Source organism: Mucilaginibacter sp. 320_HR (assembly GCF_059691875.1).
Window position 1 is genome coordinate 1 of sequence record NZ_JCAWAI010000003.1, and the last position, 461,373, is coordinate 461,373.

The following is a 461,373-nucleotide window of genomic DNA, read 5'->3' on the forward strand; positions in this document are numbered from 1 at the left end:
TGGAGGCGGCTGTGGACGGATAATGTATAAACCACGATCAGGATTATCAATAAATGTGTAAATTCATTCCAGTATTAGCAATCAATAGTGTAAACTTTTTTTAGGACGGGTCAGCCAAAAAACTGTAACATGAATCGCAAAAGTGTAACATGTTTAAACATGTACTTTACACATTTAGTTAACATACAGTCACTTATCAAAATAGGGCGCAAAAAAGGTGTAACAGGTGTAACACCTTATTGTGATACACCTGTTACACTATTGCCGGACACAGCCGGTAACACACAACATTAACCAGGGAGAATGCCATGGCAAACTTTAAAGATATAATCGCGTCGGAAAAACCGGTATTGGTAGACTTTTCGGCAGAGTGGTGCGGCCCGTGTAAAATGATGCCGCCTATACTAAAACAGGTGAAAGACGCACTGGGCGATAAGGTCACCATTATAAAGATAGACATAGATAAGAACCCTTCGGCAGCAAGCGCTTACAACGTACAAAGCGTACCTACTTTGATGGTGTTTCAAAACGGGCATAGTAAATGGCGCCAGAGCGGCGTTATGCAAGCCAGTCAATTGCAGCAGGTGCTAAACCAATACATCTAAGCTGAAAGCCGGCTACAGCAGATTACTTAGTAAAGTTGCTGCTGTTACAAGTAGCTTAACCACCATTGCTTATGGGTTTTCTTATAGTTGCTGAACCACCTGCACGGGAAGTATAGTGTAAGTATGATACCCAGCCACCACAGGTACGTTACTCCAAGGCTAAAACCCATTCCTGGCGGGTCAAAAAGAAATGGCATGTTAGGCGTTATGATCTGCGAAGTTTTGAACCCTTGAGCAAAGAACACTGCTATCGTAATCGTTCTGATGAGGTAGAAATGTAATACATAGTAAAAGAACGGCACGCTGCCGTAAACCTTAAAGAAGCCGGCCAGCTTACCGGTGGCATTTTCGGTAAGTGCCAATACGATCATCCCTGCTGATAACGTCAGACAACAATACATCAATGATGGCGGATACTTGCTTACGTTTAGGAAAGACATAAAGGTAAATATCCCGTTCTTCTGTACCGCCCATGGTGCCGGATCTCCGTAACCGTTCACAAAGCGCAGTACTAAAAACAACGTAAACACCGCCAGACCACAATACAGCAGGAACCGCTTTCGGCTGGCAGGGTTATACTCCCTTTTATACAGTGTACCAAATGTATACCCAAACAGCATCACGCCCGTCCACGGAATTATAGCATAAAGATCGAAGATGAAATGATTTGCATTCAACGGTATTAGAAAGCCCCTGGCTGTAAAAAGGATCTTTACTACTGTTTCCTCGGTACTATTGGGTGTAAGCGTTAGTGTGGTTATGTAGTCGTGCCCAACAATCATGATCAATCCAATAAGGCCAATTACCCGCACCGGCAACCAAATGAGGAGCCCTAATATGATCATGCTTACCCCTATAGCCCATATCACCTGCAAAGCAACTGCATTAAATAATGGATTCAGAGAAAATGCGAACGTCATCAGCACCACTTCTACAACAATCAGCCATAAGCCACGCTTTAGGAGAAAGCTGCTTAACTCTGATTTAGTACGCCGTGTACCGGCAAGATAAACCGAAACTCCGCTCAAAAACACAAAGGTAGGAGCACAAAAATGGGTTATCCAACGGGTAAAGAACAATGCCGGATAAGTTGTGGCCATATTGGTAGCATCATACAACTGCCCGCCTTTATGAAGAAAATCGCGGGTATGGTCAATAGCCATAATTAACATGATAACACCACGTAGGATATCAATTGATTGTATCCGTTGTTTTACTGCATCTGTTGCGGGTTTCATTACTGTGAAGGTTTATGCAGATGAAGATACAGAAAATATATCGGCATTATCAAGAGGGAGCATGATGCACCAAGAATTCTGACCCGTAAACAAGACCACCTATTTTGTCTCAGCGACGGGGGCTTCGTCTCTTTTTGCAGGCTTTCGCAAGTACAGCCACGACAACAAGTACAGGCATAACAGGCCCAGCAGGAAGCCACCTGTAACATCTGTAAACCAATGCGCACCCATGTATATGCGGGATAGTGGTATGAGAAATATCATGAGCAAGCTTATAATAGTCACTATAGCGCGCACCACCCTTGGGACACCCTCGAGCTGGTTCATCAATACCACCAGGAATCCAAAAAAAATCACATAGAACAAGACGTGCCCACTTGGAAAACTTTGCTGTGTTGTTTTAAGCACTACACGCACTATATCACCGGTTGGACGTTCGCGGTTTACCAGTGCTTTTATAATGGTACTGATCAACCCGGCAAGAGCAGTTAACGCGACATACAAAGCGGCTTTCTTATACTTTAATATTAGTAAAATAATGCTGGTGGCTGCAATAAGGATTGGTGACTGCGGCATATACCCGGGATAGCTAACGATGTACATGACTTCGTCCAGGAACGCGTTCTGGTGGCGCTGAACAGCTTTGGAAAAGTCGACATCCAGTACAGACATCGGGAACAGCTTTACTAATATTGTAAGTGCAATAAAGCCGATGCTGATAAGGATGAGAACGTAGGTTAATATTCGCTGTCTGCGCGTGTTCATTTAGCTAAGTTAATCTTTTGTGAAGTCAATTTAAACGGATGAGGGACGCAGCAGGTGCAGCGTCCCTCATCCGGCATTAAACTTACTATATTAAATCTTTAAGATGTTTGTAGTTGGACTTAACTGTATCCAGCACCTCATCCATCTTGCCGCTAAGTATCAATTTTGACATGGATAGTGCCATGCCTTTCACCTGCCCCAGTTCTACTTTAGGCGGCATGGCAAGGGCGTTAGGGTCGGTGAAGATGTTTACCAGAGCAGGCCCGTTATACATCAGCGCTTCACGCAGTGCCTGCTTCGCCTCTTCGGGGTCTTTAACAGTAATGCCCTTCATGCCCATTGCTTTTGCAACCATGGCAAAGTCCGGATTATGCATCTCAGTCTGCCAGTCCGGTAAGCCAGCCACTTCCATTTCCAGCTTTACCATTCCAAGCGAACGATTATTGAATACGATGATCTTTACCGGCAAATTATACTGTGTAATAGTTGCCAGGTCGCCCAACAGCATGCTTAGGCCACCATCGCCGCAAAGCGCTATAACCTGCCTGCCAGGGAAGGCCAAAGCTGCACCTATTGCCTGCGGCATAGCGTTAGCCATTGAGCCATGATTAAACGAGCCAATCATTTTACGCTTGCCTGTAGCATTTATATAACGTGCTCCCCACACGCACGACATACCGGTATCAACAGTAAAAATGGCGTCCTCGGCAGCCAACTCGTCAATCAGGGTAGATATAAACTCAGGGTGCATGTTTTCCTTCTTCCCTGCGTCATCTACGTAGATCCGCATGTTCTTCTTTACCTCAGCATAAAAGTCCAGTTGAGCCTTTAAAAAGCTATCGTCGGTATTTTGCTTTACAATAGGCAGCAATGCCTGCAAAGTGTCTTTTATAGACCCGCATAAACCTACATCTACCTTGGCACGGCGGCCAATACGTTCGGGCTTTGTATCCACCTGTACAATCTTGCAATCGGTAGGCATGAACTGGGTGTACGGAAAATCTGTACCCAGCAGAAGCAGCAGGTCCGACTCATGCATGCTATGATAACCGGATGGTAAACCCAATAGTCCGGTCATGCCTACTTCATTAGGATTATCATACTGGATATCCATTTTTGCTCGGAAAGAGTATGCTACAGGCGCATTTAGCAATTGTGAGAGCTGCACCACTTCGTCATGCGCGTCAGCTGCACCTATCCCGCAAAAAATGGTTATTCGCTTGTGTCCTTCCAGCATAGCTGCAAGTGATTGCAGGTCAGCATCAGATGGCCTTATCACAGGCACAGGGTAGTAGTTTTCGTCGGATGTTAACGATTCTTCTGCATCTAACTCAGTTACATCGCCAGGCAAGCCCAGCACCGCAACACCTTTACGGTGTATAGCCGTTTGTATAGCAGTTTGCAGCATGCGTGGCATCTGTTTAGCTGTGGTAGCTATGTGGTTAAAATAGCTGCAATCGTCAAATAGCTTTATTGTGTTGGTTTCCTGGAAGTACTCGGTACCATACTCATAGCTCGACACGGTGGAAGCTATTGCTATAACCGGCGCGCCGGACCGGTGCGCATCGTACAAGCCATTTATTAGGTGTACATGGCCAGGGCCGCTGCTACCTGCACAGCAGGCTATGTTACCAGTAAGCTGTGCCTCGGCACCGGCCGCGTAGGCACCCGCTTCCTCATGCCTGACATGCACCCACTGTATGCTGCCCTCGCGCCGTACGGCATCGTTCACCTGGTTTAAACTGTCGCCTGTAACCGCATATATCCTCTTCACTCCTGCCTTCACCAGCATTTCTACCAGTTGATCTGCTACGTTCGCCATTTTGTTTTCTGTTTCGTTTACTACTAAACCTCACAGGGTGGCAGGGGTTTTAAATATTAGTAATTAGCTTTGCGTATGTTAGCTTTATAGCGGCAGTAAAAGGATTAAAACAAGAACGGCTTCCAAATTGGAAGCCGTTCTTAATGATATTAAAAGAGAGATTACTCTCCTTTTTCTGCGTTCTCTTCGTTAGCAGCGGGTGCTTCCGGAGTAGCAGGTGCTTCTTCAACAGCCGGAGCTGCTTCAGCAACCGGTGCAGTTTCAACTTCAGCAGCAGCTTTAGCTTTACCAGAACCACCACGACGACGTGATTTCTTAGCAGTTGCAGCAGCAGTATCTTTACCGTATACAGTGTTGTAATCAACCAACTCAATGATCGCCATTTCGGCGTTGTCACCTAAACGGTTTTCTAACTTCACAATACGCGTGTAACCACCAGGGCGGTTAGCAACTTTCTCAGCAACTTCGCGGAACAAGATGTTCACGGTGTCCTTATCCTGCAGGTAGCTGAATACGGTACGGCGAGAGTGCGTAGTATCGTTTTTTGATTTTGTTACAAGTGGCTCAACATACACACGCAGTGCTTTAGCTTTTGCAAGCGTAGTAGTAATGCGTTTGTGCAGGATAAGTGAAGAGGCCATGTTAGCCAGCATCGCTTTGCGGTGGCTGTCAGTGCGGCCTAAGTGGTTTACTTTTTTACCGTGTCTCATTGTTTTTTTGTTGTTAGTGGCACGTGCATACCGTTGGGCGGCGTTTTATCGTCAAGCCCTCGGAATTACGCGAATTGTTTATAGTTAGAATCAAGAGTCAAGAACTAAGATTCAAGATTTTGTCCTGACTCTTGATTCTTGACTCTTATATCTTTTTATTCTTCGTCCAGTTTAAACTTGGCCAGGTTCATACCAAAAGATAAGCCTTTTGATTTAACCAGGTCCTGGATCTCAGTTAGTGATTTTTTACCGAAGTTCCTGAACTTAAGCATGTCGGCAACATCGTAAGATACTAAGTCAGCCAGGCTGCGGATGTCAGCAGCTTTTAAGCAGTTAAGAGCACGTACGCTCAGGTCAAGATCAACCAATTCGGTTTTAAGGATCTTACGCATGTGCAGGATTTCTTCGTCAACCTCTTTGGTTTCTTCTTTAGCCTGTGCTTCAAGCATCATGTTCTCATCAGAGAACAGCATGAAGTGCTGAATAAGGATCTTAGCAGCTTGCTTAAGCGCGTCTTCAGGGTGGATGGAACCATCTGTAGAAATGTCAAGGATCAGTTTTTCATAATCCGTCTTCTGTTCTACACGATAGTTTTCCAATGTATACTTAACGTTCTTTATCGGGGTGAAGATAGAGTCGATAGCTATTACACCTACGTTAGCATCAGGATTTTTGTTCTCTTCGCTTGCAATATAGCCACGGCCTTTAGCAACAGTAAGCTCAACTTCAAGCGTAACTGAAGGGTCCATGTTGCAAATTACCAGCTCAGGGTTCAGCACGTCAAAGTTGTTGGAAAACTTGGTGATATCACCGGCTTTGAAAGCATCCTGACCGCTAATGATTACAAATACCTTCTCATTATCGCTGGTTTCACCTGATCTTTTAAAGCGAACCTGCTTTAAGTTTAGGATGATCTCGGTCATGTCTTCAACCACACCTTTGATGGTAGAAAACTCATGCAAAACACCTGAAATACGTACAGATGTGATGGCGTAACCTTCTAATGAAGAAAGTAAGATACGACGCAGAGCATTACCAATGGTTATACCGAATCCTGGTTCTAACGGACGAAATTCAAACGTGCCATCAAAATCATTTGATTTCTGCATGATAACCTTGTCTGGTTTTTGAAATGCTAAAATTGCCATTTATATCTTTTGTTTATTGTTTACTTAATTGGATTGACTTTAACCGCGAAAATGATCGACATATAATGCCGATCATTCCGCAGAAAAATATCGTTATTATTTTGAGTACAACTCGACGATAAGGTTTTCCTTGATGTTCTCAGGGATCTCATCGCGATTAGGATAGTTAAGGAATTTGCCTGTTAAGTTAGCGGCATCCCATTCTAACCAGCTGTATTTATTAATCTTGCGGCCAGCTACCGAATTGGTAATAGCTTCAAGAGATTTTGACTTTTCGCGTACGGCTATTACATCACCTGCCCTAAGCTGGTATGATGCAATGTTTACCACTTCGCCGTTAACGGTGATGTGTTTGTGACCAACCAACTGGCGTGCGCCTGAACGTGTTGGAGCGATGCCTAAACGGTAAACAGCGTTATCTAAACGTGCTTCCAAAAATTTAAGCAGGTTTTCACCGGTAATACCTTCTTTAGCTGATGCAGTGTGGAAAAGGTTCTCGAACTGACGCTCTAATACACCGTAAGTGTATTTTACCTTTTGTTTTTCCATTAACTGTACAGCGTACTCTGATTGCTTTCCTCTTCTTTTAGAAGCGCCATGCATACCAGGGCCATAGTTTTTTCTTTCCAGCGCTTTGTCCGGACCGAAGATTGGTTCGCGGAACCTACGCGCAATTCTTGATTTTGGGCCTGTATATCTTGCCATTGTTGTGTGTTTTAAAGTATCAAGCAGCCCGCAGCTGCCGAATCTTAGCTTTAAAAATAGTGTGAATTAAACTCTTCTGCGTTTTGATGGACGGCAACCGTTGTGAGGAAGCGGGGTGATGTCCTTTATAGTAGTTACCTCGATACCTGTTGTTTGCAGGGTACGGATAGCAGACTCGCGGCCTGAACCCGGGCCTTTAACAAATACCTCAACTTTACGTAAGCCTAAGTCATAAGCAGCTTTACCGCAATCGGCAGCAGCCTGACCGGCAGCGTAAGGAGTGTTCTTTTTAGAACCTTTGAAACCCATTTTACCAGCTGACGACCATGAAACAGCCTGGCCGCTTTTGTTGGTAAGGGTGATAATGATGTTGTTAAAGGTAGCGTTGATGTGTGCTTCGCCTACTGACTCTACAACAACTATACGCTTTTTGGTAACTTTTTTAGCTTTAGCCATTTTGTTTTTTAATGTTGCTTACGGATTATTAGGCTACTGCATAACCAAGACCCGTAATTGTTAATGTTAATATAGTCCTAACAGCAAATGAGCATCGCTGCCCATTGCCATTAATCAATTACTATTTAGTAGCTTTTTTCTTGTTAGCAACTGTCTTACGTTTACCTTTACGGGTACGTGAGTTGTTCTTAGTACGCTGACCACGCAGAGGTAAACCTTTACGGTGACGGGTACCACGATAGCAACCTATATCCATCAAACGTTTGATGTTCAGCTGAACTTCTGAACGTAAAGCACCTTCAACTTTTACCTGATCGTTGATGATTGTACGGATAGCAGTTAACTGGTCATCAGACCATTCCTGTACCTTAACGCTCTCATCAATGCCAGCTTGCTTCAAAATTTCTTCTGCAGTAGAGCGGCCAATGCCGTAGATGTAAGTTAAACCTATTACACCTCTTTTGTTCTTTGGTAAATCAATACCGGAGATCCTTGCCATATTTGTTTGTTTTTAAGTAAACGACCGAACGGCGGCTACCGTTGTACGAATCGTTACAAGTGCTTTGTAATTATCCCTGACGCTGTTTGTACTTAGGATTCTTTTTGTTGATCACGTAAAGTTTCCCGTTACGGCGAATGATCTTGCAATCAGCGCTGCGTTTTTTAATGGATGCTCTAACTTTCATCTCTCGTTTTTATTTATATCTGTAGGTTATTCTTCCTTTTGTAAGGTCATACGGGCTCATCTCCAACTTTACCCTGTCACCAGGAAGAATTTTGATGTAGTGCATCCGCATTTTACCGGATATATGTGCAATTATCTCATGACCGTTCTCCAACTCAACCCTGAACATTGCGTTAGACAACGCTTCCCGAATTGTGCCGTCTTGCTCGATCGATGATTGTTTAGCCATATTTTATTGATTATTACTTGATTATCCGCCCCAAAACCGGGATGCAAAATTAACAAAAAAATTTTAATTTTTATTTTTTTCTTCTAAAACTTTATCAATGTATGAAAACGTTGATAAAACATCGGCCTTGCCCCTCTTTACAGCTACCGTATGCTCGTAATGGGCTGATGGCTTTTTGTCGACAGTAGATACCGTCCAGCCATCATCCCAAAACTTAACACCTGCCCTGCCGGCATTTATCATAGGCTCGATAGCTATTACCATACCTTCTTCCAGTTTAGTACCGCTGCCGCGCTTACCGTAGTTCGGCACCTCCGGCTTTTCGTGAAGGCGTGTACCTACACCATGGCCAACAAGCTCTTTAACTACACCGAAGCCGTTCTTTTCGGCATGTTGTTGTACCGCATGACCAATGTCGCCGATGCGCATACCAACTACTGCCTTCTCTACACCCAGGTCTAAACATTCCCGGGTTACGCGCATAAGTTTCTGGGTTAGCTCATCTACTTCACCAATAGCGAAGGTAAAAGCTGAATCGCCATAGTACTTGTGAAGGATAACGCCACAATCAACAGATACCAAGTCCCCCTCGCGCAACTCGTGTTTGCTGGGGAAACCATGTACTACCTGATCATTAAGCGATATGCAAAGAGAGTAAGGGAAGCCGTTATAATTTAAAAATGCCGGAACCCCGCCGTTGTCGCGGATAAAGGTTTCGGCAAGTTTATTAAGCTCGAGGGTAGTAACACCGGGGCCTATAACCTTAGCTATTTCCCCGTGTGTCTTGGAAACAAGTAAAGAACTTTCTCTTATTAGTTCTATCTCTTCGACAGACTTATAAATGATCTTTGACATGTTTTATTTTAGATGGCTGGCGGCGTAGCACCTGCAGCAGTAGGCACGCTTGAACGACCTTTAATACGGCCGGTCTTCATTAATCCGTCGTAGTGACGCATTAACAAGTGGCTTTCTATCTGCTGTAAAGTATCTAACACAACACCTACAAGGATGATGAGGGATGTACCACCAAAGAACCTTGCAAACAGGCTGCTAACACCTACCATGCTGGCAATTGCCGGTATGATAGCTACAATAGCTAGGAAGATAGAGCCTGGCAGGGTGATCTTAGAGATAACCTCGTCAATAAAGTTGGTAGTTGCGATGCCTGGTGCAACACCTGGTATAAAGCCGCCATTCTTTTTCATATCGTCGCTCATTTGCTTCGGGTTTACAGTAATAGCTGTATAGAAGTAAGTGAACAATATGATAAGGATAGCAAACACCAGGTTGTGCTGCCATGAATTGTAATTTGACAATGATATTAAAATACCGTTTGAAGCCGCATTTGGGAAGAATTGAGCAACAGTAGTAGGTATAAACATCAGCGCCTGAGCGAAGATGATAGGCATTACACCAGCAGCATTCACCTTTAGAGGGATATACTGGCGTACGCCACCGTATTGCTTATTGCCTACTATACGTTTTGCATATTGTACCGCAATTTTGCGGGTACCCTGTACAATAAGTATGGTAAACATTACTACACCTAATAATGCCACAATTTCCACAATGAAGGTGATCAAACCACCGGGACCGCCTGTGCGCGACTGAAATTCAGTTGCAAACGCAGCTGGAAGCTGTGCAATGATACCCACCATAATGATGAGTGATATACCGTTACCAATGCCTTTGTCGGTAATCTTCTCGCCAAGCCACATTACAAACAATGTACCTGCTGTTAACACAAACGTGTTTAGTACCAGGAACCATGGGTTGCCAATAAGCATAGCATCAGGACTGACCTGAGATTTAAGGTAACCGATAGCCTGTAAAGCAGTGATACCTATTGTTAGGTAACGTGTCCACTGGTTTAGCTTGTTACGGCCGCTTTCACCCTCTTTTTGCATTTTGGTGAAATAAGGCACTGCTATACCCAACAGCTGCACTACGATAGATGCAGAAATGTAGGGCATTACACCTAATGCAAAAATGGACGAACGTGAGAACGAACCGCCCGCAAACATGTTCAATAAACCAACAATGCCTTCTTTGGCTTTGCCGCTTTGAACAGAGGCCGCATTTACACCCGGCAAAATGATAAACGAACCAACTCGGTATATCAAAAGAAATAAGAGTGTGTTTGTGATACGCACTCTTAGATCCTCAATTTTCCAGATATTGGATAATGTGGTGAAAAATTTCTTCATCGGAAATTATAGCTTAACGATAGTGCCGCCGGCTGCTTCAATAGCTTTTTGTGCAGTAGCAGTAAACGCGTGTGCAGTTACATTTAATTTAGCTTTCAGTTCGCCACGACCTAGGATTTTGATCAGGTCATTACGAGACGCTAAGCCGTGCTCTTTCAATGTTGCAAAATCAACCGCCTCTAGAGAGTATTTTTCGGTTAATGCCTGCAGCACATCAAGGTTAACACCAACGTACTCTACACGGTTAGGGTTTTTAAAGCCCACCTTAGGTACACGGCGCTGCAATGGCATTTGGCCACCTTCGAAACCAACTTTAGAGCTGGTACCAGAGCGTGAACCCGCACCTTTGTGGCCACGTGTTGATGTACCGCCACGGCCGCTACCTGTACCACGGCCAATACGTTTTTTATTCTTGGTAGAACCTTCTGCAGGTTTAAGATTACTTAAGTTCATGATATTAGATATTTTCTACTGCTACCAGGTGGTTCACTTTCTTCACCATACCTATAATAGCTGCAGTGGCTTCAACTTCCACACTGTGGTTAATTTTTTTAAGGCCTAATGCCTCAACAGTTTTCTTTTGGCGCTCGCTTCTGTCGATAACGCTTTTTACTTGTGTTATTTTAATTTTCGACATGACTGATTATCCGTTAAATACTTTACCTAAACTGATACCACGCTGTTGAGCAACTGTATGAGCATCACGCAGCTGCGACAATGCAGATACGGTAGCCTTAACCACGTTGTGCGGGTTTGATGAGCCTTTTGATTTTGCCAATACGTTGTGTACGCCGGCACTTTCTAATACTGCGCGCATCGCACCACCTGCAATTACACCGGTACCGTTAGCTGCTGGTTTAATATAAACAAAACCACCGCTGAACTTACCGATCTGATCGTGAGGGATAGTGCTGTTAATAATCGGAACCTTAACAAGGTTCTTTTTAGCATCATCAATACCTTTAGCAATAGCTTCGGTAACCTCTTTCGCTTTACCCAAACCGTAACCTACAACACCGTTCTCATCACCTACTACTACGATAGCAGAAAAGCTGAATGTACGGCCACCTTTGGTTACTTTGGCTACACGCTGTATGCTTACCAGGCGATCTTTTAATTCGATCTCGCTGGATTTTACTCTCTTTATGTTGATTGTTGACATTTCTGTTTTCGATTAAAAGTTTAAACCAGCCTCACGTGCACCTTCTGCCAATGATTTAACACGGCCGTGGTACAGGTAACCATTCCTGTCGAACACTACATCTTTAATGCCTGCTGCAATAGCTTTTTCGGCTACCAGCTTGCCTACTGCTGTAGATTGATCGCTTTTGTTACCATCAGCGGTAAACTCTTTTGACAGAGATGATGCTGATACTAAAGTTTTACCTGATACATCGTCAATAATTTGCGCGTAGATGCCTTTATTGCTCCTGTAAACAGATAAGCGTGGGCGGGCTGCTGATCCTGAAAGGCGTTTACGAATGCCTTTTTTAATCCTGTCTCTTCTTGATAATTTCATGACGATTATTTTTTAGATGCTGATTTACCTGCTTTTCTTCTCAATACTTCGCCAACAAACTTGATACCTTTACCTTTGTAAGGCTCTGGTGTACGCAGTGAACGGATCTTTGCCGCTACCTGGCCAATCAATTGTTTATCGTTAGACTCCAGGATGATGGTTGGGTTCTTACCCTTATCAGCAGTAGTTGTAACTTTAATTTCCTGTGGTAATTCAAACACATAGTGGTGAGAATAACCCAACACTAAGTCTAATGTATTACCGGTGTTAGTTGCGCGGTAACCCACACCTACAAGCTCTTGCTGAACTTTGTAGCCTTCGGTTACGCCAATTACCATGTTGTTTAGTAATGCGCGGTACAAACCGTGAAGCGCTTTGTGGCGTTTTTGATCGGTTGGGCGTTTAACCAGTAACTGGCCATCGGCCTGCTCTATGGTGATATCTTTATCAACAGCCTGGTGCAACTCGCCTTTTGGGCCCTTTACAGTAACTACATTATCTGCAGACACGGTAACGGTGGCTCCGCCGGTTAGTGCTATAGGTGCTTTTCCTATTCTTGACATTGCTTTTTCCTCCTATTAATAAACGTAGCATAAAACTTCGCCACCTACATTCTGTACACGGGCTTCTTTGTCGGTCATAACACCTTTAGAAGTGGACAGGATAGCGATACCTAAACCATTTAACACACGCGGCAGGGTATCCATGCCAGCGTATTTCCTCAAACCTGGTTTACTAATACGTGATACGCTGCGGATAGCAGGAACTTTAGTGATTGGGTGGTACTTCAAAGCAATCTTGATGATGCCTTGAGGGCCGTTGTCCTCAAACTTGTAATTAGCAATGTAACCTTTTTCGAAAAGCACTTTAGTGATTTCCTTTTTCAGATTTGATGCAGGAATTTCAACAACCCTATGGTTGGCTTTAATAGCATTCCTTACTCGAGTAAGATAATCTGCGATTGGATCTGTATTCATTATTTATTGTTAGTGATGGCGGTTTCCTTCCCGGACCTCCGGGCGACCTTCCATCTGTTAATTCGTTGTGTAAAAATCGAGCCGCGAAATTACGAAAAAATTCAAAACTTACCGAAGTATGTTTTGAATTTAAACTCAGATCTTTATTTGCTGCTTACCAGCTTGCTTTTTTCACTCCCGGGATCTTACCGGCAAGTGCCATCTCACGGAAAGTAACACGAGAGATTCCAAACTGGCGCATGTAACCACGTGGGCGGCCGGTTAGTTTGCAACGGTTGTGCAATTTCACCGGTGATGATGCTTTTGGTAATGCGTCTAACGCTACGTAGTCTCCGGCTGCTTTAAGGGCTGCCCTTTTCTCAGCATATTTTGCTACTAATTTGGCACGTTTTACTTCACGAGCCTTTACGCCTTCTTTAGCCATTGTTAGTTGGAGTTTGATTTTTAAATGGTAAACCAAATTGCTTAAGTAACTCTAATGCTTCAACATCGTTGGTAGCAGAGGTTACAAAGGTGATATCCATACCCTGGATCTTGTTGATCTTATCGATGTTGATCTCAGGGAAGATGATCTGCTCAGATATACCTAAAGTATAGTTACCGCGGCCGTCGAAACCTTTATCGTTGATGCCTTTGAAGTCACGGATACGTGGCAGGGCGACAGCGATCAAGCGGTCCAGGAACTCATACATGGTGTTATCACGTAATGTTACACGAACGCCGATTGGCATGTTCTTACGTAATTTGAAGTTAGAAATATCCTTTTTAGATTTCGAAGCAACCGCTTGTTGACCAGTAATGGTAGTTAGCTCAGTGATGGTGTTCTCGATAAGTTTTTTATCGGTAGTAGCACCGCCAACACCCTGGTTGATAGCGATCTTTTCTAATTTAGGAACCTGCATTACGCTTTTGTATTGGAACTTGTCCTTTAAAGCGGTGCGGATCTCCTCTTTGTATTTTGATTTTAAACGTGGTACGTAGGCCATTACTTAATTTCCTCCCCTGATTTTTTAGATACCCTTACTAATTTGCCGGCGTCGTTTAATTTACGGCCAACACGGGTAGTTTTGCCTGTTTTAGGTTCAACCAGCGCAAGGTTAGAAATGTGTATGGCAGCTTCCTGCTTTACAATACCACCGTTAGGATTAGCAGCGTTAGGTTTGGTGTGTTTAGATACCATGTTAACGCCTTCTACAATAGCGCGGTTTTTATCAATGATCACCTCAGCGATCTTGCCTTGTGAGCCTTTGGCGTCACCGGCTATCACCTGTACCAAATCGCCCTTACGAAGCTTTAATTTGGCTGGTTTTGTTACTTTCTTTTCCATATTATAATACCTCCGGTGCTAATGATACAATTTTCATAAATTGTTTTTCACGTAATTCCCTTGCAACTGGGCCGAAAATACGTGTGCCCCTTGGCTCATCCTGGTTGTTCAACAACACGGCTGCATTATCGTCAAAACGGATATACGAACCATCTTTCCTGCGAATCTCTTTCTTGGTGCGTACTACTACTGCTTTTGATACAGTACCCTTTTTAACGTTACCTGATGGTAAGGCGCTCTTTACGGTAACAACTATTTTATCACCGATAGAAGCGTAACGCTTACCGGTACCGCCTAATACGCGAATAACTAAAACTTCTTTAGCTCCGCTGTTATCGGCTACATTTAATCTTGACTCTTGCTGTACCATGTTATTTAGCCCTTTCTAAAATTTGAACTAATCTCCAGTTTTTGCTCTTGCTCAGCGGGCGGGTTTCCATAATCAATACGGTATCGCCAATGCCACAGGTATTGGTTTCGTCATGAGCCATAAATTTGGTAGTTTTCTTTACGAACTTACCGTAAATAGGGTGTTTCACCTTACGCTCAACGGCAACCACAATAGATTTCTCCATCTTATTGCTTACTACCAGGCCGGTACGCGTTTTTCTTAAATTTCTTTCCATTGTTTCCTCCGACGCTTAAAATTAATTAGAAGCTGACGCCGCTTTGCGCTTTGTTATTTCAGTATTTAAACGAGCAATCTCCTTGCGCACTTTTGTAATACGGCTCGGATTTTCAATAGCCGAAACTGCATGAGCAAATTTCAGTTTAGTGAGCGTTGTTTTCTCCTCGCTGAGCTTTGCTGTCAATTCTTCAGTCGTAAGCCCTATAATTTCTGAGTTCTTCATTTCTTTAATAGTTTTGAGTTCTGAGTTCTGAGTGCTGAGTTCTCATAACTCACTACTCAAAACCTCAAACTTATTTATGCCTCTGCGTAATCCCTACGCGTTACAAACCTGGTTTGCACAGGTAACTTTTGTGCAGCAAGGCGCAAAGCCTCTTTGGCAACCTCTAGTGGTACACCTTCTGCCTCGAATATCATACGGCCCGGGCGTACAACTGCAACCCAATACTCGGGAGCACCTTTACCTTTACCCATACGTACCTCTGCTGGTTTCTTAGTAACTGGCTTGTCAGGGAAAATCCTGATCCAAACCTGTCCTTCACGTTTCATGAAACGTGTTACAGCAATACGTGCAGCCTCGATCTGGCGGCTGGTTATCCAGGCTGCTTCGAGTGATTTTATACCAAAAGATCCGAATGAAAGCTCGGCGCCACGAGTGGCTAACCCCTTCATCCTGCCCTTTTGCATCTTTCTGAACTTAGTTCTTTTTGGCTGTAGCATTTTTTTAAGCTTTTATATCTTCACAGATATTTCTTAATTCCTTAATTTATTATCTCCTTGGCGCACCACCACGGTTACCGCCCTGGCCACCGCCACGGTTGTTACCCTGGCCACCGCCTCTGCGGTCGCCGCCTGCACCTGGTTTGCGGTCGCCACGGCGTTCACCGCCACGCTCGCCACCCCTGGCATTATCACGGCCACCGAATGAAGGTGAACCTTCTGGGCGTCCGCCTTTACCGCTTGCGCTGCTTGTACCACCAATGTTTGGTGACAAGTCGCGTTTACCGTAAACTTCGCCTTTGCAAATCCAAACCTTTACACCTATTTTACCATAAGTAGTAAGGGCTTCGCCTAGAGCGTAATCAATATCAGCGCGGAAGGTATGTAACGGAATCCTTCCCTCTTTATATTGCTCGGTACGTGCCATTTCGGCACCACCTAACCTACCGCTGGTCATCACCTTAATTCCTTCAGCACCCATTCTCATGGTAGAAGCAATTGTGGTTTTCATGGCACGGCGGAATGATATACGTGCTTCAAGCTGTTTTGCAATACCTTCGGCAACTAACTGAGCATCAAGCTCAGGACGTTTTATCTCGAAGATGTTGATTTGAACATCTTTCTTTGTTAATTTTTTTAACTCTTCTTTGATCTTATCAACCTCCTGGCCACCTTTACCGATAACGATACCCGGACGGGCAGTGTGGATGGTTACAGTGATGCGTTTTAAAGTACGTTCGATAACTACTTTTGATACGCCGCCCTTGTTAATACGGGCTGATAAGTATTTGCGGATCTTTTCGTCTTCAACTAATTTGTCGGAGTAGTTATTTCCACCGAACCAATTAGAATCCCAACCGCGGATTATCCCTAACCTGTTGCCTATTGGATGTGCCTTTTGTCCCATTTCAAATTAGTTGTTTACGTTTAAACTATCCACTATAAGTGTTACGTGGTTAGAGCGCTTGCGTATACGGTAACCCCTTCCTTGCGGAGCAGGACGTAACCTTTTTAGCTGACGACCGCCACCTACAGATACTTCTTTTACATAAAGAGCGCTGTCTTCCAGACGTGCACCTTCGTTTTTAGCTTCCCAGTTTTTGATAGCTGATAACAAAAGCTTTTCTACGCGGATAGCGGCTTCTTTATTAGTAAATTTTAGGATGCCTAAAGCTTTATTAACCTCAACACCACGGATTAGGTCAACCACAAGGCGCATTTTGCGCGGAGAGGTTGGGCAGTCCTGTAGCTTAGCAACAGAAGCGCCACCTGTTTGAGCTTTTGCAGCTTCTTTTTGTTGCCTGATTAGTACAGACTTTTTAATTTTTGTTGTTGCTTCCATTGCCTGTTATTTTTTCTTTTCTGCGTGACCGCGGAATGTACGGGTTGGCGCAAACTCTCCCAGCTTATGACCAACCATGTTTTCTGTTACATACACAGGGATAAACTTGTTACCGTTGTGTACTGCGAATGTATGACCGACGAAATCAGGAGAGATCATGGAACGACGTGACCATGTTTTTACAACCGATTTTTTATTTGAATCATTCAGGGTCAGAACTTTTCTTTCCAGGTTATGATCAATGTATGGTCCTTTTTTAATTGAACGTGCCATTATTTTTTCCTTCTTTCAATGATATAACGATCAGATCCTTTTTTCTTATCACGGGTTTTGTAGCCTTTAGCTAACAAACCTTTACGTGAGCGTGGGTGACCACCAGATGCACGGCCTTCGCCACCACCCATAGGGTGATCTACCGGGTTCATGGCTACACCACGAACGCGAGGGCGACGACCTAACCAACGTTTACGGCCAGCCTTACCCAACACTGCGTTTGCTTTCTCGCCGTTTGAAACGGTACCGATAGTTGCCAAGCAAGTTGACAGTATCATACGGGTTTCGCCAGAAGGCAATTTGATGATGGCGTATTTACCATCACGTGCAGATAGTTGTGCATAAGTACCCGCGCTGCGAGCGATGGTACCACCCTGACCAGGGTTAAGCTCAATGTTGTGAATGATAGAACCTAGTGGAATGCTCTTCAAAGGAAGTGTGTTACCAACCTCCGGAGCTACATTTGCACCAGATACTACAACCTGGCCAACTGTTAAGCCTTCCGGCGCTATCATGTATCGTTTTTCACCGTCAACAAAGTGTAGCAGTGCTATACGTGCCGAACGGTTAGGATCGTACTCGATAGTTGCAACTTTAGCCGGGATATCAAATTTATCGCGTTTGAAGTCAATTAACCTGTATGCTTGTTTGTGACCACCACCTAAGTAGCGCATAGTCATTTTACCGCTGTGGTTACGTCCGCCTGATCTTGTGTTAACTGATACCACTAACGACTTTTCAGGAACGTTAGTTGTGATATCTGAGTTAGATACATCAATCCTGAAACGGGTGCCCGGGGTTACCGGTCTAAATCTTTTTACTGCCATCTCTGTATTTATATATTGCTGTAAAAATCAATTGTTTCACCATCTTTCAAAGTAATGATGGCTTTCTTATAAGTAGCAGAGCGGCCTTGTACAGCACCTGCTTTTGTGTTGCGGGTTTTGAGCTTACCTACATACTTCATGGTGTTTACCGCTGTAATGGTAACGCCGTACATAGCCTCAATGGCGCCTTTTATCTGAATTTTGTTAGCCCTGTGATCAACTTTGAAAGCATAACGGTTAAGCTTCTCGGTTAATTGAGTTACTTTCTCAGTAAGTAGGGGTTGTTTTAAAATTTCCATAATTACTTAGCTAATGCTTCCTCCAAAGTTTTAACAGCGCCTGTAGTTAAGATAAGCTTGCCGGCGTTCAACACATCGTAAGTGTTAAGCTGCTCAACAGAGATCACCTTGGTTTTCTTCAGGTTCCTGCTTGATAAATACACGTTGTTGTTTTCAACACCTGCCAATACCAATAATGTTTTATCATTAGTTACGTTTAGGTCAGCTTCCATCTTGATGTAAGATTTAGTTTTGATAGAATCAAAGTTGAAATCTTCTAACACCAGGATGTTGTTGTCCTGCGCTTTGTATGACAAGGCTGATTTACGAGCTAATGATTTAAGCTTTTTGTTCAGCTTAAAGCTATAGTCGCGAGGCTGCGGACCGAATACACGGCCACCACCGTTGAACAATGGTGATTTGATGCTACCTGCACGGGCACCGCCAGTACCTTTTTGTTTATGTAATTTGCGGGTTGAACCTGCAATTTCATTACGTTGTTTTGCTTTGTGCGTACCCTGGCGCTGGTTAGCTAAGAACTGCTTTACATCTAAGTAAATAGCATGATCATTTGGCTCAACACCGAATACGGACTCAGGAAGTTGCACCTTGGCACCTGTTTCTTTACCTGATACGTTTAATACGTTAACTTCCATCTTATTTATCCACTATTACGAATGAACCTTTAGCTCCCGGGATGGAACCTTTAACTACCAACAGGTTCTGCTCTGCAAATACCTTAACCACTTCAAGGTTTTGTACTTTAACACGAACATTACCAGTTTGACCCGCCATGCGCATACCTTTAAATACACGTGAAGGCCATGAAGAAGCACCCAATGAACCCGGAGCGCGTAAACGGTTGTGCTGACCGTGAGTTTGCATACCCACACCGCCGAAACCATGACGCTTAACTACACCCTGGAAACCTTTACCTTTAGACGTGCCAACTACATCCACAAAATCTCCGGCAGAGAAAATTTCCACGGTAACAGTGTCACCAAGGGCTTTTTCATCCTCGAAGGTTTTGAATTCAACTAATTTACGTTTTGGAGTAGTGCCGGCTTTCTGGAAATGGCCTTTTAAGGGAGCAGAGGTGTTCTTTTCTTTCTTCTCACCGTATGCAAGCTGTACAGCTGCATAACCGTCAGTGTCAACAGACCTGACCTGAGTTACTACGCAAGGGCCAGCTTCGATTACAGTACAAGGAATATTCTTGCCTGATTCATCGAAAATGCTGGTCATTCCTACTTTTTTTCCAATTATTCCTGACATTTTCTATATTTTATTAGTGCCCATCGAAGCAGTAGGGCTTCGTTCAAGGCATATTATCCCCCGTTAAGGGACGGCAAAGATAGAAATTTTGTATTAATTGTCAAATAGTTAACAAGTTATTTTTCAAAATATATTCAGAAAATAATAAAGTTATTTTTGATGAAGAAAACGATTGCTTGGTAGCTCTTCGAATTGCAAGCAATCAGTAACTTGTAGTCATAACAAAGACTAAGATTCCATTAATCTTTTAATCAATTCGGCACTTTGTTTATTTCCCTCCTGCAGCCTGTCTTTAAAAAACTCCTGAACCTCGGTAAAATGCTTTTTATAACCTTCCATATCACCGTAGCCTATGATAGCCGCCCACTCCCTAACTGCGGAGTGAAACTCCAGATCGTCCCCCCTTATAGTTTTATCATAAAGTGCTGTTTGGATAGATTCTTCGAGCAGCTCATCATTTTTAAACAAGTATTCTGCTATTCCCAGCCGCAAACGAAAAGGTGGGGTTTGCGCAATTAAGTTGTCGTACGGATTAACTCCTAAATGATACCAGGCATCAACCATACTTAATATACTTAAATGCGAGTTGGGTTTTTGATGGCCGGCTTCAGGTGACAAAGAGAACTCCCGCATTACATTGTCATTAAACATGATCAGCTTACGGCTTTCGTGGAATACAAAGTCGCGTGCACGGTACAACCTTGCCCTAAACTCCTGCTCGTCCTCTTTGATCATCAGCTTAAACAGCTCCGACTCGGATGTAGCATACTGCCTAACCTGCTGCCTGGCATACGGGTTCAAAATAGCAAGGCCTGCATATACGTGCGCTTTATAACTAAATATGCGGAGCGTAGTTAATATCTTAACATTGTCTATACCGCCAACGTAGGAGGCATTTTCCCATGGAAAAAAACCAGCAGCCTTCCACGCCGTGCCCATACTTTCAAAGCCAACGTGTGTTACCGCTTGTGTGTCTGCAACAATGCGGTCGTGTTCATGGTAGTCGGGCACTTCAACAATGTCGGTTTCTACAGCCGAAAACAGCCCTTTCATTTGGGCATAAGCATCGCCGGTATGCCGGTGAGGTATAAGGATAAGTTTCTGCCCTTTCGGCTGAAAGCCAGGGCCGTGCATGGCATGAAAGGTGATAATTTGTGCATCTGCCGGTAAGTACTTCTCGAAAACAGCAATTTCCGGATGTTTTACCGAGGTTTGCCCGGCAACTATAGCACCATATTTGGTTGAGGGTCCGCACTCGGCCACCACCAGCTCCAGCTTCTCTGCCTCTACAGAGTAGATAACAAGATCACTTATACGGGCAACATCTTTCCCCTCATCCATTACAGTGATACCAAAAGGCTGTAATTCTTCCTCCAGCTTGGCACGGTTAACGGGCAGGTCGCAACCACAAACCTGGTAACCTACCGTAGCAAAAGCTTTGGCGTATAAACGCCCCATGTCCCCTAACCCTATAAAACCTATCTGCATGCTTAAAATAATGGCTAATATATGTTTTGGAGCAATACACTTATCGGCGGTACACATCTTTTTTATACTTTAGCCAGAGTTAAAGCCTATTAATGATTAAATACTTAATCCATACGTAGCAATACTGATAATTAATTTATCAAACTTTAGCTTGTGTAATGACGTTTAACCAAAACCGACAATATAAATAATTAATACACGTTTTGACATACACGCTTTATGACTAAGTTTTTTACCCCTTTGTTAATTACTCTTCTGTTTGTAACTGCAGGCACATACAACACCCAAGCTCAGGACACCAGCAGAAAAGCTAAAACTGCACCGGTAAAAGTTGGCATACGCCCACCTGTCAAAGTAAATACCTATACTGCTAAGCCGTTAGCCGCAAAGGCCGCAACGCAGATACCGGCGGTTAATGGCGCTGTACAGCCGGTATCCAAACCAACACAACAATACCAGGCTACAGACCCTGCCTTGTTAAACGACAAAAGCCTTAACGGTCAGTACCAATACTTGCTTACCCGGGTTTACCACTATCAGCAACCGCTTATATCGGCACTCTGGAAGAACTTTTCGGATACCCTTAACGTGACAAAACGTAAGCTTAAGGAATTTAACATCAAGCTGGCAGAACAAACCAGGAGAGCCGATACGCTACAAACTCAATTAAATAGCAACGAGCAAACCTTGTCGCAATCCAACGCGAAAGTTGACGAGGTTAAGCTTTTAGGTATACCGCTTACTAAGGCTACTTATAACTGGATAATGTGGGGATTGGTGATTGGTTTCGGCGCAATCGCAGCAATAGTGATAGCTCGGGCGGGCAGCCATAGCCGTGAAGCAAAATACCGCACAAAGCTCTACAACGAGCTTGAAGAAGAGTACAAAAACTTCAAAGTAAAAGCTAACGAAAAGGAAAAAAAGCTCGCACGGGAACTACAAACCGAACGTAACAGGCTGGACGAACTCACGGGAAGAGAATAAATTAAATCGCTGTGAGATCATACCTTTTTGGTTGGAACCCGATAAAGTTTGCCTGGGCCGACCTTGATAAAGATATTGAGAAGCTGCAAAACACAGGTGAACTAACCGACAACTGGAGCGTTGTAAGCCATAAAACAATAAAGCCGGGCGACCGGGCGTATGTGGTAAGAGTAGGCCTGGAACCAAAAGGCATATTTGCATCCGGAATCGTCAGTTCAGAACCCTTTCTTGCATCCCGTAAAGGAAGAATATACTACCGCATAAACATCTCGTTTGATACCCTGCTTAATCCTGATAAGGAACGAATCCTTACCTTAGATATTCTTAAAACGGGCAACCTGGCCGCGCAAACCTGGACACCACAAGCGTCCGGAATTTCCATCAGGCCGGAGCTTGTAGAGGAGTTAGAGGGTGTATGGCAGGACTTCTTAGGTGAAAGGCACCCTAGGCAATAAATCAAAAAAGCCACCCTTTGCAGGATGGCTTTTATATTTTTTGGATCTTCCGGTACTATCACACTTTGATCTCAACTTCAACGCCGCTAGGCAATTCAAGCTTCATCAGCGCGTCTACAGTTTTTGAGTTTGAGCTGTAGATATCCAGAAGCCTTTTGTAAGAGCATAACTGGAATTGCTCACGAGCTTTCTTGTTCACGTGCGGTGAACGCAAAACGGTGAAGATTTTCTTTTCGGTTGGTAGCGGCAGTGGTCCGCTAACTACAGCGCCTGTTGGCTTTACTGTTTTTACGATCTTCTCGGCTGACTTGTCAACCAAGTTGTAGTCGTAAGACTTTAATTTGATCCTGATTCTTTGGCTCATTTTGTTTGTTTTGTGGCTGTTCCTAAGAGCTATTTATTAGGGCAACCGGTTTGTTTATTGTAGAGTTGATTGGCAACTAGTTGCCAATCAACTCATTTTATTATTAAGCGTTAGCTTTTTTACCTCTTACTTTAGCAATAACCTCGTCCTGTACGTTACGTGGTGCTTCAGCATAGTGGTCAAACTCCATGGTAGAAGTTGCACGGCCAGAAGTAATGGTACGTAACTGGGTTACATAACCAAACATTTCTGAAAGTGGCACGGTAGCTTTAATTACCTGCGCACCTGCACGGCTGTCCATACCTAACAATTGACCACGACGACGGTTCATGTCACCTATAACATCGCCCATGTTTTCTTCAGGGGTTAATATTTCAATCTTCATGATTGGCTCAAGCAATACCGGTTTACATTTTGGCAATGCTTCACGGTAAGCCATCTTAGCAGCTAACTCGAAGGATAGCGCATCTGAATCGACCGCGTGGAATGAACCATCGATCAAACGAACTTTTAAGCTGGTTAACGGGAAACCTGCTAACACACCATTCACCATAGAAGCCTGGAAGCCTTTCTCTACAGATGGGATGAATTCGCGAGGGATAGCACCACCGCTAATTTCGTTCACAAACTGTAAGCCTTCTTTACCTTCGTCATTTGGTGACAGTATAACTTGTATATCAGCAAATTTACCACGACCACCGGTTTGTTTCTTGTATGTTTCGCGGTGCTGTACAGTGCCTGTGATAGACTCTTTGTAAGCAACCTGCGGAGCACCCTGGTTAACCTCTACCTTAAACTCACGTTTAAGACGGTCCATGATGATATCTAAGTGAAGCTCACCCATACCGCTAATTACGGTTTGGCCGGTCTCTTCGTCAGAGTTTACACGGAAAGTTGGATCCTCTTCAGCCAATTTACCTAACGCCATACCTAATTTATCAACGTCAGCCTGAGTTTTAGGCTCAATAGCTAAACCGATAACCGGCTCTGGGAAGTTCATTGATTCAAGGATGATTGGGTGTTTCTCATCGCAAAGGGTATCACCAGTCTTGATATCCTTAAATCCCACTACCGCTGCAATATCACCTGCACCTACGTTAGGAATTGGGTTTTGCTTGTTAGCGTGCATCTGGAATATACGGCTGATACGCTCTTTGTTGTCTGACCGCATGTTGTGCACATACGAACCAGCTTCAAGGTTACCAGAGTAAACGCGGATAAAGCACAATCGGCCCACAAACGGATCTGTCGCAATTTTAAATGCCAAAGCAGCAAACGGCTCTTTAACATCCGGTTTACGTAGGATCTCTTCGCCGGTTTCAGGGTTTGTACCTACAATACCTTCAACATCCATAGGTGAAGGAAGTAACTCCATCACATAATCCAGCATGGTTTGTACACCTTTGTTTTTGAAAGATGAACCGCAAACCATTGGAACAATCTTGGCATCTAATACCGCCTTACGTAAAGCATCAAGTACTTCGCGCTCAGTAATAGTATCAGGTGCGTCAAAGAATTTCTCCATCAGGCTTTCGTCGTACTCAGCTACTGATTCTAGAAGTTTTTCTCTCCACTCAGTTGCTTCCTCAATCATGTCCTCAGGAATAGGCACTTCGGTAAAGGTCATACCTTTATCGTGCTCATTCCAAACAATACCTCTCCAGTTGATTAAGTCAACAACACCTTTAAAGTGTTCTTCGGCACCAATTGGCAACTGAAGCGGAACAGCGTTGCTGCCTAACATGCTTTTTACCTGTTTTACAACATTTAAAAAGTCGGCACCGCTACGGTCCATTTTGTTAACGAAACCTATACGGGCAACGTTATAGTTATTTGCAAGCCTCCAGTTGGTTTCTGATTGTGGCTCAACACCATCAACAGCGCTAAACAGGAACACCAGGCCGTCCAATACACGTAAAGAGCGGTTTACCTCTACGGTAAAGTCCACGTGTCCCGGAGTATCAATAATGTTCATGTGGTAGTTCTGGCCACGGTATTTCCAGTTTACAGTAGTAGCAGCTGAGGTAATTGTAATACCACGCTCCTGCTCCTGAGCCATCCAGTCCATCGTAGCTGCACCTTCGTGTACCTCGCCAATTTTGTGGCTTACACCCGCATAGTACAATATACGCTCTGTTGTAGTGGTTTTACCGGCATCAATGTGAGCAGCAATACCTATGTTTCTTGTATATCTTAGATCTCTTGACATTTTTGTTTGATTTGATTTCTTGATTTAAAGGACCACACCTGGCAAGCAATAATAACATGACAAATGTGATCCTATATTAAATCGGTGTAATCCTTTTATTAGAAACGGAAGTGTGAGAACGCTTTGTTGGCTTCAGCCATCTTGTGCGTATCTTCTTTCTTCTTAACAGCAGCACCTTCGCCTTTAGCAGCAGAGATGATCTCGCCTGCAAGTTTCTCCATCATGGTTTTTTCACCACGACGGCGTGCATAGCTGATTAACCATTTCATACCTAAAGCGATCTTGCGCTCGGCGCGAACCTCTGTAGGTACCTGGAAGTTAGCACCACCTACACGGCGGCTCTTTACTTCTACAGATGGCATTACATTGTTGAGAGCCTTTTTCCAGGTATCTAAACCACTTTCGCTGGTTTTTTTCTCAACAATATCAACTGCATTGTAAAATATAGAGTATGCGGTAGATTTCTTACCATCATACATCATGTTATTAACAAACCTTGTAACCATGGTATCGTTAAACCTTGGGTCAGGAAGGATAATTCTCTTTTTTGGTTTTGACTTTCTCATTGCTTTCTATCCTCCTTAATTATTTCTTTTTACCTTTTGTTGGAGCAGCAGCCACTTGTCCTGGTTTAGGGCGTTTGGTACCGTATTTAGAACGGCGCTGGTTACGGCCTGCAACACCTGATGTATCTAATGCACCACGGATAATGTGGTAACGTACACCTGGTAAGTCTTTAACACGACCGCCACGGATAAGTACAATTGAGTGCTCCTGTAAGTTGTGGCCTTCACCAGGGATGTAGGCGTTAACTTCTTTACCATTTGTAAGGCGCACACGTGCAACTTTACGCATTGCTGAGTTTGGCTTTTTAGGGGTAGTGGTGTACACACGGGTGCACACGCCTCTTCGCTGTGGACAGCTGTCCAACGCTGGTGACTTACTCTTGTCAACCATAGCTACTCTACCTTTTCTAACTAATTGCTGAATAGTAGGCATTCTTTCCTTTTATGTTTACTTTTTTTATCCCGGTTTTCGGGACTGCAAAAGTACAAACATTATTTTTGATATTCAAGCAGTTGAGAAAAGTTTTTGCAATAAAGCTGTCTGGTTAAAAAGCTGGTACTTAGCAAGGTTTACTGCGGAGATTACTTAATGTTGTAAAAGGAGCAGAATAGCCACTAAAAACTTGATCAGAAGTATAATATAGCTTATCTTAAATCAAAATAAAAACACCAATGAAAACCGACCTGTACACCAAAGTAATCCTAACCATCATTGCAATCGCACTTACTGTTAAACTGTTTAAAAGCAGCATAACGCCTGCAATGGCCGAAACCAAAAAGTACGCCACTGTGCCTGTAAACGCCGATGGCAGTATTAATGTACGTATAAGTAAAGCTGATGGCCCGATGGAAGTAGAACTAAAGAAAGTAGATAACTGGGCGTTCTACTATACCCCGCCGATTGCCGTAAAAGTAAAAGAATAATTACTTTGAAGTATAATAATTATACTAAAACAAAACATCTGAAGTTTACTGTACAATTAATCGATTTATCAATTGATCAGTTAATAGTTAGTTAAGATTCTGAAAGCAGGTATAGCGCAAGGCCAAGCCTGCTTTTTTTATGATCCAAAACCTTCAAAAACCACACTTTTTCTAAACACAGAACATCTTGTTTAAAATAAGGGCACTAAACGTCTTTAATTAAAACTGCCCATTAAAAAAATGAACCATTATTTGAGCAGCTCCCGGCTGATAACGATCTTTTGTATCTCTGATGTTCCTTCGCCAATTGTACACAGTTTGGCATCGCGGTAAAATTTTTCTACCGGGAAATCTTTTGTGTAACCATAACCGCCGAAGATCTGGACGGCATCATTGGCAACCCGAACAGCCACCTCCGACGCAAAGTACTTGGCCATGGCCGATTGCTTGGTCACCGGCAAATGACGGTTCTTCAGATCGGCGGCCTGCATGATCAGCAACTCGGCTGCTTCTATTTCGGTAGCCATATCGGCAAGCTTAAAAGCAATTCCCTGAAAGTTACTGATTGGCTGACCAAACTGCTGCCTTTCTTTTGAATAAGCAACCGCTGCTTCAAAAGCACCCTTGGCAATACCTAACGACAATGCCGCAATAGATATACGGCCACCATCCAACACCTTCATGGCTTGTTTAAAGCCCTCCCCTTCTACACCTAATAAGTTCACTTTAGGTACCCTGCAATTATCAAAGATCATCTCGGTGGTTTCTGATGCGCGCATGCCCAACTTGTTTTCCTTTTTGCCGGCGGTAAAGCCTGGAGTACCGCGCTCAACCACTAAAGCAGATATACCTTTACTGTCTTCCTTTTCGCCGGTTCGTACCATTACCACAGCAATATCGCCACTTTTACCATGGGTTATCCAGTTTTTGGCACCATTAACAATATAATGGTCTCCGTCTAACACAGCGGTGGTAGCCATGCGCATGGCATCACTCCCGGTATTTGCCTCGGTAAGGCCCCAGGCACCCAGCCACTCGCAAGTAGCCAGTTTAGGCAACCAGCGCTGCTTTTGTTCTTCACTGCCAAAAGCAAGTATATGGCCGGTACAAAGTGAGTTATGTGCCGCCAGAGACAACCCTATCCCGCCGCAAACTTTCGCTATTTCGCTTATAACGGTTACATACTCGGCATAGCCAAAGCCTGAACCACCATATTCTTCCGGTACAAGCACGCCCATCATGCCTTGTTCACCCAGTTGCTTAAATAACTCCAGTGGAAAATGCTGTTCTTCATCCCACTGCAAAACATTAGGTCTGATATGCCTTTCTGCAAAATCACGTGCCATTTGGCCTATCATAGTTTGGTTGTCGCTAATAGAAAAATCGTACCCTGTAGTGCTGTCGGTTAGTAACTGGTCCATTGATGTTTATTATTGGTAACGGTAAAGATAATAAAAATACTATGCATGCATAATAAATTCATCAGAGATTTGTTTTGCCCATCCGTCAACTTTTCAAAGAAAGTGAATGATCAAAATAAATCAGTCAATCTGATTCCTGCTGACATAGGGCTGTCATTACCCTGCAGTTTCTTTGTATCACAAACTCAAAAACGAAAAAGTTATGGCACTTATCGAAATCTTCCTGAAGGAACTAAACGCAGAATCTGAAACTACCCGCAAAATGCTGCAGCGCATTCCGGACGACAAGTACGACTGGCAACCGCACGAAAAAAGCATGAACATACGCAGCCTGGCTACTCACATTGCCGAACTGCCTACTTGGGTAACCATGGCACTAACTACCGAGGGCCTGGACTTTGCAGCCGCGCCTTACAACCCCACCATTATAAATAACACTGCCGAACTGATGGACCTTTTTGAAAGATCACTAGTTGACGGGCGTACGCAGCTTGTAGCGGAGAACGAAGCAAAACTTGAGGAGCCCTGGACGCTGCGTAACGGAAAAGACATACTGGTGCGCAACACCAAGGCAGAAGTTATCCGTATGGCGCTATCGCAGATCATCCACCACCGCGCACAATTAGGCGTTTACCTGCGCCTGCTTAACATACCTATACCGGGGAGCTACGGCCCAAGTGCCGATGAGCAATTCGTCCCGATAGAAGTGGAAGAACTGGTTTAGTTTAAACATAGAACGGACGAGGTTTATATAAGAGGGCACGGATTTCTTCGTGCCCTCTTTTTATTTTCCGGATATCCTAAGATATCTGTAATGCCAGGGACACCATTGCGCCAGTTTAGATGCCAGCGTGGAGGTTTTATCAAACATATATCTTAATTTTAACAAGCAATGTTATAATTGTGCTCCCCTGTCATATACCTTAACCTGTAACAAATGAAAAAATTGATCGGAATAATTGCATTGCTGACCGCTTTACAGGCATGTAAGCACCCCCAAGAAAATGTTAGAGCAGACCAGATTATCATTAATGGTACGGCAGATAAGATGTATAACGGTCAAAGCATCATTTTGCAAAATAATTCCCTTAATCAATCTGATACTGCCAAAATCGTTAACGGTCGGTTTCAGTTCAAAATCCCGTTTAAAGAAGCGACCCTCTACCATTTCAACAGCAATAACAAATCCGGGACGCCACAAACGCCATTTAATATCCTTGTTGCTCATCCCGGACCGATAGCTTTCAAAGCGAACATAGCCAACTTAGCAAGTTCTCAGGTAAGCGGGGCTTACGACAATGATTTGTACACCGCATATGTAAGGTCTGAGTTACACGCCAGGCAATTGGTAGAAGAAACGTTAATCAAAAGGTACGTCCAAAATTATATTAAGCATTTTGAACCCGACGATAAGCTGTATAAAAGCGCTATGGCTTATTATGACCAACTTGCAAGTGCTATCGCTGCAAATACATTTGGCTTCGTGCAAAAGCATGCAAATTCATACGCCGCAATGTACATGTTACAAACAAAAGTGAACGATCTTAACGCTGATACCCTTGACTTGTTGTACAGCCGATTAAGCAACACCTACAAGAAAACCGGTGCAGCAACCATCATCGCCAACAAAATAAGGGCAGAACGGGCTACCGCCATAGGGAAACTTGCACCTGACTTTGAGCAAGCTGATACCGCCGGAAACATGGTTAAGTTGTCTAGTTTTAGAAACAAGTTCGTACTTATTGATTTTTGGGCCAGTTGGTGCGTTCCGTGCCGTGAAGAAAACCCAAACGTGCTTAAAGCCTATACTCAATTTCATGATAAAGGATTTAGGGTAATGGGTGTGTCGCTTGACCGTAAAGAAGATAAAGAAAAATGGCTGGCAGCTATCCATCATGATAAACTACCATGGACACAGGTGTCTGATCTTCAATTCGTGAAAAACGCAGCAGCAATTACTTACGGTGTAACGTCTATCCCTCAAAATTTTTTGATAGCCCCCGATGGAAAAATTATAGCAAAAGGACTCATGGGAGATGAATTATCTAACACATTGAAAAAGCCGCTACCCGTAGCTGGTAATGCAAATCGTTGACTTTATATCTACGAAATGTCTCACTGCTTTGCTTTTACAACGCAACAACTTTCCAGTGATTTAATTTACCGTTAGCTTAACAATGGTATCTACCGGATCCATTACCACACCGCTAGTGTAAATAAATAAACCCTCGGGTTGCTGTTTAAACTTAACCGCAGCGCCGCCAAGCAATACGGCTTTAGTTACCTTGCTTTTTAGCTCGGGTATAAAAATATACGGCTCACCTGGCGCATTGGTTATGTGCGCGTATAAAGCTTTACCATTACTGGTTAAGGTTCCCCATGGCTGTGCGGGCACTATAGCGCCACGCGTGTTGTAAATACTTTCGCCATTCTTTTTAACCCATGCACCAACCAGGTTAAGTGTATCGGTAAATTCGGGCTGTATCTTGCCGTTTGGCATCGGGCCAATGTTCAGCAGAAAATTGGCGTTATGCCCGGCTGCATTCACCAGGTATTGGATAATCTGCTTGCTCGATTTAAATGTCCGGTCGGTTATCTTAAAACCCCAGCTGTTGTTAATGGTCTCGCAAGTTTCCAGCGGCAGCTTACCAATGGTTGATTCGCCGCTGAAGCCAGTATGGTTTTGGCCGGGCAGATCCTTCTCAAACATCTGGAAGTCCTCCCCCTCTTTTGGTGCGAGGTGATGGTTATTACCCACCAATATCGCCGGGTTTAGCTTGTGTATTAACCCGTAAATCTCGTCGTAATGCCAGTTGGCGTTTGGGCGCTCCCAGTTACCATCGAACCAGATGCCTTTTACGCCCGGGTATTTGGTGATCAACTCGGTAAGCTGGTCTTTCATGAACTTTATGTAGCTGTCCCAATCGCCTTTTACAGGTTTACCGTCAACTATCTGGCTGCCATAAGCATAATCTGCCCGGCCCCAATCTAAAAGCGAGTAGTAAAAGTGCAATTCAATACCTTCTTTCTGACATTCCTTCGCCAACTCCATCAGTGGGTCTTTGTGGTAAGGCGTCGCATCTACTATATTATAGGAAGATTTTTTGGTAGCGAACATGCTGAACCCATCATGATGACGGGAAGTGATGGTGATATACTTCATGCCGGCGTTCTTGGCAAATGCCACCCAGGCTTTCGCATCAAAGTCCTGCGGGTTAAAAAAATCGGCCAGGCGCTTGTAGCTATCATATGGTATGTGTTTTTCATTCATTACCCACTCGCCATCGCCCAGTATGCTGTAAATACCCCAGTGAATAAACAGGCCAAACTTAAGGTCCTGGAACTTCTTTCTGGCTTCCAGGTTCTCGGGTGCGGGTGTGTAGGTAGATTGCTGTGCAACGGCGCTGAGCGAGCAGACCAGCAGGAGCATGCAGGCAAGTTTTTTCATATAATTGGTGGTTAGATTTACAGTGGGAAATTTAGGTAATTTATATTAACCGTAATATGCACAGCTAATTAATTTATATTGGGTTAATATACCTATTACTAAATTGCCGGCCGTAAACACAACTACTAATATCCATGTCTGATACCCGCAGAGAGTTCTTAAAAAAAGCGGCAATGCTAAGCGGCGCCGCAGGCCTTAGCAGCCTTTTGCCACCATCTATACAAAAGGCTTTGGCCATTAACCCGGCTAAAGGCAGCACCTGGCAGGATGCAGAACATGTAGTGATACTAATGCAGGAGAACCGCTCGTTCGACCATTGCTTTGGCACCCTTAAGGGTGTACGCGGGTACAATGACCCGCGCGCGATAAACCTGCCGAATGGCAACCCGGTATGGCTGCAAACTGATCATAAAGGCGACACTTACGCGCCATTTCATTTAGATATCAAGAACACAAAGGCAACATGGATGAGTTCGTTACCGCACAGCTGGACAAACCAGGTAGATGCACGTAACGATGGCAAGTTTGACAGATGGTTACTGGAAAAACAATCGGGCAGTAAAGCTTATAAGGACATGCCGCTTACCCTTGGCTACCATACCCGGCAGGACCTCCCCTTTAACTACGCATTGGCCGATGCGTTTACCGTTTGCGACCAGCACTTTTGCTCGTCGCTCACCGGTACTACGCCAAACCGTTTGTTCCTGTGGAGCGGAACCATTCGCAAGGACCAGAATGAGGACTCGCAGGCAAATGTGTGGAACGAGGATGCTGACTTTGAAACCCTGAACTGGACCACTTTCCCTGAGCGGCTGGAAGAAGCAGGCATTTCCTGGAAATGCTACCAGAATGAGCTGTATGTAAACGTGGGTTTTGAGGGTGAACAAGAGTCCTGGCTATCGAATTTTGGGGATAATCCGCTGGAATATTTTGAGCAGTATCATGTAAAACTCCATAGCAAGCACTTAGAATACCTTAAAAAGAAACACGCGCTGTTGCCTGCGCAGATTGCCGAAGCCGAAAAGAAGCTTGCTGCGCTACCACCCGGAGATGCGCACATAGACCACCTGCAACTACAGCTAAAACAAATGCGCAAGGATATGGAGGACATCAAAAAAGATATCCATTTAACCGAGGCAGGCACCTTTGATAAGCTGACAGACCGCGAGAAGAACATCCACAAAAAAGCATTTGACACCAACAGTAAAGACGCCAGTTACCACGAGCTAACCACACTTAAATATACCGACAATGGTATTGCGCGTGAGGTACAGGTACCCAAAGGCGATGTACTGTATCAGTTTAGGGAGGATGTTAAAACAGGCAAGCTACCTTCAGTATCATGGATAACAGCGCCCGAAAATTTCTCTGACCACCCCAGCGCGCCATGGTATGGCGCATGGTATGTATCGGAAGTTATGGACATCCTGACGCACAACCCCGAAGTTTGGAAGAAGACCATCTTCATTCTTACCTACGACGAGAACGATGGCTACTTTGACCATGTGCCCCCGTTTGTGGCCCCACATTCGCACAAGCCCGGCACCGGAAAGGTATCAGCTGGCATAGATACCCGGGCAGAGTTTGTTACTATGGACCAGGAAAAGAAACGCAAAGAGTGGGATGCCAAATACTATCGCGAAAACGCTATTGGCCTGGGCTACCGGGTACCGATGATCATCGCATCGCCATGGAGCCGCGGCGGATGGGTGAATTCGGAAGTTTTCGACCATACATCCAGCCTGCAGTTCATGGAGAAGTTCATCAAGCTTAAAACTGGTAAAAACGTTAAAGAAAGCAACATCAGCAACTGGCGCCGGACGGTTTGTGGTGATTTAACTTCAGCCTTTAGACAGTATAACGGCGAACAAATACCTACTCCAGTATTTTTAGATATGGATGCTTATGTAGAAGGTATTCACAAAGCCAAGTTCAAGAGCCTGCCTACCTTCAAAAAACTCACCGACGCTGATGTTAAAACAATAAAACACAATCCGCGTACTTCGCCCATTATGGCACAGCAGGAGAAGGGTATTAAGCACGCCTGCGCTTTGCCGTACGAGCTATACGTTGACGGCGGCTTTAATAAAGCTAAAAACGCGGTAGAACTTACTTTTAAGACCGGCGACAAGCTTTTTGGGACCCAGGCTGCAGGCGGGGCGTTTAATGTTTACGCGCCAGGCAAATATGCAAGCTTGCACACGCCGGGCACTATGGAAGATGTACGCACATGGAGCTACGCGGTAACTCCGGGAGATACTATTACAGATGAATGGCCATTGGCTGATTTTGAGAACGGCAAATATCATTTGCGTGTTTATGGACCAAATGGTTTTTACCGGGTGTTTAAAGGTGATGCAAAAGATCCGCAGATAAACGTTGACTTTGCCTATCAAATGTTGAATAATGCAGCAAACGGCAACGTTGAGCTTACATTTAGCATACCCGGCAATCATGCGCCACTGACGGTAGAGGTTACTGACAACGCCTACAAAACTGCGGCAAAGCAGATGACCATTCATTACGAAAGCTTTGCACCGCAGATAATGAAGATCGACCTGGCTAAAAGCTTTGGTTGGTATGACTTCAGTGTTAAAGTTAAAGCTTACCCGGATTTCGAAGCACGCTACGCCGGGCGGGTAGAAACAGGCAAGCCAAGCTTTAGCGACCCATTAATGGGCAGAGTGGTATAATATAAAAGCGCCCTGAAGTTAAGGGCGCTTTTATATTATATCAGGTTTTATTGACCGGCTAACGTCGGGTTGTTTATAATACCTGCGAAGATAATTAATCCGGTTTTCATCTCCCTTATTGCAAACATAAAAGGACGATCCAGCACCAGGTCTGGTGATGGTGCCGGAGATGTGACCCCAACAGATACAGAAGTTGCAGCAGCAGCTTCAGTGCCTTCCTCGTTAACTTCTACAAATGCTTTGTGCATTACTTCAGTTATTTTAAGGCCTCCGGTCCCGTTAATGCCAGACAGGTCGGCTAAATTACTAAATGGCAGGCTCATGCCTAATGACGACAAAGGCTGCTTTAGTGTCTTGCCATAGCTGAACTTAAATTTAGGCATGATAACGCGCCCTTTAAGTTGGTATAAGCCGCTCATCCAGGATTGCCATTTATCGGCGGTAAGGCCGCTAAGCACCTGCTTCACCGTTTTGTTTGCCCCGGGAAGCACGATAACCATACTGTATTTATCATGCACGTAAGGGATTTCGGCAATCCGGGTACTGTCAGCGGGGATAAAGTTTGTTTTATATTCAAGACCTTCTTTAGACATCAGGTCCGCCTGCACTGTACCACCGCCTTGTAAGTAAAAAGGCTTTTTAGCAGTATTTGCAGCATCAAACTTCGCCTTCCAGGTACTTTTAAAGTAAATGGCGTTTATTAAATACATTTGCACGTCCGACGGTATAGCATTAACTATAGTAGGAATTTTACCATTTGTTTTACCGCTCACCCAATCGTTAATAGTGTTTTTTGCTGATGCACTTCCAAAGTCAAGCGCCTGTACCTGTGCCTGGTATTTTGAGGTGTTTACAGATAGAAAATCGGGCAGCACATTAAAACCCTGGCGGTACCATATGGAATTTGCTACGTTAAGCTTTGTGTTTGGGTCTAGTTGCGGCAGATCGGTCACCAGCTTGTTGTAGTAGTTATTAACGTCGTCCTGTGTAAAGCCGGTAAACTCCATTACCTTGTTTATCGAGTCGAGCGTAGCGCCTTTTGCTCCGTTTGCCGTCATCGCCATAGCAAAGCTTACGCTTAACGGCGACATGAATACGTTGTGATCGGAACTGTCTGCTAACCCTATACCTTTGAACAACTTCAGCGTGAACTTATTGTCAGCAGCAACTTTTTGCTGTTCGGTGGCAGTCAACACAAGGTCCTTACCAGTGCCGGGGTCGGGGTCGCTTTTGTTGCAGGAAAACAGCCCTATCGCCAACAGGCCGGACAGCAGAGATTTACATATGTGCTTCATTGTAATAAGTTTTAGTTAGTGTTTTGTTTAGTTTACAAATACATTACGCAGGTGTAAAAGCCAGTGATACAGCAGCTACAAAAAAGAGATTAGGCTGGCCTTGCACTTCGGTGTTTTATGTTTAAATTTATCTGCCAGCAACAAACCCCGGTTGTAAGCTCCCAATTAGAAAACCTTTAATAAATGAAAAAGCTTATTGCATGCATGCTTATGCTTTGCCCTTTTGCTATGATGGCGCAAACCGGCAAAGTGTACGACAACCTAACCGTAAACAGTAAAATACTAAAGAGCGAACGCAAGTACGCTATTTACCTTCCGCCTGATTATGAGAGCAGCGGCCGCTCCTATCCTATACTGTACCTGCTGCATGGTGCCGGCGACGATCAAACCGGCTGGGTACAGTTTGGCGAGGTGCTGAACATTACCGACAAGGCCATACGCGAAGGTACCGCTACACCCATGATAATTGTAATGCCCGACGCTAATACAGGCCGCCGCGGCTATTTTAATGACATAAAAGGCGATTGGAACTACGAGGATTTCTTCTTTAATGAACTGGTACCCTTTGTAGAGAAAAAGTACAGGGTTAAAAGCGACAAGCGCTTCCGTGCCATAGCTGGCCTAAGCATGGGCGGCGGCGGTAGCTTTATTTACGCGCTGCACCACCCGGAGATGTTTTCATCGGCTTGTCCGCTAAGTGCTGCTACCGGGTATTTGAATTTAGACGCAGCTAAGGCTGCTTTAACCAAGGCTACACCGGGCCTGGCAGATAGTACCATAAGCAACTATTACAATAAGTACAGCGTATTACCATTAATGGAAGCCATGCCCGACGCACAGAAGAAAGCAGTGCGCTGGTTTATGGATGTAGGCGACGATGATTTCTTATTTGAAGGGAACGGCCTTGTACATAACCTAATGCGTAAGAAAGATATTCCGCATGAGTACCGCGTACGCGACGGTGCCCACAACTGGACCTACTGGCGCGCCTCGTTGCCTGTAGTGCTGGAGTTTGTGTCGCAATCGTTCCATCAATATTAAACAGCTAAACGCTATATTGCTGAACCATTAAACATCAATCATAATACATATGCAACGCAGACAATTTATAACCAATGCTGCTTTAACAGCAGGTGCGCTGGCTTTTCTAAGCAATAAAGGTTTCGCCGGTTTACTGGCTCAAACAGGTTTTCAGGTAACGCCGCTTCGTAACAACGTAGGCATCTTTACCGAAAAAGGCGGCACCATCGCCTGGCTGGTAAATAAAGAGGGCATTGTGGTTGTAGATGCGCAGTTCCCGGACACCGCCCCGCACCTGATTGCCGAAATGCAAAAGAAAAGCGATAAACCTTTTCAGTGGCTTATTAATACTCATCACCATGGCGACCATACCAGCGGTAACATCGCGTTTAAAGGCTTAGTGAAGAAGGTGGCCGCTCATGCCAACTCGCTTACCAATCAAAAGAATGCTGCTGCCAAAGGCGGCAATGATGACAAACAACTTTACCCCGACACTACCTTTACCGATAAGTGGAAGATAAAACACGGCGACGAAAGCATCGCCGCTCATTATTTCGGCGCCGGCCACACCAACGGTGACAGTATGATCCATTTTGAGCACGCCAATATTGTACATACCGGCGACCTTGTATTCAACCGTATGTACCCGTATATAGACCGCAGTGCCGGTGCATCATGCAAGCATTGGCCATTGGCGCTGGAGTCTGCATTAAAAACTTTTGACAGTAAAACTCAATATGTTTTCGGTCACGCGTTCGACCCCGTTAAAGTTACCGGCACAGCAGAAGACCTTAAATTAATGCAGGACTTCCTCGTGAAACTGGTAGCCTACGTAGAAAGCAGCATAAAAGCAGGCAAAACCAAAGAGGAAATACTTGCCAGCAAGGCTATCCCGGGTGTTACTGAATTCCAGGGCAGCGGCATAGAACGCGGACTAACCGCAGCGTATGAGGAGTTGACGGCGTAAACAACATTTTGTCGTGGCAATACATCATTAATAAAGCTTACTTTTAGGTCAAGCTTTATTAATGATGAACGCTGCCGAAACCTTACTATGGGCCAAAATTGAAGCCTTTAAACTCGACGACCCTGAAGCTGGCTTTAAATTTTCGACACGGCTTGCCCGCGAGAACGGTTGGAGCCTTAGTTACACCAACCGCGTTATAGCCGAGTACAAAAAGTTTATTTTTCTGTGCTGTGTTAGCGGTAGTGGCATAACTCCATCTGACCCTGTAGATCAGGCGTGGCACCTGCACCTGACCTATACCCGATCTTACTGGATTGACCTTTGCCAAGATACTATCGGTCAAAACATTCACCATAATCCTACAAAAGGTGGCGGTGACGAGGCAAAAAAGTTCAACAAGTACTATACTTTATTAAAGGATATTTACCGGGAACAGTTTGGTATATACCCACCGGAAGATATCTGGCACAATAACCAACGCCGCTTTACCGAGATCAACTTTCAGCGGGTGAATATGGACAGGTATTGGCTAGTTAAAAAGCCCCGGTTCACTATCTACTCCGCTGTTGCTGTAATGCTGTTGGTTATTTTAGCTGTATTTGTACAGGCAACCGATAGTTTATTCGCCATCCTGTTTATGCTGGGTGTCGTAAGCTTTGTGACTGTCGCAGTTTACCGGCATGAGTCTGATCCGAATCGCAGCAATAAAGGCGACAATCGGGATAACAGCGGTTCGGGAGGTTGCAGCGGAGATTCTTCCTGGGATCATAACAGCCATCATGGTGGGCACCATTCCGATGGGGATAGCGGAGACAGCGGCTGTGGCAGCGGTTGCTCCGGGTGCTCTTCAGGTTGCAGCGGATGCGGGGGCGGAGGAGATTAAGCGGAGCATCCGTTAATAATTGTTAATTATCCTGCATATCCTTTCAGCTTTAGCATGGGTTTGCTATTTTCGCAGGATAATAGGTTGATTTAGACTGGTTGCGTATAAATCCGTTATCAGTTGTGCATCTTATATCTGGAAAGAATGGAAGAATTCGAAACAAGCGCGTCGGCAAAAAAAACCAAAACCATATATATTTCAACGGTTTTTGGTATAGCCATGGTATTACTGATGATAGGTTTACTGGGGCTGATATTGGTGCATGCCAATAACCTTTCGCGCTACGTAAAAGAGAACATCGTATTAAACATTTTCATGGATGACGCTGCCCACGAAGCGGATGTGCTCCAACTGCAAAAACAGCTGGATGGCAACGTTATGGTGAAACAAACCCAGTACGTAAGCAAAGAACTTGCTGCACGTAACCTACAGAAAGACCTGGGCGAGGATTTCGTAAAGTTCCTGGGTTACAATCCGCTATCCCAGTCTCTGGATGTTTACCTGAAGGCAGACTACGCCAACAACTCGGGTATTGACAAATTTAAAGCGGATCTATTGAAGAACCCGCTGGTGAAAGAAGTTAAGTACCAGCAGTCACTTGTGGACCAAATGAACCAGAACCTTACCTCTATCAGTTTGGTGATACTGGCCTTCGCGGGTATATTCGTGGTGCTTTCTGTTGCCCTTATTAATAATACCATCAGGCTGGCTATCTACTCACAGCGGTTTCTAATCAAATCGATGCAGCTGGTAGGCGCAACAAAGGGCTTTATACGCAAACCTTTCCTGCTTTATGGTATATGGCATGGTTTGCTTGGTGGCTTAATTGCTATCCTGATCCTGATACTGACCTTGTATTTAGCTTACAAACAAGTTCCTGACCTGGTTATCCTGCAAAACTATACCGAGTTTGGTATTGTGTTTTTAGGTGTGATCGGCCTTGGCATCTTAATGTCCGCCGTTAGTACCTACCTGGCAGTTAACAAATTCTTACGTCTAAAAATATACGATCTGTACAGATAATCAACAGGTCCTTTACGTTCATTAACAACATTAATTTAAAGATATATGGCACAGCAACAAAAGCCTGCTGCAACAGTAAAAACAAGCACTACCGCAACAAAGCCGGTGGCAGATACTCAACCGGTGCAATTCGTATTCGGTAAAGAAAACTACCGCTTACTCATCATCAGCATTGTGGCGGTAGCCATTGGTTTCTTTCTCATGAGCGGCACTACAGATATTTACAGCACCACCAAAATTGTTATTGCCCCGGTAGTTGTACTGGCGGGATTCGCCCTTGGTTTTTTTGCTATCCTAAAAAAACCAACAGCATAATCCACCATGAACCTTATCCACGTAATTGTTCTTGCTATAATAGAAGGCCTTACCGAATTTCTTCCTGTTTCTTCTACAGGTCATATGGTTATTGCATCGTCCGTTATGGGCATAGCTACTGATGACTTCGTGAAGCTGTTTGAAGTAGTGATACAGCTCGGTGCCATCCTTTCTGTTGTAATCCTCTACTTTAAACGTTTTTTCCGCTCTATCGATTTTTACTTTAAACTGGTGGTAGGTGTTATCCCGGCAGTAATAGTCGGCGTACTGCTGAAAAAACATATCGATAAATTGCTGGAAAGCCCGCTGGTCGTGGCTATTTCGCTACTGGTAGGTGGTATCATCCTGCTGTTTGTAGATAAATGGTTTAATCAGGACACAGCTGTCACGAAAGAAGAGAACATTTCTTACCCAACAGCTCTTAAGGTTGGCCTTTTTCAGTGTCTTGCGGTTATACCAGGTGTATCCCGTTCTGCCGCTACTATAGTTGGCGGTATGAGCCAAAAGCTTAGCCGTACTGCAGCTGCAGAGTTTTCTTTCTTTTTGGCCGTGCCTACCATGTTTGGCGCTACCTTAAAAGAGGTGTGGGATTACCACAAAACGCACGAGCAAATGTTCACCGGCGAGCAGATTAAGTTCCTGGTAGTAGGTAACATCATAGCGTTTATAGTAGCAATGCTGGCAATTAAATCATTCATTACTTTTCTTGAAAAAAGGGGATTTCAGCTGTTTGGCTGGTACCGCATATTAGTTGGTGGGGTTATTATAGTGCTATTAATGACCGGGCACAATTTGCAGATGGTGTAAGCAAAGCCGCTTTTTGTACCTTTGCTGCTTAATTTTTTGCTTTGACCTCTTACTTTACCGATATACAGCACTTTGTAGACGGACAACTGCTGCTTGTGAACAAACCGTACAAATGGACCAGCTTTGACGTTGTCGGCAAGATCCGGAATGCTTTTAAGCCGCTGAAGATTAAAGTAGGCCACGCGGGTACGCTGGATCCTCTCGCTACCGGACTTCTTATTATCTGCACGGGTAAAATGACCAAGCAGATCGACTCCTTCCAGGCCGAAGAAAAGGAATACACCGGCACACTTGTATTAGGTGCCACTACCCCAACTTATGACCTGGAGAGCGAACCCGAAGGAAGTTTCGACCTAAGTCACCTTACCGAAGAACAGATAAAAGCGGCCTGCGCGCAATTTACCGGCGAGATACAGCAATACCCGCCTGCACATTCGGCCATAAAGGTGGACGGCGAACGCCTTTACGAAAAAGCACGCCGCGGCGAAGAGGTTGAACTTAAAGCCCGCACGGTTACTATTACAGAGTTTGAGATAACCCGCATAGAACTTCCAGAGGTAGACTTCAGAGTAGTGTGCAGCAAAGGCACCTACATCCGGTCGCTGGCAAATGACTTTGGTAAGGCACTTAATAACGGCGCTTACCTATCGCGTCTCCGCCGAACGCGCAGCGGTAGTTTCCTTATCGAGAATGCACACGAGGTGATGGAACTGGTGACCAGCATCCGTGAATTAAAAAATGTTCCGCCAATAGAATAGCATTCCTCAAGTAATTTCCAGTTTACGCTTTCTACATTTACATTTGCAGTTCCTATGAAAATATATCATCATATTGATGAATTTACAACCGTTAAAAATGCCGTGGTTACCATAGGCACTTTTGACGGCGTACACATCGGGCATCGCAAGATAATTGCCAGGTTAAAAGAGCTTGCTGCTGCAAGTGGCGGCGAAACGGTAATACTTACATTTTTTCCTCACCCGCGCATGATCCTCCATCCCGAGGACGAGACAATTAAGCTGATCACAACAATTGAAGAAAAGGCTGAGTTATTGGAGCGTCTGGGTGTCGATCATCTGATTATCACGCCTTTTTCAAGGGATTTTAGCAACCAGTCTGCAGAGGAATACATAAAAGATATCCTGGTTGATAAAATAGGTACCAAAACTATTGTTATCGGCTACGATCACCGTTTTGGCAAAGACAGGCAGGGCGGCCTTCAGGACCTGCTTAAACTAGCGCCTGTATACAACTTTGAAGTACTGGAAATTCCCGAACAGGACATTAATGACGTAGCGATCAGCTCAACCCGGGTGCGTACAGCTTTGCTGGACGGGCAAATAAATGTTGCGAACGATTGCCTTGGCTATCCGTTCTTTATAACAGGTAAGGTTATTCGGGGTGACCAGATAGGCAGGCAGCTTGGCTACCCTACTGCTAACCTAATGGTAGAAGAGCAGTATAAATTGATACCTAAAAATGGCATATACGCTGTAAGAGTACGGGTAGAAAAGCAGATTTATGATGGTATGGCCTACATAGGCAACCGGCCCACCGTTAACGGTATGACGCGCAACATAGAAGTAAACATTTTCAACTTCAATCAGGATATCTACACCAAAACACTGCGTATGGAGTTCCTGCATTTTGTAAGGGATGATATACATTTTGCATCACTGGAGGAATTAACCGTTCAGTTAGGCAAAGACAAGGAAGACGTGCAAGCGCTGCTCATCCTCAACAGCCCGCAATTCAATACTTAACGAGTTGAGCGCAATACTGGAGCAATAAAAAAGGCAGCTATAGTTTATAGCTGCCTTCTTATCTAATCTCTATGAAGTGTAGTCGCTAATTTTTAAGGCTAAGCTCTTTAGTCTGCATCATCTTACGAAGGTTGTTCAACGCGTAACGCATACGGCCTAATGCTGTGTTAATACTTACATCCGTCACCTCTGCAATTTCCTTAAAGCTCATGTCGCCAAAGTGGCGCATAATTAGTACTTCTTTCTGCTCGGCAGGTAAAAGCTGTATCAACGCTTTAAGGTCCCGATGAGTTTGCTCGCGTACCATACGGTCCTCGGCGCTCTCATCATAATTGCCCAGTACTTCAAAAATATCAAAGTCGTCACCATTGTTCACCATTGGCGCGCGTTTCTCACGGCGGAAATGATCTATAACAAGGTTATGGCCTATACGGGTTACCCAGGGTAAAAACTTGCCTTCCTCGTTGTACTTGCCAGCCTTAAGCGTGTTGATTACTTTGATGAAGGTATCCTGGAAAATATCCTCGGCTAAAGCTTCGTCTTTAACAAGCAGATATATAGAAGTGTAAATTTTTGATTGGTAGCGCCTGATGAGTTCCACAAGTCCTGCTTCTTCACCGGCTACATATAGATGGATTAGATCCTGATCACTTTTCAATTGAAAATCCATAGAAAGCTACTAATAAACTAAATTAAATTTTTCGTCGTTATTAAAGTAGAGTTCTATCTATAGCGTTTCTTTTTAGGGTGATAAATCTTACCCTCAAATATAATGATCTTAAAAATAAAAACAAATATTTTTTAGTTGGGTATCTTATGTTTCGACCAAATATTATTTGTGTTGGTAAAAGATAGTCATCTACTCCGTTAAACACTATAGCAATACTCTGGTCCGTTTGGATAACGCTAAAATTTTTAGGATTTTTGCGGTCCATAATCGGTTTTGTTTTGTTAGACCTAAGACTAGTACAAAAGGTTTAACGCCAGGGTGATATTATTTATAGTTCAGCCGCAAAACAGTTCAGCCACATCAGTACAATGATCAAAGAAGCAGAAAAAGATCCGCAAAAGCATATTATAATAAAGGGTGCCAGGGTACACAACCTTAAAAACATGGATGTTGCCATCCCTAAAAACAAGCTGGTGGTAGTTACCGGCATGTCAGGCTCGGGCAAATCTTCTCTTGCTTTTGATACCCTTTATGCCGAAGGTCAGCGCAGGTATGTAGAAAGTTTATCATCCTACGCTCGCCAGTTCCTGGGCCGAATGAACAAGCCCGATGTAGATTATATAAAAGGCATAGCGCCGGCAATTGCTATTGAACAAAAAGTTATTACCAGTAACCCCCGCTCTACCGTGGGTACCAGTACAGAGATTTACGATTATCTTAAGCTGCTGTTCTCGCGCATTGGCAAAACCATATCCCCTGTTTCCGGCGGAGTGGTAAAAAAGGATACGGTTACAGATGTAGTAAACTTTGTAACCAGCCTTGTAGATGAAACGCAGGTTACCATAATATGCCCGCTACATCCGCATAACAATCGCAGCCTTAAAGAAGAGTTAGCGGTGCTGATGCAAAAAGGCTTCATCCGTGTTGAGTATAACGGGGAGCTGAACCGCATAGAAAGCATGCTGGAGGATGAATCCATTGCCAATGTTGCACAGATAAGTGATACCGCCGTCCGGATTGTTATAGACAGGATCACCAAAAACACTGAAGAGGAAACATTAAGCCGCCTGGCGGATAGTGTGCAAACAGGATTCTTTGAAGGTAAAGGAGATGTTTTTGTGCGCTACCGTGAACCAGAGGCAGACAACGAAATTGAAAAGTTTTTCTGCGACCGGTTTGAACTCGACGGAATCCGCTTTGAAGAGCCTACAGCCAATTTCTTTAGTTTTAATAACCCTTACGGCGCATGTAAACGCTGCGAAGGCTACGGTAAAGTAATTGGTATTGACGAGGACCTGGTTATTCCAGACAAGAGCAAAACAGTTTACGAAGGAGCCATAGCACCATGGCGCGGCGAAAAAATGCGCGAGTGGAACGACAAACTCGTAAAAAGCGCCATTAAGTTCGATTTCCCAATCCACCGTCAATACAACCAGCTTACACCAGAGCAACAACAGATGCTGTGGACAGGTAACCAATACTTCCGCGGGTTAAACGAGTTTTTTAAGGAAATGGAGGAGCAAACGTATAAGATACAATACCGGGTGCTCTTGTCTAGATATCGTGGCAAAACAACCTGCCCTGAATGTAAAGGCAGCCGGCTGCGGAAGGACGCTGCTTACGTGAAAATTGAAAGCCGCTCAATCACCGACATTGTGCTGATGCCGCTTGATGAAGCACTGGATTTCTTCGGCAGTTTGTCCCTCAGCCCTAATGATGTTAAAATAGGCAAACGTTTATTGCTTGAGATAACAAACCGTTTACGGTTTTTAAATGATGTTGGCTTAAGCTATCTAACGCTTAACCGTCTGTCTAATACCTTATCAGGCGGTGAGTCGCAGCGTATTAACCTGGCTACATCGCTGGGTAGCAGCTTGGTGGGCTCAGTATATGTTTTGGATGAGCCCAGCATAGGGTTGCATCCGAGGGATACCCAACGGCTGGTAGGCGTATTAAAGTCTCTTCGGGACGTTGGCAACACCGTTTTGGTTGTTGAGCACGAAGAAGAGATAATGAAAGCGGCCGACCATATTATTGATATAGGACCCGAAGCAGGTACACATGGCGGTAATTTAATATTTACAGGCACTTACGACCAGATTATAGTTGATGACAATAGCCTTACAGGCAAATACCTGAGCGGCCGGGAAGAAATAGCCATCCCTAAGACACGCCGCCAATGGAACGACTTTATTGAATTAAAAGGTGCAAGAGAAAACAACCTTAACCATGTAAGCGCAAAGTTCCCGCTGGGTGTACTTACTGTAGTTACAGGTGTATCCGGCTCTGGGAAAACCAGTTTGGTTAAACGGGTGTTAGCACCGGCATTGCAAAAAACGCTGGGCAACTACACCGGCGAGCAGTCCGGTAGTTTTGATAGCCTGGAGGGAGATTACGCTAAAATAGAACAGGTAGAATTGGTAGATCAAAATCCGATTGGCCGCTCATCACGTTCTAACCCGGTTACTTATGTAAAAGCCTGGGACGATATTAGAAACCTTTATGCTTCTCAACCGGCCGCAAAAGCCGGCGGTTTAAAACCATCTGCATTCTCTTTTAACGTAGAAGGCGGCCGCTGCGATGTTTGCCAGGGCGAAGGCGAGGTAAAAATAGAGATGCAGTTTATGGCGGACATCTTCCTGACCTGCGAAGCTTGTGGCGGCAAGCGCTTTAAGCAGCACATTCTTGACATCACTTACAATGAGAAAAACGTTTCTGAAGTACTTGACCTTACAATAGACGAGGCACTCGAGTTCTTTGCCAAAGAAGCCAAGATAGTTGCTAAGATAAAGCCACTGGTTGATGTGGGTTTGGGCTACGTGCAATTGGGGCAATCATCAAACACGCTTTCGGGTGGTGAGGCACAGCGTATTAAGCTGGCATCGTTCCTGGTAAAGGGCAATAACACACATAAAACATTGTTCATTTTTGATGAGCCGACAACAGGACTGCACTTTGCCGATATCAAAAAACTTCTGAAGTCCTTTGATGCCTTGCTTGAACACGGAAACACCATTATTGTAATAGAGCACAACATGGATGTGATAAAGTGCGCCGATTGGGTTATAGACATCGGCCCTGAAGGTGGAAATAAGGGTGGCAACGTGGTATTTGAAGGCGTTCCGGAAGACCTGATAAAACAGGAAGGAAGTTTTACAGGGGAGTTTTTGAAAGAACGGTTTGAAGTAAGATAATAAGACTGTTTTTGAACATATAAGATGTTAGAAATCGCCTCACATGAGGCGATTTTCTGTTTTAAGGGTTATGCCTCTTCTAAACAAAACCCCGGCGCTCCTGTTATCTAAGTATGACCACACCAGCAAACGACCACGATAAACCTTCGCCATCGGATACACCTACCGACAGGCCGAACGATGAAGGACATAAAAGTATTGTTAAACAACGCGACAAACAATATCATGCCGACGAGCCGCAGCAGGAAGATGTAGCGGGTTATTACGAAAACCGCGAGCAACCGGTAACACCCTTGAAGACGCCGCTGAAAGAAGATCAGCCGGACGCTACAAGTGATGACGCCCGCAGACTGGAATCTAAATAACTATATGGCTTTAGCTATTCCCGCGGAGTTAAACTGAAGATCGTACAGCTTGCGATAATAGCCATTTTCTATTCGTAACAGTTCCTGGTGGGTGCCCATTTCCATTATCTCGCCATGATCAAGCACGATGATCTTGTCTGCATTTTGAATGGTAGATAACCTGTGTGCTATAACAATGGCAGTACGCCCCTGCATAAGCTTGTTAATTGCATTTTGAATGAGCAGCTCAGTTTCGGTATCTACGGATGAAGTTGCTTCGTCCAACACCAATATTGAAGGATTGTAAACCAGCGCACGAATAAACGATATCAGCTGCGCCTGCCCTGCCGATAGCGTGGCACCGCGCTCCATCACGTTGTAGTCGTACCCGCCGGGAAGCCGTTCTATAAACTCATGCGCGCCTACATCTTTAGCCGCCTTAATAATTTCCTCGCGGGTGATTGCAGGGTTGCTCAGGCTAATGTTGTTTCCTATGGTATCTGCAAACAAGAACACATCCTGTATCACCGTGGCTATTTTCGAACGAAGGTAGTCCACGCTGTACTCGCGGATGTCATGGCCATCAACTGTTACGCTGCCCCTGCCGATGTCGTAAAACCGGTTCAGGATATTTATGGTAGATGATTTGCCGGCACCTGTGGCTCCTACCAGGGCCAGGGTTTCACCAGGTTTGATGTGGAAGCTGATGTTCTTTAGTACCCAGTTCTCTTCTATATAAGCAAACCAAACATCTTTAAACTCTATCTCGCCTTGCATGGTTGCCGGTGCAAGTTTACCGTCATCAACGGCTACATCCTCGGTGTCCAGTACTTTGAAAATACGGTCGGCACCAACCATGCCCATCTGCAAGGTGTTAAACTTATCTGCCAGCTGGCGTATAGGCCTGAACAGCATGTTGAGCAGTACAATAAAACCTGTAATAACACCCGGAGTAACCCCGCCCGGATGTGCAGAGATAGCATGCAGCTGCTGATCGTTCAGTATCCTTTTACAGCCGTACCAAACCAGCAGGCTCATACATATAGCGAACAATATTTCTACAACCGGGAAAAATATTGAGTAGTACCAGTTAGACCGGATGTTAGCGTCGCGGTATTTTTGATTTACCGATTCAAACTTTCGCATTTCCTGATCCTCCCGCGCGAAGTACTGGATAATACTGATACCGCTGATATGCTCTGCTAGGAAAGTATTCAGTTGCGCTACCTGGGTACGCACTTCCTGAAAGGACGATTTGATGGCCTCTTTAAACACGTAGGTAGAGGCAAACAGAAACGGCATAGGTATCATGGTGATCAGCGCAAGCTTCCAGTCCTGCCAAAGCATAATGCCGATTACTGCTACTACCAGAAGCAGGTCGCCCATTATGGAGATAAGGCCTTCTGAAAAGATATCGGCAATGGTCTCCAGGTCAGATACTGTTCGGGTGATGAGCATGCCTATTGGCGTGCGGTCAAAATAGCGCAGGCGCAGGCTTGTAATATGATTAAACACATCCTTACGCAAATCGCGTATTACCGATTGTCCCAGTGAGTTGGTGAGATACGTTTGATAGTATTGAGCAATGGTTTGAACAACTAGTTGAGCTATCATCAGCTCTATCATAAATACCAGCCCATGATAGTCGTTCGCCAGGATGTACTTATCCAATGTACGCTGTATCAGTATCGGCTGAATGATAGCGACTACTGCCAAAAAGATCGTGAGGAAACCCGCCAATACAAATACACCCATATACGGGCGTACATAATGCATTATGCGTTTGAGCAGGTGCCAGTCGAACGCTTTACCGGTGACGCCACCGCCGTTTGCTGCCGCGGTAACTTTGGTGTCTTTGTTATCTTTCTTCTCGCTCACTAGTCTAAAGTTATTTAAAATTCCTTGCACCCGCAATTGCTCCCCCTTCAGGGGACTGGGGGGCTGTTGTCAGATACGGATATTTTACTTCTGTAAGATAAAGCCCGCATGCAGGCACGCTGGTACCAGCACAGCCGCGGTCCTTGCTGTCTATAACATCGCGAATGCCTTCCGGTTCAATTTCTTTGCGGCCAACAGTAAGTAAGGTACCTACAATAGCGCGCACCATGTTACGCAAAAAACGGTCGGCAGATATTTTAAAGACAATGCCTGCTTGTGTTTCCTCCCATATCGCATTAACTATCTTACAATTGTTGGTTTTCACCTGTGTGTTCGATTTACTAAAGCAGCTAAAATCCGTATAGCTCATCATTATAGCCGCAGCCTGGTTCATTAACTGAACATCTGGTTTATCGCGCAATAGCCACGAGTAGCCATGTACAAATGGGTCCTTATTAAAGTGGATGTGGTACTCGTAAGAACGCAGGGTAGCATCAAAACGCGCATGCGCATCTGGCTGTACATGAATAATGCGTTTTACGGCAATATCATGTGGTAATAAAGCATTAAGCCCTCTAACCCACCCCCCCTCCGCCCCCTGAAGGGGGAACTGTTGAAGCTCCTTCCCAGCTCCACCTTCAGGGGGTTGGGAGGTAAAATGGGCGAAAAACTCCATTGCATGTACGCCTGTATCTGTACGGCCGCAGCCGGTAGTTTCTATAGGCTGGCGCAGCAGTGTAGACAGAGCTTTGTTCAACAACTCCTGTACAGTAACTGCATTGGGCTGTATTTGCCAGCCGTGGTATTTTGTACCATCATAAGCCAGTTCAATAAAATAGCGTTGTGAATTTGCCACGGCTGCAAAGGTAACATCATTTACGATTTTAAATTTACCCCCTGTGCGCATATCTTTGTTTCAACTTACAGCAAAACAATCATGCTTCAACGTATACAAAGTGTTTACTTACTTTTTGCATCCCTGGTACTTTTCGGACTATTCCTGTTCCCGCTGGCGCACAACATTTATATAGATGGTAAAGATATTGACGTTACCATACGCGGCCTTTTTCAAAACGTAAATGGAAAGATCACACAGACCGAAAGCTTTGCGGCGTTGTCCGTTGTTACGGCTGTTGTGGCATTCCTTCCAATATTTATAATTTTTCTTTACAAGAACCGCAAGCTGCAGGCTACACTTTGCTACAGCTGCATCCTGGTGCTTATTGGTTACAGCTTTTGGATGGCGCAGACCGTTAAAAAAGCTGTCGGTGCAATTACACTCGGGTACTCCAACATGGGTATTGGCCTTTTCTTAACATCACTCAGCATACTGCTTCTGATCTTTGCAGCAAAGTCTATAAATAAAGATGAGAAGCTGGTAAAGTCTGCTGACAGGTTGAGGTAGGCTAAGCTAAAGACGAAGCTTTTTTCGTGTAGAAACTTAAAGGCTTGTTAGATTCGCTTAAATAATTAGGTTAAATCTTTAACTTTTCAGGGCATTGCCTTGCGTCAAAAACATCAAGAATAATAATTGCATTTTCATCTTCACGAAAGTATAGGACGTTGTGCTTTGTCAACACACACTTTTGTACCCTCTTTTCCTTATTTATAAACGGGTATAAAGCTGGGGATCAGAGATAAACTGATATATTCGTTCAAATCTAACAACAAAGTTCTTAGCTGTCTTCTCACTCCAATTAACTAGTAAGTACTTAACTACAGTTTCAAAGTTCTACTCAGCCAAGGAGGTCATGAACACTGTTTTAGCCATTTAGGTCATACTTCTTACGTATTTCCTTTAAGACATTGTCAGCAGGTCTCATCAAACCAGCGTCGGCCTGTTCAAGACTTTCAACAATACGGCGTTGCATAGCTTCAGGCATGGTGTTCCATTCTTCAGATGGCACCACGGCATTGAAATAATTAAGCACCATCCCGTAAATTTGCTGAAGTTGCTCGCCATCAGCATGCTCAATCTTATTGAGCAGATCAGCTTTAATCGCAGTCTCTTCCATACTCAAATACACCTTTTTTCAAACAAAAAGCCTTTCATAAATGAAAGGCTTTTTGTCACACATTTACTATTAAGGCTTACGCTTCTACCATGCTTTCGCCGGTAACGGTTTCCTTTATTTTGGTCTCTAGTTCTTCAGCCAGTTCCGGGTTATCCATTATTAACTGCTTAACCGCATCACGACCCTGACCCAGACGGGTTTCTCCGTAGCTAAACCACGACCCTGCTTTTTTAATGATGTTGTATTCAACACCAAGGTCTATAATCTCACCAGCTTTAGATATACCTTCGCCAAACATAATGTCAAACTCGGCTATACGGAACGGCGGCGCAACTTTGTTCTTTACAATCTTCACCTTAACCCGGTTACCGGATACCTCGTCGGTATCTTTAATCTGCGATATACGGCGAACATCCAAACGTACCGAAGCATAGAACTTCAAAGCGTTACCACCGGTTGTTGTTTCAGGGTTACCAAACATCACCCCTATTTTATCGCGCAACTGGTTGATGAATATACAGCAGCATCCTGTTTTGCTGATGGTACCGGTAAGCTTACGCAATGCCTGCGACATTAAACGCGCATGCAAGCCCATTTTAGAATCGCCCATCTCCCCCTCAATCTCGGCCTTTGGCACCAGTGCCGCAACCGAGTCAATTACCAGGATATCAATAGCGCCCGAGCGGATCAGGTTATCGGCAATTTCCAGTGCCTGCTCGCCGTTGTCCGGCTGAGAGATCAGCAGGTTCTCCACATCTACGCCCAACTTCTTGGCGTAAAACCTGTCAAAAGCGTGCTCCGCGTCTATAAATGCCGCTATGCCACCTTTTCTTTGCGATTCGGCAATTGCATGTATGGCCAGCGTTGTTTTACCTGACGACTCAGGCCCGTATATTTCTATTACCCTTCCTTTAGGCAAACCGTTCACTCCTAAAGCAATGTCCAAACCAAGCGAACCGGTTGATATTACTTCGGTAGCTTCAATGGCAGTATCACCCATTTTCATGATGGTGCCTTTACCGTATGATTTTTCCAGCTTATCTAAAGTAAGCTGCAGTGCCTTCATTTTATCTGTATTGCTCATTTTATTAATTTCGTGAAACAAATATAATCATAATTTATTAATTACTAATTTTTTTAGCAATTATTTTTTGGTTAGCTGCTGATGTAAACTTACCTAACAACAATAAGCTTATCAAGTATTCTTATCAACACTCCTGCTAAGCAATTCCTTACTAATAGCATTAAGTACCTTCCTCTTTTTAAGTTCTTTAGCTTTGCGCTGTTTAGCAGCTTCGGCCCGCAACAGGGCACTCTCTGTGTTATTTTGCTGATAGTATTTGCAAAAAAACGTTAGCGGACAAATCTCGCACTTAGGCGTGCGGGCCACACAAACGTAGCGCCCATGCAATATAAGCCAGTGGTGTGCTACCCCAAGGGTTTCTTTGGGCAGGTATTCCATCAACTGCTTTTCTACCGCCAGCGGCGTAGTAGCTTTTGTGGTAAGCCCAATACGGTTGGCCACCCGAAATACGTGCGTATCCACGGCAATGGCAGGTGCATCAAATACTACGGACGTGATCACGTTAGCTGTTTTGCGCCCTACCCCAGGCAGCATCTGTAAATCGTCATGCCCGGCAGGTACTTCGCCGCCAAACTTTTCCACCAGCATTTTACCGAGGCCGGCCAGGTGCTTGGCCTTGTTGTTAGGATAGCTCACGCTGCGGATGTAGTTGAAGATCTCATCAGCGTCCGATGCAGCCAGTGCAGCAGCATCCGGAAAGCGCTGGAACAAGGCCGGCGTGATCTGGTTGATGCGCTTGTCTGTACATTGGGCAGACAGCACCACCGCCACCAGCAACTGGTACGGATTGTTATAATGCAGCTCGGTAACAGCATTAGGCTGGTGTTCCTTAAAGTATTCTACAAAATGGCGATAGCGTTCGGCTTTTAACATGATTATCTAAGCGTTACCAGGCATAATAAAGCCTGTAAATAACGGCTACAAAAGTCTTTAATTATAAGGTGGCGGACAAGGGTAAAGTAAATGATTTTACAAGCCTGCCGTAAACGAAAGCTCTACCCGGTAAGTGGCAAATTTATTTGATGGCTCAGCATGTTACAAAACTAGAAAGGTTCATGAACCATGCCGGTGGCTCGCGCCTGCGGTATGATCCATGAACCAGTTCGCTTTGGTTCGCGTTGCTTAATTAACTAACGCAGGCTCCTCGAGTGATCCAGGATGGCATGAATGGTCTGCAGTTTGGGCTTCTTCTTAAGAAGGTCAAGTTCTGCACGGATAGAGTGATAAAATATCACATCGTCCGCCTCCAGGTTGTCCTGTATCTCTGCCTCTTTCATTGGAGCTTTGTTAGTGAACGCATTAATTGTTGTTGTAAAGGTTTCACCCATAAGCTGTGTTTGTTTGAATTATAAAAATAACGATGTTTAATTTAGATTATTTCATCAACATGAAAATTAAATGAAATTTTTTTCACCTATTTAACTACTTGATAATGTTAGCATTTACCGCATAGTCATTGCGTAATTACGACACATCAGAGTGGCATAATTTAACCCGGGCAAATGCGTTACTTTTACACTAACGAAAACAGTTGCCTTTTAATATAATTACAAATTAATAGATTTGAACTTTGTTAAAAACGTTACCATCTAACTCAAATGGCCAAGCTTAACCTGGACAGGCAAGAAAGCGATTTTTTGAACAAGACGATTGCTCATTGGGAAGAGCATCGGATGATAGATGCTGTGAAAGCAGAAGAATTGCGTGCCTCCTATGAGGTAAAAGGCTTCGACTGGATGCGTCTTGCCAAGTACTCCATGTGGGTAGCGCTGTTTTGCGGCGCGATAGCCATCGGGTCGCTTATTGTAGATAAAGCACTGATAGAATGGATAAGCAAGCTGTACGATACTCCTGATATTGTTATTGCTATCATCTCGGGCGCAGCAGCTGCGGGGCTTTTCTTCCTGGGCCGCAAACGGGAGAAACGTTATCCCGAACAGATCTTTAGTAATGAAGCAGTTATTTTCCTCGGTGTTTTTTTTACTGCATGCTGCATAGCATACATGGGTAAAACTTTCGATAATGGCTCGGGCCATTATTCATTATTGTTCCTGTTCTCGGTTATTGTGTATGGCTTCCTGGCCTGGCGTATGAACTCGAGATTGATATGGCTGTTTGCACTGGTTTCTTTGGGCAGCTGGTTCGGCACCGAAACCGGCTATCAAACTAATTGGGCGCTTTACTTTTTAGGTATGAACTACCCATTGCGTTTTGTGTTATTTGGGTTGTTACTGGTGGGTGCCTGCTATATATTAAAGAACAAAAAAGGATTTGCCCGCTTTTGGGAGCTCACCTATGTGGTAGGTATGCTTTACCTGTTTATGTCGTTATGGCTGCTGAGTATATTTGGCAACTACGGCAGTTTGGATGCATGGTGGCAAATACGGCAGATCAGCCTGTTTTATTGGGGAATAATTGCTGCTTCTGTTGCCGGCGGCTTCCTGCTTTATGGATTAAAAACCAAGGATGTTATAGCCCGCGAGTTCGGCGTAACGTTCCTGATCATATCGCTTTACACCAAGTACTTCGAATACCTTTGGGACCATACCGATAAAACGGTGTTCTTTGGTATACTAGGGCTGTCGTTCTGGCTGATAGGCAGGAAGGCGGAAAAGATATGGAACATCAGCACAAAGCAACCGTCCCCGGCAGTTGAGGGCTAGTCTTAATTGAACTTACTGTCACCTACTGTTTCGGTCCAGAGTGTTTCGGCTTGAACTTGAAATTTCTTACCTTAAAATCAACCAACTGTAAATCAGATCTTTAACGTACATTGGCGTACTTTAGCTACTGTTTCGGGTTGTTTCGCTTTATTTTGTATCTATTTGATAATTAGGTATTTATCCAAAATAACTGTTGCGGGTGTTTCGCTTTAGCCAACCGAAACACTTAAGTAGTTTCCCTTACATCCTATTAGATAGCTGAGTTCCGGTTCACCCTTTAGGGGCTAGGAGTCAATGTGCTTTGAAATACACCAGGTATATCTGCTTAAAAATATGGTATGCGGCTAACGCGAAGAATAGAATGGAAATGCCGGTATCTATTATACGTGTGCTCAATTCAAATCTCCGTTGTAAAAACTTAGCGAACCTGGCATATAAGAACAGCGCCAGAAACGCTCCCGCTGCGGAGCCTACGCTAAATATGGCTAATGCCAGCCGGCTCTCTTCTATCCACTCATGAGTGATCAGGTATGTCCCGGTTATCATCCAAAACGGAATCTGCATAGGATTAAGAAAGCCCAGCAGGATGCCGTATTTTATACTGGCGTGCTCTGAGTATGTAGTTTTAGGTGGCTTGTTGCGGTTTAGCCATGTAATGGAGCCCAATGTGGTAAACAGCACTACCATAACCCAGTCGATAAGGGTATCCAGCCGTACCTGTTCCGATAGCCACTTCGCACCCTGCATGATCAGGTAGGTAAAAAAGAACTCGACGCAGGAAAATGCTATAATAAACTGCAGCGCTTGTTTAATGCCACGGTTAATAGTGATTTGTACTAAAGTAAGGTTGATATTGCCCGGCGGAATGTAGCCGATAAAGTTGGCGATGATGCCGATGAAAAAGGTTAGGAATATCATCGCTGGCAAAGATAGATTTACTTATGTAATAATTACATTTAAATACCGCAACTGGCTATTGCAGCGTAACATCGAATTACTCTTTAGTAGGCAAGGTGAACCAAAATTCAGTTCCTTCTCCGAACGTACTTTCAACGCCTATTTCACCATTGTGTTTTTTAATGATCTCCGCGCAGATATAAAGCCCAAGGCCAAGTCCGGAAAACTGATAGCTGCTGTGATCACTGCGGTAATAACGGTCGAAAATGTGCGGCAAGTGCTCCGGCGGAATACCCGGGCCAGTATCCTTAACAGATATCCTTACAGCGTCTTGAAGGCGCTCGGCAGCAATAACGATGTTTGGAGAATCAGGAGCGTATTTAACTGCATTATTCACCAGGTTAACCAAAACCTGATCTATTTGCTGTTCATCAGCATAAACCTCAATATCAAAATCCCCGTTGTAGATTATCTCGTGCTTATCATCTGATCGTATATGGGAGAAGCTATCATCTACCAGTTGAGCGACGGAAAATGTTGTTTTACGTAGCTGCAAATGTCCTTGAGATATCCTGTTACTATTTAGCAGGTCATTTAACAAAGTGGCCAGCTTTTCGAGGCTTTTATTTGCCTGTGCAATCATCTTGTCGAACATTACAGGATTAGGCTTCTCCTTTAAACGCTCGATTATCTGCATGGCCGCTTTCAAACTTGTTACCGGAGTTTTAAGCTCATGACTTGCCACATTTATAAACTCATCTTTTTGCTGAAGCACCCTTCTGCGATTGGTTACATCCATAAATGTCCCCACACCGCCTGTAAGTTCATTTGTCTCCGGATCAACAATAGGCGCGGCGTTAATAGAAATATAAAAACGCTCTCCTACATCGGGCTGCACAGCAATTTCATAGTCAAATACAGGCTTTTTCGTCTGCATCATGATTGACATCGGGTGCTCACTGTCGGGAAGCTCTGTGCCATCTATACGCAGGTTTTTCCAGCTTGCATCATAGTATGTGCGCTGTTTTATCTCGTGCTGCGTTAAACCCAGAATCTTTTGAGCCATAGCGTTGGCATATACCAGCTTACCCGAAAGGTCTATTATACCCACACCTTCGGCCATGGTATCAAGAATATGCTGAAAGTGTTTTTCGCTTGCAACCAGCTGATTATTGCTTTGCTGCAACTGCTCATTTGTGACATCCTGCTTATCAATTTCATCAAGGTTTTTCAGGCGCAATTCAATTTGCTCCATAACAATCCGGGCAATACCTTGTAGGATGGATCGCTCATGAGTGCTGAATGACCTTGGTTTTGTATCAACAATGCAAAGGGTACCAATCCGGTAACCATCATAGGTTATTAAGGGAGCACCGGCATAAAAACGCAGCCCAAAATCGCCGCAAACCAGGGGATTTTGTGCTACAACAGCATCTTCAATAGCATTTTCAACAACAGTTACCTCATCTGTTAATACGGTTAACGAGCAAAAGCTTTCGCCCCGTGGACCGATGGTTGAAGTCATCCCTACTTGCGCCTGAAACGATACTTCTTCGTCATCAACAAAGGATATCATGGCTATAGACACGCCAAATATGTCCGCCATAAGCTGAGCCGTACTTGTAAATGATCGTTCAGCCTCGGTATTGAAAATCCTGTAGCGGCGGAGCGCAATTAACCGTTGCTTTTCATTTTCTGCTATTATGTTCTTTTGAAACGTGTTGTTCATGTACTATTTTTATCACAAATGGCTCCCAAAGCTATTCATTAATCGCCATTTACAGGTATTTGATTGACATATTGTTTGAATAATCTACCAATTAAAACGGGGCATGTTTCTCCTTTTCAGCAGCTGTTTCGGCAACCATTTTGCATATTTGCAGTCGTTTATAAATACACTATGCGTATGTCCTCTAAGAAGATCGTTTCGCTTTTACCTGCCGCTACTGAGATCATCTGTGCCCTTGGCCTTGAACAAGACCTCGTAGGCCGCTCTCACGAGTGCGACTACCCTGAAAGCATAACGTCTTTAACTGTTTGTACCGAAGCTCATATTCCCGAAGGCCTAAGCAGCGCAGCTATTGACAGCAAAGTAAAAGAGATACTCGCTGATGCATTGTCGGTATATGAAGTGAAACGTGAGGTGATAAAAGAACTTGCTCCTGATGTGGTGATTACCCAGGCACAGTGTGAAGTTTGTGCGGTATCATTACCTGAGGTTGAACAGGCGCTAGCAAATTACCTGGACAAACCCACCGAGATAATCTCCCTGCAGCCAAACAGTTTAAATGGCGTGTTTAATGACATCGGATACATAGCACAATCTCTGGATGCAACGGCTGCTGCAACCCAACTGATTGAAGATCTTCAGGAGCGTGTGGACATTATTCGCCATAAGCTAAAATTTATAGAAAATAAACCAACCGTTGCCTGTATAGAGTGGCTGGAGCCCATGATGGTATCCGGTAATTGGATACCTGAACTGGTAAGTATTGCCGGCGGCACACCTGTACTGGCTCAAGCCGGCAAACATTCGCCGTATGTAGAGTGGGCCGATATACAACTTCAAGACCCGGAAGTAATTGTGTTAATGCCTTGCGGGTTTTCCATAGAGCGCACTATGCAGGAAATAGACCTGCTGTTGCAAAAGCCTGGCTTCGCTGATCTGAAAGCTATAAAAAACAACCGCCTTTACATTGCGGATGGCAATCAATATTTTAACCGCCCTGGGCCACGCATTGTAGATACATTGGAAATAGTGGCGGAGATCATCTACCCGAAACAGTTCATATTTGGTTATGAGGGTAGTGGCTGGATTAAATTTGCACTTTAACAACTATTTTAAAAAGTTAAGCTAACATCCTAAATAGATATTTAATTATATTTACGCACCAAGCACCTAAATATAATTAAATGAATCGCCTTGCAATACTGATCGTTGCCTTACTAGTGAATGTAAAAGCTTTCACCAAAGCCGCCGAACCAACAATCAATCCACGCGACCTAACCATAACATGGGAAGTTGTAGATAACAATTACCAGAATAAGCAGCAGGCACTTACCGCAATTACCATTACCAATCATGGCAAGGCCACTTTTCCAGCTAATGGGTGGAAGCTTTACTTTAACTCCTCACGTAACTTTATTGCAGATGCTACCAGCGGCAATGCCCGTGTAGAACAACTTAACGGAGATCTTTACAGCTTTACACCTAACACAAAATTTACGGAGATAAAGCCTAGCGAAAGCGGCAGGATAGAGTTCGTATGCGAATCTATCGTTGTTAACTTTACTGATGCTATAGAGAACCCCTACCTGGTGTGGGATGCAGAACCCGCTAAAGGTTACGCGCTGGGTGATTTCGTAGTGAAATCTTTTAATCCAACCTATCCCGGGCTGATCACGCCTGAAGTACTGTTCAATCAAAATAAGACCATTGAAGATATTCCTTACAATAAGTTGGTAAAGATACTTCCTAGCCCGGTAAGCTACCAGGAAACAGGCGGCAACTTTATTTTAACCCCAGCTGTAGACGTAACTTACGAACCCGGATACAATAGGGAGGCTAACAGCCTGTTTGCAGACCTTACTAAACTCTTCGGCAAACTGGTAACCGGAAAAGGCACAGCCAGCAAAGGGATACTGATTGCTAAAGACGCATCATTGGGTGCGGAAGCTTACAAGCTTAGCATTACTCCCAATAAAGTGACTATAACCGCATCTACCCCAGTCGGGATATTTTACGGAATACAATCCTTTAAGACACTGATACCGCCATCTGCATGGACTAAGCCTGGATCATCAATACAGGTACCCTGCGTTGAAGTAACCGATCAGCCGCGCTTCGGACATCGCGCTGTTATGCTTGATGTTGCCCGGAACTTTCAGAACAAGACGGAAGTGTTGAAGCTGATAGACGGCATGGCGCTTTACAAGCTAAATACACTACACCTGCACCTTACTGATGATGAAGGATGGCGTATTGAGATACCATCTCTGCCGGAGCTTACCGCAATAGGAAGCAAACGCGGGCATACACTGGATAGCAAAACCCATTTACCCCCATCACATGGCTCAGGGCCGGATTTTAGTAACACTGCCGGAACAGGCTTTTACACCAAAGCAGACTACATCGAAATATTAAAGTACGCTACAGACAGGCACATCAATGTGATCCCGGAGATAGAAGCACCCGGTCACGCAAGGGCCGCTATAAAGGCTATGGACGCACGTTACGAGCGGATGCTTGCGGCTGGCGATAAAGCAAGCGCTGAAAAATATCTGCTGCGCGACCTTAACGATAAAAGTCAGTACCGTTCGGTACAGTACTGGAATGATAACGTGATTGACGTTTCGAGGCCATCCACTTATGCCTTTATGGAATCGGTAACCAACGACCTGGTTGCCTTATACAAACAGGCCGGTGCACCCTTAGAAACCATTCATTTTGGCGGTGATGAAGTTCCTGCCGGCGTTTGGGAAAAGTCGCCATCGTGGCTCACGCTTAAAGCATCTCACCCGGAATTGAAAGAAGCACGCGATGTATGGTACTACTTTTACGGGCGCTTAAACGATATGCTGAAAAAACGCGGTCTGGCACTTTCAGGCTGGGAGGAAGTAGGTTTGCTGAAAACAGCTGTAGATGGCCAGAACACTTATGTACCTAATCCTGCCTTCGCCAACGAAGGTATGCGTATGGATGTCTGGAACAACGTACTGGGTGACGGACAGGAGGACCTTGCCTATAAACTGGCAAATGGCGGCTACAAGGTGGTACTTACCTGCGTAACCAACCTTTATTTTGACATGGCCAACTACAAGTCGTTTGATGAACCAGGTTATTACTGGGGAGCTTACTTAGGGATAGATAAATTCTTCTCTTTTATACCTTTCGACTATTTCAAGAACGCCGATGTAGATAAGAATGGCCAGCCTATTAACCGGGCTATTTTTACAGGAAAGCAGCGACTTACCGATTATGGAAAGAGCAATATACTAGGCTTACAGGGGGCGCTCTGGGCCGAAACAGTAAAATCAGGGGAGCGGATGGAATACATGATCTTTCCGAAACTGCTTGCATTGGCCGAACGCGCCTGGGCTAAAGACCCGGAGTGGGCCAACGAAAAAAACCCTGTAAAAAGTAAAGAGCTTTATGAGGACGACTGGAACCATTTTATGAACGTGCTTGGTAAACGCGAACTACCCCGATTAAGCTATTACAGCGGCGGTTTTAATTTCCGGTTACCTAAACCCGGGGTGATCAACCAGGGCGGGCAGTATGTAGCCAATATTCAATACCCAGGCCTTACTATCCGGTACACTACCAACGGCAAAGAGCCGGATGCGAAAAGCAAGATCTATACCGGACCGGTAGATGCTAGCGGAGTGGTAAAGTTCCGCGCGTTTGATGCTAAAGGTCGTGGGGGCAATGTAGCCGAAGCCGGGTCCGAGTCGGCTAAACCAGCGCTATAACTTAAACGATGGCCTGTCAAAACAGGCCATCATTTAAACTACAATTCCATCTTTTTCTGTCCATTGTTAACGCCGGTAATAAATTTACCCAGGCCGCGCATATAGGTCCTCTGGTCGTCATACATAGCCATGTGGCTGCCGTTCTCACAATATAAGTAGGTACCGTTCTGTACTTGTTTGGCTATCCATTCCATGTGCTTTGGGTCCATGGTATCATACTGTGCTCCTATACTCAAGGTTGGCACCGCAAGCTTTGCAATCTCCTTTGTGCGGTCCCAATTGGTTAACTTTCCCGAAATGCCAAACTCACTTGGCCCCTGCATGGTCACGTATAACGATTCGTTTAGCTTGCCCATTGCCCTGCTTATTGGTTCGGGCCACTCTGCCTGCGGCATCCGTACAATGTGCTTTTCGTAAAAGTTGGGTACCAGCAATTGCATATACTCCGGGTTTGCAAAATCCTTTTTAGCTTCTATCTCCCTGATGCGTGCCAGTACTTTCGGGTCAAACTGTTTTGCCAGCACCTCATTGGCATACTTGCCGTAAGCAGGGCAACTTACCATCATGTTTGAAATGATAAGACCTTTAAGGTGCTGCTGGTATTTTAACGCATACTCTGTAGCTAGTATGCCTCCCCATGAGTGCCCCAACAGGTAAAAGTTATTCTTATCTAAATGCAGTGCCTGCCGCACCTGCTCCACCTCTTCCACATAGCGCGGAAGGTCCCACATGGTAGTATCTTTAGGATTATCGGAGTTGCCGCAACCCAACTGGTCGTAATAAATCAACTCTATACCTTTAGCCGGCAGAAAGCTCTCCATGCATTCAAAATACTCATGTGTAGCACCTGGTCCGCCGTTAAGTAGCAGCAGCTTCATGCTTGGGCTGTTACCAAAAGTTTTGGTCCAAACCTTAAACTTTCCTTTGGGAGTATTAATGGTTACCATTCTTATACCGCCGGTTTTTGGCACTGCTGTGGTATCTTTAAAGTATTCCGCAAGTTCAGGTGCTTCGTACTGCTTTGCAGCTGGGCTTGTACAAGAATAGATAGTAACAAGCACACAAGCGGCACCCAGGATAAACAAGTTTTTCAATTTCATGATAATTGGTTGTATATCAAAGCTACGAAAAAGTAAACATCAGATTTAGCAATGAATGGTCGCAGATTAAAGCTCCACTCCTACTCCGGCATAATAATTTCTGGGCGGTGCCGGGTTGTAGTAACGGTTACCTACAGCATTAAGGTCGTTACCTAAGCTATACTTTTCATTCAGCAGATTGTCGGCACCAAAGTAAACCTCTAACCTGCTTTTACCAACTCTATGCGCCCATGAAGCCTTTGCCTGCAATAGGTTATACTTGTTTGCATAAACGGTGTTAGCATCATTAAGCGGAATTTTAGAGGTATAGTTGTGCTGAAAAAACAGCGATAAACTTTGAGGAAGCAAAACCTGTATTGATGATACGATAACCTCACGAGGTACGCCCGTAAGCCTGTTGCCGGAGTAATTGTTGCCGGCAACGTTATAGTCCTTAAAGTTAAAGCGGCTTACGCTAACTGCTGTGCTAAACTGCAGCCCGCGGATGAAACTTACATTGTTTCTGCGGATAAGCCAATCTGTAAAGGACAGTTCCAATCCGGGCTGTTTGGTACCGCCAGCATTGGTGTAGTACTCTGTTTCATCCGGGTTTAGCTGCCGAACAATAGCGTTACTTATACGGTAGTAAAATACCGAAGCATCCAGCAGCATACTTTGGTCCTTATTGCGCAACCGGAAACCTGTTTCGTAGTTCCAGCCGTACTGAGCCTGCAAGTCCGTGTTTACAATATTACTAGTTGGCCGTACCTCCGCCGTTGTAGGTGTAGAATATCCCCGGCTTACAGATGCCCGCCATATAAAGTCGTTAGTGATCTGGTATGAAAGCGCCAGTCTTGGCATTACTTGCGCAGAAAAGTCCCGGTCATTAAAATCGTTCTCTTTCAAGGGAAAACTGTTGCGGAACTTATAGCGATAATAGTTTAAGCTAACAGCAACCTCGGCATGCAAACGTTTGTAAATGTCTGCGGCGTATCGCGCGAAAAAGAAATGCTGATTGGTGTTGATCTTATCCACTCGTTGAGTATCCGCCTTTACGCCTTTGTTGTTGTTGAAATTACTGATGAGTGAATTGGTTTGCTGCCATTCCATGCCCACGTTTAGTTTGCCGCTAAAGTTCTCGCTTGTTTTGCCTGCTAATTCAAAGTAGGTGCGCAAACCGTATGTGTTTTCATTCCGTTCCTCGTAATTGGTGATAAAAGGATTAGCAAAGTCTACATGGTTGCCAAATACCACCAGTACATTTCGTACACCATCGGCTAACTGCGCATCGTTCACCAGGCCGCCCAAAAGCATTTTAGTATTGATGCGTATTCTTTGGTCGATAGCACTTGGAAGAGTAGCAGTGGCAAGCCTTGCCGCACGCGGATTAGCCTGCAGTTGCGCGAGGTTTAGTCCGCCCGGTGTTTGGTAATCGAGGTCGGAGTATAAAGCAGTAGCACGCAGCTCGCTATTTGGTGCATACCGGTAAGCATCCCCTGCTTGCAGGTAGGTGCGGTACATGCGGCTGTTCTTCCGGTATCCGTCATAATGTTGATAGGACTGATTAAAATTGAAACGGTTATTACCGGAGCTTTTTTGCAATGATACCTTTTGGTGGAACAAGCCATAAGAACCACCGTTTATACCTGCCGAAAGATAGCTGCTATCCAGCCGGTTCACAGGGCTGAGCAGTGCCACGCCGCCGCTGTTCGCGCCAAATAAACTACCATCAGGACCTTTAAGTATCTCGATGTGCCTGACATTACTAATGTCAATAGCGTTCAGGTAAGTATTGCCGCCAGCATCAGTTAGCGGTATCTCGTCAAAATAAACCTTTACATCTCTCACACCAAACGGCGACCGTAACAAACTTCCGCGGATGCTTAGCCGGTAACTGCCCGGCGAACGCTCCTCGGCCCGTATTCCCGGTATGGTGTTCAGCGCGGTAACAAACGAATTCTCGGGCTGCAGCTTTAAATGCTGAGCACCCAACACACTTACCGATGCAGGTACACTAAGCACCGGCTGCTCGCTTAAATAACCCTTTACAGTTACAGTTTGCAGCTGCTTTACAGAATCTGTTTTGCCAGGTGCGGTTTTCTGCTGCGCGACAGCAATTATGGAAGAGGACGATATTACCAAAGTAAAAAGTAGATGTTTGTTCATAGTATAGTCAACAAAAATAGCCCTTTATTGGCTAAAGGGCTATTTCACGCAAAATTTCACAAGTATTATTTAGCTGCAACCCGCCAGATGCGGTTGCTTGCATCATCAGCAACCAGCAACGATCCGTCTTTGGCTACGGTAACACCTACCGGCCTGCCATAAACTTCGTTCTTTTCAGCATTAGCCACAAAGCCTGTAAGAAAATCCTCCATCTTTTCACCAGCTGCATTATTGTTAAACGGCAGAAACCCTACTTTATACCCTGATAGTTTAGAGCGGTTCCATGAACCGTGCTGCCCAATAAAAGCACCGCTATTATAGTGGGACGGATACTTCTTGCCATTGTAAAAGGCTAACCCTAAAGATGCAGTATGCGGCCCTAATGAGAAGTCGGGTGTTAGAGTTTTACTCACCATGTCAGGGCGTTTCACTTTCAATCTTGGGTCCTCGTGTTTACCAAAGTATGCCCAAGGCCAGCCATAAAATCCGCCCTCCTTTACTGCGGTAAGGTAATCGGGCACGAGTTCGTCGCCCAGTTCGTCGCGCTCATTAACAACTGTATAAAGCGCATTAGTGCCCGGCTGCAGCGACATGCCCACGGGGTTCCTTAGTCCGCTGGCATAAATACGTTCACCGGTGCCATCAGGGTTAATTTCCAGAATATTAGCGCGACGCTTTTCGTTCTCCATACCCTGATCTGCCACGTTCGTACCCGAACCTACCGAAACAAATATTTTGGTGTTATCAGCATTAGCCAGCAGGTTACGTGTCCAGTGGTTGTTATAGCCGCCGGCAGGTAACGACAAGATCATTTTACCGGGTACTGTTATCTTTGTTTGCCCTTGCTGATATGGGTACTTCCAGATACCGTCCGTATTGGCGACGTAAAAGCTGTTGCCAATTATCAGCATACCATAGGGTTGGTTTAGATGTTCTAAAAACACTGTTTTAATTTCCGGAACACCGTCCCCATCCTTATCACGCAGCAGCGTTATGCGGTTAGCACTTTGCCCGAGGTTCTGAGATTTAGCGACCCCTTTTATTGCAGCGCCTACCTTTTTTATGCCTGTAGCTTCAGTATTTGATTCTGAAACCAATATATCGCCGTTAGGTGCTATGTAAATGTTTCTGGGGTTCCTGAGGCTGTCTGCAAATAGGCTTACGATAAAACCGGCCGGCGCTACCGGCGTTTTACCCGCAGGCCAGCCAATTACTTTACAGTAATTTTTTACAGATTTACTTTGATAAGGGGCTGGTAAATCGACAACCTGCTTTTCAGGCGTGCTTACCCCATCGGCTTTGCTGTGGTTTACTTTTTTATCATTTTGTCCGCAACTAATCAGCGCAGCGGCAATAACCGGAAGGACTTTATATTTCATAAATGTTGGTAGTAGTTGTTTGAAAGACAGAATTAAGCAAGTATTGTGCCCTGTGTAATTTTCAGCTAAACATCTGCTTAAAAAAGTTAAATTTGGAAACAGCTGCTTTACAGCAGTATACCAATGCGTCCTAGTTTATCTGCCAAATTCATCCTCATCCTGTTACTTTTATCCTGGCTGCAAAGCCGGGGGCAAACCTGTACAGGCAGCCTGGGAGACCCTGTTATTAACGAAACATTTGGCGCAGGCACTACTTTTGGCACCTATGGCCCGGCATTACTGCGTAACGTAACCACTTATAATTTTGTGTCTAACACCTGTCCTTCCGATGGTAGCTATACCATTGCCAGCGGCACAGCCAATTGTTTTGGTGCCACCTGGGAGATTGTTCCGCATGACCATACCGGCGACCATAATGGTTATATGATGATTATCAATGCCTCGTATGATCCCGGCTTGTTCTATACTCAAACCGTTAAAGGTGATCAACTTTGCCCTAATACCACGTATGAATTTGCAGCCTGGATAATGAATGTAATGCGCGACAGCCCGCAAACGCAAGGAACCATTCAGCCCAACATAACTTTTATCATCGAAACTGTGGATGGCCGGCAGTTAGCACCACCGTACAACACCGGCAACATACCACAACTATACAGCAATCCCAATTTTGCCGATGGAAAATTTAAGCAATACGGTACCTTTTTTACCACTCCGTCAGACGGGGCAGACATTGTTGTTAAAATGATCAACAATGCTCCCGGCGGGAATGGAAACGACCTCATACTGGATGACATAACCTTCCGGCCATGCGGCCCGATTATAGAAACCGGCTTTGGAAGTGTTGACGCATCAGCAGACCTCAACTTTTGTGAAGGCAGCGTAGGTACGCAAACTTTTAATTTGAAATCCAAACAGACCGGGTACAACGACCCCTACTATCAATGGCAGGTAAACAAGAACGATGGTAAAGGGTGGATAGATATTACCGGCGCTACTGCTAATAATGCTGATGTTACACTCTCTAATCCTGCAGCAGGCAAGTACCAGTACCGGGTGGGCATATTGGATGGGCCTTCTAAATCGCTCGCTTGCCGCATTTACTCCAGACCGCTTAATATCTATGTAAACCCGTTGCCGATAATTAGTATAGCGCCGGAAACAAAAGTTTGTGAAGGTACCGCACTGCGGCTTACAGCTACTGGCGGCACCAGCTACAGCTGGACAGGCCCAAATGGCTTTACTTCCACTGAGCAGTCTCCTGTGGTAAGCTACACTCCGGATAACAGCATGAATGGCACATATAACGTGGTTGTTAATACGGATAAGGGCTGTACCCGCGGCGGGAGTACCCAGGTAAGTGTATTGCCTAAAGTTAATCCAAGTATTAGCAGCAGCACCGTTATTTGTTACGGAGCCACTACCCAGTTGCTTGCAGGCGGCGGCATAAATTATAAATGGTCGCCATCAACAGGCTTAAACCGGGACGACATACCAAACCCAATCGCCTCCCCTGCAGAAACTACTACGTATCACGTTAAAATTGATAATGGCGCCTGTACAGATGAAACGCAGGAGGTAACGGTACGGGTGCTCAAGCTTCCGCATGCTGATGCAGGTAAAGACGTTGCCATACAGGAAGGTGAGTCTGTTACGCTTACTGGTACTATAACGGGCGATAGCATACGATACTATTGGACACCAACAAGCAACATAGATAATGCGCTTTCCGCCACGCCTGTGGTAAATCCTTCTGATAACACAATTTACACATTGCATGTAGAGTCGCTTGCCGACTGCGGCGAATATACAGATGATGTATTTGTACGGGTTTATAAAAAGATCACTATACCTAACACCTTCTCACCCAATGGAGATGGCATTAACGATGTATGGACCATCAATCAATTATATACCTATCCTGAAGCTGTGGTAAAAATATTTAACCGCAGCGGAACGCTGCTTTACCAAAGTAATGGCTACGCAAAACCCTGGACAGGCAGTTACAACGGAAAGCAACTGCCCGCCGGGGTTTATTATTACGTGATTGATCTTAGGAACAACACACCATTGCGGTCGGGGTGGGTAATGATGGTGAGGTAAGGTTTTTTACTGCCCAAAAAAATAATTTACGCCCACTTGTATAGTGTTCTGTTTTAAGTCTTCGTAACCATAAGTATTAATGTAGCCACCCTGTATATAAGTAGCATACACCTGATACTTCTTGGTTATTAAAGTACCTGCCTTAAGCATTAAAGAGTTAACGTATTTTTGGAAGTTAAACAATGATGCACCGTAATTAATATCTTTACCATCAAGATCTCGATAGTAAGTATTACTGTAGCTATATTTACTTACGTCAAAACCTACTGCGGCAAACAGTTTAAAATTGTCTGTATTGTAAAAATTGTACGCTACCTGTGGGGTTAGCGATATAATAAGTTGGTCAAATCCGTAGTTAACACCTACATAAGGGTAGGTTTTGTTAACGTAAGATGTTTTGTACTTACCCATAGACAAAGCAAGTTCTGTACTAAAAACAAGCTTCCTGGTGTTAGGATTTGCATACGCGCTAAACCCAAAAACAACCTTCGGCAGCAGCGAATTGTAATTACCCGCACCAGCATTTTTAAAAATCCCTTGGGGTTTAGTACTAATTGCAGAAACTCCAACGCCGGCATATAAATCAAATGAATCGTATTTTCTGCCAGTATTAGTTGCCGTATACTGCTTACCCGATATACCATTCATCTTACTGGTAACTTTCAAAATTGCAGGCTTATTGTAGTCCAGGTAGCCCATCATCTGCTGTAAGTTATCGTCCATAACACCCGCCTTTAGCGCAACAGCTGATAGCTGCTGAATATAAGTATTCTCGTTTACTGTACGGCCTTTATAGGCAGATACCATGTTTGCATCATAGTACACACGATATATCAGCTCACTTGGGGTGTCATCTGCACGCTCGCTATAAAAATATCTTGCTTTAAGAGCATCAACGTAAGTATATAAATTAATTACGTTACCTTTTTGCAGGAGTTTTAAAAAGTAACTGCCGGTAGTATAGCTGGTATCGCGCCCGTTTTGTACCCGGTTGTCACGGGTTTCATCATGGCTGATCTTACCGTTGTAGGTGCGGTAAGACTCCAGGCCAGTCACTTCAAAGTACGATATTTCCGACGGAATCAAGTTCCTTTCCAGCCCATCAACTGTTTTAAAAGACACCGAAGCGGGATTGGTATCCCACTCCCGGTAGTTGACTTCACCTCTTAGTGTGTCGCCATTTATAGTTACGGCATAGCCGGGTTTAAAATTGCTTTGAGCGCTTGAAACGGCAGGAAAGATAAAAATTAATAAAAATAGAACATAAAATTGCTTCATCAATAATATAGGTTAGGGTTTGTAAATAGTTTGCTTATTTAGACTTTAGGCCGTTCACGGAGACTGTAGAACAGCTTGAAGAGTTCTTTGCGCAGATGACAAAAAAGGCAGTAATAACAATGCCAGCAGAACAAGGTACGGTCGCTCCATAAAATGGTGATAGGTTTATCGGTTTAAAGATAACTATCTGCCAACAAAAACCAAGTTAAAACCTGATGAACTTGTCTATCTGCTCATTAGTAAACTTTACCGTATCCGCTGCAAAAAGGTTCCCCTCTTCATCAAGTTCCTTGTTTATGGCTGCTATATGAATTTTAAGCGGCATTACATGCAGGTGCACATAGTTGCAAATACCCGTAAAGTGGTCTACCCCGCGGATATTGCCATACTTGCCTGATGACACTCCTACCAATGCTGCCTTCTTCTCGTAAAAGCTTGCGGGATAGTCACACGCGTCAATAAAAACCTTCAGCACGCCGGGGAAACTGCCATTGTATTCAGGTATCATAAACAAGAATTTCTCCGTTGCTGTGACCATTTCCTGTATAGGTTCAAACTCTTTGCTGCGCTTACCATAAAGGTCAGTGGCAATAATGCAATCGGGAAGGTCGGTTAGCGGGAAGACCCTGGCTTCTACACCTTTTTCGGCAAACTTGCGCTGATAATATTGCGCCAGTTTAAGGGTTGAACTATTAGGACGGTTTGTACCTGATATAATGGTGATCATGTTGTTGGTAGTGAATGTGAGTTGGCAATTGATTAAAAAGAAGTAAAGACTGTAAACCACTTACCTGCTTCTGTTCATCGTTTACTACTCACAATATTGTTTGTAAGTTGGTATTTCCTGTGGATTATCCGCATGGTTAAATACGTATCTTTATCGCCGGAGAAAAACCATACAAACTTAAAAATTTATACATGGCTTTTTCGTTCCTGAATAAACCGGATAATTTATTTTGAATATACAGAATGAGTAAAATTATTGCTTTAGCCAATCAAAAAGGTGGCGTCGGGAAAACAACATCGTCTATAAACCTGGCTGCAAGTTTGGCCGTACTTGAATATAAAACCCTGCTGGTTGATGCCGACCCGCAGGCCAATTCAACCTCAGGCATAGGTTTCGATCCCCGCAATATCAAGAATAGTATATACGAGTGCATCATTAATGATATTGATGTACGTGAGGCCATACAAAAGACAGATACCCCTAACCTCGACCTTCTGCCTGCTCATATTGACCTGGTAGGTGCCGAGATTGAAATGATAAACCTTGCCAGCCGCGAGTTTAAAATGAAAGCAGTGCTGGACAGTGTTCGCGATCAGTACGACTTTATTATAATTGACTGCTCTCCATCATTGGGGTTGATTACCATTAATGCGCTTACTGCTGCGGATTCTGTTATTATACCTGTACAGTGCGAGTACTTCGCGCTTGAAGGCTTGGGTAAACTGCTTAATACTATCAAGATCGTACAAACACGCCTGAATACTACTTTGGCTATAGAAGGTATTTTGCTTACGATGTATGATGTTCGCCTGCGCCTATCTAACCAGGTAGTTGATGAGGTTAAAACGCACTTTGAGGATATGGTTTTTGATACCATTATCCAGCGTAACACCCGTTTGAGCGAAGCGCCAAGTTTTGGTATATCTGTAATTATGCACGACGCCAACTGTAAAGGCGCTGTTAATTACCTTAACCTCGCCCGCGAGATTATTAAGAAAAACGGCCTTGTTAAGGACGAAGAACTGGCAACTACTGTAACCGCCTAAGCTATACTATGAGTGCAGAAAAAAGAAACGCCTTGGGTAAGGGCTTAAGCGCGCTATTGAACGACTCGGCAAGTGTTATGCCGAACAAGAATAATAATACTGGAGGACAGTTATCCGAATCTTCAGCTTTGGGCTCTATAGGCGAAGTTAAGCTGAGCGAGATAGAGGTAAATCCTTTCCAGCCCCGTACTGAGTTTGACGAGCAGGCCCTGTCGGACCTGGCAGCTTCTATTAAGTTACAGGGGCTTATCCAGCCTATTACCGTACGGCGCATCAACGCGCATAAGTACCAGCTTATATCCGGCGAGCGCAGGCTGCGCGCCAGCAAACTGGCAGGGCTTGTGCAAATACCGGCATACATCCGTACCGCCAATGACCAGCAAATGCTGGAAATGGCCCTGATTGAAAACATACAGCGCGAAGACCTTAACGCCATTGAAGTTGCCCTTAGCTTTCAGCGGATGATAGACGAGCTGAAATTGAAGCAGGAAGAACTTGGCGGCCGCGTAAGCAAAAACCGTTCTACCGTTACCAACTACCTAAGGTTGCTGAAGTTGCCGCCGACAATACAGATCTCCCTGCGCGATGGCGAGATCAGCATGGGGCATGCCAAAGCTTTGTTATCTGTAGATAACCCGGCCACGCAGCTGTACATACATCAAAAAATAGTTAAAGAAGGCCTGTCGGTACGCAAGGTAGAAGAGCTGGTACGCGAGATACAGTATGCCCCTGAGAAAAAAGAGGGTAAACAACCCGAGCAGCTACCCTACCGCATACAAAAGGTTCAGGATGACCTGGCTTCAAAATTCAGCACTAAGGTTAAGGTAAAAGTTAACGCACAGGGCAATGGATCAATAGAAATACCGTTCCTGTCTGAAGACGACCTTGGCCGTATACTTGAAATGCTGGATTGGTAATTATGCTTAAACAACTGTTTGCTGTTTTATTTTTTTGCGGAATGGTATCGCTGGCAATGGCACAGAACCCCGATACGCTTGCAAAACGTAAGGATACAACATCGGTTGTTAAGCGCGATACTACCGTACGCAGCTCCTTTGCTCCTAAAATAAAAAAGGAAAAGGTTTACCACCCCGATAGTACTCATATACCTAGCCTGGCCGTTAAACGCTCGTTGTTTATACCGGGCTGGGGACAGGTTTACAACCGTAAATACTGGAAAGTACCGCTTATTTATACCGGCTTGGGCTTGTTTGGCGCTGCTATTGTTTACAACCAAAAGTACCACAAGCAGTTTTTGGCGCTTGCTAAAATTGCTAAAACCGCTGAAATACCCGGGCCAACATCAAAGCTTTACCCGTTGTATGTAAAATATAAAGCCGAGTACGAGCTATATTCCAAGGTTGGTTACCAGGCGCTGGCCGATGCATCTGACGGGTACCTGCGCAACCGCGACCTAAGCATACTGGGCGCCCTGGCTTTTTGGGGCATACAGACTATTGATGCTTATATTGATGCCAAGTTCATCAGTTCCTACACGGTCGACAACGACCTCTCTATGCGCGTTGCACCGGGCCTTATAAACGGGCCTACTTACGCCTCAAATTTTGGCAGTTATATTCCCGGGATAAAAATTACCTTTACGCTAAAATAATAAGGTAATAAGCGCCAAAAAATGAAGATCGCATTATTAGGCTACGGCAAAATGGGCAAAATTATTGAACAGATTGCCCTTAGCCGCCAACACGAGATCGTACTGAAGATAAGCAGTAACAACCTGCACGAGCTTACAAAAGAAAACCTGCAACTTGCTGATGCTGTAATTGAATTCAGCACTCCGGGCACTGTTCTGGACAATATAAATGCCTGCCTGGATGCCGATGTACCTGCTGTAGTTGGCACCACCGGCTGGCATAATATGCTTGGTACCATTAAAGAAAAATGCCTTGCAGGAAACCGCTCCCTTTTATATGGCACCAACTTCAGCGTTGGGGTAAACATTTTCTTCCACGTAAATAAGGTACTGGCCAGGTTAATGAATAAGTACCCGTACTATGAGGTGCAGGTAGAAGAAATACACCATACGCAAAAGCTCGATTCGCCAAGCGGAACCGCGATAACAATAGCAGAAGGCATTACCGAAAACCTGGAGCGTAAAGCAGGTTGGATAAATATACTTACGGGCGGCGAAACCGCTGATGACAGCAATATACCTGCCGACCAGCTATTAATTGAAAGCCACCGGATAGAAAGCGTGCCCGGCACACATACTGTTATATACGACTCGGAGGTTGATAGTATAGAGTTTAAACACACCGCACATAATCGCAATGGTTTTGCCCTTGGTGCGGTACTGGCTGCAGAATGGCTACACAATAAAAAAGGCTTCTACCAGGTAGAAGATATGTTCAATTTCAACTAACAAGTATTTAAATTACCGCTGATATAATTTTATAATGAACTGGAAATTCTGGAGCAAGAAGGACAAAGAAAACAAAAAGAAGAAAAGCGCCGCGCGCGAGTGGACGGATGCTATAATTTTTGCCGTTGTTGCCGCTACGCTTATACGTACCCTGTTTATAGAAGCTTATACCATACCTACCCCTTCTATGGAGCGGTCGTTACTGGTCGGCGATTTTTTGTTTGTAAGCAAGGTTAATTATGGGGCACGCACGCCAATGACACCTATATCCTTCCCGTTTGCGCACCACACAATGCCTATCATTGGTACCAAAGCTTATTGGGATGGCGTGAAACTGCCTTATTACCGCCTGCCTGGTTTCAGCGAAATAAAAAAAGGCGACGTGGTTGTATTTAATTACCCTATGGAAGCCGACTCTCCTTACTACCGCCCCGTTGATAAACGCGAGAACTATATCAAACGCTGCCAGGGCGCGCCTGGTGATACACTTGCGCTTTTGAACGCGCAGGTATATGTTAACGGCAAACCCGCTCCAAACCCGCCAGGCGAACAAACTGACTATAGTATTACTACAAACGGTACCGATCTAAACCCTGAAGTATACGACGAGTTGCAGGTATCCAACTACGAGAACATCCCTTACCCAACAATGACCAAGGCTTCTGCAGCTAAGTTAAAGTCGTTCTCAAACGTAAAATCTATAACACCAAACATTAAGCCGCGTGGCTATGCCGATCCGCTTAACCCGGTGTTCCCGGCTGCATATCCGAAATACAAGCTTAATCCTGCTAATAAGGACTTTAACTGGAACGTGGATAACTACGGGCCTATAATCATCCCTAAAAAAGGATGGACAGTTAAGCTCGACAGCCTTACGCTGCCTGTTTACGGACGTGCTATTGAGGTATACGAGGGTAATAAGCTGGAGATAAAAAACAACGAGGTATTTATAAACGGTGCCAAAGCAGATAGCTATACTTTTAAAATGAACTACTACTGGATGATGGGTGATAACCGCCACGACTCTGCCGACTCACGCTACTGGGGCTTTGTTCCGGAGGATCATGTGGTGGGCAAGGCCTTGTTCATCTGGATGAGCTGGGACGATAACGGATCGTTCTTTAGCAAAATACGCTGGAGCCGCATATTCAGGGGTGTAAATTAACAAGCAGCCCGTTAAGTAAAAAGGCCCGCTACGTTAAATCGAGGCGGGCCTTTTTACTTTCTTATATTTTGGTTAGTAAGCTATAAATTCTTTTTGATCTACACGTATAAGTCCGTTGCCGTGCTTATTGCTCACATACATAGCTACGTGGTAAAAATCATTATCAAAAATGTAGATGTTGTTATCCGCATCTGCCCCCTCAAAACGCATTTCCATGCGGTTTCTTTTTGCCTGCGCTATCAGGTTGTAAATGTGCTGCGGGTCCCGCGTAGTATAGGTCACTGTCCGTAAAACGCCTCCGCTTGACAATACGGTATTCACACCTATAGTAACGGTTTGCTCCTTTTGCTTTGGGTTTACTGAGCGGAAACGCTCCAGCTTCTTGCCATCTTTTTCTTCCAGGTACAAGTGCTTAAAAACTTTCCCTAATGTCAGATAGTTATGCGCTTCCCCATTAGAAAGATTGGCCAGGTTAGTAAGATCATAAAAACTTATAGCCTGAGCATGGGCAATTGCGCCCGAGCTTATCAGCAATAGTATTAATAGGTACTTTTTCATTTATCACACAAATATAAATGATTTTTAATCGACTGTAATACAAGCGCTATAGCTGTCAAGAATACTTATTTACCTTTTCTTAAGTACTACCTGTTCGTTAAGCATTTCGTACATGGCCTTGAAAAACTGGCGCAAAGCGGGGTATTCATCGCGGGTATATTTCGTTTTTCTAAAGATAATTACATAGTGTATTACTACTGCACCGTTGTTTTCGCCGGTTGTACGTTTAAAAGTCACGCTTTGGTCAGGCATTGATAAGATAGTTGATTTTGGTAAAGCATCTATCTTAAAGCCCACAGGAAGCTTATAATTGCCGTTTATAGAATAAGTAGACGGAAATATAAAATCTACATCTGCCAGCCTGGATTCGCTTAAAAATGGATTTGCACCTATCCCTGTAAAAAGGTTAGGGCTAAAGTATATATAGGTGTCATCACTGCCGGTAAGTTCCAGCTTAAAGTTAAAGTCCTCTCTTAGCGGTAAGGTATCTGCCTCCGGATTGCTAAATTTAAAATCGCTTAGCTGCAGGTTATTGTTGTCATCTTTAATGGCTTCTAAATATTTCTTTTCGCCAATTTTATCATAAACTTCCAGCTTGCTTATCCGCTTGTAATTAGAACTCTACCTGTACACTGCCATCCATTTTACCTGTCGGATTTAATGATGCATCTACCAATACTATCTCTGTCGATGGTAAAGCGGTTTTCAGCTTTACTATTTGAAAGTCCTTCTTATCCGGATCTATTGTAAGCATGTTAATACCAAGCAAATCATAAGGAGTGCTGTTATAGGTATTATACTTGCCGCTAGCGTCTAACACATAATACTGCAACGAATCTATCGGTACCCTTACCACCGTTTTATTCAGCCTGTCAAAACTCGGGTTATTAAATTCAATCTCACCATGGTCGCGGGTGCCAAGCATCAGCAGTGTTGGCTTAACACCGCTTTGCATAAGCAACCGGTACAGCATCAAATTTATTTCAGTAGAATTCCAGGTATGTAAAGCCCATGCTGCAGGAATTCCTTCTTCTGAATAAGCAAGATCGGTTTCATTCCACTTTACAGTGTTTTTAACCGTGTTAAAGATGTAAGCAATTTTATCTTCATCTGCTTTTAAAGCTTTGGCTTCGTTTATGATATTTTTTTCGCCTTTTACGGGTAAGTTCCACTGTCCACCAAAATCCGTGGTTAATAATAACCTTAAACCAATCATGTTCCAATCCATCGCAGATTGAGCCGGTTTAAAATACACACCTTGCAAGTTATCTTCAACAGAACCCATATAGGCTTCTAACTTAAACCCAGGTATGTTAGACATTGCATAAACGTGTTTCTTCAGGCGCAGCTCTTTTACCAGGTAAGCAGTGTCTGTTACAAAAGGCTGTGTGCTTTTTTTAATAACATTAAAACTATAGCCATACTTAATTTCGGCCTGATACTCGCTATAACGCGTGGGAATCAGTTCCTGAAAAAGCCAGGACGGGAAATTGTATGACAGCGATGTATGCCATGTATACTTAATGTCTATTACAGAGCCGGCCTTTACAGCAGGCGCAGTAAACACTACCTGCTTTTGTGTTTTATCTACTTTTTGCACGTAGATAAGTTTGGGGTCAAGCGGCGTTATCACAATTTTGCCATCTACAAGGTTTAGGGATATTACTTGTATGTTCTTATATCCTCATTATGGCCTCCGCTGTAGTACTGCAACTTAACGTTAGCCGCTACGGTACCTTGTTCGTTAAACACCTTTACGCGGCGGTGTACCTCCATATCAATGCCATCATATTTGGTGTAACTTGCTTTGGCGGTGTTAAACAATACCATGGCGCTGGCATTCTTTTCAAAACTGCATGACGTTAGTTTCAGGTCGGCGGTATCAATTTGGCCAAAAGCGGCTTTTTGGGCATAAACTGTTATGCAGGAACTGTATAGAAGGAATAACAGTAAGTAAAAACGTTTCAAATGATGTGGTTTGGCCAACTAAGCTATGAAAAAAGAGCGGCCCATTAAAATCCGGGATGATAGGTTTTCACCGCGTGCTTAAGCACATCTTGCTTATAGAACAGTACATCTTTAAACTTCCCGTCAAGATATCCCTTTGCCTGGTCGGTAAAGTTTGGCGAGGTTGCATCAAACGAATGGCCGCCTGTGATAATGCTCTTTGCTTTTACAGTCGGACCAAACTCCACGGCCGCAATAAAGCTATTGCCGGAAAAGCCATAGCGCTTCTGTGTGCCGGGCATGATTTTACTTTGAAACGAAGGCAATTGCCCGAAGTTTGATGCCGTTAACCCAACCGGCAAACTGGCTTGTTTATCATCAAACGTGATACCATCTGCCGGGCGCTGATACCGATTAATATCGCCCCATTGCACCTTCCAGCTTCCATACCTGTTTTGCAGATCAGACATTACTTTGCTTAGTAAGGTCAGCTGTAAATCCGGCGAGATGGTTTTTAGCATCTCCCTAACCCGCTTTACCTGGAAGCTGCTCTCGCCCGGTGCAGGTGCTGGCATGGTACGCATTAATAAAGTACCCCACTCTACCGCCAGAGTAGTCGCTACCGAATTTACTGCGCCACGTTTGTCCCAGCTCCTTAGCAACGCTACAGGGTCTGCCAGCTTTGTTTTTAAGCTATCAGGGGCTTTGTCATACGCGCTGAACAGGGCAGGCAGCATATCGTCAAAGGCACTGAGGTAATGGTCGTAGCCTTTTGCAATTAAGCCATCAATTGTTAACTTTTCGGTTCCGCTGAACAGTCTTACCGCGTTAATGCCGCGGTAGTTCTCATCATCGGGTGCCATGTATCTCGGGAACTTTGATCTGTCGGGACTGGCGCTACCGGCCGAACTGAATATTGACGAATTGCAATTTTGTATAAACCCCGTAGAAGGATTAATTACCTGCACCAACTCGTTTAACGGGTGCAGGCCTTTCCATTCGGTAGCTGATGTGGTTCCATCTACCGGAACATTCCAATCGATAGTCTTATCCCTGCGTGGCATAAAGTCTCCGTACCAAAAGGCAGTATTCCCCTGGTCATCGGCATAAACTGTGTTGTTACTGGTATTTGCCAGCAGCGACATGGCCTGTTTGTACTGGCCGAACGTATTAGCTTTAGTGATTAGCCACGACTCGAGCAGTGCTTTGTACGACCGGTTATTATGCCGCAGCGCAAGCCACTTACCATTTCGCGCGCCAAGCACAGGCCCATGATGCGTGTAATAGGCCGTTATTATTTTATGCTGAAGCTGATCGCCATTTTTGAAACTTAGCTCAAGCTTTCTTTCTGTTACGGGCTTTAGTTTTCCGTCATACTCGTAAAACCACTTGCCGTCCTTCTTTTGCACTTTCTCCATGTAAACATCCCCAACATCTGCATAGCTGCTGGTGTGCATCCAACCGCAATGCCGGTTAAAACCCTGGTAAATGAAGAACTGCCCCCAGGTAACCGCGCCGTAAGCATGCAAGCCTTCCTCACTCTCCAAACCGACTTCGCTGCGGAAATAAAACGGCACATGCGGGTTAATGTACAGCATGGCATGCCCGGTTGCCGAACGCTTTGGTGATATAGCAAAACCATTAGAACCTATGTCGCGATCGCGGTTGGCATGTGTTAAGCTGTAGGGATTATTAAGAGCTCCGGTGTTGTTGCCGCCATCATTATAAAATGCTTGTGTTTCTTTTGGAGATATATCTCCGGTTTCTGTAGCAGCCACACTCCCATCGGTAAACATCAGCGCAAACCAGGGCTTAAACTTTTTGAACACGAGCGGTTTTACCTCCGGATGTTTATACAGGTAATAGTTCACGCCATCGGCAAAGGCATCCAGCAATTTTTTAAAGGCAGGGTTACTGGCATTATAGTCCTTTATTGCATCTGCACTATCCGCTATCATTTGCAGTTGCACATCGGTGTACAGCACCCCTTCGCCATCTGCTTCGCTTTGCCGCCCTAGCTGGTACAAGTAATTACGTTCGATGCCTTTAAAGTTTTCCTCACATTGCGTGTACATCAGCCCAAATACAACACCCGCATCAGTTTTAGCATAAATATGGGGTGTTCCGTAATTATCACGGATAACATTTACCGCCTCCGCCTGCTTTTTATAGCGAATGATCTCCTGCGAAGTAAATTTTTGAGCTATGACTGTAAAAGGGAGGAAAATTATTATGAGAACTAACCACTTTTTGGTAAACGGCATATGCTTACAGATGTATGTAGACGTAAATTAATAATAAATGCTAAAAAATGTTAAATCTTACCGGCTTTTATCCAAGGCGTATAGGAAAATTAATTATTAATGTATATTTGACAGTTCAATAATTGTACTTAAAAACAATCAAGTTGAGCTGCTTTTGTAAATACCTGCCTTTAAGTGTTTAAAACGCAGTTATTATTTCAACCAGCGCGATGCCGCTGTATAGAAAAGTATACTTCAGTAAAAGGGTTTAAGAAGTAGAGATTACGTTTGGTGCCGCAATTAATTACGTTAATGCACTGACCGCTATTTAATTGCGTAACAAATTTGATTGTTTAAAAGTTAAATTAAATGGTCTCTGTAACGAAAATTATAAAAGTTTCGTCATTTTAAATAAAAACAGTTGTAACATTTAACCAGGCATGTTGTCCAATGTGTATATTTGACACATCCTTAAGACTTTTAAAAAGTTTTGGGTACAATGTTTGTACTTAGCAGGTATCAAAAATAAGATGTTATCATCCCGCGATGGGCTGTATATAAGAGCTTGGGTAAATTAACATGTTATCTGAGATTTAGTTGATCAACATTATTTGAGAGATGATGTTGCAGAGCGTTCCGGGGTGAGATACGGAACGCTTTTTTGTTGCTCTGCTTTCCGGTAATTGTTCGGATAAGCAACATAAATCAGCCTTCTTTAAATAGATGTGGTTTTTGCAGGTTTTGGAACACATCTCAGCAACCATTCCCGTAAAAAATTGAAAGGAATGCTTTATTTAACTACTTTTTACGATAGAGTGCCATAACAAGCGTTACCATCTGGTTGTAAGTATCCAGACCTTGTGGCTGATTATTAACCTTCAGAAACCTATCGTAAAAAAGCCCGGTAATTACCTCTGCTTTATTCTGATAAGCCAGCCAATATTCCCGCTCTGCTTTAAAATCGGCCTTAACAGCTGCGGAAATCCTTGCTTTAAGTTGTTTATGTACAGTGCTGTCTGCCCCACGCAGGGTAATCATGAACTCGCCTACTGCCAAGTGGTAAGCAGAATACCGCAAAAGCTTGTCTTTTGATGCTATAGCAGCCATAAAGCCCGCAAAATTGGCCTCATCTTCGGCACCAAAACCCATTTGGTGCGACATTTCATGACATGCTACAAACGGCCGGGCAAATAGCGGCTGCTGGTAATTTACTTGCGCCTCGGTTGTAAACGGGTTATAATACCCTGATGTGCTGATATAATTTAATAACGGGGTTAGTAATGAGGGCTTAACTCCCGGCCAGTACGTTCGATAGTTTACAGAAGATCCACTCAAGCGCTGTACGGCTTCTTTAGCGCGATTATAGATAGTATCGTTAGTTTGGCTAAGGTCAGCATCCGAAAGCCTTGACCTGGTAGCGTTTGCACTATCTATTAACACAGTGGTTACCTGCTGCAGCTCAGCAACGGTAAACGGCTCAGCTTTCAGGCTAAGTCGTTCAGCGGCGGAAGGGCGGAAATAATTTAAGCCCCAAAGCAAATAAAAGAGCAATATACCCACCTGCACACCTATTATCAGAGCCAGCACTAAACTCCCTGCACGGGCGAAATGCTTTTTGAACAAGTGCTTTATCAGCAAAACTACAAGGTAGATGAGGTAGCCAATAACACCAATATACAGCACATCGCCAATGCTGAAAGGAAGAATATTCAACACCGGATGAAGTATATAGCATATCACCGGGTAAAGCCCCTGCGAGTAGTAGCTTTCTACAACATGGGGATATCTCGCAAAAATCATCAGCATGATTATAGCCAAGGTAAGCACCAATATGGCAATTCCTCGCTTTAACAATGGCTTGTCGGATAAGTACCTTATCATTCAGGTGGTAAATATAATGCATGCAACCAACGAGTGCCTGCAAAAACAAAAGCCCCGGAAGTTTTTCCGGGGCTTTGCTGTTTTATCGCTTAAGTTATTTTTTTATTGACACAGGTACCGATAACTTGTCCCAGTTAAGCGAGAAACCTTTAGCTGTGATTTTGTAAACCAAACGCTCGTTCATTGCTGAAGCAACAGGTTTTACAACTACGCGCAATGCATCGCTGCTTTCATCATATTTAAACGCGCCCCACTGTTTAGCTACTTTGTTAAAAACAATTGTCCAGGTAGTGGCAGTTGGTATAGCAAATAAGCCGTAAGTACCGGCGGGCAGTTTTTTACCTTCAACCATAATGTCTTTGCTGGTGGTAAATACAGTTGCTTCGTTAGCACCTGCGCGCCATACTTTTCCATAAGGCTCTAACTCGCCAAATACTTTACGGCCTTTTACCGACGGGCTACCGTAATTGATAGTGATTTTTGATCCGGCTACTGTTGCACTTACACTGTCACGCGGACTTGCAATTGGTTTTTGCTGTGCAAAAGTTACGGTAGATACTAAAAGTGCGAAAACAAAAAATGCTAAAGCTTTAAACTGGAATCCTTTTCTCATACTTAGTTAATTTTTATTAATAAACGTTTTTAAGGTTTTTTATTGCTCACAAATATAGCTGACCACACCGATTGTTGCTTGATATAAGTTTAAAGCATCTACAACTAAAAATTTATTTCAAGTTAAAAAACTTTAACAAACTGCAGATGTTATATATACGAACGCACATTGCAGTTAGGAATAGCCGAAAGGTTAAACAATTGTTGTGAGTTTTTGCCCCTGCCTATGGCAGGGGTTTTTTTATTTACTGCACTTTATAATTGGTAACAGATCTGCCAATATTACCGGCACTATCCATCCCCTCAATAATAATTACGTAATTGCCCGCACCGGTAGTGTTAAAGTTGAGCGTAGCCTTGCCGTCTTTATCTGTAACAACGTTTGGTTTCCAGTATGCAGCAGATAAATCATTTCTACTTGCTTCATAACGCGGAGTATAAAACTCGCGGGCGGCGTAAAAACCCTGTGGGTTTATGGCCAGTATCCCCGGAGACATTACAGTAGTCTGTGTGTCGTTATCATTGTCGCTTCCCTGGCGGCTGGTTATCACAATAACACCTTTAGCACCATCTACGCCGTACATACTGGCATTTGCGCCCTTTAAAATTTCAACCGACTGAACATCATTTGGATTAATGTTGTCCAAATTTGTTGGTGTAATAGCCCCATCTATTACTACAAGCATTGGAGAAACGCCGGATCCGGCTTGTGTAAGAACAGTACCATTGGTAAGGTAGCCTGCTCCATTCGAGAATTTTACGCCACGCACCCTGCCAGATAAGGCTAGTGTAAGATTTGTGGCATCTTTAATGTCATTCCTGAATATCACCTGATCAGCATTACCGCTGCCGCTAAGGCTTGCTGTACGGTATTTTGTTTTATCATTAACATTTACCTGTTTTAGCTCCGTTACCTTACTGCCACCAGCGTTAACCATTTCAGCTCCCGCGTTACCTGGTAAAGCAGGCATGTCTCTGATAGCTTCTATAGGTTGCTGGTAAGCATTTATTGGCCGCGTCGTAATGGTTTTATTCAGCGTAACTACGGCCTTGTTTTTTATTGAAGCGTTCTCCAGCTTTAACAGAAACCTTGTTTTATCTGTATAACCTAAGTTCTCAAAAGCAAATTTGCCGTTAGCATCTGTTGTTTGTGTTAAGGATTGGCCGCTGTTGGATAGTAACAGCGTCATTTTCTCCTTAGCAAACGGTTTACCGTCCTTAGCCTTTACATAGCCGCTTATTACTAATCCATTTTCAGGCACACCGGCCGTTACCGGTTCACTTTCGGTTAAAAAGTCTTTCCACGCGAAGCGGCGGTACCCTTGTGTAAGCATCAGTATGTCCAAATTGGCACGCGTACCGCCGTTTACATTATTAAAGTAATAGCCCGGTTGCTCCACATACCCGCTCACATCAGTTGACAGCAAAAGGTCCGACAGTATATTACGGCCCATTTCCGCATCTGTTCCTGCTTTGCTGCCATCTATTGCTGCTACCGAAAAACTACCGGCAGATGGCTTATCGCCAATCATCGCATTCAAGCTCATTTTTACATCGCTATTTACAGCATAAACAGCCTTATCAGTATTAACCAAAAGGTTAAGCACGTTATTTCCGTTTTGAATAAATACCAGCCGCTCGTTAAGTGGCATACCCGTGTCCGAGAACACTGTTACCTGCAAAACGCCTGTCTTAAGATCTTTCTTTGGAAGATCAAACCCAATCACCTGGTTATCCAATACGGTTTTTACCGACTTGATAACACCACCTGAGAACATTACTATATTTATCTCTTTGTTCTTATTTTCCAGGTAATATGGCTTATTCGCGTTTATTTCTATTGATAGTTTAGTATCTGATTCACTGTTTATCGCCAGCGTAATGCCCTTTTCTGCAGCTACAGGCAGGGCAACAAAACTTGTTGTACCATTGGGGTAGGTTAGTTTGGCCTTATATGTTTTACCAGTTTGCGGGGTAATATAAAACTGCCCCATGCCCAGGTGGGCTGATGTAAATTTGGCAACCTCCGTATTCTGCTCATCTACAACTGTTCCTTTAATGTTTATCCCCAAACCATCCGGACCAAGTGCCTTAAAGCCCATTTTTGAGGGCACTGCGTTAACAAAGGTGCCGCCTTCCGGAAAGAACTGTACATCCGCTTGTTTTGCATTGGTATTAGCAGCAGTATTCAACCGGGATATGCTTTTTCCGTTTACCGGAATTATTTTATCAAAAACGTATTTGCTGCCGCTGTTCTGCATCCATTGCGTATAAGCCCTCACCCTGAAGTTCCCTTTTGGTGTATACGCAGGCAAAGCAAAGTCGCCCCACCCGAGCCCGTTATTTAGCTGCAGCACCATACTCTGCATCAGCGAATCATTTTTACTGATAAGGTCTACGTGCAGCACGCCGCTTATTTTAGATAACTCGTTCTTTTCGCCCATGGTAACATAAGCCTTAAAGTAGATGGTGTCGCCGGCATTGTAATACGGCTTATTAAAGTGCAAATATGCTTTCTCAATTACCCTTGCCGACTGCCACGACTGCAGCTTGCTATTTATCTCGCCCATAGAAACTGGCTTTGCGGGGCTGTTTTGCGCAAACAATTGCACGTGCAGGCATAATGCTGCAGATAGCAGGAATAATGATCTTTTCATCAGATGATGTTTAATTGTACTACAACATCCGGAAACTAGAAATCCGGAATTATAATTGGCAAATAAATGTACTGATTTACAGATGCTTTACGCAAGCTTTTAGATAAATATTTTGTAGTTGCTTACCACTGATGATAATACAAAGCACGTAAAGGCTAATTTTTAACTTCTTCCCAATAAAGGGTGCCGTTATATATACCGTTTGAACTTGCAACCTGTGCTTTAATTTGCTCCAGTTCGGCTTTAATCTGCTCCGTGGTGAGATCGGCGCTTAAAGAGTGGTAGTAGATCACATAGTCTGTTTTACTATTGATCAGCTTATAATGTTTGTCAGCAGTATTCATGGGTTCTGAATTGCTTTGTACCTCTACAATATAAACTGATGCTATTTTGTTTTAGTACACACGTACTTTACCCGCATGTATTTACAAGCTTACCCCGATATGGACAATAATTAAGCCGTACTATCTATCGGCCGGCACCGGAGCGCCACCGCCTTCTTCCCTGTCTTTTTCTCCGTCCTTGTTTTTAGAGAACTCCAGTTTACCAAACTTGTAGCTGAACGATATACCGAACGATTGCAGCGGGAAACGCCTGATATTAACCTGATCGAATCCATCACCGGTAGTGGTTGACCGTTGGTTGATGTAGTGGGTGAACGGATTAGCGGCAACCAGTCCAAGGCTGGCCTTTTTGTTCATGAACTGCTTACGCAAAGCCAGGTTGTAGAACATAAAGGACGGACGTACGCCCTGTAGGTTACGCTGCGAAGCGTTGTAGTTAAGAAAGCCTTCCACTGCCAGGTCATGTGGGAACTGGTAGCTGGCATTAAGGTTTATACGGTACGTAAAACCGCTTACCGAACCAATTATAGGATTATTGTTGGTGCGGTTAACAAAGAACATGTTTGTACGCAGACTTAATTTTTTTGTAACCGGTACAGATGCAAACAAGTTACCCCCGACGGATGATTGCGTACCAATGTTGGCACGCGTAGTTAACAACACGTTAGAGTAGTCGCGCCCGTTAACATCAAGCGTATCATACCGGGTTGTGAACTGCTGTATATCGGCAGTATTGTGGCGGTAAAAACTACCTACAGAGAAGTTGGCGCCACCATCGAAAGATTTGTTGTAACCAAGCTCAAATTGCTGGCCTTTTTCGGGCTTTAAATTTGGGTTACCTGTACTGATGTTATTAGGGTCGGCAATGTTATAAAACGGGTTAAGATCGCCATAATTAGGGCGTTCTATACGGTAAGAATAGCTCAGTTTTACAGACTGCGTTCCGCCAATCTTATGCGAGAACACAAGAGACGGTGCTAATATGTTGTAGCTGGGTATGGTAACACCCGAGAAGTCTGTAGAGGTTTTGGTATACTCGTTACGCAAGCCACCTTTTACATCCAGAAAATTTTTGAACAAGGATGCAGATACCGAAAAGTATGCAGCATATATCTGGCGCTTGTAGTTAAACGCATAGGTTTGATCAGCGTTGTTAACGTAGCTGCCATCTGCCAGTAAGGTGTCGGTATTCACAACATTCTTCAGGTTCTCTATCACAGCTTTAGCGCCACCTTCAAGCGTTAATGTTTTGCCGAAAGGGTGGGTGTAATCTATCGAGATGTTGGTTTCCCTGTCGTTACCCGGGTTGTTACTCCTGCTGCCGCTGTTTTGGTAACCACCTGTTATATAATCCTGCTCGTTAAAGTAAGAGAAAGTGTTTTTACCATAGCTGGTGGTATACAATACATCAAGTTCCTGCCCTTCATTTTTAAAAGTCTTTTTATAGCTAAGGCTTACATCGGTAGCATTGGTTTTGAAACGGCTATCCGAGCTACGTGTGCTTAACAAATTGGATATTAAATCACCGTCAGCATTAAACTTTTCGCTTTGCTGATCAGTAAGCCCGTAGTTATGATTGCCGAAATGATTAAAACCTACTGTACCGGTTAGTTCGTCTTTAGGTGTAATGCTCCAGTTCAGGCTTAGGCCCGACTGGTAACCACTCCGTGTTGATGTGTTGCTACCGTCTTGCACAAGGTGGCTTGTTGTACTGTCGTTAGGGTTACTGGAATTACGCTCGTTCCTGTTTGTACCGGTAGTTTTAAGCTGCGCGTTGCCGCTAAAAAAAGCATTAAGGCCAAAGTTGCCTTTACGGGCGTTAAAGTTGAATGATCCGTTTTGGAACCTGGTACCGCCTGATGCATTTACGCTGCCGTTAATGCCCTGTACCTTGCTATCTTTTAATATAATGTTGATGATACCACCGGTACCGGCCGCATCGTACTTGGCACCCGGGCTGGTGATCACCTCTATGCTTTTGATCTGACTGGCCGGAATTGCCTGCAAAGCATCAGCAAGGCTTGCGCCAAAAATACTGGATGGTTTTCCGTTGATAAGAAAACGCACGTTAGATTGCCCCTGCAGCTCCACGTTTCCATCCAAATCCACAGTTACCTGAGGTACTTTCTTTAGAACGTCTATTGCTGCTCCGTTCTGCGCGGTAAGGTCATTAGCCGCGTTATACACCATCTTATCTATACGGTTTTCTATAATGGGCACTTTTGCTGTAATGGTAACGCCCTGCAGTTGGTTGGATACCGGCTGCAATGATATGGTACCTACCTGGGCGGTATTACCTGCATCGGTAATAACAACGTGATCTATCGTACTCTTTTTGTACCCAAGAAAATCAACGGTAACTGTATAATCGCCGGCTGGTATGTTTTCAATATTAAAGGTTCCTTTAACATCTGTACTCATGCCATTGAACGGACTTGTTGCCCCTTGTTTAAATACTGATACGGTTGCGTAGTCTACCGGTTGTTTGCTCACCGCATCTATAACTTTACCGCTAATTTTACCCTTAGTACCTGTTTGGGCGTTTAGGCGTAAAGAGAACAAAGAGAAAACAAGTAGAAGGTAAATTGCGGTCCGCATATATTGGTTCATTTTGGTACGAACTGCAAAAGTGCCAAGAATATTTGGCTTGAACGACTTTTTAAAAGCCTCGTTTCATTATTGTTACATATACACTTAGCTGCTACACATTCGTAATAAAATATTTACAAAAACCCTGCGCGAAGTGCACTTTTTAGAATATCAACACGAATGTACCGCCAATAATAAGCAATGCCCCCATGCCCGTTTTAAGGGTTAATGGTTCTTTAAGAAACACTGCTGCAAGCACAATGGCTAAAGCCACGCTCAGCTTGTCTACCGGTGCAACTTGTGTTACTTTGCCCAGCTGCAGTGCTTTAAAATAGCATATCCAGGACAAGCCGGTAGCACATCCGGATAGGATCAGGAACGTCCAATTATTTTTAGTGAGGCCTGCGAAACCACTTGCTGTGCCTTTAAACCAAACAATGCCCCATGCCAGTATCAGTATTACCACCGTGCGTATAGCGGTTGCTAAATCTATGTCGACACCTTTGATGCCTACTTTAGCGAAAATAGCTGTTAGCGCTGCAAACAGCGCAGAAAGAAGCGCGAATATCCACCACATAATTTTTTGTTTAAGACATGAGTATCAATGATCTATTTTACTGATAAATATTTGATTAATAGCATACAATTGTTTGATTAATAGCACACTTAAACGAAAAATATTATCTTTAAAGTAGAAGAAATTTAATCCTGCATGAATAAACTGATAAAGTTTTTCGCATCAAAATTTATATTTTAGCGCTAATTACGTATCTTCATCGTTTTAACCCTAATATGAAAAGAACAGATTTTGTATATTCAGAGGAGTCCGAACCACACCGGATCCGTACAAAAAAAATACTTAAGCAATTCCCGCAGTTAAGAAAACTGATAGGTAAAAACCCTAATACGATATGGGCTATTATCGGGTTGGTTACTTTCCAGGTTGTTATGGCTTGGTTCCTTCGTGATCAGTCGTGGTGGCTGGTTGTAGGTGCGGCTTACTTATTGGGCGCGTTTGCAGACCATGCATTATTTGTAATGATACATGAATGTACGCACCAGCTACTGTTTAAAAACCGCAACGCAAACAGGTGGGCATCTATGTTTGCCAACCTGCCGCAAATACTGCCAAGCGCTATTTCTTTTGAGAAATACCACATTAAGCACCACTCTTTTCAGGGTATTCACGAGTTGGATGCCGATCTTCCAAACCGCTGGGAGGCAAAACTAATCAGCAACTCTTTTGTGGGTAAAGCTATCTGGTTGTTGTTCTTCCCTGTTTTCCAATTGTTCCGTTTATCCCGCCTGCGCGAAATACACCCTATTGACGGTTGGATAATAACCAACTTTGTTATACAGGTGGCCTTCACTACTGCAATATGGTACTTTATGGGCTGGCATTCATTAACGTTTTTATTGCTGAGCTTCTCTTTTTCGGTTGGCCTTCACCCATTGGGTGCACGCTGGATACAGGAGCATTACCTTACCCACAGCGCCGAACAGGAAACTTACAGCTACTATGGCAACCTTAACGTTGTAGCCTTTAACGTAGGCTTCCATAACGAGCATCATGACTTCCCTTCTATCCCGTGGAACAAGCTTCCGGAGATCAAGAAGACGGCACCTGAGTATTACGAAACACTGCACTACCATACATCATGGACAAAGCTATTCTTCCGCTTCCTTTTTGACAGGGAGATCTCCCTGTTCAACCGCATACTGCGTAAAGACCGTGGTCGTGTAGCCATCACCGATGTAAGCAAGCCTGATGCTGAACTTACCATGCAAACAAAAGAAGCGGTGGCTTAAACCTACCGTCAAAAAATACACGAAGGCTGTCCCAAAAAGGGCGGCCTTTTTTGTTTTCCCTCCTGTTGATTTACACCTGTACTTTACCCTATTACTTGCAAATTTATTGTAAAATAGCATAGTAAATTAGTGTGGTTTTTAAAGGTACCTGCATAACTTTTATGGTAAAAACAGGCTTTTTGGTGTTTTTTTCGCTGTTTTTTTGATAATAGATAGAGCGTTAAAAAAAGTGTTCAAACACGACATACACAAAAAAAGCTGAACACTTTTGAACACCGGAGACCAAAATCGCGCTTGTATTAAGAGCCAATATCAATGTCCACTTAAGAAGAATATTAATAGTACTTTTGTAACAAAGTGCAAACAACACTGCCAATTTTATACTATATGAAAGGTTTGCGTGTTATAAATGCATATAAACGAATGAGCCGTCGTAAAAAATTAAATATATTGCTGCCAGTTGTTATCTTGATGTTTATTGGCGCTTACGCCAAACATCATTTTATCGACCAGAAAAGCCTGCCCGAAAGCCATCTGCAGGATAAGGTGATGGACGAAACCTCAGGCGTAGCGGCATCTTCCATTAACCCCGATATCTACTATATACATAATGACAGCGGTGACACAAGCCGCTTTTTTGCCATTACACCTGATGGTAAACTGCATACTACTATTTACTACCAGGGCCACAAGCAGCACCTTGGCGCACTTGATTGTGAAGATATTAGCGTTGGTCCCGGTCCTGTAAAGGGCAAAAGCTACGTTTATGTAGGTGACATTGGAGATAACGGTGCCAGCCGAAAGTTCATAACCATCTACCGTGCGGAAGAAAAGCGCAGCTGGTTAAAGGATACTGTAGCGCATGTTGTACCATCGCCCATAAACCTACAATACCCCGATGCGCCGAAAGATGCTGAAGCAATGATGGTAGACCCTGTAGAGAAGCTATTTTACATTGTTACCAAACGTTACGATTCTGTAAGCGTCTATACATCACCATTGGCTTATAAAAACGATGATACGGTTAAAATGACCTTTCGCACCAGGCTATTCTTCAAGGGTATTAAGCCCTTTAAATGGATCACTGCCGGCGACATCTCTAAAGACGGGCAGAAGATTCTGTTAAAAAGCTACGAAAAGGTTTACTACTGGACCAGACGCCCTAACGAAGCAGTTTGGCAAGCAATGCGCCGGCCGCCGCTAGAACTACCGTATAAACAAGAAAAGCAAGGCGAAGCTATTGGTTTTACCCCCGACGGAAAAGGTTACTACACTATGAGCGAGGGGGTTTTCTCACCCATTTACTATTACAACGTACCTAATTAATTTAGGCTTTAGTTGCGCCTGCGTACTCGCTGGCGTAAGTTCTTGGTGCCTTACCTATTGTGTTTCTGAAAACGTAGTTAAAATTGGTAATACTGCTAAATCCGCAGTGGTATGCAACATCTGCTATGTTGTTATTACCACCGTTTACCAGCAGTTTGCAAGCTTCGTTTACCCTAACCTTATTTACAAAAGCCACGAAAGTTGTACGTGTATGCTTTTTAAAGTACCGGCAAAAGGCATTTGGTGTAAGATGCACCAATGCTGCCACTTCATTAAGCGTTATCTCGCGGCTAAAATTGTGCATTATATAGTTATATACTGATGCAATGCGCATACCCTCCGGATCTGTAAGAGGGTAATTGTTAACCAGTGGCGACAACATCTTTGGTTCTGATATCGAACTTAGGTCTTTTAACATGCTGATAAACATGGACAACTGTGAGGCACCTGATGCATGCTGAATGGCAAGCATTTGATCAGTTAATACATGCGCCCTCTCCGCCGGCACTATAAACCCGCTTTGCCACCCATCTGCAAAAAGCTTAAGTACTTTCATCTCTGGCAAATTAAATAATGAGGAAAGCTTTCCGTTAGGATCAAAAAAAATGGTAAGCGCATGTATTTGCAGTGAAGCTTGCTCGTTGAAATACTCCGGATTGCTTTTAAAGAGATGCGGTTGGTTTGCCCCGAGCACAAATACTTCTCCACCAACAAAAGTGTGCATATTGCTGCCTGCTAGAAGAGTACCTTCTCCTTTTATTACCCAGGTTATCTGCACTTCTGCATGGCGATGCAGGTGCGGGTAAAAATGCGGCAACAGTTCTTCCTGTACAATAATGCTGCTATCATCTGGTACAGGAATGGTAAATGGCAATACCTTCATTAGACGGGTATATTATTAAAGATATTCATGAACTGATATTACTGATCAATTGTAGCGATCCGCGGAAAACAGACTGATATCTACTAAAGGTGTTTGCTCCTGCAGTGTCTCGGCCAGTAATTTACCTGTTGCGGGTGCCAGGCTAAGCCCCATCATGCCGTGCCCTGTGGCCACTGCCAAATTACTGTACTTAGCCGTATGGCCTATATATGGTAACCCATCCGGCGAGCAGGGCCTGAACCCATACCAAATATCTTTTTGCTCCGGAATGGCTGGTTTAAACTGCGGAAAGTATTTTGGTATCGACTGTACAATGCCCTCTACCCTGTTCATGTTGATTTTGTTGTTGAGCTTACCTATCTCCATGGTACCGCCGAATCGAATGCTGCCATTCATGGGTGTTACAGATACCCTTGCCTCGCAAAGCAGCGATGGAATGCTCATGCGCTGTTTAGGTTCAGGCAGCATAAATGAATATCCTTTACCCGGCATTAAAGGTACCTTAATACCTGCCAACTTACCCAATGCAGCCGACCACGACCCGCCGGCTAAAACGTATTTATCAGCAGTAAACATATTATTGCCGCTATTTACCGATGTAATTTTACCGTTTTGGTGTTTAACCTCAGTTATAGTTGTGTTACGGTGAATGATCACTCCTGAGTTTTCAAGAAGCTTTATCAAACCTGCCATTAGCTTATTCGGATAAAGGTGGGCATCGCAATGGTAAAGCACGGCACCCAGTACATCAAGTTCAACTTCCGGCTGCAATGCACGGCATTCATCTGCAGTTAAGTATTGAGCGTCTAAACCTAGCTTTTGAGCTTTCTCGGCTGTATGCCGTTCTTCATCCTCAAATTTAGCTGTCTTAAAAAGCATCATAATGCCTTTATCCTCAAGGCCGAAATTAAATCCTGCTTCTGCATCAAACTCCTGATAAAGCTTTTTGCTTAGAAGAGACAGATCGCGTAACGCTTCAGCAGATCGCTCCACATGCTTTTTATTTGCTGCCTTTAGAAACTTTAATCCCCATCCTATTAATGCAGGATCTAACGACGGTTTTACGTAGAAGGGGCTTTTACTATCAAACATCCAGCGGATACCCTGCTCTACCATGCCCGGTGCAGCAAGCGGTACAAAGTGGCTGGGTACAATCATCCCGGCGTTGCCATAGGAGGCGTTATCGGCCAGATCGCGCTGTTCTAAAACTTCTACCTGCCACCCGGCCTTATTAAGATAATAAGCCGAAAAAAGTCCGATTATACCGCCACCAATTATTATTGCTTTCATGCGTTTGTCCCGTCCCGGGACCACTTTGTTTATCTATTTAAGTTCTTGATCTATGAAGTGATGTAATAACTATATCACCTGGAAACCGAATGCATACGGATCGTCTTCATCGTCAATTTTAATCGTATTGTATCCATATACCTTAGCCCAACCTTCTATCCCGGGTATTATTGCCGGTTTACCACCTAAAGTCACTTCATCTTCTACTGTACCAATAAACTGGCTGCCGATGATACTCTCATGAATGAATCGGTCACCTTTTTTTAATTTACCTTTTGCATGCCATTGAGCCATACGAGCCGATGTTCCCGTACCGCATGGTGAACGGTCAATTGCTTTATCGCCATAAAAAACCGCATTACGTGCTGTAGCTTCGGGAGAAATGGTTTTGCCTGCCCATAACAAATGCGTGCAGGTGTTAATAGTTGGGTTCTCCGGGTGAACAAAAGTGTACTTCTCATTGATCCGCTGACGCAGTACCCGGCTCCACGATATTAACTGATCTGCAGTGTAGTTCTCCAACCCCGGGAAATTCTCCTGCGGATCAACAATCGCGTAGAAATTGCCTCCATAGCTAACATCAATGGTTAACATGCCCAGGTCGGGGCATTCTATTTCTAAACCTTCGGCAGCCAGGTACGATGGTACATTCACCAGCTTAACCGATTTCACCTTTTTACGCTCCCGTTTATAAGAGATCAGCACCAAACCGGCAGGTGCTTCCATACGGATAATACCTGGTGTTTTTGGCGTGATCAGGCCTTCTTCTACTGCGATGGTAATAGTGCCGATTGTGCCATGCCCGCACATAGGCAAACAGCCGCTTGTCTCTATAAAAAGCACGGCAACATCATTTTGTGGATCGTGGGGCGGATAAAGGATACTTCCGCTCATCATGTCGTGCCCGCGGGGTTCGAACATTAGTCCCTTGCGTATCCAATCGTATTCGCGCAAAAAATGCTGGCGTTTTTCGCTCATGTTGGCACCTTCCAGGTTTGGTCCGCCGCCGGCAACCAGCCTCACAGGATTGCCACAGGTGTGTGCATCTATACAGAAAAAGGTTTTATTCATTTTAAAGGGTGATGAAAGCGTATTAATTATTATCGGCTATCTGGTCCATTCATTATTTACCAGCCTCAAAATATCTAGCGGGTTGTTGTCCTGTAACTCTTCAGGCAAAAGATCATGCTCCCAGTTCTGCCAGCATACAGGCCGTACAAAACGCTTGATAGCTGCCGTACCTACAGAAGTGAAGCGACTATCTGACGTAGAAGGGAACGGACCACCGTGCTGTATAGCGTTACCCACCTCCACACCCGTAGGCGGGCCATTAAGTATCACCCTGCCTGCCAGTTTTGCAAGTTTATTTGTTATGCTTTTGTAACTCGCCAGTTCTTCTTTCTCGGCCATAACGGAAGCCGTTAACTGGCCTTGCAGAGAATCTACTATTTGCTCCAACTGTGCTGCATCATCAGCCACAACCAACATGGTGTATGGGCCGAAAACTTCTTCTTTAAACTTGTCGTTAGCTAGGAAAGCCGAAGCGCTTATCTCTGTTACCAACGGAGTGCCTTGGTTAGATTTTTCAGCATCAACCTTGTTTGACTTTACCAAAACGCTTACTGCATCATCGGCCAGCACTCCGTCGGTCAGCTTACAAAAGTTCTCGTAAATACCTGGTGTAAGCATTGTTGATGAACTGATCTCTGTAATTGCGGATACCAGTTCTGCTTTGAAGTTGTCTAATGCTGCCGACTTTATAGCCAATAGCAAACCAGGCTGCGTACAAAACTGCCCTGCGTTATTTGTTATTGCTGCTGATAGTTTAGCCAGTTCAGTTGTGCGGTTTTCTAATGCTTTTGGAAGTAGAAGTATTGGATTAATACTGCCCATTTCTGCGAAAACCGGAATAGGTTCTTCGCGTTCCTGCGCCATTTTCACCAACGCCATCCCGCCTTTGAAAGAACCTGTAAAGGTTACAATTTTAGTTTCGGGATGCTTAACCAACGCCTCGCCAATTGCATATCCGTCATCATACAAGTGAGAGAACACCCCTTCTGGCAGACCGTTAGCTTCGGCAGCTTTTCTTACGGCTTCTGCAACCAGCGCGCTTGTACCCGGGTGTGCAGGATGGGCTTTTACCACCACCGGGCAACCAGATGCCAAAGCAGAGCAAGTATCTCCGCCGGCAACTGAAAATGCCATAGGAAAATTGCTGGCACCAAATACCACTGCAGGCCCTATCGGCACCATCATTTTACGGATATCTGCACGGGGCAAAGGCTGCCTGTCTGGTATAGCGGTATCAATAACTGCTTCAACCCAACTGCCTTCTTCTAACAAATTGGCATACATGTTAAGCTGGCCGGTAGTACGGGCCCGCTCACCTTGCAGCCGCTGAGCAGGCAACCCACTTTCGGCCATAGCCTGTTCTATCAGCTGATCGCCAAGGTTATTTATTTCTTGTGCAATGCTGCGCAGGAAAGCAGCCTTTATGGCACCGCTTGTTAAACTATATGTTTCAAATGCTTTTGCAGCCAATTGCATGGCTTTATCAACATCTGCTAAACTTGCGGCATTAAATTCAGCATCTAACTCCAAACCGGTGGCCGGGTTTATTGCCCTAAATGCTTTATGGCCTTTAACGTACTGGTAACCTACTAAATTTCTTGTCTCCATTATTAACTAACGCCTGTAACGTCCACTTCTTCTTCAACACCCCAACTATCGCGCGGTAACTCCGGGCGATTTTGAACTGCAGTTGTTATAATGTTTAACACCTTCTCTCTTTCGGCACCTGTAATTGCAAGGCGTGGCAAGCGTACAGTTTCAGTGCCCAAACCTGTTACGGTTTCTGCAAGTTTGATGTATTGTACCAACTTTGGATGAATATCCAGTTCCAGCACAGGCAAAAACCAGCGGTAAATAGCTAATGCTTCCTGCATACGTCCTGCTTTTGCCAGGCGGTAAATTGCAACTGTTTCCTTAGGAAAGGCATCAACCAAACCAGCCACCCATCCATCAGCACCCATAAAAAGGCTTTCCAAAGCAAGGGTATCTACACCCGTAAGTATTTTAAAGCGGTCGCCAAAACGATTGATCATACGGGTAACGTTGCTTACGTCGCGCGTAGACTCTTTCACGGCTTGTATGTTAGCGTATTGTGAAAGTTCCTCAAACATGTCCAGCGTAACTTCTATCTTATAGTCGTACGGGTTATTGTAGATCATGATAGGCAGGTGCGTGCTTTTAGCAACATCTGCATAATACTTCGTGGTCTCGGTATCGTCTGCTTTATAACGCAGCGGCGGCAGCATCATCAGGCCATCAGCACCATAGGCTTCCGCATCTTTAGCACATTGAATGGCTGCTTTTGTTGTCTGCTCGGCAATGTTCAACACAACATAAATACGTTTGCTAACCAATTTAACGGCATGTTCTAAAAGACTAAGTTTTTCCTCATTAGTCAGTACGCTGGCTTCTCCAAGCGATCCGCCGATAACGATGCCCTGTATACCTGCTTCTATCTGGGCTTCGATGTTTTTATCGAATGCATCAAAATCAAGTTCGTCATTTTCGGTAAACTTGGTTGTTACCGCAGGGAATACCCCTTTCCATTGTATGCTCATATTGTTTGTTGTGTTTAAACGTATTGCGAATGTGTGTTTATTTCTTTATAGGCTCTACCAGTACCGCGGCACCTAAATCCACGTATTTTACCTGTTGAGGGAACCATACCATCATTTCTCCTTTGCCACGGTTGGCCCAGGCATAATAAGGAATAGCCGTCATGGTCTTGGTTTCGGTGCTTACATTTTGACCTTGAGCATCTATATTAACGGCTTTTACTTCACCTTTAAGCACGGTTAAACCATTAAGCAGATCAGGCTGATATTGCGGTTCGAACGTTGTTGTTCCCGGAACAATAATGTTCGCCGCTTTACCGCCATTATCCTTCCACTCGGCACAATACATCAGCGGGCCACGCTGTAGAGCTATTTTACCGGCATCATCAGGCAGCTTTTCGCTGGCCACTACCCGTTGAACATTCATCGGCAGGGTCATTTCTACCTTATCTCCTTTTTTCCACTTGCGGCTTAATACAGCGTAACCATGCTCGGTGCTGTAGTTGGCGGGCGTTCCGTTCACTTTTATCTCTACCTTTTGATTTGACGGTTGCTGATAGGCATAAAGATCTGATGGTATAGCTTGGTTTTGAGCCCATCCGGGTATCCTTAACTTCAGGTTCATGTCCATTGCCGAACCTGGATTGATAGTAAAGTTGAGTCCGCCATCCCAAGGATAGTTATTTTGCTGAGTAATACTCAACGCTTTGTTGTTTACTAACATGTTGCCTGTACCGCTGATAAACAGGTTTACATAAACATCTTTCCCGTTTTGAGCATAGATGTAGCCAGGTACAGATGGTATTAACCTCGCAATATTAGTTGGACAGCAAGAGCACACAAACCAGCCAGAACGCTCGCGCTCAATATCTGTGTGGGTAAAGTTGTCCTGTATCTGCATAGCATTGGTATAAAAGAACGACTTCCCGTCTAGCCCAACTCCCGAGATAAGGCCATTGTAGAGCGTTTTCTCCATTACATCAATGTACTTTGAATCGCCATGCAGTAAAAACATTCGTTGGTTCCAGAATACACTACCTATCGCGGCACAGGTCTCGTTATAGGCCGTATTGTTAGGTAGCTCGTAGTTACCGCCAAAGCGTTCGCCATCGCCTACCGCGCCAATACTTCCCTGCACGTACATCTTTTTACCAACCATGTTGTCCCATATCTTGTCTATGGCAGCAAGGTATTGCTTGTCTCCGGTGAGGGCAGCCACATCAGCCATGCCAGAGTATAAATACATGGCCCGGACTGCATGCCCTTCAGCTTCGTCCTGGAGTATTACAGGTTTGTCATCCTGATAATAAGTACCATTCTCCCAAACATTTTTGCTCTTCTTGTTATACTCCTTTTTGCCACGCTGGTCTATAAAAAACTTAGCCAGCTCCAGATACTCCTTTTTCCCCGTTATTCGGTATAAGCGCACCAGACCCATTTCTACTATCTCATGACCGGGCGCTACGTGTCGTTTACCCGGGCCAAAAGTTTGAACCAGCAGGTCGGCGTTGCGCAAAGCAATGTTCAGGAAATTGCGTTTACCTGTTGCCATAAAGTGTGCTGCAGCACCTTCATACATATGCCCGGCATTATACAACTCGTGACTGTTCTCCTGCTCTTTTTCCCAACGTTCTTTACCTATCCATGGTCCGGCGTTCAGTGGGTCTATAGTGCGTGCTGTGTATAAATATCCATCCGGTTCCTGTGCTTTACCTACAATGGTTATAAGTGAATCCAGGTAAGCTTCCAGCTTTTTATCAGGATGTACCGCAAGCGAATAAGATGCGCCCTCTATTGTTTTATAGATATCAGTATCATCAAAGGGGTAGGTTGTACAAAATTTGCCGCTACGCGCCGCAGCCATTTCGAAGTTCTTAACTCTACCAGTCGCTTTGCATCGCTCGAATGATGCAGGGATGGTAACCGTTCGATTTGTCTCTATGCGCGATGTCCAAAACCGGTCAGCCAGTTTCACTTTAGTAAATGCTACCGGCTGAATTGGGTAATCCTGCTTTTGTGCCATAGCAGTTAAGCTGGCACAAGTAAGCAGTAGAAAGCAAACCTTTATCATAGTGTTGAATCGTTTGATGAGACGGAATGTAAATCTAATCAAAACTATGTTTTAAAACCATGCGACGATAGATCATTTTTAGCTGATATTAACTATATTTTACCTTCATAAATAAGATAACAAACAAGATCTATGATAAATATTAACAACTATTAACCTATTTCAAATATGCATAGTACTTTGTATTGCATAATACTATATATATTACTATGTTTGTATAAATCAAAAGAATATTCAAGCACATTATGAAAAAAACACTTTTAGCATTCGCCTTTGTACTTGCAGGTACAGCAGCAAGCTTTGCACAATGCGACAAACCCGTAACCCTTCACTCATCAGTAACTAATTATTTAAATGAGAAAGGAGAAATAGAAAAGTCCAAAGATGAGGAGACAACTATCAAACTGTCTAAAACTGAGATCAGCATCACTCCAGGCGACCATACCATGACCGGCGCAGTAACCGATTATACTTGTAATTGGAGCATGCCTTTTAAAGAAGGCAAAACCACTTTCAAATCGTTACTGACAGACAATGATCGTGAAATGCATGCCACCATTATTATTGAAGGTAAAGGAGGCAAGGTGACATTGACATTTACCGTGGATGAAATGCCGGGCAAGAAGATACAGGTGACAGCAGATAAATTTGAATAGCGCGCATAACAATTATGTAAGATTACTGTAACATTTAGCTGTTAAAAAACTCTTATTTTTATAACGACAAATAACTAATCAATATGAAAAAGAAGATCTTTACTACAGTATTATTATCATGCTTAGGCGTTATAGTGGCTGTTGCTGCCGTATTTGCAAGCCTTGACGGAAAATGGGCTGGCGTTATTGCAACACCAGACGGCAACACTATAAATGTGAGTTACGACTTTAAAGTTGATGGCGAGAAACTTACCGGAACCGCGGTATCGCCGATGGGTGATGTAAAACTAGAGAACGGAAAAATAAAAGGTGATGCCTTTAGCTTTTCGGTAAATGTTAATGGAACCGATTACCCCCACACTGGAAAGGCTTACGCAGATTCATGTGCAATGGACATTGATTTTGGTGGAAGCTCATCACACTTTGTTGTGAAACGCGTAAAGTAAATTCCTTTAAAAGCAACAAAAGCCCTGCCTTATAAGGCGGGGCTTTTTCGTTTGATGACTGAAACTTAATTTAATAGAAGCATGTTAATAGTGCAAGTATTACCTTTGCCCCCGCATGCTGCAACGTATAACTGCATACTTACTAATATTTTCGCTTGTTACGGTGAACTTTACCCGCTTGTTTATATATGCGGGATTTGAACTCAACCGAACCTACATTGCCGAAAAACTCTGCGAGAACCGGGATAAACCCTGGATGAATTGCAATGGTAAGTGTTACTTCATGAAAAAGATTAAGCAGGCAGAGCAGAACAAGAACGCGGAGGAGAAGCAGGCTCAAAAGAACCTTTTCCAGGAAGCAGCTTTCCACAAGACTGCCGATGTTAGTTTCCATCCTATACTTTTAGCAGTTATCCTGCATCCATTCGCAAACTCCACTGTCCTGGAGCGTACGAACACCATCTTTCAGCCACCACGGCAATCATAAAACAACTACAAGATAATAATTACTGCTTTGCTTTATAAGCGCAAGCATAGCACGCGTATCAACTTGCGTGGTTTTAGTTTTTACCTGCCCGGTATGCTGCCGGTGCACATATATGTTTTATGAAACGCTTTTACCTGCTCTATATACTTTTTTACCTTCTTTTCTCTGCCGCCGCTATGGCGCAAAATAACGTACACGGAACCGTTACTGACGCACGTACTCATGAGCCACTTCCCGCTGTAATGATCAGCAACGGGGATGGCTCTCAAAACCTGGCGCAAACCGATAAATATGGTCGCTTCTCTGTAAATGGAAGCGGCGCTACCATCCTCCGTTTTACCATTGTTGGGTATACATCCAAATTCTACACTATTGCAAATAGCAACGATATCAATATAGCCCTCGAGCCCTCTACCGTGAACCTGCAACAGGTGGTAGTTTCTGCCAGTCGCGAACGCCAGGCAAGGCAGGACGCACCTATTGCCATCAGCAAGATAAATTCCACCCAGATACATGATACCAAAGCTACCATGCTTTATCAGTTGCTGAATAAAACACCCGGGGTTTACATGGTAGATTTGGGGAACGAGCAGCATACCATGGCCATAAGGCAGCCAATTACCTACAATGCCTTATATCTGTATATGGAAGATGGCCTGCCTATCCGCCCAACAGGGATATTTAACCACAACTCACTTTATGAGATAAACATGAGCGGCATTCGCGACATTGAAGTAATCAAAGGCCCCGCATCCTCTCTCTATGGAAGCAATGCCATAGGTGGTGCCGTAAATTTTATTACGCAAGGCGCGCCTTCCGGCTATGCGGCCAATGTTTCCGTTCAGGGTGATAATTACCATTACCGTCGGATAGATGCTGATGGTGGTTTTAGCTCCGGTATGTTTGGTTTGTATGCCGGCGGGTACATTGCACACCAAACCGAAGGCTGGCAGGATTACACCGATTTTGATAAGTACTCGGCGAACCTTAAAACCACATATGATTTCACCAACGCCACTAGACTGACGGTAGCAGCCACATACAATTACCTTAACACCCAAACGCCCGGCAGTTTGGATAGCGCACACTTTTACAGTCGTAGCTATGGCTCTAACCAGCGTTTCACTTACCGCAAGGTAGAAGCATTTCGGGCAAACGCACGCCTTGATCATAGCTGGAATGACAAAAGCAATACTTTTTTAACGATCTTCTACAGGAACAACTCAACCGCTCAGCTGCCAAGCTACTTTATTTCTGATGTGCGGGATGCCGGCGGAAACTACATCAGTTCAAACGGACAGGTAAATGATCAAAGCTTTCATAGCTTGGGTTTGCTGGCTCAGCATCGCACCGACTTTAACTTTCTTCGCTCCAGGCTGATTGTAGGCGCTTACTTAGATAACAGCCCGAGCAGCTACTATGCACAGTTTTTGAATATCCAGAAAGATGTCGCAAACAACTATTACACCGGCTTTAACAATACTGGCCGCTTTATAGATGATTATCGCATTAAGCTATTCAACACGGCGGCTTACACCCAGTACGAAATTCGCCCGGCCGATGCACTCAGGCTGGTTATGGGGTTGCGTTATGATCGCATCCACTATAATTTTACCAATAATCTTTCAGCAGCGGACACTAAATACAAGCAGCATGAGGTAAATGACTTTAACATAGTAGCGCCAAAACTTGGCCTTACTTACAACTTCGGCAACAATAAAGGTATATATGCAAATTACAGCGTTGGCTTTCAGCCGCCGGAAACCGGCGACTTATATAGCTCACGCCAGCAGGTGCAATTAAAACAAGCAACCTTTAATAACTACGAGGCTGGCGGCTGGCTGGCATTGCTAAATAAAAAGATGTACGTAGAGGTAAGCTTGTATGATCTGGAAGGCCGGAACGAGATCATCAACCAGCTATTACCGGATAATACCACCCAAAATCAAAACGCCGGCGCAACCCGCCATCGTGGCATTGAGTACTCGGTTAACTACGCTCCGATAAATGAACTAAGCTTCCGTTTTAGCGGCACTAACGCACGGCATACTTATGTAGACTACAGCGAAGTAACTACTAACTACGCCGCAGGCGCCAATACGGTTATTGTTTACAACGGCAATCGCATGAATAATGCTCCGTCCTGGATTGCTAATACCGAGCTTACCTATAAACCAGCGTACCTAAACGGATTTAGAGTAGCGGCGGAGTGGCAGTACATCAATCACTACTTTACTAATCCGGCAAATACAAAAACATACAGCGGGTACAATATTTATAATCTTCGTTTCGGATATGACGCTAAAGGCGGACCTTTAAAGGGTGCCGGGATCTGGTTTAATGTACTAAATTTAACCAACCAGCTTTATGCTACTACGGTTACAAGCAACCAATATGGCGACACATACAACGCTGCGCCTCCAAGGCTTTATACCGTCGGAATCAGTTACTCCATAGCTAAACATTAACATGACATCAGCAAAACAAAGGTTTTACAAGTGGCACCGGATAATTGGCCTAACTGCGCTGATCCCAATTATATGCTGGACGTTAAGCGGCCTTTCACATCCTTTCATGTCTAACTGGTTCAGGCCTTCTATAGCTCAGGAGGTATACAAAGCACCGGCTATTGGTGAAATGTCGTTAGGCCTTTCGCTTCAGCAGGTGTTGCACAAAAATGGCATCAACCAGTTCCGGAACTTTAGTGTTGTAAAGTTCAACAACCATCCCTACTATCAGGTACTTGAGAAGGATAGCGCCCTGAACTATTACGAAGCTAACACAGGCGACTTGCTTACCAGCGGCGATAAACTCTATGCAACCTATTTGGCAAGGTACTTTACACAAGACTCTTCGTCGGCCATTAAAAGCATCACCTTACAAAAGCAATTTGACAGCGGCTATCAGCCGATAAACCATTTGCTACCTGTATGGAAGGTAAGCTTTGGCGATGCGCGCGGCATGGACGTATACGTTGAAACCAGCCAAAGCCGCATGGGAACATTCAACAACAATACGCGTAAAGTAATGCTGAAAGTTTTTGAGCAGCTGCATACATGGCAGTTCCTGGCAAGTATTGCGGGCGAACAGTTCCGCATAGTTGTGTTACTGATTGTGGTCAGCATCTTGTTTATGGCTTTATTAAGCGGACTTGTGGTTTACGGTTTTTTCTGGAAACAGTTTAAAGCCGTCACAGAAAAAAGAAAAGAACAAGGTCGTGAGGACAAGCGATTTGTTCATCGTTTTCACCGGCAGCTGGGACTTATAGTTTCATTTGTAATGTTCACGTTCTTAATTAGTGGGGCATTTCACTTATATGTTAAACTACAGAACAACAACCCGGCACATAAATCCTACACACAACTGATAAATAGCGAAGATCTTAAACTGTCTTCTCTGCAGATACCCATAACGGACAGTACTGTAAAAAAAATTGGCATTGTAGTGTTAAACAACAAACTATATTATCAGGTAACAAACAACCAAAAAAATGTGCTATACTTTGATAGCGCTACAGGAGACGAGTTGAAAAATGGTGATGCATTGTACGCTCGTTCACTTGCCGATTTTCACCATTCCGACAAGCGTGACGTTCAAAATGCTACAGTTACCCAAATACGCCAATTTGATAATGAATATGGTTTTATAAACAAAAGGTTGCCCGTTCAAAAAGTAGCTTATGCAAATGGCGAAAACTGGTATATAGAAACGACAACTGCTCAACTCGCCACTAAAGTTGGCGGCTTAGACCGTACAGAAGGCTTTTCTTTCATAATTTTACATAAATACTTCGGTATGACCTGGGCTGGTAAAAACGCCCGCGACATTGTAAGCATGCTAGCTGCTTTAGGTGTACTGGTAGTTTCGCTATTCGGTTTTGCCGCATTCATCAAAAACAAATAATATCATGAAGATCCGTTTTACATCAATTGCATTTAGCCTTATCATCATGCTTGGTGCATGCAATAACACTACTAATAAAGATGCTAAAGCTACAGAAGCAGCTAAGCCAAAAGGCAAATACTATTGCACAATGCACCCGGATATCACGTCAGACAAGCCCGGCACCTGCTCCAAATGCGGCATGGACCTGGTAGAGAGGGATACCACTGCCAAATAACTGTGTTTAATTATGACGTTTAATAAACTGTAGGCGAATTACCTCCTGCTATCTTTACGTTAAAAATTAATAATTTATGAAAGTTGAGATTTGGAGCGATGTGATGTGTCCGTTCTGCTACATAGGCAAGCGAAGGTTTGAGCAAGCTCTAGAGCTTTTTGCTGGTAAGGACCAGGTGGAGGTAGAATGGAAAAGCTTTCAGCTAAATCCGGATATGAAAACAGATCCATCAGTTAACATTAGTCAGTACCTGGCGGATGCTAAAGGCTGGACGCTGGACTACGCCAGGAATATGAACGACCATGTTACCGAAATGGCAGCAGAGGTTGGCTTGACCTACGACTTTGATCGTGCGGTAGTAGCTAATAGCTTCAACGCACATCGTTTTAGTCACTTTGCAAAATCGAAAGGACTGGGTGATGCTGCAGAAGAAGCATTGTTTAAAGCTTACTTTACGCTGGGCAAGAACATCGATGACAAGGATGCTCTTGCAGATATAGGTGAGCATGTAGGACTGAACCGCAACGAAGTACTGGCTGTACTAGCAACTGATGCCTACACTGACGAGGTTAAAAGGGACATAGCAGAAGCAGGATACCTGGGAATACAAAGCGTTCCATTTTTTGTAATGAATGGCAAGTATGCAGTGTCTGGCGCGCAAGCCGTTCCGGTATTTACACAGACATTGGAGACAGCTTTCGGCGAGTGGTCGGCTGCGGAGGGTAATTCTTTGCTAAAGACAGCTAATGGACAAGCCTGCGGGCCAGATGGCGATTGCTAAAGAGCAGCTTCAACAGTTGAGAACATTGATATAATAACATTATTACATTTACAGAGTAATATTATTTATCTTTATACCTCTAAAATTTAGACTGTTAAGCTCAAATATGAAGAAACTTTACTACTTCACAGTTATCATATTATTCCTAACATCAGCTATCAGCAGCTGTAAATTAGATGCACCTGTTTATCCGGATGGCTCCGATGTTGGAACAACGCCCCCTGGAGGCGGAAGCACCCCTGGGGGAACGACGCCCCCTGGAAGCGGAAGCACCCCCGGCGGAACAACGCCCCCTGGAGGCGGGAGCACCCCCGGCGGGATCACTCCCACCAAAAGTGCTGGTACCTTAAGTTACAATTATGATGGTGTAAAAAAAACTTGTACATTCTCAGGTTTTCAGGTGATTACCCCAGATATGGGCGTTACTGACGGTAATATACAAGTTCTCGGTAGCTTTGGCGGCACAACAGGTATTAGTTTTAGTTGCAGCGGCTACCAAGCTGGTACCTACAAAATAGACATTGGTGTTGAGGGTTTTTCTCTAGGCGAGGGAATGGCAACGTTTACCACTGTTAGTGTAGACAAAACCGGAGTGAAAGGCTCCCTTAAAGGTACTTTCAGCTTTGATGCCACTGACTTCACAACAGGCGATGTGCATCACATTACCAATGGAGTATTTGATCTTAAGCAATAAAGGATTCAACTGTAAACCTTAACTATGCTTTACAGTTATTAAGTGTAATTTCGTTTACTAGGACGCAAGTGCTACATTTGCATCTTGGTGTACATTTTACACTATCAAATAATAATGCCGGAGACACCCGCTTCAACATACAATTATTCAAAAACAACCTTGCGGGCTGCAGTGGCTGCTATGTTTTTTATGGCGGGCCTTTGTTTTGCAAGCTGGGCTTCGCGCATAGCAACTATACAGCAGACACTTGACCTTTCTGATGCAGCACTCGGCGGAGTATTATTTGCAATCCCGGTTGGCCTGATGTGCTCGCTCCCATTTTCAGGGTGGATCATCACCAAAATAGGCAGTCGTAATTTATTGCTCTCTTCTATTGTATTATACGCTGTAATGCTGGTTACACTTGGGTTAGCACAAAACACTTTTCAACTAATTTGCTGCTTGTTGTTATTTGGCTTCAGCAGCAATGCGGTAAACATATCTGTGAATACGCAGGCCGTGGCTGCTGAGGAATTGTACCAGCGCCCAATTTTGGCATCTTTCCATGGGCTATGGAGCCTGGCTGGTTTTACAGGTGCCGCTATCGGCACGGTGATGATTGGTAAACAAGTTATCCCTTTGCATCACTTTGCCATCATATTAGCCATTATTGTAGTGGCCGTTATTATAAGTTCCGGATATCTAAAAAACGATAAGACACCAAACGCAGGCCCGGCCTTCGTAATGCCCGATAACTCTCTGATAAAACTTGGCGCTATTGCATTCTGTTCAATGATATGCGAAGGGGCTATGTTCGACTGGAGTGTCATCTATTTTAAAAAAGTAGTTTTAGCAACCGGTGCATGGATGGGTGCAGGGTATACAGCATTTATGCTTACCATGGCTTGCGGCAGGTTTATAGCAGACTGGTTCGCACACAAGTTCGGCCTCAAACGCACCCTGCAACTCAGCGGTACTTTAACAGCTACAGGGCTGCTGGTTGCCGTTATCTTTCCGCAACTGTATACTGCCCTGCTTGGCTTTTTACTGGTTGGTGCCGGTGTATCGTCGGTTGTACCGATGGTTTATAGCGCTGCGGGTAAATCTAAAACCATGCAGCCCGGCGTAGCCCTTGCAGCCGTTTCTACAATTGGGTTCCTTGGCTTCCTGGTAGGTCCGCCTCTAATTGGTTTTGTGGCCGGAATTGCAACACTGCGCGCTTCCTTCTCCATTATAGCCATGATGGGTGCTTGCGTGGTAATCATCTCCACGAAAGCACGTATCTAACCATTATTCAGGTCGGTATCATTAGGGTTAAGTACGTACTCAAAATTTTCGTAACCGTTATGAAAATGAAATTTGAGCCGCTGTTTTGGCACTTCTATATCTAGCGATATTGCCGCCAATGTTTGCGGCAGATTGTCCCTGACTAATTTCAGATCGGTAACACGTGGCATTTCTATATTGATGCCATCATCTACCGCTTCAATTTTCCAATCTTTTAAGTTTGCTGCAGTTAAGACGTCTATCCATTTCTGCTGATACGGGTTCATAAGCCAAAGTTTTTATACATCCTAGAAACATGCGCATCTAAATTAAGTTTTAACAACGGCTTCTCTCTTATACTTTAGCGTTGTTTAGCAGCAGAGCAGTTGCAGGTAAGTTCAAAATAATGAGGCTACTCCAATTACAGCTATATTGCGTGTTATAGTCTTCTCTTTGTAAAATAGCACCTGCAGCTAAAAACAATTTAGATGGTTGCTCATTCTATATCTTGTATAAATTATACCTTTGCCCCCTCTCATGAGCTCTATTAAAAGTACAATGAATGCACGCCCTTCCCGCTTTAGCAGGACAAAAGAAAGCATAACCGGCTTTTTCCTGATGCTGCACAGGGTCTGGGCATTTCTTATACGCTTTTTTAAAGAGGTATGGCTTCCGCCTTACGAGTTTAAAGAAGTGGTACGCCAATGCTATGAGGTAGGTGTACGCTCCTTTACCCTAATATCACTTACCGGCTTTATAGTTGGGGTTATCTTTACTAAACAAAGCCGCCCTTCACTTACAGATTTTGGTGCTACTTCCTGGCTACCTTCTTTAGTTTCCATAGCCATCATGAAAGCGCTTGCGCCGTTGGTTACCGCACTAATTGCCGCCGGCAAGGTAGGCTCAAGTATAGGTGCCGAGCTTGGCTCCATGAGGGTGACGGAACAGATAGATGCAATGGAAGTATCCGGTACTAAACCGTTTAAATTTCTGGTTTGTACACGCGTAATTGCTACAACCATTACTATACCCCTGCTTGCAACATATACCGCAATAATAGCCCTTTTGGGAGGCTATCTTAATGTCAGTCAAAACGAGGGAACAAGCTATGCGACCTTTATGGAGCAGGCTTTTGAACCGCTTACATTTGTAGACTTTTGGGCATCGCTGTCAAAAGCTATTGTATTTGGCTTTACTATAGGTATTGTAGGTTGCTACCAAGGTTACAATTCTACAAAAGGTACCGAGGGTGTAGGCAAGGCAGCAAACGGTGCCGTAGTTACCGCAATGTTCCTGGTGTTTATAGAAGAAGTATTAATTGTACAGATAGCCGGTTGGTTCCGTTAACTATGGAAAAGAAACAGGTAAATATCGATAAGAACAACGAAGTTGTTAAAATACGCGGACTGGAAAAGTCTTTTACGGACTATGACGTTCTTCGCGGCATCGATCTCGACCTTTACCAGGGAGAAAACCTGGTAGTTTTGGGTCGTTCCGGAACGGGTAAATCTGTATTAATAAAGCTCATTTCCGGTTTGCTTAGGCCAGATGCTGGAAGCATAGAAGTACTTGGCCAGGATGTGGTAAACATCAGCGACAGAGAGTTAGAGGCCCTACGCATAAGGATTGGCTTTTCTTTTCAGAACAGTGCCTTATACGATAGTATGACGGTGCGCAAAAATCTGGAATTCCCTTTGGTTCGTAATCGCAAAGGCATAACGCGCCAGGAGATAAACACCAGTGTAGAACGCGTACTGGATGCTGTAGGTTTATCGCAAACCATAAATCAAATGCCGTCGGAATTATCCGGTGGCCAGCGTAAACGTATAGGTATTGCGCGTACGCTCATTCTTAACCCGGAAATAATGATGTATGATGAGCCAACAGCCGGGTTGGATCCCATAACGTGCATTGAGATAAACGACTTGATAAACGAGGTTCAACAGAACTTTCATACGTCATCTATCATTATAACGCATGACCTTACCTGCGCAAAGCAAACCGGAGACCGGATAGCAATGCTGCTGGACGGGCAGTTTCAGCGGGTGGGCACTTTTGACGAAGTGTTTGCTACTGAAGATACGCGCGTTAAACCTTTTTACGACTACAATTTTATTGAATAATATTATCACCATTATTATATGGATGCATCAGAAAACAGGAGATCAATTATAGTAGGCGTATTCGTATTGCTCGGTGTGGCAGTATTTGTAATAGGCATACTTACCCTTGGCGGTCAAAATAAAAGCTTTGTGAAAAGCATACGCATCAGTGCGATTTTTGAGGACGTAGCGGGATTAAAAAAAGGCAACAACGTTTGGTTCTCAGGCGTTAAGGTCGGTACCATCAAAAGTATCCGCTTTACAGGTACTGCAAAGGTTGACGTTGACATGAGTGTTGATGCGGCTACGCAACAGTATATTCATCGTAACGCGGTTGCACGTATCAGCAGCGACGGTTTAATAGGTAATAAAATAATTGTAATTGATGGGGGCAGCCCTCAGGCCCCAATAGTGCAGGACGGCGATATCCTTCAGGCAGAAAAACTGTTGTCAACAGACGATATCATGAAAACGCTGCAGAAAAACAACGAAAACCTGCTTGCAATTACTACAGATTTTAAAACCCTTGGCCACCAGATTTTAGCGGGCAAAGGTACCGTTGGAGCGTTATTGGCTGATAGCAGCATGGGCATGCAATTACGTGCTGCAATGCGTAACCTGCAAACCACTACCTCTACTGCTTCAAAAATGGCCAATCAGCTTAATGCTTTTAGCCAAAAAATGAATACTAAAGGCGGTTTGGCTGATAAACTGTTAACCGACACAGTGGCTTACAACCGGATACAAGAATCTGTAGCGAAGCTTAAAGAAGCTGCAAATAACGCTACTATCTTAACCAACAATTTGAATAAAGCCAGCAATAAGCTCAATAGCAATGATAACATATTGGGCGTGTTGCTGAACGATCCTAACGGAGCAAAACAAGTACAAAGTACCATCAATTACCTGCAGCAAAGCTCTATTAAATTAAACGACGACCTGGAAGCCGTACAACACAACTTTTTACTGCGTGGCTTTTTCAAGAAAAAAGAAAAAGCTAAACAGGACAGCTTAAAGGGTAAAATGTAAATCTACCTGCGTCAATTACCCAGCGGTTGTGGTTTACGCTTGTCGGGAGAGAGCTCCTGAAACTTCTTGTAACTCGTGTTTAAGTAGTTTAGCAGATTAAACTTTTCACTGGTAAAAACTTTTACAGTTGGGGTATACAGGTTAATAAAGTTATCCAGTTCCTCCCCTTTTAGCGGCACATACCGGGCTACGATCTGAGGGGTAAACACCGCATTGATATGATCCATTACTTCAAAATCATGCAGCTTTTTTTCCAGTTTAGCTCTATCCCGCTCAGGTTTCTTCCAGTAAAATAACCGAAAAGTAAGCCCGCCATCTAATCTGCCTTTAGCATCGCGGTGGTAACGCACGGTTTCATTCTGCAACAGCGGATCGGATGACAATATCTTCTTAACCTCCGTTGTTACAACATTAACCTGGTTGAGCTGAATTTGCTGGGGATCTAAAAACACTTCTGTGTTGCTTAACTTGGTCACCAACAGAGTATCCGTCTGATAAGCAAAAGCTTTAAATAGAACCAGGTCGCCAACTTTGGCAGGCAAGTTAAAGTTGCCGTTCTTGTCTGACAGTGTGTTCTGTTTATTCCTGAGGTTCTCTATCCATACATTTGAAAGGCCAATCCTGGTATTATTTTCTAATACCCGCCCCTTAAACTGAGCTTTTGTTACCAAGCCAAACAAACACAAACAAGCTACAAATAAGCACTTCAGCATAGGTTAAAACTAGTGTTTTTCGTAATGCTCAATGAACTATGGCCTTTAATTTAACTAAATTTAACAACCAGAGCACATGAATTAGTACGATCTAAGTAGCACATATGCCTCGCGAAAGTTTTTTAACTGAACTATTATGCTTTATATGTACATTTATGGTCTATTGATATTAGTCCCCCGTTATTAATATCTGATCCCATTGAAACCGCAGTTAAAACCTACAAGTGCTTCGCCGCTGGCAGCAGTACCTACCAAGCAAGGTTTGTACAATAGCTATGCAGACATGTTACTTGGCTACATCTATGAAGTAGTAAAGAGCAAATCTACAGCTGAACAATACCTGGTGGAGATATTTAACGAACTGAACTTTACAGACATAGCGGCCATTACCAAACAAGGAATTAACACGTATTGTCAACTGCAGCAACTCGCCCGTAAGAAAATGGCTGCTTTTACTTCATCAAAGGCAGACGATACCTTAAAAAGTACCGTTGTTATGAGAAACCGCTTTACGGATTTAATGACAACCGAGCAGCAGAAGGTATTTTGCGGAGTGCATTACTATGGTAAAACTATTTCGAAATTATCCTTAGAATTAAAAAAACCGGAAGACGAAATAAAACGTATTCTGAAACAGTCGTTTATATTAATCAGGAATCAACGGAATGATACAGCAACAGTACATAGATAGTGGCATTTTAGAAGCCTATGTTACGGGCTCGGCCACTGAAGCCGAAGTACAGGAGCTGCTGTACATGAAAGCCAAGTATCCCGAGGTAAACTTTGCGCTTCAGCAATTGGAACTGGATATGGAGCACATTGCCCGGCAGATGGCCCTATCGCCACCTGAACGTACCTGGGACAAGATCTCCGACACTATAGATGAACTAATATTACGCCCGGAGCTTGATCCTGAACAGTTTAAGACCGACCGCGAAGACAACAACCACCGCAATTTTAACCACAACAGCGGACCACATTTTATAGAAGTTGAATCGGAGTCGAACCATATGAAGCTTCACAAGAACTGGAAATGGGTTTTTGCCGCTGTGTTTGTCTTGGGTAAGATATTCCTTGGGTGTGCTATTTACTTCTACCTGGAGAACAGGCAGGCTCAGCAGCAGATTAATGAGCTGAAGACCGAACTACACCAGTTCAAGAAATAAGCGCTTGTAATTGTAACACGAAAAGGTGTTACACCTGTTACACTTTTACCCGCCGAAAAACAGTTATCTAACCGGCAACAAATGTGTTAGCTAAAAGTCATGTTACAGTTTAGAAATTGTGATACAGTTTATAAAATTTAATATTTAGCTAACGAATTGATATTTAACCTCTAGCTCAATCTTGCTTAACGGGGCTCAAAATCGTGTTACAGCAGTTTTGCTGATGATATTTACACCATGCTCAGCGTTCCAAAACCTTCAAAAATCACACTTTTTGACAACCGCCTGTAGAGCTCAACATGCTAAAGCGATAAGCTCATTAATAATCGCTGCTTAAACTTCGTTTAACATTGTTTTAAGTCGCTTATGATATTATTAACATTAATGTAAACCTTTTTGGCAACGCAAAGTTATCAAAGCAAGAAAGGAGCATATCTCATGGCAGACTCATCATCAAAGAAAGACACAGGTAAAAGCAGCGGCACTATGCCGGCATCTAACAAAAGCCAAGAAATTAAAACCGAAGGTCCCATCAGCGAAAAAGATGAGGTAAAAAAGGCTGAACAGGAAATGAGCAGGAAGATTAAAAAGGACAAATAGCTTCCTTTTTAATCTTCAACTAGAACGTCAATGTTATTTAGTGTCGCAGCCATGTTTTCAATTAAGCTTTGCTCGGTAAAAGGTTTCATTACCACACCGTTCATACCAACAGATAAATAACTCTCCCGGTCCTCTTTCATTACATTTGCGGTAAGTGCAAGTATCGGTACGGTACTTTTTTCATCGTTACCGCTCGCCCTTATTAGCTGGCACAATTCTATACCTCCCATTTCGGGCATTTCGATATCAGATAGTACCACATCATATTTGCCGTCTTCAAAAAGCTGTAACGCTTCCCGCCCGTTGTAAGCAACGTCATAGGTAACGTTCCATTTTTTTAATATTGTGCCAACCAGTAAAACGTTCAGCTTATTATCATCTGCAACAAGCACATGTTTACCGGCTACCCACTCATGCTGTTCCGCCAGGTTAGTATGTTTGTGAACCAAAGCACAGGCTTCAGCCGAGCTTAATTCCATAGGTACCTTAAAGCTAAAAGTACTCCCTTTATTTACCTGGCTAGACACACTTATTGTACCGCCCTGCAGCTCGATTATCTTCTTGCAAATAGCTAATCCTAATCCTGTACCCGGCGTGTGAGCAATTCTTTGGGCTGACTTCACCTGCGAGAATTCATCAAATATAAAAGGCATATGTTCTTTGTCGATACCAACACCTGTATCCTTAACCATTACGTTCATCATGCATTTTCCCGGGTCTTCATTATCTGTGATAAATGCCCGGATTGTTACAGACCCCTGGGCAGTAAACTTAATTGAATTGCCTACCAGGTTCATAATTATTTGCTTAAACCTGTGCACATCACCGTTAACACATAACTCTTTATGAAACTCTATTTGCTTCCTAAGTACAACGCCCTTTCTATTGGCCTGTACACGCAAACTTGTAACTACATCTTCTATTGCTTCATAAGCATTAAACGGCTCAACTTCAAAGCTCATTTTACCGGTCTCATACTTGCTAAAGTCCAGTATTTCATTTACCACCTCCAGCAGCATTTTTGATGAAGTACGTATGGCACTTGTTTGCTCGCGCTGCGTATCAGTAAGTTTGCTTTGGCTCAATTGTTCAGCAAAACCAACTATCGAATTTAGTGGTGTACGTATCTCATGGCTCATGTTGGCCATAAAACGGCTTTTTGCCTGAGCATGTACTTCGGCTTTCTCGGTATACACTACCATTTCTTCTTCATTGCGGAATATTTTCCAGATGTTATAGAGTATCACCACCACTACTGTAGTAAGCAGCAGGAACATCATACCGGCCAATCGCCTGAATTCGTATAATACATTGGCAACATTGCTCTTCAGGGCCGATTTACTTCCGGCCAGATAGTTTTGTTCAACAACCTTATATTTTTTCAGGCTGTTCACAACCTGGCCTATTAATTCTTTATTTAACTCTAATATTTCCTTTTCATCGTTTCGCAGTTTGTTACTTACATTATACAACCTGGTATAGTTGTGCTTAACCTTTGGTGTAACCATTTTGGTAATAGCTGGTGTAAGTACCGTAATAGTGGTGTCGGTTGTACGTTTAACTACAACCGGTGCGGCAGCTAAAGGGGCAGGTTGTGTTTGCTGCTTGTCCTTACCGCCAAATAGCCTTGCAAGAAACTTCTTTTGCTTTGCCGGTAGTTGTACAGCTAAAGGTGGTTTAATAGTATCATAACGTACTACTGTTTTAACACGCCGCACCGTTTTAGGTGCAATTTGCACCTTAACCGGCTTTTCGGCAGCAACACTGGCATGTTCATTTTGCATTAAGCTATCTGTCAGCCCCATTAGTTTAATGTAGTTCTCCGTCTTTACCGACTTCTTGGTGATAAGCTCTGATAATTTTTTTACATCAGCAGTGGTTTGGCGGTTCTTACTGCGGCGGGCAATATCATCTAATATACTGCGAACTGACCTCAGTTGCCGGGCAAACTGTTGTGCATATTGCTGTTTGCCGGTAAGCGCATACATACGGCTGCTATTGTCTGCACTGTATAGTTCAATGATGGAACTGTCTATGAGCGCGGAATTTTCGCGGGATGAAATAAGCTTTTGAACCATTACCCGTGTTTGTTCTGCCTTGTTGTAATGGAGGTATAAATAAAAGGCACTACCAAATAATACTACAATAAGCATTACTATAAGGCCGTACCGCATCAGAGGGACTCTTTTTGCTCCGGATATCATATATTGCACTTAAAATAAGTAAGGTTGATCATTTAAAAAACGCTATCTACAGCGGATAGGTAAGTGCAATGCAGGTGCCAAGGGCTGATTTATTCGTTATTAGAATGGCTTTTTAACCCTCGGTACCTAATTGTCGGATAAGGCAATTTCTTGCTTGTGTAATTCGTACACAATTGTATGCAGTTGTAGGTGCCAGCACACAATTAGAGCGCAACACTTGTTTTAGATGATTTAAAATAAGGGTGCGTTAATATACAATTGTTCAATTTAATTTAAGGTTAATTGGCTGCAAGTAAGTATATTCACCAACGGGTTAAAAAACTACAACCCACATAAGCTTACCAATTAAACCTTCACAATTAAATTATGAAAATGCGCACTACAGAAAGGGCCTTCGCCCATGCATGAGCAAACTACAATCTCCTTAACCTCCCTAAGCCTGCGCGGCAATTATCTTAAAACAAGTGACGTTTTAAAAGTTAGCGAGGGCCTGATCTCCGGAAACGGAAAGTTTGCAGCTACAATAGGTGTCGACGGGCGTTTATGTATTTACCTCAAACGCAAAACCGGCAACGAGGCAGATCTTTACCATTGTGTAATGATGACGGGCTGGCCGGAAGGTGATTACTACGGTGTCCTGAACAGCAACGGATGTTTTTGCATTAACACCGGAACGTCTGTAGAACAAAGCAACCAAACAGTTTGGACAACCAATACGGTTCATGGGTTTGAATCTGAATATTTCATGATCATGAGGGACGACGGTAATCTTTGCATCTTCGGCGGCAAAGACCCTAATAATTATCGCGATATGCAGTGGTGTACCGGTACAGCAAACCCTGTGTTAGCGCAAACTCCACCGCCCAAACCACAGCCCGAACCGGTAATGCTAGCCAGCACAATGGATTATCCCAGCCGTACCAGCTGGAATTTCCCGGCTGTTAGTACGTTTGCACAGCAGTTTCGTGTACAGGCATCCGGTACGCCTAAAGCCTTATGCATTGGTATGGGGAACAATCAAAACCCATATAGTGCCCGCCTGAAATTTGTCCGCGAAAATGAGGTGTTGTTTGAACGCGAATATGGCAATTTAAAACAACGCTCATCAGACTGGACCACCGTGTACGATCTTGATGGCTTTACTACACCGCTGGGACAGGGTGAGATGATCACCTACGAGCTAACATTATTTAACAACGCAGGTTTTGAACCGGTATTTGCCGACTTGCCCGACTACCCCAAAGCAAACAGTCCGAACGGACACGTTGCTATGAAATTTATGCTGAACGGCTTAAGCATTGTTCATGAAGTAGAAATTGGCGTTAGCAGCCGTGAACCATCGGGTCAACATCTGCTCCGTACCGGCGCAGTAGGTCATTTTCAAACAGGACAGTTTCTGCATGGTGTAATAGAATCAACGTTTGAGGTATTGCAACAAAGCTGGGATTTTCACACTAATGTTATAACTGAATGGGTGCAAACGCCGGCCAGAGGGCGAACTGTCCGTGGTAATCCATTATGGGCAACCACAGTTCCTCCGAGCTGGTTTTATATGGCACCAGGAAGATTTAACCCTACTGTGACTGCATGGGGAATTGACGAGACAGGTTTAATCGAGAGGACAGCGCACCATGATGGCGATGAGGTAGTTGGTATTGTTAACCCTACTTTTGTTGCTGTCAGCCGACCTATTTTTGTAAAAGATCGTCAAAGAGTGTGGTACGGCGACCCTAGATCGGCCCCCGACACACCAAATGTGCCTACTGTATCTGGCATGCATATAACCTTCATGGCATCTGCTCCCGCCAATATGCCTTCAAGTGGTCGGCTGGGCGTAATGCAGTTTGTTAGAGGTTCTCGCCGTTTTACCAAAAATGATAATTCTGTTTTTACAATGTCGACCAATCAGGACTGGTATCTTGACAGGGAAGAAGACTGTGTTGATGTTTTGTATAGTAATCGATCAAGAGCAGACATTGACCCGGGAGAAATAGTTACTGTTGAAATGGGCGACTCTCCAAGTTTTGAACTCACGGCCGCCTTTAAAACGGTACTGGTATCCGAGACATTCCGCACGTATTTGGTTTACTGGCCCTATGCGCCAGGAAGTACTATAGCAGATCGGCGCTATTTTCCTATAGGGTACGTAGAGTGGGGCTGGACGGTATATATCAGTCGAAATATGAGTACTGGGCTATGGTCTGAAGCTCCTGGTATTGCCGAGCTAAGGCCGGCGGCATATACCTTTACGCACAGTAACGTAATGCCGGATTGGGACTACCAGTCGCAGGATTACATAGACCAGTACAATGGGGCATTTCCAGATCATGCAGTAACGCTTCCATTTAGCACCGGGCCGAGCCGTGAATCAATCAAAGAAGTACAGGTTGAGATTCATCTCAATCAGCCAGCTACAAGCCAGTTAAGAGCGCAAGTGGCTGAGCTTTTAAATGTAAAGGTGTCAAACCATCCGCGGCAAAATAACGTCTTATTGACTTGGATAACATTAACGGCGGCGCAAAAGGCGTTGCAGGTGTCCGCTGTCACAAGTGTTGATGAAGTTTCTATAGCTCAGAGGTACTCACTTGGTCAGGAAACCAGAAAGCGTAATGTGGCGGTTGAGGTAGCTCCATTTTCGATGTTTTACGACAGCCCTGAAAATTACAAATACGCCGAGGCTGTTTCTCCGCGATCATTAGCGATGGTTGCCGACCAATTAGTGGCATTGCACAGACGCCGGCATCCTCAATTGCCAGTCAATGCACAAATTATTACACCTACAACTTTATATTTAACTTTTAACACGGATATTAACGAGGACATTTTGAGAGAGATTGCATCGTACCCACAGGTAAGTTTGGCTTATGTATCGGAATTTAGATCTGACGATCCACCGCCTCCTATTCATGATGGGCCGCTTTTTTAAACCGGCATACATTAGATATACAAAAGAAGCCCGGGCAAATGCCGGGCTTCTTTTGTTTGTGAGGGTTATCTAATCACAACTATAGCCAAATTAGTTTAGTTCCAACGTAACAACGCTTTTAGCAGGCAAAGTTACCGATAGCTTATCGCCATCTTTTTTTGCTCCGTTAAAGGCTGCCAGGTGTATTTTGCCTGGTTGTTTAAAGGTGTTAATGTCTGTAATGTTTTCTGATGTAAGTATCGTTCCGCTCACCTTGCTCCAGTTAATATCCTTTAGCTGGGTGCTTATGGTAACCGGCTTGCTGATATCCAGGTTTACCAGTGATATGTGCACTTTACCGGCAGCGTCGCGAGATGCCGAAGCGTTTACCGCCGGCAGGCTTTTACCAGCTACCGTATATTCAGGCGAATTGAGCTTTATGTTTAAGTAAGCGGCATCCTGGTGCACCTTATACATATCAAATATGTAGTAGGTTGGGGTAAGCAGCATCTTGTCCTTTTCGGTAAGTACAAGGGCCTGTAGCACGTTCACCGTTTGCGCCAGTTCGGCCATCTTTACCCGGTCGCAGTGGTTATTAAAAATGTTTAAGGTAGTACCTGCAATAAGCGCATCGCGCAGGCTGTTCTGCTGATACAAAAAGCCCGGGTTGGTACCAGGTTCAGGGTCAGTCCATATCCCCCACTCGTCTACTACCAATGCAACTTTCTTATCCGGGTCGTACTTATCCATAATGGCAGAGTGCTTAGTTACCAGCTCTTCTATTTTAAGGCAGTTCTTCATGGTATTAAAGTACTCGTCCTCGGTAAAGCTCGTTGCTGAACCTTTCTTTCCCCAGTTACCGGTAGGTATGGTATAGTAATGCATAGATACACCCCACATCATGCCATGAGGTATCTTCTTCATCAGTGTTTCCGTCCAGTTGTAATCATCGGCATTGGCGCCACTGGCTATTTTTTTGAGGCGAGCACCCGGGTAATCTTTAGCGAAGGAAGCGTACCGGCGGTACTGGTCACTGTAAAAATCGGCCGTCATGTTGCCGCCGCAGCCCCAGTTCTCGTTACCTACGCCCCAAAAAGATACGTTAAATGGCTGCGGGTGGCCGTTCTGCTTGCGTATTTGTACCACGCTGCTGGTGCTGTTACTGTTTAAATATTCTACCCACTTGCTCATCTCGTCAACCGTTCCGCTACCCACATTACCTGCTATGTAGGGCTCGGTACCCAGCAGGCCGCACAACTCCAAAAACTCATGCGTTCCAAAGCTATTGTCTTCGGTAATGCCACCCCAGTTGCTGTTCACCATGCGCGGGCGGTTTACAGCCGGGCCAATACCATCGCGCCAGTGGTACTCGTCGGCAAAGCAGCCGCCGGGCCATCGCAGATTAGGTATCTTAATGCGCTTTAAAGCCTCAACAACATCCAGGCGAATGCGGCCCTGCTTTTTTACAGGCAGGCTTTTGTCCACCCAAAAGCCGTCGTAAATGCCGCGGCCAAGGTGTTCGGCAAATTGCCCGTAAAGGTGTTTGCTAATGGTTTGGCCGGTATTACCGCTCACGGTAATACTGCCTGTGCTTTGCGCAAACCCATTTAATTGCGCAAACACAAGGGTTAGTAAAAGGTATTTTCTCATAAAAGGTTTATAACTGTATATATTACAGTTATAAATGTAAGAGAAATTTTAATACCCGCAAATAAATTTTATTAAATGATGCTCTTTATTGCTCTGGTCCTCGTTTAGCTATCAGGATGTTGTTGGCTTAATATCGGTCTTGCATTCTGCCAACCTGTCACCACAAAGTAATCACCCCTGCCGCATTGGTCGTTATCTGCCACGCCAAACCCCATTTTACTGCCAAATACATATTGGCACAACCCTTGTTAAATAGGGTTGTAAGCAAAACTTTAATTACTAATAAATCAATCATATCATATGTCTAAAATAATTGGAATCGACTTAGGAACAACCAACTCCTGCGTTGCTGTAATGGAGGGTAATGAGCCTGTAGTTATAGCAAACAGCGAAGGTAAACGTACTACGCCGTCAGTAGTAGCTTTTGTTAACGATGGCGAACGTAAAGTTGGCGATCCGGCAAAACGCCAGGCTATCACCAACCCAACCAAAACTATCTATTCGGTAAAACGCTTTATGGGGAACCAATACAACGAGGTTCTTAAAGAAGCTGAGCGTGTACCTTACAATGTGGTAAAAGGCGATAACAACACCCCGCGTGTTGAAATTGGCGACCGCAAATATACTCCGCAGGAAATTTCGGCCATGATCCTGCAAAAGATGAAAAAGACTGCCGAAGACTTTTTAGGTACCGAAGTAACAGAAGCGGTTATTACCGTGCCTGCCTACTTTAACGATGCACAGCGCCAGGCAACTAAGGAAGCCGGTGAAATTGCTGGCCTTAAAGTACGCCGTATCATAAACGAGCCTACTGCTGCTGCCCTTGCCTACGGTTTGGACAAAGCGCACAAGGACATGAAAATTGCCGTGTTTGACTGCGGTGGTGGTACACATGACGTATCTGTACTGGAACTTGGCGATGGCGTGTTTGAAGTAAAATCTACCGATGGTGATACTCACTTAGGTGGCGACGACTTTGACCAGGTAATTATTGACTGGCTGGCAGATGAGTTTAAGAACGACGAAGGTATTGACCTGCGTAAAGACCCAATGGCTTTACAACGTTTGAAAGAGTCTGCTGAAAAAGCGAAAATTGAGTTATCAAGCTCTACCCAAACAGAGATCAACCTGCCATACATCAGCGCTGGTGCCGAAGGCCCTAAGCACTTGGTAAAAACTTTAAGCCGTGCTAAATTTGAGCAACTGGCCGACAGCCTGATCAAACGTACTATTGAGCCTTGCCGTACCGCGTTGAAAAACGCCGGTTACAGCACTTCAGATATCGACGAAGTTATTTTGGTGGGTGGTTCTACCCGTATCCCTGCTATACAGGATGCTGTACAGAAATTCTTTGGCAAAGCACCATCAAAAGGTGTTAACCCTGACGAAGTGGTAGCTATTGGTGCTGCTATACAGGGTGGTGTGTTTACCGGTGAAGTTAAGGACGTGTTATTGTTAGACGTTACCCCGCTATCATTAGGTATCGAAACCATGGGCGGTGTAATGACCAAACTGATCGAGTCTAACACTACTATCCCTACCAAGAAATCAGAAACTTTCTCTACTGCCAGCGACAGCCAGCCATCTGTAGAGATCCACATATTACAGGGCGAGCGCCCAATGGCATCGGGCAACCGTACCATAGGCCGTTTCCACTTGGACGGTATACCACCGGCACCTCGCGGCGTACCACAGATCGAGGTTACCTTCGACATTGACGCTAACGGTATATTGCATGTATCTGCTAAGGATAAAGCAACCGGTAAAGAGCAGAAGATCCGTATCGAAGCTTCTTCGGGCTTAACTGATGCCGAGATCAAGAAAATGAAGGACGAAGCTGAAGCTAACGCTGATGCCGACAAAAGGGCTAAAGAGGAAGTTGAGAAACTGAACTCTGCTGACGCCCTGATCTTCAGCACTGAAAAACAGCTGAAAGAGTATGGTGACAAGATACCTGCTGACAAAAAAGCACCTATCGAGTCGGGCCTTGAAAAATTAAAAGCTGCTTACAGCGCTAAAAACCTTGCAGAAATAGAAACAGCACAAGCTGAATTGAACACCGCATGGACTGCTGCAAGCGAAGATATGTACAAGGCAACCGCAGAAGCAGGCCAGCAGCCACAAGGTGATGCAGGTCAGCAACCACAGGGCGAAGGAGCAGATAACGTAACAGATGTTGACTTCGAAGAAGTTAAATAATCTGCGAACTCCATATATCAACAAAAAGCCGCTCCGGTATCCGGAGCGGCTTTTTTATGTGCTTATAAGTTCTTCTTGATAAAATTATTAATGACAATAACCAGCGTTCGTCGACCGGAACCGTTAACATCCAGGAACACGAAATGCCCGGCGCCTGGTATAACAACTTTCTTTTTAGCTATGCCGGACGGCAGCTCACTGAAATAAGTATCAATATCTATCGGCCTCGACCAAAAGTCATACTCCCCGCGGATAAGAAGCGTTGGTACGCTGATGTCCTTTGCATCCCAATATTTACGCCCATTAGCCATATAAAAGCTTTCTCTACGGAAGCCGCCGGGTACCTTAAGCAAGTGTTCGCTGTTAAAGCTCACCGCACGGCTGGCAAAGGTCTTTATTATAACTGAATCGGTGGGTGTAGTCGCGCCGCTTTCCGCTTCGGTTTTCCAAACGTTTAGCATTGCCTGCTCATTTGACTGCCGCATGGCAGGTATGCTGTTGTTAAACTTTAATGGATCGGTAGAGTCGGCAAAGGCCTCGTTAAAGCTCCAGGGCGCCTTAACTCCGTACAAACTGTTCAAAACAATAAGGTGTGATATCTTTTCCGGATGCAAAGTAGCATAGTATGAAGCCCAATGCCCGCCTGCTGCCCAGCCGAAGAGATTTACCTTACTTTGAGGTGTATCCTTCAGTATAGAGGTTACCACAGCGTCAATGTCGGCCGCCGCTTCCTCGCAGGAACCCGCTACAAGGCTGGTATCCGCAAGATCGTATACAGGTGCTGTAGAACGCTCCCAGCCGCGTATGTTCATCAGGTAAACGGTAAAGCCTGCATCAGCAAGTGATTGCGCGAACGAAGCATCAGCTAAATCCAAATCAAAGGATGTAAGCGCACCGGTGCCGCCATGTACCAGCAGTAAAGGTATCTTCCTGCGAGACGAGTACAAGTTCTCGGTAACTTTACGCACCTGCAGCTGCAAACTGGCGTTCTGTACAAAATAATCGGTAGTGGTGTATTGCGGCTGAGCTGCAGCAATACTATTGTAAAACAGTGAGAAGAAGAGGATTATCGATAAGTATCTGCAGATCATCAATAAACAGGCGCTTATCCGTATTTGGTTTCAGGAGTTTATCAATGCGTTTACTTTTTCAACAAGTTCGCTTAGGTCAAAGGGTTTGCTTATTACCGCATCGCAGCCATAAGCCATCAGTTCGGCATTACGGTTAATGTATGCTGAAAACAGGATAACCGGCACATTGCTGTATTTAGGGTTGGTTTTAATGTTGCGGCAAATTTCGCCGCCGTTGGTACCAGCAACACGGTAATCAAGTATCACCAGGTCCGGTGCAAACTCCTCTACAAGTGGCATTACATCGTCCCCCTCGCTTACACTTTTAACCTCAAAATTTTCGTAAGTGAGGGTTTCATGCACTATATCGAGTATGTCCTGGTTATCATCCAGCACCAAAATACGTTTAACCATAAATAATAACTACCTAAAGCCGAAAAGAAAAACTATATACAAATAAACAAAAAAATTAGAAGAAGGGACAGGGCTTGGGTACTATTGAATTGCTCGGCAAAAATACCACAATATTTTAAAATAATAAATATAAGCACCCCATTTTTCCCAGGAATTTGTATTATTATTGTTATAATTTAAACTGTGCAGCAAAACCCTAATTCCGCCGTCAATTTTGACAGGCATAGCTTTCAGCAGCTTATTGCCCAGTCACCTGTTGCTATTGGGGTGTTAACAGGGGAAGACTTTGTCATTCAGTCGGCTAACGCAGCGTTGCTTACCATTTGGGATAAAGACGAAAGCGTTATAGGGTTGCCACTTGCTGTCGGGCTACCAGAAATAGTTGGCCAGCCCTACCTTGGGCTTTTAAGCAATGTTTACCGCACCGGTGAGGCATATTACGGTTACGAAGCCGAGGTAAACCTCACCAGAGAGGGAAAGCTGACCTTGCTTTACTTCAATTTTGTTTATCAACCCGTAAGAGACACTGCAGAACTGATCACTGGCATAATGGTGACGGCCACCGATGTAAGCGAGCAGGTTTATGCCCGTAAAAAACTCGAAGACGCAGAAGAACGCTTACGCCTTGCCACCGAAGCAACCGGTTTAGGCACGTTTGACCTGGACCTGCAAAGCGGAACCATTATCCACTCCCCACGACTGGCAGAAATATTTGGATTAAGCAGTAAAGAAACCGTGAGCCATCAGGAGCTACGGAACATGATAATCCCTGCCGATTTGCCGATAGTAATAAAGGCCTTTGATACAGCACTGCAAACAGGCTTGTATTTTTACGAGGCACGGGTAGTTTGGCCCGACTCAACTATACACTGGATACGCACCACCGGTAAAATTTTATATAGCGACACTAATGTGCCTGTGCGTATGCTGGGTACCTTAATGGATATTACCGAACAAAAGCACATACTTAACGAACTTACCAAAAATGAAGAAACGCTGAGGTTAGCCATACAATCGGCAGAACTGGGCACCTTTGATATGGACCTGGTAAATGGCAGCATGGTATGGGATAAGCGTTGCCGTGAGCTATTCGGCCTTAACGAGGATGTACCGGTAACTTACGACAATGCTTTTTTGAAAGGGCTACATCCTGACGACCGGGAGAAAACTGACCAGGCAGTGAACCGTGCGTTTGAGCGTGAACTCACCAACGGTGACTACGACGTTGAGTACAGGACCATTGCCAAAGACAACCGGCTGCGCTGGATAAGGGCTAAAGGAAAAGTATACTTTAACGAACACGATGTGCCGGTTAGATTTATTGGAACTGTACTGGATATTACCGAGAACAAACGTAACGAAATACGCAAAAACGATTTTATCGCGATGGCCAGTCATGAGCTTAAAACGCCGCTTACATCTTTAAAGGCCTACATACAGCTATTACTGGCTGCTTCGTCACGCACGGGCGATAGCTTTTTTATCAATGCGCTGAAAAAAGCAGAAAGCCAGATAAACAGGATGACCAACTTAATCTATGGCTTTCTGGACCTATCTAAACTGGAAGCAGGTAAACTACGGTTGCAAAAGCAAGACTTTGATCTGGTACAGGTAGTTGAGGAAGTTTGTGCTGAAAACCGGCCTATTGCCCAAAGCCATCATATTACGTTTGAACCGGGAGAACCTTTAATGGTACATGCCGATCCAGAGAAAATAAGCCAGGTGGTAAATAACCTAATTGGCAACGCTATTAAATATTCACCAAAGGAAACTGAGGTGACAACAACGGTAACTAGGCTTGACAGCCAGGTGCGGGTAGACGTATATGATAAAGGTATTGGCATAAAAACAGTAGACCAGCAATATATATTTCAGCGATTTTACCGCGTAGAGGATGAGAGTACCAAAGGGTTCTCTGGCTTTGGGATAGGATTGTACCTGTCTGCAGAAATTATTGAACTCCACAACGGCACTATAGGAGTTGAAAGCGTTGAGGGTAAAGGTTCAAGATTTTATTTTACACTCCCGGTTAATTAGCGCTCCTCAAATGTTATAAACAAAAAAACCGCGGACAATGCCGCGGCTTTCTTATAGTACCTTTATTGATTAATAAGGATATGCCTTACCAGGATGTGCTCTTTTCCATGCCCTGCGGCGTTCCAGGTAAGCAGCACGCTTTCTCTTCTCTTCACGTTTGCGCGCTTCGTTACCAATAATATAACCGCCGCCTGCACCTAATGCACCACCAATTACTGCGCCTTTTACGCCATGGCCAATTAAGCCACCCGCTACAGCGCCACCGGCACCACCTATAATGGCACCTTTACCTTGTTTACTTATTTGCGCGTCGGCTTTTAAATTTATGGAAGTTGTTAATGCCATAACAAGTCCGCCATATATCAGGATCTTTTTCATAGTGATAATTTCTAATGTTTACTACTTATACAAATCTTAAGCCGTAAAGCTTATACCACTATAAGAGCCTCAAAAACGCGGATAGTTTAATACTTTATTTCAAAAAGGAGATTATAGTATCAGAAAACTGTATAGTTTTCCCTGCACTATTGTGATCACCAGGTACATGCACCAGCTTAGAATTTGGTATAAGCTTCTGCAATACAGTTTCATCACCGTTGGTTTTATCCTCGGTTCCATCTATCAGCAACACAGGTATTTTTAACTTTGAAAGTTCTTTAGGGCTGGTGCTTGGCTGCCACTTTTGCTGCAATGCCAAAGCAACATTATCAAAGTTGTTCTTGTGTATCCACACCATCATGTCGTCAACATCATGCAGGGTGGTATCACCCTCCAGTGCTTTCCATGCATGTATGCGTCGCTGCCAGTTAGGATTGGTATAGTCGGCACCCATACCGCCCATTACGGCTTTATGAACACGCTTATCCAGCACCATCACGCGGGAAGTAATTATAGATCCGCGCGAATAACCCACTACATCGTACGATTTGATGCCCAGGCTAGTTACCAAGCCTATTACGTCTTTAGCTTCTGCATCATGCAAATAGCCTGCATCCGTATGCGGCTTGTCTGACCGGCCATTACCTCGCATATCCAGCAGAATGACTTTAAATCCTTCCTTTAATAGATTTCCGTAGAGTAGTCCGTTCTTCCAGCTTTGTGCATTGTTGGTAAAACCATGCAGCATCACCACCGGGAATCCTTCCCCTTTTACCTCGTAATAGATCCTGGTTCCATCAAACGATGTGTAGTAAGCACCTTCGGCAGGTGCTTGTGCAAACGCCTTTATGCTGGTAACAGCCAGCAACACCAGTGAGTAAAAAGTCTTTATCATTTTTATACAAATAAATCGAGTATTAATACGCCGCCGAGACCGATCAGAGCCACAAGTGTTTCCATAACCGACCATGAACGAAATGTATCTTTTATGGATAAGTTAAAGTATTCTTTAAACATCCAAAAACCGCCATCATTAACATGTGATAGTACCAGGCTTCCTGCCCCGATAGACAATACCATAAGGTTTGGATTAATACCTGGATTATGCAGTACCATGCTGGACATGATACCTGCCGCTGTAAGGCCGGCTACAGTTGCTGAGCCTAAGCTTATACGTATAACTGCGGCCAATAGCCAGCCCAGTACTAATGGGTGCATGTGCGATTGCTGCAGCACGCCGGTGATCTGCTTATCTACTCCGCTTTCAAGCAACACCTCTTTGAAAGCACCTGCACCGGCTATAACCAGCAATATTAGGGAGATATCTTTTACCGCGTCGCCGTAAATATTCGCAAGGTACTTCATGCTTTTATTCTGCATAAGCCCCAGCGTGATGGTGCCAAAAATAAGTGATATCAGCATTACTGTAGGCGCATCAGCAAAAAATCCGATCACATCGTGCAGCATACCGGGCTGTTTATGACTGTTAAGGTAAAACGCGCCCGACATTAATAAGATTACAGGCAGCAATGCTGCTAAAAAGCTGTTGGCTGCACCCGGTAGCTGGCTGTCCGGTAGATCTTCGCTCCTGAACGTCTGTAGTGGTGAAGAGGGTATTTTTTTTAGCGTTTGGGCAAACACAGGCCCTGCCAATATAATTGCCGGAATAGCCAGGATAAGACCGTAAAGCAGTGTAGTACCCATGTCTGCATGGAAAATGCCAACCAGTGTTGTTGGCGAAGGATGCGGTGGCAGGAACCCGTGCGTTACAGATAATGCGGAAAGCATTGGCAAACCGATGTATACAGCGGGCAGCTTGTACTTATAAACCACCGAAAATATAAGCGGTACCATTAGCACAAAGCCTGTATTATAAAACAATGGGATGCCTACAATAAAGCCTACAACCACCAATGCCAACTGTATATGCTTTACACCAAAAGCATTTACAAGAGTACCCGCTATTTTTTGCGCAGCACCGCTTGTTGCTACCAATTTGCCCAGCATGGCACCAAGGCATATAATTATCGCCAAAGAGCCAAGCGTATCCCCAAGGCCTTTCTGTACCGACGCGTTTATTTTATTGAGTGGAATACCTAAACAAAGGCCCGCCACTATCGAAACGATCAGGAACGCCAGAAAAGGGTTCACCTTTGCCCAGCTTACCAGCAGTATCAGGAATATGATGCAAAAGAATATAACCAGCATTGTTGTGTATTGATAGATTTAAATGAGCTTGCGGCCCTATGGTGCACCTAAAGTAGCAACATTTATGTAAAGTGGTATCGCCGGCGATAATAATAAGCAGGTTAGCACAAGGTAATATTTTCAATTGCACTATCAGGAGTGCAGGCAAACGCCGTTCTTTGCAGCCGAAATGACCAAGCAACGCTACTTCTTCCTGATTCTTATACTGGGTTCGCTTACTGCCTTAGCACCTTTCTCCATTGATATGTACCTGCCGGGCTTCGGCGCGATTGCAAAGTCTCTGAATACCAGTACCGAGCAAGTAGCGCTTTCCCTATCCAGCTTTTTAATTGGTATTTCTGCCGGGCAATTACTTTATGGCCCGTTACTGGATCGGTTTGGCCGCAAGCTGCCTTTATACTGCGGGTTAGTGCTCTACATTGTTGCTTCTGCGGGGTGCTACTTCGCTAAAAGTATCGAGTTGCTTATAGCTATGCGTTTTATACAGGCCATAGGTGCCTGTTCGGCAACGGTAACATCAATGGCTATGGTGCGAGACTTGTTTCCGGTAAAGGAGAGCGCTAATGTATTCTCGAAACTGGTACTCGTTTTAAGCGTATCCCCGTTGATAGCTCCCACTGTCGGCGGTTATATTAGTGCCGAGCTTGGATGGCAGCTCATTTTCCTGATACTGGCTGTTATTTCAATTTTGATTTTGATTGCCGTTTTATTGTTCCTGCCAGAAAGCTACAAACCAGATCCAACTTATTCGCTGGCTCCCGGGCCTATACTCGGTAGCTTTTGGGGAGTACTTAAAACGCCGCAGTTTTATACTTACTCGTTGTGCGGTGCTATCGGATTCTCAGGATTATTCGCTTATATATCATCCTCTCCAATTGTATTTATGGAAGTTTTTAAAGTAAGCAGTAAAGCTTACGGGTGGATATTTGCCCTGCTTTCTACGGGCTTTATTGGTTCAAGTCAGTTAAACAACTTACTTATGAAGCGCTACAAAAGCGAGCAGATTGTTAATGGTGCATTAATAGCCATGATATTTTTTGCGGCTGTTTTCTTAATAGGCTCTATGCAGGGCTGGCTTGGTTTAGTTGGTACCATCCTGATGATTTATCTTGTGCTTTGCTGCGTCGGGCTAATGTTCCCAAACACTACCGCTTTAGCACTGGCGCCCTTTGAGCACAACGCTGGCGTGGCATCATCACTCACTGGCGCTTTTCAAATGGCTGTTGGCTCGGCGGTTTCTATTGGTATTAGCTTATTTGTTTCTAAATCTGCCGTACCAATGGCGGCTACTATGCTGGTGGCATCGGCACTCGCCTTTGTAGTTTTGGTATCAGGCCGCAGGAACATTAAAGAAAAAGTGGAAGTAAAGGAGGGCGCAGCGATAGCAGCGCATTGATTAATTCTTTATAATACTTATAATGTCGGCTGTTAAGTTGTGGCAAGCTGCTTCAACTTCTTTTGAACCTCCAACTTGTAATTACGGCCAATAGGCAGTTCATGCCCACCTACATCAATACTGAATGAATAGAAGGAATTTATTTTAGCGATGGCCACAATAAACGACCTATGGATGCGGACGAATTTGTGTTCGGGCAGCATTTCTTCCAGCAGGCTTATTTTTTGCCGGCTTATATACACCTGATCGACAACTACAACTTTTACGTAATCGCGCAGGCTTTCTATCCATAGAATATCTGCAATGTTTATTTTGACAGTGCGGCGGTCTACCTTTAAATAAATGTATGATGCCGCGTCGCTCACCGGGGCTTCATGCGTTAACTGGGGCAACCCTTTGGCTGCAGGCAACTGGTATATCTTGTCAATAGCACGCAGAAAACGTTCTAAAGAGATTGGTTTTAACAGGTAATCTACCGCATTTAATTCAAACCCCTCTAGCGCGTATTCGCTGTAAGCGGTAGTAAAAATCACTTTCGGCGGATGCTTAAGGCTCTTAAGCAACTCAGTCCCTTTCATGCCCGGCATTTCTATATCCAGGAACATCAGGTCAACCCCTTTCTGCTGCAGAAATTGAAAGGCTTGTATCGCATTGTTGCACTTGCCTACTATCTCCATCCCTGCGAAGTTTGCCAGGTAGTTTTCCAGTACGCTAATGGCGTGCGGCTCATCGTCAACAATTAACACTCGTAATCTCATGCTGTTGCTAATTGAGACACGGGCTGCTGTACTGCAACAGCGGAATGTGCCAGCACCTTTAGTTTAAGCGCGAGTACCACCAAAAAGGTGTCGTCCTCGTCCATGATCTTCAAATTATATGCGCCCGGATAAAGCAGGTCAAGCCGCTTGGTTACATTTTTCAGGCCGATGTGCCCTGCTTCGCTACTATTCTGTCCGGCGTTGTTACCCGGATTACTATTAGCTACTTTAAGTTTAAAAAAGCCGTCGCGCACGTTTATGTCTATATGGATCCAACTGTCGCCGGTTTGTTTGCTTGCACCATGTTTAAAAGCATTCTCTATAAACGGCAGTATCATCAGCGGAGCTACAAGCTTATGTTGCAGATCTCCGGATATATTAAAGCTGATATCGATTCGGTCCTCATACCGCAGTTTTTCCAGCTTTACATACTGCTGCATCATAAATACTTCCTTTTCCAACAGCACTTCATCGGTATTGCACTCGTAAAGCATATAACGAAGAATGTCCGACAAACCTAAAATTAATTGCGGCGACCTTGGGGACTGGTTCAGGCTCAGGGCATATAAGTTATTAAGCGTATTGAATAAAAAATGCGGGTGTACCTGACCTTTCAGGGCGGTCAGCTCAGCCTCTAAGGCGGCACGTTTACGCTCGTTCCACATTTTAAATAGCTTTATGGCCAGCACAAAGCCAATTACCAGGTTGGTGCCTTTTAGCGTATTGACCAGGTAAACACTTTGTAACAACTTATAAAGAAAGGGGCCCTGATTATGCTTGAGATAATCCTGATCGGTGATGTGAAAATGTTCAATCAGGTAGGGGATCACGAATAGCACGCCAACAGTTCGGCTCAACAGTACAAATATTGCCACTATAACAGGTAGCAATAAAGCAAAGAGCAGATAACGCCCGGTAAATAAAAACCGTGGGATAAGCCAGTAGGCAAGCGTATAATAATAAGCAAACTGTACCGGCATGTAAAACGCATTGTTTCGCAGAGAAGTCACAAAATCTATCTGTACGGAATAAACAGTAGTGAGTGCCAGCGATACGATAAGCCAGAAAATTACATGCTGCGCCACACGGGGTAGTTTAATATCCGGCAGTGCAAACGAGCCTACACCATTTTTCATAATGCTAAAATAACGCATAGTATCGTCATGAGGATGAGTGCCTTAACATTGTGCGACCAACAGCATTGTTTATGCGACCAACAGCATCCTCAGAATGATAAATGCGTCGTTTAAACATACAGACGTTGCCTGCCTGTATTTAGTGACAGTTTGCATCCAATAACTTACCGTGTAGCTATGGTATTACTAACAACTAAAACTGCGGTATACTTTCGGTCATTGTTTAAAATAACACCATGAAAAAATTTATCACAACAGCCATTATTATACTTGCTGCAATTGGCGGCAAGGCGCAAACAGCCAGCAACCTTACACACGGCTTTTGGGTAGCCGAGAGCAACAAAGAAACCCCTAAGTTGCAGGTAATTAAATTTTATAATGACAACTCGAGACTAATTTACACGGCTATGGTTACCAAGCCTGTAAACATAAAAAAGAAGGCAACACAGCAAATGCTGAACAATATATGCGAGGAGCTATACCGTCACAAAGAAGGCAGGCCGGCACTACTTGCAATCAATATCAGATAAAGACTTTTAGTAACAACGTTAAGTGAGGACAAGGGTGGCGCGAGGCCGCCCTGTTCTGTTTTAAGCTGGCTCTATCCAGTTACCGTCGGACTTGATGATACCGATCAATTCATCAAGTGCATTATCAGTATTTACGTTCTTTTTTACTACTTCTTTGCCGCGATAGAGCGTGATCTTATCAGTACCCGACCCAACATAGCCGTAGTCGGCATCTGCCATTTCGCCGGGACCATTAACGATGCAGCCCATAATACCAATTTTCAATCCCTTAAGGTGACTGGTACGGCTGCGGATCATCTGTGTAGTGATCATCAGATCAAACAGCGTTCGGCCGCAGCTTGGGCATGATATATATTCTGTTTTAGAAATACGCGAACGTGTAGCCTGCAGTATACCAAAAGCAGTAGAGGTAATAACTCCGGCAAGCAGTTGTGGAGCATCTATCCAAATGCCGTCGCCAAAACCATCAACCAGCAATGCGCCCAGATCAGTTGAGGCAAATAGCTGTAAATCCTGAATTTGAAGTTCTAAGTCCTGGCTTTCAAAATTGTAGCTCCTTTTTACTATCACAGGTACATCCAGCTGCATTTCCTGCAACTTAAGCAGAAACTGCCGCTGATCGGCCATGCCGTGCAACTCATTTGTTTCCAGCACAAAAACCAGTGTCTTATCTAAAGGAATTAATCCAAAAACTTCCAAATCCAGATCTGCATTGGTGATCCGCACAAGGTTAAGCGCCGATGTGCGGTCCGCGTTATCCGCAACGTACTCGCCTAAGGTAAATACCGGGTGGCAAAGCGTTTTGTTACCCAACTTTTGCCAGGTAGCGTAATTGTATAGCTGTTTTAAGTTACCCGGCAAACTGAATGAAGGCAGGCTGTCGCCGAGGTAAACAAAATCTACCGACTGCTCGGCCATGTTATACTTATCCAGTATAGGCGAGTAGAGATACCCGGCTGCATTCAGCACGGCGGGATCTTTAAGGTTAGCAGCAGACAGATCTATCACCACCCTCGGCACCATGTGCCCGCCAATAAAAGCGTTGGCTTCGTAGGTATCACGCTTTTTGTATTCGTAGGGATTGTATGAGTCTGAAGTCTGAAGTACAGAGTCTAAAGTCACATTTGAGTTTTGACTGGTTCCTGACTCCTGACTCTTGGCTCTTGACTCTTGACTCCTTCTAGTGTATCTCTCTACCAATGCAATAGCAACAGGTGCTTCGGCCTCCGGTTCTTCGGTAAGCGAAACCCGGACGGTGTCACCAAGGCCATCTTCCAGCAAAGTACCTATTCCCACGGCAGATTTAATGCGGCCATCTTCACCGTCACCTGCTTCTGTTACACCCAGGTGCAATGGATAATTCATGCCCTCGGCTACCATAGTTTGCACCAGTAGGCGGTAAGCCTGTACCATTACCTGCGGGTTGCTGCTCTTCATGGATACAACCAGGTTATAATAGCCAAGTGTTTCGCACATGCGGATAAACTCCATGGCGCTTTCTACCATCCCTTGCGGTGTATCGCCATAGCGGCTCATGATACGGTCGCTTAACGACCCATGGTTAGTGCCGATGCGCATTGCGGTACCATACTCTTTACACACCTTTACTAAAGGCGCAAACTTCTGGTAAATACGCTCCAGTTCGGCCCGGTACTCCAGGTCGGTATAATCTATCTGGTCAAACTTCTTTTTGTCGGCATAGTTGCCCGGGTTTACACGCACCTTTTCTACAATGCGCGCGGCTACTTCGGCGGCGTTAGGTGTAAAATGGATATCTGCTACCAAGGGCACACTATAGCCGCGCTGGCGCAATTGTTTCTTTATCTCAGCAAGGTTGTTGGCCTCTTTAATGCTTGGCGCGGTAATGCGGACGTACTCACACCCCGCGTTTACCATCCGGATGGTTTGCTCTACGGTACCAATAGTGTCCATGGTATCGGTAGTGGTCATGCTTTGTATGCGGATAGGATTGCTACCACCCATAGGCACATCGCCAATGAAAACCTCACGGGTAATAAAACGGGAGTAATCGGTCAGCGAGTTACAGTAACGACCCGGCAGCATTTTAACAGCATCAGCATTCATGCAGGAGTGGAATTAATAAGGTGCAAATTTAATGATAATGTTGGAAAGGCAGGCACCTTATCGCCCTTCCAAATACTTCATCACCGCAATAAGGTCATTGTCGCCATACTGCCCTGCAGCAGATGAAAACGTATCGAGGGCAGCCTCGCCCATTGGTGTTTTTAAACCTATATCTTTTGCTAGTTTAAGGTCCTTTACAATATTGTTAAGCGAAAATGCCGCTGCGTAGTTATCATTAATAATAGCCTCGCCTTTGATCTTCATAAACGGGTTAGCCAGCGCGCCGTTGTTAAGTAAGTTAAGCAGTACATCCGGTTGTATACCATTGTTCTTTGCGAGTAAAATTGCTTCTGCAAGACCCTGCGCGTGGAAACTAAGCAACGTGTTTATTGCCAGTTTTGCTGTATTACCTGCACCGGTTTGGCCTAAGTACACGGCAGCTTTGCCCATCTTTTCCAATATGGGTTTTACCTGCTCAAACACAGTTTCTTCGCCACCGGCCATGATCACCAATTGGGCAGTCTCCGCTTGTTTAACACTGCCAGATACCGGCGCATCCAGATAGTGGTTACCCTGCTCCGTCGCTTTTGCGGCCATTTCTTTGCTAATAGCAGGAGAAACCGTGCTCATATTGATGATAACCTTGCCGCTCACGCCGGCTTTTAACAAGCCTCCATCCGCGTTAAACAAATCGTTTATAGCTTTATCATCTGTCACCATAATGATTACTACATCTGTTTGCTGTATCAGTTCTGCAGGGGTACCAGCTGTTTGCGCACCCTGTTCTTTCAAAGCTGCTTCTTTTTGCTTATTACGGTTATAAACTGTTACTCGGTAACCTGCCTGTATTAACTGCTGCGACATAGGTATGCCCATTAAACCAAGGCCAATCCAGCCGATGTGTGTTGTGTTCATTGTTATATTATTTTGATGGGAACTTTATACCCGAAAAGTGCGCGCATTTGGATAAGAACAGGTCTTGTGTATCCAAATCGTCGGCGGCTTTCAGGTTAGCCTTAATTTTCTTATGATAAAAGTATTTGCCGCTCACCAAAGCGTCATGCTCGTTGCTTACTGCAAGCCATGCCTGCGTTTCAGCACCCTTGTCCAGGTCGTCAGGTGCACTTGGCCCGCCCATTTTGGTTGGGACCCAGCCGGGCTCTAAAGCATTACTGTAAACATCCGGCCATATACGGGCAACGGCAAACGCCAGCAGAACATCGTGCAGTTTAGAGTCTGAATACGCCTTGTAGCCGTTCCATGACCGCTCCTGCCAGGCAAGGTCATTCAGGGTAGGGTCGCCGTCACGATGCAGCCCCGAGCTCAGGTAAATTAGCCTTCCTGGTTTCTCCATCAGGCTGGTAAGAATGTAAGGCGCTAAACTATTTACTGCAAATACCTGTGGTAAGCCGTCCGGTGTATTTATACGGTTACGTTCCTGGTAGCCAACGCCGGCATTATGTATAACAGCATCAAAGGCACCTAATTTATTTGCCTGCTCGGCTACTTTAATAGTTTCCTTAATACTCGAAAGATCGCCAGGTATTACGCCGGCCGCGCCCGGCACAGCAGCCATTGCTTCGTCACCGCGCTTGTTGTTGCGCGCATGGAGTGTGACCTCGTGGCCTTCGCCAACCAATAACTTTGCTGCCATTTGGCCTAAGCCATCTGCCGAACCGGTTATGAATATTTTAGCCATAATATTAAATGATTACCGTTTAAACAACGTAACAGCAAAAAAGATGTGCCGTGTTTACAAATGCCTGTTTACTGACAATAATACTTATTTTAGCCGGACATGAGGAACACCGCTTTACTACTTTTGGCAGCCATTATACTAGCCTCTTGTGGCGGTGGTAAAGCACCTGCAAGCACCAACGGTGCAGTTGCTACCCCATCGCTTAAAGCAAAACTATCTTCTGTTTACCAGGGTGTTTGGGTTAAAAGCGACTATATCGATAAAGTGGCCAGAACCAAGTCGGTACTGGCATCGGTGGACCTTGTAACCGGAATGAGCGGAATAAGTATTGACACCAACCTGCTCCGCGGGGACAGCATGCTAGTAAACGTTAGCTGGGACAACCACAACAATGGCGAGGTATTGCTAAAGATCCATCCCGGGAAAAACCCGAATACGCTTAAGTTTGGTGAAGATGAACTCGGCTATTCAATTACAAACGGCGACACTACGCTCCTGTTGTACCAGGTATACAAAGGCGTGCTTTATAAAACCGCATACCGTAAAGTATTCAACACCAACCCTGAAGAAAACGTAAGTTATGCCATCAATTACGCGATAAATAAAGCTTTACTAGCCGGCGATTATCTTCTTAAAACCGGTGAAAAGAACGAAAAAGTAACGTTTACTCCAAGCGGTGAGGTGATTGGTTTACCCGGGGTAAAAAGCTACCAGGTAGATACCGATATAAAGTATGGTACCATGCAGAATGTGGACCAGCTCACGTTCGATTCTTTTACCAGCCATGAGCAGACTTTCGCTTATGTGATCAAGGCAAATACGCTCAGCCTTTTTAAAGTAAAACCCAATAGCAAGCAAACGCTGCTAACTATTGGCAAGCTAAAATATAGCTTAGTACGCGTTAAGTGATCCGGCGTAAACGTTATCCTCAAAAAACTCACGTACCAGCAGATTGATAAACCTGCTTAGGTAAACTTCGCTAAAGAACACGTTGGAATAATTATCGTACCTACGGCTTTGTACACCCAGGTAAAAGAAATACAGCGACACGCCGAGTACAGGCAGCATCCGCCGCTCTTCATCAGTAAGTTTGGTTACTGACTCGTACCCGGCCAAAAAGCTTTTCTTTCTTTCGTTCAGTTCAGCAGGGTCCTTTTCAGTACTGTGCAGCTGCAATATGTAGTACGCCACATCATACGCCTGCCAGCCGTTTCCGCAAAAATCAAAGTCGAACAGTGTCACCCGGCCATCTTCTGTAATGTTGAGGTTGTCAAACCAAATATCCAGGTGAATGGCACCTTTGCGCATCAAGGTATCGTCGGCACCGGCAATTTGTTGCAGCAGATACTTTTGCGCAGACCTCAACCACAACATATCTGCGTTATCATCTGGAAGGAAGTTCTTTAGATGGTTAAATGGCTCAGTAAGCACAACATCAGGCGTATAGGTAACCCGCTGCAGTTGTACATTGCAGGTAAGCTTATGTAATTGCGCCATAACACTACCAACATGATAGTGCAGATCGGCCGAAAAGTTAAGCATCTTGCCACCTTCAGCAAAAGAGAACATTACTCCATGCCGCATTCCCTCAGGAGCGTTTAATTGCTGGATATATGTACCAGCAGCATCTGCAATGGGGTATGATACATTTATACCATCTTCTTTAAGCAAATTCAGCAACCTTATTTCTTCTGCTATCTCGAGTTCGGTACGCCAGTTAAGATCATATATCCTGAATATCTGTTTAGCATTGCCATCAGTTACCAGGTAAGTATGATTGATGCCTGCTTTGAGCAACTTGCAGGTAGTTCTGGCTGACAAGGCATATTTGTCCTTGAAAAATTCAGTTAAATGCGTAGCCGAAAGAATAGAGCTAATAACGGGAAAGGTTTCCATGGCAGTTTTTTTAAGGGGGCGCAAGGTAGTAAAAAACAAAATCCCCCAATGGGGGATTTTGTTTTTTATACAGCGTCTGACAGGGAGCTGAAAGTGAAGTCCCTTATCTTCATTGGCGGGATGAGGTAGCTGCGGTAGCTTTCTACGCTGATGCTTCGTTCCTGTTTACCCAGGGCTTCCAGGTTGTTCAGCATGATCACCGGACTTTCGTTAAAACGGAAATTCTTAACCGGGAACTTGATCTTACCGTTCTCAATATAGAATGTACCGTCACGTGTAAGGCCTGTAAGCAGTAACGACTGTGGATCCACCATACGGATGTACCACAATCTGGATACCAGGATGCCGCGTTCAGTACTTTTGATCAGGTCTTCAAGCGTGGCATCGCCGCCTTCCATAATAATATTAGTAGGGCCGGGAACAGGTGCTACACCCTTCTTTTGTGCCCAATAACGGGAATAAGAAAGATTTTTTACCACACCTTTGTCTATCCAAATGGTCTTCTCACGCGGCAGGCCATCACCGCCCCAGGTAGAGCCGGGCAGGTCTGCGTTAAACGGATCCGAATATATGGTTACTTTAGGGTCCATCAGTTGTTCGCCAAGGCGTGTACCTCCACCCTTCTTGCTCAAAAAGCTGCGCCCTTCTTCCGCGCTACGCGCATCAAAACGGAACATGTTCTCCAGCATATAAGTGGCAGCCACAGGCTCCAGTATCACGGTGTATTTACCAGGTTCTATAGCACGAGCACCTTTAGATGCATTAGCTTTCATGGTGGCTACACGTGTTGCAGCAGCGGTATCCAGTTTGCTGACATCGGTAAAACCCCGGGCTGCATAGCCCGACACTGTGCCGGCCTCGTCACGGGTGGTTACCGAAAAGGTAACATCGCTGCTTTTATTGTAAGCGAACAATCCCTTAGAGTTCATCACCGCGTTAAAGCCGGTAGAGTTTTCCAAAAAGCCTGCAGCGTTCAGGTTAGCGGCTTTGGTCACCGCCAGGCTTTTGCCTACCATTTCGGCACGGCTTTCCGGCGTCATGGCGGCTGTATTGGCGTTGTAAGTTATTGCTTCTTTAAATTCTGACTGGCCAAGCATTGGCATGTACTCGGGGTTCTCCGGTGCTAGCTGCGCCAGTTCTTCTGAGCGGCGCACCACGCGTTCCAAAGCTGCATCATCAAACTCATTTATGGTTGCCGAGCCCGCCTTTTTGCCGTAAACCGATGTAACAGCTAAACCAACACTGCTGATGTCTCCCGCTGTCGACACCGCGTTCAAGGCGTAACGAACGTTACCACCTTCGCTGCCGCCTAGGCTTACTTCGCACTCATCGGCTTTTGAATAGCTAAGCACTTTCTTTAATAAAGCTTGTGCCTGTTCTTTTGTATATATCGCCATAATTATCCGATCTTTCTTTTTGTATTGATGACGTTAACGCCGTTGAACCTTGTTGTAGACGAACCGTGCGATACCGCGCTGCTTTGGCTTGGCTGTCCCTTACCATCGTTAAATGATCCGCCTAAACGGTAATCGCGTTCATCACAAACGGCAGAGCACGAATTCCAGAACTCGCGGGTGTTGGCCTGGTAGGCTACATCGTTAAGCATACCGGTGATCTTACCGTTAGTTATCTCGTAAAACAACTGGCCGCCAAACTGGAAGTTGTAGCGTTGCTGATCTATAGAGAATGAGCCGTTACCTATGATATAGATACCTTTTTCTACGTTCTTGATCATGTCATCCACACTCAACGGGGTTTTACCCGGCTGTAATGATACGTTAGGCATACGCTGGAACTGTACGTCCTGCCAGCTTTGTGCGTAACTGCAGCCCTGCGATTCTTTAAGGCCAATAATATGTGCCTGGTCGCGAGTGGCCTGGTAATTCACCAGCACACCGTCTTTGATGATGTCCCACTTTTTGGTGGCCACACCTTCGTCGTCGTAACCTACCGCGCCAAGTGAACCCGGCTGCAGCTTATCGCCAACAACGTTTACCTTATCGCTACCAAACTTGAAATTGCCAGACTTCCATTTATCAAGTGTAAGGAAGCTGGTACCTGCATAGTTTGCCTCGTAACCAAGCACACGATCCAGCTCAGTAGGGTGACCTACTGACTCATGTATAGTGAGCCACAAGTGGCTTGGATCCAGCACCAGATCGTACTTGCCCGGATCTACCGACTTGGAAGCGATCTTTTCTCCTGCCTGCTTAGTGGCAAACTTAATATCTTCCAGCATGTCGTAACGCTGCTTGTAACGCGGGGTAATGCCCTGCACCGTCTCAGATGCTTTTGGTATCAGGTACTCATAACCCATACCAACCGGTGAGCTAAGGGCACCGCGTGTTTCAAAAGAACCTTTAGCAGAATCTATCTTGGTTACGGTAAAGCTTGGAAAAATGCGATGGATGTCCTGGTCTATATAAGAGCCATCTGTAGATGCGAAATACTTCTGCTCGTTTACAGCAAAGATGTTGGAGTTTACAAAGTTTGCTCCGCCCGCCATTGCTGCGCCGTTAGCGCCTAAAAGCAGGTCCACCTTTTCTTTGATTGGCACTTCAAAAGCGTTCTTCTCTATAGGTGTTTTCCAGCTAACCTCACCGTAGCCTTTTTGCGGTGCCAGTTGCACAGGCGCGCTGCCCAGTTTAGCGTTAGCCTTGGCAACAGCAACAGCACGCTGCGCTGTTTTAGCTATACCTTCTTTTGTTACCTCGTTGGTAGCGGCAAAGCCCCAGCAACCATTAGCGATAACACGTATGCCTACCCCGTATGATTCGGTATTGGCAACGTTAAGCACGCGGTTCTCCCTGGTGATTACGAACTGGTTAAGGTAGCGGCCAATACGCACATCGGCGTAGCTGGCGCCTGCGCTCTTAGCCGCATTAAGGCCGGCATCCGCCAGTACCTTTTTAATCTTGGGGTCTACATACTCCAGCGCCTGCTGTGCATCTATCTCCCGGCCAAATGCCGACAGGTTTGGCAGCGCAATAGCGCCTGCGCCAAGCCCGGTCAGGTAAATAAAATCTCTTCTTCTCAACGTTGTTCCTCCGTTTGTTTATGCTTTGATGTATCTATCATGAAAACTTGTTTTCTATCCACAGGAAAGTGCATGCCGCAAGTAGCAGGATATAAAAATATACTTTCGGCACCTGTATCCAAATTTTTTGCTGTATCTGTTTTGTTACACGGTTTACAGCCGTATGTTCAGATGCATATCGGGATGTACCCCGTGTCCGCTCAGCCGCCGCAACGCCCGGCCACGATTTAGCTTCATAAGTGTACAACCAACTTTTAAGGCCGTCTATATCTGCCTGGTGCCACCCCGCGGACGCAGGCCAGTACCGTGCGCTCCATTGAAAAGGAATTGCCATATGCTGCTGAAGAGGAACAGGCACACCATCAACCTTAAAACTCCCGACGCGCGCCTTTGTCAAGAGCAGTTCTGCAGGTTCATTGCTATAGCTAATTGCTGTTTGATCGATATACGGGTACGTCGTGTTTGCTTTTTTTGCAGCGTTGCTGATAAGTGCCGACCAAAAGGCTGAGTAGTCCTTTTGCTCGCCGGCCAATGCCCAACTATAAGTATTATTGAGGGTGGTAAAAACTTCTTTCCCGGTGCCAATTAATGTACTTGCTGCCAATAAGCCGGCATTAGAATTTATGACCAGGGGCTGCGTGTCTTCAATACGCCGGATATGCAAGCTTCCTGTATTAAGTTTAATGGAAGCTGACCGATTTGCTCCAATAATTACAGATGATGTAGTTAAAGTGGTTACGCTCTTCCCTACCTGGAACTTTTGTTGAAGCCAGCTTACTTTGGCAGTACTGTCGAACCGTGCGACAATACCGGTACCGTTATCCATAATGGCTTGCTTCAATGCCGCGTTTTCACCATCGTTGAGGCTGTTAAATGACGAAAGATCACCAATAACCACATCAAATTTTTTCAGGGTGCCGGCAGTAAGTCGGTCCAGGCTAATCTGTGGCATATTGATGTACGCGCTGCTGATCTTTTCTTTACTGATGACCGACCGTACAGCAAGGCCATACCCCTGTTCGCTCAACCAGTTCTTAAGAAACCTTGTTTCGAAATCCGGCGATGCAGAAAGCATTAATATGTTGAGTGGTTTTACGGGCTCTACCTCAAAAGGCAATTCTCCGGCGGTTAGGGTGTCGTTATCTGCTACTATCTGTAATGTGTACACCAGCCTTCCGGTTGTTTTAGGAACCGTTGATAATTCAAAATTAGAAACTCCTTCCTTATCTATGGTCTGATTTGCCGCAACTGTGTTCAGCCCTTTAAGTATTAGCGTTACCTGTCCTGATGCTGAATTCCGAAAACGCCCCTGCACCAGTAATGGCTCTCCGGCTTTAAGATGCCTGGGCCAGTTGACTGAGACAACGCCCTGAATCATTCCCGATTGATGAAATACAACCGGCACATTATCAAGTTCATCAAGATCATATTGATGCAGGCCAGTTCCATAAATATGCAACTCAGCGCCATGCAGGGTGTCTGTAAGTTGACTTATCCCACTTAGCAGTGCTGCTTTATTATACGCCGCCTTGATGTTCTTATCTAATGTATAAACGGGCGCTCCCGACTGAGCCTCAAGGCTGTCCGTAGCGAAACCTTCCGTAAGCAGTATAACTTTACCTGTTTCTTTCATGGAATCACCTTGGTAGCGTAACGGCAGTGCAATGCAGGCAAGTGCCAGGGTAGCCACAAAAACGGCAATTATGCGCCATACTAACCGGGCGCCGTTGGCACGTTTTACTTCCAGCCAAAGCAATACTATAGTAAGCAATACACAAACGCCAATTACAATATATGTCCACTGCCCTGCCATTATTGCCTTTTGCTTTTTAGTTGTTTATAGTAACTGCGTGACAAGCCCATATCATCCGCCTGTTCTACGGGTGCAGGAGTAGCTTTTACAGGTGTAAGCGTCCTTTGTATGGCTTGCTCTGCCACGTTTACATCCAGGATATCTGCACCCTTTGCGGACAGCAATCGCCTTACAGCATTCAGGCCTGGCAAATACGCACCCGGCGAACCAGAGGCTACAGTTGCTAATTGCTGATAGCCGGCTTGTAATACACCTTTTTGACTAGCTGTAATAACCGTATGCTGCTTTAATTGCTCCAGCACCGCAATAGCGTTTTTTAGGGCGAGTAACCGGTCGGCAGGCGGTTTAACAGCTTCCTTGTTCATCGGTTGTAAAACTTTATCCAACTCTCCGCTAAAGCGCTTTTCGGGTTTTAGCGGCGGTGGGTTATAAGATGTTTTAGCCACAAATGAACGCGACTTTTGCTGGAGGTCCTTCAGCAGGCGGAGCGCCTTGTAGGCGAATGGCAACGCAGCTTGAGGCTTGTACAAACGCAACTGCAGCTCGGCTTTCCACATCTCTGTGAGGGTTGCCTTTAATTGTGCCTTTACTGCCGGCTCAAAAAACTGGGCATCCTCAGCCTTGTCGTGATCATCGGTATACTCCTTTAATATCTTTGCTCCATTACTAAAATCTTCCGGCGCCGAAAGATTGTCGTTGCCTTTTGGTCCTTCTACCACTTCGTCCTCTTCACCTAAAAACTTACCATAGCGCAGGCGAAGCAACTTTTGGTCTATGCCGAGGTCATTGCTCCGAGCATTAAATTTTTCCGCGCTGATAGTATCCCTGTCCTTAATCAGCTTTTCCGCGTCTATAATGATCTGCCGTTCGCTGCGGAAGAATTCAGGTTTCAGGCTTGCGCCGGTGACAATCCCATCCATGCTTAACAGCTCGGCTGTATCCTGCAGCACTACAGTAAACACATCGGTGCGCGTTTCCTGATTGTGGGTGTCCTGCGCTTTAACGTAAAAGTAGAGCTCATCGCCGGGCTCCATGTTAAGTGGCTTTAGCTGAACCAGCTTTTGAGCGGTATACTGTGGTAAATGCGAGCTGAAGTTATTGTTAAAGGCTAATTTGTACTCTTTAAATTTTACGCCTTCTCCCCGGCCTTTTGCCACGGTAGCGATAATTTGCGCACCGGCTACGCCATAATCGTCCGTTAAGGAGGCGTTGATATTTACCTGCTGCTGCTCACCGGCATCTATATAAGTGTACTGCTTGGGCGTTTTTACATGAACCACCGGCACAGCATCTTTAATGGCCTGAACCTGGTAAAGGTCTGACAGTTTACCATTGATACTCACCTGGTAAAAGCCAGAGGTATTAATGACCTTTTGTGCTGACCATTCCCTGCCATCCTTACTTTTTAAACTGACCCGCTCCTTGTTATTAAATAAAAGGTAAGCATTCCTGATGAGCACGTTGGTGCTGATATGCCAGGCTACGGCAGCGCCTTCTTCAACGGAAAGGTTGAATTTATCCTGCCTACGCAGTGCTTTACCGGTGTAAGCAGGCGGTGTAATGGTTAGTTGCACTTCGTCTATTTGCGGCAGTATCTTCTCAGGCGGCATAGGCTTGCCATCTGCTGCGATATTTGAAGATCTTTGCACGATGTGCGTGTAAAATCTATTTGTTCCGATGTAAAAGGCTGCGGAAATAAGTAGTAGAATAAGAGCTTTCATCAATCTCCCGGCAAAGTACCCCGACCCTACCTTCAAGTCTAAAAGCACAGACTCGGCCCTAGAGCGGGCAAGGCTTTGCAGCATGTTTAGCTCTCCCGATGGCAATAGCATCAGGGCTGTACTTTCCTGCAATTGCGGAAACTCCTTATCCAGGAACGCGGCTATTTTTTCGTAACCCACTAACCACGGCTGATGGACCGACAAAAGCACCGACAGCACCACCGCAAATACAACCGATAACCACAACACCGAGAATGCAAGCAAATAGAACAACGCCCCTGCTGCCAAAGTAACGGCGGCAGCCAGCACCACATCGGCAAGTATGTAGTAAACCACATAGCGCCTGCGCAGGTTACGTATAATATGTATGCCCTGCTCAGCCATTTTTTGCCTGTTTGGTTTTGTAAGCAACAATACGCTCTGCCAGCAATACCACCACAAGCGCCAGCCAAAAGTACCAGGAGATATCTACCGGAAGTTCTTTAGTAGATGATATCGGCGCGGAACTATCTGATGTAGAATCCGGCTGTAGTTGCTGATTGCTGAGTATGCGACGGTCGTATTTTGCAGGTACCTGACTATTCTCGCCAGTTAGTAAAGCTAAAATTTGTTTAGGAAAAGCATCGTTCCAAACGAGGTCGCCCCACGACGGGTTAAAATGGCTGCTAAAAGTGTAGACGTTGGTCTTACGTTGTTTTACCCGGCTTAACACTCCATTGCCATAACCATCCGTCCACACCGATTCGCCTGTTTGCTTTGGCGTGATCAACTTGTTGATTTTCGTCCCGCCGGGGTAAAGTTTTGTAGCAACATCTATCGGCTTACTAGCCTGGTACTTGAAAACGTTGGCGGCCCTATTCATTAACGCGCCGTTGATCTGCTGTGCAGATAACCAGAACAGCCATGTTTGTGCAGAAGGTATAAAACTTGCTTCATTATACGTTTTTACTACCGCCTTTCTCCCGGCAAAGTTCACAGCAGCATCAAGCGCAGCTTTCAGATATTTTGCATCAAGCGTGTTCTCGCCGGCATAGATCGCAATATGCAGCGTCGATGTATCCACAATTACGGCTTCCTGCTGGGTATTTTTTAAAGAAATTAAAGACTTGCCATTGTTTATGCTGACCTGTATTTGCCCATCGCCACCGGGTTTAACAACGCGTGACGTGTAGGTAGTTCCGGTTGGCGAACTGTTGCCTTCAGATACCATAATGTTACCCTCTTTGTTCAGCCATGCGCCGGAAATAAAGCGAGCTGTAGAATCCTTTTGAGTGTAGGTTCTCAAGTTCAAACGCAATGCCGTTGCTGGTTTTTGTCCTCTAAAATGTTGTGCGCTGTTTGAAGTGAACACATACACCGGCAAACCTGCAGGTACACGTGACCCAGCCAGGTTAATGAGCTCCCAATAGTTAAGACTGCCATCGTCTTTTATACTGTCAGATACCAATTTCGCAATTGGCGTTTTCTTTAGATCGGGCTTAGCAAAGTCTTTATGAAAAAAGTGCAGTTCGTAGCCTTTCGGCAGTAAAGAATCTACACTGGGCTTAAAGTGCTGATAGGTTTCGTTGAAGTTTGCATAAGGTACCAGCACCCAGCCTTTTGCCTGCTTTGCCGGAGAGTTGTTTTTCCAAATTGGTTGCGCAAGGAAAACGGCAAGCAACACCAATAGTAAACAACGTAGTATCAGTAACAAGATATCCAGCAGTTTGAAGCTGCGGCGGGTGCTTTTAGATGCTTCTGTAATAAGCGATATGCTGCCTACTTTAAGCGTTTTGCCAGGGCGGATGCTCCACAGGTGTATTGCCACCGGGATGCTGAGTGCAGCCAGTGCAAAAAACCATATGAGGGAAAGGAACATGATGATGGTTAGTAGTTAATGATAAACTCGCGACTTAAAACTTTAGACTTTCTGACTTACGGACATCCCGACTTAAATAAACCCTTTCTTACGTTGCACCAAGAACTCTCGCAATGCTTCATCCAGCGGTTGGCCGGTGCTTACCATCCGGTAGGCAATGTGCTTACCGGCAAGGCTAAGCCGAACGCTGGAAATATAGTTTTGCAGGCGCTGCTTATATTCGGCTTGCGCTGTGCGGGTGTTTACCTGCACTAATTCACCGGTTTCCAGGTCTTCCAGAGTGCTGTAACCTTCAAAATCCATGTCTAGTTCGTTCTGCCCCATTAAATGAAATACAATCACCTCATGCCTGAGGGCGGCAAGCGAATCAAGCAAAGTGCTTATCTCGCCATTCACCTGGTACATATCAGTAACAAAAACCAGCAGCTCCTTACGCCCATTGCCAGCAAACAATTCTTTATAATGAACCGGTTTGGTAAACACACCAGCCGGACTTACCTGCTCCAAATGGTAAAACAGCCTTTGTAAATGCTGAGGGTCGGCTTTGGAGGGCAGTGAAAATAACCCGCCATCTTTAAACACATTCAGCGCAACCGAATCTCCCTGCAAATTGGCCAGGTAAGCCAGCGAAGCCGTTAGGAACCGAGCATAATCAATCTTTTGTACGCCATTGCTGTCCACATGATCCATTGAGGCGCTGGCATCTACCAGGAAACGCACGGAAATACTGGTCTCTACTTCCGACTCGCGGATGTAATACCTGTCGCTGCGGGCAAACATTTTCCAGTCCAGCCAGCGCAGGTCATCGCCCGGCTGATAGCTGCGGTATTGGCTAAACTCCAGGCCGGGGCCTTTAACTGAGCTTTTGTTGAACCCGTTCATAAATCCATCAATAACCGTTTTCGCCAGCAACGGCAAATCCTTAATGGTCATTAATGTTTTCGGATCAAGCATGAGAATTACGATTTCAGAAATACAATGTTATCCGTAGCAGTTACAAAGAACCTTTCCTCTTGATAACTCTTATCAGTTCTGCCGTTACTTTGTCAGATGTAATACCCTCTGCTTCCGCTTTAAAGTTCATCAGGATGCGGTGCCTGAGTACTGCAGGCGCCATTGCATGAATGTCTTCCATCAGCACGGTGTACCTGCCTTTGAGCAATGCACGCGCTTTGGCGGTAAGTATCAGCGCCTGCCCCGCACGCGGACCAGCGCCCCAGCGTACCCACTCCTTTATGTATGCTACAGTGGTGGTATCTGGCCGGGTAGCACGGATGATGTGGCTCACATAGCGGGTAAGATCTTCGTTGATGGTTACCTGCCTTACTAGTGCCTGCGCCTGTGTTATTTCTTCAGCGGTGATCACCGCCTCAATCTCGTTCTTCTTAGCACCGGTAGTGCGGTTTAACACCTCAAACTCCTCCTGCTCGGTAGGGTAGCCTATCTTCACCAGCAGCAGGAACCTGTCCAGTTGCGCCTCTGGTAAAGGGTATGTGCCGGCTTGTTCGATGGGATTTTGTGTCGCGAGGATAAAGAACGGCTTATCCAGCGGATAAGTTTGGCCGCCGTAGGTCACTTCAAACTCCTGCATGGCTTCCAGCAGGGCCGACTGTGTTTTAGGCGGGGTCCTGTTGATCTCATCTGCCAGTATAATGTTGGCAAAAATTGGCCCTTTGTTAAACTTGAAGAAGCGTTTGCCTGTTGCGTGGTCCTCTTCCAATATCTCGGTTCCAATAATATCGGTAGGCATCAGGTCGGGCGTGAACTGTATACGCCTGAATGCCAGGTGCAGCGCCTGCGACATTGTTTTTACAATAAGCGTTTTGGCCAGGCCGGGCACACCTTCCAACAGGCAATGTCCGCCTGCAAGGAACGCTACCAGCAACTCGTCCAGAATGGCATCCTGGCCTACAATCACCTTTTGTATCTCTGTTTTCAGCAGTGGCAGCTTCGCAAGCAATGCCTTTATGTTTGCTTCTGTAAGTTCCAATATGTTGGTTAAATTATATTAATAGCTTCTACTCACCCCGGCATTGCTTCGCTCGCCGACCCTCTCTACGCTACGCGCAAAGAGGGTCAAGATAAACTCCCCCTAGCTACAATTGTCTTGAGCCGGATGTGAGTCCAAGATATTACCCTTTTAACTAATTACCATGTATTTTAACAGAAATTCAATAAAGTATCTAAAACTTTACAAGACCGTTTAACCAGGCAACTGCTCCGAATAAAATTTTGTACTAATTTTAGAGTTTTAAAACAGATGGGTTACGCGTCTAAATTTATTTTTGCAAGGTTAAGCTACCATAGCGGGGATTGGGATACCGATCAGCGGATGCCATCTAATTTGCTCAATTCTCTAATTGAGTATACCACCATCGCCGTAGAGCCGCACGAGAAGGTGGTGCCACTAAGCAGTAACGACATCTTTAACTATCCCTTCTTATACCTCAGCGGCCACAAGCTGGTACAATTTGACACGGTTGAAAAAGCTAACTTCAAGAAATATGTGCAAAATGGCGGCTTTGTGTTTGTAGACGATTGCAACCACGATATTGACGGGCTTTTTGCAAAATCATTCGAGGCACAAATGGCAGCTTTATTTGGCCCCGCCGCATTAAAAAAGATACCCAACAACCATAAACTCTACCACTCCTTTTTCAGCTTTGATAAAGGCCCGCCTACCACCACCTTTGAGCTGAACGGCTGGGGCGATGACCTGGTTCACGACTACCTGAAGGCCATTGAACTAAACGGCCGCATAGGCGTTTTATATAGCAGTAAAGATTATGGTTGCGAGTGGGATTACGACTTTCGAAATAAGCGTTTTATGGCCGAGGATAATACCAAGTTTGGTGTGAACATTATTGTTTACGCTATGAGCCTTTAAGCTGCCGCTTATACGCTAAATCTCTTATTGGCTAACTCTAAAATTCATTATCTTTCGGGAATGATCAATAGCTATTACCTCCTTATCAATAACGAAAAAACAGGCCCATATACCCAATATGAATTAATGGATATGGACCTTGATGTAAACACGCTCATCCTGTCGCCCCTGGCAGACGATTGGCAAGACATGTCTGACCTGCCAGAGTTCGCCTATTATTTTGAGAACCGTGGTATTTACCTCCCGAGAAAAGCAAATTTAGCTTCTTTCTGGTGGCGGCTGCTGGCCTACGTTATCGATTACATTATCATTATTATAATCGCCATAATTTTGGGCGTTATCTACTTTTCTATAAAAGCATTTGCCGGCGGTACTATAACAGCAGAAGATAATGCAGCAAACGAAGGAATTTATAACATAATAGGTGTTGCCCTGATGATCATCTACCATTCTGTTTGCGAGGCTACCACCTTACGTGGCGGTATTGGTAAAGTAGCATGCAAGCTCTCCGTTGTTGACGTTGACGGCAACCGGCTTACATTTGGCAAGGCCTTCTCACGTAATGCGGGCAAGTTACTATCCAGTCTTGTGCTGGGGATAGGGTTCCTGCGTATATTATGGGACGACCACAACCAGGCCTGGCATGATTCAATCGCTAAAACGTACGTTATCCGCAGGAATTAGGTGTTAAAAATTAAGTACTGCTACTACTTTGATGTACTTATAGTTTATATTAGTCAAATAATCATATCACTTTGAAAAGAAAAGATTTCCTTTACCTCACCGGCATGGGCATCAGTGCATCTATGCTGAGCAATTTTACGGCCATGGGCTCGCCACGAGTGCCCGGCACCGTACTCAGGGATGTGGATGTGGCGCTTAAAAAACGCATGGCCGATGTTGCCCTGAACGCCGCCCGTGCAAAGGGAGCAACCTATACCGATGCCCGGATAGGCCGCTACCTTAACCAGTTTGTAGTAACCCGCGATAAAAACATCGAGAATGTTGTAGATACCGAATCGTACGGGATGGGTATACGCGTTATTGCCAACGGTTGCTGGGGCTTTGCCGCTACAGACAAGCTGGATAACGACAGCATTGCACGCGCAGCCGAAACAGCTGTTGCCATTGCTAAAGAGAACTCGCGCATACAAAGCGAGCCTGTGCAGCTGGCCCCGCAAAAAGGCTATGGCGAGGTAAGCTGGAAAACACCTATAGAAAAGAACGCTTTTGAAGTACCTATGAAGGAGAAGACAGACCTACTCCTTTCGGTAAACGATGCTGCGTTTAAAAACGGCGCCAACTACGTAAACTCTATCCTATTCTTTGTTAATGAGCAGAAGTATTTTGCCAGTACAGATGGGTCATACATCGATCAGGATATACACCGTGTGTGGCCGGTATTTGGCGTAACAAAAATTGACGAGAAGAGCGGCAAGTTTGAAACCCGCAGCAGCTTAAGCGCACCACGCGGGATGGGATATGAATACCTGGTGCCGCGCGAAAGCGATAAGATACATGGTGTGACCACCCTATACCGCGACCGTTATGATATGCACGAGGATGCCACTGCCGCGGCTTTGCAGGCAGCACAAAAGCTGAAGGCTAAGAGTGTAGTGCCGGGCAAATACGATTTGGTGCTGGACCCAAGCCACCTGTGGCTAACCATCCACGAATCTGTTGGGCACCCAAGCGAACTGGACCGCGTGCTGGGTTACGAAGCCAACTTTGCAGGAACCAGCTTCCTGACGCTGGATAAATGGGAATCGAAGAAATTCAACTTCGGCAGTAAGAACGTAAACATTGTGGCTGATAAACTGCAGCCAGGCTCGTTGGGCGCAGTAGGTTACGACGACGAAGGCGTTGCTACCAAACAGTGGGACATTATAAAAGACGGTGTACTGGTGAACTACCAGGCCATACGCGATCAGGCACATATTATTGGCCTTAAAGAATCGCAAGGCTGCTGCTACTCGCAAAGCTGGCAGGATGTGCAGTTCCAGCGCATGCCAAACATATCATTACAGCCGGGTAAAACGCCACTAAGCGTAAACCAAATGATTAAGAATGTGGAGAACGGCATATACATCATTGGCGATAGCTCTTTTTCTATCGACCAGCAGCGCTACAACTTCCAGTTCAGCGGTCAGCTTTATTACGAGATAAAGAACGGAAAGATAACCGGCATGCTTAACGATGTTGCCTACCAGGCCAACACCCAGGAGTTTTGGAACTCCTGCGCGGCGGTTTGTGATAAGAGCGATTACCGCCTGGGCGGCTCCTTTTTTGACGGTAAAGGGCAGCCTATGCAGTCCAGCGCGGTATCACACGGCTCGTCAACCGCATTGTTTAAAGGCGTAAACGTTATTAACACAGCAAGAAAGATTTAAAGATGGCTATATTTACAGAAGACGAATGCAAAGCGCTGCTTAAAAAAGCGCTGAGCTACTCCAAAGCCGACGAATGCGAAGTTAGCATTAACGGCTCCAACTCGGCCAACATCCGCTATGCGCGTAACTCGGTATCAACTAGCGGCTCGCTTAGTTCATCAAGCATGGCTATCTCATCAGCTTTCGGCAAAAAGCTGGGCATTGTTACCCTGAACGAATATACAGACGAGGCAATATCCGCAGCTGTAAAGCGGTCTGAAGAACTAGCACAGCTAGCACCCGAGAACCCGGAGTATATGCCAATGCTTGGCCCGCAAACCTATGGCCCTGCGGCGGCAACGTTTGTTGCCGCTACTGCAGCTATTACGCCTGCAAAGCGCACCACCATGGTAGAGCAAAGCCTAAACGTAGCCAAGCAAAACAAGCTTACTGCCGCCGGCTTCCTGCAAAACAGCGCAGGTTTTTCTGCTATGATGAATTCCAAAGGCCTGTTTGCGTATAACACATCTACAGACATCAACTTTTCGGTTACGCTGCGTACGGCAGACAGCCAGGGTTCTGGGTATTCTACAAAAGGTTATAACGATGCAGCTAAAATGGACACGACCGCGTTCACCAAAATTGCCGCGCAAAAGGCAAGCGGGGCGGCTAACGCACGGGCCATTGAACCTGGTAAATACACCGTGATACTGGAGCCTGCAGCTGGAATAGTTCTGCTGGAGCAACTTTATGGCTCGCTTGATGCACGCAGTGCAGATGAAGGCCGCAGCTTTTTAAGCAAGCCTGGCGGTAAAACACGCTTAGGCGAAAAGCTGGTTGATGAGCGTGTGAACATCTACTCGGACCCATCTTACCCGGACCTGCCTACTGCCAACTGGAGCGGCGACGGGCAACCGCTTAAAAAGATGAGCTGGATAGAAAAAGGCGTGGTAAAGAACTTTAACTATTCACGCTTTTGGGCTCAGAAAAAGGGAGTACAGCCAGTACCTTATCCAAGCAACTTTATAATGGAAGGCGGCACCCAAACCCTTGATGAGCTGATAAAAGGCACCGAAAAGGGAATATTAGTGACTCGCCTGTGGTACATACGCCCGGTAGACCCGCAAACGCTGCTGTTCACCGGCCTAACCCGCGACGGTACTTTTTATATAGAGAACGGCCAGATAAAGTTCCCGATTAAAAACCTTCGCTTTAACGAGAGCCCGGTTATTATGCTGAACAACCTGGACGCACTGGGCAAAACAGAACGTACAGTAAGCGGCGAAAGCAGTCAGAACGCCATGATTCCACCTATGCGCATAAGGGAATTTACGTTTACATCCCTGTCTGACGCGGTGTAAGGATAAAGCGCTTAGCCTACCAATTATAAAGGTCACGAAGTTTATTGCTCCGTGACCTTTTGGATTAACGTTTCTTCAGTGTCCCAGCTCTGCGCTCCTGGGTGTCCCACGGCCAAATTCCCGCAAGATTAAAAAATCAACACAAGGGGCTATTATTCAATAGTTTACGGGGATTACTTCAGTTTTTTTGCACTGTCCCGCAGTGTCCCGCTTGTTGTACTTAAATCATTGCAAAACAGCATCTTATACCTTTAAGGTGTCCCGGGTGTCTCGTTTTCTAAGCGGGACATCCGCAGGAGACCGATAGTACTTTCCGATGCTATATATTGAACGTGAACTTTGCCAGGAAAAACCTTCCGGGTATAGTGTAAGAACTGGAGGTGAACGTATTTGCCGATAAGTACAACGCGCTGTATGTTTTGGTATTGAAAAGATTTTGCACGCCTATCTCCACATCAGCTTTAACCTTTTTAAACTTGTACCTTATGCTGGCATCGGCAAACGTGTACACCAGGTTATTTGCGCGTTGCTGGTGGGTATAGTAATGGTCACCTGCTACCTTCAGGAACAAATTATCGCTGATGTTATAATTCACTGATCCCTGCTGTGTAATTCGCTCAAATTTGTTCTCAGAATCAGTTACTGTTGATTTACTACTGGTACGGTCATAGGCAGCTTTATAGCTAAAGTTTACCTTGTTGCTCAACCTGGTATCGGCACCGAATGTAGCACCTGTAGAAATGGTTTTGTAAGGCAACACTACATTATTAAGTATTTGATTCAGCTTAGTAGTTTGATAGCTTACCCCCGCGCTGAAGGTGGTACGCAGGCTAAAGGCATACTTGCTTACCACGCCGTTGCCCGCCCACGAATCAATGTTGTTATCGTAAGGTAATACAATACGCTGCTGTAAGTTATCTGTAACAATACTTGACGATATGCTGTTAGCATCCTGGTGCGTGTAAGATGCGCTCACCCCAAAGAAGAACAGCGAAATGGCCTTGCGATAGTTGTAGCCCAGAGAAGCCGACTGTGTTTTGCGTTCGGTAAGGTCGGCATTGTTGGCAAACAAACCACGGTAGTTCTGTAGAATGTAGCCACGGTATACATCCTGTATATTCCCAACGTCATTATTAAAATTGTATCCTGCGGATATATAGTCCTCTATACCGGTTTGATACTTAATGCTCAGCCGCGGGTTAAAGTAAAGGCGTTCGAGGTTTTTCTTCAAACCGTAATAGCTGTCTTTATAATCGATGTTCAGGTAATTAACCGGAAGGATGACCGTAAGCTTAAGTATACTGCCGGGAATATCATACCGTGCTTCGGAATACAACTTTCTTTTAGTCCAGTCGAGGTTGTTCACGGCACTGTCTGACAGGAGAGCACTTGTACTGTTTTGCTGCAAAAGGCTCAAATTAGATGTTAAGTTTTGTGATTGTAGCATAAAGCCGGCCTTATAGCTTTGGGTTAACTTATTACCCGGCACCTTGTAAGAAAGGTAGTTATTGGTGAACCAGGTTGGTATATTTACATTTTGCACTAATTGCTTGTATGGAACACCGTTGTTAAATATATCCGGGTTGAGGCCAGGTTCTATTATGCGGTTTTCAGGCTCGGTAGATCGGTTAAGGTAACTGTAGAGTTCAATTATATTGTTGGTTTTAAAAGTCTTCATGTAATTGAACTCGTTTGAGATATCCGTCAAGTTGTCTTTCAATACCTGGTTCACAGGAGTACCGTTTGTCACAAGTGCAGAGTAACCGGTGTTTTTGGCGTAATCGGCTACAAAATTGTTGCTTAGATAGTATTCTTTTTTGTTGATGTTAAGCGAGAACAGGCTATGCAGCAGATCGGGCTTTTGCCGGTTGTCCTGTACCTCAGCGTAGCGTACAGTGCCATTAGGAAGGTAAAACTCGCTTAGTTTGGTATACTTCTGCTTTTGTGTATCATGCAGGTAAGATACGTTGGCGCGTAGTTGAACGTCGTTCTTTAGGTTCACCAGGTTATTCAGGTTGAGCATAGCAGCCTGGTTAAACAGGTAACGGTTTGTTGGCAAGTCAGGATCGCCGGCAGTACCAAGCGATAAAACAGATCCGGGCTTATCATTGTCCAGTCGCGACATAAAACCTCCCCTGTTGTGGGCTATTACATCATTAGCAAGATCAAGACTGGTATTATTTACCTTTAGCGCATTGATAGCTTTGTACTTGTCTTTAAACATCATGGCATTCAGGTCAGCGTAATACTTGTCCGGCAAACCGGCTCCAATAGTCTCCTGCCCTACCAACTGTAGTTTTGCATCCTTTTTAATGGTGAGATTCATAGCGACATCGTCGCTTACCACCTTATTTTGCAGCATTTTTACAGGTTGGTGATTCTCTATCACCTGTAACTTGTCCACAACGCCGTTCGGGATAGAACTTGTTGCAATGTTGTATTTGTCGTCAAGCAGGTTATCACCACCTATGTAAAAGTTGGATATAGCTTTGCCGTTATAACTGATCTTACCATCCTTATCAACTGTGACACCCGGCAGCTTTTTAATCACATCACCTATAACTCTATCCTGAGGACTAGAAAACTCTGAAACCTTATAGTCGAGCGTGTCGCCATGCGTCCGCAAGTTAGGTCTGTTATCTTTTACCACCACGGTTTTCAACTGATTGGTAGCACCGCTGAGTTTAAAATTGTACGCGGCGGCAAAGTCACTTACCTTTTGCAAATCCTTTTTGTAGCCGAGGTGGCTGGCCTCAATAAGCAAGTTTGCCTTATCTGCATCAGCAGGAATATTAATGCTGTAGGTGCCTTTGTTGTTGGTGTTGGTATAAGCAACAATCAGGCTACCCGCCTTAAGGTTTACACTTGCAAAGGATAACGGCTTCCCCAGGCTATCTGCAACGGTGCCTTTTAAGGTTTGGGCCAGGCAAAAGCCGGAGCATAGCATGGAGAAAATGTATACTACACTCATTTTATAAAGCCGTATCATTTCTTTTCGGGAAGTTCTATTGGATTGTTCATTTGAGGACCACCCATACCCGGCCCAACGTTTATAACCGTACGCACCGGTCCACCCGTTATTGCACCACCTCCGGAGCGCACAATATTACCACCCGGACCGGCACCGCCGCCCATTGCTGCCATAAAAGCTTGCGGGTCTTTACGCATAGCATCCTGCAGTTTGTTAAACTCCTTCTCGGTAGTTTTAACGGCATTGGTTGGCACAGATATTAAATTAGGGTCGCCCTCTTCATCGCCGTTAAACTTCATAATAGCGCCTGTCGGCGAAGGCTGATCGGCTACCTTGGCAACTGGCTTTGTTGCGTCAACCTGCTCTAAGCCATCAAACTTAAACTCAACTTCTTTTTTAGCGTCATAAGCTTCCACAATCAATCCGGGCAGCCCATTGAGTTTCCACGGGCCTGCTCGGAAAGGCAGCTCCGGGCAAAACCAAGCCGTATAGTCACGGCCGCGAAAATGGCCCGTTGCTTTTTGGCACTTGAGCGTACCAAGAGTAGCTGTGTCCGCTGTTATTTTCCAATTAATGGCGGGCATTGTTTCTTCTATCAGGTAGGGCGTAATCAGCGATTCCTTACGCATTAGTTTACCCACTGCAGGGAACTGGTATATTTCCGCCCGGGTTGTAGGTTTGTTATTGGTTATCTTAAAATTCATATTAGCATTGCCCTTTTGCTCAGCTATTTGCTGTTCCAGCTGTTTCCGCATCAAGGCGTCCTGAGTTTTCTTATCAAAGCTTTTGTAAGCACTGGATGTTTCTCCTAAAAACAGCACCATATTTTCGGTGTAGGGCTTATCGCGCATGGTTGTATCGCGCACATGCAAAAATTTGTAATGCACAATTGCTTTAGCCATTTCAGGTGTTTGTGCTTTTGCTATAACCGCTGCAAAGCAGCACATCAGGAACAGGTTTAACTTTTTCATTTCTTAGTGATATTGTTGAATTAAGGTTGAAAGTCATTAACGACAATCAAATATAACTATCCGATTAGTTAAACTACGATAGTTTCGTAGAATTTAACAGTTTTTAACAGATGGTCCAGTGAGACCTTGTATCAGAATTTAACTGTTTATTTGAACACTAGCCATCAAGCCGGCCTTTTATCACCAGCGTGTCCGCCATCAGATCGTGCAGGCATTGCTGCTTTTTGTTAAAAAAGCACATAAGATAACCTATAAACAGCGTAAGGGTAGAAACGTATTTAGCCAAATTTCGGCTCAGAGCTTTGGATGAACTGACTTGTTCGCCATATATGTCGCACACGCGGATGCCGAGCAGTTGTTTGCCATAGGTCCCCTGCTTGGGTCCGCTTTCCATTTTGGTGTTATAAATGATCTTGGCGATAGGTATTAGTGCTATAATACCAATTGTGACAACAGCTCTAATAAATTTATCAGGAATAATGAGCATGGCTGCAAACGCGATAAACACAAACCCGGCGGAAACAATCAACCAATCCAGCACGGCAGCAATTGCCCTTTGATCGAAACTACCAAAGTACTGCAGCGGCAACGCTTGCTTTTTAAAGCCGAAAAGCTGCCGCAGTTCGGCAACTTCATGAGCTTCTTTATAATCGTCCATAACGCCGTTACGTACAAAATCAACAGGCTTGACCTTACGCGCCTTAAGCTCATCAATAGAATAAGGGCCTTCGGGCTTACCATTAACTACAAGGATGTAGGTATCAATGGAGGGTTCAGAAATGTTAAAGCCGGAAGGTTGCATAAGGTCAAATCTAATCAATTTAACTGTTATGCCCTCTCCCGGCTTTTAAGGTTAGGTGGGGTAAAGTTTAGTACCTGTTCACGTTAAAGTCAGATACTCCACCCTTAAGTTTAATGTACATTTTATTAGTTGCTGTGGCGAAACCCGGGGTTTCCCAACGGTTATCTTCTTTCTTATCGAACTCGTCAAAATCGTTTGATGACAGGCCTGATTGTGTGGTGATCTGGCAAGCGGCACCTTTTGGTATGCGGATGTGCACCTCAGATACACCGGTTGATACCTCGATGTTAGTTGTTGCAAGCGGCATTCCCATTTTGATGTCGTAAGATGCTGCGCCCCCGTTGATATTAAGCGATTTCACCTTGAATTTGCTCAGATCAAAGTCGGTTTCGCTGGCACCTGTTTTAATATTTATCTCCCACTCCGGCGTTGTATTCAGTTTCAGGTAAGCGGTGTTTGTTTTGTCGCTGTCGAAGTTGAAGCTGTTGTTCTTCCTGTTCTTCATTCTGAAATCTATTACCGGTATGTTACCGTCCATGGTTTTTACGTACTCATAACGGTTAACAAACTCTTTGGTCTCTGCAGAAAACAGCTCGCTTGTGGTGTCTTTTAAGTCGAATACAGAGGCGCCACCATTAATATTTAAACGTGCGGTAGTTGTGCCTGCGGTGAAAGGTTCATTAAACTTACTGCTTCCCTCCACCTTAATTACACCTTTAGAGCTGGCGGTATCATCTCCATCTGAATCATGATCGCTGAAATTAAAGTTGCCGTTATGATGGTTCCAGTACACACGGTTTCTCTCAGGAGCAAATATCAGCAGGCCAAATGCAAGTATAACTACCGCCACCTTAACAACCGCTGCCCAAACGGTGTGGTTGTTTGCGAGCACCAGATTAACGCCGCCCATAATCAGGAACACAGGCCAGAGGTAAATAACGTTTCCCCAGTGAAAGTCGATAACGTTATAATTATTCAACAAGAATATTGCGCCTATTAAAACCAGGATAATGCCCGGCATAATTTTGTTACTTTTCATGATTATATAGTTGTAGGGTTATCGTTGTTAGGTTCTTCGCTCTTTTTATTCAGGTCAATACCTGCGCCTTTTTCTGTAGACTCACCTGCGGCAGGAACTTCGGTTTCAACTGTCTTGTTCCAGCCTTCTTTTTCCCATGGCTGCTTTTTTTGGCCGCCATATATTACTGCTATGCCAGCTACTACCAGCAACACAGGCCAAAGTTTGTCAAAATCCCAATCGGGAATAATGTTTAGCTCGTCCACAAGGAATAATGAGCCAAGTGCTATTAGTATACAGCCGAACACCATGCCGGCATTTGAAGGCTTTTTAGGTTGAAAAGGCACCTTGAAATTAGGATCAAAGGGTGGCGGCGTACCCATTCCGCTAAAATGTTGGAACGGTGGTACCCGGTAATCTACACCCGGATTAAAGTTGGGGTCCTGATAAGCATAGGGGCGCTTAGGCATTGCTATTAGCAAGATGATGTACATTAAAAAGCCGGCTCCATGAGTTACGAACAACACCAGGAACACCAGGCGTACAATAGTTACATCGATGTTTAAATAATCGGCCAGGCCGGAACAAACACCACCTATCATCTTGTTGTGTTCGTTTCTATAGAGCTTCTTTTCCATTTTGTTTAGTTTTATAGTGTTAATAATTAGATCTGTCCGTACTTCGGTGTAACGATCATCTCATCAACATTGGCACCCGGGCTCATGTTATAAATGGTCAGGATTGCGTCGGCTATATCCTCCGGTAAAACCATCCTGTTCTTATCTACATTAGCACCGCGCCATGAGTCTGTTAATGTCGAGCCCGGGATTATGGCGGTAACCTTTACTCCATGTGGCTGCATTTCGAGTTTCATTACCTTATTAAGACCTAATAACGCATACTTTGTTACTGTGTACACCCCTGCCTCGGGTACGGGTGCAAGGGCTGCTATAGAGCAAATATTGAAGATGTGCCCTTTACCGACAGAAACCATGCGTTTACCGAAGAAACGATATAGTTCATAGGCCGGCATAAGGTTGGTATCTATCTGTTTTTGGAAAGAATCTTCGCTGTCTTCCAGTATAAAGGAAGGCTTGAACATACCTACATTATTCACTAAAATGTCGACAAAACCCATGTTTTTGTCGGTGAATTCGGCAAAGTTTTTCACATCTTCGCGTTTACTTACGTCTGCTACCATGGTAAACACTTGTATTTGGGGAGCGATTTGCCTTAGTTCGGCTTTAATATCTGATAATTCTTGCGCGTTACGAGAACAAATTGACAAGTTTAATCCTTGTTTAGCAAGTGCGATGGCTGTGGCACGGCCCATGCCTTTTGTTGCTCCGGTTATTAATGCGTTTTTCATGATGATAAATAATGTGTTTTTGCTGTGAATAACGTGTGTGCTATTAAAAGTAATTGAATTATAACAAGCCGTAAAGCTTAAAATTAAAAACCGTATTTTTAACCCAACTTAGCCTCCAAGGATGTTCCACAGTTTAGGAAAATATATACTTCTACTTCGTTTAAGTTTTAAAAAGCCCGAGAAGTTCAGTGTTTACTGGGCAGAAGTAATGCGCGAGATGGTCTCTATAGGTGTAGGCTCATTAGGTATCATATCTATTATTTCGGTATTCATCGGTGCGGTAGCTACCATACAGGTCGCGTTTCAGCTGGCTAGCCCGCTGGTACCAAAAAGTATCGCAGGCAGCATCGCGCGAGACTCTACCATTCTCGAGTTTAGCCCGACCATATCGGCTCTGGTGCTTGCAGGCCGTGTTGGTTCCAGCATTGCGTCGCAAATTGGCACCATGAGGGTTACTGAACAGATAGACGCATTAGAAATAATGGGCGTAAATGCTCCGGGGTACCTTATTGCCCCTAAAATATTAGCCTCTATAGTAATGTTCCCGGTATTAGTTGTTCTATCCATAGTTCTGGGTATGCTTGGCGGTTATCTCGCCTGCGTATTCAGCGGCGATATTGCACCTGCTGAATATGTAATGGGGCTTCATGATGGCTTTGACCCGCTAACCATACAGGTTGCATTAGTCAAGTCTTTTTCATTCGGTTTTATTATAGCTTCAATATGTGCTTATCAAGGCTTTTATACATCGGGCGGTGCGCTTGAGGTAGGCCAGTCGGCTACAAGAGGCGTAGTATACAGCTGTGTTATGGTTTTATTTGCAGATTTGATGATCACCAGGTTGATGCTATGATAGAAGTTAAAGACATTTATAAAACCTTTGGTGATAACGATGTGCTTAAAGGCATCACCGCTACTTTCCAAACGGGTAAAAACAACCTTATTATTGGTGGTTCAGGATCAGGTAAAACCACCCTTTTAAAGTGCATTGTAGGTTTGCATGAACCCACTAAAGGCCAGGTGTTTTTTGAAGACGAGAACTTTACCGAGATGGACTTTGAGCAGCGTGTACCTATACGTACCCAAATTGGCATGCTCTTCCAGAACTCGGCACTGTTTGACTCCATGACTGTTGAGGAAAACATCATGTTTCCGCTTAATCTTTTCACAAATCAATCAGCAGCAGAAAAGCGCGACAGGGCAAACTTTTGCCTTGAACGCGTAAACCTTAAGGATAAGAACAAGCTTTTCCCGGCTGAACTTTCCGGCGGTATGAAAAAGCGTGTAGGTATAGCCCGGGCAATATCTATGCAGCCAAAGTACCTTTTTGTGGATGAGCCTAACTCTGGCTTGGATCCTAAGACATCCATCCTGATAGATGACCTGATCAATGATCTAACATCTGAATACAACATGACCACTGTAGTAGTTACGCACGATATGAACTCCGTAATGGGCATTGGTGATCACATCATATTTTTACACCAGGGGCAAAAGTGGTGGGAAGGCAGCAATCAAGAAATATCAAAAACAGATAACCAGGAGCTTAATGATTTTGTATTCGCCAGTAAGTTTATGCAAGCTGCAAAAGGCAAGCTGTAGCCTCAAACTTGCGGTATACAGTTTACAACAGGCATCATATAAGATTAGCTATATTTGCACTTTTAAATGAGCCAAAAGCGTAACTGCAAACCGGCAACTGCAAACTGAACAATGATCCAACTCCTTACACCAACCCACTGGAAAGATTACGAACTAATAGATTGCGGCGATTTTGAAAAGCTGGAGCGATTTGGTAACACTATACTCATACGACCAGAACCACAAGCTGTTTGGAGTAAAGCCTTAAGCGAAGCTGAATGGCAAAAGCTGCACCATATTAAGTTTAAAGGTCGTTCTGCAACATCCGGCGAATGGTTGAAGAAAAGTCCGCAAACGCCTGACCGCTGGCACATCGAATACAAAAATAAAGATGCAGCTATAAAATTTCGGTTGGGCCTCACATCATTTAAACACGTAGGTATTTTCCCTGAGCAAGCTGTTAACTGGGATTATATATCCGGCAACATTAAGAAGTTTAAAACGCCTGCTCCAAAGGTGCTTAACTTGTTTGCCTATACCGGTGGTGCTTCATTGATAGCAAATGCGGCGGGAGCCGAAACCACACACGTAGACTCAATTAAACAAGTGGTCACCTGGGCAAACGAAAACCAGGAGATAAGTGGTTTAAAAGATATCCGCTGGATGGTAGAGGATGCTTTGAAGTTTGTAAAGCGCGAAGTAAAACGCGGTAAAAAATACAACGGAATTATACTTGACCCACCTGCTTACGGCAATGGGCCTAACGGTGAAAAGTGGAAGCTGGAAGATAACATTAACGAGATGATACATGATGTTATTCAGCTATTGGATCCCGAAGAACATTTCTTGATACTGAACACCTACTCTCTTGGTTTCTCCTGTGTGATCATAGAAAACCTGATCAAAAGCGCATTCCCGAAAGTGGAAAACCTGGAGATTGGTGAACTGTACCTGCAAGCCACTGCCGGCCCTAAATTACCGCTAGGCGTGTTTGGTAAATTTTATAAAAATAGGGCATGATAGTCGGGTCAATTTATATCTTTACAAGAATAATATTTAGCTAAACAGAAAAACATACCGGGTTATTAATACCTCAACTTAAGCAACTTTACCTCACCTATGAAATTCAACCGCGCGCTTTTTCCTGCCCTCTTTGTGCTTTGCACAGCCATTTTCTTTACTAATTGCACATCAGACACAGGCAAAAAAGCCGATGCAAAAAAAGCCGGTGACACCACCGCCAAAAAAGACGAAGACCAGCCGGACACCCTTGGTGTAGTAAAATCAAGCTATCCGCCAACAGACAAGGCTCAGTATGATTCGTTATTAAAGTTTAATGCTCACGGCGATACATCTGGTCGCTGGCCGGTAAAGGGCGCTCCTTACCCACTAGGTGGTGCTATTTTGCCATACAAACGTGTAGTTGCGTTTTACGGTAACCTCTACTCTAAAAAAATGGGTATTTTGGGTGAGCTTCCGCCTAACGAAATGCTGGCCAAGTTAAAGGGCGAAGTAAAACACTGGGAGAAAGCAGATCCTAAAACCCCTGTACAGCCTGCCCTGCACTACATTGCTGTAGTTGCACAAGGTGATGGCGGTAAAGACGGAAAATTCCGTTACCGGATGCCATTTAAACAAATAGACAGTGTATTGGTGCTTGCTAAAAAAGCTCATGCAATTGTGTTTTTGGATGTTCAGGTGGCCTTAAGCAACATACAGGCAGAATTACCTTTATTTGAAAAATATCTTAAAATGCCGCAGGTACATTTTGGTATGGACCCGGAGTTCTCTATGAAAGATGGCAGCAAACCTGGCAGAAAAATAGGTACTTACGATGCAGCCGACGTTAACTATGTATCGAACTATCTGGCCAACATTGTAAGAAAGAATGGCTTACCACCAAAGATATTGGTAGTACACCGCTTTACTAAAAAAATGGTGACCAACTACAAGAACATTAAACTGCGCCCCGAAGTTCAGGTAGTAATGGATATGGATGGCTGGGGTGAACCGGACCTGAAAACCGGCACTTACCGCTACTTTATCAATCAGGAGCCTGTACAGTTCACAGGCTTTAAGTTGTTCTACAAAAACGACATTAAAAAAGCGCCGCACCACATGCTTACACCAGAAGAAGTGTTATCGCGCTATAAACCATATCCTATTTACATCCAGTATCAATAATTAATACAGATGCAGGAAATTAGAAGCCCTGAGTTAAACAACTCAGGGCTTCTTTTTACTTTTATGTTTTAGATTTTACAAGTAATATGAAGTGGGGTATTATTGGTTGCGGACGCATTGCGCACCGCTTTATGCACGGACTAAGCGCTTTGCCGCAGATGCAGCTTGTGGCATCATGGTCGCGCAGGAGGGAAACTGTTGAAGCCTTTGTAGCACAATATGGTGGCAGGGCTTGCAGCAGTGCAGAAGAGCTGCTTGCCAGCGACATTGACGCGGTTTACATTGCCACCTTACCGGATAGCCATGCGGATTATTGTATACAAGCATTTAACGCCGGTAAACCGGTGCTCTGCGAGAAACCTGCAACCGTAAACCTGCCTCAGTTAAACGCCGTGCTTGCTGTTGCACGCGAAAAGAAACTGCTGTTTATGGAAGGCATGAAGCCGCCCTTCTACCCACTATACACCAAGCTGAAGGAATACATTCAACAAGACCCGATAGGCTCTGTCGAATACGTGCGGGCAGGCTCATCAGTTGCAGACATTCCGCGTGACCATCCTAACTTCAGTTATGAGCTGGCAGGCGGCAGCCTAATGGGTATCGGCATTTATGAAGCCTTCCTGGGACTGGATTGGCTTGGCGACACTCATGAGGTGCAGGCGATGGGCCGCTTTAGCGGGATGGAGATTGACATGTTCGGCATCTTTCAGACCAGCCACGAGCGTGGTTATGGGCAATTTTACACCGGTTTTGACCTGCATGGCAAAGGCGACGCGCTAATATGCGGCACCCTGGGCCACATCACTATTCACAAAAATTGGTGGAATCCTGCCACGGCTACTATCAACTATCTTGATGGCCGAACGGTTGTTATCGACGAACCGTTTACCCATGGAGGACTAAACTACGAGATACAGCACTTTGCCGATCTTTTTCGCGCGGGTGAGTTGGAGAGCCCGATTATACCTCACAAAATGTCTCGTGGTATGATCTCGATGATAGATGAGGCTCGGAAAATTGTAGGCCTGAAATTTAAGGGTGAATAGTTTTACTAAACTGTTTCGGTTAGCAGAAGCGAAACACCCGAAACACTTAAATACTATAATACACTAATAGTCAAATCATTACAATTTAGGGCGAAACAAAGCGAAACAGCAGTACTAGTAGATACAAGACCACAAACTACTGTTAATCAGCATTCTATTATAAAAGTCGAACTTTAGTCCAGAAAGCGAAACAGTCAGACCGAAACACTTCAACCTTGTAAAACATCACACATCAATGATAACTAAATCTTCTTAATACAAAAAAGTCCCGTTGCGTTTATCACACAACGGGACTTCATTTATAATTCTAGCTTTATTAAGAAACCATTTGCCTGCGGATGATGTTAAGCGCGCCGCCTGCTTTAAACCACTCTATCTGCTGTGCATTGTAAGTGTGGTTCACCTGGAACTGGTCGGTTGTACCATCAGCGTGGTGCAGCACAACGGTCAGTTGTTGGCCCGGTGCAAAAGTTGTCAAACCTACTATATCAAAGGTATCGTCTTCCAGTATCTTATCGTAGTCGTTGCTGTCGGCAAAAGTAATGGCCAGCATACCTTGTTTCTTCAGGTTGGTTTCGTGTATACGGGCAAATGATTTTACCAATATGGCACGTACACCCAGGTGGCGTGGTTCCATTGCAGCGTGCTCGCGAGATGAGCCTTCGCCGTAGTTCTCGTCACCTACTACAACTGATCCTATACCGTGCGCTTTATAGTCGCGCTGGGTAGCAGGCACAGGGCCGTACTCACCGGTAAGCTGGTTCTTAACGCTATCAGCATTAAGGTTAAAGTAGTTTATAGCACCTATGAGCATATTGTTAGATATGTTGTCCAGGTGGCCGCGGAACTTCAACCATGGGCCTGCCATAGAAATGTGGTCGGTAGTACATTTACCTTTAGCTTTTATAAGCAGTTTGAGGCCGGTCAGGTCGGTACCTTCCCATGCAGCAAACGGATCAAGCAATTGCAAACGTGCAGATGTAGGGCTTACAATTACCTCTACTGCGCTGCCGTCTTCGGCTGGTGCCTGGTAACCTGCATCTTCAACAGCATAACCTCTTACTGGCATTTCTATACCCATTGGCTCATCCAGTTTCACCTGCTCGCCGTCCTTGTTGGTCAGCGTATCGGTAAGCGGATTAAAGGTAAGGTCGCCTGCAATGGCCATAGCCGTTACAATCTCAGGTGAAGCCACAAACGCGTGTGTATTTGGGTTACCGTCCTGGCGTTTAGCAAAGTTGCGGTTAAAGGAGGTGATGATAGAGTTCCTGCGGGTAGGATCGTCTGTGTGGCGGGCCCACTGGCCAATACAAGGTCCACAAGCGTTAGCTAATACAACGCCGCCCATAGCTTCAAATGTACCCAGGTAGCCATCACGTTCTACCGTATAACGTACCAGTTCTGATCCGGGGGTTACTGTAAACTCAGCCTTGGTTTGCAAGTGCTTATCAATAGCCTGTTGTGCAACAGATGCTGAGCGGGTAATGTCTTCGTAAGATGAGTTGGTACATGATCCAATCAGGCCAACTTCCAGCTCGGTAGGCCAGTTGTTCTCTCTGACCGCTGTAGCAAATTTAGAGATAGGCCAGGCCAAATCCGGTGTGAACGGACCATTGATGTGTGGCTCCAGTTCGCTCAGGTTAATTTCAATTACCTGGTCAAAGTACTGGTTAGGGTTAGCATAAACTTCTTCGTCACCAGTCAGGTGTTCTGCAATAGCATCAGCCATTTCAGCTATCTCAGCACGCTTGGTACCTTTCAGATAGTCAGCAGCTTTTTGGTCGTAACCAAATATTGAAGTGGTAGCGCCAATTTCGGCACCCATGTTACAAATGGTAGCTTTACCAGTGGCCGACATAGAACGTGCACCTTCGCCAAAGTATTCTACTATAAAGCCTGTACCACCTTTTACAGTAAGTATACCGGCAACACGCAGGATAACGTCTTTAGCAGAGGTCCAGCCTGATAGTTTACCTGTTAACTTTACGCCCAGCAGCTTAGGGAACTTTAGCTCCCACGGTAAGCCGGCCATAACGTCGCAGGCGTCAGCACCGCCAACACCAATAGCAACCATACCCAAACCACCCGCGTTAGGTGTGTGCGAGTCGGTACCTATCATCATACCACCAGGGAAAGCGTAATTTTCTAACACTACCTGGTGGATGATACCTGCACCGGCTTTCCAGAAACCGATACCGTATTTATCAGATACAGAAGAAAGGAAGTCGTAAACTTCTTTGTTAATATCTTTAGCAGTGCTTAAGTCGGCATCAGCACCAACTTTAGCTTGTATAAGGTGATCGCAATGTACGGTAGACGGAACAGCAACCTGCGGGCGGCCTGCCTGCATAAATTGCAGTAAAGCCATTTGCGCTGTTGCATCCTGCATAGCTACACGGTCAGGTGCAAAATCTACGTAGTCGTTACCGCGTTCAAAAGCTTTGGATGCATCACCTTCAGAAAGGTGGGCATATAATATTTTCTCAGTTAATGTAAGTGGTTTACCGGTCGCTTTACGGGCAGCATCCACGCGGGTGCTGTAGCGATCATAAACCTTTTTGATCATATCTAAATCAAAAGCCATATTGTTTGATTTTTTTAGTGGTGAAAAAGAGGTTGGCCATCCATTCCGGCGGTCAGCCGCGAATTTACAAATTATAACATTTATTCACAGTCAGGGGTTTGTACAATTCTTATTTGGATATGTTCTAAATAGACGCCCCCTAGCCCCCTGAAGGGGGAACTAAATAAACTAACATTTACTTAGCTAACTAAAGTCCTCCCTTTAGGGCGTTAGGGGGTTTTGGTTACCTTTATGATCTTGTCATTACTGCCGGTGCTAGTAATAATGTATACATCACCAGCCGGGCTTATAGCTACATCGCGTATCCGGCCGTAAGTACCCTTGTAAAAAGTATTCACCGTCTCCACTTTGCTGCCATCGGCACTTAGCTTTAGCTGCAGTAGTTCCGAATCTTTAAGCACAGCCAGCAGCAGCGAGTTCTTCCACTGTGGTATTGCATCGTTGTTGTAATAATCTATTCCGGAGGGAGCGATGGTCGGGGTCCAGGCGTAAATCGGTTCGGCAACGTTGCTTATCGGGCAAAATCCCTGCTCAGCGCTGGTGTTACAAAATCCCTCTACATTCGGCCAGCCAAAGTTGCGGCCCTTCTGGACAATGTTTATCTCGTCATCAGTAGTGTTACCATGTTCGGAGCTGTAAAGCCTGTCGCCAACAAACACCAACCCCTGCGGGTTACGGTGACCAAACGACCACAAGGCGCTACCAGCAATAGGGTTATCCGCCGGGATACTGCCATCTAAATTAATCCGCTGTATTTTACCTGCCATGTTGGTTTGGTCCTGCGCCCGGGACGATACAGAAGCATCTCCGCTGGTGATGTACAGCTTTTTATCGGTAGAGATCGCAAGGCGGGTTCCGTTGTGTATGCCGGCAGCAGGTATATTGTCCAGCAGCACCACGGGGTTAACCAGCGTGGTACCATTATAGGTGAACTTCACAATCTTTTTGGTGTAAGCTCCTCCTTTGTTATAATTATAGGCAACAAACACTTCGGGCGTCGCGCTAAAATCAGGGTGCAACACCATTCCCAGCAAGCCGCCTTCGCCCTGCGACACTACATCAGGCAGTGTGGCTAACGACGTAATAGTACCGCTTGCCGGGTCTACCCTGCTTATTTTGCCGCCACGTTCGGTTATCCACAGTTTATTATCCGGCCCCCAGAGTATTTCCCACGGGAACGTCAGGTTTTGAGTTAGTACAGCGTCGGTAAGTTTTGCATCGGCAGGCGGATTGCCACCGTTATTTTCATAAGAAGTTTTCCCGCATGCGCTAAAAAGCACCACGGCAGCCATCAGGGCAAGCGTAATCCTGTTCCTCATATCCGTAAGTTTAAGATGGTTTATGATTGATGAACAGGCAATTGCCTTAAATGTTGCATACAACAGCTGCTTAGTGCATTAGCCAGGCGTAAAACTTCCCAAAAACATGTTGCCACTGTGCTTCGTTGTGCTTGGCGCCCTTTATTATCAACGGCGCAGGCACATTAGTGCGAGTTAAACCGCTGGCAAGCAGTACAGTGTCCATCTTCATTACATCTGCCACCTCATTGCCCTCCTGATCGCCACAAGACAAAAAGATTTTTGCTTTTTTGTTTACCCCGGCCGCTAGCGGATATATTTGTGGATTGAGCCAAAATGATGGCGACAACACCCCGGCAGTACCAAACACGTCCGGATACTTGATAACAGCGTACATAGATATTAACCCACCCATAGAGCTGCCAATAATAGCGGTATGCTTAACGTCCGTAAGCGTGCGGTAAGTACTGTCAATATGGGGCTTAAGCGTTTTTACCAGAAATTCCAGGTAGGCGTCACCCTCAGCTTTGCCATATTTGCTGTCGGATGGGCTATACTCGGTTATGCGATACTTATCTCCATGGTATATGCCAACTATTATAGACTGCTTATTAGCAGGCACAGCTTTCATTGCCGAATCAATATACCAATTACCATAAGGTGCCTTAACATCGCTGAAAAGGTTTTGCCCGTCATGCATATAAACAACAGGGTACTTCTTTTTTGATGACGCGTACCCCGCAGGCAGGTAAACCCTTATAGTGCGCTCGCGCTTAAGCTGCTGAATGTTTATTTTAAAGGTGATAATGCGGGCGGTATCTGCAGCTATGTTTTGCGCCTTTGCACCAAAACTTAACAGTATGCAGGCAAGTAGTAACACTATTTTTGAAGATTTAAACATGATGTAAGATAAGAAATATCTGTCGCCGATCAGTTCCATTCTTTTGTACTTCCGTTATAGCGTTAGTGCTTCAAAGTTATAACCTGCTTTGCTCCAATACTCCAATGCCCGGGGTAGTACATATTCCAGCCGTTTGAATGCCTTTAAGCTATCGTGAAAAACAATGATAGAGCCTGGCCGCGTATACTTGATTACTTTACGCAAGCATTCGTCCGGGTCGAGGCTGGTATCAAAATCCCCGCTTAACACATCCCACATAATTATTTTCAGTCCCGGGCGGCTGTCGCGAAGCATTTTTATTTGCTCCCGTTTAATGCGGCCATAGGGTGGGCGGAAAAGAGCAGACTCCATCAGTTCGTCGGCCTTCAAAAAATTATCGAGGTAGGTTTCATTATCCGTATCCCAACCACGCAAGTGATTGTAAGTGTGGTTACCTATGGCGTGACCGGCATTTTTCACCTCATTATATACCTCAGGATGGCGGGTAACATTATCTCCAATACAAAAGAAAGTAGCCTTAGCTTTATAGGCTTCTAAATTTTTTAATACGAATGGTGTAACAATGGGTATAGGGCCGTCGTCAAACGTCAAAAAAATGGAACGGGCAGCCGGTTTAACGTCCCAAATAAGTGAGGGATAAAGCTTTTTGAGCAGCCCGGGAGTTTTAATAAGGTACATTTCTGCAGTTTGAAATGATCTGGTCCGCTAACAAAGGTATATGCAAAGGCAAATATCTTTTACTTATTATCGTACGCCACTAATTATGAAACTAAAATACTTACCCGCAAAAGTAACCATTGCCTGCTTAGTTTTACTTGCCACGGTAAACATTAAAGCCAATGCCCAGGAGGTAATTACCCTGCAAAAGGCAGTTGACCGCGCATTGGACCGCAACCTTACCATAAAACAGGCGCAATTTACCGAGGCGCTGAGCACCGAAGATTACAAGCAATCTAAATACAACCGGTTGCCGAGTGTAAGTGCAAACCCGCAGGCCTCTTTTAACTTCGGCCGTAATATCGACCCCACCACCAACCAGTTTATCAACCAACGTATATTGGCAGTTAATGCCGGTGTAAGCGCGCAGGTTCCCTTGTTCCAGGGCGGACAATTACGCAACCAGATCATCCAAAACCGCATTTTGGTAGATGTTGATAAGAGCAACACCGCAAAGGTAAAGAACGACCTTATCCTGAGTGTGGTTACTCAATATTTAACTATCCTTACAAACCAGGATTTGGTAACAGCAGCAAAGCAACAGATAGAAATCTCGAAAATAGCGCTTGACCGCGCGCAAAAACAGTATGATGCCGGTAACCAAACCCTGGCAGACCTTTCACAAGCAAAAGCCCAGCAATCTACCAACGAGCTTAACCTTACCAACGCCCAAAATCAACTGGACCTTTCAGTACTGATATTAAAACAGTACATGGAGATGAATCCACTAGAAGAGATAACAGTAGAGAAGCCCGACATCAGCAAATTAAACGATATAAAAACAGTTTACAACGAGGCGGACCTGCTGAAAAGCGCTTTAGAAATAAACCCTGACGTTAAGTTAGCAGAAACAAGACAAGCTGCCGCCAAACAAGGCATTAAGGTAGCGTTGGGCAACTATTATCCCAGTTTAATATTGTTCGGCGCAGCAAACTCATACTACTCTGATGCCAGGGTTAGAATAGACGGAAGCTTTTACCCGTTCTTTAGCCAATTGAACGACAACTTTAACCAGGCAATAGGCATACAGTTACAAATTCCCATCTTTAACAGGTTCCAGGCACGTACAACTGTCAGGAAGGCTAAAATAAACTTTGAGAGCGCAGCCGTAAATACACAACTGGCAAAAAATAACCTGAGCAAAATCATCATCCAGGCAGTGTATGACCTGCGTGCCGCAGAGAAAAGACTGGTTAGCACAACACAAACCTACCAGGCAAATAAAGATGCGTTTAACACCGTTCAGCAACGCTTTAACGTAGGGCTGGTGAACTCGCTTGACTATAACACATCATTAACCAACCTTAACAAATCACAGTTCGACCTGATCAATGCCCGTTACGAAGTGGTGTTCAGAAGTAAAGTGATAGATTATTACCTTGGCAACCCTATAACACTATAAATTAACTAATAAACTCCTGAAATTACGTATCATGGGAAAGACTACTAAATATATCCTTTTTAGCATCGGCGGTGTTATCGTACTGCTTTTTGTCCTTAAGGCTGCCGGTGTAATTGGCAAACCTAAACTAACGCAGGTAGCCGTAGAAAAGGCTGAAACACGCGACATTAACGAGAATGTATCTGCAAGCGGCAAAATTAAACCTCACCTTGAAGTTAAAATAAGCCCCGAGGTAAGCGGCGAGGTTGTTGAGTTACCTGTAAAGGAAGGTGACGTGGTAAAAAAAGGCCAGCTGCTTTGCCGTATCCGCCCGGACATCTTAAAATCAGGTTACGAGCGTGCGGTAGCATCATACAACACACAAAAAGCCAGCGTTGGTAATTCTGCGCAAATGTTAAAGCAATCCGAAGCTACTTTCACCAACCAGGCCTCTATATTTAAACGCAGCCAGGAGTTATACAAAAATAAAGTGCTTACCACTGCCGAGTTTGAACAGGCTAAGGCAAACTACGAAAGTGCCAAAGCTTCTCTTGAAGCAGCAAGGCAAAACGTAGTAGGGTCTAAATTCGGGTTGGAGCAATCATCTGCGTCTGTTAAAGAAGCGCAGGATAATCTGGCAAAAACCACCATTTATGCACCGGTGGACGGCGTGATCTCAAAACTTTCTATCGAAAAAGGCGAACGTGTTTTGGGTACCCAGCAATTTGCCGGTACCGAGATCATGACCCTATCCGACCTGAATAATATTGACGTAAACGTTGATGTTAACGAGAATGACATTAATCGTATTAATACCGGTAACCCTGCACAGATAGAAATAGATGCGTTTTTGGGTAAAAAGTTTGAAGGCAAAGTTATAGAGATCGGCAGCTCGGCAAACGTAGTTGGCACCAACGCCGACCAGGTTACCAACTTTACTGTTAAGGTGAGGATAACTGCGCAGTCATACATTGATCTATTGAAAAAGAATGCTGCCAACCACTCTCCCTTCCGCCCGGGATTGACTGCAACTGTGGATATACAAACCAATCACGTAAGAAGCTTAGCCGTTCCTATACAATCAGTCACTACCCGCGACGAAAAGAAGGCTGAAACCAAGCCAGACAATAACAAAGATGATAACAAACGTACCGCAAGTACGCCTATAGCTAAAGAATATGTATTTGTGCTTGATAAAGGCAATAAAGTAAAACAAGTGCAGGTAACTACCGGCATACAGGACGATACCAACATCCAGATACTAAGCGGCCTAAAGGGTGGCGAAGAAGTAGTATCGGCACCATTTGCTGCAATCTCAAAAACGCTTAAAGACGGAGAAGTAGTTGAGAAAGTAGATAAATCTAAACTGTTCAATACAGAAGGGAAAAAGGATTAATCCAACGTATGAGATACGCAAGAAGGGCAATGGAGATTCCATTGCCCTTCTTTGTTTTACAGCTGTTTGAGTCTCAATTTTACTTTGTAATTCAGGTAGCTGTAATTATGCTTTATAATTCATTAATTTGTTGTGGCTGGCAAACCAATGTGCCCGCTATTACTTTGTACTATTAATGCTGAAGCAAATCAACAAGATAACTATAGTAGGCGGTGGCAGTTGGGCTACAGCCAACATCAAAATGCTTACCGATAACACGGTAGAAAAGGAGATATTTTGGTGGATGCGCAACGCGCAGGCCGCCGAGCACATCATCAATTTTGGACATAATCCAAATTATCTAAGTTCTGTAGAAATAAAAGTTCCAAAAGAAAATATTTCCTGCGACCTTAAAAAACTGATTAACCAATCTGATTGCATCCTGTTGAACGTTCCGGCCGCCTTTCTTAAAGAGGCGCTTGCCGGCATAACACCGGAAGACTTTGCAGGAAAAAAGGTGGTTTCGGCAGTAAAAGGCATAGTACCTGATGAAAATCAGATCATAGGCGAGTTCATGAACGAAAAATATAAAGTATCGTTCGACGATTTTATGGTGATCAGCGGGCCATGCCATGCAGAGGAAGTAGCGCTGGAAAAATTATCGTATCTTACAATTGCTTCCCAGGATACTGCGCTTGCAACGGAGTTTGCCAGCATGCTAAACACCAGGTACATTAAGACCATTGTGTCCGACGACATATACGGCACCGAGTACGGCGCAGTACTTAAAAACATTTATGCCATTGCCAGCGGTATCTGCCACGGCGTTGGTTACGGCGACAACTTTCAGTCGGTATTGATATCAAACGCGATACGTGAGTTGGAGCGTTTTGTAGATACCGTACATCCTATTGATCGCGACATTAAAGAATCTGCCTACCTGGGTGACCTGCTGGTAACTGCTTATTCACAGTTTAGCCGTAACCGCACTTTCGGCAATATGGTAGGAAAAGGTTATACGGTGAAGTCGGCCCAGTTGGAGATGAATATGATTGCGGAAGGATATTATGCAGTAAATTGTCTACAGCAGGTGAACTTACAATACAACGTTCCTATGCCCATCTGCGAAGCGGTTTATGCCATTTTATATAAAAAAAGCCCACCAGCGGCAGAAATGCGTAAACTGGCAGAAAAATTGAGTTAACAGCTAAGTAACTTAATAAAACTACCATGAAACGTATATTCACCACAGCCCTGTTTGCGGCTGGTTTATTTGCCGCATCAACCACCTTTGCACAAACACACAAAGACACTACTCTTGGTCAGAAAGTTGGCAGCACAGCAAAAAAAGGCTGGCATGCTACCAAGAAAACAGCCAGTAAAGTAGGTAACAAAACTGCTGAAGTAACCTCAAAGGGAGCATCTGCCGTTGCCGACCAAAAAGTTAAAGACAAAGTTGCTCCCGGCGGACAAACAGTTTATGTTGACGGAAAATCGCGCTATTATTACGTAAGTAAAAAAGGCGGGCACGTTTATGTAAAAGAGTCTGCACTTATAAGCAAACCTTAATATTTACGGAGGCACTCAGGTGTCTCCGTACTTCTTTACCACCTATGAAAACCTTCGCCCTCACTTTCATCCACATTGCTTGTGCCATTGTCTTGCTAATGGCAGCCTGCCACAAGAACGATTCTACGTCTAAAATAAAAGGTAATTGGAAATCTAAAGATGGAACAACCACTCTGAAGATTACCGATAAGCAATTCACGCTGGATAATGAATCTCCTGTTCCGGAAGATTACTTTGTTAAAGGTGATACTATTTTCACATCCTTTGAAGGCAACCAGCCTTACACCAGGTTTGTAATTGAAAAAGCCGACGAAAAGAACTTGAACTTATTGTTTCCGGACTCTGTTACGGTTGAGTTTACCAGATAAAACAAAAGCCTCACGGATGCTTGGCAAACGAGAGGCTTTGTAAACAAAACTAAACTAAAACTGTGTTTCCGGTTAACTACTCCGGAAACTCTTATGAAAACTAAACTAAACTTTTAAACTTAAGACCTTCTGCGGCGTTCGGGTTTATCCTCGCGGCGCTTTCCACTAAAGTCGCGGAAACCACCACCAGTGTTACCACCCGAGAAGCTTTTTTCGCGAGAGCCACCTTCACGTCTTTCGCGGTTAAACCCGCCCTCACGTTTTTGGTAGCCACCCTCGCGCCTGTTACCACCACCGCCACTACGGCTTGTGCTAACACCTTCGCCGGATATCTCTATCCTAACGGGACGACCTTTAAACTCAACGCTTTTAAAGTTGTTCATTACTTGATCTACATCGCCGTTGTTCACTTCAAAGAAAGAGTAAACACCTTTAACATCTATCTTACCAACGGTGCGGCCACTTATTTTAGCATTGTTGCAAATATAACCCAGCAAATCGCCGCGGTTAAACTCGTCAACAGAACCCAAGTTGATGAACAAGCGTGTATATTCTGAACGCATACCATCGCGGTTAAAGCTTTCGCCTCTTGCACCTTCAGCACGACGGAAGTCGTCAGCAGGAGCATTAAGGTCTGGCGCGTTCTTATAGTAATCAAGGAAACGATTAAATTCCAATGAAGCAAAGCGTTTAATTACTTCTTCTTTGCTCAATTCGGCAAACTCATCCATTATACGTGGAATGTACTGCTCTATCTGGCTCTCGTTAACTTCTACATTATGTACTTTATGTACCAGCGCAAAGAGTTGTTTTTCACAAACATCAAAACCTGTTGGTATCTCTGCTTTAACAAACTTTTTACCAATAACACGCTCTATCTGGCGTATCTTACCAAGTTCCTTGCTGTTGATGATAGCGATAGATACACCTGTTTTACCTGCACGTGCCGTACGGCCGCTGCGGTGGGTGTAGTTTTCTATCTCATCAGGTAACGAGTAGTTAATAACGTGTGTAACATCATTAACGTCTATACCACGTGCCGCTACGTCAGTCGCTATCAGTAATTGAAGGCTGCGCTCACGGTAACGTTTCATTACCTTATCACGCTGTTGCTGAGAAAGGTCGCCGTGCAAAGAATCAGCATTGTAGCCGTCTTTAATAAGCGCTTCCGCAATTTCCTGCGTTTCTATTTTGGTACGGCAGAAAACAATACCGAATATCTCGGGGTTAAAATCTACAATACGTTTAAATGCTGCGTACTTGTCACGGGCACGTACTACATAGTATTCGTGATCAATGTTGGCATTACCTGTATTTTTTTCGCCCATGGTCAACTCAAAAGGGTTGTCCATATATTTTTTAGCGATGCGCCTTACTTCAGAAGGCATTGTAGCCGAGAAGAGCCAGGTTTTTTTCTCTTCGGGCGTGGTGGACAGGATGTTGTCAATGTCTTCTTGGAAGCCCATGTTGAGCATTTCATCAGCCTCGTCTAACACAACATATTTAACCTGCGAAAAATCGATCGCTTTACGGTTAATAATGTCAAGCATACGGCCGGGGGTTGCAACAACAATTTGCACACCGCGGCGTATAGTACGCAGCTGGTCGCTTATGCTTGCACCACCATAAACAGCAACAACGTGTACGTTGCTCATTTTTTTGGCGTAGTTGTTAATGTCGTTCGTGATTTGTAAACAAAGTTCACGAGTTGGGCATAAAACAAGAGCTTGCGGATGATTTTCTTCGAAATCGAGCAGTTCTAATAGCGGCAGTCCAAAAGCAGCTGTTTTACCGGTCCCGGTTTGGGCTAATCCGACAAAATCGTTGCTGCCTGTTAACAATACCGGAATTGACTGTTCCTGGATTGGTGTAGGATTTTCAAATCCTAACTCAGAGATGGCATTAACAATATCATGACGGATCCCCAGTTCAATAAATGGGTTGTTCATGAATTAAAATAACGTCTTCGGCTACATCGCCAAAGCGGCTGCAAAGGTATAGTTATTTAACTTATAAAACAACAGCAATCTTTACTTTTGAAAGAATTGCAATAAATAGCTGATCTCAACAACACAAGTGACTAATAATCAATTAATTTAATAACAGCAAACAACAACTATTATAAATTCATTACTTTGCAGTAATAGATTACATTTAAGTAATAGAACTTCCCATTACATCGAAAACAACTGATTCTTTCATCGCAATTAACATTTTGCAACTCAACTTATGGGCAAGAACAATTGTTATGATATATAAGGTAGCGCCCTAAAAGTCATTTGAGGCGATCTATTTGCAACAGAAGAAATTACACATTCCAGAAATACATGGAACTGCTTCACTCCGTAATTACCGCGCTGGTATCAAACTGCTTGTGCAGGTACATGTAAACTATTACACCGGCAACCAGCAACAGCAGAACTATCAAGCCTAATTTACCGCTGCGCTTGTCCTGCCGCATCAGCCATATCATAAACGCTATAAGCGGCAGAACGAATATTGCCCAAAAAATAAGTGCGGAAGCGGTCATAATTACTTGTAATTAAAATATCATTCTTGCCATTGGTGCAACGTCCTGCCCTACAAAATCTTTTTTGAGGTATTTATAGTACCCCGCTATAGCAATCATAGCTGCGTTATCTGTACAGTATTCAAACTTAGGAATAAAACATTCCCAACCGTTCTCCGCACATAAATGCTGCAATCCTAGTCGCAAACCTGTGTTTGCAGACACACCACCCGCAAGGGCAAGCTCTTTTATATTGTACTGTAATGCCGCACGTTTAAGTTTGTTCAACAGGATTGTTGCAATGCGCTTTTCTACAGAGGCGCAAATATCATTAATATTCTCCTGTACAAAGTTCGGGTTCTTGGCTACGTTATCTCTTATAAAGTAGAGGATTGATGTTTTTAACCCGCTAAAGCTAAAATCAAACCCTGGTATTTGTGGCTCAGGGAACTTATAAGCGTCCGGATTACCATTTCTGGCATTCTTATCTATTAAAGGGCCACCTGGGTAAGGCAAACCAAGTATCTTGCTGGTTTTGTCCATAGCTTCGCCTGCCGCATCATCCAGGGTTTGGCCAATTATCTCCATATCAAAGTAGTCTTTCACCAGCACAATCTGGGTATGCCCGCCCGAAACGGTAAGGCACATAAAAGGAAAAGACGGCTTTCTATCCGCAATAAAATGTGCCAGAATGTGCGCCTGCATGTGATTTACCTCTATTAACGGCAGGTTTCTGGCCAGTGCAAAAGCCTTGGCGAATGATACGCCGACTAGTAATGAACCTAAAAGGCCGGGGCCACGCGTAAAAGCTACTGCATCAATATCATTTTTGCTTACTTTTGCGTTAGATAAAGCCTGTTGTACTGCGGGTACGATGTTTTGTTGATGAACCCTGGAGGCAAGCTCAGGCACAACACCTCCATAAGCTTCGTGAATGGTTTGATTGGCAATAACATTGCTTAATATCTGACCATCTACGCAAACAGATGCAGATGTTTCATCACAAGAAGATTCGATAGCTAATATTACAGGCACTTTATTAATAAATGTAGTAAGAAGTAAAACAGTTCAAGCTTTTTTGAATTCTACTTCTGAACTTCCCAAGTCGCAAAGTTATTAAAAAACTACTCAAAATAGCGCTTAGCATTGTCTTGATACTCCTGCTGTTCGTCAGCGCAGTGTTAATTGTTATTCAATATAAGCCGGTACAAACATGGGCAGCTAAAAAAGCAGCCAAATACATGTCGAAGGAACTTAACACCACCGTGGAAGTTAAGAGCCTCTACTTTGTGCCTTTTAAATCTGTAGTGCTCGAAGGATTCTACATTCTGGATAAACAGCGCGACACGCTTTTAAGCACCCCAAAGTTAGCAGTAGGGGTAACAGGATTTTCTGTTTTCAACAGTATTAAGAAACGGGTCATCAATTTTCAGTCTATTCAGCTGGATAACGGCTCTTTTTATTTGAAGAAGCAAAAAGACAGCACCACCAATCTGAAGTTTATACTCGACTATTTTAACTCGGGTGGTGATACTACAAAAACCACCAAAGTAAGTAAGCCGTGGTCGCTGAACTTTGATAAGATAGCGGTAAACAACTTCCATTTCAGGTATAAGAATAAGCTGCGCGATACGGTAATGAGTGGCGTAAACTTTAATGATATTGATGTAAACCGCTTTAGTATAGTGGTACGCAATATGGATGTTAAAAACCACTTGTTTAAAGCAAATGTAACCGGTCTTACACTTCGTGAAAAAAGCGGCTTTTTTGTTAGAAACTTTAATGCGAACACTACTATTGATACTACACAAGTGTTGCTGCAGGACCTCAATCTTTTAACACCAAATTCAAACGTCAGGAACTACTTCAACATGCGTTTCAAAAGCTTTAATGATTTTGACGATTTTGAAAACAAAGTGACCATGGATGGGGATTTTAAGTCGTCGCACTTGTCGTCAAAAGATGTTGGATATTTTACCAGTTCGTTAGGGAAAATAAATTTCGAACTCGGTGTAAATGGCCGAATTCGCGGAATGGTAAACAACTTGCGTGCGAAGAATCTTACGGTTACAGCTGCTAAGGCAACCTATATAAAAGGAGATTTTCACCTGACCGGATTGCCGGATTGGGATAATACCTTTCTGCAATTAAATTTTGATCAGATTGCTACAAACAAGCGAGACCTTGATTATCTCTACAGCCATTTCACCGGCAGACCAAACGTAAAAACGCCGGCCATTGTTGGCAAATTTGGCAACATTAACTTTAACGGACGCTTTACCGGTTTGCAAAACGACTTTGTTGCTTTTGGTACATTTAAAACCGCGCTAGGCAGGCTGGATCCTGACATTAACCTGAAAATAAACAAAAAAGGCACTCCAAGCTATAGCGGCAAACTCAAGGCGACCAACTTTGATGTCGGTACACTTATTGATGACCGTACATTAGGGCGTACTACCTTATCAGGCAACCTTACCGGCAGCGGCGACGATCTTAGCACCCTTTCTGTTAAAGGAGATGCACGCGTTGCCTACATAGGCTATAAAGGGTATAATTACACTAACCTTACTACAAGCGGCACCTTTGCTAAAAAGGTAGCAAAAGGAAAAGTTGCCATAAACGACAAGAACGTTAAGCTTAACATTGCCGGTAGCATCAACTTAAATCCAAAGCTGCCCATTTATGACTTTGTTGGAAATATCGAAAACGCCCGCCTCCAAAAGCTTCATCTTTTGAAAGATACCATCACGTTTACAACTCAAATGAATACCAATTTTTCTGGTAATAACCTAGAGAACTTAAACGGAAGCATCTTACTTACCAAAATCAGAATAGTAAACCCGAGAAATAATTACGTTGTTGATACGGTAGCGATAAATGCTGGCGGAGCAGGTAACGACCGTACCATATCCTTAAAATCCGACGTAGCGGATGGTAGTATCAAGGGGAGCTTTAACCTGGCTACGCTGCCCTCCTATTTTAAAACTATTGCTAAGAAGTATATTCCATCGCTCAAAACAGATATCACCCCACCCAAATCGCAGCATTTTGACTTCAACTTAACGCTTAAGAACCCAGATCCTGCGCTGGCGATGTTTATGCCTGACCTCAAAATTCCGGAACAGGGTACATTTGTAGGCAAGTTTAATTCAGATGATAAAACAGCTACGCTCAACGGCTTTGTCAAGACATTTAAGTATGGCAAAATTGTGTTTCACGATTTTATTATTGATGAGAGCACAAGCGACGATATGCTGAACCTCAACGTATCGTTAAGCCGGGTAGACCTCACAGACAGCCTGTACATCAAGAATATAAGCGTCGCTAACTTTTTAAAGAAGGATAGTTTAAACTTCAACGTGAAACTGTCTGATAAAGATGCAACCAATCAGTTGGACCTTTATGGCCTGGTAGAGTTTGGCAGGGATACTACAGCCAAGTTAAAATTACTGCCTTCTGATGTGGTGCTTGAACGGCAGAACTGGAAGATACAGGAGCAGGTGCGCATACGCTTGCTGGACGGAAAAACGCATGTACAAGGTTTCGAACTCTCCAATGGAGAACAAAGAGTTAAGATCAACGGGTTTATATCTGACAATCCTGCCGATGAATTAAAAGTAACTTTCGACAGGTTCAATATGGCGACGTTGAATCAGTTAACCAAACCATCGGGGATATTGTTAAAAGGCGCCTTGAACGGCGATGTTGTTGTTACATCAATATTGAAAAAGCCCGGCATGGATGCTAACCTTACAATTGACTCGCTTACCATGAATAAAACACTGGTAGGTGACGTTAATATAAAGTCGAAGCTGGACAATGCACGCGAGCAAGCCGATGTAAAGGTTAACATAACACATAAAGGCCTGGAGACGTTGAATATTGCCGGTGTTTATACCATGGGGCACGGGGCTGGCGACAATCTTGACTTTGATATAAAGATGGACGGCACAGAAGCCATCATCTTTGAGCCCTTTGTAAAAGGGTTAGTTTCAGACCTGAAGGGAACTGTATCCGCAAATCTTAAAATGTCAGGCTCTCCCTCTAACCCGGAATTAAATGGAGATGTCACATTAAATAACACCGGGTTAACTGTAGATTATCTAAAAACTGCTTATACCGTACAGCATAAGCTTACAGTAAACAATAGTATTATTAATGTTGACGGCCTGGTGTTAAAGGATAATCGTGGCGGTACCGGTACCGCAAATGGCAAAGTAGACCTGGCCAATCCATCAAACCCTAATATTGACATTACTCTTCAGGCAAAAAACCTGCTGGCGCTAAATACTACTTTTAAAGATAATCACCTGTATTACGGTACCGCTTACGGATCCGGCACTTTCAAGTTCAATGGCCCGGTTGATAACATGAAGATTGATATTACCGCAAGTACCGAAGCGGGTACAATCTTTAATATACCGTTAAACACGTCTTCAACAGCTGCAGAATACGATTTCATTCGCTTTGTGGACCATAATGACACAACCCGCAAAGAGGTAACAAAAGTAAACAGATTTAACGGGGTTACACTGAACTTTGACCTCTCAGTTGATGAGAAGACTATTGTGCGGATTAGTACAGACTACGGCGTTCTGGAAGGCTCCGGACAGGCACGTAATCTCAATTTGAAAATAAACAGCCTTGGCGATTTTGAGATGTTTGGCGATTTCCTGATCACGTCAGGTAAATTTGAGTTTACTGCCAAGGACTTTATCAGCAAGAATTTTACTGTAAGTCAGGGTGGCACTATCAAATGGACGGGCAGTCCAAACAATGCAGAAATAAACTTGAAAGCCCTTTACGAGGTACGTACAGATATTGCACCATTATATAATGCTGCCGGCTTACAATCGCCGTATGGGCCAAAGCAGGTGTTGGTACAGGCAGAGTTGCTGATCACCAAATCCCTTATTCAGCCTACTATCGATTTTAGCTTTAACTTCCCTGTAGATCCCTCTATTAAAGACGAATTAAGCACGTATCTGTCAGATAATGCCAATCGCAGCCAGCAGGCGCTTAGCATTATCGTTCGGCGCAATTTTGCATCGGGTACGGGCAGTAATATAACTAACCAGGTGTTAGGTACCGCCCAGGAAGCGGTAAGCGAATTTGCTTTCAATAAGCTAAATAACCTTATATCACAATCAAATATCAAAAACCTTGACCTTAACATACGCGGACTGAGCGATGCCAGTGTAGGTCTTCGTTTTGATAATGATCGCTTTTTAATAAACGCGAGCTTTTATTCCAATACCGGTAACAGTAATATTTTTGATAATAGAAACAGCTTTTTTAATGCTGATTTCCGGTCACTTAATAAGGACTTTGAGATACAATACCTCATTCGAAAAGATGGCAACTTACGGGCCCGCTACTCTTATCGCGCGCTTAACAGCACAACATTAAATACGCTTAACGACCAATTGGGTGTACAATACGTAAATGGTTTAGGGTTGGTTTATCAGCGTGATTTTGATACTTTTGGTGAGTTTATCAGAAATATCTTCAGGCAAAGCCGACGCAATCAAGCACCAGTAAACCCGCTGCCTGTAGCACCAACCACAACAACACCAGCGGTAAGCGGTGGTTCTGACGACAGGAATAATGATGATAACCCTGAGGATTAATGTTCGCGCATAATGGCGTGATCCATTTTGTCGCGCTTAGTTCTTAAATATGCCTCGTTATGGGGGTTTGATGCAATCTCGATAGGGATATTCTCTACTACTTCCAAGCCGTAACCTATCAATCCCGCACGCTTCTTTGGGTTGTTGGTAAGTAATCGCATTTTTGTGATACCAAGGCTCCTGAGTATTTGCGCGCCGATGCCATAGTCGCGCTGATCCATGCCGAAGCCGAGTTTGATATTGGCCTCTACAGTATCCAGCCCGTTTTCCTGCAGGTGATAAGCTTTTAATTTATTTATGAGCCCTATGCCGCGCCCCTCCTGATTCATATATACGATAACGCCTTTACCTTCTTTGCTTATAATCTCCATTGCCTTATGCAGCTGAGGGCCGCAATCGCACCGGCAGGAGCCAAATATATCGCCTGTTACGCACGAGCTATGTACACGCACCAGCACAGGTTCGCTGGGCTGCCACTCTCCTTTTACTAAAGCCAGATGGTTTTCGCCGGTATCCAGCTGCGTATAGGCTACCATATTAAAGTCGCCCCACTCTGTTGGCATTTTAACAGACACCTCGCGCTGCACCATCGACTCTGTATCCAAACGATACGCAATAAGGTCTTTTATAGATATTATCTTCAGATCAAACTCTTTGGCCATCACCAACAGCTCAGGCAGGCGCGCCATTTCGCCATCTTCACGCATTATTTCGCAGATAACACCAGCCGGCTCAAAACCTGCCAGCACCGAAAGGTCTATCGCAGCTTCGGTGTGACCCGATCTGCGCAGGACACCACCGTCTTTTGCTATAAGCGGAAAAATGTGCCCAGGACGACCTAAGTCTTCAGGGCGCGTGGATGGGTCTATTAATGCAAGCGTGGTTTTCGACCGGTCAGTGGCGGATATACCGGTAGTACAGCCATGCCCCAGCAAATCAACAGACACGGTAAAGTTGGTTTCATGCGAAGTAGTATTGCGGCTTACCATAGGCTCAAGGTCAAGTTCCCGGGCACGCTCCTTTGTAATTGGCGCGCACACAAGCCCTCTTCCGTACCGTGCCATAAAGTTTATAGTTTCGGGCGTGGCATTGCGCGCAGCCGTAAGAAAGTCACCTTCATTCTCGCGGTCCTCGTCATCTACAACAATTATGGTATGGCCGGCCTTAATAGCCTCTATAGCTTCGGGTATGGTGTTAAGCATTTCGTTAAAATTAGTAAGGCTATAAAACTATAAGCCTTCAGCACACACAAATTTACGTGTAAGTTGCGGCATTAAGGTCGGCATTTTGTAAAGTTAAACCGCGTGTTTTTTACGGATACGCAGCTTTTTAAAGAAGCGTTTATAAAGATCCGTGTCAAACAAAGCAGAATCAGTAGCTGCTTTATACGTCAGGAAAATACCGATGGGAAAGAGTACAGCAATAGCCATCCACGAGCCTGCCAGGGGCGAAAGGTCGCCCTCCTTGGCCGACTTTTCGCCGATGGTATTAATAATATGATAAATAAGAAAGAATACTACGGAGACTACAACAGGCAAACCCAGCCCACCTTTGCGGATGATGGCGCCAAGAGGGGCACCTATTAAAAACAACACAATGCAAGCAGCCCCAAGGGTAAATTTCTTCTGATACTCCAGTATATACCTTCGGATGTTTTTAGTTGCGTCCTTGTAGTTGTCGGTACGGTTGCGCAACATATCCTGTACCTGCCGTACCTCGCTTGCTGCGTTATTTAGCGCATTCAACTGATCGTTAAAACCATTTAGCTTACTTACATTGGCAGGTGCAGCCTTTAAACCTGCAGTTGTGGGTTTTGCCGGTATGGTGTAGTACTTAAAGTAGGGTTTAATTAGCTGGAAGTTTGTATTAACTGTACTATCTACGGTATGGCTGGCTGAATCTACATAATGATCAATCTGCTTAAGGTTCATCATCATTGATGCGCTCCTAAACTCATTCTCATCAGTTCTTTTTATGTTAAACTCGGAAAGATCAAACCGTTGTTCAGTTTCTTTAAACCTGAAACGGGTAAGTTTTTGCCGTTGCAAATAGTTATTCTGACTTGGAGTTTCTTCATACCTTACGCCATCTTTAAGTTTTAAAATAAGATAAAGGTCATCTTTTGAGCGGTACATTAATCCGGACTTAGCAAAGGTGACAATGTGGTTAATCTGTAGAGCACCACGCTCATATATCATAATGCCATAAAGTGTCTGGCCGTCCGGGTCTTTTTTCTTTACCCGGATGGAATAGCCGGGGAAACGATTGCTGAACACGTTTTCCGGCAGCAAATTACCCGACTTCTGCTTGCGCACATCGTATAATAGCGAGTAATATTTCAGGTTGGCACGGGGCAACATCCAGTCCGAAAAGGCAAATGCGGCAATGCTTAACAATACAACTACAATTATCATGGGGTACATGGCCCGTCGAAGTGAAATACCAGCAGACTTAATAGCCACCAGTTCGTAGTTTTCGCCCAAGCTACCATACGTCATGATAGAGGATAACAGGACGGAGAGCGGAAGGGCCATTGCCACGTTTGTGGCAGAGTTATACATCATCAGCTCCAGGATGATATACCACTGGAAACCCTTGCCTATAAGATCATCGATGTATTTGAACAGAAACAACATCAGCAGCACAAACATCACTATCACTAAGGTTACCACGAAGGGCCTGATAAATGATTTTAGCAGCAAAAGATGTATTTTCTTCATTACCTGAAATTGCGCAATACTCGCGTAAGCATAACTATAATTAAGTATTGCTTATTGTACAAGTAGCGCAAAAATAGAGTTTTAAGCCGAGTTAGGCGCCTAACACGCTAATTAGGTAATCTATCTGGTTGTCCCAAATCTGCTTACGTTCGGTAAGGGTATCTTCAGTCGCATAGTCGGTTACGCTTAAGGCCACATCATTGGTAAGCTCATCCTGAACAATCTCCATCTCGAAATAGGTTTGCGGTTCATCATCTACCCACTTAAAACGTATTAACTTATTTTCTTTAATGGCTATCAGCTTGGCAACCTGCTTTTCGTCGTCCCAGGTAAAGGTGTAAGTTTGGTCCCGAACGGTAACATCATCAGCAAACCATTGGCTCAGTCCGTTAGCTTCGCTCAGGAAGCTATAAAGTATCCTTGGAGAAGATTTTATCTCGTATTCTATATTGAATTTTTTCTTTTCTGGCATTGTGGGTTTATAGTTGGCAACTAGTCAGGGCGTAAATGTTAACATTTTTTCTAAAGAAAACGAATTTCTGCTATATTTGCAAACCTTTTTCGGACCATCAACCTGGCGGGGTAGCTCAGATGGTTAGAGCGTAGGATTCATAACCCTAAGGTCGGCAGTTCGATCCTGCTCCCCGCTACACTTAAGATCAGCCTGTTACATCTTCATGTAACAGGCTTTTTTATGAAGTACGACTATATTGAGTATTTTCCTCCACACTAGCACTAATTCAGCTGTTATCAGGCTATTCTTATATATGAAAGTGGTAGTAAGAATATATTTTGTTGCTTGAATTACAAGTTTTTGATTTTCCGGTATTTCAATTTGACAGGTCAACAATATCCTTTACCACCGCATCCAGGTTGTGCGCGCTTTGAGTTAACATGTCTAAAAGCTGTTTCGTATCGTTGTCGAGTTGAGAATTCTTCTCAAGTAGCCCTAACAACCCCATTATATTTGCTAAAGGGGCTCGAATAAGGTGGGCCTGCTTGAAAGCAATAGTTGTTAATGCTTCAGCTTTGGCCTCGTTATCTGTTTTAAACTGTTCTTTTTCTATCATCAACTGCGCTTCATATTTTTTCCTATCAGCTATTTTAAAAATAGTGCCGCTAATGATTCGTTCGTCACCATTATTTAGATGATGGGCAACAGCACTGAACAACATTGGAAAGCTGCTGTCAGCCGTTTGCATTTCAAAGCTGATTTCGTTTATCCTTTCATGCATCTGAAGGATAGGATGAACAAACAAATTGTAATATAATTTACCACCTTTAAACAAAAGGTCAGGAAAGTTTTTAGTCTTTATTTCATCAGCATTAATGCTTAACCACGTTAACAACGTATTATTTGCATGTAGAATGCTTCCGTCAAGCCGGAAGATTATCAAACCGCAAGCGGCGTTTTCATATAGCTCTTCATAAACTGCAGAAACGTTCATACTCAGTTTTCCATAATCGGAACACCTATATAACCACGAATTGCTTGTACAGTTTCATCCGGAGCACTTAAGTGAGGGCAATGCCCTGTGGCTTTCAGAACAACTAAAGAGTTATTCGTAGTACGCTCCTGTATATATTGGGCTATTGCAGGGGGCACTAACATATCGTTGGTACATTGCAGCGTAAGGCTGGCAACGGTAAGTTTCTCCAAATCGGCGCGACTATCTGACAGGAACGTAACCCGGGCAAACTCACGGGCAATGGCGGGGTCATTGGAACAAAAAGTTGTGGTAAGCTCTTCTGTCAATTCAGGTTTATCAGCGTTGCCCATTACCATAGGAGCTATCATACTCGACCATCCAAGATAATTGCTATCCATGATAGCAAGCAAATCCATCAGGTCGCCCCTTTCCATTCCTCCCTGGTAATCTCCATCATTAATATAGCTGGGAGAGGGCGTAACTAATATTAGCTTACTAAAGTAACGCGGCTGCAATATTGCCGCTCGTACACCTATCATACAACTTACCGAGTGGCCAACAAAAATTGCATTGGTGAGCCCCAAAGCCTCAAATATATCCAACACATCCTGCGCATAGCCGTCTAATGATTGATATTTGGCTTTATCGTAGGCTTCTTTATCTGATGCCCCTGCACCCACATAATCAAAAACCACACATTTGTAATCAAAGTGGAAAGCTTTAATAAGATGACGCCATACGTTTTGATCGCAGCCATATCCATGAGCAAAAACAAGCGTTTCTTCCCCGCTGCCGATGACCCGCACGTTGTTCCTTTCTAACACGTTAATTATACTCATCGATTTAATATAACTTCGGGCGCTTACGGCAAATAGTTGCCTTTTGTTTCAAACTGCAAAAATCTTTGCAGCGTTTTACACACACGACAAAGTAGTCATTTATCACTAACGTGGTTATTGATAATCAGTTTCATACTGACAGTTTTAAATTTTGCAATCAGCTCCGTGCAGCAAGATAGCTGTAGAGGGGAACCTTTCTTATAAACTGTAGCATGTTTGCTCTAATACGTGTTTACCCACCTTTCTAGAGTTGGCAATATGAAAAAGGCAGCTGACATAATGCCCGCCGCCTTTATTCAGTTAAGCAGTATTATGACTGAATGAACTCCAGCAAATCTTTGTTAATGGTTGCTGCTTCGGTTGTTGGCATACCATGCGGGAACCCCGGATAAGAGATTAACTTACCGTTTTTAAGAAGCTTAACAGCATTTGCACCGGTATTTGCAAACGGTACTATCTGATCGTCCTCGCCGTGCAGCACTAATACCGGCACGTCTACACTCTTAAGATCTTCGGTAAAGTCAGTTTCAGAAAACGCCTTTATACAGTCGTAATGAGCTTTTATTGCGCCCATTAGGCCCTGGCGCCACCAATTCTCCCTAACACCTTCAGATACCTTCGCGCCCTCACGGTTATAACCGTAAAAGGGCATGGTAAAGTCTTTAAAGTACTGGGTTCTCTGAGTCGCTGTATTCTCGCGTATCTCGTCAAAAACAGCCATTGGAATACCGTCAGGGTTGTTTTCTGTTTGTACCATAAGTGGCGTAACAGCGCTTATCAATACTGCTTTAGCGACACGGCCCGTGCCATGTTTTGCAACATAGCGTATTACCTCTCCGCCACCTGTAGAGTGCCCGATGTGGACAGCATCTTTAAGGTCAAGTGCTTGGGTTAGTTCGGCAACATCTGCTGCGTAAGTGTCCATATCATGACCTTTATCGGTCTGGCTTGACCTGCCATGACCTCTGCGGTCATGAGCGATAACCCTGTATCCTTTCTCCAGGAAGAACATCATCTGGGTGTCCCAATCGTCGCCGGATAGTGGCCAACCGTGGTGAAATACAAGTGGTTGCCCGGTTCCCCAATCCTTGTAATAAATCTCAGTTCCGTCTTTTACTGTAATTTTGCTCATCTGTTTTCTGATTATGGTAGTGAATTAAAAAGTGGAAATGCAACACCGCTTGCATAGAGTAATGGCAGGTATAAATTACTTTATTACTCCATCAAAGGTCCTTAAACGTGGCCTAAACTGCCGCCAAGTAAAATAAAAAACGAAGGACCGAAGCCTGGTCGAAACCCAAAACTAGTAAATAAATTTTGGTTGTTTTACCAGCTCACGAAAATTTAACACTGGCGAAATAATCATAAACTGACTTTTGCCATTTTATGGGTTTTTGAATATGTGAAGGCGGTTTTCGCTTTAAAAATCTGCAAAAACCACATTTTTTTAAACGTGCCCGGGCAGGTAAAAATCAGTTGCTGCACCAATTACTACTGGTTTTGCAAAGTGCAATTTAGCGAACGTTTTTTCACCTTTTTACCAAAGTAACCATTAGCACTTTAGGCTCGGCGCCAAAGTTTGGTCCGCCGGAATCTGTCTCGTCTCCGTTGAGGATGCGCAACGGTTTAAACACCCCGTTCTGGTACGTGCCCTCCTCTACTTTAAGGTACTGCCAGGCTTTTGCCGTATTGCTTCCTGCTGGTTTAAAAGTAACATGGGTAAGGGTACCGTTCAGCAAAAATTTGTCTTTGGCAAGTTGCACCACCATTAGTGCACCAAAGGGTTTCTCGTTAGGCTGAAACCTTCCTACGCTTTGCTGCCCGAACGTGACTACCGCGGTCCAGTCGCCAAGGTCAATATTTTGTTCGGCATGGTCATCGTGTTCTACCACGGCTTTTATCTTTCCTTCAAACGCCCACTGCGCCAGTTCGCGCATCATTGTAGCGGCAACCTCATATTCGCGGCCGTAAACCGATAAGCGTTCCGCAACTTTAGCGATAGCGGCGGTTTGTCCGTTAGCATCTATCCCGAATGGTGAAAATCCAATGCCGCCTTTAGCAATCACATCGTACAAGTATTTGGCATTCTCCGGCAGCAGGCCGGCCTCTGGTACAAACAGCGCGTTGTCGGGCCGGCTGTATAGTTCCATAACTTTAAGCACCCGTTCGCTTCCGCTCAGGTATATATCAGGTGCCAACAGGTCAATGGCTGGTGCCGCTGCTTTCCATATAGCAATTACATTATCTGTAGGACCCCCACTTTCGTAGGTGTTGGCCATAGGGTTTGTTAACGGATCGCGCAGGGCGGCGTTCACATACAATGGCAATGGGTATTCGGCTTTGCCTGCTGCAGCAACCTTACCAATAAAAGAAGCTACCGACCATGCGTGGAAATACTCATCGGCACGATCGCCAAACACCTGCTTCCAGGTACCTTTCGCATTTAAGTCTGTATTAAGTTGTTTTAGTACTTCGGGTGTTAGCAATGCGGCGGGCACCTGCTGCTCAAACAGTTGCTGTGCTACGGGGGAATAATCGCGCACGCTGTCCCAGGTGCCAGGCTCATTCTCTACCTGCACCATTATCACAGTGCGCGCTGCGTCGGCTTTTTTAAGGTAGCGCATTACAGCTGAAAACGCTTTCATATCAGCATCTAAAGTAGCTATTGCATGCGGCGACGGCGAATCTATAGGGTTGTTCTTCTTACCAACAACATTGGGATACCTGGTTGCATCCTGTTTCATCCATTCCGGCATGTAATGATTGCTGCCATTTTTCCAGGTACCAAACCACAGGAATACCAATCTTACTTTATGTACCCTTGCTTGTTTTATCAGCGTATCCACTACAGAAAAATCAAACTTGCCCGGCGCAGGCTCTATCTGCTCCCAATATAATGGCACTTCCAGGGTATTTAGATGAAGCAGCTTTGCAGCCTGCCAAACCTGCGGCATCATGCCCGGCCACGCGCTGGAGTTGTGCGCCTGGCCGCCAAGCATCAGGAAGGGTTTTCCATCTACCAGCAGAGCATGCCTCCCATTTTTATGAATCAGCGACGGCACAGCCGCTGTTTGCGCCAGGCTGTTTAGTCCGGAAATAATCAGGTAAAGCCCCAGCAGTAAATTTCTTGTAATTTTCATAAAGCACAGGTAATATCTATTGATTCTGCAATATACTGTCTGTTGTACATTTATCACCTTTCCCATTTATTTTTATTTATAACACGTATAAAGTGCATCTTTAAAGGTGTTCTTCAAACTAAATAAGCTACTTTGCGTATAACACCACTAAACTAAACCCTTTCCTACATGAAAATATGGTGGCCGGCTTACGAACGTGCTTTAAAAAGCAGGCTATCCATACACTTCAACCGCCAGGAGTCGGATCTCCGTTTTTGGCAAAACAAGCTTTTTCTTAACTTTTTGGTGTACTGCCTGCCGGTAAGTTTTATAGCCGTTGTTCCGGGTGTTTTTATGGCTTTAAAAGACGGCTATACTTTTGTAGCTGTTATAGATCTGCTTGCCCTTTTAGGAGTAGCCTTCGCTACCTACTCTAACAAATTATCTTTTCGGACGCGCAAAATCATCATTATTACCGTCTTTTATCTATTAGCCGTTTGCCTCATCAACACACTTGGGTATGTTGGGCCTGGCGTATTCTACCTGTTTGTCATCACTATTTTAATGGCTTTGCTTTTTAAAACACGTTATGCTTACTGGTCTATTTTCTTCAATACAGTTACGTTGCTTGCCTTTGCATTAATTATAACTTTCAAGGCTTTTGATTGTGCCCTTATTGGTGTTTACTCTCCCGGACAATGGATAGCTTTCAGCTCTAACCTTCCTTTCCTGAGCATTGTTATTGTACTGCTCATCGAGCGTATTTTTAGAGGCTTGCAAAACACGATTGAGTCTAAAGACTACCTGCAGGAACGATATAAAAATATCTTTCAGCTCAGCCCTTTGCCCATGTGGCTATTTGATACCGAGACCCTGCGGTTTTTAGATGTGAACGAGGCTGCAGTGAGACATTACGGATATAGCACCAAAGAATTTATGTCGATGACGATCAGGCAGTTGCGACCAGTTGACAAGGTATTGGCTTTAGAACAAATAGTAAGGCAAAACGCCGCTACCGGCAACTTCTATAATGATCGGGCAGATCACATCAAAAAAGATGGTACTGAGATAAATGTAAGAATAGAAAGCAGCCTAATTGTACTTGACGGCCGTAAAGTAAGACTGGTACTGGCAACTGATATAACCGAAAAAGTAAGAAATGAACGGGGACTCGCACTGGCAACAGCCAAGCTTAGGGAATCAGAAAACAACTTACGGGCTATATTTGATAGCGCAACGGAAGGTTTTCTACTGCTGGATGCCGAGAGTAATATAAAAGCATTCAATAAAAAAGGCGAGGAATACATCAAATTAAATTCCTTCACTTCCGATTTTAAAACAGGCATAAACATATTTGACATACTGGAGCCCGGGCGTGTAAGCTACTTTAAAGACAGTATTGCACAGGTTTTAAAGGGTGCCATAATACAGTACGACCGCAATTACCCAAAAGCAGGCGCAGATGACCTTTGGATGCAATACACTTTAAGCCCCGTGTACGAGGACGACCAAATTTGCGGTGTTTGCGTGACCGGGCAAAATATAAGCAACCGAAAAAACTACACCCGTAAAATTGAGCAGCAAAACAAAGTTTTCAGGGATATATCGTGGATGCAATCGCACCTGGTGAGGGCTCCGCTAGCCCGTATAATGGGCCTTGTAAGTTTGTTGGATTCGGCCCAGGAACACGCCGAACGGGAAGAGATTCAAGAATACCTTAAACAATCAGCCAATGAGTTGAATGATGTGATCCTGAAAATTACAGAAAGTACGACTAAAAGCATACTGGAGTAACGGCGAACAATAACCCGTGCTTTTATCAGTCTTTTATAAAAGCAACGCCCTCTTCTTTTTCGGTTTTTTTAAGTTGAGCCTTTAAGCCTTCAAAGCTGCGCATTGGCCCTTCAGCTGCAAACAAATTTATTAACCAGGCCGGTATATTACCTCCCGGATCAACCTGAAGAGTATAGTTTATGTGCACTTTGCTTTTATCCAGCGGAGTTATCACCCATAAGCCTTTAGAGGATGATATTCTTACCGCATCATCTTTAACAGGAACCATACCGGGAACTGCGGGCCCATCTACAGTTACCACCTTAGTATCCGGATTTTGGCTAACAGTTAAGTGCGCAACGAAATCACGGTTGGTTGCCGGCCAGGGCACATTAATTTCCGAATAATAGTAAAGCTCCGAAGGGGACACCTGTTTTACCAGGCTGCAAGACTTGGTTTTGTAAACCCACTCGGGGCAGTGCTTAACATCCAGTAATACCCTTACCAACTGCGATGCCCTGGCATTTACATCACACTCAACTTTCACCGCCTTTATTTTAGACCCTGTAACCAAACTGGTGTACACCTTAACACCATCCTTGTCGGACTTGAGCGTCCAGTTATATTGCGCGGAAACGTTATTGGCTAAAAACAGCAGCAATAACCCTAATAAATATTTATACATCTGAAATTATCTGCAACAAAACTATAACATCCCGTTTAATCTTAATTTCCCCGCAGCTATTATGACATTATTATGCACTTGCTAAGGTAATACACAACTATAATTAAGCAAAAACTAAAAATAAGGAAGGCATTAATTAAGTTTGTTAACCATCTGTAAGCCTCTATGAAATTAAAGTTTATACCTTTTGTTGTGGCATTTGCCTTTATGGTAAACCTGGCACTTGCGCAAACCGGCACTTACCTTAACAACCGCGCACCGCTGCGCCAGAACCCTTATATAGAACTGCCGTTGGGAGCTATAAAGCCACAGGGCTGGCTGCGCGAAATGCTCATTCGCCAAAAGAATGGTGCTACAGGTAACCTGGATAAGCTGTACCCCATTGTAATGGGCAGGCGCAATGGCTGGCTTGGTGGCGACGGCGACCAATGGGAACGCGGCCCGTACTGGGTAGACGGCCTGCTGCCGCTGGCATATATACTGGACGATAAAGAACTGATAGCAAAAGTAAAGCCCTGGGTAGAGTGGAGCATAAAAAGCCAGCAGCCCGATGGCTACTTTGGACCTGCTAAAGATTACGGTGACGAGCCGGGCATACAACGCGATAACACGCGCGACTGGTGGCCCAAAATGGTAATGCTTAAAATATTGAAGCAATACTACTCTGCTACGGGGGATAAAAGGGTAATAAACCTGATGACCAATTACTTCAAATTCCAGTTGAAGGAGTTACCATCTGTACCGCTGGATAAGTATACTTTTTGGGCGAGGTACCGCGCGGGCGATAACCTGATGGTAGTATATTGGCTATACAATATAACGGGCGACAAATTCCTGCTGCAACTGGCAGACCTGCTGCACAAGCAAACCTATGATTTTACTGATGCGTTCCTGAACACGCCGCTGCTTTCTACCGACGGCAGCATACACGGAGTGAACCTGGCGCAGGGTATGAAAGAGCCCGTGATATACTACCAGCAGCACCCCGAACAAAAATATCTGGATGCTACCGTTAAAGCACATACCGACCTGCGTAAGTACGACGATATGGCGCACGGCCTGTTTGGCGGGGACGAATCGTTGCACGGCAATAACCCCACGCAGGGCGCCGAACTGTGTACCGCTGTGGAGATGATGTTTACGCTTGAAAGCACACTGGCCGTGACCGGCGATGTAAACTATGCCGATAAGCTGGAGCGCATTGCCTTTAATGCCCTGCCTACACAGGTGTCTGACGATTTTGTGGACCGCCAGTATTTTCAGCAAGCCAACCAGGTAATGCTCACCCGCCAAACCCGCAACTTTGATGTAAACCACAGCGGTACCGATGTTTGCTATGGCTTGCTTACAGGTTACCCTTGCTGCACATCTAACATGCATCAGGGCTGGCCTAAATTCACGCAAAACCTCTTTTACGCTACCGCTGATAAAGGTATTGCTGCGTTGCTTTACTCGCCAAGTGAAGTAAAAGCTTTAGTTGCTGATGGAAAAGAGATCAGCCTGAAGGAAGAGACCAATTACCCTTTCGGCGAAAGGGTGAAGTTTACCATGAACCTGGGGAAAGCCAAACAACTCATCTTTCCGTTTCATTTACGCGTGCCTAAATGGTGCAATAATGCATCCATCAAAATAAACGGCAAAGTAATGCAGCAGGCTACCGCAGGCGAGATTGTGAAGCTGGGCCGCGAATGGCATAACGGCGACGTGTTAGAGCTTACCCTGCCTATGCACATCAGCAAGAACAACTGGTACGAAAATTCAGTGTCGATAGAACGTGGTCCGCTGGTGTATGCGCTGAAGATTGGCGAAGAGGTTACCCGCGTAACCAACACGAAAGACCCGATAGATTACGGCAGTAGCTATGACGAGATACGCCCTACTACGCCATGGAACTACGCCCTCATCGATCAGCCGGACAACAAACTTGAGGAGAACTATAAGGTAGAAACATCGGCCGTATCATCATACCCATGGAACCTGCAGAGCGCGCCGATAACTATTAAGACCAAAGGGAGGCGCATACCATCATGGAAGTTGTATAACGATATGGCAGGGCCTATCCCTTATACCTTCATATGGGGTTCTGATGCCGAGCAGCCTGACGACATTATACTGGTACCTTACGGCTGTACACGGCTGCGCATTTCACAATTCCCCCAGGTAAGATAAACAGAGGCACCCCATACCAGGGTGCCTCTTCTCCCCCAACAATTACGCCGACACAGTAAGCGAAGTGCCATTTATGGCAACGTTATATTTTTTAAGGCTGGCTACTGCAGGCCCTTGTACCACTGCGCCGGTTTTGCTGAATTCGGAACCGTGCAGCGGGCAGATGTAAATTCCCTGATCTCCATGGTATTGTATTGCCGTACCCTCGTGTGTACAAGCCACCTGCACCGCCGAAAAGGAATCGGCAGAGTTGCCGGCTGCTATACGGGCGATAATAACTCCATTAGAAACCTTTTGACTGCCTACTGTGAGTAACTCACTATCCAGGTTCACACTAAACAGCGCGCCGCTGCCCGGGGTTGGTGTAGGATCGCTGTTTTTTGCACCGCTGCCGCATGATGCTATGCCGCACCCGGCGCATACCGCTGCCAGGCCCAGGCCAAACTTTGCTAAAAATTCTTGTCTTTCCATAACTGTTGTTGTGTTTAATATTTGTTTGATGCTTCCTTTTTCTTGCCGTTGAAACTGAACATTCTTGATATGGTAAAGCCCAGCCTGAACTGCCCTTTGCCCCAATCGCTCTGGGTCGCGCTCAGGTAACTGCTTTCTGTAATGGCCTTGGCATTGCTGAAGATTACCGTGAAAACGTGGCCGCCGGTCTCAATCTCTATACCTACACCCAGCGGGTCGTAAAAGCGGTTATCGCCGGTGGCATTATCCCTGAACTTGGAGAACGGGTGCGCGTAGTCTACCACGATGCCCATCCGTTTAGTCACCTTCAGGCGGCCGGCAATCCCCATAGCAAAAAAGTTGTTTTCGTTACCGGTAAGGAATGGGAAAGGAGAGTTATTGCGTACAAACGTAGGCGTTACCTGCAACGAGAACTTTGACGAGAACTTACGTGCAATAATTGCCTGCGCAACATAAGCCAGCCTGTCTTCGAAAGTAGGGAAAGCGGCATTGTCGTTATAGGCTTTTATGCCCGCCTTGCCCAGCAGTGTAACCGCGAAGGGCATGCTGTTATCTGATGTTTGGTGGAGCATGGCATATTTTAGCCCCAGATCAACCTGCTGGTTAAACTTACTGCGGCCAAAGTCAATGTCCAGGTTATCGGTAAGGCCGTACTCAAAGCCAATGTAGATGTCGCTGGAATTATCTAAACCGAACAGGGTTTTGCCTCCGCCTTGTGATCCGCCGATGTCGCCAAAGCGGTGTATCACCAGAAAGTTAAGGTTCTTCTTTTTTACGGTCTCTGTAGTGGCGCCGAGTATCAGCCTGGTAGACTTGAACGTGGCAATAACAGGTTCGGCCTTTTCGGTACCTTCCATACTGCTCAGCAGCGAGTCGGCAGCTGTTTTACCGGTGGCAGGATTGGTTTGTGCCCTAAGGGCGGTACTGACAAGGGCTGCAGCTGCAAATAAAATCAGCTTTTTCATAAGAGTTGTGTGGGGGTTTTTAGTTACTATTTTGCAGGGGTATAAGTTGCCAAAACGTTCATCTTTATTGTTTCGGCTATGTGTTTAAATACCAGTGTGGGTATATCTATTTTGTGGTCAACACACTTCACCATAAACTCTGATGTCATGCTCAGTGTACCATTATTTACGGTTATGGTTCCGGGGATGGTGCGGGTTTGCGTAACGCCATGCACGGTAAGGTCTCCGGTAGCGGTAACTGGGTACGTACCATTCTTGCTTACGTCAACCTTCTCGTTCACCTTGCCTTTGAAAGTGGCTCGCGGATACTTGTCGCTCTCTATGTAATTCTCGTTAAAGTGCTCCTGCATAAGCGACTTCGGGAACTTGAACGAGCGGATGTTTACGCTAAAGGCGAGGTCTCCGGTGCCGGCGTTGTATACCGATGTACCGGTGTTTGTTGATGCCTGTATATCCTCCAGCGGTGCGCTTGAAAACAGGCTGATCTTCGCGTTTTTACAGGCATAGAGGTCCTGCCCCACCTGGTTTAAACTTAACCAGGTGAGTAAAATGAAAGCTATGTACTTCATACTACTAGGGTTTTGTAAAAGAATTTATGTTCCAGTTGAAGCCGACGGCAACACCGGTGGTATGCAGGTTCACCTGGCTGTAACCTACCGCTTTTAGTGGTACTTTCAAGTAAGGCTGCACGCTCAGGCTAAACTTAGGACTCAGCTGCCGCTCGAAGGTAGCGTTGAAATTAACCGCACTCATGAGGTAGCTTTGCGGATTTGGCACTACATAGTTAGCCGGGCCGGCACCACTTCCCGATGCATAGGTATATTTGTAGTTTTCATGCAGCATTACGTACGAGGATAAGCCCGTCCCTAGCGCAAACTTGTTGCGGCCGCCTTTATATACCTGGTAGCTCACGTTCAACGGGATATCAAGCATGCGGCAATCTGCTACAACGTCTAACGGGTTCTCCGGAAACATATACCCCGAGTTGCTATTATAATTGCTGAAGCTGGTAGCGTATGGTTTTATCGCGTAAACTGCACCGGTAGTGAATGTCAGCTTCTTAACGGTTACAGAGAACGATACACCAAAGTTGCTGCCTACTTTATTCTGTGCCAATGAGTTTACGCCGTTTATATCTGATGAGGCTATGACACCCAGCGCAAACTGCGGCCGTATTCCGGCAGCTTTTCTAACCTTTACAGCGGAGCTCTTTACTGCTACAGGTTTAGTAATATCTGCAGCAGCTACTTGTGATGCTGCAGTTGTACTTGCCACTGCTGTTGGCGGTGTAGTATCCTGCTGTATGGTGTTGCCAATGGTACCAGAAGCACTAGCCACTACCTGTTGTAAGGTATCTGCTCTTTTCGAATCTCTGGCTGATGGCGGGATCACCGGTATGTATATCACCTCGGGTGATGTAGTTCGTGAGCCACTGCGATTCTTGGAATCTTCTTCATTTTTCGCAGCAACTGGACTGGTAAATGAAGTACCCGCAACTTTGTTCACAGTATCGGCAGTAGCAGGTACTGACTGCTGTTTCGGCTTAACTGCCACCTGGCTTTGATCCGGTTTGTTTTCGGTTTGGTTATTTGTTTGCGGTTTAAACAACATCCATCCGAAAAACAGCAGCAACAAGGCAGCAACGGCACTGATGATTGGCCACCAGAGTATTTTACGCTTTTTGCCTTTGTCCAGCATTCCTTCAAGGCTATCCCAATCGGCATCATTAAAGGCCAGGTGGTCGCCCGGGTCTTCCAACCGGCTCCTGAATAGTTTATCTATATGATCCTGCTCCTCGTTCATTTTCTGAAACCGTTTGTAAAGAAAGAAGCCTTAACATCCGCAGCGCAAATGGCCACTATGGAGTTATAATCCATGCCTCTGTCGTAATTGTTGTTCTTTGCACTCTCCTCCGATTTGAGGATCATCTGCTTTAGCTTATGCCGTGCTTTATGCAGGTTTGATTTTGATGTACCGGAGCTGATGTTCAGCATCTCTCCTATTTCCTCGTGCGAGTACCCATCTATAGCAAACAGGTTAAACACCGTACGGTAAGCTTGGGGTAATTGCTGCACCATTTTCAGCAGGTCCTCATAATTCAGATTATGGTCTACCGGCTTGCCGTCACTCAGGTGCTCGGCCTTATCAAGATCGTCTGTGTAAGCCATCTTAAGGTTGGCCCGGTAATAGTCTATAGACACATTCATCATAATGCGGCCAAGCCAGGCTTTAAACGGCCGCTGTGTATCAAACCTTTCCAGATGCGTAAACACCTTAAAAAAACCCTGGTTCATTACCTCAGCGGCCTCCTCACGATTATTTGCATACCGCAGGCATATCCCCATCGAAAAGCCATAAAATGCCTTATAAAGCATCTTCTGACATTTTCTGTCGTGGTTTATACAACCTGTTATCAAATGGTGTAACTCTTCTTCGCCCATAAGGGTTAATGCTGTGATGTGACGCTTAGTTCAACCTTTTATACCTACATCACGAAGGCAGCACTTTAAAGGTTGCCTTTTAAAATTAAAAAAAAGCAGCAAACTGCTAAGTGGTTGATTATTTGGCGGTAAAATTATCCCGAATGCCATACCTTACTCTTCTTTGGCATACAAGCAACCATTAAGCTAACCACTCCGTCATGGTTGTAAGGTCATAAAACCAACCATAACTTGTAATTGCCACAACGTGTCCAGCATCAATACAAATATATTAGCTACCCTGGCCTACTTCGATATGTTCGAGTATCCGCTCACCCGGCAGGAGATATTCAGGTTCTTGTTTTACAAACATTGTGAGGAAGATGTGAGTTGCGCTATTCATGATCTTGTTACCGAAAGAAGGATCTACCAACTAGACAAGTTTTATTCGTTACGGAACGACCCACTAATAATCGCGGAACGTTCCAAGGTAGCTCTGGCAGCGCGTAAGTTCATCACTAAAGCAAGTGCCCGGGCAAAGTGTTTGATCAGGCTGCCCTTTGTGCGCGGCGTTGGGGTATCCGGCACCTTTCATAAGAATTTATGGGAAGAGCGTGCTGATGCCGATATGCTCATCATCACATCTAAAAACCGGTTATGGATAGCCCGCATGCTTGTGAACTGCTACAGGTTATTCGTTTTCCGCAAACAGGAAAATGCCCTGCAGTTCAACTATTACATAGACGAACAAGAGCTGGAACTGAGTGAGAAAAACCTTCATACAGCTGTAGCTATAAACATGCTTGTTCCACTGGAGGGAGATATTACTTTCGAGAAATTCTATGCTGCAAATGCCTGGGTAAGGTTATACCTGCCAAATAAGCTGATGCGTGTTTCTTCCGCAGCCCCGTTAAGGAGCCCTGCTTTAAAACTATGGGTTGAAAGGATGTTCGACAACAGGGCGGGCAATAAATTGGATAACATCCTGATGCGGATATCTTCCTGGTGCAAACAAAAAGGCTTACAAAACACCATGCTTGCCGGCCAAAGTAACTGGGGCAAGCACTTTAAAAAGCCGGAGCGTGCCGGCTTTTCTTACTGGATGGACCAACGGTATAACGAAAAGGTTATCCGGCTGATTGGCGAAGCCGACCACCGGATAGCTCAATAGCGATTCCTATTTGGTGATCAGATTGTACAGCTCGTCTAACTTAGGTGTCAGCACAATCTCTATGCGCCTGTTCTTGGCCAGCGCATCGGCAGTTTCGCCCTGCTCTATTGGTTGGAACTCGCTTTTACCGGTAGCAGTAAGGCGCTTGGGGTCTACGTTTTCAACCTCGGTTAAGTACCGGGTTACTGATGTTGCACGTAAAACGCTCAGGTCCCAGTTATCTTTAATCTGGCCCAGGTTCTTAATCTTCTTGTTATCGGTATGGCCTTCCACTGCTATGTTGATGTCGGCCTCTTTGTTAAGTACACCTGCGAGAGATTTCAACGCCTGCTTGCCTTTTTCATCAATAACAATACTTCCTGATGGGAAAAGCAGCTTATCAGTTAAAGATACATACACCTTGCCGTTGCGGATATCCACCGTAAGGCCGCTTTGCTGGAAGCCCAACAACGCTTTCTGTAACTTGTCTTTAAGCGCGTTGGTAGCTTCGTCGCGCTTGCGCAAAATCTCTTCAACTTCTTTTAGCCTTGCTTCACGCTTCTGCAGGTCATCTGATAGTTGTGTAACCTTTGATGATGTAGCACTATAATTTTTGTCCAGCGAATTATACTTGCCATTAAGCGCATTGTAGTTGTTTGTTAAATCGGCAAGGTCGCTGTGCATCCTGGCGGTGTCGGCCATTAATTTGGCCCTCTCCTCATCAAGACTACCAGCGCGGGTTGCCAGCGAATCGCGCTGGGCTAGTAACGCTTTATACTTTTTTGGAGATAGTACCACACAAGAGTGCAGCGAAGTGGCTATAACGGCAACTAACAACAAGTACTTAATTTTCATGGGGTGCAAGGTTAACTTATGGCGTTCTTTAAAAATACATTTAGCGGATATATTCTGGCACAAAGCGCAGCAACTTCGTCAACGGCTTTGGCACTCATCACTTCTTTGTCTTTAAGCTGATGGAACACCACAAAGCTTTTAAGTTTAAGCAGATCTATATTCTCGTTATCTGATGTGTAATCCTTCGGCGTTGTTTTTAATTGTTCCTGCTTACGGAAATCACCGAAGAGTTTTACAAATGAAGGTTCATCAATTACCTTCTTGAGATCGGCAGCATTGTAATCTATCTCTTGGCGTATTGCTTTAAGATGCTCTGCTTCGGGCATCCAGTAGCCACCCGCAATAAAGCTTTTACCGGGCTGTATTTGCAGGTAATACTCCACGCCGCCCAGTTTGGAGCCATGCGACGGAATGCTTACTCCGAAGTTGTTTTTGTAGGGTGTTTTATTTTTACTAAAACGAATGTCGCGGTAAATACGCATCACACATTTTTTTGGATCAAGAGATTCGCTTACACCAGGGTCAATCTTGTGTATTTTTGCAAGCAGATCCGTGGTGAAGGCAATCAGGTTCTGGCGCGCATCTTCGTAACGCGGCCGGTTGCTCTCGAACCAATCACGTTCGTTATTCTCCGCAAGATCTTTTAAAAACTCAAGCGTAGTTGGGTTTATCATCCCTGCTCTGTAATATTATTCTAAGGTGTAGCTGTTAATTTAAGTTGAGCTTTTCCTGGCGAATGTTCAGGTCCACGTTTTTGCGGCGGTATTTGGTATACCAAATATATCCCGCTGCAGCTACCACCAAATAAGGAGCTGCCAGCAAAAACATGATGCCGGCATTTAACCCGCTAGTTGTTTTACTGCCGCTTTGCGCACTTGATTCTACCGATGCGGTACAGGCAGCGCACTGCGCTTTAACATCAATGGTAGATGCCGACAATACTGTAAATAAAAGCGCAACCAGAACTAATTGAATTTTTTTCATGTTACCGATATTAAAAGTGGTAATAAGGAGAGATCATCAAATATACAACTACTCCTGACACTGTAACGAATAACCATATTGGAAACGTCCATCTTACCAGTTTCTTATGTCTTTCTACCTGCATTTTAAGGCCGTAGTTAAAACTTAGCAGTACCAACGGTAATACTCCTGCCGCTAATATTATATGGGGGGTAAGTATGCTGAGGTAAAGCGTACGTAAGCCACCTATAGCAGCACGCTCTTCAGCGGACAAAATGCCATCGCCATTAGCATCTCCGTAAAGGGTATCCCTCCGCATTAAGTAATGAAACAATATGTATGATACAAGGAATAGCGATGATAGTATAAACGTGGTAATGTTAAGCCTTTTATGAACCTTTACATTACCGTGCATGATATAATACAACGATGTAACAAGTAATATGCTGCACGTACCATTAAGTATGGCATTAAGCATGGGCAGGTAAGGTGTAAAAGCAGGTGGCGTTTCCGGGCCAGGTATCAAATGCCGGTTAAGTACAATAACCACCAGAATTACAAAGACAGTAACGGCAGCTACAAAACGAAAGATGAATCTATCAGTCATAACAGTAAGATAAGTAAGCGGCAGGACGAAGGCCGCACATATTAATATAAGGCTTTGTCTACCTTGCGCAGCTCTTCAGAGATCAACACCTTTATCTCATCGCTTAGCTTAACCATATCCGTAGTTGACGTACCCGAGTAATACCCTCGTATGCGCTTTTCTGCGTCTACCAGCACTAGTTTATCGTCGAGTGCGAAAGAGCCATCCGCCATTTTAAAAGCATTTACAAGCAGGCCATTGCGCGAAAGGTTGTAGATGTTTGTAGTATCGCCAGTAAGAAAAAGCCACTTGCCGGCTTCCTTAAACTGCGATGCGTAATCTTTTAGCGCAGCAACATTGTCACGATCTGGATCAATAGTTACCGTAATAAAGTTTACCATTTTGTTATTACGATAGTTCTTCACCAGGCCGCTGAGATTGGTGTTTACCGTTTTACATACATCAGCACAGCCGGTGTAGAAAAAGCTGGTTACAAATATCTTCTTGTCAAAAGTTGCGGGTGTTACGGTAGCTCCATTTTGGTCTGTCAGCTTAAAGTTGCCAACCTTGTGGTAAATGGTGTCTGGAATGTACTTGCCGTGAAACTTATGGCCGGTTTTTGCAACCTCTTTAGGTCCGTAAAAAGGCAGCGGTTTATACCTGTTTTTGCCCTTTGCGGTTAGTAAATAATATAAAAATCCCGGTAATGCTAAAATCATTACCAGGATTACTATCTTTTTAGGAAGACTTGTCTTACGCATTAAATATCTTAAGGTCTACCCAATAATGACTTTCGTTTGTAAGTACCAGGATAAGCCCGATGATGAAAAGGATAGGAACAATAATGGCGAGCATTAAACCTACCTTCTCAAATTTAAGGTGCATGAAATAAGCAACAATGTAGAACGCCTTTAACAGCGTTAAAATTATGTAAATAGGGTTAGCAATGTGCTGCGGTACACCTCTTGGTACCAACACCAATGCTATAAAGAATTCAACAACGGTAATACCCAACAGTACAAAAAATACTCTCCAGATCTTCCCTTTGGTCATTGATTCGTGTTCGCCATGCTCTTCGTGGTGAACTTCTGTTTTTTCTGCTGACATATCTTTGTTCAGTTGATTGTTTTAAACTAGGTAAAAGAAGGTAAATACGAACACCCATACAAGGTCTACAAAGTGCCAGTAAAGGCCTACTTTCTCTATCATCAGGTAACTTCCGCGTTTCTCGTAAGTACCGGCAATAACATTAACGAGAATGATGATGTTGATGACAACCCCGCTAAATACGTGGAAACCATGGAAACCAGTGATTGTAAAGAACAGGTTAGCAAACTGCTGTGTGTAAGTAACAGAGCCGGTGTCAAATGTCTTAACAGCTTTAGAGGTACTTGAAAAGTACTCTCCTAATTCATGAGGAATGCTTCCCCACCAAAAGCCTTCATGATGCAGGTGTGTCCATTCCAATGCCTGGCAACCTAAGAAGGTAAAGCCGCCAATAATGGTCCAGATCATCCACATGGTAACTTCTTTCTTGGCCATACGGTGACCGGCCTCAACAGCAAGTACCATAGTAACCGAGCTCATGATGAGGATGAAGGTCATTAAACCTACGAACACCAGAGGTGCTCCACTATTCAGCAGGCCCGGAACTGACTGAAATATAAGATCGGCAGCAGGCCAAACGTCAGCACTGAAACGCAGCGCGCCGTAAGAGATCAATAACGAAGAAAAGGTAAACGCATCCGACAGGAGGAAAAACCACATCATCATTTTGCCATACTCCACTTTAAACGGCGAGCTGCCGCCAGACCACGGCGTGGTTTTTACTTCATCAATAGGTGATACTTGTGCACTCATGAGTTTTTATTGTTGGTTCAAAAGTAAAAAAACATACAGATAAATCCATATAATATCGACAAAATGCCAAAAAATAGAGGACATCTGCATTCTAAATAAGTTCTTGACTTGTGGTATGCCGCTGTAGCTTCCCCACATGGTATTGGCAAGCAACAAAATGCCCGCCAGGATATGCAAAAGGTGCATTCCGGTGAATACATATACAAAAGACTGCGACGCGTTAGGGTTGGTAAAGTACACCCCCATTTGGTTCACCATGTACGACCATGCGTATATCTGTATAACAAAGAACGCTACGCCTAAAGCGATTGTAATACCTAACAACAGGCGCTGTTTTGCAAACTGTAGTTCGCGCGCTGCTTTGGATGCCAACTGCATTGTTATACTGCTTACAACAATTGTAATAGTGCTGTATATAAATGCCGACGGCAGCTTCATACCAAGCGCATGGCCTGTACCGCCGCTGTATACAATAAAGCCACTGGTTAAAGCAGCAAAGAACATAAATGATGTGAATACGAATATCCACATATTGAATTTTTTTGGGGCCAGGTTTAGTTTATCTTCCTGTTCTATCTTAGCCATTATCATTTTACTTTTCCTATAAAATCAAACAAAAACATAAGTTGCACCACCGGCAGATAATAAAAAGAGCCAAACATCAGCTTCTGTGCTGCCTTGATGTCGCGCATCTTAAGAAGATTATAAGCCTGGTACAAAAATAAAGTACTCATTACCACAGATACTGCCCCTACCAAGTAACCGCCATAACCGTAAATAGTTGGCAGTAAACTTACCGGGAACATGATCACGGCGAATATAAACGTAACAATAGCGCTGGTAAGATCTCTTTTACCTGTAGGTAATAACCGAAAACCGGCTAATTTATAATCATCATCAAGCACCCAGGCAATTGCCCAGAAATGCACAAATTGCCAAACGAACTGTATCCCGAACAAGATCAGCGCTATCTCGTCAATCTTAGGGTGCGCAGCCACGTAACCAATAAGTGGTGGCAAAGCTCCGGGTATAGCACCAACAAACACCGCAATAGGCGATTTACGTTTCAGTGGTGTATATACAAAAGCATATAGGATTATAGAGAATACCGACAAATAGCCGGTGGTAAGGTTAAGCTTGCCCAACAGGTAAGTGCCAAACAGCGCCATAAACAACCCTATTACCAACCCCTGTCCGGTTGTCATACGGCCAGCCGGCATCGGGCGGTCCGATGTGCGTTTCATCAGCCGGTCAAGATCCTTCTCAATAATTTCATTAAATGTATTTGCAGCCGATGTTACCAGGAAACCACCCACGATCAGCATCAACCATTTGGTCCAGAAATCACGTCCGCTCCAGTCGATCGGGCCGTTTACCTTACTTCCTATCACGAAAGATATAGAAGCCGAGAAGGTCACCAAAAAGGTAAGCCGCAGTTTTATCAGCTTACTAAAGTCGCTCCACTTCATCTGTGCGCCTCCTGTATATTGTTCACCGAACTAAACAAGTTTAACAACAAATAAAACTGCGCACCAAAAACCAGGCTTGCTAACACAATGTGCGCGGCCTGCGCAAATGGAGGCAACGACCAGTACGAAAGCAGAATGCCTGTTACAATTTGCAGCATGATCATCAGGAACGTGAAGCTCATGAGTTGCTGCTGTACAGAGTGCCTGGAAAAGTTGCGACGAACCAGCGCGTACAACACAATGTTAAGTGCCAGTACAACCAACGCCATATCGCGGTGTTGATTAAAGATGTCGCCGGCGCGTGAGGTCCAGCTGTCGCGGTAGCTGCCTTCGAGGTGGCTTGCTACAGCGTCAATCTTTTCCCGTACTTCGGTACCAAAGGTTATTTGCAAAATGCTTAATGCTAGTACTATTAACGTAACTACCGCCAGCAGCGGCTTAACCGTAAGTTTATACCTGCCGCTGGTTTTGGCCATATGGTAAGTAGCGATGCTTATAGCCAATATGGCCAGGGCCAATAACATGTGTACGGTTACTATCCAGGCTACCAGGTTTGTTGACACCACAATAGAGCCCAACCATGCCTGAAAGCCTACCAGTATAAGGTTGAGTATACTTAATATAACAATGAACTTGCTACTCTTCCAGTAACGGAAAGAGTAAACTGCAGTCAACAACAAAAAGATACCTGATATTGCACCAATCAACCGATTGATATACTCTGTCCAGGTACGTGCACTGTTAAACTCTTCCGGGACAAGTATAGATTTATCGTTGCGAATACGCATAGCCAGCTGGCTATATCCAAAAACATCAAGCATTTTAGCGAATTTCTGGTTTTTAGCCATGCGTCCGTTTGCGTATACTTCTTTGTAGTTGGCAGGCAGTTCAGAAATGTCTGTTGGGGGTATATATTGTCCGAAACATTTAGGCCAGTCAGGACATCCCATTCCCGAACCCGTACTGCGCACTACCCCTCCTGCTAATATTAGTATAAACAGCAGGATTATTGTTGCAAGATTGATGTTTAGAAATCTACTACCGGATGCGTTACTGCTCATTCAAAAATCCTTACTAAAAAATTAGGGTAACTGTGTAAGTCCGAAGTTCCTGCTCAAAAGTCTTAAGCCCGAATGTCTGACTTAGAACTCCTGACTTGAGGCTACCGACTTGAACAGCTACCCTAAAAGATCAGATCAGTATATTATTACTTTACTTCTTCGTTGCTCTTTTGAGTACTTACCCACTTAGCGTGTGCCTCAAGGCCAACAGGGTTGTCCTCAAAGTCATGCGGAAGGTTAGAGCTCATAGTTTGTGATAGCGGTACAGTTTGCTGGATGTAATCCTCTTCTGCGCCAGGCTTGCTGTAGTCATATGGCCAACGATAAACAGTTGGTATTTCACCAGGCCAGTTACCATGGATGTGCTCAACAGGTGCTGTCCACTCCAGTGTATTTGCTTGCCAAGGGTTCTGAGTTGCCTTCTTACCAAAGAACATTGAGTATACGAAGTTGAACAGGAACGCAACCTGAGCTACTGCTGACATGATAGCTGCCCATGTAACAAAGGTGTTTACAGATAACCAGCGCTTCATCGACTCAAACTCTGTGAAAGCGTAGTAACGACGTGGTACGCCATCAAGGCCCATAAAGTGCATTGGGAAGAACACCAGGTACGCTCCTATGAAGGTAAGCCAGAAGTGCAGGTAACCTAGACGCTCGTTCATCATGCGGCCGTACATTTTAGGGAACCAGTGGTAAACACCGGCAAGCATACCAAATATAGCTGCGGAACCCATTACAAGGTGGAAGTGGGCTACCACAAAATAAGTATCGTGCAAGTTGATGTCTAAAGCAGCGTTACCAAGGAAGATACCTGTTAAACCACCCGAGATAAAGAAAGACACCATACCAATTGCAAACAGCATAGCAGCGGTGAAACGGATATTACCGCGCCACAATGTTGCCAGCCAGTTGAAAGTCTTTACAGCTGATGGTACCGCGATTATCAGGGTGGTAATCATGAACACACCGCCCAGGAACGGGTTCATACCCGTAACAAACATGTGGTGCCCCCAAACAATGAACGACAATACGGTAATACCTATCAGGGAGTAAACCATCGCGTGGTAACCAAAGATTGGTTTACGCGAGTTTACAGACATTACTTCTGATGATATACCCATAGCAGGCATAATTACAATGTACACCTCAGGGTGACCCAGGAACCAGAACAAGTGCTGGAACAAAATTGGGCTACCACCTTCATAAGGCTGAACCTGGCTGCTGTTTAAAACAATTTCTGAAAGGTAGAAACTTGTACCAAAGCTACGGTCAAACACAAGCAATACCACACCTGCAACAAGTACAGGGAATGCAAGGATACCCAAGATAGCCGTAAGGAAGAACGCCCAGATAGTCAATGGCATTTTCCAAAGATCCATACCCTTAGTACGCATATTTAATACGGTACTAACGTAGTTTATAGCGCCCATCAATGATGAGGCGATGAAGAACACCATGCTGATCAGCCACAGCGTCATACCCATACCAGAACCAGGCATTGCCTTAGGTAGTGCAGATAATGGCGGATAAATTGTCCAACCACCGCTGGCAGGGCCTTTTTGAACCATGAATGAAGATAGCATGATAACACTGGCTAAAAAGAAAAACCAGTAAGACAGCATGTTCATGAATGGCGATGCCATATCCCTGGCGCCTAATTGCAATGGGATAAGCAGGTTACTAAAGGTACCGCTCAAACCCGCAGTAAGTACAAAGAATACCATTATAGTACCGTGAATGGTAACCAGTGACAGGTAGAAGTTAGAATCTAAACGGCCACCAGGAGCAAACCTTCCTAAAAGGGTCTCCATAAAAGGGAAAGCCTGATCAGGATAAGCTAACTGAATCCTGAAAAGTATAGATAAAACCATCGCTATAACCGCCATGGTAATACCTGTAACCAGGAATTGCTTGGCAATCATTTTGTGATCCTGGCTAAATATATATTTGGTCAGGAACGTTTCATTATGATGATGGTGTCCGTGATCGTCTTCGTGATGTGCTACTCCGTGATCGTGAACTGATAATGTTGACATACTCGCTAATCTTTTAGTCTTAATTGTTTAACGCTAACCTGTTTTTTTGTGCTACCGGCTTTACCTCAGCAAATTTCAGATCTTTTTTGATCTGATCGGTAAGGTAAGGCTTCTGTTGAGCCAACCACGCCTGGTATTCAGCCTCAGTTACCACACGAACTATCTTTTTCATGTTATAGTGTGCACCACCGCAAATCTTATTGCAACGCACGTCATATTCAAAGGCAGGGTCACCAAGTTTACGCTGCATTTCTGCAGTGGTTATAGTTGGCGTAAATTTGAAATAGGTTGGCAATCCCGGTACAGCATTTAGCTGAACACGCATGTGTGGTATATAAACGCTGTGGATAACATCCTGTGCGTGAATATTTAGTTTTATGGATTTACGTACCGGCATATACATAGTATCAGCCTGTAAATCGTCCATGCTATATCTGTCTTTGAAATCAACACCAACTTTATTGGTACCGCTTACCAATTTGTAATCAGTTCTGCCTAATCGTCCGTCATTACCTGGGTAACGTAGTTCCCATGCAAACTGGTGACCGGTGATATCAATATTGATGGAAGCTTGCTCACCTTTAGCATCAACAGTGTTCATGATCTGCTGCCAGGTGAAAAAACCAAAGATAACCAATACGGTAAGCACAATTGCAGGTGCAATGGTCCATATTTTTTCTATGGTATTGTTGTGAGGCAAATAATGACCGCGGCGTTTCTCTGAATAACGGTAACGGAATAAAAAGGAAAACAACAATATCTGTGTAACAAAGAAAACAACCAGTGTAATACCAGTAGTAGTCCAGAACATCTGATCTATTTTAACGCCATGTGCCGATGCTGATTCTGGTAATATTTGACTTCCCTGTACAGTAAGCGACCAATATGCGCCATATAAACCTGCTATTAAGAATACCAGGCAAAAAATGCCCATTACATTGTTCCAGTTAATTGGCTTTTTATTCTGGATCTGTTGGGTAAGATCATAAACACGCAATATTTTACCTACAATGCCTATTACAAAACATACTACAATAAACAGCAATACGTAGTAGCCCGGGCCTAGCCAAACACTTGGTGCAGCATCTCCCTTAAGAGTGGTAGCGCCCGGATCTTTGGTTGCGTCCTGAGCCATCAGCAGGTTTGTGCCCAACAGCATAAACGCAGCTAATAGCGAAAGCATTTTTTTAGAACTAATTAAACTTTTGAATCCCATTTTATTGGTTTTTTGATGCTGTATTTCAGTTTGCAAATTTAACAATTATTATATGTGATGGTGCAGACTCTCCTGTAAGAACGGATGTTTTTTAGGCACCAGGGAACTGAACTTGCTCAGCGCAGTAAGCATGCAGAAGGTAAATAAACCGGCAAAGCCAATAAATGTACCCAACTCTTCTACGATTGACTTACCAATGTTCATGGTACCCTCTTCAACAGTGCCCGGCATAACCATCAGGTAATAATCTAACCAGTGACCGATGATAAGCACAATACAGGTAAGTACCATACGGTTCATTAAACGCTTGGCGTCTCTTGACATTAACAACAGCAAAGGCGCAAGGAAGTTAAGAACAATGTTAAGCCAGAACCACCATTTGTACTCAGGCTCCCACCTCTTGTAGAAATATACAGACTCCTCAGGCATGTTAGCATACCAGGTTAAGAAGAACTGTGCAAACCATACGTAAGTCCAGAATATTGAAAAACCAAATATCAGTTTACCAAAATCATGAAGATGGTTCTCAGTAACCCATGTAAAGTGGCCCTTCTTCTGCAGCAGTACAATAGTAAGCGCCATGATAGCTAAACCTACAACGTGCATAGCAGCAAGGTTATACCAGCCAAACATAGTTGAAAACCAGTGAGCCTCAAGGGACATGATGGTGCCGAATGCAAATATTGGGAAGGTAAAACCGAAAATAACCAGGAATATACATGACAGCTTAAAGCTTTTGTCATAATTGCGCATGCCACCTTCTGAGTCTTCGTCATTTGATGCTTTTGTTAAAGCCCAGCCGAAGTAGCTGTATGCAGCTAATAACACTACAAGCATACCGAAGAAGAATGGTATATTAAGGAACGGTGCTTTACCTGCAATAATAGGATCATAGTTTTCCGACGCCGGATCGGTTAAGCCGTGCGTAGCCCAATGTGCATACAGGTATGGAACCATCTCCTTTTTACCGTGTTCTACAACCTCGTGTGTGTTAATAAGACCTAAAGTAACAACGATGATCAATATAACACTGGCTATAGGCAGCACTTTTGCAAATGCCTGGGGCACCCTTATAACCGATGCAGACCAACCTGCCTGTGCTACATACTGGTACGCCATAAAAAATACGCCGCAAGTACATACGCATACAAAGTAGTATGACATCAGCAGCAGGTTGCTATAGGTGGTTTGCACATGCTCGCCGCCCATAATAAAGCCGGCCGCAATACATATAACACCAATTACAATGGCAACCAAACTCCACGTTTTGGCTGTACCGCCAAATTCAAATTTTTCTTCTATTGTATTATGATGAGCCATTTTCTTGATAAGATCTTATTGTTGTTGTAATTGGTGAACATACATTACTATCTTCCAGCGCTCCTCCGGAGCCACCTGTGATGCGTAAGAGCCCATGGCATTTACACCGTAAGTAATGGTATGATATATCTTTCCATCGGTAAGGTCTTTCATGGCGCCACCGCGTGATGATTGCCCTTTTGAGTACGACGGCGGAGCCGGATATCCATGCTGTACAACTGTACCATCACCTTGTCCGTTTACACCATGGCACGGAGAGCAAAAGGTGGTGAACAGTGCTTTTCCATCTGCAAGGTTTTGTGCATTTGCAGCAAGCGGATTGGTTACTTCAGTGCTTGCTAACTGATACCCTGCGTTATTATTAGGATAGTCAAAACGTTTAAAGCCGATAGGTATAGTACCAGCCGGTGGTACCTGCGCGGTTTTCCCATCCTTAAAGTTTGGGTTAGCCTGGTCGTATTCGTATGCGATATGCTCGTACATATTGGGAGCGTATTGCCAGCCCGTGCTACGCCTATCCTTGCACGACGTGATAACGATCGATGCAGCGATAACGAAAGCCGTTGTACCCAATATTTTTATTTTATTCATAGCTAACATATTTTCTGTTGTTATGCTTTACTTCTACAGCTCCTGCTTCTTTTAATAAATTGGTTATATCCTCGTGAGGTACGTTTCCTTTAGCGTCAACTGCTATCACGAAGCGGTCATCGGTAGCACGCAGGTCCATTACCCTTGGCGCACGTCCGGGGAAAAGGTGTGTTGCTGCGAAAAAGGTAAGTGTCATACCAAATGCCGTGAATAAGATGGTCCACTCAAATGTGAAAGGAACAAAGTTAGGCATGGCAAAGTGCGGTTTACCACCAACGTTCATTGGCCAGTCATGCACAAGCGTGTAATAAAGGATGCTAAATATTACCGTCGCACCCAGGCAACCGAAGCAAAAAGCTGCATAGCCCAAACGAGATTCCTTAACACCCAGTTTGTCCTCAATACCATGGATAGGCATTGGAGTGTACACGTCATAAATCGGGATGCTATTTTTCTGCAGCTTCTCTATCCCGTGCATCATATCATCGGGATCATCAAATAAGCCTAATATAAATTTTGTGCTACTCATTTTTATACTTTTTCGTAATCAGACATGTCAACACTGTCAAACTTCACCAGCGATTCTTTATAGTACTGCACTTCTGCAGGGTCCAGGTGACCTTCGTCAATTAATTTCTTTTTAGACTGCTCGCTTGCTGATTTCAGCAATAGTTTCACTTCGGCCATTGCCACAGATGGCAGCACCCTGATGAACAGCAGGAACATGGTAAAGAACAAGCCTATAGAGCCGATGAACACGGCCACATCTACCCATGTAGGATAGAACATTACCCAGCTTGAAGGGATATAGTCGCGGTGAAGAGAGGTTACGATGATCACGAAACGTTCGAACCACATACCTATGTTCACGATGATAGACAAGAACCAGGAAAACTTGATGTTTCTGCGCAGTTTACTGCTCCAAAACACCTGCGGAGAGATCACGTTACAGCTCATCATGCTCCAGTATGCCCACCAGTACGGACCGGTAGCACGGTTGATGAAAGCATATTGTTCGTATTCTACACCAGAGTACCAGGCAATAAAGAACTCAGTGATGTAAGCCACACCTACGATAGAACCGGTCAACATGATGATCTTGTTCATCGACTCAATATGGAACATGGTGATGTAGTTCTCCAGTCCTAAAACCTTTCGGGTAACCAACAGTAGCGTTTGCACCATTGCGAAACCAGAGAAGATAGCACCGGCAACGAAGTATGGAGGGAAGATGGTGGTATGCCATCCCGGTTCCAGTGAAGTTGCAAAGTCAAAGGATACAATGGTGTGTACCGAAAGTACCAGTGGTGTTGAGATACCTGCCAGGATTAGTGACACGGTCTCGAAACGCTGCCAGGTTTTTACTGAACCTGTCCAGCCGAATGACATTACCGAATATATACGGCGGCGTAAGCCTGTTGCACGGTCACGGATAGATGCGATATCAGGTAACAAACCAGTGTACCAGAATACTAATGATACAGAGAAGTAAGTAGAGATCGCAAACACGTCCATCATCAGTGCCGAGTTCCAGTTTACCCAAAGTGAGCCGTACTGGTTAGGAAGCGGCAGTGTGAAATATGCCAACCAAGGGCGGCCCATGTGCGCTACAATGTATGTAGCGGCGCAAATTACCGCAAAGATGGTCATCGCCTCTGCAGAGCGGTTAATAGAGTTACGCCAGTTTTGGCGGAACAGCAATAGTACCGCAGAGATAAGCGTACCAGCGTGACCGATACCTACCCACCATACGAAACCGGTGATGTCCCATGCCCAGCCTACTGTTTTGTTCAATCCCCATTCGCCAAGGCCATACCAAAAGGTAAGGCTGATAGCTATTACCCAAAGTAAAGCGCCCATGCTGGCTACGGTAAAACCTATCCACCAGGCTTTATTCGGTTTATTTTCTACAGGGTACAATACATCGTTAGTAATCTTGGCATAGGTGATGTCCTTGCCCGTAATTAACGGTTCCCTGATTATCGATTCACTGTGAGATGCCATATATTATAAATCTCTTGTAATAATTAAGCCTGTAATTCTGATAATGTATTCCTTACTTTAACCTGGTAGCCAATACCTGGTTTCACGTTAAGCTCTTCTAACACGTAGTAAGTTCTTTCGCTCTTAAGCGCTTTTGATACTTCAGAGTTAGGGTCATTCGCGTTACCAAATATGATCGCTTTAGCCGAGCAGGTTTGCGCACAGGCAACCTGTACATCACCATCCTTAAGCGGGCGTTTCTCTATTTTGGCTTTAAGCTTACCAGCCTGTATACGCTGTACGCACATAGTACATTTTTCCATTACACCGCGGAAACGGGTAGTAACATCAGGATTAAGTACCAGTTGAGTATGTTCGTTGCTCAGGTAGTTGTCAAAACGTGAATCGTTCCAGTAGTTAAACCAGTTAAAACGACGTACTTTGTAAGGGCAGTTGTTAGCGCAATAACGTGTGCCTACGCAACGGTTGTAAGCCATTTGGTTAAGGCCTTCTGATGAGTGTACGGTAGCTAATACCGGGCAAACAGTTTCACAAGGAGCATGGTCGCAGTGCTGGCAAAGCATTGGTTGGTGCACTACAGACACATTGTCAAAGTTCTCCAGCTTATCAATATCTTTTTCTTTGGTTACGTCAAGGTTACCCTTGCCATCATCGTAGCTGTAGTAACGATCGATGCGGATCCAGTGCATTTCGCGACGGCGTCCAACTTCTTCTTTACCTACAACCGGGATGTTGTTCTCTACGTTACAAGCAACCACGCAGGCACCGCAACCTGTACAAGCGTTCAGGTCAATGGCCATTACCCAGTTGTATGCAGGGCGTTCGTACTCGTCCCAAAGATCGTATGTTTCTTTTTCTTCTTCCTTGCCGCTGTTAGAGGCAGGGTTCTTTAAGTAATCCTTCAGCGTAGTTTCGCGGATAACATTGCGGCCCTCAAAAGAGTGGTGCGTTTGTGTTTGCGAAAGCGGGAATACATCACCGGTAGCAGTTACCGTAGCCGGCGCGCTGGTTTGGAATGTACCATTGCGGAAGCTATGGAAAGGGAAAGCATTTTTACCAACACCATTACCAACTAATCCGGCATGTGTACGGCCGTAACCAACAGCTACAGATACTGTACCTTGTGCCTGTCCTGGCTGTGATAATACCGGCAGTGAAATAGAATAGCCATTGGCATCTATTGTAACTACTTCAAATTCTTCTAAACCAAGTTTTTTAACGTCAGACGGAGACATGGCTGCAAAGTTGTCCCAGGTAACTTTAGATACCGGGTCTGGCAGCTCCTGCAACCATGGGTTATTTGCTTTTTTACCATCGCGCATTGCTACGGTTTGGTAAATCTGTAGCTCTACCTTATTGCCTGATGCTAGTTGGTTGCTATGGTTGATAATGGTTTGTGCTACAGCGTTCAGGTCTAAATTGAACGTGTAAGTACCGGCCGGAGCAGCAGGGGCTTTAATAAAGCCGTTTTGCAATACGGTTTCCCAACCTGCCTGTCCTGCTAAGCCACCTTTAGCCAACAGGTTTGTATTCCAGTTATTTCTAACGTAAGTGTAGTAATCTTTTACAGGGTTGTTGCTCCACAACAGCATGCTTTGTTCGGCCTGGCGTGTATTGTACACCGGATTGATAGTTGGCTGCTGTATAGTGTAGTAACCGGCAACAGCGTTATCATCACCCCATCCCTCTAAGTAGTGGTGGTTAGGGGCAACAACATTACAGGTGTTAGCAGTTTCATCCAGGTGATGAGCAAATGATACACGAAGTTTAACTTTCTTTAAAGCTGCCTGTATGTCTTTTACATTAAAGTAATCGTATACCGGGTTAGCATCCAGGAAGAATACCGCGTCAACTTCGCCGCGTTTTGCTTCGTTTACAAATTCAACCAGTTCCGCGTCGTTACCTTTATATTGTAATGACGGATTGTCCAGATCGATAGTAGTACCGTAGCTGCCCAGTAAAGAGTTAATTGCGTTTACCAGTACTTGTGTTGCCACATCATTGCTGCCGGCAACAACCAGTGCGCGCCCTTTTGCTGCAACAAGTTCTTTAGCTGCCAGGATAATCGCCTTATCAGCACTAGCGTTGGTCAGCTTTTTCGAACCTGGTAATGTAGTTCCGGATATAGCGTTGTAAAGGTTAACCAGTGCAATACCTTCTTCAGACGGCTTTATTGGCATACGCACGTCAGCGTTAGTACCTGTCATGCTCATACCAGTTTCGAACTGGATGTGGCGCGACATCTTTTTGCCTTCAAGCGATTTGTTATTCCTGTTAGTTACGTACTGGCTGCTAAATTCTTCACCAGAGATCCAGGTACCCAGAAAGTCTGCACCAAAGCTTACAATAACATCAGCTTTACCAAAATCATAGTGAGGGATAACTGCCTTACCAAAGCTGTTTTGGTTAGCCTGTATAATACCGGTATATGATACCGCGTCGTAGTTAATGTGTTTAGTGTTCGGATAAGCAGCAACAAAATCAGCAATAACAGCTAACGTAGATGGGCTGTGTACGGTTGATGTAATGATGCGTATCTTTTTACCACCCGCTTTTATAGATGCCAGGTTGTTACGAACAAGAGCGTCAAGCTGTGTCCAGCCTGTTTCACCACCGTTAACCATTGGCTCTTTTACACGCGTATTGTCGTATAGTTCAAGTACAGACGCCTGCGCCTGTGCACTTAAGCCACCTTTAGACAAAAGATCGTTAGGGTTACCTTCTATTTTAATAGGGCGGCCTTCGCGTGTCTTAACCAGTATAGCATTACCTTCAAAAGTAGATGTATAATAGTTAGCCACACCAGGAGTTACCTCTTCAGGCTTTATTAGGTATGGTATTGATTTATGTACCGGTACTTTTTGGCAAGCAGCCAATGTTACCGCACCCACACCAAAACCAAGCGCCTTTAAAAAATCGCGGCGCGGTGTTTTGCTGGATAAGCCACCACCGCTTAATACCTCTTCGATAGGTATAGGCTCGGCAAACTCATGTTTGTTCTTCTCAACAAATTCTGGCGTCCTGTTTAGTTCCTCTAAACCTTTCCAGTATTTTTTATTGCTATCCATTTAAGCTATATAAACTGTAATGTTAAGTTCTCTTGTGTTGTGATCTTGTTATTAATAGTGGCACTTAGCGCATTCAAGGCCGCCCAGCATTGCAGGAGTTACTTTCTCGCCTTTCTTGATCTTATCGTGAGCAGCAAGTATTTTGTCGTAGTAAGCGCTGCCTTTAGAGTTGATCTCGGTGCGTTTGTGGCACTGTATACACCATTTCATTGTAAGTGGCGAGTACTGGTAAACTTCCTGCATGTTCTGCACCTGGCCGTGGCAAGTCTGGCATTTTATTGCACCAACCTTAACGTGTTGTGAGTGGTTAAAGTAAGCCAGATCTGGCAGGTTATGTATACGCACCCACTGAATAGGGCGAGCCTTAGTGCTGTCGTATTTCTGCGTCTCAGGATTGTAGCCCAAAGCATCATATATCTTATGTATCTCCGGAGACTCTGTTTTAACCACCTTGTGGCAGTTCATACAAACATTAAGCGATGGGATAGCTGCGTTCTTTGATTTAAATGCGCCGGTGTGGCAGTACTGGCACTCAATTTTCATTACACCTGCGTGCAACTTGTGAGAATATTTTATAGGCTGTACTGGTTGGTAACCCTGGTGAACGTTGGTATTCCACATAGTAACCCAGCTCCAGCTGCCTAAACCAATAACACCGCATAGCACTATAAAGAATACCAGTTTCTTGTTTTTGAGAGCGCGTTTTACGCCTGCAAGCCTGTCAGCTTTTACAGCTTCAACTTCAGTAACCTCTTCGTCTTCAAGCGCTAAACCACCTCTTTTAAGCAATAAGCGCTCCAGTGTGGCAATTACCTTGTTTAATACAAGTATAACGATGAAGGCAATAACGATTACGCCAATCAGTCCCCATATTAACAACGAGCTTGGGCCGCTTTCTGCTGCAGCACCTGTAGAACCAGCCTGGCCGGCAGCAGGCTTGTCCTGCATTTTCTTCCATTCACCGCGTACATAGGTAAGCACATTAGCAACATCAGCATCGCTCAGCTCGGCAAAAACCGTCATGTTGGCCTGGTTGTACTCGTTGTAGATCTTCAGTGCCTTTGGATCTTTAGCCGCAATAAGCGCCTGATTGTTCTGGATCCATTTAGTAAGGTACTTGTCGTCCGTTTCCTGGGTAACCTGCGGACCAAGTGCCGGGCCGGTCATCCTGGTCTCGATCTTGTGACAGGCGGTACATTTAGATTTGAAAATTGCTTCTCCTTTTGCCGCATCTGCCTGGGCATTTGCGCTTAAGCTGCAAATAGCCAAACCGGCAACCAGTAAAAGCGATTTTGAGAATTGTTTAAAGATCAATGAGATATTTCTCATAAAGTGTATTTATGCTAAATAATTATATTATTAATGTGTGAAACGGACGTAAAGATGTATGTTTTACCCAATTTTTCAGCCACAAAAGTATGATTTATTACAGTACGACTGACAAATTAGTGACACTAAACTCTAATTTATAATCGTTCTAAACAAATCAAAAAACCCCTCTAAACATATCGTAAAGGGGGTTTTTGAAAGAAATTTATCGTTAAAAGAAAACTTCAGATTTTTTGATTTTTTCAAAAAAATGGTTATTGTTTTAATATCCACGCAAAAATGAGTGGTGCAACAATTGTCGCATCGCTCTCTACGATAAATTTGGGCGTATTGATGTCGAGTTTGCCCCAGGTAATCTTTTCGTTTGGTACTGCGCCTGAGTATGAGCCGTATGAGGTAGTAGAATCTGAAATTTGGCAGAAGTAACTCCAAAACGGAATGTTCTCCATCTCCATATCCTGGTAAAGCATAGGTACAACGCAAATTGGGAAATCTCCGGCAATACCGCCGCCTATCTGGAAAAAACCAAGTCCTTTACCGTCCGAATTTTTAACGTACCAATCAGCAAGCCATGCCATGTACTCTATACCGCTCTTCATGGTGCTGGCTTTCATCTGGCCTTTTATAACGTACGATGCAAATATATTTCCCATAGTAGAGTCTTCCCATCCGGGTACAACTATTGGCAGGTTGCGCTCGGCAGCTGCCAGCATCCATGAGTTCTTAGGATCTATCTCGTAATATTGCTCCAGCTCTCCGCTAAGCAATATCTTATACATAAACTCATGCGGAAAGTAGCGCTCACCCGCGTCATCAGCATCCTTCCATATCTTATGAATATGTTTTTGCAAACGGCGAAAAGCTTCTTCTTCCGGTATACAAGTATCGGTAACACGATTGTAGTGGTTCTCTAAAAGATCCCACTCGTCCTGTGGGCTCAGGTCGCGATAGTTTGGCACACGCTTGTAGTGCGAGTGGGCAACCAGGTTCATGATGTCTTCTTCGAGGTTAGCACCTGTGCATGATATAATATCTATCTTACCCTGACGGATCATCTCGGCAAGCGAGATGCCCAACTCGGCAGTACTCATAGCACCGGCCAGGCTAAGCAGCATTTTACCGCCTTCCAGCAGGTGGGTCTCGTATCCTTTGGCCGCATCCATTAAAGCAGCAGCATTAAAGTGCAGGTAATTTTTCTCTATAAACTGAGATATAGGGCCTCTTTCTGTACTCATCTTCTTAATTCTTAATTATTTTGCAAAAGTAGGCATTTTGAGCACACCAATATTTTTAAATTCCAATTTGAACGTCACGGCGGTTTTCAAGCTATCTTAGCCGCCTTATCGTATGAAAAAATTTGCCGTTACAATACTTCTTGCCCTGGGCGTTATACCTGCCTTTTCTCAGATAAAGAGTATTAAAAAAGTTATTTACCGTATGTACTTCGAGAAGGACAGTACAAAAAAGCCCAGTTTTGTATTACTGCCGGTCATCAGTTCGGCACCGGAAACAGGCCTTGAACTTGGCGGTTCTGCGCTGTATTCTTTTTATACCGATACTGTTAACGCATTCACCCGCGTATCTAACATCTTTGCCTATGGTACACTTACCAGCAAGGGACAAAGCCGCATAAACCTAAGCACCAACTATTGGCTGCCCGGCAACAAATACCATATTACTGCCGCCGTGGGTTACATTAACTTTCCTTTTGATTTTTATGGAATCGGCAATAACACGATAAAAGCCAATGCTGACAGGTTAGGTCAGAAACGCTTCCGCTTTGCTTTTACTGCTGAAAAAAGCATAGGAACAAACGTTTACATAGGGATTGTAGGCGGAGCTTTAGATTACCGCTTTAAGGATGTTGATAATGCCGGAATTTTTGAGACCGACCCCAATATTAAAGGGCGGCACGGGGGTACAACGCTTTACCTGGGGCCAAGCTTTGTTTATGACGGACGGAATAACAATACTTACACCACCAAAGGAGCTATAATAACCAGCTACTTTGATTTTAGAAAAGGTACGGGCAATAACAGCAGCTATAACGGCGGGTTATTCAATTTTGAGTACGCCCAATTTTTTAGGCTAAGCAAAAGGGTTGTACTTGGCTTTGATGTGCAGGAACAAAGTATGACCGGCGCGCAATCTCCTTTTTACTTATTGCCCGCTTTGGGAAGTGACGAAATGATGCGGGGCTACTATAACGGCCGTTTCCGCGATCGTAACCTGCTGGCTGCACAGACTGAACTTCGGTATCGTTTAAGCGACCGAATTGGGGTAGTAGGTTTTGCAGGCACCGGTCAGGTTTTTAACAAGACCTTCAGTTTTGACGAATTTAAACCCAATTACGGTGGAGGGTTGCGATACTTCTTTGACACCGAAAAAGGGCTGAGCATCCGCGTTGATTACGGGATCGGAGAAAAACGCGCCGGTGAGAGCAGGCAAAGCGGCTTTTATGTTGGTTTAGGAGAAGCGTTTTAGGTGTCCCACATTGCCACGTTTTGGGTGTCCCAACGACTGATTAGAAAAAGGTTGTTTTTGTCGTTATAATATTAAATTTAAGACACTTAACTAAGTCCAGGTAAAGTTTTACAACTGTCCCGCTTTCGAAAATGAAACATCGTAAATAGCTGATAGTCAACAATGATGTATCCCAAAGTGTCCCAGCTGTCCCGCTCGCCAAGCGAGACACTTAATGATACGCAAACGCCTTAAAACCTAATCTTGAAATGCTCTTTTTGGGCGCGGTCCTTTTTAAAGAATACCAGTCCTATCCAAAAAAGATCAACAGTGATCATTACTTGAGGATGCGACTTTATCTCGGCCCAAGCTTCTTTCATCCCTTCGCTCCAGTAAATATCGTCAAATATCAACAGCGTATTTTCATGTACGCGGGGTAAGCATTGGTTAAAGTAGTTTAAAGTGGCCGCTTTAGTGTGGTTACCGTCTATGTATACCAAATCGAGCTGTTCTTGTCTGCTTAAAACGCTATCAAGTGTATCGTCAAAGTTGCCTGTCACCAGCTCTATGTCGTTCACGCCGGCTCGTTCAAAAACCTCTTTAGCTACACCAGCGGTTTGCGGGCAACCTTCAAGCGTGTATACTTTCGCTTCCGGAGCAGCCTCGTGCAGATAAAGCGATGTTATGCCAAGGCAAGTGCCCAGTTCTACAATATTGCGCGGCTTTACAAATGCTGCTATGCGGTAAAGCAATTGTGCAAGTTTTGGCGGTTTAAGCGCGTTAATGGTTATATCACTAATTTTTTTGCGATTGCTCTTGTTAACGCGCGAACCTGCACCAAGGTCAGTAACGTTGATATAGCGATCATCGACCAACAATTGATCGCGTTCCTGTTCTATTTTATCGTAAGCAGCTTTGGGCTTTAAATCGTAGATCACTCCATCTACCAGTTTGTAAACGAATGGCGAGTGCAAACCATGACGGTTTTTTGACGTTAGCCTGTGCAACAGAAAATCCTTGGTGAACGTTAGTTTAGACATCAGTATAATGCTGTAAAAGTATACAAACTTTATTATTTTAGCAGATAGAGATATGATCAATCCAACAGAAGTAAATTCCCTCATACGTTTACTGGACGATCCGGATGCGGAAATTTTTGGCCATGTGCACCAAAAGCTGCTTTCCTATGGCGCAGAAGCTATAGAGTACCTGGAGAGCGCATGGGAACAAGCCTTTGACCCTATACAACAAGAACGCATAGCAAACCTGGTGCACGAAATACAATTCGGCACCGTAAAAAACGACTTACAATTGTGGTACCAGGGTGGCGCGTTCGACCTGCTGCAGGGTATACTTATTGTTAACCGCTACCAATACCCCGATCTTGATGAGCAAAAGGTTATAAACCAGATTGAAGCCATAAAGCGTGATATATGGCTGCAAATGAACAATGAAGGCAGCCCGGTGGAGCAGATAAAGCTGATGAACCATGTTTTTTATAGCATACATGGCTTTAGCGGCAACACCAGCAATCACCGCGATCCTCAGAATAGCTACATTAACCAGGTACTAGAAAGTAAAAAGGGTAACCAGATCTCATTGGCTATCATTTATTCCATAATCGCTCAAAAGCTGGATATACCTGTATATGGCGTTAACCTGCCTCAGCACTTTATACTAGCCTATATGGATGAAAGCCGCGAATCCGACTTTGAGGGCGGTATATTGTTCTACATTAATGCGTTCAACAAGGGCTTTATATTTGGCCGCAGGGATGTAGATATGTTCCTGAAGCAGCTTAATCTGATATTTGATAGGCAGTTTTACGAGCCATGCTCTAACACTGATATCATTAAACGTGTTATTCGCAACCTAATAAGCGCATACGAGCATGCCGGGGCATCGGAAAAGGTAGATGAGTTACAGGAGTTACTTAATATACTTGATCCGCTTACTCCCTAAATTATTGTTTCAACCAACCGTTATCATTCATCCATATTCTAGCCCAATCAAACCAGTTGGTTGTGCTGCGTGGGTTTTTTAAACCGAAACCGTGACCACCAGACGGCACTATGTGCAACTCTGCTTTTACCTTTTTTTTCACCAGCGCTTCGTACATCATTAGCGCGTTTTCTACAGGCACCACATCGTCATCTTCTGCATGGACGATGAAGGTGGGCGGTGTGTTTGAGGTAACCTGCTTCTCGTTAGAGTACAGGTCTGCCATGTCCTGCGATGGTGATTTACCTATTAAGTTTTCTTTAGAGCCTGCGTGTGTCTTCTCTCCGAAGGTAATAACGGGATATATCAGCATCATAAAGTCCGGGCGGACACTGATGTTGTTCTTATTGTCTATTACTACGTTATCGAAATGTGTACCCGCGATTGATGCCAGGTGACCTCCCGCTGAAAAGCCTATTATGCCTATGCGATTGGCACTTACCCCCCATTTGGCGGCATCCTGCCGAACCATTTGAATGGCTCGCTGCGCATCTTGCAGTGGCCCTATGGCTTTGTCTTTCATAATGCTATCGCTTGGTAGCCTGTACTTCAGCACAAAGGCTGTTACGCCTATTTTGTTGAACTCCTGTGCTATTGCCACGCCTTCATGTGCTGATGCAAGGCCGGCATACCCACCACCCGGAAACACAATAACAGCAGTACCATTAGCAGTACCTTTAGCCGGAATATAGGGCGTTAATGTAGGTACGCTTACCTTAGCTATCCACGAGGTCTCATTAATGGTTTCTTTATAGGTTGCCGGCGTTGGTTTAGAGTTGGGCACACCATTAGGGTACAACGGAATGGCCTTTTCCTGCCCTAAAACGGCTGATGAAAATAGCATGGCAAGCAGTATAAGTTTAACACTTTTCATGAAGATTGGTATAGCTGGTTATAAAAGCTAATGTATAAAATAGACACTGATTAAACACCACCAAAAACACCAAAGTGTTCAGCTTTTTTTGTGCCCGATGCATTTGAACACCTGTTGAACGCAACATCATCTTTCCGGTAAAAACCGCAAAATTAACTACGCCGGCACAGTTTTACGCCAAAAATCTATTCAGCAATCTTCAAAAACCGCAGCTTTTTACAAGGCTATTTTCAATTTTATTTGCAGTGAATAGTATAAAATACAGGTTAAATTCCAGCACTTTTCACCAATAAAAAAGGCTGCCCTTACAAGCAGCCTTAAAGCATTATCGGTTGGTTATTTATCACCACCAAACTCCATCAGGTAAGCCTTCAGAAATTCGTTGAGGTCGCCGTCCAGCACGGCGGACGCGTTGGAGGTTTCATGATCGGTACGCAAATCTTTCACCAGCTTGTAAGGATGCAGCACATAGTTGCGAATCTGCGAACCCCACTCTATCTTCTTCTTGTTGCCCTCAATAGCGTTGGTCAGCTCCATGCGCTTGCGCATCTCAATTTCATACAACTGCGATTTAAGCAAGCGGATAGCATTATCTTTGTTCTGCAATTGCGAGCGCGACTCCTGGTTTTTAATGATAATGCCCGACGGTTTGTGGTATAACCTTACGGCGGTTTCTACCTTGTTCACGTTCTGCCCGCCGGCACCACCAGAGCGGAAGGTTTCAAACTCTATATCAGCAGGGTTTATGTCTATCTCTATTGTATCGTCTACCAACGGGTATACATAAACCGATGCAAAAGAGGTGTGCCTCTTGGCATTTGCATCAAACGGCGAAACCCTTACCAGGCGGTGTACACCATTTTCCCCTTTCAGGTAGCCGTACGCAAAATCGCCTTCCAGCTGCAGGGTTACGGTTTTTACACCGGCAACATCGCCCGGCTGGTAATCCTGCTCGGTAACCTTATAGCCGTTCTTTTCGCCCCACATAATGTACATGCGCATAAGCATACCTGCCCAGTCGCAGCTTTCGGTACCGCCTGCGCCGGCAGTTATCTGCAATACGGCATTCAGCTGGTCTTCCTCGGCGCTCAGCATGTTCTTAAACTCCAGCTCCTCAACAGCGGTAACAGCCTGGTTAAACTGCTCCTGCATTTCCTTCTCGGTAGCGTCGCCCGCCTGGAAGAATTCGAAAAGCACGCCTGTATCTTCAACAACCGACTCTACCTTCTGGAAGGCGTCGGTCCATACTTTTTTAACTTTTATGGAAGCCAGCACCTTTTCGGCTTCTTTCGGATGATCCCAAAAGTTTGGACCTATGGTTATCTCCTGTTCTTTTTGCATTGCATCGAGTTTATTATCGATGTCAAAGATGCCTCCTCAGGGACGTTACTCTGTCCCTTAAATCCTGAACGTTCTCTTTAGTCATGCCGCAAATATATAAAATTGGAAAAAGCGCTCCACAAAAAAGGCCTGCTTTGCAAATGCAACGCAGGCCTTCAGTATTTAGTTTTTGTTTTATGCTATCTTAAGCTGGGCCAGCAGCATGCTCATGTCTGCTACGTCGCCGCCCAGTTTGGTCAGTATAGATCTTAAAGCAAAATCCTTGTTCTGCTCGCTTTTAGATTGTTTTATCATCTCCTGCATTACCGGCGGTACAAGCGCTTTGGATATCTCCATTGCCTGCGCAGGAGAAATCTGGTAAAATTTATCAAGCTTATTGGCAAACTTGTTAACGGCGCTGCTAATAAGCGGGCTGTTGTAAATACCCGTGAACTGGAAGTATTTTACCAGCTCTTTAAGCTTACCATTTTCCATCTGGCCTTTAAGCACTTCAATAATAGTACTTGAGGCATCATTCATCACCGCTTCATGGTATTTTGCATCCACAGCAGGGTTGTTAATAACAGCCTCTCCGGCGTTATTTTTAACAAGGGTATACAGTTTGCTGAACATAACAATTAAAGTTTTATAAGTAGATTGAGAGATTGATGACGAACAGGGGACTTGTTTATCAACAAAACAAATATAACAAAATTATTTTTTGAAAAGTAAAATAATTAGCGAACTATGTTGAAAAAATGACAATTATCAGGTGTATGATTTACACTATGTTACAGGTGTAAAAAACACACTCTGCAACACCTAAAAGCCATAATTTCAATTTTAATTTACTCGGGTAAATTAACTTCTTACTTTTACTAAAAACATAACAACTATGCTGCCTAACGTTGATTTTACCACTACCCAATCTTATAAATACCTGGCCGACCACTATGTAGATATTGCGCCAAAACACCTTAAAGATTTATTTGACGCTGATGCTGAACGCTTTAAAAAGTTTTCGCTGCAGTTTGACGACATCCTGCTGGATTACTCTAAAAACCGCATAGACGAGGAAACCCTGGCATTGCTTATACAGCTAGCCCGCGAGTGTGGTGTAAAAGATGCAATTGATGCCATGTTTTCTGGTCAGAAAATAAACATTACCGAAGGCCGCCCCGTACTGCATGTGGCCCTGCGCAACCGCAGCAATACACCCGTACTGGTTGACGGTAAGGACGTAATGCCAGATGTGAACCGTGTGCTTGACCAAATGAAGACTTTTAGCGAAGCGATCATCTCGGGCGAATGGAAAGGTTACACCGGCAAGCCCATAACTGACGTAGTAAACATTGGCATTGGCGGAAGCGACTTGGGGCCGGTAATGGTCACGGAAGCACTAAAAGCTTACAAGAACCACCTGAACATGCACTTTGTGTCAAACGTGGATGGTACACATATAGTAGAGACACTTAAAAGTGTTAACCCGGAGACCACGCTGTTCCTTATTGCTTCAAAAACCTTTACCACGCAGGAAACTATGGGTAACGCGCACAGCGCGCGCGACTGGTTCGTAGCCGCCGGTGCTAAAGACGAGGACGTAGCCAAACACTTTGCAGCCCTCTCTACCAATGCCGAAGGCGTGGCCAAGTTTGGTATCGATACAAAAAACATGTTCGAGTTTTGGGATTGGGTAGGCGGAAGGTATTCTTTGTGGAGCGCCATTGGCCTGTCTATCGCGCTTAGCATAGGCTTTGAAAACTTTACGGAGTTGCTTGCCGGGGCACACGCCATGGATAATCACTTTAAAAGCACAGAGTTTGAGGAAAACCTGCCTGCAATACTTGCATTGGTAGGCATTTGGTATAACAACTTCTTTGATTCGGAAACTGAGGCTATACTACCTTACGACCAGTACATGCACCGCTTTGCAGCATACTTTCAGCAGGGCGACATGGAAAGCAACGGCAAGTATGTAAGCCGTGCCGGCAAACCGGTGGACTACTCTACCGGCCCTATTATCTGGGGAGAGCCGGGGACCAATGGGCAGCACGCCTTTTACCAGCTGATACACCAGGGCACAAAACTGATCCCATGCGACTTTATAGCGCCAGCACAAAGCCACAACCCGCTTGGCGAACATCATAACATGTTACTCTCTAACTTTTTTGCTCAAACCGAGGCACTGATGAACGGCAAAACAGAGGAAGTGGTGATTGACGAGCTAAAGAAAGCCGGTAAGAGCGACGAGGAGATAGCTAAGATAGCGCCATTTAAGGTGTTTGAAGGCAATCGCCCAACTAACTCTATACTGGTTAAAAAGATTACTCCGCGCTCTTTGGGATCGTTGATAGCCATGTACGAGCACAAGATATTTGTACAGGGTATAATCTGGAACATCTACAGCTTTGACCAATGGGGCGTTGAACTGGGTAAACAATTGGCGGGTAAGATACTGCCTGAGCTTAAAGGTGGTGAAGAGATCAGCTCGCATGATTCCAGCACTAATGGATTGATCAATCAGTATAAAGCCTGGAGGTAATCTGGCTCATATACTGACAAAAAGCTCTAATAACCTAGAAGTTGTTAGAGCTTTTTCGTTTATATGATTCTTTTATGTTTATGCGTACAAAGTAGTGACTCTCGTCTAATCAGCATCCGGGAGTAGATTTCCTGCGGCATTGCTCGTGTTGGTTATGAACGCATGTGATTGGGGCATAGCATAGCCTGTGCTCTTACTTTCTTTTTTTCCGCAAAAAAGAAAGTAACAAAGAAAAAACTCGCGGCTGTATAACAGGCTGTTTAAGTTAGTCTTCCTTCAGTGTCTGTGCTGGCCGCCTGTTCTAAGGCCGCATTGCTTGGAGTCGTTATGTCCGTCGCCATTATATTTGAAAAGAATTAAGCGTGGGCAAAGTCAGAGCAAGCGGGCCAGTGCAGGCGGGAATGGCGGTTTAGCTTTTGTATGATGCGGCCAAAGGCCGTCATCCAAAAAAGCGTAAGAACCGGCAGGGCGCGTAGGGTAGCATTTGCTCTGACTTGATTTTTCTTTTGGTTACTTTTCTTTGTATCAAGACAAAGAAAAGTAACATCCACAAGCGTGTCGATAAACAACTGCCATACCTAAGTAGCACTAAATCAAAGACTACCCCTGTTTTTCTTTCTCCAAATCCTTTTGCCCGTAATTTGCTGTTGGATAGTAGGCACGCTCCTGCTCTTTTGGACTAGGGCCATACTCATTAGAATGATATTGTCCGTCTGCCAATAACAACCAAAAACTATAAAGGGGTATCAGCTGAAAAAAGCCGCTGTTGCCCAGATCGTGGCAGCGCTTTGCGCCCTGGGCATACCTGAACCAGAACAGCGGGATAAATCCAAGCGCATAGGTGCCGCTTTGCTGGTGTGCAATTTGGGTGCAAAGGAAAACAGCACAACCAATGGTAATAAGGACCGAGTAACCGTACTCCTGCCGTCGTATACGGCCGTCGAAAGAAAATGGGTCTGTGAACATGGCTTTATTTAGGTTGTATAAATATACAAATACCTTATTATTCTGCAAACGAACGTTAATGCATCAGCACCACGTCGGAACCTATAAAGAAGTGAAGTACAATGTTGGCTACAATATACCAAAGCGTTCCGTAACAACCTAAGAAGATAACGGGTTTATCCCCAACTGAATACCGTAACAACCACAACAAAGTTACCCGAACAACAACTCAAACAATGGCAAACTATTAATACCTTTACGCCGTAAATTCCCTAAGTGAAGTCTGCTATAAATAAGTATCCTGTAGCCGCATTTGTTGTGCTCACCTTTGCTATAAGCTACCTTGTTGGGTTGCCGCTGAAGGTTTATGTACTGAACAAAGCACTGGAAGGATCAGAAATCGGGTTAAATTACCTTTCCAAAATATTCGTAGTATTCGCACCTGCACTTGCAGCTATAGTTGTAACCAGCGCTGATAATGAAACCGGTGAGCTTAGGGCTTTGCTAAAGAAAGCATTACCCGATACTGAGCACATTATCTGGTGGCTGGCGCTCCTATCCGGCGGCTTTGTTGTAACAATGGTTTCGTTTATTATTGCAGGTTCCAGCTTCTCAGGTCTTATAGGACTGATAACCGCCAGCAGCCCGTTACTTTTGATATTTCACCTGTTAGGCGCATTACTTTTGATAGGCATTGGGGAAGAACTTGGCTGGCGCGGATGGCTGCTACCCCGTTTAATTAAGGACAGCACACCCGCGAAAGCAACGTTAATTGTTTTTGCTATTTGGGCAGCATGGCATTTACCTGTATTATTATTAGGGTACCGCGTTGCTATTCCTTTCCTGATAGCGTGCCTGGCACTATCAATAATTTTGACACGTTTTTGGCATCATGTAAATGGTAACGTGTTTGTTTTAGCCGTTGCACACGCAGCAGTTAACTTTCCCGAAGCTTTTTTTGAAGGCAGGCTAGGAACAGGACAGGAGCACGAAATACTAAACGCATGGACAGCAGCCAGCGCGATATACCTGCTCATGGCAATAGCCGTAGTCATCTATGACCCTAAATGGTGGATCAATCCTTATAAACCTGCTCCTAAAGAAATAGAGATCCCGATGGAAGACCGCCCGGGACTGGACTTATAATCTGCCCCGGGGCTATTTCTTAGTAAATTTCACCTGGAACAGCTTGTCCCACTTTTTTCCTGTTACAAAAATACGCCCTGTACCTTTATCGTAGGCTATACCGTTAAAATAGTCGGCGCCCGGGTTACGGCTGGGATAAAGGCTTACCATACCTGCACGCTGTAAAACTGCCCCGGTTTTGGGGTCTATTACAACAATCTCGTCTGTTTCGTATACATTAGCGTATAGCTTGCCGTCTATATATTCCAGCTCGTTCACCTGGTTTACCGGGCCTTTGTCGTCGTAAACGTCAATAAATCCTGTCTGGTGATAATTATCTTTATCTAAAAAGAATATACGGTTGGTTTTATCATCCATATACAGCTTTTGCCCATCAAAGCACAAGCCCCATCCTTCTATGCCCACGTTGTTGGTAAAGGTGTTCTCCAGCGCAAAAGTGTTCTTGTTGTAAACAAACCCTTTTCGTTCGGTATACGTAAGCTGGATGATCTTATCCCCTACAATAGCAATCCCTTCCGCAAAGATGGTAGGGTCGATATCCACTTTCTTTAATACTTTTCCGGTTGCAAGGTCAACCTTCCTCAAGCTGGACTGCCCGCTGCCCTCAGCCACACGGCCACCATCACTTTCATAAAGTACACCATCCTGGTAAATCAAACCTTCGGTGTAAGATGATGTATCATGCGGGAAGACCTTTTCTACTGTAAAGGCCAGCTCTTCGGGTGCTTTTGCCGCAAGCAATACAATATTGGTTGTTACATCCTGGCTTTTGCCTGCCCGGTAAACTTTGGCGGTAATTACGCGCGCGCCCAGCACCAGGGTATCTGTTTTAAGCTGCACTGCAGATGAATCCTTAACGCCCCCAATGCGCTTATCGTCCATCAAGTATACAACAGAATCGGGTTTTACCTCAGCAGGATATTTAACGCTGATGTTTACCGCATCTCCTGCCTTGTAAGTAGTTCCGGCTTCGGGGGTAATGGTTATATCCTGGCCTTCTTCGCTTTTGTTGCTTTTGCAGCCATTGCAGCCAGCAGCAAACAGGGCTATGGCCAGTAAATAGAGTAGTCGCTTATTCATGTTCATATAGCAGATGGCCAAAAGGCATCTTCAATGTGTTTGAGTTTATAGTTGTTATTACGATCGAAAAGTACGGATATTATATCAAACCGCACTTCGCCCTGGTGGTTCATGAGGTAAATGTACTCGTCGGCAGCTTCTACAAGCAGTCGCTGCTTGCGTGCATCTACAAAATCTTCCGGTTGGCCAAAGCCCGTGCCACTGCGGGCTTTTACTTCAATAAAAATAATGTTACGGTCTTTGTAAGCTATCAAATCGACTTCGGCTTTGCCAAAGGTCCAGTTCTCATCCATTATCTCATAACCGGAAGCTTCAAGGTGTGCTTTGGCAAGGGCTTCTCCCCTGCGGCCAAGGTCGTTGTGGGTAGCCATTATGGTATGACAGTCCCAAGGTAATCAGCAATTGCCTTGTGAATCCTTTTTAACTGCATCTGTTGCTGCATTATAATTATTTGGTTATCGGGATCTATTTCATTAAGAAGCTTCTTCGTGAGCTCATCGATCATAGTCTCGACCTTATTTTTTTTTATGTGGAAAATAGCACCCAAGATAGTTGCTTTCATGTTGGCAGTTTCATCGGTAACTAAAATCTTATGCATGCCATACCAATTTTCGCTGAGGGTGTACTTTGTTGCGATCGCAGTAACAACTAAATCCACTATAGATTTATCTTTATGATGAATAAAATGCTGTTCATTTGGTATTACTCCGTTATCGATTTCTTGACGATATAATTCTAACAACTGCTTGCAGGCAGGCTGGTCAAACTCTACATCGCTTAGCTCCGCTATCATAAACGGCCCTATATAGGTATTTGCAATGCCATCCCAGTCTATCATCCGGTTACCGTACAACAGCAACAGGCGAACAATTTCTTTTTCCTGCGTGTCGCTTTCCTTTATCTTCTTTTCCTGCGGTTCGTCAAAAAACTGGGGCTCGTCCGGCACAGGGCGCGGCTGCTGTTGCTGCTCACCCTTTTTTGCCTTCGCCAGCCGCATCTTGTTCAGTTCAGACAGCAGCGCACGCTCATCTATCTGCATGATATGGCTGCATTCCTTTATGAATACAGATGCTTTGATAGAATCAGGTATTTTGGCGATGCTTTCTACCACATCACGGATGATGTCAGCTTTTTTTATAGGGTCATTACCGGCTTCCTTAAGCAGGATATCGGTTTTGAAGAGTATGAAGTCTTTTTTCTTTTCGTCGATGTGCTTTTTAAAAGCCGCCGTACCCATCTTCCGCACATAAGAATCGGGATCGTGCCCGTCAGGAAACAATACCACTTTTACGTTGAGGCCTTCTTCCAAAATTAGGTCCAGACCACGCAGGGAAGCCTTGATACCGGCCGCATCACCGTCATAAAGGATCGTGATGTTCTTGGTAAACCTGCTGATCAGCTTTACCTGTTCAACGGTAAGCGAGGTACCGGACGAGGCTACCACGTTTTCTATACCAGCCTGGTGTACTGATAGCACGTCAGCATATCCTTCTACCAGGTAACAGTTATCCTGCTCTCTAATGGCCTTCTTTGCAAAGTACAGCCCATATAGTATATTTGATTTGTGGTAAATTTCCGACTCTGGCGAGTTAACGTATTTAGGTACGTTCTTGTCTGTCTTGAGTGTACGGCCACCAAACGCAATAACGCGTCCTGTAAAGCTATGTATCGGGAACATCACACGACCACGGTACCGATCATATAACGATCCGTTGTCGCGCTTTACAGATAACCCGCTTTCTACCAGAAACTCTTCCTGGTAACCTTCTTTAACAGCCTGAGCGCTGAACGCTTCCCACTGATCCGGCGAGTAACCCAGTTCAAATTTCCTGATGGTCTCATTGGTGAAGCCACGTTCTTTAAAGTAACTAAGACCAATGTTCTGCCCTTCTTCAGTCTCCAGCAAGCTGTCGTGGAAGAACTTAGCGGCATAGCCCGACACGATCATGAGGCTCTCGCGGCGGTTATCTTCTTCGCGGTCCTCCTTATTCTCTACAGTCTCTTCTACTTCAATTCCGTATTTCTTGGCCAGCCATTTCAGCGCTTCGGGATAGGTGAACTTTTCCAGCTCCATCAGAAAAGTAACAGCACTGCCGCCCTTACCCGATGAAAAATCTTTGAAGATACCCTTAGCCGGTGATACCGTAAATGACGGCGTCCGTTCATTGGCGAACGGCGACAGTCCTACGTAATTAGCACCACGTTTTTTTAATTGTACAAACTCGCCTATCACCTCCACAATATCTGTGGCTTCCATTATGCGGTCTATGGTGGGCTTCGTTATCATTCAATTAGAAAATGGGCGGATACAAAAGTAAGAGATACCTTTCGTTTAAAGATATGAAAATATTGGAAAGTATCTGTTTACGCAGATAGCGTCCGCTGCTTTATGAACGTCACCCCTATCCCAATCAGTACAATGATGCTGCCGATAATCTCGGTAACCGACAAATGCTCGTTAAGCAAGCCACCTGCCAGTAAGCCGGTAAAAACGGTTTGGCTCAACAAAGCAATAGCCACCTTGGTGGACTCGAGGTACCTTAACGAGTAATTTATGGTGAGCCAGCCAATTAACTGGCAAATGATTCCCATACCCACAAAGCACAACCATACTTTAAGCGAGAAATGAACCAGATCGTTCCCTAAAAATGCGCTGATGATGAGCAGGGTGATACCTGAACTCAGCATGCTGTAAAACATAAAGGTAAACACATCTATGCCGCCCATGATATTCTTGGTGATCATGATGTACGTGGCATAAAAAAAGCTGGCCAGCAGGGCAAGCACAATACCAATGTTAAACTCCAGGTGAACGATGTGATTGTAACCAACCAGTACTACCATACCTGCGATTGCTACAAAGGTGCCCAACCAGAACATGACACCAGAGCGCTTACGCAAGATGAGAAAACTTAGTAATCCCACCCAAACAGGTGCCAGGTTAGCCAGCAAAGTAGACACGGTTGCGCTGATCTTTAGCAACGAAATATTCCACACTGCAATATCTGATGCGAACACTATACCGGCAAGTACTGCTATTATTAGTTGCTTCCGTTCTATCTTAAGCTTGTTTTTTATAATGCAATAAGGCACCAGACATATCCATGCAAAAAAGACCCTGTAAAATGCCAGCCCGACAGGCGACACACCAGCCACCTTTACAAAAATGGGCGAGAAAGAGATACACAGAATGCCAATTACAAGGCTGAGCTTTGGGTTCATAACGATTTGCGGGAGCAAACTTACATTTCTGAATCAGGATTTTTAGGATTAGAGGATTTACAGGATGGATTATATCATAAGGTAAGTTGCCTGAATCAAATAAAGAATTTAAAAATCAATACAATACCGGTTCGTAGTATTAGCTTCATCACTTTATACATTCTGAAAATTCTCCAATACTGTGAATTCTGATTCAGACAACTTCTGTAAATTCCTATTCAGACAAATTATCGTATTTTTGGCGCTCAAAAGATATATCATATGAGCCAACGCACAAAAATTAAAGCACTGCTGCAAAGCCAGGAAACCGGCATTGATGTAACCGTAAAAGGATGGGTAAGAGCATTCCGCTCCAATCGTTTTATTGCTTTAAATGATGGCTCTACCAATAGCAACTTACAAGTTGTTGTTGATTTTGAGAAAGAAGACCCGGCTGTACTTAAGCGCATTACCGTTGGTGCAGCTGTGGCTATAACCGGCAAACTGGTACCATCATTAGGCCAGGGCCAAAGTGTGGAAGTTACTGCCGAAACAATAGAAATACTGGGCGACAGCGATCCTGAAAAGTATCCCCTTCAGCCTAAAAAACATAGCCTGGAGTTCCTGCGCGAGATTGCTCACCTGCGTTTCCGCACCAGCACCTTTGGGGCAATATTCCGTGTTCGCAACACACTGGCCTTTGCCGTTCACCAATTCTTCCAGGAAAAAGGATTTGTATACCTGCATACGCCTGTAATTACAGCATCTGATGCTGAAGGTGCAGGTGAGACATTCCATGTAACCAACTTCGACCTGGCTAATCCGCCAAAGACTGATACCGGCGAAATAGATTACAAGCAGGACTTTTTTGGCCGTGCTACCAACCTTACTGTATCCGGACAGCTGGAAGGCGAGCTTGGCGCTATGGCACTAAGCGACATTTATACGTTCGGACCAACCTTCCGTGCGGAGAACTCCAATACTACACGTCACCTTGCAGAATTTTGGATGATAGAGCCGGAAATGGCTTTTTATGACCTGCACGACAACATGGACCTTGCCGAAGGTTTACTGAAGTACGTTATTAAGGTTGCCCTGGAAAAGAACCGCGAAGACCTGGAGTTCCTGAACCAACGCCTTGCTGATGAAGAGAAACAAAAGCCGCAGAACGAGCGCTCGGAACTGAGCCTGCTTGATAAACTGCAGTTTTGCTTAGACAACGATTTTGAGCGCCTTACCTATACAGAGGCCATTGAGATATTGCGCGAATCGACGCCTAACAAGAAAAAGAAGTTCCAGTACCCGGTGGAGGGTTGGGGTACCGATCTACAATCGGAACATGAGCGTTACCTGGTAGAAAAGCACTTCAAAAAGCCGGTTATCCTTACCGATTATCCGAAAGAAATTAAAGCATTTTATATGCGCCAAAACGAGCCGGATGCACAAGGCCGCGAGACTGTACGTGCTATGGATATATTGTTCCCCGGAATTGGTGAGATAGTGGGCGGATCGCAGCGTGAAGAACGCCTGGACCGTTTGGAAAAACGCATGGACGAAATGGGAATACCTAAAGAGGAACTTTGGTGGTACCTGGACACACGCCGGTTTGGCGCTTGTCCGCATGCAGGGTTTGGTTTGGGCTTTGAACGTTTGGTACTATTTGTTACCGGTATGGGCAACATCCGCGATGTGATACCTTTCCCACGATTCCCGAAGAATGCGGAGTTTTAGCCCCCTAACCCCCTGAAGGGGGAAGGAAGTTTTCATAAATAAAAAGGCGAATGGTAGTTACCGTTCGCCTTTTACACTTTTGTTCCCCTTTAGGGGGTTAGGGCGCTTGAGTATATCCTTTCTGCACAATCAGAAAGCTGGCGCGTTCCTCTGCGTGCAGTGGCACGTCCCAATTACCCTGGTAGGTAACTTTTGTAGGCAGCAATTCTCCACCAAAGCGGTTCAGTTCAATGTTCATCTGTACATTAAAGTCGAACAGCATATTACTATACTTCATGTCTACATACCGGCCAAGTATCTGAAAATCGCGTGCATCAAATATCGTCGTCATTTCCTTGATCATTGTGTCGCCATCAGCCGTGCTGGGCTTTCTTACTACACGGAAACGATATACCGGAATGCTGTCCAGATAAGTCCCTCTTGCAAACTGGTACAGGTAATAATCGCGAAGGTCCGGACCAAAGATCTCGGTTTTGCTGCTGAGGAACGGGATACCTGTAATCTTCCTCCCGGGAGTAAAAATGAGCTGCTTTAACTTGGCTTTGTAGCCTGCATTCTTGCCTTTAGCATCGCCAGGCAAACTGCCGGTCCTGCCGAAATCAGAACTGTAAGCATTCCCGAAAATGTAATCGAACATTTCTACAGTATACAATTGGTACTTACCGTTTTTCTTGTAAACGCTGCCTGTATCCTGTTTGGCCAAATAGGTTATCTTATTACGGCCGGCTTCGTTACTGTGCTGTATCTTGCGGTAAATGCGTCCGTTAACTTTGTTGTACTTATCATAGGTGTAAATGCGGTTTTCCGCAACAAAGCTGTATCGCTTCATATTCTGGAAGGCTTTGTAAAAGCTGGTATCGGCCAGTACCGCATCAATAAAGTCCTGCGCATTTAACCTATGCGAACGGATATTAGCAACCGCAGTATCAATAACAATGGTGCGGATAGTATCAGGGTTATAGCGCTTAATCTGTTGAGCTTTTAAGCTCAGGGCAAAAAGGATAAAGCAAAAAGAAAAGAGGAGTTTACTTTTGTTCATGAAAGTGTTAATCCCTCTTTGAGGAGGGATTGGAAAATCAATTACCCAGTTGCTTAAGTGCCAGATAAGCCATTAAGCCGGTGCTGATCTTAAAGGCGTCTTCCTCTACATCAAAAGTTGGTGTGTGTACTGATGAGGTGATACCGCGTGCTTCGTTACGTGTTCCCAACCTGTAAAAGCAACTATCTGCAGCTTGTGAGTAGTACGCAAAATCCTCGGCAGCCATCCATATATCCAGGTCGAGTACGTTCTCCTTGCCAAGGTAATCTTCCGCGTGGCGGCGTGTGGCTGCTGTAAGCTTTTCTTCGTTTATCAGGAAGGGATACCCTTTCATGATATTGAACTCGCAGCTACCACCCATACTTTCGGCAATACCTTCGGCCATCTTTTTCATTTTGATATGTGCCTCGCCACGCCATTTCTCATCCATGGTGCGGAAGGTACCCTCGAGATATACCTCGTTAGGGATAACGTTGGTAGCACCATTAGCAATCACTTTACCGAAGGATAGTACCGACGGGCTCTTAGGATCCGCAAAGCGGCTTACCACTTGCTGTAATGCAGTAAGAATATGCGCGGTAATAATTACCGGGTCCACGTTCTGCTGCGGTTGTGCACCGTGGCCGCCCTTACCTTTAACGGTTACATAAAGTTCATCCGTTGAGGCCATGTATTTGCCCGCACGGAAGCCCACCTTACCTGCATCTATCAACGGCATTACGTGCTGACCCAGCACCGCGTTTGGTTTCGGGTTCTCCAATACGCCCTGTTGTATCATCAGGCTGGCACCGCCGGGAAGCTTTTCCTCAGCAGGCTGAAAGATCAGCTTAACAGTCCCGGTAAATTCACTTTTTAATTTGGTGAGTATGCTTGCTGTTCCCAATAAAGATGAGGTATGCGCATCATGACCACAGGCGTGCATTACACCGGCGTTTTGCGACCTATATGGAACATCATTAGCTTCCATTATTGGTAACGCGTCCATGTCCGCACGAAGCGCTACAACGCCGTTGCCCGGTTTGTCACCTTTAATCAGGGCTACCAAACCGGTGTCTGCCATTTTGTGATACTCCAGGCCAAGTTCTTCCAGCTTATTTGCAACAAACACCGAGGTTTCTACTTCGTGAAAAGAAAGTTCGGGATGAGCATGCAAGTGGCGCCTGTTGGCAACCACCTCGTTAAATATCTCTGCTGAAAGCTGTTGTATCTTGTCCTTAATCATTATTGATGACAGTTTTGGGAGGATTTATCTTTTCTGAAACGATGAACATTGCCGTAAAAGCATTGCCCAATTGGCTTTTAAGCCGCTCGGCTTCTAACCTTGTACGGAAGTCGCCTGCCCGTACTTTAAAGTTAGGCTCCCGATAGCTGATGTAGGTACGCATTTCGGGAAAGTCACGGTTGAACCTGTCTTGTGCCGCATAAGCTGCACTGCGGTTGCTGCCATTATATATCTGCAGCCGATATCCGTAAGATGATGTAAATCTCGCCACAGATGAACCGCCTTTTCTATTAAGCAAAGCACGTTTTGCCAGTAAGGTATCAAACAGCGGGTCGCGCACTACGGTAACCTTACCTTTCTGCGCAGAAGCCACAGTAGCTGATAACATCAGCACAAAAAAAGAGCAGCATTTGATAAGGCGTGTTAAAGCTGTATTATCAAATGTTGCTCTTTTCATATTAGAATATTTTAAAGTTCCCTCTTATGAGGGATTTGGGCGGTTTAGCCCTGCCCTACTCCATGGCAGTTTTTAAACTTTTTACCGCTACCACAAGGGCAAGGGTCGTTCCTGCCAATTTTTTGTTCGACACGTACAGGAGTAATTTTCGGTGCTTCCTGGATTTCATCTACCGGCATACCGCTAGAATCCACCAGCTCCGGTTTAGATGTACGCATATTTCTTAAATCCATTTTCGGCTCAGGTTTAGCTTCCCTTACCTGCTCCGGCTCTTGCTGTACGGCTATACCACCGCGGAACAAGAAGCTAACCAACTCTTTATTGGTATTGGTAAGCATCTGGCGGAAAAGCTCAAATGCCTCAAACTTGTACACCAATAATGGGTCCTTCTGTTCGTAAACGGCGTTTTGTACTGATTGTTTCAGCTCGTCCATTTCGCGCAGGTGTTCTTTCCATGCATCGTCAATCAGGTACAGGGTAACATTCTTTTCAAATGATTTAAACACCTCAGTACCGTTGGTTTCAACAGCCTTTTTGAGCGGAACAGCTACCTGTATGCCATGTACTCCATCCGTAAACGGAACCATAATGTTTTCTACATACTGGCCGCGTGTATCATAAACGTCTTTAATAACAGGGTAAGCCTGGTTAGCAATAAACTCCTGCTTGCGTTTGTAAAAATCAATTACCTCGTTAAAGGTGCGGTCTACCAGGTTGTTTAACGATGTAGCTGCAAACTCTTCCTGTGTTAGTTCCGGATCAACAGAGAACAAGCGGATAACTTCCATCTGGAAGCCTTCGAAGTTGTTGCTTTCTTTATACTCGGTTACCACGTCCTCAACAACATCAAAAATGGTATTGTTCAGGTCTACGTCTAAACGTTCGCCAAACAGCGCATTCTTACGTTTTGAGTAGATAACGGTACGCTGTGAGTTCATCACGTCGTCGTACTCCAGCAAACGCTTACGAATACCGAAGTTGTTTTCTTCAACCTTTTTCTGTGCACGCTCGATAGACTTGGTGATCATAGAGTGCTGGATCACCTCACCTTCTTCGATGCCCATACGCACCATCAGGCCGGATATACGCTCCGAACCGAATAAACGCATCAGGTTATCTTCGAGAGATACGAAGAACTGGCTGGAACCCGGGTCGCCCTGGCGTCCTGCACGACCACGCAACTGCCTATCTACACGGCGGGATTCATGGCGTTCAGTACCTACAATAGCTAAACCACCGGCCTCTTTTACACCCGGGCCTAATTTTATATCCGTACCACGGCCTGCCATGTTGGTGGCAATGGTAACCGTGCCACTCTGCCCTGCTTCAGCCACAATGTCGGCTTCCTTCTGGTGCATTTTAGCGTTCAGTACGTTATGTTTGATACCGCGCAGCTTAAGCATACGGCTTAGTAATTCAGATATCTCTACCGAGGTGGTACCTACCAGTACCGGACGGCCTGCTTGGGTAAGCTTAGTTATCTCATCAGCAACAGCATTGTATTTTTCACGTACAGTACGGTATACCAAATCCTGGCGGTCGTCACGTGTGATCTTTGTGTTGGTTGGTATTTCTACCACATCCAGTTTGTATATCTCCCAAAACTCGCCTGCTTCTGTAACCGCAGTACCGGTCATACCGCAAAGCTTGTGGTACATCCTAAAGTAGTTTTGCAGGGTAATAGTGGCAAAGGTTTGCGTTGCATCCTCTACCTTAACGTTTTCCTTAGCTTCAATAGCCTGGTGTAAGCCATCGCTATAACGGCGGCCATCCAGCACACGGCCGGTTTGCTCGTCCACTATCTTTACCTTACCATCGTCAAGAATGTACTCGGTGTCCTTTTCAAACAAGGTATATGCTTTGAGCAATTGGTTAACCGAGTGAATACGTTCAGATTTAATAGAGAAGTCACGCATTAAAGCGTCTTTACGGGCAACTTTCTCGTCTGCCGGCAAATCTGCTTTCTCAATGTTCGCTATCTCGGTACCTACATCAGGCATCACAAAGAAATTAGGGTCTTCGCCCGACGCGGTGATCAGCTCAATACCTTTTTCGGAAAGTTCAACAGAGTTGTTCTTTTCATCAATAATAAAGAACAATTCCGAATCTACCTTAGGCATGTCCTTACCCTGATCCTGCATGTAGAAGTTCTCCGTCTTCAGCAGTACCGATTTATTGGCGCCTTCACTCAGAAATTTGATTAACGCTTTGCTTTTTGGCAATGCACGATAAGCGCGGTATAAGGCTAAACCGCCCTCGTCAACACCGCTTTTGCCATCGTTTATAGCTTTTTTAGCCTCATTTAAAACGGTGTTCACGTAAGTTTTCTGTGCATTTACCAACCGCTCTATACGCGGCTTCAGCTCGTAAAACTCGTGTTCGTCGCCACGCGGAATTGGACCGGAAATGATCAAAGGTGTACGGGCGTCATCAATTAAAACGGAGTCAACCTCATCCACCATTGCAAAATGCAGCTTACGCTGCACCAGCTCTTCAGGGCTACGTGTCATATTGTCACGCAGGTAGTCAAAACCAAATTCGTTATTGGTACCAAAGGTGATATCCGCCAGGTATGCTTTGCGGCGTTCCTCAGAGTTTGGCTCGTGCCGGTCTATACAATCAACTGAAAGGCCGTGGAACTCGTACAAAGGCCCCATCCATTCACTGTCGCGTCGTGCAAGGTAATCGTTCACAGTTACAATGTGCACCCCTTGGCCTGCCAGAGCGTTAAGGTAGGCAGGCAGCGTTGCAACCAGCGTTTTACCCTCACCTGTAGCCATCTCCGCAATTTTACCCTGGTGCAGTACAGTACCGCCAATCAGCTGCACATCATAATGCACCATGTTCCAGGTAACCTCGTTGCCGGCAGCTATCCAGGTGTTGTGGTGTATAGCTTTATCGCCTTGTATTATAACGTTGTTCTTGCGTGCGGCAAGTTCGCGGTCAAACTGCGTGGCCGTAACTTCAATAGTTTTGTTTTCCGCAAAACGTTTTGATGTTTCTTTTACAACAGCAAATGCCTGCGGTAATATATTAATCAGGATGTCTTCCAGTTCCTTATTACGGTCTTTTTCAAGCTTATCCAGTTGGGTATAAAGGCCAACTTTCTCGCTTACGTCCATATCAGGTTCGTTTTCAGTACGATCCTTAATAGCTTGTATCTCTGCATCAATGCCCGAAAGGCCCTGGGCAATTGTTTCTTTAAAATATATGGTCTTAGCCCGGAGCTCGTCGTTACTCAACTGGCCTAACTTGTCATACTCCGCTTTGATCTTCTCGACCATTGGTTGTATGCTTTTTACATCCCGCTCTGACTTGCTTCCGAAAAGCTTACTGAAAAATTCTAACATGTTATTTTATTATGATACCACAAACTCAATAATTGCGCCATGGTAATTTCAAGGTCATTTTGACAGACAAAGGTACAATTTTGGCCTTAAAGCTGAAAGGCAAAAGACTAAAGCACGGCCGATATAACAGGTTGATTGTTTATTGGTCAATTAACTATCTGCAAATCGGCGCACCTGCATATCCGCACATTAATTTATCTTTACCGCCATGAACATCCTCATCCTTGGATCGGGCGGGCGGGAAAGCGCCTTTGCCTGGAAGATATCACAAAGCCCAAAGTGCTCACAGTTATTTATTGCTCCGGGTAATGCCGGTACCGGTCAGTATGGCACTAATATAAATTTGAAGGTTACCGATTTTGAAGGCATTAAAGCATTTTGCCTCACAAACTCTATAAACCTTGTACTGGTTGGCCCGGAAGAACCACTGGTTAAAGGCATTCATGATTTCTTTTTGGCTGATGAGCAGATAAAGCACATCCCAGTGGTTGGCCCGCAGCGGGAAGCTGCCCAACTGGAAGGAAGTAAAGATTTTAGCAAAGCGTTTATGCAGCGCCACAATGTGCCCACGGCTGCATCAAAATCATTCACCCGCGATACCTTGCAGGAAGGTTTTGATTACCTGGCAACAGCAGGGTTGCCTGTAGTACTAAAAGCAGACGGACTTGCTGCCGGCAAAGGAGTATTGATATGCCTTACACTTGAAGAGGCACGGCAGGAACTTGCCGAAATGCTTACTGAAGCAAAGTTTGGCGATGCTAGCTCAAAGGTGGTTATAGAACAATTTCTGCAAGGCATAGAGCTTTCCGTTTTCGTGATGACAGACGGCAACAGCTATAAAATACTACCAGAAGCAAAAGACTACAAACGCATTGGCGAGGGCGATACTGGTTTAAACACTGGTGGTATGGGTTCAGTCTCTCCTGTACCTTTTGCTGACGCAGAATTTATGCAGAAGGTTGAAGAGCGGGTAATTATACCAACTGTAGAAGGGCTGAAAGCGGAAGGCATACCTTACAAAGGATTTATATTCATTGGCTTAATGAACTGCTACGGCGAGCCTTTTGTTATAGAGTACAACTGCCGCATGGGCGACCCGGAAACAGAAAGCGTAATGCCACGTATTACTTCCGACTTTGTTGATTTGCTTGAAGGTGTAGCTGAAGGCAACCTGGTTGAAAAACAACTGGAGATATCTGAGAAAGTTGCTGCCACTGTAGTATGCGTTTCCGGCGGGTATCCTGGTGAATACTTAAAGGATAAAGCTATCAGCGGAATAGAAAACGTGAGAGACTCGCACGTTTTCCACGCAGGAACAAGCTTTAGCGGTGAAGATGTGATAAATACCGGCGGCCGGGTGCTCGCTATCACTTCTTTACAAGACAATATGTTTGATGCCCTGCAGCAAGCCACTGCAGACGCAAGCCGAATTTATTACGATGGTGTTTATTTCCGCAAGGATATAGGTTTTGATTTATTATAGTCGGACAGTACGAAAGCCTGTAAGTCTGTAAGTATAAAAGCGAAAACCTCGATGTTGTAAACACCGAGGTTTTCGCTTTTATTACAATTTTGTTTTTACGACTGGTTATATCTTTCCGAATAACTCTGCAAGCTTATCGTTAAGGTCATCACCTCGCAGGTTTTTGCCGATTATTTTTCCGTTAGGGTCTATTAGAAAGTTTTGGGGAATAGCGCGCACACCGTACATACCCGCTGCTTTGCTGTCCCAAAACTTTAAGTCTGACAACTGGGTCCAGGCTAAGCCATCCTTTTTAATGGCAGCCAGCCATTTGTCCTTAGCATTCGGACGGTCAAGCGATACACCAAGAACGGTAAAGTTCTTGTCTTTATAGTTATTAAATGCTTTTACCACATTAGGGTTTTCGGCACGGCAAGGGCCACACCATGATGCCCAAAAATCTATCAGCACGTATTTCCCACGGAAAGATGATAGGCTCACCATTTTTCCAGTAGTGTCAGCCTCTGTAAACTCGGGAGCAGTTGCCCCTAAGGCTACAGCTTTTAACTTTGGCAATATTTCGCCAAAAGCCTTACCACCCGCAGATGCTTTAACATCAGCAGAAAGAGATTCGTATAATGGCGCTATATCAACATAGTCAGCACTGTACGCAAATGATTGTAAAGCGTTAAGGCTAACGTAAGAATCAGGATGATCTTTGATAAATTGCTGGTTAATCGCTTTTTCTTTCGATTCTATCGCCTTTTCATCTGCTTTAGCTTGTTTCTGAAACTCCGGTGAAGACGCTTTATCACCGGCAGCCTTCTCCTTAGCTTCCATTGCTTCGTAACCTTCGTTAACCGGCTTCATAGCAGCCTGGTACATCTGGTTTTCACGGTTTGTTTTGCCACCATCAACTTTAGCGTTTTTAAGTTCATCTACAGTTACAACTGTAATCGTGCCGGGTTCGATGTACAACTGTTTATAATCGCGTGATGAATTCATGCCAGATCCCTGCGGATTGAACAGCAAATAACCACTTGCAGGTACAGCAGCAGCTTCGCCGGTAAATTTAAATTTACCATCAGTAAGTGAAACTGAATCTGAAATGGTCTTACCTTCTCTACGATATTGCAGATAAACCTTCGCAGGCGCACCAACCTTACCAACGTTCCCCTGTATTGTAAATTTTTTATCCTGTGCAAAAAGCATTGTTGGCAACAATGCTAAAGCGCTTAGTGTTAGTTTTTTCATGTATATGTATTTGAAGCCCTAATATGGTGCTTTAAGCTTAAAAATCAAAGCATTGCTTTAATATAACTAACAGGTGACATAAACTTCAATAATACAAAGACGCAAGCATAAGGGTTATGCCCGACCAATACTATATAACTCTGTTTAACATGAAGCTATATCTTACCGAATAGCTGTTCCAATTTGGCATCCAGATCGTCGCCGCGAAGGTTTTTAGCTATGATTTTACCTTGCGGGTCTATAAGGAAGTTTTGCGGGATAGATTCGACACCATAAAGTTTCGCCACAAGGTTGTCCCAAAATTTAAGGTCAGATACCTGGGTCCAGTTTAATCCATCACTTTTAATAGCGGCCAGCCATGCTGCTTTCCCGTTGTCTCGGTCTAAAGACACCCCAAGTACGGTGAAGTTTTTGCCTCTATATTTATTATAAGTGCGCACTACATTAGGGTTCTCCTGACGGCATGGGCCACACCATGAAGCCCAAAAGTCTATCAGTACGTACTTCCCTTTAAACGAAGAAAGGCTAACCGGTTTACCGTTAACATCTTCCTGGGTAAAGTCGGGAGCCATGCTGCCAATTGCCGTGATACGTAATTTATCCAGAGAATATTTTAGTTGCTTGCCCTGATCTGAGTTCTTTAACTCTTCAGACAAACCGTTAAACAATGGTTCTACTTCATTAACATCCGGAGAGGGGCCGCTTACGCTGGCAAGCGCAAGCAAGCTCAGGTAACTGTCTGGGCTAGCCGTGATAAACGATCGGAGCGCGGTTTTTTGCTTGTCCTGCAAGGCTTTAAACCTGCTTTGCATACTGTTTTGAAAAGCTGCTGATTGCTGCTGTGCAGCCGTTGCTTTCTGTGCTTCTTTACTTAGTGTTTGCGCTTCTGCTATAATAGGTTTAAGCTGCGTTTTAAGCCTTGCATCATCGTCATTCAGTTTAGAGCCGGTGATTTTTGCGTTTTTCAAAGAGTCGGCAGCCACAAGATTGATGGTGCCTTTTTCTACATAAAACGGGAGGTAATCGGCACCGGCAATCGGCATACCTCCTTGCGGAAAGTTTTGCTGAACATATTTTTGGAAGCCTAGCCCTTTATAATCCAGCATCAATGTGGCATTTACCGGGTTCATTACTTCGCCCGTAAATACAAACTCGCCGTTCTTAAGCACTACAGAGTCGGTGACCGTGTTTGCACCTAAACGGTAAGCCAGGTAAGCCATAGCGGGCGCATTTATGTTACCAACTTTTCCTTTTACGGTAAATGGTTGTGAATTTTGTGCAAATGCCACCGCAGGCAATAAGGCAAGCAGGCCCAGAAAAAAGTTCTTCATGTATTATAAGTAAATTTTTATAACGGCTAAACAGCCAGCAGATTGCGGCTTAGTTCAACTTTTGGTAAGTGCGCCACCAGAGATCGGGCATTTCGCCGGAGCGGGCTGTCGTATAATCTTCATACCGGCAAGGTACCAGGTGAAAACGCTCGTTTTTAGATCCGCCTGTTGGATAAGGTACCTGCATCCACCAACGGTCGCTTTTCTTGCTTTTTACAAACACCAACTCGTGGTCTTCATGCTTAAGGCTGGTTTTATAGATGAGGTACTGTGATTTTGGATTGAGCGGAAAATCCTTCTTACGGTTATAAAACCCATCTATAAAATACCACACCATTTGGGAGAGCAGCATGGCAGTTTGTCCATTATTATCATAAGCGGGGTTGAACTCATAAAAACCTATTGAAGTAAGTTTGTCACTAAAGCCCGCGTAGCGGCATATTTGGCAGGCGTCTTCCCCGTAAAAACCATTGGGTTTAGCATTTGCATTTCCGGCAGCATCTGACGAGCGAATGGCGCCCATATCAAAGCTTACCATATTTGCATTACGGATAACAGGCTCCGTGACCGTAATATTCCCCGCAAGTTCGCCAAGGCGGTGTGCATCAAAGTACAGCTTACCCATAACCGTAAGGCTATCCTGGCTGTTCAGATAAGTTTGATAACCCAGGTTACTAAAGTTGAACAGGTAATTTGGTTCGTGAAGGAAAATCTTGTTCAGGTATCCGGCCGAGGTGGTCTCGATGCTGTCGTGAAAACCATCGTCTTCCAGGTCAAACTGTGCATCAACAATCAGTACATCTACTTTCTGCTCAAGCTTTTCATAACCCAAATACTGCGCATAGGTAAGGTCTTGCCCTCCGCCAATTATTAGCGGAACGATATCTTTTTTAAGTAATTCCTCAACAACCGTCTTCAGTGCGTAATAGGTATCAGTTATCTTTTCACCCCTTACTATGTTGCCGAGATCTACAATATTTGTCTTGTAAGCGCCCTCGTGTAATTGATAAAGTTTCTCACGCACATAGTCGGGCGCCAGCGCACAGCCGGAATTATTAACGGCATTCCGGTCATCCATCACACCGATAATCGCGATATCGGTTTTTTCTTCCAAATCAGGGAAAGCTACTGAATGATGGTTGATCTTGTCACCAAGCTGGCTGGTAAAATAGCCCCCTTTCGGCAGCATCTTTTTTAAGTCAATCGGTGTGAAAAAATCGGCTAAAGACATGTTTAATATGCAGCTGTGGTGATGTGCAAATGTGCAGATTTTTATTGATGTGCAGATGTATTGATGAGCAAATGTGCATATTTGACGAATGATATTGGTTACAGGCGCTACGGGCTTTTTGGGTGCAGAACTGGCTAAAGAGTTGCTGCTGCGTGGCAACAATTTGCGCTGTACAAAAAGGGCTTCGTCAACCCTCCCCGAAATACTGCTACCTTATTCGGCACAGATAGAATGGGTTGAGGCCGATCTGATGGATCTCTTCGCGCTGGAGAACGTGCTGGACGGTATTACTCAGGTTTACAATTGCGCTGCCTGGGTATCACTAAAAGCCGCTGATAAAGAGCCGATGATACTGACCAATGTTAAAGGCACAGCTAACTTGGTGGACCTTTGCGTTGAACGTAATATCCGACTGGTACACACCAGTTCGGTTGCTGCTGTGGGTGAAGCTAAGCCCGGCGAACAAATTACAGAAAACCATCACCTGGACCCCACCACCGAAGAGGACGGCTATGCAATATCTAAGCTGGAAAGCGAAATGGAGGTTTGGCGCGGCATAGCTGAAGGATTGGATGCAGTAATTGTAAATCCAACCATCATAATTGGCGCCAGTGCGGGGATAGAAGGGAGCGGGCAATTATTTGAGACCATCCGTAAAGGGCTAAAATACTACAGCGGCGGTATAATGGGTTTTGTTGATGTACAGGATGTTGCTAAATGTATGATATTGCTGATGGAGAGTGACATAACAGCAGAACGCTTTATCATAAATGCTGAAAACCGCGCCTATCAACAAATATTTACCGAAATAGCTACTTGCCTTGGCGTTGAGCCGCCTAAGAAACTTGCCAAGCCTTGGATGCTGGAAGTAGCCTGGCGAGGGGCATCAATATGGGGCACTATTACCGGGAGTGATCCGGCGATAGACAAAACCAGCGCGCGGGCAGCATCAGTAAGCCGTAACTTTGATAACAGCAAGATAAAACAAGCGGTAAACTTTGAGTTTAAACCGCTAAGCAAATCTATTAAAGAAGTTTGTGCACAGCTTAAATCCGCGATTTAAGTTGCAGCAACACAACGTTCTCTACATGCTGAGTATGAGGGAACATATCCACAGGCTGTATCTTAACAGTGTCGTACTTTTCCTTAAGTACTAGCAAGTCGCGGGCCTGGGTGGCCGCGTTACAGCTTACATAAACAATCTTGGGCGCTGCTATCTCCATCAGACGGGCCACTACATCAGGGTGCATGCCGGCGCGCGGCGGATCGGTAATTATCACGTCTGGCTTGCCGTGCTCGGCAACAAACTCCGGTACCAGTACATCCTTCATATCACCTGCATAAAATTTAGTATTGGTGATGTTGTTGATGGCCGAGTTCACTTTAGCGTCCTCAATTGCCGAAGGGACATACTCTACTCCTACCACTTGCCGCACATGGGCTGCAATAAAGTTGGCAATAGTACCTGCACCGGTATAAAGGTCATAAACCAACTCATTTCCTGTAAACCCGGCGAAGTCGCGGGTAATCTGGTACAACCTCAGCGCCTGTATGGAGTTGGTCTGGTAAAAAGATTTAGGACCAACTCTGAATTTAATAACATCTCCATTGCCGTTCGGCATCTCCTCATGAATGTATTCAGGCCCTTTCCAGCTGATCACGTCCTGATCAAATATGGTGTCGTTCTTTTTGGTGTTAAGTATGTATAGCAGCGATGTTATTTGCGGAAAACTTGCATCAACAAAACCCATCACCGCGTTAACCTCATCTTCGTTAGCATGGGCGAACACTACAATTACCATGATCTCACCTGTAGAAGAGGTGCGGATAACCAGGTTACGTAACGCCCCTGTATGCTCCCTTACGTCATAATAACTAATGCCTTGCTCCCTGGCAAAACGGTTTATGCTGTTGCGGAGATCGTTAGATGGATCTGCCTGCAGGTAGCAATGCTTCACGTCTAATATCTTGTCAAACCTGCCGGGGATATGAAAGCCGAGCGCGTTCATATCCAGCTGTACATCCTCCCTGTTTTCGCCATCATACAACCAGCGTTTGTTAGAAAAGGTAAACTCCAGTTTATTGCGGTAGTAGCGGTCGGCAGGAGATGGTACTATGGCATCCATATGGGCCACCTCTATCTTGGCCAGGCGCGACAAAGCATCGTGCACCGCCTTTTGCTTGAATCTTAATTGGGCATCATACGTCATGTGTTGCCATTTGCAGCCACCGCACGTACCAAAATGCTCGCAAAAGGGTGTGATACGGTGCTCAGATGGTTGAACCAGCCGGGTTATCTTGGCTTCTCCAAAGTTCTTTTTAGCTCGGTATACCTCAACATCGGCAACATCTCCGGGCACGGCTTTCTCTATAAAAAGCACGAGGTCATCAGTTTTACCTACTCCTTTACCTTCTTCGGCAATATCAATTACCTGTACGTTCTCGAAAAACTTGTTGCTGAATTTTTTTCCGCCTCTGCCCATAAGGGTGCAAAGGTACGTGTCTGAATCAGAATTTTAGAATATGCAGAATTTTTAACGTGTATTTCGGAGCAAATACTACAGGAATTTAAAGGCAATAGCAGTTGGTACAGGCTAATCACATTAACCTTTCACCGGCCTCATTTTAAAAGGAGAATTACAAGAAAAAGCTTAGCAGCTTATCAAAGTAAACTTCAATAATAAAGCTATCTATTTCAACCTGCTCGTCTATCTGATCTGAAAAGTCAATTAATTCCTGGCTCATGGTAGTGATGTTTTACTATGCAAACATAGTAAATACTATACCAAAAACCAAAACGGTATTTTGATTTAATTGGAACGACAGTTGTTTAGGTATCATTTCACCACATGGTTTAAACCAGAATAGCCGCCTTTACGAGGTAAGGCAATATTTCTTTTTGGAAGGATACGAAGTTTTTGCGTACGTCGCTGTCGCTAACGGAGGTAAATGCAAAGCTGAATACGATATTCTTACTGCATTTTATCAGGAAGCGTAGCCGCTGCTGATAGGTCTCGTGCTTGCGGATGCCTGCAAGCTGGGTAAAAGATTGCACCAACAGTTCCTCTAATTCATTAGAAAGGTTCTTAAGAAAATCCTGTGAGTTGGTACTTTCCCGAATAAAATCCCAGCCTATAAACTCGTTACACACGGTATAACTAAGGCGACAGGTTTTCATGATGAGGTTACTTAAGTGCTTCTCCTCGTCCATCTCCGGTGCGTCGGTGTTTATCAATTCATCAACACTCACCTTTATATAGTCCATCAGCAATACATGCAGTATAGCTTCTTTACTGTCGAAGTATTTATAGATGGTTGCTTTAGCAATTTTTGCCCGCTTAGCAATCTCGTTAACGCTGGTTTTATGATAGCCGAATTTTCGGAACAGTTCCTGCGATGCCCTCTTTATGCTGTCTTTAATTTTATCGGCTTCCATGTATCAGTTAGATACAAATATCTCAAAATTACTCACATTTACGCTATAAACGCGTAAAGACCTGGTAGCAGGGGCTTTTACAGGGCTACCGTCTGACAGGGAGAACTTAGCCCCGCTGCATGGGTCGGTAGCGGTAAACCCGCTTTCATCAGGCGAAACGGCACATAGTTTTTCCGGCTGATAGCTGCTGCAACGGTCGTAAGCAACATAGCTACCATCAGCTCGCCTGTAAATTAAGATGCCTGCAACGCCATAGCCTGATATAGCAACAGACCCACCCGGGCTGTTGAGGGCAGCCAAACGCGGATCTGTTTTTGAGGCGCGGAAGTTAACCGGCACACTGGGCACTGCGTTTTCCGCTTTGCCACAGGAAAAGAAGATTATAGCAGTAATTATAACAAAGACTGCTTTCCTCATATGATCTCTGTCTGGAACTGTTTCAGGAACCGTACGTCATTTTCAGAGAATAACCGAAGGTCGCGGATAACATACTTTAAATTGGTAATACGTTCTATACCCATACCGAAAGCAAAGCCGGTGTACTTTTTACTATCTATACCGCAATTCTCCAGAACGTTAGGATCAACCATACCGCAGCCCAATATCTCCACCCAGCCGCTGTATTTACACATGTTACAGCCCGAGCCTTTACAAATGGTACAGGAGATATCCATTTCGGCAGATGGTTCTGTAAACGGAAAATAAGACGGACGGAAACGAACCCTGGTTCCTTCACCGTAAAGCTCCTGCACAAAGTGGTATAACGTCTGCTTCAGATCAGAAAAAGATACGTTCTCATCTACATACAAGCCTTCTACCTGGTGGAAGAAGCAATGTGCACGGGCAGATATTGCTTCGTTGCGGTAAACACGTCCTGGCATTATAGCGCGGAACGGTGGTTTGCCGCTCTCCATCATCCTAACCTGTACTGATGAGGTGTGGGTACGCAGGGCAATATCGTCGTTCCCCGCGCCTTTACGCACGAAGAAAGTATCCTGCATATCGCGTGCAGGGTGTTCCTCCGGGAAGTTCAAAGCCGAGAAGTTATGCCAGTCGTCTTCAATCTCAGGCCCTTCTGCTACTACGAAACCCAGGCGTTTGAAAATATCGATGATCTCGTTACGTACCAATGATAACGGATGGCGCGAGCCTACTTCAAAACCGTCTCCCGGCAGGGTAAGGTCTTGTGAAGAGTCGTGGCTTTTAACTCCCGAGTCTAACGACTCTTTAAATTCGTTGTACTTTTCTTCAGCAAGTTGTTTGAACTGGTTAAGCACTTTACCGAAGGTGCGTTTTTCTTCAGGACCGACCGTTTTAAACTGATCGAACAGGTCTTTTATGATCCCTTTTGTACCCAGGTACTTAATACGGAAAGCTTCCAGCTCCTCTGCTTTTGCAGCGGTAAAGGCTTTTATCTCGCTGGTATATTTATCTATCTGCTCCTGCATTTCTCTTGCTTGTAAAAAACTGAACTACAAATATAAGGCTATTATTTTAACACGCCGAGTGCTGTACCCACCTTGGTGAAAGCGGCAATAGCCTTATCTAAGTGTTGGTTGTCATGTGCGGCTGATATTTGCACACGTATACGGGCCTTACCCTGCGGCACCACCGGGTAGTAGAATCCTATTACGTAAATACCCTCTTCCAGCATTTTAGCGGCAAACTCCTGCGCCAGCTTAGCATCGTACAGCATCACGGGCACAATCGGGTGAACGCCTGGCTTTATGTCGAACCCGGCAGCAGTCATTTTCTCGCGGAAGTATTTGGTGTTACGCTCAAGCTTGTCGCGCAGATCGGTGGTTTCGCTAAGCATATCCAGCACGGCTATAGATGCACCTGTAATAGCCGGAGCCAGTGTATTGCTGAACAAATACGGACGGGAGCGCTGGCGCAGCATATCAATGATCTCTTTACGGCCCGATGTAAAACCACCAGACGCACCACCAAGTGCTTTACCCAGTGTGCCGGTAATGATATCTATCTGGCCCATTACGTTATGATGCTCGTGCGTGCCGCGGCCGGTTTTACCCATAAACCCGCTGCAATGGCTCTCGTCAATCATCACCAAAGCATTATATTGTTCTGCAAGCTGGCATATTTTGTCCAGCTGAGCAATTGTACCATCCATACTGAAAGCACCATCGGTAACTATAATACGGTGACGAAGTTCCTGTGTAGCTTTAAGTTTCTCTTCCAGGTCGGCCATATCATCGTGCTTGTAACGCTGGCGTTGAGCCTTACACAGGCGAACACCGTCAATTATTGATGCATGGTTCAACTCGTCAGATATTATCGCGTCCTGTTCATTAAACAACGGTTCAAACACACCACCGTTCGCGTCAAAGGCAGCAGCGTACAGGATAGTGTCTTCAGTACCCAGGAACTCCGATATTTTTTGCTCCAGCTGTTTATGTATGTCCTGCGTACCGCAAATAAAACGTACAGACGACAGCCCATATCCATGGGTATCCATTACAGCTTTGCCGGCTTCTATTACTTTAGGGTTACCAGACAGGCCCAGGTAGTTATTAGCGCAAAAGTTGATCACTTCCCGGCCGCCCTGCACGGTGATATCAGCACCTTGCGGTGAGGTAATAATGCGTTCGCGTTTATATAATCCGGCTTCTTCTATAGATGCGAGTTCCTGCTGCAACACAGGCTGTAAGGTTTTGTACATAATAACAGATGTTAGCCTGCAAAATTAAGCATTACAGGCAAATGCACGCAAAACCGTTCAACTTTAAATATATTGCTGCATGAACAAACCTTTTAGGCATAAAATGTATTTAAGTAACAGCTATATGAAAAGATACCTGCTTATACTATTTCTTACGCTTACTGCTTCCGCGGTTTCGGCCCAGCAACACTTGCTTTCCGGCCATATTACCGGGCCAAAAAACGAGTTGATACCCTTTACTTCCGTTTACATACGCAACTCTACTTATGGTACCACAGCCAATGAGGATGGCAACTACCAGTTCCGCCTTGCGCCGGGAAGCTATAAAGTTGTATACAGAATGGTCGGCTACCGCGAAAAAGCTTACGATGTAACCATAGGCGATCATGACGAGCGACTTGATATTCAGCTGGAGGAAGAAATATTTACTCTAAAAGACAGCACAGCATACAACGAAAAGACCGACCCTGGCATGGATATAATGCGCAAGGTGATAGCCGCACGCAAGCAGCACATGCAGGAGTTTAAAAGTTACAAGGCTACTGTATACATTAAAGGCGTACAGCGCCTCATTAGCGCACCTAAGGGGCTTATGGGCGAAACGGTAAGCCGCCAACTTGAGTTGGACTCAGTAGGACGCGGCATTCTTTACCAATCAGAGTCACTTTCGGAGTTTAACTTTGAGCAGCCATCTAAATTTAAAGAGATAACCATAGCCTCTAAAACAGTTGGCGCAAGTCCGCCATTTAGTTATAATAAAGCTTCAGATCTGCAATTGAACATCTATAATGATGTATTTGCTATTAATGGGTTAAGCTCTCACGGTTTTGTTTCACCCGTGGCATCAAACGCTTTAAGCCACTACAACTACAAGCTGGTGGGTACAACGGTAACCAACGGCCGTACCATACATAAAATACAATTGCTGCCCAACCACAAGCACTCCCCTACTTTTAAGGGTAATATTTACATAGTAGACGGCGACTGGCGTATTTACAGCGCCGACCTGATGCTGACCAAGAAGAATGATAACCTTAACCTGATAGATACTCTTAACATCAGTCAGCAGTATATACCTATTCGTGACAGTGTTTGGCTACCATCAGCAATACAATACAGTTACAACGGCAATGTACTTGGCTTTGAGTTTGGTGGCTACTACCTGGGTATTTACAACAATTATCGTATCGACCAGACCTTTCCTGATAAATACTTTAACGGAGAGGTACTCAGGGTTGATACTGCTGCCAACATTAAAACATCCAATTACTGGGCAGCTACCCGCCCGCTTCCATTAACCAAGTCCGAAGCAAGGGATTACGTTAAGAAAGACAGTGCCGAGGCATTCCACAAAACAGATGTTTGGAAAGAAGTTAATCAGCATAAGAAGAACAACATTAATTACTTCAGTTACCTTATCTTTGGCTATGATGCCAGCAGCCGCGATGAGCGGGACTCTTTATACATCTTCCCTTTCCTGCAAACGTTTTATTACAACACGGTTGAAGGTTTTGGCATAAATGCCAAGGTAACGTACACACACAAGGTAGATGACTTTCATTCATGGAAAATTACGCCTGCGCTTCGCTACGGCTTCTCAAACAAACTCTTCAGTGCTAACATGCTGGGTGAGTACCTGAATGATCCGTTTCATAACTCTAAGTTTTGGGTAAACTTCGGCAGCGACGTACTCGATCTTAACAACGTAGGTACACGATCCTTATACTTTAACACGCTTAGTACACTGCTTTACGAAAACAACTATGTGAAGTACTACCGTTCACAGTACGGAGGTTTTGGCTACCAGCGCGAGTTGGCTAATGGTGTTATGTGGAGCGGAAGTTTAAGCTATTCTGGTCGCCGGCAGTTGTACAATACATCGTTCAGTAAAATAAGGGATGTAAAAAATAAAGAATTTACATCAAACAACCCTTTGGCTCCTGCAGGTACCCCTGCGGATGATCAATCGTTCCTGTTCCCTACCCACCAGGCACTTTCGTTCAACACTTCGGTTGCTTTCACTTTTGATCAACAATATATTACCCGGCCAACAGGTAAATTCAATCTGCCGTCCAAATACCCTACACTTACTTTAAACTACCGTAAAGGGATCAATAAAGTATTTGGCTCTGATGTAGATTATGACTTCGTCTCGGCGGATATATCACAATCTAATATCAGGATAGGATTATCAGGATATTCGTCTTTCAAGCTTACCGGGGGCGATTTCATCAATAATCATAAGCTTTATTTTATGGATTACTACCACTATTTGGGTAACCAGGGCACCACCTTCGATCCATTGTATATCGGTAGCTTTCACTTCCTGCCTTTCTATACTTACAGTACCTACGGCGCGTTCTTCGAGGCACATTACCAGCACAATTTTGCGGGGTCTATACTCAACAAAATACCGTTTATGCGTAAGCTCAAGCTGGAAGAGCTTATCGGTGCAAACTTCCTGACCACCAGAGGAAACCCTAACTATAGAGAATTCTATGTGGGTTTGCAACGTTTAATCTTCCGTGTAGATTATGGTATCTCTTATACAGGTAACAACAAGTATATACAAGGCATAAGAATATTCTACGGGATAAGATAGTTCCGGAGCCTGAAGTTCGTAAGTTGTGAGTCGGAAAGAACCTGAATTAAGCAATTGATTTAATTTAAAGATTAGCAAATTTTTGAATTCGTTTCAGACTTTACTGACTTCCGACTTTCCTACTAAAACCTTATCTTTGCACCTCATTTAACGCCGTTTGCAGCGGCATCAATGAGTTATGGCAAAATACAACACACTACTGTACTATTGTTACTCAACAATAGAAAACGGCGAGCAATTTGCTGCCGATCACTTAAAATTTTGTAGAAGCTTAGGCTTAACCGGCCGCATTATAGTGGCAGATGAAGGCCTAAACGGCACCGTATCCGGTACGCCTGAAGCTTGCGAAACCTACATGAACACTTTACATGTCGATGCCCGCTTTGCCGACATCGACTTTAAAGTTGATGAAGTAGACGAGCCTTCATTTGTAAAGATGCACTGCCGCTATAAATCAGAGATCGTGCACTCCGGCTTGCGCGATCCCAACATCATTAACCCGCAAAAACAAACAGGTAAACACCTCGATCCGAAAGAGTTTTTGGAAATGAAGGATCGTGAAGATGTTGTAGTGCTTGACGTACGCTCTAATTACGAGCATAGCCTTGGTAAGTTCAAGAACGCGGTTACGCTGGATATCGAGAATTTCCGCGACTTCCCGGCAATGATCAACGAGTTGTCGAAGTACAAGGACAAGAAGATACTTACCTATTGTACCGGCGGGATTAAATGCGAAAAGGCTTCTGCTCTGCTGTTGCATGAAGGTTTTAAAGATGTTTACCAACTGCATGGCGGTATAATAAAATACGGCAAAGAAGCAGGCGGGCAAGACTTCGAAGGCAAGTGTTACGTTTTTGACAATCGCCTTTCGGTTGATGTGAACAGCGTAAATCCGGTGGTGATATCTACCTGCCGTAATTGCGGCAAGGTGACGCCCAAAATGATTAACTGTGCAAACCCCGAGTGCAACGAGCACTTTACCCAATGCGATGAATGCGGTACTGCTATGGATGGCTGCTGCAGTGATGACTGCAAGGCTCACCCACGTAAACGCGTTTACGACGGAACAGGGTATTACGTTAAAGTGCCCCAGCCTGTTAACACCGCTAAAAAAGCCTCAAAACAGCCGGCAACTGCCGAATAATACATGGATAAGCTTACCTGCGGGTAGGCTTATTTCTTTTAAACCCTGCCAAAGCGTACTTTCGTATACAAAAGTGTTTGCCAGGCACTTAGATCATCCATGCGTAAACCAGTTCTGTTATTACTGCTTCTATTATTTGTAAAGTGTTTTGCTTTTGCTGCTGATATCAAAAGCATCGGTGTACCCTATGTGCAAAATTACACCAAAGCACAGTACCAATCTGGCAATCAAAACTGGTCGGTAACACAGGACGAGCGCGGCGTAATGTACTTTGGCAACGACGAAGGCCTGCTCTCCTTTGACGGGAAATACTGGCAACTGAACCGCATGCCCAATGGGCTTATAGTGCGATCTGTAGCTGCCGATAAAAAGGGGAAGATCTATTCCGGTGGGTTTGGCGAATTTGGCTATTGGGAAAACCGCAACGGCTTTTTGAAATATCGTTCGCTAACAAAGCTTATCCCGCAAAAATATCAGCCTGTAAAAGAAGAGATATGGAAGATCTATGTCGACACGGATCGCGTTATCTTTCAGTCGTTCGGTGCTATTTACATCTACGCAAATAGTAAAATAACGGTTGTAAAGGCATCTACTCCTTTTTTGTTCTTGTTTAAAACAGGGCAGCGTTATTTTGTTGAACGGGTTGGCGTTGGTCTTTTCGAGTTAAAAGGTACCAAGCTACAGCTTATACCGGGGAGCAATATTTTAGGCAGCCGGGTACTCTCTGTCTTACCTATCGCCCAAGGCCGATATCTTATCGGCACTGCAAATAACGGTTTGTTCATCTTCAATGGCACCAATATCACACCCTGGAAAACTCAGGCTACCGAGTTTCTAAAAAACTTTCAGCTTAATAATGGGGCAGTGATTCCCAATAAGTACTTTGCTTTTGGCACAATACTAAACGGTATTGTAATTATAGATACCGCAGGCAACGTTGTGCAACATATTAACAAGGCTAGTGGTATGCAAAACAATACTGTACTGAGCCTTTATACCGATGCGGAGCAAAACCTGTGGGCCGGGTTAGATAATGGCGTAGACCGCATTGAAGTAAATTCGCCACTGTACTTTTACTTCGATAAAACCGGGCGTTTCGGCACGGTATACTCGAGTATAATTTACAGAGATAAAATTTATTTGGGCACCAACCAGGGTCTATTCTATAGCGACTGGCTTAAGGGCAGCGGCAACCAACTTCTGCAATCGTTCGATTTTAAGCTAATACCAGGATCACAGGGCCAGGTGTGGGATCTTTCCCTGCAAGATGGGAAACTACTCTGCGGCCATAACGATGGCACCTTTCAGGTAAACGGCAGCACTATAACCAAAATAACATCTCTTAGCGGCGGCTGGACAATAAAGAAAATCAGCACAGATCAACTTATACAAGGGTGTTATACCGGGCTTATTATCTACCGTAAAGATATTGCGGGCAACTGGATCTTCGACCACAAGATAGAAGGTTTTGGCGAACCATCGCGTTATGTAGAACAGGATAACAAAGGACAGATATGGGTTAGCCACGCTTACAAAGGCATTTACAAAGTGACATTAACTGCTGATAAGAAGCGTGTAGCATCTCAAAAATATTACGATAAACAATCCGGCCTGCCAGACAGCTACAATGTGGGCGTATTTAACCTTGATAACAGGGTAGTTTTCTCCTCCGACTCCGGCTTTTATGTTTACGATGATATAACAGATCGTTTCTATCGTTACAACCAGCTTAATTCAAGGCTAAAAACCTTTGCATCCAGCAATAAGGTAATATCAGCCATAGGTAAAAAGTATTGGTTTATCAATCATGGGCGTGTAGCATTGGCGGACTTGTCTGTTCCAGGGAAACTTACTATCGATAGCAATAGGTTTAGCATGCTGAACGGGCAAATGGTGCAGAACTACGAGAACATCAGCCTGATAAACAACCGCATTTACCTGATAAGTGTAGATGATGGCTTTGTGATTGTGAATGATGCTGACGCGCGCCGTGGCGGTAAGATAACTTTGCCCCAGGTACTTATCCGTAAAATTGAGAATATTACCGATAAAGTAACCGTAATAAACGATATGCACAGCAGTACGGATACTGAAATTAACCTCCCGTATAATCAAAACAACATTCGTATTGCTTACGCGCTTCCTTACTACCGGCAGGTAAAAATACAGTTCCAATACTACCTGGAAGGCTATTCGAGACAATGGTCAGACTGGAGCATCCAGAGTCAAAAAGAATTTACAAACCTTAATCACGGCACTTACCATTTTAAGGTAAGGGCGAAGATAAACGACGAAAACGTTTCAGAAATTACCGAGCTTTCATTTGAGATACTGCCGCCATGGTACTTAAGTAAAATTGCATTAGCCTTTTATATACTGTTGTTTATACTAGCCTGCTACCTTATCAGGAAGTACTATCTACTTAACCTGGATAAGCATCAACGCCAAATACAGGAAAAACTACAACGCGAAAAAGAGGAGTTCCTGCAAAGGGAAGCCATAGCCAACCAGCAACACATTGTTACCCTTAAAAATGAGCAACTACAGGCCGACTTAGCCAGCAAGAGCCGTGAGCTGGCAAACAGCGCTATGAATATTGTGTATAAAAACGAGCTGCTTCAGAAGATCAGTGATGAAATAAATAAATTTCGTGACAGCACCGGTAAAAAGCTACCGGAAGATCAGCTTAAAAAACTTCACAAAGTAATTGATGAAGGGATGAATGACGAACGGGATTGGAACGTGTTTGAAAGCAGCTTTAACGAAACGCATGAGAACTTTTTTAAGAAATTAAAACACGACCACCCGGATCTTGTCCCTAACGATCTTAAGCTTTGCGCTTACCTCCGCATGAACATGAGCAGTAAAGAAATGGCATCGTTATTGAACATTTCTTTGCGGGGTGTAGAGATAAGACGCTACAGGTTGAGAAAAAAGCTCAATTTAGAGCATGATAAGAACCTTAGCGAGTTTCTCATGGAGCTATAATACTACATCATTACCTCTCATAAGCTCTTTTCGCCATCGTATGTACTTTAAGAAGTTTGTAGTATGTATTTTATACACTACTATCGTCGCAACCGATTACTATTCAATTAGTTATATTTCTGTTTAAAATTGAGTGAGAAACCGTTTAACCTGTGATGTATTAATGTAGAGGAACATTATTTGCTAAAAATCTATTTACTCCGCAACTTCGACCCTACGAAAAACCAATTAATCTCAAGTACTAACAAATTTAATCACCCACTATGAAGAGAATTTACAAGATCTCGGGGTTACTGCTATTGTTTACTTTTTTCTCCACAGCTGTTTTTGCACAAAACATTACCGTAAAAGGTAGAGTTACAGATGCTGCGACAGGCGAAGCGCTAATCGGCGTTACTATAGGGGTTCAAGGCACACCAGCAGGTACCCAAACTGATGCAACAGGCGCTTACTCGTTAAGCATTGCATCATCTGCTACATTACAAGTATCGTATATTGGCTATACTACTCAAAACGTATCTGTAAGTGGCCGCAACACTATCGATATTAAATTAGTTGGATCCGCTAATCAGTTGCAACAGGTAGTAGTTGTAGGTTACGGCACCCAGCGCAAGCTTGATGTCACTGGTTCTGTTGCTTCGGTAAAAGGCGAAGAGATAACCAAACAGGCATCTGTAAACCCGGTATCGGCTTTACAAGGCAAGGTAGCCGGCGTACAGATCACCAATTCTGGCGCACCCGGCGCATCTCCCGAAATTAAAATACGCGGCACCGGCACCATTTATGGTAACACTAACGTATTATACGTTGTAGATGGTGTTTGGTATGATGACATCAGCTTTTTAGCTCCAAGCGACATTGAAAACATGAGTATTCTTAAGGATGCCTCCAGCACGGCAATTTACGGTATACGCGCGGCTAACGGTGTGGTATTGGTGACTACCAAACGAGGTAAAGCAGGTGCCACTACTGTTAATTACAACGGCTATGCCGGCTGGCAAACTGTTACCAACCCTGTTAAAATGGCAAACGCAACTGAGTATGCAACAGCTATCAACGAGTTATCGGTTACAAACGGCGGTTCTCCATTATTTAACGATCCAAATAGCTTTGGTACTGGTACAAATTGGTATCAACAAGTCTTAAGAGATGCATTTGTAACCAATCATAACGTTTCCGTTAATGGGGGTACAGAAAAATCCAAATACAACTTTTCGTTGGGTTACCTTAATCAGGATGGTAACGTTAAGGGCAATAATTACAAACGTTACACAGCGCGGCTAACCAACGACTACACACCTTATAACGGCATCAAGTTAGGCTACAACGCAAGTGGTTTATACAGCAAATCTAATGACATACCAGGAAGCATCTTTCATCAGTTGTATGCTGCAGGCCCGGTATTGCCTGTATATTACGCTGATGGCAGCTATGGCGACCCTAATGATTACAATTTAGGCGGCGGCAACAACTTTAACCCGCAGGCAACGCTAGACTTTTATAACCAGCGTTCGCAAAATTACCGTTTCACCGGTAACGCGTATGCTGAAGTAGATTTTCTAAAACACTTTAAGATACGCACAAGCTTTGGCGGCGATGTTGGTCAGGCCGAGGTGCGTAACTATAACCCGGTATACACTGCTACACTTGCACAACGTAATGCGTTAAGTGTACTTTCTGTAAGCCGTACAGAAACTCGCAATTGGATTTGGGAAAACACGCTTACGTATGATAATACCTTCGCGAAAGATCACAGGTTAACAGTGTTGTTGGGCCATACTGCCCAGCGTTATAAATCATACAACTTTAACGCTACTGCACAAAACGTGCCTTATAGCAATGGCGACGCCGACTTGTACCTGCAGTTAGGTAATACAACAGGACGAAACGTAACCGACGGTGGATCATTAAATACTGCGTTATCCTACTTTGGACGTGTAAATTATGCGTTTAAAGATCGCTACCTGTTAAACGCATCTATCAGGCAGGATGGCGCCTCTCAGTTTTATGGCAGCAATGTATGGGGTTATTTCCCTTCAGTTGGTGCAGGCTGGGTGATCAGCAACGAGCCGTTCATGAAAGATCAAACCATTTTTGATAACTTAAAGCTTCGCGGAAGCTGGGGTAAAGTAGGTAACTCAGGCGTACCATTTAATCCAACTACTTTAAGCGTTACGCAGGCGGCCTATTTGACAGCAATATTTGGTGGCCAACCTTATACCGGAGCTAGTGTTAACTCGGTTGTGCCGCCGACTATTTTCTGGGAACGTGGTGTTGGTACCGATATAGGCTTAGAGGCTGGTGTACTTAATAACCGCCTTACCTTTGAGTTGGATTATTACAACCGCAAAACACAACAAGCTATATTTGCTATTCCTATACTGTCATCAGTAGGTACCGGTTCAGGTTCGATTGTTGGCAACCAGGCAGATTTTGAGAACAAGGGTTTCGAGTTGTCTGCAACCTGGAGAGGAAAAGCAGGTGCTGACTTTAGCTACACGGTAGGCGGCAACATCGGGTATAACAAAAACAAGGTCTTATCAACTGTTACAGGTGCAAACCCCATATACTCTGGTGGCGGCGGTTTAGCTAACGGGGCACTATCTACACGTACAATTTTGGGCAGCCCTATAGGCGAGTTCTATGGTTATAAAGTTGCAGGTATATTCCAAACTGCTGCTGAAGTAGCAGCATCGGCACAGGCCTCCAGTGCTAAGCCCGGTGATTTCAAATATGTTGATCAAAACGGCGATAAAATCATCGATGGTAAAGACCGTGTTTCGCTCGGGGATCCAAATCCACGATACACGTTTGGCCTAAATACTACTTTTAACTACAAAAACTTTGATCTTGCAGTTGATGCGCAGGGTGTAGCAGGCGTAAGCATTTATAACGCCAACATTGCTTACCGTTTTGGTAACGAAAACTTTAGCAAAGATTTCTATGACAACAGGTGGACCGGCGCTAACAGCACCAATGTTTATCCATCGGTAAACGTAGGTTCTACTACCAACTCGGCACCAAACTCGTTCTATGTAGAAAGCGGCGCTTATGTACGTATACGTAACATTCAGTTGGGTTACTCTTTACCTACATCTTTAACCTCAAAACTGAGAATGCAACGTGTACGGATCTATGCCAATGCTCAAAATGCTCTTAACTTCTTTAAGTATCGTGGCTTTAGTCCGGAAATTGGCGGCGCTCCGCTTAACGCCGGTATCGACAACAGCGTGTACCCGTTATACGCTACGTACAACTTTGGTGTAAACGTTACTTTTTAATTGATTAAAATGAATTCAAAAAAATATTACGTGCAAAAAGTAACAGGTATTGCTCTTTTTGCAACACTACTCTTTAGCGCACAATCGTGCAAAAAAGCTTTTCTTGACGAACCTCGCCAGGCAGCTACGCCAGCAGTACAGTTTTGGAAAACTGAAGCTGATGCAACCAAGGCAGTAAATGCTATGTATGCCAACTTACGTGAATGGAAGAACATTGCATTTGCGCCGATAGCTATTGAAAGTGTACCCTCTGACGATGCTGAAAAAGGCAGCAGCCCTAATGATGCATCGTTCTTTAACAACTTCGATAATTTTACAGCTTCATCAACCGAGGGCCAGTTTGCAGATTTTTGGGCGGGCCAGTACCAAACTATCAATTTTGCAAACCAAGTAATTGGTAATGTTCCGGGGATTAATATGGACGGTAACTTAAAAAACCGTTACCTGGCAGAGGCAAAGTTCGTACGTGCTTACGCATACTTTAGATTAGTGCGTGCCTTTGGCGATGTTCCATTGCGCTTAGCGGTACCTAAGGATGCTACCGAGTACAACATCCCACGCACACCAAAAGCTGAAGTTTGGGCTGCAGTAGAGCAAGACCTTACAGATGCTGCTGGTGTTTTGCCACAGAGCTATGGCGCTGCAGATCGGGGCCGTATAACCAAGGGTGCAGCTCTTGCGTTACATGCTAAGGTGGCTATGTATCAGAAAAAATGGTCGGACGTATTAACTTACACCAACCAGGTAATGACCCTGGGTTACTCATTGTTCCCTAACTACGAGCAATTGTTCCGCACAAATAACGAGAACAATTCAGAATCGGTATTTGAGATACAAAGTGACCTGATAACAGGCAATGCAGATGCTTCTAACTCCCAATACTCACAAGTACAGGGTGTAAGAGGTTCTAACGGAGGCGGCTGGGGCTTTAATGTGCCTACACAGGACCTTGCCAATGCTTTTGAACAGGGCGATCCTCGACGCGATGCCACTATCATATTCCGTGGCGAAACCACGCCTGAGGGAGATGCTATACCTGCAACGGGCGACAATCCTATGTACAATCAAAAGTCGTACGTGCCATTTAACATGTGGGTGAGCGGCTATAATGAGGGTGTTCAGCAAAATATCCGTGTTATTCGTTACGCAGATGTATTGCTGATGAACGCAGAGGCTGCCAACGAAACGGGTAACACTACGCAGGCGCTGGCCTCGCTTGAAATGGTAAGGGCACGCGCAAGACAGGGTAACGCCGCTATCTTGCCGAAGGTAACCACTACCGACCAGGCAGCTTTACGTCAGGCAATCTGGAAAGAGCGCCGTGTAGAACTTGCTATGGAATTTGACCGTTACTTTGATGTTATCCGCCAGGGACGCGGAGCAGAAGTGTTCGGTCCAAAAGGATGGAAAGCAGGCAAAAATGAAGTTTGGCCTGTCCCACAGTCAGAAATAGACCTGAGTGCAGGTGTATTAACCCAAAATCCAGGTTATTGATCAATCTTATAGAACGTCATGAAAATAAATACATACAAATTGATGGCTATATCTGCGTTAGCAGTAGGGCTATCTGCATGTCAGAAGAATTTTGACCCATCTACATATGCTCCGCCCTTATCTATCGGCGGGTACACCAACACCAGCGAAATTGCCAAGGGCAGTCTTGTGGCTTACTATCCATTTAACGGTAACGCCGTAGATAGTGTGTCAAATACCACCGGAACTGCAACCGGCATAAGTTACAGCGCTGGTATAAAAGGCTCAGCATTACAGGGCGCAACCAATGGTTATGTGCTTGGTAACACTGGTGCATCTGTAACGGGCTTAACCAGTTTTACTGTAACTGAATGGTTTAAAACGCCTGCTCCTTCTAACGGCATCATCGGATTATTCTCTTTGGCCAACACCTCAAACTTTTGGGGCAACCTCGAGTTTTTTATCGAGAACGGAAGCACTAACGACGCCGGTAAACTGCGTATACACGTTTTTAATGGTACTGATGACCGCACACTTGAGATTAACAACGCTGTTAACCTTTTTGATAAATGGAACAGCATGGCGGTAACTTATAACCAAACCAACTCTACTGTTAGCGTATACCTTAATGGCTCATTACTTAAGTCGGGCACTCTTGCCGGCCTTACAGGTCCGCTTGCTTTTAAGAACGTAGGCAAGTTTGTATTCGGAACTGTTCAGTTTATGACAAGCCCAAGCCAAACGTCATCGCATGGCGCAGAACCATGGGCAAGTTACCTAACAGGGCAGCTTGACGAAGTAAGAGTTTACAATAAGGCTTTAACTATTGACGAAATAAGCGCCCTCGTTAAACTCGAAGGTCGCGGAAAATAAACATTGATTGAGGAAGGTTGTCCCGGGTGTAAACCCGGGCAGCCTTTTTTTATGGCTTACTTAGAAGGGGAATAAGATGAAGATGACTAGATTAAACGCATTTAAAATATTTGCGGGCACCTGCCTGATAATAACTGTTATGGCTTGCGGTAAAAGCAGTTCGCCAGGCCCTGCGCCTGTTCCGATACCTACCCCTTCAAGTTTTAGTTTTAACACGCTAAAAGTAAATGGTGTGGTTAATGGACTCACATACATCAACATTAACAGCACGCCCTCTATCAAAATATCTTTTCTGGCAGCGCTGGACCGTAATACAGTTAATAGCGCGGTTACATTAAAAGACCGCAATGGTGCTACTGCAACCTACAACCTTAGCTATGAAAATAATGACAGCACAATTGTGGTTACGCCAACGCTTGGTTATATCAAAAAATATAACTTGAGTGTGAGTACAGCGCTTAAGTCTGTCGCAGGCGGGTATCTTCAGTCTGGTGTTAATGCAACGCTTACTACCGCTGTTGACCCTACTGATAAGTTCCCGCTGATATCTGACGATGCCCTGCTGGACCTGGTTCAGAAACAAACGTTTAAATATTTTTATGATTTTGGGCATCCGGTAAGCGGCCTTGCTCGCGAACGCAATACCAGCGGAGACATTGTTACCACAGGCGGATCAGGCTTCGGCATTATGGCGCTGGTGGTTGGCGTAAACCGCAATTATATCAGCCGGGCAGATGGTTTGGCCCGCATGCAGAAGATTGTAGGTTTCCTTAAGAACACTGCCGCTAAATTCCACGGCGCCTTCCCGCACTGGCTTAATGGCGCAACCGGCGCGGTACAGCCATTTAGCGCGTTGGATAATGGCGCAGACCTTATAGAAACATCTTTCCTGATGGAAGGTCTGCTTACCGCGCGCCAGTACTTCAATGGCGCGGGTGCGGAGGAGACTGCATTACGTGCAGACATCAATGCTATTTGGCAGGGGGTAGAGTGGGATTGGTTTAGGCAGGGTAACCAAAACGTGCTTTACTGGCATTGGAGCCCAAGCAACGCATGGGCTATCAACATGAAGATAAGCGGATGGAATGAAGGCCTTGTAGCGTACGCGCTTGCTGCCTCATCACCAACACACAGCATACCTAAAGAGGTTTACGATCAGGGTTGGGCACAAAATGGCGCCATGCGCAATGGCAATACTTTTTATGGTGTAAAACTGCCGCTGGGGCCACCCCAAGGCGGGCCGCTGTTCTTTGAGCATTATTCGTTTTTAGGAATTAATCCCACCGGGTTGGCAGACACCTACGCCAACTACGATGAGCAAACCAAAGCACACAGCTTAATTAACTACAACTACTGTGTGGCAAATCCTGCTAACAAGAACGGCTATAGTGCAAATTGCTGGGGATTAACTGCTAGCGATATTGATAATGGCTATACCGCAAGTTCTCCAACCAATGATGTTGGGGTAATTGCGCCTACCGCGGCTATATCTTCATTGCCGTACACCCCTACACAATCGTTAGCTGCACTTAAGTTCTTCTATTACAAGCTTGGCGATAAAATGTGGGGCGATTACGGGCTTAAGGACGCGTTTAATTTAACTGACCCATGGTTTGCCGATTCATACCTGGCAATTGACCAGGGGCCGGAGATAGTGATGATAGAGAACTACCGCAGTGGCCTGATATGGAATTTATTTATGAGCAGCCCGGAAATTAAAACCGGTATGCGCAAGCTGGGCTTTACCAGCCCCAATTTATAACAGATTAACTTAATGAAAAAGATACTTGTATTTGCGCTGCTACTGATGACAGCGTTGCAGGGCTTCTCTCAAAAGCAGGCAAAAAGCGCTGATGGCATAAAGCCCGTCGGTATCATCAAAAACTTACATGACAGCGCCCTTCTTGACGTTGTTCAGCGCCAAACCTTCCGCTATTTTTGGGATTTTGGCCACCCGGTAAGCGGCCTTGCTCGTGAGCGCAGCAACACGTCGTTTGACTATGGCAACGAAGTAGTGACCACCGGCGGATCAGGCTTTGGCATTATGGCCCTTATTGCGGCAGACCACCGTAAGTGGATAACCCACGAGCAGGCTGTTAACAGGATGGTGAAAATTGTAAACTTTCTGTATAAAGCAGATGCTTACCATGGCGTATTCCCGCACTGGCTTAATGGCGAAACCGGCAAAACCATTCGCTTTGGCCGTAAGGATGATGGCGGCGACCTGGTAGAAACCTCTTACTTGTTTGAGGGCCTGCTTTGTGCACGCCAATACTTCACTGCCAATACTGCAAGCGAACGCCGCATACGCGATGTAATTGGCTGGATGTGGGGTGAAATAGAGTGGGACTGGTATACTCAGGGCGGCCGCGACAACCTGTACTGGCACTGGAGCCCAAACAATGGCTGGGCCATGAACTTCCCTATCCGTGGTTTTAACGAGTGCATGATCACCTATATAATGGCCGAGTCGGCGCAGCGTTATCCGGTAAAGGCCGAGATATATGAACGTGGCTGGGCCCAAAGCGACTTCTTCAAGAACGGCAGAACTTTTTACGGCCATAAACTACCGTTAGGCTTTGATTATGGCGGCCCGCTATTCTTTTCACAATACACCTTTATGGCGCTGGACCCAACCGGCTTAAAAGATCAATATGCCGACTACTGGGAGCAAAATCAAAACCACACGCTGATAAACTACGACTACTGTGTAGATAATCCTAAGAAATTTAAAGGGTATGGCGAAAACTGCTGGGGCCTAACAGCAAGTGATAATTACGAAGGCTACAACGCCCACTCGCCAACTAACGACCTGGGCGTGATTACACCTACGGCGGCTTTATCCGCATTCCCTTATACGCCCAACCAGTCTATGAAGGCGCTTCGCCACTTCTACTATGACCTGGGCGATAAAATATGGGGCGAATACGGCTTTACTGATGCCTTTAGTGAAAGCAAAAACTGGTATGCAAATTCATACCTTGCTATTGACCAGGGGCCAATAGTAGTAATGATTGAGAACTATCGCAGCGGCTTGTTATGGAAACTTTTCATGAGCTCTCCGGAGATCCAGCAAGGCTTGAGAAAGCTCAACTTTCAAAGTCCGTATATCAGCAAAAAATAAGCGTTAATACGCGTTTTTAAAAAGGGCCGGTTCAGCATTTACTAGATCGGCCTTTTTGTTTTAAGTCCATGCCTTATCTACTCCCCGGGCATAAACTTTTGTGTGGTTTTTGATGGTTTTGGATCACAGCCGGTTCGCCAACTTGGAAAAAACTTTAGGCACCGCGAACGATTTGAACTCTTCTTGCGTTATAGCAATTACACCATTGTATACCTACATTCATCAACATGACCGTGAAAAGATTACTAACAATAACTTTCCTTGGCGTACTATTTTTAACACTCTCGAACGGTGTTAAGGCTCAGGTAAACTCCGCTTTTGACAGGGGATCCTTCATTAACAAAAAAGACACACTGCCCTATCGCATCCTGTTCCCAAAAGGACTTGATCCGCGCAAAAAGTACCCGTTAGTGTTTGTCTTGCATGGGGCAGGCGAACGCGGTAACGACAACAATGCCCAACTGGCTTATGGCCCTGAGTTATTCCTTAATGATACTGTAAGGCAGAAGTTTCCGGCCATTATAATTTATCCGCAGTGCCCGAAGGATAGTTACTGGAGTAACGTACTAATAGATACTAACAGCACCGGTAAAAGACAGTTCCATTTTCGTGAAGGTGGCGAACCTACCAGGGCAATGGCTGCACTCATAGGCTTGGTAGAGAAGATGTTAGAGAAGCCGTATGTAAACAACAAGCAGGTATATATAGGCGGTTTATCTATGGGAGGCATGGGTACTTTCGAGATACTGCGCCGTAAGCCAAACGTGTTTGCCGCAGCTTTTGCCATATGCGGGGGCGACAACACCAATAACGCTAAACGTTACGCCAAAAAAGTGCCGCTTTGGATATTTCACGGCGTAAAAGATAGTGTAGTACCTTACGACCACTCAGTTGTGATGGTTGCTGCTATCAAAGAAGCCGGCGGGGATCCGAAGTTCACCTCCTACCCTGATGCAGATCATAACAGCTGGGTTAACGCATTTGCAGAGCCCGGATTGATGCCATGGCTATTCTTGCACAGTAAGTGAATTAGTTAACCACACCCGGATTGCCTGCATCATCATTATTAGTGATGGCGTTATCGGCATTTAGAGCTGGTGAGGGTTCGGAGTCGCTAAGGGTGGTTTCTATAGCCTCCGTATCAGCAATAACATTATCCTGATTTACAACTTTATTGCTCTCTTCGGTATTGGTAACAGCATCCTGCTGATTTGATTCAACAGTGTTGCCAACGTTGGCATCCTGTTCAGGTGCTTTGTTTTTTGGATCGCTCATGGCTGCTTTTTTTTAAGCAACGCATGAGGATTGAGGATGTTTGGACTATTGAACTTTCAAAAAGTGCTCAAAAGTATCGCTTCTAATTCCCAAGCGCAGGGTTTCTAAGGGGATAATATCTGCCGGTGCAATATTGCCCAGGCTTACGTTAGCGCCGATAAGTTTTATGAACCACACCTGCTGCGCTTTCTGCGGCGCCTCCCAAATAATTTTTTCTTCAGGTATTTGGGTTAGAATCTCATCAACAAGCCCCTGGCGTACTTCTCCGGAATCACGGTAGATACCTACGTTTCCGCTTTCACGGGCTTCCGCTATAACTTTCCAGGATCCAGCCTCAATTTCAGCATTCATCAGCTTAATCCACTTGTAGGGTGCAAAAATCTTTTGCACGTCCTTAGAGCCAACTTCAGATATAACTGTAACCAGCTTGCTCAACTTTTGGATGTACTCACATTTCTCGTCGTGCTCAATGGTGATAGAACCGTCGGAAACTTCGGCGTATTCCATCTGATACTTGTCTAATATCCTACAATAATCGTCAAATTGGCCACGCACAATCATCGCTTCAAATAATGTCCCACCAAAATACACCGGCAATCCTGCTTCTTTGTAAAGCTTAAGCTTTGCATCCAGGTTTGCACTAACGTAAGATGTTGCCCATCCCAGCTTTACAAGGTCTGTAAAGGGTGCACCTACCTCAATAAAATCTTCTGCCTGACGTGTACTCAGGCCCTTATCCATAACCATGGTGAGGCCAGCATTGCGGGGTTTGGCAGTACGTTCAGGAAGATCGTTTATGTGGTAGTTCATGAGCAAGCAAGTTATAGCTTATAACTAAAAGTTTTAACGCTGTAAAGGTCGCTAATGATATGCAGATGTGCAAATGATGTTTATCAGCACTTGTATACTTATCAAGTGCTTTAAAACAAAAAATGTGCAAGTGATAAGTTCACTTGCACATTTTTGTTTATTTAGCTATTACGTAAATTAACGCGTATACCTGTTAATAATGTCGATAATAACCTTGTTTTCCTGTAATTGAGGCAGGTAGTCGAACAGGATGTAATGCTTTTCAGGGTCAGTTGTTAAGGCTATCTCCAGTTGGTTGAGTGCTTCGCTATATTCCCCTTTAGCGAAAAGGTAGGCTACCATACGGTAGTATAGTTCTGCTGCTTCCGGGTTATTTTTAATAGCCGACGCGATCACCTCTATAGCACCCGAGAGATTTTGCTGCTCATATAAAATGGACGAATAATCCAGCCAGGCATCCACATCCAGCGGGTTTAATTCCACCACCTTTTCGTAAGCATGTTCTGCTTCGGTAATATGGCCCAATTTGTACTCGGCATCAGCAATGGCAAACCAGAAATCCGCATTGGCTATATCCAGGTCGAGGGCCTTTTTGTAAAAATGCAACGCCTCAAAATATCGCTCCTCGAAATCAAGCGTTACCCCTATCCCAAACCAGGCATCTGCAAGCTTAGGGTCCATCTTAACCGATTTTTTATAGAACGACCGCGCATCATCCATTTGCTCCAGCTTCTCGTAGCATTCGCCGATAGCGCAATACGTATCTGCATTGGGCTGCTCATACTCGAATGTCTGACGGTAAACCTCTATAGCTTCGGCATATTTTTCAAGGTTAACCAGCGCGTTACCCTTATTGAAGTAGGCTGATGCAAAGTTATCCTTGATTAAAATAGCATAGTCGTACGCATCTATTGCCTTTTCGAACAAGCTTAGCTTGGTGTAAGCATTGCCCAGGTTATACCAGGCAGCATAACTGTATGGCTCGTTATCTATATACTGCATATAGAACTGCACGCTCTCCTGCTGGTTATCCAACACGTCATAGCAAAAGGCCAGTTCGTACAAGGCATCCTGGTTCTCCATATTCTGCTTAAGGCAAAGCTTAAGGTAGGTTATGGCAGTATCATAATCGCCCATGTTTTGGTAAACGTAGGCTATATGCAGCAGTATTTCGTCGGTCTCTTCGGCAAGCTCCAGGGCTTTTTCATAGTTCTCGAGCGCTTCGGTGTTGCGCTCCATGCTTTCGTAAAGGTTCCCGCGGATAATATAAATGTCGGCATCGCTGGCTTCCAGCATAGCCGCTTTATCAAGCGCGGCGAATGCCTCGTTGGGCTTGTTGCTCACTACCAGCAGTTGGGCCTGCTTTATCAGGAAGATAGCTGCGAAAGGGTGCTGGTTGCGGGCGTACTCGGTAACCTGCAGGGCCTTAGCCGGATCATTCTTCTCGATGTAGTAATCTATAATATTTTCAAAAGCCTGCGCATCAAAAAAGTACTGGTCGTGATTTCGGATCATCTCCTCGTACCGTTCTACAGAGAATTTTGGGTCCTCAGTAAAACCAAATTCAAAATCTTCTTCCATTCAAGTTTATTTGAAGAACACATGTTCCTTCGGACAGGTTGCGATCCGCAAGGCTCTACTGAGTTCAAATTACAATAATAAGACGCTTTGAAGCAATTAAGTTTTCAACATACACACATTGTTAACACCCCTTTATACAAGTGCCTGATAATAAATAGGAAGCATTTGGAGCGGACGGCGGTGAGGGGTATTAATTGCCTTAAAGATTTTTACCTTTGACAAAAGTACAAATTATGAGCCTTTTAATAGCTGATATCCTTCATCATTTACATATTAACGACACTAACCACGCCTTTAGTACAGGCAGCACCTGGGGCAGCAGTGACGACGCAGAGATTAAAGATGTATTCTCTCCTGTGGATGGTAAAAAAATCGCCTCGGTAAAATATACTACCGCAGAGGAGTACAACGCCGTTGTAGAAACCGCAGCAAACGCTTTTAAAACCTGGCGAACCGTACCTGCGCCTAAGCGTGGAGAAATTGTAAGGCAGATAGGCGAACAATTGCGCGCCAACAAAAAAGAACTCGGCGCACTGGTGTCATACGAGATGGGCAAGAGCCTACAGGAAGGCTACGGTGAGGTGCAGGAGATGATAGACATCTGCGACTTTGCCGTTGGCCTGAGCCGCCAGCTTTACGGGCTTACCATGCAAAGCGAGCGGCCAGAGCACCGCATGTACGAGCAGTACCACCCACTGGGCAGTGTGGGGATCATCTCCGCGTTTAACTTCCCGGTAGCGGTATGGAGCTGGAATGCAGCACTTGCCTGGGTATGCGGTGACGTATGCATTTGGAAGCCAAGCGAAAAAACACCGTTAACGGCTATTGCCTGCCAGCACATTGCGCAGCAGGTTTTTAAAGCTAATGATATAGAAGAAGGCGTAAGCTGCCTGGTTATTGGCGACCGAAACATAGGGGAGCTAATGTCTAACGACACGCGCATCCCGCTGGTATCGGCAACCGGTTCTACCCGTATGGGTAAAGCTGTGGCGGCTGCCGTGGCTGCCCGCTTAGGCAGAAGCCTGCTGGAGCTTGGCGGTAACAATGCCATTATCATCAGTCAGCATGCTGATCTGGACATGTCTTTAATTGGCGCTGTATTTGGCGCTGTGGGCACAGCCGGGCAGCGCTGTACCAGCACGCGCAGGCTCATTATTCACGAAAGCGTTTACGAAACCTTTAAGCAGAAACTTGTTAATGCTTACGGGCAAATTAAAATAGGCAACCCGCTGGATGAGAACAACCATTTGGGGCCATTGATAGACCAGGAAGCCGTTGCCCTTTACCTCGACTCAATTGAAAAATGCAAAGCACAAGGTGGTAAATTTGTGGTAGAAGGGGGCAAGCTGGAGGGTGAGGCCTATGCCTCCGGGTGTTACGTTAAGCCTTGTATAGCCGAGGTGGAGAACCACTACCCTATTGTGCAGCACGAAACCTTTGCCCCTATTCTTTACCTTATCAGGTACACCGATCTTGATGAGGCTATCAAATTGCAGAACAGTGTTCCGCAGGGACTATCATCAGCCATCATGACCACTAACCTGCGCGAGGCCGAAACTTTTCTGTCGGCGGCGGGTTCTGATTGCGGCATAGCCAACGTAAACATCGGTACATCCGGCGCGGAGATTGGCGGCGCGTTCGGTGGGGAAAAAGAAACCGGCGGCGGCCGGGAGTCTGGTTCTGATGCCTGGAAAGTGTACATGAGGCGCCAAACCAATACTATAAACTATTCTAAAACGTTGCCTTTAGCACAAGGAATAAAATTCGACCTTTAATAAAATTACTAAGAAACAAATATGTTTATACCCAATAAGTTTGTACTTGCCGCCGCAATAGTCGGCGCTACTTTCCTGAGCTTCGACAGTATTGCACAAAAAGCACCTGCCACGGCCGAACTGCCGAAAAGCTGGCATACCATGGACCTGAAGACCGACGGCTATGTTGGCATCAGCCTTAAACAAGCCTACCAATTGGTCGCTGGCAAAAAGAGCAAGTCAGTGGTTATTGCCACTATTGACAGCGGCATTGACACCGCTCAGACAGATATTAAACCTGTTCTCTGGATAAATACCAAAGAGATACCCGGCAACGGCATCGACGATGACAAGAACGGCTATATAGATGACGTACATGGCTGGGACTTTCTAGGTGGACCGGGTGGCAAGTGCGACTTTACCGAAACCACCGAAGAAGTACGCGAGTACAACCGTTTAAAAGGTAAATACCTTAATGTAACTACAGCACCTGCAGGCAGCGAAAAAGAATTTGCTTACTGGGAAAAAGTGAAACTACAGTATGATGAAACGGTAAGCAAATCTACCAAGGAGCTAAACGACCTGCAGCCTGCTATGAACGCGCTGATGGCAACCAGTGGCTACATTAAACGCGCGCTTAACCTTAAAACAGACGGCACTTTCACCGTTAAAGATCTGGCTAAAATAAAAAGCAGTAACGATACCATTAGCCGAAGCGTTTATGTTTGGCAGTCCGTTTTTGAACAGGAAGGCGGTGCTGCCGACAATGCCAAGGTAATTAATGATCTGAGCGAATACCTCGCAAAATTGAACAATGACGTTAACCCAGACCTGGATGCGCGTAAACGCATAGTAGGCGACGACCCTAATGTACAGGATGGTAAACCTTACGGTAACAACATCCTAAAGTTTGAAGATGCATCGCACGGTACAGGCGTTGCCGGCCTGATTGGCGCTGCACGTAATAACAATTACGGCATCAATGGCGTGGCGGATAATGTTAGGATAATGGCTATTAAAGCAGTCCCTAACGGCGACGAGTACGATAAGGATATTGCTAATGCTATACGCTACGCGGTAGATAATGGCGCGCGAGTGATCAACATGAGCTTTGGTAAAAAGCTATCTCCCCACAAAGAGTGGGTGGATGCGGCATTTAAATACGCGGCATCTAAAGACGTGTTACTGGTACAGGCATCCGGTAACGATAACCAGGATGTGGATGCCAAGCCGGAGTTCCCGAATGATATTTTTGCAGATGGCTCTGGTACAGATGCGGATAACGTGATCAGCGTGGGTGCATCAGCCGCAAAGCTGGACGAGAACCTTGCAGGCTCTTTCAGCAACTATGGCAAAAAGAACGTAGATGTGTTTGCACCGGGCGTAAAAGTAACCTCAATTGATAAGGATGCCGAATTTAACACTGCCGATGGCACCAGCTTTGCTTCGCCAATTACCGTAGGTGTTGCTGCTTTGGTATTGGAGTACTATCCAACGCTAACTGCCAAACAGCTTAAGCAAGTGATACTGGAATCGGCCTCTCCGCTTAATGGCACCATGGTGCTTAAACCAGGCACCAAAGAAAAGGTTGATTTTACTACTTTATCTAAAACAGGCGGCGTAGTTAACGCTTACAAAGCTTTAATGATCGCTTCAAAACTTAAAGGCGAAAGAAGTATCTAACGCACCAAATGCGCAATAATAAGAAAGCCGGGCTCGAAACGAACCCGGCTTTCTTATTTCGTACCGTGTGGTCTAAATTGTGATAGCCTTTTTAAACGTTTCATCGTTCTCGTTAACCACCCGGTAGTAAGCATTAATGCCCCATTTAAAACGGGCGGCATTTGCCTTAAGCAATGTGGCAATAGCCGGAGCATCGGCGCCAACATCTTTGGCTTTAACCTCCTTAGACGCTTTTTCCGCATACGATAAAAAGTGCGATAGCGTAGCACTGTTCACCTGGTAGTCTTTTATAAAGCTATCTGCAGTAGGGTACTTTTTAAGCAAAGGCTGCATGGCATCAATTACATAAGCGCTAAATAGCTGGTTAACCAACAGTGCGCCTACCAGCCGGCTTTCGCGTGTGGTATCGTCAGGTACAAAAACGTCTGGCATTATGCCGCCTGCGCTCAGCACCTTTCGCCCCTTTGTAGTATGGTAAGTTGCAGCGCCAACAAAAGCGCTATCCGTTAAGTTGCTTTCTTCAGACAGTAGCTCGCCTTTACGCACCCGCTCGGCCAGTTCATTACGGTAGCTTTGCGCCCCATGTTTATAAGATTTTTGAATGGACCGGCCCGACGGTGTATAGTACCGCGCCACGGTAAGGTTAACTGCAGTACCATCGCCGAAAGGGAATTGCTGCTGCACCAGTCCTTTGCCAAACGATCTGCGGCCAACAATTGTAGCGCGGTCAAGATCCTGCAGGGCACCCGCCAATATCTCACTTGCCGATGCAGAATATTCGTCAATTATAACAGTCAGCTTACCCTCCTCATAAACACCCGAGTCGGTAGCAGTATAGTCCGTGCGTGGTTCATGCGCGCCCATGGTATAAACAATAAGCTTATCCTTAGGTAAAAACTCATCAGCTAACGCAGTAGCAGTGTTCAAGTACCCGCCACCGTTTCCACGCAGGTCTATCACCAGTTTTTGCATACCCTCTACCTTTAACCGTGCCAGCGCCAACCTAAAATCAGCATCCGTAGTTGATGCAAACTTACTTATTTTTATATACCCCGTATTGCCCGTTACATACGCCGCATCCAGGCTGCTTAGTGTAACGTGCCCGCGCTTAATTATAAAATCCTTATACTGCCCCTCTGGTGTAAGCACCGTGAGCTTTACTTTTGAGTCTTTCTCTCCCCTGAAATTTTTACTTACCCGTGCAAGTGTAAGCCCGGTACCAGAGAATGGCTTTCCGTCTACCTCCAGCACTTTGCCACCTGTTTGTACCCCCGCGCGTGCTGCCGGCCCATTAGGGTAAACCATAGTAACCACCAGGGTGTCGCGCAATAACTGATATTCAAGCCCTACCCCATCAAACCCTCCTTGCAGGCGTTCGCTTATGTTACGTGCCTGTTGCGCAGGCAGGTAAACCGAATGCGGATCGAGGCTTTGCAGCATATCGTTTACGGTAACGCCCTCAATGCTGTCGGTATTCACACTATCTACATAACTGCTGTTTACCAGGCCAAGTACCTTTGATATTTTATCTTCTCCGGACGAGGTGGTAAAAAAGCGGCGGCCCGACCGTTTGTCGGTAATAAAAATACCAAGGCCAATGCCAATAAGCAGTAAAATAAGTGTGCGGAATATTACCGCTGCCGTGTGTTTCATCAGATGTATCTACGACAAATTTAATCATTACGCTTCAGCACCTATAATTTATATCATCTTCGTTGCTTTGTGTAATTTTGTTCAATTTTGCTAAAAATACCTGCTAATGGAACGCACTACGGAAAAGGATTCTAATTACACCGGGCTGGAGCATATGCCCCTGGGCGAACTGCTGCGCAGCATTAACAACGAGGACAAAACGGTTCCGCTTGCAGTAGAAAAGGCGATGCCGCAGATAGAAGCACTTGCTGCTGTTGTTACTGAGAAAATGCGTGCCGGCGGCAGGTTGTTTTACATTGGCGCGGGCACCAGCGGAAGGCTGGGTGTGGTTGATGCTTCAGAATGCCCGCCAACCTTCGGCGTTCCTTTTGATTGGGTGGTAGGTATAATAGCAGGGGGAGATACAGCAATACGCAAGGCAGTAGAATTTGCCGAAGACGATACAGAGCAAGCCTGGCGCGACCTGCAGGCTTTTGATATAAACCAAGGCGATGTGGTAGTGGGCATAGCGGCATCGGGCACTACCCCGTATGTGATAGGCGGACTTGAAACCGCTAACGAAAAGGGGATTGCAACCGGCTGCATTGTTTGTAACAGCGGCAGCCCTGTAGCAGGCGTGGCACAGTATCCGGTAGAAGTAGTTACCGGGCCTGAATTTGTTACCGGAAGCACCCGCATGAAGGCTGGTACTGCGCAAAAGCTGGTGCTGAATATGCTGAGTACAAGCGTAATGATACAATTGGGCCGTGTAAAGGGTAATAAAATGGTAGATATGCAGTTAAGCAATAATAAGCTGGTAGACAGGGGGACCCGGATGGTGATGAACGAGACTGGTTTAGACGAGCAAACCGCCGCCAGGCTGTTAAAAGAACACGGCAGTGTACGTAAAGCTGTAGAAGCTGCAAAGTAGTTCGCAGATATGCAAATTCAATAAATGATTAAAAAACTTAAAGCCTCTCCCTTCAGGGGGAGGTTTGGAGGGGGCTTAGGGTAAATGCACGAGATAGAACCATATTATAAATGGCGCGATGATTACATAGCATCGGAGGACGAGCATTCGCCCTTTTACGCCACACAGTATAACGAGTTTGAGTACGATAAGCAGATATATAACTACCTGTTGCACCCGCAGTGGGATTCATTCGGCTCCAATACATTATATATAAAGGTGTTGTACGTAGACTATGACCGCGGGTACAGCATTATAGAAATGATAGGCGAATGGAACGATGCCATTAACAACGACATTATGATGCTCAAACGTGAAATACTGGAGCTGATGATGGATGAAGGGGTGAATAAGTTTGTGCTGATAGGCGAGAACGTATTGAACTACCATTACTCTGACGATAGTTATTATGAAGAATGGTTCCAAGATGTTGAGGATGGATGGATAGCAGGCATAAACTTTAGGGAACATGTGCGGGACGAGTTCAGGCACAGCAATGTTGACTACTACATTAACTTTGGCGGCAGGCTCGACGACCTCAGCTGGCGCACACTAAAACCGCTGCAAGTATTTAAACAGGTAGAGGAACAGCTCCAAAAACGCCTCAATTAATTGATCATCCGCTTGCAAGCTTTAAAAAGTATTACAACATTTACAGCGATTATCACGTTTTAAACTCAAATAACATTTCAATAAAAAAATGGAAACCAAAACAACAAATTACGTTTACGATAGCGTAAGTCATATAGAGGATGCCGAGGCGTCGCGTAAGTTCATTGCAAATGTATTTATGTGGATGTTTGTGGCGCTGGGCATATCATCGGTATGTTCTTACATCTTCGCCTTCAACCCCGACCTGAGCTCGATGTTGAGGAACAACGTTACCGGCCAGAGCAACCTGCTAGGCATAGCCGTTATGTTTGCCCCGCTTATATTTATTATCGTTGCAGGCTCACGCTTTCATAAAATGAGCTTTACTTCGCTAATCGTGCTGTTCATTGCATTTTCGGCAGTAATGGGCATCAGCCTTAGCTACATATTTTACAGGTACTCTATCGGTACTATTTCCAGCGTGTTCATCACGTCGTCAGTGGTGTTCGGCGTCATGGCGATAGGCGGGTATATTACCCATCAGGACCTTACTAAATTCGGTTCTATTATGATGATGCTGCTTGTAGGCATCATTGTAGCCAGTGTACTTAACTTTTTCATGCACAGCGACAGCTTAAGCGTGATCATTAGCTACATAGGTGTTGCAGTGTTTGTAGGCCTTACTGCTTATGATGTTCAAAAACTTAAGCGCCTTGGTGCCGAAATAGGCTACGCCGGCAACGACGCTAAAAAGATGGCCATTATGGGTGCAATAACCCTTTACCTTGACTTTGTAAACCTGTTCCTGTTCATGCTGCGCATATTTGGCGGCGGCAACCGCAGGTAACATTTTATTAACGCTATTTACAAAGGCTGCTCCTCAAAAAGGCAGCCTTTTTTATTCGACATTTTAACCTGTAATTTACCTTATTACTTGCAAATAAAACTGAAAATAGCGTTGCAAAACAGTGTGGTTTTTAAAGAACGCACATCGTATATTTCATGAAAAACTGCTATGGGGTGTTCATTTAAGCATTTTTTACAGGTTTTAAGCAGGTGTTCAAAAACGGGTGTTTAATGGACCGGCACAAAAAAAGCTGAACACTTTTGCAGTTTTGAAGGGTAAATTATCCTAAGGCAACTTCCTTCATAGCGGCAGGCGCGGCCTTGTACAATACAACATTAATTTTCATATTTGTAGTGCTTATGGAGAAAGGCGGAGGGATTAGACCCTGCGATGTCTTAGCAACCTGTGCTTACAAGGTGCTACATTCTACTTGGCCCAAACAACAATGGCCGGGAAAGATAAGCGAAAGTCAATACCGTACACCTGACTTTTCGATATAAGCCGTATATGTAGTTTCGGGTTTGCAGAAGCAGTAATTGCCAATGCAACATGCGTATCTGCATACTGTTAACTGTCAACTGCTCACTGATACAATGGATATTAGAAAAGAACTGGAGAAAAGGATATTGGTGATTGATGGCGCTATGGGCACCATGATACAGCGCTACGAGCTTACTGAGGATGATTTCCGCGGTGAGCGCTTCCGCGATCATGCAAGCGACCTGAAGGGGAACAATGACCTGCTTAACCTTACGCGCCCTGATGTTATTAAAGCCATCCACTGCGAATATTTAGCCGCAGGTGCGGACATTATAGAGACTAACACCTTTAGCACCCAGCGCATCTCCCTGGCTGATTACCACATGGAGGAACTGGCTTACGAGTTAAGTTACGAAGGTGCCCGCTTAGCAAAAGAAGCGGCAGATGAGTACACACAAAAAGACCCGTCAAAACCGCGTTTTGTAGCGGGTGCTGTTGGGCCTACCAACCGTACGGCCTCTTTATCACCCGATGTAAATGACCCCGGCTATCGGGCCGTTACCTTTGACGACCTTGCAGAAGCTTACTATGAGCAGGTACGCGGGTTAGTAGACGGCGGCTCGGACGTATTGCTGGTAGAAACCATATTTGATACACTAAACGCTAAGGCTGCACTGTTTGCCATTGACCGTTACAAGCACGAGTGCAAAGCCGCAGGCAAAGACATGGCCGCCTTCAGGCCTACCGGTGGTGTAATGATCTCGGGTACCATTACCGATGCCTCAGGCCGCACCCTATCAGGGCAAACAGTAGAAGCATTCTGGAATTCGGTTAGTCACGCAAACCTGTTATCTGTAGGGTTAAACTGCGCCTTAGGTGCCAAGGAAATGCGCCCGCACCTGGAAGAACTTTCAGCTAAAGCAGGTGTGTACATATCTGCTTATCCTAATGCCGGTTTGCCTAATGAATTTGGCGCTTATGATGAAACCCCTCATGAAACAGCGCACCAGGTAGATGACTTTATGGAGGCCGGTTTAGTTAACATTGTCGGCGGATGCTGCGGTACTACCCCAGACCATATTCGCTGTATTGCCGAGAAAGCCGCTAAATATCCACCGCGCAAAAAACCGCAAATTGAGCCTTATCTGCGCCTGAGCGGCCTGGAAGCGGTAACACTTACACCGGAAACCAACTTCGTGAATATTGGCGAGCGAACCAACATAACCGGCTCACCAAAATTCTCTAAGCTTATCCTTGCTGAAGATTACGAAGCAGCCCTCTCCGTAGCCTTACAACAGGTAGAAGGCGGCGCGCAGGTGATCGACATCAACATGGACGAGGGCATGATCGATTCGGAAGCAGTAATGGTTAAGTTCCTTAACCTTGTTGCAAGCGAGCCGGATATTGCCAAACTGCCCATCATGATCGACTCCAGCAAGTGGACTGTGATTGAAGCTGGGTTGAAGTGCTTACAAGGAAAGGGTATTGTAAACTCTATTTCCCTAAAAGAAGGTGAAGATAAATTTAAAGAATACGCACGAAAGATACTAAGCTATGGTGCGGCTACAGTGGTAATGGCTTTTGACGAAAGAGGCCAGGCAGATACACTCGAGCGCCGTAAGGAGATCTGCGAACGCAGCTACCGGATACTGGTTGACGAGGTCGGCTTTCCGCCGCAGGACATTATATTCGATCCCAACATCCTTACTGTTGCAACCGGCCTTGAAGAGCACAACAATTATGCGGTTGACTTTATAGAAGCTACCCGCTGGATAAAACAAAATCTGCCGTACGCCAAAGTTAGCGGTGGTGTAAGTAATATATCTTTCTCGTTCCGCGGTAATAATGTGGTGCGTGAGGCAATGCACTCGGCATTTCTTTATCACGCTATTCGCGCCGGTCTGGATATGGGTATCGTTAACGCCGGCATGCTGGAAGTTTACGAGCAAATTCCAAAAGACTTGCTGGAGTTGGTAGAAGATGTGCTGCTTAATCGCCGCGACGATGCTACCGAGCGACTGGTAGAATTTGCCGATACTATAAAATCCAAGGGAAAAGAGATTGTCCGCGATGAAGAATGGCGCAAAGCTCCTGTAGAAGAGCGGCTTTCACACGCCCTGGTCAAAGGCATTGTTGAATATTTAGATGACGATGTGGAAGAAGCACGCCAGAAATTTGCCCGACCTCTGGAAGTTATAGAAGGTCCTTTAATGGACGGCATGAACGTGGTTGGCGATCTGTTTGGGGCCGGCAAAATGTTTCTCCCGCAGGTAGTAAAATCTGCACGTGTGATGAAAAAAGCTGTGGCTTACCTGTTACCCTTCATTGAACTGGAAAAGCAACGTGTTATAGATGCCGGAGAAGATAGCAGCGGCAGTCGCGCTAACGCGGGGAAAGTGCTTATGGCCACGGTTAAAGGCGATGTGCACGACATTGGCAAAAACATTGTCGGCGTTGTACTGGCCTGTAACAACTTCGAGGTAATAGATCTCGGCGTTATGGTACCAGCACAACGCATTATTGAAGAAGCTAAAAAGCAGGAAGTAGACATCATTGGACTGAGTGGCTTAATTACTCCTTCGCTTGATGAGATGGTGCATTTTGCCAAAGAAATGGAGCGTGAAAAGTTCACTATTCCTCTTATTATCGGCGGAGCCACCACTTCGCGTATACATGCTGCCGTAAAGGTTGCGCCTAATTATTCGGGTCCCGCTATCCATGTGTTGGATGCCTCGCGTAGCGTTACTGTTTGCAGCAGCTTAATGAACAAAGACCAGCGCGACGGATACATCCAGGGTATAAAAGATGAATATGCTAAAGCACGGGAAGCACACGCAAATAAAAAGAACGACAAACGCTTTATTAGCATAGAGGAAGCGCGTAACGCCAAGTTCCAGATCAGCCTGGACGGCGATGTTGCTTCAAAACCATCCTTCACGGGAACAAAGGTGATAGAGGACTACCCGCTGGAAGAGCTAGTGCCTTATATTGACTGGACTCCTTTCTTCCACACGTGGGAACTGCGGGGCAGTTATCCAAAAATCTTCGAGGATAAATACGTAGGCGTAGAAGCTAAAAAATTATTTGACGATGCACAGGTGCTGCTTAAGCGAATATTGAATGAAAAGCTTTTACGGGCGAGTGGTGTTATAGGCTTCTGGCCGGCCAACAGCGTAGGTGACGATATAGAAGTATACACTGACGACAGCCGTAAAATACTGCTAACACGTGTTCATACTTTACGCCAACAGGCAGAAAAGGCAAAGAATGAACCATATTATGCCTTGTCAGACTTTATCGCGCCTAAAGAGAGTGGCGTTCCGGATTATTGGGGCGGTTTTGCAGTAACTACCGGCTTAGGTTGTGATGAGTTGGTTGCTGAGTTTGAAGCAGATCATGATGACTACAACAGCATCATGGCGAAAGCACTTGCCGACCGGTTAGCCGAGGCTTTCGCAGAGAAAATGCACGAATTGGTACGGAAAGACTATTGGGGTTACGCTAAGCAGGAACAACTTAGCAACGATGACCTGATCCATGAAAAATACCAGGGAATACGGCCGGCGCCAGGTTATCCTGCATGCCCTGACCATACTGAGAAGACTACATTGTTTGAGATATTAAAGGCAGAAAGCAATGCACATATGCACCTTACCGAAAGCCTGGCAATGTTGCCGGCGGCATCGGTAAGTGGTTTTTACTTTTCGCACCCACAGGCAAGATATTTCGGCTTGGGCAAGATCAGTAAAGATCAGGTAGAAGATTATGCAAACCGCAAAAACATGTCTGTAGACACAGTAGAAAGATGGCTGGGGCCTAATTTAAATTACTAAATGAAGATAACTGAACATATAGCCAACGCGAACGGCAAAACCTTATTCTCGTTTGAACTAATACCGCCTTTAAAAGGCGAAAGCATACAGGGTATTTACAACGCCATTGATCCTTTGATGGAGTTTAATCCACCGTTTATTGATGTTACATCGTTGCGTGAGGACTACATCTACAAACAGCACGACAATGGTTTGCTAGAAAAGCTTGCCTACCGTAAACGGCCTGGTACAATAGCAATCTGCGCGGCTATCATGAACAAGTATAAGGTGGATACTGTACCGCACCTGCTTTGCGGCGGTTTTACGAAGGATGAAACAGAGAACGGCCTTATTGATCTCCAGTTCCTGGGCATTGAAAATGTTTTGGTATTACGTGGCGACGCGCGAAAAGGAGATGCCTCTTTTGTGCCGACACCAAATGGTCATTGTTATGCTACAGATCTGTTGCAGCAGGTGGTAAATATGAATAATGGCGTTTATCTTCATGAGCACCACGAAGGTATTATGAAGAGCAATTTCTGCATCGGCGTGGCTGGCTATCCCGAAAAACACTTTGAAGCGCCGAACCTTAAAACAGATTTTAAATATCTTAAGCAAAAGGTAGACATGGGTGCCAATTTTATTGTTACCCAGATGTTTTTTGATAACCAGCGTTATTTTGATTTTGTAAACGGTTGTCGTGATAATGGCATAACCGTACCTATCATTCCGGGATTAAAGCCAATCACCTCATCCAAGCAATTGGTTACCTTGTCAAAAACGTTCCATATTGACATTCCCGAGGATCTGAGCGATGCCATACAAGAAGCAAAGTTAGAGAAGGATGTAAAAGACATAGGAATTGAGTGGATGATCGATCAATGCAAAGAGCTGGTTAAGTTTGGCGCACCTGTATTACACTTTTACACTATGGGCAACCCTGGCCCTACAAAGCGTATTGCAGAAGCAATTTTCTAACAGCAGCTTATAAGCTTGCTCCTGTCCCGGTAGTAAAGAACATATTTACGCTTACCGGCAGGCGGCCTATTGGCTTAATTTGACCAGTAATAACTTTAACGGCGGCGCGTTGCAGCGGGTCTTCTTTCTGGTAACAGGCAAGTACCGCTCCGGCTTTTTCTATGCCAGGCAGTCCCGCGATGGTATAAGCATTTGCAAAAACGCTGATTACAGAGTTGGGTTTAGCCGCGAGGTCTGCAATCAGCAATTTAACATCGCTGCTATAATCCAGTTTGCTCTGGGGGCGTAATCTGGTATCATGCACGCCAATAAATATCTGATCATATTGCTTTAGAGATGCAAGTATTTGATTAAGCTGAGGCACAGGTGTGTTTTTACCTACTAAAAACAGGGTACTATTTGGATAATGTGCTGCAAGCTCTTTCTGAAACACAGTCCTGTCGGTTACACCGATGCTCACGATAGCGGTTCGGTTGGTGGTATCCTGTTTAAGCAAGCGGCTATCGCCTTTTATTAGCGTTACTGCAGCGTCACTTAATTGCTGTACCAATCGGTAAGCCTCCGGCCTGTTAAGATCTGCAGATAAATTTTGTGGTGCAATGGGAGTGAAACGACTAAGCCCTGCCCAATATTTAGCTGCTAATATCTTTTTTACTTTAGCTTCAAATTCCTCCTTAGATATTTCTCCGTGCCGTACTGCTTTACGTATCAGTTTTTCAGCGTTCTTGGAGTTTTCAGATAATTCCAACAAGTCCACACCTGCCAAAAATGCACGTAAATCTGCTTGGCCATTTGGGAAAAACTTAGTAACACCTTTCATCTCCATAGCGTCAGAGGCTACTATGCCCTTAAACATCAGCGAATCCTTTAGCAATGTAGTTACGATAGGGCGTGATAGTGTAGACGGTAAATTCTTAGTACTATCAAGCGCAGGAATATTCATGTGAGCAATCATTACACCGCTAATACCGGCGTTAATGGCCTCTTTAAACGGATACTCTTCAAGGGAATCCAGCCGCTCACGGGTAAATGGTAGTTGTGGCAAATCTAGATGAGAATCCACATTCGTATCCCCATGACCTGGAAAGTGCTTTGCAACAGCAATAAGACCACCACTTTGCATCCCTCTAAAGTAAGCTATGCCTTTACGTGCTACGTTATATTTATTATCGCCAAATGACCGGTAATTGATAACCGGATTGTTAGGGTTGTTGTTAACGTCTAATACCGGCCCAAAGTTAATCTGTACACCCAAGCGTTTAAAATCTTGCGCAACCATCTGCCCCATTTTAAAAATGAGATTGTTGTCCTGTATGGCGCCAAGGGTCATTTGGTAAGGATAAGAAATTGTTGAATCCAACCGCATACCCAGGCCCCATTCCCCATCCATTGCAATCATCAGCGGTATGCGCGAAAGTTTCTGGTACTGATTGACCAGGTTTGCCTGCCGGCCCGGCCCACCCTGGAAAAAAACAAGGCCGCCAACGTGTTCATGCTGAATTACTTTACCTACTGAGTCAGAGTAGGCTTGCCCGCGGTTGGTGTGGGCTCTTACAAAAAAGAGCTGTCCTATCCTTTGCCGGCGATTCAGTTTATTGTAAACTGAATCCACCCAGTGATTTTGTTTACTGATGGAATCGATAAAACTGCTTTGTGCAAAAGCACTTTCTGCTGAAACCACAATCAGCAACAACAAGGCCGGAAAGATAAGTCGAAAGGTCTTCATTAAGTGTAAATGTAGCTTAAATCATTATTCGGCTTATTTGTTTTTTTTGGTGGTGAATAATTTAGCCTGTTAACGAATAAACCTTAACCATCTAAATCACTCTATAGAGTATAAAATAAAACGGGCAGTATAGCAGATTGTATTTGCCGAAGATCTGTCTACCATCAAAAAACAAATAAACGCAATGAAAAAATTACTTTTATTAGCGATAGGCCTGTTTACTCTTGCCGGCGCTGCAAACGCCCAGGATGGCCCACGCCGTTATCCCCGCCGTGTTGTACGGCGCTTACCTCCACAACATCAACGCGTACGCTATGTTGACGATTGGTCGAGGCCTAAAATAGGCATCGCAGGTGGTCTTAACATCACAAACACTGTAGACGCTTACAACTCAGACTTTAGCACAAGCAGCATTGCTGGCGCACATGTGGGCTTAACCTTTGAAGTGCCTATTGCCTATCCGTTCTCTTTTGCACCGGAGTTCCTGTTTTCACAAAAAGGCTACAAGGCAGAAACTGTGGATGGCACCTTCCGCTCGCGCACAAACTTTATAGACATCCCGTTATTAGCTAAATTCCGTGTTACGAGAGGTTTTAACATTGTAGTAGGTCCGCAGCTTACCTTTCAAACCTCAACCCGTAATACTTATGATGACGGCTTCCGCACCATATACAAGGACAATTATGATAACGTGGCCGACAAGAGCTATATATCTGGCTTAATAGGTGTTGGCTTTGATTTGAACCGCAATACAGAACTGCGCTTCAGGTATGCGCTCGATCTTGATCAAAATCGTGGCGATTACAACTCAAGCCTGCCGGATTTCCGTAATCAAGTATTTCAGATTGGTATTGGATTTAAATTCCAGTAAACGTTACTTTATATACAATGAAAGCCGCCAGAAATGGCGGCTTTTTTGTTTGGGTGTTGCGAAAGGCTTGCACCAAACGTACTTATAAAAACGTTTGATACCTTTGCATCCTAAATGAAGATACGCAAGCCGTCCTTATTATTGACACTCGACTCTATGAAAGATCCAAACACAGGATTCTTTTATTTTGGCAAGGCGTTGTTTGAAAATATTACCACTTTCAACAACGGTCGCTTTGATCTGAACTTTTATGTAAAGGATGAGGCAGGTTTTTTTGATAAAAGTTTAAGCTTGATTAAGCTACGTAAATACCACAAAGTGTTTTTTCCGCAGTTCTTTAAGTTTGATATAGTCCACATTAGTGATCAAAATTGCCGACTTAGGCCGTGGAAAGTTATGGGCAAAAAAGTCCTAACTATTCACGATCTTAATCAGCTACATGAAACTATATACTCCGAAAAGTTTAAAGAGGAGTATAAAAAACGCATTTCAAAATGTATAAGTAACTGCGACCGCATCATTACAATATCTGAGTTTGTAGCAAAAGATGTACGTACCAACTATCCTGAATATGCGCATAAAGTCAGCGTGATACACAATGGAGTAGATAAGTTACTGCCGAAAGAAGGATTCACCCCCAGACACATACCTCAGCGACCATTTATCTTCACTTTAGGTCCGCTAAACGAAAAGAAAAATTTTCATGTGTTGCCAGCATTGCTTAAAAACAACAATTTCGAGCTGGTAATTTCCGGCATAACACCCGTCCCGGCTTATACCGACCTTCTGTTTGCAGAGGCAGAAAAGCATGGCGTTACAGACCGAGTTAAGCTGACGGGCATAGTCAGCGACGACGAGAAGACATGGTATTATCAGAACTGCGCCGCGTTTGCTTTCCCTTCGTTAGCCGAAGGGTTTGGATTACCGGTTCTTGAAGCCATGGGGTTTGGCAAACCCGTATTTCTATCAACAAAAACTTCATTACCAGAGGTTGGTGGAGATGCAGCTTTTTACTTTGAAGACTTTACACCAGAACACATGCAGCATGTTTTTTCATCCGGGATGAAAAAGTTCGTGGAGGATGGTATGGCCCAAAGATGTATAAAACGAGCTGAAAGCTTTTCATGGGCTGACACTGCAAGCAAGTACTTGAAAGTATATGAAGAGCTATTAACATAAGCACACCTCGGAGATGTCTATAATTTACAACATATTCAAGCGCATACGGATAAGCTACGGTATAACCGTGTGTAATGAGGTGTACGAACTTCGCTTGTTGATGAATACGCTGCTACCTATAATTGACAAACGTGATGAAATTATATTGCTACAGGACATTACAGCTGAAGACGAAGCGGTTACAAGCCTGATAGCTGGTTACGGCGATAAGATAAAACACATTAAAGCTAAGCTAAACGGTGACTTTGCAACATTTAAAAACAGGTTGATATCTGCTTCGTCGGGCGATTATCTATTTCAGATAGATGCAGATGAAATACCTAAAATATCATTGATAAAGGGTATCAAGCAAGTACTTAGAAAGAAGTATAAGGCCGACTGTTTCTTAGTTCCGAGGATAAACATTGTTGAAGGCCTGACTGCAGATCACATAAAAAATTGGAATTGGATAGTTGATGAGCAAAATCGCGCTAATTATCCTGATCATCAGTTTAGGATATTTAAGCTAAACGGCCGTATAAAGTGGCGCTACAAAATACATGAGGAACTTGAAGGCTTTACAAGGTCATATCATCTGCCCTCAGACACTGAAGAGTGGTGTTTAGTGCATATTAAAAGTATAGGAAAGCAAGTAGCTCAAGATCAGCTTTACAATAAAATAATCAACCAATAACTTCAACCTTGAAAAAAAAGATAGCTTTTATTGTACAACGCTATGGGTTGGAGGTAAACGGCGGTGCCGAGTATCACTGCCGTATATTGGCCGAACACCTTGCAGATAACTATGATGTAGAGGTGCTTACCTCATGCGCAAAGAACTATCTTACCTGGGCAGATGAATATCCCGAAGGTGAAACTATCGTTAATGGAATTCCGGTTAAAAGGTTTCCATCCAACACTATCAGAGACTGGAAAAGATTTCGATCACTTACACGAAAGCTAAAAAAGCGTAAACCATATCAAAAAGTGTTGCGTTTTTTAGGACTGCTTCCTTTTTACGAAAAAATTTTACCGGAAAAAGTTACCGAAGAAGACAATGAGAAATGGGTGAAATGGCAGGGCCCGTATATACCAGGGCTTGTTCGCTATTTGGAAAATAACCACTATGGCTATGACGCGCTTATATTTTTCACTTACCTGTATTATCCAACTATTTTTGGAATAAGAGTAGCCCCGGAAAAGTCAATCCTGGTGCCAACAGCGCATGACGAACCGCCAATTTACTTTCCTTTATTCAGGAAGTTCTTTGAAATGCCAACGGCGATAATCTATAATACTGCAAGTGAAAAAAACTTTGTTAATCGGCTATTCGGTAATGAAGCTATTTACTCTGACATTGCCGGCGTAGGTATAGAGGCACTTGAACCCGCCCAACAAATATCACCATCGGACCTGATCGGCTCAAACTCTGATTATTTAATTTACATAGGACGAGTTGATGGAGGAAAGGGCTGCCAGGTAATGTTTGACCACTTTCTAAGATATAAAAAAGAGCATGGCGGTAACATTAAGTTGGTGCTGGTTGGACAGGCATTTATGAAAATTCCGTCTCATCCTGATATTGTTACCATTGGCTTTGCCGAAGAAGATGTGAAGATCAACCTGCTTAAAGGTGCGTTGGCATCTGTAATGCCCTCCTTCTACGAAAGCCTTTCTATGGTTACACTTGAAAGCATGGCATATGGTATCCCCGTTATTGTAAATGGAGATTGTGAGGTGCTGGACGACCATATCAACGCAAGTAAAGCCGGCTATTCCTATTACAATTATGCTGAATTTGCCTCTGCGGTGAACGAACTGAAAGACTCCGGCCAAAACCGGAGTATCTTAGCAGTACGCGCGAGATTATATGTAAAAAAAAATTACACCTGGCCTGTTGTAAAGGAAAAGTTTGATAGTGCGATCAACTACATTACTGACAGTAATTAATCAGTGTTGAAGGTCTGCATGTCAATCAGCCTTTTATAAAGGCCATCAGCGCTGATCAACTCGTTATGTGATCCGGTTTCCACAATTCTCCCGTTTTCTACCACCGCAATTATGTCCGCATTTTGAATGGTACTTAAACGGTGTGCAATAATTACCGAAGTACGGTTTTTCATTAAATTGTTTAACGCCTCCTGCACCAGTTTTTCAGATTCTGTATCCAATGCCGATGTTGCTTCATCAAGCAGCATTATAGGAGGGTTGTTCAAAACTGCCCTTGCAATACATATCCGCTGCCTCTGCCCCCCTGAAAGTTTAGCACCGCGGTCGCCCACATTAGTATCGTACCCTTTATCGGTCTCCAAAATAAAGTTATGAGCGTTAGCAATTTTTGCAGCTGCTTCTACTTCTTCAGGCTTTACTCCCTTTTTTCCAAACGCGATATTGTTATAAATAGTGTCGTTAAACAATACCGACTCCTGATTTACCACGCCCATCAATGCTCGAAGTGAATTAGCCGTCACTCTCTTGATATCATTGCCATCTACCGTTATGCAGCCGTCTTGTGGGTCCATAAACCTTGGGATAAGATCCATCATAGTAGATTTACCACCGCCAGACGGCCCTACCAATGCAACAGTTTTGCCTTTAGGTATGACTAGATCTACCCCGAATAAAACAGTGCGTTCACCGTACGAAAAACTTACCTTTTCAAATCTTATTGCGTCTTGAAAATCATTTAATTCAACAGCGTCGGGCGCATCTGTTATCTGGGGCTTAATATCAATTAACTCAAGCACGCGCTCGCCAGCGGCTATCCCGGTATGGATGTTACTAAATGAATCTGTTATGGCCTTGGCTGGTCGCATTAATTGTGAAAACACAGCTATATAAGCAACAAAGCCCCCGGGAGTAAGGCCGGATGTATGATTAAAAATCATATATCCGCCATAAAGCATAATTACAGATACCATTGTTATGGAGAGTGCCTCAGACACGGGAGAGGCTAATTGCTGTCGCTTAGCCATTGATCGGGCTATTTGGGAATACCGAATGTTTTCCTCATTGAAGCGATCTTTAACGAAATCTGTAGCGTTGAATGCTTTAACGATCTTCATGCCGGATAGTGCCTCATCCAGATAGCTGATCATATTACTATAAGACTGCTGACCAGCGATAGCCTGAGACTTTAGGCGCTTAACAATGCGTGATATAATAAAGCCAGAGAGGGGCAATACCAATAACGATATAAGAGTAAGCTTTACAGACATCGAAAACAACGCTATCAGAAAACCGATGAGTTGCAGCGGTTCTTTAAATACCACTTGTAAGGTGCTGGTGACTGAAAACTGTACAACTTGAACATCAGACGCTACTTTTGTGATGATATCGCCCTTACGCTCGTTGTTGAAAAACCCTAAGTGCAGGTTCATTACATTGCTGAACACTGATTTACGTAAATTCAACAGGGTGTATAAACGCAGGTTTTCCATTATACGCTGCGAGAGGTACCGGAACAAATTACCCAGGAAAACCGAGGCTACACAAACAGCACAAACAAACTTTAGTGCAGTCCATTTGTCATATGCAGTTAAAAAATAATGTAGGTAGTATTGAAACCATCCGGAAAGATCCAATAAAGATGGTTTACCAGCGGATTGCGCTACAGCTGTAGCGCCTCCTCCAATATCAAAAAGTGTATTTAACAATGGACCGATGAGTACAATAACACTAGTACTAAAAACTACATATAGCAGTGTACAAACAATATAAGGTACTGCGAATCTGCTTATTGGTTTAGCGAATGAAAGCAGACGAAAATAGGTCTTCATTAAAAAGAATAAGTAAGCAAAGTTACAAAATAATTATGCGACGCTTTAATAACGCTTGTTGACCCATAAATTATGGCCACGGCATTATATTTTCACTCACTGCATCTACCTGAATACTATCAAGTGTATCCCCTTCACCTTCTATTAAAGAAACCTCTTTGCCCAGCGGTGCCCATCTGCCCGCGTGGATTGGCCTTTTTGCCGGAAATAATCCGATAGTATTTATACCCAAGGCAGCTGCCAGGTGTAATGGCCCTGTGCCCGACGCAACCAGGCCATCAACTTTAAAAATGAATGCGATTAGCTCATCTAATGACATCTGTCCGGTAGCGTCTGTAACGTTCGATGGTAACGTTTTTAGCCATTCTTTAAGCTGAGTGCTCTCCTTCTCAGACCCGGTAATAAAAATTTGAAACTTGTCCTCGGGTAATACAGCTGCAAGTTGACCGAATTTTTCCAAGCTCCACTCAGCTCCACTACCGTTAGAACAGGGATGAAAAATGATATTCTTTTTTGTTGAACTTAATAAACTTGCTAGTCTTTCGGGTAGTGGTACGGTTGGTTTAAACAAATTGTGAGCTACTATTTCTTTTAGCGTTGGCACCAACTTAAGTCCAAGGGGCTTTAATAATATAAGATTTAATTGTGCCTCATGCAGGTCAGAATTCTTACGACTCAGCCTTACCAGTTTATTGCAGGTAAACCAATGAAAAACGCGGTTAGTAGTACCTATTCTTAATTTTATACCGGCTTGTTTTGCCAGATGGGCAACATGCTTATTTGGGAATACGTGTATTACTGCATCTATGTTTTTGGATTGAAGAAGGCTTACCTGTGCGTCGGTAGTAATAGTAAGCAGATCCGTGTAATCTATATATTCGTCTACATACGCTGAACATTTAATTACAGGTCCTGTATAAGCCTTTCCTAAAAAGGACACTCGAACCCCTGGAAATAACTTCTTCAAATATCCGGCAACAGGCAGTGTTAAAACAACATCGCCAATAGCGTCGGTACGGCTTACTAATATATGGGAAAGCTTATTCACCTTTTTGCCCGGTATTAAGGAAGTACTTATAAAGCACTAATAACGAAATGATATCTTCCTGTTCTATATTAAGGAATTGTTTGACAAAGTTATTTGCATTCTCAATGATATACAAAGCATCTTGTGGCCGCTCCAAATAGTATGTAAGCTTCTCATCAAGATCAGAGTAGTCGTCTTTGATCAAAATGTAATGATGGTCTGGAATAAGCCTGCCTTCCATAAACCATGTTTCGTACCTGGGTTTAGGCATAACGGCAATAGAGTTTGAAGACATTATCCATTTTAAGTTTGTTGCTACATCATTTCCTTCCAGGCTTAAAATAAACTTGCACTGTAAATGTTGTTGTATGCTCAACTTTGGTTTTATCCATCTCGCATCTCCTCCGGCTTTATTTACCTGACCTAAGTCGCAGAAAGGATTATCAAAGTGCTTTTTCATGAACAAGATCCTGTGCGGCTGAGTTACCGCACCCCTACCAATTAAAAGATCCTTTTTTTCTAAATAAGGTGTATTGTCCTTTATAAAATTAAAATGTCGGCTTTTATCGAGCTTTAACAATACCGCGTTGTGGTTGTCCAACCCTATTGGCCTGCTTTTTTGGATAGTAGGCACATCTGCAACATGGGTGACATCCCCAAACAAAAAATTGGCTTTAAACTCTTTGTTAAAGTATCTGGTGAACTCATATGTATCAAAGTTGTATGCCTTCGGACTTTTAAATATCGGCATTTCTTTCAGCGTTATTGCTGATGGGCCTACCGGTGTAATCTTATCGAGTTGATTGTAATAATTTACACGGTCCCCTAAAACCTGCTTATCAAACCTCTGAGTGCTTAGTTTACTAGCTAGAGCGCTCCGGTAAAAAACAGATGGTACTGCTTGCCGTAAGATGTTTTTTACGTAATAAAATGCTTTAACTTTTTTGATACTCCCTCCAGATGACATTGACAGTTGACAAATATAACTATATGGCAAGCCAAACTTTTGTAAATAGATGATACTTTTGTTAAACAACAACATCAGGGATGAACACCGACGCTGCCAAACTAACATCAAACCCGATCGATTTTAAAAAGGTAGCGCGTGCACTCACTATTGTGGAAAACGACCTCAGTGGCGCTAGTGACATCCTTAGGAATCTCACCTATAACAATAAGGTATATATAACGGGTATTACGGGCCCTCCTGGTGCTGGAAAAAGCACGTTGGTTAATGCTGTAATTAGCGTTCTGTTACAAACGGGCAAAAAGGTGGCTGTGCTGGCCATTGACCCAACATCGCCATTCAACTTTGGCTCATTACTTGGCGACAGAATAAGGATGTCTGCACACTTCAATCATCCGGACGTATTTATAAGATCACTTGCTACACGCGGGTCCCTTGGCGGGTTGTCTGCCAAAACTATTGAAATGACTGATGTTCTAAGGTCATCTGGTTTTGACCATATCATAATTGAAACAGTGGGTGTTGGGCAATCTGAAGTTGAAGTTGCCGGCCTTGCAGATAAAACGCTGGTAGTGTTGGTGCCTGAGGGCGGCGACGAGATCCAGAATATCAAGTCAGGGCTAATGGAAATTGCCGATGCATTTATAATTAATAAGGCAGACCGGGAAGGTGCTGATTTGTTTATTAACAATCTGACGAAGATCATTCATCAGAACAATGATAAGACACCTATAATTAAAGCCATTGCCTCAAAGCAGGAGGGAATAAAGGAGATTACAGAATTTATAACAAACGACAATCGTTCAACACCCCGCAGAGAATTGTTGCTGTCGCAAAAAGCATACACCTTAATACAACAACGCTTAATGGCTGCCGTGGATAAAAAAAAGCTCCAGCAAGATATTGCTGAAGCTTTAAAGAAAAAGGAGTTTAATCTTTATAGTTTTATTGACAACTACTTGCCCTGATTCATAATCTGTTCTATTTCATCAGCCTCTACCGGAATGTCGGCCATCAGGTCTATATTCCCATCTTTGGTAATCAAAATGTTATTTTCAAGGCGTATACCTAACCCTTCTGACGGTATATATATTCCTGGTTCACAGGTTAGTATGTTACCAACTTCAAATGGTTTGTACCTGCTGGCATAATCATGCACATCTAATCCTAAGTGGTGGGATGTGCCATGCATAAAGTACTTTTTGTATAAAGGCGCTTTAGGGTCTTGCTTTTCAACGTCGTGCCTGTCAAGCAAGCCAAGGCCAATTAGCTCGCTTGTCATGATTTTGCCTACTTCGTCATGATAATCATTCCATATTGTACCGGCTACGATCATTTGGGTTGCAGCACGCATAACGCGAAGAACAGAATTGTACACCGCACGCTGACGTTCAGAAAAACGGCCGCTTACGGGTATACTGCGTGTCATATCTGCATTATAGTTGGCATATTCTGCACCAAAATCCAATAGTATCACGTCTCCATCTTCGCAGGCCTGATTGTTTTCTATATAATGCAGCACATTAGCATTGTTGCCAGACGCAATAATTGGGTTATAAGCATGCCCGGTTGCACGCTGTCGTGTAAACTCGTGGATAATTTCTGCTTCAATCTCGTACTCGGTAACGCCGGGTCTGGTAAATTTAAGTACCCTTATAAAGGCATCCCGGGTAATAGCACATGCTTTCGACGTAAGCTCAACTTCAATATCGGACTTTATCACCCGGAGATCCCTTAATATTGGTGCCGAGCGTTCGTAGTGGTGTAGTGGATACTTCATACGAAGTTCCTGGTACATCCGCATGTCGCGATATGGAACTGTGTTGCTGTACCTGTCGTTCTCATTGCTGTTTATATATATATTGTCTGCATAGTTAATTATGCCGTGTAATATACTTTCATAATCCTGCAGCCAAAAAATAGCTTGTATACCCGATGTTTGCCTTGCTTCTTCTTTAGTATACTTGTGTCCTTCCCAAATAGCTATATGTTCGCTGGTTTGTCTTAAAAATAGTACTTCTCTGTATAGCGGATTAGGACAATCAGGGTACAATACCAGTATACTTTGCTCCTGGTCTATGCCCGACAGGTAAAAAAAGTCAGGATTTTGCTTAAAAATGAAGTTTTGATCACCACTGCGGGGAAATTCGTCATTGGAGTGAAATATAGCTATAGAGGAGGGCTTTAATCGCGAAACGAAATTTTTTCTATTATTTGTAAATAGCTGTTCATTTACAGGCAGATATTTCATTATTACAAAATATTAATTTTAATAAAAACAATTTATTTTTATTGATTGTAGTAGATATTGTGAATTTTGGAACAAAGTTTGGTAATCGTTTCAAACATAATTACTAATTTTGAAAAAAATCACAATTAAATCGTTTAATCTAAAAACTATGAATTATTCTACATTAAAGAAAACAGCTGCATTATCGTTCGCTGCTTTGTTGACTGCTGGAATTGCTAGTGCTCAAACTGACACTACCAAAACTACCACTACAACAATGTCAACCGACACTACAATGTCATCTGGCACAACCACCGCTAAGGTATTTGGCGGTAGGGGACAGTACAAAACTTTCAGCATTGGTATCAATGGTGGTGTTACTTCACCATTCATCGCTATCGGCGGAACTAACGACTGGACAGATTACAACATCTCTTACGGTTACGGTGTATCATTACGCTGGCAATTGGCCCACTCTTTCGGCTTACAATTAGACGGACACGGTGGTAAAGTAAAAGGCCACAACGAAGACGCAAATGACAACTATGTTGCATTTGGTCAGAGAGCTGGTTTTTCAACCAAATTTTACGATGCAACTTTAAGCGGCGTTGTTAACGTTGCTACTATCGACTTCCTTCGTCGTAAAAACTCAGTTAACTTCTTCGTAACAGCTGGTGCTGGTTTAGTATTCTACAAACCAGGTTTCACTGCTGATCCTGCAGTTGCTCAAAATGGTCCATCTTCATCTTATTTCTACTTTGCTAATGATGCAAACGGAAACCCTGGCCCAGCGCAACAAGACAATGGAAACGCTGACCTGAGAACTGTTAAAGAATTAGTTATTCCAGTTGGTGCTGGTGTTAAATTCCGCCTGAGCGATTCATGGGCTCTTAACTTAGGTTATACCATGAACTTCATTGATGGTGATAACTTTGACGCTACTTACACTAAAGGCTTTACTAAAGACAAATGGTCTTACGGTTACGGTGGTTTAGAATGGACTATCGGTAGCAAAAGCAAACCAAATCTTGATTGGGTGAATCCAGTAGCTATGATGTATGACGAATTGTACGATGCTGCTCTTCGCCAGGAAGTTGAAGCTCTTAAAACTCGTGTAACTAACGTTGAAAACGCAGTTACTGATCTTAAGAAAGATTCTGACGGTGACGGTGTATCTGATCAATTTGACAAATGCCCTAACACTCCTGCAGGTAGCGTAGTTGACGGTGCTGGTTGCGTTATCAACTTCCCTAAAGATTCTACTGCTTCTACTGACGGTGGTGCTGCTTACAGCAACATTCAGTTCGAATTCGATAGCTCAGTATTACGTACTTCATCTTACCCTGTGTTAGATGCTACTTCAGCTGACCTACGTTCATCTGGTAAAACTGTTGAGATTGCTGGTTACGCTTCATCTGAAGGTACTGCTGCTCACAACATGTCATTATCACGTGACCGTGCTAACTCTGTAAAAACTTACTTAGTTAACTCTGGTGTATCTGCATCTAAATTGAAAGTTAAAGGTTACGGTGAAACTAACCCAATTGCTGACAACTCAACTGAAGAAGGTCGCGTACTTAACCGTCGTGTATCTTTCAAACAGAAATAATAATATTAGCAAATAATATTATCGAAAGCCCCGGATAACCCGGGGCTTTCTTTTTTTTACTAATTTTGTGATATGTACTTCTTCAGGAAAAAAGACCCTAACAGGCCAACCAACTTTAATCTTAAAGTGATGCATACTATTAATGCCATCGCTATTATCATGTTCCTGCTTGGTATAATATGGGTGTTAATTAAATACTTTATCCTTCACAAGCAATAGTTAAGCACAATCATGAAAACCATTATAAATACCCATAACGCTCCTGCACCTATAGGTCCATACAGCCAGGCGGTTGCTTTTAACGGATTGCTTTACGTGTCGGGGCAAATACCCATGGATCCAGCAACAGGCGAGATCATTAACACCGGGATTATTAATGAAGCCAGGCAGGTAATGGAAAACCTGAAAGGTATCCTGACTGAAGCTGGCGCAGGCTTCGATGATATTATTAAAACCACCATTTTCCTTACAGATCTGCAAACCTTTACTCAGGTAAATGAGGTTTATGGCTCTTATTTCACTGAAAACTTTCCTGCGCGCGAAACAGTACAGGTGTCAGGTCTTCCAAAAGGTGTAAATGTTGAGATTTCAGTAATAGCAGCAAAATCCTAAGGTACTCGCGTTGAACAGCCAGCACTTTCAAACTCCGGTTGAGTATTTAAAAGGAGTAGGCCTTGCCCACGCCGAAGTGTTAAAAAAAGAGTTAGGCATCTTCATTTTCGAAGACCTGCTTAAGCACTTCCCTTATAAATATATCGACAGAACCCGTTTTTACAAGATTAGGGACATTAATCCGGAAATGCCCTATGTACAAGTGCTTGCAAGATTGGTAAGTAAGGAGGTACTTGGAGAGAAGCATACTAAAAGGCTGGTGGTGCAAGCCAAAGACGATACCGGGTATATAGAACTGGTATGGTTCCAGGGAATAAAATGGGTTGAGAAAACGCTGGTACCCGGCAAAGTTTACGTTCTATTTGGAAAGCCCGGGTCTTTCAATGGAAAGCCACAGATGGCCCACCCGGAAGTGGAACTATACTCATCAAAGGAGTTTAAACAAAAAGGCAACCTTACCTTACAGCCTGCATATAATTCTACAGAAAAGCTTAAACAATTTAGCCTTGACAACAAGGGCCTGCAAAAGCTGATTGGTTCTTTACTTGATATGCACGCGAAGGACATTCAAGAGAATCTTCCGCTGTATATTCTTAACAAATTTAAGCTTGTTGGTCGAGCAGAGAGCTACAGGAACATCCACTTTCCGGATAATCAAACCCAGCTTAATGAGGCAACTTACCGCCTGAAGTTTGAAGAACTCTTCTTCCTGCAATTAAAACTACTTAAGAACAAACTATTACGCACTCAAAAATTCAAAGGGAACATCTTCGGAAGTGTTGGGCACTATTTTAATGACTTCTACAGCAACAAGCTCCCATTTGAACTTACCGATGCTCAAAAAAGAGTTTTAAAAGAAATTCGCGTCGATACGCAGCGGGGCGTACAAATGAATCGCTTGCTGCAGGGAGATGTGGGCAGTGGTAAAACTGTTGTTGCATTAATGAGCATGCTGATAGCTATAGACAACGGGTTTCAGGCATGCATAATGGCGCCTACCGAAATCTTGGCGAACCAGCACTATCAAACTATTAGCTCGCTTATAGGAGATGAGTTCCTGGAAATTGCATTGCTGACCGGGTCTGTTCCACAAAAGAAACGTAAGATTATCCATGAGAAGCTGGAAAATGGCAGCCTTAAAATACTGATAGGTACGCATGCCCTAATAGAAGACAAAGTACAATACCAAAATCTGGGGTTGGTAGTAATTGATGAGCAGCACCGTTTCGGTGTAGAACAACGGGCAAAGCTCTGGAGAAAAAACATCATTCCTCCCCATGTATTGGTAATGACAGCTACTCCTATCCCCCGTACGCTTGCAATGACACTGTATGGCGATTTGGACGTGTCTGTCATAGATCAACTGCCCGCCGGCCGCAAGCCGATAGAGACACGCCACTATTATGAAGCCCAGCGTCTCCGCATGTTTGGCATGATGAAGCAGGAAATTACAAAAGGTCGACAGATCTACGTTGTATACCCTTTGATCGAGGAAAGCGAGAGACTGGATTTGAAAAGCCTTATGGATGGCGTTGAAGTAATGTCCCGCGAATTTCCTTTGCCACAATACCGCATTAGCGTGGTACACGGCAGGCTATCTGCTGCCGATAAAGACTTTGAAATGCAACGCTTTATAAAGGGCGAAACGCAGATAATGGTGGCTACTACAGTTATTGAAGTAGGTGTAAATGTGCCTAATGCCTCGGTTATGGTTATTGAAAATGCCGAACGATTCGGGCTGTCTCAACTGCATCAGTTGCGCGGACGGGTTGGTAGAGGCGCCGAGCAGTCGTTTTGTATATTAATGAGCAAAGATAAGCTCAGCAACGATGGCCGTATACGCCTTAACACCATGGTAAAAACGAACAACGGATTTGAAATTGCCGAAATTGACATGCAGTTGCGCGGTCCCGGCAATATTGAAGGTACGCAGCAAAGTGGTGTGCTCGACCTTAAAGTAGCCGATCTGGCTACGGATCAGCAGTTGCTGATTCAAGCCCGGCAGTGTGTGGAAGACATCTTTGCCCGAGACCCTCAGCTTGCTTTACCCGAGCACCAGGTACTTAATGCTGCTTTTCAGTCAAAAAATGCTGGTTTAAGTTGGGATAAGATTTCCTGACAGCTATATTAGAGAACTATTACCAAATTGGTTGGTCAAACATCATGAAGAAGCTCCTCTCCGCTATTCTCTTACTTTCTGTTGTAACATCTGTTAAAGCTCAGGACTCGCTTACCATACGTAAATTTTTTGACGAAGCTTTGGTAAACGGGCAATCTTATGAAAACCTACGTTATTTGTGCAAAAAGATAGGTCCGCGGTTAAGTGGTTCTGCTAACGCGCAAAAGTCGGTAGAATGGAGCAAAAAGTTAATGGATAGCTATGGCTTCGATAAAGTTTACCTCCAGGAGGTTATGGTGCCGCATTGGGTGCGCGGCGACAAAGAACAAGGCTTTATCATTGATGGCAAAACACGCATACCTGTACCTATAGCTGCGCTGGGGATGTCTGTTGCAACTCCCAAAGACGGAGTAACCGCAATGATTGTTGAAGTAAAAAGCCTAAAGGAACTTGAGACACTTGGAGAAAGTGTTGTAAAAGGTAAAATAGTTTTCTTTAACGGGCCGTTTGACCAGCGATATATAGAGACTGGTGAAGGTTATGGAGCAGCGGGTGTTCAACGGTTTGCCGGCCCTTCTGCGGCGGCCAAGCTGGGCGCTGTTGGCGCTATTGTACGTTCCGTTACCCCTGCCCTGGACGACTACCCACACACCGGCGGAACCGTTTATGAAGAAGGCGGCCGTAAAATACCGGCAGCGGCAATATCAACTCTTGCAGCTAACAAGCTGAGCAATATGCTTAGGCTTCGCAAGCTGCCACAGATTAAGTTCTTCTTTAAGCAAAATTGCGAATTGCTACCTGATGTAAAATCATACAATGTAATAGGCGAAATTACCGGAACTGAAAAACCTAATAAGATCATAACCGTAGGAGGCCATTTGGATTCGTGGGACCTGGCAGAAGGTGCTCATGATGATGGTACCGGCGTAATGCAGTCGGTAGAAGTGCTCAGAATATTTAAAGCTGTAGGCTATAAACCTAAGAATACCGTTCGCGCAGTATTCTTTATGAACGAAGAAAACGGACACAAAGGCGGTTTGAAGTATGCGGAAGTTGCCGCTCAAAACAAAGAAGATCATCTTATAGCTATAGAAACAGATGAGGGCGGATTCACCCCACGCGGCTTCAGCTTCCAGGGGGTAACTACAGCCAAGCTAAAGGACATCAATAACAACTTCAAATCACTTTTAGAGCCTTACGAAGCAGACCGGCTTGTTGCAGGTGGTGGCGGTACAGATATTGGCCCGCTAAAAGAAACCATTCCTTCGATTGTTCTTATGGGATTCAGACCAGACTCCCAGCGCTATTTTGATATTCATCATACTCCTAATGACGTTTTTGAAAATGTAAATAAACGTGAACTGGAACTTGGTGCAGCATCTATAGCAGCAATGGTATATCTTATAGACCAGCACGGGCTGTAATTAAATAAAGTATACCTACTTATTTTACGGGTTGGTTTGTAAATTGCGCCGCACTATAAATTCTACCACGTGGCTGACGATACAGACAAAAAAACAAAGGTGGACTCCTTTGCCGCTCTACGCTATAAAGATTTCCGCTCTTACGTTGGCATGCGTTTCTTTTTCACGTTTGCATATCAAATGCAAACAACGGTGCTTGGCTTCTATATTTACGAGCTAACACATAGCAAAATTGCTTTGGCTTTTATCGGTCTTGCAGAAGCAGTGCCCGCAGTTGGCATAGCGCTTTACGGTGGTTATGTAGCTGATAAATATGAAAAGCGTAAAATGTTGCTAATGATATTTTCAGGCGTTTGTATGGCCGCACTTACCATGTTCTTGGTTACGCTTAACAACCTGCATAGTTACATTCATCCGGGGTGGATCCTGCCTGTGTTATACGCAATGATATTTTGCAATGGGGTAGCCCGTGCTTTTTATGGCCCGGCAACTTTTACCATTTATGCGGAAAGTATCCCAAAGGAGCTTTATCCTAACGGTAGTACCTGGAGCAGCTCTACCTGGCAAATAGCATCTATACTTGGTCCTTTTGTTGGAGGCTTTGTTTACGGCTTTGCGCCACATATTATTAGAGGGTTAAGCGGCATAACTGCAACCTTCGGCATAATCTTGCTGTTTATGCTTATCTCTTTGGTACTTGTGTACAGGCTTCGTAAGTTTCCGCCGGTGTTTATACCAAAGGAAAACATCTGGAAAAGCCTTAAAGAAGGCCTCAATTTTGTATTCACCAATAAGATCATGTTTTACGCCATGAGCCTGGATCTTTTTTCTGTGTTCTTCGGCGGAGCGGTAGCTTTATTACCAGTATTTGCTTTAGATATACTGCATGTAGGTGCCGAAGGTCTTGGCGTAATGCGTATGGCCTCGTCTCTTGGTGCTGCGCTTACCATGCTCATTATGGTTCGCTTCTCTCCTGTTACACGGCCATGGCGGAATCTGCTGATAGCAGTTACAGGCTTTGGAGTTGCTATAATTGGCTTTGGCTTGTCGCGTGAGTTTTACCTATCCCTGGCCTTTTTGTTTATGCAAGGTAGCTTCGATAGTGTGAGTGTGATTATAAGAGGTACGCTAATGCAGTTGCTTACACCTGATCAGATGCGTGGAAGGGTATCTGCCGTGAACTCTATGTTTATAGGTTCATCCAACGAGATCGGCGATTTTGAGTCCGGCATGGCGGCAAAGCTATTTGGAACGATACCTGCGGTAATATTTGGCGGAAGCATGACCCTGCTGATTGTAACAATTACTTTTTTAAAGACCAAAAAGCTTATTCCACTTTCGTTACAGGAAATACAAGCACCTCAAATTGCACAAAACTCTTAATTATAAATTATCAAAGTATCCTATACTCAAGTAAATTACTTATTACTAATAATTTATAGACATTCTTTATTCTCAAAAGCTATAATTGGTTATATTTGATCAACGGTTTTGCAGCTTGTAAACTACAGGATACTGCATTACTCCTCTGCTATACGTTAACTGTTTACAAGACCCCTTATGCAAACAAACAACAACAGTAAAGGCAAATGCCCAAAATGCGCCAATGGTATACTTACCTATCGCACCGCCAGACCTTTGTGGATGAAAACATTGCTATTTTGGCTTCCAATCAAAAGATATGAATGCCGTAGCTGCTTTAAAAAATCTTATGTCATAGGATCTTATACCAGTCGGATACAGGGCGTTTAGATTTGTATGCACTAACAATTTAGCTAACAGCTACAATACGGGATATCGACAAACAATTCCCCAGGCATTGCACATCCCAAACTTTGCTCACAGTTATTGTACCACCATTACGTACAAATCAAATTACCTTTATACAACAGGTGTTTTCACCCTAAAAAAAGAGGGGAAAATCGGGTAGTTATACGTATATGATTATCCGCCCTCTCGCCATATCTTTACATCAATCCTAAACCTTATCACAAAATGTAATAGTACCAACAACATCTTTGTTGCTGCTATATATCCATAAACAATCCACGATCTTCTATGTAAATCTTTTTGCTTAAATATTATAAATGAATGAATATTCATTTATCTTTGCGATAGCTATGCGGTCTAGAAATATCGACAAAGAACAACTTGTAAAGCAAAAAGCCATTGAGCTAATCGTAAATAACGGCTTAGAAGGCTTTAGCATGAATAAGCTAGCTAAAGCCTGCAACATCTCTGTAGCTACCTTATACATCTATTACCAAGACCGGGACGACCTCATCATTAATATAGCCGCTGATGGCGGTTCACTTTTCAGCGAAGCCTTGATACGCGACTTCGACCCCGAGATGTCTTTTGAAGAAGGTTTGCGCGTACAATGGATAAACCGTTATCGGTTCATGAAGGAACATCCTCAGCTAAATATGTTTTTTGATCAGTTGCGCAGTTCAAGCTACCAGGAAAAGTTTTTGACGGGTTTTCTTCAGGACTTTAAACAGGTGATGAGCAAGTTCATGCACAATATTATAGAACGTGGCGAAATAGAAAAGATGCCGTTTGAATGTTACTGGTCCATTGCGTTTTCGCCGCTTTACTCGCTTGCCAGATTTGACTATGAAGGCCAAAGCCTCGGCGGCATGCCTTTTAAAATGACTGACGAGGTGCTTTGGAAAACATTTGAAATGGTTATAAAAGCTCTAAAAAAGTAAGTATGGAAAACTTTGATCACATATTGCTATTTAAAACCAACATCAGCTGCGAGGCCGATAAGGCTGCGGTATGTGCGATGCTGCGCAATTTCAATGGCGTTGAGCAATTAAGCGTCGACCTGGAAGATGAGGACCGTGTGCTGAGGGTTGTCTCTGCCACCTTAAACCACCAGCAAATAATTAACTTAATAAATCAACACGGCTATACCTGCTGTGAACTAATTTAACATATGGAACAACAACAAACGGTACCATTTACCGGTTACCAAAAATTTGTAATATTTATATTAGCTATAACCGGCTTTACAGTTATACTTGACTTCATGGTAATGTCGCCACTTGGTGATATGCTCATGAAATCACTTAACCTTAAACCTGCTGCATTTAGTGTGGCTGTGTCTGCCTATGCTTTCAGCGCGGGTCTGTCCGGCTTGCTGGCAGCCGGTTTTGCGGACAAATTCGACCGCAAAAAGCTCCTGCTATTTTTTTACAGCGGATTCATTATCGGCACCATCTTCTGTGGCTTTGCGGAATCGTACCCTGCCCTTCTTGCAGCACGTATTATAACCGGGTTATTTGGTGGTGTTATTGGCTCTATATCTATGGCCATTATAACTGACATTTTCGCGTTACAGCAGCGTGGACGTGTGATGGGCTTTACACAGATGGGGTTTGGTGCAAGCCAGGTACTGGGCGTGCCTATCAGCATATATATTGCTACACTTTGGCGCTGGGAGGCACCTTTCTGGATGGTTGCCGCCATTAGCCTGCTGATTTTTATCGCAATTGCTATTTACCTAAAGCCGCTTACCGCGCATTTAGCCATCCAGCAGGACAGGTCTGCCTTTAAACATTTATGGCATACTATAGCCAAAAGCAATTATCGTGTTGGCTTTGCAGCTACCGCGCTCATGTCTATAGGCGGCTATATGATGATGCCTTTTGGAAGCGCCTTTGCTGTGAATAACCTGGGTGTTAGCTACGATCAGCTTACAATATTGCTGATGGTTGCCGGCATAAGCGGGCTTATAGTAATGCCGATGATTGGTAAATTGAGCGACAAAACAGATAAGTTCACCATTTACGCTATTGCGTCTGTTTGGATGATGATCATGTGCGTGCTTTATACAAACTTAGGGCGAACCCCTTTGTGGCAGGTGGTAATATTTAACGTACTGATGATGATGGGTATTATGAGCCGTATGGTTCCTGCCGGAGCCCTTGTGAGCGCTATACCAGAGATGAGCGACCGTGGTGCTTTCATGAGCATAAATGCCTCTATGCAGCAAATAGCAGGTGGTGTTGGGGCTGTTATCAGTGGTTCAATTGTGGTACAGGCATCTAAGGGAAGCCCATTGCAACATTACAATTGGGTTGGTTATGCCATCGTACTGATTTCGGTTGTAAGCATCTTCTTATTGAAAAGAGTAGATAATCTTACGAAAAAGAAAAGGTCAAGCGATAAGGTTGTGATACCGGAAGCAACAGCTGTTCACGAGGGGTTATAGCCGTATTTGTTGCAACATTAAGGCCTTGTTGTGCTAAATACCTATATTTAGCTACCTCATCCCTTAATGCTGTAAACTATGAAAAAGCTTCTGCTTGTAACTACAATTATATCTGCTTCTATGGCTGCAAACGCCCAAACTAAATTCGATCCGCCTAAAACCAAAGCTATTCCCGTTATTGATACGCTGCACAATGTTGTTCTTACTGATAACTACCGCTGGCTGGAAGATAAAAAAGACGAAAAGGTTATAGAATGGACCAAAAAGCAACATGATTATGGTGTAGAGTACCTGGCCAAAACCCAAAAGATCCACGCCGGCTTACAGGAGCAGATAGCGGCTTACATTAACATGGACTATGAAGGCCCGTTAAATAACGTTGGCAAGCGGGTTTTCCAAACAGTTAAGCTGAAAGGCGATAAGCAATCTAAAACTTACACTATCCTAAACGGCAAAAAGATATTGATTTGGGACCCGGTACAACTGGACAGCACAGGCAAGACTTCTACCACCGGTATCAATTACACTTACGATGGCGAGCGCGCAGCAGTAAACGCACAAAAAAGTGGTGCCGAAGTAAACACTGTGTACTTTATAGATACCCGCACCGGTAAACAGCTGCTGCCTCCATTAAACAACATCTTCGGCTTTCAATGGACTCGCGACCAGCAGCATGCCTACATTACCCTGCGCAGCCAGGAAGATGTAGATAAGCAAAATCCACTTAAAACCTTTTTATTGAAGGTGGGCGACCCGGTCGAGAAAGCCGTTTTTATTGGTACTGTAGCAGATGCCAAGAACAGCTATTACATATATGATAATCGCTACAGCGATGTAACGTTCAGTGGCGAGAGTGACTTTTACTCCAACACCCTTAAGATACGCCCCACGGGCAGCGTTAAAGAAGGGAGAAAGATATACAGCAGCAAAAAGTTCGCGGCATATCCGGATGCTATTGGCGATAAGTTGTACATCATGACTAACGACAATGCGCCGAACTACAAACTCATGATAGCCGACAAGGCTCAGCCAGACTACAAGTATTGGAAAACGCTTATACCTGAAGGCAAAACAGTAATGGAAAATTGCGTAGTAACTAAGAATAGCATTATTGTACAAGATAAGCTGGACCTGGTGAGCCGCCTTACTATTTACGATCTCAACGGTAAAAAGCTGCGAGCTATGCCCCTGCCCGAAAAAGGCAGCATTGGGAGCGTAAGCTATGACCGCGAGCTAGACTCTGTCTATATATCACTTGTTACGTTTACCTCTACCCCAAAAACTTACGTTGCCTCGCCGAAAGATTACAAGTGGCGCTTATTCTATCAAAGGCATTTACCTGTGGATATGAGCAATATCGTGGGCGAGATCAAGTTCTACAACTCCAAAGATGGCACCCGTGTACCGGTATTTGTGGTACATCGTAAAGACATCAAACTGGATGGTAACAATCCGGTGCTGCTTACAGCTTACGGTGGCTTTCAGTCGGGGATAAAGCCCGGCTATATGGGTTTCTACGCTCCCTTCATCAATGCCGGAGGCGTACTGGTCGAGCCGGGCATTCGCGGAGGTGATGAGTTTGGCGAACAATGGCACCTGGATGGCATGCTGGCTAAAAAGCAAAACTGCTTTGACGATTTTTATGCCTGTGCCGAGTGGCTGGTAAAAGAAAAGTACACCAACACCACCAGGATTGTAGCCATGGGCGGCAGTAATGGTGGCTTGCTGATGGGCGCGGCAGCAACCCAGCGGCCGGACCTGTTTAAAGCCATTGTATGCCAGGTTCCGTTATTAGATATGTTGCGCTATCACAAATTCCTGATAGCACGCTACTGGATACCTGAATATGGTGCAGCTGAAGATGCTGAGCAATTTCAATGGCTACTGCGTTATTCGCCATACCACAATATACGGGCAGGAGTAAACATCGCTCCTATGCTGGTAACCGCCGGCGCTAACGATACTCGTGTTGACCCGATGAATGCCAAGAAGTTTGTGGCAGCTGTACAAAATAACCCCGGCCAGGTAAGCCCGGTTATTCTTCACATGGATTTTGACAGTGGCCATGGCAGCGGGCAAAGCACCGAACAATCTATAAAAAATTGGACATTTACGTTTGAGTACATAATGAACCAGTTAGGGATGTAAGTAGATGACCTAAAATGAAAAGTAAAGCACCACTAATTGTTGTAAGCATTGCAATGGCAACAACCAGTTGTATTAATCTTTTTAACCCAGGTAAAGTAAATCTTATTCAAAGCATTCCAAATAACGACAAAAGCAAACAGGCTATAACATTTGTTAAAGAAGGAAATGCAACAACTGAAGATAGCTATCATATATCTGTAAAGTCAGCAACTGATAGATTAACCGATTCAGATGTTGGAAACGCGTTTACATGCGACTTAAATCATGGAAAAATAAGGCTTGATTCGACAACGATTAAGGTTCATTGGCTTGCTAACGATAAACTAAAGGTAACGTATGACCAACATATAAGAGTATTTAAGGCTGAGCACATTGTAGATGGTGTACAAATAAACTACAAGCTTCTTAACTAGTTCTATACTCTTATTTACCATTAGCAAACTTTACTTATACCCAGCCGCCTGTAAATTAAACAGCTCTGCATAACGGCCTCCTTTTGCCAACAGTTCCTGATGGTTCCCTACTTCTGCAACCTGCCCTTGCTGGAGTACCAGGATGCGGTCGGCCATCCGTACGGTGGAAAACCGATGCGAGATAAGCACGGCCATACGTCCTTTCGTAAGTTCCGCAAAGCGTTCAAATACTTCAAACTCAGCCCTGGCATCCAAGGCGGAAGTTGGTTCGTCAAGTATCAGCAACTGCGCGTCACGCAGGTATGCCCTGGCAATAGCCACCTTTTGCCACTCCCCGCCTGATAGTTCTACACCCTCAAAAAAACGTTTACCAAGCATTTGATTGTAGCCGCCCGGCAACCTTTGCGCCAGTTCGTCGGCCAGGCTTTGTTTCGCAGCTGCTTTTATCAACTCCGCGTCTTCTTTAAGGGCGATGTTGCCCGCAGCTATGTTTTGCGAGAAGGTCATCTGGTATCGCAGATAATCCTGGAAGATGATACCGATGTTAAACCGCAGCTCGGCAAGGTCATATTCTTTCAGATCGTGTCCATCTAATAAAATCCGGCCTTCAGTAGGGTCATAAAGCCGTGCAAGCAGCTTCACCAGGGTGGTTTTGCCTGCACCATTCTCACCTACCAACGCCAGTTTTTCTCCAGGGTGCAGGGTAAAGCTTAAATGCCGGTTGGCCCAGCGTTCGGAGTGGATGTATTTAAAGCCAACATCCTCAAAAGTAAAGCCCTGTATAACTGGATTAGGAAACGGCAGCGGATTGACCGAAGGATGGATTTTCGGTTGTATGTCAAAGAACTCAAAAAAGTCTTGCAGATACACCGCGCCTTGTGATACGGCAGTAAAACGGGTAAGTATCGCCTCGAGCAAAGAACGCAGCTGCCTGAATGAGCCTGCCAGGAAGGTAAGTTCTCCCAGGGTAATGTGCCCGCTAACCGTACGCGCAATAATGTACACGTAAGCGCCGTAGTAGCCTAAACTACCCAGCAAAGCAAACCCGGTACCCCAGGCAGAACGTTGGATAGCTATCCGCCTGTTGTCATAGTAAAACTTATTAGAGAGCACCTTAAACCTGTCAATGATAAAGGCCGACAGATCAAACATCTTTACCTCTTTAGCCGTTTCGTCGCTGGCTCCGAGGTAACGCAGGTAGTCCAGTTCACGGCGCTCGGGAGTTTGGCGGCGACTAAGGGCATAGGTTTGGTCGTTAAAGTAAGACTCGCCCAAAAATGCAGGAAGTATGGTTACCAATAACAACAGGATAAGCCAGGGATTAAATGCCATTAGTCCGGCTGCCAGGAACCCCATTGTTATAAGATCCTGCACCTGGCTCATCACCTGCGATAGTAGTATAGTACGACCAACGGTTTGTTGCCGCGCGCGTTCCAGTTTGTCGTAGAATACAGCGTCTTCAAATTGATCAAGATCCAGCGTAGCAGCGTGGTTCATGATCTTTACAGAGGTATGGTTAGAAAAGAGATCGCCAAGCAAACTGTCAAACAGCGTAATTGCGCGACCAAGTACATCATTAAAGATTACCAGGCCAAACTCCAGCCCAACAAGTTCCCATATATAAGGGTGAGGGCTGGTCCCGCTCGTCTTGGTGGCCAGCACCACCTGGTCTATAATGAGCTTACCTACATACAGGATAAGCAGCGGCAGGGCAGAACGTATAAAACGCAGTAATATGTTTACCAGCGTCATACCCGGACTGGTTTGATAAACCAGCCTGAAGAATGCAGGCAAGCTGCGCAATGCTGCCAGCCGTTCCTTAAGGGTTAGTGTAGGCGTATTTTTTACAGGCGGACGGTCTTTTAAGGGCATGTAGCTTTAACGTTTCCGCAAGGTAAGGGTTTGGCTACTTTGCCATGATCGCGCGGATGTCATCTTCTGTCCCGCTGAAAGGTCCGGCATTTTCAATCTTTAGGGCTGCCATTGCCGACGCAAACCTTCCCGCATCTGCAATATCATCACCTTTAACACGGCGGTAAAGGTAACCAGCCATATAGGTGTCGCCGCAACCTGTAGCATCTACAACCTCGGTAGGCGTATACGGTGGAATATCGTAAAACACGCTGTCCGCATAAATTACCGAACCCATACTGCCCAGGGTAACTACCACCTCTTTTACGCCCCACTCAGCCAGTATCTTAGCCCCTTCGCGGATGTCGGCGTTACCTGTCAGCACCTCCAGTTCATGCTCGTTTACTTTCAGGATATCTACATATTGCAACGCCGCACGTTTATCGGCCCAGTCAATTGCATTAACTTGTTTATCTACCACCTCTCGCAAATATCCCTGTGCATCAACAGATACATTGCCCCGGCCAAACAGGTCCTTTATTAGGCTGGTTGGCACATCATGCGCTAACAGCGGGCCCAGGTGAAATATCGTTGCTTCAACATCCTTCAGGGACTCTACGCTAAACGCATCAGCAACCTGTAAAACGCGCTGGGTGCGGTTGTCCTGGTTATCGCCATATATGTTCTCAAAGTAAACGGTATGCTTGCTGGGCAACGCTTTTACAGCTATTCCTAGCTCGCGCAGGTCTGCAACACTCTGCATTTCACTCTCTGCAAGTGCTGTTACAAGGCTGTAGTTTACATTCATGTGCCGCATAGCATGCGAAAAGTAAAAAGCAGTGCCACCGGCCATGTGCCGTACAGCACGCGGAGTAACAATTTTATCGAGGGTAATATGGCCTATGCAGCAAATGTCAAGCATCACAAAAAATTAATGAACGGTAAATATAAGCTTGTCAACTAATTGTTACCATAGCCGCCGCACTTTAGCAGGGATAAATTTTTAACTTGCCGTATCTCACATTTACTTAATAATGAACTACTACATCTCTCAACGCTACAAACTTTCCTGTGTAATCTTAATATTGTTAGGTGCGTCATTCTCAGGGCAAGCCAAAGCACAGGCACCGGCAGACCCCTATATGGGCATCATCCCCGCTCCTGCCTCGGTTGTGCCGGCAGCCGGTTCTTTCAGGTTAAATGAATCAACGCTGATTAAAGCCGATGACCCAAAAGATAAAACCGTGCTGTTTCTTAAAGATTATCTTTTAACTAATCGCCATTTCAATAATAAAGTTTCTAAATACAACCGGAAAAACAAGGTAACTAGCGGACTGGTGCTGACTGCCGTTGGAGCTGATAAGCTGCCCCCGGAAGGCTACAAGCTTACAATCACCCCAAAAAAGATCACCATTATAGGTAAGAATGCGGGGTTGTTCTATGGTGTACAAACGCTGCTACAGTTGCTCCCGGTAGAGCCATCTGCTGCAGGACTACTACCCTGTGTAACGATTGAAGACTCACCCCGATTTGGCTATCGCGGTATGATGCTGGATGTATCCCGCCACTTCTTTACTGTACCGCAGGTAAAGAAAGTGATCGAGATGATGGCATATTACAAGCTAAACAATTTTCACTGGCACCTGGTAGATGGGCAGGGCTGGCGCATTGAGATAAAAAAATATCCTAAGCTTACAGAGGTGGGTGGCTTTCGCCAGCAAACCATGTTCGGCAACAACCGGGACTGGCCGGACAGCCTTAACTATGGCGGCTTTTACACGCAGGAGCAGATACGCGATGTGGTAAAATTCGCTGCGGCACGCTACATAAATGTAATTCCCGAAATTGAGATGCCTGCCCACTCGGACGCGGCGCTAAGAGCCTACCCCGAATTGCGTTGTGAGCCTGCAGACCCCAAAGCGCCCTCACGCAGCATTAATGGCATATACTGCCCCACCGAGGAAACCTTTACCTTCCTCGAAGGCGTACTTACCGAGGTGATGGATCTCTTTCCGAGCAAGTACATTCATATAGGCGGCGATGAGGCCAATAAGCAGCCCTGGAAAGAATCGGCCTTTGTACAGGGCCTGATGAAAGAAAAAGGTTTGAAAGATGAAAAAGAGGTACAAAGTTATTTTATCCAGCGCATGGAAAAGTTCATTAACTCCAAAGGTCGCACTATCATAGGTTGGGATGAGATCCTGGAGGGCGGCCTTGCACCTAATGCCACGGTAATGAGCTGGCAGGGCGAAGAAGGTGGCATAGCAGCAGCCCGTCAGCACCACAACGTTATCATGACACCCCAAACTACAGGCAATTACTTTGACCATTACCAGAGTGGCTCTCCCCAGGAACCGGTTTCTTTTGGCCGATATGCGGTACTGCAGGAAACATACGACTATGACCCGGTATCTAAACAGCTTACCACCGACGAACAAAAATATGTTATCGGGACACAGGGCAACTTATGGACTGAATATGTGCCTACTGTAGCAAAACTGCAATATCAGATCTTCCCGCGGCTATTTGCCCTGGCAGAAGTTGCATGGAGCAAACCCGCGAACAAAAGTTACAACAACTTTGCCAACGTACGGCTTGCAAAGCATTTTGAACGCCTGGAAAGCCTCGGCTACAACTATAGGGTACCCACAGCTCTGCCCACTTTAGACACCGTACTTATTGGCAGCAAATTCACGTTCGAACCAAAGTCAGTTGTACCGGGCGCTAAGATCTATTATACACTTAACGGCCGCGATCCGCTGGATACCGATTGGGAGTATACCTCGCCTGTTACCATTATAGTTCCTGCAAATGAAAAAAGGGAGTTTAAGACCAGGGTGATAACACCAAAAGGCAGGCGCAGCATTGCCACACGCGTACTGCTGGTAAACCGTGCTGTTATGCCCGCTGCAGATATTACTGCTGCCAAACCCGGTTTAAAATACAAGCTGGTAAAAGGCCGCTTTACCTCACCAGATCAGTTGGATTATGTAATGCTTACAGACTCGGCAACTACACCACAGCTTAATGCGGAGGCGTTTAAAAAAGACGCCCCTTACTTTGGTGTGGTGTACAACGGCTTCATCAACATTGATCAGGACGGAAGTTACAACTTCGGGCAGGCCTCCTATACAGATACGCAGTTATTTATAGACGGCGAAAAGATTACTGAAAACGAGCCGGTACTGCCACTGGCAAAAGGCTTACATAAAATGCAGGTAAAGTACATTTACAGTACTCCTGTACAGGTACCCGGGCAGTATCGTGTGAGGCAGACCCCGCTCAAGATTTATGTTACAGCGCCCGGCGGCACAAAAGAGGAACTTGACGCTGAAAGCTTGTTCTATTAGAAACCATTTAGCCGGTATAACATAAGCTTAATATAGGCTGAATTGTAATTTGTTAATCAATTGTTACTATTGCGGTTTATAATGTTCTAAGTGTATTGGGTATATCCTCATGAAACTAAATTTGTTTACTGGCGGCTTGTTGTTCTTGCTGGGGTTCGCCTCCACGGGCTTCGCGCAGCCGAGAACTAATAAAACAAACATTGATACCGCAACTGCCAACATCCGTCCGCTTGTAAACCGCGGTCATAGCCATAATGATTACCGGCAGAACATACCCTTTTTACAGGCCTACTACGCAGGCGCAGGCTCTATAGAAGCCGATGTGTATTTTCACAACGGTCGTCTATATGTGGCCCATGCTAAGGACGAGATCAGGGAAGGCTTTACACTTGATAGTGTTTACCTTAGGCCTTTAGTTGCCCTTTTCACTAAGAACAACGGCCGGCCGTATGCTGATTCATCTTTCTCGCTGCAGTTAGTTATTGACATTAAGGAAGACCATGAGCATGTGATACCTGAGTTGCTGCGTGAACTGGCACCTTATCAACGCATTTTCAATGATCCTGCAAATAAACATTGCGTACGTGTTGTGTTAAGCGGCGACATGCCCGAGCCGACGCATTTTACAGATTACCCAAGCTACATTCTTTTTGACGGACGGCCCTATACCAAATATACCGACCAACAGATAACTCGTGTCGCCATGATCAGCGATGCAATTACCGAGTATACAAAGTGGAACGGTAAAGGGACGTTAACCCGGCAGGACTCTATTAAGTTACGGCAGATGATTGAAGCCGCTCATCAGCGGCATAAGCCTTTCAGGTTTTGGGCTACGCCCGACAGCCCCAACAGTTGGATACAACTGGAAAAACTTGGCGCCGATTGGATCAACACAGACCACCCGCAGCAATTGCATGACTTTTACATTAACCGCAAAAAACTCCTTTTTACAAACCCTTCACCTTACCAGGTATATAAGCCAGCCTACAAGATTGATGGTGCTAACAAGAAGGTGAAAAACGTTATCCTGATAATTGGTGATGGCATGGGCCCGGCGCAATTGCAGGCGGGGCAAACCGCCAATCATGGTCAGCTTAATATTACACAGTGCCGCTTTATTGGCTTTTCGCAAACGGCTGCAAGCAATTCTGGCAACACCGATTCGGCAGCAGGTGCTACCGCTATGGCCACCGGTCACAAGACCAACAACCGCGCAATTGGTACAGGGCCTAACGACAAACCGTTAACTAACCTGCCCGACGCACTTTCAGTATACGGCATCCGTTCGGGTATTATAAGCAGCGGCGACATTACCGATGCCACACCGGCTGCCTTTTACGCGCACCAACCCGACCGTGATTCATCCAACGCAATAGCTGCCGACCTGCTGACAAGTCATGTTGATGTACTGATTGGCTCTAATCAGAAAAGCTTTCTTCAAAATAAGGACAAGGGGCTGATGAACAAGTTAAGTGCTGCCGGTTATCAGCTGCATGCACAATTAAACGAACTTAAAAAGGCAAGCGGCGGTAAACAGTTGGTGCTCTTAAGCGATGCTGACATCCGCCCGGTAAAAGACGGCCGGGGCGATATGTTAAAAACTTCGCTGCAGCAAACAATCCGCCTGCTGTCCAACAACAAAAAAGGCTTTTTTATAATGGCCGAAGGCGCGCAGGTTGACTATGGCGGCCACGGTAATGATTTGCCCTATGTAGTTACCGAACTTCACGACCTGGACAAAACCGTAGCAGAGGCGCTGAAATTTGCAGACCAGAATGGCGAAACCCTGGTGATTATTACTGCGGATCATGAAACCGGCGGCCTTAGCCTGCTTGATGCCTCAGCAAACAAAGGCATGGTACTGGGTTCCTTTAGTACTAATGACCATACCAGCATTAACGTACCGGTATTTGCTTACGGACCGCACGCGCAGGACTTTACAGGCACTTATCCAAATACAGCGCTGTATTATAAAATTTTAAACCTTCTTAAAGCCGCTAGATAGCGATTTAACATGCAAAGAAGATCTGCTTTAAAAAACCTGGGCGGCCTGCTGCTTGCCCCTGCCTTCACACTTCAGCAAAACACAGGCGCTAAAAAAGTAATGCGTATTGTGCATCTTACAGATGTACACCTGAAAGATAAATTTAACGCGCCTGCAAGGTACGCGCGGTGCCTGCATCATGTACAGCAGCAAGCGCCGCGTGTAGACATGATCCTGAACGGTGGCGACATTGTGTTTGACATGAACAAAGAGAACCTTGGTGTAATTGATGCACAATGGAAACTTACCAAAGACCTTCTACATAAAGAATGCAGCCTGCCGGTGAAATACTGTTTAGGCAATCACGATATCTGGTGGAACGAGAACACTAAGGGCCAGTCGATTTACGGTAAGAAATACGCTATGGATCAGCTTGGCTTAGGCGTACCCTATTACAGCTTCGAAAAGAACGGCTGGAAGTTCATTCTTCTCGACAGTGTTCATCTTGATGTTGATGGCACATGGTACATTGGCAAACTAGGTGACGAGCAGTTTGCCTGGCTGGAAAACGAGCTGAAATCCACCAACGCTGATACACCTGTTCTGATAATGTCGCACATACCTATTCTTACGGCTACCAACCTTATTGAAGATGACATTGTGAATAAATGGGTGATGCTTGGCGGGGATATGCACACCGATACATCGAAGATCATTTCGTTGTTTTACAAACATCGTAATGTTAAACTCTGCCTCAGCGGGCACATCCACCTTCGCGAGAAACTGGTTTATAATAATGTTACCTACATATGCGATGGCGCCGTAAGTGGTGCATGGTGGGAAGGCAACCGGCGCGAAACTGCACCCGGCTACGGGTTAATAGACCTTTACAGCGACGGCAGCTTTACAGAAAGCTATATTAATTACTAGGCTCAGCTTAACACAATGCCTTCTTTAAGAGCTTCTTCATAACGTTCTTTAACAAAGCTGTACAAGTGTGGCGAGCGGTGCGCTCCTATACTCCGTTTCTCGTCAAGCTTCGCTAACAAGCCCAAGGCAACCAGCTTTTTTGTAAAGTTACTTACATCCAGTTTTTTGCCAAGCATCGTTTGATACAGCGCGTGGATCTCTGATAGGGTGAACTTGGCGGGCAGCATATTGTAACCTATTGGGTAATGGTACAACTGTACACGCATGGTGTGCAATGCCTCGCGCACCATTTCGTCATGATCAAACTCCAGTTTGGGTAGGCTGTCTATATCAAACCATGCGCATTCTACAGCAAGAAAGCCTGGCTCAAGCACGGTACGCGAAAAATCTGTAATAGCATAAAACCCTACCGATATGGTCTGATCTATCAACCAGTTGTCTTTAGTAATTTTCACGCCCATTATACTGTACCAAAGCTCCTCATCAAATTCTTCAAACTTTACACGATGAGGGTCACCAAACGTTTTAAATTGCTGCAGAAAAAGGCCATCCACACCGGTGCGTTCTTTTACGTTCCGGGCGGCTGCCTCTGCAAGTTTTTCCGTCCGCTTTATGTAACCGCCGGGCAGGCACCAGCCATCAACAGCTTTGTGTTTTATCAACAAAAGCTTTAACTGTTGCTCATGATAGCCAAAAATGGCACAATCTAATGACACATGCGGAATGTAAATACGGGCACCATTAAGTACAAACTCGTCAATCTCCGCTTGTGTAATCATCCGTTAAAAGTACTAATCCTTATTATAACTCTTGGTGAAATTTTTATTTAGTAAAATTTACTATTTGTAACACTTTATTTAATACCTTCAATTTACAAACCACCAATTAGCCAAAACCAATTATGATGAAAACTAACAGACGAGCTTTTATAAAGCAAACTGCCTTGGGCGCCGCAAGCTTAGCCGCCGCTGCATCTGTGCCGCAATATCTATATGCTGAAAGCAGTAAAGATTTATTTTTTAAAATAGCAGTTTCACAGTTCTCGTTCGCCAGCCAGTTCTGGTCGGGACAATTGAAAGCGCTCGACTTCCCTGCAAAAGCAAAAGAGCTTGGCATATCAGGGTTAGACTACTGCTCCATGTTTTTCGCAGATAAAGCTAAAGACAGCGCTTTTTTAGCTGAGCTTAAAAAGCATTCGGAAGACGCCGGCAGTTACAACCTGCGGATAATGATTGATGGTGAAGGTGTTTTAGGCGACTTAAACGAGACCACCCGTTTGAAAGCGGTAGACAATCATCACAAATGGATAGATGCCGCTGCCGCGCTTGGATGCCCTATGATACGCGTGAACGTTGAGGGAGATGGTGACCCTGCCGAAGTGGCTAAGGCAGCAGCCGACAGCCTCAACCGCCTTATTGAATATGGCAGTAAGAGCAAGGTAGACGTTATAGTGGAAAACCACATAGGCATATCCTGCAACGGAGATTGGCTGGCCGGAGTTATGAAACAGGTGAACAGCAAGCACTGCGGTACATTAGCCGATTTTGGTAACTTTTGCATAAACCGCACTAAGCCGAAAACAAACGACATTGCCGGGTATATGGAAACCAGGTGCCTGGAAGAGTACGACAAGTATAAAGGCATTACTGAATTAATGCCGTTTGCTAAAGGAGTACACGCTAAATCGCATGTATTTGCTGCCAATGGCGACGACCCCGAAACCGACTTTTACAAGATGTTCAAGATAATAAAGCAGTCGGGCTTTAAAGGCTGGGTGAGCATCGAGTACGAAGGCGGCTTATTAAAGATGTACAGCAAAGACGCCAAGTACCTGGATGATTATGCCGGCACCACAGCAGTCAAAAACCTGGTAGAAAAAGCAGGCAGAATAGCTTAGCAATATTGCGTTACTTAGCAGTTAGCCGGAGTATCACTACATCATGCATCGGAATTTCCTGCTTAAAGTTGCCCTTAGTTGTACCTGCGGCTTTTTTTGCCCAAAGATCGCGGGCGGCGTATTGCCTGGTATTAAAGCTGATGTTTAATCCGGTGGTTTTGTCTTCCAGGTTAAGGTTGGCCCATTTTATATCCAGCTTTTGCGATTTGGCCGATCTGTTAAGAAAGCACACGGCAACATCGTTGTTTTTTAAAGGCTTAATCCAAACTTCTATACTGTCCGGCAATGCTTTTTTATATGCTGCTACACCCAATTCATCCTGATCAATAGCGATCACTTCCTTATTGGTCAGGATGGATTTAGTTTGGTCTGACATTTTCCTAAGATCGTTTCCGGCAGCAAGCGGAGCAGACAGCATGCACCACATAGAGAAATGAGCCTTATCCTCGCTGTAGCTCATACCATTGCCAACCTCCAGCATGTCCGGATCGTTCCAGTGATTGGGTCCGTTAAACTGGCGGATGTTCACCTGCTGATCTAAAATATGCATTACACTAAGGGCGCTCCAGGTACCCATATGTTTGTCTTTATCAAAATTAGCAGTGATGTCTCCGGTAGTACGGTAAAGTTCGCCAACACCGCCGGCCCATTGCCATGGCTTATGGTTCCCCCATTCGCACAAGCTAAACACTATCGGCCTGGCGGTTGCTTTTAAAGCCGCACTCATAGTAATGTAAGCTTCACGCGCGTTCAGGCTGTCGGTATTACACCAGTCATATTTCAAAAAATCAACGCCCCATGATGCATATACCAAGGCATCCTGGTACTCGTGCCCGCGCGAACCCGGGTAACCGGCACAGGTTTTCCAGCCTGCACAATTGTAGATACCAAACTTCAGCCCTTTGCTGTGTACGTAATCAGCAAAAGCCTTCATTCCATTAGGGAACTTCTTCGGGTCGGCGACCAGATTGCCGCTGGCGTCGCGTTCCATGGTCATCCATCCGTCGTCCAGTACAAAGTACTTATATCCGGCATCGCGCATACCCGATGATACATACGCATCAACCATACCTTTTAGCAAAGGTTCATCTATCCGCGTTTGAAAGGTGTTCCAAGTGTTCCAACCCATTGGCGGTGTAGGTGCAAGATTACCGGTCTGCAGCTTTGCTTTTGCAACCGCAACAGGGGCAGCAGCATCCTGTGCGTTAGCAGAAAAGCGGGTTAAACCCGACAAAAGCAGTGCGGCCAGGGCGGATAGTAGGTAGGATTTCATGATAATTGGTTCGCTAAATTGACAGATGCTATATACTCTCTCAGCAACTCAAAAATAGCAGGATAAACCAGGTACCGCTAGTACTTTCTTTACCTTTTTTGATGATTACTTTACCTCTTTAAGATAGCTAAGCATGTTTCCTTTGGGATTAGCACCTATTGCTTTCAATCGTTTGAGGTAATATGCTTTTACATCTTTCCACTCGTAAAAATCAGCATAAGCAGATTTTAATCCTGGAATGCTCGGGTCCTTCTCGTTCAGCAAGCAGCGTAGTAGGTATTTCCCTGAATTGTTGCGGTAAAGTATCCATTGTATGTTAGCGCTTAGCGGTATCACCTTGCCGGATTGCCAGTTCTTGTTAATAAGCTGCAAATAGGTCCCCATGTTGGTGGTGGTATTTAGGTTAAGCAATGCAGCCAGGGGAGATATGGTCTCCGCATGAGAGAACCTGAGGTTCGCGCTGATCTTTTTATCTGCAATGTAGTTATCCGTTGTTTGTATAAAATCCACCAAAAGTGGCGCAGCTATTTTAACCTGTATTCCGTTGATGTCGGTGCCAGGCCCCTTCTTAAAAAAATCTTCAGCTACATCAATCCGGCTAAGGGTAGCCAGCTCATCACAGGTAAAAAAACTCTGGAAACTAACATCCTGGCGGCGGTAACCAGCTTGCTTTATCTCCTGCTCCAGCGAATATACAATAGTGGCAAAGCCAAAAAGGTCGCTTACAAAAACGTCTTTATTATCAGCTGAAAGATTTTTTAAATAATCAGCTGTAAAGAAGCGTGCGGCAACACGCTCGTTCAGTTCAGGTATGCTCAGGTAGCTTTTCAGATCGGCAAGAACTTTCTTCCATGAGCCTTTTTCTTCAAATTCAAGGTAAGCCGGCGACAAGTCATAAAACCTCAGTGTAGTATCGTTAATGCCCGTCTCAATGATCTCGCAATTGCTTAAGAGTGGTTTCAATCCCTTCAGAAAAGCATCTGCGCTCTGGCGTGTACGTATCTCCTTAGTGACTGCCACAGTTACCTTGGGCCTGCCTGTAAATACGCTGGGGTTGTTTTTATATAACCTGCCGGCAATACCCATCAGCTCGGTTGCCCCTTCAGCAGAAATGTTTTTGGTGTTGCCTTTTTCTACCTTATCCAACACTCCTATCATTTTCTTCAATTGCTGTCCTAATGTGGTAAGCGCATTAGCACTGTCGGCTTTCGTAATAAGCCTGTAAATGTAGGCTGTCTGCGGCGACTTGGTAAGGTGCCTTGCCCCATGCCGGCCAACGTAGTTAACAAACACCGGTTTATAACCATCAGGTATTTTAACGTTATCTGCAAGTGGCGCTGTGTACAACGTTTTGGTTCCGAGGAAATCGGTTGTACATTCCTGAGCTTTCGCGGATGTTGCCATAACAGTAAAAAGAGCAACGGAAAAAAAGGCTTTTGCGATCATGTTATAATACTGGTTAAAGATAATTGCTACCATGGAAAGACAGCTACAGTTCGCGATAAAAACTGCGGTTTTTAAAGGTTTGTGCTCGCCGTATTGATAACTGTCTATAAAACAAAGATGGCTGTCCGCTTATTGCGAACAGCCACCTTTATGTATTTATATGTTTATTAGTTTACAGTACCTGGAGTAGTATAAGGAGTTACTTGTGGGTTGAAATTAGCCCATGTAGCAGTCCAGTCAGTAGTACCAAAGGCTCCTTTAAAGGCAACCTTTTCAAAGAATGCATCAGCAACTTTAGTATTGGTGAATAAAGCGCCAATTAAAGCTGGTGAAGACGCTAACTGTATAAAGTTAGGTACGCCAGCCCTTGCTGCAGGAGCAAGATCAGCGCCGAATTTATATGGATCTGTGTATATAGCAGCGGCGTAAGAGTCAGGCAGGAAAGTGTTATTAGGTGTACTTAGCAGTGGAGTAATTACGCCCAAAGCTGTTGCATTGGAAGCTTTTATCTGGTTGCCTTTGCTATTGCTGCCTACTATAACGTTGTTTGAAAAAATTGAGCGGCCAGCTACCAGATTAGCAGATGAATTTTCTGCGCCACCTGCTGGTAAGGCATCGTCATAAAACACACCTTCAGTATAACCTGCAATTACTGAATTGAAAATGCTGATAGATGAGTTACGGCGTATTTGAGCACCATGCTGGAAGTTAGCATTGATTGCTGAGAAAGTTGCCGATTCTTTTGGACCTAAAATGGTCATGTTTGAGAAAACAGCTGTAGTTTGAGGAGTAGCGTTTGTACCGGTTGCATTATTGTCAGACTCAAAACCATTCGAGCCAGATACGTCAGCAGTTGCTGCTAAGCGCTGTGCAAGACCGAATTGTACTTTACCTGAAAAACCGTTGTCAGTATCAAAGTCATCATCCCAGCTATCAATTGCAAGTAAGTGCTTGCAATTAACTGTACCACCAAACCATTCGAAAGCGTCGTCACCTGAACGGTAAACTTCAACATAATCAATAGTAGTACCTGAACCAACTGAACCAAAAGTTAAACCGTTGATCTCGTTATCAGGGCTCAATGGGATACCAGCATATTCAATACGCACGTACTTCATAGTACCTGAGTTATCAGCAGCTTCGGTACCACCATGTTTACCTTTGTCGGTAGCATCAGATATACCTTCAATAGAGATAGAAGTACCAGCATTGTTAGGAGCTTTACCTAAAAGGATAACGCCACCCCAATCGCCTTGTGAACGGCCGCCGGCGGCAACATTAGATGTAAATACAATTGGCTTATCTACAGTACCAACAGCTTGAATCTGAGCACCGCGGGTAATGATCAAAGCACCTTTAGTAGCCTTATCACCTTTGATGATAGTGCCCGGAGCAATAGTTAATACCGCGTTATTAGTTACAAATACGTTACCTTTTAATAAGTAGATTTTATCGGCTGACCAGCTGGTAGCAGTAGTAATATCGCCGCTAACTGTTACAACGTTGCCATCAGTAGGGTTTACTATGGGGCCACCGCCGTTGTCAACTGTGTTTTTAGAGCAACTTGCTACGAAAAGGCTAGTGCCTAAAGCCGCAATGAATAAAAATTTTTTCATCTTGATCATTTGTTTTTTTCTGTGTCCAAAGGAACTCTTCTCTCTTAAACTCAACATTACTTATCGTTTAAATAAGTGTTAAATAACAGTGGACTTTGTTAATACTATGTTAACTTATAAGGTGTAAGTAAATGAAAGTGAATAGTTTGACCCTGGCTTATAACTGCTTTGAGTGTAATCTCCGCTGTCATATTTTTTATTTTCGTTCTGGTCGTAGTAAAAGCCTATACGCTGGTTAAGTATGTCGCCGGCGTTAAATTTAAGTTCGCCTTTACCCTTCAATAGTTTTACCCCTAGTTGTGCATCTATCACACTGCGCGGCACTTCGTAAACGTTGGCATACTGGCCACCTGCAGCTACGCTGAGGCGCTGGCCTACGCGGTTGAACAGCGCATTAAAGGTTAGTTTATTTTGGAAGAAGGCATGCTGTACACCTGCGTTAATCACATACGGAGCCTGGCCGATCAACTGGCGTTCTGCATACTTAAGGTTAAGCCCTGAGTTTACCGGGTTGCGTGCCGTTGATTTTGCAACCGAAATGTTGGCATAAGCAGTAGTGTTCTTTAGAAAATCGCTAGCCTGTATAAAGTCAAGCGATTTACGCACTTCTAGCTCAACGCCGTACACTTTTGCATAGTCACTGTTAAAGTAACGGATGGTACGTGTAGAAGTAGCGTCGTCATTGTAAGCCTCGATAGCATTGTTAAACTTCTTGTAAAAACCCGATACGGAGAAGATCTGTCCGGCTGAAGGAAACAACTCAAAACGAACATCGAAGTTGTCGATATTGGTGCGTTTAAGCGTAGGTGTACCTTGTTGGAACGCCAGCAACTCATAATCGTAATAAGATGACGTTGCTAATTCCCTAAACTCTGGCCTTGCAAGCGTACGGGAGTAAGAACCACGCAGGTTTATTTTATCTGTAAGACTATAGGTTAAGTTTGCAGATGGCAATACGTCAGTGTAATTCTGATGAACCTTATCAGTTGGGTTGCTGTACTCGGTTGGGGTTACGTTTACGTTAAACTGCTCTACACGTGCTCCCCAAACTAAACGAAGTTTTTCGGTTAACTTGTTATCCAACATCAGGTATCCTGAATTGGTAAGCGAGTTGGCATTATAAGAGTCCGACGGTATGTTGCTGATCTCATTTAGATCGTAATAACCTGCGTTGATTAAATTCCTTGAGAATATTTGGTTAAGCGGCAGGCTTTCTATTTGCCTGGTAAGGTCAGGGTCATTCAATACCTGGTCGCTTAACAACGGGCCTAAGAACCGTACATTGTAAGCCCTGTCGCGGTATAAGCTGGCTAAACCTGCCTTAAAGGTAGATTGAGTAAACATCTTTATCGGCGTGCTGTAGTTTACACCGCCTGAATATGAATTCTCGTTTAACTTACCAAAGAGCGTCGAGTTCTCTTTAGTAAGAGATGATAACACTGCCAGGAACGGGTTGTCTGTACCCTGCTGACGGGTGTACAATGCTTTACGCTGATCTGGCTGATCATTAAGTACATTGCCGTAGCTTAAGTTCCAGTTGATTTTTGCTCCCTTTTCGCCAAGGGGGTGGTTACCTTCCAAAGTCGATTTGAAAAGCGCTTTTTGCTGTACGTCAAACGCGTAATAGTTTACGTCGAAACCAGAGTTGTTATGCCCGTTGCGGCCAAGGTATTGGTCATCAAATATCCTGTTGTACACGTTTTTAAATGTGATCTTGTTTTTACCGAAGGTGTAACCCAGGTTTAACAAAGCACCAACGTTTGTGCTGAACTTGTAAGCGTCGTCACTGTACTGGTAACCGTAGAAATCACGCTGAATATCGCTGTAAATATTTTGTGAGTTGCGGTAGGTAAGCGAGAGGATAGCGCCAAAACGGTTGCCGCTCTTCTCGTAATTTTTTACCTTACCAATAGAGAACTGGTAATTTTGAGTTGGCAATGCAGTATTTACATACCTGTTCCAGTCATTTGGTAATGAACGAAGCATGTTAAGGTTCTGCTCGGGAGTAAGGCCATTGGCTACCTGGGCAGATGAAGCAAACCCGTTAGCCAGTTGGCGTTTCCCGTTGTCGAAACCAAGGTAATCGGTTGCGTTGCGTGGACCGCTAATGAAGTCCTTAAAGGTAGAGGCAGTGTTATAACCTGCACCGATACCAAAGGAAATAAAGTTCTGATCTGGAAGGTCCTTTGTAGAAATCTGGATCAAACCACCGGCAAAGTCGCCCGGCTGGTCCGGAGAAGCTGTTTTGGTAATGGTAAGGTTCTCTACCAGGTTTGATGGAACGATGTCAAAAGAGAATGCTTTGCGGTTATTTTCTGTACTTGGTAATGAACCACCGTCAAGCGTCGCGGTGTTATAACGATCGCTTAACCCACGGATAACCACAAACTTGTTATCCTGTATGGTTGCACCGCTTACACGTTTTAAAACGTCAGCAGTGTTACGGTCAGGTGAGCGTTTAATCACTTCCGAGCTAACACCATCTGATATAGATACAGCGTTTTTTTGCACTGCGTAAAGCGACGCTACCGAAGCCTGGCGGTAAGTGGCCCTTACCACAACTTCTTTTAACGCGTTCGTGGCTGCCTGGGCTAGTGTAACGTCCAGATTGGTTACCTCGCCGGCTTTAACAACAATGTCTGATACCGATTTGCTTTGGTAGCCTATGTAGCGAACAACAATGGTGTATCTGCCCGGCGCAACTGCGCTTAGCAAGTATTTGCCTTCTACGTCTGTAGCGGCGCCTTTGGTAGTACCTTCTATATTAATAGTGGCGCCAATTAATGTTTCGCTTGTTTTTTGATCAATAATCTTACCGCCTATTTTGCCTGTGGTCTGAGCATTGGCAACCTGGATAAGTGCGGTAAATAAGATAATAGTTATTGCAGATATGAGTTTTTTCACGTTGCGGATTTTTATCGCCACAAAACTATTACCCTACTGTTAGCACAATGTTAGGTATGAATTAACATAACATCGTCTTTGTGTTAAGTCTGTGTTAACCACCTCCCGGCACCAGGGTTAACTACCAGTTAAGCAGCAATTAACGATTGCTGCGTTCAGGCATATGTAAACACTTAGCATGTTACGTTTACATCAACGCCGACGGATATGGGTGTTGGTGGCTTTTCCGCTGTTTAAAATCAGTTATTTGATTGCTCGAGCCTTTAAGTTTGGGTATATACAAGGTTATACATATTACAAACAGGGCTGCCGCCAGCATAATCAGGTCAATTGTAGTATAGCCCGCTTCCATAGTGATGTTTTTTATTGATGTAAAACTAGGCGCGACATTTAACAATAATGTTAAAGCTGTATTACCAAACAACTTAACCAAAAGCGGCCCGAATGCGGGCCGCTTTCGTTATGGCTTACGTACTATTATAAATAGCAAGTTAATTAGCTGGCTAACTTACAGCTCCCGTTTCAGCCCACCAATGTAATTGGCGACTTGCCAAACTTCTTTTTAAAAGAATGAGAGAAATGCGACAGGCTTTTAAAACCCAGATCGAGGTAAACGGCAGAGGGTTTTTGTTTTTTGGTTTCGATGAGGTATTTAGCGGCGTTCAGGCGCTTGTCCTGCAGCCAGTGGCGGGGCGCGGCGCCAAATGTTTTCTGAAAGTCGCGTTTAAACCCCGCCAGGCTACGCCCGGTAAGCTGCGCGAATTTTTCAACGGGAACATTAAACTGGTAATTACTTAGCATGAATCTTTCCAGGTCTATTTTGTGCGGTTCCGAAAAGTCGAACAAATAATTACGAAGGCCAGGTAACGCCAGCAAAAGCAATTTTACACCTTCTTTTACTTTGAGGATACCCATTTCGTCCGTCATAGCAGCTCCGGAGCTGCGGGCGTACGGAATTATAGACCTGAAGTAGCCCTGCAGAAAGTCGTTAGAAGGTATAAGGATATTTGGCGGGCCAACGTACTTCCGTTCTGCCTCAATCTTTTCTTCCAACGCTATCTTCCTTAACAGATCCTCCTGCAGCGATATTACTATGGTTTCATAGTTCCCGCCGGGCAGTGGTGTTTTAGAAAGCGTACCCACCTGATTCCTGCCAATCAGCAGCACTTCTTCCCCACTCATAGAGATGCTTTGCTCCGAAGTTTCCAGGGTTAACTGCCCCGACACCTGCAATATTAAAGTATGATGGTTCCAGATACAGATCTTCTCTTTACGCTCTGCAGAGAGGTAAGAATAAAAAATTACACCTGGGAGGATTTCTTCCGGACTAATCATTCAAGTTAGCGTTGCAAATAAGTGCCGCCAAGTATAGCACCAGTTGTAAAAGTAGTGTTTAAGGTGTTCATTTCTTCGGTGGTGAACACAATGTCCATTGCTGCAATATTCTCCGGCAAGCGCGATCTGCGGCTCATGCTCACCAACGGCATAATGTACTCCCCTTGCTGTTTTACCCAGGCTATTGCAACTTGTGTTGGCGTGTAGCCTTTATTGGCTGCTATTTGCTTTAATACTTCAACCTTCTGCAAGTTATGAGTCAGGTTTTCACCCTGAAAGCGGGAGAAATGATTACGATAGTCATTCTGCGGTAGCGGGGCCTTCATTTCACCCGTCAATAAGCCTTCGGCTGTATTAGCAAAAGCTACCACACTAACACCTAATTCTCTTGCTGCAGGCAGCAGTTCCGCTTCTATTTGCCTGTCGGCCAGCGAATATCCTATCTCCAACGCGCTTATCGGATGTACGCTGTTCGCTTTGCGAAGCTGGTCTGCTGTAATTTCTGATGCACCGATATACCGCACCTTACCTTCTTTAATCAGGTCGGCAACAGTACCAATAATATCTTCTACCGGTACACTGTTGTCCATACGGCTGGGCTGGTAAAGGTCGATGGTTTCAACACCTAAACGCGTTAGCGAATAGTTTATAAAGTTCTTTATAGCTATCGGTCGTAAATCCAAACCCAGCCATTGTCCGTTGTGAAAAATAGCGCCAAACTTCACACTGATAAAGGCATCATCGCGCCTGTCTTTAATGGCTTTGCCTATCAGCATTTCGTTATGGCCAGCGCCATAAAAGTCGCCGGTGTTCAGAAAATTGATGCCTTTGTCCAAAGCCTCATGTATGGTGGCGATGCTTTCCGTTTCGTCGGGCGTAGAGCCGCCCCATATAGACGACATCCGCATGCACCCTAAACCGAGGCCGGACACCAACGGGCCATTTTTACCTAACTGTATTTTTGAGATGTTTTTCATAAACACAAATATCAACGCTCAAGGCTACGCCAGGTTTCTTCTACGGCTCAAATATCATGCTTGTACAGCTCACTAAATTAGATTTGCTTCAAAGTCAGGCTTAATACAAGTGCTATTACAGGTCCGCTCGTTACTTAAACAACCTGGCAAACGGCCTTACTTTTTTCTTAATGTTAATTTGTTTGAACTGACCTACTTAACTTCTATATTTGCATATATGATCAAGAGGTCCGCAGCAATGTTAATGGCGCTACTGTATACAATTACAGCGGCTGGATTTGCATTGAACCTGCATTACTGCGGAGATCATGTGGCTGATGTTAAGGTGAACGCTCCCGCTAAAAGTTGCGTAAAGCCGATGGCAAAAGCCAAAATGAAATGCTGTAAAGACAGCAAGCTTGACGTAAAAGTTAAGGATGACCATCAAAAAGAGTCTACCTCCTTTTTCTCCCGCATTTTCGCGTTCGAGCTCCCGCGCTTTGCCGTTACCGATTTCCTGCTTGCCGCCCAACAAGCCTTGCTTGAAAAGTTAAGTTATCGCGGCCCGCCGCCCGGCTCTCCTGCCGAAGGTATTTCGGTGCTCATAAAAAATTGTGTTTTCAGGATCTGATAAGTTGAATGCTCCCCTGCAATTCACTTATAATAAATCATCAATTTAAGATCTCATGAAAGCTTTAAAAATCTATATCCTTCTTTTTATAGCAACTGTTACTGTTGCAAAAGCTCAGTTCACCAAGGCCGAATTACAAGTAAGCGGCCTTACCTGCTCGCTGTGCGCTAAAACCACCGAAAAATCTTTAAAAGCCCTTCCGTTTGTCGGCGAGATTAAAACCGACCTGATACGCAACGTTTACGTTATTACCTTTAAAAACGACGTACTGGTAGATTTTGATCAGATCAGTAAAAAAGTGAAAGGTTCCGGCTTTTTTGTAAACTACCTAAAGCCTACTTTCAACTTTAGCAATACTACCCTTGCCGACAATGCCTTTACCTATGGCGGAGACACCTACAAGGTTTTAAATGCCGAAAAGCCGTTAAGCGGAGAAGTATCCCTAATGATTGTAGATAAAGGGTTCCTGCCAAATTCGGTATCTAAAAAGTACCTGGGAAAAGCAGCCGATACTGCTGCACCGGCATCCGGCAAAGTTTACCACCTGGCTATTTAAGCGCCCAATAAATTCATATTTATGAAGCGCATTTTACTGGCTATTTGCCTGATGGCAATGGCATGTACCGTTTTTGGGCAGGAGTTATATGTAAATACGGAGCCTGCCAGCAATATGGCGGCCCGTTCCCTTGGTGTACGGATAGAGAACCAGGGATTCTTTTCACCGGAATTTAAAAACCGCACCACGTTGGAGGCCATGTATGGCGCCAGCGGCAAACTGATGCTGCATGGCGCGGCTTACCTATCTGATTTTTACCGGCAGAAACAATCCTTTGAGGGCGGAAGCGTTTATGCCAAGTACCGTTTCTTTTCGCAGGACACTGTTCACGCGCACTTCCGCGGGGCCGTTTTCGGGAAGGCGGCTATCAGCCGTAACCCATACAGCCTGCAGGAAATTGCGTTGGAAGGCGATAACACCGGTTTACAGGGCGGGGTAGTTTTTACAAAGCTGATGCACAAGCTGGCGCTATCGGGTTCGGCAAGCTATCTGCGCGCGTTTGATAATTCGGGTGACGCTATGCCGTTAACGGGCGCTAAAAACGCCCTGGCTTACACTTTTTCTGCCGGTTACCTGCTGTTCCCAAAGCAATACAAAAGTTTCGACCAGGTAAACATGAACATTTATGCCGAGTTTTTGGGCAAAGCGAATTCCGGTTATGGCCAAAGCTACCTGGACGTAGCGCCAGCCATCCAATTCATTTTTAATAGTGTTTGCCGGCTGGATTTCTCCTACCGCACGCCGCTGTTTAATTCAATGGAACGCAACAGCAAGAATATGTACCTGCTGCGCTTTGAGTATAACTTCTTTAATCTATGACAATCATGAACAGATATATAGTACTCCTCCTGTTTTACGCCTGGGCCTTAACAGCCAACGCGCAAAGCATGGAACACATGCAACATAGGGAGCATGATACTACAACAAATAAGCCTGCGCCAAAAAAGGCTATGGAGCATGATCATATGAATATGCAGGGCATGATACACGGCGACACGGCTAAATACATGATGATGACCAGCCAGTTTTCGCTGGACCTGCCCATGAACCGTGATGGGTCCGGCACATCATGGATGCCCGATGAAACCCCGATGTACATGTATATGATGCATGGCAAAAAGTGGATGCACATGGTACACGGAAGTGTGTTTGCACGCCATACCAACCAGGACTTGTTCAACAAAGGCAGCCGCGGAGGCAAGCAGTTTGATGCGCCAAACTGGTTTATGTACATGGCGCAACGCAAAGTGGGCAGCAACGGGCTGTTTGCCGTAAACACCATGTTCTCGTTTGATCCCTTTACGGTTGGCGCTGGTGGTTATCCTTTACTTTATCAGACAGGCGAATCGTACAAAGGGAACAAACTGGTAGACAAGCAGCACCCTCATGACCTTTTTGCAGAACTGAACATTGGTTACACGCAACGCGTTGCAAAAAACACGGATGTATCACTATCTGTAGGTTACCCAGGCGAACCTGCTTTAGGGCCGCCGGTGTTTATGCACCGCATCTCGGCCATGAACAACCCCGATGCACCCTTGAGTCATCATTATGCGGATGCAACGCATATTACGTTTGGAACAGCAACGTTGGGTTTCAGGTACAAGAACGTAAAGCTGGAAGGGTCCGTTTTTACCGGACGCGAGCCCGACGAGCACCGTTATGGGTTTGACAAGGCGAAATTTGATTCTTACTCGGTACGCTTATCTGTAAACCCGTCAAGAGAATGGGCTTTACAGGTGTCTAACGGCTGGCTCAAGAGCCCCGAAGAAGCTGAGCCGCAGGAGAATGTGGATCGCTTTTCGGCATCTGCCATCCACACCAAAATGCTGAACGACGACAGCTATATTTCGACTACCCTGATATACGGGCAAAACTCACATGATGGCCGCACCGAGCCCGCCGTATTGCTGGAAAGCAGCCTGCAGCTTCATAAGACGGCGGTTTATGGCCGGTATGAATTTGTACAAAAGGATGCAGAAGAATTGGACCTTGAAGCCGAATACCCCGGCGACCCGAGGTTCAACATAAATGCCTTCACGCTTGGTGTTAACCACATCCTGACAACCTTTAAGCAAACCAACCTTACTGCAGGGCTGCAGGCTACGGTAAACGCATCGCCAACGGTGCTTAGGCCGCTGTATGGGACTGTTCCCATTGGGTTCCAGGTGTACCTGCGCATCACGCCCGCACTCATTAAAATGGGTGGCAAGCGAAGCAGCATGAACACCATAAGTATGTAAAAAAGGCGGTCTTTTCAGACCGCCTTTTTTGTTAAACAGTGCTTGCCATTTACACCTGTAATAAATACTATTACTTGCAAATTTATGTTAAAATAGCCTGCAAAATAAGTGTGGTTTTTGCAGGTTGCTGTTAAGATTTCCTGCCAAAAACCTGCTTATTGATGCTATTTACAACGATTTTTCAGAGTTTAGGCGAGCTGTTCAAAAGTGTTCAAATCAGCATCGACTCAAAAAAAGCTGAACACTTTTGAACACTTTACTGCACCGGGTTAAATTTCTTAATGGTCTCGGTAAGGTGTGCCAGGTGGTGCTTTCCGTGCCAGGCATAAAGCGCCAGACCTTTTTTCAAGGTCACGGCCTCACCGGATGCCGGGTGGTAAAAAGTACGGTCCCACTGCTCCTCGGTAAGTGTCTCAAATAAAGCCACCATGTGTATGTGTATGCCTTCCAGCATCCTCAGCGACGGCTCCGGTGCCAGGCGGTAGTCGGGTAACAGCGCCCAGTCAGCTTCCTCGTAAGGCTTTATGGTTGGGTTTTCCTCGGTAAGTGCAAGCTTAAACCGGGTAAGCGAATTCATGTGGCTGTCTGCCACATGGTGTACAACCTGGCGCAGTGTCCAGCCTCCGGTACGGTATGGGGTATCTAACTGACGATCGTTCAGGGGCATTATGGCATTGCGCATTTTGCCCGGCAGGTTACGCACCTCGCTAATCCATTTGCGCTTATCTTCAGCTATATAGGTTACCGGCGGTACAAACTTCCCAATAGGGTATTTCATTTGCTCGTCTGTCATATCTTTTCGTTACGTTAGGAGAATTAATTTATACAGTCCTGATAAGGATTTGCCCTAATTTAGCGTTTTGTAGTTGTTTTGCTAACCGATGATCAAAAAAATACTCCTCCTTCTATCGTTTTTTATTTCCACCTATACCCATGCTGAAACTATTAAAACAGATGTGCTGGTGCTTGGCGGCGGGGCCAGCGGAGTTGCAGCAGCTATACAAAGCGCCCGCAGTAATGTAAAAACATTATTGGTAGAACAGGGACCATGGTTAGGCGGCAGCATGACCAGCGGCGGCATGTGCATACTGGAAGCGAACCGCAATTTACCATCCGGCATTTATGCAGAATTCAGGAGCAGAATAAATAATTACTATAAAGCGCGGCTTGGATATGATACCACAAAAAACGCGGTGCTCGCATTCGAACCATCAGTAGGCGCCTCCATCCTTAAAAAATGGACGGATACTGTTAAGAACCTGACAGTTAAACTAAATACACCTTTTACCACAGTAAAAAAAGATGGAACAGGCTGGGAGGTTGGCATCACTATAAACGGCAAAACGGATATCGTAAAGGCCCGCGCACTGGTGGATGCAACCGAACTTGGTGACGCAGCTGCAAAGGCGGGTGTACTATTTAATAGCGGGTTTGACAGCCGAAAAGATACAGGCGAACAGCAAGCACCAGACAATGCCACCAACCAGATACAAGATATTAGCTGGATAGCCATACTCAAAGATTTTGGCAAAGCAGCCAATAAGACCATAGCAAAACCAGAAGGTTATACCCCGTCTTTATACGCTTGTTTAAAGAAAGCTTCCATCCCTAAACTGCTGGCAAGCGGCGCGCTCATCAATGACAAGTACATGATCAATTGGGCGGATTGCGGCAACCAGTATTCTGTAACTTCAAACGACTTGTTACCCGAAGATCGGGAGAATACTTTTAAACAGGCACGTCTCCGTACGCTGGGGTTAATCTACTATTTACAAACAGAACTTGGGTATAAGAACCTTGGCCTGTCAGATGAGTTTCCAACTAAAGATCACCTGCCTCTTATACCCTACATTCGGGAGAACAGGCGGGCCATGGGCTTGGTGCGCATGGTACTTGACGATATTTACACACCTTATGACCGAGGCTCAAAACTTTACCGCACATCCATCGGCATAGGCGATGCTATGCCTGGGCAGAGTTACATTACACCGGGAGCACCTAGAATAAAATACCCGCCGTTTCCAGGGTACACTATTCCACTCGGCGCAGTAATGGCCAAAGATCAGGAAAACCTATTCGTTACTGAAAAGGCGCTGTCTGTAACTCACCTTGTAAATGCCAGCACTATGTACCCTTCAGTACAAATGACACTCGGTCAAGGCGTGGGGGCTTCTGCGGCATGGTGCGCTTTTTTTAAAAAGACCACAAAAGAAATTGATGCCCGTAAAATCCAGGAAGAGATCATGATCTATGGCGGCTCGATTATGCCGTTTGCAGATATCCCAAAAACAGATTCTGCTTACCGCGACGTACAGCAGATTGGCGCTACTGGCATGCTACATGGTATCCGAAAGATTACCGGCAACACTGCACAGGTACTTTTCATGCCTGATACCATTGTTTATACCGCAGAAGTTAAACCGTTCCTGAACGACGCTTACACGCGTTCGTTCCTTTGGTTCAATCGTACCAGCCCTGGTGAAAAATTCACATTAGGAAACCTGCTGTCCTACATTAGCGAGATGTCACTTACTGATCCGCAAACCCTTCAGAGGGTTATGCAGGCGAACTGGAAAACCAAATACAAGTTCAGCACGACTTTTGATATGAGCAGGCCGGTTACACGTCGCGAGTTTGCAGTTCTGGCCAACCGGTATCTCCGCCCTTTCGCACGAAAAGTAGATCTCACAGGAAAACTGGTTAATTAACTGCTATGTGATGTTTGTTATTGATTACCCCGATTTGATACCTTTGCGGGTATGGACACCATTAACTGGCACGACTTCGAAAAGGTAGAACTACGAGTGGGTACGATATTGGAAGTGGCTGATTTCCCCCAGGCGCGAAAACCTGCTTACAAAATAACAGTTGACTTTGGCCCATTCGGCGTTAAGCAATCCAGCGCCCAGGTTACCAAACATTATAGTAAAGAAGAACTGCCGGGCAGGCAAATAGTAGGTGTAATAAATTTCCCTAAAAAACAGATAGCCAACTTTATGTCGGAGTTTTTGGTAACCGGATTTGCTGACGAAAATGGCGACATAGTACTAGCCGCAATTGATAAACCAGTACCAAACGGCAGTAAGCTAATATAAATGAGATACGTAACTTTCGATGACGAACCAGCTATATCGCCTGACGAATTCTTTATGAACGAGGCGCTTAAGGAAGCGCGACTCGCACTTAAAGAAGATGAGATACCCATTGGCGCTATTGTGGTGTGTAAGGGACAGATTATTGGACGCGGGCATAATTTAACCGAAAGGCTTAATGATGTTTCGGCGCATGCAGAAATGCAGGCGCTCACCGCTGCAACCAATTACATCGGCGGCAAGTACCTTAAAGAGTGTACCCTTTACGTAACGCTGGAACCCTGCGTTATGTGCGCCGGAGCAAGCTACTGGTTTCAAATAGGCAGGATAGTATTCGGCGCTTACGATACCCGTATGGGTTTCGGCAGGCTTAATCAAAAGATCACCCATCCCAAAACACTCGTTACAGGAGGGATATTTGAAAACGAATGTTCACAATTGGTGAAAGATTTTTTCAAGAGCAAGAGATAGCTAGCCGAACTATTAAATGACATTTCTTTAGAACAATAATTGGTTTCGCCTCTTATATTTGTTGGGCAACACATTGTTAACCATTAAACTAAAACACTATGGCATTTACACTACCGGCGTTACCTTACGCTACCGATGCACTGGAACCGCATATTGATAAAGCAACCATGGAAATTCACCATGGCAAACATCACCAGGCTTATGTTACTAACCTTAACAAAGCACTTGAAGGCAAGCCTGAAGCTGATGGTAAGATAGAAGACATTATCAAAAATATCTCTAAGTACCCTGCTGCTGTGCGCAATAATGGAGGTGGCCACTATAACCATACTTTATTTTGGACCTTATTATCTCCAAACGGCGGTGGTGAGCCTACTGGCGCGTTAGCTGACGCTATCAAGAGTACCTTTGGTTCTTTTGCCGATTTCAAAACAAAAGTATCTGAAGCAGGTGCTACCCGTTTCGGCTCTGGCTGGGCATGGCTGATTGTTACTGCAGATAAGAAGCTGGCGGTTACGTCAACTCCAAACCAGGATAGCCCATTGATGGACATTGCCGAAGTAAAAGGCACTCCAATATTAGGTATTGACGTTTGGGAACATGCTTATTACTTAAAATACCAGAACCGCCGTCCGGATTACCTGGCCGCTATCTGGAATGTTATCAACTGGGCGCACGTGTCTGAGTTGTACACAAAAGCAACCGCGTAACCATCTTGTTCCTTTAAGGGAAATATTGAAATACAAGCGGCAGATTGGAACAATACTGCCGCTTTTTTATTTTTAAAAATATGAAAGCTATTGTTCTCGAATCTGCCGAAAACCCTGTGGTATATAAAGAGGTTGACAAGCCTGTGCCCGGCGAGGGTGAGGTGCTGGTACAAATAAAAGCGGCGGCACTTAACCGTCGCGATTATTGGATAACCATTGGCAAGTACGCTGGTATAAAGTACCCAACCATTTTAGGTGCCGACGGAGCTGGCATTGTTACTGAAGCAGGTGCCGGCGCAGAAGAATGGTTGAATAAAGAGGTAATTATAAATCCGTCGATTAACTGGGGCGAACACGCCGAATTTCAATCAAAGGAGTTTAAGATACTAGGGTTGCCGGATGATGGCACACTAGCAGAATACGTTAAGGTAACTGCCACACAACTGCATATTAAACCCGCGCACTTAAATTGGCAGCAGGCTGCAGCGCTCCCGCTTGCCGGTTTAACAGCATACCGTGCGTTATTCAGCAAGGCGCATGCGAAAGCAGGCGATAAAGTGCTTGTTGTTGGAGTAGGTGCCGGAACAGGAACGTTCCTGCTGCAGTGGGCTGTAGCTGCAGGATGCCAGGTTTTCGTTACCTCAGGTAGTGGTGAAAAGATTGAAAAGGCTAAACAATTAGGTGCAGCCGCAGGCGTAAGTTATAAAGCACAAGATTGGGCAGAGCAACTTAAACAATTAGCAGGTGGCTTTGATATAGTGGTTGACAGTGCCTTAGGTCCCGACTTCGTTAAAGTTCCGGACCTTTGTAATCCAGGCGGGCGTATTGTGTTCTTTGGCGGAACGGCAGGTGATATCCCTGAAATAAACGCGAGGCCTTTGTTTTGGAAGCAACTCCAGTTGCTAGGCACTACTATGGGAACAAGTGAAGAGTTTGCCGCGATGATAAACTTTGTTAAAGAACATCAAATAACTCCAGTAATTGACGAAGTATTTCCTTTGGCTGAAGCTAAACAGGCAATCGACAAAATGGGTAAGTCGTCGCAATTTGGCAAGTTGGTTTTACAGGTGTCGTAATTAATCATGATCAAGTTAAGGGTTGACAGTATTAAAAGGGAATTATCCGACACAGCCACTTTCTATTTAAGCACCACATCTGCAGAAAAGATCAGGTATTCGGCAGGGCAGTTCCTCACGCTTATCTTTCAGCATCATAACGAAGAGATCAGGCGCTCCTACTCATTAAGCTCGTCACCGGACGAGGAGCTTCTAGCCATAACTGTAAAACGAGTAGTGAACGGTGAAATTTCCCGTTTTCTCCTTACCAAGGTTCACGCCGGCGACATTCTATTTGCTGCCGAACCAGCAGGAAAATTTACTGTGAGCAATCACGATGAGCAAAAAGACATTTTTTTGTTTGCTGCAGGCACCGGCATTTCACCGGTATTCTCACAATTAAAGTACATTCTTAACCGTCCGGGTGCAAGCAAGGTCCATTTGATATACAGCAGTCAAAGCCCGGCACACATCATTTTCAGGAACGAACTTGAGGAGCTTGCCATTAACTTTAAAGACCGATTTAACTTAGTACACCTGCTGAGTAACGAAGCAAAAAGGCTGAATAACCTTGTAGTTGAGCAACTGGTAAATAAGCTGATGTGCTTTGATAAAGGCAGGGCAGAATTCTACCTGTGCGGACCATTTACATACATGCGGATGATAAGGCTCAGCCTGCATTATATGCATATTGAAGATAATAAGATCCGTAGAGAAAACTTTGTGGTGGATGCCGTTTCGGTGAGTAAAACATATAAGAACTTTCCTCCCAAAAACATTAGAATTGCTATACATGGCGAACTGCACGATGTGCAGCAAGGCGAGGATCAATCTATACTTCAGGCAGCCCTGCAAAACAAAATACAACTTTCGTACAGCTGCCGCAACGGTGTTTGCTCGGCATGTGTAGCTTACTGTAAGAGCGGCAAAGTAGAAATGGTAAGGAATGATGTACTTACAGAAAAGGATTTGGCAGAAGGCTGGATACTCACCTGCACGGGGCATGCCATTACTGATGATGTGGTAATAGAATATAAATAACAAGGCGAACTATTCCGCATTGTTATTTATACAGCAGCTAATTGCTTTTTGTGAGTTTTACGATGTACCGCTGCTTTTGCTTTTTTACCCTTGGGCTTTTTACGTTTACCAAGCCAGATGATAAAGCCCGTTACCGGCAAACTAGCACAAATTAAGCTCACTAAAAACGCTATGATCTTACCGGGCAGCCCAAGTATCTGGCCTACGTGGATGTCATAGTTCATTTCGGTAAGCTTAAGGCCGGGGCTCTTCTTATCATAAATATAAGCCTTAAGCAGCTTGCCATTGTACTTATCAAACTCCCATCCGTTTGCATGAGAATAGTGCATAGATTTCGCGTAGGCACCCACCCCTATGGCTCCGGCTACAGATGGATCATTATGTATCAGGAACATCTGCGCATCCGGTGCGTGTTGCCTGGCATAACTAAACGCGATATCTATAACCGGCTTATTTGCTACTCCATCCCTCTTCAACGAATCAGACTTTGGCTCAGTTACTTCATTTTTAACATCTGTACCTAAATTTGCTACCTTGTAAATAGCTTTGCTTACAGGCTCAAAGGCTATTGCCAGGCCGGTTATGGCTAATATCAAAGCTATAGACGTAGCGTAAAAACCCAGTACGTTATGCAAGTCGTAATTTACCCTGCGCCATCTGCCGCCCCATTTTATTGTAAAGCTGCGTTTGCGGTCTGACTTACGCTTAGGCCACCACAAGATAACCCCCGTTATCATGATAACCATAAATATGATAACCGATACACCTACCAGCCATTTACCTATAGCCGGAGGCAGCAGCAGATAAAGGTGAATGTATTCTACAATAATGAAAAAGTTAGTTTGCGGCTTTTCGTGGTGAGTTATTTTACCGGTATAAGGGTTAAGGAATACATATTCGAAACCCTCTTTACCCATGTTGGTCAATACGCCTGCGGGGCGATTTACACCGTAGTAGTAAATGTAATCCGGCGAACCTTTGGGATATTGCTTTTTAACATTAGCTATTAACTCACTGGGCTGCAGGTACTCCCCTTTGGTATTCACATGCCTGTAGCTGTACATGGCGTCCTGTATCTCATCCTGAAAACAAAAGACACAACCGGTAATGCTCACGATAAACACCACAAGCCCGGAAATTAATCCGAGCCAGCGGTGGGAAAATAATATGACCTTTTTTATAGGGGACATACTTACAGCTTATAAGATGCGCTTAACACAAACTGACGCAGCTTCTGTGGGTTAATGGTGGTAAAACCAGTATAATAATGCTTGTTGGTAAAGTTATTAGCGCTTAAACCGAACCGGTATTTAGCTCGGTCGAAAAATACGTTGCCGTTCAGTACCGTGTATGACGGAAGTTCGAAAGTGCCCTGGCTTACGCTATTTATAATTTTGTTTTTGCTTGCATAGTTACCGCCAATGCCCAAACCCAGCCCTTTGATTACACTACCAGGCAGACGGTAGCTTACGTAAAAGTTACCCAGGTAAGGCGAGCCGGCGGTGTTAGGACGCAGGCCTAGTACATCTGGAGAGCCGGCAGTAAACTTAGAATTGTTGTATGCAAAGCCAGCAACAATGTTAACGGATGCTACAGGATTAGAAATTATCTCAGCTTCGAAACCCTTGCTTATTTGGATACCGTCCTGTATCTGCCCAAAAACTGGAGAATTTGGATCGGCACGCAGCACGTTTGTCAATCTTATACGATAGTAGCTTAACGTACCGTTTAGCTTTCCGTTAAATAGCCCAAGCTTAACGCCGCCCTCAATTTGATTAGCGTTTTGTAGTTTGGCTACAAGTGGCGCACCTTCGCTGTTATTGTAAACGCCCGGGTTAACAAATCCATTCTGGTAGTTGCCGAACAAAGATAATTGATCCTTTATCGGTTGATAAACCAAACCAAGTTTCGGTGAAAATGCGGTTTGATTAAAGGGTGCAGTTGTTTGATCGCCTGTGTAGCTGTAATTTCCTTTATTTTCGTAACGATCAACACGAGCTCCCAAAGAGGCAATTAACGTTTCAGTAAGATTAATTACGTCGGACGCGTAAGCACTATAAGTGTTAGTTTTATATATGTAAGGATAAACGGTAGCAGCTGAAATTGGGTTTGCAGCATTAGTTTTGTCAACTAATAGCTTATTAAAAGAGCCATAATCAAAGCTGGGATCGTTTATTGGCACTACACCATAAGCATTTCCATAGAATATTTGATTTGAGTTTTGACGTTGAAAATCCAAACCTACAACAAAGCGGTGACGCAGTGATCCTGTCTTAAAATCTCCATTAACGTTTTCCTGAATCTCGATAGTATTAAGCTTACTATTAAAGGTCGATTGATCGTTGCGGAAAATGTAATTGTTATTTCCAGGAAGATCTGGTGTGCCGGGTGCCAACGTAGCAGCTGTGGCATCGGTTATCAGGTAAAAATATGGGCTCGGTCCGTTTGAAAAACTATTTGATGAGGAGAAAACCGTTTGCGAGGTAAATTTATCTGAAAACCTGTAGTTGGCTGTTGCAAAGTAGTTTAAACTACGGCTGTAAGATGTTACGTCATCGTTTGAGTAAGCATTGTTGTAATTGATGTTAAGCTGACTAACATTGGTGATACCCATTGCCTTCGGTGAATCATAAAAGAAGAAGAACGGTTTAGCCGCAGTACGACTGAAAAACATTTCACTTTCTAAAAGGAAGGACAACTTATCAGTAGCTTTAATTGATAAGCTTGGCGCAAGCGCAAATGTCCTGCTCTTACCGTAATTCTGGAAGCTGCCCTCATAGTTATAAGCAGAGTTTAAACGGAAAGCAACATTTGAGCCAAATGGTGTGTTTAGGTCTATGCTGGTGCGGTTGAGGTCATAATTACCTACCGTGTGGCCAATCTCTAAACCAAAGCTTTCATAAGGCTTTTTGGTCACCCTGTTTATCAATCCCCCAAATGAAGTTACGTTGCTGCCAAATAAAGTAGCCGACGGGCCTTTTATAACTTCTATCTTTTCTAAATTCACGGCATCAATACCGCTGGTTACTAAGCCCGCTATGCCGTTGCGTACACGTGTTTGTGTTGTAAAACCACGGAGTGTAAAGTAGCCGCCACCATCGCCTGCACGACCGGTTGCATCCCACATTTTTTGAATACCCGGCGCGTTGCGCAAGGCATCCTCAACATTAAATACCTGCTGTTCTTTTAAAAGTTCACCAGTTACCGTAGTGTAACTCTGAGCGTTTTCAAGAGGAGCTAACGGGATTTTTGCAGCGTCTGTACTAAGCCTCGCTGTAAACTTGTTAGCGCGACTTGCTATAACGTTTACTTCGGTAAGCTGGCTTAGCTTTGCGTTAACTGTTATTTGAGATACATCTGTAACAGCACCAGCCGTAATGGTTACGGGTACTTCTACTGTTTCTACACCAACATACGATATGATAATCTTATATGTTCCGGCAGGAGCCCGGAAAAAGAACTCGCCCAAATCGTTAGTTGTTGAACCGTAGCTGGTGCCTTCAAGACCAACAGATACATTGGCCGCAGGTTCGTTTTTAGCGGTTGTTACCTTGCCTTTAACCGTTCCACGCGTTTGCGCAAAAGTTGTTTGTGGGCTGCATAGTACCGCAATAATTAAGATCAGGAAAATTTTAAATGGGGAAAGCAGGGGATTTGTCATGTAGTAGGATATAGATTGCCGTATAATTTATTAAGACTAATTATAAATAATGCGCCAAAAGTACACTTCAATGACTATAGTTCCAAATTATTTAGAACAATTATAAATAACCTTTTACTTGTTAGTGGATTTGATTCGTGATGAGTTATCCTTAACAAAGGTTTCCCATCCAGAATAGCTTTTCTTTGCTTTACCCGATGAGGATACCGGCATGCGCTGGAAAGAATGACAAACAGCAACGGCAAGGCCGTCTGTAGCATCAAGAAACTCTGGAGTTTCTTTAAAGTTGAGCAACCGTTGCAGCATTGCTGCCACCTGCTCTTTTGTGGAGTTTCCGTTGCCGGTTATCGATTGCTTTATTTTACGAGGGGCGTATTCAGTAATTTCAATACTTCTAGATAACGCAGCAGCAATGGCCATACCCTGCGCCCTACCCAGCTTTAGCATTACCTGAATGTTCTTTCCGTAAAACGGGGCTTCTATAGCTAAACAATCAGGCTTATAATTATCTATAAGCGCAACAGTCTTTTCGAAGATCCGCTGAAGCTTGAGCATGTGGTCGTCTATTTTTTCCATTTTAACCACACCCAAGCTCATCAGTTCTATTTTAGGGCCTTTTTCTATAACCAAACCATAACCCATAACAGCTGTACCCGGATCAATACCTAAAATTATGCGCTCCTTACTGTTCAGCTGTTCCATTTGCTGCGAAGTTACAGCTTAGCGATGGCATTATTTAAGATACTGAGGTATTCTTCTCTAGTTATCATTTCTGCACCCATGCTCTCCAGATGCGGTGTATGTACCTGGCAATCTATCATAACGAATTTACCTGACTGGCAAAGCCATATTAAGGCAGCTTTGGAGGCATTGCTTACTTTGCTGAACATACTCTCCCCGCAAAATACATTACCTACTTGCACGCCATACAGCCCACCTGCAAGATGGCCATCTTTCCAAGCCTCAACAGAGTGCGCGTGCCCTAACCCATGCAGGTTTATATAGGCTTCTTTCATCTCATCAGTGATCCAGGTGCCATCCTGCCCTTCACGCGGTATAAGCGAACACGCTTCTATTACCTTTTCAAAAGCTTTATTGACAGTAATGTTAAACTCCCCGGAACCGATCACTTTCCGCATGGACTTTGAGACGTTCAACCTTTCGGGAAAGAGTACAAATCTTTGGTGAGGAGAAAACCAAAGAATTGGGTCCTCCTCGCTGTACCAGGGGAATATGCCGTTGCTGTAAGCCAGCAGCAATCTTTCCGGTAAAAGATCACCACCGACAGCCAGTAAACCATCCTCTTCGGCTAACGCTGGATCAGGAAACAACAAACGCTCATCTAACCTGAATATCATCAGGCGCTAATTTAGGCTTTGCGCCGTATCACCAATTTTTTATTCTGAGCTTTTGCAATATTTTCCATGTACTCCTGCATCTCTTTATATTTTGCAGCTGGTATTACCTGATTACTAAGATTAAACTTTGCGGCACTTACAACCTGGTTCTTTGCAGGGTTGTATCCGTAATTTACCTCGTAATTCCCATAAGTAAATTTAAGTGTCTGGTTTGTCGGTAACGTTTCTACTTCAAAGCCTTCGGGTAAGTCTATTGTTGTTACACATGCCTTTTGCATCGGCTGCTCAAAAAAGTAGGCGAACCGGCGTTTTTCAGCAGGGGGCAACGTCAACCTCCACAAGTCAAATACCCGCGGACGATAGAACTGCTTACTTCCTGTGGTTATATCGCAAAACTTGTCATATTCCAGGTTTAGCTCTACCTCTTTAACTCCATCTGCATCTTTTCCAGGGGCATACTCCAGCATTGATGGCTGTTTCATGTTCATTACCCTTATCAGATACTCCTTTTGCTCATCTGTTTTAAGAGATGCCATTTCTATATAGTCTGAGCGATAAACGCCGCTGCTCATTATCTTAACCTTGGCCCTTGCGCCGCCATCTGCTAATAAACTTATATGTACTTCGCTGTTAAATTGGTTATCCGCTTCTTTGCTCCTTGGTGTGTTAACCAGCTTACCACCATCGGGTGTTACAAGCAAAGCGTTTCGATTCTCAGTAAAAGTACTTAGCTTTCCAAATGGCTGAGTGGTGCTTGTACATTCCAACCAAGTGGTATCTCCTTTTAAAGGCACACACACAATAACGTGATTAAATGAATTGTAAGGAAAACTTACATCTGCCGGTTCTTCGTTTGTCCCCGCCCTCACTATTGCATAATGAGCAGGAATGTCTACCGCCTTCAAAAGCGCGTACATGTAATTGGAAAGGGCCTTACAGTCACCATACTTCTTTTCGTCTACAAAACTCGCAGGAAACGGTTTAAGTCCGCCAATACCAAGCTGTACACTAACATATCGCATGTTTTTTTGAAGATAGTTATACAGGAACATGACTTTTTCCTTATCAGTTTTCAGATCGGCAGTCATCGCCTTTATTTCTTCGATGCGTTTTGGGCTTAGGTTGCACACATCGGCATTTAACATCTGTATAAATTTGCCAAAATTTTGCCAGCTGCTTATATCTCCGGGTACTCCATAATAGTCAAAATTACCACATGCAAAACGTATTCGGGGTAGCACCTGCCATGATTGTGCACCTTCTTCAAGCTTGAAGGCTTTCAAATTTGACACCTTCCAGGTATAAACATCGCTCTCTCCGTCAACGGTTTTCTCGGGCTTGATAGTGGTATTTCTTAAACTATACCTAAATCCCGCATTACTGGCAACATTAATACGACAATAGGCATTTTGCACAGAATGCTCTTCATCCTGTATAAGCCATGAACTAAGATCAGTAAGGCTTTTAAAGTCCTCATCATAAGTCATCTCTATTGTACATGGATAAGAAGCTATAGTATGGCCAACCAGCAGGACCCTGTCATCGGTAACTATGGTTTCACCGCTTACAGCAGAATGATCATACATATCGCTTTTATGATACTTCTTGAGCAAGTTTCCCATAGGCCCAAACACTTTCATTTCAAAGGAGCCAACAGTGTTGAATTTGCGATTGTACGAAAGCGCTATAGATGCCTCATCGTTCCCTTTCTCGTTTAACACTGTTACTATTGTATGTTGTTTTATAGTTGCTTTACCGGGTCCTTTAACAATCATCTCCTCCATACTGTAGCGCACCACAGAGTTTGCTTCTTCTTTAAGCGAGTCGGGAATAGCAGCCGCGAGGTAAGCATCTTTAGGAACCTGCTGAGCTTTAACACTTATAATTGAAAGCATCAAAGCGACTGATGCAAGAAATAATACTTTACTAACTGAGCTTTGCATATAATCAGGACTTTTTTAACACTACTTGCTCGTTAAGCATTTCGTACATTTTTTTACAGAATTCAAAGAACTCAGGATAAGTTTCCTTTGAATAAGTATCCTTTTTATAATCTATGGTATATCTAACCACCACTTTATCCGCGTCATTTGCTATAAAACGCCTAAAAACAATGCTGCTGTCAGGCATCATCATACTTACACTTTTTGGTAAGGCTTCAACTTTGTAGTTTGCAGGAATTGAAAAGGTGCTATTAAGCATGTAGTTATTACGGTACCCAAACTCCACATCAGTGAAACGATTCTCGGCAAGGAATGGATTGGTACGCAGGGTGGAGAATAGGTTGGGAACGAAGTATATGTAATTCTCATCAGAACCGGTCAGGTCCATATCAAAGTCAACATTTTGTACAAGTGGAAGCGTATCAGCTTCCATGTTCTCCATTTTTAATGCTGATATTTTAAGACTGTTATTCTTATCTGTAAGATATTCTATGTATTTCTTTTCACCATCTGTCTTATAGTGGTCCAACGCGGTTGTACGATTATAGCTAAAGCTGTTGATCTGGGCGGTTCCACTCATTTTACCTCCGGGCTTAATTGCGGCATTGAGCATAATTACATTACGAACAGGTGCAGTATGCGCGAGATATATTTTATCAAATGATTTTTTCTCTTTATCTACCCACAGCCCCATGCCATTAAGTATGTTAGATGGAGTTTCGTGATAAGCGTTGTATTTGTTTGTTGCATCAAGCACAAAGGTTTTATCATCAGGCGCCTCAACATACACTACTGTTCTGTTAAACTGGTATAAAAACGTATAATAAGGCACAACCTTGCCGTGGTCGCGTGTGCTTACAATCATCGGGTACACCTTAAGTCCTGCTTGTTTAAGCAAGTGGTAAAGTATTAGGTTGATCTCTGTGGAGTTCCCTGTCTTCTTCTCCCAGGCTTTAACGGTCCCGTCGTTGGTGTACCAGCGATCAACGCCATTCCACTTCATAGCATTTTTTACCTCGCTAAAAATGTATGCCATACGTTGCTCATCAGTAGCCATCGACTTTGCTTTAGCTATAATTGCTTCCTCACTTATTAGCTTACGCTTAAACTGCGCGCCAAAATCTTCATCATCCACAAGGTAACCAGCAACTTTATTCCAGGTATCTGAAAAGCTTTTAGTAAACGTGCCAAACGGGCGAACAGCCGTTAGCTGGTGCACTATCGATTCCAGATTATCAGCCTTTGCCGACATATAGGGCTCATCGGGCAAAGAATGAACCATAGCCATTGCGCGAGTTTCCTTTTCAAGCGAATACGAAATTGCGCTGCTGCCAGTTCCTGTGCTGCGGGCTTCGCTTGATCTGTCCATTTTAACCAGTGACTTTGTAATGTTCGCCTTTATTTTGAACTCCATAAAGTCTGGTATCATGGTAACAAACTCGCTGTAACGAGTGGGAATGCTCTCCTGGAAATACCAATCCGGAAAGTCGCTTATGTCGTTAGAATTCCACACGTATTTATATTCTATCACAGAGCCGGCTTTTACATTTGGCATACTAAATACTAGCGCAGAACGGTTTTTATCAACGATTTCTGTAAATATCTGTTTCTTATCAAGTTTAGTTATCTCCGGCTTACCATCAACAAAGTTGATCGTTTGTGCCTGCAAGCCGGTTATATATTCCGGTGACCGCCACTTACGTATTCTATCCTGATATTAGCTTCATTTTTGCCGTGATCATTGTATATTTTAATGCGCTTGTGAATGGTCATAGACAGATCAACATTATGATCATAGTATGCTTCTCCCTGATTAAACAAAACCAGTGCATTTGCATCAGGCTCGAAATCACAGGATTTCATTTCAAGATCAGCATTTGATATTTTTCCGAAAGGTTGAACTTGGGGTACAACGGGGGTTTGGGCTTTAGCTACAAACGATAGCAAACAAGCCAGTAGCACAGCGAAAAGGCGGTTCATATAATTAAATAGGGTTTGGGTAGCCCGAATATAATATAAGATGATCAAATATTAAAATCAGTTAAACAATTTACCTGAAACTAAACCACTTAGCATTATCGCTGTCAAAGGAACTGTATGATCAACGTAAAAAACATCAGGCATCTATATTCCAGGGCGGGTTTTGGGCTTAGGTTTGAACAGTTAGATGAAACAGCAAATCTCACCATAAAGCAAGCCGTAAATAAATTGCTTCTTCAGTCTGAAATCAGCGAACCTGCTGATATCATCGCCGGAAATATTAGCTACAAAGATTTTTTACAGGCAAATGAAGGCACCAAAAAAATGTTCTTGCAAGAGCAACGCCAACAGGAAAAAGCGTTGAATATAGATTGGATTAACAAGATGAGCACTACAAAGACAGTGCTCCGGGAGAAGATGACCCTGTTTTGGCATAACCACTTTGCCTGCCGTACACAAAATGCCTGGTATGCACAGCAACTCAACAATATTCAGCGGGAGCATGCATTGGGTAATTTTAGAACATTGTTGCTTGAGGTGGCTAAGTCGCCGGCTATGCTGCAGTTTTTAAACAACCAGCAAAATCAAAAGAACCACCCTAACGAGAACTTTGCCCGCGAGCTGATGGAACTTTTTACTATTGGAAGAGGTAATTATACAGAACAAGATGTAAAGGAATCGGCTAGGGCTTTTACAGGATGGGGGTTTAACAAGGATGGGGAATTTGTAAACCGGCTTAACCTGCATGATACCGGGTCAAAAACTTTTTTGAGTAAAAGCGGAAACTTTACAGGGGAAGACGTCATAGATATATTACTCGCAAAAAAGGAAACGGCGCATTTTATATGCAACAAACTGTACAGAAACTTTGTGAATGAAACACCCCACCTGACTCATGTAGACGCAATGACGGATGTGTTCTTTAACAGTAATTACGAGATTAAACCGCTACTACTATTTCTGTTCAATGCCGATTGGTTTTATGCTGAAAAAAATAGAGCCAATCTTATTAAATCTCCGGTAGACTTTATAGTTGGTTTAAACAGGCAATTTTATATCACCTATCAAAACCCCGATGTGGTTCTTCAATTTGAGCGGGCCCTCGGGCAGGTTCTGTTCTACCCTCCTAACGTTGCCGGCTGGCCTGGTGGCAGGAACTGGATAGACAGTTCGTCGCTAATGTATCGTATTAAAATACCATCTACAGTACTTAATGGCGGCGTGATAGATTTTAGCGGTAAGGCTGACCCGGAAGATGAGGCTTTTATCGCCTCTTCACATAAGCAGCAACAAGCTGTAGTAACCAAAGTGCAGGCAGGTGCCGACTGGGATAAAGTTTTAAGCAGTATAAAGCATCTTACAAAAAACGCCCTTGCTCAAACCTTACTTGCGCCAGCACTTAATAATAATCTTACAACGATTGTAAATACAACAGCTGATACAAAAACTTTATTGGTAGAATTAGTATCCACCCCAGAATACCAGCTTTGTTAGCCAAAAAGATATAGCCATGAAAAGAAGAGACTTTTTAAAGAACACAGCACTTGCATCGGGAGCCTTCCTGCTTCCCTCGTTCCTGAAGCCATTTGAAGCAGTGGCTTCAGACGAACTTAACGGCTATAAAAACCTGGTTGTTGTACAACTTTCTGGCGGTAACGATGGACTAAATACCATTGTGCCATTTGGCAACGACATCTATTATCAAAAACGCCCTACCATTGGCATTAAACAAGCAGATGTTATAAAGCTGAACGACATGCAAGGCTTAAACCCAAACTTAGCTGCGTTAAAGGACTTATATGACCAGGGATGGATGAGTATTGTCAATTCGGTAGGTTACCCTAATCCGGACCGCTCGCACTTTCGCTCGATGGATATATGGCAAACCGGGAGTGATGCTAACCAATTTCTTACCACCGGCTGGATAGGGAGATATCTTGATTCAAATTGCAGCACCTGCAAAGACCCATACACTGCAGTTGAAGTTGATGATACATTATCGCTAGCTATGAAGGGCGCCAAAATGAAAGGGATAGCTGTAGAAGACCCTGCAAGGCTATACCGTTCTACCCGTGAACCATTTTTTAAACAGTTAGTTCATGAACATAATGACGCGCACCTTAACGAAGACAACTTAGGCTATCTATATAAAACAATGATAGAAACCTACTCGTCCGCAGATTACATTCAACAAACATCAAAAACATACAACACCACTGCTCTTTATCCGCAAACGCAATTTGCCAATCAGCTGAAAACAGTAGCAAAATTCATCAACTCCGGACTAAAAACACGGGTTTACTATGTATCATTAAGTGGTTTTGATACACACACTACCCAGCAAAATCAACAAGGGCGCCAACTAAAAATTTATGCCGATGCGGTCGCAGCGTTTATCAAGGACCTTAAACAAACCAGTAAACTGGAGGACACACTGGTAATGACATTTTCTGAATTCGGTCGCCGGGTAGAACAAAATGCCAGTAACGGCACCGACCACGGCACTGCAAACAATGTAATGCTATTTGGAGGAAAATTGAACAAAGCCGGCATTTACAACGATGCTCCAAATCTTTCACAACTAGATAATGGAGATTTGAAATATAAAGTGGACTTTAGAGATGTATACGCTACCGTATTAGATAAGTGGCTGGAGGTTGATAATGCACAGGTTTTGAATAAGAATTTCAAAGGACTAAACTTTATTTAATACATGCTGTTACTCGTGAGCTGATACTTTTTTACCGGTAAGTGTAGTATTTTAATAACTAATAAATTATTGTAATTTTAGTTGCCCTTATCGGACACAGCCCCTGTCACAAATGGACGATATCTTTAAAGTAATTCTTGAGCAAAATCTTGCCGGATACTGGGATTATTATGTCCAGGAAAATAAAGTAATTTATAGTACTGCTTTTAAAGCCTTGTTTGGATATGACGACGTTGAACTGCCCGGTTCTACCGAAACGTGGTCGCAGCTAATAGTAGATGAAGACCGGGCAAAAATGGATGCGTGTGTAGCCGCGCACTTTAACAGTCAAGGCAAAATTCCTTTTAATGTTGAAGTAAGATACAAACATAAGAATGGCTCCATTATATGGATAAAGAGCTCGGGGAAAGTAATTGAATGGGAGGGCAATCTTCCAATACGGATGGTGGGCTGCCATATTGATATCACAGAAAGCAAACAAATTGAACTGGAACTTGCCATAAGTGAGCAACGTTTTAGAAACGCGTTCGAGTGGAGTTCCATCGGTATGGTCCTGGTGTCTACCGATGGTAAGTTTATGAAAGTAAACCAAAGCCTTTGCGACATGCTGGGTTATACCAACGAAGAGCTGATGAGCACAACGTTTCAGGAGATCACTCATCCTGAAGACCTTGAGGTCGACCTCGAACTGATGCACCAGACCTTAAAGGGCGATCGGAAGAATTACCAAATGGAAAAACGCTATTTCAGGAAAGATGGCTGCACCATTTGGATATTGCTAAACGTCTCGCTGGTGCGCGATCACGATAACACCCCCTTATATTTTGTATCTCAGATAAAAGATATAACTCAAAGAAAAAATGCGGAAGATGCCTTACGCGAAAGCGAACGACGCTGGAGCTTTGCTATAGAAGGGTCAGGCGGGGGGCTTTGGGACCTCGACCTAAGAAACAACACCATATATCATTCGCAGCAGTGCTTACGGATGATAGGTATGGAAAACGAGAATTTTGGCAATGTTATAGGTGATTGGACAAGCCGGGTGCACCCGGAAGATAGGGCAAAGTTCTTGGCTGATGCGCATAACTACTTTAACGGAGTTACCCAATCATACGAAAATCAACACCGGATACTCTGTAAAGACGGCAGCTATAAATGGATACTGGACAGAGGTAAAGTTATAGAGTATGACGAAGACGGTAAGCCTGTGCGTGTAATAGGTACTCATACCGATATCACCGGTCAAAAACAACAGGAGCAGCAATTACGCGATACGCTTGACATGATTAGTGGCCAGAATAACAGGTTATTAAACTTTGCCTACATCGTGTCTCACAACTTGCGCACGCATGCCAGCAACTTCAAAATGTTGATGGATGTTGTGTCTGACCCAACAACTACCGATCAGGAAAAGAAAGAAATGACTGATCACCTGGGTAAGGTGTCAGAACAACTTAATGAAACGATTGATAACCTCAACGAAGTAGTATCTATTCAAAGCAATATAGATATACAAACCGTTGAGCTTAATCTTCACGACTATTTTAAACGTGCTATTTTGCTGCTACAAAATGAGATAAACAAATGTGACGCCAAGGTAAACAACTATATCCCTAGAGAAATAACAGTTAACTATAGCCCGGCTTATCTCGAAAGCATAGTACACAACCTCTTAAGTAACGCAATCAAATACCGCTCACCTGAACGACAGCCAAAGATATCTATAGATTATTTTAATGAGGCGGCGGGCAAACGAGGATTCACCATTAAAGACAATGGTATCGGCATTGACCTTAATAGACACGGGAGTGAGCTTTTCGGAATGTACAAAACGTTCAATGGCAACCGCGACGCAAAGGGCATGGGGCTTTTTATCACAAAAAATCAAATTGAGGCTTTCGGCGGTAAAATAGATGTTAAAAGCACCCCGGGAGAAGGCTCAGTTTTTAAAGTATACCTAACGTAAGCAATTATTAGGCTAGTAGCTTTGCCAGGATATCATCTTCAGTAATCTTTTCTTGTTCGCCGCTCTGCATGTTTTTAAATGTAAGCAGGCCGCTTTGCATCTCATCGCTTCCTATTAAGATAGTAAATGGAATCTGCTTGTTATTTGCGTAGTCCATCTGCTTTTTAATTTTAGCGCCTGCAGGATAAAGTTCTGCGCTAATATTTACTGCACGTAACTTCTGCAGCAACGGCAGGGCGTAAGCTTCGCCTTGCGCATCAAAGCATATGATCAATACTTTGGTGCCTTCAACTGCTGATGTCGGGAACAGGTCCAGTTCCTCCAAGACATCATAAATGCGGTCAGCCCCGAAGGAGATCCCAGCCCCAGTAAGTCCTTTCAAACCAAACATTCCAGTCAGGTCGTCATACCTGCCGCCCCCACCAATACTCCCCATTGCCACTTCGTTGGTCTTTACCTCGAAGATAGCACCGGTATAATAATTCAGGCCCCTCGCTAAGGTAATATCCAGTTCAAGCGTAGCTCTTTTAAGCGGAGTGTATTGCAAGTACCTAAAAACAGTTTCAAGCTCATCACATCCCTGAAGGCCAACTGTGGAGGCCTGCAACGCCGACCTAAGGCTTGCCAGCTTCTCGCCATTAGTACCTTGCAATAATATCACCGGCTTAATTTTATCAATGTCAGCCTGAGTAAATCCTCTATCCAGAAGTTCTTTAATTACACCGTCTAAGCCTATTTTATCCAGCTTATCTATTGCTACAGTTAGATCAATTATACTATCAACCTTGTCTATAAGTTCAGCAATCCCTGATAGTATTTTTCTATTATTAATTTTTATTGTAAAGTCCTTTAGTCCAAGTTTACTTAAGGCTTCATCATAAATCTGTACAAATTCAGCTTCATTCAACAATGAGGTGGAACCTACAACGTCTGCATCGCATTGGTAAAACTCACGATAGCGGCCACGTTGAGGGCGGTCTGCCCGCCAAACCGGCTGTACTTGAAAACGCTTGAAAGGAAAGGTAATTTCGTTTTGATGCTGCACTACATAACGTGCAAATGGAACTGTAAGATCATAACGTAACGCCTTTTCTGATATAGAAGCTGTAAGCAAATTGGAGTTCTTTTCTGTAAGGTATAGGTCATTAGCTTTTGACAAGAAGTCTCCGCTGTTTAAAACTTTAAAAATCAACTTATCCCCTTCATCACCATATTTACCAGTAAGCGTGCTTAGGTTCTCCATGCTTGGCGTTTCTATCTGTTGATATCCATACTTGCGAAATACACTTTTAATGGTATCAAATATAAAATTGCGTTTGGCCATCTCGGCCGGAGAAAAGTCGCGTGTTCCTTTAGGAACAGAAGGTTTAACAGATGCCATAATGGCGGCAAAGGTACAAAAAACAAAACCCTTTGCTTTATCAGCAAAGGGCCTGTTAAACTATTAAATGATCTTATATTAACTTATTGTGCGCTACGCGCCTGATTCTTCATTTGCTCGTTAGCAACAATTACAATTTCAACACGGCGGTTTTGAGCCCTGCCATCAACTGTACTGTTGTCGGCAATCGGCTCGCTCTCACCTTTGCCTGAAGTAGTAAGGCGGGAGTTAGCTACGTTACCCGCCGCAATGTAAGCCTTAACCGCCTCAGCGCGGCGTACAGAAAGATCCATATTATGAGAATCTGAACCAGTGTTATCTGTATGGCCAACAATCAAAATGTTAGTCTGTGGATTGTTCACCAGTGATTCCGATAAATTTTGCAGGTTAGTACGCGCTGCTGCTTTCAAATCAGATTTATCTGTATCGAACAGTATACCCGAATCAAACTTAACCAATATACCTTCGCCTTCGCGGATAACGGTTGCACCGGGTACAGTTTGTTTAATTTCTGCCGCCTGGCGGTCCATATTACGGCCAATGAATGCACCGGCTGTACCACCAACTGCGCCACCTATAATAGCACCTAATGCAGTGTTACCTGCTGCTTTACCTATAACGGCACCAATTGTACCACCGGCACCTGCACCAATTGCAGCGCCCTTTTGTGTTTTTGTTAATGAGTTACAGCTAGAGCCCAATACGCCTAACGTAGCTATAGCAATACTGAAAGTAGCTATCTTTAATCTTAATGTATTCATGATATATGTTGTAGTGTTTTGCTTATCATTTGCAAAGCAAATGCCAAAACGGGTTAAATAACAGGTTTGACTCGCGCCAGCCGCAAAGGTTAATTATTAAAACTCAAACAATACTTTTTTAATAAACAGGCAACGATTACAATAAAGCAAAATGTGCTTGTTCAGTAAACGGCGAAAAGAATGACCGCAATTTAGTACAAAGCGTTACTTGCTAATCAGCTTTCCCGGTATTATTAAAGTAAATGTGCTGCCATCACCCTTTGTGGAACGCACATCAACCGATATGTTGTGAAATGTAGCGATTGTTTTTACTATGGGCAAGCCCAAGCCAAAGCTATCCTGTAAAAGCGACTGCTTTATTTTTTTAAACCGGTCAAATATATACGGGATCTCTGTAGCATCTATACCTATGCCGGTATCGCTAATACTCAACACATAATAACCATTCAGCTCTTCTCCGGTAATGGTGATAGAGCCGTCGGCTTTGTTGTACTTAACGGCGTTATTAACCAGATTAAACAATAAATTAAAGAGCAGGTATTTGTTCACCCCAGAAAGTTCTACATCTTGTACCGCAGCAATATCAAAGCTCAGATTTTTATCCTGCAACCGTATGGATATCTCATCATAAATCTCCTGCAGCAATTCTTTAAGTAAAACTTTATCCTCTTTTAGAAACTGCTCGTTTTCAATTTGTGAGATAAGTAATAGTGTCTTAGTAATAGTTTTAAGGCGATTGAGTATTCTCTGCATCTCCAACATTCGAACTTTCACCTCGTCGGTAATGTTCTCTTCTCCAAACATGTTCTCAATTTTTGATTGCAGGATGGAGATAGGTGTCATCAATTCGTGCGATGCGTTTGAGATAAACTCACGTTCCTTTTGAAACGCCCCTTCTATCGTTTCAATCATTTTATGAATGCTGAGGTCGAGTCGCTGAAAGTCAGACGTACTGGTTTTGACTTCTTTGTAAGAGGTAAAGCTGGGGAACCTTGCTCCGACCAACTTAGTTTTGATGATGATGCTTAGTGGTCGCAGTATATAGGTAGAATAAACCTGATCAGCCAGAATAGTGAGCAAGATCAATCCAACCAAAACAGAGAAAGCAATATTTTGCAACGGCTTAGTGGTCTCGCCAATAGTTTCTGTGCTCTTACCTATTTCCAGCAGGTAATTGCGATTACCCGCTTTAAATGTGTGGCTCAGTATGCGGTAATCTATAGTATCCCGTTCAACAAGGCGGCGCTCATTCTGTATGGTATCAGCATAATAATCAGGCTCTACCTCGTCCAGACTGATGTATTCCTCTTTAAGCGGAAGGTAACTGCCGTAACTTTCGCCGTTCTCGATGTAAGATCGGATGCCCTTTTCTTTAACAATCTGCAGCAGCTTCTCTTTCTGCTTAACCAGGCGATTGTCTGTGTAGTTTTTGTTGATGTTCTCTATAATGGCGGGCAGTAACAGAACAAACAGTGTTACAATTACCAGTTTGGATATGGCATTAAACAGGGTGAGTTTGGTCCGTAACTTCACAGCCGGCAATTAGTTTTTAATACGATAACCTAATCCCCGTACTGTTTCCAACCATTCAGTTGGTGCAAATGCGCTTAACTTTTTCCTGATGTTTTTGATATGTGCGTCTATAAAGTTGCTGTCATAGTCATCATTAACCACGCTTCCCCATATGTGTTCACTAAGTTGCGTTCGGGTAAGCGTACGATTTTTATGAAGGATCATATACGCTATCAGGTCAAACTCCTTCTTTGTAATAGAATTGACAGCGTTATTGAGGTAGGAAATTGTGCGTGCGGTGAGGTCTACAATAAATCCATCTAGATCAACAACCTGGTTAACTAAACCAAACTTGCGGCGGGTGATAGCCTGCATACGGCTTTGCAGCTCGAGTAACGAGAAAGGCTTCGGCAGGTAATCATCTGCACCAAGGTCAAGCCCTTTTATACGGTCATTTACCTCTGCCCTGGCTGTCAATATAATGCAGGCTGCTTCCGGCCTGCTTATCTTGGCTTCCTTAAGTAAATCAAGTCCGTCATAGTCAGGTAGACCTAAATCGATCAGAATAAAATCGTACAAGTTTACGGCTATCTTTTCAGAAGCAGTACTCCCATTAAAACATACTTCGCAGATATAGTTGTTCTTTGACAGGAATAACTCCAGTTCGTAAGCGAGTGCTTTTTCATCCTCAATAATCAGAACATTCATCCTGTTTCAGTAAAAAATATAATAAAAGGTAAGATTGTAGAACGATTCCCTGCGGTTCATTAATGCCCCCTCTACATTCACCGGCATGGAGTATTTGTAGGAAAACTCTACTGTATAATGTGGGCGGTTATATGCTACAGGCACCTTTATGCTATAGTTAAGCATGGTAAACCGCGCATTGGCCCTTGCGCCGGCTCCGTTCTCATTACGGATGTAAATGTTATTTGCTTCTAATCTATACTTATGATCGATGGAATATCGTTGCACAAAGTTTTGCGTACCTAAAATAAAGGTAAAGGCTGGGTTGATGGAAAGATAATCCTGGTCATCAAAAATGTTCCAGCTGCTTTCCCAGTATTTGGAATTGCTTACAGTTGCAAAAATATCGTGTGACTTACCGAAGAGGTAATCTCCGATCAGGGTTGTTTTAAACGGCCCCCAGTCAACAGCATTCTTTAAGTTAATGTCGTTTGATGATGCTGATTTAATTATCTCAGACTTATTATTGAATATAAAGCGAGTATAACTAACGTTCCCGGTAATTTTTTTTGACACCCTATAATAATATCCCCCACCCACATCAACCTCATCTATCGTGGCGGCATTATAGCCCAAAACCTTAAGTGCCGACCCATAAACAAACCATCCTGATTTATAGTTGATAACTGCATCCGCAGCCATAAAGGGGTACTTGTAAGGACCTGTACGGCCAAAGAACAATGCGTCACTACCATAGTTTATCCCAGCCGAAAGTGAATTTTTGCGTACAGGCGCGGCTTCGGTGGCGGTGTCTTTCCGGGTTGTATCGGCGCTTACATTGCTTACCAGCGCTTCCAAAGCTGGCACAAGCGGGTGCCCTAACGCATTTACAGTGTTGCAAATAAAAGACAGAACCAATATGCCGAAGTATTTCATTAATAGTGCGTAAACTTAATATTAATTATTATTTCTTCTTGGTATTTCAGGTGGGCGCTCAAGCCCTTCAGGCCGCCGTTGCCGCTTAGGTTTCACCTTAGGCTTACCGGTAAGCGGGTCAAGCTCTTCTATCTTCTCGGGCTTTGGTTGTTTTCTTGCTTTAGCTACTTCCTTTATCTTCTTTTTATCCTCGTCGTGTTGTTTGGCTTTGTTGGTGGTATCCTGCAATAACGACGTACCCGGGCGTATAGCATAGCCGGGGAAATTATTTTTAGTGAAAATAATGCTTTTTGCAGATAAGAGGCACGGCGCCCATATAATACATAACACAATATAAAGGAGCCGCTTTATCATTATAAAGGAAAGAAAATTATTATTTACAAGGGTCACAAAGCCGCTTTGTAAATGAAGTATTTACGGTAAAATTTTAACTATAAAAATTGATTTAGTAGGGGTAAATATAACAATTAACCAACGCGTTAAGCTTTATGTCAGGCAAGGCTTACCGCCCTGGATGTATATACCCGCTGATGATCGTCAATTATAATACAAGCCATTTGATTAAGCTTGTTAATAAGATACAGGCCTGCATTAATGCCCATTGCAATAATAGGCAGCGCCATTGCATCAGCAAGTTCTGCACCTGGTGTAATAATGCTTACGCTTTTAATTTTACTTACCTCAAAGCCTGTTTCCGGATTGATATTGCCGGCTATTTTATTAGGGGCTACAGCATTAACACCTTCATTGTTAAAAGATGTTGTAATGGCCATGTTGCTTATGTTTAAGCCCGCAAAGGGCTGGTGTGCCTGTGAAGGATCGGCAGCGCCTATGGTCCACGGCGTGTTGTCTGGCTGAAGTCCCCAGCTAAGCAAGTCGCCGCCAGCATTGATAACACCACTGCTTACACCACTCATTTGCAAAATGTACTTGGCCCTGTCAGCAGCATAGCCACGGCTGATAGCATCGAAGCCAATGCGCATACCCTTGTTCTTAAGAAACACGGTCTGTTTAGCAGCATCAAGTACTATATTCTTGTAACTGGCAACAATAGCTTTGCGCCTGGCTGATTTTGCATTATTTATTATTGGTTGCTCAGAAGGATAGGTAATGTCGAAAGTACCATAAGTAAGTTCCGATATTTGCAAAGAGCGTTCTACCAGCCTAAATATTTCGCTATCCACCTTTACCGGCTTTAAACCCGCGTTTCGGTTTATTTCGTTTATTTTGCTGTCATTAGCAACGGTACTTAACAGCTCTCCTACACGATCAATCTCGTCCAGTGCTGCCGCCACCTGCTGGTTGGCCAAAGCTTCCTCATCCGAAACGACACTTATTTCAAAACGACTGCCCATCAGTTCGGCAGAGTGCCCAAATATGGTTTTATTACTAGTTAAACTCTTTACTTCCAGCATATGCCTATAGATTTACGTACAGCTAAAAACGTTACAAACAGTGCTAAAGAAAACACACCATCCGGAACCTAACCCTGCTAAAGTATAGGTGCATCATGAAAATGAGATGAAAAGCTACACTACTGATTTATTATGCTACCTTGCCGACTAACAATTCCAAATACTCCTATAACATTCAAGCGAAACCACTTGAATCCCTTACCTCCGGTATCTGCAATATTTTTCTATGAGAAAAACTGTTCTTTTAATGGCAATGCTGTGCACGTTTATGGCGTCAATGGCACAAAACACAAACAAGATAGAGCTCAACGGCTTAATTGGTTTACGTTCTTTTACTGCCGAGAAGTACATGTTACCAGGGCATTTACTGGGAACCGAACTATCCTATCATTTCAATATGGCAAACAACAAAGCGCCATATATTAATGCATTAAACATTTCAGCAATTAATGCCGTTGTGGGTTACCGCACGTTTAATAGAGTAGATATTGTAGACGAATCTGGCAATGTTTCGCATTCACTTGGAGATGTTTATACATTCCTGGGGCGGCTGCAGATACCTGTATTTACTATTGACCGGACCTCCCTTGTTTTTACACCTGCTTTAGGTTTCGCGTATTCAACCGGCTCTTATTACTCGAATGGCAATCCGCTTATTGGCAGCCACGTAAATCTCGCCGCGCAAGCCGGCCTGGCAGTAATTGCCCCTGTTAGTAAGACAATTGCTGTAAAAGGTGGGGTAGACATCCTTCACTATTCTAACTCTGCAGTAAGGGTACCTAACAACGGGGTAAACACCATAGAGGCGTCCTTAGGTATTATCAAGACTTTAAATACACCAGGACCGGCAACAAGTCAAAGTGCATTCAAACCATACTATAAGCATTCATTTGAATTTGGCATTGATATAGGGCGGCGCGGGAAACAGCAATCTAGCGGGGGATTATACAAAAACGGATTTAGCGCAGCATACAACTATCGGCTTAGCCCGGTTTTTAGTTTGAAAGCCGGCGGAGATGCGGTATATTATCACAACCTATATCATCCGGACAACGACCCACTCACCAATCTTGAGCCAACTTATCAGTACCATGGTACATCTTACGACAGGTGGCGTTATGGTCTTAGCGTTGGAGCTGATGTATGGCTTGGCAGACTGGCTATAATGGCGAACTACGGTTATTACCTGCACTACAATAGCACTACCCCGATAAAAACCTATTGGACGCCGGGCGTGAAGTACTACATACTCCCATGGATGGCCTTACAGGTTAAAGCCTATATCCATGGCAGTGACTGTGATTACCTCGGCGGAGGATTAATATTTAGAGCGCATTAAGCGACCGTACCTTCTTTCAATTTTTCGGCGTTTTCTGCAAATTGCAGCGCTTCCATTATCTCCTGCAGGTCGCCGTTCATAACGCCGGGGAGATTGTAGATGGTAAGGCCGATACGGTGCTCGGTTAAACGGCCCTGAGGGTAGTTATAAGTACGTACCTTAGCTGATCTATCGCCCGTGGAAACCATTGTCTTACGCTTTTTAGAAGTTTCTTCCAGGTGTTTTTGCAGCTCCATTTCGTATACACGTGAACGCAATACCTGTAAAGCCTTATCGTAGTTTTTTAACTGTGATTTCTGATCCTGGCACTGGGCAACAATGCCTGTAGGAATGTGCGTTAAACGCACGGCAGAATAGGTGGTGTTTACCGACTGACCGCCTGGCCCTGATGCACAGAAAAGGTCTTTACGAATATCACTCACCTGCAGGTCAATATCAAATTCGTCAACCTCTGGTAATACCACTACCGAAGCTGCAGATGTATGCACACGGCCTTGTGTTTCGGTATCTGGTACACGCTGTACACGGTGAACGCCGGATTCGTATTTGAAATTGCCGTAAGCATCTTCAGCATTTACATTGAATACAATTTCCTTGTACCCGCCTGATGTACCTTCGGTGTAATCTACCAGTTCTGTTTTCCAGCCGCGTTTTTCGCAATAACGCATATACATTCGGTATAGGTCGCCTGCAAAAAGTGCAGCCTCGTCGCCGCCGGTACCACCACGGATCTCTATAATGGCATTCTTAGAGTCCTCCGGATCCTTAGGAATCAGCATCAGGCGAATGGCTTCTTCCATCTCCTCCTGCTGACCTAGTAACTCATCCAGTTCCATTTTTGCCATCTCGCGGAACTCGTCGTCCTTTTCGGTTGCGAGTATGTGTTTATTGGTGTCAATATTGCTCATGATGTTGCGGTATTTATTGTACTCGTCAACAATCTTCGCCAAATCTTTATACTCTTTATTCAGCTGGGCAAAACGTTTCATATCAGCCATGGCATCAGGGCTGCTCAACTCACCTTCAACTGTCTTCCAGCGTTGAAATATCGCTTCTAATTTCTCTAACATCTTCTTAATTAATCATCTGCAAACATTAACCTATTGCTAAAAACAATAAGCTAAATACGCAGAACAACATGCAAAAATACGCAAAATACTTCCTTCTGTACTCAGCGTATTGTAAAATCGCACCTACTTTCTTGCCGGCTCAAAATGTTGTAGCGTAACGGTTTCTCCGTCAAATACTGCATAGGTGCTGTAGTTAACCCATTCGCCAAGGTTTATATACCTGCTTTGTGGCGAAAGCGTAACATCAAGCGGATAGTGGCGGTGCCCATAAATCAGGTAATCATAATGGCTTTTGGCGAGTACCTCGTTCGAGTATTGCACTAGCCAGTCCTGTTCGTGCGCCCGCAAATGTTGCGTGCGATTGCCCTCCATCCTGCTTTTACCAGACCACATGTTGGCAATACCAACGCCCAGGTTAGGGTGTATTCTTGCAAAAAGCCACTGGCAAATTTTACTGCGAAATACCCTTTTTAAAAATTTATAGCTTTTATCGCCGGGACCAAGACCATCTCCATGATGGATGTAAAAACGCTTACCATTACGTTCTATGCTTAGTTCATTAGAAACTATGGTTGCATTTAGTTCCTTTTCGAGGTAATCAAACATCCACATATCGTGGTTGCCCTTAAAAAAATAGATTTTAGTCCCCGCATCTGCCATTTTGCTCAGCTTGCCCAAAAAGCGGATATAACCTTTAGGCACTACAGTTTTATATTCAAACCAAAAATCAAAAATGTCCCCTACTAAAAACAGTTCGGCAGCGTCAGGTGCAATCGTATTGAGCCAGCGGACAATGCGATCTTCACGTTCCCTGGATGACTCGTAATTAACAGCGCCTAAATGGAAGTCGGACGCAAAATATAGCTTATTACGCACTGGCATATTCTTCAAAAGTACGCCAATAATCTACAGCTTTCAAATCAGGCCATGTAACGACTATAAACCTGCATTTACCGGCGGTGCAAACTCCAGTCGTTTAGCAAAGTAAGTATCCCAGCTTTTTTGCTGTAGCTTATTGGTGCTATGCTCGGTATCTGCGTCATAATTAATGTTAAGCTGCTTGTATTTGGCATCAATTTCATTAAAAATAGCCATTGCTTCCTGCTGATAATTTGATGTAAAGCGGCTGCGGCTCATGGTACGTAACACCTCCTGCTGCTCCAGGTAAGCTATGTTGTAGTGGCCCTGCTCGTGCTTCAGTATTTCGGCCAGGTTTCCCCTATCGCCAATAAGTGAGCGATTGATCCACGACTTATCATTATTCATGTTTAGCCTTACTGTAAAGTTGAGCCGGTATTGGCCATGCTCATGTGAAGCCTGGAAATGAAAATCGATAGTGCAATTGGTATAAGCCACCACCCCGCGGTTGTTCACCTTTGGATAGCCCTGAAAATCGGCCGGGGTGAGCTGCCTGAATGGCTGCGCAAACAGCGACGTAGCAGCAAGCATAAAGAGGGCAAGTACGCAGCTTATCCTTAATAGTTTGAATTCCATTATAGCCTAAAAAGTAAAAAAATTTACTTTTTGACTGCTTCGGTATGTAAATGGTTTAAAGCCATCATTTCTTTCATGGTGCGCTGCATTGCGTCGCTGGATCCATCCAGGAAGATGACGTTACCTTTGGAGTTTTCAGAGAAGTGTTTGATGGATTCCGTCCACATGGTAAACAGTATAACGGAAGTATCCATATTGGCGGTCTGCATTTCCTTTGCAGCGGATGTCATACCCTTAGCCACTTCCTCGCGGAACAGTGCTATACCTTGCCCGCGCAACTGCGCTGCCTGCCGTTCGGCTTCAGCAGAAATTTTAATAGCGTTACCATCAGCCTCGGCAGCTTTGGTTTTGGTGATGAGCAGGGCCTGGCCTTCGTTCTCGGCAGCAGCTTTAAGGTTGTTTGATGCCACTACCTGACTCATTGATTTCATGATCACATCATCAAACGTGATATCGTTAAGCTGAAGGTCCTGCAGGTGGTAGCCCCAGCCTTCCAGTATAGTATCCAATTGTTCCTTTACGTGCTCAACTATATCCCGGCGAAGTATTAGCACTTCGCTTTGCCGTTTAGTGGCCACAAATGCGCGGATTGAGCCTTCTACAGTGCGTATTAAAGCCTGCATCAGGTTGCGTTCATCTACAAACTTAAAAGCTACATTTTTGATGGTTTCTTCCTGCTGATCCAGTACCGAATACAGCAGCATGGCTTTAAAGTACACGTTCGCCTGGTCAAACGTTACGGCCTGGAACTCCAGCTCTACCGAACGGTTTTGGATAGATATCTTAGAGTAGATATTCTCGATAAGTGGAATTTTGAAATTGAGCCCTGGCGTAAGAATGCGGCGATACTTTCCAAATACGGTAATGACGACAATTGTACCCTGCTTAACCGTTACAAAAGACGAAAGAATAATAATGATAAGGAAGAAAACTAAAACGTATACAATAAGAGATGTAGGCGACATTGGTGTTTAATTTTAATAAAGATAGCGCTAATAAACAGATGCGCAACCTTTATAAAGTAAGTATTTGATGAGCGGCGAATAGGAAAGTGTTTCGGTTATCGAGGAGTTTACCAGGTTAGTTTTAACAATACTAACGGAATTGATAGTATCCGGAATGTCGTCTACAAGCTCGCTCGAGTGATATACACTATTTACAACTTCTACAGTATCACGTTTGCTGTTTAAGTTGCTGCTCTTACAATTTACAAAAACGGATAACATGATGCCAGCAACGATTTTTATAGTCACAATACTGACGCTATTTACTTTTTTGCTTTATAGCGGCCGGCGGTTGAACCAGAACCCCGGGGTTATCTACACCCCTGTCTGTGTTTTGAACTTTAACCTTATGCAGAACCAGGGAATTTCCTTCAGCAAGTATCAAATAAATTGAAGAACGATTATAGTTATTGTATCTGATGCTTTCTTCAGCTACTATCAACAATAGCTCAGTACTGGCCAGAGGATACTTGATTAAGTTTCCTGTAGGTATTTTGAATCCTTTATCGTTAACATTAAAGCTGCAGACAAGTTGTCCGCCATTTTTTAAACGAGGAGATGTTAACTGATAGTATCTGTACGGAGCATCATCAAAAGTTTTCCAATTTTTTGTTTGCGAGCTATCCATTAAGAAGTACGTTGGACGGATATCCTGCGCAAATGATCTGCATACAGAAAACATGAGAATAATGGCGGAAAACTTTTTCATCTACCTTAACATTTAAGCCTTCTTGTATTTGATATTTGTTTTTTGATCACCTCGAGCTCCCACATTATCTTGTTTTTGCGCATTAGCAACTAGGCTTATGAGCAAAAATAAAATTGCTGTAATTGTAGTTAAGTACTTTCTCATGTGTTAATTATTACATCTTGAACCCGACCCGCCAATGGAATACGCCAATTAAGTAGATTCCAAAGTTCCCAACAATTATCGGTTAAAACCTATTCCAAACCACCTTCAATATTAACCGTTAAATTATTAAACCGCCCTGCAAAAAGGTAAATCAAAACAACCGCTATAAACATACCTTACAAACAAGATCTATTCAAATACTTTGTTGCTTTTAGAGACGGACCAAACACCATTTCGCCGTATTAACTTGAACTTATAATCAATACGATGATCGATACCATGCAGGATAACTGTTGCAGAATCAACTGCAATCTCAAACTTAGTTACTGCATATCTGATTGGGCCCGTAGCAATGTTGTCTCCTTGTTGGGGAGGCTTAGTATTGAAGTCCGTATCAGCGATATAGAAGATCTTTAACCTACCAGCATTTGTTGGCCACGAGGAGTTTACCGGGCTAGTTTTAATAATACTTACGGAATTAATAGTATCCGGGATGTCCTCTAGAAGCTCGCTTGAGTGATATACACTATTTACAACTTCTATAGTATCACGTTTGCTGTTATTAATCTTACTGCTATTACAACATGCAAAAAAAAATATCACAAAAAATATAGATAATCTATTCATGTTATTAATTATAGTTGCAGAAAGTAATTAATCCCGTTACCGCATCATTTTAACATTACCGAAAAATAGGCTTAATAGCCGGGCGGCTCATTTTCTTCGAAATACAAAGGCTTCAATAGGATACATTCAAAACTACTTTTGCCATGTTCACCAAAGTCTGCCATATGGTAAATATCCTCCAGATAATGCTGGCTGCTCCTAATAGCTTGTAAAGAAGCTATCGCAGCTTTATACCTGTCTTCCAGGGTACTCTGCGGTGTGCTAAAGGCGGGTTTACACCCACGATTATACAGGTACTGTACTGGTATAACAATAGGTTTGTGCCATTTCTTTATAGTTGATATCAGTTCCTTATCCTTTTCTATAAAGCTCAATGATTTTACCAGGGCCTCGTTAACAAACCAAGAAGTATCAGCACTAAAATGTACTCCCGATATCTTCCCACGATTGTCTACCAACAATTTCATCAAAAAGAAACCCTCTCTGCAGGTTTGTTTAACAGCACTTGAGTCTGGTTTATAATGTTGCTTTATAATCGTGTTTATCCTTTCACCTGCATCAGCTACAGTCAAAGGCTTTTGTTGACCAAGGCAGGGCGAGTAAGTCATCCAAAGTATTGCTGCAATTATTACATATTTCCCCATGCCATTACCGTCATCCTTACAGGTTGTAATAAGACTGCTTTACCGGAAAATTCCTTTTTATTAAACATCATCACTCTGTTAAGTGCGTCAGGATCAATGGCACGTTTACCCCTTTGCTGAGGGATATAGGTTATTGGCAAAAGTAGCGATAGACTTTTATAGGACATTGCTTTTGCATATTCACTTAGGGTGGGCTTAAGGTCATCAAAATTAAGCCTCCTCGAATATTCGTTAACAAATGAGCTGTCGGCACTATCCGAAAAGCTAATATTCTGAACCATTCCTATGTTATCTATGTCAACCTTAATAAAGGTAAAAGTCTCAGTAAGGAAATTGTGCCAATAATGAGGATCATTTAACACCCTAAAAACGGAATTTCTAAATTGATTTGTAAGACTGTCAACATAAACACTTTTATCGCCTTTATTTGAAATAGTATTGTTAATTGGCCCACTTTTAGCAATACTTTGTCCGCGTGCCGATATGGTTAAAGTTAGAGGCAGTAGAATAAGCAGTTTTAAATATTCCCTCATAGTTTTAATTATTACATCTTGTTCCTGATCCGCCGATAGCATAGGCTAGATTTATAGCCTCAAAGCTACCTAGCAAACCCATGTCTGTCGAAATTTTGTTTCTAAACTCATTTGTAAATTGGATTCCTCCTAATGATAAAAACCTTATCATTAGGAGCTAAGGTAGACGTAAGCTTAAATAACAGAAGAGCTAAAAGAACAATTTATTTTTTCATTGATCATCAATTAAGGATTACACTTTTGTTCTAGCGTTTCCGCTTTATGCATTTTATTAATAATCACTAATTGACTTTTTCGAAAAAAGGAAGTTCTTTTATTTTGATTACAGTAAAAACCCTATTGACTAGAAGCTTACATATTCCCTCTATTAGATACCCGTATATACATCGGCCTGAGATACTGTACCGACCCTTCTACACTCTTCCCATTAAATTTGGTGATGTTCTCCAATTCATCGTAGCTAATATTTTTTTTCTGATTAGGGTAATCAGGTTCAAAACTTACCGGGATCATAAGCGAGGTGCTTTTATAGGACATTGCCCTGGCATACCTGGCGAGTGTAGCGTTTTCATCAGGCAGAGCAGATCTTGATGAGAAAGCCCGTAGAAAATCAGGATCAGCACTATCTGAAAATTTAATAGCTGTAACTAAACCATCTTTATCAATATCTATTTTCAGCAGGGTATAGGTGCTGGTTTTAGTACGCCAATAAGCCGGAGTATAAAAACAATTGTAAACCTTATTATAGAATTGAGTCAGCATACTGTCAGCAGGAGTATGTTTGTACTTTTCAGCCTCTAAAATTTTATCTTGAGCTTTTAAAGTACCTGTGTTAAGCAAATAAAAGAATGCTAGTGATATAGTTATTGCGAGTTTTCTCATCCTATTTTTTAATTGCACCTTGTTCCGGTCGAACCTATTGAGTAAGCTAATTGAGTAGCCTCGTAACTTCCTGACAAACTCATGTCTTTAGCAATTGTATTTTTAAAAGATTCAGTCATCCACAGCCCACCTAAAGATAGATTTTTTGCATCTTGATCTGTTAAAGCAGGGAACATTTGCTTCAATGAAGCTGCTATTTTAGTAACGTAATCTATTATCTTATCGTGCTGTAATGCGTCCGCTACGTTCTTTGAATCTAGATAGGCATGTAAAGCCTCATGCATGATTACGGTTGCAATAAACTCCTGAGAGCAGCTGGGCAATGAATTCGCATTTAGTTGTATTTCTTCATTTAAATTCCCGTTAGCGTCGTAATACGATGTAGGCGTATACCCTTTATCTTCAGCATCCAGTGTTGTAACGTCAATAAAGGTCAGGTTCACTTTTGTGTTGGAACCGAAAACATTTTGAATTAAAGTATTAATTTGATTACTAACACCAGCTGAGATAGTTGAATTTACCATATTTTTCAAACAGGGGTTTTTAACATTGTTTGTAATTGTCGGCACGGTGGGTGTTGGCTGCGGCACCACACACGGCGTGGTACCACCACCGCCTCCGCCACCACTACCTCCGCCGCCGCCCGGCATTAAGTTTATAATAATTTTGCCTTTTACAGCTGCCACCGCGGGAGCTGGTGGGCAAGGCGGTGGTAAATTAGGATTCACTCCACCATCGCCGGTGATGCCGCCACCCGGCGGAAAGCTGCCTCCACCACCGTCATCCGCTAAATCGCAATATGTAAAAGTAACACTATATGCATAATCGCGGTGTGTAACTACACCCTCAAAAATGGTTGTATAGTAAATATCCCATGTTTCTTCGGTACAGTTTACGTACCTATAAGTATCAGTTTTTACTGGCCTTGTGCTATTTACCTGTTGCGAACCGACGATTGCGCTTACTGACAGGGCTTTGCTTATGCTCCCACCCACAAAGGCATAACCGTTTATAAAATTACGGCCCAGCGTAAAATAAAGCACGTTACCACTAAAACCTTCGGGTATATGCTTGTAGTGAAAATCGGTCAACGTAGACACATACCCCGGGGTGGTTCCGTTTTCAACCGTCTTCATAAAAAATGCAGCGTTCACGGTATCACTTTTCAGAATAAAAACAGCGCTGGTTTTACTACGGTATTTCGCGGTATCTACAGCTCTTCCGGGCAGCAAAAGGCTGTGGTCGTCAGGCACGCTAAACTCAATGGTCTGGCTGCTGTCGGCATTGTTATAAAGCACAAAGGTGCTCCAGTCAACATCAATGCTTCCTACTATATTTTTTAATTGATCTGGAGTTACAGAAGACGTTTTAAGGTTTTGAGCAATACTGTTATTATACTTTTGCTGAATTACTTTTAAGTTTACTCCGTGGGTTGCTAATGCTTCTTCGCTTTCAGCCATCCCTCCGTGCATGCTATCCTTACGGCAGCTGTAGAACGTAAAGCAAGTTGCAATAACAAACAGCAGCAGGCCAAAAGTAAGCGGCTTGTTCTTGAGAAAATATTTCATTGTGCTGGTCAGGTTAATTATAACGCAACATAGCAATTACAATTAACACTTACGCAATCGAAATAAAAATAATTGCAACTATTTCGCTACCCAAACCGCATCCACAAACCACTGCTTACTGTCCGTAAGTTGGGCAACGGGTTTAAAGCCGGCTGCATTGGCCATGGCATCCACTTGTTCTATGGCGTACTTTTGAGATATCTCCATGTAGATGTATTCATCCTTTTTAAAAGAGATCACTTCGCTGCCTATGGTTACCTGCTGATCGGCCAGGCTGATAAGGTAGCTCCTGCAAGCACCTGTCTCCGGGTCGTAAGTAGGGTAATGGTCAAACTTATCTACATCAAAGTTACCCCCAAGTTCACGGTTGATACGACTAAGCAGGTTGATATTAAACCGTTTGGTAATACCCTCTTTGTCGTTATAAGCTGCTAAAACTGTTTTTGGGTTCTTTTTCAGGTCGACACCTATCAGCACCATATCACCCGCCGAAAGATGATCGCGCAGTACCCGGACAAAACCATGTGCATCGTCAACGGGCATGTTCCCGATGTTCGACCCAAGGAACATCACCACCTTGCGCCTGCCCGAAATTGCCGCCGCCTTCTTCAGCATATCAAAGTACTCACCCTGTAAACCTTCTATTTTAATGCCGGGTAAAGTTACCGGCAGCGTGATATTGAGGTATGATATTACATTTTCCGAGATATCTATCGGCAGATAGGTAAAATTGGCCTGCTGCTCAATAAGATACTTTAGCAGGTGCGATGATTTTGCCGCATCACCTGCGCCCAGCTCGATCAGGTCAAAAGCATCACCGTTGCCGGCTATTGCTTTCGCAAGTTCTGCTGTTTGCCGGGTGAATATCTCCATCTCGCAATTGGTAGGGTAATATTCATCACAGTTCATGAGGTCCTGAAAGAGCTTATCACCAACACTGTCGTAAAAGTATTTAGAGTCGAGCCGTTTAGGTGTGGCAGACAGGCCACGCATCACGTCGTCGTAAAACCGCATGCTGGCGTTGTTCAGTTCAATTTGGGGCATTTTGTTATCAAGGGTATTGCAATCCATTTGGTAGTGTATCTGTTTATTTGGCCAGCCTTATGCCGGTGAACTGCCAGCGTAATTCGGGTTGAAAAAAATTGCGGTAAGTAATGCGGCTATGATCTGGCGGAGTAGCTTCAGACGCGCCGCGTAATACTTTTTGCCCCACCATAAACTTGCCGTTGTACTCGCCGATAGCGCCAGGCGCTTTAGCAAAACCGGGATAAGGCAGGTAAGCGCTTTCTGTCCATTCCCAGCGGTTGCCCCAGCTAAAGCGTGTTGCGGCCGCTTCCCACTCAAATTCTGTTGGCAGGCGCATACCTTTCCAAGAAGCATACGCATATGCTTCGTAGTAGCTGATATGGCAAACCTCATCGTGCAGGTGCAACAGCTCTAACCCATGATAAGTATACTGATGCCATTGCCCATCTATATTATGCCAGTACATGGGCGCTTCTGCTTTATTGGTATTTACCCAATCCCACCCGGCGGCATGCCAGTGGCGGAAATCGTGATAACCGCCGGCGTTTATAAACTCCAGGTATTCGGCATTGGTAACCAGCGTTGGGCTGATTGAATATTCGTTTAAGTATACCTTATGCCTGTTCAGTTCATTATCAAAGCTGAACCCTCCTCCCGTAAAGCCAATCTCATAAACACCTTCACCCATTTCTACCCACTCGTTACTGTCAGATGCAATAGCTTTAGGCTTTACATAGGTGGGTGAATAAGCAGGAAAAAGAGGATTATTCCCCAGGATGTACTTAATATCCGTCATGAGCAGCTCCTGGTGCTGCTCCTCATGGTTAAAGCCCAGTACCAGCAGTTCCCTTACGTCATCACTTATCGGATTGCACAACAGGAAGTTCTCCATGGCATCATCCACATATTTTCGGTATCTTTGTATATCCAATACCGTAGGCCTGCTCAGGTTTCCCCTGTCGGTACGTATAACCCTTGTTCCTACCGTTTCGTAGTAGCTGTTAAAAACATAGTTGTAGTTAGGGTCGAACTCCTGGTAGCCCATAAAATAAGGCTTAAGTATAAAAGTTTCGAAGAACCAGGTGGTGTGACCAATATGCCATTTGGGGGGACTAACATCCACCGTGGGCTGTACCACGTAATCTTCAGTTTGCAGAGGGGCGCATATCTCTTCGGTACGCCGGCGTACCTTAAAATAACAATCGGCTAAATCCATGGTATCAGTTGATATCTAAATAGCGTTTAAGGTCAGAAATTGTTTTAATGTGCAGCTGTTTGGCCTGTGCCTGTCGCATCATTAATGCATACGCATTATTAAAGCCTATTGGTTTTAACCATTTAATGTTGTACTGCTTTTTAAACTCGCGCTGCACGTAATTGTAAGTGGCATCCCGGTTTCCCTGCAGGCTGTTCACTGTTTGCTGCGGAGCCTGCAAAATGGCCAACAGGCCGGTGCCGGTGTATTCCGGGTAAAAGTCTATCTGGTTATTGGTTAGTGCATCAAAACATATTTTGGTGCCGCCAAGGCCGGTCTTGGTGCTTACGCCGTACTTTGTATACCCTTTGATGAGCATGCTGTAAATATTGGCTAAGATATACTGCTCGCCAAATATTTTAGACCCGATACGTACGACACCTTCACTAACACCCTGTTCCGGCCGGTACAGATTTTTAGACACCAGGAAATCCTTTGCTACACGCTCGGGCTGCTGGTGCAGGTAATCTGTACGGTAGTTCAGCTCGGTCATGATCGAGTCGGTGATCAGGCCCGAAAGCATGTTAAGGGTTTTCTCTAACTGAGGAAATTTTTCGAGCACGTCCGCTCTTACGATAGGTGCCGCATAATATGGCGGAAAGATCTTTTTGTCATCGTCCAGCACAACAAGATCGTAGGCCTTAAGCCTTCCGTCGGTAGAGTAGCCGCTGATAACATCGAGCTCTTTCTCCTGGGCTGCTTTGTACATAACAGCATCGTTAATCACGATGGTGTGGATCTTGAGCCCGTACTTGCTGCGAAGGCCCAGGTTGCCGTCTTGCCTCCCCATAAACTCCGGCGTGAAGCCGGCAGTAAGTTTACTGCCATAAGCAGATGGTATAAAGTAAAAGCAGGAGAACAGTACTACTATGACCGCAAATCCTTTTAGCGCACCTTGGATTTTTTTGGCATTTAGCTTTTGTAGGCGCGACAGCAGGAAATCGAACAATACAGCAAGTAAAGCAGCCGGTATGGCACCGGCCAATATCATGTTGGTATTATTGAGCGATATACCACCAAAAATGAATTCGCCCAGGCCACCGGCAGCTATGTAAGACGCAAGCGTGGCCACCCCAACGTTTATCACCGTTGCCGTGCGGATACCCGCCAGTATAACGGGCATCGCCAAAGGCAGCTCAACCTTAAACAGCACCTGCCATTTGCTCATGCCCATGGCTACAGCAGCTTCCTTTACCGAAGGATCTACCCCTGTGATACCAGTGTAGGTATTACGTATGATGGGCAGCAAAGCGTACAGCAACAGGGCAACGATAGCAGGCTTTGCGCCAATCCCCAGCAAGGGTATCATAAAACCAAGTAGCGCAATACTGGGTATGGTTTGCAATACCCCGGCGATCCCCAGCACTACGCCAGAAAGGTTTCTTTTCCGGGTGATGTAAATGCCCAGCGGAAGGCCCACCATAACAGCCAGCAACAACGAAATAAAAGTCAAGCCGATGTGCTGCATGGTTTGCACTGCCAGCTTATCTGCCTGCTGTTGCATGAACTGCCACAAGGTTTGCTGCTGATTCATGCGTTTGGTGATCTGTATTTTAAAAATGCGTCTACCAGCTCCGTAATTAGTGTGGTTTTTGCAGATTTTTGATGGTCAAAAAATTGCAACGCGCTGTTTTCCTCGCCTTTATATTGCTCCAGCACCGACCACACATCTATAGTCGCAGGCAATTTTTGGGAGGGTTTTTCAGTGCCATTATCCGGCAGTAAGTCCCACAGGTCGGCTACCTTTATTGCTTTAAACTCCAGCTGCAGGCGCTGCTCATCCAGGAAGCTTTTGACGAAGTCATTTGAGGGCTTAAACAAGAGTTCGGCAGGCGTACCTATCTGTATTATACGGCCTTTATCCATAATAGCTATACGGTCGGCAAGCTCAAAAGCCTCTCCTACATCATGCGTTACCAGGATGATCGTTTTGCGTTTCAACTCGTCAAGTGCCTTAAATTCAGCATGTATCTTTGAGCGCGTGACATTGTCCAGCGCCCCGAATGGTTCATCCATCAACAACACAGGTGGATCTGCCATTAAAGCTCTTGCTAAGCCCACACGTTGCTGCTGTCCGCCGCTTAACTGGGAAGGGTACGCATTAAGGTATTCGCTCCCAAGGTGCAGTTTATCAAATAGTTGATCAATGCGCTCCTTTGTTTTTGCCTGATCCCACTTTAGCAAATTTGGCACTATGGCAACATTCTCGGCCACCGTGTAATGCGGAAAAAGCCCATTATTTTGAAGCACATAGCCAACGCTACGTCTTAAAACCTCCGGGTGTTGAGAAAGGACATCTTTTCCGTTTATTGATATAATGCCGCTATCCGGTTCAATTAACCGGTTTATCATCTTAAGTGTAGTTGTTTTGCCGCAGCCGCTGGTACCCAACAACGCCATGGTCTCGCCTTCCTTTACCTCGAAGGACACGTCATCTACAGCCCGTTTGCCACCAAAAGATTTCCGGAGATGCTCAACCTTAATCATTAATTTTAGTCTTCTATTGACATAAAAAGGTTGTTCAGCGATTCTGAATAAGTTGGGTGCGCAAATACGCAATACCGAATGCGATCGTAAGTAATTCCACCCTCCATAGCCATTTGCAGCACTGTCATTATTTCGCCGCCTTCAGTACCGATAACCGCCGCACCGAGAATCTGCTTCGTATCAGCATCTACAATAGCTTTCATAAAACCGCGTGTATCTCCTGTTTCGATGGCCCTGGCTACGTGAGCCATAGGAAGTTTAGCTACTTTAAAGTTCAAGCCCTTTTTTAAGGCTTCTGCTTCTGTTATCCCTATCCTGCCTAACTCGGGATCGGTAAACATGCAATAAGGCACAGGACGGTCCTGAATGCTTAGATTCTGCCCCTCAACCAGGTTACGGTAAACAATGGTATAGTCGTTATATGAGATGTGGGTAAAAGCAGGCCCGCCTTTAACGTCACCTAAGGCGTAAATACCCGCCTGGGTGGTTTCCAGCTTGTCGTTTACCTTAATAAAGCCTTTCTCATCTACTTCAACTCCAGTCGTATTTAGGCCTAATTTGGATGTTTGCGGTGCACGACCTATAGCGACCAGCACATGCGAACATTTTATCTTCTGCTCTTTGTCGCCTGTTTTAACAATTGCTGTTACCTGGTTCTTTCCTTTATTTTTAAACTTTATAGCTTTCGTATTCGGGAGAATGCTCAACCCTTCTTCCTCCAAAATATGGGTAAGCTCCAGCGCTACATCTTCATCCTCATGACCCAACAGCCGGGCTGATCTTTCCAAAATGGTTACCTTACTGCCAAACCGTTTAAACATCTGCCCAAATTCTAGTCCGATGTAATTCCCCCCCAGGATCAAGAGGTGCTCAGGAACGCTTTCCAGTTCCAATATTGAAGTCGACGTGAGGTAATCTATATTGTCTAAGCCATCTATATCATGCGGGATGATGGTTTTACAGCCGGTATTCAGGAAGATGAGGTCAGCCTTAAACTGGCGAGCCTTTCCAGTTTTTGGGTTTACAGTGATTGTTTTTTCTCCCGTGAAAAACGCTTCTCCGAATATCAAGTCAAGACCTTCTGTCTGTTCTATAGCTTTTTGCCCACCATTGCGCGATTTAAGCACAATGCCCTGGGTCCGTTTTTTAATTTGTTTAAGATCTACCGTATAACCTTTGATCTTTACCCCCATGTCGTTGCAACGGCTGGCCAAATAAGCTATCCTGGCACTCGCAACCATTGTTTTAGTGGGCGTACATCCGTCGTTTACACAGGTACCGCCTATATAGCGTTTCTCTATCAGCAAAGTTTTTTTACCGGCTGCTGCCAGCTTTTTAGCTAACGGGCCTCCGGCCTGACCTGATCCAATTACTATAGCGTCGTATTGCTTCATCAGTCAGTTACCTTTACACCTTTCCAGAAAGCAATATAGTTAGCAATTTGCGCAGCAGCTGGCTTTGGTTCAGGGTAATACCACGCGGCATCTGTATTTTGGCTGCCGTTCACCTCTAACGAGTAGTACGACGCAACACCTTTCCAAGGACAGGTAGTATGCGTATCAGAGCTTTTTAAGTATTCCTGTTTTACACTTTCTTTAGGAAAGTAGTGATTATTTTCAATAACGATGGTATCATTGCTTTCGGCAATAACCTGGTTATTCCAGATTGCTTTCATAAGTTGTGTACTAAGTGATGTGAGGTAAATATACCTATCAAAGGCGCAATTATAATGTAGAAGGATTGTTTTTGTTTGATGTAAGAAACTTTTGCTACTGTAAACCAATGCATTAAAAAAAACTTCAAAAATTCTTTTAAAATTAGAAGCTAACACATATCTTTGCAATCCCAAAATAAGGGAAACGGTTTTGATAACCGCCAACTATATAAGGCCCGTTCGTCTAGGGGTTAGGACATCAGATTTTCATTCTGGCAACAGGGGTTCGATTCCCCTACGGGCTACTAAAGCCGCTTTACGAAAGTAGAGCGGCTTTTTTGCTTTCCAGGTATTTTTCATAGCGTTGGTCAAAATATGTGATGTACTTTCTAACTCCCGGTTTATTAATGTTTTTTAAGATTTTAGCCGGCAAAGTCAATTTGCCCCTATCAATGATAATTCCGGTTACTTCGCAATTATTAATCCTATAGTGCACCTTATTGTGATTGACAGGAAATTTATTGCATTTTAAAATTTTAACTATTTCAGGAATAAATTGATTAAAATTCTTTAACGAAGAAAAGGTGAGATCATCAGTATAAACTGTAAAGGTTATGTTTCTTGCCTTACAAAAATCTTCTAATAATAATGCGGTTGGCGCAAAAACCAAGTTTGCCAATATGTTGGATGTTGGAGCCCCTTGTGGGAGGCAGCCGTCCAAGGTTGCTATATGTGTAATATTCCGTGCCATATTCCAATTATGCCCTAACTTAATAAGGGTTTGATGAACACGAGAATTACTGATTTTTCCAAAAAAGTCTTTTAGATCAATTGTACAAAAATATCGATTGTTGACGTGAGATAATACATTGTCAAAACTGCAGCCTTCCCTTACACCACCATACATACAACTGGGTAAAGCAAAACCCTCTAAGTATGTTTTTACAGATTTTTGAAGTTCTTTCAACGAATAGCTCGGCTTAGTTACCGAGCGAAGCCTGCAGGTACTATTACTCAGATCTATTTGCGGCGACCCATACTTCATTTTGGGACGCAAGAACTTGCTATAGAACTTTTCAGGTGATTGCCGTAATTCTTTTATTAAAAACGTGCTTATCAAATACGACTGAAACATGGGCAAAAATTAATGAACCGGGCCTGAAGACGATAGATAAAAGATTACAAAGACAACGGACTAACTTTAAAGATGTAAGTAAAAACTTGTCTTTCTTTTTGTTCAACACGTAAATTGCAGATCTAATAATCAATCGATGCATCAATGAAAATTTCTTTTTGTCTTTAAGATAAAATTTTTCTAGTTGCTTACGAATGCGTTTTCGCTTTCTCATGGTACTTTTTTTAATTCGGATTTATTTCCGCCGCATATACCATTCATCACCATGTTATTTTCAGAGAACTCCAGACCCGGTTTGTAGATTTCATTACGTTTCCGCCGCAAAGCGATTACCAGCTTTTTTAAGCATTAAATTTGGTGATGAATCAAATTAGATATCTAAAGACTTGATTAAAGATACTACCTATAAATGAGCTTTCATTATCTAAGCGCATCTATTTTTAAATAATTCATGCCACCGTACTTCAATAAAATAGGGCATTATTATTCTCATCGATAAGGAAGAGGAGTATGCTTTTTTTTATAACTTATAGCTTGGAGAGTTGCGCTTATTAAAGTTATGTAACATCTTCAAAGCTTAAAGTTCCAAATCGGAACAACGTTGCTGATGTCAATGGATCGTAGTTTTGTATTCTTAAACTTATTTCTTTACGGCTACTCTCTTATTAACATCGGGGCAAAACGGCTATATTGCCTGTCAATTAACAGACATGTTTAAAAATCTTTGTTTAATTATTGTGCTTATGGTTGGAAGTCATTTGCCTGCCCTGAGCCAGTCTGGTGAAACTTCAGGCGGCTACCAACTGGTTTGGGCGGACGAGTTCGATAGAAAGGGTGCTCCGGATACCGCGAACTGGAACTTTGAACATGGCCTGGTCCGCAACCACGAACTGCAGTGGTACCAGCCGGATAATGCCACCTGCAAAAAAGGTAAACTGATAATTGAAGCACGCAGAGCCGACTTCCCAAACCCCAACTATAACCCGGAAAGCAAAGATTGGCGCGCTGCTCCTGAAACCATAAATTACACATCATCAAGTTTAAATACACGCGGACTGCATAGCTGGAAATACGGGCGGTTTGTTATGCGTGGAAAGATTGATACCTCTCCCGGGCTTTGGCCGGCATTCTGGACCCTTGGTGTAAACGGCGAGTGGCCCAGCAATGGAGAGATAGACATTATGGAGTACTACCGCAATATGTTACTCGCCAACATTGCCACGGGTACGGCTACAGCTTACCAACCGAAATGGTTCAGCCAGAAAAAGGAGCTCAGTACCTTTAACGACCCTGACTGGAGCAAGAAATTTCATGTATGGCGAATGGATTGGGATGCTACGGAGATCAGCCTGTATGTTGATGACGAGTTGTTGAACCGCGTAGCATTGAAAGAGTTGGTTAATGACGACGGAACCAAAATAAACCCCTTTGATCAGCCGCATTATATTCTGCTTAACCTTTCTGTAGGAGGCGACAATGGCGGTGACCCAAGTTCAACAAAGTTCCCAAGGAAATTTGAGGTAGATTACGTGCGGGTTTACCAGAAACAATAAGACCTAATAAGCGTGCGCGTGTCCCGCTTAGAAAGTGGGACACCCGGGACACCTAAAACTGTTAACGCTCTATTTATCAGGATGTTGCAAGAAGCAGGCGGGACACTTCGGGACAGTAGTAACAGTTCAACTAAAAGCAACCAATAATTTCGCTAACAAGTAGTTAAGCTATATTTCAAGTATTTTAGCTGACTTAGTTTGGACACCCTGGACGGGACACTCCTTTCTAAGGTTTTCACGACAATTAGCCCCGGCAAAAAGCCCGCACATATTATTTGATCCGGAACTTTTCAACTACCTTCTCATCGGCAGATGAACCACCTATCACCAGCTGGTATTCGCCGGGGTAGAGTTTCCACTGATGTTTGGCAATATCCCACTTTTGTAGTTCCCTCACCGGGATAGTTATGCTTACCGTTTGCGAACCACCTTTATCAATGGACACGCGCTTAAAACCTTTAAGTTCTTTAACCGGCATGCGTTCTATGGCCGGGTATTTTACGTAAGCCTGCACCACCTCATCTGCATCCATTGAGCCGGTATTGCTTACTTTTACTGTAAAGGTGATGCTATCCTTAGCTGTGTACTGCGTCTTTGGGCGCTGGCCCATTTCATAGGCAAAGGTTGTATAACTTAACCCAAAGCCAAACGGGTACTGTACAGGCCCGTTAAAGTATCGGTAAGTCCGCCCTTTCATGCTGTAGCTTTGATATGCCGGCAGATCGTTTACCGATTTGTAGAAGGTAAGCGGCAGCCTGCCTGATGGGCTCACTTTGCCGAAAACAATATCTGCGAGCGCATTGCCGCCCTGCTCTCCCGGGTACCAGGCAAATACAATGGCGTCAGCATACTCGGCAATAGCCGATACATCCACATCACTCCCTGCGGTAATCACGGCTATAATTGGCTTTTTAACACCTTTACGCAGCGCTTTCATAAAAGCTATTTCGCTGGCAGGCAAGCTCAGGTCTTTTTTGTCGCCGCCATTCTCTGCCAGGAAAGCGTCTCCCGCTTCACCCTCTAATACAGGCGAAAGGCCCAGTACGGCTATTGTCAGGTCAGCATTGCCTGCCCCCCAAATGCCACCAAAGTGCGTGGTGTCGCGGTAGTCGCAACCCAGGTCATATTCAACGCGAGTTGCAGGATCAACGGCAGCAGTTATGCCTTCAACAAAGTTCACTATTTTGCTGCTTACCCCATGGTAGCTGCCCACCATAGCATCTATGGAAGCTGCATTAGGCCCCAGCACCATTATGCTGGAATAGGTATCTTCTTTTAGTGGCAATATGTTTTTATCGTTCTTTAGCAGCACCATACTTTGCTGTGCCGCTTTGCGTGCAAGCTGAATGTGAGGGGCTGAATGGATAGAGTCTGCGCGGTACGCATAATAAGGGCTTTTTGCTGCATCATCAAAAAAGCCGAGCTTAAATTGGGTTTTCAATATATGGCCAAGCGCAACATCTACTTCTTTCTCGGTCAACAGCTTCTTCTTAATTGCATTAAGCACATCACGCTGCAATACTGATGAACAATCCAGGTCAATGCCAGCCTTTATGGCCGCGGCAGCTGTTTCGGTGGCATTAGGGATAGTTTTATGCGTCAGGAACACATCGTCAAGCGCACCACAGTCCGTAACCACGTGGCCCTTAAAACCCCACTCCTTACGCAGGATATCTCCTATTAAATACTTGTTTACAGAATTAGGAACGCCGTTAACCCTGTTGTATGCCGTCATGATCGACTCCACACCGGAATTTACCAGGTAATGAAAGGCATACATATAAGTTTCACGCAAATCCTTTTCATCAACAATGGCATCAAAGTAATCGCGTGTTGCTTCCGGGCCGCTGTGTGCAACAAAGTGCTTGGCAGCTGATGCGGTTTTAAGATGCAGCGGATCAGTACCCTGTAAACCGGTTACAAAAGCAGCACCAATATGCGCGGTTAAGAAAGGGTCTTCGCCATACGTCTCCTGCCCCCTGCCCCATCTTGGGTCGCGGAAAATGTTGATGTTTGGTGTCCAAAAAGTAAGCCCCATGTATTGCAGGTGCCTGTCGCGGGCGGTGGAAAGATTATATTTCGCCCTTGCTTCTGTAGATATTACGTCTGATACAGATTGTACCAGCTTCTCGTTGAAAGTAGCTGCCAACGCAACTGCTTGGGGGAATACAGTTGCTTCACCCGCGCGTGCTACACCATGGAGGCCCTCGTTCCACCAGTTATACGCAGGAATACCCAGGCGCGGCACAGCTTGGCTGCGGTAGCCAAGCAGCGATACTTTTTCATCAAGCGTTAGTGTAGATAATAGCTCTTTAACCCTGGTATCTATTGGCAAAGCAGCGTTTCTAAAAGCATTTTGTGCTACTGATTTTCCCGGTAGCAAGGCAAATGCCGCAGCGATTATTAACAGTATTCTCTTTGGGGTAATGTATTTCATGCAGATACGATGTATTATTTATTGAACGGCCGAATGCCTGCTTTTTTTATCCTTGCGAGGATCGCGTTAGCAACGTCCTTGCCTTGTTTGTTCCCTTTTTCTATGCTGTCCATGTAATGGATGCCGCCGTAAAATCGCGACATAGAAGCCTCCGCTGCAGCCTGCCTGAAAGACCGAAAATCACGCTGGCTGCTACCAAAAGGCACTTCGGTATTATCTGTATAAGCAAAGTTATCACCCAGGAAGTAGGTTAACAACTCTGCCGATGCATTTGATATTACGGCATGGCCGCTGGTATACTCCGGGAATGGTGGCGTTTGCAGCACGGGCTGCCACTTAACATCCATATAGCGGTTTATAAAAGTTTCGGGCCGTATACGGTTGCTGGCAAACTTCTCTTCCCAGCAGCTGATGAAAGCATCCATAAGGGTAATTCCCTCAAGCGATATCAACTGGATCGATTGATCAAAGCTCAGGTTTGCCTGTTTAGCTACCAGCCCGGCTATGTGCATCCAATGCCCGCCGGGGCTTATTTTTTTGTATCCAATGGCCATGTGGCCTGATGTAGTTACCGCGAAGGGATTGCAATCCCAAAACAACGCCTGGTTTATTTGCTCTGTGGTGAGCTGTTTTGATGCTTGGTAAACCGCGACTACCTGCTTATAAAATACCGATGCGGTATCTTTGCTAAAAGGCGTAAGCGGTGCCGGTTTATATTGTTGAGCCGAATCTATCACCAGCGTACGGATGGTTTTCCAGTTAGGTTCAACCGCTTCCATGTACGCTGGTGGAGTTGGGTACCACTTTCCGTCCTCTTTAGATGGTGTATAACGTTTGAGGGCGCTTAGCTTACCATAATTATCTGTTTTAGAAAAAGCCAGTACTGCCGCGGAAGCATCTTCGGCTACTTTAACGGAGTTGGTAATTATCTGCTGATCGACCCCGGTTTTTTGTAAAAGCTGGATAAAGGCATCCTCATCGTCCTTCAGCATAAATCCGGAGGGCAGCAGCAATTTAGATGTTTCAAGTATGCTGTAATACGCAGCTATCTTATGGTCGTATTTTTTACCTGCGAGAGAAAGTGGGCCTGCAGTATAACTCTTTATAATGCTACCGAGGGCCGGTATGTCACTATTATTTGCCGCAACAATATTGTATGCGCCAAGCATGGCGTAAGCGTAATATCGGGCAGCTACCGGAGGACTGACTACATCATGCACCATTATCATAGTAACGGCATTCACGGCATGGTCGGGTTGTAAGTAATCCGGGTAAGCACTTTTTTTTAGCTGCTGCGCCTTAGCAATGTGGCCAGCAAACAAGCAGGCAATCGCGAAAAATATCTTCAGGACCTTCATTGCTTGTAAAATCTTAATGAACCATCACTGGTACCTATCAGTAGTTGGCTTATGCCATTTATTTTTACCTGTATTGCCGACTTAACATCGCCGGTAACGGAGAGGCCGGCAGCGGCTTGCTCAACAGGCGTAAAGCCGCCTTTGCCATCACCTTTTAGCAGGCAACCGTAGTTGGCATCCATACTGCCTAGTTTAAGTCGATTATCGGTATGGTTGCCTAATAGCAGCACATCCGCTTTGCCATCATGGTCAAAATCATTCAAAAGTATTTGTGAAACCGGCGCAAACTGCGCCTGCATTGGGAGTGGAGCAGGTACAAACTTGCCGTTTTGGTTGATGAATAGTGTTGTTCTGGTTTCTGTAACAGTTAGCTTACCTGCACCGCTCAGTTCTTCTGGTGTGAACACTTCGTTTATGGTTGCATCGGCATAAGCCTTATAAGATGAAAAGCGCCTGCGCATGGGATAGATCTGCTCGTTCAGTTCATCGCGGCTTACAAAGGGGTAGCTTTTGCCCTGAACATAAAAGTTAAAGAAAGGATCTACCGAGCCATTCTTATCGAAGTCGGCGTAATACATTTCTGCCGGTTCAGTAACAGAAGCGCGAAACTGGGTATTCAGCCCTAAATTTCCGGCAATAAGGTCAGGCTTGCCGTCGCCATTCACATCGGCAAAAGCCATCTTAAACCAAAAACCTTTTGGCGAATTAGTAAAGTAGTTTTCAGTTTCGTTCTTAAAACCATCTTTGGTGTTGATGAGTACTGTAATTGGCATAAACTCGCCGCATATTACCAAGTCCTTCCGGTTGTCGCCGTTAAGGTCTATCCATTGCGCATCAGTGACCATGCCTGCCTTATTGAAAGAAATAGGTGCTTTGGTGAACTTGCCTTTACCATCGTTAACCAGCAAATAACTTTCCGGCGTTTCCGGGTACCTGCCCGGGATCACCCGGCCGCCTACAAACAAGTCTGTGTCTCCGTCACCGTCAAAATCCGCAGGACTAACACATCCCTTGCTATTTGCACTTAAGACGGGCAGCGCGCCGGGAGAAAGCACAAAGCGGTTGCTGCCCTCGTTGATGTAAAGCTCGTCCTGCAGGTCGGCTGTATTTGGCTCATAAAGCGAATATCCGCCTTTAGCCAGGTAGAGGTCGGGCTTACCATCGCCATTTGCATCAAAGAACACTGCAGCGGCTGTAGTACCTATGTTTTCTGTACGCCCTCTGATAATGTCTTGCGATGTGAACTTACCGCCGCTCTGCTGAACGTAAAGCCTGCCAGGGCTGTCCTTTTCGCCTGTGATGAACAAGTCTTCCAGTCCGTCACCGTTTACATCTGCCTTGTCTATAACTGGTGCCGAACGCGAGTACATGAACAACATCAGCAACTGGCGCTTAAAATCGTTTATAGCTGTTTCTTCGGGCTTAAAATCTATTGCTGTAGGCAAGCTTTTAAAAATCGGCGTTATAGCCCTGGCAGACTCGATATATGGCTTTTCGTTACCGTATTTCAGAGTGAGTAGCTGACCGCCTTTCATGTTCTTCAAAAGCTGCGCCGTTTGGTCAGGCCATATCACGCGCACTGAATCAGCAATTGTTGCTGTACCTAAACCGAAGTTTAGATTGGTTGATACGCTGGAAAGATAACCACGGCCCGGATTTACCTCCTGGTATTGCTTGTTGCCTGCGGCGTACACGTAAACCTTTGCGCCAATAGCATTGGTGTTTTTGCCTTTACCCTGGAGTTTCACCGCGAGGTAGCCAGACTTATTTGCGTCAGCAGCGGTGTTCTGGTAGATTGATGCTGGCTGGTTGATGTTGTTGATTACGAGGTCCAGATCGCCGTCGTTATCCAGATCGGCATATACTGCCCCGCTAGAGATACCAGCCTGACCAAGGCCCCACTCCGCTTGCTTGTTACTGAACGTAAGATCGTGGTTGTTGCGGAACACATAGTTGGGGAGTGCTGTAGAGGGCATAGCTTGTATCAGGTCCATAAGCAGGAACGGCTCCGCCGCCATAGCTTTCTTGATCTTATAATCGCCCCAGTAACGCAGGAAATCTTTATTAGTATAATCGCGCAGGTAGCCGTTGCTAATGAAGATGTCTTTGTAGCCATCATTATCCAGGTCAGCAATCAAAGGGCACCAGCTCCAATCGGTGTTAGACAGGCCGGCAAGCTGCGCTATCTCGCTGAAGGTTCCGTCTCCGTTGTTCAACTGCAGCATATTGCGCATATATTGTTTGTACAGGCCCTGGTTTTGCATCAGTTCGAAGGACTCATAGTTTTCTTCCAGTTGAAGCGACTTTTGGCGATGATTGTCTGCCGGCATCATATCTAACGTAACGATATCCGGGTTGCCATCATTGTTAAAGTCGGCAATATCTACCCCCATCGAGAAGTGCGACATGTGCCGTACCATCTCTTTAGAGCGCTCGGCAAACTTACCGTCGTGCGTGTTTATGTATATATAATCGGGCTCGTTATAATCGTTGGTTACGTAAATGTCGGGCCAGCCGTCTTTGTTGATGTCGGCAATAGCAATGCCCAGGCCAAATGTTAGCGGGTTTTGTATAATGCCAGCGACAGAAGAAACATCGGTAAAGTGCCCGTCATCATTGCGGTAAAGTTTGTTGCTGGCCAGCTTATCCGTCTCGTTCTTAAAACGGGCAAGCTCCATATTGTCAATTTTTTTGATATTATGATTCAGGAGGAACATATCCAGGTCCCCATCATTATCATAGTCGAAAAATGCTGCTTGCGTGCTGTACCCGGGTTCGTCCAGGCCGTAGGCTTTTGCTTCCTCGGTAAACTTGTTATTACCCTTATTGATGAACAGCTGGTTGTGGCGGGTATCGTCATCTGTTTTGCCGGAGTAGCAAACGTAAATGTCCTGTAAACCGTCGCCGTTAACGTCGGCCATGGTAACGCCGGTCTTCCATCCGGCAGGGCGGCCTTCCATAAGCGGAGAAGCGTCCTTAGTAATATCTTTAAACTTAAGGCCTCCTAAATTGAGGTAAAGTTTGTTGGGTTTCATGTTGGCGGTGAAGAACAGATCGGGTAGGCCGTCGTTGTTTATATCACCGGTGGCAACACCACCACCATTGTAAAAGTATTCGTAAGAGAGTACGTTGAGCGATTCCTTCTCTACAATATCGTTAGAGAACTTAATGCCGGTTTGTGCAGCCGGCAACAACCTGAACAAAGGCTGCTGTGCAACAACTGTTAAAGCAGGTAAGCAAAGCAGGGCAATGCAGGTGTGTTTAAATATTATTAAGTATCGGCCAAATAGTTTCATAAGTCTTGCTGTTACTTATGTCAATAGATCAGGGGAAATAACAGAGCAGTAATTTAGTAAAATATAAAAAGGAGGCCTAAGCCTCCTTTTTATATTTAGGTGTTTATTATTATTTATCCCACCATACACGGGTTGCAAAATTATCTGCACCCTGGTTTTTAACAGCATTGGCATAGTTTGTACCATTGGTCTGTATAAGCGTGGTTGGGTAAGGCATCCTGCGCGGAATCTGTCCGCTGATGAACTGGCCAGTGTATGTTACTGGTGTCAACACAGGGAATCCTGATCTTCTCCAGTTTGCAAATGTTTCGTTGAAGTCGAAAGTAGTTGATGTTGCTACATAGTACTCCATGTTTATTTGCTGTAAGGCATTAGCAGGCACCAAAGGGTGTGCCGTTACGTAAGCAGTAATGTCCGCAGCATTTACAGTTGCAGCCGCTGATGGGTTGTACTGCGCAAGTGTAGCCATATCAGCAGCTAGTGCATTAGCATAATGCGTAGCAGCAGAACCTGTGTTCCAGCCCCTGGTAGCGGCCTCAGCTAAAAGCAACTCAGATTCGCCGTAAGTGTAAATAAAGTTAGCACTTACCCTGTCTGCATAAACCTGCAAACGCGGGCGCGAATATTTGCCAAGTGGCGCGGGAGCATCCGTTGCTGATGCAGCAGGGGTTGCCCCAGGGTAGCCTGGCGCTTTAGAAATGTCGGTGCTGCCACCAAGCAAATCATAACCATTAGGCATACCTATTTGCAAAGCAGCAGTATTATTGCCAGCTACCGTACGGTCTTCATTGGCAAGACGTCCATTACCTGCGGTAATCTCTGCAATAGCAGATATACGCGGGTCATTAGTTGACTTCATGAAGTCGATCAAAGTTTTACCCCAACGAACTTCCCTAAAGTCATCTGTAACCAGTAATGCATCAGAGTTGCTGCTGGTGTTACCGTTAGTAGTTGAATTTGTTCTGGCGTTATCAGCAATGCTGCTCATGGTACCACCGGCGTAAGCCTTTTCAGCCCAAGTTTTAGCTGTAGCAGGGTCAACCTTTGTTAAACGCATAGCTGCCTTTAACATTAAAGAGTAACCTAAACGTTTCCACTGTGCAACGTTACCACCGTAGAATATATCGGCAGTAGGGCCTGGTTTAGATACATCAAGCGCAGCTGTTGCCTGTTCTAACTGGGTAAGTATTGCTGTGTAAATATCCTGCTGTTTGTCGAAAACTGGTTCAAACACGCCGCTTTTTGCCTGCCCTTCCTGTGAATACGGAACGTCGCCATGCAAGTCAGTGATACGCTGGATGAACATTGCACGTAAAATAGTGCCGCATGCGTCAAGATTAGCGTATTCAGGCTTATCTTTTATAAGCGTTTTCATTTCGTCAACTAAAGTAAGGGCGCTGTATCCGCGGTTCCAGGTACGGTTGAAATAACCGGTACCGCCGCCGCCATATACATATTTGTCGCCGTTGCTGTAGTAGCTGAAGGTTGAAGCAAGAGACTGTGTCCACATGCTCTGGAAAAGTAACTGATCATAGCCGGTTTGCGAAAATGTGATTTGCGCTTGCGACATAAAGTAGTTTGGATTGATAAGGGCGTCGGTTGTTTTGTCCGGCTGCGTGTTTATCTCCTCAAAGTTTTTAGTACAGCTTGCCATGAACGTAACACCCGCTACCAGGAAGCCAAAAATATATCGTTTTTTCATCTGTTTAGTTTTTGAATTTAAAGTTTACGTTTAAACCATAAGTCCTGGCAAAAGGCAAGCTGGTGCCTTCTATACCTGCATATCTTGGATCAGCTGAAAATCCAGACTCCGGATCAATGTTGTCTGTATGTTTCATAATTGTCCAAAGGTTACGGCCAACTGCCGATACACCTATGCTGCTAAACGGCGTACCTCTCAGGAAAGTAGAGTTAAAGGTATAGCCTAAGGTTATCTGGCGTAACTTGATAAAGCTGCCGTCTAAAACAGATACTGCGCCAACGTTGCGTGACAGGGCCTGGTAGTAGCTTTGTGCAGATGCGCTGGTAGTGTTTGGTGTACCAGACTCGGTAACACCTACACCTACTACACCGCCTTCGCGGCCGTCAAGAGTAAGTTTGTTCAATCCTCTGAAAATGCTGTAGTTTTCAGTAGCTGAAAGCACTTTATTGCCAAACCTGTAATCAACAAGGAAACCTAAATTGAATTGTTTGTAGTTGAATGTGTTGTTGAAACCACCGTAGATTTTAGGGATGGTTGAACCCTGAGCTTTCAGATCGCCACGTTGTGGAAGGCCTGAAGCGTCAAATACGATGTTACCGGCAGCATCACGCTTGTAATCGGTAGCCAATATTTGTGGTCCGGCTAAGCCTACTACTAAAGAAGTAACAGCAATACCTGAACTTGCACCAGGGCGGAAAGTACCAAAACCGATGTTGTTGTTGGTTATACCATCAGTTTGCAGGATCTTGTTCTTTACGTAAGTAAAGTTGAAAGATGGAGTCCAGCTGAAGCCTGATTTCCTTACCGGAGAACCGTGAAGCTCAACCTCAACACCGCGGTTTTGAGTAGAACCTGTACCTATATAGCGGTTGGTATAACCGGCAGACCAATCCAGGTTACCGTTGATGATCTCATTGTTGGTTTTACGTGAGAAATAGGTAACGTCGAAACCAAACCTGTCTCCCCAGAACTTCATTTCCAAACCGGCTTCAATTTCTTTCAGCGTAAATGGTTTCAGGAATAAGTTAGGCAGCTGGCTGCTGAAGCTTGCTGCCGGGGTACCGTTAATAGAGTTATTTAAGCTGTAGTAAACAGTATTAGCAAAAGCAAGAGCATCATTACTGGTTTGTGCGAATGACAACCTTACTTTACCCAGATCGACACCGTTCATGTGGTGCAGCTCGGAGAAAATAAAGCTACCAGAAACAGATGGTGAGAATATGCCCGGGCCAATAGCCTTTGATATACTGCTATAGTAATCGTAACGGCCGGTTGTGCTGATTACCAGGTAATCTTTAATTGAGAAATCTGCTGAGTAATAGGCCGAGTTAACCTGCTTTTTGCTTGCCGGATCAACCAGCGGACCTGAATCACGGCTGCTAAAGTTGGTTAAGCTGTAGAAGTAAGGTATAATAAACCCGTTTTGGCCATTGATGAAGTTCCCTTCAAGAAGGCTTTTACGAATGTTACCACCTACAGACAGGTCTAAGTTTAACAGGTCTTTAACAATCGGGCGTTTAGCGTTAACCAAAACGTCAGCATTAAACTCGTTGATGTGCGTATTGGTAGTATTCATGGTACCGTTGTCGTTACGGTAACCTGTTCCGGTTGGTTCGATGTTTACCCTTTTATCATTGGTGTCATCGTAACCAACACGTCCTTGTAAGTAAAGCCAGTTTGTGAAATCGTATTTGGCAGATAACGCAGAGATCAAACGGGTTCTGTTTACGTTTGAAACGAAATTGTAAGCTGCAAAATAAGGGTTGGTTACATAGCTGTCGTCAGTAAATGTTAATTCTTTACCAGTAGCAGTAGTACCCGGAGCCAATGTAGCCTGGTCCTGGTTTGGTGCTAAGAACTGTACGTTGTTAGGGTTACCCGGACCGTCACTTAAGCCTGACCGATTCTTGGAGTTTTCAATAACGTAGTTAGCAACTACATTAATATTCAGCTTTTTAGTTACTTGTTGACCACCGTTGAAGTTGAAGGTCTTCCTGTCCAGGTAGCTGTTTGGCACCATTGAGTTTGCGCGCAAGTCAGATGCTGACAGGCGGAAAGATCCGGTTTCGTTACCACCGGTAAAAGATGCCGTGTTGGTAAAGCTTGGTGCTGTACGGTAAAAATCAATATAGTTATTTACCGGAGAGTACTTGTGCATCTGTCCGTCAATTTGCATTACGTCAGATCCGTCCATTTTAGAACCCCACGCAAGGCTTCCTGAGTTACGTGCCGCATCAAGTGTAGTTGGTTTAACACCTTGTATACCCTGGCCATAAACTTGTTGGTAATCGGTATTATCAACCGGCTTGTCAAACTGAACGTTTGTATTGAATTCAACACCAAACGGAGAGTTTTTCTTGCCTGATTTGGTGGTGATCAAAATAACGCCATTTACTGCGCGTGAACCGTAAAGTGCAGAAGCAGACTGGCCTTTAAGAACAGTCATCGATTCGATGTCGTCGGGGTTGATGTTAGAAATACCATCACCATAATCGGCACCGCCCCACTCGCCGGCTGCACCGCGCTGTGTATTATCCATAGGTACTCCATTGATAACGTACAACGGGCTACCTGCAGAAAAGCTGGTTAAACCACGTAACAACACCCTTGCAGATGAGCCCGGGCCACCATTTGATGCACCTACACTTAAGCCCGCAACACGGCCCTGTAATGACAAGGCAACGTTGGTTTCTTTCGCTTTGTTAAGCTGATCACCGTTTACTGTAGATACAGAATATCCCAGTTTCTTTTGATCTTTTGTGATACCCAAAGCGGTAACAACAACCTCATTTAGGCCCTTGCTTGCAAGTGCAAGTTTAACGGTGATGTTAGTCTTACCTGCAACGGCTACTTCCTGGCTTTCATAACCCAGGAAAGAGAATACCAAAACGGCATTGTCGGGCGCGTTAATAGAAAAAACACCGCTCGCATCAGTTACCGTACCGTTTGATGTTCCCTTTATTTTCACAGTAACGCCTGGCAGTCCCAAACCATTCTCGTCAACTACTTTACCGGTTAAAACAGCCGCGTTCACAACTTCGCCTTTTGTAGTAATTACAATAAGGTTGTTTTCCAGCTGAGTAAATTTAAGATCGGTTCCGTCTAGTAATTGGTCTAATACAACGTTAACATCTTCATTCTCAACCTTCATTGAAACCTTTTTGGTTCCTGAGATCTTCCTTTCGCTGAAAACGAAATGGTAGTTGGTTTGCTTCTGAATGGCGTTTATAACCTTCGTAAAATCAGCAGAACGAACGTTTAACGTTACCTTTTGCTGTGAGTAAACATTCGCTACCGACTGTAGTGTAAAAGCTACTATTAAAATAAATGTCAATTTCATTATCAATATGGACTTTAATAGCCAATATTTATCTCTTACACCCTTAGGGTGTTTAAAATATTTCATACTTTTATTAATTAAAGGTGATTGGTTAAAAGCAAAATTCTGTACCAGAGAAAGTTGCGTTAATAAACTAAACAGATCTTCATCTTAGCGGGGGTTACCATTGGTGATCCCCGTTTATTATTTTGTAAAGCTTTCTTTAATCCATAGGCGGCTAAAAATCAATTAGAGGGTTAATAAATATATATCGTATTATTTTTCTGCTTGTATGTAAATGGCTCTATCATTTGCAGGGCTTTAAGCGCCTGGAAAACGGTTTCTTTCTCAAAGACCCCTGTAAAGTGATAATCCTTTGCATCATCATTTTTAAACTTAATCTTAATTCCATACCAGCGTTCCATTTGGGTAGCAATACCGCTAAACTCCTTGTCTTTAAAAACAAGCTTGTTGTTCACCCATGATGTTTCTACCACAGTGCTGTCATTTGCCCGCAAGTAGGTTAACGATGTAAGGGCGTAGCTGGTATTTACACTATCAGGATTTACAGGCACCTTATGCCTTTTGTGGGCTACCTTTGTTAGTGGTGTGCTTTTAAGAACAAGTTTTTCGTTAGGTTTTAAAATTATACGGTCGTTAGGCCTGTCTGTAAGTGTTACTTCAATAGCGCCTCTGATAAGCGTAGTTTCACTGGCAGCATCGTTTTTGTAAGATCTTATGTTAAACGCGGTACCTAAAACCTTTATGCTCATGTTACCTGCATGAACGATGAATGGGTGCTGAACGTCTTTCTTTACATCAAAGAATGCTTCCCCGCTCAAAAATACTTCCCTGGTTTTACCTTTAAATTCGGCAGGGTATCTGAGTTCTGTCTGAGAGTTCAGCGTTACTTCAGATCCGTCGCTCAAAACCAGTTTAGATTTAACCCGGGTAGGAGTTTCGGTAAGTTGCAGCGTGGCATAATCATTTCCCGGGCCACGATCCATCATGTAATATAACAAGCCGCCGCCCACAGCTACTATAAAAACCGCCGCTACTACGCGTATCCACATAGCCAGCACATTGTGCCCGGTTGGCTCCTCAATTGTCTCGTCCGCAGCTTGTTCAGGCAAAGTTATTTTACTTTTAATACGCTGAAACATCAGATCGGAGTTTGAATATTGCTCCTGATCCTGAACCCAGTACGACTTGAAAAATTTATATTGCTCTTTGTTAATCTGGCTTTCCGCCAAAAATTGATGAAATTCTTTCAGCTCACTCTCATCAAGTTCGTCTGTAAGCTTTTTAGTAAGAAGTTCAGTGAATCTTTCGTTAACCATTTGCTGATCATCAAGCGTGATCATAGTTAAGACACTTTCATGATGAAAATTGCCTACAGTCTCTGAAAAAAAATTTAAAAATTGTCTTGATGGTCAACATTTGCACTTGCATCAATTACTATCCCCTTCTTAGACAGGCGTTTTGCAAATGTTTGATGTGACACCAATATTAAGCTCAGCTTTTTAATTGCTCTGAAAAGCTGTGTTTGAACTGTACGTGGGGAGATGTTCAATATCTCCGCTACTTCTTTGTACCGCAGGCCATCCTCCTTAATCAGGCGGAAAACCAGGCAAGCCTGTGGTGGTAAAGACGAAATAGCCCTATCCAGGATAAAATGAAGTTCTTTGCGCTCCAGTTCCTTTTCAGGATCGTTGGTATTCACCAGCTCAACACCGTCAGACTCTTCCGCCTGGACCAGGTGGATACTTGAATATTTTTTTATGTAATTTAACGACTGGTTTTTTACTGCAACAAAAAGGTATGTTTCGAGGCTGGTAATATCTGCAAGATTTTTACGCCCTTCCCAACACCTGATAAACACATCGGAGACTATGTCCTCTGCAGCTTCTTTTTGTTTAACGTAAAATATACAGAATTTTATCAGCTTGGTGTTCAGTGTATGAAAGATGTATTCGAAAGCCTTAAGGTCGTCAGTCGAACAAACTTGCATCCATAATTCTGAAATATCAGGTCTGTTTATTTTCAAGATATACAGCAGTTAAATGTGTTTGGTACAATTAAAATGCAATGTAACAATTCCATAACAAAAAGGATAAAATTATTTAACTTTTATAAAAACAGCAACAAGAGATTAAACATTTTAAAATATTTTAAAATTGCTTGTAGGCAAAACAGTCGCCAGGATTGTCAATATCAGTGTTCGCCTCTTCAATACTAATCATGAAAAAAACTCAATTCTTATTTTTGCTGATGCTTGGTTTTTGTACCGGAAACGCTCTGGCTCAGGAACATCAAATGTCTAAAGGCTATGTAGCCCCAACTGATACCCTTGTAAAAGCTAACCTAAAAAAATGGCAGGGACTAAAGTTTGGGTTATTTATGCATTGGGGAACTTACAGCCAGTGGGGAGTAGTAGAAAGCTGGAGCATTTGCCCCGAAGATGAAGGCTGGACACAACGCAAAGGCCCTTACAGCTCCGATTATAACACCTACAAAAAAGCCTACGAAAATTTACAAACCACTTTTAACCCGGTAAAATTTGATCCGGAAAAGTGGGTGAAAGCTGCTAAATATGCAGGAATGAAATATGTGGTGTTTACCACCAAACACCACGACGGCTTTTCTATGTTTGATACTAAACAAACCGACTATAAGGTAACAAGTGCTAAAACTGCCTTCTCGTCAAACCCTAAAAGCAACGTCACCAAAGAGATCTTCAAGGCTTTTTCCAAAGATAACTTTATGATAGGCGCATATTTTTCCAAGCCCGACTGGCACTCGGAAGATTACTGGTGGCCTTACTTCCCACCAAAGGACCGCAATGTAAATTATGATCCTGCAAAGCACCCCGAAAAATGGCAGATGTTTAAAGACTTTACTTACAACCAAATTGGTGAGTTAATGACAGACTATGGCAAGGTAGATATACTTTGGCTGGATGGTGGGTGGGTACGCCCGAAAAGCACGATAGATACAACCGTAGACTGGCAAAAAGCAATAACTTTTAACCAGGATATAGATATGCCCAGGATAGCTGCTATGGCAAGGCAAAAACAGCCAGGCTTAATAGTGGTAGACCGTACAGTAGCCGGGCAGTATGAAAACTATACTACCCCTGAACAGCAGGTGCCCAGCGAACCGCTGGACCACCCATGGGAAAGCTGCATCACCATGGGCAACTCATGGAGCTATGTGCCGGGAGACAAATACAAAACCGCTAATGAAGTAGTAAATCTGCTGATCAAGATCGTATCCCGCGGTGGCAACCTGCTCATGAATATCGGCCCCGGGCCGGACGGCGACTGGGATCCGGTTGCGTACAGCCGCCTTCAGCAAATTGGCGATTGGATAAAGATAAACGGAGAAGGCATTTACAACTCCACTTCTGTAGCGCCATATTCCGAAGGTAATATATACTATACTAAAACTTTAAACAACAACAACCTATATGCATTCTATAGCTCAACAAGGGATGCCGTTGATCTACCTGCCACTATTACACTGCACTTAAAAGATATAAGCAAAATAAAAGCTGTCACACTGCTTGGCAGCAAGCAGAAATTAAAGTGGAAGCTAACTAACGGGGTTGTTAATATTTCTATACCGGCTAACTTACAAGCCAAAAACAACCTTACACAAGCTGCCGTTTTCAAAATCTCCTATTAATATTCCAATTCTCACAGCCATAATGTATAACAAAACCCGCGTGACGTACTTAAGTGCTTCAATCAGCTTTTTAATCACCATAATTTTCTTGTCAAACAGTGCCGAAGCCCAATCCGGTTACGAGCTAAACTCGGGCTGGAAATGCGCGCCGGTAAAAGAGGTAAGTGCTGACGGAACCAGGGTATCAACCGCGGCAATAAACACAGCCAATTGGATGCCTGCGACAGTTCCAGGAACAGTGCTTTCAACTCTCCTGAACAACAAGAAAGTGCCCGACCCTTTTTATGGGATGAATAACGAGCGGATACCCGACATTTATAAAACCGGTGCCGACTATTACACCTATTGGTTTGTAAAAGAGTTTAACGAAACTGCTGCTGGAGGCAACCAGGTATACCTCGACTTCCGCGGGGTTAATTACAGCTGCGACATTTTCCTGAACGGGCATAAGCTCAATAAAGGCGTGCAGAAAGGCATGTTTCTGCGGTTTTCCTTCAATATAACATCGTACCTGAATAAAGATGGCAACAACAAGTTGGCAGTACTGGTACACCCGCCGGATGTACTGGGCAATGCCAATGGCGGTCAGGGTGGCGACGGCACCATTGCTCGTAACGTAGGCCTGCAATACACCGCCGGCTGGGACTGGATACAACCTGTTCGTGACCGCAATACCGGTATATGGGACAAGGTAACCATACACAAAACAGGTGCTGTACGCATTAACGACACACATGTAATCACCAATGTTCCGGGCATCAGGCAACCGGAAGGTTCGCAAAAGCCAGTTACTATAAAGGTTGAATCGGAACTTAGTAACCCAACTGCGGGTACCGTCAGCGGCGTCTTAAGCTATGACATTGCCGGCACTATGGTAACAAAAAGCATTACGTTAAAGCCCAATTCTGCAACAACCATAAAACTGCCTGATTATTTCCTGCAAAACCCCAAACTTTGGTGGCCCAACGGCTATGGCTCGCAAAACTTATATAATATTAAGGTAAAGTTCACGCCGAAAGGCCAAGCTGCTTCAGATGTACAATCACTGAAAGTCGGCGTTCGTGAGATACAAACCAGCTGGAACGACCACACAGGCAGCCGCGAAGTTGCAGTGAACGGCCAGCGCGTGTTCATCAAAGGTGGTAACTGGGTAATATCTGATGCCATGCTACGCCTGTCTGACCTCCGGTATGATGCCGAGGTACGCTTTCACCGAGATATGAATCTTAACCTCATACGCGTTTGGGGTGGGGCGATGATAGAACGCCCTGAGTTTTACGACGCCTGCGACCGCTATGGCATACTGGTTTTCCAGGACCTGTGGGGATCGGGAGACTGCAATGGCCGCTGGATAGATCCTATGAAAAGGGATGACCAATGGACCCGACGCAAATACCCCGATGATCATGCCTTGTTCCTGCGTTCTGCAGAAGACCAGATCAAGATGGTACGCAACCATGCCTCCTTGGCTATCTGGTGCGGTGGCAACGAGATCACACCGCCTGAGGACATCCTGGTGGCGCTTAAAGAAGATATACTGCCTAGGCTGGATAACACCCGCTGGTTTGTAGATTACTCTAACTCGGAAGAAATGTCGCGCAATACCTTAGGCGGCAATGGCGATGGCCCATATGGCATACAGCCTTTGTCAGTGTTTTGGGAGTTTAAAACTTATCCCTTCAACTCGGAGGTTGGCTCAGTGGGCATAAACGACGAAGAATCCCTTAAGCGCTTCATCCCGGCAAAAAACATGATAGCACCGGAGTATGACGAGTCATCCCGTAGAAGCAAGACGGACAGCGTTTGGAATTATCACAAATACATTGGTTATGATACCAGCATTAACAAGTACGGAAAAGTTAAAAACGCTGCTGATTTCGCCAAAAAAGCACAGCTGGTGAACTACGACCAATACCGCGGCTTGGCTGAAGGCTTTACCTCGCATATGTGGGACTGGTATACAGGATTCATTATCTGGAAAACACAAAACCCGTGGACGGCCATGCGTGGACAGATGTACGATTATTATCTTGACCCCAATGCCTGCTTGTATGGCCTTCACAATGGCAGCGAACCATTGCATGTAATGTACAATCCTGTAAATGGCATGATCTCCCTGGCTAACAACGGTTATAAACCTATGCGCAGCATGATGCTGGTGGTAAAGGCCTATGACATGTCCGGAAAAGAAAAGCTGATAACGCAGGTTTTTTGCGACATTGTACCCGCATCAACCAAGCGGGTGCTATCCGTTAAAAACGTTATTGACCAAATGGCTGCTAAAGAGGGCGCTTTCCTGTCGTTACAATTGTTAGACACTGATAAAAAAGTACTATCAGAGAACTTGTACTGGATGGCTGACAAAAATGGCGATTACAGTGGCCTGCAAAAGATGAAGGAAGACGAACTGACAGCAACGGCACGTTACGTAAAGCCCGGCCAGGTAGAAGTTACACTTCATAATAAACAGAACGCAGTTATATCCTTCTTTAACCGCATTTCGCTGGTAGATGCCGGGACTAAAGAAAGGGCGCTGCCTGCTTTTTATGACAACAATTATATATCTATGTTACCCGGCGAAGAGAAGAAAATAATTATAGATTACCCGAATAAAGGCAAGAATAAACTTGCTGTAACTGTAGATGGGTGGAACACCGCGGGTAATAATGCACATCTCATCAATATAGCCAACTAATGAAAATACCTTTTTACAAGGCTGCTATTGTAATAATTAGCGTCTGCTTAATTAACGGCCCGTTGAAAGCACAGGATGCACGGTACTCTATTATTCCGTATCCAACTTCGCTTGCTGCCCGCAGCGGCACATTTGTCATTACAGCGGCAACACGTATATCAGCAGACAGCAAATTCAGCAATGAGGTGGTTCAGTTCAACAAACTGATGAAACAAGGACTCGGAATTGCTTTGCAAAAGGCCTCCTCAACCACTGGTAAAATAATTTCATTTAAGTACAATGACGCGATTACTGCAGAAGAAGGTTATAAACTAACCATTGACCAACAAAAACTTATAATAGCTGCCCGTACGCCAACGGGAGCTTTTCGCGCTGTGGAGACAATAAGACAACTTTTGCCGACCAACATAGAGGGCAAAGGGTTAAAAGCGAAACAGCTTAGTTTACCATCTTTAACTATTACAGACCAACCTGCTTATGCCTGGCGTGGCATGCACCTGGATGTTTCCCGCCACTTTTTCTCTATAGACTACCTGCGCAAGTTCATTGATGTTATGGCACTCTACAAGATGAACAAGTTTCATTTGCACCTTACAGATGACCAGGGCTGGCGAGTGGAGATCAAAAAATACCCCAAGCTTACCTCTGAAGGAGCCTGGAGAACTTTCAACAATCAGGACTCGGCTTGCATGAAACTGGCAAAAGACAATCCTGATTTTGCGATCGACACGAAACATATCATCCGCAAAAACGGAAAAACGCTTTATGGTGGCTTCTATACCCAACAACAGCTAAAAGACCTTGTAGGCTATGCAGCTGCAAAACACATCGATATTATTCCGGAAATAGACATGCCTGGCCACATGATGGCGGCTATCAACTCCTACCCTTTTCTCACTTGTAATGGCGAAAACAAATTCGGCGAGTTGTTCTCCAAGCCCATCTGCCCGGCTAACGAAAGCACTTATGAGTTTGCACAGAATGTATTTGACGAGATTATGGCTATTTTCCCATCCAAATACATCCACATTGGAGGCGATGAGGTTGATCGTACCGACTGGGCTAAGTCGGACGTGGTAAAAGCCTTCATGGCAAAAGAGGGCATTAAAGATTTGCCCGGGCTGCACAGCTATTTTATCAACAGGATGGAAAAATACTTCAATTCTAAAGGCCGCAAACTGATTGGCTGGGATGAAGTGATAGAAGGCGGCATCAGTCCGACGGCTATCATCATGTACTGGCGTGGCTGGGTGCCCGATGCACCGGTAAAGGCGGCTAAAAACGGCAACACTGTGATTATGACACCTGGCGAGCCATTGTATTTTGATAATCAGCCCGATCAGTATTCAGTTTCAAAAGTATATTATTTTAACCCTATCCCTGCCAAACTTAATGCGCAGGAAGCAAAAGCAATAATTGGCGCACAGGCAAACATTTGGAGTGAGCGCATCCCAACCGAGAAAAGGGCCGATTACATGTACATGCCAAGAATGACCGCGCTTGCAGAAAGGCTGTGGACGAGCAACACCGACGGATATGACTCCTACCTGAAACGCCTTGCCATCCATTACAAACGATTGGATAAGCTTAATGTACATTACCGCTTGCCCGATCTGCCAAACATGGTTACTGAAAATGTATTTACCGATAAAGACACATTGAGCATCAAAAAGCCAATGGAAGAAATGCAGCTGCGATATACTACAGATGGCAGTTTGCCGTCGGCATCATCAAAAGAACTTGGCGACAAACTTGTCATTACAGCTCCGCAAACCATAAAGGTAGCCGCTTTTACACCATCAGGCTCACGCGGCGATATTTACACCCTCAATTACAATAAGCAAACTTACGCCCCGGCACAAAGTGCCACAGTCACTGCTCCTGGTTTAACAGCTACTTATTACAAGGCCTTCTTTAAACAGACCAGCCTTATCAGCAAGGCTAAGCCGGATAGTACCTTTACAACAAACACCATCGCAGTACCATCATCCGCTACCGCGCCGTCATTTGCCATAATCTACCGGGGCTACATCGATGTACCCTCAACCGGCGTTTATACCTTTTACCTTAATTGCGACGATGGCGGCGTGCTAAAAATAGCCGACCGCATGGTGGTAGATAACGACGGCAACCACTCTGCAATTGAAAAGAACGGCCAGGTTGCACTAAGCAAAGGCTTGCAGCCCTTCGCGCTCGACTTTATTGAAGGCGGTGGCGGCTTTGCATTGGGATTAAAATATAGCGTAAATGGCAGCACGCCGGCGCCGGTTCCGTCAAACTGGTTTCAACACTAACCAAATGAAGAAAAGTCTTTTATTTGCCGCTCTGCTGGCGGCTGGTTTAAACGTAACGGCACAGCAGGCACCTAAACCTTATGGCGTATTACCAACACAACGGCAGCTAAACTGGCAGGAAACAGATATGTACTGCATAGTGCATTTCAGCATGGCCACCTATACAGATAAAGAGTGGGGCTTTGGAGACGAGGATCCTGCCATATTCAACCCTAAAAACTTTAGCGCTATGCAAATAGTGAGCGCTGCTAAAGCAGGCGGTTTTAAGGGGATTGTTGTGGTGGCAAAACACCATGACGGCTTTTGCCTGTGGCCAACAAAGACCACAGAGCATAACATCAGCAAAAGCCCTTACAAGAACGGCAAGGGTGATATTTTAAAAGAATACCAGGAAGCTTGCAACAAGCTGGGGATGAAAATGGCCGTTTACTGCTCGCCGTGGGACAGGAACAACCCTCTTTACGGCAAACCCGAATTTTTAACTAAAGTTTACCGCGAGCAACTGCGTGAACTGTACAAAAACTATGGCCCGTTGTTTATGTCGTGGCACGACGGCGCTAACGGAGGCGACGGCTATTACGGCGGCACACGCGAGGTGCGCAAGATAGACCGTTCTACCTACTATGGTTGGGACACCACCTGGGGCATTACCCGTAAAATGCAGCCGGGCGCGTCTATATTTGGCGATGTTGGGCCCGATGTGCGATGGGTAGGAAACGAGGAAGGCCACGCAGGCGAAACTTATTGGGCAACCTACACGCCGCACGCACCAGAGGAAGGCAAGGTACCCGCAAACGGCTTTGTTAAAGATTACGAGGGAACTGAAGGCACACGCAACGGCAAATACTGGATGCCTGCCGAATGTGATGTACCCTTACGCCGCGGCTGGTTCTATCACGAGTCGCAGGATGGGCAATCCCGCTCGGCTTATACGTTGGCAGACCTGTATTACAAAAGCGTTGGCCGTGGCGCCTGCCTGGATCTTGGCCTGTCGCCAAATAAAGATGGTGTGATAGCCGATGAGGACGTAAAAATACTTAAAGATTTCGGTGGCATTATAAAAGCGACATTTGCCGTTAACCTGGCAAAAGGAGCATCATTTAAGGCAAGTAATATACGTGGCAACAGCGCGGCTAAATTTGGCACTACATTTTTGACCGATAACAGCCGCTACAGCTACTGGGCTACTGATGATAAGGTTACCACCCCTACTCTGGAAATCAACTTGCATACAGCTAAAACCTTCAACGTCATCCGTATACGGGAGAACATTAAGGTGGGTCAGCGGATAGAAGGCGCAGCCTTCGACGCATGGATTAACGGTGCCTGGAAAGAAATTGCAGCGGTGCCCAGCATTGGCGCTAACCGGTTGGTACGCTTACCCTACAACATTACAACCAGCAAACTAAGGCTGAGGATCACCAAGTCGCCAGTCGCTATTGCGATAAGCGATTTTGGCTTGTTTAAAGAGCCTGTACATTTGGTTGCCCCGGTGATTAAGCGCAACAAACAGGGCGAAGTAAACATTTATACCGAAGCGCCGGTGAGCAGCATCCATTATACAACAGATGGCTCTGCGCCAACTGTTTCCTCCCCTGTTTTTAGTAAACCAATTATGTTTACCGCTGGCGGTGAGGTAAGGGCTGCCGCATTTGAAGGGACAGGCAAGAGCGAAAGCACCGTAGCCCGGTTCGGCTTTGCAAAAGAAAAATGGCAGCCAATAACCAAAGCGGATAATGCAGCCGCTGCTATTGACGAAAACGAAAGCAGTTACGTTGCCGCTCCATCAAACACGTTTGTTGTAGATATGGGCGAAGAGCATAATATCAGTTCATTTACCTACCTGCCAAGGCAGGACAAAAATACCACAGGCATGGTTAGCGGCTACACCTTTGCAGTAAGCACCGACGGCAATACCTGGCAGGACGTAGCTACCGGCGAATTTTCAAACATCAGATCGAACCCTGTAGAACAGGTTGTACCTTTGCGCGCTGCTGTAAAAGCCAGGTATATTAAATTTACAGCTACCAAACTAATCAGCGGTGAAGGCATCAGCATAGCAGAATTAGGCGTACGGTAGAACATTTTATCACTCCCATGAAGAACAAGTTTATAGCATTTATAGCACTCGCGTTTCTAAGCAACCAGGCATCGGCGCAGGTAAAAAAAGCCGCAGCAGTTAACACCGACCTTACCCGCTATGTAGACCAAACAATAGGCACAGGATTTCACGGGCACGTATTTGTTGGCGCAAACCTGCCTTTTGGCGCGGTACAGCTTGGGCCAACACAATTGTCGCAAGGCTGGGATTGGTGCTCGGGTTATCACGTTTCCGACTCTACCATCGTTGGCTTTCAGCACACGCACCTGAGCGGAACCGGCATCGGCGACCTGGGTGATGTCTCATTTATGCCAACAACCGGCAAGGTGATCGTAAGCAAGGGCACGTTAAAAGATTCGCGGAACGGCTATTTCTCTTTGTTCAGTCACCAGGATGAGGTGATCCGCCCCGGCTACTATAGTGTAAAGCTTAAGCGCTATGGCATCAAGGCAGAACTTACCGCAACAAGCCGCGTAGGGATGCACAAGTATACTTTCCCGCAGGCTACTGATGCGCACATCATTATAGATCTTGCAGAAGGCATTGCCGACCGCGCTACGGAAACCTATATAAAACAAGTGAATGATCACACCATTGAGGGTTACCGTTACTCGAGAGGTTGGGCACGAGATCAGCGCGTTTACTTCACAGCCGTTTTCTCAAAAGCAATCAAAAACTTTGCGGTTTACGACAGTACAGCCCTCGTCAAAGGCACCACGCTTACCGGTAAGAAGGTTAAAGGCGCATTAAGCTTTGCTACAGCAGCAGGCGAAATAGTTTATGCTAAGGTGGGCGTCTCCCCCGTGAGTACGGCAAATGCGCTGCTCAACATCAATAGTGAAATACCCGGATGGGATTTCAACAAAGTATCGGCAGCGGCCACTGCCGCCTGGAACAAAGAGCTGCACAAGATTACCATAAAGGCAGATTCGCTTTCGCAGCTGAAGAAGTTCTACACCGCCATGTACCACACCATGATAGCGCCGTCAACCTTTAACGACGTGAATGGCGACTATTGGGGTACCGACAAACAGGTACATAAGGCAGCAAACTTTAAAAATCTAACTACATTTTCTTTGTGGGACACCTACCGCTCAGCCAATCCGCTGTATACCATTATGGAGCCGGAGCGTGTAAGCGATATGATCAACACCATGCTGGCTATTTACCAGCAGCAGGGCAGGCTGCCCGTGTGGCACCTGATGGCTAACGAGACCAACACCATGGTGGGTAATAGCGCCGTAGCTGTGGTGGCCGATGCTTATTTAAAAGGATTTAAAGGCTTTGATGCTAATCTTGCTTACGAGGCGGTGAAAACCACACAAATGCAGAATATGCGCGGGCTTAAGTTTGTGAAAGAACTGGGCTTTATACCGGCAGACAGCACACGCGAGAACGTTGCTATGGGCCTTGAATATTCTATCAATGATTGGTGCATTGCGCAAATGGCACGCAAAATGGGCAAGCAGGCCGATTACGAATACTTTAGCAAACGCGCAAAAAACTACCAGAACTATTTTGATAAGCAAACCGGCTTTATGCGGGGCAGGGTATCTGCAACGCAGTGGCGCACGCCTTTTAACCCGTTTGAGTCGCGACATGAGCAGGATGACTTTACCGAAGGAAATGCATGGCAATACACCTGGTTGGTGCCGCATGACGTAGAAGGACTGATAGCCTTACAGGGCGGCGAAAAGCACTTTATAACTAAACTCGACTCGCTGTTCATCGTGCAGGGCGACCTGGGCAAGGAACACTCGCCTGATATCTCCGGGCTTATCGGGCAGTATGCGCATGGCAACGAGCCCAGCCATCATATTACTTACCTGTACGCTTACGTGGGCCAGCCCTGGAAAACGGCAGACAAGGTGCGTTTCATCCTTAATAACTTTTATACCACCAAAACTGACGGTATAATAGGCAATGAGGATGTGGGGCAGATGTCTGCCTGGTATGTATTGTCGGCATTAGGCTTTTACCCGGTCAATCCGGCAAACGGCATGTACGTATTTGGCAGCCCAACGGTTAATGAAGCAACCATTAATTTACCTGCTGGTAAGAAGTTCCATGTAGTGGTTAAGAATAACAGCGCTGCAAACAAATATATTGCAGGCATTACACTTAACGGTAAGCCCTACACCCTTAACTACCTTCCGCACCGGGAGCTGTCTGCCGGCGGCGAACTGGTAATTACCATGGCAGGTAAGCCAACAAGCTTTGGAACATCGGCTGCAAGCCGGCCGAAGTCGATTAATTAGGTATGAAGAAGATTTTTCCTAAAGAATCATCTGGCTATTGGTTTTTACAGGTACTATAAAGACAATGCTTCTTCTCCATTGGCATGCAGCCGGTGTCAGAAGACTAATTTAGTTAATTAACTTTCAAGGCAGCCTTTCTATACTCGCAAGCCTGCTTTGTAAATACAATGTATAAGAATAATTAAGTACTTACTAGTATACACTTGTGTTTATGAAAAATGCTTACTATTATTTATTTTACAAGTTCTACAAATTTGGTGAATGGTCCCCATCTATATTTCCGAGTGATTTTACAGCCACTTTGGCTATTCAAAGTTTGGAATTGCTCTTTCTTTTAGCTTTGAAATTTTACTATCGGGAATTCATTGATAGTCATGACACCTTTGTTTTACTATCGTTATCAACATTAATCCCAGTTTTAACATTATTTTTAATTAACTATTTTGCGTTTCTCCATGATACTACATGGAAGAAATATGTAAAAAAATTTGATAAACTGCCGAAGTCTAAAAATATTATAGGAACCTGGATAGTAGTAGCCGTAGTAGTGTTCGTAATTGGCAACCTGGTGCTTGCTATTCAAATAGCAGGTGAAATGACCGGTATACAATAATAGGCAGAATTTAGATGTTGTATTTCATCGAGCCTTCCAAAATGTACCAAAAAGATTACCCTTCCGGCTTTAGCATACTTCGCATAAAACCATAACTTTGCCGCTGCAAAAACATACTATCGTTATGAGTTTCAGAACCGAATATGATACCATGGGCGCGGTACAGGTACCGGCCGACAAATACTGGGGTGCACAAACAGAACGCAGCCGCAACAACTTTAAAATAGGCCCGGAGGCATCAATGCCAAAGGAAATTATAGATGCCTTTGCCTACCTTAAAAAGGCAGCTGCCTACACCAATACTGACCTTGGCGTACTAACTGCCGAGAAACGCGACATGATAGCACAGGTTTGCGACGAGATATTGACCGGCGCACTGGACAGCGAGTTCCCGCTGGTGATCTGGCAGACAGGATCGGGCACACAATCAAACATGAACGTGAACGAGGTGGTGGCCAACCGCTCGCACGTACTACAGGGTAACACTTTGGGCGAGGGTAAAACCTTCATCCACCCGAATGATGACGTGAACAAGTCACAATCCTCGAACGATACTTACCCTACTGCAATGCACATTGCGGCATACAAGATACTAATGGATGTAACCATCCCCGGTATTGAAAAACTGCGCGACACCCTGCAGGCTAAAAGCGAAGCGTTCAAAAGCGTTGTGAAGATTGGCCGCACCCACCTGATGGATGCTACACCGCTTACTTTGGGCCAGGAGTTCTCCGGCTACGTATCCCAATTAAATCACGGTTTGAAGGCCCTGCGCAACACGCTGGACCACCTGAGCGAGCTTGCGCTTGGCGGCACCGCTGTGGGTACTGGTATTAACACCCCTAAAGGTTATGATGTTAAAGTAGCACAGTACATTGCCGAGTTTACAGGCCTGCCATTTATCACTGCAGAAAATAAGTTTGAGGCACTGGCTGCCCACGACGCTATTGTGGAAAGCCACGGAGCGCTTAAGCAAATAGCCGTATCGTTAATGAAGATTGCTAACGATATCAGGATGTTGGCCTCTGGCCCGCGTTCAGGCATTGGCGAGATACACATACCGGATAACGAACCTGGCTCATCTATTATGCCTGGCAAAGTAAATCCAACCCAAAACGAAGCGGTTACTATGGTTGCTGCACAGGTAATGGGTAACGATGTGGCTATATCTATAGGAGGCTCTAATGGGCACTATGAACTGAACGTATTTAAGCCGGTAATGGCTGCCAACTTTTTACAGTCGGCAAGGCTGATAGGCGATGCTTGCGTATCCTTTAATGATCATTGCGCGGTAGGCATTGAGCCGAACTACGAAGGCATTAAAAAACACCTGGAAAATTCTCTGATGCTGGTGACAGCGCTTAACCCGCATATTGGGTATGAGAACGCTGCTAAAATTGCCAAAACAGCGCTCAAAGAAGGCACGTCTCTTCGCGAAGCTGCAATAGGCCTGGGCTTACTAACCAGCGAGCAGTTTGACCAGTGGGTGCGTCCTGAAGATATGATAGGCAGTTTACCCCCCAGCCCCCTAAAGGGGGAGCAATAAATGCACATAGCCCCTTCTGGTTTATTAAAGAAGGGGCTTTTTGATATACCATGCAAAAGCGTTTCGTATTTTTCCGCTCGCCTTTTCTTTTAACTCTGGCTTTTTGCCTTCTGCTTTCCGCTTTAAGCTTAACAAGCTGCAAATTCAACCCCGATTACCAGGAGCAGGGCCAGCAGTACCTACAAGGCGAATGGCTGCAGGATACATCAGCCCTCCAAAAACAGCTGGTTACCGCAACAGCGTACCGGCTGAAGTTTAGCTGTGATTCGTTTTTTGTAAGCATGAATTCATTCTCAAAGGCTGTTGCAGGTGCAGACACTTGCATAAAAAATGGCCATTGGGCCGAGTATGCCAAAGGCATTTACCAGCAAAAACATGATACACTGATACTAAAGGGCTTGTTTTGCAACCCCAACTTTAGCTACAAGGTAGAAGGCGGTTGTTTCCGGTACGGCAACTACCAGGAAGCCTTCAAAGTAAAAAAACAAACGGACTCAATTGTGCGGTTTGCACCGCTGGCCAGCGTACTTCCTTTCAACGCCAGACTCATTAAACGAAATACTTGTATTCCAAAACCACTTTAAAATGAAATCGATCAGGATCTTTTTACTTGCAATTGCCATCATGTACCTGCCTGTACAAACCATGGCCTGGGGAACAAACGGCCACCGTATATGCGGGCAAATAGCCGACAGCTATTTAACGCCCAAGGCACGTGCCGCTATTAAAGCCATCCTGGGTGACGAAAGCATTGCCATGACAAGCAATTGGGCCGATTTTATTAAGTCTGACCCGGCCTATAATTACCTTTCGGTATGGCACTATGTCGATTTTGATAAACGTATGACCTACCCCGAAATGCAGGCATACCTAAAAGCCGACACCACTACCGATGCTTATACTAAGATGAACTTTTTAATAGGCGAACTAAAGAAAAAGAACCTGTCAAAAACCAGCAAGGTGCTGTACCTGCGTATGCTGATACACATTGTTGAAGACGTTCATCAGCCAATGCACACTGCACACACTGCAGACAAGGGTGGTAATGATGTAAAACTTACCTGGAACAACAACCCGCAGCCAACCAATTTGCACTCGATATGGGATTCCCAGCTGATAGATATGCAGCAGTTGAGCTTTACTGAGTACGTAGCATGGATAAACCACACTACGGCCAAGCAACGCGCCGAATTGCAGGCAGCACCTGTTAGCCAATGGCTGTTTGAATCTAGCCAGCTTGCAGAAAAGATCTATGCTGATGTAGAGGGCAAGGACAAAGTAAGCGGTTACAATTACAATTTTAAGTTTATAGGTGTGCTTAACCAGCAGCTTTTAAAAGGCGGCGTAAGGCTTGCTGGCGTATTGAACCAAATCTTTGGTTAATAGAGAAGCAGAAAGCTTAAAGCACAGAGCAAAAAGATGAAAACAGATAGCAGGAAGTAAAAGCTCTTGCTTTGGTCTTTCTGCTTTTCGCGTAACGAAGGTAACAGCTTAAACAATGAAAATACTAATGGTTTGCCTGGGCAACATCTGCCGTTCGCCACTGGCAGAAGGCATTATGCGCCATGAGGCACAAAAAGCAGGACTGGACTGGGAAGTAGACTCGGCAGGTACCGGTGACTGGCATGTTGGCCGCCCGCCGGACAGGCGCTCCATTGCAGCTGCCCTGGCGCAGGGTGTAGATATCAGTAAGCAGGTATGCCGATTGTTCAACGTGCGCGACTTTGACGACTTTGACCTGATACTGGTGATGGACCGCAGTAACCTTGCCGACATACTGGCGAAGGCCCGCAGTCCCGAAGATCGTGAGAAAGTAAAACTACTGTTAGGCAATAATATAGTACCCGATCCGTATTATGATGATACCCAGTTTGCCCCGGTTTATAAATTGATTGAGGCTGGGTGTAAAGAGATCATCAGGCAATATAAAGACAAACAGATATGAAAGCACTATTCCTCAGTTTTGTAATAGTTTTTAGCAGCCTTGCTGCCAGCGCTCAACAAGTGAGCGGTACAGACAAAGTAATTACATCTTACATAGCATTGAAGAACGCTCTTGTAGGCAGCAATGCAGCACTTGCTAAAACCCGCTCTAAAGAGTTGCTGAATACCCTTGCGGTTAAACCGGTAGATTTAAAGCCTGCGCAGGAAGTTTTATACACCAAGTATGCCGACAGATTAAAGCTAGACAGCCGCCATATCAGCGAGAGTAGTGTGCTTGCACGTCAGCGTGAACATTTCTCAAGCTTATCTAAAAACATGTACGCGTTGTTGTCCGCCCTCAAGACCAACAGCAGCCCGCTTTACCAGCAGTATTGCCCCATGAAAAAGGCATCATGGCTAAGCGAAACGGAAGAGATACGCAACCCTTACTACGGCGACGAAATGCTGGAGTGCGGCACTGTAAAAGCAACCATAAATCCGGCATCAAAATAACTGTCCACAGATATAAAAGAAGCGGCTGTTCTCTTGGAGACAGCCGCTTCTTTTTTGGCATGTTCAGGAGCTAAATCTTAAAATAACGGATTTATTAAATGCAAATTTATTTTAAAATAGCATCTCAAATCGGTGTGGTTTTTAAAGGTACAGGTAAAGATTTCCAGGCAAAATCAGCCATTTTGATGCTGATATAGCACTTTTTTGAGGGGAAGCGTACAAGTGTTCAAATTGCACAAAAACAGCCCCGGCACAAAAAAAGCTGAACACTTTTGAACACTACACCGGTAAAGTGAACGCAAAACGACCGCCCTCGCCTATGGCGCTCTCCACCCAAATGCGAGCGTTTGTCTCAGGCGTTAACCCGTTAAATCCCTGGGTGATTCCCTGCTAACCACGTGTTTAAAGAAGCCACCTTTTGCGCGTTAGCAGCCATCCATCCGGCACTCTCAGTTAAGGCACTTTGGCTGATGTACCTAGCAAACGCCGGCATGTGCCCGGCAGCATTAAGCTTGCCGAAATGATCTGCCAGGCTGTGCCAAAAGTATTGTTTATTCCTGGATGCTTCCGCAAGCTTTACTATAATGGCATCCAGCTGCGCAGCCAACAGGTCTGCATGCGAGCCGTACTTCCTTGTTTTGAAAACGCTTAGAGCTTTTACAATCAATCCATTTTGATAGGTGATGTAGGGTGTAGCAACTGCTTTGTAACCAGGCTCGGGTTTAAGGGTACCTCCTTGTAAAATGTTCTGCAGGTTACCGAAAGCTTCCGCGCTGCGTGTGCCGCCCGGCTCAAGCAAAAGGAAGTAGCAAAAACCTAGTATAGCTTCAGTTCGTTTGTTCTGATGAAAGGCAGCAAGGGCGTACATCCTTGCGCTGCCTGCATCTTTTATGTCGCGCTTCAGCGCATCTGCAAACTGCTGTTCGGCCGCGGCATACTGCTTTGCTTTAAAGTACGCAATGCCCAGGTTATAGTAGATCCGCTGGTTAGAGGTATCTGCAGCTATGGCGTTTTTGTAGGCAGCAACAGCTTCTCGAGAACGGTTTAAAGTACCGTAGATGCTACCCTGTAAACTGTAAGCAGCGGCAGCAAACTTACTGTCGGTACTGCTTTTAATAGCACTATTTATGTAAGGTACCGCATCCGCACTCCTGCCCGATGCAAACAGCGCGAAGGCCATCTGATAATTTGCCTGTGCATTATCCGGCTGCAAAGCCAGCGCTGCCTTGTATTTTGCTACTGCAGCAGGATAGTCTTTTTTGCTACCTAACTCAATACCCTGTTTTATAAATGTTGAAACACTATCAGTTTGATCTTGGGAGAATCCAGTGGTGCTTATGGTAATACACACAATAGCTAATAACAATAAACGGTAGATTTTCATACGCTAATTTAACTCGCTTTTAATAATGTTGAAACATTACTCAAAAAATTCTCTTTTACCTCCTATATAATTTCTAATTTTCGCCCGGCATTTACCCTTGGATCTGTTTTGCATATGAATGTTGTTCTTAAAAGCACACTGTCGTTCTTAATTCCCTTATTCTTAATCACTTCCTGCTCATCAGGCTCGGCTGATAAAAAGAACGGCATCAATCCCGAAAAACCATTTGATCCTGCTAAGTTTTTAAAATACGACCCTAAAGATGGCGACAAAAAGATAGCTGCCTTTATGGAACACCTGCATAAGGTAAGTGGCTTTAATGGCAATGTTCTGGTCGCTAAAAAAGGAAAGATATTATATGAAGGTTCTTATGGTTGGGCTAACCACCTTACCCGTGATAGCCTTAAACTAGACTCGAAATTCGAGCTGGCATCCGTTACTAAAACCATGACGGGTACCGCCATTATGCAGCTGTGGGAACGAGGTAAAATAAAGCTTGATCAGGATGTAAGAGATTTCTTTCCTGACTTCCCATATGAAGGTGTAACTATTCGCCTGTTGCTTACTCACCGCTCTGGCATGATGAATTACGTTTACTTTATTGACGGCGTTTTCCGGAGCGAGCACCGCGACCAGCGTAAAGGGGTATCCAACAAGGAAGCAATGGCTATGATAGCGCAGTACAAACCTGCCCGCTTTAATAAACCAAATATTAGGTTCCTGTACAACAACTCTAATTTTATGGTGCTGGGATCTATTATAGAAAAGGTTACCGGCCAAAGTTATGCAGATTACATGATGCAGAACATTTTTAAACCTGCAGGCATGACCCATACCGCGGTTTACTCAAAAGCGGTATATGATAAAATACCTGCGGATGTGGTTGGACACGATCGCAATAGCTGGAAGTACTCTGTAGCGCAAAATTTTTTGGACGGACCTGTTGGCGACAAAGGTATTTACAGCACTGTAGGCGACCTTTATGTATTTGACCAGGCACTGCGCGCGGGCAAGCTCATGAAACCCGCTACTCAGGATTCGGCATATACAGCGCATAACCCCATGATACGCGGGCACTTCAATTACGGCTACGGTTGGAGGATATTTGAAGCACCTAACGAAAAGGTAGTCTATCACACCGGCTGGTGGCACGGTTTCCGCCACATTTATTTACGCGATCTTAAAAACGATGTTACCATTGTTTTGTTAGGTAATTTGGTAAACGGCAGTCTGCTGCACCTGGATGACCTGTTTAAGATGACGGGCATGCCGGTAGTGCGCAAAGGTGCTTACAATGGCGCCGGGGATACGGCTGAGGATTGATATTAGTAATGGTTGGTAGTAAATTAATTAACACTGATTAATAATGAACAACCATTCACTTGATCAACTTTATAAACCACTAACTTTATACCTATGTTCGACAAAATATTAGAAGCACAGCAAAAAGCTGGCGAAATGAAACAGCGCCTGGATACCATAAGTGTAACCGGCACCGCTGAAGGCGGCAAAATAACTGTCACTGCTAATGCCAATAAGGTTATTCAGGCCATTACCATAGACGAGGCTTTTCTTAAAGAGGCTGACAAGGAAGAACTAGAAGAACTAATGGCTATTGCTGTTAATAAAGCGTTGGAGCAGGCAGAAAATGTGAGCCAAAGTGAAATGGCATCCATGGCAAACAACATGTTTGGTGGCATGGGCGGCTTGGGAAGCTTGTTTGGTAAATAGATTAGGCAGTCGTATTATAAAGCTTATTAACTATGAAACTTACTTATTACGGTCAGTCTTGCCTTGAACTTGAGGCAAACGGCACCAGATTATTATTCGATCCGTTCATCAGCCAAAATCCTTTGGCTAAAAATATTGATGTAAGCGCTCTGAAACCAGATTACATCCTGGTATCGCATGGGCACGGCGACCATGTTGGCGACCTGGTACAGGTACAAAAACAAAGCGGAGCAAAGGTCATTTGCATTGCCGAAATAGCTGGCTGGTTAGGCAAGCAAGGTATTGATAATACCCATGGCATGAACATTGGCGGTGTATTCAATTTTGATTTTGGTCGCGTTAAAATGGTAAATGCCGTACACTCCAGTGCCTTACCTGATGGCAGCAATGGTGGTAACCCTGCAGGTTTTGTAATTACGTTTAACGGGCAGAAGGTTTACTTTGCGGGAGATACCGCGCTTACTTACGACATGAAGCTACTGGAAGATGAGAACCTGGATTGGGCTATCCTGCCAATTGGCGATAACTACACAATGGGTGCCGATGATGCCATTAAGGCTGCGTCTTTTATTAATTGCAAGGATATTGTAGGTGTTCACTATGATTCTTTCCCGGTAATAGAAATTAATAAGGACGAGGTGCAGGAAAAGTTTATTAAAGCAGGCCTCAACCTTAAGCTACCAGCAATAAGCGAAAGCATCGAGTTGTAAAATAAAAAGGCCCCTTATGGGGCCTTTTCTCTTATGTTTAAATAACGGTTCCGCTGGGGATCACCGCTCTTTTCTTGATGATTACTATACCATCTACAACTGTATAAGTTGGGTAATCTCCGTCAGGAAGTTTCTTGTTACAATTGATCTTGACATCGTCCCCTATATAAGTGTTCTTATCAATTATCGCATTCTTAATGGTACACCTGTCGCCTATACCCATTGCAGGAACACCAGCTTCTTTCGCTGCAGCGATTTCCTCAAGGGTTTGGTAATTATCGCTTCCCATTATATAACAGTTCTCAATGCTAGTATAAAGCCCTATGCGGGTACGTATACCAACAATAGAGCGATTGATTAGGCTAGCGTTAATAATGCAGCCATCGGCAATTATCGACTTCTCTAAGTGTGTACCGGAAACCTTGGTTGGCGGCAACATGCGTGCCCTCGTATAGATGTGATTCTTATCGAAAAGGTTAAACTCTGGTATATCATCTGTTAAGCCGAGGTTAGCTTCAAAGAACGATGGAATGGTACCAATATCTGTCCAGTAACCTTCGTATTGGTAGCTCACTACTTTATGCCCCTGTATTGATTGCGGAATAATCTCCTTACCAAAATCGGTCTGGTCGTTACTCTCAAGCAATTCGTACAGCAATTTGCGGTTAAAGATGTATATACCCATCGATGCCAGGTATATGCGCCCTTTCTCTTTCATTTCCGGGCTAACTTCAGATACCCATTCCTCAAAGCCGGTCTTGGGTTTTTCAATGAAAGCCGTAATGTTATTTTCGGCATCGGTTTTCAGGATACCAAACCCGGGCACATCACGCTCGTGCACCGGTATAGTAGCAATTGATATATCTGCCTTGGATTCTACGTGCTGCTGTATCATTTCCTCAAAATCCATCTGGTACAGTTGATCGCCAGAAAGGATAAGCACGTAATCAAACTCATGCACGGCCAGGTGGTGTAAGCTTTGCCTTACAGCATCGGCAGTTCCCTGGAACCAACCCGCACTGGTCGGCGTTTGCTCAGCAGCGAGTATATCAACAAAAGCAGTACTGAACGTACTGAAGTGATACGTATTTTTAATATGCTTGTTAAGCGATGCCGAGTTGAACTGCGTAAGCACAAATATCCTGTTGATATTGGAGTGCAGGCAGTTGGAGATGGGTATATCTACCAGGCGGTATTTACCGGCAATTGGTACGGCCGGTTTGGAGCGCGTTAGTGTTAGTGGAGCTAAACGGCTGCCCTGGCCTCCGCCAAGTACAATGCTGATCACTTTCGATGTCATGGTTGAGATGTTAAACTGTTATACAGATCTATATATTCCTGAGCCGAGCGCCCCCACGAAAAGTCGAGGCCCATCATCCGCTTACGCAGCAGCTGCATTTTTTTTGTGTCCTGGTAAAGCTCCACAGCTCGCGCTATGGAATATGTAATATCGTCCGCTGTAGCATTTTCAAAACGAATGCCATAACCATCTTCTTCGTTAATATCTGTAACGGTGTCCTTTAAGCCGCCGGTTGTACGCACAATTGGTATGGTACCGTAACGTATGGCGTAAAGCTGATTCAAGCCGCATGGTTCCACCCGCGAAGGCATCAGCAGGAAATCGGCGCCTGCGTATATCACGTGTGCTAAAGATTCGTCATAACCTATAAATACATTACAGTTCTGAGGGAACTCGTCCTTAAGTGCCTGTATGGCTAATTCGGTTTCTTTATCTCCTGTACCCAGTATCAGGAAGTTTACACCATTCGGGTGCTGCCTTATGCTGCGTTCGATAGCTTCGGGCAGCAAGTCGGCACCTTTTTCTACTACCAGCCTGCCAATGAATACAACAAGCGGTTTGTTTATGTCGAGGTTAAACCTGTCACAAAGTTCCTTTTTATTGGCTTTTTTGCCTTTATCAGCAGTGGCTGCATTAAAATGGTTCAGCACCATTGGGTCGCTTTCTGCATTCCACACGTCGGTATCAATCCCGTTAACAATGCCGACGCCTTTCGCTCTTTCCACCCAGAACAAATATTCAAGCCCGTTGGAGTTTATGGTGAGTTCGTGCAGGTAGTTGGGAGATACGGTAGTATACTTCCAGCAGCATTTTACGGCGCAGGCCAGGGGGTTTATTCCGCCTGCCCATTCCAGTAAGCCTGTTTTTAATGCGTCAATTTCCGGCAGGTAGTTCAGTTTTTCCCAGCCAAATGCCCCATGGTATTGCCCGTTATGAATGGTAAAAACGGTTGGTATGTGCGCCAGTCTGCGGTAAAGTGCCGAATGGTACATAAGGAACGGGACCAGCCCGGTGTGATGATCATGGCAGTGTACTACATCCGGCGTTTGCCCGCTCCAGTTTATCCAATCCAGAAAACAAATCTGGAAAGCCAGGAACTGCTCCCTTTCATCAGGGTAGCTGTAGATGTTCTCCCTATCCAGCAGCCCGGGTACCTTAACCATAAAAAGTTCGAACCCAAGCTTATCGGTGGTTTCCTTTACAATTTCAAAGTATATACGCCGGTCGCCAAGCAGTGTAAGCCCTTGGAAAACCACCTCGAAAGTATTCTCGTGTACAAACTTGCGGTTGTAGTACGGTATAACCACGGCCGCGTTTAGCCCTGCCTGATTTTGGTACTTGGGCAACGCGCCAACAACATCTGCAAGCCCGCCAACTTTAGCTATAGGATAACATTCGGCACTAAGGTGGTAGATTCTCATTAAAGGACTATATAGTGGTTAAGGTACTAAACATTTCCCCACATGAACAAACACATTATTTCAAAAATGTGTTTGGAACGATGTAAGAATTTAATGAAAGTAAATCCGTAATTGACGAATTGATATTTTCTATAAAGTTTCTCTCCGTATTATTGCGAAATGGCAAAATGTTAATGCGCCTCTAACCAGTTTGCACCTGTACCTATCTCTACCATTATAGGCACTTCGGTTTTAATGGCATTCTTCATGTTTTCCAGTATGATAGGCTTTACAATCTCAACTTCGTGATTAGGCACGTCAAACACCAATTCGTCATGCACCTGCATCGTCATGCGTGCGTCCAGCTTACGGGCTTTAAACTCCCGGTGTATGTTGACCATGGCTATCTTGATCATGTCTGCCGCCGATCCCTGTATAGGAGCGTTTATGGCATTTCGCTCGGCAAAACCGCGAACCGTTTGATTGGCGGAGTTGATATCTCGCAGGTAACGGCGGCGGCCCATAAGGGTAGTAACGTAGCCGTTCTCGCGCGCGAAGTTCATGGTGTCGGCCATGTATTGTTTTATGCCGGGGTATTGTGCAAAGTAGTTCTCTATGATCTCGGCCGCTTCTTTACGGGGTATGCCCAGGTTCTGTGACAACCCGAATGCCGACTGCCCGTAAATGATACCGAAGTTTACTGCTTTGGCGTTCCGGCGCTGGGTACTGTCAACCTCGTCTAATCCCACGCCATACACTTTGGCAGCGGTAGCGGTATGGATGTCGATATTATTGGTAAATGCTGACCGCATATTCTCGTCTTTGCTTATTTCGGCTATAATTCGAAGTTCAATCTGCGAATAATCCGCGGAAACTATGCTGTGGTTCTCATCCCGCGGAATAAAAGCCTTGCGCACCTCGCGGCCACGTTCCGTACGGATAGGTATGTTTTGAAGGTTAGGGTTATTGGAGCTCAGTCTTCCTGTTGCAGCAACCGCCTGGTTATAGCTGGTATGTACGCGACCCGTTTTAGGATTGACCATGGTTGGCAATGCATCCACATAGGTCGATTTTAGCTTTTGCAGCTGGCGGAAATCCAGTATGTCCCGCACAATGTCGCTTTTAGAAGCAAGCGCCAGCAGCACGTCCTCACCGGTTTGGTATTGGCCCGTTTTGGTCTTTTTAGCTTTGGGGTCAAGCATCAGCTTTTCGAACAATACTTCGCCCAATTGCTTTGGTGACGCTATGTTAAAACGCACACCCGCTTTTTCATATACCGTCTTTTCTAAGCGCCCTAGATCGGTTTCCAGCTCTTTAGAAAACTCGCGCAGCGTGTCATGGTCAATGCGTACCCCTTCGTGCTCCACATCTGCCAGCACGTATATCAATGGGTTCTCTATTTCGTGCAGGAGCTTATCGGCACCTACCTCAGTTATTTTAGGTGCAAATACGTCCCGCAATTGCAGCGTAACATCGGCATCTTCGGCTGCGTAGTCTTTTATCTTTTCAATCTCCACATCACGCATATTACCCTGGTTCTTGCCCTTAGGGCCAATCAGCTCTGTAATGGAAACAGGTGTGTAGTTGAGGTAATTTTCGCTTAGCACATCCATGTTGTGGCGGGTGTCTGGGTCAATAACATAGTGCGCCATCATGGTGTCAAACAGATCACCCTTCATTTCCACATCATACCACTTCAGCATCAGGATGTCAAACTTCAGGTTCTGCCCTATCTTACTTATTGCCTCATTTTCAAATAACTGCTTAAACTCGGCGACTATCTTTTTGGTCTCTGCTTCGTCGTGCGGTACAGGCACGTACCAACCATGATGGTGTTTGATAGCGAACGATAAACCCACCAGTTCGCAATGATTGGCATCGGTGCCGGTGGTCTCGGTATCAAAGCAAATGCTTTTCTCCTGCTTTAATATATTGATGAGCTCGGCGCGTTTTTCAAACGTATCTACCAGGATGTACTCATGCTCGGTATTGTTGATATTTTTTGCCTCTGGCTGTGCCGGTGCCTCGTAAATGTCCTGCACATCTACATTAAGCGTAGTGCGGCCCTCGGCAGTTGGGTTACCAAACAAATCTGTCTGCACTGATACCGCGCGGGTTTCTGTAATGCTGAAGTCATCTCCGAAGACACGGCGGCCCAACGTACGAAACTCCAACTCGGCAAATAAGGGCTCCAGCAAATCTTTGCTGGGCGCGCACATTTCCAGACCGGCTTCGTCCAGCTCTACAGGAGAGTTAAGATTGATGGTCGCTAATCGTTTAGACATCAGGCCTTGCTCGGCATATTTTTCTACATTCTCGCGCAGCTTGCCTTTAAGTTCGTGGCTATGGGCAATTATCTCTTCAACAGAACCATATTGCTTAATGAGGGTCTTTGCTGTTTTCTCACCCACCCCCGGTATTCCAGGGATGCCATCTACGGCATCTCCCCAAAGCCCAAGTATATCAATCACCTGCTCCGGTCGTTCTATCTCCCATTTGGCAAGTACTTCCTTAACACCCAATATCTCCATATCGTTACCCATACGAGCCGGCTTGTAGATGTGGATGTTCTCAGACACCAACTGTGCAAAGTCTTTATCAGGGGTCATGCAATACACCTGGTAGCCTTTTGCCTCGGCCTTTTTTGCGAGTGTGCCTATTATATCGTCGGCCTCGTAGCCGTCTGATGTAATCAACGGGATATTAAAGCCCAGCACCACTTTAAATATGTATGGCAAGGCTTTGGACAAGTCCTCCGGCATGGCCTCACGATGCGCTTTATATGCTTCATATTCAGTATGGCGATCGGTAGGCGCATCGGTGTCAAACACTACGGCCATGTGGGTGGGCTTTTCTTTCCGCAGTACATCCAGCAAGGTATTGGTAAACCCCATTACAGCTGACGTATTAAACCCACCGGAGGTAAAACGCGGGTTTTTGCTCAATGCGAAATGCGCCCTGTAAATAAGCGCCATACCATCTAATAGAAACAGTTTTTTCATAAGATACTCATCGGTTCATCAGGTTTACTGACAGGCACGATTGTTAGTGTTTTTCAAAAATACAATTAATGTAGCTCAGCACGAACGAAATTATCTGAAAGCGCATTCTGGAATATGGTCGTTAACCATACCAGTTGCCTGCATAAATGCGTAACAAATTGTAGTGCCAAAAAACTTAAAACCACGCTTTTTCATATCCTTACTTATCGCGTCGGACTCGGGCGTACTTACCTGCGGGCCATTATAAGTGGTAACAGGCTTGCCTTCGGGCATAAAGCTGTACAGGTAATTGTTCAACGATCCAAACTCCTGCTGCACCTGTATGAATAGTTGTGCATTGCGTATAGCAGAATCTACCTTCAGGCGGTTGCGGATGATGCCCTCATCGTTTAGCAGGCGCTCTTTATCCTTCTCGTCAAAAGCAGCAACCTTCTGTACATCAAAGCCGGCAAAAGCCTTGCGGTAATTGTCCCGCCTCCGCAGGATAGTTATCCAGCTTAACCCGGCCTGAGCAGCTTCAAGTGTCAGGAATTCAAAGAACACCTTGTCATCGTGGGTGGTTCTACCCCACTCCTCGTCGTGATATTGTATGTAGAGCGGGTCTGTCCCGCACCAGCTGCAGCGGGTTAGTTCTTGAGTTGACATCTATATAGATTATGACGCCATTGCGAGGTACGAAGCAATCTTCGACAGAATGGTTTGCCAGCTTGCCTTTCGATGATTGCCACGCTATCGCTCGCAATGACGGGTTGACGTTTATTTACTTACTTTCTTCTACCGCTTCGTTCAACTCATCCCAATACTCCACGGCCCTGCGATAGTGTGGTATAACTATGGAACCGCCCACCAGGTTAGCTATCATAAATATTTCGTTCATTTCGTCAGAGTTTACTCCAGCCTCATAGCATTTGCCAAGGTGATATTTAATGCAATCATCGCAGCGGAGCACCATTGATGCTACCAGCCCAAGCATCTCTTTGGTTTTTACATCAAGAGCGCCATCTGCATAGCAGGTAGTATCCAGCGCAAAAAAACGCTTTATGTTAGTGTTAGCGGTTTCCATTATCCTATCGTTCATTTTGGTACGATAGCCTTCAAATTCATTTATTAACTTACCCATATTAATGTGTGTTTGCGTTGTGCAAATTACAACATTCGTATTGGCATCTAAATTAAAGTTTTTAGATTTACCAAAAATATTAGCAAACCTTTTCTCAAAACATTATGGAATCCTTATCACCCAATATTTTTGTAACAGACATTAACGCCTCTGTAGCATTCTACCAAACACTTGGCTTCGAACTAACCATGAGCGTACCCGAAGACGGCGCTGATCTTGTTTGGGCAATGCTTAGTTATGGTGGTGTAACTGTTATGCTGCAAACCTTCCAAAGCCTGGGTGACGACCTGCCGCAAATAAGTCGCACAGATGGTGGTTCGCTGTTGCTTTATGTAACACTTAAAGACATCAATAGCTATTATGAGCAGATAAAGGATAAAGTAACCGTGTTAAAAGGTTTGGAAAAAACATTCTATGGCGCTACAGAGTTTTCGATATTGGACAACAACAACTACGTTATAACTTTTGCAGAACACGGCGCATGATTACCTTTAAGCGCGTAGATCACTTTCACGTTTGTGTTTCACCAGAACGTCTGGAAGAGGCGCGGGAATTCTATGCTGGTGTATTAGGGCTGCAACAAATCTATAGACCGGACGATCTGTTTTCGTCTGCCGGGTATTGGTTTGATATTGGCAATGCACAGCTGCATATTGGTGTAGAGCCTGCGCTATCTCGCACTATACGGCATACCGCTGTGGAGGTGGCGGACATTAAAGCTGCAAGAACTCACCTGGAAGCAAACGGTGTGGAAATAGTTGAGGAGCCGGTAATACCCGGGCGTGAACGATTTGCTTTTATAGACCCGTTTGGCAACCGCATGGAACTGCTACAGATACTATAGCACCACCACACGTTGTAAGTTTTACACTAAGGTCTAAAACTAAGTGCTACTTTTCATCTTATAATAGTACCTGCATTAATACAATACAGTATTTCTGTTAAACTATTTAAGATGAAGATAATATCGCCCGCGATGCATGGCATTATCGACTACTGCCTAGTTTTATTCTTGTGGATAGCACCAACCGCGTTTGTTTTGCCTGAACATACCGCAAAATACGTTTACCTACTTGGCTTTGCGCACCTGTTTATTACTGCCTGCACAAATAACAACGCCGGTATATTTCGCTTTATTTCTATGAAGCTGCATGGCACCATCGAATTGGCGCTGAGCATTATTGTTTTGATATTATGCTTTACAGAGTTGCGCTATGATGAACGCGATAAAGCATTTTTCCTGACTTTTGGGGTGGTGCTGCTGGTATTATACCTGGTAACAGATTATACGGGTGGGCTTAGCTCACCAAAACGATTCAGAGGATCTGCAAGACTGCGCGGCGCGAGGACTCTCTCCTAAAAACTTCCTTAGGTTTTAAAGGTTCAGCTCAATTGCAGGGTCCCAGAAAATCTCCTTAAAATTCTGAACCTGATTGTCTATTACTTTAATGCCTTCGTGCGCTAGCAGTTGCTCCATTGTGTCGCCACCGAAATGAAACTTGCCTGTAAGCAAGCCCTGCCTGTTCACTACCCTATGTGCGGGTACTGGTGGCTGGGCAGTTCCGCACGCCATCATTGCATAACCCACAACCCGCGATGATTGCTTAGATCCAAGATAAGCAGCTATTGCACCATAGGACGTAACCCGCCCACTGGGTATCAGTCTTACCACCTGGTAAACATCATCGTAAAAGTTGCTTTGAGGCATTAAAACGAGAACTTGATGTAATTAATGTTTTTATTATGCTGCAGGTACTTCTTTTCGTAATAAGTCTTTATTGACAGCACTTCATCTGCATATGGCGAGTTATATAGATCATCAGTACTTACATCAACGGGTAGCCCGAGTTCAGTCGCTTTCTCCACAGTGTAGGCGTAAAGACCATCATTATCCGTTTTGAGATTTACGAAGCCGCCTGGCTTTAGCAGCTCTTTATATTTAGCCAAAAAGCGCGGTGCAGTAAGTCTTTTCTTTTCCCGGCTAATTTGTGGCTGAGGATCTGGAAAGGTTATCCATATTTCATCTATCTCTGCAGTTGCAAAATAGTCCAGCAAGGTTTCAATTTGTATGCGCAAAAAGCCAACGTTGTTTACACCTTCTTCCAGCGCACTTTTAGCTCCGCGCCATAAACGATTGCCTTTATAGTCTATACCTATGAAGTTTTTATCGGGGAACATTCTAGCCAGGTTCACGGTATATTCGCCTTTACCGCAGGCCAGTTCCAGCACCACAGGGTTAGTATTTTTAAAAAATTCCTGCGCCCAGTTTCCTTTTAAAGGTTTGCCTTCATCCAGCTGCAATACATTATCAAATGTTGCTATCTCAGCAAATCGCCTTAACTTATCTTTTCCCATGAGCGGCAAAAATACAGATTTTGATAATATTTACTTACCACTCGCCTAATGCTGCTCACAAACAAGTTCCTAAACAAAAAGGGATATGCAAAAAGCCTATCCCTTTAAACCGTGTTTCACAACAGGGCGAATATTATGTATAACTACCTAGCTGCTGTACTCACCAGGTTCACCCTGATGGTTAAGGGTTTCTCCCTCTTTGTAGTACTTAGCATAGGCTGGTATAATCTCCTTATCCGGCTTGTCCTCTTTCTTCTTGGTAAGTTTACTAAAGAACCCTTTTGCCTTCTCCCAAACGCCTTTAGCAGAATCTTCGCTGATGTAGTTAGATGCTTTTTGTGATATTATCCCCACCAACGTTTTCACAAGGAAGTTAGAGTGCTTAAACAAAGTTTTATTTAAGGTTAAAGGCAATGCTATGCGGGAAATCAGGCTAAGAAAATCCTGGTTGAAGAACCCGGCACTTTTTATACCATCTGCCGTTGCCGACTTTGGAAACAGAGTCATTACAGTATGTATTATAGCAGCCGGGCTGTGAAAACGTGCACGCAACGCTATAGCTTGCTCATGCTCCAGGTTCTTGAGCCGTGATATTTCAACCTTAAGGTCGTTGACATTATTGATGAGGATGCTCATAAGTACTAACGGAATAACTTTCTAACTAAAATATTAACAATCGGCCTTTCTATAGGCTTTTTAGCAACAATCAAAACTACGGCCAAAAGCAAATAGATGAGCGCCACGCAACCAAAGCCTTTCCAGTATGAATGGAACACTTCCCCGAGGAACAGCGCAAGTGTAAAGCTGGCAAACAAAAATGTTAGCATTAGGCTTATTACCACCACCAGATCAACAACAACGTTTGCTATTACTGATGTGCTTTTTTCAACAGCCTCTAACTTTAACAGCTTTAGCCGTGTTTCTACGTATTCTTTTAACTGTTCAATTATCGGGCGCGCAGCCTCTTTTTGTTGTTCCATACCAATTTATAATGCCACAGTCTTGTGCCGGGTGTATCAATTTTTAAGCGTGTTCCAGGTCATCCTGGTATTCATCCTCGGTAGATTTGATCTTTCCTTTGATGTTATCAACCACCCTGCTCTTAAGGTTCACAAGGTTGTCAATCTCTTTTGTAGCGGTCTCTTTAATGGAGTCGCCAAGATTCTTTAATGATTCAGAAAGCTTATCGCGTGTTTCTGTTCCGCTGTCTGGAGCGAGTAAAATTCCAAGCGCTGCTCCTGCTGCTAAACCGGCAAGCAATGCAACAACTACTTTTGTGTTATCGTTCATATTGTATTAATTTTTAAGTTGAATATTTGTTTTATTAATTATTAAATAAAAGTAAGGCAAGAACACATTTGGCTTATTGGTAATTACCATATAAACGCTGGCCGGCACAAAATGTTACAGTTCCGGGCCTGTTCTTATGCGCTCCAGCCGGTCTGCCGCCATGCGGTTTGTTTCGTATATTTCCAGCAATAATAAAAAATACGATAACAATAAGGGCCCAAAAACAAGGCCAAGAATACCGAACAGCGGCAAGCCGATAAATACCCCTATGATAGAAATAATAGGATGCGTATTACCCACTCGTTTATTTATGATCACTCTTAATACATTATCTACGTTGCCTATAAACAACAAGCCGTAAGCAAGCAATAATATGCCCTTAAAGTTTTGTCCGTTAGCGAAGAATATAAGACTAGCCGGGATACACATTGTGGGGGCACCAACCACCGGCAGGAAGGACAGGAACACCCCCACAAAGCCCCAGAATATAGCATCGGGTATCTGGAAAGCGTAAAAGCCCATGGCTAATAGGGTACCCTGCGTTAAAGCAATAATTCCCTGGCCTAAAACATTTGAATACGTAGAGTCGCGCAGTGCCTGTGCGAATTTAAGTGCATGCTGCTCTCGAAAGGGAGCATACTTTAGTAACCCTGTCTCAAACGCACGCATTTGTACAAACATAAAGTACATTAAAAAGTACATTACGAGCAACGTGATGATAATGCTTGCGGCACTGCCCAGCAACGATGGGAAAAGATCTGCGGCGTAAGCGCCTAGTTTTTTAAAGGTATCTTCGGCGAAGTGTGGCTGCCCCAGGTTTTCACCGGTAAAAGCATCTATCTTCTGCGTCCATTGATCTATCGGAAGATTGCTTTTATTGATGCTGGCAATTTTGCCGATGATCATAATGCTCATGGATAAGAACGGTATCACGATTACTATCAGCGATATAGCAATGATAATCAGTGCGGATATAGTTGAGTTGAACTTGCGCCTCTCAACCATGTAAAGATAAAACGGGCGAAAAATGGTGAACAGCACAATGGCGCCAAGGATTGAGCTGAACAGCTCGCTTAAAGCATAAAGCAGGAAACACCCCAGCACAATAATGCTTACCAATATGATGTTATTGCGCTGCTTGTAATTAAAGATGGACATTCCTGCGGAAAAAGCTTAAGTACGGTATCGGTATGTAAACAGAAACTGGATTGTAAAGTTTTAGCGCAGAGCCCTGTATATGAATTATTCCTGAACGGGTATTATAGCCAGCAGCTCGTCTATCTTACGTGCCGAAATTACAATACTGTTCGCAAACATTTGCTGCTCCTCATTCACGTCTTCCAACTCAAACTTCAATGCTTCTATAGCAAGCTGAATGTTGGACAACTGGTTTTTAATATCATGCTTAAGCATTAACAGCTCATCAGCGCCGGGCATGTTCGCGGTAGAACCTTCCATTATTACTTTAGGTTAATCGCCTTCATTTTATTGTAAAGGGTCTTGCGGTCTATGTTAAGTATTTCCGCTGCCTTCGTTTTATTAAAATTAACCTCTCTCAGCACCTTCAATATCGTTTCATGCTCCGCACCCAATGCAGCATATTTAAGATCGTGCTTAGGCGCTTCACGTACCTCTGCCGGCGCGGCGTAGGAGGCTTGCCCCTGGCCCGTATCATAGCTGCCGGTCATCTTGAAGTTTGTTATTTCTAAAGGCAGGCTTTTTAGCATCACTTCATTACCTTCGGTAAGCAATGTGGCCCGGCGTACAACGTTTTTCAGTTCGCGTATGTTCCCCTGCCAGCGATAGTTCATAAAGCAGTCTACCACTTCCGGCGAAAAGCTGGTTACGTTACGGTCTAGCTCCTGGTTGGCTATTTTCAGAAAGTGCTCCGCCAGCATCATTATATCGTTACCCCTGTCGCGCAACGGGGGCATATAAATAGTAAACTCGTTGAAACGATGATAAAGGTCCTCACGGAACTTTCCTTTACTTATGCTTTCCTGCAAATTTTCGTTTGTGGCGATAATGATACGCACATCCAGGTCAATCTCTTTGGTGCTCCCTATACGCTTTACTTTACGTTCCTGAACGGTACGCAGCAGGGCAGCCTGTATCTCGTAAGATAAGTTGCCAACCTCGTCTAAAAACAAGGTGCCGCCGTTAGCCATTTCAAAGTGGCCTATTTTAGTAGCAAAGGCGCCTGTGAACGAGCCTTTCTCGTGCCCGAAAAATTCGCTTGCCGCTAGTTCTTTGGTAAGCGAGCCGCAGTCCATAGCAATAAACGGCTGATCGGCGCGAAGGCTGTTCAAGTGGATGCTTTTAGCCACCGACTCCTTGCCAGTGCCGCTTTCACCCAGTATAATAACACTATAATTGGTTGGTGCAACTAGCTCTATCTGCCTTAACAACTCCTTTGAAGCACGGCTGGCTCCTGTAACAAATTCCGCAGAGAGTATTTGCTTCTTTGTTTCTTTCTGAGGTTTCTCACTTTCGCTTCCGGAAGCATAACTGTTATTGGCTAGTTCCTGCAATGCGTACTGCGTTTCAATGGCTTTATTTATGGTTGTGAGTATCTCGTCGGGGTAAAGCGGTTTGGTGATGTAATCATACGCTCCCATCTTTATCAGTTCTACCGCCATTTTAATATCGCTATAGCCGGTTATAATAATAACCCCGGTCTGCGGGTACTGCGCCTTAATATTCTTCAGCATTTCACGGCCGTCGGTATCTTCCAGCCTGAAATCGCACAGCACCAGCTGGTACTCCCTGTTCCTTAGGCATTCCATGCCTTTTTCTCCGTTTGCCGCGGTATCAACTTCAAAACCATTGCGTGTCAAAAATTTCGATAGCAACAGCCCAACATTCACTTCGTCATCAATGATGAGAATTTTTTTCATGACAGCAATAAACTGGTAATTGGTAAACGTATTGTGCAGGTCAAGGTACAAATATTTGATAATTTTTAAGAATAATTGTTATCCAATATGTAAATACCGCACATTTTTAGGCACAAAAAAAGAGGGCTTACGCCCTCTTTCCCAATTGTTGTTTTTCTGGAGATAGTTGTATTCTTTTTGTTAGAAACCGTAAGCTAAACGCAGGCCTACAAAGTTCACTTTGCTGTTATCAAAGTTGCTGCTGTACTTGGTAGTAGCTTCGTAACGGATGCCTGCATCAATAAAGCTGCTTGCGCTTACCGGGAACTGTACACCAATCTGCGGAGCGTATACAAACGCTGTAGACTTGTCGTTGAAGAAATCAGATTTGTTTAACAGGAATGCAGCACCAGCTTCGCCCTGGATGTAAAAGTTTGATACCGGGAAGAACTTTAAACCAGCTTTAACAGGCAATAATTGTACGTTAGGTACATCAAAGCCGGTAGGGCCAACATTCTTCTCTCCGAATACGTTATTGTAACCTGCGTTAATAGTTACAAACAATTGGCTGGCAACAGGGATATCTGCCTGTAACGAACCACCAAGGTTCCATTTGTAGGCATCATTAAAGCTGCCGGTTGGTACGCCTGCTTCTACACCAATGCTGTAGCGGATACCGTTAGATGTAGTAGTAGAAGTTGTTGTTGATTGTGCTTTTGCACCAAGTGATAAACCTGCGAATGCTAAAGCAATTGTTGCGATTTTGAAAATGTTTTTCATGATCTTTTAAATTAAACTCTAAGTGTGTTTGAAACACGAAGCAAATTAAAGCACGAAAAAACAGATGTTTTTTCATCCAATTGTCAGGTTTATTCAATCAATTGATTAACAGTAATTTATTTTTTGACCAATGGGGTATATTAGTCAACAAAGTGTAAAAAGCTGGTGCAAATAGCAATTTTCTGTCATAAAGAAGAAGCTGTTTTGTTCCTAAAAAGTACCCTGGAAGCGGCTAAAAAGCGCAAAACGCTATTTACCGGTAAATAATGGCTTGCGTTTTTGCAAAAAAGCATCAACACCTTCTTTAAAATCAGAGGTGGAAAAACACTGCCCGAATTTTGTTATTTCAGTTTCGAATCCGTTTACACCGTCTGTTGCAGCAGCATTAATAGATCTTATTGCGGCAGCCAAGGCAAGGGGAGCCCTGCTTAATATTTTAGTCGTTATCTCCTCTGCTTTTGCAAGCAGTTCTGTTTGAGGAACAACAGCGTTTACCAATCCGCTCTGCAGTGCTTGTTCAGCAGCAACCATATCAGCCGTCAGGATCATCTCTAGTGCCTTACCGCGGCCAACCAGTTGTGTTAAGCGCTGCGTGCCACCATATCCCGGAATGAGGCCTAGGGTGACCTCCGGCAAACCCATTTTGGCATTGTCAGAGGCTATGCGGATATGACACGCCATAGCCAGTTCAAGTCCGCCGCCGAGTGCAAAGCCATTTACTGCAGCTATTACCGGCTTACCCGAATTAGCTATCAGATCAAACACATTACTCTGCCCCTCACGCGCTATAGCTGCACCGCCTTGTTCATCTACACCGGCAAACTCTGCTATATCTGCGCCAGCAACAAATGCCTTGTTACCCGCACCGGTAATAATAATTCCTCCAACACTCTGGTCCGCAATCGCGGCAGTAATTGCTTTGTTAAGCTCCTGCAGTGTTTGCCTGTTGAGCGCATTAAGCTTGCTTTCGCGATTTATAGTGATGTATAATATACGGTCCTTTTGCTCGGTAAGAAGGTTTTCGTATGCCATGGCTACAGATTAAAAGTTACGGTTCTGATGTACCCAGTTTGTAATGTATGTTACAATTTCCTGGGTACTGGTGCCGGGGGGGAACAGTTCGCCAACGCCCAATTTCTTTAGCTCGGCCATATCATCGGCAGGTATAATGCCGCCACCGGTAAGCAGAACATCATCCATTTGCTTTTCTTTGATAAGCTTTAATACTTTGGGGAATACCGTCATGTGCGCACCAGATAGGATGCTGATACCTATTGCATCCACGTCCTCCTGCAAGGCGGTGTTCACCACCATTTCGGGCGTTTGGCGCAATCCGGTATATATTACTTCCATGCCGGCATCGCGTAAGGTAGTTGCAATAATGCGTGCACCGCGGTCGTGCCCGTCCAGGCCTACCTTTGCCACTAATACCCGTATAGGCCTGTTAAATTGGTTATTGCTCATAAGAATATCCGGAGCTAATGCTAACCAAAGGTAACAGAAAGTATGAAGATGCAGAACACTGCAAAGTATTTTGAAAAGGAAAGGCGGCAGTGTATAGCTGCCGCCTTCTATTTACTTTTTCTTATTGTTTACTGTAGCTACCACAACTGCCGTTACTGCGGCTACGGCTAACACTTTCTTAAGAAGTCCCATCTTATTGTACTTAAGATCGGCCTTCATGCCACGCTCCGCAATAATATTAGGGAAGTGGCCGCCTTTTATGTCCTCAATAATGCCTTCCCATACGTTTATACGGTCCGCAAGTATAAGCGGTATCCAATGGCGATACCTGTCTTCACTATGGGTAAATGCCCACCGGCGTATCATTCCGCTTAACCCTTTGGGCGGCGTGCTGGTACCAAAAACTCTTGTTATCGCAGGCCGCTCTATAGATTGTAAAATTTCGACAGTTTTAGGCTGCTGCGGCTCTCGCTCGTAGTTTATACGGTTATGATCGTCCCCAGTGTAATTCTTCATCGGGTAAGTAGGTTCATTCTCGGGGTCTGCATCCATTCCCCACCCCGGTATGCTTTTATAATCAGTGTTTCTGCTTTCCATGATGTTGTGGTTTTATGGGATAAGTACCGTTTTAATACAATTATCCAGTTTAGACGAGAAAATGTTATATGCTTCGGCGACTTCCTGAAGGGGCACCCTGTGGGTGATGATCTCTTTAGGATTGAGCCTGCCCGACTGTACATGGTCAATTAACCTTGGCAGCAACCTTTTTACTGAAGCCTGGTTGGCACGTATTGTAAGCCCTTTGTTTACGACATTGCCGATAGGTATCATATTATACGGCGGGCCATATACACCAACTACGGAAACGATGCCGCCTTTTTTTACACCATTTATAGCCCACTGCAAAGCGGTGCCTGCACCGGCTTGCAGCAAGGCAACGCGACCAGTAAAGGTTTGCAAAGTATTGCCTTCAGCTTCGCAGCCCACTGCATCAATACAAACATCAGCACCCAGCCAGTCAGTGGTTTTCTTCAGGAACAAAACCGGATCTTCCAGCTCTTTAAAGTTATAAGCTTCGCATTTGGCGTAATTACGGGCAAATTCCAAGCGATAATCTATATGATCGATAATGATAACGCGTGACGGGCCAAAGAACCAGGCGCATCTTGCCGCCATAATGCCTATAGGCCCTGCGCCAAAAATAACCACAGTATCGCCCTCTTTTATACCACCCATTTCGCAGGCTTGGTAAGCTGTGGGCACTACGTCTGTTAACAATACAGCGTCATCAGGGTCCATATCGGCAGGTATAACTGTTGGGCCTACATCTGCATAAGGAACACGTACGTATTGTGCCTGTCCGCCGTCAAAGCCGCCGGCTGTATGCGAGTAACCAAATATGCCACCTACGGCAGTAGCCATTGGGTTAGATTCATGGCAGTTACCAAACAGACCTTGCTTACAAAAAGTACATTTGCCACAAGCGATATTAAATGGCACCATTACATGGTCGCCTACTTTAAGGTTTTGTACCGATGGGCCTATCTCTTCTACTATACCGATAAATTCGTGCCCAAAGGTTTGGCCCACACGTGTATCAGGCACCATCCCATGGTACAAGTGAAGGTCTGATCCGCAAATGCACGAACGGGTTACGCGTACAATGGCATCGCTCGGATGCAGTATTTCGGGCATTGGCTTCTCCTCTGCCCTGACCCTATACGGGCCTCTGTAGTTCATAGCTAGCATAGATGTATGTTTTGGTTTAATGATATTGCTGCACATCAGCCGCGGTGCCGATATGTAACAGATAACTTTAAATCAAAAAGCAAGCCACTTAATAACGTTATAGGAAAATATATTAATCTGAAGATAAATACATTCAACACAATCGGTCCTTAAACCAATTATAAGAGTATATTGGCTTGCTTGTAACATCTGCTGGCGTATGCGCTTACAGCAGAATTAAGGTTAGGAGTGGCGCCGCCATTCATTTACAAGTGTTTGAAAGGCGGTATATTGTGCTAAATTCTGTACTTTTGCGCCTCTGTTACGAACACCATGAGCGAAGAAAAATCATTAAATTTTTTAGAGGAGATTGTAGAGGAAGACCTGGCGGCAGGCAAGCACGGCGGCCGTGTTTTAACACGTTTCCCTCCCGAACCTAACGGTTACCTGCATATTGGCCACGCAAAGTCGATATGCCTTAACTTCGGCCTTGCGCAGCGTTATGGTGGCAAAACCAACCTCCGTTTTGATGATACCAATCCTGTAAAGGAAGACGTGGAATACGTTGACAGTATAAAAGAGGACGTTAAGTGGCTTGGCTTTGAATGGGCGCAGGAACTATACGCCAGCGACTACTTTGACAAACTGTATGAATTTGCCGTAACCCTGATCAAAAAAGGCCTGGCATATGTCGATGACAGTACTGCCGAGGAAATAGCCGCTCAAAAGGGCACGCCTACCGAGCCGGGTACCGGTAACGAATACCGCAACCGCAGTGTAGAAGAAAACCTGCAGCTATTTGCCGATATGAAAGCCGGCAAATACCCTGATGGGGCCAAGGTACTTAGGGCCAAGCTGGACCTTGCGTCATCAAACATGCACCTGCGCGACCCATTGATGTACCGCATTAAACATGCGCACCATCACCGCACTGGCGATGCCTGGTGCATTTACCCGATGTATGATTTTGCCCACGGCCAAAGCGATGCTATTGAAGAAATAACGCACAGCATTTGTACGGTGGAGTTTATCCCCCACCGCCCGTTATACGAATGGTTTATAGAGCAACTGGAGCTTTTCCCAAGTAAGCAATATGAGTTTGCCCGCCTTAATTTAAACTACACGGTAATGAGCAAGCGCAAGCTGCTGCAGTTGGTTACCGAAGGCCATGTTGAAGGCTGGGATGATCCGCGCATGCCCACCATTAGCGGCCTGCGCCGCCGTGGTTATACGCCGGCCAGCATCCGCGAGTTTTGCGAACGCATTGGCGTGGCCAAACGCGAGAACATGATTGATGTGGGCTTGCTGGAGTTTTGTATACGCGAAGACCTGAACAAAAAGGCATGGCGCCGCATGGCTGTGCTTGACCCGGTTAAGCTGGTAATGGATAACTATCCCGAAGGGCAAACCGAATACTTTAGCGGTGAGAATAATCCCGAAGCCGAAGGTGGCGATGGCAGCCGCGAGTTTCCGTTTGGTCGTGAGATATGGATAGAGCGCGAGGATTTTATGGAAGTGCCCGCTAAGAAATATTTCAGGCTGAGTATTGGCGGTATGGTACGCTTAAAGAACGCTTACATCATTAAAGGTGAAAGCGTTGTGAAAGATGCCGATGGCAACATTACCGAGATACACTGCAGCTACCTGCCGGAATCTAAAAGCGGTAACGACACCAGCGGATTAACTGTTAAAGGCACCATCCACTGGGTGAGCGTAGAGCATGCTAAAACCGCCGAAGTACGCCTGTACGACCGCTTGTTCCAGGTAGAAGACCCAAGCAATGAAGACGGCGACTTTAAAGATTACATTAATCCGAACAGCCTGCACGTAATATCGCCGGCCTATATAGAGCCCGATCTGGCTAACGCTATTGCCGGAGTACCGGTTCAGTTCATGCGCAAAGGCTACTTTGTACTGGATAAAGATTCGACAGCCGACAAACTGGTGTTTAACCGCACGGTTACACTAAAAGATGGCTGGGTGAAGAAATAAGCCGAAAGGTAAAAGCTTAAAGGCGAAGGGTGATGAACCTTTCGCCTTTTTTTATTCCCCTCTTGAGAGGGGCGGGTGTGTTTCGCCGCAGAAGAACAACATTCTCCTACAAAACACAAACGATAACAAGCTAATTACCTCTAGCCTCTAAGGAACGGATGGCGCAACCGGAGCCGGTGCGACCACTGCTGGCGTCACAACCGGTACGGCAGGCACAGGCGTAACCATTGTCATCCCACTTAAATTAAACAGCACATCCAGGTCACACGGTGTTAACTGAGGCGATACGTCTGCTTGTATAAAATGACGCTTAAAAGCAACAATAGCTGCTGGCAGGTTGCTGGTATCATAGCCAATCAGCCGCAGCGCTGTTGTGGTATCAAAATTTTCGGGAGCAGGCTGAATGTTTACACCCGGCCATATGCCAAAGCCTTTTTGAGCAAGCACAGCCCACGGGAACAGCGCGCCAGGATCAGGTTTACGGGGCGGAGCAATATCTCCATGACCAATAAAGTTTGCTGTTGGAATGTTGTAAGCTTTTTTAAGCTGGGCAAGCAGCACCAGCAAGCTTTTCATCTGCGCGGGGGCAAAAGGTTCCTTACCGTTGTTATCCAGCTCTATTCCAATCGAGCAGCTGTTCATATCGCTGATGGTACCCCATTTGCTCACACCTGCATGCCAGGCGCGCAGGTAATCGTTCAGCATGTGTACCACTTTGCCGTCCTTAGCCACCACGTAGTGGGCGCTCACCTGCGGCTTTACTAAGGTGAAAGTTCTTAGCGTTTGAGCGAGCGAGTCCTGCGCGGTGTAATGGATAATAACGTAGTTGGGTTTACGCAGGTTAAAGTTAACCGTACCCACCCATTCGCTGGCGATTGGTTTGCCGACGCTGTCCAGCAGTGCAGCCGGGAGTTCCTGCTGCAGCACAGCTACGAGGCTATCTGTTTGCTTGTGGTGAACCTCATTGGTAAGCGCGTAAGGGCCCTTGCGCGAACAGCTCGAAAGCGCTACCGCGGCAGCAATAATCAATACACAAAATTTTATGGGAACAATGCGGAAAGTAAATGTTGGCATGGTGATATAAACAAACTACAGGCTATTTGTTCGCGACAGACGCACAAACCAGCTGTTAACGCAGCTAAGTTAGTAATTACAAGATTGGAATGCAGAATGGCAGCGCCGGCCTGCTGAAGGAGAACATAAACCTAACTCCTAAAATGTTTAATTATTGCATCAAGCGCTATAAAATTTCTCCTCTGGCGAAAAGCACCTGCGTTTTTGTGAAATTATCCTTATTTTTATCGGCATAAAACATTAACTCATAGATACCTAAGCCCATCATATGGTAAAACTTTACTCCCTGTTTTTACTGGCCCTTATACTAGTTACAGGCCAATCTTTTGCCCAGGCTCCTCAAATAAGCTACCCCGCTACTGCAAAGTTTAATGTTGGCGCTAAGATCACACCCGTTACGGTAACATCCACAGGCGGCGCTGTACCTAACGAGCGTTATTCTAAAGTAACCACTATAGCAGGCGATGGCTTCTACGGCTATAAAGATACAACTGTAGCGCTGGCTGCAAGGTTTGCCAGCCCGGTGAATGCTACTATTGATAAATCCGGCAATATTTACGTGGCGGACGCGAACCTCAACGTTATCAGGAAGATCTCGAAAGGCGGTGTGGTAAGTGTACTGGCAGGTAACCCGAAAGCAAAACCCGGAGCCCTGAACGGACAAGACACCGCTGCGCGTTTCAATTACCCTACAGGCGTAGCAGTTGACTCTAAAGGTAATGTGTTCGTAGCTGACCGGGGCAATAGCATGATCCGTAAGATTACGCCAACAGGGTTGGTCACCACTTTGGCGGGTTTTGTTAATGCAGGAGATGTTGATGGCTATACCACCACCGCAAGGTTTAACCTGCCATACAGCTTAACCGTAGATGCTAACGACTTTATATACGTTGCTGATACTTATAATAATAAAATCAAACGCATCACACCTGACGGATATGTAGCCACCATAGCAGGAACAGGCGCTTACGGCAATAGCGACGGCGGAGCAGTCACTACTGCGAGTTTTAAGATCCCTTACAGCATAGCAGTTGATAAAAATCATGACTTATATATTGCCGATCAGAATAATAATTCTATCCGTAAGTTTACTGCTAGTACCAATCAGGTTACTACGCTTACTGATACACTTAACAAAAAACCTTACAGCGTTGCAGTAGATGACCTTGGCCGGGTGTATATGACCAATGTGGAGACCTTCAGCATCCTGCAATTTGGTCCGGATGGTAAGCAGATAGGTAACATCCCATTCTCGGGCGGTAGCTTCCGAAAGATTGTTGACGGAACCGATACCCTCAGCAGCTACAGGGGCAGCATGGGCCTGTTTTACGACGGTGCCGACAACATGATCGTAACCGAACCTTACGGCAGCGTAATTCGTAAGGTAGCTGTGCATGGTTATACAGTTACACCTCACCTGCCGCGCGGGCTGGAGCTGGACGGCAATGGTAACATCACCGGCACGCCTGAAGTAATTAGCCCCGCAACAAAGTATACCATAACCGCCTATAACAGCAAAGGATCGGCAAGCGCGGTAGTTACCCTGGAGGTTGCCATTGGTACGCAAACCATCACGTTTGATAAACTCCCGGCAAAAACATACGGCGATACCGATTTTCCGCCGGGCGCCACCAGTACCGATACCCTCATTAAAATCAGGTACACCAGCAGCAATCCCGCGGTGGCAACTATCTTAAAAGATTCCGTTATACATATTGTTGGCGCGGGTACAACCACCATTACCGCCAGCCAGCCGGGTAACGTAAACTACCTGCCCGCCCCTGCTGTATCGCAGCAGCTGGTGGTAAACAAAGCACCTTTAACCGTAAAAGCGGTAGACGTGATCCGTACCGACGGGTTCGACAACCCTGAGCTGCCGGTTAGCTACACCGGCTTTGTTTATAAGGACTCCGCAGCTGTACTCACCAAACTGGCAACAACGCAAACTACCGCGGTTAAAACATCTGCCGTAGGCGATTACCCCATCCAAGTGAGCGGTGCAGAAGCTGCTAATTATTCGTTCGTCTACGTTCCGGGTAAGTTAACGGTGTTCCCTATACCTACCATTACAGCGCAGGGTGCTACATCAATAGTTAAGGGCGGTTTTGTATTGTTAAAGGCTAGCCCCAACAAAGGTGGCTACACTTACCAGTGGACGTTTAACGGCATCCCTATCCCGGGCGCTACCGACAGCACCTACGCAGCTAAAGAAACAGGCGGTTACAACGTTTCTCTTTCCGCCCGCAATTACACCACCTACTCGCTGTACACCAACGTGCTTGCCCAGTTAAAATTGGCTCCCGATAACTTTAAACTACAGCTGAACAGTGTTACCTGCAAAGGCAGTAACAACGGATCGATATTTATTTCTACAAAGCAAAAGCTGAAGTACACGGTAGTTATCAGCGGTAACAACCTTAACAACCCTATCGAGTTTACCGATACGCTTACCATCCGCAACCTGTCGCCAGGCAATTACTCGCTCTGCTTTACGGTAGAGAACGAGGTATTTTCGCAATGTAACCAGGTCAACATCAGCGAGCCTAAGGACCTGTCGGTATATACCACCGTTAACAAAACTTTAAACAACGTTAACCTGCAGCTGGATGGCGGTAAAAACTACACCATCACCATCAACAACAATAAATACCAAACCACCCAGCGGGACATTACCCTGCCGCTGATGAACGGGGTAAACAAGGTTACCGTTACTACCGACGCGCTGTGCCAGGGCATTATAGAAAAGGTGATCACCGTGAACGACCGGCTGGTACCTTATCCAAACCCTTTTAACAGCGTGCTGTATGTGAACGTGGGTAACGACAACGTAAAGAACGTACAGGTGAACATTTTTGGCCTTACAGATGGCAAGCCGGCGCATACCGCAAGCTTCACCAATAAAGCAGGCGTGCTGGAGCTAAACCTTTCGGCACTGCCAAACGGCCTGTACTACTTAAACCTAAGCCTGGACGGACGTACCAGCGGCTTTAAAATCATCAAGAAGTAATGAAGAAATACATCTATATCCTGTTCATTTGCATCCTGGCAGCAGGCTGCAGGAAAAAGGGAGGCCCCGGACCGGCACCTGGCGCGGCTATATTAATAGCGCCCGCTAAAGACCTTCCCTGCTTTACCGGTACAGTAGTATCGCAAACAGAAAGCGCTGTTGCGTTTAGCTGGAATGCTGCCGATAACGCTTCGGCATACACGCTCACCATTAAAAACCTGTTAACCGCTACCGAAAGCACCCAGGAAACCACTACCCCAAACGCAACCGTTACGCTGCTGCGCAATACCCCGTATTCGTGGCATGTAAAATCTAAAGCGAGCCGGAACACTATTGTTACCGATAGCGAAATATGGAAGTTTTACAATGCAGGGCCGGGCATCACCACTTTCGCTCCTTACCCGGCCGAACTGCTTACCCCAACTTTTGGCCAATTGTTTGACAACGGTACCACCAAAGTAAACCTTACCTGGAAAGGTTCTGCTGTAGACAATAACATCACCGGCTACATAGTTTACTTTGGACCAAAGGCCAACCCCGACGTTTTCCGTGAACGCACTACCGACAGCTTTGTGAACGATGTTACCGTAAGCAGCAACACTACGTACTACTGGCGCGTGGTAAGTATAGATGCGAACGGCAACATATCCGACTCTGGCATCAGCAACTTTTACGTAAAGTAGCATTTACAGCTTAGCGACTGTTTAAGCGTATTTAGAGGAGGTGTTACTAACACTAACATGAGATTCGGTCAGGCCGAAGTATAGGTGGGCGTTGCCTGCGGCCGGGCTTTGTAGGGCTGCGCTTCGCTCCGGCCCTACGGGCTAAACCCTTACAATCCCTAACGCTGGCCGACTCACCCCGACGTCGCTTCGCCCGTCGACCCTCTCTCCGCTATGCGCAAAGAGGGTTAGGACTATCGTCATTGCGAGCGATATCGCGGCAATCTCCCGACATGCTTGCCGACTTCCGTTCTATACGGAGATTGCTTCGTACCTCGCAATGATGCGAGGGATACTGAACGACCAAACACGTTCGTCATTGCGAGCGATGATAGAGTAAAGGCATTTCTCATGAACAGAAACACACAATTCACTCTAACTCTTACCATTAAAAGATGGCACCATTCTTAAGATGTCAACCAAGAAGCAAAATTTGGAAATAAATTTCTATGTTTAGAATTAAGTCTTAAATTCATGAACCTAGCTGCGCTTAAACAAGTTTTTATTGATAATGGATGTGAAAAAGTTTATGTAAAAACCTTATCAGCGAACGACAATTCCAAGAACCAAGTTTATTTAAGCGGTAGCTACGATATACTAAATATCTTTCCAATTAGTGACATTAAAGGAGATGCTTCCGGTGATTGGAAGAAAGAAAGGTTTAAAGCCACTATAAACTTTGCATGGATAACAGATGAAGGTAATATTTCCCCTGCACCCAACTCGCAATTTATTCTATATCCAAAATATCCAGAGGTACGCTTTTCAGGCTTTCTATTAAATTCCGTACATGCTCCATCAGATTTGATGACGGTTCGATTACCTGGACGTCTGCTTTTATTAGGGGTTGCTAAAAGTGGATTAACACTAGGTTATGTGTGTGCGCCAGATTCAGAAATGGCTAACGGAATCAATTCCATGCAAGGTGCCACTGCTCATGGGGTCTTTAGAATATTAGAACTTGAGCCAGAGATAGATCACCGCGGAATACTATTGAAGGAGTTACTAAGAATACATAAATCCGGCTGGATAGAATCTAAGAGATTACATAAGAGTGGACAAATATTACCCTGTGTTTCTTCGAATTGTGGAGGTTATACGTTAGAGGCGGAGTTAGGAATTTCAGCAAACGGCTATTCCGAGCCAGACTTTTTAGGTTATGAGATAAAACAATTTAAAGCTAACAACTTTGAAAAACTTTCAAGCGAAGTTATAACCTTAATGACGCCAGAACCTACTGGAGGATTTTATGTAGACAAAGGAATAGATCCATTCATAAGAACATATGGATATAATGATAAAAGTGGCAGACCAGACCGCCTTAACTTCGGCGGAATTCACAAGTCTGGTATAAATCAACCTCTGACAGGTTTGACTCTAGAGCTTGTTGGGTTTGATACCGCTACTACTAAGATTAGAAATGTAAATGGATCAATTTCATTAATTGATAAAAATGGAAATGAAGCCTCTAGCTGGAGTTTCACTTCCCTAATCAAACATTGGAATCGGAAGCATAATCAAGCATGTTATGTACCCTCACAAATTGTAAAAACGCCTACGCAAAAGTACATGTATGGGAATAACGTACTTTTAGGATATGGAACAGATTTTCAGCTATTTTTAGGACAAATGGCTGTTGGCAATATCTATTATGATCCCGGTATAAAAATGGAAAATGCATCTACTAAACCTGAAATAAAAAGAAGGAGCCAATTCAGAATCAAATCAGGTAATCTGTCGTTTTTATACCATCAAAGTGAAATAGTAAACATATTAGCGCTTTAGATTTTAAATGACGTCAGTAAATTTACTAATTCCTTACCCACAACTTCGATGAGCGGTGTAACAACCGAGTTGCCAAACTGCTTATAAGCCTGGTTGTCGGAAACTGGTATCCTAAAACTTTTATCGCCTTGATTTACCGGATATCCCTGCAACGCGGCACATTCTTCTGGCGTCAGCCTCCGAGGGTTTGCTCCAACTTGCGGAATTAATATCTCTGCGCCATCTTTATAGTATCGCGCACTTATCGTCCGGGATATTCCTTCAAGATTTACAAGCCCAAACCCAAAACCATTCCCTTTTAGTTTATGCTTTACTGCGTATTGTTGCAAATACTCCCATAGCTTATCTGTTAAAGTATATTTTGGATCAACATTATCCTTCAATATCGATTTTATTTGATGGGAAGGCTCAGGTAGTTTAACCTGATTAAAGTCAAACTTTATATCCTGTCCAAATTTCCGCTTATCGAAACCAACGATTAATGTCCTATCTCTATGTTGTGGCACAAAATGCTTTCCATTTAGTACACGAAAATCAAATGAGTAATCAAGGTCTTCTAACGTCTGTTTTATTACCTTGAAAGTATTTCCTTTATCATGAGACACCAAGTTCTTTACGTTTTCAAGAAAGAAAGCTTTTGGTCGGTGCTTTTCAATTATTTCGGTGACATGAAAAAACAAGTTACCTTGTTTTTCATCTTCAAATCCGTGCTTTCTACCTAAACTATTCTTTTTGGAAACGCCTGCTATTGAGAATGGCTGACATGGAAAGCCCCCACAAAGAATATCAAACTTTTTCGGTATAAAGGATTTTACTTCGTCCTTGGTAATATCTCCAAATGGTGTTTCCCCAAAGTTAGCAAAGTAGGTTTTTTGAGCGTACTTATCGTACTCCGAACTATAAACACATAGGCCACCTACATTTTGCAGCGCAAGACGAAAGCCGCCAATACCAGCAAAAAGGTCAATAAAAGTAAATTTTTCTGTTCCCTTTTTAGGTCCGGGAAAAGGAATATCTGTTACATCAAACAAGTTTCGCTGAACAGCTTGGTACAATAGTTCCGGTTCATGGAAATCGCTCTTACTTTCTTTTGCTATGGCGTACGCCTTGTCTTTGTAAACTGGATTTTTTGTTACAACAAAATGGGTGAGTACTGCCGAGTCTAATTCATCACTTACAAGCTCAGAATAAGCTTTAGAAGATTTAACTGCCATTAGTTAAGCCTCCCTTCGAAAGCTTCACTATTGAAGAATTCTCTTAAAGTGACATCAAGTGCACAAATTATTCTTTCGAGGTTTATTACAGAAACGTTTCTTTTCCCGTTCTCTACTTCGTTAATGTAAGTCTTATCTATCTCTGCTTTAAAGGCTAAAGCTTCTTGGGTGAGTTTTAAATTGGTTCGGTATTCCTTTATGCGCAAACCAATTTTCTTCCGAATATCCATCTCGGAAAGGTATCTGCTATTCGACTATAAGTCAATCGGATATAAGTGAACTTTGGCGATTTATTAAGTCTTGAGAGAGGCTGCTAAATTATCAAGTGTAGTTTTGAAATTTGCAGGTTTTAGCTCACATTCCCATAGCTTTATTATCTGCCACCCTGCTGCTCTAAGCAGCTTTTCTGCTTTACTATCATTAGCAGCATTGCCCTGTATTTTATTAAGCCACCATCCGGTTCTGGTCTTGGGTACCACATAATACTTACAGCCCTCATGTCCATGCCAAAAGCAGCCATGTATGAAAATGACCGTCTTATACTTAGGTAAAACAATATCGGGTTTGCCCGGCAGATCTTTAACGTGCAGGCGGTAGCGAAAACCTTGCGCGTGCAGAAACTTACGCACCAGCAGTTCGGGCTTGGTGTCCTTACTGCGTATTCGGGACATATTGTAGCTTCGGGTTTCTTTAGAGTGCACATCTGCCATAACTAACAAACGGCAGGTATTCTTCTTTGTTTAAACCTGCTCTTCAGGGCTTATAAATAAACTTTATATAAATAACTAGCCCTGCATACAACAACATTACTACACCTATTATACAGACCATAATCACCAGCAGTGTTTTTTGCCAGCTCCATACAATAGGCTTTACATGGGGGAAAAACTTTTCGCGGACAGATATTAACACTATTAAAGCGGCAATTACTATGGGCACCCATAGGTAGCGCCAACCCCAATCTTTAAGGTAGAGCCAGCGTGCCTTCCAGCGTTCGCTCTGCGGTACATCTATATCGGTAACAAAGTAATTGCCGTTATAAGATCGCCCTATTTTTATCACCAGCTGCTTTTTTTGCTTCAACAGGAAATATGCGGTGCGGCTTGCTTCCAGCGTAAGCGGCTGGCCGTGGTATATAAAAGTAACGTCGGTACGGTCCCACCCGGTTTTGCGGTAAACTATCTTTTCTATGTCTTTTATCTTCAGGGTTTCAGTGGTGGTCGGTTTTAGCAATGCCGATAGTAGAAGTTCGGTTTTTATAGAGGTAAAATAACTTGTCACAAACAACGCCATGCACGCTCCCAAAAAGTAGCCGAAAAAGCCGTACCATTTGCTCCCGCTTGAAAACACGCCGCGTAGGGCAATGTACACCGCCGCCGGAAACAATATACCGCACACCCACCAGGCCAGCGTAGCCGAACCTTCGCTGGTGTACATGTTCAGGAATACCAGCCCGAGCAAATAGGTACCAATTACCCACCCGACGTAAACAACGGATATGATGGTCTCGTACGGTTTAATGGGGTTTTTAGATGGCGCTTGGTTCGGGCTCTGCATAGTGTATAAAACTAAAAAAGCAGTAACAGGTTTTAAAGGCCGTGTTTGCAAATTCATCGGCAAACTGCTAACATAACTATCATTTCCAAATAGCAATTGCGAACGGTGGCTAAATACGCCGATAGGCCCATACAGTATTTTCAACCTAATGCTGGTCGACTTAAAAAAATGTGGTTTTTAAAGGTTTTTGCTCATCAGGAAACAGGCACTCAAAACTGTATCACGACGGCAAAATAGCTCAAATACTGTAACATGGTTCCCAAAAGTGTAACATGTTTAAACATGTATATTTCCTAAAATATTTATTAGTAAATACTTAGCAAAATTTAGTCTGTTTTAGGTGTATCAGGTGTAACACCTTTTCGTGTTACAGTGGTACAGTTGGGGTACTTGCCGGTAGAGTCACACAAATTTAGCGTTCGGGTGTATTAATGGTATGCGTTTAGCCGGTTCGTTAATGATGATAATGATGCTTTTACTGGGTTGCGGCAATCCCGACGAGCCCACCTACACCATTACCGCTAAAGACAGCAGCGGCAAGGTACAGTCCACTACAGCTACCCTTCCCCCAACAGACGGCACACCCGGCCAAAACCATGTAAAAACAGCTGATGTAGCCGCTACAGACCTGGTGGCCTATGCCCGTACGCTAACCGGAACTCCCTATAAATACGCCTCTACAGACCCCACGCAAGGGTTTGATTGTTCGGGCTTTATAACGTATGTGTTTAACCATTTTGGTATTGCGGTTCCCCGCACTTCCAAGGATTTCACCGATGTAGAGCACGAGATCCCCTTAGAACAGGCCTCCCCCGGTGACCTCATCCTCTTCACCGGCACTGATCCAAGTGACCGTGTTGTGGGCCATATGGGCATTGTGGTATCAGAAAAGGGCACGCCTGTGACCTTTATCCACTCAACTTCGGGTAAAGCCAAAGGCGTTGTAGAAACCACCATGAACGATGATTATATGCAGCGTTTCGTGAAAGTAGTGAAGGTGTTTTAGTTAATACTGCCCTATGCTAAGCAGTACCAGCGTGCAGGCGTAATCCGTTTCGATGCCGCGTTCCTGCGCCAGCTTCTTAAGTTCGGAGTTTTCGGTACCCGGGTTAAAGATGATCCGCTTCGGGTTTGTCGCCAGGATGTAATCGTACAGTGGCGGCTGGTTCTGCGGGCCAACGTAGAGCGTGATGGTGTCTATGTCGCTGTGGATAGCTTCCGGCTTTTCAATTTGCACACCGGCAACAGCACCTGTCTTAATACCAACGTTTACAATTGGGTGCCCATGACCTGTAAGCCGGTTTGCGGCAAGGTAAGCATATCGGCTGGGATCTGGCGTTGCGCCTAGTATAAGTGTCTTCTTGGTTGCCATAGCTAAATAACGACCAAGATAGCTAATGGTTTTACTTCTTCCTTACAGCTGTAAATAGTTGTCCTTAATCAAAAATATTTTAAAATGTTTTCTCGCGCCGCTCGTCTTATCTTTAAACAGTTATACAAAAGTGACCAGCGTTGCAATGCCCCGAGACAAGAACAGCCATATCGTACAAACCATAGCGTCGTACGGTAAGAGCCTGATGGGGTTTATTCGCAAACGAGTAAAGAGCGATGCTGATGCTGAAGACATTCTGCAGGATGTTTGGTACCAGTTTAGCAATGTGCTTAATGCAGAACCTATTGAGCAGACCGGAGCGTGGTTGTATCGGGTAGCACGCAACAAGATCCTCGACAAGCATAAGAAGCACACAGAGACCTTGTTGGATGACATGCTTGGCGCTGCAACAGAAGATGACGACGATCTGCCTGATTTAAAAGCGATACTACTGACCGAAGCACGTACCCCGGAAACGGAGTATATCAGCAATCTTTTTTGGGAGCAACTTTTTATGGCGCTCGACGAATTGCCTGAAAATCAGCGGCAGGTATTTGTATGGCATGAACTTGAGGACGTTCCCTTCGACAAGATAGCAGAACGCACAGGAGAAAATACCAATACGCTTGTATCTCGGAAGCGGTATGCAGTGTTGCACTTACGCAAAAGGCTGAAGCAGCTGTATAAAGAATTAAATGATTATTGAAATTACCTATTAAGATGAAACAACATAATAGAAAAAAATTATTCTTAATTCCATTTGGAATACTTGCTTGTTTAGCACTCGCCAGCTATGCGGTTATGCTGCTGTGGAATGCACTTTTACCTGACATTTTACACGTAGGAACTATTTCCTACTGGCAAGCCGCAGGCATATTCATTTTAAGTAAGATACTATTTGGCTTTGGCGGACCTCGCGGAGGAGGTGCACCATGGATGCGACGTAAGCAAATGATGGAAGAGCGCTTTCGTAATATGGGGCCGGACGAGCGTGCGCAATTTAAGGAGCGCTGGAAAGATCGCTGTGACTGGGGCAAACGCCGCTGGGATTGGCAAGAGCCCAAAGAGGAAGCTAAAGCGGATAATTAACCATGTTATATTAGCTATAATAAATTGACCTATGGATGTGCTTATATTTAAAACAAACGTGACTACACCCTTGCAAGCAGGCCGGGTAAAGCCTTTGTTAACTGCTTTGGCTGATATACGCCAGTATAACTTTGACCTGGAAGACTGCGACAAAGTGCTGCGCGTGGTTAGCTCCAATATTGAGCCGCAAACCATTAAACACATCCTGCATATTGCCGGATTTAATTGCGAGGAGCTGGTGTAAGTTTCGCTTGATGTTAGCTTAGCAATCTTTTAAGTAAAGCTATTTGGCCGCTGTGATAAATGTGGTGCTGTATCAAACCTTTTATGAGTTCGCTGTAGGTTACACCTGTGCCGAGTGCAGGGTTGCGCTTATCATTGGTTGGAGCACTCCATTTATCTTCTGGAAATTTCAATATCTCGCCGCTCAACGTAACATTGGCTAATTTAAAGCTCGAAAGCAACTGCTGCCATTTATGTTCATCAGGTATTCCCGGGTCTGGCCAGTCACCGCCCGATGGTTCGCCCGCAAGTTTACCGTTCATGCGTGCTGTTACTTCCTGCGTCCAGCTGAGCATATGCAACATGATACCTGCAATACTATGCACACTTCCTTCCGGCAGTTCATAAGCCATTTCTAGTGTAATGCTACTTAGAATATCATATGTGTTCGGACCATACCATGGATCGCCGTGAAGGACACTTTCCAGCGACGCATTCAATCTTTCTGCAGTTATCATAGTTAGTGAACAGCTTTGCTCCACATAAGTTTATGATTAGTAAGACTATCCTGGTTGTTTGTACCAAAAATCCCACCGCGCGCTAATGTTGTACCACACTAATATGTTCGATAGTGCATTCTATTAGTCTGGCTATGAGGATTTGGCGAATGCTAACTAAAGGTCCGGCTACTTACTTATAAGCGTTACATAGCTCACCGCAGGTAGCTTAAATTTGGCTATACCGTTCTTTATTTCAACCATCTTTTCTTCCTTCATATTCAACTTTGTAGTTGTAATATAATACCTCAGCGCTTTAACATTGGCTGGCAACCCGGTGAGTGTAACCTCGCGGGTGCTGCCGTTATTAACCAGATGTAATGCATATACACCTTTGCTATTATCACCCAGGGCTGCTGCTGACACTCCGGCGCGGTCTGTAGTAACCGGCATAGCAAAAAGGCCTTTAGGTGTAGTGGCAAGCTGTTTAAGGTTCCAAAACCTCTGCCCGGGATGCAGTGGCTCATTGTTGCCGAATATTCCGCCACCTATTAGCGGCGAGTAGTCGGCAGTAAGCTGCCATTGCAATATGGTAATTGGTTGGCAAATAGTCAGTAAGCGGGTATAAAGGTTTATTTCCTCCAGTGCATAAGTCTGCTCCTGAAAGATATCCGGGTAGTTCCACGCGGCTGCATCTATACTGCCCTCACCTACTATTAAAGGCACATTAAGCTGATTGGCAGCATCTGCCCATTTCTGAAGGATCTCCGTTTCCCAACCTCTCCAGGAGTGAAAAGATACAGCACCGATGTAAGGTCTGGCAGCTGGATCGTTCAACGCGGGATAGATGAATTTATAAGTCGTCGCGTCGGAGTTATCTCCAAGCATCATCTTAGTCTTTAACCCCTTTGAAGCCATGTAAGCTCCCAAACCTTTTATAAAATCGCGGTGCTCTTCTGGTGTTGCCCGCACATTGATACCCAGATCGCTTTCATTAAAAGAGAACATTTTATACTCGAAACCATACTTTTCTTTAACGTATAAAATGTAATCAGTTATTGATTTGTAGATAGCGTCCATACTTGCAGGATCTAATTGGTTGCCCCATACACCTTGAGGCGTTGGCCTCATGTTCAGCTTACCCAAAGCGGCCCATTGAGGTGGAAACCAGCCCGACAGGATAACCGGCATACCTGCGCTGTCTAATCGTTTGCCCATTTGCATGGCTTTTAGCACAGCTGGGTTTAGTTTACCTTCTCTGGCTGCAGCAGTTGGGTCTATATCTTTTTCAGGCTGCCATAGGCGCCAAGGCATTTCTACCCTGCCATAGGCAACACGCAGGTTCTTTAAGCTATAGTCAATTACCTGCGGATCTGTCTTAGGATTTTGCAGCCTGAAGTTGCCGCCCAAACCTTCAAATATCCGGCCCTGCTGCGATGTGTTTATTGCCATGGTTATTGGCTGTTCATCAATCTCGCCCCATGTTTTAATAGTAAAGCTTTTACTTGGCTTCGCACCACTCTTAACTTCTGCCAAAGCTACCGGAATGTACAATTCAAGACCCCTAGTTGGATCCCTGCGAACAATCACCATTTCCGGCTGATCAAAAGAAACCTTCAGTTTTCGCTTAGAAGCTGTGAATTGGATGCTTTTTGCGCGAACATTCAGGTAGGTATTGCTAAATTCAGGAGCAGCCTCCTTGAGGGAATCGTTCTTTACACCGGATAACTCTACCCGACTATCCTGGTACTCTTCGTTGGGGAGTGATATGCAGAAGAACACACCTTTAACTGTCATGTCCTTTCTTGCATCCGCCTGCACAACAACCTTAACCTTACCGCCACTCACATCTGTTACAGCCTCGGTAAAGTACAAGCTATCTATGCGGGTGCTTACTATCTGGCTTTTACCACTCCGTTTGTATTTAGGCTGCTGGCGTTCTTTTGCAGTGGCATATACATTCCTGCCGTCTTTCGAGATTACCCGAATGCTGGACTCAAATGCGTATAGCTGGCCCTTGTGGCGTATACCCCTGATATTTCCCCAGGGCTCTACCTCAGCCTGGCTGTAAGCATTACTGGCATATAAGCAGCAGCAGATTGAAAATAAAAATAAGGCAGCTCTGAAAAGCCTGTTAGATAAGTATTGTTCTTTCACTTTAAGGTTGATCTATTCCTGTCCAAATTACAGCTTATCTCACACAGTCTGTAATAGGAATTGAACGATCTATAGTGAAAATTTAACTTAGAAATGCCGCAGCAGCATTAGCGCAATTCACACCATCTATAGCTGCCGAGATTATACCGCCCGCATATCCGGCACCCTCCCCACAGGGATACAAACCCGCTACTTGCGGGTGCTGAAAGGTTTCTCTGTCACGAGGTATCTTTACTGGGGATGAAGTCCTTGATTCTACGCCTACCAATATTGCTTCATTAGTATAATAACCCTTCATCTTTCTGCCAAATGCAGGTAAGGCTTTACGCAAGCGCGCATGTATCCAGTTGGGAAGTACTTCTATTAAATCAGTACTCTTGCATCCGGGTAAATAGGAATTTACAGGCAGATCAGCTGATATCCTTCCTTCCACAAAATCAACCATACGCTGAGCCGGCGCAACCAGATTGCCACCACCTGCTTTAAATGCAAGATGTTCGGCCTGCTGCTGAAAGTTTAACATTCTAAATGGATCATTCAAATCGCCGGGTACATCTTCCATATTTATCTGTACAACAGTACCTGAGTTAGCAAACGGGTTATTGCGTTTTGATGGGCTCCAGCCATTTACTACTATTTCGTTTACATCTGTGGCACAAGGCGCTATAATGCCACCCGGGCACATGCAAAACGAAAACACCCCGCGGCCATCTACCTGCTCTACCAGGTTGTAGTACGATGGCGGAAGATCAGGCCCCCGGTATTCACAGTGATATTGGGCTTTGTCTATTATTTCCTGCGGATGCTCTATTCGCACACCCAGCGCAAAGGGCTTTGCCTCTATTAAAATATCCTGACTGTGGAGCATTCTAAAAACATCATGCGCGGAGTGCCCGGTGGCCAGTATCACAGCTTCTGCAAGCATCTTTTCTCCGCCTGCAAGCTGCACTCCTTTTATTTTATTAAACTCAACCAAAAGGGCAGTAACCTTGGTATCAAACAGCACCTCACCACCAGCATTTAAAATGCTTTCGCGTATGGCTGTAATAATCTGCGGGAGTTTGTTTGTGCCAATATGCGGCCGGGCATCTACCAAAATGTCTTCTGTAGCGCCATGTGCTACAAAGGTTCTTAAAACGCCATTAACGTCACCACGTTTAGTGCTGCGGGTGTATAGCTTACCGTCTGAATAAGTACCTGCACCACCTTCACCAAAGCAATAGTTAGAATCAGGGTTGACCAACCCTTGCTTGTTTATATTGGCCAGATCTCGTCGGCGCTGTTTTACATCCTTACCGCGCTCCAGTACTATTGGCTTTAATCCTTTATCTATACATTCCAAAGCAGCAAAAAGGCCAGCAGGGCCAGCACCAACAATTATTACCTGCTTAGCGTCTTTTACGTTCTTATACTGATGATTAAAGATCTCCGGAACTATCGGTTCATCTATAAAAGCCTGAACCTGCATACGGTATACCACCTTACGCCCGCGGGCATCTATCGATCGCTTGATAACCTTTACGCCGGTAATTCTTTTTGGAGAGATAATAATACTTGCAGATACAAGTGCCTTTAAAACATCTTGATCACCCTGTTGCCCGGGAGGGCAAACAATTTCAACTTCCTTGATCATAATTCTGCCAGGTTTTTATCCCGGATAGTACAAAGATACTGTTTTGGATCATGGCGACAACGTCTTTATAGCTATGTTAAAGTTTGTCCTGTGGTAACTTTCAATAAATTATTTAGACAGTGTATCACATCTTAAATATAGTACGTAGGGTTGTTTTTGCTTAGTGTACGTCTCACACTTATAAAGTCGTTCGATTAAGAACGGTTACCGTACGGAAGCGAACACTTAAAAGTTTAGTTAAATTTTAAATATTTAATTATCAGCAATTTATACAAATGGCTGATTTTTGGCATAACCTGAATCAATACAATATCACTATGACACCAAACACCGACACAAAATTGGCAGCCCTTTGGGAAGGATGCCTGAAGAACGACAGAAAGCAACAGGAAATGCTTTATAAAACACTTGCTCCAAAAATGCTTGCGGTATGCATGCGTTATGCCAAAGACAAAGATGAAGCACAGGATATATTACAGGAAGGTTTTATTAAAATGTTCAAGAACATGAGCAATTACCGTGGTGAAGGCAGTCTGGAAGGATGGATACGCCGCATAATGGTCCATAGCGCTATTTCAAGGTATCGCAAAGCAAAAACAATGGTTTTGGTAGATGATTTTGTTGAACAGAACATACCCGTAAGCACAAGCAGCAACGGTAACGGACTTGAGGCTAAAGAGTTAATGGCTATGGTGCAGGATCTTCCTACCACTTACCGCTCAGTTTTCAGCATGTATGCCATTGAAGGTTACTCTCACCAGGAAATAGGCACCAAATTAGGCATGAGCGAACTTTTGTCTCGCACAACCCTGCACCGCGCGCGTACCATCCTGAAAAATAAGTTAAACAGCCTTGCTGTAAGAGAAAGCCACGAGTTAGCATACTAATTGTCTGAATCTGAATTTACCGGATTTTAGAATTAGCAGAATATAGCAGCTACTGAAAAAGATCGCATTCAAAAAAATCACTGATTTATTGATCCTCCGACAAGCCCGTTGGATTGATCAACAAATCACCAATGAAGGCAAACTCCCCCAAAAGCCTCACAGCGGTTTAAATAATAAAGTTCTGCGGAACACTACTGTCTGTTATATTTACCTAATGGAGAATCCTGTATCCGGTAAAAGCCTTGCAAAGGAACTGCTGATAACTTGGCTCATCAGTTCAGTGCTTGCTATAATCACGCTTGCTATCGTTTTTTCAGCTGAGTCGCAAAGTCTTGAAGGCGGGCAGGGACTTATAATCATGGATATTGCTGCAATATTTTGGAACCTATCACTTACCCTGCTGGCCTCAACGGTTTTCATCAACACGAAACCAATTTTGCGGGAAAACAAACATTATACATTCGCGAGTTATTACGTGTTGCCATTACTCGCATCTGTTGCAGTTGTACTCAACACCCATGATAACGACGTTTGGCCATCTTTTCTATCCATGAGCATTCCCTTTTTTATTGTGCATTCATGTTTCTTTTTGAGGCGCGTTGGCGTTATCACATGGAATTAACCAGCAATAACAAGGCCCGTTTGAGAAACTTCATTCTGCGAATAGCTCCGACTTTGCTTAAACGGGCATATAGCGAGGCCAAACTAACCTCAAGTACTGTACTCTACTCCTTATTTATGCTTACTGCTCATGTAAAACACCAACTCGCCGCCGCTCATAATCTGATCGTGGGTGATAGACAAGCCATTTAGGGGTTTACCGTTGAGCGTCATTTTCTGTATATAAACGTTCTTCTCGCTTTGGTTTTTAACTGTAATGTTAAACTGTTTTCCATTTCCAACGTTGATGCTTGCCGTGTTAATGGCAGGGCTGCCAATAGCATACTCTGGTGAGCCTGGTGCTATCGGGTAAAAGCCAAGGGTACTAAAGATGTACCATGCGCTCATTTGACCCGTATCATCATTACCACCTAAACCATCAGGTGTTGGTTTATACATCCGGTTCAGGATCATACGGATGCGTTCCTGGGTCTTCCAAGGCTTATCAGTCCAGTTATACAAGTAAGCTACGTGGTGCGATGGTTCGTTACCATGCACATAGTTACCAATAATACCATCGCGGGTGATGTCCTCTGTCTCTGCAAAGTACTTATCAGGCAGTTCCATAGTAAACAGCGAATCCAGGTAACGAACAAAGCGTTTATCTCCGCCCATCAGCTTAATTAACCCTTCGGGATCCTGCGGAGCAAACAAGGTATAGTTCCATGAATTGCCTTCGATGAAACCCTCATTAATGGTACTTAGCGGATCAAACTTAGCACGGAATGTACCGTTGGCCAACTTAGGGCGCATAAATCCAACCGCTGGATCGTACACATTCTTGTAGTTCTCGCTACGTTTGATGAATTCATTATAAATGTAAGTTTTGCCAAGCTTTTTTGCCATTTGGGCTATTGCCCAGTCGTCGTAAGCATACTCTAGCGTGTTAGATACCGACACACCTGTTTTTTCGTCAGGAATATAGCCTTTGTCAATATACTCGCCTATACCCTCGTAGCTGCGATGGCGTGCAGTTGCAACAGCTGCATCTAAAGCCTTGTTAGCGTCAAAAGGTGCGTTGCCTTTTACTATTGCATCAGCTAATACAGATACGCTGTGGTAGCCGCTCATACACCAGTTCTCGTTTGCAGAATTGCTCCAAACCGGCAACATATGTTCAGGGCTCTGATCATAATGTACCAGCATTGAGCGGATCATATCGGCATTGCGTTGCGGCTCAATTATGTTGAACAGCGGGTGCAAAGCACGGTAAGTGTCCCAAAGGGAGAACGTAGTATAATTTGTAAAGCCATCTGCCTTATGAACGTTTTGGTCGAGGCCTTTATACTGCCCGTCAACATCCATGTAAATGGTAGGGTTTATCATGGTGTGGTACATGGCCGTGTAAAAATCCTGTTTTTTCTCTGTGCTACCAGTAACAGTTATTTTGTCCAGTTCCTTTTCCCATAGTGCCTGTCCATCACTTTTCACCTTTTCGAAGTCCCAGCCGGGCGCTTCGGCCTGCATGTTGGCCATTGCACCATCCATACTCACCGGCGACAAGGCCATTTTAATTTTTACCTTTTCACCTTCGTTGGTTTTAAAGTCGAAGTAAGCACGTATCTGCTTCCCGGCAATCTCAGGAAAGTTCTTGCTTTGGTTAAATTTACCCCAGAAACCACCATATACCTGGCGCTTGTCGTACTTTTTGAAACCATATTGGGTAAATGGCTTAGAAAACTTCATTGCAAAATACAACGTGCGTGTACGTGCCCAGCCGTTTGTTTGGCGGTAGCCAACAAGTGTACTATCGTCCAATACCTTTACGTAAGTCCAAACTGTCTTATCCGGATAATTGTAAATACCCGCCATCAGATCAAGAACGATATGCGATTGGTCGCTTTTGGGGAAAGTATACTGGTGAAAGCCCACGCGGGTAGTGGTGGTCATCTCAGCCGTTATGTTACTCTCATCCAGTTTTACTTTGTAGTAATTTGCTGCACTAACTTCGTTAGCGTGCGAAAATCCGGAACGATACCCGCTGCCCGGTTTATCAGCAGTGCCAGGTTTTAGCTTCAGGGTTCCTACAGTAGGCATTATCAAAAAGTCGCCTAAATCCGAGTGGCCAGTTCCGCTGAAGTGTGTGTGGCTAAAGCCTACAATTGTTTTATCATCATATTGGTACCCCGCGCAATATTTATAAACATCGGGATTATACTTCCCGTTTAGTTCATAGCTGGCTGTATCTGTTTCGGGGCTAAGCTGTACCATTCCGAACGGAACGGTTGCACCGGGATATACGTGTCCCATGCGCTGGGTACCTATAATAGGTTTCACGTATTGTACTAAGCTTTCGCGATTGTTTTTTTGTGCGGAGGCATAAAGCGCCGGTAAAAGCAGCAGGGCGGCTAATGTTTTTTTCATTAAATGGCAGTAATCAGATCAGTAAATAGATAACTATGGCAAATATAATATCATATACGGTTTATGCCCATTTAAAAGCACATTACCTTGCCATTATGGCGTAAATGTTACGGTTTGTAACATCGGTATGGCTTTTGTAATCTAATTCGTAAATTACATCACCAAAACTCAAACAACAAAAATGAAAAAGCTATTCTCGATACTATTAGTTATGGTTGCTGCCATGTCTTTAAGTTCATGCAGTTATAACAGCATGGTTGGCGCAGACGAAAACGTAAAAGGCAAATGGGGCCAGGTACAAACTCAATACCAGCGCCGCAGCGACCTGATACCTAATTTGGTATCAACAGTTAAAGGCGAAGCCAATTTTGAGAAAAGCACATTAACAGAGGTCACCGAAGCTCGCGCCAAAGCTACTTCTATACAGGTAGACCCTACCAAATTAACTCCTGAAAGCATACAGAAATATCAGGAAGCACAGGGCCAGTTAAGCGCCGCTTTGGGACGTCTGTTAAGCGTTACCGAAAATTACCCTACTTTAAGGGCGAATGACGCATTTAGAAATCTGCAGGTACAGTTAGAAGGTACCGAAAATCGCATTTCTGTAGCCCGTAAAGATTTTAATGATGCTGTACAGGCTTACAACAGCAAAATCCGCTCTTTCCCAGCCAATATTACTGCAAAGATGTTTGGCTTTAAAGAAAAAGGATATTTCCAGGCAGAGCCCGGCTCTGAGAAGGCACCTAAAGTGTCCTTTTAATTAGTGAAGTATGATTTAGTGAATTGGTGATTACGACCCATCGTGTCTGTACCAGTTCACTAAATTTTTAATAAACTACCATTTACCAAATCACTAATTAACATGGCGGTATTTACCGATGAAGAGCAGCTGCGGATACAAAAAGCGGTAGCTGAAGCTGAAAAGAATACATCTGGTGAGATCAGGGTCTGCATAGAGAAAACCTGTAATGAGGAGACGCTAGACCGGGCGGCAAAGTATTTCACACAGTTGGAAATGCATAAAACCAAGCTTAGAAATGGTGTATTAATTTACGTTGCCACTGTCGACCGGAAATTTGCCATTATTGGTGATGCCGGAATTAACAAAGTTGTACCTGCCAATTTTTGGGACACTACCAAAGACGCAATGCTGGAACATTTTAAGTACGGAAACATTGTTGAGGGAATTGTTGCCGGTGTAGCTCTCGCAGGTGAACAGCTCAAAACGTTTTTCCCTCACTTGATTGATGACAGTAACGAGTTACCAGATGATATCGCCTTTATGGATGGCCAATAAACTTACCCTGATGTTTAAAAAAATACTATTGTGTATCAGCCTCGTGCTTTGCACTATTACTGCCTTCTCGCAAGACTATCCGGAGAAACCAACCAGCAGCCCGGTAGCCGACTTTACAGGCACGCTTTCCTCCGACGATAAACAAAAGCTGGATGCTAAACTTAAGGCTTTTGAAGACTCCACATCCAATCAGATATCCATTGTTCTGATCAAAACCTTGGGTGACTATGAGATAATTGACTACGGCATCGGTTTGATGCGGAAATGGGGAATTGGTCAAAAAGATAAAAATAATGGCGTGCTGGTGTTGGTAGCTACTGATGATCGCAAAATGTCCATTCAAACCGGTTATGGGCTGGAGGGCGCACTTCCGGATATTACTACGCAGGAAATCATCCAAAACGATATGAAACCCCGCTTTAAAGAAGGTGACTTTTATGGTGGGCTGGATGCTGCAACTGATGACATAATCAAGGCGACTAAGGGCGAGTATAAAGCTGAATCAAAAGCAACTAATCAGATTGAAGGTAAAGGCGGTGGCAGCATTGGTTTTATCGTCATCATTGTAGTTATTATACTTATTATCGTCTTTCGCAACAAAGGCGGCGGCGGTGGCGGCCGGCGTGTTATTGGTAGCCGTGGCGGAGCAAATCCTTTCTGGTGGCTCCTTGCAGGAAACTTGCTTGGCGGTGGCGGTCGGAGTAGCGGCAGCGACTGGGGCGGTGGTGGAAGCTGGGGTGGCGGCGGTGGCGGCGGCTGGGGTGGCTTTGGCGGCGGCAGCTCAGGCGGTGGCGGTAGCAGCGGTAGCTGGTAATGCTTCAGCTATTCTAATTATGCTATCATACACTACGATTACTTATCATGTTACAACGTGATTACATGCGTAATGAAGCACGCAAGTTAGCGCTCTTGCTTGCCAAGCTTATGGGCTTAAAGGCTGAGGGTAATCAGACTGATTACGAAGCGGAGCTTGATAAGACACTTCAAAGCGAATACAACACGGAACTTGCCTCCATACTAGTGTTATCTGAAAAGGAGTTTGAGAGTACGCTGTTGGCAGGAAATTACAGCGTAGAAAAGCTGAATGCGCTAAGCCAAATACTTTATGTATTTGCAGATCCCTTTGAAAAGAATGAAGCTACTGCTGGTATACTGAAGAAAGTAATCCGAATATTTGACTTACTTGAGAACAAGCACCATTACGAATCTTTCGACAATTTGAGTAAAAGAAGCCATATTTACAGCTTCTTTAAAGACTATGGACAACTATAAATGGAAAGTTCTCTCGACCACCTATGTGCATAAAAGCCCATGGGCCACGTTGAGATCTGAACGATGTGAAATGCCCGATGGAACAATTGTAGACGATTACTACGTTTTAGAATATCCCAACTGGGCTAATGCAGTTGCTCTTACTACAGACAATAAAATAGTGCTGATACGTCAATACAGACATGCAGCCGGCATATTATCGTTAGAGTTGCCCGGTGGTGTTATAGAAGATGGTGAAGGCCGTGACGAAGGCATGCGCCGAGAGCTACTGGAAGAAACCGGCTATGAATTTGACGATATCGAGCTAATCTCGACGGTGTATGCCAATCCTTCTACTGCCGCCAATGTAACCTATTGTTATTTGGCGCGTGGCGGTAAAAAAGTTCAGGAACAACACCTAGATGAACACGAACGAATTGAAGTATTTGAGTACACCATTGCTGAAGTAAAACAATTGCTTGCCGAAAACAAGATTCCACAAGCGTTGCATTGTACCGGCTTGTTTTACGCGTTGATGAAGCTTGGAGAAATAAGTTAGATTTAATAAGTAAAAAGAAAGCCCCGGATAGTTCCGGGGCTTTCTTTTTAGTAACCTTCGTTTTGGGTTAGATTAGCATTTGCATTTATCTCACGTAAAGGTATAGGGAACACCAATTTTGGCGAGTTATAAGGCAATGCACCAACGTTTTGTTTTAACCGTTTAGCATCGTGCAGGAAGAAACCGCCTTCAAAAGCAAGTTCCAGCCGCCTTTCTTTTAGGATACTCGCAAGCGTTACAGTTGCAACATCATCAAGGCCTGCGCGTTCTCTTATCTTATTGATATCAGAGGTCGGCGTAGCTCCCAACACTGTACCAAGCCTAAAATTTGCTTCGGCGCGGATAAGGTACATTTCGGCAAGCCTGATCACCCGCACGTTGCCGTACACATTGCTGAACTTACCCACCCTAAGCACGTCATCACTATCCAGTGTATATATTTCAGCACGTTCATCATCTGGTTCAAACTCCGCCAGGAAATTGTCTCTAACAATGATGTCGCCGCGGCCACTATCATCGGCAGAGGCGTAATAGGTGTTCATGCTGTTTGTACCCTGCTGCGGTGTAACCTGCACAGCAAACAAATCCTCTGTAGAGTTGTCAACATGCACCTGAGCGGGGTAAGGGAACTCGTCGGTATATGGATTAACTAACGAAAATTTGTTAGCCGCAATTACCCTGTTTGCAGCTGCAGCTGCATTAGTGTAATCGCCTTTTTGCAAATACACTCTTGCAAGCATACCGGCAGCAGAATATTTGTTTGCGTAAAAGCTATTGCTTGCCGGCAATTTTGCCTCAGCGTCTGTTAAATCTGCAATTACTTGCTGGTAAGTTTGCTCAACGCTCGCACGCGATACCTTGGATGTTTCGTCTACAACCTTGGTGGGTGTTAACACAATGGGGACACCCGGGTTGGTTGCCGGGCTGCCGTCATTATAAGACTTCCCGTACATCTCAACCAGGTTAAAATAAACAATACCACGGATGAACTTCGCTTCACCCTCCATCCTGTCTTTTTGCGCTGCCTCTGCTTTATCAAGGTTGGCAATAACATTGTTTGCCTGGTTAATAGCCTGGTAAGAAGATAGCCACATATTTGCAACAAAGCCATTATCGTTAGGAATGGTTTGTGATACCATCTGTGTTAAATCCTGGTAAGTTCCCTGCCAGTCAATTATAGATTGGGTAGCCATCAAATCGGGTTCAAAGAAAGCCCCTCCCCCGTAAACATCAGAAAGCCCGAGGCGGTTGTATGCACCTACCAGCGTTATTTGCACGTCTGTAGACGTAAGAATAGCTTGATCTTGTTCTATTTGCTGAAATGGTTTTAGGTCAAGCTGCTTATTGCAAGCGGTTAGTAACAACGCTGTGCTTAAAGCGGTAATGTATATTGGTCTAAATTTTTTCATTGCTATAATATTAAATTATAATCCTATGTTCACTCCGAAGGTAATGGTGCGCGGCTGTGGTGCTGAGTAAAAATCAACCCCTAAGTTTATGTTACTTGCCTGGTAATCTGCATTTACTTCCGGATCCCAACCCTTATATTTAGTTATTACAAACAAGTTATAAGCGTTCATAAATACCCGTGCGTTGTTTAGTTTTATTTTGGATAACCACGCTTTAGGAACGTTATAGCCCAGTGCAACAGTTTTACACCTTACGTAAGAACCATTTGAAAGATATCTGCTTGAAGCATTCGTTCCGTTGGAGTAAAACAACCTTGGCTCCGGCACATCAGTAATGTCACCAGGCTTATCCCAGTAGTTCATCTGATCAACCGTTTGGTTATCAAAACCGTTACTTGCGCTTGCGCTCATGTACTGACCGCCGCCATTGTATATTTTGTTGCCAAATGCACCTTGAAAGGTTACAGAAAGGTCGAAACCGCCGTAAGCAAACGTATTGGTAAAGCCACCTGTATATTTAGGTGTTGGGTTACCCAGTACCACATTTTGCGCAGCGTTATAATCGTTTGTAGTACCTTTCTCCAGATTACCGTTTGCGTCTTTAGTATTCAGGTAGTATAATGCGTCGCCGTTTGCAGGATCAACGCCTGCGTACTCACGTCCGTAGAAAACACCTATGGGTTGGCCTTCTATAACGCGGTTTAGGTCATTGGTCCCCAATATCTGGCCTTTTACATCAGTTACTATGTTTTTATTGTAAGCTGCGTTAACACTAGCTGTCCACCGGAATTTGCCTACAAAAATGTCGCCTGAGAGCTCAAGCTCAAAGCCCTTATTATACAACTTGCCGAGATTTTGCGTCTGTGTAGAAATCCCCAGAGTTCCTGGTATGTTCACATTCAATAACAAATCACGTGTGTTTTTACGGTAGTAGTCAACAGTACCTGACAAACGATTATTAAAAAATCCGAAGTCCAATCCAACATCCAATTGTCCTGTAGTCTCCCATTTAAGATCTGGGTTGGCTATTTGGAAAAACCGCTGCCCGGCAGAACCATTGTACCCTGCATCGCCTGAGAAAAGCCCCAATGCCGAATAATTACCTACCTCAGCATTACCGGTTAACCCGTAGCCTGCCTTAAGCTTCAAGTTACTCAGTACGGTACTATTTTTCAGGAAGTCTTCCTCAGACAAGATCCACCCGCCGGATACCGCCGGAAAAAACCCATACCTGTTATTGGTACCAAAGCGCGATGATGCGTCAGTTCTGGCACTTGCTGTTAACAAGTACTTACCCATGTAAGCATAGTTGGCACGGGCAAAATATGATACAAAGCTATATTCATTTTGTGAAGAAGACCCTCCGGACTTAACCGCTGCAGAAGCAATTTGCTTGTAAGCGTCTGACGGGAATTGCTGTCCTTGTATGTCATTACCAACAAAGTGGCTGTATTCATAGCTCATACCACCGGTAACATCAAGCGAGTGGTTTGTATTGAATACATTTTTGTAAGTAAGGTAGTTGTTTACCGTATAATGTATAATGCTGTTGTTGGTATTTTGACCGGCACCATTTGGAGTACCTGTATTACGGAAAGTAAGCCTTCCATAATAACTATCTTCATTTTGATTGGTTTGGTCGACACCAAACTCGCTTCGGAAACTTAGGTGATTTAATACTTGCCAATTTGCATACACGTTGCCTATAGTACGGTATATGGTTGTGTTAAAATAGGCATTATCAACACTTAGCAATGGGTTATAATACACAGGATAATTGCTTGCAGATCCTGGCAGACTTCCGCTGAGCAAACCCGAACGCGGGTCTATTACTGGTGTAATAGGTGACAATGCCACAATTTGCAACGGAGTAGAGAACTGGTTGTCGTCAGATATCCTGTTGTTTACCGTATTGGCGAAGTTAAGGTTCATCCCTACGTCCAACCTGTTGAAAGGTTTTGATGATAGGTTAAGTCGTCCTGAATACTTCTTAAACCTATTCCCCTGTAGTATACCTTTTTGATCTGAGTACTGGCCGGATATGTAATAGTTGGTCTTGTCGTTTCCACCAGACATATTCAAATCATATATTGCCTGTGGCGCGTCCTGATAAGCGAGCTTCTCCCAATCGGTATTTACTGCTCCAACATCTGCCTGCCCTGCGGCATACCTGGTAAGTCGGCTCTCTACAAAAGCCTGATCATCTGCCAATGCATCTTCATAAGTATCGTAGAAGCCATTGTTAAAATCCTGAAGTGCTCCACCAACGGCAGACCGGCGCTCTATCTGCAAATACTGCTCTGTGTTCAGAAACTGCCTGTGCCTGGAGGGTTTACTGTTACCAAATTGTGCACTAAAGTTTAATTTAGTACGGCCTGCTTTACCCTGCTTAGATGTAAGTAAAATAACGCCGTTTGAGGCTCTGGAACCGTATATCGCAGATGCTGATGCATCTTTTAAAATCTGTACAGATTCGAAATCGTTAAAGTTTATATCCGCAAGTGGGTTGGTTGCAGCAGAGGTACTTGAAAGGTCGCCCTGGTTAAGGATAATACCATCAAGCACTATCAAAGGTTGTGTACCCGCGGAGATAGATGAAGTACCACGTACACTAATCTTGATACCCTGGCCGAGTTTACCGTTGTTGGCCTGAATAACCACACCAGCGGCTTTACCCTGTATAGCCTGCTCAAGCGTGGTAACCGGAGTGTTACCTATTTCCTTTGCCGCTATAGAGGCTACTGAACCCGTAATATTTTGCCTCTTTTGTGTGCCGTAACCTACAACTACAACTTCTCCTAACTGTTTAGAATCTGTTGTTAACGCGGCGTTCAATACAGTGCCTGATATTGACAGTTCAAAATCTTTGTAGCCAATATACTTGAACACCAAAGTTTTCGCACTTGCCGGCACGGATAGGCTATAACTGCCGTTTATATCGGTTTGCACGCCGATGTTTGGCGATCCTTTTACGGACACCGTTACTCCCGGTAACGCTGAGCCGTCCTTCTGATCAGTTACCTTACCTGTAATAACACTGTTTTGACTAAAAGCGAATGTTACAGATACAAATAACAGCAGGAATGAGAGTAGAATTTTCTTCATGCTTTAGTTGTTTTGTGAATAGAAAAAGTAAGTTAACAACTAAAAAGTGCAAAAACAACAAAGGACATAAAAATTTATGTCCTTTGTTAACAAAATTCTAATTCATCTACTTAAATAGTAGATTTAATAAACTAAAAAGAAATCATTACCTGTCCTTTTTCAACTTTACCACCTTCTTCAATAAAAATAGACTTGATTGTTACATCCGCGGGTGCTTTTATAATATTCTCCATCTTCATTGCTTCCAGTATTAGCAAATTTTCTCCTTTTTTTATTTCCTGCTGTTCTTTTGCGAATAATTTAAGCACCAAACCAGGCATTGGCGCTTTAATTTCGCTTACAACTGTAGCATTGGCAGAACTTAAACCCATTTTGTCAAGTAGGAGATCGTAGTTATCCTTTACTGTGAGGCTGTAGATAGAATTATTCACTCTAACTTCTGCAACTTTGGTTGCTTTGTCAAAGCTTATTACTTCTACTTGTGTGGAAACCTTATTTTTTATTACGTTATACAAAGAGTTATTTATACAAGCTATGTCTGCCTGGTGCGTCTCACCATTTACAAGCAACTCGCCATCCTGACTGCCAGTTTCGAAATGGTATTTGTCGTTTACTGTTATCTTATACATTACTTAGTAAATATATACTGAATTAAGTTTGCCCCCATGCGTAGCGCCTTTAGCCGCGTCTCCTGGCTATCACCGGCGTAAGTTCCTAAATCTTCCCAGCCGTTGCCAAGATCGCATTCAACGGTGTAAAAGCAAACCAGCCTACCTTTATATATCAATCCGTAGCCTTGTGGTCGTTTACCATCATGCTCATGTATTTTGGGTAGACCTGCAGGGAAGTTAAACTTTTGATGATATATGGCATAACTAACGGGTAGTTCGACAAAGTTTAATTCCGGCAATACCTTTTTCATTTGAGGCCGAATGAACTTATCTAACCCGTAATTATCATCTATATGCAAAAAGCCACCACCAGTTAAATAATTACGCAAGTTTTTAGCTTCCTGATCACTGAATATCACGTTGCCGTGGCCCGTCATAAATATAAATGGATAGTTAAAAAGCTGCTCGCTCCCAACCTCTACCGTCTCTTCCTCAGGTTCGAAGTTGGTTTTAAGGTTATCGTTACAGAATTTAATCAGGTTGACTAATGCAGTACGGTCGCCGTACCAATCACCACCTCCATTATACTTAAGCCTGCCCATCTTATAGGATGGCACATTGAAGCCGCTTGCTGTAATAAGCAAAACAAATAATAGTGCCAGAAGTAATTTCCTCATGTCCGATTTAAAAAGTTCACTTCAAAACAGGCCTCCAAGGCAGCTGTCTCTGTACGTAAACGGCTTTCGCCTAAAGATATTGGATTGAATCCGCTTTGCAAAGCGGTATCTACTTCGTTAGGAGTAAAGTCACCTTCGGGCCCTATCAAGATCAGCGTCTTTCCTCCGGGTACCAGCGTTTGTGAAAGAGTAGTTTTTTCACTGTCGATGCAATGAGCAATATACTTCTGACTATCGGCACTGCTTTTAATAAACTGGCTTAAAGTTACGGCTTCGTTCAGTACCGGGTGGTATGCCTTAATAGACTGCTTTATAGCTGATGTAATAATTTTATTCAGTCGGTCTATCTTGGCCTCTTTTCTTTCAGACCGCTGGCAAATGATTAAAGATATTTCATCAATACCTATTTCTGTTGCCTTTTCAAGGAACCATTCGGTTCGCTCAATATTCTTTGTAGGCGCAATGGCTATATGGAGGTAGTGGTTTCGCTTTTGATAGTTTAATTCAACAGAGTTGATGTGCAGGATTGTCCGCTTTGGATGTGGGTCCTTTATCTCGGCGCTATATAACCCGCCTTTACCATCAATCAAAGTAACCAGATCGCCTACAACAAGCCTTAATACACGTATGGCGTGCTTGCTTTCTTCCTCGGTTAAAAAGTATTGGGATAATTTAGGGTCGATATCAGGCGTGTAAAACAAATGCATAGCTTGTGTTACTAGTGCAGGTCTACCGCATCCTCCTCATTTATTAACAGCTCTAATTTAACGGATTCAATGTTCTGATCAGACTTTTTAAGTACTGTTATATTGTAGCCATTAGATTCTTTTTGCTCGCCAACGTCGGGTATCTTACCAAAAATGTCGCCCAACCATCCGGATACTGTATCGAAATCTCCATCTTCGGGTAAGTCATGCGGAAGATGCTCGTTTACGTCGTAAATAGGGGCAAGAGCGTTAACTACAAACTCGCGTTCGGTTATTTTTTCTACAATTGGCTTTTCCTCGTCAAACTCGTCTTGTATCTCGCCAACAAGCTCCTCAACAATATCTTCAAGGGTAACCATACCTGCTGTACCACCAAACTCGTCGCTCACAATTGCTATTTGTATGCGCTTTTGCTGCAGTTCGGCCATCAGGTCGTTAATCTTTTTTGTTTCCGGGATGAAGTAAGGTTTCCGCATAATATCCTTCAACACTATGTCATCACCCTTTACTAATAGAGGCAGTACATCTTTGGCGTGCACAATACCTACAATTTTATCAATCACTTCATCGTACACAGGCATGCGGGAATACCCCTCGGTAACCAGCATTTCTAGCAGCTCCGCCTTAGGCGTATCTAATTCTATACCCTGTATTTTGGTGCGAGGCACCATAATGTTCTTTACCACGCGCTCGTTGAAGTCGAATACGTTTTGTATCAACTCGTGCTCGTTAGAATCAATGGCGCCGGTTTCCTTGCCTTGCTCCAACAAATATTGCAATTCTTCTGATGAATGATGTGTTTCACCACCCTCTACATTAGCGATGCCAAAGGCTTTTAAAATCAGGTTAGCGAAACCATTAAGTACCCAGATAAATGGCCTTGCTGCTATAAAAAATCCTCTTAACGGTAACGAAACCGCTAACGTTGTACGAACTGACTTTTGAATAGCGATCGATTTAGGGGCTAACTCTCCAAATACAATATGTAAAATTGTAATTGTTGCAAATGCAAGCACATGGCTGGCTGTGATAAAGCCAGGTGATAGTGTTATGCCTACCGCCAGAAATGCTCTTATCACTATGTTAGTAGCAACTTCTTCGCCCACTACACCTAACGCAAGTGAAGCAATGGTAATA

Annotated in this window: 411 protein-coding genes, 2 tRNA genes and 1 riboswitch (1 of these 414 only partly in view); of the genes, 160 read left to right on the plus strand and 253 right to left on the minus strand. The window is 44.4% G+C overall.

Annotated elements, in window-relative coordinates; genetic code table 11:
- The first annotated feature begins 308 nt into the window (after positions 1-308).
- Positions 309-605 (plus strand): thioredoxin, encoded by a 297-nt coding sequence (trxA, locus tag AC59GT_RS10525; RefSeq protein ID WP_497237611.1) that lies wholly within the window; start codon positions 309-311, stop codon positions 603-605.
- A 44-nt stretch (positions 606-649) separates the two neighbouring features.
- Here trxA and AC59GT_RS10530 read toward each other — a convergent pair whose 3' ends face one another.
- The 33 genes from AC59GT_RS10530 to AC59GT_RS10690 form a co-directional block, all read right to left on the minus strand.
- Complete coding sequence (locus tag AC59GT_RS10530; protein WP_497237612.1) at positions 650-1,843, minus strand: acetyltransferase domain-containing protein; 1,194 nt, start codon at positions 1,841-1,843, stop codon at positions 650-652.
- Between the two features lie 99 nt (positions 1,844-1,942).
- Complete coding sequence (locus AC59GT_RS10535; protein WP_497237613.1) at positions 1,943-2,608, minus strand: phosphatase PAP2 family protein; 666 nt, start codon at positions 2,606-2,608, stop codon at positions 1,943-1,945.
- A gap of 85 nt (positions 2,609-2,693) precedes the next feature.
- Positions 2,694-4,430: a thiamine pyrophosphate-dependent enzyme gene (locus AC59GT_RS10540; RefSeq protein ID WP_497237614.1), complete on the minus strand. Its 1,737-nt coding sequence runs from the start codon at positions 4,428-4,430 to the stop codon at positions 2,694-2,696.
- A gap of 161 nt (positions 4,431-4,591) precedes the next feature.
- A complete protein-coding gene (gene rplQ, locus AC59GT_RS10545; protein ID WP_497237615.1) occupies positions 4,592-5,140 on the minus strand; it encodes a 50S ribosomal protein L17 in 549 nt (182 codons plus the stop codon).
- A gap of 155 nt (positions 5,141-5,295) precedes the next feature.
- Positions 5,296-6,288 (minus strand): DNA-directed RNA polymerase subunit alpha, encoded by a 993-nt coding sequence (locus tag AC59GT_RS10550; protein ID WP_117383896.1) that lies wholly within the window; start codon positions 6,286-6,288, stop codon positions 5,296-5,298.
- A 96-nt stretch (positions 6,289-6,384) separates the two neighbouring features.
- Complete coding sequence (gene rpsD, locus AC59GT_RS10555) at positions 6,385-6,993, minus strand: 30S ribosomal protein S4 (protein ID WP_117383895.1); 609 nt, start codon at positions 6,991-6,993, stop codon at positions 6,385-6,387.
- A gap of 66 nt (positions 6,994-7,059) precedes the next feature.
- A complete protein-coding gene (gene rpsK / locus AC59GT_RS10560; protein WP_497237616.1) occupies positions 7,060-7,449 on the minus strand; it encodes a 30S ribosomal protein S11 in 390 nt (129 codons plus the stop codon).
- Positions 7,450-7,570: 121 nt separating this feature from the next.
- Entirely contained in the window at positions 7,571-7,948 is a 378-nt protein-coding gene (gene rpsM, locus AC59GT_RS10565) for a 30S ribosomal protein S13 (RefSeq protein WP_497237617.1), read from the minus strand.
- Positions 7,949-8,018: 70 nt separating this feature from the next.
- Positions 8,019-8,135: a 50S ribosomal protein L36 gene (gene rpmJ / locus AC59GT_RS10570; RefSeq protein WP_074487407.1), complete on the minus strand. Its 117-nt coding sequence runs from the start codon at positions 8,133-8,135 to the stop codon at positions 8,019-8,021.
- Between the two features lie 9 nt (positions 8,136-8,144).
- Positions 8,145-8,363, minus strand: coding sequence for a translation initiation factor IF-1 (gene infA / locus AC59GT_RS10575; protein ID WP_022833270.1), 219 nt, complete (start codon positions 8,361-8,363; stop codon positions 8,145-8,147).
- Between the two features lie 63 nt (positions 8,364-8,426).
- Positions 8,427-9,218 (minus strand): type I methionyl aminopeptidase, encoded by a 792-nt coding sequence (map, locus tag AC59GT_RS10580; protein WP_117383892.1) that lies wholly within the window; start codon positions 9,216-9,218, stop codon positions 8,427-8,429.
- Between the two features lie 8 nt (positions 9,219-9,226).
- On the minus strand, positions 9,227-10,570 hold the full coding sequence (secY, locus tag AC59GT_RS10585) for a preprotein translocase subunit SecY (RefSeq protein ID WP_497237618.1): 1,344 nt from the start codon (positions 10,568-10,570) through the stop codon (positions 9,227-9,229).
- Between the two features lie 6 nt (positions 10,571-10,576).
- Positions 10,577-11,023 (minus strand): 50S ribosomal protein L15, encoded by a 447-nt coding sequence (rplO, locus tag AC59GT_RS10590; RefSeq protein WP_117383890.1) that lies wholly within the window; start codon positions 11,021-11,023, stop codon positions 10,577-10,579.
- A gap of 4 nt (positions 11,024-11,027) precedes the next feature.
- Positions 11,028-11,207: a 50S ribosomal protein L30 gene (gene rpmD, locus AC59GT_RS10595; protein WP_497237619.1), complete on the minus strand. Its 180-nt coding sequence runs from the start codon at positions 11,205-11,207 to the stop codon at positions 11,028-11,030.
- Positions 11,208-11,213: 6 nt separating this feature from the next.
- On the minus strand, positions 11,214-11,732 hold the full coding sequence (gene rpsE / locus AC59GT_RS10600) for a 30S ribosomal protein S5 (protein WP_117383888.1): 519 nt from the start codon (positions 11,730-11,732) through the stop codon (positions 11,214-11,216).
- 12 nt (positions 11,733-11,744) lie between these two features.
- Entirely contained in the window at positions 11,745-12,089 is a 345-nt protein-coding gene (gene rplR / locus AC59GT_RS10605; protein ID WP_117383887.1) for a 50S ribosomal protein L18, read from the minus strand.
- A 5-nt stretch (positions 12,090-12,094) separates the two neighbouring features.
- Positions 12,095-12,652: a 50S ribosomal protein L6 gene (gene rplF, locus AC59GT_RS10610; RefSeq protein ID WP_497237620.1), complete on the minus strand. Its 558-nt coding sequence runs from the start codon at positions 12,650-12,652 to the stop codon at positions 12,095-12,097.
- A 15-nt stretch (positions 12,653-12,667) separates the two neighbouring features.
- Entirely contained in the window at positions 12,668-13,066 is a 399-nt protein-coding gene (gene rpsH, locus AC59GT_RS10615; RefSeq protein ID WP_497237621.1) for a 30S ribosomal protein S8, read from the minus strand.
- 154 nt (positions 13,067-13,220) lie between these two features.
- On the minus strand, positions 13,221-13,490 hold the full coding sequence (gene rpsN / locus AC59GT_RS10620) for a 30S ribosomal protein S14 (protein WP_078347784.1): 270 nt from the start codon (positions 13,488-13,490) through the stop codon (positions 13,221-13,223).
- Positions 13,483-14,052 carry a 50S ribosomal protein L5 gene (gene rplE / locus AC59GT_RS10625; RefSeq protein WP_117383884.1) on the minus strand — a complete coding sequence of 190 codons (570 nt, stop codon included), beginning with the start codon at positions 14,050-14,052 and terminating at the stop codon, positions 13,483-13,485. Before rplE ends, rpsN begins: the two co-directional genes overlap by 8 nt.
- On the minus strand, positions 14,052-14,393 hold the full coding sequence (gene rplX, locus AC59GT_RS10630; protein WP_117383883.1) for a 50S ribosomal protein L24: 342 nt from the start codon (positions 14,391-14,393) through the stop codon (positions 14,052-14,054). Before rplX ends, rplE begins: the two co-directional genes overlap by 1 nt.
- Before the next feature lies 1 nt (position 14,394).
- On the minus strand, positions 14,395-14,763 hold the full coding sequence (gene rplN, locus AC59GT_RS10635) for a 50S ribosomal protein L14 (RefSeq protein WP_073405786.1): 369 nt from the start codon (positions 14,761-14,763) through the stop codon (positions 14,395-14,397).
- Position 14,764: 1 nt separating this feature from the next.
- Entirely contained in the window at positions 14,765-15,019 is a 255-nt protein-coding gene (gene rpsQ, locus AC59GT_RS10640; protein WP_008506277.1) for a 30S ribosomal protein S17, read from the minus strand.
- A 21-nt stretch (positions 15,020-15,040) separates the two neighbouring features.
- A complete protein-coding gene (gene rpmC, locus AC59GT_RS10645) occupies positions 15,041-15,244 on the minus strand; it encodes a 50S ribosomal protein L29 (protein ID WP_117383882.1) in 204 nt (67 codons plus the stop codon).
- Between the two features lie 74 nt (positions 15,245-15,318).
- Positions 15,319-15,741 carry a 50S ribosomal protein L16 gene (gene rplP, locus AC59GT_RS10650; protein ID WP_117383881.1) on the minus strand — a complete coding sequence of 141 codons (423 nt, stop codon included), beginning with the start codon at positions 15,739-15,741 and terminating at the stop codon, positions 15,319-15,321.
- 49 nt (positions 15,742-15,790) lie between these two features.
- Positions 15,791-16,648 (minus strand): 30S ribosomal protein S3, encoded by an 858-nt coding sequence (gene rpsC, locus AC59GT_RS10655; RefSeq protein WP_497237622.1) that lies wholly within the window; start codon positions 16,646-16,648, stop codon positions 15,791-15,793.
- Positions 16,649-16,654: 6 nt separating this feature from the next.
- Entirely contained in the window at positions 16,655-17,083 is a 429-nt protein-coding gene (gene rplV, locus AC59GT_RS10660) for a 50S ribosomal protein L22 (protein WP_117383879.1), read from the minus strand.
- Positions 17,084-17,089: 6 nt separating this feature from the next.
- The gene (gene rpsS / locus AC59GT_RS10665) at positions 17,090-17,356 is read right to left on the minus strand and encodes a 30S ribosomal protein S19 (RefSeq protein WP_066006044.1); all 267 of its coding nucleotides are present in this window, start codon (positions 17,354-17,356) and stop codon (positions 17,090-17,092) included.
- Positions 17,356-18,183: a 50S ribosomal protein L2 gene (gene rplB, locus AC59GT_RS10670; protein ID WP_117383878.1), complete on the minus strand. Its 828-nt coding sequence runs from the start codon at positions 18,181-18,183 to the stop codon at positions 17,356-17,358. The genes rpsS and rplB overlap by 1 nt, the downstream gene beginning before the upstream one ends.
- 8 nt (positions 18,184-18,191) lie before the next feature.
- On the minus strand, positions 18,192-18,482 hold the full coding sequence (rplW, locus tag AC59GT_RS10675; RefSeq protein WP_117383877.1) for a 50S ribosomal protein L23: 291 nt from the start codon (positions 18,480-18,482) through the stop codon (positions 18,192-18,194).
- A gap of 2 nt (positions 18,483-18,484) precedes the next feature.
- A complete protein-coding gene (rplD, locus tag AC59GT_RS10680; RefSeq protein WP_117383876.1) occupies positions 18,485-19,117 on the minus strand; it encodes a 50S ribosomal protein L4 in 633 nt (210 codons plus the stop codon).
- A gap of 1 nt (position 19,118) precedes the next feature.
- Positions 19,119-19,736 (minus strand): 50S ribosomal protein L3, encoded by a 618-nt coding sequence (gene rplC, locus AC59GT_RS10685; RefSeq protein ID WP_117383875.1) that lies wholly within the window; start codon positions 19,734-19,736, stop codon positions 19,119-19,121.
- Positions 19,737-19,964: 228 nt separating this feature from the next.
- Entirely contained in the window at positions 19,965-21,224 is a 1,260-nt protein-coding gene (locus AC59GT_RS10690; RefSeq protein WP_497237623.1) for an NAD(P)-binding domain-containing protein, read from the minus strand.
- A 219-nt stretch (positions 21,225-21,443) separates the two neighbouring features.
- Here AC59GT_RS10690 and AC59GT_RS10695 point away from each other — a divergent pair, with 219 nt between their 5' ends.
- Together AC59GT_RS10695 and AC59GT_RS10700 are read left to right on the plus strand one after the other, a co-directional pair.
- Positions 21,444-22,208 carry a hypothetical protein gene (locus AC59GT_RS10695; protein WP_497237624.1) on the plus strand — a complete coding sequence of 255 codons (765 nt, stop codon included), beginning with the start codon at positions 21,444-21,446 and terminating at the stop codon, positions 22,206-22,208.
- 11 nt (positions 22,209-22,219) lie between these two features.
- A complete protein-coding gene (locus tag AC59GT_RS10700) occupies positions 22,220-22,663 on the plus strand; it encodes a hypothetical protein (protein WP_497237625.1) in 444 nt (147 codons plus the stop codon).
- A gap of 58 nt (positions 22,664-22,721) precedes the next feature.
- Here AC59GT_RS10700 and rpsJ read toward each other — a convergent pair whose 3' ends face one another.
- The 4 genes from rpsJ to rpsL form a co-directional block, all read right to left on the minus strand.
- The gene (gene rpsJ / locus AC59GT_RS10705; protein ID WP_022830652.1) at positions 22,722-23,027 is read right to left on the minus strand and encodes a 30S ribosomal protein S10; all 306 of its coding nucleotides are present in this window, start codon (positions 23,025-23,027) and stop codon (positions 22,722-22,724) included.
- Between the two features lie 103 nt (positions 23,028-23,130).
- Positions 23,131-25,236 carry an elongation factor G gene (gene fusA / locus AC59GT_RS10710; protein ID WP_497237626.1) on the minus strand — a complete coding sequence of 702 codons (2,106 nt, stop codon included), beginning with the start codon at positions 25,234-25,236 and terminating at the stop codon, positions 23,131-23,133.
- A gap of 98 nt (positions 25,237-25,334) precedes the next feature.
- On the minus strand, positions 25,335-25,802 hold the full coding sequence (rpsG, locus tag AC59GT_RS10715; protein ID WP_117383871.1) for a 30S ribosomal protein S7: 468 nt from the start codon (positions 25,800-25,802) through the stop codon (positions 25,335-25,337).
- A 19-nt stretch (positions 25,803-25,821) separates the two neighbouring features.
- Entirely contained in the window at positions 25,822-26,235 is a 414-nt protein-coding gene (rpsL, locus tag AC59GT_RS10720) for a 30S ribosomal protein S12 (protein ID WP_117383870.1), read from the minus strand.
- Between the two features lie 239 nt (positions 26,236-26,474).
- Between rpsL and AC59GT_RS10725 the strand changes: the two genes are divergently transcribed.
- Positions 26,475-26,726: a hypothetical protein gene (locus AC59GT_RS10725; RefSeq protein ID WP_497237627.1), complete on the plus strand. Its 252-nt coding sequence runs from the start codon at positions 26,475-26,477 to the stop codon at positions 26,724-26,726.
- 248 nt (positions 26,727-26,974) lie between these two features.
- On the opposite strand, the gene AC59GT_RS10730 is transcribed toward AC59GT_RS10725, so the two are convergent.
- On the minus strand, positions 26,975-28,147 hold the full coding sequence (locus AC59GT_RS10730; RefSeq protein WP_497237628.1) for an acyl-CoA dehydrogenase: 1,173 nt from the start codon (positions 28,145-28,147) through the stop codon (positions 26,975-26,977).
- 202 nt (positions 28,148-28,349) lie between these two features.
- Here AC59GT_RS10730 and AC59GT_RS10735 point away from each other — a divergent pair, with 202 nt between their 5' ends.
- Both AC59GT_RS10735 and AC59GT_RS10740 read left to right on the plus strand, forming a co-directional pair.
- Complete coding sequence (locus AC59GT_RS10735) at positions 28,350-28,871, plus strand: DinB family protein (RefSeq protein WP_497237629.1); 522 nt, start codon at positions 28,350-28,352, stop codon at positions 28,869-28,871.
- 213 nt (positions 28,872-29,084) lie between these two features.
- Positions 29,085-30,242, plus strand: a complete 1,158-nt coding sequence (locus AC59GT_RS10740) for a redoxin domain-containing protein (RefSeq protein WP_497237630.1) — start codon at positions 29,085-29,087, stop codon at positions 30,240-30,242.
- A gap of 60 nt (positions 30,243-30,302) precedes the next feature.
- On the opposite strand, the gene AC59GT_RS10745 is transcribed toward AC59GT_RS10740, so the two are convergent.
- Positions 30,303-31,595, minus strand: a complete 1,293-nt coding sequence (locus AC59GT_RS10745) for an alpha-L-fucosidase (RefSeq protein WP_497237631.1) — start codon at positions 31,593-31,595, stop codon at positions 30,303-30,305.
- A 134-nt stretch (positions 31,596-31,729) separates the two neighbouring features.
- Between AC59GT_RS10745 and AC59GT_RS10750 the strand changes: the two genes are divergently transcribed.
- Positions 31,730-34,288, plus strand: a complete 2,559-nt coding sequence (locus tag AC59GT_RS10750) for a phosphocholine-specific phospholipase C (protein WP_497237632.1) — start codon at positions 31,730-31,732, stop codon at positions 34,286-34,288.
- A gap of 47 nt (positions 34,289-34,335) precedes the next feature.
- Here AC59GT_RS10750 and AC59GT_RS10755 read toward each other — a convergent pair whose 3' ends face one another.
- Positions 34,336-35,583 carry a serpin family protein gene (locus tag AC59GT_RS10755; RefSeq protein WP_497237633.1) on the minus strand — a complete coding sequence of 416 codons (1,248 nt, stop codon included), beginning with the start codon at positions 35,581-35,583 and terminating at the stop codon, positions 34,336-34,338.
- 183 nt (positions 35,584-35,766) lie between these two features.
- Between AC59GT_RS10755 and AC59GT_RS10760 the strand changes: the two genes are divergently transcribed.
- From AC59GT_RS10760 to AC59GT_RS10795, 8 genes are all read left to right on the plus strand, one after another.
- Positions 35,767-36,624 (plus strand): alpha/beta hydrolase, encoded by an 858-nt coding sequence (locus AC59GT_RS10760; RefSeq protein WP_497237634.1) that lies wholly within the window; start codon positions 35,767-35,769, stop codon positions 36,622-36,624.
- A 49-nt stretch (positions 36,625-36,673) separates the two neighbouring features.
- Positions 36,674-37,570: an MBL fold metallo-hydrolase gene (locus AC59GT_RS10765; protein WP_497237635.1), complete on the plus strand. Its 897-nt coding sequence runs from the start codon at positions 36,674-36,676 to the stop codon at positions 37,568-37,570.
- A gap of 61 nt (positions 37,571-37,631) precedes the next feature.
- Complete coding sequence (locus AC59GT_RS10770; protein ID WP_497237636.1) at positions 37,632-38,453, plus strand: glycine-rich domain-containing protein; 822 nt, start codon at positions 37,632-37,634, stop codon at positions 38,451-38,453.
- A 144-nt stretch (positions 38,454-38,597) separates the two neighbouring features.
- Positions 38,598-39,476 (plus strand): cell division protein FtsX, encoded by an 879-nt coding sequence (locus AC59GT_RS10775; RefSeq protein WP_117383860.1) that lies wholly within the window; start codon positions 38,598-38,600, stop codon positions 39,474-39,476.
- 45 nt (positions 39,477-39,521) lie between these two features.
- Positions 39,522-39,791: a DUF3098 domain-containing protein gene (locus AC59GT_RS10780; RefSeq protein ID WP_497237637.1), complete on the plus strand. Its 270-nt coding sequence runs from the start codon at positions 39,522-39,524 to the stop codon at positions 39,789-39,791.
- 6 nt (positions 39,792-39,797) lie between these two features.
- A complete protein-coding gene (locus AC59GT_RS10785) occupies positions 39,798-40,598 on the plus strand; it encodes an undecaprenyl-diphosphate phosphatase (protein ID WP_117383858.1) in 801 nt (266 codons plus the stop codon).
- Between the two features lie 41 nt (positions 40,599-40,639).
- Positions 40,640-41,356, plus strand: a complete 717-nt coding sequence (gene truB, locus AC59GT_RS10790) for a tRNA pseudouridine(55) synthase TruB (protein ID WP_497237638.1) — start codon at positions 40,640-40,642, stop codon at positions 41,354-41,356.
- Positions 41,357-41,410: 54 nt separating this feature from the next.
- Positions 41,411-42,361 carry a bifunctional riboflavin kinase/FAD synthetase gene (locus AC59GT_RS10795; protein ID WP_497237639.1) on the plus strand — a complete coding sequence of 317 codons (951 nt, stop codon included), beginning with the start codon at positions 41,411-41,413 and terminating at the stop codon, positions 42,359-42,361.
- Positions 42,362-42,446: 85 nt separating this feature from the next.
- Here the strand turns inward: AC59GT_RS10795 and AC59GT_RS10800 are convergent, their stop codons facing one another.
- On the minus strand, positions 42,447-43,031 hold the full coding sequence (locus AC59GT_RS10800; RefSeq protein ID WP_117383855.1) for an RNA polymerase sigma factor: 585 nt from the start codon (positions 43,029-43,031) through the stop codon (positions 42,447-42,449).
- Between the two features lie 368 nt (positions 43,032-43,399).
- On the opposite strand from AC59GT_RS10800, the gene uvrA reads away from it, so the two are divergent.
- A complete protein-coding gene (gene uvrA, locus AC59GT_RS10805) occupies positions 43,400-46,225 on the plus strand; it encodes an excinuclease ABC subunit UvrA (RefSeq protein ID WP_497237640.1) in 2,826 nt (941 codons plus the stop codon).
- A gap of 113 nt (positions 46,226-46,338) precedes the next feature.
- Positions 46,339-46,590, plus strand: a complete 252-nt coding sequence (locus AC59GT_RS10810; RefSeq protein WP_497237641.1) for a hypothetical protein — start codon at positions 46,339-46,341, stop codon at positions 46,588-46,590.
- On the opposite strand, the gene AC59GT_RS10815 is transcribed toward AC59GT_RS10810, so the two are convergent.
- Complete coding sequence (locus AC59GT_RS10815) at positions 46,591-48,345, minus strand: ABC transporter ATP-binding protein (RefSeq protein ID WP_497238290.1); 1,755 nt, start codon at positions 48,343-48,345, stop codon at positions 46,591-46,593.
- A 112-nt stretch (positions 48,346-48,457) separates the two neighbouring features.
- Positions 48,458-49,303 carry a tRNA pseudouridine(38-40) synthase TruA gene (gene truA, locus AC59GT_RS10820; RefSeq protein ID WP_497237642.1) on the minus strand — a complete coding sequence of 282 codons (846 nt, stop codon included), beginning with the start codon at positions 49,301-49,303 and terminating at the stop codon, positions 48,458-48,460.
- An 81-nt stretch (positions 49,304-49,384) separates the two neighbouring features.
- On the opposite strand from truA, the gene AC59GT_RS10825 reads away from it, so the two are divergent.
- Positions 49,385-49,852, plus strand: a complete 468-nt coding sequence (locus tag AC59GT_RS10825; RefSeq protein WP_497237643.1) for a DUF4293 domain-containing protein — start codon at positions 49,385-49,387, stop codon at positions 49,850-49,852.
- Between the two features lie 358 nt (positions 49,853-50,210).
- Here AC59GT_RS10825 and AC59GT_RS10830 read toward each other — a convergent pair whose 3' ends face one another.
- The 4 genes from AC59GT_RS10830 to AC59GT_RS10845 form a co-directional block, all read right to left on the minus strand.
- Positions 50,211-50,462 (minus strand): hypothetical protein, encoded by a 252-nt coding sequence (locus tag AC59GT_RS10830; protein ID WP_497237644.1) that lies wholly within the window; start codon positions 50,460-50,462, stop codon positions 50,211-50,213.
- 76 nt (positions 50,463-50,538) lie between these two features.
- Entirely contained in the window at positions 50,539-51,546 is a 1,008-nt protein-coding gene (gene recA / locus AC59GT_RS10835) for a recombinase RecA (protein WP_117383848.1), read from the minus strand.
- A 111-nt stretch (positions 51,547-51,657) separates the two neighbouring features.
- On the minus strand, positions 51,658-52,419 hold the full coding sequence (gene nth / locus AC59GT_RS10840) for an endonuclease III (RefSeq protein ID WP_497237645.1): 762 nt from the start codon (positions 52,417-52,419) through the stop codon (positions 51,658-51,660).
- A 257-nt stretch (positions 52,420-52,676) separates the two neighbouring features.
- Positions 52,677-52,874, minus strand: coding sequence for a hypothetical protein (locus AC59GT_RS10845; protein WP_117383846.1), 198 nt, complete (start codon positions 52,872-52,874; stop codon positions 52,677-52,679).
- Positions 52,875-53,144: 270 nt separating this feature from the next.
- On the opposite strand from AC59GT_RS10845, the gene AC59GT_RS10850 reads away from it, so the two are divergent.
- Positions 53,145-54,209, plus strand: a complete 1,065-nt coding sequence (locus AC59GT_RS10850) for a DUF2157 domain-containing protein (RefSeq protein ID WP_497237646.1) — start codon at positions 53,145-53,147, stop codon at positions 54,207-54,209.
- Positions 54,210-54,500: 291 nt separating this feature from the next.
- Here the strand turns inward: AC59GT_RS10850 and AC59GT_RS10855 are convergent, their stop codons facing one another.
- Positions 54,501-55,127 carry a LysE family translocator gene (locus AC59GT_RS10855; protein WP_497237647.1) on the minus strand — a complete coding sequence of 209 codons (627 nt, stop codon included), beginning with the start codon at positions 55,125-55,127 and terminating at the stop codon, positions 54,501-54,503.
- A 76-nt stretch (positions 55,128-55,203) separates the two neighbouring features.
- Complete coding sequence (locus AC59GT_RS10860; RefSeq protein ID WP_497237648.1) at positions 55,204-56,835, minus strand: ATP-binding protein; 1,632 nt, start codon at positions 56,833-56,835, stop codon at positions 55,204-55,206.
- 177 nt (positions 56,836-57,012) lie between these two features.
- Between AC59GT_RS10860 and AC59GT_RS10865 the strand changes: the two genes are divergently transcribed.
- Positions 57,013-57,939 (plus strand): cobalamin-binding protein, encoded by a 927-nt coding sequence (locus AC59GT_RS10865; protein WP_497237649.1) that lies wholly within the window; start codon positions 57,013-57,015, stop codon positions 57,937-57,939.
- A gap of 80 nt (positions 57,940-58,019) precedes the next feature.
- The gene (locus AC59GT_RS10870; RefSeq protein ID WP_497237650.1) at positions 58,020-60,578 is read left to right on the plus strand and encodes a family 20 glycosylhydrolase; all 2,559 of its coding nucleotides are present in this window, start codon (positions 58,020-58,022) and stop codon (positions 60,576-60,578) included.
- A gap of 38 nt (positions 60,579-60,616) precedes the next feature.
- On the opposite strand, the gene AC59GT_RS10875 is transcribed toward AC59GT_RS10870, so the two are convergent.
- From AC59GT_RS10875 to AC59GT_RS10885, 3 genes are all read right to left on the minus strand, one after another.
- Positions 60,617-61,678: a proline iminopeptidase-family hydrolase gene (locus AC59GT_RS10875; protein ID WP_497237651.1), complete on the minus strand. Its 1,062-nt coding sequence runs from the start codon at positions 61,676-61,678 to the stop codon at positions 60,617-60,619.
- A 66-nt stretch (positions 61,679-61,744) separates the two neighbouring features.
- Positions 61,745-63,823 carry a TonB-dependent receptor gene (locus AC59GT_RS10880; protein WP_497237652.1) on the minus strand — a complete coding sequence of 693 codons (2,079 nt, stop codon included), beginning with the start codon at positions 63,821-63,823 and terminating at the stop codon, positions 61,745-61,747.
- A 65-nt stretch (positions 63,824-63,888) separates the two neighbouring features.
- Entirely contained in the window at positions 63,889-65,202 is a 1,314-nt protein-coding gene (locus AC59GT_RS10885) for a PQQ-dependent sugar dehydrogenase (RefSeq protein ID WP_497237653.1), read from the minus strand.
- 123 nt (positions 65,203-65,325) lie between these two features.
- Between AC59GT_RS10885 and AC59GT_RS10890 the strand changes: the two genes are divergently transcribed.
- Positions 65,326-67,305 carry a T9SS type B sorting domain-containing protein gene (locus tag AC59GT_RS10890; RefSeq protein ID WP_497237654.1) on the plus strand — a complete coding sequence of 660 codons (1,980 nt, stop codon included), beginning with the start codon at positions 65,326-65,328 and terminating at the stop codon, positions 67,303-67,305.
- Between the two features lie 6 nt (positions 67,306-67,311).
- On the opposite strand, the gene AC59GT_RS10895 is transcribed toward AC59GT_RS10890, so the two are convergent.
- Both AC59GT_RS10895 and AC59GT_RS10900 read right to left on the minus strand, forming a co-directional pair.
- Positions 67,312-68,583: a hypothetical protein gene (locus tag AC59GT_RS10895; RefSeq protein ID WP_497237655.1), complete on the minus strand. Its 1,272-nt coding sequence runs from the start codon at positions 68,581-68,583 to the stop codon at positions 67,312-67,314.
- Positions 68,584-68,788: 205 nt separating this feature from the next.
- A complete protein-coding gene (locus AC59GT_RS10900; protein ID WP_497237656.1) occupies positions 68,789-69,310 on the minus strand; it encodes an NADPH-dependent FMN reductase in 522 nt (173 codons plus the stop codon).
- 242 nt (positions 69,311-69,552) lie between these two features.
- Between AC59GT_RS10900 and AC59GT_RS10905 the strand changes: the two genes are divergently transcribed.
- From AC59GT_RS10905 to lepB, 5 genes are read left to right on the plus strand one after another with little or no spacing between them, the layout of a single operon-like run.
- Complete coding sequence (locus tag AC59GT_RS10905; RefSeq protein WP_117383835.1) at positions 69,553-70,356, plus strand: ParA family protein; 804 nt, start codon at positions 69,553-69,555, stop codon at positions 70,354-70,356.
- An 8-nt stretch (positions 70,357-70,364) separates the two neighbouring features.
- Complete coding sequence (locus AC59GT_RS10910; RefSeq protein WP_117383834.1) at positions 70,365-71,273, plus strand: ParB/RepB/Spo0J family partition protein; 909 nt, start codon at positions 70,365-70,367, stop codon at positions 71,271-71,273.
- A gap of 2 nt (positions 71,274-71,275) precedes the next feature.
- Positions 71,276-71,968 (plus strand): DUF5683 domain-containing protein, encoded by a 693-nt coding sequence (locus AC59GT_RS10915; protein ID WP_497237657.1) that lies wholly within the window; start codon positions 71,276-71,278, stop codon positions 71,966-71,968.
- 21 nt (positions 71,969-71,989) lie between these two features.
- Entirely contained in the window at positions 71,990-72,736 is a 747-nt protein-coding gene (gene dapB / locus AC59GT_RS10920) for a 4-hydroxy-tetrahydrodipicolinate reductase (protein ID WP_497237658.1), read from the plus strand.
- Positions 72,737-72,770: 34 nt separating this feature from the next.
- Positions 72,771-73,901, plus strand: coding sequence for a signal peptidase I (gene lepB, locus AC59GT_RS10925; protein WP_497237659.1), 1,131 nt, complete (start codon positions 72,771-72,773; stop codon positions 73,899-73,901).
- Between the two features lie 72 nt (positions 73,902-73,973).
- Here the strand turns inward: lepB and AC59GT_RS10930 are convergent, their stop codons facing one another.
- The 11 genes from AC59GT_RS10930 to AC59GT_RS10980 all read right to left on the minus strand — a co-directional run bounded on the left by AC59GT_RS10930 (position 73,974) and on the right by AC59GT_RS10980 (position 87,309).
- Entirely contained in the window at positions 73,974-74,459 is a 486-nt protein-coding gene (locus tag AC59GT_RS10930; RefSeq protein WP_497237660.1) for a hypothetical protein, read from the minus strand.
- Positions 74,460-74,528: 69 nt separating this feature from the next.
- Complete coding sequence (locus tag AC59GT_RS10935; protein ID WP_497238291.1) at positions 74,529-75,062, minus strand: DUF3858 domain-containing protein; 534 nt, start codon at positions 75,060-75,062, stop codon at positions 74,529-74,531.
- Positions 75,063-75,072: 10 nt separating this feature from the next.
- On the minus strand, positions 75,073-76,059 hold the full coding sequence (locus AC59GT_RS10940; RefSeq protein ID WP_497237661.1) for a hypothetical protein: 987 nt from the start codon (positions 76,057-76,059) through the stop codon (positions 75,073-75,075).
- Between the two features lie 62 nt (positions 76,060-76,121).
- Complete coding sequence (locus AC59GT_RS10945) at positions 76,122-76,427, minus strand: hypothetical protein (RefSeq protein ID WP_497237662.1); 306 nt, start codon at positions 76,425-76,427, stop codon at positions 76,122-76,124.
- Positions 76,428-76,471: 44 nt separating this feature from the next.
- Entirely contained in the window at positions 76,472-78,670 is a 2,199-nt protein-coding gene (locus tag AC59GT_RS10950; protein WP_497237663.1) for a penicillin acylase family protein, read from the minus strand.
- A gap of 777 nt (positions 78,671-79,447) precedes the next feature.
- On the minus strand, positions 79,448-80,530 hold the full coding sequence (locus AC59GT_RS10955; RefSeq protein WP_497237664.1) for a DUF3810 domain-containing protein: 1,083 nt from the start codon (positions 80,528-80,530) through the stop codon (positions 79,448-79,450).
- Between the two features lie 94 nt (positions 80,531-80,624).
- A complete protein-coding gene (locus tag AC59GT_RS10960) occupies positions 80,625-81,143 on the minus strand; it encodes a DUF2911 domain-containing protein (protein WP_497237665.1) in 519 nt (172 codons plus the stop codon).
- Between the two features lie 244 nt (positions 81,144-81,387).
- Complete coding sequence (locus AC59GT_RS10965) at positions 81,388-83,799, minus strand: carboxypeptidase-like regulatory domain-containing protein (RefSeq protein ID WP_497237666.1); 2,412 nt, start codon at positions 83,797-83,799, stop codon at positions 81,388-81,390.
- Between the two features lie 155 nt (positions 83,800-83,954).
- Positions 83,955-84,143, minus strand: coding sequence for a hypothetical protein (locus AC59GT_RS10970; protein WP_497237667.1), 189 nt, complete (start codon positions 84,141-84,143; stop codon positions 83,955-83,957).
- A gap of 120 nt (positions 84,144-84,263) precedes the next feature.
- Positions 84,264-86,741 carry a TonB-dependent receptor domain-containing protein gene (locus AC59GT_RS10975; protein ID WP_497237668.1) on the minus strand — a complete coding sequence of 826 codons (2,478 nt, stop codon included), beginning with the start codon at positions 86,739-86,741 and terminating at the stop codon, positions 84,264-84,266.
- Between the two features lie 154 nt (positions 86,742-86,895).
- Entirely contained in the window at positions 86,896-87,309 is a 414-nt protein-coding gene (locus AC59GT_RS10980; RefSeq protein ID WP_497237669.1) for an EamA family transporter, read from the minus strand.
- Positions 87,310-87,524: 215 nt separating this feature from the next.
- On the opposite strand from AC59GT_RS10980, the gene AC59GT_RS10985 reads away from it, so the two are divergent.
- Positions 87,525-88,541: a fatty acid desaturase gene (locus AC59GT_RS10985; protein ID WP_117383821.1), complete on the plus strand. Its 1,017-nt coding sequence runs from the start codon at positions 87,525-87,527 to the stop codon at positions 88,539-88,541.
- A gap of 423 nt (positions 88,542-88,964) precedes the next feature.
- Entirely contained in the window at positions 88,965-89,867 is a 903-nt protein-coding gene (locus AC59GT_RS10990) for a hypothetical protein (protein WP_497237670.1), read from the plus strand.
- A gap of 1 nt (position 89,868) precedes the next feature.
- Here the strand turns inward: AC59GT_RS10990 and AC59GT_RS10995 are convergent, their stop codons facing one another.
- The 6 genes from AC59GT_RS10995 to AC59GT_RS11020 all read right to left on the minus strand — a co-directional run bounded on the left by AC59GT_RS10995 (position 89,869) and on the right by AC59GT_RS11020 (position 97,689).
- Complete coding sequence (locus AC59GT_RS10995) at positions 89,869-90,750, minus strand: AraC family transcriptional regulator (RefSeq protein ID WP_497237671.1); 882 nt, start codon at positions 90,748-90,750, stop codon at positions 89,869-89,871.
- A 45-nt stretch (positions 90,751-90,795) separates the two neighbouring features.
- Entirely contained in the window at positions 90,796-92,040 is a 1,245-nt protein-coding gene (locus tag AC59GT_RS11000) for an NAD(P)/FAD-dependent oxidoreductase (RefSeq protein WP_497237672.1), read from the minus strand.
- A gap of 69 nt (positions 92,041-92,109) precedes the next feature.
- The gene (locus AC59GT_RS11005) at positions 92,110-93,111 is read right to left on the minus strand and encodes a 4-hydroxyproline epimerase (RefSeq protein WP_497237673.1); all 1,002 of its coding nucleotides are present in this window, start codon (positions 93,109-93,111) and stop codon (positions 92,110-92,112) included.
- Positions 93,112-93,147: 36 nt separating this feature from the next.
- Positions 93,148-94,719, minus strand: a complete 1,572-nt coding sequence (locus AC59GT_RS11010; RefSeq protein ID WP_497237674.1) for an aldehyde dehydrogenase (NADP(+)) — start codon at positions 94,717-94,719, stop codon at positions 93,148-93,150.
- A gap of 2 nt (positions 94,720-94,721) precedes the next feature.
- Positions 94,722-95,669, minus strand: a complete 948-nt coding sequence (locus AC59GT_RS11015; RefSeq protein WP_497237675.1) for a dihydrodipicolinate synthase family protein — start codon at positions 95,667-95,669, stop codon at positions 94,722-94,724.
- A 37-nt stretch (positions 95,670-95,706) separates the two neighbouring features.
- A complete protein-coding gene (locus tag AC59GT_RS11020) occupies positions 95,707-97,689 on the minus strand; it encodes a glycoside hydrolase family 127 protein (RefSeq protein WP_497237676.1) in 1,983 nt (660 codons plus the stop codon).
- A gap of 293 nt (positions 97,690-97,982) precedes the next feature.
- On the opposite strand from AC59GT_RS11020, the gene AC59GT_RS11025 reads away from it, so the two are divergent.
- From AC59GT_RS11025 to AC59GT_RS11065, 9 genes are all read left to right on the plus strand, one after another.
- Positions 97,983-98,393: a hypothetical protein gene (locus AC59GT_RS11025; RefSeq protein WP_497237677.1), complete on the plus strand. Its 411-nt coding sequence runs from the start codon at positions 97,983-97,985 to the stop codon at positions 98,391-98,393.
- A gap of 83 nt (positions 98,394-98,476) precedes the next feature.
- Positions 98,477-98,839: a hypothetical protein gene (locus AC59GT_RS11030; RefSeq protein ID WP_497237678.1), complete on the plus strand. Its 363-nt coding sequence runs from the start codon at positions 98,477-98,479 to the stop codon at positions 98,837-98,839.
- Positions 98,840-98,954: 115 nt separating this feature from the next.
- Complete coding sequence (locus AC59GT_RS11035; RefSeq protein WP_497237679.1) at positions 98,955-99,326, plus strand: hypothetical protein; 372 nt, start codon at positions 98,955-98,957, stop codon at positions 99,324-99,326.
- Positions 99,327-99,445: 119 nt separating this feature from the next.
- On the plus strand, positions 99,446-101,794 hold the full coding sequence (locus AC59GT_RS11040) for a TonB-dependent receptor (protein ID WP_497237680.1): 2,349 nt from the start codon (positions 99,446-99,448) through the stop codon (positions 101,792-101,794).
- 1 nt (position 101,795) lies between these two features.
- Complete coding sequence (locus tag AC59GT_RS11045) at positions 101,796-103,229, plus strand: PepSY-associated TM helix domain-containing protein (protein ID WP_497237681.1); 1,434 nt, start codon at positions 101,796-101,798, stop codon at positions 103,227-103,229.
- 4 nt (positions 103,230-103,233) lie between these two features.
- Positions 103,234-103,446, plus strand: a complete 213-nt coding sequence (locus AC59GT_RS11050) for a heavy metal-binding domain-containing protein (protein ID WP_497237682.1) — start codon at positions 103,234-103,236, stop codon at positions 103,444-103,446.
- Between the two features lie 76 nt (positions 103,447-103,522).
- Positions 103,523-104,227: a DsbA family oxidoreductase gene (locus tag AC59GT_RS11055; RefSeq protein WP_497237683.1), complete on the plus strand. Its 705-nt coding sequence runs from the start codon at positions 103,523-103,525 to the stop codon at positions 104,225-104,227.
- 106 nt (positions 104,228-104,333) lie between these two features.
- Complete coding sequence (locus tag AC59GT_RS11060) at positions 104,334-104,921, plus strand: hypothetical protein (protein ID WP_497237684.1); 588 nt, start codon at positions 104,334-104,336, stop codon at positions 104,919-104,921.
- Positions 104,922-105,035: 114 nt separating this feature from the next.
- Entirely contained in the window at positions 105,036-106,187 is a 1,152-nt protein-coding gene (locus AC59GT_RS11065; protein ID WP_497237685.1) for an MFS transporter, read from the plus strand.
- Here the strand turns inward: AC59GT_RS11065 and AC59GT_RS11070 are convergent.
- Positions 106,184-106,453, minus strand: coding sequence for a hypothetical protein (locus tag AC59GT_RS11070; protein WP_497237686.1), 270 nt, complete (start codon positions 106,451-106,453; stop codon positions 106,184-106,186). The genes AC59GT_RS11065 and AC59GT_RS11070 overlap by 4 nt on opposite strands.
- 331 nt (positions 106,454-106,784) lie before the next feature.
- On the opposite strand from AC59GT_RS11070, the gene AC59GT_RS11075 reads away from it, so the two are divergent.
- The 3 genes from AC59GT_RS11075 to AC59GT_RS11085 are packed head-to-tail and all read left to right on the plus strand — an operon-like array spanning position 106,785 to position 109,297.
- Complete coding sequence (locus AC59GT_RS11075) at positions 106,785-107,513, plus strand: MlaE family ABC transporter permease (protein ID WP_235854032.1); 729 nt, start codon at positions 106,785-106,787, stop codon at positions 107,511-107,513.
- Between the two features lie 2 nt (positions 107,514-107,515).
- Positions 107,516-108,289 (plus strand): ABC transporter ATP-binding protein, encoded by a 774-nt coding sequence (locus AC59GT_RS11080; protein ID WP_497237687.1) that lies wholly within the window; start codon positions 107,516-107,518, stop codon positions 108,287-108,289.
- Positions 108,290-108,307: 18 nt separating this feature from the next.
- Positions 108,308-109,297, plus strand: coding sequence for an MlaD family protein (locus AC59GT_RS11085; RefSeq protein ID WP_497237688.1), 990 nt, complete (start codon positions 108,308-108,310; stop codon positions 109,295-109,297).
- An 11-nt stretch (positions 109,298-109,308) separates the two neighbouring features.
- Here AC59GT_RS11085 and AC59GT_RS11090 read toward each other — a convergent pair whose 3' ends face one another.
- Positions 109,309-110,010, minus strand: coding sequence for a hypothetical protein (locus AC59GT_RS11090; protein ID WP_497237689.1), 702 nt, complete (start codon positions 110,008-110,010; stop codon positions 109,309-109,311).
- Between the two features lie 199 nt (positions 110,011-110,209).
- Between AC59GT_RS11090 and AC59GT_RS11095 the strand changes: the two genes are divergently transcribed.
- The 3 genes from AC59GT_RS11095 (at position 110,210) to AC59GT_RS11105 (ending at position 111,776) form a co-directional block, all read left to right on the plus strand.
- Positions 110,210-110,701, plus strand: a complete 492-nt coding sequence (locus AC59GT_RS11095; protein ID WP_497237690.1) for a hypothetical protein — start codon at positions 110,210-110,212, stop codon at positions 110,699-110,701.
- Positions 110,676-111,176 (plus strand): hypothetical protein, encoded by a 501-nt coding sequence (locus AC59GT_RS11100; protein WP_497237691.1) that lies wholly within the window; start codon positions 110,676-110,678, stop codon positions 111,174-111,176. The genes AC59GT_RS11095 and AC59GT_RS11100 overlap by 26 nt, the downstream gene beginning before the upstream one ends.
- Before the next feature lie 438 nt (positions 111,177-111,614).
- Complete coding sequence (locus AC59GT_RS11105; RefSeq protein WP_497237692.1) at positions 111,615-111,776, plus strand: hypothetical protein; 162 nt, start codon at positions 111,615-111,617, stop codon at positions 111,774-111,776.
- A gap of 8 nt (positions 111,777-111,784) precedes the next feature.
- Here the strand turns inward: AC59GT_RS11105 and AC59GT_RS11110 are convergent, their stop codons facing one another.
- A complete protein-coding gene (locus AC59GT_RS11110) occupies positions 111,785-113,929 on the minus strand; it encodes an ATP-binding protein (protein ID WP_497237693.1) in 2,145 nt (714 codons plus the stop codon).
- 451 nt (positions 113,930-114,380) lie between these two features.
- On the opposite strand from AC59GT_RS11110, the gene AC59GT_RS11115 reads away from it, so the two are divergent.
- Positions 114,381-116,906, plus strand: coding sequence for a hypothetical protein (locus tag AC59GT_RS11115; protein ID WP_497237694.1), 2,526 nt, complete (start codon positions 114,381-114,383; stop codon positions 116,904-116,906).
- A gap of 90 nt (positions 116,907-116,996) precedes the next feature.
- Here AC59GT_RS11115 and AC59GT_RS11120 read toward each other — a convergent pair whose 3' ends face one another.
- Complete coding sequence (locus AC59GT_RS11120) at positions 116,997-118,535, minus strand: alpha-N-arabinofuranosidase (RefSeq protein ID WP_497237695.1); 1,539 nt, start codon at positions 118,533-118,535, stop codon at positions 116,997-116,999.
- Between the two features lie 300 nt (positions 118,536-118,835).
- Here AC59GT_RS11120 and dnaK point away from each other — a divergent pair, with 300 nt between their 5' ends.
- A complete protein-coding gene (gene dnaK / locus AC59GT_RS11125) occupies positions 118,836-120,734 on the plus strand; it encodes a molecular chaperone DnaK (RefSeq protein ID WP_497237696.1) in 1,899 nt (632 codons plus the stop codon).
- Between the two features lie 62 nt (positions 120,735-120,796).
- On the opposite strand, the gene AC59GT_RS11130 is transcribed toward dnaK, so the two are convergent.
- Together AC59GT_RS11130 and AC59GT_RS11135 are read right to left on the minus strand one after the other, a co-directional pair.
- On the minus strand, positions 120,797-121,825 hold the full coding sequence (locus AC59GT_RS11130; RefSeq protein WP_497237697.1) for an alpha/beta fold hydrolase: 1,029 nt from the start codon (positions 121,823-121,825) through the stop codon (positions 120,797-120,799).
- Between the two features lie 30 nt (positions 121,826-121,855).
- Positions 121,856-122,218 (minus strand): response regulator transcription factor, encoded by a 363-nt coding sequence (locus AC59GT_RS11135; protein ID WP_497237698.1) that lies wholly within the window; start codon positions 122,216-122,218, stop codon positions 121,856-121,858.
- A gap of 183 nt (positions 122,219-122,401) precedes the next feature.
- On the opposite strand from AC59GT_RS11135, the gene AC59GT_RS11140 reads away from it, so the two are divergent.
- A complete protein-coding gene (locus tag AC59GT_RS11140) occupies positions 122,402-124,255 on the plus strand; it encodes a PAS domain-containing protein (protein WP_497237699.1) in 1,854 nt (617 codons plus the stop codon).
- Between the two features lie 69 nt (positions 124,256-124,324).
- Here the strand turns inward: AC59GT_RS11140 and AC59GT_RS11145 are convergent, their stop codons facing one another.
- From AC59GT_RS11145 to AC59GT_RS11155, 3 genes are all read right to left on the minus strand, one after another.
- The gene (locus AC59GT_RS11145) at positions 124,325-124,633 is read right to left on the minus strand and encodes a YMGG-like glycine zipper-containing protein (protein ID WP_117383791.1); all 309 of its coding nucleotides are present in this window, start codon (positions 124,631-124,633) and stop codon (positions 124,325-124,327) included.
- Positions 124,634-124,727: 94 nt separating this feature from the next.
- Entirely contained in the window at positions 124,728-125,528 is an 801-nt protein-coding gene (locus AC59GT_RS11150) for an alpha/beta fold hydrolase (RefSeq protein ID WP_497237700.1), read from the minus strand.
- Between the two features lie 2 nt (positions 125,529-125,530).
- The gene (locus AC59GT_RS11155) at positions 125,531-126,841 is read right to left on the minus strand and encodes a GntT/GntP/DsdX family permease (protein ID WP_497237701.1); all 1,311 of its coding nucleotides are present in this window, start codon (positions 126,839-126,841) and stop codon (positions 125,531-125,533) included.
- 169 nt (positions 126,842-127,010) lie between these two features.
- Between AC59GT_RS11155 and AC59GT_RS11160 the strand changes: the two genes are divergently transcribed.
- Positions 127,011-128,237 (plus strand): multidrug effflux MFS transporter, encoded by a 1,227-nt coding sequence (locus AC59GT_RS11160; protein ID WP_497237702.1) that lies wholly within the window; start codon positions 127,011-127,013, stop codon positions 128,235-128,237.
- A gap of 32 nt (positions 128,238-128,269) precedes the next feature.
- Here the strand turns inward: AC59GT_RS11160 and AC59GT_RS11165 are convergent, their stop codons facing one another.
- Together AC59GT_RS11165 and AC59GT_RS11170 are read right to left on the minus strand one after the other, a co-directional pair.
- Positions 128,270-128,995 (minus strand): LytR/AlgR family response regulator transcription factor, encoded by a 726-nt coding sequence (locus AC59GT_RS11165; protein WP_497237703.1) that lies wholly within the window; start codon positions 128,993-128,995, stop codon positions 128,270-128,272.
- On the minus strand, positions 128,992-130,131 hold the full coding sequence (locus AC59GT_RS11170; RefSeq protein WP_497237704.1) for a sensor histidine kinase: 1,140 nt from the start codon (positions 130,129-130,131) through the stop codon (positions 128,992-128,994). The genes AC59GT_RS11165 and AC59GT_RS11170 overlap by 4 nt, the downstream gene beginning before the upstream one ends.
- A 236-nt stretch (positions 130,132-130,367) precedes the next feature.
- Between AC59GT_RS11170 and AC59GT_RS11175 the strand changes: the two genes are divergently transcribed.
- Positions 130,368-130,661, plus strand: a complete 294-nt coding sequence (locus AC59GT_RS11175; protein ID WP_497237705.1) for a hypothetical protein — start codon at positions 130,368-130,370, stop codon at positions 130,659-130,661.
- Between the two features lie 60 nt (positions 130,662-130,721).
- Here the strand turns inward: AC59GT_RS11175 and ispG are convergent, their stop codons facing one another.
- Genes ispG through AC59GT_RS11190 form a run of 3 tightly spaced genes read right to left on the minus strand, consistent with a single transcriptional unit; the run spans position 130,722 to position 134,445 of the window.
- Positions 130,722-132,746: a (E)-4-hydroxy-3-methylbut-2-enyl-diphosphate synthase gene (ispG, locus tag AC59GT_RS11180; RefSeq protein ID WP_497237706.1), complete on the minus strand. Its 2,025-nt coding sequence runs from the start codon at positions 132,744-132,746 to the stop codon at positions 130,722-130,724.
- Positions 132,747-132,803: 57 nt separating this feature from the next.
- A complete protein-coding gene (locus AC59GT_RS11185) occupies positions 132,804-133,661 on the minus strand; it encodes an NAD(P)-dependent oxidoreductase (RefSeq protein ID WP_497237707.1) in 858 nt (285 codons plus the stop codon).
- A 7-nt stretch (positions 133,662-133,668) separates the two neighbouring features.
- Positions 133,669-134,445: an SDR family NAD(P)-dependent oxidoreductase gene (locus AC59GT_RS11190; RefSeq protein WP_497237708.1), complete on the minus strand. Its 777-nt coding sequence runs from the start codon at positions 134,443-134,445 to the stop codon at positions 133,669-133,671.
- A 99-nt stretch (positions 134,446-134,544) separates the two neighbouring features.
- Here AC59GT_RS11190 and AC59GT_RS11195 point away from each other — a divergent pair, with 99 nt between their 5' ends.
- Positions 134,545-135,354 carry a hypothetical protein gene (locus tag AC59GT_RS11195; RefSeq protein ID WP_497237709.1) on the plus strand — a complete coding sequence of 270 codons (810 nt, stop codon included), beginning with the start codon at positions 134,545-134,547 and terminating at the stop codon, positions 135,352-135,354.
- Here AC59GT_RS11195 and AC59GT_RS11200 read toward each other — a convergent pair.
- The 8 genes from AC59GT_RS11200 to AC59GT_RS11235 form a co-directional block, all read right to left on the minus strand.
- The gene (locus tag AC59GT_RS11200) at positions 135,337-136,341 is read right to left on the minus strand and encodes a phosphotransferase enzyme family protein (RefSeq protein WP_497237710.1); all 1,005 of its coding nucleotides are present in this window, start codon (positions 136,339-136,341) and stop codon (positions 135,337-135,339) included. The two genes, AC59GT_RS11195 and AC59GT_RS11200, sit on opposite strands and share 18 nt — an antisense overlap.
- A 65-nt stretch (positions 136,342-136,406) precedes the next feature.
- Positions 136,407-137,738: a TldD/PmbA family protein gene (locus tag AC59GT_RS11205; protein WP_497237711.1), complete on the minus strand. Its 1,332-nt coding sequence runs from the start codon at positions 137,736-137,738 to the stop codon at positions 136,407-136,409.
- A 2-nt stretch (positions 137,739-137,740) separates the two neighbouring features.
- Positions 137,741-139,378: a TldD/PmbA family protein gene (locus AC59GT_RS11210; protein ID WP_497237712.1), complete on the minus strand. Its 1,638-nt coding sequence runs from the start codon at positions 139,376-139,378 to the stop codon at positions 137,741-137,743.
- Between the two features lie 37 nt (positions 139,379-139,415).
- Positions 139,416-141,191: a hypothetical protein gene (locus tag AC59GT_RS11215; RefSeq protein WP_497237713.1), complete on the minus strand. Its 1,776-nt coding sequence runs from the start codon at positions 141,189-141,191 to the stop codon at positions 139,416-139,418.
- Positions 141,191-143,296 carry a hypothetical protein gene (locus tag AC59GT_RS11220; protein ID WP_497237714.1) on the minus strand — a complete coding sequence of 702 codons (2,106 nt, stop codon included), beginning with the start codon at positions 143,294-143,296 and terminating at the stop codon, positions 141,191-141,193. Before AC59GT_RS11220 ends, AC59GT_RS11215 begins: the two co-directional genes overlap by 1 nt.
- Positions 143,289-144,770: a BatA domain-containing protein gene (locus AC59GT_RS11225; protein WP_497237715.1), complete on the minus strand. Its 1,482-nt coding sequence runs from the start codon at positions 144,768-144,770 to the stop codon at positions 143,289-143,291. Before AC59GT_RS11225 ends, AC59GT_RS11220 begins: the two co-directional genes overlap by 8 nt.
- A gap of 72 nt (positions 144,771-144,842) precedes the next feature.
- Positions 144,843-145,724 carry a DUF58 domain-containing protein gene (locus AC59GT_RS11230; protein WP_497237716.1) on the minus strand — a complete coding sequence of 294 codons (882 nt, stop codon included), beginning with the start codon at positions 145,722-145,724 and terminating at the stop codon, positions 144,843-144,845.
- 40 nt (positions 145,725-145,764) lie between these two features.
- Positions 145,765-146,760: an AAA family ATPase gene (locus AC59GT_RS11235; protein ID WP_497237717.1), complete on the minus strand. Its 996-nt coding sequence runs from the start codon at positions 146,758-146,760 to the stop codon at positions 145,765-145,767.
- Between the two features lie 270 nt (positions 146,761-147,030).
- Between AC59GT_RS11235 and AC59GT_RS11240 the strand changes: the two genes are divergently transcribed.
- The 4 genes from AC59GT_RS11240 (at position 147,031) to AC59GT_RS11255 (ending at position 151,387) form a co-directional block, all read left to right on the plus strand.
- Entirely contained in the window at positions 147,031-147,657 is a 627-nt protein-coding gene (locus AC59GT_RS11240) for a DUF4159 domain-containing protein (RefSeq protein ID WP_497237718.1), read from the plus strand.
- A gap of 60 nt (positions 147,658-147,717) precedes the next feature.
- Entirely contained in the window at positions 147,718-148,341 is a 624-nt protein-coding gene (locus AC59GT_RS11245; RefSeq protein ID WP_497237719.1) for an RDD family protein, read from the plus strand.
- Between the two features lie 71 nt (positions 148,342-148,412).
- Positions 148,413-150,047 carry a TldD/PmbA family protein gene (locus tag AC59GT_RS11250; RefSeq protein ID WP_497237720.1) on the plus strand — a complete coding sequence of 545 codons (1,635 nt, stop codon included), beginning with the start codon at positions 148,413-148,415 and terminating at the stop codon, positions 150,045-150,047.
- 2 nt (positions 150,048-150,049) lie between these two features.
- Positions 150,050-151,387, plus strand: coding sequence for a TldD/PmbA family protein (locus AC59GT_RS11255; protein WP_497237721.1), 1,338 nt, complete (start codon positions 150,050-150,052; stop codon positions 151,385-151,387).
- A 319-nt stretch (positions 151,388-151,706) separates the two neighbouring features.
- On the opposite strand, the gene AC59GT_RS11260 is transcribed toward AC59GT_RS11255, so the two are convergent.
- The 6 genes from AC59GT_RS11260 to AC59GT_RS11285 form a co-directional block, all read right to left on the minus strand.
- A complete protein-coding gene (locus tag AC59GT_RS11260; RefSeq protein WP_497237722.1) occupies positions 151,707-154,358 on the minus strand; it encodes a TonB-dependent receptor in 2,652 nt (883 codons plus the stop codon).
- A 14-nt stretch (positions 154,359-154,372) separates the two neighbouring features.
- Complete coding sequence (locus tag AC59GT_RS11265) at positions 154,373-155,329, minus strand: GLPGLI family protein (RefSeq protein ID WP_497237723.1); 957 nt, start codon at positions 155,327-155,329, stop codon at positions 154,373-154,375.
- A gap of 157 nt (positions 155,330-155,486) precedes the next feature.
- Positions 155,487-156,131, minus strand: coding sequence for an RDD family protein (locus AC59GT_RS11270; protein WP_497237724.1), 645 nt, complete (start codon positions 156,129-156,131; stop codon positions 155,487-155,489).
- Between the two features lie 67 nt (positions 156,132-156,198).
- Positions 156,199-157,170 (minus strand): toast rack family protein, encoded by a 972-nt coding sequence (locus AC59GT_RS11275; RefSeq protein ID WP_497237725.1) that lies wholly within the window; start codon positions 157,168-157,170, stop codon positions 156,199-156,201.
- Between the two features lie 2 nt (positions 157,171-157,172).
- Positions 157,173-157,787, minus strand: a complete 615-nt coding sequence (locus AC59GT_RS11280; protein ID WP_497237726.1) for a PspC domain-containing protein — start codon at positions 157,785-157,787, stop codon at positions 157,173-157,175.
- Positions 157,788-157,813: 26 nt separating this feature from the next.
- Positions 157,814-158,518: an SDR family oxidoreductase gene (locus tag AC59GT_RS11285; protein WP_497237727.1), complete on the minus strand. Its 705-nt coding sequence runs from the start codon at positions 158,516-158,518 to the stop codon at positions 157,814-157,816.
- Positions 158,519-158,639: 121 nt separating this feature from the next.
- On the opposite strand from AC59GT_RS11285, the gene AC59GT_RS11290 reads away from it, so the two are divergent.
- From AC59GT_RS11290 to AC59GT_RS11310, 5 genes are all read left to right on the plus strand, one after another.
- Positions 158,640-159,371 carry an MlaE family ABC transporter permease gene (locus AC59GT_RS11290; RefSeq protein WP_497237728.1) on the plus strand — a complete coding sequence of 244 codons (732 nt, stop codon included), beginning with the start codon at positions 158,640-158,642 and terminating at the stop codon, positions 159,369-159,371.
- Positions 159,368-160,120, plus strand: a complete 753-nt coding sequence (locus AC59GT_RS11295; RefSeq protein ID WP_497237729.1) for an ABC transporter ATP-binding protein — start codon at positions 159,368-159,370, stop codon at positions 160,118-160,120. Before AC59GT_RS11290 ends, AC59GT_RS11295 begins: the two co-directional genes overlap by 4 nt.
- Before the next feature lie 111 nt (positions 160,121-160,231).
- Positions 160,232-161,119 (plus strand): class I SAM-dependent methyltransferase, encoded by an 888-nt coding sequence (locus AC59GT_RS11300; protein WP_497237730.1) that lies wholly within the window; start codon positions 160,232-160,234, stop codon positions 161,117-161,119.
- Between the two features lie 99 nt (positions 161,120-161,218).
- Positions 161,219-162,283 carry a hypothetical protein gene (locus AC59GT_RS11305; RefSeq protein WP_497237731.1) on the plus strand — a complete coding sequence of 355 codons (1,065 nt, stop codon included), beginning with the start codon at positions 161,219-161,221 and terminating at the stop codon, positions 162,281-162,283.
- Positions 162,284-162,369: 86 nt separating this feature from the next.
- Positions 162,370-163,329, plus strand: a complete 960-nt coding sequence (locus tag AC59GT_RS11310; RefSeq protein ID WP_497237732.1) for a Gfo/Idh/MocA family protein — start codon at positions 162,370-162,372, stop codon at positions 163,327-163,329.
- 316 nt (positions 163,330-163,645) lie between these two features.
- Here AC59GT_RS11310 and AC59GT_RS11315 read toward each other — a convergent pair whose 3' ends face one another.
- The 4 genes from AC59GT_RS11315 to AC59GT_RS11330 form a co-directional block, all read right to left on the minus strand.
- Positions 163,646-165,913 (minus strand): aconitate hydratase, encoded by a 2,268-nt coding sequence (locus tag AC59GT_RS11315; RefSeq protein ID WP_497237733.1) that lies wholly within the window; start codon positions 165,911-165,913, stop codon positions 163,646-163,648.
- Positions 165,914-166,122: 209 nt separating this feature from the next.
- Complete coding sequence (locus AC59GT_RS11320; protein WP_497237734.1) at positions 166,123-167,232, minus strand: PQQ-dependent sugar dehydrogenase; 1,110 nt, start codon at positions 167,230-167,232, stop codon at positions 166,123-166,125.
- Between the two features lie 70 nt (positions 167,233-167,302).
- Entirely contained in the window at positions 167,303-168,112 is an 810-nt protein-coding gene (locus tag AC59GT_RS11325) for an alpha/beta hydrolase (protein WP_497237735.1), read from the minus strand.
- Positions 168,113-168,166: 54 nt separating this feature from the next.
- Positions 168,167-168,790 carry a polysaccharide deacetylase family protein gene (locus AC59GT_RS11330; protein ID WP_497237736.1) on the minus strand — a complete coding sequence of 208 codons (624 nt, stop codon included), beginning with the start codon at positions 168,788-168,790 and terminating at the stop codon, positions 168,167-168,169.
- An 85-nt stretch (positions 168,791-168,875) separates the two neighbouring features.
- Here AC59GT_RS11330 and AC59GT_RS11335 point away from each other — a divergent pair, with 85 nt between their 5' ends.
- From AC59GT_RS11335 to AC59GT_RS11355, 5 genes are all read left to right on the plus strand, one after another.
- Positions 168,876-170,231: a TolC family protein gene (locus AC59GT_RS11335; RefSeq protein WP_497237737.1), complete on the plus strand. Its 1,356-nt coding sequence runs from the start codon at positions 168,876-168,878 to the stop codon at positions 170,229-170,231.
- Positions 170,232-170,262: 31 nt separating this feature from the next.
- A complete protein-coding gene (locus AC59GT_RS11340) occupies positions 170,263-171,606 on the plus strand; it encodes an efflux RND transporter periplasmic adaptor subunit (RefSeq protein WP_117383754.1) in 1,344 nt (447 codons plus the stop codon).
- A gap of 175 nt (positions 171,607-171,781) precedes the next feature.
- The gene (locus AC59GT_RS11345; protein ID WP_497237738.1) at positions 171,782-172,789 is read left to right on the plus strand and encodes an NAD(P)H-dependent glycerol-3-phosphate dehydrogenase; all 1,008 of its coding nucleotides are present in this window, start codon (positions 171,782-171,784) and stop codon (positions 172,787-172,789) included.
- Between the two features lie 26 nt (positions 172,790-172,815).
- A complete protein-coding gene (locus AC59GT_RS11350) occupies positions 172,816-173,154 on the plus strand; it encodes a hypothetical protein (protein ID WP_117383752.1) in 339 nt (112 codons plus the stop codon).
- 44 nt (positions 173,155-173,198) lie between these two features.
- Positions 173,199-173,522, plus strand: coding sequence for a hypothetical protein (locus AC59GT_RS11355; protein ID WP_497237739.1), 324 nt, complete (start codon positions 173,199-173,201; stop codon positions 173,520-173,522).
- 119 nt (positions 173,523-173,641) lie between these two features.
- Here AC59GT_RS11355 and AC59GT_RS11360 read toward each other — a convergent pair whose 3' ends face one another.
- The 3 genes from AC59GT_RS11360 to tsaD all read right to left on the minus strand — a co-directional run bounded on the left by AC59GT_RS11360 (position 173,642) and on the right by tsaD (position 177,066).
- Complete coding sequence (locus AC59GT_RS11360) at positions 173,642-175,471, minus strand: DEAD/DEAH box helicase (RefSeq protein WP_497237740.1); 1,830 nt, start codon at positions 175,469-175,471, stop codon at positions 173,642-173,644.
- A 389-nt stretch (positions 175,472-175,860) separates the two neighbouring features.
- Complete coding sequence (locus AC59GT_RS11365) at positions 175,861-176,052, minus strand: hypothetical protein (protein ID WP_117383748.1); 192 nt, start codon at positions 176,050-176,052, stop codon at positions 175,861-175,863.
- A 12-nt stretch (positions 176,053-176,064) separates the two neighbouring features.
- Positions 176,065-177,066 (minus strand): tRNA (adenosine(37)-N6)-threonylcarbamoyltransferase complex transferase subunit TsaD, encoded by a 1,002-nt coding sequence (gene tsaD / locus AC59GT_RS11370; protein WP_497237741.1) that lies wholly within the window; start codon positions 177,064-177,066, stop codon positions 176,065-176,067.
- 206 nt (positions 177,067-177,272) lie between these two features.
- Here tsaD and AC59GT_RS11375 point away from each other — a divergent pair, with 206 nt between their 5' ends.
- A complete protein-coding gene (locus tag AC59GT_RS11375; protein ID WP_497237742.1) occupies positions 177,273-181,661 on the plus strand; it encodes a translocation/assembly module TamB domain-containing protein in 4,389 nt (1,462 codons plus the stop codon).
- On the opposite strand, the gene AC59GT_RS11380 is transcribed toward AC59GT_RS11375, so the two are convergent.
- The 3 genes from AC59GT_RS11380 to AC59GT_RS11390 form a co-directional block, all read right to left on the minus strand.
- Positions 181,658-182,863 carry a bifunctional 3,4-dihydroxy-2-butanone-4-phosphate synthase/GTP cyclohydrolase II gene (locus AC59GT_RS11380; RefSeq protein WP_497237743.1) on the minus strand — a complete coding sequence of 402 codons (1,206 nt, stop codon included), beginning with the start codon at positions 182,861-182,863 and terminating at the stop codon, positions 181,658-181,660. The two genes, AC59GT_RS11375 and AC59GT_RS11380, sit on opposite strands and share 4 nt — an antisense overlap.
- A 93-nt stretch (positions 182,864-182,956) precedes the next feature.
- The gene (locus tag AC59GT_RS11385; protein ID WP_497237744.1) at positions 182,957-184,381 is read right to left on the minus strand and encodes an LptF/LptG family permease; all 1,425 of its coding nucleotides are present in this window, start codon (positions 184,379-184,381) and stop codon (positions 182,957-182,959) included.
- Between the two features lie 91 nt (positions 184,382-184,472).
- On the minus strand, positions 184,473-184,853 hold the full coding sequence (locus AC59GT_RS11390; protein ID WP_117383743.1) for an START-like domain-containing protein: 381 nt from the start codon (positions 184,851-184,853) through the stop codon (positions 184,473-184,475).
- A 104-nt stretch (positions 184,854-184,957) separates the two neighbouring features.
- Here AC59GT_RS11390 and AC59GT_RS11395 point away from each other — a divergent pair.
- A tRNA-Met gene (locus AC59GT_RS11395) sits at positions 184,958-185,031 on the plus strand.
- 180 nt (positions 185,032-185,211) lie between these two features.
- On the opposite strand, the gene AC59GT_RS11400 is transcribed toward AC59GT_RS11395, so the two are convergent.
- The 4 genes from AC59GT_RS11400 to AC59GT_RS11415 form a co-directional block, all read right to left on the minus strand.
- On the minus strand, positions 185,212-185,829 hold the full coding sequence (locus AC59GT_RS11400) for a histidine kinase dimerization/phospho-acceptor domain-containing protein (RefSeq protein WP_497237745.1): 618 nt from the start codon (positions 185,827-185,829) through the stop codon (positions 185,212-185,214).
- 2 nt (positions 185,830-185,831) lie between these two features.
- Entirely contained in the window at positions 185,832-186,650 is an 819-nt protein-coding gene (locus AC59GT_RS11405) for an alpha/beta fold hydrolase (RefSeq protein ID WP_497237746.1), read from the minus strand.
- Positions 186,651-186,960: 310 nt separating this feature from the next.
- On the minus strand, positions 186,961-187,782 hold the full coding sequence (locus AC59GT_RS11410) for an alpha/beta fold hydrolase (protein WP_497237747.1): 822 nt from the start codon (positions 187,780-187,782) through the stop codon (positions 186,961-186,963).
- A gap of 397 nt (positions 187,783-188,179) precedes the next feature.
- A complete protein-coding gene (locus AC59GT_RS11415) occupies positions 188,180-189,790 on the minus strand; it encodes a GH35 family beta-galactosidase (protein ID WP_497237748.1) in 1,611 nt (536 codons plus the stop codon).
- 168 nt (positions 189,791-189,958) lie between these two features.
- Here AC59GT_RS11415 and AC59GT_RS11420 point away from each other — a divergent pair, with 168 nt between their 5' ends.
- Positions 189,959-191,563, plus strand: coding sequence for a PAS domain-containing protein (locus AC59GT_RS11420; RefSeq protein WP_497237749.1), 1,605 nt, complete (start codon positions 189,959-189,961; stop codon positions 191,561-191,563).
- Positions 191,564-191,588: 25 nt separating this feature from the next.
- On the opposite strand, the gene AC59GT_RS11425 is transcribed toward AC59GT_RS11420, so the two are convergent.
- On the minus strand, positions 191,589-192,227 hold the full coding sequence (locus AC59GT_RS11425) for an START domain-containing protein (protein ID WP_117383737.1): 639 nt from the start codon (positions 192,225-192,227) through the stop codon (positions 191,589-191,591).
- Between the two features lie 165 nt (positions 192,228-192,392).
- Here AC59GT_RS11425 and AC59GT_RS11430 point away from each other — a divergent pair, with 165 nt between their 5' ends.
- A complete protein-coding gene (locus tag AC59GT_RS11430) occupies positions 192,393-194,396 on the plus strand; it encodes a beta-L-arabinofuranosidase domain-containing protein (RefSeq protein WP_497237750.1) in 2,004 nt (667 codons plus the stop codon).
- Between the two features lie 42 nt (positions 194,397-194,438).
- On the opposite strand, the gene AC59GT_RS11435 is transcribed toward AC59GT_RS11430, so the two are convergent.
- Genes AC59GT_RS11435 through AC59GT_RS11455 form a run of 5 tightly spaced genes read right to left on the minus strand, consistent with a single transcriptional unit; the run spans position 194,439 to position 198,273 of the window.
- Positions 194,439-194,867 (minus strand): QcrA and Rieske domain-containing protein, encoded by a 429-nt coding sequence (locus tag AC59GT_RS11435; RefSeq protein WP_117383735.1) that lies wholly within the window; start codon positions 194,865-194,867, stop codon positions 194,439-194,441.
- Between the two features lie 14 nt (positions 194,868-194,881).
- Entirely contained in the window at positions 194,882-195,832 is a 951-nt protein-coding gene (locus AC59GT_RS11440; protein ID WP_497237751.1) for a DUF5777 family beta-barrel protein, read from the minus strand.
- 26 nt (positions 195,833-195,858) lie between these two features.
- Complete coding sequence (locus AC59GT_RS11445; RefSeq protein WP_497237752.1) at positions 195,859-196,401, minus strand: YceI family protein; 543 nt, start codon at positions 196,399-196,401, stop codon at positions 195,859-195,861.
- Between the two features lie 4 nt (positions 196,402-196,405).
- Positions 196,406-197,635 (minus strand): hypothetical protein, encoded by a 1,230-nt coding sequence (locus AC59GT_RS11450; protein WP_497237753.1) that lies wholly within the window; start codon positions 197,633-197,635, stop codon positions 196,406-196,408.
- Positions 197,632-198,273: an RNA polymerase sigma factor gene (locus tag AC59GT_RS11455; protein ID WP_497237754.1), complete on the minus strand. Its 642-nt coding sequence runs from the start codon at positions 198,271-198,273 to the stop codon at positions 197,632-197,634. Before AC59GT_RS11455 ends, AC59GT_RS11450 begins: the two co-directional genes overlap by 4 nt.
- A gap of 247 nt (positions 198,274-198,520) precedes the next feature.
- Here AC59GT_RS11455 and AC59GT_RS11460 point away from each other — a divergent pair, with 247 nt between their 5' ends.
- Positions 198,521-199,423 carry a hypothetical protein gene (locus AC59GT_RS11460; protein ID WP_497237755.1) on the plus strand — a complete coding sequence of 301 codons (903 nt, stop codon included), beginning with the start codon at positions 198,521-198,523 and terminating at the stop codon, positions 199,421-199,423.
- A gap of 6 nt (positions 199,424-199,429) precedes the next feature.
- On the opposite strand, the gene AC59GT_RS11465 is transcribed toward AC59GT_RS11460, so the two are convergent.
- From AC59GT_RS11465 to AC59GT_RS11555, 19 genes are all read right to left on the minus strand, one after another.
- A complete protein-coding gene (locus AC59GT_RS11465; RefSeq protein ID WP_497237756.1) occupies positions 199,430-200,257 on the minus strand; it encodes an OmpA/MotB family protein in 828 nt (275 codons plus the stop codon).
- Between the two features lie 11 nt (positions 200,258-200,268).
- Positions 200,269-200,931, minus strand: a complete 663-nt coding sequence (locus tag AC59GT_RS11470) for a DUF2461 domain-containing protein (protein WP_497237757.1) — start codon at positions 200,929-200,931, stop codon at positions 200,269-200,271.
- 34 nt (positions 200,932-200,965) lie between these two features.
- Positions 200,966-201,241, minus strand: coding sequence for a hypothetical protein (locus AC59GT_RS11475; protein ID WP_497237758.1), 276 nt, complete (start codon positions 201,239-201,241; stop codon positions 200,966-200,968).
- Between the two features lie 10 nt (positions 201,242-201,251).
- The gene (locus tag AC59GT_RS11480) at positions 201,252-201,827 is read right to left on the minus strand and encodes a DUF420 domain-containing protein (RefSeq protein WP_497237759.1); all 576 of its coding nucleotides are present in this window, start codon (positions 201,825-201,827) and stop codon (positions 201,252-201,254) included.
- Between the two features lie 41 nt (positions 201,828-201,868).
- Positions 201,869-202,567, minus strand: coding sequence for an SCO family protein (locus AC59GT_RS11485; protein WP_497237760.1), 699 nt, complete (start codon positions 202,565-202,567; stop codon positions 201,869-201,871).
- The gene (locus tag AC59GT_RS11490; protein ID WP_117383724.1) at positions 202,560-202,913 is read right to left on the minus strand and encodes a cytochrome C oxidase subunit IV family protein; all 354 of its coding nucleotides are present in this window, start codon (positions 202,911-202,913) and stop codon (positions 202,560-202,562) included. Before AC59GT_RS11490 ends, AC59GT_RS11485 begins: the two co-directional genes overlap by 8 nt.
- 21 nt (positions 202,914-202,934) lie before the next feature.
- Entirely contained in the window at positions 202,935-203,666 is a 732-nt protein-coding gene (locus AC59GT_RS11495) for a cytochrome c oxidase subunit 3 (RefSeq protein ID WP_497237761.1), read from the minus strand.
- Between the two features lie 6 nt (positions 203,667-203,672).
- The gene (locus tag AC59GT_RS11500) at positions 203,673-204,251 is read right to left on the minus strand and encodes a cytochrome c oxidase subunit 3 (RefSeq protein ID WP_497237762.1); all 579 of its coding nucleotides are present in this window, start codon (positions 204,249-204,251) and stop codon (positions 203,673-203,675) included.
- Positions 204,252-204,253: 2 nt separating this feature from the next.
- Entirely contained in the window at positions 204,254-205,135 is an 882-nt protein-coding gene (gene cyoE, locus AC59GT_RS11505) for a heme o synthase (protein WP_497237763.1), read from the minus strand.
- Positions 205,132-206,196 (minus strand): COX15/CtaA family protein, encoded by a 1,065-nt coding sequence (locus AC59GT_RS11510; RefSeq protein ID WP_497237764.1) that lies wholly within the window; start codon positions 206,194-206,196, stop codon positions 205,132-205,134. The genes cyoE and AC59GT_RS11510 overlap by 4 nt, the downstream gene beginning before the upstream one ends.
- Before the next feature lie 146 nt (positions 206,197-206,342).
- Entirely contained in the window at positions 206,343-208,235 is a 1,893-nt protein-coding gene (locus tag AC59GT_RS11515; RefSeq protein WP_497237765.1) for a cytochrome c oxidase subunit I, read from the minus strand.
- 19 nt (positions 208,236-208,254) lie between these two features.
- Complete coding sequence (locus tag AC59GT_RS11520; protein ID WP_497237766.1) at positions 208,255-209,451, minus strand: cytochrome c oxidase subunit II; 1,197 nt, start codon at positions 209,449-209,451, stop codon at positions 208,255-208,257.
- A gap of 48 nt (positions 209,452-209,499) precedes the next feature.
- The gene (locus AC59GT_RS11525) at positions 209,500-210,771 is read right to left on the minus strand and encodes a quinol:cytochrome C oxidoreductase (RefSeq protein ID WP_117383718.1); all 1,272 of its coding nucleotides are present in this window, start codon (positions 210,769-210,771) and stop codon (positions 209,500-209,502) included.
- Between the two features lie 15 nt (positions 210,772-210,786).
- Positions 210,787-211,362, minus strand: coding sequence for a c-type cytochrome (locus AC59GT_RS11530; protein ID WP_317127857.1), 576 nt, complete (start codon positions 211,360-211,362; stop codon positions 210,787-210,789).
- On the minus strand, positions 211,355-211,891 hold the full coding sequence (locus AC59GT_RS11535) for a DUF3341 domain-containing protein (RefSeq protein ID WP_117383716.1): 537 nt from the start codon (positions 211,889-211,891) through the stop codon (positions 211,355-211,357). The genes AC59GT_RS11530 and AC59GT_RS11535 overlap by 8 nt, the downstream gene beginning before the upstream one ends.
- Positions 211,892-211,893: 2 nt before the next feature.
- Positions 211,894-213,366: an NrfD/PsrC family molybdoenzyme membrane anchor subunit gene (nrfD, locus tag AC59GT_RS11540; protein WP_497237767.1), complete on the minus strand. Its 1,473-nt coding sequence runs from the start codon at positions 213,364-213,366 to the stop codon at positions 211,894-211,896.
- A 23-nt stretch (positions 213,367-213,389) separates the two neighbouring features.
- Positions 213,390-216,434, minus strand: a complete 3,045-nt coding sequence (locus AC59GT_RS11545) for a TAT-variant-translocated molybdopterin oxidoreductase (RefSeq protein ID WP_497237768.1) — start codon at positions 216,432-216,434, stop codon at positions 213,390-213,392.
- A gap of 51 nt (positions 216,435-216,485) precedes the next feature.
- A complete protein-coding gene (locus AC59GT_RS11550) occupies positions 216,486-217,763 on the minus strand; it encodes a c-type cytochrome (protein WP_497237769.1) in 1,278 nt (425 codons plus the stop codon).
- A gap of 254 nt (positions 217,764-218,017) precedes the next feature.
- The gene (locus AC59GT_RS11555; RefSeq protein WP_497237770.1) at positions 218,018-218,998 is read right to left on the minus strand and encodes a deoxyhypusine synthase family protein; all 981 of its coding nucleotides are present in this window, start codon (positions 218,996-218,998) and stop codon (positions 218,018-218,020) included.
- Positions 218,999-219,110: 112 nt separating this feature from the next.
- Between AC59GT_RS11555 and AC59GT_RS11560 the strand changes: the two genes are divergently transcribed.
- The gene (locus AC59GT_RS11560; protein ID WP_497237771.1) at positions 219,111-220,247 is read left to right on the plus strand and encodes a BamA/TamA family outer membrane protein; all 1,137 of its coding nucleotides are present in this window, start codon (positions 219,111-219,113) and stop codon (positions 220,245-220,247) included.
- A gap of 230 nt (positions 220,248-220,477) precedes the next feature.
- On the opposite strand, the gene AC59GT_RS11565 is transcribed toward AC59GT_RS11560, so the two are convergent.
- Entirely contained in the window at positions 220,478-221,266 is a 789-nt protein-coding gene (locus tag AC59GT_RS11565) for an O-methyltransferase (protein ID WP_497237772.1), read from the minus strand.
- Between the two features lie 52 nt (positions 221,267-221,318).
- Here AC59GT_RS11565 and AC59GT_RS11570 point away from each other — a divergent pair, with 52 nt between their 5' ends.
- On the plus strand, positions 221,319-222,188 hold the full coding sequence (locus AC59GT_RS11570) for a transglutaminase-like domain-containing protein (RefSeq protein ID WP_497237773.1): 870 nt from the start codon (positions 221,319-221,321) through the stop codon (positions 222,186-222,188).
- A 1-nt stretch (position 222,189) separates the two neighbouring features.
- Here the strand turns inward: AC59GT_RS11570 and AC59GT_RS11575 are convergent, their stop codons facing one another.
- The 3 genes from AC59GT_RS11575 to AC59GT_RS11585 form a co-directional block, all read right to left on the minus strand.
- Positions 222,190-223,101, minus strand: a complete 912-nt coding sequence (locus AC59GT_RS11575) for an alpha/beta hydrolase (RefSeq protein ID WP_497237774.1) — start codon at positions 223,099-223,101, stop codon at positions 222,190-222,192.
- Positions 223,102-223,437: 336 nt separating this feature from the next.
- Positions 223,438-224,527, minus strand: a protein-coding gene (gene prfB, locus AC59GT_RS11580; RefSeq protein WP_497237775.1) for a peptide chain release factor 2 whose coding sequence is annotated in 2 segments (ribosomal slippage) — positions 223,438-224,466 and positions 224,468-224,527 — 1,089 coding nt in all. Because the reading frame shifts where the segments join, the coding sequence is not laid out codon by codon here.
- 89 nt (positions 224,528-224,616) lie between these two features.
- A complete protein-coding gene (locus AC59GT_RS11585) occupies positions 224,617-225,054 on the minus strand; it encodes a hypothetical protein (protein ID WP_497237776.1) in 438 nt (145 codons plus the stop codon).
- A gap of 262 nt (positions 225,055-225,316) precedes the next feature.
- Here AC59GT_RS11585 and pgi point away from each other — a divergent pair, with 262 nt between their 5' ends.
- Positions 225,317-226,963, plus strand: coding sequence for a glucose-6-phosphate isomerase (gene pgi, locus AC59GT_RS11590; RefSeq protein WP_497237777.1), 1,647 nt, complete (start codon positions 225,317-225,319; stop codon positions 226,961-226,963).
- A 600-nt stretch (positions 226,964-227,563) separates the two neighbouring features.
- On the opposite strand, the gene AC59GT_RS11595 is transcribed toward pgi, so the two are convergent.
- A complete protein-coding gene (locus tag AC59GT_RS11595; RefSeq protein ID WP_497237778.1) occupies positions 227,564-227,929 on the minus strand; it encodes a DUF805 domain-containing protein in 366 nt (121 codons plus the stop codon).
- 255 nt (positions 227,930-228,184) lie between these two features.
- On the opposite strand from AC59GT_RS11595, the gene AC59GT_RS11600 reads away from it, so the two are divergent.
- Complete coding sequence (locus tag AC59GT_RS11600) at positions 228,185-229,054, plus strand: CPBP family intramembrane glutamic endopeptidase (RefSeq protein ID WP_497237779.1); 870 nt, start codon at positions 228,185-228,187, stop codon at positions 229,052-229,054.
- Positions 229,055-229,066: 12 nt separating this feature from the next.
- Here AC59GT_RS11600 and AC59GT_RS11605 read toward each other — a convergent pair whose 3' ends face one another.
- The 4 genes from AC59GT_RS11605 to AC59GT_RS11620 all read right to left on the minus strand — a co-directional run bounded on the left by AC59GT_RS11605 (position 229,067) and on the right by AC59GT_RS11620 (position 233,356).
- Complete coding sequence (locus AC59GT_RS11605) at positions 229,067-230,134, minus strand: glutaminyl-peptide cyclotransferase (protein WP_497237780.1); 1,068 nt, start codon at positions 230,132-230,134, stop codon at positions 229,067-229,069.
- A 2-nt stretch (positions 230,135-230,136) separates the two neighbouring features.
- Positions 230,137-230,505 (minus strand): YraN family protein, encoded by a 369-nt coding sequence (locus AC59GT_RS11610; RefSeq protein ID WP_497237781.1) that lies wholly within the window; start codon positions 230,503-230,505, stop codon positions 230,137-230,139.
- Positions 230,505-232,421, minus strand: coding sequence for a DNA primase (gene dnaG / locus AC59GT_RS11615; protein WP_497237782.1), 1,917 nt, complete (start codon positions 232,419-232,421; stop codon positions 230,505-230,507). Before dnaG ends, AC59GT_RS11610 begins: the two co-directional genes overlap by 1 nt.
- A 77-nt stretch (positions 232,422-232,498) precedes the next feature.
- Complete coding sequence (locus AC59GT_RS11620) at positions 232,499-233,356, minus strand: DMT family transporter (RefSeq protein ID WP_497237783.1); 858 nt, start codon at positions 233,354-233,356, stop codon at positions 232,499-232,501.
- A gap of 261 nt (positions 233,357-233,617) precedes the next feature.
- Here AC59GT_RS11620 and asnS point away from each other — a divergent pair, with 261 nt between their 5' ends.
- A complete protein-coding gene (gene asnS / locus AC59GT_RS11625) occupies positions 233,618-235,066 on the plus strand; it encodes an asparagine--tRNA ligase (protein WP_497237784.1) in 1,449 nt (482 codons plus the stop codon).
- A gap of 97 nt (positions 235,067-235,163) precedes the next feature.
- On the opposite strand, the gene AC59GT_RS11630 is transcribed toward asnS, so the two are convergent.
- Genes AC59GT_RS11630 through secA form a run of 4 tightly spaced genes read right to left on the minus strand, consistent with a single transcriptional unit; the run spans position 235,164 to position 241,134 of the window.
- Positions 235,164-236,105: a hypothetical protein gene (locus tag AC59GT_RS11630; protein WP_497237785.1), complete on the minus strand. Its 942-nt coding sequence runs from the start codon at positions 236,103-236,105 to the stop codon at positions 235,164-235,166.
- 37 nt (positions 236,106-236,142) lie between these two features.
- Positions 236,143-237,327, minus strand: coding sequence for a M20 metallopeptidase family protein (locus AC59GT_RS11635; RefSeq protein WP_497237786.1), 1,185 nt, complete (start codon positions 237,325-237,327; stop codon positions 236,143-236,145).
- Positions 237,320-237,784, minus strand: coding sequence for an SPOR domain-containing protein (locus AC59GT_RS11640; protein ID WP_497237787.1), 465 nt, complete (start codon positions 237,782-237,784; stop codon positions 237,320-237,322). Before AC59GT_RS11640 ends, AC59GT_RS11635 begins: the two co-directional genes overlap by 8 nt.
- Positions 237,785-237,828: 44 nt before the next feature.
- Positions 237,829-241,134, minus strand: coding sequence for a preprotein translocase subunit SecA (secA, locus tag AC59GT_RS11645; protein ID WP_497237788.1), 3,306 nt, complete (start codon positions 241,132-241,134; stop codon positions 237,829-237,831).
- Between the two features lie 208 nt (positions 241,135-241,342).
- Here secA and purD point away from each other — a divergent pair, with 208 nt between their 5' ends.
- Positions 241,343-242,617, plus strand: a complete 1,275-nt coding sequence (purD, locus tag AC59GT_RS11650) for a phosphoribosylamine--glycine ligase (RefSeq protein ID WP_497237789.1) — start codon at positions 241,343-241,345, stop codon at positions 242,615-242,617.
- A 105-nt stretch (positions 242,618-242,722) separates the two neighbouring features.
- Here the strand turns inward: purD and AC59GT_RS11655 are convergent, their stop codons facing one another.
- The 3 genes from AC59GT_RS11655 to AC59GT_RS11665 all read right to left on the minus strand — a co-directional run bounded on the left by AC59GT_RS11655 (position 242,723) and on the right by AC59GT_RS11665 (position 246,412).
- Positions 242,723-243,850, minus strand: coding sequence for a redoxin domain-containing protein (locus AC59GT_RS11655; RefSeq protein ID WP_497237790.1), 1,128 nt, complete (start codon positions 243,848-243,850; stop codon positions 242,723-242,725).
- A gap of 155 nt (positions 243,851-244,005) precedes the next feature.
- Positions 244,006-245,181 carry a redoxin domain-containing protein gene (locus AC59GT_RS11660; RefSeq protein ID WP_497237791.1) on the minus strand — a complete coding sequence of 392 codons (1,176 nt, stop codon included), beginning with the start codon at positions 245,179-245,181 and terminating at the stop codon, positions 244,006-244,008.
- Positions 245,182-245,230: 49 nt separating this feature from the next.
- Positions 245,231-246,412: a formimidoylglutamase gene (locus tag AC59GT_RS11665; RefSeq protein ID WP_497237792.1), complete on the minus strand. Its 1,182-nt coding sequence runs from the start codon at positions 246,410-246,412 to the stop codon at positions 245,231-245,233.
- Positions 246,413-246,500: 88 nt separating this feature from the next.
- Between AC59GT_RS11665 and AC59GT_RS11670 the strand changes: the two genes are divergently transcribed.
- A complete protein-coding gene (locus AC59GT_RS11670; RefSeq protein ID WP_497237793.1) occupies positions 246,501-247,475 on the plus strand; it encodes an NAD-dependent epimerase/dehydratase family protein in 975 nt (324 codons plus the stop codon).
- Here the strand turns inward: AC59GT_RS11670 and rlmD are convergent.
- The 5 genes from rlmD to kbl all read right to left on the minus strand — a co-directional run bounded on the left by rlmD (position 247,459) and on the right by kbl (position 252,528).
- Positions 247,459-248,895 (minus strand): 23S rRNA (uracil(1939)-C(5))-methyltransferase RlmD, encoded by a 1,437-nt coding sequence (gene rlmD, locus AC59GT_RS11675; protein WP_497237794.1) that lies wholly within the window; start codon positions 248,893-248,895, stop codon positions 247,459-247,461. The genes AC59GT_RS11670 and rlmD overlap by 17 nt on opposite strands.
- A gap of 371 nt (positions 248,896-249,266) precedes the next feature.
- The gene (locus tag AC59GT_RS11680) at positions 249,267-249,848 is read right to left on the minus strand and encodes a TetR/AcrR family transcriptional regulator (protein ID WP_117383687.1); all 582 of its coding nucleotides are present in this window, start codon (positions 249,846-249,848) and stop codon (positions 249,267-249,269) included.
- 3 nt (positions 249,849-249,851) lie between these two features.
- A complete protein-coding gene (locus AC59GT_RS11685; RefSeq protein ID WP_497237795.1) occupies positions 249,852-250,265 on the minus strand; it encodes a Rieske (2Fe-2S) protein in 414 nt (137 codons plus the stop codon).
- A complete protein-coding gene (pheS, locus tag AC59GT_RS11690; RefSeq protein WP_497237796.1) occupies positions 250,262-251,296 on the minus strand; it encodes a phenylalanine--tRNA ligase subunit alpha in 1,035 nt (344 codons plus the stop codon). The genes AC59GT_RS11685 and pheS overlap by 4 nt, the downstream gene beginning before the upstream one ends.
- Positions 251,297-251,337: 41 nt before the next feature.
- Positions 251,338-252,528, minus strand: a complete 1,191-nt coding sequence (gene kbl, locus AC59GT_RS11695; protein ID WP_497237797.1) for a glycine C-acetyltransferase — start codon at positions 252,526-252,528, stop codon at positions 251,338-251,340.
- A 124-nt stretch (positions 252,529-252,652) separates the two neighbouring features.
- Between kbl and AC59GT_RS11700 the strand changes: the two genes are divergently transcribed.
- From AC59GT_RS11700 to AC59GT_RS11740, 9 genes are all read left to right on the plus strand, one after another.
- Positions 252,653-255,130: a DUF5686 family protein gene (locus AC59GT_RS11700; RefSeq protein ID WP_497237798.1), complete on the plus strand. Its 2,478-nt coding sequence runs from the start codon at positions 252,653-252,655 to the stop codon at positions 255,128-255,130.
- Positions 255,131-255,308: 178 nt separating this feature from the next.
- Positions 255,309-256,274, plus strand: a complete 966-nt coding sequence (trhO, locus tag AC59GT_RS11705; protein WP_497237799.1) for an oxygen-dependent tRNA uridine(34) hydroxylase TrhO — start codon at positions 255,309-255,311, stop codon at positions 256,272-256,274.
- A 99-nt stretch (positions 256,275-256,373) separates the two neighbouring features.
- Positions 256,374-259,262: a ligand-binding sensor domain-containing protein gene (locus AC59GT_RS11710; protein WP_497237800.1), complete on the plus strand. Its 2,889-nt coding sequence runs from the start codon at positions 256,374-256,376 to the stop codon at positions 259,260-259,262.
- 263 nt (positions 259,263-259,525) lie between these two features.
- Entirely contained in the window at positions 259,526-262,543 is a 3,018-nt protein-coding gene (locus AC59GT_RS11715) for a SusC/RagA family TonB-linked outer membrane protein (RefSeq protein ID WP_497237801.1), read from the plus strand.
- Positions 262,544-262,552: 9 nt separating this feature from the next.
- A complete protein-coding gene (locus AC59GT_RS11720) occupies positions 262,553-264,037 on the plus strand; it encodes a RagB/SusD family nutrient uptake outer membrane protein (RefSeq protein WP_497237802.1) in 1,485 nt (494 codons plus the stop codon).
- An 18-nt stretch (positions 264,038-264,055) separates the two neighbouring features.
- The gene (locus AC59GT_RS11725; protein WP_497237803.1) at positions 264,056-264,889 is read left to right on the plus strand and encodes a LamG domain-containing protein; all 834 of its coding nucleotides are present in this window, start codon (positions 264,056-264,058) and stop codon (positions 264,887-264,889) included.
- A 76-nt stretch (positions 264,890-264,965) separates the two neighbouring features.
- Complete coding sequence (locus tag AC59GT_RS11730) at positions 264,966-266,651, plus strand: glucoamylase family protein (RefSeq protein WP_497237804.1); 1,686 nt, start codon at positions 264,966-264,968, stop codon at positions 266,649-266,651.
- A gap of 12 nt (positions 266,652-266,663) precedes the next feature.
- Positions 266,664-268,013, plus strand: coding sequence for a glucoamylase family protein (locus tag AC59GT_RS11735; protein ID WP_497237805.1), 1,350 nt, complete (start codon positions 266,664-266,666; stop codon positions 268,011-268,013).
- A 227-nt stretch (positions 268,014-268,240) separates the two neighbouring features.
- Positions 268,241-269,041, plus strand: a complete 801-nt coding sequence (locus AC59GT_RS11740; RefSeq protein ID WP_497237806.1) for a carboxylesterase family protein — start codon at positions 268,241-268,243, stop codon at positions 269,039-269,041.
- A gap of 1 nt (position 269,042) precedes the next feature.
- Here the strand turns inward: AC59GT_RS11740 and AC59GT_RS11745 are convergent, their stop codons facing one another.
- The 3 genes from AC59GT_RS11745 to AC59GT_RS11755 form a co-directional block, all read right to left on the minus strand.
- Positions 269,043-269,288: a hypothetical protein gene (locus AC59GT_RS11745; RefSeq protein ID WP_497237807.1), complete on the minus strand. Its 246-nt coding sequence runs from the start codon at positions 269,286-269,288 to the stop codon at positions 269,043-269,045.
- A gap of 45 nt (positions 269,289-269,333) precedes the next feature.
- The gene (locus AC59GT_RS11750; protein ID WP_497237808.1) at positions 269,334-270,098 is read right to left on the minus strand and encodes a phosphosulfolactate synthase; all 765 of its coding nucleotides are present in this window, start codon (positions 270,096-270,098) and stop codon (positions 269,334-269,336) included.
- 177 nt (positions 270,099-270,275) lie between these two features.
- Positions 270,276-271,679, minus strand: coding sequence for a tetratricopeptide repeat protein (locus AC59GT_RS11755; protein ID WP_117383674.1), 1,404 nt, complete (start codon positions 271,677-271,679; stop codon positions 270,276-270,278).
- A 233-nt stretch (positions 271,680-271,912) separates the two neighbouring features.
- Here AC59GT_RS11755 and amaB point away from each other — a divergent pair, with 233 nt between their 5' ends.
- Both amaB and AC59GT_RS11765 read left to right on the plus strand, forming a co-directional pair.
- A complete protein-coding gene (gene amaB / locus AC59GT_RS11760; protein WP_497237809.1) occupies positions 271,913-273,454 on the plus strand; it encodes an L-piperidine-6-carboxylate dehydrogenase in 1,542 nt (513 codons plus the stop codon).
- Between the two features lie 21 nt (positions 273,455-273,475).
- Positions 273,476-275,116, plus strand: a complete 1,641-nt coding sequence (locus tag AC59GT_RS11765) for a S8 family serine peptidase (protein WP_497237810.1) — start codon at positions 273,476-273,478, stop codon at positions 275,114-275,116.
- Between the two features lie 72 nt (positions 275,117-275,188).
- Here the strand turns inward: AC59GT_RS11765 and AC59GT_RS11770 are convergent, their stop codons facing one another.
- Positions 275,189-276,769, minus strand: a complete 1,581-nt coding sequence (locus tag AC59GT_RS11770) for a S41 family peptidase (RefSeq protein ID WP_497237811.1) — start codon at positions 276,767-276,769, stop codon at positions 275,189-275,191.
- 106 nt (positions 276,770-276,875) lie between these two features.
- Here AC59GT_RS11770 and murQ point away from each other — a divergent pair, with 106 nt between their 5' ends.
- From murQ to metF, 5 genes are all read left to right on the plus strand, one after another.
- Positions 276,876-277,679 carry an N-acetylmuramic acid 6-phosphate etherase gene (murQ, locus tag AC59GT_RS11775; RefSeq protein WP_497237812.1) on the plus strand — a complete coding sequence of 268 codons (804 nt, stop codon included), beginning with the start codon at positions 276,876-276,878 and terminating at the stop codon, positions 277,677-277,679.
- 84 nt (positions 277,680-277,763) lie between these two features.
- Positions 277,764-278,330, plus strand: coding sequence for a hypothetical protein (locus AC59GT_RS11780; RefSeq protein WP_497237813.1), 567 nt, complete (start codon positions 277,764-277,766; stop codon positions 278,328-278,330).
- Positions 278,331-278,418: 88 nt separating this feature from the next.
- Complete coding sequence (locus tag AC59GT_RS11785) at positions 278,419-279,156, plus strand: Bax inhibitor-1/YccA family protein (RefSeq protein ID WP_497237814.1); 738 nt, start codon at positions 278,419-278,421, stop codon at positions 279,154-279,156.
- A gap of 354 nt (positions 279,157-279,510) precedes the next feature.
- Positions 279,511-279,621, plus strand: a riboswitch (SAM riboswitch).
- Positions 279,622-279,749: 128 nt separating this feature from the next.
- Positions 279,750-283,469 carry a methionine synthase gene (metH, locus tag AC59GT_RS11790; protein WP_497237815.1) on the plus strand — a complete coding sequence of 1,240 codons (3,720 nt, stop codon included), beginning with the start codon at positions 279,750-279,752 and terminating at the stop codon, positions 283,467-283,469.
- On the plus strand, positions 283,470-284,426 hold the full coding sequence (gene metF / locus AC59GT_RS11795; protein ID WP_497237816.1) for a methylenetetrahydrofolate reductase [NAD(P)H]: 957 nt from the start codon (positions 283,470-283,472) through the stop codon (positions 284,424-284,426).
- A gap of 7 nt (positions 284,427-284,433) precedes the next feature.
- Here the strand turns inward: metF and AC59GT_RS11800 are convergent, their stop codons facing one another.
- Complete coding sequence (locus AC59GT_RS11800; protein WP_497237817.1) at positions 284,434-286,152, minus strand: glycoside hydrolase family 3 protein; 1,719 nt, start codon at positions 286,150-286,152, stop codon at positions 284,434-284,436.
- A 184-nt stretch (positions 286,153-286,336) separates the two neighbouring features.
- Between AC59GT_RS11800 and AC59GT_RS11805 the strand changes: the two genes are divergently transcribed.
- The 4 genes from AC59GT_RS11805 to AC59GT_RS11820 all read left to right on the plus strand — a co-directional run bounded on the left by AC59GT_RS11805 (position 286,337) and on the right by AC59GT_RS11820 (position 290,131).
- Complete coding sequence (locus tag AC59GT_RS11805; protein ID WP_497237818.1) at positions 286,337-287,023, plus strand: porin family protein; 687 nt, start codon at positions 286,337-286,339, stop codon at positions 287,021-287,023.
- A 114-nt stretch (positions 287,024-287,137) separates the two neighbouring features.
- Complete coding sequence (locus tag AC59GT_RS11810) at positions 287,138-288,202, plus strand: glycosyltransferase family 4 protein (protein ID WP_497237819.1); 1,065 nt, start codon at positions 287,138-287,140, stop codon at positions 288,200-288,202.
- A gap of 13 nt (positions 288,203-288,215) precedes the next feature.
- The gene (locus tag AC59GT_RS11815) at positions 288,216-288,875 is read left to right on the plus strand and encodes a glycosyltransferase (RefSeq protein WP_497237820.1); all 660 of its coding nucleotides are present in this window, start codon (positions 288,216-288,218) and stop codon (positions 288,873-288,875) included.
- Positions 288,876-288,883: 8 nt separating this feature from the next.
- Positions 288,884-290,131 carry a glycosyltransferase family 4 protein gene (locus AC59GT_RS11820; RefSeq protein ID WP_497237821.1) on the plus strand — a complete coding sequence of 416 codons (1,248 nt, stop codon included), beginning with the start codon at positions 288,884-288,886 and terminating at the stop codon, positions 290,129-290,131.
- On the opposite strand, the gene AC59GT_RS11825 is transcribed toward AC59GT_RS11820, so the two are convergent.
- The 3 genes from AC59GT_RS11825 to AC59GT_RS11835 form a co-directional block, all read right to left on the minus strand.
- On the minus strand, positions 290,128-291,960 hold the full coding sequence (locus tag AC59GT_RS11825) for an ABC transporter ATP-binding protein (RefSeq protein WP_497237822.1): 1,833 nt from the start codon (positions 291,958-291,960) through the stop codon (positions 290,128-290,130). The two genes, AC59GT_RS11820 and AC59GT_RS11825, sit on opposite strands and share 4 nt — an antisense overlap.
- 70 nt (positions 291,961-292,030) lie before the next feature.
- Complete coding sequence (locus AC59GT_RS11830) at positions 292,031-293,008, minus strand: glycosyltransferase family 9 protein (protein WP_497237823.1); 978 nt, start codon at positions 293,006-293,008, stop codon at positions 292,031-292,033.
- Complete coding sequence (locus AC59GT_RS11835; protein ID WP_497237824.1) at positions 293,001-293,738, minus strand: glycosyl transferase family 90; 738 nt, start codon at positions 293,736-293,738, stop codon at positions 293,001-293,003. Before AC59GT_RS11835 ends, AC59GT_RS11830 begins: the two co-directional genes overlap by 8 nt.
- Positions 293,739-294,034: 296 nt before the next feature.
- Here AC59GT_RS11835 and meaB point away from each other — a divergent pair, with 296 nt between their 5' ends.
- Positions 294,035-294,922 carry a methylmalonyl Co-A mutase-associated GTPase MeaB gene (gene meaB / locus AC59GT_RS11840; protein WP_497237825.1) on the plus strand — a complete coding sequence of 296 codons (888 nt, stop codon included), beginning with the start codon at positions 294,035-294,037 and terminating at the stop codon, positions 294,920-294,922.
- Here the strand turns inward: meaB and AC59GT_RS11845 are convergent.
- Positions 294,910-296,205, minus strand: coding sequence for an aminopeptidase P N-terminal domain-containing protein (locus AC59GT_RS11845; protein WP_497237826.1), 1,296 nt, complete (start codon positions 296,203-296,205; stop codon positions 294,910-294,912). The genes meaB and AC59GT_RS11845 overlap by 13 nt on opposite strands.
- 148 nt (positions 296,206-296,353) lie before the next feature.
- Here AC59GT_RS11845 and AC59GT_RS11850 point away from each other — a divergent pair, with 148 nt between their 5' ends.
- The 11 genes from AC59GT_RS11850 (at position 296,354) to AC59GT_RS11900 (ending at position 308,728) form a co-directional block, all read left to right on the plus strand.
- On the plus strand, positions 296,354-297,793 hold the full coding sequence (locus AC59GT_RS11850; RefSeq protein WP_497237827.1) for an OmpA family protein: 1,440 nt from the start codon (positions 296,354-296,356) through the stop codon (positions 297,791-297,793).
- Positions 297,794-297,865: 72 nt separating this feature from the next.
- Positions 297,866-298,012: a DUF6728 family protein gene (locus AC59GT_RS11855; RefSeq protein WP_165852078.1), complete on the plus strand. Its 147-nt coding sequence runs from the start codon at positions 297,866-297,868 to the stop codon at positions 298,010-298,012.
- 12 nt (positions 298,013-298,024) lie between these two features.
- A complete protein-coding gene (locus tag AC59GT_RS11860) occupies positions 298,025-298,405 on the plus strand; it encodes a RidA family protein (protein WP_497237828.1) in 381 nt (126 codons plus the stop codon).
- Positions 298,406-298,415: 10 nt separating this feature from the next.
- The gene (gene recG, locus AC59GT_RS11865) at positions 298,416-300,524 is read left to right on the plus strand and encodes an ATP-dependent DNA helicase RecG (RefSeq protein ID WP_497237829.1); all 2,109 of its coding nucleotides are present in this window, start codon (positions 298,416-298,418) and stop codon (positions 300,522-300,524) included.
- A gap of 44 nt (positions 300,525-300,568) precedes the next feature.
- Positions 300,569-301,948 (plus strand): M20/M25/M40 family metallo-hydrolase, encoded by a 1,380-nt coding sequence (locus AC59GT_RS11870; protein ID WP_497237830.1) that lies wholly within the window; start codon positions 300,569-300,571, stop codon positions 301,946-301,948.
- Positions 301,949-302,017: 69 nt separating this feature from the next.
- Positions 302,018-303,331 (plus strand): MFS transporter, encoded by a 1,314-nt coding sequence (locus AC59GT_RS11875; RefSeq protein WP_497237831.1) that lies wholly within the window; start codon positions 302,018-302,020, stop codon positions 303,329-303,331.
- A gap of 704 nt (positions 303,332-304,035) precedes the next feature.
- Complete coding sequence (locus AC59GT_RS11880; protein WP_235854021.1) at positions 304,036-304,659, plus strand: TetR/AcrR family transcriptional regulator; 624 nt, start codon at positions 304,036-304,038, stop codon at positions 304,657-304,659.
- Positions 304,660-304,661: 2 nt separating this feature from the next.
- Positions 304,662-304,886 carry a hypothetical protein gene (locus tag AC59GT_RS11885; RefSeq protein ID WP_497237832.1) on the plus strand — a complete coding sequence of 75 codons (225 nt, stop codon included), beginning with the start codon at positions 304,662-304,664 and terminating at the stop codon, positions 304,884-304,886.
- A 3-nt stretch (positions 304,887-304,889) separates the two neighbouring features.
- Positions 304,890-306,167 carry an MFS transporter gene (locus AC59GT_RS11890; RefSeq protein WP_497237833.1) on the plus strand — a complete coding sequence of 426 codons (1,278 nt, stop codon included), beginning with the start codon at positions 304,890-304,892 and terminating at the stop codon, positions 306,165-306,167.
- Between the two features lie 78 nt (positions 306,168-306,245).
- Positions 306,246-308,315, plus strand: coding sequence for a prolyl oligopeptidase family serine peptidase (locus AC59GT_RS11895; RefSeq protein ID WP_497237834.1), 2,070 nt, complete (start codon positions 306,246-306,248; stop codon positions 308,313-308,315).
- Between the two features lie 14 nt (positions 308,316-308,329).
- Positions 308,330-308,728, plus strand: coding sequence for a hypothetical protein (locus tag AC59GT_RS11900; protein WP_497237835.1), 399 nt, complete (start codon positions 308,330-308,332; stop codon positions 308,726-308,728).
- 30 nt (positions 308,729-308,758) lie between these two features.
- On the opposite strand, the gene AC59GT_RS11905 is transcribed toward AC59GT_RS11900, so the two are convergent.
- Both AC59GT_RS11905 and AC59GT_RS11910 read right to left on the minus strand, forming a co-directional pair.
- The gene (locus AC59GT_RS11905; RefSeq protein WP_497237836.1) at positions 308,759-310,600 is read right to left on the minus strand and encodes an ABC transporter ATP-binding protein; all 1,842 of its coding nucleotides are present in this window, start codon (positions 310,598-310,600) and stop codon (positions 308,759-308,761) included.
- 34 nt (positions 310,601-310,634) lie between these two features.
- Positions 310,635-311,501 carry a PfkB family carbohydrate kinase gene (locus AC59GT_RS11910; protein ID WP_497237837.1) on the minus strand — a complete coding sequence of 289 codons (867 nt, stop codon included), beginning with the start codon at positions 311,499-311,501 and terminating at the stop codon, positions 310,635-310,637.
- A 112-nt stretch (positions 311,502-311,613) separates the two neighbouring features.
- Here AC59GT_RS11910 and AC59GT_RS11915 point away from each other — a divergent pair, with 112 nt between their 5' ends.
- The 3 genes from AC59GT_RS11915 to AC59GT_RS11925 all read left to right on the plus strand — a co-directional run bounded on the left by AC59GT_RS11915 (position 311,614) and on the right by AC59GT_RS11925 (position 316,846).
- Positions 311,614-313,929: a family 20 glycosylhydrolase gene (locus tag AC59GT_RS11915; RefSeq protein ID WP_497237838.1), complete on the plus strand. Its 2,316-nt coding sequence runs from the start codon at positions 311,614-311,616 to the stop codon at positions 313,927-313,929.
- Positions 313,930-314,038: 109 nt separating this feature from the next.
- Positions 314,039-315,937 carry an alkaline phosphatase gene (locus AC59GT_RS11920; protein ID WP_497237839.1) on the plus strand — a complete coding sequence of 633 codons (1,899 nt, stop codon included), beginning with the start codon at positions 314,039-314,041 and terminating at the stop codon, positions 315,935-315,937.
- Positions 315,938-315,946: 9 nt separating this feature from the next.
- Positions 315,947-316,846, plus strand: a complete 900-nt coding sequence (locus tag AC59GT_RS11925) for a metallophosphoesterase family protein (protein WP_497237840.1) — start codon at positions 315,947-315,949, stop codon at positions 316,844-316,846.
- Between the two features lie 2 nt (positions 316,847-316,848).
- Here the strand turns inward: AC59GT_RS11925 and AC59GT_RS11930 are convergent, their stop codons facing one another.
- On the minus strand, positions 316,849-317,625 hold the full coding sequence (locus tag AC59GT_RS11930) for an NUDIX hydrolase (RefSeq protein ID WP_497237841.1): 777 nt from the start codon (positions 317,623-317,625) through the stop codon (positions 316,849-316,851).
- 122 nt (positions 317,626-317,747) lie between these two features.
- On the opposite strand from AC59GT_RS11930, the gene AC59GT_RS11935 reads away from it, so the two are divergent.
- The gene (locus tag AC59GT_RS11935) at positions 317,748-318,743 is read left to right on the plus strand and encodes a sugar phosphate isomerase/epimerase family protein (protein WP_497237842.1); all 996 of its coding nucleotides are present in this window, start codon (positions 317,748-317,750) and stop codon (positions 318,741-318,743) included.
- Between the two features lie 10 nt (positions 318,744-318,753).
- On the opposite strand, the gene AC59GT_RS11940 is transcribed toward AC59GT_RS11935, so the two are convergent.
- From AC59GT_RS11940 to AC59GT_RS11970, 7 genes are all read right to left on the minus strand, one after another.
- Entirely contained in the window at positions 318,754-320,016 is a 1,263-nt protein-coding gene (locus tag AC59GT_RS11940; RefSeq protein ID WP_497237843.1) for a glycoside hydrolase family 27 protein, read from the minus strand.
- 105 nt (positions 320,017-320,121) lie between these two features.
- Positions 320,122-321,420 (minus strand): histidine-type phosphatase, encoded by a 1,299-nt coding sequence (locus AC59GT_RS11945; protein ID WP_497237844.1) that lies wholly within the window; start codon positions 321,418-321,420, stop codon positions 320,122-320,124.
- 209 nt (positions 321,421-321,629) lie between these two features.
- A complete protein-coding gene (locus AC59GT_RS11950) occupies positions 321,630-323,078 on the minus strand; it encodes a beta-helix domain-containing protein (protein ID WP_497237845.1) in 1,449 nt (482 codons plus the stop codon).
- 114 nt (positions 323,079-323,192) lie between these two features.
- Positions 323,193-325,982: a TonB-dependent receptor gene (locus AC59GT_RS11955; RefSeq protein ID WP_497237846.1), complete on the minus strand. Its 2,790-nt coding sequence runs from the start codon at positions 325,980-325,982 to the stop codon at positions 323,193-323,195.
- A gap of 187 nt (positions 325,983-326,169) precedes the next feature.
- Entirely contained in the window at positions 326,170-326,334 is a 165-nt protein-coding gene (locus tag AC59GT_RS11960) for a hypothetical protein (RefSeq protein WP_497237847.1), read from the minus strand.
- Between the two features lie 170 nt (positions 326,335-326,504).
- Complete coding sequence (locus tag AC59GT_RS11965; protein ID WP_497237848.1) at positions 326,505-327,317, minus strand: helix-turn-helix domain-containing protein; 813 nt, start codon at positions 327,315-327,317, stop codon at positions 326,505-326,507.
- A gap of 5 nt (positions 327,318-327,322) precedes the next feature.
- Positions 327,323-328,294, minus strand: a complete 972-nt coding sequence (locus tag AC59GT_RS11970; protein ID WP_497237849.1) for an aldo/keto reductase — start codon at positions 328,292-328,294, stop codon at positions 327,323-327,325.
- A gap of 217 nt (positions 328,295-328,511) precedes the next feature.
- Between AC59GT_RS11970 and AC59GT_RS11975 the strand changes: the two genes are divergently transcribed.
- The 4 genes from AC59GT_RS11975 to AC59GT_RS11990 are packed head-to-tail and all read left to right on the plus strand — an operon-like array spanning position 328,512 to position 331,703.
- Positions 328,512-328,904 carry an HYC_CC_PP family protein gene (locus tag AC59GT_RS11975; protein WP_497237850.1) on the plus strand — a complete coding sequence of 131 codons (393 nt, stop codon included), beginning with the start codon at positions 328,512-328,514 and terminating at the stop codon, positions 328,902-328,904.
- A gap of 55 nt (positions 328,905-328,959) precedes the next feature.
- Entirely contained in the window at positions 328,960-329,460 is a 501-nt protein-coding gene (locus AC59GT_RS11980) for a heavy-metal-associated domain-containing protein (protein WP_497237851.1), read from the plus strand.
- Positions 329,461-329,481: 21 nt separating this feature from the next.
- A complete protein-coding gene (locus AC59GT_RS11985) occupies positions 329,482-330,279 on the plus strand; it encodes a hypothetical protein (RefSeq protein ID WP_497237852.1) in 798 nt (265 codons plus the stop codon).
- Positions 330,280-330,284: 5 nt separating this feature from the next.
- A complete protein-coding gene (locus AC59GT_RS11990; RefSeq protein WP_497237853.1) occupies positions 330,285-331,703 on the plus strand; it encodes a hypothetical protein in 1,419 nt (472 codons plus the stop codon).
- A gap of 256 nt (positions 331,704-331,959) precedes the next feature.
- Here the strand turns inward: AC59GT_RS11990 and AC59GT_RS11995 are convergent, their stop codons facing one another.
- Positions 331,960-332,496: a YfiT family bacillithiol transferase gene (locus AC59GT_RS11995; RefSeq protein ID WP_497237854.1), complete on the minus strand. Its 537-nt coding sequence runs from the start codon at positions 332,494-332,496 to the stop codon at positions 331,960-331,962.
- An 88-nt stretch (positions 332,497-332,584) separates the two neighbouring features.
- Between AC59GT_RS11995 and AC59GT_RS12000 the strand changes: the two genes are divergently transcribed.
- The 6 genes from AC59GT_RS12000 (at position 332,585) to AC59GT_RS12025 (ending at position 338,072) form a co-directional block, all read left to right on the plus strand.
- The gene (locus AC59GT_RS12000) at positions 332,585-334,411 is read left to right on the plus strand and encodes an FAD-dependent oxidoreductase (RefSeq protein WP_497237855.1); all 1,827 of its coding nucleotides are present in this window, start codon (positions 332,585-332,587) and stop codon (positions 334,409-334,411) included.
- A gap of 51 nt (positions 334,412-334,462) precedes the next feature.
- Positions 334,463-334,798 (plus strand): tRNA-binding protein, encoded by a 336-nt coding sequence (locus tag AC59GT_RS12005; RefSeq protein WP_497237856.1) that lies wholly within the window; start codon positions 334,463-334,465, stop codon positions 334,796-334,798.
- On the plus strand, positions 334,799-335,266 hold the full coding sequence (locus tag AC59GT_RS12010; RefSeq protein ID WP_497237857.1) for a nucleoside deaminase: 468 nt from the start codon (positions 334,799-334,801) through the stop codon (positions 335,264-335,266).
- Between the two features lie 98 nt (positions 335,267-335,364).
- Entirely contained in the window at positions 335,365-335,976 is a 612-nt protein-coding gene (locus AC59GT_RS12015; RefSeq protein WP_497237858.1) for a superoxide dismutase, read from the plus strand.
- 80 nt (positions 335,977-336,056) lie between these two features.
- A complete protein-coding gene (locus AC59GT_RS12020; RefSeq protein WP_497237859.1) occupies positions 336,057-337,052 on the plus strand; it encodes a zinc-binding dehydrogenase in 996 nt (331 codons plus the stop codon).
- Positions 337,053-337,058: 6 nt separating this feature from the next.
- A complete protein-coding gene (locus AC59GT_RS12025; RefSeq protein ID WP_497237860.1) occupies positions 337,059-338,072 on the plus strand; it encodes a 2Fe-2S iron-sulfur cluster-binding protein in 1,014 nt (337 codons plus the stop codon).
- 26 nt (positions 338,073-338,098) lie between these two features.
- Here AC59GT_RS12025 and AC59GT_RS12030 read toward each other — a convergent pair whose 3' ends face one another.
- From AC59GT_RS12030 to AC59GT_RS12060, 7 genes are all read right to left on the minus strand, one after another.
- Positions 338,099-339,262 (minus strand): PepSY-associated TM helix domain-containing protein, encoded by a 1,164-nt coding sequence (locus AC59GT_RS12030; RefSeq protein ID WP_497237861.1) that lies wholly within the window; start codon positions 339,260-339,262, stop codon positions 338,099-338,101.
- Between the two features lie 2 nt (positions 339,263-339,264).
- A complete protein-coding gene (locus AC59GT_RS12035; RefSeq protein ID WP_497237862.1) occupies positions 339,265-341,733 on the minus strand; it encodes a TonB-dependent receptor domain-containing protein in 2,469 nt (822 codons plus the stop codon).
- Between the two features lie 114 nt (positions 341,734-341,847).
- Positions 341,848-342,435 (minus strand): crossover junction endodeoxyribonuclease RuvC, encoded by a 588-nt coding sequence (gene ruvC, locus AC59GT_RS12040; protein WP_497237863.1) that lies wholly within the window; start codon positions 342,433-342,435, stop codon positions 341,848-341,850.
- 11 nt (positions 342,436-342,446) lie between these two features.
- Complete coding sequence (gene aat / locus AC59GT_RS12045; RefSeq protein ID WP_497237864.1) at positions 342,447-343,091, minus strand: leucyl/phenylalanyl-tRNA--protein transferase; 645 nt, start codon at positions 343,089-343,091, stop codon at positions 342,447-342,449.
- 11 nt (positions 343,092-343,102) lie between these two features.
- Entirely contained in the window at positions 343,103-344,986 is a 1,884-nt protein-coding gene (locus tag AC59GT_RS12050) for a DUF3857 domain-containing protein (RefSeq protein WP_497237865.1), read from the minus strand.
- 52 nt (positions 344,987-345,038) lie between these two features.
- The gene (locus AC59GT_RS12055; RefSeq protein WP_497237866.1) at positions 345,039-346,703 is read right to left on the minus strand and encodes a DUF3858 domain-containing protein; all 1,665 of its coding nucleotides are present in this window, start codon (positions 346,701-346,703) and stop codon (positions 345,039-345,041) included.
- A 5-nt stretch (positions 346,704-346,708) separates the two neighbouring features.
- Entirely contained in the window at positions 346,709-347,014 is a 306-nt protein-coding gene (locus AC59GT_RS12060) for a hypothetical protein (protein ID WP_497237867.1), read from the minus strand.
- Between the two features lie 117 nt (positions 347,015-347,131).
- On the opposite strand from AC59GT_RS12060, the gene AC59GT_RS12065 reads away from it, so the two are divergent.
- The 3 genes from AC59GT_RS12065 (at position 347,132) to AC59GT_RS12075 (ending at position 351,690) form a co-directional block, all read left to right on the plus strand.
- Positions 347,132-348,508: a DUF1800 domain-containing protein gene (locus AC59GT_RS12065; protein WP_497237868.1), complete on the plus strand. Its 1,377-nt coding sequence runs from the start codon at positions 347,132-347,134 to the stop codon at positions 348,506-348,508.
- Positions 348,509-348,524: 16 nt separating this feature from the next.
- Positions 348,525-349,724, plus strand: coding sequence for a DUF1501 domain-containing protein (locus AC59GT_RS12070; RefSeq protein WP_497237869.1), 1,200 nt, complete (start codon positions 348,525-348,527; stop codon positions 349,722-349,724).
- Positions 349,725-349,836: 112 nt separating this feature from the next.
- On the plus strand, positions 349,837-351,690 hold the full coding sequence (locus AC59GT_RS12075) for a PAS domain-containing sensor histidine kinase (protein WP_497237870.1): 1,854 nt from the start codon (positions 349,837-349,839) through the stop codon (positions 351,688-351,690).
- Positions 351,691-351,697: 7 nt separating this feature from the next.
- Here AC59GT_RS12075 and hisS read toward each other — a convergent pair whose 3' ends face one another.
- From hisS to AC59GT_RS12110, 7 genes are all read right to left on the minus strand, one after another.
- Positions 351,698-353,071, minus strand: coding sequence for a histidine--tRNA ligase (hisS, locus tag AC59GT_RS12080; protein WP_497237871.1), 1,374 nt, complete (start codon positions 353,069-353,071; stop codon positions 351,698-351,700).
- 83 nt (positions 353,072-353,154) lie between these two features.
- On the minus strand, positions 353,155-353,832 hold the full coding sequence (locus tag AC59GT_RS12085) for a YiaD family glycine zipper/OmpA-like lipoprotein (RefSeq protein WP_117383617.1): 678 nt from the start codon (positions 353,830-353,832) through the stop codon (positions 353,155-353,157).
- Between the two features lie 204 nt (positions 353,833-354,036).
- Positions 354,037-355,365, minus strand: coding sequence for a sensor histidine kinase (locus AC59GT_RS12090; RefSeq protein ID WP_497237872.1), 1,329 nt, complete (start codon positions 355,363-355,365; stop codon positions 354,037-354,039).
- Positions 355,366-355,374: 9 nt separating this feature from the next.
- A complete protein-coding gene (locus AC59GT_RS12095) occupies positions 355,375-356,052 on the minus strand; it encodes a response regulator transcription factor (RefSeq protein ID WP_497237873.1) in 678 nt (225 codons plus the stop codon).
- A gap of 6 nt (positions 356,053-356,058) precedes the next feature.
- Entirely contained in the window at positions 356,059-356,967 is a 909-nt protein-coding gene (locus AC59GT_RS12100; RefSeq protein WP_497237874.1) for a hypothetical protein, read from the minus strand.
- A gap of 21 nt (positions 356,968-356,988) precedes the next feature.
- Entirely contained in the window at positions 356,989-357,321 is a 333-nt protein-coding gene (locus AC59GT_RS12105; protein WP_497237875.1) for a hypothetical protein, read from the minus strand.
- Positions 357,322-357,458: 137 nt separating this feature from the next.
- Positions 357,459-358,382, minus strand: a complete 924-nt coding sequence (locus AC59GT_RS12110) for an FAD:protein FMN transferase (RefSeq protein WP_497237876.1) — start codon at positions 358,380-358,382, stop codon at positions 357,459-357,461.
- Positions 358,383-358,608: 226 nt separating this feature from the next.
- On the opposite strand from AC59GT_RS12110, the gene AC59GT_RS12115 reads away from it, so the two are divergent.
- Positions 358,609-359,721: an acyloxyacyl hydrolase gene (locus tag AC59GT_RS12115; RefSeq protein ID WP_497237877.1), complete on the plus strand. Its 1,113-nt coding sequence runs from the start codon at positions 358,609-358,611 to the stop codon at positions 359,719-359,721.
- Here the strand turns inward: AC59GT_RS12115 and prfA are convergent.
- The 17 genes from prfA to AC59GT_RS12200 form a co-directional block, all read right to left on the minus strand.
- Positions 359,718-360,791, minus strand: a complete 1,074-nt coding sequence (gene prfA / locus AC59GT_RS12120; protein ID WP_497237878.1) for a peptide chain release factor 1 — start codon at positions 360,789-360,791, stop codon at positions 359,718-359,720. The two genes, AC59GT_RS12115 and prfA, sit on opposite strands and share 4 nt — an antisense overlap.
- A 123-nt stretch (positions 360,792-360,914) precedes the next feature.
- Positions 360,915-361,673 carry a UDP-2,3-diacylglucosamine diphosphatase gene (locus AC59GT_RS12125; RefSeq protein WP_497237879.1) on the minus strand — a complete coding sequence of 253 codons (759 nt, stop codon included), beginning with the start codon at positions 361,671-361,673 and terminating at the stop codon, positions 360,915-360,917.
- 54 nt (positions 361,674-361,727) lie between these two features.
- Entirely contained in the window at positions 361,728-362,285 is a 558-nt protein-coding gene (locus AC59GT_RS12130) for a DUF922 domain-containing protein (RefSeq protein WP_497237880.1), read from the minus strand.
- A gap of 23 nt (positions 362,286-362,308) precedes the next feature.
- On the minus strand, positions 362,309-363,250 hold the full coding sequence (locus AC59GT_RS12135; protein WP_497237881.1) for an SPFH domain-containing protein: 942 nt from the start codon (positions 363,248-363,250) through the stop codon (positions 362,309-362,311).
- Between the two features lie 27 nt (positions 363,251-363,277).
- Positions 363,278-363,511, minus strand: coding sequence for a hypothetical protein (locus tag AC59GT_RS12140; protein ID WP_497237882.1), 234 nt, complete (start codon positions 363,509-363,511; stop codon positions 363,278-363,280).
- A gap of 37 nt (positions 363,512-363,548) precedes the next feature.
- Positions 363,549-363,998, minus strand: a complete 450-nt coding sequence (locus AC59GT_RS12145; RefSeq protein ID WP_497237883.1) for a hypothetical protein — start codon at positions 363,996-363,998, stop codon at positions 363,549-363,551.
- Between the two features lie 333 nt (positions 363,999-364,331).
- Positions 364,332-364,769: a hypothetical protein gene (locus tag AC59GT_RS12150; protein ID WP_497237884.1), complete on the minus strand. Its 438-nt coding sequence runs from the start codon at positions 364,767-364,769 to the stop codon at positions 364,332-364,334.
- Between the two features lie 71 nt (positions 364,770-364,840).
- Positions 364,841-365,413, minus strand: a complete 573-nt coding sequence (locus tag AC59GT_RS12155; protein WP_497237885.1) for a hypothetical protein — start codon at positions 365,411-365,413, stop codon at positions 364,841-364,843.
- A complete protein-coding gene (locus tag AC59GT_RS12160) occupies positions 365,398-365,946 on the minus strand; it encodes a hypothetical protein (protein WP_497237886.1) in 549 nt (182 codons plus the stop codon). Before AC59GT_RS12160 ends, AC59GT_RS12155 begins: the two co-directional genes overlap by 16 nt.
- Before the next feature lie 351 nt (positions 365,947-366,297).
- Positions 366,298-366,828: a hypothetical protein gene (locus AC59GT_RS12165; RefSeq protein ID WP_497237887.1), complete on the minus strand. Its 531-nt coding sequence runs from the start codon at positions 366,826-366,828 to the stop codon at positions 366,298-366,300.
- Positions 366,829-366,836: 8 nt separating this feature from the next.
- The gene (locus AC59GT_RS12170) at positions 366,837-368,396 is read right to left on the minus strand and encodes a hypothetical protein (RefSeq protein WP_497237888.1); all 1,560 of its coding nucleotides are present in this window, start codon (positions 368,394-368,396) and stop codon (positions 366,837-366,839) included.
- 78 nt (positions 368,397-368,474) lie between these two features.
- Positions 368,475-369,440, minus strand: a complete 966-nt coding sequence (locus AC59GT_RS12175) for an L-histidine N(alpha)-methyltransferase (protein ID WP_497237889.1) — start codon at positions 369,438-369,440, stop codon at positions 368,475-368,477.
- A gap of 43 nt (positions 369,441-369,483) precedes the next feature.
- Positions 369,484-370,638: an ergothioneine biosynthesis protein EgtB gene (gene egtB / locus AC59GT_RS12180; protein ID WP_497237890.1), complete on the minus strand. Its 1,155-nt coding sequence runs from the start codon at positions 370,636-370,638 to the stop codon at positions 369,484-369,486.
- Between the two features lie 4 nt (positions 370,639-370,642).
- Positions 370,643-372,211, minus strand: a complete 1,569-nt coding sequence (locus tag AC59GT_RS12185) for an ABC transporter permease/substrate-binding protein (protein WP_497237891.1) — start codon at positions 372,209-372,211, stop codon at positions 370,643-370,645.
- Entirely contained in the window at positions 372,208-373,164 is a 957-nt protein-coding gene (locus AC59GT_RS12190; protein ID WP_497237892.1) for an ABC transporter ATP-binding protein, read from the minus strand. Before AC59GT_RS12190 ends, AC59GT_RS12185 begins: the two co-directional genes overlap by 4 nt.
- Positions 373,165-373,169: 5 nt before the next feature.
- Positions 373,170-374,558, minus strand: coding sequence for a mercuric reductase (locus tag AC59GT_RS12195; protein WP_497237893.1), 1,389 nt, complete (start codon positions 374,556-374,558; stop codon positions 373,170-373,172).
- A complete protein-coding gene (locus tag AC59GT_RS12200) occupies positions 374,558-374,839 on the minus strand; it encodes a DUF427 domain-containing protein (protein WP_497237894.1) in 282 nt (93 codons plus the stop codon). The genes AC59GT_RS12195 and AC59GT_RS12200 overlap by 1 nt, the downstream gene beginning before the upstream one ends.
- A gap of 212 nt (positions 374,840-375,051) precedes the next feature.
- Between AC59GT_RS12200 and AC59GT_RS12205 the strand changes: the two genes are divergently transcribed.
- A tRNA-Glu gene (locus tag AC59GT_RS12205) sits at positions 375,052-375,123 on the plus strand.
- Positions 375,124-375,134: 11 nt separating this feature from the next.
- Here AC59GT_RS12205 and AC59GT_RS12210 read toward each other — a convergent pair.
- Complete coding sequence (locus tag AC59GT_RS12210) at positions 375,135-375,953, minus strand: reverse transcriptase family protein (RefSeq protein ID WP_497237895.1); 819 nt, start codon at positions 375,951-375,953, stop codon at positions 375,135-375,137.
- A gap of 743 nt (positions 375,954-376,696) precedes the next feature.
- On the opposite strand from AC59GT_RS12210, the gene AC59GT_RS12215 reads away from it, so the two are divergent.
- Positions 376,697-377,506: a glycoside hydrolase family 16 protein gene (locus tag AC59GT_RS12215; RefSeq protein WP_497237896.1), complete on the plus strand. Its 810-nt coding sequence runs from the start codon at positions 376,697-376,699 to the stop codon at positions 377,504-377,506.
- Positions 377,507-377,777: 271 nt separating this feature from the next.
- Here the strand turns inward: AC59GT_RS12215 and AC59GT_RS12220 are convergent, their stop codons facing one another.
- The 7 genes from AC59GT_RS12220 to AC59GT_RS12250 form a co-directional block, all read right to left on the minus strand.
- Entirely contained in the window at positions 377,778-379,943 is a 2,166-nt protein-coding gene (locus AC59GT_RS12220) for a glycoside hydrolase family 3 N-terminal domain-containing protein (RefSeq protein WP_497237897.1), read from the minus strand.
- A 14-nt stretch (positions 379,944-379,957) separates the two neighbouring features.
- On the minus strand, positions 379,958-381,301 hold the full coding sequence (locus AC59GT_RS12225) for a vanadium-dependent haloperoxidase (RefSeq protein ID WP_497237898.1): 1,344 nt from the start codon (positions 381,299-381,301) through the stop codon (positions 379,958-379,960).
- Positions 381,298-384,597, minus strand: coding sequence for a VCBS repeat-containing protein (locus AC59GT_RS12230; RefSeq protein ID WP_497237899.1), 3,300 nt, complete (start codon positions 384,595-384,597; stop codon positions 381,298-381,300). Before AC59GT_RS12230 ends, AC59GT_RS12225 begins: the two co-directional genes overlap by 4 nt.
- 109 nt (positions 384,598-384,706) lie before the next feature.
- Positions 384,707-386,299 carry a SusD/RagB family nutrient-binding outer membrane lipoprotein gene (locus AC59GT_RS12235; RefSeq protein WP_497237900.1) on the minus strand — a complete coding sequence of 531 codons (1,593 nt, stop codon included), beginning with the start codon at positions 386,297-386,299 and terminating at the stop codon, positions 384,707-384,709.
- Between the two features lie 4 nt (positions 386,300-386,303).
- Positions 386,304-389,705, minus strand: a complete 3,402-nt coding sequence (locus tag AC59GT_RS12240; protein WP_497237901.1) for a SusC/RagA family TonB-linked outer membrane protein — start codon at positions 389,703-389,705, stop codon at positions 386,304-386,306.
- A 170-nt stretch (positions 389,706-389,875) separates the two neighbouring features.
- Positions 389,876-390,982 (minus strand): FecR family protein, encoded by a 1,107-nt coding sequence (locus AC59GT_RS12245; RefSeq protein WP_497237902.1) that lies wholly within the window; start codon positions 390,980-390,982, stop codon positions 389,876-389,878.
- A gap of 50 nt (positions 390,983-391,032) precedes the next feature.
- The gene (locus AC59GT_RS12250) at positions 391,033-391,665 is read right to left on the minus strand and encodes an RNA polymerase sigma-70 factor (protein ID WP_497237903.1); all 633 of its coding nucleotides are present in this window, start codon (positions 391,663-391,665) and stop codon (positions 391,033-391,035) included.
- A 194-nt stretch (positions 391,666-391,859) separates the two neighbouring features.
- Here AC59GT_RS12250 and AC59GT_RS12255 point away from each other — a divergent pair, with 194 nt between their 5' ends.
- From AC59GT_RS12255 to AC59GT_RS12305, 11 genes are all read left to right on the plus strand, one after another.
- Entirely contained in the window at positions 391,860-393,305 is a 1,446-nt protein-coding gene (locus AC59GT_RS12255; protein WP_497237904.1) for an alpha-L-fucosidase, read from the plus strand.
- A 22-nt stretch (positions 393,306-393,327) separates the two neighbouring features.
- Positions 393,328-396,000 (plus strand): glycoside hydrolase family 2 protein, encoded by a 2,673-nt coding sequence (locus tag AC59GT_RS12260; protein WP_497237905.1) that lies wholly within the window; start codon positions 393,328-393,330, stop codon positions 395,998-396,000.
- A complete protein-coding gene (locus tag AC59GT_RS12265; protein ID WP_497237906.1) occupies positions 396,000-398,294 on the plus strand; it encodes a family 20 glycosylhydrolase in 2,295 nt (764 codons plus the stop codon). Before AC59GT_RS12260 ends, AC59GT_RS12265 begins: the two co-directional genes overlap by 1 nt.
- A gap of 4 nt (positions 398,295-398,298) precedes the next feature.
- On the plus strand, positions 398,299-400,374 hold the full coding sequence (locus AC59GT_RS12270; RefSeq protein WP_497237907.1) for an alpha-L-fucosidase: 2,076 nt from the start codon (positions 398,299-398,301) through the stop codon (positions 400,372-400,374).
- Positions 400,375-400,391: 17 nt separating this feature from the next.
- Positions 400,392-402,653, plus strand: coding sequence for a GH92 family glycosyl hydrolase (locus AC59GT_RS12275; RefSeq protein WP_497237908.1), 2,262 nt, complete (start codon positions 400,392-400,394; stop codon positions 402,651-402,653).
- A gap of 211 nt (positions 402,654-402,864) precedes the next feature.
- A complete protein-coding gene (locus AC59GT_RS12280) occupies positions 402,865-403,266 on the plus strand; it encodes a hypothetical protein (RefSeq protein ID WP_497237909.1) in 402 nt (133 codons plus the stop codon).
- A gap of 124 nt (positions 403,267-403,390) precedes the next feature.
- On the plus strand, positions 403,391-404,812 hold the full coding sequence (gene fumC, locus AC59GT_RS12285) for a class II fumarate hydratase (RefSeq protein WP_497237910.1): 1,422 nt from the start codon (positions 403,391-403,393) through the stop codon (positions 404,810-404,812).
- A gap of 50 nt (positions 404,813-404,862) precedes the next feature.
- The gene (locus tag AC59GT_RS12290) at positions 404,863-405,396 is read left to right on the plus strand and encodes a hypothetical protein (RefSeq protein WP_497237911.1); all 534 of its coding nucleotides are present in this window, start codon (positions 404,863-404,865) and stop codon (positions 405,394-405,396) included.
- Position 405,397: 1 nt separating this feature from the next.
- Positions 405,398-406,195 (plus strand): S1/P1 nuclease, encoded by a 798-nt coding sequence (locus tag AC59GT_RS12295; protein ID WP_497237912.1) that lies wholly within the window; start codon positions 405,398-405,400, stop codon positions 406,193-406,195.
- Between the two features lie 115 nt (positions 406,196-406,310).
- Positions 406,311-406,757: a low molecular weight protein-tyrosine-phosphatase gene (locus AC59GT_RS12300; protein WP_117383504.1), complete on the plus strand. Its 447-nt coding sequence runs from the start codon at positions 406,311-406,313 to the stop codon at positions 406,755-406,757.
- Positions 406,754-407,248, plus strand: coding sequence for a DUF3347 domain-containing protein (locus tag AC59GT_RS12305; RefSeq protein ID WP_497237913.1), 495 nt, complete (start codon positions 406,754-406,756; stop codon positions 407,246-407,248). The genes AC59GT_RS12300 and AC59GT_RS12305 overlap by 4 nt, the downstream gene beginning before the upstream one ends.
- 367 nt (positions 407,249-407,615) lie before the next feature.
- Here the strand turns inward: AC59GT_RS12305 and AC59GT_RS12310 are convergent, their stop codons facing one another.
- Positions 407,616-408,632, minus strand: a complete 1,017-nt coding sequence (locus AC59GT_RS12310; protein ID WP_497237914.1) for a tetratricopeptide repeat protein — start codon at positions 408,630-408,632, stop codon at positions 407,616-407,618.
- 114 nt (positions 408,633-408,746) lie between these two features.
- On the opposite strand from AC59GT_RS12310, the gene AC59GT_RS12315 reads away from it, so the two are divergent.
- The 3 genes from AC59GT_RS12315 to AC59GT_RS12325 all read left to right on the plus strand — a co-directional run bounded on the left by AC59GT_RS12315 (position 408,747) and on the right by AC59GT_RS12325 (position 411,073).
- A complete protein-coding gene (locus tag AC59GT_RS12315) occupies positions 408,747-409,955 on the plus strand; it encodes a serine hydrolase domain-containing protein (RefSeq protein WP_497237915.1) in 1,209 nt (402 codons plus the stop codon).
- A gap of 93 nt (positions 409,956-410,048) precedes the next feature.
- Positions 410,049-410,363 (plus strand): YbaB/EbfC family nucleoid-associated protein, encoded by a 315-nt coding sequence (locus tag AC59GT_RS12320; protein ID WP_497237916.1) that lies wholly within the window; start codon positions 410,049-410,051, stop codon positions 410,361-410,363.
- A gap of 32 nt (positions 410,364-410,395) precedes the next feature.
- A complete protein-coding gene (locus tag AC59GT_RS12325; protein WP_497237917.1) occupies positions 410,396-411,073 on the plus strand; it encodes a metal-dependent hydrolase in 678 nt (225 codons plus the stop codon).
- A gap of 37 nt (positions 411,074-411,110) precedes the next feature.
- Here the strand turns inward: AC59GT_RS12325 and AC59GT_RS12330 are convergent, their stop codons facing one another.
- The 5 genes from AC59GT_RS12330 to AC59GT_RS12350 all read right to left on the minus strand — a co-directional run bounded on the left by AC59GT_RS12330 (position 411,111) and on the right by AC59GT_RS12350 (position 417,895).
- Entirely contained in the window at positions 411,111-412,373 is a 1,263-nt protein-coding gene (locus AC59GT_RS12330) for a glucose-1-phosphate adenylyltransferase (RefSeq protein WP_497237918.1), read from the minus strand.
- A complete protein-coding gene (locus AC59GT_RS12335; RefSeq protein WP_497237919.1) occupies positions 412,370-413,794 on the minus strand; it encodes a glycogen synthase in 1,425 nt (474 codons plus the stop codon). The genes AC59GT_RS12330 and AC59GT_RS12335 overlap by 4 nt, the downstream gene beginning before the upstream one ends.
- 170 nt (positions 413,795-413,964) lie before the next feature.
- Positions 413,965-416,775, minus strand: a complete 2,811-nt coding sequence (polA, locus tag AC59GT_RS12340; protein ID WP_497237920.1) for a DNA polymerase I — start codon at positions 416,773-416,775, stop codon at positions 413,965-413,967.
- Positions 416,776-416,865: 90 nt separating this feature from the next.
- The gene (locus tag AC59GT_RS12345; protein ID WP_497237921.1) at positions 416,866-417,420 is read right to left on the minus strand and encodes a DNA-3-methyladenine glycosylase I; all 555 of its coding nucleotides are present in this window, start codon (positions 417,418-417,420) and stop codon (positions 416,866-416,868) included.
- Between the two features lie 115 nt (positions 417,421-417,535).
- Entirely contained in the window at positions 417,536-417,895 is a 360-nt protein-coding gene (locus AC59GT_RS12350; RefSeq protein WP_497237922.1) for a carboxymuconolactone decarboxylase family protein, read from the minus strand.
- A gap of 104 nt (positions 417,896-417,999) precedes the next feature.
- Here AC59GT_RS12350 and AC59GT_RS12355 point away from each other — a divergent pair, with 104 nt between their 5' ends.
- The 3 genes from AC59GT_RS12355 (at position 418,000) to AC59GT_RS12365 (ending at position 419,255) form a co-directional block, all read left to right on the plus strand.
- Positions 418,000-418,380: a VOC family protein gene (locus AC59GT_RS12355; RefSeq protein ID WP_497237923.1), complete on the plus strand. Its 381-nt coding sequence runs from the start codon at positions 418,000-418,002 to the stop codon at positions 418,378-418,380.
- On the plus strand, positions 418,377-418,739 hold the full coding sequence (locus AC59GT_RS12360; RefSeq protein ID WP_497237924.1) for a VOC family protein: 363 nt from the start codon (positions 418,377-418,379) through the stop codon (positions 418,737-418,739). The genes AC59GT_RS12355 and AC59GT_RS12360 overlap by 4 nt, the downstream gene beginning before the upstream one ends.
- A gap of 111 nt (positions 418,740-418,850) precedes the next feature.
- Positions 418,851-419,255: a hypothetical protein gene (locus AC59GT_RS12365; protein ID WP_497237925.1), complete on the plus strand. Its 405-nt coding sequence runs from the start codon at positions 418,851-418,853 to the stop codon at positions 419,253-419,255.
- A 15-nt stretch (positions 419,256-419,270) separates the two neighbouring features.
- Here AC59GT_RS12365 and AC59GT_RS12370 read toward each other — a convergent pair whose 3' ends face one another.
- The 13 genes from AC59GT_RS12370 to AC59GT_RS12430 all read right to left on the minus strand — a co-directional run bounded on the left by AC59GT_RS12370 (position 419,271) and on the right by AC59GT_RS12430 (position 428,400).
- Positions 419,271-419,603, minus strand: a complete 333-nt coding sequence (locus tag AC59GT_RS12370; protein ID WP_497237926.1) for an MGMT family protein — start codon at positions 419,601-419,603, stop codon at positions 419,271-419,273.
- A complete protein-coding gene (gene trmB, locus AC59GT_RS12375; RefSeq protein WP_497237927.1) occupies positions 419,603-420,250 on the minus strand; it encodes a tRNA (guanosine(46)-N7)-methyltransferase TrmB in 648 nt (215 codons plus the stop codon). The genes AC59GT_RS12370 and trmB overlap by 1 nt, the downstream gene beginning before the upstream one ends.
- Positions 420,251-420,397: 147 nt before the next feature.
- Positions 420,398-420,886: a hypothetical protein gene (locus AC59GT_RS12380; RefSeq protein WP_497237928.1), complete on the minus strand. Its 489-nt coding sequence runs from the start codon at positions 420,884-420,886 to the stop codon at positions 420,398-420,400.
- 5 nt (positions 420,887-420,891) lie between these two features.
- The gene (locus AC59GT_RS12385; RefSeq protein ID WP_497237929.1) at positions 420,892-421,230 is read right to left on the minus strand and encodes a phage holin family protein; all 339 of its coding nucleotides are present in this window, start codon (positions 421,228-421,230) and stop codon (positions 420,892-420,894) included.
- A gap of 43 nt (positions 421,231-421,273) precedes the next feature.
- Complete coding sequence (locus AC59GT_RS12390; protein ID WP_117383486.1) at positions 421,274-421,540, minus strand: YtxH domain-containing protein; 267 nt, start codon at positions 421,538-421,540, stop codon at positions 421,274-421,276.
- A gap of 114 nt (positions 421,541-421,654) precedes the next feature.
- A complete protein-coding gene (locus AC59GT_RS12395; RefSeq protein WP_117383485.1) occupies positions 421,655-422,698 on the minus strand; it encodes an AI-2E family transporter in 1,044 nt (347 codons plus the stop codon).
- 84 nt (positions 422,699-422,782) lie between these two features.
- Entirely contained in the window at positions 422,783-422,998 is a 216-nt protein-coding gene (locus AC59GT_RS12400) for a hypothetical protein (RefSeq protein WP_497237930.1), read from the minus strand.
- Positions 422,999-423,000: 2 nt separating this feature from the next.
- Positions 423,001-424,437, minus strand: a complete 1,437-nt coding sequence (locus AC59GT_RS12405; protein WP_497237931.1) for a sigma-54-dependent transcriptional regulator — start codon at positions 424,435-424,437, stop codon at positions 423,001-423,003.
- Between the two features lie 180 nt (positions 424,438-424,617).
- A complete protein-coding gene (locus AC59GT_RS12410) occupies positions 424,618-425,196 on the minus strand; it encodes an outer membrane beta-barrel protein (RefSeq protein ID WP_497237932.1) in 579 nt (192 codons plus the stop codon).
- A 249-nt stretch (positions 425,197-425,445) separates the two neighbouring features.
- Positions 425,446-426,228, minus strand: coding sequence for an enoyl-CoA hydratase/isomerase family protein (locus AC59GT_RS12415; RefSeq protein WP_497237933.1), 783 nt, complete (start codon positions 426,226-426,228; stop codon positions 425,446-425,448).
- A gap of 9 nt (positions 426,229-426,237) precedes the next feature.
- The gene (locus AC59GT_RS12420) at positions 426,238-426,660 is read right to left on the minus strand and encodes a cobalamin B12-binding domain-containing protein (protein WP_497237934.1); all 423 of its coding nucleotides are present in this window, start codon (positions 426,658-426,660) and stop codon (positions 426,238-426,240) included.
- Positions 426,661-426,771: 111 nt separating this feature from the next.
- Positions 426,772-427,257, minus strand: coding sequence for a hypothetical protein (locus tag AC59GT_RS12425; RefSeq protein ID WP_497237935.1), 486 nt, complete (start codon positions 427,255-427,257; stop codon positions 426,772-426,774).
- Positions 427,258-427,269: 12 nt separating this feature from the next.
- Entirely contained in the window at positions 427,270-428,400 is a 1,131-nt protein-coding gene (locus tag AC59GT_RS12430) for a zinc-dependent alcohol dehydrogenase (protein ID WP_497237936.1), read from the minus strand.
- 321 nt (positions 428,401-428,721) lie between these two features.
- On the opposite strand from AC59GT_RS12430, the gene AC59GT_RS12435 reads away from it, so the two are divergent.
- Positions 428,722-430,380 carry a glutamine--tRNA ligase/YqeY domain fusion protein gene (locus AC59GT_RS12435; protein WP_497237937.1) on the plus strand — a complete coding sequence of 553 codons (1,659 nt, stop codon included), beginning with the start codon at positions 428,722-428,724 and terminating at the stop codon, positions 430,378-430,380.
- Positions 430,381-430,527: 147 nt separating this feature from the next.
- On the opposite strand, the gene AC59GT_RS12440 is transcribed toward AC59GT_RS12435, so the two are convergent.
- Positions 430,528-431,454, minus strand: a complete 927-nt coding sequence (locus tag AC59GT_RS12440) for an N-acetylmuramoyl-L-alanine amidase (RefSeq protein ID WP_497237938.1) — start codon at positions 431,452-431,454, stop codon at positions 430,528-430,530.
- A 268-nt stretch (positions 431,455-431,722) separates the two neighbouring features.
- Here AC59GT_RS12440 and AC59GT_RS12445 point away from each other — a divergent pair, with 268 nt between their 5' ends.
- The 3 genes from AC59GT_RS12445 (at position 431,723) to AC59GT_RS12455 (ending at position 436,968) form a co-directional block, all read left to right on the plus strand.
- Positions 431,723-434,461, plus strand: coding sequence for an MBG domain-containing protein (locus AC59GT_RS12445; RefSeq protein WP_497237939.1), 2,739 nt, complete (start codon positions 431,723-431,725; stop codon positions 434,459-434,461).
- Positions 434,461-435,144: a hypothetical protein gene (locus AC59GT_RS12450; protein ID WP_497237940.1), complete on the plus strand. Its 684-nt coding sequence runs from the start codon at positions 434,461-434,463 to the stop codon at positions 435,142-435,144. The genes AC59GT_RS12445 and AC59GT_RS12450 overlap by 1 nt, the downstream gene beginning before the upstream one ends.
- Before the next feature lie 513 nt (positions 435,145-435,657).
- Complete coding sequence (locus AC59GT_RS12455) at positions 435,658-436,968, plus strand: MvaI/BcnI family restriction endonuclease (RefSeq protein WP_497237941.1); 1,311 nt, start codon at positions 435,658-435,660, stop codon at positions 436,966-436,968.
- On the opposite strand, the gene dcm is transcribed toward AC59GT_RS12455, so the two are convergent.
- The 4 genes from dcm to AC59GT_RS12475 form a co-directional block, all read right to left on the minus strand.
- Positions 436,965-438,182 carry a DNA (cytosine-5-)-methyltransferase gene (gene dcm, locus AC59GT_RS12460; RefSeq protein WP_497237942.1) on the minus strand — a complete coding sequence of 406 codons (1,218 nt, stop codon included), beginning with the start codon at positions 438,180-438,182 and terminating at the stop codon, positions 436,965-436,967. The two genes, AC59GT_RS12455 and dcm, sit on opposite strands and share 4 nt — an antisense overlap.
- Entirely contained in the window at positions 438,182-438,412 is a 231-nt protein-coding gene (locus tag AC59GT_RS12465) for a helix-turn-helix domain-containing protein (protein ID WP_497237943.1), read from the minus strand. The genes dcm and AC59GT_RS12465 overlap by 1 nt, the downstream gene beginning before the upstream one ends.
- A 63-nt stretch (positions 438,413-438,475) precedes the next feature.
- The gene (locus AC59GT_RS12470; RefSeq protein ID WP_497237944.1) at positions 438,476-438,892 is read right to left on the minus strand and encodes a very short patch repair endonuclease; all 417 of its coding nucleotides are present in this window, start codon (positions 438,890-438,892) and stop codon (positions 438,476-438,478) included.
- 43 nt (positions 438,893-438,935) lie between these two features.
- Positions 438,936-439,739, minus strand: coding sequence for a hypothetical protein (locus AC59GT_RS12475; RefSeq protein WP_497237945.1), 804 nt, complete (start codon positions 439,737-439,739; stop codon positions 438,936-438,938).
- A 436-nt stretch (positions 439,740-440,175) separates the two neighbouring features.
- On the opposite strand from AC59GT_RS12475, the gene AC59GT_RS12480 reads away from it, so the two are divergent.
- On the plus strand, positions 440,176-440,745 hold the full coding sequence (locus tag AC59GT_RS12480; protein ID WP_497237946.1) for a C40 family peptidase: 570 nt from the start codon (positions 440,176-440,178) through the stop codon (positions 440,743-440,745).
- Here AC59GT_RS12480 and AC59GT_RS12485 read toward each other — a convergent pair whose 3' ends face one another.
- On the minus strand, positions 440,746-441,111 hold the full coding sequence (locus AC59GT_RS12485; protein WP_117383468.1) for a CoA-binding protein: 366 nt from the start codon (positions 441,109-441,111) through the stop codon (positions 440,746-440,748). It abuts the gene before it with no gap.
- Positions 441,112-441,256: 145 nt separating this feature from the next.
- Here AC59GT_RS12485 and AC59GT_RS12490 point away from each other — a divergent pair, with 145 nt between their 5' ends.
- The 3 genes from AC59GT_RS12490 to AC59GT_RS12500 are packed head-to-tail and all read left to right on the plus strand — an operon-like array spanning position 441,257 to position 442,444.
- Complete coding sequence (locus AC59GT_RS12490) at positions 441,257-441,817, plus strand: RNA polymerase sigma factor (protein ID WP_497237947.1); 561 nt, start codon at positions 441,257-441,259, stop codon at positions 441,815-441,817.
- Between the two features lie 14 nt (positions 441,818-441,831).
- A complete protein-coding gene (locus AC59GT_RS12495) occupies positions 441,832-442,200 on the plus strand; it encodes a hypothetical protein (protein ID WP_497237948.1) in 369 nt (122 codons plus the stop codon).
- A 31-nt stretch (positions 442,201-442,231) separates the two neighbouring features.
- A complete protein-coding gene (locus AC59GT_RS12500) occupies positions 442,232-442,444 on the plus strand; it encodes a hypothetical protein (protein ID WP_497237949.1) in 213 nt (70 codons plus the stop codon).
- 13 nt (positions 442,445-442,457) lie between these two features.
- Here the strand turns inward: AC59GT_RS12500 and AC59GT_RS12505 are convergent, their stop codons facing one another.
- The 3 genes from AC59GT_RS12505 to AC59GT_RS12515 form a co-directional block, all read right to left on the minus strand.
- Complete coding sequence (locus AC59GT_RS12505) at positions 442,458-442,940, minus strand: DinB family protein (protein ID WP_497237950.1); 483 nt, start codon at positions 442,938-442,940, stop codon at positions 442,458-442,460.
- Between the two features lie 168 nt (positions 442,941-443,108).
- Positions 443,109-445,076, minus strand: coding sequence for a glycoside hydrolase (locus tag AC59GT_RS12510; protein WP_497237951.1), 1,968 nt, complete (start codon positions 445,074-445,076; stop codon positions 443,109-443,111).
- Between the two features lie 82 nt (positions 445,077-445,158).
- Positions 445,159-446,709, minus strand: a complete 1,551-nt coding sequence (locus AC59GT_RS12515) for an NAD(P)/FAD-dependent oxidoreductase (RefSeq protein WP_497237952.1) — start codon at positions 446,707-446,709, stop codon at positions 445,159-445,161.
- A 275-nt stretch (positions 446,710-446,984) separates the two neighbouring features.
- Between AC59GT_RS12515 and AC59GT_RS12520 the strand changes: the two genes are divergently transcribed.
- Entirely contained in the window at positions 446,985-447,596 is a 612-nt protein-coding gene (locus tag AC59GT_RS12520; protein WP_497237953.1) for an RNA polymerase sigma factor, read from the plus strand.
- Between the two features lie 214 nt (positions 447,597-447,810).
- Positions 447,811-448,218 carry a hypothetical protein gene (locus tag AC59GT_RS12525; protein ID WP_497237954.1) on the plus strand — a complete coding sequence of 136 codons (408 nt, stop codon included), beginning with the start codon at positions 447,811-447,813 and terminating at the stop codon, positions 448,216-448,218.
- Between the two features lie 110 nt (positions 448,219-448,328).
- Here the strand turns inward: AC59GT_RS12525 and AC59GT_RS12530 are convergent, their stop codons facing one another.
- A complete protein-coding gene (locus tag AC59GT_RS12530; protein ID WP_497237955.1) occupies positions 448,329-450,620 on the minus strand; it encodes a GH92 family glycosyl hydrolase in 2,292 nt (763 codons plus the stop codon).
- 181 nt (positions 450,621-450,801) lie between these two features.
- Between AC59GT_RS12530 and AC59GT_RS12535 the strand changes: the two genes are divergently transcribed.
- From AC59GT_RS12535 to AC59GT_RS12555, 5 genes are all read left to right on the plus strand, one after another.
- A complete protein-coding gene (locus AC59GT_RS12535) occupies positions 450,802-451,380 on the plus strand; it encodes a LemA family protein (protein WP_117383459.1) in 579 nt (192 codons plus the stop codon).
- Positions 451,381-451,482: 102 nt separating this feature from the next.
- Positions 451,483-451,917, plus strand: coding sequence for a TPM domain-containing protein (locus AC59GT_RS12540; RefSeq protein WP_497237956.1), 435 nt, complete (start codon positions 451,483-451,485; stop codon positions 451,915-451,917).
- On the plus strand, positions 451,889-452,731 hold the full coding sequence (locus tag AC59GT_RS12545) for a TPM domain-containing protein (protein WP_497237957.1): 843 nt from the start codon (positions 451,889-451,891) through the stop codon (positions 452,729-452,731). The genes AC59GT_RS12540 and AC59GT_RS12545 overlap by 29 nt, the downstream gene beginning before the upstream one ends.
- 47 nt (positions 452,732-452,778) lie before the next feature.
- Complete coding sequence (locus tag AC59GT_RS12550) at positions 452,779-453,189, plus strand: hypothetical protein (RefSeq protein WP_497237958.1); 411 nt, start codon at positions 452,779-452,781, stop codon at positions 453,187-453,189.
- Positions 453,176-453,727: an NUDIX hydrolase gene (locus AC59GT_RS12555; protein ID WP_497237959.1), complete on the plus strand. Its 552-nt coding sequence runs from the start codon at positions 453,176-453,178 to the stop codon at positions 453,725-453,727. The genes AC59GT_RS12550 and AC59GT_RS12555 overlap by 14 nt, the downstream gene beginning before the upstream one ends.
- 47 nt (positions 453,728-453,774) lie before the next feature.
- On the opposite strand, the gene AC59GT_RS12560 is transcribed toward AC59GT_RS12555, so the two are convergent.
- The 6 genes from AC59GT_RS12560 to AC59GT_RS12585 all read right to left on the minus strand — a co-directional run.
- A complete protein-coding gene (locus AC59GT_RS12560; RefSeq protein ID WP_497237960.1) occupies positions 453,775-455,136 on the minus strand; it encodes a RagB/SusD family nutrient uptake outer membrane protein in 1,362 nt (453 codons plus the stop codon).
- 15 nt (positions 455,137-455,151) lie between these two features.
- Positions 455,152-458,241, minus strand: coding sequence for a SusC/RagA family TonB-linked outer membrane protein (locus AC59GT_RS12565; RefSeq protein ID WP_497237961.1), 3,090 nt, complete (start codon positions 458,239-458,241; stop codon positions 455,152-455,154).
- A gap of 131 nt (positions 458,242-458,372) precedes the next feature.
- Positions 458,373-458,870: an acyl-CoA carboxylase biotin carboxyl carrier protein subunit gene (locus tag AC59GT_RS12570; RefSeq protein ID WP_497237962.1), complete on the minus strand. Its 498-nt coding sequence runs from the start codon at positions 458,868-458,870 to the stop codon at positions 458,373-458,375.
- Positions 458,870-459,529: a DUF4159 domain-containing protein gene (locus AC59GT_RS12575; RefSeq protein ID WP_497237963.1), complete on the minus strand. Its 660-nt coding sequence runs from the start codon at positions 459,527-459,529 to the stop codon at positions 458,870-458,872. Before AC59GT_RS12575 ends, AC59GT_RS12570 begins: the two co-directional genes overlap by 1 nt.
- Positions 459,526-460,236, minus strand: coding sequence for a 16S rRNA (uracil(1498)-N(3))-methyltransferase (locus AC59GT_RS12580; RefSeq protein WP_497237964.1), 711 nt, complete (start codon positions 460,234-460,236; stop codon positions 459,526-459,528). Before AC59GT_RS12580 ends, AC59GT_RS12575 begins: the two co-directional genes overlap by 4 nt.
- Positions 460,237-460,247: 11 nt before the next feature.
- Positions 460,248-461,373, minus strand: partial view of a hemolysin family protein gene (locus AC59GT_RS12585; RefSeq protein WP_117383450.1) — the 3' portion only. It continues 215 nt past the right edge of the window; 1,126 of the gene's 1,341 nt are visible here — the last part of the coding sequence; the start codon falls outside the window, past its right edge — the gene reads right to left on this strand; it ends in the stop codon at positions 460,248-460,250.

Excerpts from the sequence above, each read along its gene's own strand:
- trxA (WP_497237611.1), top strand. The coding sequence starts at position 309 with ATGGCAAACTTTAAAGATATAATCGCGTCGGAAAAACCGGTATTGGTA.
- AC59GT_RS10530 (WP_497237612.1), bottom strand. The coding sequence starts at position 1,843 with ATGAAACCCGCAACAGATGCAGTAAAACAACGGATACAATCAATTGAT.
- AC59GT_RS10535 (WP_497237613.1), bottom strand. The coding sequence starts at position 2,608 with ATGAACACGCGCAGACAGCGAATATTAACCTACGTTCTCATCCTTATC.
- AC59GT_RS10540 (WP_497237614.1), bottom strand. The coding sequence starts at position 4,430 with ATGGCGAACGTAGCAGATCAACTGGTAGAAATGCTGGTGAAGGCAGGA.
- rplQ (WP_497237615.1), bottom strand. The coding sequence starts at position 5,140 with ATGAGACACGGTAAAAAAGTAAACCACTTAGGCCGCACTGACAGCCAC.
- AC59GT_RS10550 (WP_117383896.1), bottom strand. The coding sequence starts at position 6,288 with ATGGCAATTTTAGCATTTCAAAAACCAGACAAGGTTATCATGCAGAAA.
- rpsD (WP_117383895.1), bottom strand. The coding sequence starts at position 6,993 with ATGGCAAGATATACAGGCCCAAAATCAAGAATTGCGCGTAGGTTCCGC.
- rpsK (WP_497237616.1), bottom strand. The coding sequence starts at position 7,449 with ATGGCTAAAGCTAAAAAAGTTACCAAAAAGCGTATAGTTGTTGTAGAG.
- rpsM (WP_497237617.1), bottom strand. The coding sequence starts at position 7,948 with ATGGCAAGGATCTCCGGTATTGATTTACCAAAGAACAAAAGAGGTGTA.
- rpmJ (WP_074487407.1), bottom strand. The coding sequence starts at position 8,135 with ATGAAAGTTAGAGCATCCATTAAAAAACGCAGCGCTGATTGCAAGATC.
- infA (WP_022833270.1), bottom strand. The coding sequence starts at position 8,363 with ATGGCTAAACAATCATCGATCGAGCAAGACGGCACAATTCGGGAAGCG.
- map (WP_117383892.1), bottom strand. The coding sequence starts at position 9,218 with ATGTCAAAGATCATTTATAAGTCTGTCGAAGAGATAGAACTAATAAGA.
- secY (WP_497237618.1), bottom strand. The coding sequence starts at position 10,570 with ATGAAGAAATTTTTCACCACATTATCCAATATCTGGAAAATTGAGGAT.
- rplO (WP_117383890.1), bottom strand. The coding sequence starts at position 11,023 with ATGAACTTAAGTAATCTTAAACCTGCAGAAGGTTCTACCAAGAATAAA.
- rpmD (WP_497237619.1), bottom strand. The coding sequence starts at position 11,207 with ATGTCGAAAATTAAAATAACACAAGTAAAAAGCGTTATCGACAGAAGC.
- rpsE (WP_117383888.1), bottom strand. The coding sequence starts at position 11,732 with ATGTCAACAATCAACATAAAGAGAGTAAAATCCAGCGAGATCGAATTA.
- rplR (WP_117383887.1), bottom strand. The coding sequence starts at position 12,089 with ATGAAATTATCAAGAAGAGACAGGATTAAAAAAGGCATTCGTAAACGC.
- rplF (WP_497237620.1), bottom strand. The coding sequence starts at position 12,652 with ATGTCAAGAATAGGAAAAGCACCTATAGCACTAACCGGCGGAGCCACC.
- rpsH (WP_497237621.1), bottom strand. The coding sequence starts at position 13,066 with ATGAATACAGATCCAATCGCAGATTATCTTACTCGAGTAAGGAATGCT.
- rpsN (WP_078347784.1), bottom strand. The coding sequence starts at position 13,490 with ATGGCTAAAGAAGGCGTAAAGGCTCGTGAAGTAAAACGTGCCAAATTA.
- rplE (WP_117383884.1), bottom strand. The coding sequence starts at position 14,052 with ATGGCCTACGTACCACGTTTAAAATCAAAATACAAAGAGGAGATCCGC.
- rplX (WP_117383883.1), bottom strand. The coding sequence starts at position 14,393 with ATGGAAAAGAAAGTAACAAAACCAGCCAAATTAAAGCTTCGTAAGGGC.
- rplN (WP_073405786.1), bottom strand. The coding sequence starts at position 14,763 with ATGGTACAGCAAGAGTCAAGATTAAATGTAGCCGATAACAGCGGAGCT.
- rpsQ (WP_008506277.1), bottom strand. The coding sequence starts at position 15,019 with ATGGAAAGAAATTTAAGAAAAACGCGTACCGGCCTGGTAGTAAGCAAT.
- rpmC (WP_117383882.1), bottom strand. The coding sequence starts at position 15,244 with ATGAAGAACTCAGAAATTATAGGGCTTACGACTGAAGAATTGACAGCA.
- rplP (WP_117383881.1), bottom strand. The coding sequence starts at position 15,741 with ATGCTACAGCCAAAAAGAACTAAGTTCAGAAAGATGCAAAAGGGCAGG.
- rpsC (WP_497237622.1), bottom strand. The coding sequence starts at position 16,648 with ATGGGACAAAAGGCACATCCAATAGGCAACAGGTTAGGGATAATCCGC.
- rplV (WP_117383879.1), bottom strand. The coding sequence starts at position 17,083 with ATGGAAGCAACAACAAAAATTAAAAAGTCTGTACTAATCAGGCAACAA.
- rpsS (WP_066006044.1), bottom strand. The coding sequence starts at position 17,356 with ATGGCACGTTCAATTAAAAAAGGACCATACATTGATCATAACCTGGAA.
- rplB (WP_117383878.1), bottom strand. The coding sequence starts at position 18,183 with ATGGCAGTAAAAAGATTTAGACCGGTAACCCCGGGCACCCGTTTCAGG.
- rplW (WP_117383877.1), bottom strand. The coding sequence starts at position 18,482 with ATGGAAATTTTAAAACAACCCCTACTTACTGAGAAAGTAACTCAATTA.
- rplD (WP_117383876.1), bottom strand. The coding sequence starts at position 19,117 with ATGGAAGTTAACGTATTAAACGTATCAGGTAAAGAAACAGGTGCCAAG.
- rplC (WP_117383875.1), bottom strand. The coding sequence starts at position 19,736 with ATGTCAGGAATAATTGGAAAAAAAGTAGGAATGACCAGCATTTTCGAT.
- AC59GT_RS10690 (WP_497237623.1), bottom strand. The coding sequence starts at position 21,224 with ATGCAGATAGGTTTTATAGGGTTAGGGGACATGGGGCGTTTATACGCC.
- AC59GT_RS10695 (WP_497237624.1), top strand. The coding sequence starts at position 21,444 with ATGACTAAGTTTTTTACCCCTTTGTTAATTACTCTTCTGTTTGTAACT.
- rpsJ (WP_022830652.1), bottom strand. The coding sequence starts at position 23,027 with ATGAGCCAAAGAATCAGGATCAAATTAAAGTCTTACGACTACAACTTG.
- fusA (WP_497237626.1), bottom strand. The coding sequence starts at position 25,236 with ATGTCAAGAGATCTAAGATATACAAGAAACATAGGTATTGCTGCTCAC.
- rpsG (WP_117383871.1), bottom strand. The coding sequence starts at position 25,802 with ATGAGAAAGTCAAAACCAAAAAAGAGAATTATCCTTCCTGACCCAAGG.
- rpsL (WP_117383870.1), bottom strand. The coding sequence starts at position 26,235 with ATGCCTACTATTCAGCAATTAGTTAGAAAAGGTAGAGTAGCTATGGTT.
- AC59GT_RS10725 (WP_497237627.1), top strand. The coding sequence starts at position 26,475 with ATGAAAACCGACCTGTACACCAAAGTAATCCTAACCATCATTGCAATC.
- AC59GT_RS10730 (WP_497237628.1), bottom strand. The coding sequence starts at position 28,147 with ATGGACCAGTTACTAACCGACAGCACTACAGGGTACGATTTTTCTATT.
- AC59GT_RS10735 (WP_497237629.1), top strand. The coding sequence starts at position 28,350 with ATGGCACTTATCGAAATCTTCCTGAAGGAACTAAACGCAGAATCTGAA.
- AC59GT_RS10740 (WP_497237630.1), top strand. The coding sequence starts at position 29,085 with ATGAAAAAATTGATCGGAATAATTGCATTGCTGACCGCTTTACAGGCA.
- AC59GT_RS10745 (WP_497237631.1), bottom strand. The coding sequence starts at position 31,595 with ATGAAAAAACTTGCCTGCATGCTCCTGCTGGTCTGCTCGCTCAGCGCC.
- AC59GT_RS10750 (WP_497237632.1), top strand. The coding sequence starts at position 31,730 with ATGTCTGATACCCGCAGAGAGTTCTTAAAAAAAGCGGCAATGCTAAGC.
- AC59GT_RS10755 (WP_497237633.1), bottom strand. The coding sequence starts at position 35,583 with ATGAAGCACATATGTAAATCTCTGCTGTCCGGCCTGTTGGCGATAGGG.
- AC59GT_RS10760 (WP_497237634.1), top strand. The coding sequence starts at position 35,767 with ATGAAAAAGCTTATTGCATGCATGCTTATGCTTTGCCCTTTTGCTATG.
- AC59GT_RS10765 (WP_497237635.1), top strand. The coding sequence starts at position 36,674 with ATGCAACGCAGACAATTTATAACCAATGCTGCTTTAACAGCAGGTGCG.
- AC59GT_RS10770 (WP_497237636.1), top strand. The coding sequence starts at position 37,632 with ATGATGAACGCTGCCGAAACCTTACTATGGGCCAAAATTGAAGCCTTT.
- AC59GT_RS10775 (WP_117383860.1), top strand. The coding sequence starts at position 38,598 with ATGGAAGAATTCGAAACAAGCGCGTCGGCAAAAAAAACCAAAACCATA.
- AC59GT_RS10780 (WP_497237637.1), top strand. The coding sequence starts at position 39,522 with ATGGCACAGCAACAAAAGCCTGCTGCAACAGTAAAAACAAGCACTACC.
- AC59GT_RS10785 (WP_117383858.1), top strand. The coding sequence starts at position 39,798 with ATGAACCTTATCCACGTAATTGTTCTTGCTATAATAGAAGGCCTTACC.
- AC59GT_RS10795 (WP_497237639.1), top strand. The coding sequence starts at position 41,411 with ATGAAAATATATCATCATATTGATGAATTTACAACCGTTAAAAATGCC.
- AC59GT_RS10800 (WP_117383855.1), bottom strand. The coding sequence starts at position 43,031 with ATGGATTTTCAATTGAAAAGTGATCAGGATCTAATCCATCTATATGTA.
- uvrA (WP_497237640.1), top strand. The coding sequence starts at position 43,400 with ATGATCAAAGAAGCAGAAAAAGATCCGCAAAAGCATATTATAATAAAG.
- AC59GT_RS10810 (WP_497237641.1), top strand. The coding sequence starts at position 46,339 with ATGACCACACCAGCAAACGACCACGATAAACCTTCGCCATCGGATACA.
- AC59GT_RS10815 (WP_497238290.1), bottom strand. The coding sequence starts at position 48,345 with ATGCATTATGTACGCCCGTATATGGGTGTATTTGTATTGGCGGGTTTC.
- AC59GT_RS10825 (WP_497237643.1), top strand. The coding sequence starts at position 49,385 with ATGCTTCAACGTATACAAAGTGTTTACTTACTTTTTGCATCCCTGGTA.
- AC59GT_RS10830 (WP_497237644.1), bottom strand. The coding sequence starts at position 50,462 with ATGGAAGAGACTGCGATTAAAGCTGATCTGCTCAATAAGATTGAGCAT.
- recA (WP_117383848.1), bottom strand. The coding sequence starts at position 51,546 with ATGAGCAATACAGATAAAATGAAGGCACTGCAGCTTACTTTAGATAAG.
- nth (WP_497237645.1), bottom strand. The coding sequence starts at position 52,419 with ATGTTAAAAGCCGAACGCTATCGCCATTTTGTAGAATACTTTAAGGAA.
- AC59GT_RS10845 (WP_117383846.1), bottom strand. The coding sequence starts at position 52,874 with ATGGGTGAAACCTTTACAACAACAATTAATGCGTTCACTAACAAAGCT.
- AC59GT_RS10850 (WP_497237646.1), top strand. The coding sequence starts at position 53,145 with ATGGCCAAGCTTAACCTGGACAGGCAAGAAAGCGATTTTTTGAACAAG.
- AC59GT_RS10855 (WP_497237647.1), bottom strand. The coding sequence starts at position 55,127 with ATGATATTCCTAACCTTTTTCATCGGCATCATCGCCAACTTTATCGGC.
- AC59GT_RS10860 (WP_497237648.1), bottom strand. The coding sequence starts at position 56,835 with ATGAACAACACGTTTCAAAAGAACATAATAGCAGAAAATGAAAAGCAA.
- AC59GT_RS10865 (WP_497237649.1), top strand. The coding sequence starts at position 57,013 with ATGTCCTCTAAGAAGATCGTTTCGCTTTTACCTGCCGCTACTGAGATC.
- AC59GT_RS10870 (WP_497237650.1), top strand. The coding sequence starts at position 58,020 with ATGAATCGCCTTGCAATACTGATCGTTGCCTTACTAGTGAATGTAAAA.
- AC59GT_RS10875 (WP_497237651.1), bottom strand. The coding sequence starts at position 61,678 with ATGAAATTGAAAAACTTGTTTATCCTGGGTGCCGCTTGTGTGCTTGTT.
- AC59GT_RS10880 (WP_497237652.1), bottom strand. The coding sequence starts at position 63,823 with ATGAACAAACATCTACTTTTTACTTTGGTAATATCGTCCTCTTCCATA.
- AC59GT_RS10885 (WP_497237653.1), bottom strand. The coding sequence starts at position 65,202 with ATGAAATATAAAGTCCTTCCGGTTATTGCCGCTGCGCTGATTAGTTGC.
- AC59GT_RS10890 (WP_497237654.1), top strand. The coding sequence starts at position 65,326 with ATGCGTCCTAGTTTATCTGCCAAATTCATCCTCATCCTGTTACTTTTA.
- AC59GT_RS10895 (WP_497237655.1), bottom strand. The coding sequence starts at position 68,583 with ATGAAGCAATTTTATGTTCTATTTTTATTAATTTTTATCTTTCCTGCC.
- AC59GT_RS10900 (WP_497237656.1), bottom strand. The coding sequence starts at position 69,310 with ATGATCACCATTATATCAGGTACAAACCGTCCTAATAGTTCAACCCTT.
- AC59GT_RS10905 (WP_117383835.1), top strand. The coding sequence starts at position 69,553 with ATGAGTAAAATTATTGCTTTAGCCAATCAAAAAGGTGGCGTCGGGAAA.
- AC59GT_RS10910 (WP_117383834.1), top strand. The coding sequence starts at position 70,365 with ATGAGTGCAGAAAAAAGAAACGCCTTGGGTAAGGGCTTAAGCGCGCTA.
- AC59GT_RS10915 (WP_497237657.1), top strand. The coding sequence starts at position 71,276 with ATGCTTAAACAACTGTTTGCTGTTTTATTTTTTTGCGGAATGGTATCG.
- dapB (WP_497237658.1), top strand. The coding sequence starts at position 71,990 with ATGAAGATCGCATTATTAGGCTACGGCAAAATGGGCAAAATTATTGAA.
- lepB (WP_497237659.1), top strand. The coding sequence starts at position 72,771 with ATGAACTGGAAATTCTGGAGCAAGAAGGACAAAGAAAACAAAAAGAAG.
- AC59GT_RS10930 (WP_497237660.1), bottom strand. The coding sequence starts at position 74,459 with ATGAAAAAGTACCTATTAATACTATTGCTGATAAGCTCGGGCGCAATT.
- AC59GT_RS10950 (WP_497237663.1), bottom strand. The coding sequence starts at position 78,670 with ATGCCGTTTACCAAAAAGTGGTTAGTTCTCATAATAATTTTCCTCCCT.
- AC59GT_RS10955 (WP_497237664.1), bottom strand. The coding sequence starts at position 80,530 with ATGATAAGGTACTTATCCGACAAGCCATTGTTAAAGCGAGGAATTGCC.
- AC59GT_RS10960 (WP_497237665.1), bottom strand. The coding sequence starts at position 81,143 with ATGAGAAAAGGATTCCAGTTTAAAGCTTTAGCATTTTTTGTTTTCGCA.
- AC59GT_RS10965 (WP_497237666.1), bottom strand. The coding sequence starts at position 83,799 with ATGAAAAGATCATTATTCCTGCTATCTGCAGCATTATGCCTGCACGTG.
- AC59GT_RS10970 (WP_497237667.1), bottom strand. The coding sequence starts at position 84,143 with ATGAATACTGCTGACAAACATTATAAGCTGATCAATAGTAAAACAGAC.
- AC59GT_RS10975 (WP_497237668.1), bottom strand. The coding sequence starts at position 86,741 with ATGCGGACCGCAATTTACCTTCTACTTGTTTTCTCTTTGTTCTCTTTA.
- AC59GT_RS10980 (WP_497237669.1), bottom strand. The coding sequence starts at position 87,309 with ATGTGGTGGATATTCGCGCTTCTTTCTGCGCTGTTTGCAGCGCTAACA.
- AC59GT_RS10985 (WP_117383821.1), top strand. The coding sequence starts at position 87,525 with ATGAAAAGAACAGATTTTGTATATTCAGAGGAGTCCGAACCACACCGG.
- AC59GT_RS10990 (WP_497237670.1), top strand. The coding sequence starts at position 88,965 with ATGAGCCGTCGTAAAAAATTAAATATATTGCTGCCAGTTGTTATCTTG.
- AC59GT_RS10995 (WP_497237671.1), bottom strand. The coding sequence starts at position 90,750 with ATGAAGGTATTGCCATTTACCATTCCTGTACCAGATGATAGCAGCATT.
- AC59GT_RS11000 (WP_497237672.1), bottom strand. The coding sequence starts at position 92,040 with ATGAAAGCAATAATAATTGGTGGCGGTATAATCGGACTTTTTTCGGCT.
- AC59GT_RS11005 (WP_497237673.1), bottom strand. The coding sequence starts at position 93,111 with ATGAATAAAACCTTTTTCTGTATAGATGCACACACCTGTGGCAATCCT.
- AC59GT_RS11010 (WP_497237674.1), bottom strand. The coding sequence starts at position 94,719 with ATGGAGACAAGAAATTTAGTAGGTTACCAGTACGTTAAAGGCCATAAA.
- AC59GT_RS11015 (WP_497237675.1), bottom strand. The coding sequence starts at position 95,669 with ATGAGCATACAATGGAAAGGGGTATTCCCTGCGGTAACAACCAAGTTT.
- AC59GT_RS11020 (WP_497237676.1), bottom strand. The coding sequence starts at position 97,689 with ATGGCACAAAAGCAGGATTACCCAATTCAGCCGGTAGCATTTACTAAA.
- AC59GT_RS11025 (WP_497237677.1), top strand. The coding sequence starts at position 97,983 with ATGAAAAAAACACTTTTAGCATTCGCCTTTGTACTTGCAGGTACAGCA.
- AC59GT_RS11030 (WP_497237678.1), top strand. The coding sequence starts at position 98,477 with ATGAAAAAGAAGATCTTTACTACAGTATTATTATCATGCTTAGGCGTT.
- AC59GT_RS11035 (WP_497237679.1), top strand. The coding sequence starts at position 98,955 with ATGCTGCAACGTATAACTGCATACTTACTAATATTTTCGCTTGTTACG.
- AC59GT_RS11040 (WP_497237680.1), top strand. The coding sequence starts at position 99,446 with ATGAAACGCTTTTACCTGCTCTATATACTTTTTTACCTTCTTTTCTCT.
- AC59GT_RS11045 (WP_497237681.1), top strand. The coding sequence starts at position 101,796 with ATGACATCAGCAAAACAAAGGTTTTACAAGTGGCACCGGATAATTGGC.
- AC59GT_RS11050 (WP_497237682.1), top strand. The coding sequence starts at position 103,234 with ATGAAGATCCGTTTTACATCAATTGCATTTAGCCTTATCATCATGCTT.
- AC59GT_RS11055 (WP_497237683.1), top strand. The coding sequence starts at position 103,523 with ATGAAAGTTGAGATTTGGAGCGATGTGATGTGTCCGTTCTGCTACATA.
- AC59GT_RS11060 (WP_497237684.1), top strand. The coding sequence starts at position 104,334 with ATGAAGAAACTTTACTACTTCACAGTTATCATATTATTCCTAACATCA.
- AC59GT_RS11065 (WP_497237685.1), top strand. The coding sequence starts at position 105,036 with ATGCCGGAGACACCCGCTTCAACATACAATTATTCAAAAACAACCTTG.
- AC59GT_RS11070 (WP_497237686.1), bottom strand. The coding sequence starts at position 106,453 with ATGAACCCGTATCAGCAGAAATGGATAGACGTCTTAACTGCAGCAAAC.
- AC59GT_RS11075 (WP_235854032.1), top strand. The coding sequence starts at position 106,785 with ATGCTGCACAGGGTCTGGGCATTTCTTATACGCTTTTTTAAAGAGGTA.
- AC59GT_RS11080 (WP_497237687.1), top strand. The coding sequence starts at position 107,516 with ATGGAAAAGAAACAGGTAAATATCGATAAGAACAACGAAGTTGTTAAA.
- AC59GT_RS11085 (WP_497237688.1), top strand. The coding sequence starts at position 108,308 with ATGGATGCATCAGAAAACAGGAGATCAATTATAGTAGGCGTATTCGTA.
- AC59GT_RS11090 (WP_497237689.1), bottom strand. The coding sequence starts at position 110,010 with ATGCTGAAGTGCTTATTTGTAGCTTGTTTGTGTTTGTTTGGCTTGGTA.
- AC59GT_RS11100 (WP_497237691.1), top strand. The coding sequence starts at position 110,676 with ATGATACAGCAACAGTACATAGATAGTGGCATTTTAGAAGCCTATGTT.
- AC59GT_RS11105 (WP_497237692.1), top strand. The coding sequence starts at position 111,615 with ATGGCAGACTCATCATCAAAGAAAGACACAGGTAAAAGCAGCGGCACT.
- AC59GT_RS11110 (WP_497237693.1), bottom strand. The coding sequence starts at position 113,929 with ATGCTTATTGTAGTATTATTTGGTAGTGCCTTTTATTTATACCTCCAT.
- AC59GT_RS11115 (WP_497237694.1), top strand. The coding sequence starts at position 114,381 with ATGCATGAGCAAACTACAATCTCCTTAACCTCCCTAAGCCTGCGCGGC.
- AC59GT_RS11120 (WP_497237695.1), bottom strand. The coding sequence starts at position 118,535 with ATGAGAAAATACCTTTTACTAACCCTTGTGTTTGCGCAATTAAATGGG.
- dnaK (WP_497237696.1), top strand. The coding sequence starts at position 118,836 with ATGTCTAAAATAATTGGAATCGACTTAGGAACAACCAACTCCTGCGTT.
- AC59GT_RS11130 (WP_497237697.1), bottom strand. The coding sequence starts at position 121,825 with ATGATCTGCAGATACTTATCGATAATCCTCTTCTTCTCACTGTTTTAC.
- AC59GT_RS11135 (WP_497237698.1), bottom strand. The coding sequence starts at position 122,218 with ATGGTTAAACGTATTTTGGTGCTGGATGATAACCAGGACATACTCGAT.
- AC59GT_RS11145 (WP_117383791.1), bottom strand. The coding sequence starts at position 124,633 with ATGAAAAAGATCCTGATATATGGCGGACTTGTTATGGCATTAACAACT.
- AC59GT_RS11150 (WP_497237700.1), bottom strand. The coding sequence starts at position 125,528 with ATGATAAAGACTTTTTACTCACTGGTGTTGCTGGCTGTTACCAGCATA.
- AC59GT_RS11155 (WP_497237701.1), bottom strand. The coding sequence starts at position 126,841 with ATGCTGGTTATATTCTTTTGCATCATATTCCTGATACTGCTGGTAAGC.
- AC59GT_RS11160 (WP_497237702.1), top strand. The coding sequence starts at position 127,011 with ATGACCAAGCAACGCTACTTCTTCCTGATTCTTATACTGGGTTCGCTT.
- AC59GT_RS11165 (WP_497237703.1), bottom strand. The coding sequence starts at position 128,995 with ATGAGATTACGAGTGTTAATTGTTGACGATGAGCCGCACGCCATTAGC.
- AC59GT_RS11170 (WP_497237704.1), bottom strand. The coding sequence starts at position 130,131 with ATGAAAAATGGTGTAGGCTCGTTTGCACTGCCGGATATTAAACTACCC.
- AC59GT_RS11175 (WP_497237705.1), top strand. The coding sequence starts at position 130,368 with ATGAAAAAATTTATCACAACAGCCATTATTATACTTGCTGCAATTGGC.
- ispG (WP_497237706.1), bottom strand. The coding sequence starts at position 132,746 with ATGAATGCTGATGCTGTTAAAATGCTGCCGGGTCGTTACTGTAACTCG.
- AC59GT_RS11185 (WP_497237707.1), bottom strand. The coding sequence starts at position 133,661 with ATGAACACAACACACATCGGCTGGATTGGCCTTGGTTTAATGGGCATA.
- AC59GT_RS11190 (WP_497237708.1), bottom strand. The coding sequence starts at position 134,445 with ATGGCTAAAATATTCATAACCGGTTCGGCAGATGGCTTAGGCCAAATG.
- AC59GT_RS11195 (WP_497237709.1), top strand. The coding sequence starts at position 134,545 with ATGAGGAACACCGCTTTACTACTTTTGGCAGCCATTATACTAGCCTCT.
- AC59GT_RS11200 (WP_497237710.1), bottom strand. The coding sequence starts at position 136,341 with ATGGAAACCTTTCCCGTTATTAGCTCTATTCTTTCGGCTACGCATTTA.
- AC59GT_RS11205 (WP_497237711.1), bottom strand. The coding sequence starts at position 137,738 with ATGGCGATATATACAAAAGAACAGGCACAAGCTTTATTAAAGAAAGTG.
- AC59GT_RS11215 (WP_497237713.1), bottom strand. The coding sequence starts at position 141,191 with ATGGCAGGGCAGTGGACATATATTGTAATTGGCGTTTGTGTATTGCTT.
- AC59GT_RS11220 (WP_497237714.1), bottom strand. The coding sequence starts at position 143,296 with ATGGCTGAGCAGGGCATACATATTATACGTAACCTGCGCAGGCGCTAT.
- AC59GT_RS11225 (WP_497237715.1), bottom strand. The coding sequence starts at position 144,770 with ATGTTCCTTTCCCTCATATGGTTTTTTGCACTGGCTGCACTCAGCATC.
- AC59GT_RS11230 (WP_497237716.1), bottom strand. The coding sequence starts at position 145,724 with ATGCTTGATCCGAAAACATTAATGACCATTAAGGATTTGCCGTTGCTG.
- AC59GT_RS11240 (WP_497237718.1), top strand. The coding sequence starts at position 147,031 with ATGGGTTACGCGTCTAAATTTATTTTTGCAAGGTTAAGCTACCATAGC.
- AC59GT_RS11245 (WP_497237719.1), top strand. The coding sequence starts at position 147,718 with ATGATCAATAGCTATTACCTCCTTATCAATAACGAAAAAACAGGCCCA.
- AC59GT_RS11255 (WP_497237721.1), top strand. The coding sequence starts at position 150,050 with ATGGCTATATTTACAGAAGACGAATGCAAAGCGCTGCTTAAAAAAGCG.
- AC59GT_RS11260 (WP_497237722.1), bottom strand. The coding sequence starts at position 154,358 with ATGAGTGTAGTATACATTTTCTCCATGCTATGCTCCGGCTTTTGCCTG.
- AC59GT_RS11265 (WP_497237723.1), bottom strand. The coding sequence starts at position 155,329 with ATGAAAAAGTTAAACCTGTTCCTGATGTGCTGCTTTGCAGCGGTTATA.
- AC59GT_RS11270 (WP_497237724.1), bottom strand. The coding sequence starts at position 156,131 with ATGCAACCTTCCGGCTTTAACATTTCTGAACCCTCCATTGATACCTAC.
- AC59GT_RS11275 (WP_497237725.1), bottom strand. The coding sequence starts at position 157,170 with ATGAAAAGTAACAAAATTATGCCGGGCATTATCCTGGTTTTAATAGGC.
- AC59GT_RS11280 (WP_497237726.1), bottom strand. The coding sequence starts at position 157,787 with ATGGAAAAGAAGCTCTATAGAAACGAACACAACAAGATGATAGGTGGT.
- AC59GT_RS11285 (WP_497237727.1), bottom strand. The coding sequence starts at position 158,518 with ATGAAAAACGCATTAATAACCGGAGCAACAAAAGGCATGGGCCGTGCC.
- AC59GT_RS11290 (WP_497237728.1), top strand. The coding sequence starts at position 158,640 with ATGTTCCACAGTTTAGGAAAATATATACTTCTACTTCGTTTAAGTTTT.
- AC59GT_RS11295 (WP_497237729.1), top strand. The coding sequence starts at position 159,368 with ATGATAGAAGTTAAAGACATTTATAAAACCTTTGGTGATAACGATGTG.
- AC59GT_RS11300 (WP_497237730.1), top strand. The coding sequence starts at position 160,232 with ATGATCCAACTCCTTACACCAACCCACTGGAAAGATTACGAACTAATA.
- AC59GT_RS11305 (WP_497237731.1), top strand. The coding sequence starts at position 161,219 with ATGAAATTCAACCGCGCGCTTTTTCCTGCCCTCTTTGTGCTTTGCACA.
- AC59GT_RS11310 (WP_497237732.1), top strand. The coding sequence starts at position 162,370 with ATGAAGTGGGGTATTATTGGTTGCGGACGCATTGCGCACCGCTTTATG.
- AC59GT_RS11315 (WP_497237733.1), bottom strand. The coding sequence starts at position 165,913 with ATGGCTTTTGATTTAGATATGATCAAAAAGGTTTATGATCGCTACAGC.
- AC59GT_RS11320 (WP_497237734.1), bottom strand. The coding sequence starts at position 167,232 with ATGAGGAACAGGATTACGCTTGCCCTGATGGCTGCCGTGGTGCTTTTT.
- AC59GT_RS11325 (WP_497237735.1), bottom strand. The coding sequence starts at position 168,112 with ATGTTTAAATCTTCAAAAATAGTGTTACTACTTGCCTGCATACTGTTA.
- AC59GT_RS11330 (WP_497237736.1), bottom strand. The coding sequence starts at position 168,790 with ATGTACCTTATTAAAACTCCCGGGCTGCTCAAAAAGCTTTATCCCTCA.
- AC59GT_RS11335 (WP_497237737.1), top strand. The coding sequence starts at position 168,876 with ATGAAACTAAAATACTTACCCGCAAAAGTAACCATTGCCTGCTTAGTT.
- AC59GT_RS11340 (WP_117383754.1), top strand. The coding sequence starts at position 170,263 with ATGGGAAAGACTACTAAATATATCCTTTTTAGCATCGGCGGTGTTATC.
- AC59GT_RS11345 (WP_497237738.1), top strand. The coding sequence starts at position 171,782 with ATGCTGAAGCAAATCAACAAGATAACTATAGTAGGCGGTGGCAGTTGG.
- AC59GT_RS11350 (WP_117383752.1), top strand. The coding sequence starts at position 172,816 with ATGAAACGTATATTCACCACAGCCCTGTTTGCGGCTGGTTTATTTGCC.
- AC59GT_RS11355 (WP_497237739.1), top strand. The coding sequence starts at position 173,199 with ATGAAAACCTTCGCCCTCACTTTCATCCACATTGCTTGTGCCATTGTC.
- AC59GT_RS11360 (WP_497237740.1), bottom strand. The coding sequence starts at position 175,471 with ATGAACAACCCATTTATTGAACTGGGGATCCGTCATGATATTGTTAAT.
- AC59GT_RS11365 (WP_117383748.1), bottom strand. The coding sequence starts at position 176,052 with ATGACCGCTTCCGCACTTATTTTTTGGGCAATATTCGTTCTGCCGCTT.
- AC59GT_RS11375 (WP_497237742.1), top strand. The coding sequence starts at position 177,273 with ATGTCGAAGGAACTTAACACCACCGTGGAAGTTAAGAGCCTCTACTTT.
- AC59GT_RS11380 (WP_497237743.1), bottom strand. The coding sequence starts at position 182,863 with ATGCTTAACACCATACCCGAAGCTATAGAGGCTATTAAGGCCGGCCAT.
- AC59GT_RS11385 (WP_497237744.1), bottom strand. The coding sequence starts at position 184,381 with ATGAAGAAAATACATCTTTTGCTGCTAAAATCATTTATCAGGCCCTTC.
- AC59GT_RS11390 (WP_117383743.1), bottom strand. The coding sequence starts at position 184,853 with ATGCCAGAAAAGAAAAAATTCAATATAGAATACGAGATAAAATCTTCT.
- AC59GT_RS11400 (WP_497237745.1), bottom strand. The coding sequence starts at position 185,829 with ATGAACGTTTCTGCAGTTTATGAAGAGCTATATGAAAACGCCGCTTGC.
- AC59GT_RS11405 (WP_497237746.1), bottom strand. The coding sequence starts at position 186,650 with ATGAGTATAATTAACGTGTTAGAAAGGAACAACGTGCGGGTCATCGGC.
- AC59GT_RS11410 (WP_497237747.1), bottom strand. The coding sequence starts at position 187,782 with ATGAGCAAAATTACAGTAAAAGACGGAACTGAGATTTATTACAAGGAT.
- AC59GT_RS11415 (WP_497237748.1), bottom strand. The coding sequence starts at position 189,790 with ATGAAAATTACAAGAAATTTACTGCTGGGGCTTTACCTGATTATTTCC.
- AC59GT_RS11420 (WP_497237749.1), top strand. The coding sequence starts at position 189,959 with ATGAAAATATGGTGGCCGGCTTACGAACGTGCTTTAAAAAGCAGGCTA.
- AC59GT_RS11425 (WP_117383737.1), bottom strand. The coding sequence starts at position 192,227 with ATGTATAAATATTTATTAGGGTTATTGCTGCTGTTTTTAGCCAATAAC.
- AC59GT_RS11430 (WP_497237750.1), top strand. The coding sequence starts at position 192,393 with ATGAAATTAAAGTTTATACCTTTTGTTGTGGCATTTGCCTTTATGGTA.
- AC59GT_RS11435 (WP_117383735.1), bottom strand. The coding sequence starts at position 194,867 with ATGGAAAGACAAGAATTTTTAGCAAAGTTTGGCCTGGGCCTGGCAGCG.
- AC59GT_RS11440 (WP_497237751.1), bottom strand. The coding sequence starts at position 195,832 with ATGAAAAAGCTGATTTTATTTGCAGCTGCAGCCCTTGTCAGTACCGCC.
- AC59GT_RS11445 (WP_497237752.1), bottom strand. The coding sequence starts at position 196,401 with ATGAAGTACATAGCTTTCATTTTACTCACCTGGTTAAGTTTAAACCAG.
- AC59GT_RS11450 (WP_497237753.1), bottom strand. The coding sequence starts at position 197,635 with ATGAACGAGGAGCAGGATCATATAGATAAACTATTCAGGAGCCGGTTG.
- AC59GT_RS11455 (WP_497237754.1), bottom strand. The coding sequence starts at position 198,273 with ATGGGCGAAGAAGAGTTACACCATTTGATAACAGGTTGTATAAACCAC.
- AC59GT_RS11465 (WP_497237756.1), bottom strand. The coding sequence starts at position 200,257 with ATGAAAATTAAGTACTTGTTGTTAGTTGCCGTTATAGCCACTTCGCTG.
- AC59GT_RS11470 (WP_497237757.1), bottom strand. The coding sequence starts at position 200,931 with ATGATAAACCCAACTACGCTTGAGTTTTTAAAAGATCTTGCGGAGAAT.
- AC59GT_RS11475 (WP_497237758.1), bottom strand. The coding sequence starts at position 201,241 with ATGAAAAAAATTCAATTAGTTCTGGTTGCGCTTTTATTTACAGTATTG.
- AC59GT_RS11480 (WP_497237759.1), bottom strand. The coding sequence starts at position 201,827 with ATGACTGATAGATTCATCTTTCGTTTTGTAGCTGCCGTTACTGTCTTT.
- AC59GT_RS11485 (WP_497237760.1), bottom strand. The coding sequence starts at position 202,567 with ATGCGTAAGACAAGTCTTCCTAAAAAGATAGTAATCCTGGTAATGATT.
- AC59GT_RS11490 (WP_117383724.1), bottom strand. The coding sequence starts at position 202,913 with ATGTCAGCAGAAAAAACAGAAGTTCACCACGAAGAGCATGGCGAACAC.
- AC59GT_RS11495 (WP_497237761.1), bottom strand. The coding sequence starts at position 203,666 with ATGAGTGCACAAGTATCACCTATTGATGAAGTAAAAACCACGCCGTGG.
- AC59GT_RS11500 (WP_497237762.1), bottom strand. The coding sequence starts at position 204,251 with ATGGCTAAGATAGAACAGGAAGATAAACTAAACCTGGCCCCAAAAAAA.
- cyoE (WP_497237763.1), bottom strand. The coding sequence starts at position 205,135 with ATGAAGTGGAGCGACTTTAGTAAGCTGATAAAACTGCGGCTTACCTTT.
- AC59GT_RS11510 (WP_497237764.1), bottom strand. The coding sequence starts at position 206,196 with ATGAGCAGTAACGCATCCGGTAGTAGATTTCTAAACATCAATCTTGCA.
- AC59GT_RS11515 (WP_497237765.1), bottom strand. The coding sequence starts at position 208,235 with ATGTCAACATTATCAGTTCACGATCACGGAGTAGCACATCACGAAGAC.
- AC59GT_RS11520 (WP_497237766.1), bottom strand. The coding sequence starts at position 209,451 with ATGGGATTCAAAAGTTTAATTAGTTCTAAAAAAATGCTTTCGCTATTA.
- AC59GT_RS11525 (WP_117383718.1), bottom strand. The coding sequence starts at position 210,771 with ATGGCTCATCATAATACAATAGAAGAAAAATTTGAATTTGGCGGTACA.
- AC59GT_RS11530 (WP_317127857.1), bottom strand. The coding sequence starts at position 211,362 with ATGAATAAAATAAAAATATTGGGTACAACGGCTTTCGTTATCGCTGCA.
- AC59GT_RS11535 (WP_117383716.1), bottom strand. The coding sequence starts at position 211,891 with ATGAGTAGCACAAAATTTATATTAGGCTTATTTGATGATCCCGATGAT.
- nrfD (WP_497237767.1), bottom strand. The coding sequence starts at position 213,366 with ATGGCATCTCACAGTGAATCGATAATCAGGGAACCGTTAATTACGGGC.
- AC59GT_RS11545 (WP_497237768.1), bottom strand. The coding sequence starts at position 216,434 with ATGGATAGCAATAAAAAATACTGGAAAGGTTTAGAGGAACTAAACAGG.
- AC59GT_RS11550 (WP_497237769.1), bottom strand. The coding sequence starts at position 217,763 with ATGAGAAATATCTCATTGATCTTTAAACAATTCTCAAAATCGCTTTTA.
- AC59GT_RS11555 (WP_497237770.1), bottom strand. The coding sequence starts at position 218,998 with ATGAGTACAGAAAGAGGCCCTATATCTCAGTTTATAGAGAAAAATTAC.
- AC59GT_RS11560 (WP_497237771.1), top strand. The coding sequence starts at position 219,111 with ATGAAAAAATTTGCCGTTACAATACTTCTTGCCCTGGGCGTTATACCT.
- AC59GT_RS11565 (WP_497237772.1), bottom strand. The coding sequence starts at position 221,266 with ATGTCTAAACTAACGTTCACCAAGGATTTTCTGTTGCACAGGCTAACG.
- AC59GT_RS11570 (WP_497237773.1), top strand. The coding sequence starts at position 221,319 with ATGATCAATCCAACAGAAGTAAATTCCCTCATACGTTTACTGGACGAT.
- AC59GT_RS11575 (WP_497237774.1), bottom strand. The coding sequence starts at position 223,101 with ATGAAAAGTGTTAAACTTATACTGCTTGCCATGCTATTTTCATCAGCC.
- AC59GT_RS11585 (WP_497237776.1), bottom strand. The coding sequence starts at position 225,054 with ATGTTCAGCAAACTGTATACCCTTGTTAAAAATAACGCCGGAGAGGCT.
- pgi (WP_497237777.1), top strand. The coding sequence starts at position 225,317 with ATGCTGCCTAACGTTGATTTTACCACTACCCAATCTTATAAATACCTG.
- AC59GT_RS11595 (WP_497237778.1), bottom strand. The coding sequence starts at position 227,929 with ATGTTCACAGACCCATTTTCTTTCGACGGCCGTATACGACGGCAGGAG.
- AC59GT_RS11605 (WP_497237780.1), bottom strand. The coding sequence starts at position 230,134 with ATGAATAAGCGACTACTCTATTTACTGGCCATAGCCCTGTTTGCTGCT.
- AC59GT_RS11610 (WP_497237781.1), bottom strand. The coding sequence starts at position 230,505 with ATGGCTACCCACAACGACCTTGGCCGCAGGGGAGAAGCCCTTGCCAAA.
- dnaG (WP_497237782.1), bottom strand. The coding sequence starts at position 232,421 with ATGATAACGAAGCCCACCATAGACCGCATAATGGAAGCCACAGATATT.
- AC59GT_RS11620 (WP_497237783.1), bottom strand. The coding sequence starts at position 233,356 with ATGAACCCAAAGCTCAGCCTTGTAATTGGCATTCTGTGTATCTCTTTC.
- asnS (WP_497237784.1), top strand. The coding sequence starts at position 233,618 with ATGAGCCAACGCACAAAAATTAAAGCACTGCTGCAAAGCCAGGAAACC.
- AC59GT_RS11630 (WP_497237785.1), bottom strand. The coding sequence starts at position 236,105 with ATGAACAAAAGTAAACTCCTCTTTTCTTTTTGCTTTATCCTTTTTGCC.
- AC59GT_RS11635 (WP_497237786.1), bottom strand. The coding sequence starts at position 237,327 with ATGATTAAGGACAAGATACAACAGCTTTCAGCAGAGATATTTAACGAG.
- AC59GT_RS11640 (WP_497237787.1), bottom strand. The coding sequence starts at position 237,784 with ATGAAAAGAGCAACATTTGATAATACAGCTTTAACACGCCTTATCAAA.
- secA (WP_497237788.1), bottom strand. The coding sequence starts at position 241,134 with ATGTTAGAATTTTTCAGTAAGCTTTTCGGAAGCAAGTCAGAGCGGGAT.
- purD (WP_497237789.1), top strand. The coding sequence starts at position 241,343 with ATGAACATCCTCATCCTTGGATCGGGCGGGCGGGAAAGCGCCTTTGCC.
- AC59GT_RS11655 (WP_497237790.1), bottom strand. The coding sequence starts at position 243,850 with ATGAAAAAACTAACACTAAGCGCTTTAGCATTGTTGCCAACAATGCTT.
- AC59GT_RS11660 (WP_497237791.1), bottom strand. The coding sequence starts at position 245,181 with ATGAAGAACTTTTTTCTGGGCCTGCTTGCCTTATTGCCTGCGGTGGCA.
- AC59GT_RS11665 (WP_497237792.1), bottom strand. The coding sequence starts at position 246,412 with ATGTCTTTAGCCGATTTTTTCACACCGATTGACTTAAAAAAGATGCTG.
- AC59GT_RS11670 (WP_497237793.1), top strand. The coding sequence starts at position 246,501 with ATGATATTGGTTACAGGCGCTACGGGCTTTTTGGGTGCAGAACTGGCT.
- rlmD (WP_497237794.1), bottom strand. The coding sequence starts at position 248,895 with ATGGGCAGAGGCGGAAAAAAATTCAGCAACAAGTTTTTCGAGAACGTA.
- AC59GT_RS11680 (WP_117383687.1), bottom strand. The coding sequence starts at position 249,848 with ATGGAAGCCGATAAAATTAAAGACAGCATAAAGAGGGCATCGCAGGAA.
- AC59GT_RS11685 (WP_497237795.1), bottom strand. The coding sequence starts at position 250,265 with ATGAGGAAAGCAGTCTTTGTTATAATTACTGCTATAATCTTCTTTTCC.
- pheS (WP_497237796.1), bottom strand. The coding sequence starts at position 251,296 with ATGCAGGAGCAGATAGATAAATATACCAGCGAGATAAAAGCCTTTACC.
- kbl (WP_497237797.1), bottom strand. The coding sequence starts at position 252,528 with ATGTACAAAACCTTACAGCCTGTGTTGCAGCAGGAACTCGCATCTATA.
- AC59GT_RS11700 (WP_497237798.1), top strand. The coding sequence starts at position 252,653 with ATGAAAAGATACCTGCTTATACTATTTCTTACGCTTACTGCTTCCGCG.
- trhO (WP_497237799.1), top strand. The coding sequence starts at position 255,309 with ATGGCAAAATACAACACACTACTGTACTATTGTTACTCAACAATAGAA.
- AC59GT_RS11710 (WP_497237800.1), top strand. The coding sequence starts at position 256,374 with ATGCGTAAACCAGTTCTGTTATTACTGCTTCTATTATTTGTAAAGTGT.
- AC59GT_RS11715 (WP_497237801.1), top strand. The coding sequence starts at position 259,526 with ATGAAGAGAATTTACAAGATCTCGGGGTTACTGCTATTGTTTACTTTT.
- AC59GT_RS11720 (WP_497237802.1), top strand. The coding sequence starts at position 262,553 with ATGAATTCAAAAAAATATTACGTGCAAAAAGTAACAGGTATTGCTCTT.
- AC59GT_RS11725 (WP_497237803.1), top strand. The coding sequence starts at position 264,056 with ATGAAAATAAATACATACAAATTGATGGCTATATCTGCGTTAGCAGTA.
- AC59GT_RS11730 (WP_497237804.1), top strand. The coding sequence starts at position 264,966 with ATGAAGATGACTAGATTAAACGCATTTAAAATATTTGCGGGCACCTGC.
- AC59GT_RS11735 (WP_497237805.1), top strand. The coding sequence starts at position 266,664 with ATGAAAAAGATACTTGTATTTGCGCTGCTACTGATGACAGCGTTGCAG.
- AC59GT_RS11740 (WP_497237806.1), top strand. The coding sequence starts at position 268,241 with ATGACCGTGAAAAGATTACTAACAATAACTTTCCTTGGCGTACTATTT.
- AC59GT_RS11745 (WP_497237807.1), bottom strand. The coding sequence starts at position 269,288 with ATGAGCGATCCAAAAAACAAAGCACCTGAACAGGATGCCAACGTTGGC.
- AC59GT_RS11750 (WP_497237808.1), bottom strand. The coding sequence starts at position 270,098 with ATGAACTACCACATAAACGATCTTCCTGAACGTACTGCCAAACCCCGC.
- AC59GT_RS11755 (WP_117383674.1), bottom strand. The coding sequence starts at position 271,679 with ATGGAAGAAGATTTTGAATTTGGTTTTACTGAGGACCCAAAATTCTCT.
- amaB (WP_497237809.1), top strand. The coding sequence starts at position 271,913 with ATGAGCCTTTTAATAGCTGATATCCTTCATCATTTACATATTAACGAC.
- AC59GT_RS11765 (WP_497237810.1), top strand. The coding sequence starts at position 273,476 with ATGTTTATACCCAATAAGTTTGTACTTGCCGCCGCAATAGTCGGCGCT.
- AC59GT_RS11770 (WP_497237811.1), bottom strand. The coding sequence starts at position 276,769 with ATGAAACACACGGCAGCGGTAATATTCCGCACACTTATTTTACTGCTT.
- murQ (WP_497237812.1), top strand. The coding sequence starts at position 276,876 with ATGGAACGCACTACGGAAAAGGATTCTAATTACACCGGGCTGGAGCAT.
- AC59GT_RS11780 (WP_497237813.1), top strand. The coding sequence starts at position 277,764 with ATGCACGAGATAGAACCATATTATAAATGGCGCGATGATTACATAGCA.
- AC59GT_RS11785 (WP_497237814.1), top strand. The coding sequence starts at position 278,419 with ATGGAAACCAAAACAACAAATTACGTTTACGATAGCGTAAGTCATATA.
- metH (WP_497237815.1), top strand. The coding sequence starts at position 279,750 with ATGGATATTAGAAAAGAACTGGAGAAAAGGATATTGGTGATTGATGGC.
- metF (WP_497237816.1), top strand. The coding sequence starts at position 283,470 with ATGAAGATAACTGAACATATAGCCAACGCGAACGGCAAAACCTTATTC.
- AC59GT_RS11800 (WP_497237817.1), bottom strand. The coding sequence starts at position 286,152 with ATGAAGACCTTTCGACTTATCTTTCCGGCCTTGTTGTTGCTGATTGTG.
- AC59GT_RS11805 (WP_497237818.1), top strand. The coding sequence starts at position 286,337 with ATGAAAAAATTACTTTTATTAGCGATAGGCCTGTTTACTCTTGCCGGC.
- AC59GT_RS11810 (WP_497237819.1), top strand. The coding sequence starts at position 287,138 with ATGAAGATACGCAAGCCGTCCTTATTATTGACACTCGACTCTATGAAA.
- AC59GT_RS11815 (WP_497237820.1), top strand. The coding sequence starts at position 288,216 with ATGTCTATAATTTACAACATATTCAAGCGCATACGGATAAGCTACGGT.
- AC59GT_RS11825 (WP_497237822.1), bottom strand. The coding sequence starts at position 291,960 with ATGAAGACCTATTTTCGTCTGCTTTCATTCGCTAAACCAATAAGCAGA.
- AC59GT_RS11835 (WP_497237824.1), bottom strand. The coding sequence starts at position 293,738 with ATGCCGATATTTAAAAGTCCGAAGGCATACAACTTTGATACATATGAG.
- meaB (WP_497237825.1), top strand. The coding sequence starts at position 294,035 with ATGAACACCGACGCTGCCAAACTAACATCAAACCCGATCGATTTTAAA.
- AC59GT_RS11845 (WP_497237826.1), bottom strand. The coding sequence starts at position 296,205 with ATGAAATATCTGCCTGTAAATGAACAGCTATTTACAAATAATAGAAAA.
- AC59GT_RS11850 (WP_497237827.1), top strand. The coding sequence starts at position 296,354 with ATGAATTATTCTACATTAAAGAAAACAGCTGCATTATCGTTCGCTGCT.
- AC59GT_RS11855 (WP_165852078.1), top strand. The coding sequence starts at position 297,866 with ATGTACTTCTTCAGGAAAAAAGACCCTAACAGGCCAACCAACTTTAAT.
- AC59GT_RS11860 (WP_497237828.1), top strand. The coding sequence starts at position 298,025 with ATGAAAACCATTATAAATACCCATAACGCTCCTGCACCTATAGGTCCA.
- AC59GT_RS11870 (WP_497237830.1), top strand. The coding sequence starts at position 300,569 with ATGAAGAAGCTCCTCTCCGCTATTCTCTTACTTTCTGTTGTAACATCT.
- AC59GT_RS11880 (WP_235854021.1), top strand. The coding sequence starts at position 304,036 with ATGAATGAATATTCATTTATCTTTGCGATAGCTATGCGGTCTAGAAAT.
- AC59GT_RS11885 (WP_497237832.1), top strand. The coding sequence starts at position 304,662 with ATGGAAAACTTTGATCACATATTGCTATTTAAAACCAACATCAGCTGC.
- AC59GT_RS11890 (WP_497237833.1), top strand. The coding sequence starts at position 304,890 with ATGGAACAACAACAAACGGTACCATTTACCGGTTACCAAAAATTTGTA.
- AC59GT_RS11895 (WP_497237834.1), top strand. The coding sequence starts at position 306,246 with ATGAAAAAGCTTCTGCTTGTAACTACAATTATATCTGCTTCTATGGCT.
- AC59GT_RS11900 (WP_497237835.1), top strand. The coding sequence starts at position 308,330 with ATGAAAAGTAAAGCACCACTAATTGTTGTAAGCATTGCAATGGCAACA.
- AC59GT_RS11905 (WP_497237836.1), bottom strand. The coding sequence starts at position 310,600 with ATGCCCTTAAAAGACCGTCCGCCTGTAAAAAATACGCCTACACTAACC.
- AC59GT_RS11910 (WP_497237837.1), bottom strand. The coding sequence starts at position 311,501 with ATGCTTGACATTTGCTGCATAGGCCATATTACCCTCGATAAAATTGTT.
- AC59GT_RS11915 (WP_497237838.1), top strand. The coding sequence starts at position 311,614 with ATGAACTACTACATCTCTCAACGCTACAAACTTTCCTGTGTAATCTTA.
- AC59GT_RS11920 (WP_497237839.1), top strand. The coding sequence starts at position 314,039 with ATGAAACTAAATTTGTTTACTGGCGGCTTGTTGTTCTTGCTGGGGTTC.
- AC59GT_RS11925 (WP_497237840.1), top strand. The coding sequence starts at position 315,947 with ATGCAAAGAAGATCTGCTTTAAAAAACCTGGGCGGCCTGCTGCTTGCC.
- AC59GT_RS11930 (WP_497237841.1), bottom strand. The coding sequence starts at position 317,625 with ATGATTACACAAGCGGAGATTGACGAGTTTGTACTTAATGGTGCCCGT.
- AC59GT_RS11935 (WP_497237842.1), top strand. The coding sequence starts at position 317,748 with ATGATGAAAACTAACAGACGAGCTTTTATAAAGCAAACTGCCTTGGGC.
- AC59GT_RS11940 (WP_497237843.1), bottom strand. The coding sequence starts at position 320,016 with ATGAAATCCTACCTACTATCCGCCCTGGCCGCACTGCTTTTGTCGGGT.
- AC59GT_RS11945 (WP_497237844.1), bottom strand. The coding sequence starts at position 321,420 with ATGGCAACATCCGCGAAAGCTCAGGAATGTACAACCGATTTCCTCGGA.
- AC59GT_RS11950 (WP_497237845.1), bottom strand. The coding sequence starts at position 323,078 with ATGAAAAAATTTTTATTCATTGCGGCTTTAGGCACTAGCCTTTTCGTA.
- AC59GT_RS11960 (WP_497237847.1), bottom strand. The coding sequence starts at position 326,334 with ATGGAAGCGGGCTATACTACAATTGACCTGATTATGCTGGCGGCAGCC.
- AC59GT_RS11965 (WP_497237848.1), bottom strand. The coding sequence starts at position 327,317 with ATGATTAGTCCGGAAGAAATCCTCCCAGGTGTAATTTTTTATTCTTAC.
- AC59GT_RS11970 (WP_497237849.1), bottom strand. The coding sequence starts at position 328,294 with ATGAAAAACATCTCAAAAATACAGTTAGGTAAAAATGGCCCGTTGGTG.
- AC59GT_RS11975 (WP_497237850.1), top strand. The coding sequence starts at position 328,512 with ATGATCAAGAGGTCCGCAGCAATGTTAATGGCGCTACTGTATACAATT.
- AC59GT_RS11980 (WP_497237851.1), top strand. The coding sequence starts at position 328,960 with ATGAAAGCTTTAAAAATCTATATCCTTCTTTTTATAGCAACTGTTACT.
- AC59GT_RS11985 (WP_497237852.1), top strand. The coding sequence starts at position 329,482 with ATGAAGCGCATTTTACTGGCTATTTGCCTGATGGCAATGGCATGTACC.
- AC59GT_RS11990 (WP_497237853.1), top strand. The coding sequence starts at position 330,285 with ATGAACAGATATATAGTACTCCTCCTGTTTTACGCCTGGGCCTTAACA.
- AC59GT_RS11995 (WP_497237854.1), bottom strand. The coding sequence starts at position 332,496 with ATGACAGACGAGCAAATGAAATACCCTATTGGGAAGTTTGTACCGCCG.
- AC59GT_RS12000 (WP_497237855.1), top strand. The coding sequence starts at position 332,585 with ATGATCAAAAAAATACTCCTCCTTCTATCGTTTTTTATTTCCACCTAT.
- AC59GT_RS12005 (WP_497237856.1), top strand. The coding sequence starts at position 334,463 with ATGGACACCATTAACTGGCACGACTTCGAAAAGGTAGAACTACGAGTG.
- AC59GT_RS12010 (WP_497237857.1), top strand. The coding sequence starts at position 334,799 with ATGAGATACGTAACTTTCGATGACGAACCAGCTATATCGCCTGACGAA.
- AC59GT_RS12015 (WP_497237858.1), top strand. The coding sequence starts at position 335,365 with ATGGCATTTACACTACCGGCGTTACCTTACGCTACCGATGCACTGGAA.
- AC59GT_RS12020 (WP_497237859.1), top strand. The coding sequence starts at position 336,057 with ATGAAAGCTATTGTTCTCGAATCTGCCGAAAACCCTGTGGTATATAAA.
- AC59GT_RS12025 (WP_497237860.1), top strand. The coding sequence starts at position 337,059 with ATGATCAAGTTAAGGGTTGACAGTATTAAAAGGGAATTATCCGACACA.
- AC59GT_RS12030 (WP_497237861.1), bottom strand. The coding sequence starts at position 339,262 with ATGTCCCCTATAAAAAAGGTCATATTATTTTCCCACCGCTGGCTCGGA.
- AC59GT_RS12035 (WP_497237862.1), bottom strand. The coding sequence starts at position 341,733 with ATGACAAATCCCCTGCTTTCCCCATTTAAAATTTTCCTGATCTTAATT.
- ruvC (WP_497237863.1), bottom strand. The coding sequence starts at position 342,435 with ATGGAACAGCTGAACAGTAAGGAGCGCATAATTTTAGGTATTGATCCG.
- aat (WP_497237864.1), bottom strand. The coding sequence starts at position 343,091 with ATGATATTCAGGTTAGATGAGCGTTTGTTGTTTCCTGATCCAGCGTTA.
- AC59GT_RS12050 (WP_497237865.1), bottom strand. The coding sequence starts at position 344,986 with ATGCTTTCAATTATAAGTGTTAAAGCTCAGCAGGTTCCTAAAGATGCT.
- AC59GT_RS12060 (WP_497237867.1), bottom strand. The coding sequence starts at position 347,014 with ATGAACCGCCTTTTCGCTGTGCTACTGGCTTGTTTGCTATCGTTTGTA.
- AC59GT_RS12065 (WP_497237868.1), top strand. The coding sequence starts at position 347,132 with ATGATCAACGTAAAAAACATCAGGCATCTATATTCCAGGGCGGGTTTT.
- AC59GT_RS12070 (WP_497237869.1), top strand. The coding sequence starts at position 348,525 with ATGAAAAGAAGAGACTTTTTAAAGAACACAGCACTTGCATCGGGAGCC.
- AC59GT_RS12075 (WP_497237870.1), top strand. The coding sequence starts at position 349,837 with ATGGACGATATCTTTAAAGTAATTCTTGAGCAAAATCTTGCCGGATAC.
- hisS (WP_497237871.1), bottom strand. The coding sequence starts at position 353,071 with ATGGCATCTGTTAAACCTTCTGTTCCTAAAGGAACACGCGACTTTTCT.
- AC59GT_RS12085 (WP_117383617.1), bottom strand. The coding sequence starts at position 353,832 with ATGAATACATTAAGATTAAAGATAGCTACTTTCAGTATTGCTATAGCT.
- AC59GT_RS12095 (WP_497237873.1), bottom strand. The coding sequence starts at position 356,052 with ATGAATGTTCTGATTATTGAGGATGAAAAAGCACTCGCTTACGAACTG.
- AC59GT_RS12100 (WP_497237874.1), bottom strand. The coding sequence starts at position 356,967 with ATGAAATACTTCGGCATATTGGTTCTGTCTTTTATTTGCAACACTGTA.
- AC59GT_RS12105 (WP_497237875.1), bottom strand. The coding sequence starts at position 357,321 with ATGATAAAGCGGCTCCTTTATATTGTGTTATGTATTATATGGGCGCCG.
- AC59GT_RS12110 (WP_497237876.1), bottom strand. The coding sequence starts at position 358,382 with ATGCTGGAAGTAAAGAGTTTAACTAGTAATAAAACCATATTTGGGCAC.
- AC59GT_RS12115 (WP_497237877.1), top strand. The coding sequence starts at position 358,609 with ATGAGAAAAACTGTTCTTTTAATGGCAATGCTGTGCACGTTTATGGCG.
- prfA (WP_497237878.1), bottom strand. The coding sequence starts at position 360,791 with ATGTTAGAGAAATTAGAAGCGATATTTCAACGCTGGAAGACAGTTGAA.
- AC59GT_RS12125 (WP_497237879.1), bottom strand. The coding sequence starts at position 361,673 with ATGCCAGTGCGTAATAAGCTATATTTTGCGTCCGACTTCCATTTAGGC.
- AC59GT_RS12130 (WP_497237880.1), bottom strand. The coding sequence starts at position 362,285 with ATGGAATTCAAACTATTAAGGATAAGCTGCGTACTTGCCCTCTTTATG.
- AC59GT_RS12135 (WP_497237881.1), bottom strand. The coding sequence starts at position 363,250 with ATGTCGCCTACATCTCTTATTGTATACGTTTTAGTTTTCTTCCTTATC.
- AC59GT_RS12140 (WP_497237882.1), bottom strand. The coding sequence starts at position 363,511 with ATGTTATCCGTTTTTGTAAATTGTAAGAGCAGCAACTTAAACAGCAAA.
- AC59GT_RS12145 (WP_497237883.1), bottom strand. The coding sequence starts at position 363,998 with ATGAAAAAGTTTTCCGCCATTATTCTCATGTTTTCTGTATGCAGATCA.
- AC59GT_RS12150 (WP_497237884.1), bottom strand. The coding sequence starts at position 364,769 with ATGAATAGATTATCTATATTTTTTGTGATATTTTTTTTTGCATGTTGT.
- AC59GT_RS12155 (WP_497237885.1), bottom strand. The coding sequence starts at position 365,413 with ATGGGGAAATATGTAATAATTGCAGCAATACTTTGGATGACTTACTCG.
- AC59GT_RS12160 (WP_497237886.1), bottom strand. The coding sequence starts at position 365,946 with ATGAGGGAATATTTAAAACTGCTTATTCTACTGCCTCTAACTTTAACC.
- AC59GT_RS12165 (WP_497237887.1), bottom strand. The coding sequence starts at position 366,828 with ATGAGAAAACTCGCAATAACTATATCACTAGCATTCTTTTATTTGCTT.
- AC59GT_RS12170 (WP_497237888.1), bottom strand. The coding sequence starts at position 368,396 with ATGAAATATTTTCTCAAGAACAAGCCGCTTACTTTTGGCCTGCTGCTG.
- AC59GT_RS12175 (WP_497237889.1), bottom strand. The coding sequence starts at position 369,440 with ATGCCCCAAATTGAACTGAACAACGCCAGCATGCGGTTTTACGACGAC.
- egtB (WP_497237890.1), bottom strand. The coding sequence starts at position 370,638 with ATGGATTTAGCCGATTGTTATTTTAAGGTACGCCGGCGTACCGAAGAG.
- AC59GT_RS12185 (WP_497237891.1), bottom strand. The coding sequence starts at position 372,211 with ATGAATCAGCAGCAAACCTTGTGGCAGTTCATGCAACAGCAGGCAGAT.
- AC59GT_RS12190 (WP_497237892.1), bottom strand. The coding sequence starts at position 373,164 with ATGATTAAGGTTGAGCATCTCCGGAAATCTTTTGGTGGCAAACGGGCT.
- AC59GT_RS12195 (WP_497237893.1), bottom strand. The coding sequence starts at position 374,558 with ATGAAGCAATACGACGCTATAGTAATTGGATCAGGTCAGGCCGGAGGC.
- AC59GT_RS12200 (WP_497237894.1), bottom strand. The coding sequence starts at position 374,839 with ATGAAAGCAATCTGGAATAACCAGGTTATTGCCGAAAGCAATGATACC.
- AC59GT_RS12210 (WP_497237895.1), bottom strand. The coding sequence starts at position 375,953 with ATGTTTCAGTCGTATTTGATAAGCACGTTTTTAATAAAAGAATTACGG.
- AC59GT_RS12215 (WP_497237896.1), top strand. The coding sequence starts at position 376,697 with ATGGTTGGAAGTCATTTGCCTGCCCTGAGCCAGTCTGGTGAAACTTCA.
- AC59GT_RS12220 (WP_497237897.1), bottom strand. The coding sequence starts at position 379,943 with ATGAAATACATTACCCCAAAGAGAATACTGTTAATAATCGCTGCGGCA.
- AC59GT_RS12225 (WP_497237898.1), bottom strand. The coding sequence starts at position 381,301 with ATGAAGGTCCTGAAGATATTTTTCGCGATTGCCTGCTTGTTTGCTGGC.
- AC59GT_RS12230 (WP_497237899.1), bottom strand. The coding sequence starts at position 384,597 with ATGAAACTATTTGGCCGATACTTAATAATATTTAAACACACCTGCATT.
- AC59GT_RS12235 (WP_497237900.1), bottom strand. The coding sequence starts at position 386,299 with ATGAAAAAACGATATATTTTTGGCTTCCTGGTAGCGGGTGTTACGTTC.
- AC59GT_RS12240 (WP_497237901.1), bottom strand. The coding sequence starts at position 389,705 with ATGAAATATTTTAAACACCCTAAGGGTGTAAGAGATAAATATTGGCTA.
- AC59GT_RS12245 (WP_497237902.1), bottom strand. The coding sequence starts at position 390,982 with ATGATCACGCTTGATGATCAGCAAATGGTTAACGAAAGATTCACTGAA.
- AC59GT_RS12255 (WP_497237904.1), top strand. The coding sequence starts at position 391,860 with ATGAAAAAAACTCAATTCTTATTTTTGCTGATGCTTGGTTTTTGTACC.
- AC59GT_RS12260 (WP_497237905.1), top strand. The coding sequence starts at position 393,328 with ATGTATAACAAAACCCGCGTGACGTACTTAAGTGCTTCAATCAGCTTT.
- AC59GT_RS12265 (WP_497237906.1), top strand. The coding sequence starts at position 396,000 with ATGAAAATACCTTTTTACAAGGCTGCTATTGTAATAATTAGCGTCTGC.
- AC59GT_RS12270 (WP_497237907.1), top strand. The coding sequence starts at position 398,299 with ATGAAGAAAAGTCTTTTATTTGCCGCTCTGCTGGCGGCTGGTTTAAAC.
- AC59GT_RS12275 (WP_497237908.1), top strand. The coding sequence starts at position 400,392 with ATGAAGAACAAGTTTATAGCATTTATAGCACTCGCGTTTCTAAGCAAC.
- AC59GT_RS12280 (WP_497237909.1), top strand. The coding sequence starts at position 402,865 with ATGAAAAATGCTTACTATTATTTATTTTACAAGTTCTACAAATTTGGT.
- fumC (WP_497237910.1), top strand. The coding sequence starts at position 403,391 with ATGAGTTTCAGAACCGAATATGATACCATGGGCGCGGTACAGGTACCG.
- AC59GT_RS12290 (WP_497237911.1), top strand. The coding sequence starts at position 404,863 with ATGCAAAAGCGTTTCGTATTTTTCCGCTCGCCTTTTCTTTTAACTCTG.
- AC59GT_RS12295 (WP_497237912.1), top strand. The coding sequence starts at position 405,398 with ATGAAATCGATCAGGATCTTTTTACTTGCAATTGCCATCATGTACCTG.
- AC59GT_RS12300 (WP_117383504.1), top strand. The coding sequence starts at position 406,311 with ATGAAAATACTAATGGTTTGCCTGGGCAACATCTGCCGTTCGCCACTG.
- AC59GT_RS12305 (WP_497237913.1), top strand. The coding sequence starts at position 406,754 with ATGAAAGCACTATTCCTCAGTTTTGTAATAGTTTTTAGCAGCCTTGCT.
- AC59GT_RS12310 (WP_497237914.1), bottom strand. The coding sequence starts at position 408,632 with ATGAAAATCTACCGTTTATTGTTATTAGCTATTGTGTGTATTACCATA.
- AC59GT_RS12315 (WP_497237915.1), top strand. The coding sequence starts at position 408,747 with ATGAATGTTGTTCTTAAAAGCACACTGTCGTTCTTAATTCCCTTATTC.
- AC59GT_RS12320 (WP_497237916.1), top strand. The coding sequence starts at position 410,049 with ATGTTCGACAAAATATTAGAAGCACAGCAAAAAGCTGGCGAAATGAAA.
- AC59GT_RS12325 (WP_497237917.1), top strand. The coding sequence starts at position 410,396 with ATGAAACTTACTTATTACGGTCAGTCTTGCCTTGAACTTGAGGCAAAC.
- AC59GT_RS12330 (WP_497237918.1), bottom strand. The coding sequence starts at position 412,373 with ATGACATCGAAAGTGATCAGCATTGTACTTGGCGGAGGCCAGGGCAGC.
- AC59GT_RS12335 (WP_497237919.1), bottom strand. The coding sequence starts at position 413,794 with ATGAGAATCTACCACCTTAGTGCCGAATGTTATCCTATAGCTAAAGTT.
- polA (WP_497237920.1), bottom strand. The coding sequence starts at position 416,775 with ATGAAAAAACTGTTTCTATTAGATGGTATGGCGCTTATTTACAGGGCG.
- AC59GT_RS12345 (WP_497237921.1), bottom strand. The coding sequence starts at position 417,420 with ATGTCAACTCAAGAACTAACCCGCTGCAGCTGGTGCGGGACAGACCCG.
- AC59GT_RS12350 (WP_497237922.1), bottom strand. The coding sequence starts at position 417,895 with ATGGGTAAGTTAATAAATGAATTTGAAGGCTATCGTACCAAAATGAAC.
- AC59GT_RS12355 (WP_497237923.1), top strand. The coding sequence starts at position 418,000 with ATGGAATCCTTATCACCCAATATTTTTGTAACAGACATTAACGCCTCT.
- AC59GT_RS12360 (WP_497237924.1), top strand. The coding sequence starts at position 418,377 with ATGATTACCTTTAAGCGCGTAGATCACTTTCACGTTTGTGTTTCACCA.
- AC59GT_RS12365 (WP_497237925.1), top strand. The coding sequence starts at position 418,851 with ATGAAGATAATATCGCCCGCGATGCATGGCATTATCGACTACTGCCTA.
- AC59GT_RS12370 (WP_497237926.1), bottom strand. The coding sequence starts at position 419,603 with ATGCCTCAAAGCAACTTTTACGATGATGTTTACCAGGTGGTAAGACTG.
- trmB (WP_497237927.1), bottom strand. The coding sequence starts at position 420,250 with ATGGGAAAAGATAAGTTAAGGCGATTTGCTGAGATAGCAACATTTGAT.
- AC59GT_RS12380 (WP_497237928.1), bottom strand. The coding sequence starts at position 420,886 with ATGAGCATCCTCATCAATAATGTCAACGACCTTAAGGTTGAAATATCA.
- AC59GT_RS12385 (WP_497237929.1), bottom strand. The coding sequence starts at position 421,230 with ATGGAACAACAAAAAGAGGCTGCGCGCCCGATAATTGAACAGTTAAAA.
- AC59GT_RS12390 (WP_117383486.1), bottom strand. The coding sequence starts at position 421,540 with ATGAACGATAACACAAAAGTAGTTGTTGCATTGCTTGCCGGTTTAGCA.
- AC59GT_RS12395 (WP_117383485.1), bottom strand. The coding sequence starts at position 422,698 with ATGTCCATCTTTAATTACAAGCAGCGCAATAACATCATATTGGTAAGC.
- AC59GT_RS12400 (WP_497237930.1), bottom strand. The coding sequence starts at position 422,998 with ATGGAAGGTTCTACCGCGAACATGCCCGGCGCTGATGAGCTGTTAATG.
- AC59GT_RS12405 (WP_497237931.1), bottom strand. The coding sequence starts at position 424,437 with ATGAAAAAAATTCTCATCATTGATGACGAAGTGAATGTTGGGCTGTTG.
- AC59GT_RS12410 (WP_497237932.1), bottom strand. The coding sequence starts at position 425,196 with ATGAAAAACATTTTCAAAATCGCAACAATTGCTTTAGCATTCGCAGGT.
- AC59GT_RS12415 (WP_497237933.1), bottom strand. The coding sequence starts at position 426,228 with ATGGCATACGAAAACCTTCTTACCGAGCAAAAGGACCGTATATTATAC.
- AC59GT_RS12420 (WP_497237934.1), bottom strand. The coding sequence starts at position 426,660 with ATGAGCAATAACCAATTTAACAGGCCTATACGGGTATTAGTGGCAAAG.
- AC59GT_RS12425 (WP_497237935.1), bottom strand. The coding sequence starts at position 427,257 with ATGGAAAGCAGAAACACTGATTATAAAAGCATACCGGGGTGGGGAATG.
- AC59GT_RS12430 (WP_497237936.1), bottom strand. The coding sequence starts at position 428,400 with ATGAACTACAGAGGCCCGTATAGGGTCAGGGCAGAGGAGAAGCCAATG.
- AC59GT_RS12435 (WP_497237937.1), top strand. The coding sequence starts at position 428,722 with ATGAGCGAAGAAAAATCATTAAATTTTTTAGAGGAGATTGTAGAGGAA.
- AC59GT_RS12440 (WP_497237938.1), bottom strand. The coding sequence starts at position 431,454 with ATGCCAACATTTACTTTCCGCATTGTTCCCATAAAATTTTGTGTATTG.
- AC59GT_RS12445 (WP_497237939.1), top strand. The coding sequence starts at position 431,723 with ATGGTAAAACTTTACTCCCTGTTTTTACTGGCCCTTATACTAGTTACA.
- AC59GT_RS12450 (WP_497237940.1), top strand. The coding sequence starts at position 434,461 with ATGAAGAAATACATCTATATCCTGTTCATTTGCATCCTGGCAGCAGGC.
- AC59GT_RS12455 (WP_497237941.1), top strand. The coding sequence starts at position 435,658 with ATGAACCTAGCTGCGCTTAAACAAGTTTTTATTGATAATGGATGTGAA.
- dcm (WP_497237942.1), bottom strand. The coding sequence starts at position 438,182 with ATGGCAGTTAAATCTTCTAAAGCTTATTCTGAGCTTGTAAGTGATGAA.
- AC59GT_RS12465 (WP_497237943.1), bottom strand. The coding sequence starts at position 438,412 with ATGGATATTCGGAAGAAAATTGGTTTGCGCATAAAGGAATACCGAACC.
- AC59GT_RS12470 (WP_497237944.1), bottom strand. The coding sequence starts at position 438,892 with ATGGCAGATGTGCACTCTAAAGAAACCCGAAGCTACAATATGTCCCGA.
- AC59GT_RS12475 (WP_497237945.1), bottom strand. The coding sequence starts at position 439,739 with ATGCAGAGCCCGAACCAAGCGCCATCTAAAAACCCCATTAAACCGTAC.
- AC59GT_RS12480 (WP_497237946.1), top strand. The coding sequence starts at position 440,176 with ATGCGTTTAGCCGGTTCGTTAATGATGATAATGATGCTTTTACTGGGT.
- AC59GT_RS12485 (WP_117383468.1), bottom strand. The coding sequence starts at position 441,111 with ATGGCAACCAAGAAGACACTTATACTAGGCGCAACGCCAGATCCCAGC.
- AC59GT_RS12490 (WP_497237947.1), top strand. The coding sequence starts at position 441,257 with ATGCCCCGAGACAAGAACAGCCATATCGTACAAACCATAGCGTCGTAC.
- AC59GT_RS12495 (WP_497237948.1), top strand. The coding sequence starts at position 441,832 with ATGAAACAACATAATAGAAAAAAATTATTCTTAATTCCATTTGGAATA.
- AC59GT_RS12500 (WP_497237949.1), top strand. The coding sequence starts at position 442,232 with ATGGATGTGCTTATATTTAAAACAAACGTGACTACACCCTTGCAAGCA.
- AC59GT_RS12505 (WP_497237950.1), bottom strand. The coding sequence starts at position 442,940 with ATGATAACTGCAGAAAGATTGAATGCGTCGCTGGAAAGTGTCCTTCAC.
- AC59GT_RS12515 (WP_497237952.1), bottom strand. The coding sequence starts at position 446,709 with ATGATCAAGGAAGTTGAAATTGTTTGCCCTCCCGGGCAACAGGGTGAT.
- AC59GT_RS12520 (WP_497237953.1), top strand. The coding sequence starts at position 446,985 with ATGGCTGATTTTTGGCATAACCTGAATCAATACAATATCACTATGACA.
- AC59GT_RS12525 (WP_497237954.1), top strand. The coding sequence starts at position 447,811 with ATGGAGAATCCTGTATCCGGTAAAAGCCTTGCAAAGGAACTGCTGATA.
- AC59GT_RS12530 (WP_497237955.1), bottom strand. The coding sequence starts at position 450,620 with ATGAAAAAAACATTAGCCGCCCTGCTGCTTTTACCGGCGCTTTATGCC.
- AC59GT_RS12535 (WP_117383459.1), top strand. The coding sequence starts at position 450,802 with ATGAAAAAGCTATTCTCGATACTATTAGTTATGGTTGCTGCCATGTCT.
- AC59GT_RS12540 (WP_497237956.1), top strand. The coding sequence starts at position 451,483 with ATGGCGGTATTTACCGATGAAGAGCAGCTGCGGATACAAAAAGCGGTA.
- AC59GT_RS12545 (WP_497237957.1), top strand. The coding sequence starts at position 451,889 with ATGATATCGCCTTTATGGATGGCCAATAAACTTACCCTGATGTTTAAA.
- AC59GT_RS12550 (WP_497237958.1), top strand. The coding sequence starts at position 452,779 with ATGTTACAACGTGATTACATGCGTAATGAAGCACGCAAGTTAGCGCTC.
- AC59GT_RS12555 (WP_497237959.1), top strand. The coding sequence starts at position 453,176 with ATGGACAACTATAAATGGAAAGTTCTCTCGACCACCTATGTGCATAAA.
- AC59GT_RS12560 (WP_497237960.1), bottom strand. The coding sequence starts at position 455,136 with ATGAAAAAATTTAGACCAATATACATTACCGCTTTAAGCACAGCGTTG.
- AC59GT_RS12565 (WP_497237961.1), bottom strand. The coding sequence starts at position 458,241 with ATGAAGAAAATTCTACTCTCATTCCTGCTGTTATTTGTATCTGTAACA.
- AC59GT_RS12570 (WP_497237962.1), bottom strand. The coding sequence starts at position 458,870 with ATGTATAAGATAACAGTAAACGACAAATACCATTTCGAAACTGGCAGT.
- AC59GT_RS12575 (WP_497237963.1), bottom strand. The coding sequence starts at position 459,529 with ATGAGGAAATTACTTCTGGCACTATTATTTGTTTTGCTTATTACAGCA.
- AC59GT_RS12580 (WP_497237964.1), bottom strand. The coding sequence starts at position 460,236 with ATGCATTTGTTTTACACGCCTGATATCGACCCTAAATTATCCCAATAC.